Consider the following 461373-nt stretch of genomic DNA (forward strand, 5'->3'; position numbering starts at 1 on the left):
GCCTTTTGTGGTGTGTGGGAATGGGCAGAGACGAACTACGCAGAGTTGGAGCGACAGCGGGCAGCGTACCGGAAACGGATGGGGATAGAGAGTTGACCCAGCCCCATGCTGTCGTAATGACGAGAAACAACAACGCGGAAGGTCTGTTTAGGGTTTTGCCGTATGAACCATGATGGTGTAACCGTCTGGATCGCAAAACACAAAAAATTGCCGAATGGTCCATCAGCAGGAGCCAGCACAATTGTCACGCCAGCTTCCACCAACTGCTCAAGCACGGTATCCGCATCGGTCGCGGCCATCCAGAGCAAGACGCCCCAGCCAAGCTTGCTGGTTGCATCCAGGTCAACCATCGGGGTACGGATCGCGAACGGGATGGGACATGTAGAGAAGACGATCGCCCCTGGAGGGGGTTGGGCAAGGGGTCAGTCCTACTTTCTCGATATAGAATGCTCTGGATGCCTCAAGATCACGCACTTGGAGAACAAGAAAGGGCCTGTCAGTTCCACGGGTTGGCGGGTATTGCGAGAAGATGTCATGGACCTTATATCAAGGGGGAGGTAATTTATACGCAAGGCAAATCTGCTGGAGCATTCGATGTCAGAGCGTTTGGGTTACGTGCTCAAACGAGCACAGCATGCGTTGTGCACGAACATAGACAATCAGCTCAATCCCTTAGGATTGACCACGGCACAGTACAATCCGCTCTTCGCTGTTGCAGTGGAACGGGGGATATCTAGAGCGTTTCTCCAATAGGTGTAGCCCTTTGTAGATCGTGCACGGTGGCTTTTTCTTGAGAAAAAGCCACTCAGCGGCAATGGCTTCGGTGTACAGCAATAGGAGAACCGCTCTAATGCCTCCCTGGCAGCATGGCGTTTATGACCATGCAAAGCATGCAAGGCATAGTCGCTAACCTGGAAAAGTAGGGCTTGCTCCTCAGGGTTCCGCACCCAACTCATGGCCGTATCAGGCAAAGCGAGCTGACGCGCCAAGGCGCTGAGATCTTAGCAAGAGCACACAAGGTGCTCCTCGGGATCGAAAAAAATGACTGCGGGACTTAGTGAGGAAGAAGTTGAGATGTTGCAGTGTGCTCTGCTTCAGTGCGCCGAGAACATGCAAGCCACTCCGCAGCGATCGTCGCCGACCATAGAACGCCGCAGCGTGCAAAAGATCTGAAGGACTAGTTGTCCAGAATGGGCGCTTCAAACGAGCTGCACAATGGCCCTAGATACAGCCTTACTTCGATGGAAGGTGGCTGCGGCCCCAAAGCACAATGCCGTTGTTCGCAAGGATAGGTCCTGGCAAACGCCGATCAGGCCGGGGATCGGGTTGGGCCGATAGTTTGCTGGAAACCCGGATGCTGGGTGACATTTCGAGGACTGATCCGACTGCCGTTTCCTAAAGCAGTCTGAATGACTGCATAATGCATTTGCAGCATTTTTTGCACTACTCCGCACAGTAGAATGCTGAGCATGGGCACAATGCCTGCATATTTTGCCTCTCATCTCGGCACAAATTTCTGGTTTCCACTTTTTGTGATCGCCGTTTTGGAAGGGATTGCCATCCATACTTGGAGGTTCCGCGAGGAGCCGGGTGCCCGCTCGCTGGTATATGGCCAGTTGTGCAAGGGGGTCTGGCTGCTCGCGTTGCTCTGCGGCAGCCGCAGCACGGGCTTGACCGCCCTGACCGCATGGACGAATCTCTGTTGGATGGCGAGCTTGCTACTGCTCTTCGTCTCGTACAGATTCCTTGTGGAAATGAGCGGATTGGATCGCGAACTGCCCGCCTGGATTACCTATCTCATGGGCGGAACGGTGGGTATCCTCTGGCTGATCATCCTAACCAATGGCTGGCATGGCTGGCTCTGGAAGATCATCTGGACAGACGGGGATGTGGCGCGGTTATTGCCCGGTTCAGGCCGCCAACTGCCCAAGATTGCCGGCTATTTGATGGGCTTCATTACGACGGGCCTCTGCATACGCTGGCTGAGAAGCAGCACGGGCCTGCGCCGTCGTCAGGCGAGGCTGATTCTGCTGGCAAGCCTGCTCTCCTGGTTCGGACATGTGCTGACCTTCCTGCCGGGATGCGGCATTCTGGCGCCGCTTCCGTTGTCTTTTCTTCTGTCCAGCACGGTCACGGCCTGGGCCTTTCATCGCTGGCGCATGTACGGAATCATCCCTCTGGCTCAGGAAGTCGTAGTCAAGAATATGATCGACGGCCTCATGGTCGTAGATGACAGAGAGAACATCGTATCGTTGAACTCCACAGCCCGGGCGGTCTTCACGAACATTGTGGAGGGGGTTCCATTTCAGACTGCTGTTAAGCTATGGCCCGCGCTTGCTGATCTGGAAAACGAAGATGGCGTGACCGTCAGGGAGGTATGCTTTGGCGTTGAAAAATACGGTCGCACGTTTTGGGTGACGATGACTCCGTTGCTGAATTCGACCGGTAACCGGCTGGGACGGGTGCTGCTCTTCAAAGACGTGACGCAGGAGCGGCAACAGCAGGCACAGATCCTGGAGCAGCAGAAAGCGATTTCGACGATGATGGAGCGTCAGCGTCTGGGAAGGAATTGCACGATGGCCCCGGTCAGATCTGGAGCTTCCTTTCCATGCAGACGCAGGCGGCGCGAACCTCCATCGCAAAACAACGATATGAACAAGCGGATCAGCGCCTGGAGCGCATCGTCCAGGTAGTGAAGGAAGCGCATCTGGGAATGCGCGAATCCATTACGGGGTTGCAGACGGTTGTCTCCGACAAACGCGATTTCCTGCAGGCGTTGGAAACACAACTGGAGTGGTACAGACGCCATTGTGAGATCGAGGCCGGGCTGGAGGTGCGCTGTGCGTGGGCTGCGGAGATGCTTTCGCCCGTCATGGAGGCGCAGGCGCTGCGGATCATTCAGGAGGCGCTCTCCAATGTGCGCAAGTATGCTCAGGCCAGACGGGTACGGGTCGTTCTTTCGCAGGAAGCGCAGACACAGAAGTTTCTCGTCGAGGACGATGGTTGCGGTTTCGATACGGAGCAATCGCAAGGGCTGACAGGCCATCATGGCCTAGCTATCATGCGCGAGCGGGCCGAAGAGATTGGCGCGCAACTGGTAATTGATTCCCAGCCAGGCACGGGCACCAGGATTTGTCTGCAACTGACCATTCCAGTGGAAAATGCCCAGACGGTATCATTGTCATCGGAGGATGCTACGCAATGAAAGTCTTGCTGGTCGATGACGATTCGCTCTTTCTTGAAGGGTTGCGCAACATTCTGGAAGACGGTGAGATCGAGGTGGTGGGTACGGCGACGAATGCGACGGATGCCATTGAACAAGCCCTGCGTCTGCTGCCGGAGGTGGTGCTGATGGACGTGCAAATGCCCGGGCAGAGCGGCATCGAAGCCACGTATTTTCTAAAATCCAAGATCCCGCAGATGAAGATTGTCATGATGACCGTCTCGGAGAACGATGATTTTCTTTTTGACGCAATCCTGGCTGGGGCCAGCGGCTACCTGCTCAAGGAGAATTCTGGTCGCAGCTTCGTGGCGGCACTGGAGGAAATTGCGCAAGGGCAAACCCCGCTTTCACCCGATCTGGCAGGTAAAATTCTGGTCGAGTTTGCCCGTCGCGAGCGGGAGCGGAATGCGGGGCAATCCGACGATAGAGCAACCTCGCCCGATGAAGCAACCCTGCCGTTGAGCAGTCGGCAGACAGAGATTCTGCGTCAAGTTGCCCAAGGAATGACATACAAAAAATCGCCCGTCTCCTGGGTCTGACCGAAGACACCATTAAATACCACATGAGAGAGATTACCGATCGCCTCCACCTGAGAAATCGCGCCCAGGTGATTGCCTTTGCCAGCAAGTTGGGGCCACAGTTCAGAACCAGTTAACAGGCTTCACAACAGACGCGCGGACCCAGGAAACATTCGATTTTCTGTTGAAAAATATTTCATCCTACTCCAAAGTGTAGGACTTCTCTTCTCTCGTCCTGCTAACTTCTAAACGAGTCTCATACGCGCAATCGCCAACAGCCGTTGCATTGCCGAGATCAATGTCTTGATCGCAACCAGGCCTGCCGGTCTCGCTTTCCTTTCCTCCGGCCAATGTCGAAGAGAAAGAAACGCTGTTCAGACATCCCCAATCAGCGTACGGGAGAGCTGTGTCCGCTTATGGGCAGCATTACGAAGTGATTCAGGAAAAGAGGGTATGCAAAATGTTAAAAGACAAATTGCTTGCGACCACGATGCCCAAGGTTGCGAAGACTAAAGCCAGCAAAGCCGCCCATGATTCCGCCAGGGGAAGTTGGCAGGGTCTGCTCTTTTTTCTGGCCTTTTGCGCCCTCTTGTTTGGCAGCGCGGCAGAGAGCGCGGCGCAGACGGCGTATTACAGCGGGGTCACCAAGACGGTCAAAACGCTGAGCGACATAACAGTCGCGGCCTTTAGCATGGCCATGGATGCGAACGGAAACATCTTCCTCACATTCGAAGGCAGCACGGTCTATGAAATCAAAGCGGTCGACGGAGTGGTTTCCAACTCTTCGACGGTGGTTCCGATCTCGACCGCATTTACCAGGGCCGAAGGCGTTGCCACAGACGCGAGTGGCAATGTTTACGTTACCGACTATAACTCCTACAACGTCAATGAAATCGCATTGGTCAACGGAGTGTATTCCAGCACGTTAACGCTCAGAGGTGTTGGATTAGCTGATCCCAGGGCGGTAGCAGTAAACGCAAGTGGCATCCTCATCGTTGGAGAAAACGAGATGGTCGGCGAGCTGCTTTCCGGCAGCACGCAACGGGAGGCACTCGGCAACTCTTTCGACTTCGGTACCCCTTTTGGTGTAGCGGTGGATTCCGGCAACAATGTTTTTGTTGCCGATGCCGATGATAATGTCGGGATTTATGAACTCAAAGCGAATAACGGAGGACTCTCCACCTTATCCACATCTGTCATTCAGATTGGAAGCGGATTCATCTCGGCAGGCAGCGTGGCGTTGGCTCCGGATGGCAGTGTCTTTGCTTCGGATTTAGGTGACACGTCCGGCAACTATCGAGGGGTGAGAAAGATCGTTCCGGATAATGGATCGTTCTCTACCGCCTCGAAGGTTTTAACGATGGGTAGCGGATTCAATTTTGCCACTGCTTTAGCCGCGGATAAAAAGGGCAATATTTTCGTTGTAGATTATAGTAGCTCGAGTGTTCCCTCGGTGAAAGAAATCGAAGCGGCAGCGGTGGATTTTGGCACGACGAGCGTAGGCAGCACCGGTGAGACGATTCTGGTTCCGTTTATCTTCACCAACACCACGGCGGCCAAGCTCAGCGGTTGGAATGTGGTCACGCAGGGGGCCACTGGCCTGGACTTTACCGAGGTAAGCGGCAGCACGACCTGCTCCACCTCTACCAGTTATTCAAGCGGTAATACCTGTTCGGTGGCGGTGCAGTTTTCGCCTAAATATCCTGGATCGCGCAGCGGCGCGGTGCAACTGCTGGACTCGACCGGCGCGGTGATTGCCACGGCCAATCTGCAGGGCATCGGTTCCGGTCCCCTCGTGGGCCTCACGCCGGGAACCATCACCACGGTGGCGGGTAATGGAACGAGCTGTTCGACTGCAACGAATACCTGCGGCGATGGCGGCGCGGCGACCAGCGCCAATCTCTATGTCCCATACGGTATAGCCATAGACGGCGCGGGCAATCTCTATATCTCCGACACTGCCGATCATCGCATTCGCAAGGTCGATGCAATCACACAATCGATCAGCACTGTGGTGGGCAGCGGACAACCATGTTCAGACGCCACGGGAACCTGCGGCGACGGCGGTGCTGCAACCAGCGCCCAGCTCAACAATCCCACGGGTATCGCTCTAGATAGCGCGGGCAATCTCTACATCGCCGACCATTTGAAGGTGGTCATCAACGTGGTCGCGCCAGAGAAGTCCATCGTTCCCTGGGCATGGGCCACGCCGGCAAACGAGAGTGCAATGAGGGTGGGAGCCATCGTGCGGATGGCCGACAAGCAGGTTGTACGGAGGGAGCTTGCCGTCCGCTGAATGGCGGGCGGTGCAGACTGCCGATTGCGAGCGGTGTCGAATCGGAGGAGACGGCGGAATCGATTCACTTTGCACCTCCGCTGACTTGGGCGTCAGCTATGGCGCAAAGTTAGGTCTGTTTTGGGTCCGCGTCCAATGCTTTTTAGGAATGCAGGTATTCCCGCCACGCATAGATCGATTTCTCGGGAGATTAGCAATTGTAATAGCGAGTCCTCAGCGATCAATCACCCGTTGGAGGACTACGTGTCCAGAGGTGTCAAACAGACCAATTTGCATTCGAGGTGCATGGCGGGTTGCAGCGTTGTTTGTTGGTAGAAGCGAAGACCTTGCTCCGGCAGATGAAAACCACGCTTCCCGCCTTCCCGCTCCAATACGGCCTGCTCGTGCCATAGCCGTTGAAATAGCGGGCTGAGATGGGTCAATTCATCAAGAAGGGCCTGCAGGGTCGGATCGAGTGGACGACGGCTGAAGTCAGCGCGAAACTCAGCCACCACGCGTCGTGCACGCTCCTGCCACGCATGGATCAATCGCTGTGCCTGCGGCGCAAGAAATATGTAGCGAAGCTGATTACGCTCGCTGCCTGCATCAAGCCAGGCAGAAAAGAGCATTTCGGCAGGGTGGTTCCAGGAGCGCACCGTCCAGGTGTAATCCAACAAATAGGCAGGTATATTCATCCGCTGTGGCAGATCTAACAGGTCATTCGGGATTTGCGTTTGCGGTATGGGCAAAGCTGCCGGATCGAACTTACCTGCCAAAGTAAACAGATAGGATCGCTCCGCAAGTGTCAGCGCAAGAACTTCAGCCAGTCTAGCCAAAGCCGCTGGTGATGCTGAAACAGCTCTGCCCTGTTCCAGCCATGTGATCCAGGTGGAGCTGACACCACAAGCCTCAGCGAGTTCCTCACGCCGCCAGCCAGGTGTACGTCTACGACGGGCGGTTGTCGTTGCCAAAGGCGTCAGCTTTTCACGGTGTGCGCGAAGAAATGCACCAAGGGCGTGGCTTGGAGTGTAATCAATCATACTGCTTTTTATACTAGGATAAATTGACATCTTGTACCAGTTTTAATTCGCCTCTACGCTGAAGGTATCCCACCTCTGGAGTATCCAAGAATGACGACCTATTCTCAGCAACAACTGATCGAACGCCAGTTTAGTCCGCACTCCGATGCGTACCTGCGCAGCGCTGTTCATGCCTCGGGTCCAGACCTCGTAGAGATGGAATGTATTCTCACGCCATTGCGCCCGGTACGCGCTCTGGATGTGGGCTGCGGCGGAGGCCATGCGTCCTACCTGCTGGCGCGTGTGGCTCAGGATGTGGTTGCATTTGACCTTTCTCCAGCTATGCTGCAAACAGTGGCTGACGAAGCTGATCGGCACGGTTTTCAGCACCTGCAAACCTGCGTTGGCGAAGTCTGTTCGCTGCCTTTTCCCGCAAACAGCTTCGATGTTGTAGTCACGCGCTATAGTGCCCATCATTGGGAGAATCTGCCTGCCGCGCTGGCTGAAATGCATCGTGTGCTGCGCCCTGGGGGCACTTTGCTGGTGAGCGATGTCGTTGCTCCTGCACATCCTCTTTCGGATACATGGCTACAGAGCCTGGAGTTGTTGCGCGATCCCTCTCATGTGCGCGATTACAGTGCGGCGGAATGGAAAACTAAACTGAAGGAAGCTGGATTTAGTCTGGGCACGGAGACACTGTACCGTGGTCGCCTGGATTTCACTGCGTGGATCGCTCGCATGAGCACTCCTCCGTTGCAAGTCGAAGCTATTCGTGCCCTGCAACAGTTGGCTCCTTCGCCAGTCTCGCAGCATTTTGATTTTGAAGCTGATGGCAGTTTCTGTATCGACACGATGCTGATACCTTGCGTGAGAGGTTGAGCTGGATTCCAAACACCTTGCATTGCCAAATCCTGCGTCGCTGTCAGCTTCCGTAGAACGGGATTCGGCACTCTTTGTGGCCTAATTACTCGATCACGCTAAGGCCAATTATCCAGACATTGTCTGGATAATTTTCAAGCCAGGATGGTCCCCCTCTGTGCGAGAAAGAATCGAGGCGACAGGAGCAAGCCTGCTCTATCTGCCGCCCTATTCGGCTCTGATTCGAGCGTAGAATCGGCAGGCATGAACCAGATAGCGCCGCGTATGCGGAAAAAGGGTATTCCTCCACTTTCAGCAATAGACTGGGGCTCGGCTGCTGCGTTTTGCGAGATCATGAGCAACACGGATACACTCTCGCTAGGACTATGTCAAAATTCTTCGGACGCTGAACAGGCGCGATGAAACACGAATTGGAACAACGGATTGTTGAACGTTGGCCTGGTTGGTTTGATGTGCATGGCTCCATTCAAAGCACGTTGATGCCATTTGGTTTTGAACATGGCGATGGCTGGTTCGATATTATCTGGCGTCTTTGTGAGCACTTGGAGCCGCTCGTTGCGCAGTTTGAACGAGAGAGCGGCCTTGAGTTTAAGGTTCTACAGGTCAAAGAGAAGTTTGGCGGATTGCGCTTTTACTCGAACTTTTCAGACGAGGCAATTTCCCATGTGATTCGCGACGCTGAAGCAGAGTCACTCAAAACTTGCGAGGAGTGTGGCAAGCCCGGCAAGCCGAATCGTGGAGGATGGATCAAAACCTGCTGTGCTGAGCATCGCCCTGAAGATGTTGAGGCTCAGGAATTCTGAAGTGATAGATCCCATCCAGAGACTGCGATTCGCGTAGAGGGGATTCCTTATTTACACCAACAACATACGTGTGACAGAAATGCCTATTCCAGACGTGCGTACCCCCTATCCTCGCCACATACTGCCTCTGGTCGCTCCATAAACGATGATAAATATGCGCCAGATTACGCCTTGGATGATGAAAAAATCACCTCGATGAGGTTTTTATGCTTTAATCGACACATTGGATTCGATGACGTTTATCGATGACCATAGCGGTTCAATGAGGTTTTGACATGGGCGATGAGAATTCCGCACGATTCTTCCCACGGTCGGTTGGCTTGTACCGGTTGATCGAAGAGCTTCAGCTCCAGGTTCCTGCGCCTGCGACACGTTCCGAGATTGTCGCGGGGGCCAGGAAAACCATCGCGGCAGACGGCGAAATTCTGGAACAGTACCCAAGGAACTACGCTCCCAAAGAACCTTTCGGCGATCTTCGCTTTGCCTTGCGCTATGAACCTGTCGCGCTGGACGTATACCTGGCAATCTTCCAGAGCATTGATACTCACCAATTGGAAGAGTGGATTCGCTCCGAACCCACCGGCATCTTCACGCGCCGCGCCTGGTACCTGTATGAGTTCTTGATGGAAAAGCAACTCGATGTGCCGGATGTCATCCCCTCCGGCTACATCGATCTTCTAGATCCCAAGATTCACATCACCGGGCCGCGCCGTCTCGTTCGCCGACAGCGCATCAATGACAATCTTCTCGGCACGGGCAAATACTCGCCACTTGTCCGCCGCACAGACACGCTGACAAGCTTTATGGACAAGGGGCTGGTCGAGGAGGCAAACGCCATCGTCAAAAGCTGCGATCCTGCCATCCTCGCGCGCGCCGTGCATTATCTGTTTACCAAGGAGACCAAATCCTCTTTCGCCATCGAAGGAGAAGAGCCGAGCAAGGACCGCACGGAACGCTTTGTAGCGGCGCTCATGAAGACCTCGGGCTTTGATGCCACAAGCAAGGACGCCTTCGTTCAACTGCAAAATGCCATCGTCGATCCTCGCTATGTGCAAAAGAACTGGCGCACGGCGCAGAACTTCGTCTCCCAAACACTCCCGGACTACAGCGAGGATGTGCATTTTGTCTGTCCGAAGCCGGAAGATGTTCCCAGCCTGATGGACGCATGGATGGAGATGGTCAGCCGTCTGAAGCTGCCAGTAGCCGTTAATCCTGTTGTTGCCGCCGCCGTTGCTGCCTTCGGGTTCGTCTTCCTGCATCCATTCGATGACGGCAACGGGCGCATTCACCGCTTCCTTGTCCATCACATTTTGTCAAAGCTCGACTTCACGCCACAGGGAATTCTCTTTCCCATCTCTGCGGCCATGCTGCGTGATCGGCTGGCCTACGATCAGGTTCTGGAGGGCTTCTCTGGTTCGATCATGCCGTTCATACAGTACGATCTCGACCTGGAATATGGAATGACCGTGAAGAACGACACGGCTCAACTCTATCGCTACTTCGATGCAACGGCCCAGGCTGAATACCTTTATCGGTGCATCGAAGAAACTGTCCACCACGATTTGCGGGACGAGATCGGATTTCTTGCTGTATTCGATGCAGCCCTTCACGCGACTCTCAATATCGTGGATATGCCGAATCGCCGGGCATCGCTGCTGGTGAGGCTGATCCTGCAAAACAAGGGGAAACTTTCCAAAGGGAAACGAGCTGTCTTTTCAGAGATAACCGATCAGGAGATCGATCGGATCGAAAAAGCCGTTTGGGGAGCTTGGCAGGAAAGCCGGCAAGATCAACTTCCAGACGAGCGCTGATCCAGGAACCCGTTATGAACGACAACTGAAACGAGATACGTTTTGCAACATGCGAACAGTAATTTGCACAATATAGGACAACTTACAAGAATGGACGAGCAACTCGGGGATTTGGCATCAATCTAGAGTCCTCCTGACAACATCAGAATTTGATGATTACAGAAATCGGGGTCTAAAGAGCCAGCCATTAAGCCTTGAATTTCGTCCATGGACAGGAATCCAAGTTTCCAAAAGAATATTCTTTTCAATTACTCGGAGATTCGGTGATCTGCTTTGTAGGCTCTGAAACCGCTCTTGGCTTACGTCAGCAACACAATACGCTCTCCAGAACGGCATAATCCACTCAAAGCAATTTCTGCTGATAAATGCCAGGCAAGCCGAAGAATTGCTGAACCCTACTCGATTGATTACATCGACGAGCGTAACTTCTTCTCGTGGCATCAGTCCAACTCCGCGGAAAAGGGTGCTGTCGAGGGTGCTGAAGGGTGCTGTTGAGTGCTTTTCATCGCCATCGATGCTCATGTTTTCAATAAGTTACAAGCAATTGCCGTTATGGCATGGAAGAGGTCATCGGTTCGATCCCGATCAGGTCCACCAATTAAATCATAGACTTAGAGACACTCTCACTCCTCACCTTGGTAGCATTTTGGTAGCAAATTCCAAAACCTTACCACGAGCAGGACGTGTGATTGCCGGTTTCTTCCTCTCCGAAGAGGCTGCTTGTAGAACTTCTCCTTTCAGTGTTGCTTCCCCATCCGAAAAGTTTTCGGCCCTTTGCTTGATCCTGGTTCTGGTCGGATGTTGGCCCGTGGTGCCGGTCCCCATTAGCTCTTCATGGATGGACGTCACCGTGGAGCGCACACCGTCCTCCATCGTCTGCATGTAGACATCAGTCGTAGTGGCCACCCGCGAGTGGCGCAGCATCCCCTGAATGTCCTTGACATGCCCCTTGTCCTTGGCCAGCGTCGCGATGGTGCGCCGGATGACCTGGAAGGTCAGCTTGGGCAGCCCCAACTGCACGGCCAACTTGTGCAGCACCCTTTTCCGGTAGTTGCTCGGGTCCATGAAGTTTCCGCTGCGGCCGGCAAATATGAAGTCCTCCGGCGCAGCATATTTCGAGATGCGCCGCCACTCCTCCAACTCTTCGACCTGCTCCCCTGTGACTGGGATCGCCGTAAGGCTCCCCTTCGTCTTGCCCCAGGGACGGATCTTCCCTTTGTAGATGGTCTCCCGGATGTCGAGCTTGTTGTGCTCTTCATCAAGAGAAGACCAGCGAAACGCGAACAGCTCTCCCGGACGAAGAGCATTGGTCATGTCAAGTTTCAGCAGAATCCGGTTGCGGAGTTCCAGTGCGGCCAGCGCGGAACGCAGTTGATCCCACGTCAGCACTGTCTTGTCAGTGTCCCGGAGGTTGACCGGTGTCTTGAGCTTGCGCGCGGGATCTTTGAGGAGGAAGTCCTGATCGACCGCCTCGGCAAAGATCGAACGAATGTAAGCTCGGCACTGCAAGACTCTGTCCTTGGACCGGGTTTTTGCCAGCTTGTTGAGGTGGGCCTGGAGAACGAGCTTGTCGAAACGTTCTAGCCGGATTTCTCCAAACTCGGCGAGCAAGTCTGCCTCGATCAGGTGCTTCTTGATCTTGGCCGTCTCCTCTTTCCAGTCCGCCTCTTTGAGTGGCAGGTAGCGGTTGTGGACAAACCAGAGCAGAGTGACGCTGCCATTCCTGACAATCCCCTCTTCGGTGGTATGCCCCGTCAGCCGGGCGATCTCCCGCTCCAGCTTTTCTCGCGCCTCGAACTTCGTCATCTCCGACTTCAGTCCGAGCACGACCGGCGTGATGATCGGTTTGGGCTCGTTTGCAGCCGGGTCGAGAACGGTGCGGCGAAAGTAGCCGTACCACTTCTTTCCCCGAACCATCACCCAACCCTTCTGGTGCGATGTACCCATGTGTTTCTCGATTTCTGTGGGGAAAAACAGTGGGCGTCCCCATTCTACCGTGGTTTTCTACGTAAATTGGAGAGCCTTTCCCGCTCGTGGACGAACTCTTCGATCTGGCTTTGGCGATACCGTAAGACTCCATCGCCAATGCGAATGACGGGCAGCAAGGGGGCTCGGCGCGAGGAATGATCCCAGACCCAATCCGTGCTGACGTTGAGGCGATGCGCCACATTTTCGGCAGTGAGCTACGGGTCTGTCTCAGGCGTTTGCGGGGAAACAACGGCCAGCGGCATAGGACGTAACTCCGAAAGCAAGCTGGGCATCAAGGGATGCCGGATACCATAGCCTGTCCCGCAGAAAAAAGGCCGTCCAATACTTCGTATTTATCGGGTGATAATTGGGAGTTATCGGGTTGCTCTCTATCTTCGCTGCAACTAATAGCAATTGTTGAGGTTATTGTGCCAACACTGGCTCCGGTCAAGGCTGGCGACCGGGCCAAGAGAAATCGGCGGGATGTCTTGAATCTGGTGCGCAGTCATCGATCAGGAGATCTCACAGCGGTATGGATACCGGGTCCCAGATCGGAAGCGCTCCGGGATCTGGGGCGCGCGCGGCAGCCGAGCCAGATCAACTGCGTGCGCGTCATCAGCTGAGCAGATTTCTGCTGCGCATAGGAAGTGGTCAAAGACGTACAGGCATTGCGCGGTATCGCGCAGATTCGGGCGGTAACCATTGTGGCAGAGCTGAACAATATCTCGGGTAAGGATCGCAGTTGCAATCGGCGTTTTCGGGTACCGATCTTTTCAATCTGGCGGCAGTGAGAACTTATGTTTTCTTTCAGTCGGTTTTTCCAGGAGGCAAGCTCCGCTTCCGACGATGATCTTGGCCTGTCAAAGCCAGAGGCGGAACCTCTGCGAGATCAATTCGGGGCAGCCCGAATCACCGGTCGTATAATGGTACCGATTCGAAAGTCAGTAGTCTGAAAGCAATGAGGCGCGTCGCCTCCGGTTGTCGGTCTCTTCTTGGCCGCATCTCTGGTTCCGCCCGGGCTGTGGGCTGCTCTTTAGGGCCTTACTTACAGAAAGGAACAGAACGGTGCGTATCACTTCCTGGACAATCTTCATTCTGCTCGCCGCGGGACCAGCAGTTATTGCGCAGAGTACTGACTTACATGTGGTGCAGACCGTGGTTGGGACAGGATATTCGGGTGCGCCCTACTCGGCTCGGGAAACGTCCAGTACCGCCAGGATAGCCAACGACGGCACCCGTTACAGCATCACAACCAGTATGCGCCTATGGCGTGATTCATCCGGTCGCACGCGCGAAGAGCAATGGGGCAAGAGGCCAACAGGTTCCGATTTTCATTCGGTGACCGTTCTCGATCCGGTCGCAGGTAATTCTCTCGCTTGGCAGGTAAGCGACGATCCGGCCAGGAGTTTCGTGACCATCATGCCTCTGTCGGCCACACAAAAGGTCATCGAACCGGTCTCGAGTCGTTTCAGCCTGCCCCCCGTCAACCCGCCCACGGCCAAGGCTGATCCGATCCCAACGGGCTGCGCGAATTGTACGGTAAAGACCGAGTATCTCCCTTCGCGGTTGATCAACGGGGTCCACGCACTCGGTTTGCGGACCACGCGAACCTACAACGCGGGCACGAAGGAAAACGGACAGGACTTCGTCGCTGCAAGTACGAGCGAAACCTGGACATCACCCGATCTCCGCATCAACGTTCTTGTCATCAATGACCAGCCGGATTACGGCAGAATGACTGTCAATGTTTCCGACATCGTTCAAGGCGAACCGGATCCCAGTCTGTTCCAGGTGCCCCCCGGCTACCATGTTCGTAACGGAGCGGGCACGATAAGTCAGACGGTCGGAACCAGCGCCGCAACAGCTCCAACGGGGAACACTGTCAGCGCAAGGCCAGCGGTGGCAAACGCGCTCGGCGGGACTTGGATGAACGTGGACTCAGGAACCGGTGGGCTGGTGAAGTTGATCATCGACGGCCTGGCGGTCCATCCCTTTGGGGCATGCCATCCTAATCCGTGCGACTGGGGGACGGTTGAAGGGAAAGCTTTTGCCACCGGCGTTGACTCCGCCGGGATCACCTCATTGACAGCCGAGAAAGTGACCACGTTTTCCGAGACGAAATTGACTCTTATGCTGGAGGCCGATGGGCGGCTGCGCGTGGATAATTTTACGCATTTCACAGACGACAGTCAGCGCGCGGGCTATCACACTTTGAACTATTTCAAGCGCGAGTCGGCGAAGCAGCCTGCTTCAGCGCCAGCGGTAAAGGTCGCTCCAGCGTCTCCTGCTCTCCGGAAAACATCAGCTGGAACGTCGTTGGCGATGTGGAGTGCGGATATGTTGATTCCTCCGTCTGGATATGCAGTCGAGGGGGCGCCGTTTGAAGCATTGATCGAGGAGACGCGCTCGCCCATCGACTCGGAGACAACCCGGCGCTTCGTGCGCGTGCTGCACGATGGTGCGGGTCGGCAGCGATACGAAGACCTGGTCAATGCTGATTGCAAGGGCTGCAAGGCTGTGGTTACAAGAGCGAGAGTGTACGATGTCGTGGACCAGCGGCGTATTTTCATAGATCCAGTCACCAGGATCGCGGTTTCGTGCCCGGCACCATCTACGTCTCAACCGGTGCGGGTGCCGGCGTCTTCTCCTGAGGTGCAAAAGGACTCCAACTCTGGCCGGTTGGGACGGCTGTTGAAAAAAGATGAGTCGAAAGGCGAGGTAGGTGAGCCGCAGGTTGCCGGCCTGCAGGCCACGTTGACCAGCACGACTCACGAGGCTTCGACAGAGCCTACTGCCGATGGGCAAGCGCTTCAGGTAGTCAACGAGCTATGGACCTCCCCGCTTTACCGGATGCCGGTCAAGCGGGTGATTGATGATCCCGGGTATGGTCATATCGATATCGAGATCGTGCACTTCAAGCCCGGCGAGCCTGATGCCGCGCTGTTCCAAACTCCCGTGGGTTACGTTGTGAGGACCGAAGCCGACGACGCCTGTGGCCGGACGGGGACGAGTGCGGGTACGCGAAAGTGACCAAACGTTTTCGACTGACCCCGTTGGTCATCAGTGGCCGCCCACATCTGGTTCCACTGTCTACCTCAATCGCAGCAGCTCAGTGCAATCGGCTCTATCGAAACTGGGCAGCATCATTCTCGCCACACCACCCTATTTGCAGGCGAGTTCCGATAGCAACCTAACGTTGCAGATATTCAATAGCAGATTTGTAACCGGAAGTCGCCAAGGCCTCAGCCAACATAGTTGAATTACCAGAATCCAGAATTAGCTGAACAGGGTTCCTTGGTCCGGCTCTTGCTGAGCGAGCAGTTTCGGATCGTTGTTGCGCACATTGCCGACATGATCGCTCACCGTCCAGGCTTCCATCTCTTCGGCAGGATAGGGCTGAAGCAGGTCAGGCGATGGAGTGGACTTGCAGTCTGTGTCCAGCCAGCGCTCGTAATTCTTCGGGGCAACGATCACCGGCATGCGGTCGTGGATCGGAGCCATCAGTTCGTTGGGGGTGGTGGTCAGAATAGTGAAGGTGGTCAGCGCATCACCCTCCGGCGGCAACCAGCTCTCCCACAGACCGGCAAAGGCGTAAGGTTCGCCGCTCTTCAGGGCGATGGCGTAGGGCTGGCGAGTTTTCGGCGATAGCCGCTGCCACTCGAAAAAAGCATCGGCAGGAATCAAACAGCGGCGCTTTTTGAGCGCTTCACGGAAAGCAGGCTTTGCGGCTGCCTCCTCAGCGCGGGCGTTGATGGTGTTCAGGCCAATCCGCTCATCTTTGGCCCAGGATGGCACCAAGCCCCAACGCATCAATGAGATGCGTCGCTGGCTGGATTCTGGGTCCAGCCACACCACCGGCTGGAAGCTCTGCGGAGCGGCGTTGTAGCTGGCCGTGAACTAGGGCATCAGGTTCAGGTCCAGATCGAACCATTCGGCAAGAAGCTCTTGCGCGGATTTTCGGGCGTAGCGACCACACATATCGCTCTCAGAATAGCGCTTCACTTGTGGGGAACCCGAAGGACTGTTGACAAGCGGACCGATTCGCGCGAACCTTGAAAGGCGAATATAAGGCGAAATATGGCCAGTGCTGCTGCCCTACGACTCCAGATCGAAGAATCCCTCGCGACCCGCTTCCCGGCGGCGCTCTCGCCCATGCCGCGCACCTTCCGCGAGACGGCGGCGACCGGCATTGCCGCTGTCGATGCGCTGCTCGACGGTGGCCTGCCTGTGGGAGCCATCAGCGAGGTGGTCGGCCCGGAGTGCTCTGGACGAACAACGCTGTCGCTGGCTTTTCTGGCCAGTTGTACAGCGCGTGGGCAGGTTTGCGCCTGGGTGGATGCCTCGGATGCTCTTGATCCGGAATCTGCGGCAGCGAGCGGAGTGCATCTGCCCCTGCTGCTGTGGATTCGCTGCACGAACATCAGCGTGGCTTCGCTCATGACAAAAAACAGGCGCGCAAAGAAAAGCTGGCACGCATCTCGATCAAGCGTTGCGGGCCACGGACCTGCTGTTGCAAGTGGGGGGATTTGCGGCGCTGGTGCTGGATCTGGGCGGCGTCGATCCAGCACAGGGCATGAGGATTCCACTAGCTACCTGGTTTCGCTTTCGTCAGGCTGCGGACCGCACGCGCTGCACACTGCTGGTGCTGGGGCAGGCTTCGTATGCGCAGTCAAGTGCGGCCGTGGTGTTGGACTGCTCTGCGCTCCGTGCGGAAGCGCAAGGGGAAACGGTACTCAACCGCTGTGGCTTCGAGCTGAACCGTCGCCGTGAGCGCTTCACGCAATTCTCACAGCAGCGGAAGCCGCCCGCTGTTGCATGGTCATCGTCTACAGCCTGGGCCGCGGAGAAAAGCGCATGAGCCACGAACTCTATGCCTGTGTTCATGCCACAGAATTTGCCGCACAGGCTCTGCTGCGCTTGCGCACCGACCTGAAGGGTGAGCCGGTGGCGATTGTAGATGGCCCACTACACGATGCCTGCGTTTGTTCCATGAATCGTGCCGCTGCGCAACGCGGAGTCGTGCGTGGACTTCCGCGCATGGACGCCGAAGCGCTGAATGGATTGAAGATTCTTGATCGCTCGCTGGCCGTGGAGCAGGCGGCACGTACCGTAATGCTGGAGGTTGCGGCGCAGTTTACGCCGCGCATGGAAGTTGTTCCTGCTGGCGTTGGATGTTCGATAGTCCTCGATGTGATGGGCAGCGAATTGCTCTTTGGTCCGCCGAATGTGCTGGCCACCAATATCAAAGATGCAATGGAAGCTGTTGGTCTCCGTGTCAGTGTCGTGCTCAGCGCCAACTTTCATACGGCGCGTTTGAAGGCTGCCGCGCATCGCGGATTATGTATTGTGGCTGCGGGCGCGGAGGCGGATACGCTGGCGCTGCTTCCGCTGCATGCGCTGGATCTGAGCGTTGAACAGCAGGAAAAGTTCGAACTGTGGGGCATTCGCAGCTTTGCTGATCTGGCTGCGCTGCCGGAGTCGGAATTGATTGCGCGGCTGGGTGCTCGTGCGCGCGTGTGGCAGGCCATGGCGCGCGGCGCGGCAAGCCACACCTTCCAGCCTATTGAGGCAGCCTTTGCGCTGCGGGAGATCTACGAGTTTGATGCGCCAGTAGAGCAGGAAGAAGGACTGCTCTTTATGGCCGCGCGCATGTTGGATTGCTTGGTCGATCGCGCCATGGCACATGCGCTGGCGTTGGCATCACTCACGGCGGAGTTGGCACTGGAAGGCGCGCCCTCACAGTCGTTGTCCGTACGCCCGGCACTGCCCTCGCAGGACAAAAGATTTTTGCTCAAGTTGATGCAGATGGAGTTGGCCGCGCACCCTCCGCAGGCTGCGGTGCTCGCGATGACGTTGCACGCCGAACCGGGCAAAACCAGCAAAGTGCAGATGGGACTGTTTGCTCCGCAGACGCCTGAATCGTTGCAACTCGATGTGACGCTGGCGCGCATCAAGGCAATGGTCGGTGAAGATCGCGTTGGGACGCCTGTGCTGGAAGATTCAAATCGCCCGGCCAGCTTTCACCTCGATCCATTTCGCACAGATACTGCGGCCAAAACACACACGGCTCCGCTGGAACGCACAGCTCTACGCCGGGTTCGTCCACCGCGCATGTTAGAGATGATGCTGGTTGCCGACGGCAGACCAGGCTTCTTTCGCGACATCTATGACTCCTTCCGCATAACCGCGGCCTATGGCCCATGGCGTACGAGCGGCGCTTGGTGGTCTGTCGATGCATGGGACCAGGAGGAGTGGGATGTGATGGCTCGCGACAGTCGCGGGCAGACCTTGTGCTTTTTGCTGGCGCACGACCGCCTGCGTGCCGAATGGCGCCTGGAGGCGCTGCTTGACTGATGAACCCTACGTCGAACTGCACGCTTCGAGTGCCTTCAGCTTTCTGGCGGCTGCATCCGCACCAGAGTCGATTGCCGAGCGCGCGGCCGAGTTGGAGATGCCGGCGCTCGCGATTGCTGACCGCAACGGTGTCTATGGAGCGGCACGGTTTCACACCGCGGCCAAACGCTGTGGCGTAAAAGCCCATATTGGTGCGGAGATCGCCGTCTCCTCGTTTGGCCGCAGACTGCAACCGGCCTCATGGCTTCCGCATACCGAGCAAAACGAACCAGCCCGTATTACCCTGCTCTGCGCCTCGCAAGCGGGCTATCAGAATCTATGCCAACTTATCACGCGCTTCAAGATGCGCGAAGCAACCAAGACCGAAGGCGCAGCCACGCTTGACGATCTTGCCGAGTTTTCTGCCGGATTGATCTGCCTGACCGGTGGTGACGAAGGACCACTTGCCGCTGCTCTTGCCGAAGGTAGGACGGATCAGGCGCGCAAGGCTGCGGAACGGCTTGTCGCAATCTACGGACGAGGAAATATTTTCGTGGAATTGCAGCGCCATCAACTGCGCGATGAAGAATCACGCAATCAGGCACTATTGACGATGGCAGCCAGCCTGCAAATGCCTATTGTCGCAACCAACGGCGTGCGTGCGGCAACTGAGCAGGATCGCGAAGTCCTCGATGTGCTGACCGCGATTCGTCATCATGTGCCGCTCGACCGCGCAGGTCGCCTGCTTGCTGCGAACAACACTCGTGCTCTGCGCTCCTCCGCCTCTATGAGCGGCATCTTTCGTGATTTGCCTGAGGCTATCGCCAACACGCAACTCATCAGCCAACGCCTGCAATTCACGCTCGACAATCTTGGCTATCAGTTCCCGCATTATCCTGTTCCTGATGGCGAGACCATGGACAGCTTTCTCGCCAAGCGTGTGGACGAAGGCGTTCGCAAACGTTATAGCGTGGCAGACAAGCTAACTCTATTGACCAAGGCACGTGCCCAGGTGCAACACGAGCTTGCGCTGATCACGAAGCTGGGCTTTGCCGGATACTTTCTGATCGTATGGGACATTGTGCGCTACTGTCAGCGAAAGGGATTTCTCGTCCAGGGCCGAGGTTCGGCTGCGAACTCCGTGGTCTGTTATGCGCTGGAGATCACCGCTAACGTCATCAGTTATCGTGGCCGCTCCACGGCGCGTGAGGTGGGCAAGGCGCTTGGCTTTCAAGAGGAGCAGATCGAGCGGATCTCCAGCTTGATAGGCCATTGGGAGTGGAAGGGCGCGAACGATACGCTGGAAAACCGCTTTGCGCAGGCAGGCTTCGATCTGCGCCATCCGCGCATTGCGCATTATCTCGACATCTGCAAGCGCATGAAGAATCTGCCGCGCCATCTGGGGCAACACTCGGGCGGCATGGTGATCTGCGCGGGCATGTTGAACCGCGTCGTCCCCATCGAACGCGCTTCCATGCCGGGTCGATCTGTCATCCAATGGGACAAGGAAGACTGCGCCGATCTTGGCCTCATCAAAGTGGACCTGCTGGGGCTGGGCATGATGGCCGTGCTCAAAGAGACCATTGAGTTGATCCCCCAGCACTACAACACCAAGGTCGATCTCGCCGCCTTGCCCGAAGATCCCAGGGTCTATGACGCGCTCTGCAAAGCTGATACTGTGGGCATGTTTCAGGTGGAGAGCCGCGCACAGATGGCCTCGATCCCGCATAATGCACCGCGACGCTTCTATGACATCGTGGTGCTGGTGGCCATCATTCGTCCTGGGCCGATTGCGGGCAAGATGATGCATCCCTACATGCGTCGCCGTCAAGGCAAGGAAGAAGTTACTTATCCACATCCCTCGCTTGAGCCGGTGTTGAAACGCACGCTGGGCGTTCCGCTCTTTCAGGAGCAGCTTCTGCGCATGTCGATGGCTATCGCCAACTTCAGTGGAGCCGAAGCCGATGAATTGCGCCGCGCTGTCGGCATGCGTCGTTCCATGGAACGCATGAAGAATCTGGAAGGCCGCTTGCGCGCGGGCATGACCCGCAACGGCATCAGCCCAGAAGCGCAAGACAATATCGTGCAGAGCATCTCGTCCTTCGCCATGTATGGATTCCCGGAGTCCCATGCAGCCAGCTTTGCGCTGATCGCCTATGCTTCGGCCTATCTGAAGGTGCATTTTCTGGCAGCCTTCACCTGTGCGCTGCTCAACAATCAGCCGATGGGCTTTTACTCGCCTGCCGTGCTCATCAAAGATGCGCAGCGTCACGGCCTGCGCGTGCTACCGATAGATGTGCAGCGATCCTTGGCGATCTGCTCTCTTGAACACGAAGAAGATCGCTCGATCTCATTGCGTATCGGCTTTAACTATGCACGCGGCATGCGGTCTTCAATGATTCAGGCTCTGTTAGACGAGCGGACACAGCATGGCGGCTTTCAATCCGCTGATGACCTTACACTGCGCGTGCCCACGCTGAATAGCCGCGACCTGACCATCCTGGCGCGTATTGGTGCGCTCAATACTATCGATACTGTCGCGCATCGGCGCGATGCGTTGTGGCAGGTGGAGAAGGCTGGTCGCCCGGTGGGTCCACTCTTGCGCGGCATTGCGGAACGTGAGCAGGATACGATGCCGCTCGCCGCCATGACTACCGACGAGCGTCTGAGCGCGGACTACTCCGGCATAGGCCTGACCACCGGACCACATCCATTCGCTTATCAGCGCAGTTCCCTGCGTGCAATGGGTTGCAGGACGGCTGCCGACCTCGTCCACTGCGCGCAGAACGCGATGGTCCATATCGCCGGATGTGTGATTGCACGTCAGCGTCCCGGAACGGCCAAAGGATTTGTCTTTCTCTCACTGGAAGACGAGACCGGCATCGCCAATATTATTCTCACGCCTGATCTATTCGAGCGTGAGCGACTGACCGTAACGCACCATCGTTTCCTTCATATTCACGGATTACTTCAAAATAACGATGGTGTAGTGCATGTGAAGGCCAAAACCATTGCTCCATTCCAGATGACAGAAGTCACAATCTCTTCCCATGACTTTCACTAGGAGTCTGTCGCTCATAGCGTTTGCGATTTTTGCAGGAGATGTCGGCCTGGCTGCGCAGTACTGGATTTGTCTGTTGCTGTCAGTTTTTCTCTACCGCACCGTATCTTTGAGGCGCGACTCTGATTCGGATTCTGATCTTTCGTTGTTTTTACGCGTTTTGCAGTGCCCATCCGGAGCGAAAGAGCTTCAACAGATTGCTGACCGCGCACACCAGCCTCCACTCTCCGCTCACATTCTGTTTGCCGCGCATGCTGAAGCGACGAAAACCGCGGCACTCCTTGATTTGTCCAAAGACCGGTTCCACGATCGCCTTGCGTCTTTTGTAGACTGCGCGTCCGGCCTCGGTCTTCAACTTATGTTGCATTTGTTCTCGTGCCGTTGCATCTGACGGGGCTTCACCACAGGCTATCTCCGTTGGATCACTATGTTTGTCGCGGCCTGTGGCGATGTATAAGTCGATTTCAGCTACCGTTGCGTCGGTCACATTTGCTTCGCTGAAGTAGCCGGTATCAGCGCTGACTTTCTCGGGCTTTTGGGCAAGATTCTTTTCGATCTGTGCCACCATCGGCAGTAATTGTTTTTTGTCGTTCGTCTCCTGCGTAACCGCGGCGGCCACGATTACCTGCGCGATGGAATCGACCGCGATCTGCGCATTATAAGCCTGTAAAAAGCTGCCTTTATTGGCGCCATCCGGCATGATGCGGCTCTCCGGATCCGTGAAGTTGCGCTGATCCTTGTCTGCGGGTTTTGCCTTGTCCGGATCAGGGGGATTCGACTTGCGACCACGTTTCTTTTTGCCCGCGCGACGATCTTCTTCCTCGTCAGCCTGTTTCTTTTCTGCTTCAGCAAGTTTCTGCTCAGCCTTCTCGCGGGCCTCGTCTTCGAGTGCCTGCTTCGCTTCGCGAATCTTCTGCAACCGGCTCTCGCGTCGCTGTAACTCGTCGGGAAGTTCTTCGCCGTTCCGATCCTTGCCGTACTGCGCGTCCTCGTCGGCATCCGCTTTTTCCGCAGCAGCCAACAGAGCGTTGATTTCCTGCTTCAGGCGCGCCTCGCTCTCGGTCATGCGCTGGTAGCTCATCGCCTTGTGCTTGCTGGCGTTCGCCCTGATCTTTGTTCCATCGATCGACACATGACCCAGCTTAACCAGACCGGCTTTTGCGCACAGCAACAAGGCCTGCGTGAACAGTTCGGACAGCGCAGCCAGATGCCGTTTGCGAAACTCGGCCAGCGTGGCGTGGTCCGGATGCTGGTCGCCGGAAAGATAGCGAAATGCCACGTCTTCCCAGGTATGCTTCTCAAGCCTGCGTGAGCTGTAAACGCCCGTGGCATAACCGTACAAAAGAAGGCGAACCATCATCTCCGGAGCATAAGCCGACTGGCCGCGACCATCCTTCTCGCGATACGAAGCATAGATCGATTCAAGATCCAATGCCGAAACCACATCCACGACAAAACGAGCCAAATGGCCGTCAGGTAGCCAGTCGTGAAGGCTGGGTGGAAACAGAAGCGTCTGGTTGACCGTGTCTGGAAGGAAGTTCTGGCCCATAACAAAATCGTAATCTGCTGGGCCTGGTCTGGACCAGGACCTCGGGCAATTCTATGGGCGACAGACTCCTAGACCGAACACTGCCGCGTGTACTGAGTCTGATGGTGGTCTGCTTCGATGGCACATAGGCCCCCGCCGCCAAAGTCAGAATCCTCCGCATCACAAATCTTCCGCGATTCCGACACTATCGTGGTCTTCAAAACCACGTTTGAGGTATTCACCAGGGTTAACCCTGACAACTCGCTTGAACGCCTTGCTGAACGCAGCATCGGACTCATAACCGACCGACCGAGCAACATCTATGAGCTTCTTGTCACGCTGATCGAGTAACTGCATCGCCTTCTGCATCCGCCACTCTGTTACATATTCCAGCGGTGTTTGTCCGAGTAGCTCTTTAAAACGCGCTGCGAATGCGGAGCGAGACATGCCCGCCGCCTCGGCCAGGGATTCGACCGTCCAGGGCGTGTTCACTCTGTCGTGAATGGCACTCAGGGCCGTGCCCATCTGAGGATCGAAAACCGCACGAAGCCATCCTTTTTTGCGTTCCGGTCCCGACGTAATATGCGCTCGGAGCATTTGGATAAATAGGACCTCGGCCAACCGAGTCGCGACTACTTCTGATCCCGGCGCCTGTTCTGCCATTTCCGAAGCAAGCGCCTGCACTGTGTTGTGCAGAGCAAGCGTGCGTGCCTCATCTGCCTTCATCAGAATGAAGCTCGGCAATAACTGAGTGATTGGCTTCAGGCTGGCGTGATCGAAACTCAAGGAACCACAGACGATTGTCGTCGGTGCACCACCGCCTCCACAAAGAGCGACATTGCCGTTGGCTTTGGTCCCGATCTCGCTGAAAGTCCACTTCGGACGTGTTCGCGGACTGTCGCGCAAAACAATCGAAGTCCCTTTAGCCAGTAAAAAGCAATCACCACCGGTGAGGGGAATTGGCTCCGGAATCCCTTCCACACTCAGCCAGCAGTTGCCGCGCGACAGCATGGCGAAGTGCGCCAAATCTGTAGGAGCCATCTTTTTGTCGAACGACGTGACCTTTTCTTCGGTCTGATTTTCCTGTTTTACGCCCCATGGGGCTGTGGCTTCGAGCCTGTGCAGACCGAAAGCGGTTACGTGCATCGTTCTGAAGATGTCTGTTATCGGGTCCAACCTAGCCTCCATCTTTGGACGAATGAACAAAAGTCTTGGACTCTGGAGCAGTTCTCGTCCACTGCAAAAGCAATCTACTCTACTGTACTGAATTCTACAGATCTGCCAAAGGGAGTCATCATGGGAAAGCTTGAAGGAAAAGTTGCAGTCATCACTGGTGGCGCTACCGGGATCGGCCGTGCCGCAGCAAAGCGATTCATCGAGGAGGGCGCCCTCGTCTTTATCTTCGGCCGCCGGCAGAAAGAGCTCGACGCCGCTGTGGCCGACCTCGGGCCCAATGCCCGCGCGGTGAAGGGCTCGGTCTCCGATCTGGCCGACCTCGACCGACTCTACGCGGTGGTGAAGGCCGAGCGCGGAACCCTCGACATCGTCTTCGCCAATGCTGGGGCGGGAAGCCCGCTTCCGCTCGGCAAGATCACCGTCGAGCACATTGACGAGACCTTCAACACTAACGTGAAGGGTACGATTTTTACGGTTCAGAAGGCGCTGCCGCTGATGGGAAAGGGCGGTTCGATCATTTTGACGGGCTCGAGTGCCGGCACCACGGGCGCTCCGACAATGAGCGTCTACAGCGCGAGCAAGGCGGCAGTGCGCAACCTGGCGCGCACCTGGGCGGAGGATCTGAAGGGCACCGGCATCCGGGTAAACGTGCTGTCGCCCGGGCCGACGGCGACCGAACTCGCGAAGGCAGCGCTAGGCGAAGAGGGCCAGAAGGTCTACGCCTCGATGACTCCGCTCCAGCGCATGGCCGATCCCGCTGAAATCGGGGCGGCGGCAGCCTTTCTCGCCTCGGACGACAGCAGTTTCATGACCGCCAGTGAGCTCGCGGTCGACGGCGGCCTGGCGCAAATCTGACACGCTATGCCTGGCCATAAATTCAACAGAAGAAACAACGACAAACAAAAGGGAGAAGACATATGAGTAATCAACTTGGACAAAAATTGGTGGGCAAAATTGCGGTCGTTACAGGCGGAAGCAGCGGGATTGGTTTGGCCACAGCCAAGCGCTTCGTGGAAGAAGGTGCGCACGTCGTGATCACTGGGCGACGAGAGAAAGAGCTGAAGGAGGCCGCAGCCTTCATCAAGAGAAACGTTACGACGGTCGTGGGCGACGTGTCGCGTCTGGAAGATCTGGACCGGCTCTATGCCGTCGTGAAAGAGAAACATGGTCACATAGACATTCTCTTCGCTAACGCGGGCGCGGGTACAATCGCACCGCTCGCGGTGGCTACTGAGTCCCATTTTGACCAGACCTTCGACGTAAACGTGAAGGGAATGTTCTTTACGATACAGAAGGCCCTTCCCCTCTTCAAAGATGGGGGTTCAATTATCCTGAACTCTTCTGTTTCGAACGTGATGGGGCTCCCAGGATTTACCGCCTACGCCGCGAGTAAGGCGGCTGTGCGCAACTTCGCGCGTGGCTGGACTATGGAGCTGAAAGACCGCAAAATCCGCGTGAATGCGATGAGCCCCGGAGCAATCGATACCCCGGCCTTAGCGACTACGACGGGCCTTACCCCTGAACAGGCCGAGCAAGCGGTCGCCCAGTTCACCTCGCAGATCCCAATGGGTCGCAGAGGCAAGCCAGAGGAAATCGCGGCTGCCGTCACGTTCCTCGCCTCCGATGAAAGTTCATATATCACCGGTGTGGATCTTGCCGTCGACGGGGGCATGGCGCAGGTCTGACCTAGGCGCGGTCCCGTGCTGGCCCACCAGCTCCGCCAGTCCTGGGATCACGCATTTCAAACCTATAGTTCTAAAACCAGATTGGAGAACATGATGAGCTATGCAATTGTGGGATTCGGTAAGATCGGTCAGGCTCTCGCCCATGCCTTCGCTCGTAAGAACATTGAAGTCACCGTTGCTAGTCGCCGGAAGCCCGAGGAGTTGACGCCGCAGGCTCGGGCGATTGGACCCACGGTCATCGCCAAGTCGCTGGCGGATGCGCTCAAGGCCGACACGATCATCTTGGCGGTCCCGTTTGGGGAGCATCGCGAGGTTGCGAAGACCTTGCCGAGTTGGGAAGGCAAGACAGTCATTGACGCGATGAACGCGTTAGTTCCCCTTGAGGAGCTGGACGGTCTCCTGTCCTCTGCCTTCGTTGCGAAGTCGTTCGTCGGCGCTAAGTTGGTGAAAGGATTTAACCACTTGGTTGCAGCTACACTGGCTACCGACCCGATCGTCGAGGACGGCCACAGGGTTGTCTTTCTGTCGAGCGACGACGAGGACGCAATTGCTCCCGTGGCAGATTTGGCCAAACAACTCGGGTTCGCACCCGTGAAGCTGGGAAAGCTCAACGAGGGTGGCGCGCTGGTGCACGCACGCGGTCGCACTTGGGGTCAGCTCATCTTCCAGGATTTGTTCAAGAAGGAGCAGTAACATGAATGTTTTCGTCACAGGCGGGACCGGCCATATCGGTTCCTACATTATCCCTGACCTCACTGCCGCTGGCCACGAGGTCACCGGCTTGGCCAGGTCGGACGCGTCCGCTGCGGCCGTTTCCGCGCTCGGTGCCAAGGTGCTTCGAGGAGATATTTCCTATCTCGATGGGCTCAAAGCGGAGGAGGAGGAGTCCGACGGCGTCAACCATGTCGCGCACAGGCAAGACCTGCTTTCCTCCGGCGGGATCGACGCAGTGGCCGCCGTGGAACTCCAGATCATGCTCGCGTACGGCGAGGTATTGGCGGGGACCGGAAAACCGCTGGTTGTGTCGGGGAGGATTGGCTCGCCCACGAACATAGGCTGGGCCGCGCCTGAGGCCCGCTTCTTGAGCCGAACGACGACCGAGGAAGCCCCGGCCCTTTCTGGCGGCGTTGCGCGCAAGGGTATCTGGTGAAAGCTCGCCTGCTGCAAGCGCTCGCCTTGCTCTCAAAGCCCAGCGCGCGCATCATCGACGTCGCCTGCGAGATCAGCTTTGATAGTCCCAGTTCTTTCACCAAAGCCTTCAGTGCTTTCACGGGCGAAACTCCCCGTGTCTCCCAAAACAGAATCCACAGCAACGACCGCCGTGAAGTGCGGTAAAAGATCGCTTCGTTCTGGTTACTCTGAGCAGCTTAGGGAAGTCGTTCGACTAACCGCTCAGCGCACCAGTGCTCCAGCCGCTTTTTCGGCTCTTGACGAGAATGTGTAAAGGCCATCGTTTTACGCGGCTTTCTGAAAGGCGACGAGTTGGGTTCTTGTGGCGGCCAGCCGTTGCGCTTTCAGCAGCAGGTAGTTGAGATTGCGGTAGCCGCGTCCGCGTCGCAACAGCGCTTTGATGTTGCCGTTGACTGCTTCGACCACCCCCAGGGGAACCTTTGTTCTGCAGTAGTTCAGGATTCCCTCCAGATGGCGAAGCAGCATGTCGGCCAACTTCTCCATGGGCTTGAGCCGCTGCCAGCGCAACTGATCGATCCAGTTCTTCAGGTAGCGCAACATCGCGCCCTCATATCTGTAGCTCCACAGCCGATCCAGACTTTCCTTGAGCAGGTACGCCTTCATCACGCGCCGGTTCAGCGCAAACAGTTCGTTGAGTTGCTGTTTTTGGCGCGCGGTCAGATGCACCCAGCGCGTCAGCAGCAGCCAGCGCTTGCCCTTGACCAGTTCCCGCGCCGGCCCGCCCTTGCGGAAGAACTCCTGGCGGCGCACCTCATCCACAGCCGCTCCGGCGTGCTTCATGATGTGAAATTTGTCATAGATGATGCGGCAGTTGGGCAGCCACTCGGCGATGCTCTGCTTGAACGGTTCCCACATATCGACGCAGGCAGCCTGCACCGCGCCACGTTGAAAGGGGCTCAGTTGCTTGGCGAAGAACTCGTCGAGCGTTTCCTTCTTCCGCTCCGCGCCGAACCACAGAGGCTCGGCGGTCCCGAGGTTGCTCACCACGGTGATGAACTTTTGCTTTTTGCCCACAAAGATCTCGTCCACACCCATCTGCCGCAAGGCCGGCTTGCGCCGCGACTTTGCCCAACGCGCCAGATACCGCTGATCGATGGCCCGCACCGTGCTCGCCGCCAGACCAAACTGCCGCGCTACTCGGCTGGCTGCGGAGCTTTCGCAGGCTTGGCCTACCGCATCCTCGAAACGCTTGCTGAAGGGCGCTTTGCCAGGAAGCAGCGGCACCTTCTCCGCCTTGACGCCGCAGTCCAGGCAACGAACCCGGTACAGCTCGATCACCACCGTGGTCAGATACTCGAAGCACGGCAGATCGCGCACTTCCCGCTCATAGCTGGCTACCATTTCGCCTGTTGGCCTGCCGCAGCCGGAACAGACCAGCAACTTGTTGGCCCGCTTGCGCCGAACCCAAAGCTTCAGCCTTTTGCCAGGCTCGTCAATCTCATGCCGGTAGACCTTGTAGCCCGGCCATCCCAATACCCGCGTCCAATCGTTGTCGCGCATCGGGAGGAGAATAGCCGATTCCACACCTCAAGCAAAACCCGCGAAAATCACGCTGCCTTACAGATTCCTGCGCAGAGCCGATTTCTTCTGGGTACGCATGCGAACTCCTGGGATCACCTTGAGCGTTCCGTCCTCGACAAGCTGAATAGTTGACAAGAACAATGAGATCGTCATCTCCATGAAAAATGATGGTGGAAATTGACGCATGTTCATGTGACCACCGAAAACGCCCTGATGTATCTAGAAATACAGGAATGTAGACCAGAGATCTTGTTGATTTAGGTCAGGACTTGAAGAATCGGCGATTGATTATGAGCTATTTAGAAAATCCTATTTACTGATGCTTTTTAATCGATCTATGCGTGACGGGAATACCTGCATTCCCAAAAAGCATTGGACGCGGACTCAAAACAGACCTAACTTTGCGCCATAGCTGACGCCCACGTTAGCGGAGGTGCAAAGTGAATCGATTCCGCCGTATCCTCCGATTCGACAGCGCTCGCGGATGGCAGTCTGCACCGCCCGCCGTCCGCACGATGGCTCCCACCCTGTTCGCCCTATCGATTGCTGGCGTGGCCCATGACCTGGGAACGATGGACTTCTCTGGCGCGACCACTCTTCTGACTACCTAAAACTACATCGATCGCCACTAGCAGCCCCCCAAGCCATTCATCTGGATTGCAAAGGCAAACGACATCCTGAAAAAGTCGCACGCACATAGGCCATCCTCAATGAATGCCTATGTGCGTAACGTATTATTTTAGCGAATCACGATCGGTTTTTGTCGATCAGGAAATGCCGCTTCACCGTGAAAGTCTTCAATCTTCAAATTTTCTACGTGAACAGCTTCAAGCGCCACTCCATAGTAGTCTTTACGCGTCTCGCCCCACTTGGCGGTGCATCCCCGTAAAGTGACGTTGCGCGCGTCGTGCAGCGTAAACACGTTCGTGGCGTGTGGTTCAAGCCCCTCGACTCCGGGCATCGTTGGGCGCTTATCCAGTTTTCCGCCGGGATAGTGCGTCCATGTATCGATCGTGACTTCGACGTTTTCGAGCAAGATGTCTTCAAGCGGCTGATCGGGTTGGCCCCCGATATGTACGCTGTTTTCTGCGCTCGCACGAATATTACGCAAGCGGACATCCCGGATTGAACCGACCTTGACGCCTTCTATACGCGGCCATGCCGTCAACGAGATCGGCTCACCCCATCCCCACCAGCGCGCGGCATGGTGTTCGGCCTTCACTTCGATATCGTTAAACTCGATGTCCCAGATATTCCCCGGCTGCCGGTGCGTAATTGTCGGGCCACGGCCCCCGGAGAGCACTTTGCATCGTTCGAACTTGACCTTCGAGATATCTCCGAAGGTTTCGGTTCCTACCTTGAGGCCAGAATCGCGCGTCGTGACGACGCAATCATGTACATAGATGTTGTGCGACGGGCCATAGTCCTTATCCTGCTGCGTAGTCTTCACGCAAATGGCATCATCGGCGCAAACAATATCACAGTTACGAATTTCCACATCGCGGCAGTGATCGGGGTCGATGCCGTCACAGTTGGGCATGTCGAGCCAGTTGCGAATTGTGATGCCGTCCACCAAAACGCGTTCGCAGCCTAGCATGTGTAGACCCCAGAAGGGAGCGTTCTGGATGCGGATGCCACTCACTTCCAGATCCCTGACCTCGTGCAGTGAGAACATGCGTGCACGGAATCCCTTGGGGTCCCAACGCTCATCGACATCCGAATAGTTGGTGACAAATTCTTTACCCTGACCGTCGATGATACCCGTGCCGCTGATCTTCAGATTGATTGCGCCATTGGACGAGATCACACCCGGTCCCTTGGGCGGATACATGGACTTTGCCGTATGCGCCAGAATCGTGGCATCGTCTGCAAGATGAAAATCGATGTGATCTTTCAGCATGAGTGCTCCGCAGAGATACTTGAATCCCCCGCGCAGGACCACTCTGCCGCCGCAGAGAGTGGCGGCTTCGATAGCCTTCTGCACGGCGGCCGTGTCGTCACTCTTTCCATCGCCCACAGCTCCAAAGCGATGCACATCGAACTCCCGGCGCTGCTTTCGCAGCGAAAAATTGAGCACTGTAAACGAAGACGACAGAAGAAATGCTCTACGGTCCACTAACATGCAATACTCCTAATCATGTTATTAGAAACACTCGGCAGCTTTGCGCGCAAAGAACGAATGCTCTGACAAGGAAAAAGGAGGCATGACCAGGAATAACTCCTGGCCATGCCGATAGTAGCGAAGGCAAACTAGAAGACCAGCCGCCCGCCTATCTGAATCACTCGAGACGTATTGGCGACACTGGTCACCATGCCGAAAGCGCTGCTGGTTGGAGTAATGTTGGGAGCGCTAAATTGCGGCCGGTTCAGTGTGTTGAAGGATTCCGCTCGCAGTTCGAAAGCCCTGTCACCGGAAAACTTGATTGCTTTGTTTATCGATGTGTCGAAATTGTTGATCGCATCGTAGCGGAAGGTCGTAAAGTTACTTGGGAATGTACGAATATGGTTGCTGGGAGTCGACGAGGTTGTAAAGCACGAGGTATCGAAAGACTTGCTCGCCACATTGCGCGGGTTGAATTTGAAGCTGTAGGTGTTGCAGTTGTATCCCGCATCGCTCCAGGTGATCGGTGCACCGCTCTGATAGGTATAGACGCCATTGAACTTCCAGCCGCCCAGTGGCATGTCCAGAATCTTCGATGCATTCTTCCCGAATTTCTTGCCGTGCCCGTAAGGCAGTTCATAGGTCAATGCGGTAACTGTGTGGTGCGGGTGATCGTAGGAGGAAATGCGATGCTCTGGAGCCTGGAAGTTGTTCAGCCAGCTAGCGTGCTCCATCAACTTGGAGTACTGGTAATTGGCGTTCAGAGTCAGACCTTCCTTGCCAAGGCGTTTTTCCACGCGAATGTCGATTGCGTTGTAGCTGGAGTTTCCGTACGGCGCATTTTGCTCGGTCAGCGTCCCGAATTCAGGGAAAGTCATCAGCAATTGCTTCTCGGCAATCGTCGAACCATTCATGCTACTCGAATTCGGGATCAATCCCTTGAACGGATTGGTAACCGAACCGTTGTAAGTCGTGTTGGAAGTCGTGGTGAGGAAATTCGAACGGATATAGTTTGGCTGATAGCTGATAGGCAAACGTGCCGACTGATTTCCGATGTAAACCAGCTCCATCAGATAGTTATGAGGAAACTGATGCTGCATTCCCAGCGTCCAGCGCTGCGCATAGCCGCTCTTGATCACGGGCGACATATAAGTGACAGCCTGTCCAAGATTGGTCGACAATCCGTTAGCCGAACCACTGGGAGTGACAAAACCACCTGAGAAAGCCGTGGCCAACGTCGTGGCCGGCGTCGCGTAGTTATCGTTGGTGATGGTCGCACTCGTCGTCTGACTGTAGCCTGGATTGTTGATCGAATTGGTGAATGCGTAGACTGGCAGCACATAGATGCCGAAACCGCCGCGGATTACGTTGCTCTGTCCAAGCCATGCCGGATTATAAGAGAAGCCAATGCGCGGGCTAAACATTCTGGATGGGTTGGAATAGATAGAACGATTGCTTGTGGAAGCGAATGTCGGACCACCATTCACATAGAAGTTCGACTCACTCATGATGGAAAGCGGCGCACTTGCGTAGGCCGAGAGTGCAGACGCCGAAATCGGATTCGCCGTTGTCATATTGAAGCCGTTCAGTGTGCGTCCGTCGCGCTCGTAGGCCGCAAAATCCTTCTCGAAACGGAGTCCAAGATTGATGGTCAGGTCCGAGCGAACGCGCCAATCATCCTGCGCGAAGTAGGCCATGTAATACTGCTCGCCCACAGGAGACGTAGTCTGAGCATAGCTGGCCTGGCTGGGCAGTCCGAGCATAAAGGCCGCAAAATCCATGCCATCCGCAGTAGTGGTCGTGGTGTTGGTTTTCTTGGTCCAGGTCTGATCGAAGTAAAAGTAACCATTGCTGCAAATGGTTGCATTGCCGCTCGAGTCTGAGCAGGTAGCCGGGTAATTGTTGCCCTTTTCATAGCGGCGCAAATCGAGACCGGCCTTGAAGGTATGAGATCCCTTCAGCTTCACCACGTCCGCAAGAATGTCATAGTTGTTGAACGGCGCATCCCCGAGGGTGCCGCTGGTAATGTTGTAGCCGACGCCCTGCATATCGGCAAAGCGGATATTCGGCAAGCGCGGCGAACCCGATGAGGTATTCAGATTCGCTCCAAATCCTAGATTTGTGGAGTCGAATCCCTTGCTGGCAGTATCCTGCGACTGGACATAGCGGGTATAGTTCAGGCGCACTTCGGCAATCGTGGTGGGACTAATGGAGATTGTGTCGCTGATGGTGGCGCCGTCATTGACGCGATCGAGGATGTCACCCAACGCTTCGTTGCTGAAGACGTTGTTCTGATTCTGAGCCAGGTGGTTGCGACGCCAGGTCACAAAAAGCCTCTGGTTCGAGTTCAATTGATAATCCACGCGCACAAAAAAGTTCTTAAAGGTGTTGACGCTGGAATTCTGACTAAAATAGTTGTTCTGATCCACCGTTCCTGTGGTCGGCGCCGTGTTCGGCGACGGATACAGCTTGAGAATTGCCTGCGACACTGAGCTCAGCGAGTTGGTGATGATGTTGCCGCTATACGGAGCGCGGGTCACGGTAGAACCGCTTACCGTTGTGGAATAGGGATTGTAGATCTGGTACTTGGATCCCAAATTCAGCCACTCCGAGAAGTTTCCCGCGCGCTCGTCACTCGTGGGAACACTGCCCGAAAAAGTGGCCGGTGCAATGTTCTTGATGTTTTCCCAGCCAAAAAGCCAGAAGAGCTTGTCTTTGCCGTGGACGACATGAGGTATGATCACCGGGCCGCCAACGGTCAAGCCGTACTGGTTATAGTGCGTCGGCGATTTCGCCGTAGTCGGTGTGCTTCGGCCAGCCAGCCAGGTATTGGCGTTAAAGATGGTGTTCTGGTCGAATTCCCATGCCGACCCATGCAAATCGTTGCTGCCGCCCTTGGATGTCTGATTGACGACGCCGCCGCCGGCGTGACCATATTCGGAGTCAGTTGCAAAGATGTTGACCTTGACTTCGGCGACAGCATCCTGCATCGGACTGTAAGCGATGGCATTGTCGGAGGCATTATCAGGGGCGCCATCCAGAAGAAGTTCGCTGTTCTTATTGGGGAGGCCGCCGACGCTGAAGGCAGAAACCGTGCTGTTGTCGTAAGCATGTACCGAGCCGGGAGTCGTAGTTGAAACAACGCCGGCCGTGTACTGCGCCAGGACCATAGGCGTGCGTCCATTCAAAGGCAAAGCCTCGACCTGCACGCTCTGCACGACACTGCCCAGATTGGCGTCCGCGGTTCCAAGCAGTGGCACTTCGGACGTTACCACAACCGTTTCCTCGGCGCCGCCGGGGCGCAGGGTAACGTCGATCGTCGGGTGATCGCCCGAGCTCAGCGCCAGATTATTGCTGTCGTACTTGGCAAAGCCTGACGCAAAAACCGTAATGTCGTAGGCTCCAGGTTGCAGAAAAGGAAGGTTGTAGTATCCGCTCGCATCACTAACCGCATTGCTCTGAAAACCGGTCTTCTTTGCAGTTGCGGTGACCTGTGCTCCAGCGATCACGCTGTTCTGTTGATCTTTGACAAGACCGCTGATCGTCGCAGTCGTCACCTGGGCTTCGAGCGTAACTTGCAGACTTGCCGCTAAACCGAGCGTCAGCAAGAAAAGGAATTGCCTGATTGCTCTTTTCATGTTTGCGTCTCCTGTAGGCTAATGAGGATCTGGTTAATCCAAACTGGCAGTTGTCCGTTGAAAACTTGCGGTACGGATTTACTTTTGTTCCGCTTTCCGCCGTATGAGTTATTGGCTAGGCCAATTCATGTTGGGGTGATCCGCAAGCGTAAATACCAGCTCTCCTCCTTGGGAAATCTGCTCATGCGTAATCCATGCGTGATCCAGAACGGCCCCATTCCAAGTAACGGATCGAATGTATTTCTTCCCGCTCGCGGCGCCGCGAGCCACGATATGCAGAGTCTTACCATTGGGAAGCTCTAGCACCGCATCTTCAAAGAGCGGCGATCCAATCTGGTAGCGGGGAATGCCCGGCGACACCGGATAAAAACCCAGCGCGCTAAACACATACCAAGCGGAGATCTGCCCGCAATCGTCATTACCCGCTAATCCGGAAGGTGAGTTGGAATATTCCCGCTCCAGAATGCTGCGCACCTGCTGCTGCGTCTTCCAGGACTCGCCGACGAAGTCGTAGAGATAAGCCAGATGGTGGCTGGGCTCGTTGCCGTGATCGTAATAACCGGACGCGAAAAGCTGGTCCAGCTTTTCCGCGAAACGTGTTTTGCCGCCGAGCACGTCGACGAGCCCGGGAATATCCTGGGGAACAAAAAACGTGTACTGATACGGAAGACCTTCGGTGATGTAGCTGGCTTTCTCCGCCGGATTGAAGGGCTCGACCCAGCGGCCATCCGCATAACGTCCGCGAGCAAATCCTGTTACCGGATCGATAACTTTGCGGTAGTTCTGCCCGCGCGCGGCAAAGAGCTTGGCATCGGCGGTATGTCCAAGTTCCGCTGCAAACTGACCAAGCAGATCGTCATCGTAGGCATACTCGAGTGTGCGCGAAACCTGCTCATTAGGATGATAGGCGTCCGCGATGGTGTCTTCGAGCGGAATATATCCATATTTCAGATACGAGTCCAACCCGCGGCGTCCGCGGCCATCCATATATAACTCCCTGGATGCGGGTAACTCCACCGCATTCTTGCGCATCAACCGATACGCCTCTTCCGCATCGAAATTGTGCAATCCCTTCATCCACGCATCGACGATAATGGCCACGCTGTGATCGCCGATCATCTCTGAGGTGTAGCTGTTCCAGGCCGGATAGATCGGAAGATATCCACCCTGCTCTCCCATGGCGAGCAGCGATCGTACCATATCGGTCTCACGTACCGGGTCGATCAGCGTAATCAGGGGATGGAGTGCACGGAAGGTATCCCAGATCGAGTAGTCGTTGTAATACGTGAAACCAGTGGCGTGCTCGATCTTCTTCGTTCCGGCAAAACCCGGATAGCTGCCGTCGGTGTCGCTGAAGACGCGCGGCAGCAAAAAGGAGTGATATAGAGCGGTGTAAAAAATCGTTTTCTGTGTCGGCTCGGACTGAATACGAAAACGTCCCAATTGCTCATTCCACGCCTGGCGCACCTGCCGGAGCACTCGATCCATATCCCAATCCGGAATTTCCGTGTCCAGGTTCTGCCGCGCTTCTTCGAGGCTGGTGAAGGAAGTTCCCACCTTGGCGACGACCTTTTCTCCGGGATGCAGATCAAAAGAGACCCAGGTGCCCGCCTGCGCCAGACCGGGCTCGGTTGCCAGCTTCCCTGCAGAGCGCTGCGTTCCCTTCCATACGCCGCCGAGCTGGAAAGGACGATCGAAACGGATGACGGCATATCCGTCAAATCCGGCAGGCTTTCCGCTGCCCGCATAAATCCGTCGGACCGGGGAGCTGATTAGAACCTCATTTCGAGTGGGATCAACCCGAATGTCGCCTTCCTGGCCGTTTTCCTGCATCACGACCCAGCTTTTGCCGCCGCGCTCGTAGGTGAAGCGCAGAATTCCGGCGTGAAGCGTGCCCGAAACCTCGGCCTGGATTCCGTAATCGTCGAGCCGCACTTTATAAAGGAATGGGGTCAGTTCCTCCCCTTTATGATCGAAGGCGGAAGCACGTTTTGTGGCTTCCAGATGAAGACTCCCGCTGACCGGCATCAATGTCACGCTACCGTAGTCCTGCGTACACGAGCCACTCATAAAATGACTTCCCCGAAATCCCTGAATGCGCCGATCGCCGTCGTAGTAGGGAGCGATGCATTTGGACTGTCCATCCCGGGTCTGAGGAGTCCATTGCGTCATCGCAAACGGCATTCCAGTCGCCGGAAAAGTTTGTCCGTCATTTGCCGTCCCGATCCGTTCGTTCACCCAGCCAACCGGCTCCTGAGCGACGATCTGTCTCGAGTAAATGATTGCAAGTAGCAGGGCGCATTTGAAGAAATGGGTTTTCATAAGCCAGAGGCAACATCCCAATTGGCGGCAACGACTGGCAAGTGAATTCGCAGTAAATCGCGTCTGCTCTTCACTGTAAAATCCTTTTAGAATCATAGATATTAGCTGATTTTTCAGCCCAAATGTATACTACGTAAAGACCTCAGTAATGCCATGAATCGCGCTCCTATAAATCCAAATCGAGAGCATCCTTCTTCCCCCGATGCGGAGCAATGCCATTTACTGGTTGAGAAGATTGTCGTCTCGGAGCATTTGCGCCGCTCCAGCCGCCTCACCGAATTTCTGCGCTACGTCTGCAACCAGACGCTGGACGGACACGGGGATCAACTCAGCGAGCAGGAGATTGGCACTGTTATCTTTGACCGCCCTCCGGGCTACGACACCAGTGCGGACAATATAGTACGGGTCAACGCTACCGAATTGCGTAAGCGCATCGAACTTTACTTTGCTGAGGAAGGCAGGACTGACCCGATTCTGTTAGCGATTCCCCGCGGAGCATACAAGCCTGTCTTCCAGTTTCGGCCTCAGAAGCCGGCCGACGATGCCCGGCCATCGCCAATAGCTCCGCCAGTCCACCAAACCGAAGATGGCCCCGTAGCAAAACTATTGCTGACTGAGTCCCGGTTTTCGTGGAAACTGGTCGCTGAAATTCTGACTGTTTCCTGCCTGCTTCTAGCTGCGTCATGCATCTGGCTGATTTGCGCCAATGGCAGACTCAAAAAAAGCTTGGCTCCCTGGACCGCATCCCCGGAGTTGCGCAGCTTTTGGGGGTCGTTTCTGCAGGAAAATACCGATACAGATGTCATTTTGGCCGATACAACTTTCGCGCTCGTCGAAGATATCGCCAAGCATCCGATCCAACTCAACGACTATTTGAGCGGTGATTACGTCCGGCAATTGTCTGATGGAAACAGCGTCGATCGTCAGGAAGACTTGATGCTAATTCGTCCGCGCAGCTTCGGCAGTTTGGGAGATTTTCGGCTAGCACAGAAAATTCTTACTCTGGCGCCGCAGGCAAAAAACCTGCATCTCTACTATGCGCGGGAATATCGTCCGGAATTGCTCAAAAATAACAATGTGATTCTCATAGGCAGTCGTAAATCCAATCCTTGGGGAGATCTGTTCCAAAATCAATTGAATTTTACCGTTGAGTACGATCCGATCTCCAAGGTCTCCTCGGTCCGCAATCATCATCCTCAAGCAGGCGAACAGACAACTTATTCGACGGATACAAGCGATGCGGGACCTTCCGAGCAAACTTCAGATGGTTACAGCGTGATTGCCTGCCTATCGAATGCCTCCTCGAAAACGAGTGCCCTCATCATTGCAGGAACCAACGCTCCTGCTACCGAAGCGGCCGGTGAACTGCTGACCTCCGAGTCGCGTCTCTCCGAACTGCGACAAAGAATGGGACTCTCCAAGCTCAGTCACTTCGAAGTCCTGCTTAAAACTAGCCAGGTAAGTGGCACACCGATCAATGCCAAGATTCTTGCCTTTCGGAGTTTGCCCAAATAAATAGATGTGATCCCAGTAGTTCGGACAGTTATTAGGAGTCCGCTCAACGCACCCCATCTTGTAGAGGATCTGATGGCCAGTTAAATTGAGCACTATGGGACGACATAGAGCTCAGGTTATGGCTAGGTAGTGTCGCCACCTGGACCGTCTCTCTTCTGCATCTTCATGCGGTTTATTGCAGAATCGCACCAACAAATAGGCATGCTCTGTCCCTGCCCGGAAATTCGAGGGCTAGATCAAAGGCTCCTTAAGTTACGGCTTTCACGGCGATAACACGGGTTCAAATCCCGTCGGGGACGCCAATTAAATCAATAACTTGCAAGTCCCGTACAGAATTTTGTAGGTCCGTTATGGTCCGATAAGCGAAGTGCTCGGTTTCGCTGCGAATTACGCAGTCTGTTTCTTGTCGAACAACATGCTCACAATCTTGCTTTGTGCGTCGCGCTTATTCTGCGTGATGGCCTGTGCGTACAGGTTCATCGTCACAAGACTGTTGGCATGTCGCAAGAGTTCCTGCACTGTCTTGACATCCTCACCGTTGGCCTTGAGGAGTGTCGCGTAGGTGCGCCGGAAGGTGTGCCAGCCAATACCCTCTATGCCGAGGATTTTGGCTGCTGGCAGGATATGCGCCCGGTAAAACGCGCCCGGCCAGTAAGGCAAGCGCCCATTCGAATGTGGGCTTGCGAACACCCAGTCCTCCGGTTGCGGGTAGGGACTGATCGCCTGCCAACGGGACAGAGCGTCCGCCAACCTTGAATCGAGAGGCACCGGCTTACGGCTGGCTTCCGTCTTGCAGTCGCCAATGTGTTGCATGACGATGGAGCGGGTGACGGAGATTTGCGATTTCTCAAAACCAATGTCATTCCACTTCAGCGCCAGCAGTTCACCCACGCGCAGCCCGGTCATCACATCGAGAAAGACCGCCGTGCGTGCTGGTTCTTTCAAGAGCTGAAGCAACGCGGCAATTTCCTCGACGTCGAGCACAATCGGAACCTTGGACCGTTTCGCACTTTGACGCACATGCGTGATCGGATTCCGTTCATGCCACTCCCAGCGGATTGCGTGATTGAAGACTGCGTGCATGATGTTCCGCATCTTCGCCTTGCTCCCATTGGAGAGCTTCAGCGAACGTAGCCACTCCTCTACAGCGACCGAACGCACATCTTTCAATTTGTACTGGCCCCAACGAGGCAAGATCCATTTACGGAAGTAGCCTTGATAGGTCCTGCATGTCGCGTAGGTTTTGCCTGAGTCTTCGCCGAGTTCCTTTTCCCGGTAGTGTTCGACTAGCGTTTGAACACTCATTGGAGTTAGGTTCATGCGCGGACTTTCGGCGTTGATGTCAGCCCGAAGCGCTGCGACGGCCCGTTGCGCCGCCGTTTCGTTCGGATATTGTTCCAGTGTTCCCAGCACCAGGTTGCGGCGTCTCCGGCTGCCATCAGGCTGGACTTCATACCAGCGGTATTCCCAGGCTTTCCGACTTCCGGCGCGTTCCACAAGCTGAAGGCTGCCTTGCTGAAATCGTGAGCGTCTCATGTTCCTCCTCATTTCAAAGGTGGTGAGACGGCACGGATAGCTGTATCCAGCCTACCGTGCCTGCGCGTCGCCGTCGAGATCGTTTTCGTCATCATTCTGGATCAGAGAAGGAAAGAGCTCAGAAGCGCGAAATCGCCACAGCTTGCCAACTCGAACGCCGGGCACTACACCTTTGCGTGCATAGCGCTGAAGGGTTTTAGGGTGAACCTTGACAAGAGCCGCCGCCTGCTCGCTGTCCAGCAGCCGCTCGAAGACGCGTGGAGAATGAGGGGAATCGAACATGGCTCGCACACTCCTTGAAACCACAATGGATTGGGTTGTAGTGTCTCGTCAACCCACATGTTGGGGCTGATTTTCAATGGCGTCGATGAGGCTATGCGAAACGAAGGCGAAGTTTTGGGAACAGCAGATGCGCCAAGTCGTTCCAGTCGTTTTTAAGGAACTTTAAGCAATGACAGAATTTTGATTTTATGAAAGTGAAATTATATTTAGGGCATTATTTCGCTGGACAAACCCGGCTGACATTCCCCGATAGATGGAGCATAGCCGAAGCGCGGGCGATGTCAAGGGCGGCTATGCCGCCGCTACGCGGTCATGACCCTTGACACCGCCCTCTCCGCCTCGGCCCACAATCCCAATATCGGGGAATGTCATCTTTCTTCAACAGGATAGGACGAGACTTTAGCTGCCTTCGTCAAGTTCAGAAGAACGAACAAAAACATACGAAAATGTAGTAACATATGCGTTGTGAAGACGCGCTTTGAGTGGGACCCGGCCAAAGCAGCCAGCAATCTGCGAAAGCACGGTGTGAGCTTCCCAACCGCAACCCGTGTCTTTTCTGATCCTTATGCCCTTGTTGAGCAGGACCGGATCGAAAACGGCGAGGAGCGATGGCAAACAGTGGGGATCGTAGACGGTGTTGTGATGCTCCTGGTGGCCCACACAGTGCGTCAACAGGACGAGATTGAAGTCATCCGCATCATTTCAGCAAGACGTGCCGACCGCAGGGAGAGAAAACGCTATGAAGAAGAAAATGGTTGAATACGAGATCGACCTAGCCAATCCCCCGGCACTGACAGCGGAGCAGGTGGTGGAATTGAAAGCGCTGCGTGCCAAACCGGACAGCGAAATCGACTACAGCGATATTCCGCCCTTGCAGGAGAGTTTCTGGAAGAAGGCGGTGCAGAATCCGTTTTACCGTCCTACCAAGACCTCGACCACAGTGCGCATTGATTCCGATGTGTTGCATTGGTTGCGCTCTCATGGCAGAGGCTATCAGTCGCGCATCAATGCCATTTTGCGGCGTGAGATGTTGACCTCGCTGAAAGTTACAACCGCAAAGCACGGGTAAGCCACAAAATCGCGCGGGGCTGCTGGAGATCCTTGCATCAAAGGCCGATTCCAAGTTCAATGAAGATTTCTTCGCTTAGGACTGAAAGTTCAATGGCTTTAACTGGAGCCTGTTGAACACCGTGCTCAAGTCCGAAAGAGAGCGCCTGCTCTTTTGCCAGTTCCATCGCTGACGGACGAGCGGAGGAGATGCCCAGGGACTCGCGCAACTGTTCGCGGTCACTTGTCACGATGGCAATATCACTTCTGCCGCGTGACGCGCCTACGTAGAACAATTCCTGTTTCATCGAGTCAGCAGAAAGAATCACGCCGTCCACCGTCTTGCCCTGGCTGCGATGGGCAGTAACGGCGTAGCCATGATCGAACTGGCGATAATTCTCCGGCATCGCGCGGCCATCCTCCAATTCAATGCGCCCGTTCACCACATTGTGCACCTGTACCAGTTCGCCATTGGTGGCCCGGAAATCCGCATCCCGACGATTGCCAGTCAAAAGCAGTCGATCCCCAGCAGCCACTTCAATAGGCCGCAGCTCCTGGACGGAAAAAGATCGCGTCTGCGCGGGGGTGAAGGTTCTCTCTTCGCCGCGAGCATTGCGAGCTACCAGCACATCGGTTCTGACCTCACTGACAGTCAGAGCTTCATGCTTATCCATGCCCCTTGCTGCCCGGTGAACCAGGAGTACATGCCCTTCGCGGTAGTTCGACAAATCGCGCTTTTGCGCTTCCGTCCATTGCAGCGGAACGTGCCGATCAATTACCACGCTTGGGCCGAGGTGGCCTCGTTCGGAAAGGTCGTCTCGAATCGCACGGGTAACGCGGCTGATCTCCTCATGCGTAGGCGCTACAACCAGAATCTTCCGGGAAGGATCGGCTGTCATTTCGCGATAGAGATCAGCGACAGCCCGGCCACGCTCTGCAAAGGAGACCTCATGCACCGCGCCGAGCCGTTCCAGCTTTTCAAATCCCTGTTCGGGAGACTCGCGCAGTGTTTGAATGGCATCTCTGTACGCGATGTTCGATTGGCGCTGCACGCCGGTCAGCGAGACATTTTTCATCTGCGATTCGTGCTCCAGAATGCGCAGCGCGTCCGAGGCTTCAACACTCTGAATCTGCCGCGTGTCGCCGGAGAAGAGAATACGGGCCTGCTGCTGTTCTGCGAGTTGTAGTATTCCATCCATCTGACGCCCGGAGATCATGCCAGCCTCATCCACGATCAAAACCCGGCCACGAAGCGCTGCCTGTGCCGACTCATCTTCCAGCAGCCGGGAAACGGTCATCGCATCGCGGAAGCCGACCTTTTGCAACTCCTCTACCGCGCTGCGCGTCGGCGCAATCGCCGTTACATTGCGCCCGGCTTCGCGAAGCCCGCGATCAATTTTCTGAAGTGTGACCGTTTTGCCGGTTCCTGCTGCTCCGCGCAGGTTAATAGCGAAATCGCGTGAATCAAGAATCTGCTGAACTGCGCGTTTTTGTTCGTCTCGGAGATGTTCATCCGGGTGGAATTCATGCGTGCCACCCAGTTGCGGGTACTGGCCGATGCCCTTATTTACTAAAGCCACCATGCGCTGTTCGCGGTCCAGACTGTCGCGGGTAGCCAGTCGATTACCGGCATGGATAAGTTCGCCCTGGGATTGCTCAACTTGCAGCAAGCCGCGCAATTGTCCCAGATCAACTTGACCCCGGCCATGTTGCAGAGTTTCAGCCAGCAATTCGTAATCATGAACGACAGAACGCCGCTCGAAGAGATGTTCCTTTGCGTATTGCAAGGAATCATGCGCTCGCGAAATTTCATCTGGCACGTTCTGTCTGTGCTCCAGGGAGTTCTGCTGGAGTCGTTCAAGGCTTCGCCGTTCTTCCGGAGACAGACGTGCCTGCTGCTGTTGCCGGACCTGCTCTGTGGAGATTTCCGCCAGCTTGTCCGCGCGAGATTCACGGACGAGAACGGCAACTTCGTTATCTGTTGGCTTGCGGCCATTCTGCTTTGTGAATTCATCAATGGCTCGATCCCGTTGTGCGCTGCGTTGGCTGTACTTCGTCAGCAGATCATCCGACACGCCACGGATTTCAAAACCGAGATTACGTCCGCGAGAATCACGTCGCGTCTCAATCTCGTAGCCAAGACTGCGTACCTCGTGGGCCAGTGTGTTCCGGTAGACCTCGGTGAGGTACGCCCGGCGCTCATACAAACCGGATGCCTGCAATGCCTTCCAGCGGCCCTCTACGCCGTCATAGGTGAGATTGGCGGCAACGGTATGGGTGTGCAGTTGCGGGTCGAGTTCGCGGCTGGCATCGTGGCGGTACGTAGCAACGATCCAATTGCCGGTGGTGCGATCTTCGTTTGCGGCATGCAGACGGACACGCGTTGCTGCATGGCTTTCCGCTTCTGCCAGAGTTGAGCGGACAGCTTCATCGTGAGCAGCTACCAATCGCTCATCTCCCGCGACCATCGCCTGAATCGAAACCGATTTCGGCGCGGAGAACGTCAGATCGTAGAGAGACCGCGCCTTGCTCTGCTCGGTTCCGTCCACACTCACTCGATCCGCACTGTGACGCGGACGCAGATATTCTCCGGTCTCTGGGTGCAGCCCTTCGCGGACTGCCTCAAACTGTTCAGGAGTCACGTTTCCGCTCAATCCGAGCAACTCGGCTCCACGCCCCTGCCACTCGCCTTGTACGCGGCGGTGTTCATCGTAGTAATCGCTGTGTTCGAGATGCCGCTGGGCATACCCGACACCGCCCGACATGGCCCGTATTGTCAGCATGGATTGACGCTAACGCTGTTCGAAATCCCATTGCAAGGAATTCCGCTGACCGATAAGAGCCCTATTTATTTGGCACCTTTTTAGGGGATTTCTTGGCGGCAGTCTTCTTGGGTGGACGGCCAAGCTTTGGTTGCGGAACAAATGACTCCACCTCGGAACGGAGAACGAGCGTTTTTCCTGCCACGTGGACTGTCGTCAGTCGCCCACGCGCAATCAAATCAGCAATCGCCTGATTTGACACGCCGCGGATGCGGGCTGCTTCGGCCTGAGAAATACAATTCTCTAGACTTCCACCATATGTGCTTGATTTTATCAAGTACTTGTTGTATCCTCCTGATAGTTTGGTTCAGGGCCATAATACTGGTCCGAACGCCTACACGTAACGGGACACGCCAGTGCGTCAACACCGACGTATCCCTGACCACTTCTCACCTTCCGTGAAAGGCGATGATATGGCTGTATCTAAACATACCCGCAAGGATGCGCCGGGGACAAATCCTTTCTTTCAAGAGCTTTTCCGCAATAGCCGCGTCTCGGAAGAACGAGAACGCGCTTGGCAGGCCGCCGTGCGCCATGCCGGGACGGGATCGCCGCCATTGCGATTCCCTGCGTACGAGCATCTTTATCTGTTGAATGTGTATGCGCAGAAGATGGTCGAATTGCTGGAAGAGTTGGGCGGCAATTTCTCCATCAAACGCGAACCCATGCTCTATCGCCAGTCTTTGATTCAGTACGTTCGTGCCTCAGCCAGCCAGGACGTTGTCGATTTCATGAGCGAAGTTGAACTGACTGAGGAATGGCTCTTTGAGAGCCAACGGCGCAAAGAAGAGAACAGCCTCCGTGATCCGGAAGATGTCTACATTAGCGTCCGGCATCGTGAAGCAGAGCGTGCACAGCAAGGTCTCCCGCCGCGCGTTCGATTCCTGGATGAACCTCAGGGCACAAACTCACCGACTACGAAGAAAGCAAAGACAGCCAAAGGCAAGTGATTCGTGTACGCCGACACGGAGCGGTGTTGTCCGCTGAAACCTTGTTGCAGAAAAGGGGCCTCCATTATGGACGGAAACAAACACGATGAAGAATCGGTCGAGTTCGAAGAACTTCCTCCGCTCGGCCCAGGCCAGCTTCGCATTACGAAGGAGATTGCTGGAAAGCGTGTGCGATCCATCTACATCAGTTACTCAGACAACTACAACGTGGTCGAGGTGGATTTTGTCGATGGAACCTCGCTATCGGTTGAGCTCTTCCCGATGGTTGAGTTGAAGACCGAGTTCAGCAACTGGAAAGTGGAGAACGGCGAGGTACTAAAACGCTGGCCACGAATGATTGCCCGCTGACAGGAGAATCCCATGGGCAAAAGAGGAAAAGGCGAAGAGACCTTCAGCCGGTTCGAGGTTGGCAACCACGGCGGATGCGAAGCGTCTCTGTTCGAATTTCGCGAAAGTGTGTCGTACCAGGAAACAGGGCTTGCTGGGCGAGAATTGCCACGACCGCCGGAGCGAAATACCGTACGAATCGCGGCGACGACTTTTGACCAGGCGTTGGCCTATCTACGTTGGACAGAGCCGGAGTTCAAGATCGACAGCGTGCAGAATCTTGGAATCATCCTTCTGATTTCTGGTTCGCCAGTCGATTGAATCATGCCTCGGAGGATGCAATGTCGAACAAAATCAAAAGACCGGATTACGACAGCGACTTCGATTCTCTAGAGGAGATCGAAGACGTGAACGAACGGGAGCGAATGGAAAGACGCGCCAAAAATACCCCCCCGAAGCTCGGCCTGAACTTCACCGAAGCCGTTGGCAAGGTCGTCGCCTTCGTCAATGTAATCAATGACCCGCCGGAATGGCAGGCTTTGGAAATCCGCTTCACTGACGGCACATTGCTCCATTTCGAGTTCTTGACCACGCAAGTCCAGATCAAGCCGAAATATATGGAAGCAAGACGCGGAGACTTGGAACTGATCCGCAATTACGGCGTATTGCCAATTGATGACCAGCAGCAAGAGGATTAAGGACCGATTTCACAGTGAGTCGCTGGGCACAGGGGCGGCGATCATGGGTTGTAATGCGTATGAATATGTTTTTGGAAACCCAGTTTCGCCTAAGTCGCCTATAGGGTCGCTTGAATCCGCAAGCATCATTCCGTCAGCGAGCTCTGAATAGCCTTCTCGCGACGCCTGTTTTGGGGATAGACATCAATGCTCCCGCGCGGAGTAGCCTCCGGCTGTCGGCGTCGAAATTGTCATCCGTCTTCACTCGTGGCGTAGTGCCTGGATGGGCTGTACACTTGCGGCGCGGCGAGCCGGAATCCAACTGGCCGCAACGGCAACCGTCAGCAACAGCAGGATGCCCAAAGACAGCGTAAGTGGGTCGTAGGGCTGGATACCGTAGAGCATTGACTTGATTGCGTGCGTTAGCACCAATGCCCCGGCGACTCCGGTAAGAATTCCCACTACCGCCAGACCTGTGCTTTCGCGCAAAATCATGCCACGCACTTGCGCTGGTTGCGCACCCAGCGCTAGCCGTATCCCGATCTCATTGGTGCGCTGCGCCACCGCGTACGCAAGAATCCCGTAAATGCCCACCGAGGCCAGCGCCAACGCCAGCAGGCCAAAACCTGAAGTTAAGATGACAAACAACCGTTCTTGCTGTAAGTCCGCCTCAATCTGCTGCTCCTGCGTCCTCACATTCACCAGTGGCAAATCAGGGTCTATCTGCTGAACAGCCCGGCGCAATGTGGGAAGAATAGCTTCGGGCTTCATTCGGGTGCGAATTTCATAGGTCATGCCGCCGACCCTCGTCTGCTGAACATAAGGAAGGAAGAACTGCGGCGGAGGTTCTGTACGCAGATTCGCATAGCGTGTATCTCCGCAAATCCCAACAATCTGAATCCAATTGTTTGCAGTTTTGCCCACGTGCCCGTCTGTATCGTTATCGCCCGTTGAGAATCTCTTTCCAACCGGATTCTGTCCAGGAAACCGCGTCCGCGCCAATGCCTGATTAATGACGGCCACCTTGGGCGACCCTTGTGTGTCCTGCATCCCAAAGGCGCGCCCGGCAATAATCGGTATGCCAAGCGTCTCGAAAATTCGATTGCCGACAGCGTTGACATCTTCTTCCTGATGCTTGTTCTTGTCGTAAACCACACCCTCCGGCAGGAAATCGGTTCCAGAAGTATCGTCTGAGAGATACGCATTCCAGGCCGGGGCCACCGAATCGACGTCCGGCACGACCGCCATGGCCTGCTCCAGCCGCCGATGCAGCTCGACGTCCCTACCCGCAGGATATTTTTTTGTTGGCGGATTGATCTCCACCAACAGTAGGTGGTCCGTACGGAAGCCAGCATCCACCGCGTTCAACCTGCCCAATGTCCGCAAGAATAGCCCCGCTCCAATCACCAGCAGAGTGGAGAGCGCAATTTGAAAGCACACTAGAGCCTTTCCGCCCATGCCCTTGCGCCGTCGCGTAGTAGTTTGCGCGGTCTCTTTTAGGCTGCTGCTCACCTCGGCACGCGCGGCACTTAGTGCCGGTGCCAGACCGAAGAGCAGCCCGGTCAGGATCGTTACACCGGCCGTGAACGCAAAGACACGACCGTCGAAGTGAATCTGAAAATCGTTGTGCTCCCAAGCATTTCCGAGCATCTTGGGAATCGCGGTGCGTCCCAGGTAGCCAGCCAACAGACCGCCCACGCCGCCTAGCGCGGCCAGCAGCAGGCTCTCCACCAGCATCTGACGCAGCACACGCGCCCGGCCCGCGCCCAGCGCTATTCGAACACTCATCTCCCGCTGTCGTTGTGCGCCCCGTGCCAGCATCAGATTCGCGATATTCGCGCAAGCCAGCAACAGAACTAGGCCTACTAGCGTGATCAATACCACCATAGGTTTGGCAAAAGTCTTTTCCTGCGTAAACAATCCCCGGCTGCCGTCGCGCAGTTCCAGGCGCGGCACGTCCTCGCCCTTGCGCACCAGCATGGTGCCACGCACAATGGCTGCCAACTGCACATCGAGCGCGGACTGCGCCCCTGCATCGCTCATGCCCTGCCTGGAGCGGCCCATCACGTTCAACCACCACCCCTTCGGTTCGGCGAGCAAGGAGCCGCCCAACGAGGAGTACGGAGCAACTATCGGCTGCATGGCCAACGGCACAAAAATCTCTGGCGACTGCTGCACATTCTTTGCGCCCGTAAATCCCTTGGGGTTGACGCCGACGATAGTCAAAGAAATGTCGTTCAATTTGATCGTCTGGCCCAGCACTGTGGGGGACCGCCCGAAATCCCGTTCCCATAGCCCGTCGCTGATAACTGCCACCGGGCTCTGGCCGGGTACTGTATCGTCGGACGGTTGAATCGCGCGCCCCAACTGTACGCTCACGCCCAACACTGCGTAGTAGTTCCCGGAAACCATCTCTGTTTGAACCCGTTTTGCCTCCCCGCGAATCGTCGCATTCATCCCTGTAACTTTGAAGGCAATCAAATCTTCAAGGCTGCGATTCTGCGCACGCAGTTCGAGATATGCCGGATAGGAGAAGGATGTGCTGGCCACGTGACCGCCGGGTAGTGGATCGTAGTCGCCCCAGACGTAATGTACCGCGACATGGTCCTCCGTGCCCGTCCAGGCAAACAAGCGCAGATTCTCCGCGTGCGGCACCGCCAGTCGCTCATACAGCAACTGCTTGGCCAACGAAAAGATGGTCGTATTCGCGCCAATCGCCAGCGCCAGCGAGATCGCCGCTATCGCCGTAACCCCGGGGCTCTTGCACAGCATCCGCATTCCGTAACGCAGGTCGGCCCGCAGTTCATCCCACCAGCGCAAGCCCAAGGAAGCACGCATGTTTTCTTTCTGAACAGTGATTGCCCCCAAAGCAATGCGAGCACGACGAGTAGCCTCCTCGGGACTTTGTCCGGCGCGTATCAACTCCTCGGTCAGATGTTCGAGGTGGTTGCGAAGTTCAGCTTCCATCTCCTGTTCAAGGCGCTTGCGATGTGTGACCGCGCGGAACCAGGACTTCAGTTCTGACGCTTTGCTCATAAGGGGCAGAAGAAAGCGATTCATATCTCCTCCGGTGTGGCGCTGAGAATGTCATTGACTATTCCGGCCATGCGGTTCCACTTCGCTGTCTGGTCACCGAGCAGTTTGTGACCGAGTTTGGTGAGGCAGTAGTATTTGGCGCGGCGGTTGTTTTCACTCTCGCCCCACTCGCTGCTGATTGCGCCCTGGTGCTCCAATCGGTAGAGCGCTGGATAAAGAGATCCCTGTTGAACCAGCAACTTCTGGCCGGAAATCTGCTGAATGCGCAGCAGAACACCATAGCCGTGCAAGGGACCGAGCGACACCGCTTTCAAAATCAACATATCCAGTGTGCCCTGCAATAGGTCGTTCTGCTGATCCTGCTTCTGTGGCATTATGTCCCTTTTCCTCGACGGTCTAGGGGAAGCATATGTGCATCTCCCCTAGACCGTCAATGAGTCGGCGATGAATTTTGTCAAATGCAGGGCACCAGCAGCATCCTGACGGCAAGCACTGAAGCCAGCCCTCGCCAATATGGAGGTTCGATTGGCAAGCCTCCAGAATGAAGAACAGATGACAAGCTGCGCTCTCATTCCACCCGCATCGCCGTTAAAACCGCCTGATTCCGCAAGCATCATTTTGGTAAATTGCTTCGAATGGCCTTCTCGCTGCGCTCGTTTTGGAGATAGACACCATCCCTAAGCCTCACAGCTTAGAAATGGTTATCCAGTGCGATCAGCTCGAATAGCCCTCGAACCACCTCGAATCGGGTTCGATAATGTTCGACCATTGATCGACAATGAATCGAGAAAACTCCAACGCTGTATTGAACAAAACCCTCCCCATCAAGTCGTTACAAGGCATAACGATAGCTACAACAATATTGTATATTCTCAGTGCAGAAAGATTTTGTAGCCTGCAATTACCATTTGTAGCATATAAGCCATATGCAAATTGGCTCATATGCTATTCGTTACTTCATACAAAATCTCCTAGCTCTACGCCCCCAATATTAATGGCCATGCTTCTTGCCTTTGAGGGAATGAATGTCAATACGAATGACAGTCGTGTGATGAAGATTACTCTTTGGGTATTCGAAATGTTGATCGCTGAAGAGCGCAACAATCCGGTCAAGTACTAAAATCTTCTCAGCATCGTCTTCGATGAAATTAGCGCATCCAAAGCCGATCACCGTGCTGTGCTTTGCTTCGAAGTCACAAGCTTTGTCACTCTCTATGAACCCCTGATCCACCGAGACAACAAAGCATACCTTCGGATTACGCTTGAGGATCTCAATCTTGGTTCCCGCGCCTGCGGAGTGAAAATACACCGAAGTGCCATCATAGGCAAAGAACACTGGCACAACAAATGGAATTTCCTGATCGGCCAAGCCAAGGTACATGACCTTGCTCGACTGCAGGATTGCATCTATCTCGGCGCGATCCGTTATCTCACGTTCCTTGCGGCGCATGGCACCATGCGGGTGTTGATTCATTGACTCTCTCCGGTCATCTGAGGTTGTTCCAATATGAAAGGACGGGGTTGCGCCACAAAATGGATAACTTGCATGTTCGCGCCTGCATGAAAAGATTAGCCGCAGTGGCATCCTGAGCTGCCGCGCTGTTTGCCTGGAGGGCAACTGCGTTTGCCACATGCCGGAACCACAACAACCGTGACATCATTGCCCAGACCTTCCGTGGTAGTGGATTCAACACGCAATCCCAAGCCAGGAAACTCCATGACGAACCACTTCGGAATATGTTGGCAGACGATCTCAAGGCGCTGGAAAGCGACCGTCTCAAAAAATGGCATCAGGACATCGCGCGAAACATGCGGCATTCCGCTCTGCAATAACTCAACTAGATTGACCTTATAGCAGCCATCCCGCAGTTCACCAACAAGCTCCGGACCAGGGATGGGTGCCTTCTCCTGCTGCTCGATCGCGACCAGTTCCATCTCGCGCAAAGCTACATTGTCTAGCTGTTCTATCAGCGCACCATTCGACTTCCAGACGCGGAAGCCGTGATCCTCCAGCATTGCCTTAATGCCTCCCCGCAGATTGCGCAGCACAAAGAGATCGCAGTCCTTCATCTGCGCCACAGATGAGGCAAGCGAATGTTTCACATCGCCGAGTCCCATCTCTTCTTTGATAGCCAGAGGAATTTCGCGAATTTTCTCCCACCCTTCAGCGTCTTTACTAAACAGACAAATCCTGCCATCCTCAAAAAAATCAGCAATCTCTCCACCGGCATTCACAAAAGCCGCAATCTTCATGCGATCATCCCCTCCGTGGTTGAGGTTTCATTGCACCATGCTCGATTACGCATAGCATTAACTTGCGCAATCGGAGCAAGAAGCTCCTGCTGCATGCCCAAGATCATAACTGCCCCTCATGGGGACAGGATATAAAGCTGGCTTGGCGGTGATGGCTTTCAATGCGTCAATATAGAAACGGGGGAGACCATTCTCTAATGCACCCTGCACAATGAAGTCAAGATACTCACGACTGGGCTTTGTAGGCTCCTTTTGAAGATCCTTTTTATAGAGGCGCACATAGTGCTCGTGTCCGTTCATGTCGATGACTTCCATCGGAATGTGGAAGTATAGTCCACCGCCATCCATACGGGCATCCTGCCACAGATCTAGTCGTTCCCAATTCATGTTACTCAGCGAGAAGAGGACGCCCCAGACCTCTTCACCAGGCGCGGGCTCCACCGTCTCTATGCCCCCATCCCAAATATCGGAGTGGCCGCAGAAGACCAGACGATGGTCCTTCAGACAGGCTGCAGAGATTGCCACAGGCCTGCTACAACGTGAACGTATCTGCGATAGATTCATGTTGGATCCGTAAGCAAAATACAGGTCTTTCATTCGCGCTTCGGAAACGGCGGAATTCAATCCACAAGAAGAATCGACGAGAGAACTGACTGCAACCAGAGAACCTAGCGCCATTGCTACAACCTCCTGCTGGAATCGTGAACCATCAACTTACTTTCACGCGCATCTCTCCCTGGTGCTCGATGGAAGAGATGCGCAGAGAGTATTCGTGACCTACCAGACGTTGAGGCTCCACTCGCGTTCGCCCTTGTATTCCATGTCTGCAAAGAGCGCATTCGCCATCTGCTCGGCCAGCCATATGGCACCCGCATATCCCACCACCGGATGACGATACATGCCAGCGCGGTCATAGGTCGGGAAGCCAACACGCACCATCGGAATCTTGTAATCGATGGCCGTGAAGCGTCCCTTCGAGTGACCAAGAATCAGATCCAGATCCAGACCTTTATTCTTGATTCTGTCCTCCATCTCAAAGATGTCAGAGTTGGTAATAATATCCATATCCCAATCGACCTTTTCTTTGAGTTCGAGAATGCGCGGATCCCTTGCATAGTTGGGATTGTCATCCCCAAGCAACAGCAGTTGTGGCTTCATCTCCAAGTCGATGCAGAACTGTGCCAGTCCGATGACCAGGTCGGGGTTGCCATAGATGGCAACCTTCTTTTCAGCCAGGAACATGTGCGTCAGATCGGTCAGTGCATCGATGGCAATGCCGCGTTCCTTGACGAGTGCCTGTGGAATTGGTTTGCCGGTAATCTTCTTCAGCGTCTGCAGGAAAGCATCCGTATTCCGAATGCCGATGGGAGTTGGGCCAATCGTGGCAGGAATACCGAGTTCTTCTTCAAGATACTGCGCGGCCTTGCCACCTTCGTATCGGTTGAGAGCAATCGAGGCGAAGGCGTTGCCCGTATCGCGCAGATCTTCGACCGTAGTTTCGCCGTGTGAGACATGCTGACCATCCGGCATCAGCGGCGAGTCGAACTCTTCGATCTCAAACAGGACATTGGCTTCAATGTCCATCTCGCTCAACAGGTGCTTGAGGGCTGTAACATCGCCTGGATTGACCCACCCCGTAAAGAGATTGATCTTGCCATTGGGGTCGCTTTTGGTGGCAAAATACTTGACGAGATCACGCACTGCCGAATCATAGCCACTAATCATGCTGCCCACAAAGCTGGGCGAGTGGATCGGCACCAGATAGACTTCACGATCCGCGTACTTCTCCTTGAGCAGGCCTTCATTGAGCTTGACCACCACACCGTCGATATCATCGCCAATAATCTCGGTCGAGCAGGTGGAGATAATAGGAATCACTTTGATGTGCGGATAGCGCATGAGCAGGACATCGACGCCCTCTTCCACGCGCTTGAGTGCGCCGAAGACTGCACCCTCTTCGTGAACCGAGGAGGAAGCCAGTTCGAAGCTCTCCTTGAAATGCTGCGAAAAGATGAGGCGCACAAACATGACGCAGCCCTGACCGCCATGCACTAGTCCAATACAGTCCTTGATGCCGATACTGGCGAACTGTGCGCCCGCTGGCTGACACGTGAAAATCGGGTTGATGATACCGGCGCGTGTCCGTTCCGAAAGATTGCAGGCCATAGAGATCTCCTTAGTAGTTCTGGTCCGTCAGTTCGAGGTTCTTTGAGCCAGTAATCGTCAGGAAGTCCATGCGCTCATGGACGCCCTTCATGAGCGTTTCAATCTCCGGCTTGGCAAGTTCCTTGATCCAAGGAAAACTCTCTCGATAGGAATCAGCCAACACCATTGCATCCACCCAGTGGCATCGATCCAGGCGGTCTGCTGGCTTCTCGATGTCGCCACAGAGAATCTTGTTAGTCCACGTCAGAATCTCGCGATTCTGACGCTCCCGATCCCATGCCCTGGAGTGAAACTGCCACAGGCAATGCTTCATGATGTAATCGACCAATTGCTCAATTTTGTCTTTCATCGTATCCTCCATCGCATGTCTTCCTACACCAACTGCGCGAGTTTGTCCTGGCGCAGGTAGGGATAATCGGCCACGGTTTTATTGCGCAGGTCGGCGATTACGTCGAACTTGCCGGTGTACTGGCGGAGTTCCGGTGCATTCTTTACATCGTCGCTGAGTGTGGCATCAGAGAGCATGCGGCGCGTCTGAAATCCGCTTTCAGTCGGAAGCTCATCTTTGCTGATGTCCACCATGGCAAGCTGATGCACAGGCGAATAAATCGCGTTATAGATGTCGCGCGCAAAACGCACCCAGCCTTCGTATCCCTTCCACGGTCCATTGTGGTATGCGTGCGCATTAAGGTACGGAACGCGAATCTTCTTGGCAAATTCACCCGGACGCTTGCCAGTGAAGATGCAATCAGGCTTGAGCTTGTACATTGCCTCAAGGCTTTCGAGTTCGTTCGGGTCGTCGATCGCCAGAGCACCTTCCTCGGCACGAGCAATGCCTTTTTCCATGTCGCCCTGATGACCGAATTTGGTGTACACCGAAACAACCTCTACGCCCATCTCTTCGTGAATCGCATGGGCCCAGTGCCACAGCTTCGATCCACCTGGCCACAAACAGACCTTCTTGCCGGTCAGCCGCTCCTTGTACCAATCGAGTTCCGGCTTCCATCGTGCCGTCTCGGCGCGAATAATCTCTTCGGCACGATCCTCGATACCAAAGAAGAGGCCAATCTTCCGCAACGAATCCGAGAGCGCATCAAAGCCAAAGCCGTCGATGTCCAGGCGCGGAATTCCGTACTTCACGCGCAATTCGTTGCAGAGATACTCGGAGGAGCGGGCGCATTCGAGCACGTTCAGATGCGCGCGATGCATGGACCGCAAGTCATCGTACGAACCATTGCCGGTAAACGTCGAGAGCACCTGGATCCCCATGCGTTTGAAGTAATCCTGCATGACTTCCTGATCGCCCTGGATGTTGTATTCACCAACGTAGTTGATCACGTAGTCGCTGGTGATCTCCGGCTCAACCGTTCCTACCTTGTCCTTGAACCACGCGATGCAGATGGTGTGGTGACCGCCGGACTGACTCGGGCCACGGAAGCCCGGAGAGTTGCACACAAAGATGTCAACGTCAGGGAGTTCTTCCATCACCTCGCCCGCAATGGCGTTGATGTCATCGCCGATAAGGGCCGATGCACAAGTCTGATACAGCGTCATGCGCTTGATATCCGGGAAGGCTTTGAATGCGTCGAGAATATTCTGCTTGAGAAGCTTCTCCGCGCCGAAGATGACATGCTTTTCCTTCATGTCGGTCGCGAAGGTGTACTTCAACTGGAAGTTGTCGTTGTCGCTGATGTAGCGCTTGGTCTGCCATGTGTCGTAAGTGCATCCAACCGGGCCGTGGCTGATGTGCAAAACATCCTTCATCGGTGTTCCGATGACATGCTTGGCACCGCAGTAGGCACAGCCGCGCTCGGATATCGAGCCGGGAATGGTGCTCAGGTATCCTGCCGGCAACGCGTCTGCAATCGTCTCACCGGGCCCTTTGACCACAGCATGTTTCTTTCTCTCGGGGATGCACGTACTGCAATCAAACTCATGATGTGGCATCGATAATACCTCCTGAGGGCTGTAATAACCGTCTATTGAACGCCCACTATTCAGTAGTGAAAAGGGCACGTGCGCGATGCTCGTTTTTGCTTGACCGCGCGCGATCCGCACTCTGTGAACGAGCGCAATTTATTCGGCCAGGCCGTACTTCACTACCATCGATTCCAACTGATCCATGCTCAGCGGCTTGGGTATCACAAAGTTCTGGTTATCGATGATCTTGCGACCGAGTTCGCTGTATTCATGAGCCTGATTCTGCGTTTCATCAAACTCGGTGACTGTCTTCTTGTTGAACTCTGCGCGCTGCACAATGTTGTCGCGAGGAACGAAGTGAATCATCTGCGTGCCGATGGAAGCAGTAAACTCTTCAATGAACTCCTGCTCGCGATCAACCTTACGGCTATTGCAGATGACGCCGCCAAGGCGTACACCAGACTGCTTCGCATACTTCACCAAACCCTTGCAGATATTGTTGGCGGCATACACTGCCATCATTTCGCCCGAAGCGACGATGTACACTTCCTGCGCTTTGCCTTCGCGGATCGGCATAGCAAAACCACCGCAGACAACGTCGCCAAGCACGTCAAAGAAAACAAAGTCAAGATCTTCGGTGTAGGCTTTGTTCTGCTCCATCAGATCGATGGCAGTAATGACGCCGCGGCCAGCGCAACCCACGCCGGGTTCAGGGCCGCCAGACTCAACGCACTGGATATCCTCGAAGCCGCGCTTGATAACCTTGTCGTTGGTAACCTTTTCTGCGCCCTGCTCTCGCAGAACATCCATCAGCGTCTCTTGCATCTTGCCGCCAAGAATCAATCGTGTCGAGTCGGCCTTTGGATCGCAACCATGGATGAAGATCTTCTTGCCATGAAAATGGGCCATCGCCGCTGCCGTGTTCTGTGTGGTCGTCGATTTGCCGATTCCGCCCTTACCGTAGATTGCAATCTTTCTCGTCATGATAGCTCCTTAGAAGGTTTGTGGAGATGTAACTGCGTCGTCGTATGAATTTCTGCTGCAATGTTCATGTCCGCTAGTTCAAGCGTTGCCAACTCTGCTTGACGAGCAGTACGTCGTAAGAATCAAGAGCGGCCAACGCTATCTGTATCTGCAAACGCCGTGCCAAACCTCGCGCTCTCTTCGACGACGACGCAAAATAGTCTCCGCTGCGCATGGAATCTCCACTCGACTATGCTTGTTTTGTGTTGGATAGAAGAATTTATTACTTCACGAAACTCTATCGGATTTTGAACATGAGATTGCAGGTTGAATTCAACCTGCCCCATTCTTCCAGTTTTTTTGAGGTGAAAAAGTTCGCAGTTGTACAAATTAAAACTTGATTGTGCATTTATGTACGACGCATCACTGCTGTCCAAGATAACAGGAAGCGTCTTAGACGAACGTTGATCTGACAGGGCATAGTGCGTCGTTCCCGTGCATTGACGGAACGGGTTGGTCGGTTCCGAGTTATGCGAAGAGCAATCAGCTGTCCAAGTCAAGCGAAGACCAGCTCCAGTTGTGAAGTGGGTGGCGTTTCCGGTGCCTGGAAAGGATCGTTGATCCACTTCCATAAGTCGCGATAGACGAACAGTTGCTGGCGCAACAGAACCATGAAGTTGGACAAGTGCCACCCGAAGGTCGACTTCATGTGCAGGATCTTGACCAGCAGCATGGCGATCAGCGCCGTCCAGATCTGCGTCTTCAGTGCGTTGGCCGAGGTGCCGACGAAGGTCTTTACCTTGCAAGACTGCTTCAGGGCCTTAAAAAACAACTCGATCTTCCAGCGATTCCTGTAGATCTCAGCAACGGTGGCAGCGGCCAGTTTCATATTGTTGGTCAGGAAGACCAGGGTACGCTGCTGCTCTTCGTCGAAGAACTCGATACGGCGCATCATGGGTGGGTTGTCGTTCTCCGCGGCCTGCTGCGTCATGCAGATGATCTGATCGCTCACCAGTCCCTTGCGCTGGGGAAGATCCAGATCCTCAACTTCGATGATGTCCGCATTCGTCTTCAGGCGGGTGACGAAGTAAACACCCTGCAGGGTCAGCCGCTCGAACCAGTTGTAGTCGGTATAGCCGCGATCGAAGACCAGGATGGTGCCGGGCGGGAACTCCCACTGGCGAGTCACGGTAACTTCATGCTGCTTGCCGTCGGTGATGACCCCGTAGCAGGGCAGCAGGCCGTCGTGATCGAGCATCAGATGCAGCTTCACTGCTCCCTTGGTACGCCGGAACTGCGCCCAATCGAAGACCGAGGCGCACAGTTCGATGGTGGTCGCATCGATCGACAGCAGCTTGTTCTTGAAGCGGAACTTGTGCCGGACGCCTGACTGTTGGGCCTGAGTGCGGGCGACCTCCAACATCTGATAGAAGAGATCCTCGAACAGTGCGCTGGGGCGATGGGCGTTGGCATAAGCCAAGGTCGAGCGCTTAGGAGCGGCAGGCAAGCCCAGGTGACGCAGTTTGCCTTCGCTGGCGGCCAAGCCGTTGGTGATGTCACGCAAGCTGTTGACTGAACCCAACTGACAAAACAACATCGCCACCAACTGGCCCCAACAAGTGAAGCCTTTGGCATTGCGTTCGGCTTCATCCTTGCGAACGGCGGAATCGAAATCGGCGCGTGGGATCAACTTCAAGACTTGGGAGAAAATGCTGCATACTATGGACAAGGCTGCGTCCTCCTCTGACGGTCAAGTTCTAGACAAACCCAACCTATCAGATCGATGCAGCCTTACCTCCATACCAGACTTACTGCTGAAACTCCTGTTTTGGACAACAGTGACGACGCATAAAGTACAGGAATACCGCTCTCTCCGCTTCAACCCAATTGATCGATTGTTCTGATGTGGGATTGTCATTCGAGCAGAATGGAAGTCCCGGAAAGCAGAGCGTGCAGTCATCAAAGCGATGCTCGTATGGAGTGAGCATCGCTGACTGAGTTTGTTTCATGCTGAAATGAAAGACGTGTGCCTACTGCTGTTGCTTCTTGTCAACCAGTCTGTAGTCCTTGTAATTGATGCTGTATTTCTCCATGCGCAGGCCTAATATCCTGCGCGTCAAGCCAAGATCCTTTGCCGCCTCTGACATGTTTCCATCGTGTGTTTTCAATGCATCCACAATCATCTCGTATTCAACAGCAGCCATTCTGGCGCTGAGCCCACCCTTTTGCGTGGCGCCAGGCAGAACTGTTGTCTGCAGAGATGGTGGCAGATCATAACCATGAATGACGCCGTCCTCCGAGAGGATCGTTGCCCGCTCAATCACGTTTTCGAGTTCGCGGACATTGCCCGGCCAGTGGTAGCTCATCATCATATTCAATGCCGGAGTGGATATCCTTTTTACATTCTTGTGATTCTGATCGGAATATCGAGCAACGAAATAATCAGCGAGCGCAACGATGTCGGCACCGCGCTCGCGCAATGGGGGAACTATGATAGGGAAGACATTGAGTCTGTAGTAGAGGTCTTCACGAAACTTCTGCTTACTCACCATGTCTTCCAGATCGCGATTGGTAGCGGCAATAATACGAATGTCTACCTTGATTGGTTTGTTGGCCCCAACCCTCTCCAGTGTCTTTTCCTGCAAGACGCGCAAAAGCTTTGCCTGCGCCGACAAGGGGAGCTCGCCAATTTCATCGATAAATATGGTTCCACCATCAGCCTCTTCAAAACGCCCTTTGCGCTGTCCTGTCGCACCGGTGAATGACCCTTTTTCGTGTCCAAAAAGCTCACTCTCAATCAAGCTTTCAGGCAAGGCCGCGCAGTTGAACTGAACAAATGGGCTCTTGGGATCCAGACCGGAATAGTGAATGGCGCTGGCAACAAGTTCTTTTCCGACCCCGCTCTCGCCCAGCACGAGAACTGTTGTTCTTGCTTTTGCAACCTTTTCTATTAGGCCATAAACATCGCGCATGACCTTACAATTACCAACAATATTCGAAGGCTTGAAGCGGTCCTTCAACGCGTCTTGCAGACGTTTATTCTCGCTGATTAGCGATACTTTCACGAAATTCTCAACCAGATAGAGTTCCACTGTGTGGGCCATTAAGGATGCAACGATACCCAGCAGTTCAGCATCCAGCTTCAGCAAGACATCATTATCGTATTTGCGTTCTACGCTGATTGTTCCCAGGACCTTCTTGCCGCGCTTGATAGGAACGCAAAGAAAAGATAGGTCTTTATCTTGATCTGTGTGCGTACGCGTCAGATTGAGAAAGTCCTTGTCGTCGCCAATGCGCGGCACAATCATGGTAGTGCCCGAGTCAACCACTTTCCCTGTAATGCCTTCACCAAAGCGATAAATTCCGCGTGCTTCCTGTTCCTCGGTAAGGCCAAAGCTTTCATGTATGTAAACCGTTCCTGCCTGGCGGTCACAAAGGCTTACTGTGCCGCGAACGACATTCATATACTTTTCCATGATGCGCAACAGAATCTGGACAGTATTCGCTAGGTCCGCACTTTCGGAGATCACCTGACTCATTTCATGCAAAGATGGCCATGCCTGAATTCGACATTCGCCGGCCAGACAAATCCAGCTTTTCTCTTCTACACTCTCCATTACTTCTTCCCTTGCTGGCCACCCTGTTGCGAGTGGCTCTCGATCGGCGTTGCATTGCTTTGGGATTGTTGAGAACTAGATGCAAATGCGATGAGGGTGAAATACACCATGAGACCAGTATTAATAGAGGCCCGTAAAGATCTTATAAGGGATCCTGCATTCCTCCCACACGGAACGCAGTCCAAGTGCCCTGTTCCACATGAACGACAAGTACATTCGAGCATTTCAGGCCGACCAGATGTTTCTCAATCTCACTGTCGGCCCAACTTCGGCGACGATCTTCCCTTTCGCTCACTGTACTGTTCCTTTTCAGCTCGGAGCAGAGATTTTCTCAGGAAGCCTTGCCTAAATCGGTGATGGAATCGATGAGAACAGTCACGGCACCCCGCTTTGCTACGCGGTGAAAATGCCGCAATTCATCCTGTGTGGGTGGCGCTTTGCTGGTCAAATAGTGAGTTCGAACAGAGAGAAGTATCTTTCGGGCTTCTTCCGGATCTACGGGAATTCCCATCTCGTTGTAGGCCCATTGCACGGTCGCTGCGCCCGAATGTTTTCCAAGTACAATTTCATGAACACGGCCAAGAACGGCAGGGTCCAGAAATTGATAGTTCATCGGATCACGCAACAAGCCGCTGACGTGAATCCCGGATTCATGCATGAAAATGGCAGAGCCGACAACAGCCTTGTTGACCGAGATCTGTCGCCCCGAGGCCTTGGCAACCAAAGCTGATAAGGTCTTGAATGCACCTGCATTGAGGCCGGTCTCTCTTCCTTCCAGAAGCCGAATTGCAACGGCAACCTCCTCCAGCGGCGCGTTACCAGCTCGCTCTCCGAGTCCATTCACCGTTGTGCTCACATGGGTTGCGCCACCGCGAACCGCCGCAAGCGAATTCGCTGTGGCCAGGCCAAGATCATTGTGAGCATGAATCTCCAGTTCCATTCCAGTCACTTGTCTTAATCGAATGAACCGCTCCAGAGTCGCAAAAGGATCAAGTACACCAAGCGTATCTGCAAATCGAAATCGGATGGCACCAGCACGTTCAGCAATATTCATCAGTTCACACAGAAAGTCCATGTCGGCACGAGAACTGTCTTCGCCTCCAAGAGAAACAAGAAGGCCACTCTGAATGGCTTCTTGGGTTATCCTTTCAGTCTGCTTCAGAACCCAATCGCGGTCACGTTGGAGCTTGTTCGTGATTTGCTGATCGGAGACAGAAACTGACAGATTCACCATGGGGACATGGCAGGAGCACGCAGCATGCAGATCGGCTTCGTGCATACGACACCAGGCAATCAGTCTAGAGGGGAGTTTCAATGCCGCGACCGCACGAATCTCATCCTGCTCGCGCGCACCCATCGCGGGAATTCCAACTTCAATTTCCGGCACGCCGGTTGCAGCCAGAGCGGACGCGATGTGCAATTTCTCGTCCAGCGTAAAAGCAACTCCCGCCGTTTGTTCTCCATCGCGAAGTGTCGTGTCGTTCATGACGATATTGATCGGTGCTTGCGGATTCATTGCGGCATCCTCCTTCCGATGGTTGATCTACACCAGACTGCAATCGTATGAGCGGAACTATTCGCAGCCAGCCTTATCTCCACTGCACGAAGGGCCACAGTGAAAGTCTTGCTTGGCCATGAACATCAGATCGTCGCCTTTGGCCGTCGCGTCCAGCGCCTCATCTATGAGGCCTTCCACAATGCCAACAGTGATGCCATGATGTGCGAAAATCTTTCGCGGCATGGCACCAGCGCCACTGACCAGAATTCCAGAGCAGTCCTTCAGAATCTCAATCATGCTCAACCAGCGTGTCGGCCCACTCGCTTCGCTGGCCACGTTGCGAAGGTCAACAAGTTGTGAACTCTGCGCATCGGGCTTGTAAATGCGAAACGTAGTAGCCGCACCCAAATGCTGATTCACCCTTATGCCGTCTTTGCTGGCCACAGCAATGTAGGGCCTTTCTGCGGTCGTTGTCAGGCGCAGGCGCGGAGAAATGGTCATCGGCAGACCGCACTCGGAATCAATCGTTGCGGACGGAGAGATTGGCACATCCTCGATTACTACGCGCGAGGCAACCTGCAGCAGCTCCATATTCTTCCTTGAATTCTCTTCACCCAGCATTCCAACGGCATCTGCGCGGCAGCGCGAGCAGTGTGTCATCTGCGGCAGATAGCGTACCGCAACAGCGCGTAAGTTCTTGAGTTGATCCCGGTCAGGTTCGGGAACCGCTGCGAATGGCGTTCCAACGGTAGGCAGCAACGGCATGATATTAAGGATCGTTGCACCCAAAATCGAGACCGTTTGCGCCACCTGTTCGATATGTTCATCGTTCATGCCCGGAACATAGATGGTGTTGATCTTTACAATGACACCGGCCTGGACAATAGCCTGAATCGATCTCTGCTGACGATCCCAAAGCATCTCTGCTGCGTCGATTCCTGTGTGGCGAAGGCCATCGACTACCATCCAGTCATAGAACTTTGCGCCAATCTTCGGGTCCACAGCGTTGACGGTAACCGTGACATGCGAGATGCCCAGCGATGCGAGGTCATCCACATAAGGGAGGAGGTTCAACCCATTCGAAGCTAGACAGAGGAGCAGGTGCGGGAACTCGGCCTTTGCCATGCGCAGAGTTTCCAGCGTTTCGCTAGCGCAGGCCATCGGGTCACCGGGCCCGGCAATACCAACCACACTCAGATTTTTCAATTTATTTGTATAGCCACGCAGGTATTCGATTGCCTGTCCTGGACTAAGCACCGCGCAGGTCACACCGGGACGGCTTTCGTTAACGCAACTATACTTTCGGTTGCAATAGTTGCACTGCATATTGCAGCGTGGAGCAACGGGCAGATGAATACGGGCATGAGTATGACGTGCTTCCTGGTTGAAGCAAGGATGATCCTTCAGCGAAGACACTTGAGCCATTGCGCCTGTTTGTACAGAGTTCATTGAGCCTCCTGTGATCCTTATTGAGGTACTGATTTCACGCTGAGGAAGTAAGACCAGCAACGCAGATACAAAACGACCTGACTGCACGGGGATGCCGATAAAAATCGACCATGCAGCCAAGTCAAGAGGATCGCAAACAGAAAATATTGTGAGATTCTCCAGCTACAGTACTGCACTCTCTCCTTGTTCTCTGGTACGAACCCGGATGGCATCCTCTACCGGGCAGACAAAGATTCTTCCATCGCCAATTTGCGAAGTCTGATTGATCTCAATGATTTTCTGTACAACTCGGTCCACATAGTTATCTGGAACAACAATGTTCAAAAGCCGCTTGGGAACGTACTTCATACCTCCTGCATTTTTCTGTAGAAGTATCTCCGGACTGCCGTCCACCAAGACTTCGCCTGCGATGCCGCACTGTTTTCCGCGACCCCGTACTCCTGTCGCTGTCATGCTTGGAAAGCCGATACTTTCGAGTGCGTTCCGAGTTGGTCCGACCTTCCTTGGGCGAATGATGGCAATGATCTCTTTCATCGGTAGCTCCTAGAGTCCTTTGGAACCTGTGCGAACGGTGTATGCTTCATCGACAGCAGTGATAAATACCTTGCCATCGCCATAATTACCGGTGTAGGCCTTATCCTTGATGATGGTGAGAACCGGATCTACATTCTCATCCTCAACGACCATCAATACGAGCGTCTTTGGGAGTTCATCATAGTGAACCGCGCCGAGAGTGATGCCTTTCTGCTTGCCTCGGCCAAACACGTTAACCTGAGTCATTGAGGCGAATCCTGCTTCGGCCAAACCTTCCGAAACGCTGTCGACAGCATCTGGGCGCAATATCGCTCTGATCATCTTCATACTAGTTACTCCCTTTCGTTCGTTGTGAGTCGAAACAGGCTCGCGCGAAGATCTACGCTTCCCCTGCACCTATCTGAGGTTTAAGTCTCACTTCAGAAATTCAAGCACTCGTTGACGTGTCCTGGTCGCGTCCGCTAAGAAGAGAAACCGCCAAGATGAACGATTGACAGGCATCCATCCTTTTCTCTGCATTACATATCAATGTTGCGCGCCTGCGTCCGACCACAATTGCCATCGCCCAACCCCCAGTTATGTGGTTGTCCCAGATAAGAGATGCAGCCGGTTTCGACGTACATGCAATCTCGTGCGCTCTTCTGGTTGTGAGCGTCTTTTCCGGGCGTTGCAATGAAGTGCTGAGTTGGCACTTGGTAAGTGTCTATGCAAGATGGGTGCCAAAGTCGATGTCAAAAAAGGCACAGGGAGCAGAGTCAGACCTTGCGGGCGCTTGCAATGGATGCATCATGAACGAACTAAATAATTAAGGCCGAACGTGCAATATTGAACCAGGGCATTGGAATCGGAATTCGGTCAACAGACCATATCTGATTTTGTTCCCCAAAGTACAGAAAATTACGGGAATGTCCAAAAATGTACAATTTCGCGTGAGAACGTTCTACACTTTGCCCAAGTAAGCGACTGTAGTTAGCAAGCAAGCGCTGCGAACCCAGATTCAAGCATGAATTGCTCCGATCTGTGGAGTCGGGTCAAAGCCTAGCAGCTTCACTCCAGATTGGCCGAAACACTCTTAACGATCCTGGCGGAGCAAGTCTGTGTCCTTCGCCAGGAAAAGCCGTTCGGCAGGATCAGCAGCGAGTTGCTGAAGCTCGGTAGAGAAGCCGCCTGGAGTAAAGAGAATGTAGCTAGGCTTGTCACGCCAGCGGGCTTCGGGCAGGCTGGCGACTTTAGCTTGTAAGGCGCTCAAATCACTGAGCCTCGTAACCCGTTCTGTGCGCCACTTGCACTCCCCAAAGAGAAAAGTTCCGTTGTCGAGTTCCGCCATGAGGTCAATTTCAGTGCGGCCATCCCGGCTCCAGTACCGCGCCATCTCGCGAACGCTGAGCCCGAGACGCTGTTGCGCGTTCCGTTGAAGCCACTGGCCGCAGATTTCCTCAAAGACCGACCAGCCCATGTAATCGGCTAGTCGTGGCGCTACCTGTGCAGCGTAAACCGTGGCGGGGTCGGAGAATTGCAACGCGCTGGACAGCGGCGCAACAAAGCGATACCAGAAGGTAAGAAAGGGATCGGCGACGCGGTAGATTGCCCTGCGGTCCGAGCGTTCGCCGAAAGGAAGCTCGCGCCGAATCCAGCCCAACTCCAGCAATGTGCGCAGGGATGACGAAAGCGCTCCGCGCTCCACGCCGATCAACTGCTGAATGCGATTGAATTTTGTTTCGCCGCCAGCAATCGCCGCCAAGATGGCATTGTACGGAGCCGGGTCCCGGATTTGTTCACTGCCCAGCAGGAACCGCACTTCGTTTTCGAGGATTGCGCGAGGCTGCATCAGCAGCGTAACAATCTCCTCAGCGGGAGGGCGCGACGTGTCTACCAGCGCGTGGTAACGCGGTATCCCGCCAAAGACGCCATACATCAACAGTTTCTCGACCACGCCATAGTGGGAGCTGTTTGCGTAGAATGCTGCCACGTCCTCGTAGTGGAGCGGATCGAGGTGAAAGATGCCAGCATTGAAGCGCCCGAACAGCGGAGCACTCTCTTTTCCGAGGGCAGCCATAGCCGAGAGTTGAGACCCGCACAGGACCGCGAATAGAGGAGAATGCACCCCCTCGCGGTCCCACCATGCTTGCAGAATGGAAGGCAACTCCGGAGTTTGGTCCACCAGATAAGGGAACTCATCAAGGATCAGAGCAAAACGGCCCGCGCTCTTCTTTCGTGTCTGGGATTGCTGCGAAGCGTAGCGAAGAAGAGCGTTCCAGGAAACAGCAATTTCTTCAGGGGCAACCCCCTCGGAAGGCAGGGCCGCAATCAGTTGACGGGCCAGGGTCAGCCGCTGTGTGGCGGCTGTAGACTGTTCAGCCAGAAAGTAGCAGTGAGGCTTTTCCCGCTCGTCCCCGCTTACGCCCGCCGTGAAGTAGCGTTGCAAAAGGAAGGTCTTGCCCAACCGCCTGCGTCCATACAAGAGAAGCATTTGCCCACCGGCCCCATGGCGCTTCCAGGCGCGATCCAAGGCCGCAAGTTCGAGCGTTCGATCATAAAACGGATCAGGTTTGATGGTTGTGCCGGGCATGGTTTGGAAACGCCTTTCCTGTTAGTTTTTGATTATGAGCTGTCACTTTATAAACTGTCAACTCATAAAGAGGCATTATTTAGCGTGCAATGGGAGCCCGGGGGGACGTCTGCTGATTGCTCGAAATGTCTGGCATGAGCGATAGAGAACCTTTCTATCGCTCACGGTCTGCGCCAGTTTTTGCAGTTGCCTGTATATGGTGCGGCCTCTTTGCCTCGCCGACCGGCGCGGCATCTTGTTGTGGTGCTGGAGCCGGAACGGCTTGTCCGGGCGTCGGAGTTGCCGTCGCTACGGGAGCCGAATCCCGGCAACCTTGTATCTCGATACCGCCAAACAGTCCGACCAACATCGCGGCCCCAGCAATTAGCGGAATCCAGATGCGCAGCAGATCGCTTTTCCATTCATGCAAGAGCGTGTCAACCGTCTTTGCCCGGCTTTCCAGAGAGTACGTGAGGCGATTGTTGGCATACTCCACCTGAGCGACAATGCCGCCATGTGAATCCGATAGATTGCGCAGAGCAGTTGAGAGTTCCTTCTGTGCGCTCGTCATGGCCGTGCTAGTGCCTTGCAGCGCTTTTACCGTGTCCGGCACACCTGATTGGAGAAAATGTTGACGCAGGCTTTCGCCAAGCATCTTTGCAATTTGCTTGGGGTCGAGTCCAGCTTCAATCTCACCGGGCAGTCGAACAATCCGCGACTCCAACTCGTGGACATAGCCAAGCATCTTCTGCTGCGCTTCGTCTGAGAACTGCCGATGAAGTTCCAGCAACTCCTGAAAGCGTTCCCGTTCGTCGGCAATATCTTTCGGCGTGTGACGTGTAAGCAGCACCAGAATACCCATCGCTTCGAGAATGCGCAGCATTTCATCGTCGGGGCTGAGTGTGCGTGTATGTGCGAGCACCCGATAATATGCGGCCTGCAATTCTTCAGGGGCAAGGCGGGCGAGAGAGTCGAACAGTGTCGGCTCTCCCGCCGTGATAACTGCGACTTTGGAAGGGACCGGGCCCGTATTCATGGCAAGAACACCTGCCTTGCCCGGTCGAATTCAGAGAAGAGCCGCCGTCTATAGCTCTGGGCGCGCATAACGAGAGAGGCCCTCTTCAACTCATCTACGTCGGCCTTGCGGTCTGCAACTTGTCCCAATTGGATTCCATGTTGCCGGACAGGGTTTTCAAGTTCCGCAAGCCGAAACTCCATCTGCAAGATTTCCGGAGTGAATGCTTCGCGGAAGCGATTTGCCTGTTCAGTGGACCTCCAGTATGTGAAGTCTGCCAAGGCGCTTGTAGCGTTTTCGACGATGACATATTCCACCCGATCCTGAAGGCGGCTTGCCCAGGCAAGGACGCTTTCAACGCTCGCCGGGTCCGGCGTGACCACACCGACTGCCGTAAAGCGGACGCCAGTTGCAGCGACATCTTCGTACATCGACTCGAACCAATCGGCAGCCACCTGTCCGGCACCGGCCCCCATATCGGCAAGAATGATGGGCGTACCCCCGTCGAGATGATCGACGAAGGCATCGAGACCCGCAGGCGTGTGAATGTTGACCTTGGTGACCGTGTCATTGAAAAAGTGTTTGAGAGAGCCACGCGCCTTATTCTCAGTATCGAGATCGAGCAGCGTAACAGGAATCTCGTTCAATGCGAACCACTCGGCCAAGGAGACGATGACGCCAGTTTTGCCGACGCCTCCTTTGCCACCCATGGTAAAGACAACACGCTTTGAAAATGCCGTCATTGCTCACCTCCGTTAACTCTCAGTGTCAGAGGTTCGTTTTCACGGAAGACGAACCGGGCAGTTTTTGGATTCCGCGTCGCAGGCGTAGCCTTGAGGATGAAAATGCGGTCAAGTACCGGCAGTTCTGCCGTGGCAAGCTGGGCTGGCGGCAGTTCGAATTGTGTGCGCTTGCGATGCTTGGCGCGAACCTTCACGAAGGAATGCAGAGTGCTCGGAGCAACATACAAGCCAAGGCGCTCCTGAAACAGGTGGGCAACCTCACGGTACGTCCGCCCCTTACGGCGCAGTTCACGGATCAGTTCGCGGTGGGGTTCCAGTTTAGAACGGGACGACTTGGACGGTAGAGATTCGAGAATTGTTCGAAGATCTGGTTCCATTCGATTGGCTCCAGAACACTTCGCAAATCATGGTCCGATAACAGTCCGATAACCCGCTCCAACTATGCCTAAAAGTGCCTTACTGCGCTATCCATGCCGTCTAGTTTCAATAAGTTACGAGACGGATGACCACTTTCACGGCGATAACACGGGTTCAAATCCCTTGCCAACCTAGCCGTGACACGTCCGTCGAATGGAAACGTTTTGCGGGTCAGTTCCCCACCGGTTGACCCGCATCCCACTGGCTGAAAATTGGTAGTATTTTGGCAGCAAATACCGTCGATTGGGCCGGTTTTTACGTCTCATAAGCATCATTAGATCAACGGCATGGGCTTTCAACCATGACATGACATGGAAGAGGTGCTTGAACTCAATTACACCAAATTCTGCAACACCACCTTAGTGTCGATGACCTCAGTGATCCTTTCGGGATAACTCATAGTCTTTTTCCTGGCATGTCGCTCCCGCCCAAATGGAGGACCAATGTCGAAACGTGATCAGTCGCACTCGGCATGAATTCGATCTGCGCGTCCATGGCTCGCGTAAAGAACTGAGGATGACCGTTGATCTCTCCTTCATAAGAGAATTGCATCGGAGCCTGTCCTGTTGCCAGCACGATCAGACCCTCGTCTGATGCCGTGATATTGAGCAACAACTGGGCGGAGAGCACATAGTCTCCTACAAATTTCGTAAGCTCTGATTTCGCGATTGGCACCGCAACCCTCTGTTTGTCGAGCGTGACCGTTTTTCCGAGTGTCACGTCAAGTAATTTGGCAGCCATTTTATCCGGCGCCTCGCCGCTTACATTGGACAAGACAATAACGGCAATATTGCGAGCAGGAAGATACATCATGTAGCTATTGAAGCCGTCAATGCTGCCGCCGTGCTCAACCACTTCCATGCCATCTTTACGGCTCACAAAAACACCGCAGCCATAGTTTCCTTTAGTGGCTGTCGTCATCTTCTCCAGCGATGATGGAGACAGAACCTTCCCCCCAAACAGGGCTCGTTCCCAGCGCAACAGATCTGCCGTTGTCGAGTACATGGAACCGGTAGACCAGCCCACAGACATCGATAAGGAGCGCACGGGAACAATGCCTTTCGAGCCAGGCTGGTAACCTTCTGCTCTTTCGGGCAAGGTCAGATCGTCGTCATCGAGGCCTGAATCCTTCATTCCGAGTGGTGCCAGAATGCGCTCCTGTAAGAGATCCACATAGCGTCGTCCTGTTACTTTTTCCAGGATCATACCGAGCAATGTGTAATTGGAATTGCTGTATTCCCACTGAGTTCCGGGCGCGAAATTCAGAGGTTTATTTTTGAAAAGTTCGATTTCTTCGGCAGGTGTGCGAGAAACCATCCGCCATTCAAAGTATCGTTGATCGAAGATGAAGTTAGGAATACCCGACGTGTGGTGCAACAAATCAGCAATTGTTATCTTGTCCCACGCAGCCGGAGAGTCGGGCAGGTATTTGCGGATAGAATCATCCACAGAAAGCTTGCCTTCTTCCTGCTCCAGAAGGACCAGGGCTGCGGTGAACTGCTTTGTCATTGAGCCGATCCTGAACTTTACGTCAGGAGAGTTGGGAACATTCCACTCCACAACTGCTTTTCCGTAACCATTATTGAGAAGCAAGTTGGAGTCCTTCGCTACCAGAACAGTACCCATGAATGCGTCGTTCTTGGTAAACGAATTTGCTACTTCATCGAGTCGCTTGTTGATCGCGTTCGTCTCAACAGCCTGCTCTTGAAAGGATAGAGCGGCATTCACGCTTCTTGCGGATCCGATACGCGCTACAGGTGCAATCATGTTGCCAGATTGTGCAAATGTTAGGGCGCAATAAATGAGGTAAATTAAAAGTAAAGCGTAACTGCGTAAACGTCTAAGGCAAAGACCGACCTTGGATCTGTTCATTGGGGCTCCCTCCAACAATAGCTTTCTGCGGTATGCTAAGTGTCCCTAAAGTGCCGACTTAAATTACCTGTAAGATCAACTGCGGCAGGAACCGTCATTCTATTGCCTCCTTTTCTATCGAACAAAATATCAGCGCCAAATCATCGGGTGTTCCTATTCCGCCCTCAAGGCTCGCACGGGTTCAACGGAGACGGCCCGACGAGCGGGAAACATTGCAGCGAGGAATCCAGATATTGCCAGGATCAGTGCGGCTGACGCGAAGATCGCTAGATTATTGGGCATGACATCAAAGAGAAAAGCTCGAATTGAGCGAGCAGCGAAGAATGCTAGAACTCCTCCAGTGATCACACCAATGAAAAGCAGTACAGTTACTCGCTTCATGATGAGAAGAAGAATTCCAACGCGGGTAGAGCCGAGCGCCATTCGCACACCGATCTCTGTTGTCCGCTGGGTTACATCCGATGCCACCAGGCCATAGATGCCGATGCCACTGAGCAGCAAAACAAGAGCAGCGAAAAATCCAGATAGCACGGATAGAAGGCGTTCGCGGGCAATGGAGTCATTGAACTGTACAGAAAAGGCCACCGGCTCAACTTCAGGGCTTGCTGATGCAAATTTGTGCAATACCTTGCTGTAAGCAGCTTTGCCCTCTGCCAAGGTCCGTGCATGAATCACGAAAGACATGGAGAAGAGACGGCTGGTATTGGTTCCAAAAGGTAGATACACGGTGGGTGGCGCGGGCTCGCGGAGGCTTGCATATTTGGCGTCCTCTACGACTCCAATGACTTGGCAGTCCTCTGTCGTCAGTTGACCGGAGTTCATGGAACGAATAAATTGATGCGCCGTTTGTCCAATAGGAGGCGGTATTGAAAAAAGGCTCTTGACGAGAATGTGTAAAGGCCATCGTTTTACGCGGCTTTCTGAAAGGCGACGAGTTGGGTTCTTGTGGCGGCCAGCCGTTGCGCTTTCAGCAGCAGGTAGTTGAGATTGCGGTAGCCGCGTCCGCGTCGCAACAGCGCTTTGATGTTGCCGTTGACTGCTTCGACCACCCCCAGGGGAACCTTTGTTCTGCAGTAGTTCAGGATTCCCTCCAGATGGCGAAGCAGCATGTCGGCCAACTTCTCCATGGGCTTGAGCCGCTGCCAGCGCAACTGATCGATCCAGTTCTTCAGGTAGCGCAACATCGCGCCCTCATATCTGTAGCTCCACAGCCGATCCAGACTTTCCTTGAGCAGGTACGCCTTCATCACGCGCCGGTTCAGCGCAAACAGTTCGTTGAGTTGCTGTTTTTGGCGCGCGGTCAGATGCACCCAGCGCGTCAGCAGCAGCCAGCGCTTGCCCTTGACCAGTTCCCGCGCCGGCCCGCCCTTGCGGAAGAACTCCTGGCGGCGCACCTCATCCACAGCCGCTCCGGCGTGCTTCATGATGTGAAATTTGTCATAGATGATGCGGCAGTTGGGCAGCCACTCGGCGATGCTCTGCTTGAACGGTTCCCACATATCGACGCAGGCAGCCTGCACCGCGCCACGTTGAAAGGGGCTCAGTTGCTTGGCGAAGAACTCGTCGAGCGTTTCCTTCTTCCGCTCCGCGCCGAACCACAGAGGCTCGGCGGTCCCGAGGTTGCTCACCACGGTGATGAACTTTTGCTTTTTGCCCACAAAGATCTCGTCCACACCCATCTGCCGCAAGGCCGGCTTGCGCCGCGACTTTGCCCAACGCGCCAGATACCGCTGATCGATGGCCCGCACCGTGCTCGCCGCCAGACCAAACTGCCGCGCTACTCGGCTGGCTGCGGAGCTTTCGCAGGCTTGGCCTACCGCATCCTCGAAACGCTTGCTGAAGGGCGCTTTGCCAGGAAGCAGCGGCACCTTCTCCGCCTTGACGCCGCAGTCCAGGCAACGAACCCGGTACAGCTCGATCACCACCGTGGTCAGATACTCGAAGCACGGCAGATCGCGCACTTCCCGCTCATAGCTGGCTACCATTTCGCCTGTTGGCCTGCCGCAGCCGGAACAGACCAGCAACTTGTTGGCCCGCTTGCGCCGAACCCAAAGCTTCAGCCTTTTGCCAGGCTCGTCAATCTCATGCCGGTAGACCTTGTAGCCCGGCCATCCCAATACCCGCGTCCAATCGTTGTCGCGCATCGGGAGGAGAATAGCCGATTCCACACCTCAAGCAAAACCCGCGAAAATCACGCTGCCTTACAGATTCCTGCGCAGAGCCAAACTTTCCATGCGAGCTGTTGCATCGTTCCATCTGCGCAGTGCGAAAGAACGAATCGCCGGCATCTCGCGTTCGAGGTCGAGCACGGTGGCCGTGATGCGTGCGCGTGTTCGCTCGCGTGCCTTGTCGAAACCGAGTCCTAGCAAAGAGTGCCGAGTGAGTGGGACCGTGGGTGGAGAAAAACCGTGGAATGGGGAATCGGGTTCCAGTGCCCAGGTGCAAAGATCGCTGAAGAAAGTGCGCACGTCGGTCAGCCAGGAGTGCGCAGTACAGCGCACCTCGTCGCCGGTATCCTTGCCGCGTCTTACGGTCAGCGCATGAGCCATGATGTGGGGGATATACTCGCGCAGGTGGAGTGGTCGCACCTGCGCGGGGCTTGACACCTCGGGGTGTTTTTCCGCGAGGAAGCGCCAGAAGTGCGCGATGGCAATGGTCTTGCCTCTGCGGGTTGTGTAACGATCGCTGACGCGGGCGACATACGTCTCAAGATAGAGAACCATGATCTCGCGGAAGGCTGCGGGTGTGCGCGAGACATCGACGAGTTCGGAAATACTCAGAGGGCTGCGGCGACTATGGCGTGTCGATCCATGCTTGGGTGAGCGTGCAAAGACGCCGAGCGCACACAGCGCTGCATCAAGGACATCGATCCCCTTCGAGTAGTGGGTGGATAGCTCCTTGAGGTCATCATCCTGAATATCGTGCAGCGTCGTATAACCGCGAACCAGCAGCAGGCGCAGTCCGCTCGATACAGCGAGATGTCGGGAGTGAGGCGATGCCCATCGGACGCCGACTGTCGCATCCAGCAACAGTCGATGTTGCTGGACGAGGGCATCATCTTCGGGAAAGCGCATGACCCACTGGTTGACGCGCAGATCGCAAAGCCACTCCATGCTTGGGACGACGATGCGAGCGGGTACAAGAACGCGTGCGCCCCAGGTCCACAGCGTACAAGGTCGGTTGACGCCCTTGGCCCATGCAGGCCAGACCGTCTTCTCGAAGTCGTGCCATCGCTGCTGGAGTGTGATCCCTTGGCCGTGATCGAGTGCGGTTGCGAGATGCCTGCAAACGCTGCGCATCTTGCTCTTGTCTTCACGGCTCAAGCGCAGCGACGCAATGACTTCGTCGGATCGCGAGAGCAATGCAACTCTGTCGTAGGGGCGGTCGGCCAGAGATGGCTTCATGGACGTGGTCTCCTTGTGGGTACTTGGTTGTTCACGGTGTCTTCGAGTTCTGCAATGGTGTCCTCGTCGTAGGCAAAGACGTATCGACGCTCTTCGATGGGAAGAGGCAGTGGTGGACTGGGCGCAGCGTTGAAGCTGGACTTCACCGCTGCCAGAGCAGAGACGAGAGACACTGGATCGACGCGCGTATAGATGTCCGCCGTGGTCGAGATATGTGCGTGGCCGAGGATCTCTTGCGCGACCTTCAGGTTGCCGGTCTGGTCGAGAACGCCTTGTGCGAGCGTGTGCCGGAAGAGATGGGGATGGACAGGCACGCCAGCCTTGCCGCCGATGTAACGCAGCGACGACTCGAACGCCGCATAGGTCAATGGCTTGCCGCGTCCCTTCCGCAGAGCAACCCAGAGCGCTTCGGAGTCTTCAGTCGTGCGGCGTTCTTCCTTGATGTAGCGCTCGTACACGGGCCAGAAATCGTCAGTGACGGGGGCACGATGTTCGTCCCGTGCGCCCTTGAGGCGGACGGCAATCAAGCTACGCTTGCGGTCGATGTCCGACAGCGACATCCCCAGAATGCCATGCCTGCCCGCACTCTCGTTCCAGTCGCCGATCCTCTGGCCGGTGCGGCTAAGCAACGTGAGAATCGCCTTGTCCCGCAGGGATGAGGCCGCATCGATCAGCTTCTGAATGTCTTCAGGTTCCAGACGTTTTGGAACTTCATAGGGCACTCTACGACGAAAGCCATCGCGTTGTCGCGTGCGCGGTGGCAGATCGCGGCCCATCATGCCGTGTCGCAGCTCGCGGTCAAGCAACTTGCCCGATGCGGGGTTGGTGCGGCCACACCACGCGCCGGAGCCGTCTTCAGTATCGCGACGAATATAGAAGTCGAAGAAGGACGCCAACACACTGAGTCGATGATTTACCGTGCGTGCACTTCGCATCTTCGGCGCAGCGCGCGTGGCCACCGCACCGCGTGGCTCGCTCTCCCCGAAATCTGCAATATATCGGCCTACGACCTGACGCGTTACCCGCTCTGGCTCAACACTGTTCGTGTCGATCCATGTGAAGAAATGCGCCAAGCCCAGTGCATACGCACGCTGCGTGTACACGGAACAATCTCTCAGCCTGAGTTGAAAAAGGAACTCATCGCACAACGGCACGGCTCTACCGTCGCCATCACAGACGCAAAAATGTGCGCCGGTCTCATCCGAACTTCGCTTCGCAAGATAAATCGTCATAACAGTCCAAGAATCCATGAACTGCTATCGAGGCGTCCATCCCCGCCACGCGGTGGAGCATGTTGGCAAGCCGTGCCGGGCGCAAATCACGAGATAAGATGTTGCACAGACTGATGGAGCCGAGCTTCCCGCACCCGCCGCAGTCACCGGCGAAGCCGGAGCGCACCTTGACCGGCTTGTCGAATTCGTACAGCAGCAGGGCATCGAGCTTGAATACAACGAGCGCATTGCGCCAGCGCAGGGCGCAAGCTACGGGGGCAAGATCGTACTGCTACCCGGCCAGACGAAGGCCGAGGAGTTCGCAACATTGGTGCATGAGGTCTCGCACGAAATGTTGCACCGCACCGAGCGCCGCACCATGACGACCAAGACGGTACGCGAAACCGAGGCCGAGGCCATCGCATTCATCGTCAGTAGCGCCATTGGCCTCAAGACCGGCAGCGCCAGCGCCGACTATATCAGCCTCTATCACGGCAACGCCGAGTTGCTTACCGAGTCACTCACTGTCATCCAGCAAGCCTCCGCAAACATCCTTGACGCGCTCTTCGCCGAGGAGCCGGAATCCGAACTGGAAAAAGCCAGCTAACCACACCGAGAGCGGGTGCGTTCATCCGTACCCGCTCACCAACTTCATTTCAACCATGAGAGGAGAAACTGCAATGACGAACACATCCGAATATCGCAACCTTCCACTTGCAAGCCTTACAGAGTCGTCCAACAACCCGCGCAGGACTTTTGACGAGGCCGCTCTTAACGAGTTAGCCGAGTCGATCAAAACTCAAGGCATTCTTGCGCCGCTTGTCGTGCGGCCCGTGGGCCAGCACTTCGAGATAGTCGCCGGAGCGCGGCGCTATCGCGCGGCGCATCTGGCCGGACTTGAAACTGCGCCCGTTCGCATCGTCGAATTGACAGATGCCCAGGCACTCGAAACCAGCATCGTTGAAAATCTCCAGCGCCGCAATGTGCATCCGCTTGACGAAGCGCAGGGATTCGCCGCATTGATGCGGCTTGAAGAGCCAAAGTACAGCATCGAGCAGATAGGAGCCAAGGTTGGCAAAAATCCTGTATACGTGGCCGCTCGATTGAGATTGGTAGAACTTGCCCCCGCTGTCGTCGAAGCATTTGCCAAAGATGAAATCGGCGTAGGCCACGCGCTCTTGCTGGCCAAGTTGCAACCGGAGCAACAGGAAGAAGCACTCGCCGCTTGCTATCAGGAGCAGTATGGCGGCACCAACAAAACCAAGCGCATCCTTTTGCCCGTTCGCCAGCTTCAACAGTGGATCGAACACAACATTCTGTTGGAGCTTGCATCCGCACCGTTTTCAAAAGAAGACGCGCACCTTGTACCAGAGGCGGGAGCTTGCCTTGATTGCCCCAAGCGCACCGGACACAACACGTTGCTCTTTGCGGAAATCGGATCAGGTCAGCCAGATAGCTGCTCCGATCCGAAATGCTACGCGGCAAAGGTCGAAGCACATATCCGACAGAGCATCGCAGCGAAACCGAAGTTGGTACAGATCAGCTCCGCCTATGGAGCACAGAAGGACGGCGGTGTAGTGGTCCCGCGCAACAAGTACGTTGAGATTCACACCGAGAAACCGACCAATCCGAAGCAGCGCGACTGGCCGGAGTACAAGACGTGCAAGTTTACCACCGAGGCCATTGTCACCGAAGGCAGCGAAAAAGGCGAGTTGCGCACCTTATGGAAATCTCTCCATAAGGTGCGTTATGCAAAGTGTCTGATTATGCGCAGCGCCGCAAGGTTATAGGCCGTTTGCGCAGGTAGACACTCGGGATTTGTACTGTTCAACATATTCGAACTATCCATAATTTCGGTGGTCTTCTGGTGTGGGTGTTACTGACGCCCAGGAGATGATGATGAAAAATGAAGCTGTATTTCCTGCCCAGGCGCGGGCATGGATGGAAGATAGTGTTCTGCAGCCTTATATCTCGGAGTTCTCCTCCGACCTTGAGCACGAGCGTTACGCGGCGGCGACCAGAGGCCACTATCTGTCTTGCGCTGGGCATTTCGCTGCATGGGTAACGCAGCAGGGATTGAAGATTGAGCAAGTGGACGAAAAGAGCACCGCCCGCTTTGTCGCTGAACACCTGCCACACTGTAATTGCCCGTCACGAGCCCGGCGAAGCGGCAACGACTTTAAGACGTCTCTTGCACATTTGCTGCACACACTTCGCACGTGTCGCGTTATCCCCAACGAAGAGATAGTTCGGGACCCTTTGCAGGATGAACTCGACCGTTTTGATCGCTTCATGGAGGAAGTCAAAGGGCTTGCTCGTAGTACACGACGGCATAGCGTGGCTGTGGTTCGCCGATTTCTGACCAGGAAATATGCATCGGGATCTATTTCCCTGGCAAGGATCCAGCCCAAAGACATCAGTAGATTCGTGTTGGGCGAGCAAACAACATACGCCCAGGGAACGATTAAGCTCTTCTGCGGAATCATCCGCAACTATCTTCAGTTTCGGGCGTTCACTGGGGACTCGGTCCAGAGGCTCCTTGATGCCGTTCCGAACGTGGCACGCTGGCGTCTTGCATCTCTGCCGGAGACACTCTCCGAGCAAGAAGTTCAGCAACTGCTCGATTCTTTCGGACAACCGAGCCGGGCGGCCAAGAGAGACTACGCCATGGTGCGTTGTATGACAGATCTTGGCATGCGAGCCTGTGAGGTTATTCAGTTACGCCTCTCGGACATCGACTGGCGCGCCGGCACGATTCGGCTAGTTGCAAACAAGTCCCGGCGCACCGACGTTCTTCCCTTGCTAGCAGAGACTGGAAGTGCCATCGCTGAGTATCTTCGGGCGGAACGGCCCCGGACTTCCAACCGTGCCATGTTTGTTCGTCATTGCGCGCCATACGATAAGCCCGTCAAGGCTAACGTAGTTCGCAAAGCGGTGATGCAAGCATATCGAAGATGCGGACTGCCATATTCACGAGTTCACATCCTTCGTCACAGTCTGGCGAGCAGGCTACTCCTGGCCGGAAGTCCACTCAAGGAGATCTCCGACATTCTGCGGCACCGCTGCCTCGACACCTCGATGATTTACACCAAGGTCGATGTAAACAAGCTCAGTACCGTCGCCATGCCTTGGCCGGGGAGGTCGCTATGACTTCACAGCGCTCGATGCAGTCTCTGGTTAAGGACTATCTCGATGAGCGTCGCCGCTGCGGGTTTGCTCTCACCTCTCCTGCATTTCAGTTGATGGCTTTTGCTCGCTTTGCAGACCAATCGGGCCATCGCGGCCCACTGACGCGCCGCATCATCTTGGACTGGGTTCAGGGCCAGAGGCCATCTGCTAAGCGCATGGCTTGGGCTGCCCGATTAATGATCATAAGGCCGTTTGTCGCATATCGCGCGCGATTTGATCCCCGAACAGAGATTCCCGACGCGCGCATGTTTGGTAAAGGGTATGTACGTGTCACTCCGCACATTTACACGAATCAGGAGATCCTCGATCTTCTGGATGCTGCCAGAAGGATGAGGCCGTGTGGAAGGTTCCGTCCGGCTACTTACGAGACACTGTTTGGACTATTGGCCGCCACGGGACTGCGCATCTCAGAAGCATTACATCTGCGATACGCGGACGTCGACTTCACGCGTGGGATTGTGACGGTACGACAGACCAAGTTTTCGAAGTCGCGGCTCGTGCCTCTCCATCCCACAGTTTGTGCAGCATTGGAGCGGTATATAGCTGTGCGACAGCGATATTCGCCAGTGTCCCCGGAAGCATTCGTCTTCGTCTCCTCCGATGGCGCGTCCTTGCCAGTTCGCACTGTTCAGAGCGTTTTCGCGCAATTGCGTATGGACCTTGGATGGAGTTCACGCGGCGCTCGCGCCGTGCCCCGCATCCACGATCTGCGACATACGTTTATCTGCCGGCGCGTCCAACTCTGGTACCAGCAGGGTGCCAGCATCGAAAACGGGATGGCTGCCCTTTCGACTTATGTTGGACATGGTAGCGTCTCAGAGACCTATTGGTACCTTACCGGCATTCCAGAACTGATGGCCATCGCCGGCAGGAACTTCGAAAAACTCGCAGCGAAGTCTCGGGAGGACAACCGTGGCTAAACCTTCATTGGCCCCGACTTTTGCCACCCTGCTGCAACGCTTCTTCATTGATCATCTCCAGCGGGATCGGGCGCTCAGTTCCTGCACGATCTCTGCCTATCGAGACACCTTCAAGCTGTTGCTCTGTTTTGCCGAAAAGCGGCTCGGAAAGTCACCAGCCAAATTCACCCTGGCTGATCTCGACCAAGATCTTCTGCTTGCCTTCCTCGATTATCTGGAACGCAAGCGCAACAACACGATCCGCAGTCGAAACGCCCGTCTCGCCGCCCTCCGGACATTTCTGAAATACGCAGCTCATTACGATGTGAAGGAACTTGCCGTCGTTGAACGATCGCTGGCGATCCCGGCAAAGCGCTATGACAGACCCATGCTCGGTTTTCTGTCGCGGCCAGAGATCGAGGCTGTTCTTGATGCGCCGGACCCGTCCACATGGACCGGGCAACGCGACCGTGCACTACTGACCATGCTTTACAACACCGGAGGACGAGTGTCGGAAATCATCGGCATTCGCCTTAAAGATCTAATTCTGGAGCATTCGCCCTGTGTCCATCTCCACGGAAAAGGACGCAAAGACAGAAGCGTTCCATTGTGGGGCTCTACCGTTTCGCTCCTGCGGAGATGGATACGGCGCCTCGATTCCACAGAAGAACCTAGCTACCTGCTTCCGAATCGCGGCGGAACGCTAATGACTCGCTCCAATGTGACGCAGCGTCTGGAACTCGCCGTCCGCGCCGCCGCCCTGAAGTGTCTGTCGTTGCGGCAGCGGACCATCTCCCCGCACATCATTCGCCACACAACCGCCATGCACCTTCTTCAGTCCGGTGTCGATATTACCGTGATTGCATTATGGCTTGGTCATGAAAGCCCAACAACCACTCACATGTATATCGAAGCCGACCTCTCGATGAAGCAACGCGCTCTTGATCGCTTGCAGCCCGCAAAAACAAGTGGCCTTCGGTACCAGCCTCCTGACCAACTTTTGCGGTTTCTTGAGAGTCTGTGAAATTATGCGCAGCGCCTGCTCTCGCCAACCGCACAGGCGCCCAGTTCCAGAGGCCAGACCTGAGCGGCGCTGCGCATAATCAGAAACTTTGCATAACGCCGCGTCTGCGCAAATCCAGAATGCCCCGTGCATCACGCACGGAAGCAGCCGACCACCGCCGATGCTGTCATCAAAGCCGAGCAGGAGCAGCGCCGCCGAGAGGAAGCAATCGCACAAGCAACCGGCTTGCGGGTGTTGAGCGCCATCGTTGACGCCGTGCCCGTTCGCCTGATGAAGCGCGACCTGCTTTTCGTGGTTGATCATCTGGCCACAATGCTGGACGAACGTCGCCTTGCCATCGTTCTCCGTCAGCATGGCATCGGCAAAGCAAAGGCCACCGACGCCGATACACCGGCAAAAATGCTGGCCGCTTTTATCCGCAAAGCCGACGAGTCCACACTTGGACACTTGCTCGTGGAGATCGTCATTCTCCACTCAACCCACTCGCCAGCCGACTCCGGCAAGGTGCTCAAAGAAGCCGCCGAACTGTACAAGGTGGACGTGAACGTCATCACCGCCAAGGTCAAGCAGGAGTTCGCCGCAAAGGACAAGGCAAAGGCTATAAAGAAGGCAGCGCCGCAGCCACCAGCAAAGGCAGTCAAGGGAACCAAGGCGGCATAACCTCAACCAGTCACCGGCGGAGCCTCCCACCCAGGCTCCGCCATTTTTTTGTGCTCCTGCCCGTCTTCCCACCCTTATTTGCGCTCCCGCTTCAGCGGGAGGCCATTTCTGGCCCGCCCGACGGTCATGAGCGCCCCACTGCGCGGCGCGCTTTAGATTCTGACTACGGCAACTGAGCTATTCGGTCGATTTGACGGCTCGTTTGTTTGATACTCGGCGATTTATCGCTCGTCGAGAAAGAGATAAGGCTGTTCTGGCGATCATTTGTCCGGAAAGCCGGTTAATCGTCTAAATTGACTGCCGAGGATCAGTAAGCAAAGGCCGAATTATCGGCAAATCAATGTAGATGAATGGGTTGGCGGCCTAGTGTTACTCTTAGACAGTTCCTTTGCCCCGATTTCGGGCTGGCGGTGTGATTTGGCATCCTTCCGTTATCGTGCTCCCAAGACCGACGACGAGTTCGAAGAGTTTTGCCTCGCCCTCTATCAGGCTCACCTGAAGATGCCGGGACTCAAGCGGTATGGCAGACGTGGCCAGCGCCAGCATGGCATAGACATCATCGACCTCGAATTCCCTCCGCCCCATGTCGCGATTCAATGCAAAGCAGAAGACCTCGAAGCAGTCTATGCCGAGAAGAGTCTGCGCGCTGAGGTAGATAAGGCGCTGACTGCCCCGTTCAGGCTCAAGCGCTACATTGTCCTCACGACCTCCAAGACATCGACAGAATTGCAGATTGCCATCTCTCAGATCAACGCGGAACACATGGAGGCTGGCGGGTTCATCGTCGAGTTCAAAGGGTGGGAAGAGATTGAGCGGATTCTCGACCAAAATCCCGAGGTTGCGCAGGACAAGCTCACGATTATCACCAACACACAGCTTGTGGCAGTCAACGACAACCTTGCGGGTATCTCCTCTGCCGTTGCGGAAGTAAAAAGCGCCGTCACGAATAACCAGTTCGATGCGGAGATTTCAGAGGCGAAGGAGGAAATCGAGCGCCGGGACTTTGCACTTGCGAAGCAGAAGCTTTCTCGGCTGCGCCGCGATAAATGGGACAATCTCACCGACGAGCAGCGCTTTCTGGTCATTGCCAACCTCGGCCATATCGAGGCTGCCAAGAACCTTGCCAAACCAGCCTCAGCCCTTCTGTTCCAGTCGATCCAGTACGCCAAGGGCACCATGAAAAATCGAGAGGTCGAGGCCCAGGCCTACGCTCTTCGCAACGAGCACGAGAAAGCCTACGAATTGGCCAGTGCGTTGAAGGTCGATCACCCCGAATCGTGGAAAGCAACTATGCTGCTGATCCATAGCGCCCCGCTTTCCGAGAAAGTGGACGACCTCATCGCGCGAGCATCTAGCTCAGATCTGGTGCGGCAAGAAGTTTGCATCACGATTGCAATGCGGGCCCTGAGTGCTCGTCTGTATGTAACTGGCCGGAAATACGCCCAAGACGCGATAGACAACGCAGAGAACCCTTGGCCCATCTCCAAGATCACGCTGGCCCAATGCACGTCGCATAACGTTCTGTTGGGCAGTGGGGCAAAACCCATAGAGGGATTCTCCGAAACCGACATGAAGCTGCTGAAAGAGGCAGATGACCTTTTCAAGGAAGGGATTGCCCGTGCGATAGAACGCGATGAGAACTACATCGCCGCTCAGGCTATGATGGAGCGCGCGGGCATTACGGAAATACTCGGCGATGAAAAAGGCGCTCGACTGCTTGTCGAAGATGCCTGTCGTCTCGCCCCGGATGAGCCGAATACGCAAGCGGGATACGCTCTGCTGCAACATCGTTTGGGCGACACAGACCGTGCAATCTCCATTATGGAGCAAACACCCTACACCGGACCCGGTGGCGGTGGCCTCAAGCGTCAGTTTGCTGGGTTCTTGCTGAGCCGGGCGCATAACGATGACGAACAGCGTGCAGCTGATCTGCTCAAGGAAATTTGCCTCTTAGACGAGCCACTTAGTCAGGACTTCCGATACACAACATTCGCGGAAACGTTAGGCGTGCTCGCAAAATTGGGCCGTATCTCCGAGGGGCAAGCTCTGATCGATGCCGCCACTTCGCAGATGCTGAGTTCGGTGGCGCGTTCGGCCCTGACTGCTCGACTGTTTTGGCTGATGAAGGACAACGTGTCAGCCAATACTTGCCTTGAAACTGCCGTAGCAGCAATCTCGGGCGATTCGGTCGATACCGAGATCGAGCTTATGGCGGCGACTTACACCGCCATCGGCGAGTATCGCCAGGCCCTCGGCTTGTGGCGGCGCGTGGCGGGCGTCCATAATCCGCTTGCCACGCATCAAGCCATGGTTTGCGCTCAGCGCCTTGGCGACCACGCAACTGTTCTTGACTTGTGCCGGGAAGTGCGTGAGGCCGGAGCGGCCACGGAGGAATCAACTCAGGCCGAAGTGGACCTGCTTCTGGAGGACGACTTTGAGGGTGCTATCGCGATCTTGAAATTGTTCCTTGAGCGCCATCCTGACAATGCCGTGATTCGTTTGCGTATTTCTTACGCAGCAATCCAGCACGCTCGCCCGGACCTTCTTCAGCGTCCAGAGGATGCGCTTCCTGATACGGCGACGGTGACGCCGTACTTCGCCCGCGCTGTCACCTACTTCCTCAAGTGCACAAAGCGCCACGAGGAAGCCCTTCGCTACGGCTACGAGGTGCTGCACCGCTACTTCGATGACGTTGATGCCCACCGTGCCTATATGCTTTTGTTCGCCCCATTGGGGCCGCCCATCGAGATCACCACGCACGACAAGGCCGGGCCGGGCTGTGCTGTTGAATACCTTGAGCACGGCACAGACATTTTTCGTTGGCATGTGATTGAGGATGTATTAAAGCCCGACTCAAAGCTGAATGAGTTTGCACCGGATCACCCAATTTCACAGGCCCTTCTCGGCAAGAGTGCGGGTGATGTAGTGCTACTTGCGCCCGGCAGGATTTCGGAACGCCCAGCGACAATTAGGCAAATTCTGAGTAAATACGTCTACCGCTACCAGTGCTGCATGAATGAATTGCAACTTCGCTTCCCGGAAGCAACCGAGCTGCAATCGATGCAACTGCCGCGTCAGGCGGATGGTGAGTTTGACCTTACCGAGCTACGCGCCAAGATGGAGCAGCAGCTTCTCGGTAAGCAGCAAGCGATACAGATGTATTCTGCTCAAGCGCTGCCACTGCATTTCGTTGGGAGAATCCTCGGTGAAAGTGCCTTCGAGGCAGTCCTTCATTTGGCGAATGATCCCAAGTCCATCGTTCGGTGCGCACCAGAGAACCAGCAGCAACGAGTATTCGCGGCAATGGGATTGAGTGCGGCGGCGGAGATTGTCCTTGACCTTTCGGCCATCGCCACTCTGTTCCTTTGTGATGCCATGGACCTTTTAACCAAGCTAAACCTGCCCATCATCATCTCTCAGGGATGTGCCGAAGAGATCGACAGGATCACGGGCAAGACGCATGACGGCTCACCGCGCGCCGGGCTTCGTATTGGTTGGCAGGACGAGCAGATGGCGGGATTCGAGGTCACGGAACAACAATATGCCGAAAGAGACCAGCATTTCGCGAATCAACTAGAGAAAGTACGCGCTATCGCTGTGGTAGAGCCATGCCGCGAACTTTCGGCCATGTCGGAGGAAGCCAAGAAGCCTCTAATTGCCATATTTGGCAGGTACGGCACGCAAGCAATGCTGCTTGCCAAGAAACCAGGCCGCGTTTTGTGGTCCGACGATTTCGTCCAGTCCAGCATCGCCATCAAGGAGTATGGCGTCCGTGTCGCCTGGACAGAGCTTGTCGTCGCCAACTTGGAATCAAGAGGCTTCCTGTCCCGCAAAGACGCGATTGCAGCCGTGACCACGATGCTCGGTTACCGCTATGAGGTTGTGACAATCACTCCCGCGATCTTCGTTGAATCTGCCCGTCGCGCATCTTTTGATAAAAGCGTTCCTCCCTTCAGCCATGCGCTCGTGCCCTTTATCAATCTGCGCATCACTGAGAACATCTTTGCCATCATCGGCGGGATTGCGTCAGAGATCATTCGCGAGGTCGCTGACAATAAAGATCGCGCCAATGTCATCCGTAGCCTTCTAGAAACAATTGCCGCGAGGCGTGACGGAATCAAAGTCCTCGGTCTCATTTCACGGGCCTTTCAGGGTGCACAGTTGCCATGGCGCGATGAGTGGGTGCCAATTATCAACGATGTCATGACTAGTGCGGCGATTGACTTTATCAATAAGGTCAACCCGTGAGTTGTAGCCTCATGTGATTGCGGCTTCAGTTTTTCCCCGCCAGCAATATCACTACTGCGCAGTCACCTCGTGAGAAAATAGCTATAGCGCCGCGCGTCCTATTGCACTCGCACAAATTTCCCAACAAATCGATTGTCTGTTGCCGCTTTTAGACCGAGCCTGCCGAGTTGATTAATTCTCAGAAAATCGCATCTCGCCACTTTGACGTATAGTCGCTGTCTCGGACAGGTGAATGACTCTTCAACGGTTGAGAGGCCATTGCGCTCAGAGAGTGCTTAGAACTTATCCGTAAATAGTTGATATACTTTACGTATGAAGTCTTGGGCGATATCGGATGCGTTTTTTAATCTGTCTGCCGTCTGCCGTCTGCCCGCTGCCCGTTTGATTTCCGTCTTGCGTGTGCCAACGCTGTACGCCGGGTCTGCTCTTGACTACTTAACGGGCTATCGCCGAAAGCCGCAGACTATATCGGAAACCAATTTTGCGCTAAACTCTTTCATTACAGGTAGTCGCACGTAGGGATTTGGAACCAGAGGTGTTTTTTCTTCCTGAACCAGCGAAGGATTTCGCAAGAAGGAGAAATCGTCCATGGCAAACGACTCCAGCCTCTCCCGCCCCAAACTCATGCATTTCCATTTGTGTGCACATTGCGGCAGCACATTCCGCAGAGAGCTATTTGAAGGCCGAGCGCTCACCTCGGGAATCTTTCCCTGCCCGAAGTGCGGCCTTGAGGGGCCTCTAAATATAACGATCCAAGAGGTTGAAGAGAACGATCATTCATCCGCCTAACGGCAGACGCGCTTGAAGGACAGGTGGAGCACTACTCAACTTTCGTCCAGCAGCACGAACAAACTCACTGACCAGCCGTGACCTTTCGTCCGCCCTTGTGGCGAGCTTTGTAACCAGCTTCAATCGTTCTTCGACAAGTGGCCGCATTGTAATTTCGTCGCGCGCAATCCGCCACGCCCCCGTGCGGGTTAAAAACGCGACCCCTTTGTGATTCAAGACCAGTTCCGATGCCTCTTCGGCTGTCATGACATAGTGCACATCAGTAGCAATGACTCCTTTCTCCGAAGTTGTCCGTTGAATCAACTCGTAGAGATGAGGATTCGCGTGCTGCGCAGGGAGAATCCAATCACGAGCACTCAAATCTTGTAGATGAAGTTCTTTTTTCCACGCAAGGGGATCGTCCATGGACAGGGCAATGTAGATCGGATGCTCTGCGACCGTCAGAAGACTGAGCTTGGGAGCATCAGGAACTGCGGTAATCAATGCCATGCTCAATTTCCCTGCAATGACTTCACGTGCCAGTTCGTGCGAATAATTGCTCCACAGCTTTATCCGAAGGCCGGGATACAGTGGCAGTCGAACCGACTGGAGAGTGGTGACCAGATAAGGATCGGTATAGGCTGACTTCCCGACATTGAGAATCTCGTCCGCTCCGCGAAACACTGCGGAGGCATTCAAAACGGCGCGTTCAGCGTGCAGAACTGCATCTCGCGCCTCTTCCACGAAGTGGCGACCAGCATCGGTCAATTCGACGAACTGGTGATTGCGCACGAAAAGCCGAAAACCAAGCTGAAATTCCAACTCAAGAATTCGCCTACTGAGAGTCGATTGGCCGATTCGCAGCCGTTCGGCGGCCCGCGAGAAGTTTAATTCTTCAGCCAGCGCAATCGCCGCCTGTAGCAATCGGATCTCTGGTAGCACCATAGCCATCCTCCGAACCGAAAACCAAGGCAGGATAGCAACCGCAAGAAAAACAATGTACCCGCAGCATTGTAGCGACGGGGAATATGATGCCGATTCGATGCTCTTCAAATCGACGCGGTTGCATAAATATTGCGCCAGAATGCTCGTTATTCCATTTGTGCATAACGGACTCCCTACTTTTCATTGGACGTATCGAAGCAGCCATCCCCATGATGGGAAATACTTTGGCCTCCGTTCCAGTCAAAAGGCCGGGCCAAAATCAAAAACAGGCCATCACCGTGCGGATTTAGCGCATGGAAAAACCATGAAAGTTGAGCAAAGGAGAGGATGCATGGATCACCCTGTAGAAAAGCTTCTCTATTCCCGACGTGACACCGCCGAGGCACTCAGCTTGAGCATTCGTTCGATTGATTACCTCGTCACAACCGGTCGTCTTTCTGCTCGCCGTGTTGGGGGCAAGATTCTTATTCCAGCAAGTGCGATCAGAAGATTCGCCAGAGAAGATCACCCGGATTCAGTCCGCTCTGTCATTCCGCGAGCACCCGATCATGCAATGACCGGTCAAGATTCTCAGGCAGCACTGACCGGTCGCTTTCAGCCGCAAAGTGAACGGCCAGATGACACAAAGCCACTTGCGATGAATGGAAGCGAGTGATTCACACGCCATTAAGCAGTATCCGAATCCAGCCTCTCGATGGCAGCCTGGTTATGTTCAGGCGCGAGATGCGCATACCTCGTCGTCATGGAAATGGTCTTGTGCCCCGCGAGTTCCTGCACCGTTCGGAGATTTACATCCTTCATGACCAGACGACTGATGAAGGTGTGGCGCAGATCATGCCAGCGAAAGTTCAGAACCTTAGACGCCTCAATAGCCAACTCAAACCATTTTCGAGGATTGTTCAGATCCTGGCCGTACTTGGACTGAAAGACTCTGCCATCGTGTGGCCGGGTTGCATGGAGCGCTTCAAAGACCTTGAGGCACGTCCTGTTCAGCGGAATCTCGCGGTCGCTTCCGTTCTTCGTCTTCTCCAGACGGATGCGCTTACGATCCAGCGACACCTCCGACCACTCCAAACTGAACTGCTCACTCTTCCGCATCCCTGTATTTAGTGCAACATCGAACTCCGGCAGATGGATGGGGAATTGTTTGGTGATAGCTTCGCGCAGCCGCCTCTCTTCGTCGTTTGACAAAAATCGGATGCGGGCATTGTTCTCCGCTCTCTGCTCAACCAGGTGCGCAGGGTTGCTGGTCACTTTGCCGTCGGCCAGAGCAATCTTGAACGTCTTCCCAAAAACATTCTTGTAGCGGTTCTTCGTTGCCGGACTCCAGTCGTGAGCGCCGATCCAGGTATCGATCTCGGATGGCTTGATCTCGTCCGCGACTCTCTCGCCGAACGCCTCCACGATGAATTTCATCCTGCCCGTGAAGTTGCGAATGTCTTTGCGCTCGTGGTTGATGTACCAGTCGATGGCTTCCTGGGCGATCACGGCAAATTTGACGCCCTTGTGCTTCATGTTCGCCGGGAGCTTCACGCCACGAACCACGTCGGCCTTCCGCAGGGCATACAACTTCATGGCATCGCCACGACGGCCCACCTTCTCGCGGTGCTCAACGCCATCCACCTTGAAGCGAATCCACCAGATGCCGGAGCCGGGAACTTTCTCAAAGATGCCGCGCTCCTTGCGAACTACCTTTCTCGGCATAGGAATTGTCCTCCTAATGCGATCCTAGCAAAGTCGGAACAAAGCGGCCCCAAAAGCGGCACCAGCACTATTTTTATGATTCACAAGAGGCTGACACGCCTATCTAAACCATTGATTTAATTGGTACCCGGAGGGGGACTTGAACCCCCACGACCTTGCGGTCTGCGGATTTTAAGTCTATTTATTGGCTATTCGCGCCATATCGCACAACGTCGCACGGTGAAGAGTAAGACTATATAATTCAACAAGATATTGAATATTTTATTTTGCACTACCGCGCACAATAGCGAACAGAATTCCTGAACAAAGTATCACTACCAGTATCACCAGAACAGGACAGACACGCAGCGGATTTTCGGTCCGCCAGTCCATCCCAGTGATACTTCCCTGGGATACTTTTCGCGTTCAGAACTCGGATTCTCGTCTGCTCAGTGCTGAAGGTGTTCTCTCTATGGATAGCGTGCTGGCACTCAGCCTTCCCCTTGATTATCTCTATAACGTACCCGGATGGTCGGAGATGGTTAAGGTGAGACGGGTTCTTTGACGTGACACAATCCATGTTTCTGCCTGGCGATCAGGAACCACAGGTTTATGCGCTACTTCATCGATTCAACTTGTTATTCGTTCCCCCAAGGATGCAGATAAGATACGATGGATTCGGCCATCCCAGGAATTGCCAGCACCGATAAAACAGTTTGGAGGCGCTATTGCCATGACGGTAAAAATCATTATATTTTTGGCTAATGATGGTTTCAATGTGCTTGTCTCAGGTCCATTGAAGGATGTCCCCATACGCGTCCGCAGTTTTGACAACCGCGCAACTATGCTTGCGCTCTTGAAGAATCTGCATCTGATCTGCCCAGAAGATGTGCAGAATCTGGAAGAGTACAAGTTCCTGAACTCCTGTCCAGTATATTCCGCCGAAATCGACGAAGAGATGCTAGAAGCACATGGATTTCACAAGCCTTAAATGATCGTTTCTCTGCTACTTCTGTTTTTCAAGCCAAGCCAGATAATCACGTAAGATGTTGACCAGGCCCCTACCGCCTTCTGTCAACTCCACTAGATTTTCCTTCTCAAGAAATATCTGGCATCCCACGCGTATGGAAAGTTCATGAGTCCGCGCGCGCAAAACAGAAGGGGCGATATGCAGCTTTTGCGCTGCTGCGGAAAAGCTCTGTTCATCGGCAAGGACTACCATCCAGTGCAGAAATTCTGCTGAAATGTATTCGGGCATGTGCTACTCCAAGTCCCGCAGCCGGTGTGTTTTGAGCGCCTCAGCCTGCTCCAATCCGGCATCTGCAATCGAACTTGGAGCTTTGGCTATGATCGCGTTGTCGCACCAGAATTCACCGTTATCAAGAGAGGTACACGACAGCCTATCTCAGCTTAAAGATCTGAAGCGTCGTGTGGCCCTTGCCGAAAGCTACCTCGGTGCCCAATTCCGCGGTGGCGAGGAAGTCCGTCGGCTTTGCCAACCCGTGAGCGATCAGTGCGTCCATCAATGGCCCCAGCGCAAGACTGCCTTTGCTGCGCGGCTCGGTGTCAATCAGACAGAGGGTCTTCCATGATTTGTCTGGATTGTCTTTGGGTGTCTCGAAGATGGCCTCGTAGGTGCGACCGCCGATCTTCAACTTCATATGACGGCCTTTGTAAACGTCCGAAGGCTTTAGGCCATGGTTCATGGTCCAAATGCATAGATTGCTCACAATATCATTTTTGGCAGGATGGTCGGAGCTGGTAATCCAGAAGTCAAAACTTGCGAGCCAGAGCCCGTTGGCGACAGTGACGAAGTCGAAGTCGAGGGTTTGGCGAGCTTCGGACAGTCGGCGGGGTAGCTGGTTCCCTGCATGCAATTCCGCCGCACCGGCGATCCCGCCGACATCGCTCCACGGCGAACGCCCGATAAGCACCTCGGGATAGCTCTTCAACTCCGGTCCACCGCTCTCCGGCCAATCCCAATTCCAGCCAGCGTTGTTCTTGCCGCGAAAGATGGACTGCTTGTAATTCGTGATGTTGCCCTTGCCGTAGACATTGTTATCCAGCACGGCTCCGGGGATGTCGAGTAGGACTGAGTCTTCCGTGCGCACATCGACAGGAGCGACCTCTGAGTTGGTCTGCGCGAATACTACCGGAACCGACGAGGACGCAACCAGAATTAACGAAAGCATAAACAGAGTCTGCTTGAACATGATGCCCTCCTGCGCTGAGCGGATTGTAGAGTGCTTCTTGCGCACGCTGCCCGCGCTCAGCGATTGAGCCAGGCGCGGGCAAACAAACTGCGGGTAGGACTATTTCTCTTGCCCCAGTCGGAAGTCCGAGATACTCTGCTGGGTCAGCGTTACGTCCTCAAAGAGCGCGGACGTCCCTTCGCCAAGCGGAGACTGCGCACTGACGCCAACCCAAAGCGATGTCGGGTATTCATTCTTGAAGAGGCGAATCAACTGCCAGCTTTTCTTGTCGAGCGAGTAGTAGAAACCGACGGTCTTCGTGTCCGAAGAGATCTTCATGTAGACGCTCTTCGCCGTGATCACGTCGTGGTTGTTGTCGTCCGAGGTGCCAGTGGTGCGAACGCTGACCATGCGATGTTTGCCGCGCTCGTCCATCTCCATCGCCATTTTCAGCCACAGGTCATCCTTTACCCAGATGTAGAGCGTTCCGGCATCATAGGTCTTCAAAAACGTTGGCGTGATCTTCGCCGTCAAGGTAAATGGCTTCGAGTTGTCAACCTGAGAAAGCAGAACAGGTGCAGTGTTGTTCGATAGCTTCCCGTCCGGATCACGGAAGTTATCGCGCTTCGCTTCACTCGAAAGCGTCAAATTTCCGTCACTCACTTTGGCATGGTCGGCAGCTCCATTGAGAGCGCGAGTGAAGGTGATTCCAGGCAAGGCAATGTGACATTCCTTATCCCCCAGGTTCTGGGCTGACGCGAGAACAGGCACACAAAGAGAGAGAATCGGCAGCATGGAGAGTAGCATTTTCATGATTTCTGTTTCTTCCTTTTCTGACATACCCTGAATGGGAATGTCTGAACAACGTTGATAGAGGTTCACAAATACTGAAGCAGAAGGTTCAGCGATAGCCTGAAAGCAGACCCCATCTTATCAAGTTCTACTTCGGCAACACAGCAGTTCCATTCACCATGAAGCGTAACTCCTGATTGGCGCAAATAGACGCCATATGGAACACGCGTCAGGATGCTTTTTCAAAAAGCGTGGCGATTGAATCCGGCGGAAGTTCGACACTCACTTCACGATTTCTCACACGCACTTGCACCTTCTGAGCAAGAGACGACTCATTCCGTAGCAGGACTGCAACGGAGCCATCTGGATTGACAAAAGCCAGGGCGTTGTCGCATGTTCCCGCTGTTTCCAGAGACTTGGCACCAAGATCAACATAGTGAGTCAGGTGTTTCATCAGATAGTAATCGTGGTTAAAGCGATAGGTCTTCGCAATGGGATCCACACTAACCAGCGAGTTTTGCGCCCATCCCCACGTGCTCGGAGTATTCATCTCCAACGAGATATTCCAGTACATGTAGGCAGAAGCCCCATTGCGGAAGTAGTGCTTCATCAGTTGCCAGCAGTATCCCGTGTAGGCCCAGGTATTCGCGCCGTCCCCGCATTCCTGCTCGGACTGGTAGATCAACAAATCTGGATGCTTGTCATGTATCTTTGGCAAAGCATTCTTGCCCGCCCATTGCACGCCCACACCCTTGATTACGCGCGCTATATCCTTGTCTGTCAGAATCGCATCCAATAACTGTGGATCTCCCCGCTCCAGCGTGCCGAAGAAAATGTCGACGCCACGCTTTTGCATCTCCGGTGCCAATGAACGCAGAAAGCGAGTTAACCCCGCAGGCGTCCATGTACAACTGGGAAAGTTTTGCGCAGAGTTGAATTCATTCTGCGGCATCACCATACCGACATCGATCCCCTCGGCACGATAGGCGTCGATGAAGCGGCCGAAATACCTGGCATAAGCTTCGAAGTAGCGTGGCTCCTGGATAAAGAAGTCCTCACCTTCGTGCCCAATCTGATCGGAGCGAATGCCGTTATCCGGCATACTCGGCCAGGACTTCGCTTCGGCGTAGAAGTGATTTCGCTTCATCCAGCTTGGCGGAGTCCATGGCGACGCCCAGAGACGCAGATGAGGCTGGTATTTCTGCGCCGCATGGATGAACGGGATCTGCGTGCTTTTGTCATGATCGATGCTGAAGTTCTTCAACTCGAAGTCGCCGTCGCTCTCGTCATAGCTGTAGGCGGCAGTGGAAAAATCATTTGCACCAATCGGCATGCGGCAATAGTTGAACCGTGCTCCGGCTTGCGGATCAAACAGTTCGTGCAAGATATTTTCCTGATCCTGCTTTTCGAGAACCTGAAGCGATCTCCAACCGAGTTCATTGAAGCAGCCACCAAATCCCAGGACCGGCTGCGCGCTCTCTCGAATCTGCTCGGGATCGATATTTAGATTGAGTTGCTCCCATGAAAAAGATGGCTTCAATGGCGTACCCTGCTGCCAGGCCGCTCCCTCTGTGGTGGTCATAAGCGTGACGCGATCATCGTGCAGTGGCTCGTTCGCGGGCAATTGCGCCACCGCTGAAATCGGCCGTGCGAGTGTGGCAATCGTTGTGCCCACAGCAACGCAAGCACCGCTCTTCAATATCTGGCGCCGGTTCAAAAACTCAGCGGACATATGTTTTTTGCCCCGTTCTTTCTCTCACTCTGTACCGAACGATGGATTGTGTGCATGAAAAGAGCGTCTTGCATCATGAACGGTGGAAACGCCCTGCAACGGAGAGCTGTCCGAAAGCAGCCCAATGCCAACCCATCGTGGAGTTCCGCAACTCAGAGCCCGCAGCCCCAAGATTTCAATGCGTATCAAAACTACAGCGTGCTTCAGACGAAGGAAAAGGATGAATCGGGAACATTACTGTCAGTGTAAAGCGTAACTATTTATTTATGTGCTATTTGCAAATTGTCATCTGACGGTATAGTACCTGGATTTCTGCCTTGCAAGGTGTTCATGTTCACTCTGATTTTCCTTTTCGCAGGAAATCAGAAGTGACTTCTACGGCATCTTCTCGTGCTCCTTACCATCCCGTAATTTTCGCATGGCAAAGAATAGGCGAATACATAACTCATTTCTCTCTTCGTTATAATCAAGGCGAGTCCGACATCTCCCAATCCAAAGTGCTTGTCCGAAAAAAGGCGAGATACCGGAAAGAGCCGCAGCCATGAAGTTGGCATGGAGTGTGTTAGCCCGCGTCTGAAAGACTAAACCACTCAAAACACTATGGATGCATCGATGCATGGTGTGCGGGGAAAGGTCGATGAACGTCGTATCAGACGACTTCATACTCCAACAGCCAGAGCTGAGAGCGAAATGCAAACAAGTGAACGGAACCAGCCAAAACAAAATGCGTGGAACAAAGGTGAATCCGAGTTGGTCCTGGTTCAACTTGAACGGCTGCTTGCCAGCCACCACTTCAAGCTCAGCAAAAAGTACCCAATACTGCTTCGCTACCTGGTCGAAAAGACACTGTGCGGAGAGGGCCACCTGCTCAAGGAGCGTACGATCGGCGTCGAGGTCTTTGATCGGACTCCGGATTACAACACTGCCGATGATCCAGTGGTTCGCACCACCATCGCCGAAATCCGCAAACGTATCGCGCAGTATTATCATGAAGATACGCACAGCAATGAGTTGCGGATCGAATTAACCGCGGGAAGCTATATCCCCGAATTCCATTTCTCAACCCCGTTGCAGTTGCCGCCTCACGCGAACTCCGATACCACCGAAGCCACGCCGCAATCAGAGGCAGCATCTCCCACCTTCAATTCCGAGCTTCCGACAGCCGCTAAACAAAGGCTGGCGCGTGGACCCTGGGTAGCCTTGGGACTTCTCCTGCTTGTGCTCGGCTCCTTTGGTGCGTGGAAAGCCTGGCAATGGTATACGATCTCCCCGGTGGAAACTGTATGGGCTCCCTTTATCGGCAGCCATTCGCCGGTTCTGATCTGCATCGGGAGGCCAGGAAGCAAGGCCAGCGAGGACACCCGCGATACCACCCTTCTCGATCACATCAATCAGGTCAATGCGCTTACCTACGACGATGTGATGGCTCTGCTCGATATCACTGATATTCTGCGTGCTCACGCACAATCCTTTCTCATCAAATCGAGCGCCAAAACAACCTTCTCCGATCTTCAGGAGGGTTCCACTATCTATGTTGGTGCACTCGACAACACCTGGACGCTGCGTGCGATGAAGTCGCTTCGTTACCAGTTCGACGAGGTCAGTTCCGGGAAGATACAGATCACCGACCACCGGGATCACAAACAGAATGATTGGATCGTCGATCAGAATGCCGTCTATCCAAATCTGAACCGCGACTACGCAATCATCGCTCGTTTTCAGAACCCCGAAACGGATAAGACCGTGATGTTGGTCGGCGGAATCGGTGGAGATGGCACGAAAGCCGCCGCTAAGTTTCTTGCTCGCCCGGGAGACCTCAAAGAGATTGCCGCAAAACTCCAGAATAATCATAATCTGAAAAATTTTGAAATTGTGTTGGGAACGCAGCTGATCAACGGCTCTCCTGGACCACCGCGAGTTTTAGCCACCGAGATGTGGTAGATACGGTCTTGCCAACGCGAAGTAGCCGTTGCACTACATTATTGAATCCACAATTGGATGTTTCTGTGACTTAAGTCCCAGCGTTACCGTTCTAGGCACTATATCCTGAGCCAATGCGGTTGAGGGACTTTTTTCTCAAGAAAAAGACCCCTTGCACTGTGTTGGCAAGGGTACACCTATTGGAGAACCGCTTTAAACGCCAGGGAAGATCTGAGTAAACCTCTGGCAAACAGCAGCAGGATGTTGAGTCATCGCCTGTCTGGCGACAAAGAGGAAGATTCTTATGATGAAGAATGGATTGGTTATGCGACTCACTTTTGTAGTGTTTGGGGTCGTTCTCATGATGCCTACCAAGGCTCTCGCCCACTGCGACGGGGCAGACGGACCAGTTGTCAAGGCTGCTCAACAAGCGCTAGCCAAGGGCGACGTAAACCTTGTCCTCGTTTGGGTAAAGGCCAATGACGAAGCCGAGATTCGAAGCGCGTTTGCCAAAACCATGGCCGTACGCCCACTAAATAAAGAAGCCAGAGAACTCGCCGACCAGTATTTCTTTGAAACGCTTGTTCGCATACACCGCGCAGGCGAAGGCGCGCCATACACCGGGCTGAAGCCAGCTGGGCGTGACCTGGGGCCTATTATTCCAGCAGCGGATAAAGCCATCGAAAGCGGGTCCGTGGATGATCTGGCGCTATTGATCGCTCACGAATCTGCGAATGGTATCCGTGAGCGATTTCAGAAGGTCATTGCCGCAAAAAAGTTCAACACGGAAGACCTAAATGCAGGGCGGGCGTACGTCAAAGCATATGTCGAATTTCTGCACTATGCCGAGGAACTTCACGAATCCGTCCAAGGGAGCAGCGACGAACGCTCCGAGGAGACCGATAAACACCACGAGCGTTAGCAACGAAGGAGGCTCTCCCAGGCTCTGCTTGTATCTGAAGAAACGTGGGCTCCATGCTATACGAAGAATGAGGATAGTATGGAGCCGCCCCGGACGGGAGGGGCTCCAAACAGCCACAAACTGCTTCAGCCAAAAGCTGCGGCGGTGAACGGTGTGGTTAAGAGCCATGGCTTGAACATGCCATGTCGGAGAGAGACGAACGTAAGTGAGCCACCGATTAAAGCACTGAAACTCGTTTTTTGCTTATAGCATTTTCGGAATTGCTACAGAACGAAAGCACCCGCTTATTGATCGGCCCGGTGAGACTTACCTATCCCACCCTTGTATCTTGCGAACTGAGGCGTGACGATAGGTTACGTTTCGGCGGAGAGGCCGTTCCCACCCGAGGCCAGAGTGATCTGAGCCTGTTGTTTAGACCGGCCCCCGCCCCTCTCTTTTTACGCCGTGGAGAATCGGAGGCCGTTGAGCCTGCATGTTCAAGGTCGGCGGGTAGAGTAAGTCCGTGAGCGCGGACAGGGGCGGTTGCCGAGATTAATCGTACCCTCAAGGAGCGCCATGAGCAAGCCGATCCAGCCCATTCAAGCGATGGTATTCTGCGGCATTGATGTGAGTGCCGCGAGCCTGGCCGTAGCCGTTCAACAGGAAGATCAACGATTCGAAGAGCGTGTTTTTGATAACTCGGGCGGCGGGCACAAGGCGCTGATCGGCTGGTTGCACAAGCTGAAGGCGCGGGTGCGTGTATCGCTGGAGGCGACCGGCATTTATTCGCTGGACCTTGCATTGGCGCTGGACGGGGCCGATGGCATCGAAGTCGCGGTACTGAATCCGAAGCTGATTCACCGCTTTGCGCAGACGCTACGCCGGTCAAAGACCGACTCGGCCGATGCGCAGGTTCTGGCTGAATACAGCGCTCGGATGCCCTTCACGCCGTGGTGTGCGCCTGAGCTGAGCGGGCTCGAATTGCGCGCTATCAGCCGTCATATCCAAAGTCTGGTCGTGGAGCACACGCGACAAAACAATCGCCTTCACGCCGCGGAAAAGTCAACGTCTACGCCCGCTTGCGTGGTGAACGACTTGAAACGTTCGATGGCTTCGCTGAAGCTGCGCATCGCACGGCTGCGCGGTGAGGCACTGGAACTGGTTCGGAGCGATGAGGCGATGCGGGAGCGCTTCGAGCTGTTGATCGGCATACCGGGGATCGCCGCAATCAGTGCGCTGCAGTTGCTCGGAGAACTGGCTCCGCTCTCGCCGGAGATGAGTGTGCGGCAGTGGGTGGCGCACAGCGGACTTGATCCGGCGCATCGGGAGTCGGGAACCTCGGTGCACAAGCCGTCGCGCATCAGCCGGGCCGGCAACCGGCATCTGCGGCGGGCGCTCTACATGCCGGCTCTGGTTGCGGCGCGCCGCAATCCGCACTTGAAGGCGTTCTACGAAACCCTGCTAAGTCGCCACAAGGCCAAGTTGCAGGCCCTGATCGCGGTGGCGCGAAAGCTGCTGCACGCAATCTACGGAATTTTCAAAAACCAAATGCCCTATGATGGGAGCAAACTCTTCCCGCAGTTGCAGATCGCATAAGAGCTACAATCGCCCCATCCAGTGAAACGGAAGCGGGCTCTGCTGGGAAGCAACCATGCCGAGGGTTAACTGGATGGGCTCATCCTGACGATGAACCGAGGGCCGGGCGGGAGATCCCCGCCCGGCCCCGACAGACATCGGAGGGATAGACCCTCATGCCTTGAAAATCCAACCCTTCCCCACCAAAATACTTGACGCAAAAGAGAGAATCTAGCCACAAAGACAAAGGCGCTGCGCGGGTGAGGCATCCGTAAATGTCTTATCCATTAGGGCCGGATCAATAAGTGGCTTTTCTCAAAGAGAAATCCACTTCGCACGTCCCTCGAAAGTTCACGCAAATTCCGAAAATGCACTAATATAATCGATGCATGATTAAAGCTGCGGTTGCCCAAGTCGGAAGCGCGTTGTTCGATACTCCTTGCACGCTTCAGAGAGTCGAGGCTTTGTGTCGGGAAGCGGCAGCATCCGATGTTCAACTGCTGGTTTTTCCAGAAGCTCTGCTGGGTGGTTACCCGAAGGGACTCACTTTTGGAGCTACGCTTGGAAATCGGACCGATGACGGGCGGGAACTCTTTCGCCGTTACTGGCAATCTGCCATCGAGTGTCCCGGACCGGAGACCGAACTGCTTGCGCATCTAGCGAAGGAACTAAATCTTCATATCGTCATCGGCGTAGTGGAGCGCGACGGCGGCACACTCTACTGTGTATCGCTGCTCTTTTCTCCCACAAAAGGTTTGATTGGCAAGCACAGAAAGCTAATGCCCACAGCCATTGAACGACTTGTCTGGGGATTGGGCGATGGATCAACCATGCAGGTCGTCGATACGGAGTTAGGTCGTATCGGCATGGCTATCTGCTGGGAAAACTATATGCCTCTCTATCGACAACACTTATATAACCAGGGCGTTCAGATATGGTGTGCTCCAACCGTAGATGCGCGCGCAATATGGCAGACAAGCATGCGCCATATCGCCTATGAAGGCCGTTGTTTTGTTCTGAGCGCGTGCCAAGTATTGAAGAAAGACGATTGGCCGGAGGATCTGAGAGAAACTGGTCTCGCGATCGACGGAAGCGGCCTAGTCGTTTCTCCCCAAGGAGAGATCGTCGCTGGTCCCATGAGTGGTGAAGGACTGTTGTTCGCCAGGCTGGATCTTGATGATATTCCACGTGGCAAATTCGATTTAGATGTGGCTGGACACTATAACAGACCGGATGTATTTTCCTTTCATCTCAAGTGATCGTTCGAGCGAACACTTGGTCGTGGCAGTTTGTGGATGATGTGCAACCGTCCAAGATTGGTTAGTTTCCCGGCGCAAAGACTGGCGGGTCAGAGTACGCAAGAGTGGTCCCTCGTGAACTTCATCGTACTGCACATTGAAGGGACAAATCGAAGATACACATTCGCCCCTTCAATGTTTTACCTAGTCCCGTTGTCCTTCGAACCATCGATAGATGGCGGGAAGAACCAGCAAGGTCAGCAGCGTTGAAGTGACAAGGCCGCCGATGACTACTGTTGCCAGTGGCCGTTGCACTTCTGCTCCTGCGCCATGCGACAGCGCCATGGGGATGAAGCCGAGACTGGCGACCAGTGCGGTCATCAGCACCGGACGAAGACGCGTGAGTGCGCCTTGTTCCACGGCTACTTCAAAGGGAAGCCCTTCTTTGCGCAGGTCGCGGATATAGGTGAGTAGGACAATGCCATTCAAAACGGCAATGCCAAACAGCGCGATGAATCCGACTCCAGCGGAGATGCTGAAGGGCATGCTGCGCAGGAGCAATGCAAGGATGCCTCCTGTTGCGGCCAGCGGAATGTTCATGAAGATCAACAATGCCGGCATCGCAGCCTGAAAGTTGAAGTAGAGCAACACAAAGATCAGTAGAAGTGCTGCAGGCACCACGATCATCAGTCTGCGGCTGGCGCTTTGCAACTGCTCGAACTGGCCGCCCCATTGCAGTTGATAACCGTTCGGAATCGGCACCTTGGCGGAGACGGCGCGTTGAGCATCGGCGACGAATCCTGCCAGATCGCGCCCGCGCACATTCACCTCCACGCTGATGCGGCGCTGGCCTCCCTCGCGGCTAATCTGCGCAGGGCCTTCTTCCTCCTGAATATCGGCCAACTGCGCAAGCGGAATGAAGTGGCCCTCGTTGTCGCCCACGCGCAGGTCGCCGATGTTCTCGATGGAGGCTCGCTGCTCCTCGGGGAAGCGAACTTGCATGGTGAAGCGCCGATTGCCCTCGATGATTTCACCGACGGGTTTTCCGCCAATTGCCTGCACTGTATCGAGCACGGCCGAGGCATCGAGTCCATGACGGGCCAATGCATCGCGCCGAAGATGAATGCGCAGGTAGGGCAGCCCAGCCACACGCTCGGCGCGGACATCGGCCGCACCGGAAACCTTGCTGACCACAGCGGCAATCTGATCGGCCTTCTGGCGCAGGGTTTCGAGATCGTCGCCGTAGAGCTTGATCGCAATGTCGCTGCGGGTTCCTCCTTCCATCAACTCCTGCATGCGCATCTGGATGGGCTGAGAAAAGCTGTAGGCCGCGCCCGGAGCTTCTTCTTTCAGACGCTTTTCCATGGCCTCGATCAGATCGCTCTTGTTCCTCTTTTTCGGCCACTCGTTCTGCGGCTTCAGCATGACGTAGACATCGCTTTGATCAATGGCCATGGGGTCCGTAGCGACCTCAGGGCTTCCGGTTCGACTGAAAACAGAGGAGACTTCGGGAAACTCGCGCAGCACTTTCTCGATGATCTGGTTGCCATGTAATGACTCGGAGATGGAGATGCCTGGCACGCGATACATTTGCACGAGGAGAGAACCTTCATCGAGAGAGGGAATAAACTCCGCACCCAGAAAAGGGATTGCGATCAGGGACGCCATAAAGATACCAACCGCGATGCCGGCGGTGAGTCGAGGCGCACGCAAGGCTTTTTTGAGAAGCGGATGATAGAAATGATCGATCTTCCGCATCAGCCATGTATGTTCCTCGGCCGGTAATTTGCGAAGGAGAAAGAACGCAAGCACAGGCATCAGCGCGAGCGCGATCAGCAACGAACCGAAGAGTGCGAACAGAACGGTTGCCGCCATCGGCTTGAACATCTTTCCTTCAACATTGCCCAGGGTAAGAATCGGAAGATAGACGAGAGCGATGATGACCACGCCAAAGAAGATTGGTTTGGCTACCTCGCGTGCGGCAGAGAGAATGATGTCGCGGGCGTCTTCTTCCGGTTTTTTTTGATGCAGTCGGCGAAGAATGTTTTCAATAATGACCACCGATCCATCGACAATCAATCCGAAGTCGATGGCGCCAAGGCTCATGAGGTTTCCTGAGATCTTGGCCTGCACCATGCCGATAAAAGCCACCAGCATCGAGAGCGGAATGGCCAGTGAAACCACCAGTCCAGCGCGGAAGCTGCCCAGCAGCAGAAGCAGAACTGCGATGACAAGCAGACCGCCTTCGATCAGGTTGCGCGTCACCGTGTGGATCGTGCGCTTCACCAGATCGGTTCGGTCATAGAGTGGTTCAATGCGTACTCCGGCAGGCAGTGTCTTCTGGATTTCATCCAGACTCTGTTTGATGCGATCGGCCACGACGCGCGAGTTTTCGCCGAGCAACATCATGCCGACGCCAATCACAATTTCGCCATTGCCATTCTGCGTGGCAAAACCACGTCGCACCATGGGAGCGAATCGCACGTTGCCAATGTGCCGAACCAGAATCGGTGTGCCCGTGGAAGAATTTCCGACGACAATGTTCTCAATATCGGAAAGACTCCCGATCAGACCTTCTCCACGAATGAGCGACTGTTGTTCGGAGCGTTCCAGATAAGCGCCACCGGCATTGGCGTTGTTTTTGCCAAGTGCATCGATGACCTTTGTGAGCGGCACATGGTAACCCGCGAGCTTATCGCTATCGACCTGCACTTCATAGGTCTTCAACTCGCCACCCTGGCTGTTCACTTCGACGACGCCGGGGACACGGCGTAGTTTCGGCGCAATCTCCCAGTCGAGAATGCTGCGCAGATCCATGCCGCTGCGGCCTGGCCCTGTGACCTTGAACTGGTAAATTTCTCCAAGTCCTGTCGAGATTGGCCCCATCTCGGGCACGCCGACCTCGGCGGGAATGGCCTCCTTCGCTTGCGGCAGCCGTTCCATCACCAGCCTGCGGCAAAAGTAGGGATCCATGTTGTCTTCAAAGTAGATGGCCACATACGACAGGCCATACTTCGAGGTGGATTGAATGCGCCGGATGCCGGGCAGACCGCTCATCGCCGTCTCGACCGGATACGACAAAAGTTGTTCCACCTCCAAAGGAGAAAGGCTTGGCGCGCGCGTCAGCACGAGCACCTGATTGGGCGTGATATCCGGTTCAGCGTCGATAGGCAGATTGCGCATGGCGGCAACGCCGGCAGCAGCAACAAACAGTGCCGCGAGCAGGACAAGAATGCGATAGCGGAGTGCGAGTTCCACAAGTCTCTGCATGGCTATTCCTCTCCCAATTCGCCACCGGCCAGGATGGACTTCAGATGAAAGGAACCTTGCGTGATGACGGGCTCGCCAGCCTTCAGGCCGCGCACAATCTCGGCTTGCCCATTGACGATGGCCCCCTTCTCCACTTCGCGTTTCTCGAACTGCGTCGAGGAACGACGAACGAAGACAACGCTCTTGCCTTCGACCTCTTGCAATGCGCTGGTGGGCACAGTGACGGCCTGTTTGTCGAATTTGGTGGGCAGCTCAATGCTTGCAAACATGTCCGTTTTCAGCTTCAGATCGCCATTCGCGACCTCGCAACGAACACGCGCGGTGCGCGTCTGCGGATCGAGCACATCGCTAATGTAGGCAACGCGGCCGGCAAAGCGTTCGTTGGGATAGGTGTCCACCGTGATGGAAGCATTCTGTCCGACGCGAATACGGCCAAGATCTTTTTCGTAGACCTCTGCCTGCACCCACACTTGCGTGAGATTTGCGATGGCGAAGACTTCCCGGCTTTCATCGATGAAGTCGCCGGTGGAAACCTGTGCCTTGGTTACGACTCCGGCAAAAGGAGCTTTCAGCGCCGTCAAAAAGCTGCTGCGCGCAGACGCATTCGCAATGCCAAGCCGGTGCAGACGCACTTCAAGCCCGTTGATGGCCGCTTGTTGAGAGCGTATGTTTGCCTCAATCTCCTGTTGCTCTGCCTGACTGGATTCGAAGTCCTTCTCGGCTCCGGCACCAATATCGGCAAGCCTGCGACTGCGTTCTGTTTGACGACGCGCGGGAGAAAGGCGAGCTTTGCGTTGTTCCAGTTCAGCGCGAGCCGATTGCAATTGCGCAATCAGTTCGCCTGCCTCGATGTTGTCAAACACGGCCAGCGTTTGTCCGGCCTTGACGCGATCACCAACCTTTGCGTGAACCTCAACGATGCGTCCTCGCGCGAGTGGCCGCACCGAGGCCACGCGACTATCGATTGGTTGGACCGTTCCCGTGGCGCGCAGATATTCCTGCATGTGCGTGAGTGCCGCGGGTGCGGTTTGAAGCCCGATATGCTGCTGGGCAGAAAGACTCATCTGCAGCAAGCCATTTTGCTGCGTCTCGGGTTGCTGCTTTGCGTTGTCCGCGTTTTCAGCAGGCTTCCGTTTGCAACCGGAGAAGATCAGTGCGCTGAAGAGTAAAGATACGATCATTCGCTTCATGGAAGGTTTCCTCCCGTTGCTCGTTCCAGTTCTGCCCAAGTGCGCGCCACGTCGGCCTGCGCGTCGATCGAAGCCTGCTGCGTGTCTACCAGACGGCGTTGTTCGTTAAGCACGTCCAGCAAACGCAGTTGCCCAAGTTTGTAAGCCTGGCGAATCACGGAAAGATTGGCGACCGAAGGCGTAATCACATCCTTTTGCAGCGTCTGCCATGAGTCCGTCGCCACGCGCCAGCGCTGATAAGCGGACTCCACTTCAAGAGGAATGCTCTGCGCAAGATATTCGCTGTGAGACTGCGCCGCGGCAACGCGTGCCGTGGCCGCTTGCATATTGCCCGCGCCACTGCGACTGGTGCGCAGCGGAAGCGATACGCCGAAGCTCAACGTGCTGACGCGTTCACGAATGGGGCCAAGGGATCCGTTGCTCCGCTGCCCGTACAGACCATCGAATTCGCTAGCTTGGCGGGCCACTCCGGCAGAGAATGTAACGTCCGGCCGTGCCTCGGAACGAGCCAGTGAAACTCCCGCATGTTCGCGTTCTTCATTCGCCCGCGCCATGGCCAAATCAGCGCGCTCTTCAATCGCTTTGCGCTTCAGGCTCTCAAGTTCGAACGATGCCGACGGCTGAAAGTCGGCGGAGGGAAGGCCTTGCTCAAGCCGCAGTCCTGCCAATCGACGAATCTCCAACTCCGCGGTTGTCCGTCTCCCTTGTGCGCTTGCTTTTTGAACCCGCGCGCGGCTGATTTCCACCTTCAGCAAATTGGCATCGAGCGGAGCCACATCGCCCTCGCGCGCTCGTGCTTCTGTCAGCTTTAGAGACTGCTCACTCAAATCAATCAGTTTGTCGAAGAGTTTCACCTTGCGGTCTTCCGCAAGATACTCCGCATAGGTTGCCTTGATGGCATAGGCCAACTGCGTGGACTGCTCCTTGTATGCGGCCTCTGCCACACGAACAGCAAGCTCGGCCACCTGCACGCGTTTTCCGCGCTTGCCGAAGGTCTCCACCTGCTGCGAAACTCCGGCTCCATACTGGTACTCGCCCTCCGAGCCAAAGGGCTTGCCCGTTTCCCCGGTGAAATTGATAGTTGGCGATGGTCGAACCCCAGCCTGACGCAGTTGGCCTCTAGCTTCTGCAATCCGGCTCTGCATCGCAGCGAGATCCTTATTATTGGCGATTCCTACGCGCACAAGGTCGTCTGCCGTCTGTAGAACGGCAACACCGGGCTGTGCCCTGAGCAAAAATTGCGGGCACAACAGTGCGAGCAGGAGAAAGAGAATCCTTCTCCGCATACACGTCTCCTATTCAGTTTTCTGTTTTCAGGAATTCTGCAAGATAGGACTAGCTGAGTTGCGGAGGGTGATCGATATAGGAGGGCGTCAGAATCGGACGCTCGATCTGTTCTTGTGGATGCGCCCAAACAATGAGTTGTTCAGGAATGAAAGTGATTTGTCGAATCGGTACCGCATATACGCAGCAGCAGAGGCAGTTGTCCGGTACGTTGGGTGCCTGCTGCGAATGCTGAGATTGCGTCTGAGAGCAATTCGTTTCCGCAAACAAATCGCAGTGCAAGACCTCCACGGTCACAAAAAGGACCAGGAAGGCTGCAAAAACACGAATCGCTTTGGGCCATACTCTCATAAGAATAGAATGCCACAGTTCTGCAAGAAATGCTCGTCGTTCTGAGAATCCCTGCAACACCGAACGTTCGCACTCTTTGCTGGGCTATCGATTGCCTGTACTAGTGGCATAACAACCTGAAGTTCCCAAGGGCATGAAGAGGTGTAGAACCACCTTCTTTATAAGTACTTATGACAAGCCAGGACTGCGTTGGGTTGCGTGCAGACCCGGCTTAGAGATGTAACCCAATTGTCCTCGATCATGGTTACCACGAGAGAATATTCTGCGATACCAAGGCTTGCAACCTTAGCAAGCTGTTTTGATAATGTTCCGGCTGTGACGTCACTCTGGGCAAGCTCCACTTGGAGCGTCTGAGACATCTTTGATGTATAGATGGAAAGCTTGCAGATGCTGGGGTTGAGGCATACCTGATCGTCTTCGAGACCGGCAAGTTGCGGAACCTCGCCGCTCAGAATCACACGGCCAACGGAAAGGTTCCCTACGGTCTCGACGGCATAACCATAGTCGATATGCCGAGTCGCCTCTGCGTCTAAGTCAACGGTCTTTCCGTTGTTGAGCCGGGCGGAAAAATCAGGCTCGATCCGCTCAACGGAAGTTAAACCTCTGGATCGAATATGATTTTCTTTGTCGGACGCTGTAAACCGGATGCCATCGGCTTCGGCCATCTCATGCGACTCTTCCCGGTAGACCTTGCTCCGGCTGGTCTGTGTATGAAGATGGACAGGGCTATAGGTGGCTATACCCTGTGCAGGTGCAAAGTGATCTCGCTCTTGCCAATTAATCCAATCGTCAAATGCGTCCGGACTCCAGGCCTTTTAATACCGCCCGTATGCGGTCGCGGACGCCCAGTTTGGAGAGGATGCTGGAAATGTGATTCTTGACCGTTCCCTCCGACGCCCCAAGAGCATCGCCGATCTCCCGGTTGCTATAGCCGCCCGCCATGAGCCGGAGGACTTCCAGTTCGCGTTTTGTAAGCGGATCGGGCGATTCGAGGCTTTCAAATTCCGTCCGGGTCTCTTCAAGTCTCCGCAGGGCACTTTCGGTTACCGCTGGCCGAAGTATGGTTTCTCCCGCAGCAACCAAACGAATCGCTTCCGTGAGTTTTTCAACAGAAACATCTTTGAGCAGGAAGCCCTTCGCTCCAGCACGAATCCCTTTCAAAAGCGCCTCATCGTCATCGAATGTCGTCAGAAGAATCGTAGGAGGTAGTGAACCAGTTTCCCGCAGAGCTTCCAGAACGTCGATGCCGGAACGCTTCGGCATCCGGACATCCAGCAGCACAACGTCGGGCCGGTGCTCACGAATAATGGAGATCGCCTCTTCGCCGTCGGAAGCCTCAGCAATCACGTCGGTCTCCTGACCGAGGCTCAAGAGTCCACGGATGCCGCGCCGAACGAGCATTTCGTCTTCAACCAGAACGACGCGAATCATACAAACTCTCCGCTTACTGGGATAAATGCCTGGATCGTGAATCCTTTATCTAACTGGCTTTCAAACTGCAATGTTCCGCCAACTTCCTCCAGACGCTCCTTCATCCCCTTGAGCCCGTTTCCGGACACGATGTTGGCAGCGCCTTTTCCATCATCACGCACCTGTATCTCCCATCCGGTTTCGGAGCGTCTCAACTCGACCCACAGATTACTGGCGTGTGCGTGTTTGATCGCATTTGTGATTGCCTCCTGAACACAGCGGAAGATCACATGTGCGCAAGTTGGGTCAACCCGATCCAGATTTTCTGGTAACTCAAGGTGAATCGATAGCCCGGCGATGCCGTGCGAGAGCAGTTCAATTGCACCACGCAGGTCGCTTTGCCGCGGATCGCGCAGCCCGCCGACCACCTCGCGCACTTCAGCAAGCAGCAGTTTGGCAACCAGGTGAGCTTCGTTCACTGTTTTAGCCGCTGGACCTTCTACCAAGTGGGAGGCCAGTTGCAGGTTAATACTCAACCCGGCTAGATGATGACCGACCACATCGTGCAATTCGCGGGAGATGCGAAGGCGCTCAGCCATGCGGGTTTCATCGGACAGAAGCGATTGCATGGCCATAAGTTCCGCATTGGTGCGAGCCAGTTCGCGATGGTTGCGTGTCTCGCTAACGGCAAGATATCCAGCGCCAAAAGCAAACCATGTCCAGGTCAGCATATAGAGAATCGTGCCGGGAACGGAGATGAACAACGGCGTGTGAACCAATGCGTCCTCGGGAACAAAATTTCCCATCGACAGGGCTACCGCCGTTAATGCGAGCAATACAACACACTGGGCCACCAGCCATTTGCGCGCTTGGCGAATCGGCATCATGAAGGGCAGTTCGGCGGAAACGATAAACATCGTTTCGGTAAACACAACCGATAACGCAAGCTGAACAATCAGCAAAATGATACTAACTTTTGTGGGCCTGTCTGTTCCCGCATCGCGCGTATTCCACCAGAAGGCCGCGCCGAAGCCAAGGCAAATCGCGAGAACGATTGCACAAAACGTTATCTGCACGAATGTTTGCGAATGTCCCGAATGGGACATATCAGATGCCTGGAGTTTGGCCGACAACGAGAACCACTGGTCAACGATGACCGGCAGCGTCACCATCGCACAGGCTACCAATCCTGCGTATCGAAAGAGTTGTCGTGGCGTAATCAGTGGCTGCCTCCTATAGCGATCATAAGTCAATCTGGTTTCCGGGGCATGTGCTTAAAGTCATGGTTCAGCTCCAATACTTGCGGCACTTGTATCCAGTGAATCGAAACTCCAAGATTACGCCAGGGAGAAAAGAAATGATCGGAATACGTCAAATCGCATTTTTGCTGTTGGCTGTTGTACCAAGTTGCTGTGTTGCCCAGAACCAGGCTACTGCAGTTCTGCGTCAAGGCACTCCGGTATCGCTTTCCTTTGCTGAGCCATTGAACACAAGCTCCGCGGCCATTGGCAACCATGTCAACTTTGTGCTGGCCAATGACATCACGGTAAACGGAGAAGTGGTGGTAAAAGCAGGCTGCATGGCCTCCGGCCAGATCACAGAGGTCGTTCGGGCAGCGCTTGCAGGGCGCTCGGGACGGCTCACATTGAAGCTCGATGGACTGCTTGTTGGTGACAATAAGGTCAAGCTAAGAGCTTCACGAAATGGAACGGGGGAGAACGATGTCCAATATGGACGCCCCTATCATCTCAAATGGCCTATGGGATTGCTGCGGACGGGAGATAACGTCGTGATTGGCCAAGGAACCCTGCTGTCGGTTTTTGTCGCTGAAGACATCTCGCTTCCTGCCGCGCGCTAACCGCAATGCAGAAAGTGAACCTGAATTGTTCAATGCCTGCACTCGCCAAATGGGCGCGCACATTGGAATGGATGTGCGCGCTTCGGAGAACCAGAGACCTATGATGTATGCTCTCCGTCTCACTTTTGCCGGTTTTATATTTTCGGTCTGCATCCAAGTGCATACCACGCCCGCAGTTGCTCAGCAAGTTGAAGTTGAATTGAGAGTTAGCCGCGAATTGCCGGATGCTCCCCGCCCCCAAACCTCCGAAGATTCTGGAGCGATCCGCGGCACAGTAAAGGACAGTTCCGGGGCCGTGATTGTAGGCGCCAGCATTATGCTCGAAGCTACCACCTCTACCGACAGCCGCTCAGCAAAATCGGATGACGCTGGAACCTTCAATTTTACAAACCTCAATCCGAGCACGTATCGGGTTACGGTTACGGCGCAGGGATTCGCAACCTGGATATCTTCGGCCGTAACAATTCGCGCAGGTGAGCAGTTCGAATTGCCATTTATCGTTCTGGAAGTCGCATCCGCTTCGAGCAGCGTCAACGTCAGCATTTCGCAGCACGACGTGGCGGAAGAACAGATCAAAGCAGCAGAAAAGCAAAGGATAGTCGGCATCTTCCCCGAGTTCTATGTCAGTTATATATGGAATGCCGCGCCGCTCTCAGCGGGACAGAAATTCGAGCTTGCGTGGAAGAGCACGACCGATCCAACCACCTTTGCGCTCACAGGCGTGATCGCTGGTTATGAGCAGGCGCGCAACAATCTGCGCGCATACGGCCAGGGAACGCAGGGATTTGCGAAGCGTTACGGAGCCAACTACGCCGATTCATTTAGCAGCATCATGATTGGCAGCGCGCTCCTGCCGTCTCTCTTTCATCAGGACCCACGGTACTTTGTAAAAGGGACCGGGAGCTTTCAGTCGCGTGCGCTCCATGCTATGGAATTCCCATTCGTTACCAGAGGCGATAACCGACGCGCACAGCCCAACTTCTCTGTTGTACTGGGGACCTACGCTTCCGCAGAGCTATCGAATCTCTATTACCCCTCCAGTTCGCAGACCCATGTAACAGCAAACAACATGCTGCTGGGGATTGGGCTCGATTCAGTGAACAGCCTTTTGTTGGAGTTCGTCTATCCGCATCTGACTTCATCCGCCCCTAGAAGCATAGCGGCCAATACACAACTGGTGTTGCGTGAGGGAACTCCTGTATCGCTCATCGTTGCCGAAGACCTGAGTCCCGAGGATGTACAACAGGGCAAGCCTGTGGCCTTTGCGCTTCTCAAAGATGTCAAGGTGGGCGGCGTGATCGTTGCCAGAGCGGGTAGCAGAACATCCGGCGACGTAATCGCCGTTGCAAGGATGAGCAACGAGATCAAAACAGACCGGCTACCGATACAATTTTTATCTCTTCAAGCTGGCGAAGAATGGGTTCCGCTCAGAGCATCGAAGAATCGCTCGGGCGAAGATCACGCTTCATATCGTCTAAGCAACAGCGTTCTTGCAGAAGCAGGAACCAACAAACAGATCCAGATTCGCGCAGGAACCCTGTTGACCGCGTATGTGGCCTCGGACATTTCGCTGCATCCTGTACCATGACCATCCTGCCGTAAAACGATAAGCCTTTGCGGAATCACAGACCACCCAAGAGAAACAATATGTGCCTACTGCAGCGAATCGCTCTGTACGTTCTGTATGGAACGAGCAAAGGATCTACCGAGCAACTCCATGCGCACAGGCCAACCGTCTCTGGCCATTCGGATGTGCGCTCCGCCCAGCATGTCACGGAAGGGGATGGGCTCGCGGGAATAAATGCACCGGCAGAGATTCGTTGCATCTTCATAGCAGCAGCCCAGGCCGTAGATGCGCTGCCGCATCAAGTCGGTCAGAGGATGATCCACCTTGCCTTGCTGGCGAGCATCCTGAAGACCACGGCTCAGCGACTCAAAAACCATCGCCAAAGCGCCGGCTGGCTGCAGAGAGCAGAATTGCGCCACCATCACTGCTGCCATGTAACTGATCAAACGCCAATACAACCGGACGCTTTTCAAGATCGGTAAATAATACACGCCGTGTCGCGGTAAAATCAGTCAAGCGAAAGTCCTTTTATACTGTAAGCCGTGTCTAGTCAACATGTTTGTAGCACATAAGGCTTTCGCTGCATACCGCTTATGCATTATTCAGGCTAGTGCAGATCGCGCAATGCGGCGGCGAGGGTAACTACACCTCGACGAATTTCGTTCTTGCTGCTCCCGGCAAATCCGAGTATCAGTGCGGGATTTTGTCGATGCTTTACAGTGAATACTGACAGGGCAGCCACCTCAAGGCCTCGCTGCGTGGCACCTTTAGCTGCATCCATGTCCGAGCCACGTCTTGTCAACCACGCAACACTGCGCATTCCCGCAACGGCCTCGGTAACATTAAGCATTCCTCCTAGGTGTTCCTTTGAAGCCTGCATCAACACCTCCATGCGCTCCGCATAGGTTTGTCGCATCCTTCTCACGTGATGCCCAAAATGGCCTTCAGAGATAAACTCAGCAAGGATCGCCTGGTCCAAGGTTGGCGGATGGCGATCAATGTAACTTCGACCAACTTCAAAGGGATGGATCAGACGCTCTGGTACAACCAGAAAGCCGAGCCGGAGGGCATTGAAAAGCATCTTTGTGAACGTTCCAACGTAAACCACACACCCGGAGTGGTCCAGACTTTGTAAAGCGGCAACCGGCCGCCCACAATATCTGTATTCCGCGTCATACTCGTCTTCAATGATCCACGCGTGAGCTTTAGCGGCCCAATTCAGGAGTTCGACACGCCGGGAGACGGACATCGTCACGCCGAGCGGAAACTGGTTCGCGGGGGTCACATAGGCCATACGGGCCCGCGGAGATAATTGCACGCCTTTGTCGACACAAATGCCCTCGCCGTCGATTGGAACCGGAACAGGGACTGCACTGGCAGCACGGAAGGCCTGAAGCGCGCCCGGATACCCCGGGTCTTCCATCCAGACCTCGTCTTCAGGGTCCAGGAGAAATCGGGCAACGAGATCAAGCCCTTGTTGAGCACCGGAGGTAATAATTACCTGCTCTGGGGTGCACCGTACCCCACGTGAAGCCCCCACATATTCCGAGATTGCCTTACGGAGTGGCATATACCCGCAGGCGCTTCCCTGACCGTACAGCGCACGTGGCGCGTGCCTCAGCACTCGCGACGAAATACGTGCCCAAAGCTCGACCGGAAAAAGGTCGATAGCTGGTTCATAACTCCGGAACGCCTTGCCCACCGAATGCCCAACCGGCAAGAGGTAGGCCCCCTTCAGGGCTTGTCGAGTGCGCCTGGAAAGCGAAGCTCTTGATGGCGTTTCCAACGCCACGCGCGGCCGCTTTGTTCCTGCAGAACCATTTGGCAATTCGAGAGCAACGCGGGTACCGGATCCAGATTCGGTAACGACGTAGCCCTCTGCTTTTAGCTGGTTCAACGCTGTCACGACCGTTCCACGAGCAACACCGTGCTGCACGGAAAGGCTGCGCGAAGAGGGAACGCGCGAACCTGAGCGAAGACGCCCTTCCAGGATGGCGCTCCGCAATTCAGCGTAGAGCCAGCGCCATCGCTCCAGCTTGCCATCACCTGGACCTATAACCAACTCCTGAAAGCTCTCTACCTTCGCCATGTCACCCGCACCATACAGCAGTGGACTAGTCCAAAGTCTCAATATGGACTACTTCTATGGTCCAGTCTACCCTATCATCATCTTTGGATGCTTATTAGGAAGACTCGAGATCAGGAGTGTGAACTATGAAGATTTTTGTCGCCGGAGCAAGTGGCGCGATTGGCAAGCCGCTTATTTCCCGCCTCGTCGCGGAAGGTCATCAAGTGACTGGCTTAACAACGTCAGAGGCCGGAGCAACCACATTGCGCGCTCAGGGTGCCGAGGCAATTCTCGCCAATGCACTTGATTCGGAGTCTTTGGATGACGCCGTTCGAACGTCAATGGCGGAAGCCGTGATCGACCAGCTTACTTCTCTTCCGAAGAATCCCGCAGACATGCCAAAGAGAGCGACTGGTGATGCGAAATTGCGACTGGAGGGTGGTGGCAACCTCCTGCGTTCGGCACAGAAGTTTGGGGTTAAGCGCTACATCCAGCAATCTAGTGCCTTCTTTCTTACCGCAGATCATGGACTAGCCGATGAGCAGTCGCCCCTTGCTGTTCATGCAAGTCCAGGTGTCGCCGGTAGCGCCAAAATGTTCACGGAATTGGAACGGAGGCTTACCACTGCACCTATCGATTCAGTGATTCTGCGCTATGGTTTTTTCTATGGTCCCGGTACTTGGTACGCCTCCGATGGTGGATATGCCGAGATCATCAGGCAAAACCGATATCCGATCATCGGACAAGGAATGGCGGTTTGGTCGTGGATCCACATCGGCGACGCCGTCGAAGCGACGGTCGCCGCTCTGGCGTTCCCCTCGGGTGTCTATAACATCGTGGATGATGACCCAACGGCGGTCAAAGTATGGCTGCCCGCGTTTGCTGCCTCGCTTGGTGCACCGCCGCCCAACACCGTTACGGAGGAAGAAGCGCGCAGGGTTTCAGGAGACGATGCTGTGTTCTATGGGACTAAGCTCGTGGGAGCCTCCAACGCAAAAGCGAAACGCGTCTTCGGCTTCGCACCGCGCCGCTTGGAATGGCTCAGGCAAGAGGTCGTTCATGAGCGCTGAACAGACAGTGAGACCTTTCGAAGATCACTTCGAGATCGACATCTGCGAACTGCATTATCCCAACATCAGTCGCATGACGCTGCACAATAACAACAAGATCACTGGAATTTGGCCACCGGCAGTGGGTTTCGACAGCCGTTTCAACCACTACTTCTACAGCCCGTATCATGATGTCGGCGTGCTATGGACATCATCTGACATTGTTTACGAAGTCGATGGTGAACCGGTGGCGGCAATTCACACCAATAATTCGATTCAGAGCAAGACCGGTATTCGATTTTCCACGGCTCTGATGGATTATGTGGGAACGATTCCCGAGCATCCAGAACACCACCACATGTATGTGCAATCGCTAAGAGTCTATCCGTTGCAATAATGCAAGGTTGCGACAGCAAAAGAGCTCTGATGGTGAGAGTTTGTGATTCATTCAAAATCTTATTGGGGTTAACCTTTCTCAGAGATGAAGTCCTATCTCTTCGATGATTGACTCCGCAACAGAAGGCCCCTCGACGCTAAGATTCGTCGCGCCGATAACAGATTTCGATAGCGTTTCGGCTGCCACGGTACTCTGCGCAAGGTCTACCTGGAGCGACTGAGACGCATTGGAGGTGTAAACGGACAGCTCGCAGATACTGGAATTCAAGCGTGCCAGATTGTCTTCGAGACCAGAAAGCTGTGTGGCCTCGCCTGCCAAAATCACTCGGCCAGCCGCGAGGTTTCCGACTGAATCGACGGCGTAACCATAGTCGATGTGCTCAGCAGCCTCGGTATCCAGATCGACGCTCTTACCATTGTCGAGACAGGCGGAGAGATTGGGCTCGATTAGTTCCACGGTGACGAAGTCGCCGGAACGGATGTGATTCACTTTCTCTGGAGCCATGAAGCGAATGCGCTCCCCCGCATCCATCTCCCGTGTTTCTTCCCGGTAACCCCTGTTCTGGCGAGTCTGGTTCCAAAGCAGTGCGGGATTGTAGGTGGGCGCGGCTTCAAGTCCGGCCAATCGCGCGGCGCGATAGCGCCGCGCACCGGCAACGATTTCGAAGTGATGGTCCACGGGCCACACGACAAGCGGCGAAAGAATGCCCTGCGCTTTGATCGATGCGGCCAACTCATTCAGACTGGCTTCGTCAAAGCTCTTGCGGGGATTGTTGGGCGACTCGGTGACCGTTGTCGCGCTCGGTAACATTAAAAATGACAGCATGCGTGTGGAGTTGTGGCGCAACATAAGGTGAGACGGGTTCTCTGACGTGACACCATGACGGTAAAAATCATTATATTTTTAGCTGATGATGGTTTCAATGTGCTTATCTCAGGGCCATTGAAGGATGTGCCCATACGCGTCCACAGTTTTGACAACCGCGCAACTATGCTTGCACTCCTGGAGAACCTGCATATGATCTGTCCAGAAGATGTGCAGAATCTGGAAGAGTACAAGTTCCTGAACTCCTGTCCAGTATATTCCGCCGACATCGACGAAGAGATACTAGAAGCACATGGATTTCACAAGCCTTAAATGACCGTTTCTCTACTGCTTCTGCTTTTCAAGCCAAGCCAGATAATCACGTGAGACGTTGATCAGAGCCCTACCGCCTTCTGTCAACTTCACTAGATTTTCCTTCTCAAGAAATATCTGGCATCCCACGCATATGGAAAGTTCATGAGTCCGCGCGCGCAAAACAGAAGGATCGAGATGCAGCTTTTGCGCTGCTGCTGAAAAGCACTGTTCATCGGCAAGGACTACCATCCAGTGCAGAAATTCTGCTGAAATGTATTCGGGCATGGGATTGGTATATTTCCTCTCTTTGGAATGCACTGCTCGGAGGACCGTTCTTGCTACGAGAACACCTGAAGCAACTGCCAATCTACTACATGGAAGATTAGGAGTCATACAAAACGATGTCTAATCCTGAGATCAACGTGGGACATTCGTCGTGACTCCTTCTCACGCAGCATCTTGGCTGCATCCAGAACAACATCGTTCCCTTGAGATGATTTCAACCCCGCAGCTACGGCACTGTCGTAAATACTGCGGGGCATGTATGGGCGCTAGCACATACGTGTTCCGTTTGGGACTGCTCTTTCGACTGCCGTTAGCACAATTCCTCCCTCAGTCGAAAATCCAGTCAAGAGAAACTGCGAGCGGAACGGCCCGATTTGCTTCTCCGGGAAATTAATGACACCGATTATTTGCCGTCCCACTAATTCTTCAGGGGTGTACAAAGTAGTGATTTGCGCACTGGATTTTCGTTCCCCGTATTCTCCAAAGTCAACCCAGACCTTATATGCTGGATGGCGCGCTTCAGGAAATTTTTCTACTCGTGTGATCGTGCCAACAACGATCAGCATCCTCTCGAAGTCAGACCAGCTTATTGGCGTCAGTACTGCTTTTACTTCAGGGATTTCGTTTTTGTGCAGTTGCATATTGAATACTCCATTCGTATTACGGTCTGAATCACTCATATCCTAGCAATCAGGAGCACACAAATTGGTTTCTATGCCCCTTCGCGAGTGATGCATTTGGTTCTCGGGTACCGATCGATGTTCTGAGGCGCACCAAACGACTCCGCTAATAAGACAAAAAATTGCCCAGACCTCCAACCAAGAGGGACACCTGCGTTCCCAAAGGAAGCAGTACAGTAGCGCAAACAGCGTCTCAAATACGAGCATCTGCCCTATCAATGTAAGAGGCACCAGGCGACTGGCTTGATTCCAGAATCGATTGCCAACAATTGACGCGAAAAACGCCACCCCAGCGCTGATACCCCAAAAACGTAGCCAGTCGGGGCTGCTGTGTGGCGCAGAGCCAAACAATAAAACGAGAAATCCTTGTATCACTGCAATTGCGCCGGTTACTATACCCGTCAGAAGCGACCACTCATGCGCAGAGATGTGTGGCAAACTCATCAGGCATCTGCTGTTTCCTATGGCATAAGCTGACCAGGAGACAAGAGCGCAAAACGCGCAGAGAAAACCGATCGCCTTGTGCGTGAAGTCTGTTCCTGGCGTGCCAACACGAAAAGCGTGATAGCTGATGAGGCCGACTCCGATGCAGCACAAGAGCATGGGCGGGATTAAGCTACGCAGCTTCACTGCGCCACTGCTCCGCGTACCAACAACTGTTACAACTACAGGTAGCAAACCAACGATAAGCGAGGTGGGAGCGCCGCCTGCAAGTTGTATTGCTTCGCTGAGAAGAACATAGTAGAGGATGTTCCCAAGTAAACTGATCCAACCGAGAGAAAACCACTCTTTTTTGCCAAGGTGTGGAAGAGTTTTCCAGCGCGGAATCAGCAAGAGGAGCGAAAACGCGCCATAAATCAGATAACGAGCAACACATAATTGTGTAGGCGAGAAGCCAGAGAGCAACTGCGGAGCAAGAAAAACAAAACCCCAGAGAGTTCCGGCAGCCATTCCATTTCCAATACCAGACAGTATTCGACCTTCCAAGTGCATCAATCATCCTTCACTTAAGAATGATCGATGATCAATGCGCTTGTCTTGGCTCAAACTCGCGCTCTTTGACTCTCTCTACTGTCGGTGCAGGCGTCGATAGACCGCAGGCGTCATCTCTGAGATACGACGCATCGCACGAGTGAGCGCGGTTTGGTCAGAATATCCCACCTGAAGCGCAATTTGGGAAATCGGCAAGGAGGAGTTGGCAAGGAGTTCTTGGGCTCGATGAAGCCGCGTCTCGGAAAGCCAGTTTTGCGGGGTCATTTGTAATTCGGACTGGAAAAGTTCATGGAGCCGGCTCGGACTCAGACCGCAAAGCTGTGCCATACGCAAAACGGACCAGTTTTCACCGGCAGAATGCTCGACATGACGAAGAAGGCTGGAAAGTCGCGATACGCCTTGAGCAGGTGCATCTAGCAGTGCGTTGAGCAAAAGAGGGCCGGAATATCGCGAAATGGAAGTATCGATTTCTCCTGCATGGCTAGAAAGGTCGATGAATTGAATCAACCGTCGAACTGCGGGAGAGATGCTAAGGAGCGCATTTCTAGAAAACCGCTCAATCTTCTCATCGCTCATCACCGAAACAGCACAATCCAATATCAGAAATCGATTCAGATCTTCGGCGGCCTGACTGTGCCTAATCCCTGGCGTAATGATAATTCCACGGGACAGATCAATCCGACCGCCACGGCCTTCTGTTTCAATTTCAAGTTCGCCTCGAACGGGAAGGACAATTTGGATGTGATCGTGTGAATGGGGTCTGCCTTCTATTCCGTAACTTCTAAAACTGAGCGAATGCAATTGACGTTGTTCCATCCTGTCGCCCTCACTCGTGGTCATTGGCTGCGTGAACTTTGCACTTCTGCAAATCTCCGCTCATATGATTTTATTTGATTTTGTACGTCCATAGGGATTGCGCCGCTTCTCAGGTAATGCCTGAGAAACGGATTTGCAAGAAAAGCGGAGCCGGTTTCCCGGCCCCGCATAGTCCTAATCGGTTGCATGATTAAGCTGCCGCTTTCTTTACAGCTTTTCCCTGAGTCTTTGCGGACGGTTTGGGTGAGATTTTCTTCGCTGCCCTTGCCTTTTCTTTGGCGGTGAATTCCTGCCCGACCTTGGCCGTGATTGCGGCCACGTCAACCTTATACAGCTTGGCGGCTTCGTGCAGGGTTTGTGCGGACTCGTAGGGAGAATGCGCCGCTTGAAAAACTGCGACTTCAACCAAAACGCGCCCGAGCATTCCCTCATCGGCCTTGCGAAGAAAAGACGCCAAGAGCTTTGCTGGTGCATCCACTGTTCCGCGCGTTTTGCCGATACCGTGAAGGCGAAAGAGTACCGCCAGACGGCGCTCATCCATCGCAACGGCCAGCCTCTCTGCAACAAACAGAAGGTCGCGTTTCATCAACCGCACTGGAACCGCTTCACCGATGGCTTTCAGGACACGCAAGCCACTGGTCTGCGCGATGGCTTCTTCGCGGTGGCGCTTATCCTGCGTGGCCTTGAATGCCGCATCGTTTGTGGGGCGTGCTTTTCTTGCGTGATGAATCGGACAATCGGGATTTGCACAGACGCGCCGTTATGCAAAGTGTCTGATTATGCGCAGCGCCGCAAGGTTATAGGCCGTTTGCGCAGGTAGACACTCGGGATTTGTACTGTTCAACCACTGCTGTCCGGTTAAAAGTCGAACAGAATCAGTTGGTTGGGATCGGCAGTTAGTGAGTTTGTGTAGTCCTTCTGCTGAAGTGCCTGTGAGATGGGCATTTTCTCGAACAGAGTTACCGAGAGCACTTGCAGCAAAGTGTAGAGTGAGCCGGACAGTTCGAGTCTCTTCTTGACGATGGCGACCAGGAGGTAGACCGAGACAGCTATCCATATTTGGGTCTTGACGGCGTTTTCGCTGGTGCCGAAGAAGACCTTGATGCGCAGATGCTGCTTGATCCATTTGAAGAACAGTTCCACTTGCCATCGGCTTTTGTAGAGAGCGCAGATGGTGACGGCAGGTAGTGTGAACTGATTGGTCAAGAAGAGTAGATCCTTGCCGGTCTCTGGATCATGAAAGCGAATGCGGCGCAGGTGGCTAGGATAATCCTTGCGGCTGTGATACCCGTTAAGGGCGATGGACTGGTCTGCCAAAATGCCGGTCTGCTTGTCCACCTGTTGGGAGTAGATACGTCGGGCATCCAAGTTGTTCTTGGCGCGGGTGACAAAGAATGCTCCGGCCAAGTGGAGGCGATACAACCGGGCGTAGTCGAGATAGCCACGATCCATGACATAGTAAGCGCCAGCCTGAGGAATGATCTCGTCGAGCATGTTGACGTCGTGCAGATCGCCCGTGGTGACACGGATAAATGTGGGTATGTTGCCGCGTAGATCGAGCAGGGTATGCATCTTGACGGCGGACTTGGTGGAGCGAAAATGCGCCCACGGAAACAAGGTCAGGCACAGATCGATGGTTGTAGAGTCCAAGGCGTACGCAGCGGCATCAAGGTCCATGCCGAGGTCTTCCGTGGCGTAGAGCTTGCGGGCCTGGACCATCAGTCGTTGCGCGAGTTCAGCATAGATGCGCCAATCGCGGCTCTCGTTGGCCTCAGCCAATGTCGAACGACGCACCGGAGAGCGGAATCCCATGGCATACAGCTTGGCAGGCTGTGCGCACAGGCAGGCTTCGATGTCACGCAGGCTCTCGCGATAGGTCAACTGAGCAAAGGCCATAGCACGGAACTGCTCGGTACAACTGAGGTTGCGCACCCGGCGGTCGCCGCCATAACGGGCCACACTGCGGGCAAACGAAGTCCACGGAAGGAAGTCCATCAACTGCGCGAACAGCAACTTGCCAGCGTTCACAGCCGCCTCCAGAAAGCATCTCTGGAATCAGCATCGCGGCATTTTCAAATCGACACCACCCCAAAACGTCCGCAACCCTCGGCCCATCAGACGGTTGCAGGCAGCAAGTTAGTCGTCAACCGGACAGCAGTGCTGTTCAACATATTCGAACTATCCATAATTTCGGTGGTCTTCTGGTGTGGGTGTTACTGACGCCCAGGAGATGATGATGAAAAATGAAGCTGTATTTCCTGCCCAGGCGCGGGCATGGATGGAAGATAGTGTTCTGCAGCCTTATATCTCGGAGTTCTCCTCCGACCTTGAGCACGAGCGTTACGCGGCGGCGACCAGAGGCCACTATCTGTCTTGCGCTGGGCATTTCGCTGCATGGGTAACGCAGCAGGGATTGAAGATTGAGCAAGTGGACGAAAAGAGCACCGCCCGCTTTGTCGCTGAACACCTGCCACACTGTAATTGCCCGTCACGAGCCCGGCGAAGCGGCAACGACTTTAAGACGTCTCTTGCACATTTGCTGCACACACTTCGCACGTGTCGCGTTATCCCCAACGAAGAGATAGTTCGGGACCCTTTGCAGGATGAACTCGACCGTTTTGATCGCTTCATGGAGGAAGTCAAAGGGCTTGCTCGTAGTACACGACGGCATAGCGTGGCTGTGGTTCGCCGATTTCTGACCAGGAAATATGCATCGGGATCTATTTCCCTGGCAAGGATCCAGCCCAAAGACATCAGTAGATTCGTGTTGGGCGAGCAAACAACATACGCCCAGGGAACGATTAAGCTCTTCTGCGGAATCATCCGCAACTATCTTCAGTTTCGGGCGTTCACTGGGGACTCGGTCCAGAGGCTCCTTGATGCCGTTCCGAACGTGGCACGCTGGCGTCTTGCATCTCTGCCGGAGACACTCTCCGAGCAAGAAGTTCAGCAACTGCTCGATTCTTTCGGACAACCGAGCCGGGCGGCCAAGAGAGACTACGCCATGGTGCGTTGTATGACAGATCTTGGCATGCGAGCCTGTGAGGTTATTCAGTTACGCCTCTCGGACATCGACTGGCGCGCCGGCACGATTCGGCTAGTTGCAAACAAGTCCCGGCGCACCGACGTTCTTCCCTTGCTAGCAGAGACTGGAAGTGCCATCGCTGAGTATCTTCGGGCGGAACGGCCCCGGACTTCCAACCGTGCCATGTTTGTTCGTCATTGCGCGCCATACGATAAGCCCGTCAAGGCTAACGTAGTTCGCAAAGCGGTGATGCAAGCATATCGAAGATGCGGACTGCCATATTCACGAGTTCACATCCTTCGTCACAGTCTGGCGAGCAGGCTACTCCTGGCCGGAAGTCCACTCAAGGAGATCTCCGACATTCTGCGGCACCGCTGCCTCGACACCTCGATGATTTACACCAAGGTCGATGTAAACAAGCTCAGTACCGTCGCCATGCCTTGGCCGGGGAGGTCGCTATGACTTCACAGCGCTCGATGCAGTCTCTGGTTAAGGACTATCTCGATGAGCGTCGCCGCTGCGGGTTTGCTCTCACCTCTCCTGCATTTCAGTTGATGGCTTTTGCTCGCTTTGCAGACCAATCGGGCCATCGCGGCCCACTGACGCGCCGCATCATCTTGGACTGGGTTCAGGGCCAGAGGCCATCTGCTAAGCGCATGGCTTGGGCTGCCCGATTAATGATCATAAGGCCGTTTGTCGCATATCGCGCGCGATTTGATCCCCGAACAGAGATTCCCGACGCGCGCATGTTTGGTAAAGGGTATGTACGTGTCACTCCGCACATTTACACGAATCAGGAGATCCTCGATCTTCTGGATGCTGCCAGAAGGATGAGGCCGTGTGGAAGGTTCCGTCCGGCTACTTACGAGACACTGTTTGGACTATTGGCCGCCACGGGACTGCGCATCTCAGAAGCATTACATCTGCGATACGCGGACGTCGACTTCACGCGTGGGATTGTGACGGTACGACAGACCAAGTTTTCGAAGTCGCGGCTCGTGCCTCTCCATCCCACAGTTTGTGCAGCATTGGAGCGGTATATAGCTGTGCGACAGCGATATTCGCCAGTGTCCCCGGAAGCATTCGTCTTCGTCTCCTCCGATGGCGCGTCCTTGCCAGTTCGCACTGTTCAGAGCGTTTTCGCGCAATTGCGTATGGACCTTGGATGGAGTTCACGCGGCGCTCGCGCCGTGCCCCGCATCCACGATCTGCGACATACGTTTATCTGCCGGCGCGTCCAACTCTGGTACCAGCAGGGTGCCAGCATCGAAAACGGGATGGCTGCCCTTTCGACTTATGTTGGACATGGTAGCGTCTCAGAGACCTATTGGTACCTTACCGGCATTCCAGAACTGATGGCCATCGCCGGCAGGAACTTCGAAAAACTCGCAGCGAAGTCTCGGGAGGACAACCGTGGCTAAACCTTCATTGGCCCCGACTTTTGCCACCCTGCTGCAACGCTTCTTCATTGATCATCTCCAGCGGGATCGGGCGCTCAGTTCCTGCACGATCTCTGCCTATCGAGACACCTTCAAGCTGTTGCTCTGTTTTGCCGAAAAGCGGCTCGGAAAGTCACCAGCCAAATTCACCCTGGCTGATCTCGACCAAGATCTTCTGCTTGCCTTCCTCGATTATCTGGAACGCAAGCGCAACAACACGATCCGCAGTCGAAACGCCCGTCTCGCCGCCCTCCGGACATTTCTGAAATACGCAGCTCATTACGATGTGAAGGAACTTGCCGTCGTTGAACGATCGCTGGCGATCCCGGCAAAGCGCTATGACAGACCCATGCTCGGTTTTCTGTCGCGGCCAGAGATCGAGGCTGTTCTTGATGCGCCGGACCCGTCCACATGGACCGGGCAACGCGACCGTGCACTACTGACCATGCTTTACAACACCGGAGGACGAGTGTCGGAAATCATCGGCATTCGCCTTAAAGATCTAATTCTGGAGCATTCGCCCTGTGTCCATCTCCACGGAAAAGGACGCAAAGACAGAAGCGTTCCATTGTGGGGCTCTACCGTTTCGCTCCTGCGGAGATGGATACGGCGCCTCGATTCCACAGAAGAACCTAGCTACCTGCTTCCGAATCGCGGCGGAACGCTAATGACTCGCTCCAATGTGACGCAGCGTCTGGAACTCGCCGTCCGCGCCGCCGCCCTGAAGTGTCTGTCGTTGCGGCAGCGGACCATCTCCCCGCACATCATTCGCCACACAACCGCCATGCACCTTCTTCAGTCCGGTGTCGATATTACCGTGATTGCATTATGGCTTGGTCATGAAAGCCCAACAACCACTCACATGTATATCGAAGCCGACCTCTCGATGAAGCAACGCGCTCTTGATCGCTTGCAGCCCGCAAAAACAAGTGGCCTTCGGTACCAGCCTCCTGACCAACTTTTGCGGTTTCTTGAGAGTCTGTGAAATTATGCGCAGCGCCTGCTCTCGCCAACCGCACAGGCGCCCAGTTCCAGAGGCCAGACCTGAGCGGCGCTGCGCATAATCAGAAACTTTGCATAACGCCGCTTATGGAAATCTCTCCATAAGGTGCGGATTTCTCCCTTTTCGTTGCCCTCGGTAACGATGGCCTCGGTAGTGAACTTGCATGTCTTGTACTCCGGCCAATCGTGCTGTTTTGGATTCGTCGGTTTCGCGCCGTGAATCTCGACATACTTGTTGCGCGGGATGACGGTACCGCCATCCTTCGGTGAGCCATAGGCTGTGCTGATCTGAACCAGATTTGGCTTGGCGGCGATGGTCTGGCGTATATGCGCATCGACCTTCATTGCCCAGCATTTCGGATCCGAGCACGAATCGTGCTGCGCCGCCAGCCCTGCAAACAAAAGAACATTCTGCCCAGTGCGTTTGGAACACTCAACACAGGAACCGGCTTCAGGCACAAGTGCGGCGTCTTCCTTGAGGAAGGGCGCGTCGGCAAGTTCCAACAGAATATTGTGCTCGATCCATTGTTGCAGATGTCTGACCGGTAAGAGAACACGTTTGGTCTTGTTGGGCCCGCCATACTGTTCCTGATAGCAAGCGATGAGAGCTTCTTCCTGTTCTGCCGGTTGCAACTTCGCCAACAAGAGCGCATGGCCGACGCCGATTTCGTCCTTGGCGAAGGCTTCGGCAACAGGTGCGGCAAGTTCGGTCAAGCGAAGGCGAGCAGCGACGTAAGATGGATTTTTGCCACACTTTGCGCCGATTTGCTCAATCGTGTATTTCGGCTCTTCAAGATGCATCAGGGCAGCAAACCCCTCGGCCTCATCAAGCGGGTGCACGTTGCGCCGCTGGAGGTTTTCGACGATGCTGGTTTCGAGTGCCTGAGCGTCGGTCAATTCAACGACGCGGACGGGCGCGGTTTCAAGTCCGGCCAATTGCGCCGCGCGATAGCGCCTCGCACCGGCAACGATTTCGAAGTGATAGTCCACGGGGCGCACGACAAGCGGCGAGAGGATGCCCTGCGCTTTGATCGATGCGGCCAACTCATTCAGACTGGCCTCGTCAAAGCTCTTGCGGGGGTTGTTGGGTGATTCGGTAAGGCTGTCAATCGGAAGATCGCGGTATTCGCTGGCATTGATAACGGACGTTTCCATTTTTGTATGCTCCTTTCGAGCGGTGAATGAGTGAAGACACGCGGAGCGGCGACACTTGGGGCTGTGGTCCGCTCCGCAGGGAGCGGACTAGCCGCGAATCGACTTGTCCGTGAAGGCTTCGAGAAACCCTTGTGCGCGAAGGTTCCTGTCCCACTGCCGTGCAAAGGCTTCGTGCTGTTCGAAAAGATCGGGAATACAAACGTAATTGTTTCCATCCAGATAGCGCGAATACTGCTCGACGCCCATGTAATCGTTGCGGTAGTACCAAGCAGACAGCGACAAGGCGCATAGCGGTGGTTTCGACAACTCGAAACACATCTCCGGATCGCGCATGAGATCGCCGTTCTGCTCTCCGTAGTGCGCTACGGAAATCGAAGGCAGCCCGCATGGTCCCGGTTCCGGCGTGGCTTCGATCACCAAAGCCATATAAGGCGGATTCTCAATTTTGAGGTAGAGCGTGGGCCGGCAACCTCCGGCCCGCTCAAGGATGCGAAGGAGGGTTTTCATTATGCCACCTCCACAATTGCATCCTGCACATCTGGCGAAAATGCCGAAGGTGCTTTCTGCGTGGTTGCTGGTTCGTCGGTGATTGCGTCGAGAATCACCGCAGAAGTGCGCTGGATGACTTCGAGGCTTTCGGCCAAGAGCGCCGCATTCCCTGCGTACATCTGAATGTAGTCACTTGAACTTTTACCCATCTCCAAGCCCACGGCTTGACCTACGATGAAGGCCACGGCCTCGGCTTCCGTCTCGCGTACGGTGGCGGTCGTCATGGTGCGGCGGTCGGATTTATGAAGATATTCATGCGCCGTTTCATGGACCAAAGTCACAAATTCTTCGGCCTTCGACTGGCCCGGCAGTAGAGCAATCTTTCCGCCGTAGCTGACGCCGAGAGCGGGCGCAATGTTTTCGGTGTATTCAAGCGCGATGCTCTGAGAATCGAGAAACGCAATCAACCGGTTCCGGTGTTCGCCCACATCGCCGGTAATCGAGTGCTCGAACTCGGGCAGATCCGCGCCTTCGGTTTGTGCCACGTCGAACACATACACGGCGCGGAATCCAATCAGTACAGGTGCGGGCTTTGTACTGTCGTCCTGGACGTTATTCCGGTCGGCGTTGTCCTTGCTGCGCCGCTTGCCAACCATCGGGGCAAGAATCTGGATGCCCTTCTCGCCGCGCTTCACAAACCGGCTCAGTTCCTTCCACGTGTGGAATCCGGCTACGTGTGTAGCCGTCGGGCGCTGTCGCGCGATGGCAAGAATATTGCCAAAGCTGTATTTATGGAAACGAGCCATTGCGCCGAGATAGGCGGTCAGTGTTTCGCTCTTGCCTGCTTCAAGCTGCTGAAGCAAAAAATCGACAGCCTGCTTGATGAGTTGCTGCGTGGGGTTTTCACGCTGTGCGGTGCGCTGTTGGTAAGGGGACTGGCTCGGAAGCGCCGCATTTTTGCTGTGCGGCGCGTTGCTGTTTCTGGTATTGCTGATTGCATAAGGCATGATCTTCGCTCTCCTCGGTGCCCGCGTGGGGCGGAATCTGAAGGAGGGCATCTGCCTCAAACCAAATTTCTTTGTTTGAGTGCCCCCGCTTCATGTCTTGCGCGGCGGGCAGAGGCGAGGCGGGTTCAGTCAAGGCCGGGCGTTCTCCAGCCCGTTCATCGCAGCGAATGCGGAGAGCCTTGACGGGTTCCGACCGCTTCTGCCATAAAGCCGCATGAAGCGGGGGCACTTAAACGAAGAAGAAATTAGGTCCTCTTCCGAATTGCTGTACGCTTGTACGCACGTAAGGGGCGGCGTTGCGGGCAGGAATAGGCCCGCATGGATGGGGAGCGTAGAACGCCAGCTTAATCGACGGTCGAAGCAAGGGAAGGGCCGCGCAGCCTTCCCACCGGATAGTCTCCGCTTTTCAGGTAGTAGCGAGATACTGAACCCAGTGAAAGAACAAAGGGGCATTTGCTTCCATTCACTGAGACAATCAAGATTGGGGAGAATGGTGCAATGGCATATAACCGAGACAAGGTGGACGAGATGACGTTGGCATTGCTATCGCTGACGATGTTCTCTGATGGGGACGTAACGCACGCATGGGAGGTGCTTGATCGGTTGCACGATCAGGGATACATCTCCGATCCAAAGGCAAGGCCAAGTTTGTAGTGATGACCGAGGTAAGGAATCAAGCACGCAAGTGATTTATTCTCTAGCTATTTTGAGCAATAGAAATTTATGAGATGAGCGATACAGTATGCCTGGGTGGACCCCGCCATCTTTTTTCGGTGAAAGGTGATGCGCCCTTTAAGGCATCTTGGATTGCAGCTTGATCCTTCTTCCATCGACGATGAACTCTCCGCAGCCGTGATGATGAATGGTCTTCGGATTCTTCTGCGCGGCATCGACCCATGCTTTGACCACTTCCAGAACGAATAGGTTGTACTCGTTCACCAGCCGTGTATTAACCACTTTGCATTCGAGATTGGCGAAGCACTCGGCGACAAGTGGCGCGGCAACCTGCTTGGCAGGAGTTGCTGTCAAACTGAAACGCTTGAATTTGTCTACGTCCTGACCAGAGCAGTTGCCAATGCCAACGACCTTGCGCGCCAGTTTCCGCGACGGAATGGCAATAACACACTCTTTGGTGGAACGTAGCGCCGCAAAGCTGTAGTCGGCGTTACTGACAATGCAAGCAACCAGCGGCGGCGTAAATTCGACCATCATGTGCCAGGACATCGCCATGACGTTGGCGTGGCCTTTGACCTCCGTGGTCAAAAGAACCACCGGCCCCGGCTCAAGCAATTGATAGACCTTCGACAACGGCAGATTTCTCATACGACTTGATCCTCTCAGGAACAGAGCTATTCAAAGCATGTTCGACGAGGTCCATTGTAGTCACAGACGGAACCTAAATCCCATTGCAGCATCCAGGTATGGTCCTTCGCTTCAAGTGCGTGGTGGATTTGCCCCTGCATCTCGGACGTTCGCCCCGGTTTTACGTTCACGCTGGCAAACCGCATAATTTCCAGTTTCCAAATTGGAAATTATCGGATTACAATGGCTCTATGCAAGGCCAGGACATTGCGCTTCTCCTCAAACTCGCTATCCAGAACGAGCCGAATCTTCCCTCGAAGGAACTGGCTGTAAGTCTCTTCATCTCTCCATCGGAAGTCTCCAAGGCGCTGAGACGTTGTGTGGATTCGGGGCTTCTCTACATCTCTGGTGCAGAAAAGCGGGTAAACCGGACTGCACTGCTGGAATTTTTGGGGCATGGATTGAAGTACGTTTTCCCGCCTGCCAGAGGTTCTCTGGTGCGAGGTGTGCCCACGGCTGCTGCTGCGGAGCCCCTGAAGTCGCATCTTTTGGATGACGGAGAGCCGCAAACGGTTTGGCCGTATGCGGAAGGTAAGGTGCGGGGAATCTCGATTGCGCCGCTCTATAAAGGAGCACCCAAGGCCGCGCTACTCGATTCCAAGTTCTACAGCGTGCTTGCGCTCTCGGACGCCATCCGCAGCGGCAGAACACGGGAACGCAACCTGGCAATCGAACTTCTCGAAAAGGAGATCCATGCCTGATCCGAACCTGCCGCTACTCGAAGATGCGGTACGCAAACTCGCTCCTTTTCTCGATGAAATCGTATTTGTTGGTGGTGTCACCTTGGGCCTTTTGATCACCGACGAAGCCGCCGCGCCCATTCGCGGTACAACTGATGTCGATGTGATCGCCGAGATCGTCACCTATGCTGATTACATCGCGTTCTCGGAGCGGTTGCGACAGGCCCACTTCACGGAAGACCAGGGGGAAGAACCCCTTACTTGCCGATGGCACAACGGCAAATTGACGTTGGATGTGCTGGCCTTGAACAAAGAGGTGCTGGGATTCACGAATATCTGGTACGAGCCAGCATTGCGCCATGCGTCCACCCTGACTCTGCCGGGTGGAAGATCCATCCGCGTGATCACTGCACCCTTTTTCCTGGCGACCAAGATGGAAGCATTTCGGGGCCGGGGCAAGATGGATTTTCAGGCAAGCCACGATCTGGAAGACTTTGTGGCGGTCATTGAAGGGCGAGAAGCCGTGATGCAGGAAATTGCAGAATCGCCGCAGGACGTACGGGATTATCTGGCCCAGGCAGCGAAGACTCTTCTGGCAGAGCCTCGGTTTCTTGATGTACTGCCAGGATTCGTGCTGGATTACGGACGAGTCCCGCTGATTGAAAAGCGGCTTGCATCCATTGCTGTTGGCGCCCAATGAATTGCAGGGAGTACGCGGCATCTTAGGGGCTATTGCCTCTGCCGTGACAGAAGTGCTTTTGATCGTAACCCATTGAAACTATGGGCACTGATGGCAAACAAAAGCACTCTAAGTCCTTATAAAAATCGGTAGGCAAACTCTCAGCACCCTCCTCAGCACCCTCGCCGACCTCTGTTTTTTGGTTACAGACCTCTGCCGTGCAGAAGCAAAGATCGATTCGCGTTCCGTCCTACCTCGCCTACTGCGCGTGGGTGCGTTTGCCTCAAAATAGGGGTGCTGAACAAGGTGCTGGAGCACCCAGAGCCGTCGTTTCATCTTATATTTCAATCGATTACGAAACAGACCTCTACCGTTTCCTATGTTAATCGTACCATTATGTGGTGTAACGCGCGGCCTTTTAGGTTGAAGAACATCGACGTAATCGCCCAGGCTTGCACGCATTTGCACCCGGCATATTGGTCTGCCGCTGAGGGTACCTAGCATCGAGTCTCCCTGGTTGCACCGCTGTAAAATCAATATGCGCTGAGATGGGCGCGAACTGTGAGCGTAGAAACTGGCTCGGACATGACGAGAGAAGAAGGCATTGAGACCGTCTACGACGGGCCAAGTCACGTGGTCATTCTCGGCGCAGGGGCGAGTATTGCTTCCACGATTCACACCCCTGAGCCATCAGGAAAGAATTTGCCGTCGATGGACAATTTCATCGACGTTGTGGGCTTGAGAGAGATTCTGGATTCAGCGGACAGTGATTGCCATACAGAAAACTTTGAGGAGATTTATAGCTACCTCTACGCCAAAGACCCGAGTTCGAGAACGATACAGGAGATTGGTCAGAAGGTTTTCAGCTACTTCAGCGACCTCCGGCTTCCGGATACGCCGACACTCTATGATTATTTGCTTTTGGCGCTAAGGCCCAAGGATCTAATTGCGACGTTCAACTGGGACCCATTCCTGTTCCAGGCGTTCCTTCGGAATCGGCGCTTTACTGACGCTTTGCCACGTCTGGCGTTCTTGCATGGCAATGTTGCTGTTGGCTATTCGGCGAAGGACCAGAGAGCGGGACCGATAGGAATGCGATCGAGGACCACCGGCGATGAATTTGCGCCAACTCCCTTGCTCTACCCGGTAACCCACAAGAATTACAATCAGAGCGAATTCATCACGCACGAGTGGGAACGTCTTAAAGTATGGCTGGAAGGAGCGAAACGGCTTACGATCTTCGGCTATAGCGCTCCTGTAACTGATGTTGAGGCAGTCGCCCTCATGAGCAGCGCATGGGGCGATCCCCGACAGCGCAAGATGGAACAAATCGAGATCATCGACATCCAGCCAAAGGAGACTTTGGCGGATCGGTGGCAGCGATTTATTCACACCCACCACTACGAGTGCTTCGACAGTTACTTCCAGTCCTCATTGGCCTTTTTTCCTCGCCGTACGGGAGAGCGTTTCATGCATCAATTTGTCCCGGTCACGCCCGAAGAGGTCTTTCAAGAACCGAATACTGTGCCGCCACGCTTTGACACGCTTGAAGCGATGTGGGACTGGCATAAACCGCTGCTTGAAGCGGAAAAAAGAGAAAATGCTTCTATGCGTAGGGATATTCCATCAGACGAGGCAGAGACCTGCTTAGAATGGTCTATGGCCAAATCGACAGCGCCACCAACACCAGAGGTGAAAAAGACTCTCGCCAGTTTCGGCGCGAGCCTATTGAAAACATTCCATGCTGAATATGAGCGCAATTCCGAAAGCCGCAGCATGGACTACCATCGCGGCATCGTGATCGGCTGGCGGTACACACTGGATGCTCTCTACGGTCAGCGCATCACCGCAGAGATCGTTGAAGCTGCAGCCGAAGAAGCCAACCTTACCATTCCGCCCGCTGCTGACGTTGACGATGACGGCAACTGGATCGGCTTCGATTCTGGTGCGCACACATACATTGGCAAGCTGCACGAGTAAACGTACCTGCTTCCACAATCGTGGCAAAAGCATGGTAGATAACAGCCAGCCGCTGCATGTGAAGTATTTGGATAAGCGATGGAGTTGCAGCCATCTTCTTTTATTAGTGCCCGAGTATTACCGCAAATGGCACTTCTTGTATTTTTTACCGCTGCCGCAGGGGCACGGATCGTTCCGTCCCACCTTGGGCGGGTCAGAATTGAGCGAGGCGCTCGTGCGCCGATCCATCGTTGGATCTATCTGTGATTCACGGTCTGTGTGTAGCTGGTTCATTATTAGGTGAATTATCCTCATCCATTCCGAACCTCGTGCAGATGGTGCGCTAGCGAAAGCCCGGTGGATCAACGAAATAAGGTTAAGGCCATCTTCCCGATTGAGTAACTTTAGGAGAACAGTCGCGATGAGCTGCCTTCTTACGACCTCGTCAGCAATTTCCTTCTCTATTTCGGTAGCTATTCCGCCAATTGTTGCGAAGAGGTTTTGGTCTAGTGGCATTTGTAGTATTGGCTCTAACGCAAATGAGAATGGAGGCGTTTCCGCGTCGAAGTTGGACGCGCTGGCCGCCTGCACAAATACAACCGGAGGAATGCCCGTCGCTTGGTATCGATACGCGAGAAGGCGCGTCACAAATCCTGCGGCCACCTTATGATCCAGCCGTCCCACACCATCAAGGTGTGCTGCAACGATCTCGCTCCAAACGCCCTTTCCGCCGTACTGTGAAGTCAACACGCTGTTCTGTACAAAATCGTCAGACCAAAGAACCCGACCAGGTTTGCGCGCCAGCAATACAGATTGGGCTCCGTACCTTCCAAATATCTCGATCAGCGGCTCTTTGTCATTTTTGGGCATAGCTGACAATTCTCGACAAGCCTCGACAATTGCTAGTGACCGAATACCTTGCAAGGCTTCAGAAAAAAGTCTCTCCCGTTCAATCACTGCCTCCTCTGGAATATCCACCATGATTAGCCGGTCGTCGTGCCAGGTAAACCGTCCGCCCGCGCGAGGTGACCCATCCCAGAGACGCCCGCATATTCGGTCGAGTTCTTCCGAGCAGCCTTGCGAAATGATGATAGGGCGGTTTAGCTTTGTAACCAAATCAGTATGTTCGGTCAGAACAAGGGTTGCGATTGCGGATAGGTCTAGCACGATTTGTTCGGCTTCCTGCAATGCCATCAGGGAGTCAAGCCGCTGTGCAGGATCACTAGGAGCGCACCGGATTATCGAATCTTGGTCATTGGCAAGATACAGCACGGCCTCAAAAGTACTCGTTTTTAGCATTCGTGCGACAAATTGTAGAGGAAGCGTTTGTTCCGAGTAAATGCGAAGTCCTTGGTTCGTGTCCTCCATCTGTCTTCTTATCTTCGCAAGAAACTCGGTGCTATCTATTTGCCCCTCTTTGTCTCTGGGCAAATGCATGACTTGCAACTCATCTGCTTCAGGAAAGCGGATTTGCAATTCATCAGAACACCTCTGCATACGAAAGACGTATTTATTTACGATCTGCTTGATTTGGGCTGGACGACGTGAAATGCCGCTCGGAGCGAGGTCAAAGCGGTCTCCTACCGTCTTTCCAATAAGTACTTTAGAAACTGGATGCGAGGCGGAAAACTCATTCAGCTTTTGGTCCGGTGTTACTTCATCCTCAATAACGTGCCAGCTTGTTCCTTGAACTGCATCCTCTGCGTATTCGATGGCTGTACCTGGCGCGACGACTGTGGGCTGGTCAAGTTGGATCGGTGGGCCGAGGGGGACAAACAGGACCATGTAGGCGCGGTGAGCGTCATGATTGTCGAAATGGCGATGGAGAACGTCATAGCCGTACCGAAGCGCTTCGGTGGCCCTGCCTGTGCATTTTAGGAAGTACGTGACAGCCCTAGCAATATATGGCGAGACGGTAGCAGGATCGGGGAGCGGGAATGTACTCTCCTGAATTAGTTCGGCACGTCCATGCTCAAGTCCGATATGAGTGAGTCGCAACCTCACCTCTAAATCATTCGGATGGCGAGATAGATAGTCTTTCAGGACGAGAATTGCGCCTTCAACGTCATCATCCTGCAAAAGGTCAGCCTCGACCTGTAGCGAGTAAGGATCGTCGACCCCAGAGTCTCGAATCATTTTGCATATGGCAAGGATATCTCCATTTTCCCCAAGCCTCTGTGCACATGCGAGAGTCTGCCGCATTGCAAGCGAGTTGCCAATTCTTGCGATCCTCTTCCAAAGCGCAAGCGATTTGCGGTATTCGCCTAGAGTAGCGAGAGTAACCGCAATCATTTCGACTTCCGTATCGACGGATTGATCTGTCAGGAGGGCCGCAGCATCGTCGAGGAGTTTCTTGGCGGACTCTTCGTCGCCACTGTGCCAACGAAGCCGCGCGTTAATAGCTGCTTCAGCCGCTGGAGTGAGGCTGCCTGTGGGGGCAGATTTGATTAACTCGTCGCCTTCTGCAATGCGCCCGGTTCGGAAAAGTAGCGCAAGCACTTCGCAGATGAGGCTGTAGCGGAAATGTGGGAGGAGGGCTTCTGTGCTTTTGACTAATCCCTTTTGAAGATCGATTGCGCGGATTTCATCGTCACCGCGATTGCGCTGAAGAAGAAGTTCGGATAATTGCTTAATGAAAGCGGCATTGTTTGTCTCTGTAACGATCTTCTCGACTACCGGGATCGCCCGCTCAATTTCATTCCGCCGCTGGAGTAGAGTTGCGTAAGCGGACCTCGACTGTGGATCGTTCGGACAATATCGATAGGCATCTTCGACAAATATCCTTGCGTTTTCCTCCTTATCCGTTCGTTCCGCTATGGTTGCGCGCTCAATAAGCGCTTGAGCTGCCAGAGGATACTCCTCGCGGGTGACTGCCGCATCGGCGCACGATTGAAAGATGGCATCCGCGTCCGCCAGCCGAACGCGGTCTACGGAGGAAAAGGCGTCTACCGGCCGTGAACCACTTCCGAGCAAAATTGGATGTGATAGAGACTGCCCCAGCAGAAGCTGCGCTGCCGGCCATTCCTTCGTCGAACTGTCTATTGCCCTTCGTGCATATTGCTCAGCCTCGCTGAATAGTTTCTCATTGTGAGCGCGTGATGCGAGCGCATGAAGGACTTCGCTGTGGAGTAAGTCCTCCGCTGAAACCTCAAGCAATAGGTCACTTAGATGAACCGATGGTGGAGCAGAGTAGATGCGCAGCATAGATGCTTTCCAGGATTCTGGATGCTGCTTTCTGAGGGCGGTCGCCAGTACGTAGGTTTTGTCATACTCGCCAGAGAAAAGATAAGCATGGCCCTCGGTTTCTCGTGCCTTGATGTGCTCAGGGTCGTGGACGATAGCCTCGAAGTAAAGCTTTGTAGCTTCTGCAACAAGTCCCTTCGCGGCCTCAATGTTGCCGAGGTTCGCAAGCACGATGAAGCGCTGATGCCCCGTTAGCTTATCCCAGCTATCGCGCCGAAGTGCCATTAGGCGGGACTTGGCTATCGGGAAGTCCCGGCGCTCGATTTCGCTTTTTGCTAGGGAAATCTGCTTCTCATGAGGGTCTTCGTCTGTGGTCGAATCGCCAGTTGCGAAGCTCCTCGAAAGCAGAATTGATAGCTTGTCACTGATAGTGGCAAGCTGTGCGTTGCTAACCGGCGTCAAATGATCTTGAACTACCTGTGGGTGGTTGTCCAGCAATCGCTCTATCAAATCCCAGCCATAAAACTCAACGATAAAATCGCCGGACAACGTATGCTTGGCGTTGATTTCAGCAATGGCATTTTGAAGCCGGGTAGACGTTTTTCCTGTCGATAGGATGACGTATTGTTTGATCTGGTGCGGAGCTTTAAATACATCCTCAACAAGCTCACGGAGCCGCTTTTCGGTAAATTCAAGCTGCGGATCATCGGCCTTGCACTGTGCTGCGAACCTCGGAGGTGGCGAGGTGAGATCAAGAATGTCTATGCCGAACTGGCGCTGCCCACGTCGTCCATACCGCTGAATGCCGTTTAGGCCGAAATGTGCACGGAGAAGGCTTATGCAGAATTCTTCAAAGTGATCGTCGTTCTTCGGGAGAGGATATCGAAGAGGACTGTTCATCTAGGCGCACCATCACCGTTATGTTGCGAAAAACTGAATCAAACATTCAGGGACTTCTGCGGACACTTAATTTCGTTGAGCACCACATCGTCTCTTCGCCGCCGCAGTGAGAGCAACGAATCTCCCCACACTAGGAGCTTTCGCAACAGCCGACCTCTTGCTGTGGCATTGCTGCACCGAATTCGATTATTGGACTATAAGAAACTATACTCCGGTCGCAACGAGTTGATCTGCAATATGACGCAAGAGTCAGCCTGACCTTGCCCGCGGAAAACGTACCTCATATAGCGCTCTGAGAGACTATCGAAGGAGCGAAGATGGAGCGTATACCGAGGAAGGCGTACACGTACGAGTTCAAGCTGGAAGCGGTTCGGCTGGTGGAGTCAGGCCAGCGAGTTGCTGAAGCGGCACGGTCTCTGGGCGTGATCGAGCAGACTTTGTCGAACTGGATCAAGGCGTACAAGGCCGGCAAGCTGGTGGCCCACGGTCGTGGGTCGAAGCTGACCGCCGAGCAGATCGAGATACGCCAGTTGCGCGCTGAACTGGCGCGGGTCAAGATGGAGCGCGACATATTGGGAAAAGCGGCGGCGTACTTCTCGCGGAGCCAGAGATGAAGTACGCCCACATCCATCGCAGTCGCCATCTCTGGCCGGTTCGCTTGCAGTGCGATGTTCTCCGTGTCAGTTTCACGGGCTATCGCCAGCATCACTTGCGCCGCAAGAAGCTCTGTTCCCGCCGCCACATGACGGACGAAGCGTTGCTGGTGCACATCCGCGCCGTTCATGCCGAGTTTCGCGGCGCCTACGGCTGGCCCAGGATGAGTCGCGAGTTACGCCAGCGCGGCGTGCGTGTGGGTAAGGAACGGGTGCGCTTGCTGATGCAGCAACATGGCATACAGGCGCGCGGCAAGCGGCGATTTCGCGTGGCCACTACCGACAGCAACCATAAGTTGCCGATTGCGCCGAACCTTCTCGACCGTAACTTCACCGTCGAGAGGCCCAACACGACGTGGACCGGCGACGTGACTTACATCGCCACCGAAGAAGGCTGGCTGTATCTGGCCGTGGTGATCGACCTGTTCAGCCGGCGCATCGTGGGCTGGTCGATGAAGACGACGATGGACCGCACTCTGGTCATCGATGCGCTGGAGATGGCCTGCCTGCAGCGAAGACCCGAGGCCGGCAAGGCGATCTTCCATAGTGATCGTGGCAGCCAGTATGCCTCGGATGATTTTGGTGAAGTCATGAAGATGTATGGTCTGACTGCCTCGATGAGCCGCCGGGCTAACTGCTGGGACAACGCTGTAACTGAGACACTGTTCGGCTCGTTGAAGGTGGAACGACTGCACGGTGAGAAGTTCATTACGGTGCGAGCGGCGAAAGATGCGGTGATGAACTGGATCCTCTGGTATAATCAGAAACGGTTGCACTCGACGATCGGTTACAAGAGTCCGGTGGAGTTTGAACAGGCGTGGCAGTTGCAGCGCGAAGCGGCCTGAAAAGCAGGTTGTGGAAGTATGGAAATCGCAGAGAACGCGATTCCCACACTCCCACAACCTCGACGGCTACGGGATTATCCCCTCAACCCCGGCGCATATGGGGGACGCATTCTGAGGGCAAGGTCAGCCATTCAGAATCATAACCAGCATCGAATCAGTGTTTTAATAGTGCGACGAGGGTTTAATATCGAGTCGCCTTAGTACCATCAACTCTTCGGCAAGCGACAGACTTTTCAGCACCTTTTTGAGCACCCACAATTGCATTAAAGCTTGGGATTCAGGCCAATACCTCTGCCGTGCAAAAGCAGAGGTCCGTTAAAACTGTTCAAAACAGCGGCGTTATCGGGGCTAATCCCCTCAATGCCGCTCAACCCATGCTCAACGAATGCATTGCCCTGTTAACCGGCCAATTGAGAAAAACCATGCCTACTGGCTCAATTTAGAACTGAGACCAAGTATGCTTGGCTCTTAGGTGAACGGGAATGTGGCATCCTTTACGTAAGCAGAGGTCCACTTTGTGAAGCAGAATTTCGCCGTAATCATCCTTGGTGGTACCGGACAAGTCGGCGGTGCAGTTGTCGCGGAGTTGCTGTCAATTCCGGAGTGCCGGGAAGTGGCGATGGTCACCAGAAAGCCCATTGCGCCGCGATCTCGGGTGCGCAATGTCGTTCTTGATACCGGCGCTGCGGACTTTGCCGAGCGCACTGCCGCCCTTGCGCGCGAGGTTTCGGGCCATGGTCCCGTCAGCGCCGTGAGCTGTGTGGGTGTCGGTTCTGGATCGATGCGCTGGAGCGAAGAAGAATTGCAACGACTTGAGATTGGCGTTGTCGGCGCCTTTGCGCGTGGTTGCCATGAGGCCGGTATCGCCCAGTTTTGCCTACTTTCCGCGGCAGGTAGCACAGCTCGCAGCCGGTTTCGCTATACGCGAGTAATGGGCATGAAGGAAGACACCGTGCGTAACGTCAGGTTTGCCCGTCTCGCCATCTTTCGCCCCGGTATCATTGTCGGCAACGCGCATACTCCAACCTGGGTCGGTTGGTTGGGAAGGCTCGTGCCTGGATCGTTTGGCAATATTGATCAACGAATTCTCAGTCGCTCAATCGCCGCAGAGATAGCTTTGCACGGCCAAGATACGGGCGAAGTCATCCGCGAAAATGTAGCAATGAAAAAACTCGCTACGCAGTTCAATAGCGTCCCTTAGGATTTCTTGCGTAGGGTACAGGCTAAATTATTGGTGAGAGGAAAGACGGGAACCGCAGCCACAAGCATGTGCCTGCTGAATGGGTCCACTTCCGATGCCTGAATACGCGCGGCAACGCTGTTTACGATTCAGAAGCATTGCCGCTGTTCAACGTATTCGCTGATCTTACGAATCGAATCGTGTGGTGTCGGTGTCCCTGCGTCAGAGCCTTGGGCTCGCAGCCATCTCAGAGGCCCGCGCCAGTGCTTGCGTGTCGATATACTCCCGGACGTTCGTGAGTTTGCCATTTCGAACGGTAATGGCGAAGACCCAATGGTCCGCGAACGTCTTATTCGTAGCTTTGATTCTCCCCGCAGCGAAGCCAACGACCAGAACCCGGTCTCCCTGCGCTATGAGTTCGGGGGGCTCTGGGTACGAAGTTTCCACCGTTTCGTTAGCCCTCTGAAGTAAATTCTCCAATCCCGCGTGCCCACGATGCGTGCCGGCCAGCGGCCAGTCCTCGCCCGGAACGACCCACTCAATATCTTCGGCAGACAACGCCAGCAGACCTTGCTTATCGCGGCGGCCGAGTGCCGCAAGAAAATTCTTCACAATCTGGACATTCTTTTCGATGCTCATCGAAATCTCTCCTTTTCCCTTGCGTCAAGTGCGTCCGATCTAAATCGGACGTTTTGGAATCCTTCTACCAGGGCCAAATCACGCGGCCGTAAATCGACTACTGCTGCTTCTTGAACAAATCCTGGAAGATGAGCTGACCCCAAGTTTGGCCGCGTGCGTGCACCAGCGCGCCACCCTCGTTGAACTTTCCCAGCTTGACGGGTGCGAACCCAAGTTTCTTGGCCAAATCCGCCACGGGAGCGATAGCGTCCTCGTCATCGCTCGACAGAAAGACGACCCGGTGGCCGCCCTCGACGATCGGGTCAGTAGCCAGTGTGGCCGCAACCAAGTGGTTAAAACCTTTCACCAACTTAGCGCCGGTGAACGATTTCGCAACGAATGCGGAGGACGGAAGACCGCCCAGCTCCTCAGGTGGGACTGGAAACGAGTTCATCGCGTCGATGACCGTCTTGCCTTTCCAACTCGGCAGGGCCTTCGCAATCTCGCGATGTTCCCCGAACGGAACCGCCAGGATGATTGTGTCGGCCTCGAGTGCATCCCGCAGCGATTTGGCGACGACCGTGGGTCCAATCGCCCGAGCCTGCGGCGCCAACGCCTCGGGGGGCCGGCGACTCGCAACGGTGACTTCGATGTTCTTACGGGCGAAGGCGTGGGCGAGTGCCTGGCCTATCTTGCCGAATCCTACAATCGCATAACTCATCATGTTTCTCCAATCTCGTGTGAGAACTAAAGTTCGAGAAACGACCGCGCCGGGGTCAGACCTGCGCCATGCCCCCATCGACGGCGAGATCCACACCGGTGATGTAAGAACTTTCATCAGAGGCGAGGAACACGACTGCTGCCGCAATTTCCTCGGGCATGCCCCTGCGACCCATTGGGATCTGAGTGGTAAACTGGGCGGCCGCTTGCTTGGCCTGTTCAGCGGTAAGGCCCGTCGTCGTCTCTAAAGCCGGGGTATCGATTGCTCCGGGGCTCATCGCATTCACGCGGATCTTGCGGTCTTTCAGCTCCACAGTCCAGGCGCGCGCGAAGTTGCGCACAGCCGCCTTGCTCGCGGCGTAGGCGCTAAACCCTGGGAGCCCCAACACGTTCGAGACCGAAGAGGTCAGGATAATCGAGCCGCCGTCTTTGAAGAGGGGAAGGGCTTTCTGAACCGTAAAGAACAGCCCCTTCACGTTCACATCGAAGGTCTGATCAAAATGTGCTTCAGTAGCCACCGCGAGCGGTGCGATTGTACCCGCGCCCGCGTTCGCGAAGAGTACGTCGATGTGACCATGTTTCTCTTTCACGACGGCATAGAGCCGGTCGAGATCTTCCAATCGCGACACGTCGCCCGCGACCGTCGTAACGTTTCTCTTGATGAAGGCTGCGGCCTCGTTCAGCTCTTTCTCGCGTCGCCCAGTGATCACGACGTGCGCACCTTCTTCCACGAAGCGCTTGGCTGTGGCCAAGCCAATCCCGCTGCTTCCGCCTGTAATAACCGCAATTTTGCCCGCCAATTTTTGTCCAAGATGATTACTCATATGTTTGCTCCATTTTTTCGTTGTTTTTCTGTTGAATCTACGGCCAAGGCGTAGTGCGTCAGATTTGGGCTAAATCTGTGCTAGGCCGCCGTCGACGGCGAGCTCGCTGCCGGTCATGAAGCTGCTGTCGTCCGACGCGAGAAAGGCCGCCGCCGCACCGATCTCCGCCGGATCGGCCATGCGCTGGAGCGGGGTCATCGCGGCGTAGACTTTCTGGCCCTCCTCGCCTAGAGCTGCCTTCGCGAGTTCGGTCGCCGTCGGCCCAGGCGATAGCACGTTTACCCGGATGCCGGTGCCCTTCAGGTCCTCCGCCCAGGTCCGCGCGAGGTTGCGCACTGCCGCCTTGCTCGCGCTGTAGACGCTCATTGTCGGGGCGCCCGTGGTGCCGGCGCTTGAACCCGTCAGGATGATCGAACCGCCCTTGCCCATCAGCTGCAGCGCCTTCTGGACCGTGAAGATCGTACCCTTCACATTGGTGTCGAAGGTTTCGTCAATGTGCTCGGCGGTGATCTTGCCGAGCGGAAGCGGGCTTCCCGCCCCGGCATTGGCGAAGACGATGTCGAGGGTTCCGCGCTCGGCCTTCACCGCCGCGTAGAGTCGGTCGAGGTCGGCCAGATCGGAGACCGAACCCTTCACCGCGCGGGCATTGGGCCCGAGGTCGGTCACAGCGGCGTCGAGCGCTTCCTGCCGGCGGCCGAAGATGAAGACGAAGGCACCCTCCTCGATGAAGCGCTTTGCTGCGGCGCGGCCGATGCCGGTGGCTCCACCGGTGATGACTGCAACCTTACCTTGAAGCTTTCCCATGTTTACTCCCTTCGGAATGTGTGAAGCATTCGGTACACTAAGCTAGATTCTTTGGCGATGGACGAGAACTGCTCAGGAGTCCAAGAGTTTTGTCTATTCGTCCAGAAAGATGGCTTCTCTGAGCTGTTTTGCACATTTTGGTGGAGTTGGAGCGCGCGGCTCGCGGAAAAGGAGTGTAGGAGTTGTGACGCTGGAAGGAAGGAGAATGTCCGTCATGGCTTCTTCTACCTGATGGTGCGCTTTTTCTACAAACGAAGCTGCGCAGTTTCGTACAGTCCTCACAGAACACTATGGCTTTCGAGAGCAGACGGAGGCTAAGTTGGACCCGATAACAGACATCTTCAGAACGATGCACGTAACGGCTTTCGGTCTGCACAGGCTCGAAGCCACAGCCCCGTGGGGCGTGAAACAGGACAATCAGGCCGAAGAAAAAGTCACGTCTTTCGGCAAAAAGACTTCCCCTACAGATTTGGCGCACTTCGCCATGCTGTCGCGCGGCAATTGCTGGCTGAGTGTTGAAGGGATTCCAGAGCCGATTCCCTTAACCGGCGGTGATTGCTTTTTGCTGGCCCGGGGGACTTCGATTGTTTTGCGCGATAGCCTGCGAACACGTCCGAGGTGGAGTTTCCGCGAGATCGGGGCCAAGGCCAACAGCAATGTCGCTCATTATGGAGGTGGTGGCGCACCGACGACAATCATCTGTGGGTCCTTCAGTTTCGATCGCGCCAGCCTGAAGCCGATCACGCAGTTATTGCCGAGCTTCATTCTGATTAAGGCCGAGCAGGCACGCATGCTTGCTCTTCACAACACGATTCAGGCGCTGGCATTAGAAATGGCAGAACAGGCACCGGGATCTGAAGTAGTCGCAACTCGGCTGGCCGAGGTCCTATTTATCCAGGTACTCCGGGCGCATATCGCGTCTGATTTCGCTACTCTGAATTGGCCCCATTTGATGCTCTGAGTTGGCCCCACCTGGGGCAGAGCCCGTTATCTTGTTTCGGGGTAATATTCCCCGGAAACGAGGACGGCTTGGCCACAAGGAGGAGCAAGGTGGAGCTATACGAGCAGATCCGGCGGGAGTACGAGCATGGCGCCGGGACGATCCGCGCGGTAGCGCGGAAGTTGGGAGTACATCGACGGGAGGTGCGCCAAGCCTTGGCCAGCGCGCTGCCTCCAGAGCGGAAGAAGCCGCAGCGGGAGCGGCCCAAGCTGGGACCGGCAGTTCCGTTCATCGACGCGATTCTCGAAGCGGACCGCAAGGCGCCGCGCAAGCAGCGGCATACCGCGCATCGCATTTGGATGCGGCTGCGGAAAGAGATGCCGGAGATTGTCGTCGGCGAGTCCACGGTGCGCGAGTATGTGTGCGAGCGCAGGCAGGCGATGGGGCTTCTGAAGCATCAGGTCTTCATCGCGCAGTCCTATCACTTTGGCGACGAAGCGCAGGTGGATTGGTACGAGATCCAGGCCGAGTTCGATGGCCAGCCGCGCAAGGTCTACATCTTCTGCATGCGCTCGATGGCCTCGGGAGCGGCCTTTCACCGGGCCTATCCGCACGCCACGCAACAGGCATTTCTAGAAGCCCACGAGTTGGCGTTTCACTGGTTTGGTGGGGTCTTTCATACTCTCAGGTTCGACAACCTGACCTCGGCGGTGAAGAAGATTCTGCGCGGCTATCAGCGGGAAGAGACCACGCGCTTCATCGCTTTCCGCTCGCACTGGGGCTTTCAGGCAGAGTTCTGCACGCCGGGCGAGGGCCACGAAAAGGGTGGCGTCGAAAACGAAAACGGGCAGTACCGGCGCAACTACATGGTCCCCGTGCCGAAGGTGCGCAACCTGGAAGAGTTGAACCAGCTACTGGCCACGGGAGCCGTAGAGGAGCAGGCGCGTCTGATCACTGGTCGCAGCCTGTCGATCGGCGCATTGATGCTGGCCGAGCGCGAGCATCTGCTTCCGCTGGCCACCGAAGGCTTCGATCTGGCCGCGCTGCACTTTCCTCATGTGAACCAGAGCGGCTGCGTCAAGGTGTTGACCAACTTCTATTCGACGCCGTTGCCGGTGGGAACCAGGGCGGCCGCCAAGGTCTACTCGGCTTACGTGGAGATCTGGCACGATGGGCATTGCGTGGCGCGGCATGAACGCTGCTACGAGCGCCATCAACAGGTGCTGGAACTGGACCATTATCTGGATGTGTTCGAGAGGAAGCCGGGGGCGCTGGCCGGATCCACGGCTCTGGAGCAGTGCCGGACACAGGGTCGCTGGCCTGCCAGTTATGATCGCTTCTGGTCCATCGTCAGCGAACGGGAAGACCGTCAGGCCGGAACGCGGACGATGATCGAGGTTCTGTTGCTCAGCCGCACCTGTGGCGCTGGCCGCGTTCGCCAGGCGGTGGAAGAAGCGCTGGCGATGGGCGCTTCCAGCCTGAGCGCGATCCGCTATCTGCTCAGCGTGGACTGCCGGCCAGCAACGGCAGAAGCGCTGGCTGTGGAGGTCGGCGAATTGCACCGCTATGACCGTCCGCAACCCAGCATGGAAGCCTATGAACAACTGCGGCCGAACTGGACTGAGCCTCCACAGACAGACTCAAGTTCCCGGATTGCAGACTGGCCGGTGGCGACGGAGGTGGTCCAGTGAGCACACCCCAGCCGATTGAACAGGCCGCCATTCAGCAGTATGCCCGTCAACTCTATCTGACCACCGTGGCCGACCAGTTTGCCCGTCTGGCCGAAGACGCCGTCCGCAAAAAGCAATCGCATTTGAGTTATCTGGAGGCGCTGCTCGGCGCCGAGGTCGAGGAACGTGAGCGCCGAGCCGTGCTCCGGCGCATCAAGGAGGCCCACTTCCCGGCCGTCAAGACGCTTGAGGAGTTCGATTTTCAAGCGGCACCGCACATCTCCGCGGCGCTGATAAAAAAGCTCAGCGAGGGCGAGTATCTCGAACGCAAGGAACCAGTGATTTTGTTAGGGGAAACGGGCACGGGTAAAAGTCACTTGGCCGTCGCTCTGGCCGTCGCCGCTTGCCGCCAACGCAAGCGGGTGCGCTTCACCACAGCGGCGGAGCTGGTGACGGAGATGATCGAAGCCCAGAGCCAACTGCAACTGACGCGGATGCGCAACCGCTGGATGCGCTACGACCTTGTCGTCCTTGACGAACTTGGCTACGTCGTCATGCCGGACGCCGCGGCGGAGTTGCTCTTCCAGGTGATCGCCGGCCGCGCCGAGCAGGCGGCTCTGATCGTAACAACGAACTTGCCATTTTCCGAGTGGCCCACCAAGATCCCCAACGCACGGCTGTGCAAGGCGATGCTCGATCGCCTGACGGATCGCGCTCACATCATCGAGACCGGAACAGAGAGCTACCGGTTCCGCAGAACCATGGCTAGAAAAGCAGGTAGGGCATGACAGGCAAACAGTGGTACTACGCGCAACTGCGCTGGGCAGTGATGGTGGAAGGCAAGGAAGGGCTGCGAGCGTGGAAAGAGGCCGTTCACATCTTCCTCAGCGAAGATGAGCAGACAGCCTTTCAGCAAGCACTGGAGATCGGAAGCCTGGGCGAGGATATTCACACCGAAGGTCGGCGGGAGGTGGAGACCAGACTGGCAGAGGTGGTAAGACTCGATTGCCTGGGTAACAACCCAACCCAGTTCGAAGTTCGGCTCGGTTCAAGCAAGGCCCGAGAGCGCCTTCCCTTCGAGCACATTTTCAAACCGGAGGACCATATGCCAGAACCGACCTTCTAAAACCGCTTGACCACGGGAGCGGCGCCGCCCCGTGTTGGCCTTGGCTCCAGTCGCCCTACGGGCTCCTTCCGCCAAGGCCAACACGGAATGACAGAACACATGCCTTCAGGTGGGGCCAAATGAGACCGTCAAATGGGGCCAAGTCAAGTTGACGAAATCAGCGTCGGGACCGGAACGCAACAAAGGATGGCTTCGTGCTGTTTTCGATCCTCAAATGGGCACTGCTCTGAGTGCCATTCACGACAGAATAAACACACCATGGACGGTTGAATCCCTGGCCGAAGCTGCGGGCATGTCTCGCTCCGCATTCGCAGCGCGTTTTAAAGAACTGCTCGGACAAACGCCACTGGAATATGTAACCGAGTGGCGGATGCAGAAGGCGATTCAGTTACTACAGCAGCGTGGCAAAAAGCTCATAGACGTCGCCCGCTCGGTCGGTTACGAGTCCGACGCTGCGTTCAGTAAGGCCTTCAAGCGAGTTGTCGGGGCCAACCCTGGTGAATACCTCAAACGTGGTTTTTGAAGGCAACGGTAAAACCGGAATAGCGGAAGATACTTGAAGCGGAGGCTGCATAGGTCCCCTGAACACGCTCTGCTCCAGTAAAACGCTGGCTAGAGCTGCAGGGTCCGGGTTTATGCCAAATCCCCGGCTCACTCGTTGACGGCCACCTGTCACCGGGGAAGCTCCCTGAGCGCAACGGGCTGTTCGCAACAGTTGTCCACCCGCCAAATCAGCGCCTGTCGGTCCTCAACCTTAGGCCCCATTGCCTGACCAAGAGCCAAGCCATGTGCAGAGCGCGGCGTGGGCGTTACTTGACGGATTAAGATAATCCATATGTCCTGCGCCTGCCAGTTCCAGAAACTCAACTCTGTCGCCAGCATCTCGGGCAGCTTGGGCGTAGGCGCGCGCAAGCTCGATGGGAACAACGTCATCCGCCGTACCATGAAGAACAAACTGAGGTATCCCCAACGGCAGCAGCGCCCGGGGAGATGCTAACTCGTATCGCGCAAACTGCTCTGTCGGAGTTCCATCCAGTAACTCTGTGATCGCGCTGCTTCCTACTTCCAGTTCGTAGGCGCGCACAAGATCCGCCAGCGCAGCCTGCCCGACTGCCGCCGCAATGCGGACTCGATGCTCTACGCCATTTCTCCTACCAGCGCTTAGGCGGGCCGCTGCCCATAAGGCGAGTTGACCTCCAGCAGAGTGACCGACCACCGCGACACGAGATAGGTCAAGGTCCGCGCCGTTCGCGGACAGTTGCGCAAGATGCTCGATGCCCGTAATCACGTCATCAAAGGTGCCCGGCCACCCACTGGTTGATGCTCCTAGACGGCGATACTCCAAATTCCATACGGCATACCCCTGAAGGGCGAGATCATGAGCGATGTCTGTCATTTGGTCTCGACCGTACGGCATACGCCAGAATCCGCCGTGAAAGAGGCAAATTACTGGGAGGTGGTGTCCTGCCGGAAGATGCAAATCCCCCTCGTTGGCTTTGAGTGGCCCGTAACTTTCGGTATGGCAGTCGATAGGTTCCATATTCTCTTTCATTGATTCATGAGGTTGTTCTCGGTGAACTTGCTCGATTCTATCGCTGGCGTTTGATTACCTATCCAGAGATTACCATCTGGTAAACACCTGCTGTGAACATGCACCGTGAACCGGGCTCGCAATTGGCCGCATGGATTCTGGAATGATGCCAAATAGATCGCCAATACGCTCATCAAGCTCAGAGACGTTCCTTGAAGTTGCCTTTCGTCCACCCACTCCCGCGCGCCGCAAACGCATCCGGCGTATCCGCCCCTCCCCCTCGATCCTCCTGCCCTTCCGCACCGGCACAGCGTTTCGGAAGACCTACCTTGTTTTCGGCGAATCACTCAAGACCGATGAGCACAATGGCACACCGGGCTCACTCAAAACCCTTTCAAGGAGTTGTGAATCGACTTCCTCGTACCGGGCATCTGAAAACCATGCGAATCACACTGATCGGCGGTCCGACTGGGCTTTTGGAGATCGATGGTTTGCGTCTCATGACCGACCCCACCTTCGATCCGCCCGGCAGCGAATTGACGAATGGTTCGGTCACGTTGCGTAAAACTGTCGGACCCGCATTGGAATCTGCGCAACTTGAACCCATCGACGCGATCCTTCTCAGCCACGATCAGCATTTTGACAATCTAGATCAATCTGGCCGCGCCTTTCTTCCGCGCGCACGGCAGGTACTCACCACGCCAAGCGCTGCCAGCCGCATCGGCGGTCATACGAAAGGCCTGTTGCCGTGGCAATCCACGCGCATTGTTGCGGCGAATAACTTGGCTGCTTTGACCGTAACTGCCACACCTGCGCGTCATGGGCCTCCGGGAATTGAACCTGTCTCCGGCGAAGTCGCAGGCTTCGTCGTTCAGTCCGAGCTTTCGCGAGCCCCATCCATCTACATCACGGGAGACACCGTCTGGTTCGAAGGTGTCGCCGAGGTCGCCCGGCGCTTTTCCGTCCGCGCGATCCTCCTCTTTGCTGGAGCTGCGCGCATCGCGGCCAGGGGGCCGGAACACCTCACCATGAACCACGACGATGCCATTGCCACGGCCCGGGCCTTCCCCCTCGCCCGCATCTTTCCCGTGCATCATCAAGGCTGGGAACATTTCAGCGAGAGCCAGCAAACGTTGCTGGATGCTTTTACCGCAGCCGATATGGCAGAACGGATTGAGCCGCTGTTCACCGGTGTTCCTGCCGTATTCAACACTTAGCTGCTCCGGCCACTCCAGCAATCGACCTTCCGCCGATCGAAAGGTTTGGATTTTCAGCTGGCGAAGAATCACCGATGCACGCCGGCTGCACTGTGGACTGGCCGCACAACGAAAGCCGACTGCATGGCAAGCGTTCGAGGAGGATGCACGGCAGACACCAAAACCGTAATTGAGCAGGCATATTCCGCATTCAATAAGCGGGACATCGAAAGTGCGTTAGCACTGATGAAGCAAGACGTGAACTAGCCCAAGGCTTCGGAGGGCGGCAAGGTTGTCGGAAAAGAAGAGATCCGCGCCTATTGGACCCGGCAATGGGCTGAGTTCGATCCCCACTTCGAACCGCTCGCCATCGCCAAGGAAGACGGAGGCAAGATCCGCGTCCGGGTGCGCCAGCTCGTCAAGAGCCTTCAAGGAGATGTCCTTTTTGACAGCGTGGTGTTCCACATCTTCACCATGAACAGCGGGCTAATCGCAGCCATGTACCTCGGGGATGAGGCCGATCCCGCCGACGGTCCCTCTGTCGCATTCGCACATCGATCCTGACCGGTCGCTGAACACGGGCTAGTTTCCTGGTAACCAATTCGCCTTTTGGCAGAAGGTTTGCGTGATCGATCAACTCTTGTGAACCACCTCGAATGAGTACCCGTCGGGATCCACCACATCGGCCGCGTAATATCCTGGATAGTATTCCAGTCGAGCCCGCGGTGATATGTTGTCTGTCGCTCCAGCCGCTATTGCAGCTTGATAAAACTCATCGACTTGAGCGTTATTGTCGGCGTCGAATCCCCAATGGATCGAGCCAGGATCAGGCTTCCCTTGCTTGAGCCAGAAAAATGCTCTCTTCCCATCTCCGATTCCCCACAGATCGGGATGACCACGTTCGCCTTTGTAGGGCAGGAAGAATTGGATGCTCAACGGCTTCAGCGCCGCGTCATAGAACGCCAGCGAGCGTTCGACATTGCTCACAGTCAAGATGATGTGGTTGATCATGTTCTCTCCTTTAGAGTGCAAGGGTTTCGATTGTCTTTTCGCCATTAGGAATCGCGCTGTCGGAGATCCCCGGCATGTTCATGCCTTGCGCGCGCACTGTCTGCACGTCATCGATCCCGATGAAGCCCAAAATAAGGCGCAAATACGGCTCCACGGTGTCCCATGACTTCCACGGCCCTTCCGAGAATATCCCTCCGGACGCCAGTATCAGGATTGCTTTCTTCCCCTTGGCCAGTCCCTCAACTCCCGCTCCTGCGTAGTTGAACGTCTTTCCAGCGCGCACAATATGGTCAATCCATGCCTTCAAAGAAGAAGGAAGTCCGAAATTCCACATGGGAGAGGCGATGACGAGCAAGTCAGCAGACAACAGTTCCTCCGTGAGTTCGTCTGAAAGACGAAGTGCATCCTTCAGGGACTCGGCCTCTGCTTTGTCTTTGGTCGAGATCCCCTTTACGGTCTGATAGTTCAGATGAGGAAGTGGGTCTGTTACCAAGTCACGCTCAACGAAACGTGCGTTGGGATAGAGAGACCTTAGGCGTTCTCGCAGTGTTTCTGTTAGATGACGGCTTGCAGACTCCGCTCCTCGCGGGCTCGATTCGACGATCAGGATTTGTTTCATTTCGATTTTCTCTCTCTAGTCGTTGATGTGCAATCGTGCAGATCAGTTCCAACCGTGCAGCGTCTGGTGTAGAAACCATGTGCGACGTTCGGCTTCATCGATCCAAACCTCAAGCAGGCTTGCAGTAGCAACATCCTTGAATTCATCGCAAACTTCATGAGCTGCACGCATGAGCTTCGTCAAACAGCGGCTGTCGGCGAACAATTCTTCGAGCATGCTCTTGGCTGTGGCAGATTGTTCATCGTTGTCGAGCAATCGTTGATGTTGGGCGATGTCGCCGATGGAGCGTAGCGTTGTGCCGCCAATTTTGCGAGCCCTCTCCGCAATAGGGTCTGTCATTGCGAAAATTTCCACCGCCTGCTCCTCAAGCAGCAGGTGATAGTCCCGGAAATGAGGACCGCTCATGTGCCAGTGAAAGGTCTTTGTCTTCACATAGAGCGCAAAGACGTCTGCGAGCAATTGCCGCAAGGTTTCAGAAATCGCTGCGACAGCCGCCGACGAAAGATCCGTCGGAATATCAAGACGTACTGCGATTCTTCCCTTCAAGGGCTTTCTCATTTGCCTGGATGTCACTCCCTCTCCTGGAGAGCGCGTCAATCGAGCCTTTGTGCGACCTTCGATCATTCCAACCTCCCAGATTTTCCTGGTAGATCTAGGTGTACTGGAATCAGTACACCCAGGTCTTGGATATTCTGGGCACCGCTGGGACATTCGGGGCACTCAATTGCTGAGTCAAAAGCGGCACCTATATCATCGAAGAAAATATCGGCCACTCCTGGAGGGAGAAATGACCGCTAACCGCGACGCAGTCCGAGAGCGATTTGAAGTTCCCGGATTTGTGAGTGAAAATCGCCCCGAATTTGAGAAGGTTCGCTCGGTCTCAAACCGTTCGGAGCAACCACTCTTTTTTGCGCGGTATCGGCACGATAAACCGAATCTCGGCTTGCTCGAACAAACGCCTTTGGCGGATCAGGTCATCGTGTCAGTGGAACTTCGCCCGTTCCGACCGATCAACGTGTTTTGCGACGGTCATCACAAGCGGAAACCGGCTTCCGAACCCGGTGCATTAGCACTGTACGATATGCGCAGGTCATGGTGTGCAGACATCAGAGACCCTTTTGACACCTTGCAAGTCTTCCTGCCCATCAATAGCTTTCGGGATTTTGCGGCGGAGCGCCGCAGTAGCTTTCTTGACTTCCGCTACGATCTCGAAGAGCCACGTTACGATGCAGTCATGCTGCACTTGATGCAAGCGATGCTGCCCGCGCTGGAGCGACCGCACGAGGTAAGTTCCCTATACCTGGATTCCATATTTCTTGCCGTGCGTGACCACATTGCCGAAGCATACGGTGGCTTCACTCCAAGCGCTGTGAGCAACAGGCTCGGCCTCACCGCTCGCCAGCTTCGTCACGCTCTCGAATACATCGAGGCAAACCTAAGCCAGGATGTCAGCCTTGCCGATGTGGCAAACGCATCGGCCACCTCAGTGAGTTCACTTACCCGCGGTTTCAAAACCTCACTAAGTATTTCGCCGCACCGCTGGGTTTTGAATCGGCGAATTGCCCTCGCGCAGCGCCTCATATACGAGAGTGCTATACCACTCAACGAGGTCGCGGCTTCTTGCGGGTTTGCCGATCAGAGCCATCTGACTCGCGTCTTCATGCGGAATATTGGCTGCTCCCCGGCTGTTTGGCGGCGGAACACCCAACGCTAAACAGGCCCGAGGACGAGTGGAATAGGAAGTCTCATCGCGGGCATCCGTGGACAACCTCGGACGAAGAGTGGGAAGCGCTCCTCAGGCTAATTCCCGGAACTCCACGGGGAATGTGCTCAACAAGCATCCGTCGTCGGACGGATCATTCGCGTTTGCCAGACTTCGATGGCATCGTCTCGTGGCCACCGGCTTTGTCAACGAGCGCAAATCGCCAAGTCACTCATCTACCTAAGAAGAAGTGCGATATGCACATCAAGTGCGGTGCAGGAGATTCAGCCTGTATCGCGCATACTTGTGCTCGCCGGTGCGAACGAGCACGCCCTTTTCAACGAGGTCGGCAAGGTCTCTCTGGCCGTAGGGGCTGGCGAGGATCCCGTGATGGTGCTGTAGTTGCAAGCGCTCATACCACCTTCGAAGCCCTTGGGCCATTCACGGAAAAGACGCAAGAGCGCCTTCTGCTGACAGTCATTGATCTTTCCGCGCAGACGGTTCAGGAGCCGGGTTTGTGCCGACGAGTGTGGGTAGCGTCTCGCGCATGAGTTCGACAAAGCGACGCAGGCGTGCCGGATAAAAGTGGGCATAGGGATAGACCAGATAGACGGGCAACGACACTCCCTGCCACTCGGGAACAAGTTGCACGAGACGACCCTGCTCCAGATCCTCTTTCACCATCCATGTCGAAATCAGCGTAGCTCCAAAACCGGCCAAAGCGGCCTGATGCGTGGTGTAGACGCTGTCGGTACTCAGGCGCGGAGTAATCGCAAGAGTGCGGTTTTCGCCTGTGGTGCGATGCGTCAATGCCACCGCATCGCGATAGAAAAGGTTGAGGGCGATCCATGGAAGACCAGGTAGAGCGTCCATGCTGAGATCAGTCTGCTGCGCAAGCAAGGAGGGTGCAGCCACCACGATGCGTGGCACCTCGGCGAGCAGTACGGCAACCAGAGAGGGGTCTTCGACGCTGCCGAGCCGAATCTCGCAGTCCACGCCCTCGGCGATGAAATCCGGGCGATGTCGATGCAGAAGCCACTCAACCGAGAGTTTGGGATAGCGGCCAAGAAAGGCAAGCAAGGGCGCGACCAGTTGTTCCTGCCCGAAGGCGTGCGGCACCACGATGCGTAGCGTGCCGAAGGGATCAGAGGTTGCACCGCGCAACTCCTCTTCCATGCTGGACCAGTTTTCGAGCAGTTGCCGGGAGTGAGCCAGAAAGCGTTCGCCATCTTCGGTGAGGTTCATGGCGTGGGTGGAGCGTTGTACCAGCTTGACTCCCAGCCATTTTTCCAGAATCTGTAGGCGGCGGCTGATGGTCGGCTGGGTTGTGCCAAGCCGGTTGGCCGCCGCCGACAGAGAGCCTGACTCGACGATGGAGACAAAGGTGGCCATCAGCTCAATCCGATCCGGTCCCTGAGGCGTGGGCATATTCATACGTATAGCGTATAGCAGTTCTGCAATCCAGACCACTACCATCCAAGTGAAATACCCGGCACTATGGATCTGTCAGCGCATTACGAATCCGGCATTCCAAAGCGGAGCAACGGTACAACGTTCCGCATGAGAGGTGTCGGTGAGGATGCGCAAGAAAGGATCGTTGCGATGAAAAATGACTTGTTTGCAAGGATGAAGCTGGGGGAGGTCGAGTTGCAGAACAGGATCGTGATGGCTCCCATGACGCGTCTGCGAGCTACCGAGGAGTGCCTGGCCTCGCCAGTCATGGTGGAGTATTACCGCCAGCGAGCCTCGGCGGGGCTCATCATCACCGAAGGATCGCATCCGAGTCCAATGGGGCGTGGTTATACGTATCCTCCGGGAATCCATACGCCAGAACAGGCAGCCGCATGGCGCAAAGTCACCGACGCCGTGCATGAAGAGGGCGGGCGTATCTTTCTGCAACTGATGCACGCCGGCCGGGTGACGCACTCTTCGTTCTTGCCCGGCCATGCGTTGCCGGTAGCCCCTTCGGCCATCGCGGTTTCGGGCCTGATTCACACCTTCGAGGGCAAGGTGCCTTTTGAAGTTCCCAGAGAACTCGCGCGCGAAGAGATTTCCGGAGTGATTGCCGAGTATCGCCACGCAGCGGAACTGGCTGTAACCGCAGGTTTCGACGGCGTTGAGCTTCATGCAGCTACAGGCTATCTGCCGCATCAGTTCCAGGCCTCGGGCTCCAATCGTCGCGCGGATGCATATGGTGGTTCGGTTGAAAATCGCAGCCGCTTCACGCTTGAGATTCTGCAGGCGCTTTGCGAGGTTTGGGGAGCAGGACACGTCGGCATCAAAATCGCGCCGGGCTATACCGTCAACGACATGGATGACGAAGATCCGGCAGCGACCTACACCTATCTGGCTCGGCAACTGAATCCGATGGGGCTGGCATACCTGCATGTGGGCTATGAGAGTGGTTACACGCGAGGTACCGGTCCGGACTTCAATCCCATCGATCTTCTGCGCAAAGTGTACAGCGGAACGCTGCTGGCCGCTGGTGGATTCACAAAGGAGACGGGCAACGCGATTCTTGCTGCAAACCGCGCCGACGGCGTGGTCTTTGGTCGCGCCTTCATTGCCAATCCCGATCTGGTTGAGCGCTTTCGCAGGGACGCGCCTTTGAATGAGACGAGCGATATGAGCACTTTTTATGGGGGTGGTGCGCGTGGCTATACCGACTACCCAACGCTGGCAGACTAATCGCAAACAGCCCACGCTGAGAGAAGAGGAAATGATGCACAACACCGTACAGCAAAAGCACACACTGCCGCGTTCACTGGTTCTTTTGCTGGCTACAGGCGCGGGCTTTGCGGTCGCATCGCTCTACTATGCGCAACCGATTCTGAGTCTTCTGGCAGCGGATTTCCATGCCAGTGATCGTACCGTGGGCATGATCCCAACCTTGACGCAACTGGGCTATGCGCTGGGTATTCTGTTACTGAGTCCGCTGGGCGACAAGCATGATCGTCGTCAGATTATTCTGGTGAAAACTCTTTTGCTCGCGCTCTCACTTGTGGTCTGCGGCCTAGCTGGAGGCATCGGATCAATGGTGGCTGCAAGCCTGTTGATGGGCATCAGCGCCACGCTTGCGCAGGACATTGTTCCGGCCGCAGCTCACCTTGCGCCGCCACAGAGCCGGGGCAAAGTGGTGGGGACGGTGATGACTGGATTACTACTTGGCATTCTGCTTTCCCGCGTTGTGAGTGGGATTATCGCTGAACAATTTGGTTGGCGTGTGGTCTATGATGCAGCAGCCATGAACATCGCGCTCTTCGGCGTTCTGGCGTGGAAACGGCTGCCTCACTTTACCGCATCGACGCAACTCTCGTATGCGTCTCTGCTGGCTTCGATGAAAGCTCTTTGGCACGAACAGCCGACGTTGCGACAGGCATCGTATGCACAAGGTTTGTTGTCGATGGGTTTCAGCGCCTTTTGGACCACGCTGGCGCTGATGCTGCATCACACATTTCATATGGAGAGTTCCGTGGCCGGCACCTTCGGACTGGCAGGTGCGGCTGGTGCGATTGCCGCTCCCCTGGCTGGACGCTTGGCAGACCGGCGTACCCCGCATCTGGTCGCGTCTCTGGGATGCGCAATTGCAACGGCATCCTTTGCTGCAGCAGGTCTTTCCGTATTGCTTTCGCTGAAGGCACAGTTGCTCCTGCTGGCAATGGTTGCCGTTGGCTTCGATTTTGGTGTGCAGGCTTCGCTGGTTGCGCATCAAACCATCGTCTTTGTCATTGCTCCCGAGGCGCGCAGTCGCGCCAATGCCTTGCTGGTCACCTGCATGTTTTTGGGTATGGCAGCGGGCTCTGTGCTGGGCAGTATGATGCTGGCACGCTGGGGCTGGAATGGCGTGATGGTATTCGCCACAGCCACGTCTGCAGGTGCATTTGGGCTGCGTCTGCGAGGAGAGTGGCCCATCACGCGCTTGAATGCGGTACTGAAGGCGCTTTCCGATTCGTAGCCAGAGACACCGCAATCTCGCTCAGCGAATCCTTGGTGTTGTTCAGACGATCTTCAGCCAGACGCATGCGCCATGCGGTCGCCACTAGAGATTTCAAGGCGCATTGTCCATGCGGTCTTCTTGGGATACCAGCTCCGGGTGGGAGCTCAAAGTTCTGATCGCCGATCTCTACGCCGTAACACTCAAAGTAGATGGAATACTTTTCAGATTCGGCAACAAATCGGGCCTGCACCTGCCACCGGCCAATCTGGACCAGTCGATTGGGACGTTGCCCCAGAATTTACGGTTGGACGTGTGCGTCCAGCTTGGGGGCGCTCTCCTCCACGAGCTTCAGGAGATTTCCGACCACTGCATCGTCAGGAACCACTCAATTCCAGCGCCCGGGCAATAGGCTGGGTACAACGTTGAAAAAGCCTCCTTTGCCTCTGAGAAGGATCCAGCCGGAATGGCCCGGAGGCGCTTTGCCAGAAAAAGCAATGCCAAGCTGGGTGCACGTGACTCTCCTTGATTGCAATGAATCAGTAGAGTAGCTCCATCCCCGTATCGGGCGGTTGCAAATGTCAGGAAACACCTGAAACTTTCGATTTTGAACAACGGCACAGGTGGGTCGATTAAGTTCAGATATAGATCCTGAGGCGTTTGAAGCCAGAGGTAATTCGGATGGTGCGAAGGCAAGCTCCCCCGATAACCGACGGCGTTCTGGTGGCAGGGAGATTTGCACGCGTGCACCACCGCAAACGAAGGTGAGCCTGCACGGCACGATTCTCTATCTCCGACATTCAGCCTTGTATGGACTTCGACCATGAGCTTCTCTGGTGGGTATTGTACTCGTCAGTGCGACAGATAAGCAGCTAGTCGAGGGCCTCATCGTCGCTGTAACAGTACCAGAATAGGTGGTTAGCGCGATCAATTATTCGACATTTGCTCAGCACCCTTTTGAGCACCCTCATTTGCATAAAAGCCTGGAATTTTGGCCAAGACCTCTGCCGTGCAACAACAAAGGTCAGACTGTTTAGCCATGGCATATCAGCAAGTGGAATAGAATCAGACAGATGCTATTTAAGCTACAAAATGACAAGCGGTACGGCATTTGAAGTAAGTTACTGCCCACCAGCTTTTTTCAAAGATGCAGCCCGATTTCCTCTATGAGAGACTCCGCAAGAGTTGCTTTTTCGATGCCGAAATTTGCATTTTCGGCAAGAGACTTCGATAGCGTTTCGGTCGCGGCTGGACTTTGGGCATGCTCCACCTGAAGCACCTGAGACGCATCGGACGTGTAGACGGAAAGCTCACGGATACTGGGATTGAGCCGCGCCAGATCGTTTTCGAGCCCGGCAAGTTGCTGGGCTTCGCCGGTTAGAATGACCCGGTCGGCGGCAAGGTTCGCGGCTGATTCGGCGGCGTAACCGTAGTCGATATGCTGGGCGGCCTCGGCGTCGAGTTCGACCGTTTTGCCGCTGTCGAGTCGCGCGGCAAGGTCCGGCTCGATCCGCTCGACGGTGGCGAAGTCTCCGGATCGAATGTGGCTCTCATTGTCGAATAAGGTAAACCGGATGCGCTCACCTTCGGCCATCTCACGTGGTTCTTCCCGGTAGACCCTACTCTGGCGAGTCTGGGGACGAAGCTGGGCGGGGTTGTAGGTGACTTGCCCGCCGTCCGCCGTCTCAATGGTCAGTGTGTTCTGGTGTGCATCGACTTCAAGAACACGCGCAGAGCTGTTGTGCGGAATGCCTTCGAGCACCGGGCTTCCAGTGCGGAAATGAATTTCGTCGCCAGGCCAGTAGTTCCCGGCAAAATGCGGATTCGCAAACTTCTGCTCTACAAGAACAGAAACCGCACGGCTCTCCGCTGCCAGTTTTCCTTCACTCTGCAACTCTGCGCGAATCAACTGCGTCAGTTCCCGACGCTCCGCCGCATCGGGAGCGACCACGATGGTTCTTTCCGGCTGCGCGGTGTAGTCCATGACCACAGCAGCAAGGCGATGGCCCGAACTCTGATACTCGTGGACCCGGCCCTGCTGCTTAAGCTGTTCGGTTGCCGCAGCTGGCTGATGTTCTCTGAAAAACTGAACTGCCTCCCGCGTTTGTTCGGTCGTGCTCGGCGAACGAAAGTCCACTGCAGCGGTCTTCGAGATATCAGTGGCGAGTCGCTGGCCCAGAGTTTCGGCGTTGTTGGTGTAGATCCGCGCGTCGTCGGAAGCGCGGGAGACGGAAACATAAGCCAGGCGCGTGTTGATGAGCATCCGGCTCGATTCGGTATCGATGTTGGCAAGCACTCGGCCTGCGGTCAGCCCTTGCGAGCTGTGTGATGTCACCGCATAGCCGTGATCGAACTGGCGAAATTGCTCAGTATCGAAGACGATTTCGCGCGGTTGCTTGCCATCGAGGCGTACGGTCATTTGCCCATTGTCGATTGCAGTAATGGTGCCCAGATCCCGGTTGGCGACGCCGAGCGCCTTACTGGGTTCAGTGAATTGAATGCGGTCTCCTGTCGAGAATTCGCGCGTTTCTTCCACGAAGACGTTGACGCCACGCAACCGGCGCGGATCGTAGCTGACAGATGATCCATTTTCGAGTTCGACAGTGAGCGTGTTGGCACGCGCATCTACATCCTGAACACGGGCAAAACTGTTTCGCGCAATACCTTCGGCTTTGCTGCCTGTGTGGTAATGCAGTACATCGTCAATGTTGTACCGCGCTGCCCACGTCCGGTCGGCTCCGGTCATATCGGAGCGATGGTCGAGCACACGCACCTCATACCCATCGGTCCCCAGCGTTCCATTCAGTAGTAATTCGGCGCGTACTGCTTCGTTGATCTGGCGGCGACTGCGATTATCGGGAGAGACAATGATGGTGTTTTCGGGCTGCGCAGCGTAGTCTTTGGCAATCGCGGTGATACGTTCATTGGTGCCCGCGATTTCCGTCACCCGCCCCTGTTCGGCAAGCAGCGCAACGCCTTTTTCGGTATCGTTCGCGGCAAGCAGTTCGACCGCGCGCCGCAACTCCGGGTCTTTCTGGCGCATGATCTGGTCAAGCTGCGAGGTCCGCATTCCGGCCTGCTGCATCTGCTCAAAAGGCCGTCCCGCATCGACCGCTTGGTGCTGGCTGGTATCGCCGATAACGAGTACCCGGTCCTGGGGTTTCAGCTTTTCGAGGAAAGCCCGCATCTGTCGAGTGCTGGCCAAGCTGGACTCATCCAACATATAGAAGTGGCGTAATTCTATGTTCGCACTGGGATGATTCTCGCCACGGGCGAGGAAACTTTGCAGGGTGCTAGAGTCGATACCAGCCTCGCGGAGTTGGGCCGCGGCGCGCGAGGTGGGCGCAAAACCTTCGACTATGTAGCCGCTTTTTTCCGCGCCCTCGCGGATACTTTGGACCACGGTTGTTTTGCCGGTTCCGGCCCTGCCTTGCAGACCGTGAATGCGGTCAGTGGAATTGAGCGTTTCCTCGATGACGCGCTGCTGCGCCTCGTTCAAAAAGTCCCGCGAACGCGCCTGTTCCTGCGCCTGCTCCGCACTCAGGATCGGCTCAACGGTATTGCGACCGCCGAACATGAATTCGACGTTGGCACGCTCCGCAGCAATGGTCTCCTGCGTGCTGAACCTGCGCCCGGAAGCATACTTTGGGCTGTCTATGATTTGGAAATCACCCGCTGCGCGCCGCACTTCGAACTCCGAGCGAATCTCTTTATAGGTAGTCTCTCCCATACCCCGACGCATGGCGTCGCGCAGAATCCTGCGTTCATCGGCAACCGCCTCCCGCTCGAAAACGCTCTCTCGGGCAAAGGTCACGGCTTCTTTGGCTTTATCGCTCGTTCCAGGTTGGACATGCTGCCGTCGCGCGCGTTCCTGCGCGGCGGCAACGACCTGTTCGGGTTGATTACCGAACTCGACGGCCATCTTTCTGTGGGCGTCAAGAACCTGCTCGGCGGTAAGATTTTGTTTGCGGTCGCGAGTCGAGTGTGCAGCAATCTCGGCAGCCTCCGCACCGGCGCGGCCTGTCCTTTCTAGCTGTTCCCGTATCTGTCTGGAGCGTGGGCTCGAAGCGTCGAGATACTCCTGCGTGTAGCCTTTGATCTCGGGTGCTCCGCTTTTGCCACGCTCGATCTCGTAACCGAGATTGCGGAGCCGGTACATCAATTCCGATTGGTAGACGGCAGTGGCGAACTGCTGCGATTCAAAGAAGCCGCGCTCCTGAAGAGCGCGCGTCGTACCGTCCGCGCGCTCGGTGACGTTGAAGATAACGGCGTGGGTATGGAGCTGCGGCGCGGCGTAGCCCGCGACGGGTCGCGCTGTGTCGTGCTCGAACTTGGCGGCAATAAATTTGCTGGTCGTTTCAGCCGGATGATTGCCGCCGATGCGGGCTTGCGTGTACCGTTCAAGCGCGTTAAGAGCTTCGGTAACGGCGGTGCGATGGGCTTCCCGGACTCGGTCGTCGCCGCCGACAAGAGCCGTGAGCGAAACCGACTTGGGAGCCGAAAAGGTCGCATCCCATCCTGCACGGTGCTCGACGCTCTTGATAGTTGCCCCATCGGCGTTCTTGTACTCGAAGGCGGCGCGCGAGCGAACCATCGGCTGTTCGGTTGCCGGATGTAAACCTTCCGAGAGCCGCTGAAATTCAAGCGGTGAAACCGCACCCGACAGACCAAACCGCATAGCGAGTTGGCCCTGCCACTCGCCCTCGATGGCGATGCCTTGCCGGTAATAGCTCTGCGTTTCGGAAGCGAAGTCCTGCTTGTGATAGGTCTGCGCCTGGCTAGCGCTGAGCGATTTGGATATGGTCAGCATGGCTACAATGACCTCAAATCAAAGGAAATCTGTTCGTCTTCCGAATGTCCCAGCGTGTCGGGAGAATCTGGAATGGCAGGTGTATTAGCGACTTCCTGAACAGGCGCAGATGAATTTTCGGGAGCAATCTCGGTCTGTTCCGCTGCTTGCTGCACAGGCCAGGGGATCGGGCGCGGTGACTTTTCCTGCACAATCGGAGCATCCCCAGAGACGGTCGTCACGGGTTCGGAACCTGCGTTTTCCTGCATCTCCTCGTCTTCCGAAGGAATCGGTTTGAGCGTGTCGGAATCGAAGGCCAATCCGCTGTCAGCCATCTTCCGTGGAATGAAACTATCCGTGGATGTGGGCAGGTCTAGGTAGTCGAAGGCGAAGCGGGCGACCTTGTTTCCGAGCTTCAGATAGGCGTGACGGTCATCGAGCCCGCTGATTTCGGACCCCATGACCAGAGGCTCGATCTGCCGCTCCACGGTGAAGTTCTTGCCTGATCGGGTTCCGTCGAACTTCGTTTCCTTCAGCCGCTCGATCTCGACCTTGCCGATCATCTCGGAGATCCATTCCGCTGCCTTCGGTTCGGAGGTTTTCATGAAGATTTTGGTGGCGGGCTGCGAAAGCATCACCTCGGCTAGATGGCCGTAAGTGACTTCAAGTTGCGCCTTGCCTTGGAAACCGAGTACAAGAGGGTTCAACGACTTTCTGCTCTCACAGACCGCTGTGTGAAGCTGCGGTAATTTCTGCAAGCTCGCCAGTTCGTCGATCACAAACCATACTGGCCGTTGCCCCGGCTGCGGTACGCTCAGCAACCGCAGCACGAGAAGATCGATCCAGAGGGACTGCAAGGGGCGCAGAGCATCCCGCACCTCTGTCTGCGAGGTGATGAATATCCATCCCTGGCGTGTTTTCGCCCAGGTGCGGGCCGTCCAGAGAGGACGGTTTCCGTCCTTTTCCGGCAATAGCCGGAAACCTTTGGCGACGAGACCGAGAGAAGATAGGACGCCTGCACGCTGCGGCCCGGCCTTGCGGTCAATATAGAAGGCCATCTCGGTTCCTTGCACACGCTTAAGCAGTTCCGTATCGCTTGCCATCCATGCGGCAAGCTGGTGTGGCGTCGGCCCCAGCTTCAGCAGGTGCGCAAAAATCTGGGCAGGCGTGTCGTGAAAGAACTCGTCGATCACATCGGTCTTGCGCTGATAGAGCGAAGCGGCGATGGCGTCGGCCTCGGCGTTTGATTCCATCTCCTGCGCCGGTCCCCAGTACGGGCAGCGGTCATCGAGAGGGTTGAGCACGATGTCGCCACGTTCCTTATCAAAGAACCGCTGGATGTACTCGCAGGCGGGATCATAAACGATGGCCGATTCTTTTCGGTCCCTGATCTGGCGCAAAATCTGCATGATGAGCTGGGACTTTCCAACTCCAGTATCGCCCATGATCTGGAAGTGCTGCGCCTCTTTGCGCCGCGGAACCCGCATCATCTTGCGCGCTTCAGTGGTCACGAAACCGACGCCATCGCCCTTGGCGACCCGGTTGAACTGGCGGGGCGTGAGCATGACTGGGCCACGTAAAACACGGCCGTATTTCATCTGCCGAAAGCGTTTGATGTCCGCTGGGATGGCCCATGCGAGCACACCAACAAGGATGACACCGCCGACAATCATCCGCGCGGCGAATACCGCAAGAATGCTCTTACCTTCAAAGACAACATCGTGGAACCAGCGGTACATGGAAGCATCGATATACTTTCTGGTTGGCGCGCGGAACGGGAACTCGTACCCCTGTGACCGTGCCAGCTCAGCTAGTGCGAAGGATGCGGTCTTCCCGCTCGGAAGCGTCATCTTACCCTGCGTGAAGTCAAACGGAAAAGCCAGCCGCGGCCTAGCCTTTCCGCCGCCCAAATAGACGAGCCGATAGCTGCCGTTCAGATGAAAAACGGCCCCAGCGCGGGCGCGAACATAATCGCCAATGTATGCCTGTTCGAACGGCGGCAAGCTGAAGCGAACTTGCTGCCATAGCAGCAAACAGGTAAGCAAGAGCGCCCCCGCCACCGCCGAATAGCTCATCAGTGGAACATGCGGCGGCCAGATGATTGTTTCTTTCCGTCCCCAGCGTGTAGCCATACTATCTCCCCCCTTTCGCGTCATCCGCGTACTGCTGTAGAACTTCCTGCGCGGCCCGGCGCTTCTCGCGGCGCACGGCGCTCATGGCCTCGGTGATCCACTGCGACGTGACGGGCTTGCCGAGAATGAGCGGCTTGATGAGGTTGACCAAGAGCATCCGCGTGGCGACGATTTCGGTAAATACTGCATCGTCATCTGAGCGACGTGCCTCACGCAAGAGAACGTCGCGTGCCCACTCGCTGAGCGATTTGCCTTGTGAGCGGGCCGCGCTGTGAAGTTCGCGTTGCTCTTCGGCCGTGACCCTGGCGTTCGCCATACGGTCTCGCCCGGTCCGGCCTGTGGACCGCGCCAATCGCACATCCATACCGAGTGAAGAGTTTTTTGCAGTGTTCATGGCTTCCTCACAAGACCGGTAAACAATTGTTTTCAGAATGAAAACAGTCGTCTTACCGACCGGTACAAAGTTGTTGATAAAGCGAAGACGTAAACAATTGTTTTCCTCTTCGCTCGACACACCACCCTGGCAGGGATGGAGTGTCGAGATTCTTCCGGTGCGTAGCACCGCAGTGGCTTTGCCACCCTTCGAGGCGCGGGATCATGCCTTCGATCCCGCTGCGACTGCTGCCGTTTGGGACGCTGATTGCGCCGCTGAAACCGGCTTCCTTGGTGACGGATCGGCTGGCTCATTGGCGAGTGGCCGACGCACACGCAACGTGGGCGTAATCCGCTGGGCTTCAGGAGTGCGAAGGAACTCCTGGAAGTCGCGGTCTTTCGAGAAGACATAGGCGAGCGCTTGGTCGATCACTTCATCCGCCGTTGCATGGATGAATGCGGCATACTGATCGAGTTGCATTGCGGTCGAATCAGTCAATCGAATGGATGCGCTGACGTAGTGGGTTTGAACGACTTCAAGCAGTGGCATACAAGCCTCCTTTGGCTGTGAAATCAGGCCGTCTTCCGACGGGTAATCATGCGCTGGGCGGTCGCCGTAATCTCCCGCGCACGAGCGGAGCAAAGTGCGGCTGGAATCTCAAAGCGGCGACGGACTTCGAGCATGGTGATAACGTCGTCGATGGGGATGCCCTCGGCGAGCCAAAGGCAGGCTGAGGCAACATCGACAGTGCGCTGGGCGTAATACACAGGGTCAGCTTTATCGGAACGGCGAACGATCAGTTCATGAGTCAGCTTTGCGGCGTCCAAGCCGTGGGTAAGCCGCGTGCAAACCCAGGCCCAATCGTCTTCGGAATGCGAGTGCTTGCCTGTGGGCGATTTCCGTGCGTTCCCGCGTATCGGCAGCACGGAAGAGCCAACGACGGCACCGAGCCGAAAGTCGGCGGGACCGTAGGTTGCGTCGGCAGGGTATTCAACCGCGACACGGTGCGCGGGAGAATACTTCCGGTTGTAGAAACCGGGGATGCGAAGCACCCGGTTGCAGTCAGTGCAAGCGGGATCGCCGCCGAAAGCCTGGACGATCAGCTTGAGAGTCTGTTCCTGGTGCTCGAAGTCGAAGCCCGCAACGCGCCAGAGCGCCTGATATTTGCCGGGCGATGTCGAGACAATCGCGGTTGGAGTAGGAACAGAATCCGACACTCGCAGCGCAGCAAGACGGGCGTCACCGTCGTCGTCAATATCGATATAAAGATGCCGGACTGAAGCGATGCATTCTTTGGTGCGCTTTCTGCTGCCCGTACGAAGCGGGTTGGCAGAGACGTAGATGTTTGCTCCGTTGTCATTCTCAAAGGTGAGCCAAGCCATATAGCGCGGCGCGAGAACTTGTTCGAGCGTGACCACGCGCTGCTGTGACCGGGGAGCATCTTCCCGGCGCAGCAAGAACGCAATCGTCTCACATGGGGCGAAGCAACGGGTGAGAAAGTTGGCGGCAATCTGGTTCATGGTGTACCTCGTTTGAACGCAATTCCACGGGACGTTTCCAGTGAGAAAGCCCGGCTTGCGCCGGGCCTTCACCGTGAAGGGGTGCGGCCTATGCGGCCGCGTCCTCGAAGGGAATCTCCTGCTCGGCTTCCTGTTCTTCCACGGCGGCCTTTTCCGCGCGGTCGAGCTTGAGGATGGAGTTGACGCGAATGCTGTCGGTGCGCACCGGCTTCTTCGCCTTCTTGGGCGTGTACTCGGTGTGGCGAATCTCACCCTCGACCTGAACGTGCGCGCCCTTTTTGAGCGTGGCCGCGAACTCGCCGAACTTGCCGAAGACGATGCAGCGATGCCATTCAGTGTGCGAGATGTACTCGCCGGACTCTTTGTCCTTGTAAGAGGTCTTGGTGGCGATGGAGAAGGTGGTGAACTTCTGGTCGTTCTTGCCGGTGCGGACTTCGGCGTCGTTGCCGAGGAAGCCCATGAGAATAGCTTTGTTCTTTATGTGGAATTGGGGCCGCTTTTCCGGCGCGTTTCGGACCGCGGCCACTCGCCGGTGGTGGGAGTCCACCGGCGCGGGTGGGTGTGATTTGAAGATAGTTGCGATTAGCATTTGTTGTCACCATTGCGTGCCTGGAGAGCAGGCGCGGTCTCGATTTGATATAGGCGGTCAGGTGTCGGAACATCGGCAAGCTTCCCGATGAGCGTTTCGTAGGCTGCCAGGCCCTGCTCGACCGCCTCCAGTTCAGGTTCGGAAAGAGGGATCTCTTGCCGCAACCGGAGGAGATTGGCCGTGGCCTCCAGAACCTGAGCCCGCGTAGATTCTTTTGCAACGTAGAACGAACATTGGGCGCAGGCCATACGATGCGGGCATTGATCGAAGAAGTCGTAGGTGCAGTATCCGTGGCCCAGATCGAAGAACTTCCACGCCTCTTCGGTCGCCAGCCCCTTGCGAACCACATCCTGGTCGATCAGCACTTCGATCGCCCGGATGTTCCGTTCGAAGTAGCCAGCCTTCTGAAACGATTTGGTCAGCTTCGACGGATTGATCTTTGCGTAATGCTGCGTGGAAGATGGATGCTTGTGCCCCAGCCACTCCTGGATTTCGAAAAGCGACATCGGCTCGCGCGCATTGAAGAGCTGAGTGGCGATCGTGCTGCGTGCTCGGTGACTGGTTATGGGGCCACGGACATCCTCGTGTGGGACACCAGCCTTGATGCACAGCGAGGGGATCAGAACACCGTTGAGGTAGTTATCGCCCAGTGTTTTGGAACGATGCGCAAACAGGTAATCAACCTGCTCACCAGTCTTGCGATCCGTCAGTTTCGCTTGCGCGGGTCGCTCTTTTTCCCATACTTCGATCATTTCACCAACGGTTGCATCCACGGGCTTTGTGAACGCAGTGCTGGTCTTGTTGACCGGAACCGACAACAAGCAGACGCGCTCCCCTGGAGCATCTTGCTGCCATCGTATGCAGCCCAGTCGAAGCCGCCGGATTTCGTCCCAGCGCAGACCCGCGAATAGCCACACGACGGATAACGCCCGCACCAGGGGCAAGGGATAGTAGTGCGCCGCGCCGCGGCCTTGGGCCGACAGATCCGCCGCTGCGATATTCAGTCCGGCCCAGATCAGTTTGGCCCATACATCGTCGGACAGGATGCGGGGATTGCGGTCGACAAGTGATTGCAGGGATCGAGGTGCTCGAAACGCACCGTACGGATCGAAACGGCGCGGAATGACTTCCCATTGTTGCAGGTCGCTGAAGAACCTCCGCAGCGTGGATAGCGAGTGGATACGAGTGTGTGCGGCCATGAGACGGCCGGCGTTACGCACTTCTGCCACAGGACGATGTGCCCATTCACCGCTCTTCTGCTGGAGACACATGGCAACGGCTTCGGCGGCCATAGAACGTGTCCACTCTGCCGGACTTGTCAGCTGAGGATACGTCGCTTGCATCCATCGACCCACTGTAAGGATTCGATAGTAATGGCGAAGCCGACAGTTGGGGGTCAGCGTTGATGTGTCATGCCAGTACCGAGCCAGACGCGCCCATTCGTCAGGAACATTCGCAAGGATGACCTCGGGAGTGCCAAGCATCAGTGAAGGTCGTAATCCCAGACGGCGAATCGGGCTCTCGATGATCCCTTTCGATACCAGCAGACGTGACAGCGCGATTATGCACTGCTCCAAAGCAACAGTGCCGCCTTGTTCTTGTATCTGGAGCAGTGCGCTCTCCGTAATGTCTTCTATGCGCGGAGAGTGCACGATGAGCAACAACTGCGCCAGAGTGAGCGGCGCTATCCGCAGCGTGCGGGCGCGGTAGCCAAGATCGCGCAGTCCAGCTTTGATTTGCCTCTCAGCCTCCGCAACAACCTTGAACCCGAAGACCCGGCGCGCCAGACATGAAAAAACATGCCGCCGTTTGGGGAAGCTCGCCAGCGCATCAAAACCCCGCAGCAGGAAGGCCGCTGCGACGATGTGATTGCCGTTATGTCGACGCGATTCAACGATCTCGATCCACTCCTCGTCTGTCCAGGCCCACAGAGCACGATTACGGCGCCCCATCTCTTCCAGCAGGTAAAAGACGAGAGAACGACGTTTTTGTCCCTTGTACTCGATATGATCGAAGACGTCGTGCAAGGGACGTACAAGCCGGTGGACAACATCGAGCGACGGCTGCCTAGTCTTACTGAATTTGCTCCGCAACGGCAGTTCCACTGCGAGGAAGTGGCGCTCCCTGGCAGTCAGGCTGTGTGCCCGATCGTATTTTGTTGCGTCGACGGGCCAGCTCCACGTGTCGGTTGTTTTCTTCGCACTCATTGAAACAGCCTCCCCATTGCTTCCAGCCGCTGCTGATGCAACTGCTTTATCGTGGAGTTGAACCTGGCCGCCAGATCGCGTGCGCTGAGATGCACATAAATCATCGTGGTCTCGATGTTGCGATGACCGGCGAAGGTCGCGATTTCGTGGATGTCCCAGTCCGCTCGCGCGAGATCGGTCAGACAGAGGTGTCGTAGAGTATGCGGCGTGAAGGCTGGAGCCACCGCGCGTTTCGCGATGGCGGTGACGACCTTGGACCACGCCCACATCGAGACGGGTTGTGCGCGGTTGCGCGGTGACTGCGAAAGGAACAGCCGCCCGCGCTGCCGGCTCAGAGTGCGGCGGTGTTCCAGGTACTGGCCATACAACTCATCGGTCGTAACCGAATATGGCAGGACACGCGACCTCCGGTTCTTGGTGGTCTCTGCGCGCACGCGGATCGTGCGCCGCGATGGATCGATGTCCGATGTTTCGAGCAGGCACAGTTCCTCCCGGCGAAGACCGGCATCGTAGCTCATCGCCAACATCAGGCGGTTGCGGATTGGTTCCTTTGCAGCCTCGGAGAGAATCCGGCACCATTCTTCCTCGGTTGGAATCGTGGGAAGCCGATGCTCTCGTTGCACCAGAGACCGCGCCGAACGACCTTCTCCCCGGCGGAACGGGTTTCTTGTGCAGCGCTCCTCTTCCACAAGGAAGTCGTAGAACATCCGAAGCACCGCCAGATGCTGCTGGATGGTCGCGTTCGCCATCCGGAGGTCCGGTTCTCCTTCGGTAGACGATGGCTTTACCAGATTCCGAAGACAGGCGCCCACGGTTTCCTGCCTGATCTCGTGCGGTTGCTTGCCTTCGGCGCTTAGGAATCGCAGGTATCGCTCCAGGTTGCGGCCGTAGGCATCCAGCGTGTTGAGGGCAAGACCTCGGCACGCCTGAAAGCTAAGCCAGGCGCGGGCATCTCTGTGGCCTGCGACGAACGGTATGCGATCCCATCGGATCTCACTGACAAGTTGGCTCGACTTCATCCTCTTCTCCGTGGCGCTGAGATGTGCGGACGGTGCGAGCCTGAGGAACTGGGCACCGGCCGCCATTTCATCCTTGCACCCGCGCCGGTGGACTCTCGCCACCGGCGAGTGGCCGCGGCCCGAAACGCGCCGGAAAAGCGACACCCAATTCCACATAACTGTCAGATACATGGTAGAGTCTCCGTTTTTGAATTCCCGATCTGCTCGGGTCACACCTGGCGAAGCTATGCGAGTGGGCGCGACTCCCAAGTGCCAAGCCGTGCATTCTGGAGCAGGGGCCCAGACCTGTTCTGGGAGAGGAGTCCGGAAAGCAGAACGGCGCAGTGCCGCAGGGCGTCGCAAAAGCCCCGAAGCAGTGACCGAGCAAGTGAGGAATTGAACCGGAAGACTCGCATCAGAACCGAGCGATCTCTCCGCTTCCTGACGATGCCATCGGTCCAATGGCCGGCAACACCAGATCCACATTCCTCGCCGCCGGACTTCGGGACAAAGACCGCGATATAAGGCACCGCATCTTACATCCGGTATCGCGCGTCTGCTGTTCGGCGCGACCATGCTCAAGAGCGCACAACAAGAGCGAGATTTCGTTCGCGCCATCATGCCCAAGAAGGCTTTTCATAGCCGTGCCTCCGTACGCCGATTCCATCCGCTCGGTCCGCATCGAAATTCACGCTGCCGCCGTGGAGGAAGCCCGGTAGATTTCCTCCGTCTCGAAGGACTGGTCCGCATGGCTGTATCCCTTCACGGTGATTAGCTCGCGTACCCGGCGTCGGCCCGTGGAATTGCGTTCACAGTAGAGGACATAGTCCACTGCCTTGCCGGTCTGCGACCGGATGAATTGCTGGTTGAGATTTGTTCTGGCGCTGAGCGCCATATCCGCCAGTCTGTCCAGTGCGTCAAGAGCGGAATCGGCGTGCAATGTCGAGAGTGTTCCGCCGTGGCCGGTGTTCATCGCTTGCAGCAGGTCGTAGCCACATTCGTCGCGGATTTCGCCCATGATGATGCGGTCCGGACGATGGCGGAGAGCAGCGGCAACCAACTGGCTCGGAGTGACGGCAACCTGACCGGGAATGGCGGCAACAGCCTCCCAACGAACGGCGTTGGGATGCGCAATCTTCAGTTCGGCAGGTTGCTCGATCACAATGAGCCGTTCTTGCATGGGAACGTGGTCGAGCAACGCTTTCATCAGAGTTGTTTTTCCCGAGCCAGTTCCACCGGCGATAATGCCGTTCTTCCGTGCTCCAATCAGGCGCACAACAGTATCCCGAACATCGACGGGAAGACTGCCCGATGCAATCAGCTCATCCGAGGTGAACCAGCGGTTGAATTTTCGGACGGTCAACGTTGGTCCGTTGATCGACGATGGTGGACCGACAACGGCCACGCGCGAGCCGTCCGGCAAGCGCGTATTGAGAATCGGATTCTGCCCTGTAAGGTCTTGGCCGAGGATGCGCGCGACGCGCTCGATGGCGGCCTGCAAGCGCTCATTCGTATACGGATGCTTGAGTTGTATTTGCTCAACGACACCGTTCCGGTCAGCGAACACGCCCATCGTCCCGTTAATCATCAGATCGGAGATCGACGGATCGAGCAGAAGCTCGCGCAATTCCTCGGGGAAGAACGGCAGAATCAGTTCGTAACTCATTTTGCCGCTCCTGCTGTTGCATCCGGCTTAATGGGATCGACGGAGATACGGTTTTCGTGGAACTCCGTGATGGTCAATCCGAGCGGGTTGATGAACTCATACTGCGGATAAATGCGGGACTGGTCACTGACCTGTTTGGGATTGAGATAGTAGGTGATGCTGAGCATCCAATGCTCTGTCCGGGGCTCACGCGAGTTCTGCGCAGAGTAGAATCGATCCGCAGTCATTAGGGCCGTGCCGCGAGCGATGCGCGTGCCCTGAACCATCTCTTCGGACATCGACGTGATGGTCACGTTCTGAACCGCTACATCGCTCGATTCGATCTGCCCGGCTGTGACCTGAGAGACGAGATGATTCTGGTTGTCGTCGGTCATTAACTTGGAGGCGAGAGCCTGCGACAGAAAGTAGTAATTGAGCGGATACTTCTTGGCGATTACGTCCCGGTTGACCGTATAGCGGTAGTTGACCCAGTCGGTTAGATAGGTGCGCACTTCGCCCTCGCGTGGGCTGTAATTGAGGTCGGTATACTGGATCGCCTGAGCGCGGCCCATCTCGTCGATGCGGATGTAGCGATTGGCAATCGGCCGACGCGCCAGCAACAGGTTCATCGCGAGCGAGCCGAGCAGCATGACCGTGCCGCAGACAAGGATCAGACGATAGGCTTTCCGCTCGGCATAGTGTGATGAGTACACCTCGTTTCCGATGCGGTCAACGAGTAGCGATTGCTCGGGCGTGAGTGGCGCTTCAATAGATGCTGTACGTGGCGGCATAGGGAACACTTTTCCTTTCCTCGAGCGTGAGTAACAGGCACGCGGTGTAGATCAGAACCACAATGAGAAGACCGATCATGAGCACCGCAAGCGCATAGCGGATGGAATTTGACAGACCCATCCGACGCAGAAACAAAAAGCTGAAAAGGAAGGTCCACATTCCGCGCTCCTCATCCGGCCATCATGGCGATCGAAGCGACTGCACCGCCTACCTTTGAAACGCTGTCGGCCATCCCTGCCGTACCGCCGAAAATCGCCTGCGTCATGCTGGGGATAAAGAGCAGGTTGATGATGAAGGCAATGAAAACCATCGTGCATGGGATCAGGTTCGCCAGCCACATTTCCATCGAATAGGTTCCGTTGAAGGTCTGCTGAATGAATGTGTTAAGGAACCCGGACCAGACGAAGATGAAAGCCGCCGCCACTGCGCGGATCATGGCAAAGCTAAGCAGCACGTCAAGGAAGTGGAAGAATTTTCCTCGGAATGTCCTGGTCATCAGTAACGGAATGAAGACCGGACCAAACAGGGCCGTCACGCCATAGAGGATGAACGAAGAGCAATTGATAAAGAAGAGAATCGCCGAGGCCAGCCCGAGCAATGCCTGCACAAAGAAGTAGCAAAGGATTTGCACAGGCGCGGTCAGCGAAGGCATCGACGTATTGTCTCCAGCTGTCTTCAGAAGCTGGAGCAAAGTGTCGAGCGAACTCTGGTCGAATGCCGCAACCATCGCCTGAGCGATATACGAAAAGAAATGATTGAGGCCGAAGCTCGCTCCTGGCAGCGGATTCACCCAGTAATTGATGAGCAGGCAGCAGACGATCAGGCGCAGCAGAAAGTGAGTCAGATCGCCAGCACGAACCGAGTGCGCATGGAAGCGCAATACTGTCATCTCCGACGTATTCCAGTTGATGACCATGCTGATGAGTGTGAACATGGCGATGCAGCTCAGTTCTGTGAGCCCAAGTTGGGTCAATGCACCGCCATTCTGCGTCGTAAGATTGGTCAGATTGTTGGTGAACTGATAGAGCCAGTCCACGCCGGAAGTGGCACTCGGTAGTGCCTGAGCCAACAGGGTCGGTGAAATCATAATCGCCACCTCTTTGCGGGAGAGGCAGCGCTAACCGAAGCGGTAAGCGCTGCCCGGTTCCAACTCACGGAAGATAGGTCCGCCAGGTGTTGCTTTCGCTAGCGGCATTCACGTTGTTTGTTGAGCGCTGCTGCTGGACGAAGACCGCGGTATTGAGGTCTTCGACAGTGGCATTGCGTCGTTCCATGTTGGCAACCGTCATCTGCCCGGCGAGGCAGGTATGGAGCGTTCCCTGTGCCTGCATCTCGCTCAACTTCTGCGCTTCCGATGCGTTCAGAAGATTGAGCTGCTGAACTTCACTGTTGGTGTTCTCTGTGCTATCGAATTGATCCGAAAGCAGCGAAGCGTTGGCCGTGGCATTCTCGGTCCTATTGCTCCGGTACTGGCCTACGGCGGTGAGGCAGTCGGGGGAGATCGAATCCGAGGTTTCGATCATGGCCAGTTGCGAGATGCGGGAACTGCCGAGCGACTGCCCTTGCAGGTAACCGCTCGTACCGCTATTCATCGTGACCGTGGCGGTCTTCCATGCCGTTGCCGATGTAGAAGGCGAGTTGCTGCTGAGAGCAATCTTGATGCCGGCGGTCTCTCCAAACATGTTGGCGACATTCACGTTTTCAAGTGTGTGCAATGTTGTCTGCCACTGCTGTTTGAAAGAGAAATGGGCAACGTTGTTCTTGAGCATGTTGTACTGGTTTCGAATCATCGTGAGCTGCTGAACGAGGCTGGCATAGCTTTGGGGTAGGGTCGAGGACTGGCGCGGTATTCGTAGAGTGAGCCTATCTGTTGCTCCCCGTTTCCTCTGGGAGTGCCTCACTAGCTCATTCATAAATCCGTTTCCAGCTCCCGCCGCGTCGAACGCAACGTGCGGTTTTCCCGCATTGCGCTCTCCTGTTTGCTTCATGCCAAGGGTTATGTGACCTATCATGCTGGGAGTCCTTTCGGTGATGTCATGTAGCGGACGTGATAGTCGCGGAACAACTTCAAGTCCTCGTACAGCCATTTCCTACTCCATCTCTTCCAGCCGAAGCCCCATAGTTTCCGGGATTGAGCTATATGGCGTCGAACCTTCTTTTCTACCCAGTGCCGGATGAAGTCGAAGCACTTGCCGGAGTGTCCGATGGCGAAGTAGTTCACCCAACCGCGCAGGATCGGGTTGATCTGTTGGATCACCTGTTCCACGGGTTGTGAGTGGTACCGCCGGAACACATCCTTGAGGGTGTGCAGCAGCGCCGTGCGTTTCTTCATCATTGGCGCGTGATGCACACACCACATCTGCCCCTTGATACTGCGGAGGCGGCGGAAATCGAACCCGAGGAAACCGAAGGTCTCCCCGCGCGCTAAATCCACGATGCGGCTCTTCACTTCATTGATTTCGACCTGTAGCTTGGCAAATTCTTCGCGCAGTCGTTTGTAGACCGCTCCAAGCAACCACGCATGGCGCGGATGAGCATCGATCAGCACCACCAGATCATCGGCGAATCGAGCGTACTCGATGTGGGTGTATTCCCCTTTGCGTGTGGTTTCCTTCGCCCGCTCCAGCATGCGATCTACCTCATTGAGGTAAATGTTGCTGAGAAGCGGTGAAATCACTCCCCTTACACAAAAGGTAATTTCGAATTTGAACGGGTAGTGAGGGGTTGGCGAAGTAGTGACACCGTGCTTGATCTTCGCCGTAAGAGGTAATACGTTTATGGCAAATGGCCCGATCGACCAAAGCGGACAAGGCTCGGCGGTTGAACGCCGCCTATGCCATGCTCCAGCGCAATACACCGTTGTCCACGGCCATGCAGCGATTGTCTGGGCAGTTCGACCTGTCGGAACGTCAAGCCTACCGATATCTGGAGGAAGCGGCACATTTGGAGCGATTTGTCGAGGTCACCGAGGCTACGGTGCCGATCACCCTCAAGGTTCCAGCGCGGACAGCACGTCTTCTCCGGACGTGTGCGAGAAGCAGCGGGCTGACCATCGGAGCCATAGTGACACGAGCATTGGCCATATTTCTGAACACGCAGAGAAGACATGGCTAAGCCGCGCTCAACGCCCGGCCCGCTTCAAGTTCACGTTGAGTATCTGTTTGACCGATTGCACGATTCCAAGCTTTCCCAAGCCTACAGTCTTCTTGTGCCCATTCGGGAGCGTCCCGTTGGCGGCAGTGTGAAGGAGTTCGATCATGAGGATGGCAGCAATCTACGCGCGAGTATCATCCGACCAGCAGCGGGAAGCGAACACGATAGCGAGCCAGACGGCATCGCTGATCGAATTCGCTCAGGGGCACGATCTGGAAGTACCTCAAGAATGGGTTTTCGAAGATGATGGCTATAGTGGTGCAACGCTGGAGCGCCCAGGGCTTGAGCGTGTGCGGGATCTGGCCGCAGAAGGACAGATACAGGCTGTGCTGGCATACTCACCGGACCGCTTGAGCCGCAAGTATGCCTACCAGATTCTGTTGATGGAGGAGCTCGCCCGCAACGGCGTCGAGACGTTATTTGTTAAGGCACCGCAGGGAGCCAGCGCAGAAGACCAGTTGCTTGTGCAATTCCAAGGGATGATCGCAGAGTATGAAAGAGCGCAGATACTGGAGCGGTCACGTCGAGGTAAACGACATCGGGCCCAGTCCGGTGAGGTCAGCGTGATGAGCGGCGCTCCGTATGGCTACCGCTATGTCCGCAAGACCGACGAGGCGCCAGCCGCGTACGTCGTACTTGAGGCCGAGGCCCGTGTGGTCGAGTGCATCTATGAGATGTACACAGTAGAGGGCCTAAGCATTGGTGAGATTACCCGACGGCTCAACGCTGAGGGTATTCCAACTCGCAAAGCAAGCGCCCGATGGGAGCGCTCGACTGTCTGGGCCGTACTGCGCAACTCTGCGTATCGTGGTATTGCCTGTTTCGGCAAAACGCGCGCTTCTTCCCGGACACGCGTGATCCGTCCGCAGCGTCGGCGGGGTGTGATTACGCCCAGTATGACAGCAGGCCACGAACGACCTCGGGAAGAATGGATCGAGATTCCTGTGCCGGCACTGGTAAGCGAAGAACGATTTGCTCGTGCTCAGGAACTTCTACAGGAAAACAAAGTACGATCACGCCGCCGCACCATTGAGCCAAGTATCGTGCAAGGGATGGTCAGCTGCCAGAAGTGCGGCTACGCATTTTCGCGCACATCGACGCAAACAAGCGCACGCAAGATTCACTACTACAAATGCATTGGCTCGGATAGCTGGCGAAAATTAGGTGGCCCGGTTTGCGATAACGCCCGCTTCGTCCGGCAGGATCTGCTTGATCAGATCATCTGGGCCGAAGTCATTAAGCTGTTGGAAGACCCAACGCTCATTCAGCAAGAGCTGGATCGTCGGCTGGCAGCAGCGCGCTCGTCGGATCCAACCAAAAAGCGCGAGCAGAGTCTGCAAAGAGAACTAGTGCATGCGGGCAAAGCCATCGAACGACTTCTCAGCGCCTACCAGGAAGAACTCATGTCGATCGAGCAGTTACGTGAGCGCATGCCAGGGCTACGCCAGCGCGAGCAGGCGCTCCGTGCTGAGTTGCAGGCAATTGTCGACCAGGCTAATGAGCAGGCAGCCTTTCTGCGGTTGGCGGAGAATCTTACCGCGTTCCTTGCCCGCCTGCGTGGCGCTGCTGATACGCTGAGTATCACTGAGCGGCAGAGAATCGTCAGGCTGGTTGTGAAAGACGTTCTGATAGGTGACGACACCATCACGATTCGTCATTGCATTTCAGTCCCGCAGCAGGCCCCACCGCAGGGTGGCCATCTACCGCCAAGCGGGACTGACGGCAGAAATTACCTTTTGTGTAAGGGGAGTGATCACTCCGCCTTGTGGAACACCCAGTTTTCCCGATGCTGACAGCACCAGCTTGAGCAACCGCATCACCTCATCGTCATTGATCCGGCGAGCTACTTTCTCCAACAGCAGATGGTGTCTGACTGTGTCGAAGTATGCTTTGAGATCGAGATCGATGATGTGGGTCTTGCACTGAACGATTGCCTTCGCTACTCGCTGCACCGCTTGATGCGCCGTTTTCTTGGGACGATAGCCATACGAACCCGGCTGGAAGTCCGCCTCGAAGATCGGCTCCATAATCAGCTTCAGTGCACCTTGTACGACTCGATCACGGATCGCAGGGATCGAAAGGGTACGGAACTTTCCTCCGGCCTTCGGTATCTCTTGCTTCCGCGAACGAAGCGGCACATAGGTGCGGTTGATGAGTTCGCCGCGTATCTGCTCGATGAAGCTCTCCACGCCATACGCTTCGACAGCCTCAAATGTCACACCGTCGATGCCCGGTGCGCCATTGTTCTTTCTGGCCATCTCATACGCTTCGCGCAGAGTCTCCATCTTGCAGACATGGACGTACAAACCCCAGAAACGCCAGGACGGTTCAGACTTCGCCTTGACGTATAGGTTCCGACGCAGGTCCTGCAAACTGATAGGCGTGTTTGTCATGTGCCTTTGCCTCCCTTGTTGTTGGAACCGTTACAAACAGCAGGGTTCCTTCGCTCCACCGGCATTACCCGGCTTCATCACTGTCGGGTCGGAGGTGGCGCACTGGGTTCCCCCGTGTGCTGGCCACCGTCCGCCGCTCAAACTGGACGTGCAGTTTTCCCGCATCCAGCTTTCACGAAGACTCTCGCTTCTGGGATGCAATCGAAGGAATTAATTGAATAAGGTTTACCAGCCCATACTCACCGTACAGCTTGCTTTCAGGGAGCTGTCTCCAGCCCTTGTTCCGCCAGCGTTTACAACGGTGCGACCGGATGCGTTGCAATATCCAGCCGTTGAGTCTGTTGAAGAGCTTTCGGACGTGGGCGCGCTTGTAGTAATTTCCCCATCCCCGAATTACAGGGTTGAGGTGCGCAATCAGTCCTGATGTATTCAGTGGCACACGTCGCCGAGTTCGTTCACGCACTTGATCCATAAAGCGCTGGATCGACTTTCCCTTCGGATACGCATAGAGATCACCGTCACGTACCCCGGTTCGGATCTTTTGAGGCATCAGCCTGAGTGGCCGCTTGCCTCGCTTGATCTTGTAACCAAGGAATTCGAATCCCTGTCGGACATGGACGATCCGCGTTTTCTGCGGATGAAGTACCACATCCAATTGCTCCAGTATCTTTTGCGCTGCTACTATCGCCGCTCGCGCCTCTGCCGCGGATTTACAGGTGATAACCCAGTCATCCGCGTACCTCGTTATCTGATACCCCTTGCGACGCATTTCCCGATCAAACGGAGTCAGGAGTACGTTACTCAAAACGGGTGAAACCACCCCGCCTTGTGGGGTCCCGCGCTCGGTGGGATAGAGTCGCCCTTTGCTATAACTTCCAGCCTTGAGCATTGCCTGTATCAGGCGCAGCACCCGGCCGTCGGCTATTTGTTGGGCTACCAGTGCAAGAAGTTTCTCGTGGTTGACAGACCCGAAGAAATCCTTCAAATCCCCTTCTACGATCCACTCCGACCCGCTCTGGATTTCTTTCCACACCTTGCGCATTGCGTCCTGCGTCGATCGCCCTCGCCGATATCCGAAGTTGGCTTCATCGAATATCGGCTCGAATATTGGCTCCAACCGATTGAGCAGCGCCTGCTGGCATACCCGATCAAAAATTGTCGGGACCCCTAACATCCGATACTCCCCCGGCTTGCCTAGTTTCGGGATTTGCACCTGCCGCACCGGTCGTGGCTGATAGACATCATCCTTGAGTTCCCTGTGCAACCGATCTAACTGCTGATCCAGTTGCGCGGAAAACTCTTCCAGGCTCTGTCCATCGACTCCTCCACTGCCCCGGTTAGCCCGCACCTTCTCCCAGGCCATCTCCAGGTTCTTCCGCTTGTATACCTTGTCGATTAATGAATGGACCTTCTTTGCACCCGTCGGGTTGATCCAGTCCGACAGTCTCCTCGGGCGGAAATGTACGGGTATTTCACTCATGGAACTGATCCACCTTTCCGTCCTTACTCACTGCCTTCCTCTCTCTTCCCAACCGCCTTCGCCGACTGCCTTCCCCGGCCCACTTCCGCCGCCGGTTGCCCGGTCACATGGCTTTCACCATGCTTCAGGTGTCGGGTCGGAGGTGGCGCACCGAGTTTCCCAGATGCTGGCCACCGTCCGCCGCTCAAACTGGACGTGCAGTTTTCCCGCATCCAGCTTTCACGAAGACTCTCGCTTCCGGGATGCAATTGAAGGTATTAACTGAACCAAGTTCACAAGCCCGTACTCCCCGTACAGCTTGGTTTCGGGTAGCTGTCTCCAGCCACCGTTACGCCAGCGCTTGCAGCGGTGCGACCGGATGCGATGTACGATCCAGCCGTTGAGACGATTGAAGAGCTTTCGGACGTGGGCGCGCTTGTAGTAATTGCCCCATCCCCGGATTACAGGGTTGAGGTTCGCGATCAGTTCTGAAGTTTTCAGTGGCACGCGTCGCCGAGTTCGCTCGCGCAGTTGATCCATGAAGCGACGGATCGACTTTTCCTTTGGGTACGCATAGAGATCACCGTCACGCACCCCGGTTTTGATCTGGTGAGGCATCAGCCGGAGTGGCCGCTTGCCTCGCTTGATCTTATAACCAAGGAATTCGAATCCTTGTCGAACGTGGACTATTCGCGTCTTCTGCGGATGAAGTACCACATCCAATTGCTCCAGTATCTTTTGCGCTGCTACTATCGCCGCTCGCGCCTCTGCCGCGGATTTACAGGTGATGACCCAGTCGTCCGCGTACCTCGTTACCAGATACCCCTTGCGACGCATTTCCCGATCAAACGGAGTCAGGAGTACGTTACTCAAAACGGGTGAAACCACCCCGCCTTGTGGAGTCCCACGCTCGGTAGGATAGAGTCGCCCTTTGCCATAACTTCCAGCCTTGAGCATTGCCTGTATCAGGCGCAGCACCCGGCCGTCGGCTATTTGTTGGGCTACCAGCGCAAGAAGCTTCTCATGGTTGACAGACCCGAAAAAGTCCTTCAAGTCCCCTTCCACAATCCACTCCGATCCGCGCTGGATTTCTTTCCACACCTTGCGCATTGCGTCCTGCGTCGATCGCCCTCGCCGATATCCGAAGTTGGCTTCATCGAATACTGGTTCGAATATCGGCTCCAACCGATTGAGTAGCGCCTGCTGGCATACCCGATCAAAAATTGTCGGGACCCCTAGCATCCGATACTCCCCCGGCTTGCCTGCTTTCGGGATTTGCACCTGCCGCACCGGTCGTGGCTGATAGACATCATCCTTGAGTTCCCTGTGCAACCGATCTAACTGCTGATCCAGTTGTGCGGAAAACTCTTCCAGGCTCTGTCCATCGACTCCTCCACTGCCCCGGTTATTCCGTACCTTCTCCCAGGCCATCTCCAGGTTCTTCCGCTTGTATACCTTGTCGATTAATGAATGGACCTTCTTTGCATCCGTCGGGTTGATCCAGTCAGACAGTCTCCTCGGGCGGAAATGTACGGGTATTTCACTCATGGAACTGATCCACCTTTCCGTCCTTACTCACTGCCCTTCTCTTTCTTCCCAACCGCCTTCGTCGGCTGCCTTCCCCGGCCCACTTCCGCCGCCGGTTGCCCGGTCACATGGCTTTCACCATGCTTCAGGTACTGTTCAGCCGTCCGACTACTGGCAACGCATTGCTCGCCTTTTCGCTCTCGCTTATAGGTCTGCTTACTCCGGTGCCACCCGGAGACGATGCCAGTCCTCCTGAGGTCACGCATTGTTCTTCCGTACCGTGCAGCCCGCAAACACCTTGGTGCGGTGGGTGAATGAGAACGCCTTCGCCTTCATAGTGCAGGCTCGACCTTGCCCCACCTTTGGCCGACCGGTTCATCTTCGGGGTAGCCCCCATCGATTACAGCCCGGTACTTCTCCGCATACCCTTCGGATTCCACCTCACGATGGACACCCTGTCCTCCGAAGTACAACAGCGAGCGGCTTCAGGTTCACCTTGGCTGTATCCGGCTTTCGCCTTCGTGCCCGTCTAGGCTTCTCCATACCTTCTCTCTTCTCCGGCCAGCGAGGCATTACCCCCGCTTTTGGATACAGCGCCCCTCATCCGAGCGCTGGAGGGACTTTAACCCTCCTAAACAATGCGCTGCTCAGCGCACACTATTCAGCCGTCCGACTACTGGCAACGCATCGCTCGCCATTTCGCTCTCGCTTATAGGTCTGCTTACTCCGGTGCCACCCGGAGACGATGCCAGTCCTCCTGAGGTCACGCAATGTTCTTCCGTACCGTGCTGTCTGCAAACACCTTGGTGCGGTGGGTGAATGAGAACGCCTTCGCCCCCATAGTGCGGGCTCGACCTTGCCCCACCTTTGGCCGACCAGTTCATCATCGGGGTGGCCCCCGTCGATTACGGCCCGGTACTTCTCCGCATACCCTTCGGATTCCGCCTCACGGCGGACACCCTGTCCTCCGGAGTAACGCAGAGAGCGGCTTCAGGTTCACCTTGGCTGTATCAAGCTTTCGCCTTCGTGCCCGTTTAGGCTTCTCCATACCTTCTCTCTTCTCCGGCCAGCGAGGCGTTAACCCCGCTTTTGGATACAGCGCCCCTCATCCGGGCGCTGGAGGGACTTCAACCCTCCTGAACAATGCGCTGCTCAGCGCACACTACGAACCCATCCGATGCCCTCTCGCCTTCGGCCCTTTTCCCGTGTGTGGTTATAGGGCCTACCTTTCTCCGGCGATTTCGCGCCGGGGCGAGGAGGGTTTCTCCAGTTGCTCGGTATGTCCTTGTCATCGTGCTGTCGCTTCCACCCCGCCGAAGTGAGAGAAACGCATCAGTCAGATTGCGTCGCCTCATGCTGTCTTCGCCCTTCGACCGTAGGCTCGACCTTCGGGGTTGATTGTTAACGGGGCCACATACATGCGTTCACTTTCGTTACGGCCCGATGACTTGCGCATCTCCCAAGGAGATGATTGTCGATAGGCTTCAGAGATTTGGTTTCCCGCCTCCCTGCTATCTAGCTACGGGGCTTCTGACTTTTACCCCGGCAGGTCCTTCCCCTGCTGGACATACCAGCCTTAGCTGGACGCACGATCAAAGACTATATCGCCCATGCCGAATAGAGCGAAACTGGGCGGTGTGGTCAAAAGCAAAGCAGTGCCAACGATGAGCCATTTGCGGTGTTTTTTGAGTTGAAGCGGCATAAAGCCTCCTTGGGTGCTGTTGAACGGTTACAGGTATGGAGGGCAGGTTGGGTCCAGCCTGTCCGGGGTGAAACACTTGCTGTGGTCCACGATCCAGCACGACAGCCGCAGAATCTTCGAGCTAACCTCGGCGACACGTACCAGCGAGGCGAGGGCCACAGCGCGCCCTGCGTGCGTGGTGAGGATGGCTACAACCAGCGCGCACAACACGATTGTGAAAACAAGCCTGAAACGTTTTGTGACGCACCGCGCCATGCTTTCTCCCGTTTTCAGAGGGCTGGGTCCATACGATGTTCCGCATAGGACGGGATGAGAATGTCACGGCCCACGTACACGCGGGCGCGTGAGCCCTCCTTGAGCGTGATGACCGGCAAGCGGTTGAGAAAGTGATTCAACACCTGCTCGCCTTCTGCAGCGGTCTGCTCGGAAATGCCATTGCGAATCTGCGTCGAGGAATCGAGTACGCTGCTGTTGTTGCCGATCTGGGCGAGACCACCCAAGCCACCAATGGCCGCCGCCGCTCCGAAGGCCATCAAATATCCGTGATCTACCTTGGTGGCAAGGCCCGTCGTTCCAATTGGGTCAAGACCGATGTACTTGTCGAAATCAAGTGAGAAGCCATCGGGACAGACAGCACGATGGAAGATGACGAACATTTTCCGCTGCTGGGCGTTGCCTACGCTCTGCACAGTGCCGATCAGGCGCGTGCCCTGGGGCATGAGCAACTGTTGGTGGTCATGCGAGTAGTAGTCCGTGGTGAGCATGACCAGGATCGGCCCGCTGAAGCCGCCGTCAATGTGGTTCGTAACGACGCCTTCAAAGACCGTCCCCTCAAAGATCCGATAGAGACGCCCTTGATACTGATCGAACTCATACGACCCCATAGCGTCAGCCTTGGGGGCTGCTTTCGTTTCAGCAGTAACGGCCCGGACAGGCTTGTCTGCGGCGGCTGAATTTGACGGCACGGCTGCTGTTGCCGTAATCGCAGCGGAAGGAGCGGCGGCTTCGCCAGAATGCGCGAAGTCAATCGCTACGGTGCCGCTGTTGATGGCATCTTGCTTCTGCTTTTGGCGTGCCAAGGCCCTTTGTTTGACTTCGGCCTGAGCTTCCGAAACGTTCGATGTATGCTGCGGTGCATTTGGACTGGAGCCGTAGATCGTGTCGCGCTGCGCCGAGGTCATCGGTGCAGCACTAGCTGATTCGGGTCCAGGAGCGCCTTCTGTCGCCTGGAGTTGCTGCATCGCTGCAACCAACTCTTGTTGCTTCTGTTTTTCCTCGGCATCATGCTGAGCTTGCAATTGCTGTTGCGTCTCAAAGCTCGATACCTGCTGCGCATTCGGTGAAGTCGGACGCATCTGTAATGCGCTTGCCGGGGCTGTCTTCTTGTTACCGCGCAGCAAGCTCGATACATTGGCAATGCCGAGTATGGCGAGGATCGCCACCAGGACAATGACCACTGGCATCCCCTTCTTGAGAGGCGGCTTCGCCTCCGGCTGCTCTGGAATGGTTGCGGGCGTATTTGGGTTCTGGTCGGTCATGGCTACTTCGTACCTCCCACACGATGGAATTCAACCTTCTGCTTGCCGATAGCGAGATACCCGTTGTCCAGTAGCTTCGGCACGGTATAGAGCCCGCCGTTGAAATCAAAATTGATGAGCGACGGTTTCTTGTCCTTTACCTCGTAGAGCGCCGGCGTTTCCTGGAAGACGCCGCGCAGATAGGTGAACTTATCGTCGTGCCAGATCTGCCGGAGTCCAAGCTCTTTGCCCTTGCGTTCGTCCCATGTGTAGTCAAAGTGGAGTGAACCTGGGTATTCCGAGCGGTACTGCTCGGCCTTGGTTTGTTCGGACTTGAGTTCGGCTGCTTGAGCGGCTTTCGCGGCAGCAGCTTCCTGTTTCGCTTTATCCAGTTCGGCCGCAGGCACGAACACGGGAAGCTGAGCCAAGCGGTCCTTTGCAGCTTGGTCGCCAAGATTGATAAAGACCTTGGAATCGAAGTGCGCATCGGAGTCACCGGATACCTCACGAAGTGCAAGCGTGTACTCGTTGCCGTGATCGGAGACGATGTGAATATCAGTGGCGGCGTTTGCGGCCTTGGGCTTGACACTGATAAAGCGCGAAGCCACATGACCACCGTCGAATACCCAATTCACCGTGTCGCCGGCGAAGACATTGGCAACCTTCTCTGCGGCGGGCAGTACGATGAGCGTCGATTGCAGTAGCCCGGCGCGAACCTGCGGCGGGGTCTCCGCCTCCGACACGATGACCGTACGCGGCGCGGCCGGTTGAAGGGGATGTGGGTCGGTTGCAGCATGGAGTTGACCTACAGTCAGCATCATGCACAGGGAAAAAGAGACAACAAGGGTGGGGCGCATAATGTTTGAGTCCTTTCTGCGGTGAGATTTTGTTTATTACTGAACCTCGCATAATATAGTGACAATGTCGGTCGTGTAGCAGTAAGCTATCAGGCATGACACGATCCAATGCGCCACGACGTGACTTCGCAGCCCTGCAAGAACGCCGCCGCCGCGCCGCGCGTCTGTTTGCCGCCGGCAAGCGTTCACAGGCAGAGATCGCCCGTGAACTCCTCATCAGCCGTCAAAGCGTGAGCCGATGGTTCGAGGCTTGGCGTCAGGATAAGCCGGGTTGGATTCGCGGGGCGGGGCGGGCAGGTCGTCGGCCGAAACTGGATGGGGCGCAACTCAAGCAGGTGGACAAGGCGTTGCGTCAAGGCGCGCAGGCCCATGGTTTCGGAACCGATCTGTGGACATTGCCCCGTGTGGCGGCAGTAATCGAACGGACCACGGGCGTTCACTATCATCCCGGCCATGTATGGAAGATTCTTGCCGCTCTTGAGTGGAGTCTGCAACGGCCGGCCAAGCGAGCGCGGGAACGCAATGACGAAGGTCGGCGGCTGTGGATGGCGAAGCGGTGGCCGGCAATAAAAAAAACGCCCGGCGGCGAAGAGCCTGGATTCTCTTCCAGGACGAAAGCGGAGTCTCGGAGCGGCCGCCGGTAAGACGGACTTGGGCGCCGAAGGGAGAGACTCCGGTGTTGGTTTATGCCTTCAACTGGAAGAAGCTGTCGATCAGCGCGGCACTGGGCTATCGCTGGGACGGCAAGCGATGCCGGTTGTGGTTTCAGACCCGGCCAGGCAGCTACAACGACGAACGGCTGACCGTCTTTTTGCGTGATCTGAAGAAACACTTGCGCGGGCAGAAGGTGATTCTGATCTGGGATGGACTGCCTGCACACAAAAGCAGGAAGATGAAGCAGTATCTGGAGAGCCAGCGTAGTTGGCTGCAGGTAGAGACGCTGCCAGGTTATTCTCCTGATCTGAATCCGGTAGAGGACTTATGGAGCAACATCAAAGGTCAGGAATTGGCCAACCGATGTGTTGCCGGACTTGGCGAGGCTGAAGACGGTGTGCGCAGCGGCATGGAGAGAGTGCGCCAATCCATACTGCCGTTTTCTTTCCTGCACCACGCGGGACTCTTTTTTTGATCTATCGTGTCACCATATTACGCGAGACTCAGTAGGTCTCGCTCTGGGCAAATCGAGCAATGCCCTCGGTGAGCCCGTACTTGGCAATGAGCTTGCTGCGACGCACGCGGTCTTTCGGTTTGGTTGAGAAGATCGCATAGCTGCGGCTGTCGAGATTAAGCTTGATGACCTTGGTCAACCCGTCGCGGCGCATATAGAGACCTTCGCGATCCTGCAAGCTCTCGAAGAGAGCGAGCTGTTGCTCGTTCATCTTGAAGAGTTCTGCGTACCGCTTGCGGTTGAAGGTGGCGTCCTTCAGAAATAGAAATGATGTACAGGAGTTCACTATACTGTCGGCGTTTGCGCCCAGGTCCTCCGCAGACTGGCCGATCATCGTTACCCCGCCGAGGTTCTTGCGCACCGTCTTAATGGAGGCGAGCGCGCCATCCAATAGCTGCTTATTCTTCATCGAAGAGAAAATCTCTTCGATCAGAATGTGCTTGGGCACACCGAGATGGTCTGGGTTGTAGAGGACGTCGTTGATTCGCCTGAGCAACCAAACCATCACAGGCTCGATCAGGTCAGCGTATTGCTCGTTGTTGACACCCTGGAAGTCGAAGCACTGCAGACGAGACAGCGAAAGACTGTCTTCCACGTTGTCGAAAACTGCGTGATAGACGCCGTTGCCGACCCACTTGGACAGATAGCGGTCGAGCTTCTTGGGCAGGAAGAGATTGGACAAGCGACGATTTTCAGCATCGAGCAGGTACATATCCCGCACAGCCTTGTGGATCACGTCATCGTCTTCCGGTTCAAGCTCCGCGCCGCCGTTCACAAGCAGTAGCTTGACGAAGCTATACAGAAACGTGACATTGCTCTCGGTAGGTTCGAGAACGAAAGGATTGACGCGCGGGCCATCCTTGCCGATGCGGTCCACGCGGCCACCGTACAGTTCGACCACGCTTTCATAGCTACCGCCAATGTCGAAGATGTAGGTGAACCCGCCGTACTTCTGCTCATGCGCAATGGCAATATTTCCGTTCACGGATTTACCGGTTCCTGTAGGCCCGAGGATGAGCATGACCCGCACACCATCGACATAAGCATCCTGAAAGAACGGCGTCCTTGTGCGCGTCTCGAAGACGTTCAGGTACTCGTTGTCCAAGTCCTCTGAGTACGGATGGCCGAGATTGGGCGCAAAGACCGAAGACAGACGAGCATGGTGATCTTCCGCGAGCCACATGGGAAAGACGTTGAACTTTCCGTTGCCGGGAAACATGGCGTAGAAGGTCGACAGGTTTCCAAGGGTTTCTTCCATGACCTGCGTCCGCGCATCGACAAAGACGCGATGCACTGCGGGCGCAAGACCGCGCAGTTCATCCACACTGCGCGCGGCCACAAGGAAGCGAAGCGAGTATTCCCCCTGCGCCTTCTTGTCGAGTGAGCGAATGACTTCGCCAAGATCATCGACTTGCGTGTTGGCGGCTCTGGCACCAGCGCCGGTTTCGAGCGATGCTGTGTCGTGCCCGCTCATGACGCGCGTCAATACGCCTACTTTGAAGAAGGAGATGAACTTTTCCTGAGCGTCGATCTCGCTGCGCGCCGCAGTGGTGGACTTCGGCCGCCAGGTCGAGCACAGGATGCTGTCGCAGTCGAGCGCCATGAGACCGGAGAACAGGCAGGGCCTGGATGCTTCCGGTGTCGTCGTCAGCGAGAACATCTGCACGTATCTGCGACCGATGGTGAGATGGTCACTGTGCCATGCAACCGGATTCTTTACGATCTGTTGGTCCACACCATCGTTGGTGCGCAATGTGTCCATGCTTGCCCACTCTTCGAGATTGAAGAGGTAGCTGAAAAACTGGTAGGTATCGTTTTTCGCAAGCAACTTGAGCCCCAAGGAGGCTCCGAGGTGCCCTTCGAGCAGCGTGGCCGTCTTTTCAAGGTCAGCCAGCATCCGTGTGGCATCGGAGACGTGTTCCTTGGGCTTGCGCGCGAAGGCCGCTGCTTTGGGCGGTTCCAGCGTCAGACACCAGTGCAGATCGATGCGGCGAAAGCCTGCCGTCTTCGCCAAGAAGGCGAGACGGTCGTCCACGAGGACCTGCGTGACCGTATTGGTGTAATGCTCTTGCCGGGGTAGATCGAAACCGGACATGACGCGGGTGTACTGGTACAAACATGCTCCTTCTGGCAGGCCGCGCAGTGCGCCTTCAATAGAGCGAATTTCGGCTTCAATTTCCTGGTCGGTCAGGCCTTCTTCGTCGACGCCGGCCATAGAGAAGAGACAGCCGTAGCCGCCACCCTTGAGCGTGAAGATCCGGTCATTGATAAAGCGTGCAATCGGAACGATGCTGCACGCTGCTCCGGCCTTGGCGAACCACGGTGTGTATTTCATTTGCTCAGTGTTTACGCGGGTCATAGTAGGACCTCTGGTTCAGACTCAAGCCCCAAAGCTCGAACATCTTGGGATGTTTGCGGACTACCAGCCATGCGCTGATGGCAAGCGACGGAAAGGCAATCATGGCCACGACGCGGAACCCAACGAGGAAAACCGTTACGCAGACGAATACGATCGCCATCCATGCTGTGAGGTCGAGGCCCAGCTTGGCTCTCGGTCGATTCAGCGCTTGGTTGATTGGTAACGGTTCTCCCCGTTTGGTCATGGCGCACCTCTACATCGACTGGCCTGTCAGCGAGCCGATCCATCCGGCACCCCATCCCAGCACTCCGGCTCCAAACAGCGCACCGAAGAGGCCTGGAATCGCATCCTGAAAGCGGCCACTCATCATCCGGATTCCGGCGAAGATTAACCCGCCAAAACAAATGACCGCGCCTGCATAAATGGCAAAAGTCTTAAAGGTGGACATCAGCGTGGTCGCCCCGGAAAAGTCCATCGTTCCCTGGGCATGGGCTACGCCTGCAAACGAGAGCGCAAGAAAGGTAGGCCACAGCACGTGCGCTATGCGACGAAGATTGTGCTTGGAGAAAGGTTGCGCCAATCGCTTGGCACAGAGTGTGGAATTGCGCAAAAGCGCAGCAAAGGATCTACAGAACATCGGCACCTCCGATGGCTGATTTGTCAGCCACGAATAATCGGAGCTTAGTGCCGTTCATTTAGTGAGTCCAATATTTATTGGAGATGGCCCTATAACTTTTAGAGATGGCTTTTGCCTCCCGAAGTGCTTCTGTCGACAAAAAGGCCGAGTTGCTGCGCGTTGGAATGCGCCGTCGCACGAATTGGTTTGCGCGCACTCGTAGGAGGAGTATGCAGCGTTTCGTGAGTCTGGTCAGATAGATATGAGTTCTTAGTCAGTTGTTCGATGAGCAAGGATAACGCCGGATGCGGGTGATCTGTTTTAGTTATAAGAGCTGTGTCGATTGTCCATTCGATGCCGGCAATGGCTCGGGCTACAAGGCCATTCAAGACTGGACGACTCGCTCTCACCAATGCGTAGCAGTATCCCTCCTTCACCAACCACTGAACATGCTCCAGATTCATCGTTGGCTGGCATGGGCGCAGCGTGATGCCCCGTGCTTCAAGAGCTTCCAAAAGATACGCATAGGCGGCAGGATGATAGCGTTGGTAGGAAAAGATGCTCAATTTTCCATTGAGTGCCGACGGGGGAATGGCATCGAATTCTGCCATCGGGTCATCGCTCTTCATCGAAACCAACAGTCTGTCACGGTCAAGCACATTCACTTGCAAGCCGCCATCGTTGACAGGGAGTGTCACGAGGATCGCATCAAGGTTATCATTTCGAATCTGCTGAATCAGTTCGTCTGTATCTCCTACTTCTGGAAGGATCGCACAATTCGGCAGCAGATCTTTGTAGACCTTGGTTACGGTGCTGAGCAAATTTTTCTCAACGAAGGGTGAAAAGCCCATACGCAAAGGCATCAAAGAACCTGTGCGAATGGCTCGTATCGTCTCAATGATGTTTACCCGATTCTGCAAACTCTCGCGCGCAAAGCGCAGCAGAATCACCCCTTCGGGTGTTGGAGCGTTTCCGTTTTCTCTATCGAATATCTTGAATTCGAGAACGCTTTCGAGAAGCCCAATTTGTGTACTCAACGCGGACTGTGAAACCGCCACTTTTGACGCCGCGGCTGTAAATGTACCTTCTTCAGAAACCGCCAGAAGGTACTTCAAAAGCCGATACTCCAAGTGGTCGTAGATGCTCATGGGGGAGACCTCCAGCTCGGATTACCAAGGCAGTCCCATTGACCACAGTTCGTCCAGTTTGTAAAAACACCTCCGAGCACAAAATGTTGCTCCGCCTAATCTACCCTCGTCAACATGACTTTTGTCAGATGCCGTTACGCAGGTCATCCATTGTCGCTTGGTTTCGGTCCCTCCATAACTTAATCAGATAGGCCTATCTCTTAAAAATATTAGACAGCGCGCAAAAAACATCACATGGTAAGGAAAGCACGTTGCTGGAGGTTATGTGGAGCGCATAGAAAAACTTCTGCCTTCCCGTTGCGATACCGTTGAGTTCCTAAGCCTCAGCATTCGCTCAGTCGATTGCCTAGTCACGACTGGGCGTTTGATGACGCGGAAAATTCTCATCCCAGATGGCGCTGTTCGCCGGTTTATCAGAGGAGGCCAGCCCAAACTGGCCCGCACAACAACTATTTCTGCCTCCGTTCATGGTAGAAACCTCTGGCCACCATCCGAGCGATTTCTTTTGCAGGGATAAGGTCCAAAGCTGCCACCTATACTGATGGGCCATACGGCTCAGAGAAATTGTAGATTTGGCAGCACAGAAATTTAGTAAAGGAACGCCAGAGGCGCGTTCGGAAAGGGACGCTATGACAGAAAAGTTTCTGTACGCACGGAAAGAGGCCGCACACGCGCTTGGGATCTCTGTTCGCTCCCTTGATTACCTGATCGCAGGAAAGCAACTAGACACTCGACGCATCGGCAAAAAAGTTCTGGTCACGCGGGTGTCACTGGCGACATTTGCCTCTGGGAACCACTATGGGAGCATATCCACCGCTGCCCGCAAGGAAGCATCGTCCAAGTGCGCGTAACGGGCCGTCATCGCAATTGTCTTATGCCCGACGAGGGTCTGGATCACTTTCAGATTCGCGCCCTTCATGGCAAGCCGAGAACAGAATGTATGCCGGTGGTCATGCCAGCGGTATTTCGTCACTTTGGATGCCTTGAGTGCGTCCTCCCACCATGCGCGTGGCATTGCATCGAAAACCCTCTGTTGAGGCTTCGCCTTCGGAGTGCGCTCTTTCAGAGCCAGAAACGCAGCCTCCACAGACGCGCACATCGGGATAGTGCGCCCGCTATAGTTCTTTGTGCGGTCCAGCGTGACCTCTTTTCGTTCTAGATCCACGTTCGCCCACTTCAGCCCGTATTGCTCACTAAGGCGCATTCCGGTCCCCAGCGCAATGTCCAGCTCTGGCAAGTGTTCCGGAAGAATCACCGAACGCAGGGCCCGTTCTTCCTTTTCGGTGAGCCACCGAATCACGCCGTTCTCTTCCTTCTTCTGGCGCACGAGCCGGGCAGGATTGCTCGATACCTTCCCATTGCGAAGAGCCTCCCGGAATATCAAGCTGAAGAGGGCGCGGTAACGGTTCGACGTGGCCGGTGTCCGAGTATTCGCGGAAAGCCATGCGTCAATCTCTTCCGGCTTGATTGAGTCCGCCACGCGCTCATCAAAAGCTGGCCGGACCTTCCGAAGCCGAGTCAACACACTCCGCTTGTCCCGGTGGTGAGATTCACTGAACGTTTCGATTGCGTCAGCGAGAGCGGAGAACTTGACCCCGGCGGAGCGTTGATTGTCTGGCAACTTCGCCCCAACACGGATTTCATTGCGCCGCTTGTTCAAGAGGGCGATTGCATCGGACTTGCGCCCGGCCTTCTCTCTATGCAGCTTGCCGCTCTTGTCCCTGTAGCGAACCCACCACTCACCCGAGCCGGGTTCCCGTTCCCACACGCCCCGGACCTTCACGTCTTCCGTCTTGCGCGCCATGACGCCTCCCGGTATCACTGCGAGAACAAAGTATCACTACTAGTATCACCGGGTCAAATTACCAAATGGAGACTGAGGCAGAAAACCACTGTAAATTATTGAATTATTTGGTGCCCGGAGGGGGAATTGAACCCCCACGACCTTGCGGTCTGCGGATTTTAAGTCCGCTGCGTCTGCCAGTTTCGCCATCCGGGCTTGTGGGATCGTGTTCTGTTCAGTTTACGCGAAACTCCAGCACAAGAATACCTGAACCCCGCCCACACAAGTTAGCCCTGCAAGGACGGAGTTCAGATGTCTTCTTTAATGCTTTTTAGCAGGCTTTTTTGCCTCATGGCCGGCCTTGCCCTTGGATTCAGGCTTGGCAGGAGCTGGCTTTTTAGACACAGCCTTCACCGGATGCGCGACCTTCTTCGGCTCGGCGGCAGGCTCGGCGGCAGGCTTCTTCGGCTCAGCTTTGGGCGCTGCTTTGGCCTTGGCCTCCACCTTTACCGGAACCTTGGCCAACGTTTTGTGCACGACCTTTGCCGAATGCGCATCTTTCTTCGGCTCCACCGCCGACTTAGTCTTGGCAGCATGGGCAGCGGGTTTGGCAGTATGCGCCAGAGGCTTGGCCGGAGGAGCTTCCGCTTTGGCCTTCACCGCCTTGACAGGCTTTGGTTCGGCTTTAGCCGCAGATTTGCGGGGCTTTTCCTCGGGCTCTTCTTCCTCATCGGAATCGAAGGCATCCTCAGCCGATTCATCGTCGCTCTCCGGCTCATCCTTGGAGAACTTCAGATCGATTTCAACCTCTTCATCATCGCCACCGCCAATGTCGTCCAGGTCCTCATCTTCATCCTGGTCCTCATCGGACTCCTCATCGTCAAAGTTATCTTCCTTGACCTTGGTCTCAGCGGCGCGGCGGCGGCTACGCTTGACGGTAACCTGCGGCGGCGGGGCCGGCGGCGAATGCGGTTCGAGGAAGTCCTTCATCTCGTCATTCGTCGTCAGCTTGCCATCGATCAGTTCCAGGAAGAGGTTCTGCACCAGCTCGGTGTAGATGGGCAGTTCACTGGTGATGCGCATCTCCTGCATCAGGGCATAGGGAATCTTCTGCTTCGCCTCTGGCCAAGTCTTCAGGAAGAGCTTATAGCGCTCCTGCACGGCAGCCGATTTGCTGGTAAAGCCCAGCCACAGCACCGCCTCCGGATCAAAGCTGGTGAACAGCTTGTAGCTAACCGAAGGTGTCTGGTTTTCCTTAGCCAGCAACACTTTCTGAAAGGCTGCGGCCATCTGGTCCAGGCTGTCCCACTCGGCCACCAAGCCGGGGCGCAGCATCCGCTTTTTGAGCTCGGCCAGATCCTTTGCGGACAGCTTAGCGGTCAGCAATTGCATCTGCGCGGCCGACATGTCGGCATGCACACCCTGTATCAGCAACTCAACGGCCAGCTCGTGCAACGCCTTGAGCTTTTCTTCGTCGGCCTTGGCGCTGGTCCAGGCCGGAAACAGGTGCTGCATCCAGCCTTCGGCTTCAAGCACACGCAGAATCGCCAGCGCATCCTCTTCATGGCCGATCTGTTCCAGTTCCCTGCTCAGGCTGTGCTCATTCAAGTACTGAATGACTTCATCGCCCTTGGCGTTTTCGTAACGAGTCTGGGTGCGAGGGTCGAGTTCCCAGCCAAGACGTGCCTTGTAGAGTGTGGCGCGGATCAGCAGCGAGGGATCGTCAATAAAGCCATAGTTCGACACCAGACGCAAGGTACGCGTCTCAACATCGGCCGCGCCATTGAGCGGATCCATGAAGAGTCCGTAGGAGCCCTCGTTCAACGAGATGGCCATGGCATTGACGGTAAAGTCGCGCTGACGCAGGTCTTCCTGAATCGAGGCGGGTTGATAAACCGGCTTGCCGGGCTTGGGGTAGCTGGCCGTGTGGGCACTGAGGACGTCCACACGCACGGTACCGGGAAAGCACAGGTAAAGTGCCTGCGAGGCAGCATGTTCCCCCCAGACCGCGGCACCCTGCGCCTCCAGCGCCTTTTTCAGCTTGAGCACATTTCCATGCACTGCCACTTCGAGAGAACGCACGGCATGACCACTGGTCAAATCGCGTACCGCATCCCCGGTCAAAAACAAAAGCATGCCTGCCTGGCGCGCGGTTTCACGCATCATCTGCAGCGCATGACGCTGATCCGGAGACAATCGGTTTTCCAGCAAATAAACGTAATCGGGCATCCTGGTTCCTGCTCCCGCCTCGCCACCGTGAAGCCAAATTACTGATCCTGCTCATCTTACGTGAACATCCGGCGACTTCGGCAAATCGTACATTAACACAATACAAGCTGTATGGCTAGAGGGAGATACGGCCAGTTGGTTAAATGTTCCCTTTCACCAACTGCAAGACGCACGGAAAGTACTCATCGCTCAGCCTGCTGGCCACATCCACACAAAGATTCGGCAAAACTGTCCGTTCGTGCGACAATCCAAAACAATGACTGCTGGACGCAAACCCGTGATTGTACGCAGGTTCACCGGGGAATGGCTGGCCGGTTACATGGCCGCCGACTTCACGACGAACGAGTTGGAACTATTGGACCCCGCAGGCAAGCTTGTCTGCATCGCCTGGAGCGAGATCAAATGGGTCTGTCTGGTACGCGAACTGCCTGGCGGCAACGACAAATCCGATCCAGAACGATTGCTGCACAAACGCTTCTCCACCAAGCCCCGCGCGACTGGTATCTGGCTGCGCCTGATGCTGAACGACTGTGATCTGCTGGAGGGACTGGCGGCCAACGACCTGAGCCTGCTGGCGCCCAACGGCCTGCTGCTGACCCCACCCGACACACGCTCGAACACGCAGCGCATCTTTGTGCCCCGGCTGGCCATCGCGGAGCTTGAAGTGGTGGCTCTGATCAGCAATGCCAGTCGCAAGCATTCCCCGACCACCTCCGTCACCCAGCCCGGCCTCTTTCCGCCCGAGCCAGGAGACTAATTCCGGAGGATCAGCTCATCTCTGCCAGCTGTTCCTGCGCCTTCTGCTCACTTAGTTTCCTGTAGAAGGCCGCAGTCCGGCCGAGCACATCCTCTTCCGCGTAGTGCGCCAGGGTCCAAGCGCGGGCCGCCTGCCCCATGGCGCGTCTGCGCTCCGGATCTTTCAGCAGGGTAAGCACTGCCTCGCAGATGGCCACCGGATAGCCCGGTGGAATCAGCAGCCCGGTCACCTCCGGCACCACCGAATCGCGTGAACCGGTTGAAACCGTCGTCACCACGGGGATTCCCGTGGCCGATGCCTCCAGCACCACATTTGGAAAGCCCTCGCGCCAGGTAGGCAGCACCAACATGTCCATCGCCCGGTAATACTCAGCCGCTGAGGTGACCATGCCGGTCAGCAAAATGCGCGGATGGGTCAGAATCTTCTTCCGCAACGGGAGTGGCAGTGCGTCTTCCGATTCGTCGAACCAGCCCACCAGCAACAGCCAAGCCTGCGGTTCGCGGCGCAAAATCAGATCAAAAGCGGCAATCAGCTCGGGAACGCCCTTGTCGCAGGTAAGCCGGCCCACAAAGCCAATCACCGGCTGCCCCGCCCCAAAGCCCAACTGCCTGCGCAACTGGCTCTCGCCGGGGGCATAGCGTTCCATATCCACGCCATTGCTGCTGCCTCCGCCCAGCAATTGCAACTTGCCCTCTGGAGCCAGCCGCAGAGCCTCAGCCCGCGTCTTCAAGCTCTGGCTGTTGCATAAAACAATGTTGGCTCCGGCCGCAGCCAGACGCTCCATGGCCAGCAACAGCAGACGCCGGAGACCATAGGTGGTTTCCAGCCGCAATCCGCGCAAAAGATAGATGCGCAGCGGCACACGTCTGAGCCGGGCGGCCAGCGTACCCAGCAGACCTGCCTTGGGCGTACTGAACTCCACCAAATCGGGGCGCAAACGGCCCAGCAAACGCCATAAACGATAAAACGAAACCAGATCGGCCAGCAATGCAATCCCCCGCTGCATGGGAATCGCCATGGCCTGCACACCCTCGGCCTCGGCCGTGCTGTCCAGCAAAGCCCCAGGCGCGGAGACGACCGTCACCTGAAAACCAGCCTCGCGCAACGCACTCAAGCGCCCGCGCAAGATCAGGCAACTTTGCGCGCTGGTCACGCCCACCACCAGAACCGGCTTGAGTAGATTGCGCTCCACTGTTTTGCCAGCCCCCCGTGCTCCCGGAATAGTTCTCCATTCCAGGTCCGCATTCCTGAGTGCACCAAGCTTACACGGAAAAATCGCCGATGGAAGCACGGCTTGCTATTTTATTTTCCAATGAAGAAACATCTAAGCCATGACGTATACTCCTCCTAAATGCCGATGAGGAAACAGAGATTTCGAGTCCTGTTACTGATTCCGCATCTGGGCGGAGGCGGCGCGGAAAGAGTCATCGCTCAACTGGCACGTGGGCTCTCACGCGACAAGTACGAACTGCACCTTGGCCTGATCACCCAGACGGAACCGGCTCCCGGTACAGTGCCCGAATGGGTCATTGTCCACGCTTTGGCTGTGCCCCGGGTGCGTTCCGCCGCTTTGCCCCTGCTGCGACTGGTCCGCACCCTCCAGCCTGACCTGATTCTTTCTGGCATTGCCCACCTCAACTTCCTGGTTCTGCTGCTCAAACCCTTCTTTCCTCGCGCAACGCGCATCGTTGTCCGCCAGAACAGCACGATTTCCGCCTCCCTCAGCTACGATGGCCTGCCGGCCTACACACGCCTGCTCTACCACCTGCTCTACCTGCATGCGGATCGCGTCATCTGCCAGACCCGCGCCATGGCCGAAGATCTGGCCGAGGTCGTGGGACTGCACAGCGAGGCGATCCGGGTACTGCCCAATCCCGTCGACCTTGAAGCCATCCGCGCCGCCGCCCACGGGCCTGTGCTCTGGCAGGGAGCGGGGCCACATCTGCTGGCCATCGGGAGGCTTTCACCAGAAAAAGGCTTTGATCTTCTGCTGGAATCCATGGCCGCCGTGCGCCAGCATTTTCCTGCCGCTGATCTGAAACTGCTCGGCCAGGGACCGGAAGAAAGCCGCCTGCGCATGCAGTGCAAGCGTCTGGGGCTCAGCGAGGCCGTCCACTTTGCCGGCTATACCGAGCAGCCTTACGGCTATTTTCCCGGGGCAACGCTGCTGGTTCTGCCCTCGCGCCATGAGGGAATGCCCAACGCCCTGCTGGAGGCTGCGGCCGCCGGTCTGCCCCTGGTGGCTACGCCCGCCTCGGGCGGAATTCGCGAATTCCTGACCGGCCGCGCCAACGCCTGGTTGGCCAGCGAAACCTCTACCGGAGCCTTGACGCATGCGCTGCTCGAAGCCCTCACAGCCCTGCAGAATGTCCCAAAAACCTGCTGAGCACACACCCGCTCACAAAAAAGCGGAAGGAATTCACTCCCTATGGGACACCTCCTCGTCCGCGTAAATAATTACAGACTATTTTTCCAGAATTCATTTTCCCTCTTGACACGGAAAACCATTCAGATGTTTCCTATGAATACCAACTGACGCGTTTACCTCCAGAAGTGGGTTTTCCCGCTTCCTGCATGTTTTAGGGGGAACTGCTCAGGCGTTCTGCTCTTGGGCATCTTTCTTTTCGGACCAGCCCAGGAACTCTTTGCTGAAAACGCCGGGCAAAACACCTCCGCATACGTTCCCGCCCATCGGCTGGATCGTTGCAGATGTACTTGCAGGAGGCGTTATGCTCAGCCGTTTTGCCGATCTGTCTTTTACGGCCTTTTTACTGCTGGTTTCTGTTCCAGCACTCACCATCCAACAGTTTCTCTTCCGACAAGCCAAACTCTCTGAGCAGCCTGCAACGGATCCGCGCTTTGGATCCAGAGCTACGGCCAGTCCCTATACCCAGTTGGGCAGCAACACGGACCTTTCCGGCGAAGACGCCATCGCCGCCTACGAAGAACTGATCGACTCCACTCTCCGAGGCAAAAACCAATGAACCATATCGCCTTTCTAATTCCTGGAATCGACCGGGTGGGCGGAGCCGAGCGTCAGGCTCTGTTGCTGGCCCGGGGCATGCGTCGGCGCGGCTGGCGCGTCAGCCTGATTGCCCTGACCGGCAGCGGCGGCACGGCAGGCTGGAGCCTGATGGATGCAGGCGTTGACTTTTACACCTTGGAGATGCGCAAGGGCGTGGCCGATCCCCGTGGATGGATCCGCCTGCTCAGATGGTTGCGCACTCACCGGCCGGATGTCGTCCATGCGCACCTACCGCACGCCACATGGATGGCGCGCTGGTCCCACGCAGCCCTCCCCTGGTTGCACATGGTCGACACCCTGCACAGTTCCTCGACCGGTAGCTGGCTTCGGCATCTTGGCTACCGGTTGAGCGACTGGCTTGCCGGTCGCGTCACAGCCGTCAGCGAACCAGTAGCGCAGGCCCATCTGGCCCGCGAACTGGTCAATCCCAACAAGATTTCCATCGTGCCCAACGGCATTGACACCCGCTACTTCCGCCCCGATGAGTCGGCACGGCGCGTCCTGCGCATGCGCCTCGGTCTGGACGACGATTTTCTCTTCGTCGCCACCGGTCGCCTGGAAGAGGTCAAAAACTATCCGCTGATGCTTGCGGCGATGGCCCGCATGAAAGAACCGGCCCGCCTGCTCATTGTGGGCGAAGGGTCGCAGCAGCAAGCCATCGAGGAACAGATCCGCGTGCTCGGCCTGCGGGATCGGGTAGAAATGGTCGGCTTTTCCGAAGACGTGCGCAGCTATCTGCAGGCAGCCGACGGCTTCCTGCTAACCTCGCACTGGGAGGGCCTGCCGATGGGCGTACTCGAAGCCGCATCCTGCGGCCTGCCCACCGTGGCCGTTGATGTGCCCGGCCTGCGGGATGCCATCCGCCACGGCGTTACCGGCTGGTTGAACCCCTCCGCCGACCCTGAGTTGCTGGCCGCCAGCATGAGTTCGCTGGTCCGTCTGCCGCTGGCCATGCGCCGCACCATGGGCCAGCATGCCCGCCAGTTCGTCACCGAACGCTATGGCATTGAATCCGTTCTTGACCGCTGGGAGACGCTCTATCGCCTCTGCCAGCTCCCCCATCCTGCGCTGGTGCCCGAACCTGTTTTGCGCCGCACCGCACCGCGCACATCCAGCTGACGTCGGCTTCCCCGCCGCACGGCAAAACCGGAACTGCTCCGGTTTTGCAACAGCTCAGCCGCGTATAGCAAATTCAGAATTTCTGTAGAGGGAGTTGATCAGGCAAAGTGCCGTTTTTCTCAAAAAAACGGCACCTTGCAGACTCTTTCAGACTGCACGGTTATTCTGAATTTGCTCTAATGTCCTCCATGCGCGGCTGAGCTGGATTCTCACCAAACGCTTCTTTTCCGTGAACAGATCCTGCCAGCCGAACGCATGCGGCGGAAAGAGCATGAGCGCCGCCTCAATTCCGACAAACTGCGCCGCATGTTCCTGCACAAAGCTCTGCAGCCGCTCCATTTGCGCATCGGTCGCAGTGTTCGGGTGCATGCAGATCGTCCACACCCCCTCCTGCTTCACGACCGGTTCCCAGAGCTGCTGCGGCAACCAGATCAGGCCCATGCGCCGATAGGGCGTTTGCGAAAATCCATCGGAGACAACTTCGATTCCATGCGCCCGCAAGGCCGCCAGCGTGGCTTGATCTGAGCCATGCCGCGGCGCAACCCACAGGCGCGGATTCAAGCCATGCTCACGCAACAAATGCAGTCCTTCACCAACCCAATAAAATTGGGTTTCTGCTTCCACCCCGGCAAATTCGGTCTGTTGATGCAGCGGCAGCAGCCCTCCGCCGTGGCCCACCGGCAGATGACGCAGCCCGTGCAGCGCAATCGAAGCGCCCCGCGCCTCAAGCGTGCGCATCTTCGGCCAGAAATCCGGATCGGCTGAATCGCACTCCAGGTCGGGGTCCTGGTTGTCTGGAACCACGGCCAGAATCGGCTGCAAGCCGAACGCTTCGATCAGTTGCTCAAAGCGCTGCCACCGTTCGCGCTTCATCGTGGGGCAAAGGTCATCCAGCCGCAGCAGGTAGCGCGCCGCACTCGCACTTCCCTGCCCTGCCTTGGCCAACTCACGGCCCAGCAGACGGCGGCTCCAAAAGCGCAGAAAAAAGAAGGTGGAGACCACCCAGAGCGAGGTGGCCAGAGCGATTCCCGCCACTCCCAGCCAGCGCATCAGCACCAGATTCAGCACCACATCCAACACCAGATTGATGGTGCCGCAGGCCATCACCAAATCAGTGCGCCGCATGGCCACCAGCAGGCGATAGTCCACGCGACTGGCCACGAAAAACGGAATCTGCAGCGCATAGAGCACCAGCACGCGTGCGACTACATCCGTATCGTCGGCATGAAAGACGCCATGCTGCAAAAACAGACGAATCAGCAGGTGCGCTCCAGCCACAAGCGCCAAGGTAACAGCCAGCGCCACAGCGCCCATGCGCCAGACCCAGGTTTCGACGGCATCGCGGCAGCCCTGCCAGTCCTGCTGCGCAATCATGCGAGAAAAGTACGGCACCACGGCGGTGGAAATGGCTCCGGCAAAAAGCGTGAGCACCACGCTGACAAAGCGGCTAGCATAGACCAGAGCTGAGACGCTGCCCGCCGGCAACATGGCGGCCATCGCCTGATCCACCACCAATCCGGCAGAGGCCACCACGCCGCTCACCAGCACCGGGCCGTACTGCCGGCCTACTTCGCGCACCGGGGCAGACATTCCGTACCAGGCCATCTGAAAGCGATAGCCATGGCGCTGCATCAGGCCGGCCACCAGCAGCATGTGCCCAAGCGAACCGGCCAGCGTGGCCCACACCAGAGCCCAGATGCCCAACCGTCCGCCACAACCCCAAACTCCAGCCAGAATGGCCAGAGAAATTACCACCGGAGCCAGCGCCGGCAGAGCAAAACGCTCGCAACTGTTGGCCACTGCGGTGCAGTTAGTGGCAATGCCGGTGATCAGCACCACGGGCAGCAACGCATAGAACAGATGAATTGCCAGCTGCAGTTTTTCCGGCGGAAAGTTGGAGGCAAACAGTGGCAGAAGCCCCCGCGCCAGCAGCGCCAGAAGCAGCGAAGTGGCCGTGAGCAGCAGGCAGAGCCAGAGCATGGCCGCAGCCAGCAACCGCTGCGCCTGTTCGTGGCCCTCCCGCTCCCGCACCATGATCAGCGTGGGAACCAGCGCCTGGTTCATCGATTCGCCGATCAAATTAACCAGCAGAGTCGGCAGCAGGGCTGCGGCCAGAAAGGCATCCAGCGCATTCGAGCGGCCATAGACGCCGGCCACCGCCGCTTCCTTGAGCGTGGCCACCAGTTTGACGAAGACGCCGGCCAGAGCCACCGAGGTGGCTGCACGCAGAATGCGTCCATGCACGGGCGATTGCGCCGCAGTGCTCATGCTTCCGATCTCTGTTCTGCGGGAAGAAGGCGCGGGCTCCAGAAACGCATCGGATAGGCACGGAAGCAGGCAGCCAGCGCCTCCGGTTGCTGCCCTGCAAAACGACCTGCGAGGGCGGCCAAGGCCAGCAGAATCCATGTAAAACGGCTCTCTTCGACGGTGGAAACCATTGATGCGGCCCCCCAAACCAGCAGAGCCGTAAGCAGCGCCAGACGCAGAGCGCCACGGGTTGCAAGCACCGCCTGAAAACTGACCACCACCAGCGCCAGAGCAAGCAACAGTGCAAACAGACCACCCGTGACCAGCAGGGTGAGCGCCGTATTGTGCGCTGTGTCCACAGGCGCAACGCCCGCCGCAGCCACAAAGGTTCCCGCTCCGGTTCCTAGCCAGGGCGCATGGGAAAAGGCCTTCCAACCCTGCACCCAGATGTTCAGCCGCTGATTCAGATCGCCGCCGTTCAGCTGCTCGGGGATAGTGGCCAGCCGCTCGATGGTCGCCATGGGAACAGCCACCAGCAAGATGACCGCAGCGGCAGGCAGAACGATCAGAGTGGCCATGCCTACCTTTTTCCTTCCCCGCACCAGAAGCCAAACGCAGCCGCCCAAAGCCAGCAGACCCGCCAGAAAACCGCCCCGCGAAGCCGTGAGCAACACCGCCAGCAAACCTATGGGCAAGTAGCCGAGGGCAAGCAAACGGGCTGGCCAGCGCGGTTCGCAGTGGATGAGCAACGCGGCCAGAGGCAGACCAAAGTCCAGAAAGCGGGCCACGTCATTGGGATCCTGCCCGTAGGCGGCAAAACGGATCTGTCCGGCAGCCATGGCATCGACAGAACGAAAATCCGCCAGGGTCAGCAGTGCCAACACCCAGCAGCCGGCCACAAGGGTGCGCAACAGCGCGCGCAGGTCTTCCGGCTCCTCGGCAAACTCCCAGACGAACCACACCGGCAGCATCTGCTGGACGTAGCCGCGCATTTTTTCGAGCGTCTCCGTCAGATCGATCGTCCACAGACAGCTACAGAAAAACCATAGATAGTAAGCCAGCGCTAGCCACTGCAAAGCCCCGGGCGAACGCATGCGCCCGGTCAGCAGCATGGCGGGCAGAGCCACGGCCAGCAGCAGCAATCCGGTAAAACGCGCAACGCTGCCAAGCGATCCGCCCAGATTCAGCGAATACTCCCACGGAACCGTAAAGCTGAAGGCCAGCAACAGCAACCAGGCAAGGCGACGCATGGGCTAGTACCTCTGCGAGTAAACCAACGCCGAATAAATCGTAACGCCAACGAGCGACTGAATGGAGGACTCCAGGGTACGATTCCAGAGATTGCGCGCCGTCGAATCCGGCACGAAGAGAATATCGCGGTCGCGGATGGGCAGATCCGGCTCCTGCCCGCGCAACATGCGATGCAGATTCAGCGTGGTCATGGTGCGTCCGCCCTTCTGCTCGCGGATCAGCAAAGCGTGTTGCGCCGACGCGTTCTGTGCCGGGCCCCAGGCCAGCGACAGAGCCTGCACCACCGTCAGTCCCTGGGCAGGATCCACCGGAAAACCGCCTGGGCGAATCACTGCACCAATCACATAGACCAGCCCGGCACGACTCACCTGCACCGTATCGCCCGGCTTCAGTTCGGGATTGTGCTCGGCAATGGCGTCGTTGCCGCCCGGGTCCAGCACCACCGGATGCGGCGTCTTCGAATCCTCACGGTGGTAGATGTTCACCAGCCGCCCGGCCGTCGGAGCCAGTCCTGAAGCCGCCGAAAGCAGATCGAGCAGCCGATGATGGACGGTGTAGGGATAGACGCCGGGACGCGTCACCTCGCCCAGCACGCTCACATCCTGTCCGGAATATTGCGTAACCACCACCGAAACCAGCGGATGCAGCAGCATGCCTTTGGCCACCAGAGCCGCCCCAATGGCGTGCGCCGCCTGCAACTCGCTCAGCCCCCCGACTTTTACCTGGTCGATCATGGGCAGCGTGACGGTTCCCGTGGCTGAAACCCGCACTGCAGTGTGGAACTCCGGAGTATGAAATTCGCTCACGTCCAGCAGGTCGTCGGGGCTGATTAACGCCGCCATGGGCACAGCCTGTGCAGTCGTAGCAGGCGTAGCTCCCGGTTGCACCGCCATGGACGCCGCCCCATTCCAGATCGTCGGCGATTCCTGGGGATTGGGCAGAACCTGCGTCTGCTGGCTGGAAGTTATGCGCGCCACACCGGCAGGCAAGCCAGAAGTGCTTGGTGTAGGTGCCTGCCCCCGGGCAGTTGCAGCCAATCCCAGAGCCAGCAGCAGCAACGCCGCCTTGTGCGCACCACGGTCCAGATTTTCTGCTAGTAAAACCGTGACCACTGCAACCCACAGACCAACAAAGCCGACAATCGCCAGATAGAGCGGAGGATTTGGAGCAACCGGACGCGATGGGGTCAGCGCAGGATCGACAATGGAAAGATTCCCACTCTGCAGACCGGCCGTAATCCCGCTCTCCTGCATCTTGGCAAGCACCTGACTGTACAGTAGCTGGCTCGTATTGGCCTCCTGCCGCATGCGGGCATACTCGGTTTCCGCCTCGTTCTGCTTCAACCCTTCAGCAGTCAACTCTTCCAGATTGTTGCGCACCATTTGCTCCCGACTGCGGGCGGTCCCGAGCGCACTGCGAAAGTTGGCCAGCAGATGCGCGTCCTCGGCCTTCTTCTGCGCTTCCAGATCCTGCAACTGGCGGCCAATCTCCACCACGCGGGGAAAGTTCGGCCCATGCTCGGCGCTCAATTGCGCCCGCTCCAGATCCAGATCGCTGCGCCGCGCCCGCAACTGCTGCAGCAAGGCCACGGGAAATTCATTGCCCGCAGCCTGCAGGTGCGGATCAGAGGCCACCACCAGCTCTGGATCGCCCTGCTCGGCGGCATGCAATTCGGCCTCGGAAAGAATGCGGTCGCTGGTGGCCTCCCCCAGTTGTTTGCCCTGGTCGTCAATCCGCTGCAGGATGGAGTCGTGTGCCACCTCCTGCGCCACACCATTGGGCCCCGGTTGCGGCTGGCTCAAAACCCCATGCGTGGTGCGGAAAGCATCCAGCCGCTTCTGGTCCTCGTCCATCTGCTGGCGCAGCTGCTTCAGTTGGCTGCTCAGCCAGTCGGAGTTCTGTAGGGCTATCTGGCGGCGCTGCTCACTCTGCTCCTGCTGGTAGGCGCGAATCAGGGCGTTGACCACCTCCGCCGAAAGCGCTGCATCCCGTGAGCGGAAGCGGATTTCAAGAATCAGCGTGCGCGGCAATGCCTGTACATGCAGCCGACCATGAAAGCGCCCCAGCAACCACTGCTCGGCCGCAACATTGGGATGATCGGCGTTGAATCCGGCAAAGCGCTGCTCAAAGCGCCCCTTGAAGCCCGCTGCCTGATAGAGCTTGAGCCCGGTGATCACACGCCACGCCAGCTGATCGCTGCGGAAGACGTTAGCCTGCGTCTCCAAGGCCATGGGAGCAGAGAGAATCGAGGCGGAAAAGACTGCCTGGTTGGTCTCCAGACTCAGCGTGGGAGCCGACTCCGAACGCATCTCAACCCAGGCGCTGGCCTCGTACTGGTTGGGCGCAACGATGCAATAAAGCAGGCAAAGCAGCAGCAGGCCAGCCTCAATCAACCCAATCATCCGGCGGCGGCGCTTGAGCACCTGCCAAAGAGCACCAAACGATGTGTACGAACCGGCAGAACGGGACAGCAGAGGACGCTCAGACAAGTTTCCCGCATCGGATTGGACCTGAGCCTCGTCCGTCACGGAGCGCTCACCTCGCACATTTGTCCGATGTTGCGGCACGGGAACCACAGGAAGAACGCGCCACCCAACACCGGGAAGAGAATCCCCGCCAGTGTGCGTCATCGAGCTTGATTCGTCAACAAGATTCCGAGCGCAGAAGGTAGATCTAAATTATTGAAAGCAAGCGCTTTCTTGCATTTATAACCGAGCAGCGCTGCAATCGGCTGCCCGGTCTAGTTGGTCTTTTACTGCGCCAGGCTTCTGTACCAGTCCACCGTGCGGCGCAGGCCCTCGCGGAAGTCGACCGCCGGTTCATAGCCTATCAACTCGCGGGCCAGGCTAATGTCGGCGAGCGAATCGCGAATGTCTCCACTGCGCGGCGCGGCATAGGCAGGCTCACCCTTGTAGCCGGTCAAATCGCAGAGCACCTTGAAGACATCGTTCAGCGTAATGCGTGCGCTGGTGGCCAGATTCATCATCTGCCCCGCCACTTTTTCCGCCGGAGCCGCAGCCGCCAGCAGATTGCCCCGCACCACATTCTGAATGAACGTGAAGTCACGGCTCTGCTCGCCATCTCCATAGATGGTGGGCTGCTCGCCGGCCAGCATCTTGCGGCAGAAAATGGCCAGCACACCGGAATAATGCGAAGTCGGATCCTGATAGGGCCCGAAGACGTTGAAGTAGCGCAGAACCACCGTCTCCAGCCCATAGACGCGATAAAACGCCCGCATGTACTGCTCGCCGGCCAGCTTGGCCACGGCATACGGACTGATGGGCGCGGGCAGCATCTGTTCCTGCTTGGGCAGGGTAGGCGACTCGCCATAAGCCGACGACGAGCCGGCATAAATCACGCGGCGCACACCGGCCGCCCGCGCCGCCACCAGCACATTCAGCGTCGCATCCACGCAGTTGATGTTGGTGGCTACCGGATCGGCCACCGAGCGCGGCACCGAGGCCAGCGCCGCTTCATGAAAGACGATCTCCATCCCCTCACAGACCCGCGCACAAACCGCCGGATTGGCCAGATCGCCCTCAATGAACTCCATGGCTTCGAGCCCGATCAGGTTCTCGCGCTTGCCGGTGATAAAACTGTCCACGCCGCGCACGCTCTCACCACGTTCCAGCAGCGCCGCCGCAATCGAGCGCCCGATAAAACCCGCCGCGCCGGTCACAAGATACTTGGCCAAAATCTTTCTCCCTGGTGACTGCCCGTGTAGAACGCAAGGCTGTCCCCCCACCGATTGTATCGCTCAGTGCCTCTGTGCTCTGAAGCACCGCCTCAGGTTCGTCACTCCCTCTCCCGGGGCTCAGGCTCTACAATTTCTGCATGGCTCAAACAGATGCTGCTCGTCTTACAGGACTGAAACAGAAGATGGAATCCCGCCAGGCCCGCATCGGCATAGTCGGGATGGGATACGTAGGTCTGCCACTGGCGTTGCTCTTCAGCGATGCAGGCTTCAAGGTGACCGGTTTCGACATTGCCGAGGACAAGGTAAGGACGCTCAACGAGGGCGGCTCCTACATTGTGCGCATTCTGCCCGAAGACATTCGCAAGGCACAGGCCGCAGGCTTCCGCGCCACCACCGAATACGCTGAAATCGAAGCGATGGACGCCGTCCTCATCTGCGTGCCCACCCCACTCAACGAGCACCACGAACCCGACATGAGCTATGTGACCGGCACGGTAGCCGCCATTGCTCCTCATGTGCACGCCGATCAGCTGATTGTGCTCGAAAGCACCACCTATCCCGGCACCACCGAAGAGTTGGTTGTGCCCATGCTGGAAAAGGGCAATCCGCGCGGCCTGAAAGTGGCGCGCACGCTCGAAGACGTTGGCCTGCACGTTGTTTTTTCTCCCGAGCGCGAAGATCCCGGCAACGAGACCGTCGCCCGGCAGGACGTGCCCAAGGTGGTGGGCGGCTGCGGCCCGGCAGGCGCGCAGTTAGCCGCACTCATGTATGGCGCAATCTTCCAGAAGGTGGTTCCGGTCAGCACGCCTTCCGTGGCCGAAATGACCAAGCTGCTCGAAAACATCTATCGCTGCGTGAACATCGCCTTGGTCAACGAGCTTAAGCAACTCTGCATGCGCATGGGCATTGACATTCACGAGGTGATCGACGCAGCCAAGACCAAGCCCTTCGGCTTTCATGCCTTCTATCCAGGCCCGGGACTCGGCGGCCACTGCATTCCCATCGACCCGTTTTATCTATCGTGGAAGGCCCGCGAGTTCGACTTCCGCACCCGCTTCATTGAGTTGGCCGGAGCGGTCAACACCGACATGCCTTACTTCGTGCTCGACCAGATTGCCGACGCACTGAATAACCGCAGCAAACCCCTGAAGGGCTCCAAGGTGCTGGTGCTCGGCCTCGCCTACAAACGCGACATCGATGACCTGCGCGAGTCGCCCTCGCTCACCATCCTCGAACTGCTGCGCTCGAAGGGAGCCAAGGTTGAATACCACGATCCCTACTTCCCCAAGGTCGGCCACGGTCGTCACTACGACCTGAACATGACCTGCGCCAACCTGGACGATGTGGCCAGCTACGACGCGGTAGTCATCGTCACCGACCACACCAGCTACAACTACCCCGAGCTGGTTGAAAAATCCCAACTGCTCATCGATACCCGCAACGCCACCAAGGGCATTGTGAGCGACAAGATCGTCCGCTGCTAAAGCAAAGAAGAAATAAAACAGGGGCTCTCGGCATTCGATCCAGCAGATGCCGAAGCCCCCGATTACGCATGGACTACCACGAAACAAACCACGGTGAAACACAAAGGAGAAACAGATGAGTGCAATTTACGTTGTTGCCACCAACAAAGCCAAAGAGGGTTCTGCCGACAAGCTGAGTGAGGTTCTCAAAGCCATGATTGAGCCCACGCGCAAAGAGAATGGTTGCATTCAGTACTCTCTTTTTGCGGACAAAGATGGAAAGACCTTTGTGTTTTTTGAGCAGTGGGCCAGCCACGAAGCGCTCGAAGCGCACACCAAGACCGCCCACTTCGCCAAGCTGAGTAATGATGCTCCAGCGCTGCTGGAAGCTCCCTCGGATCTCAAGATCCTCAACTTGATCGTCTAGAACGGCGTCTTCGCGCGGCAAGAATTTCCCAAAAATCTATAAAGCTCGCACCGCCCAATAACCAACGGCAGACAGAGCAACGCCCTGTCTGCCGTTCCTCTTCCCAGCCCAAGAACAGTTTTTCTCTGTTCTCTGAAAAAGAACTACCACCACTCCATCAGGCGGCCACTCGAAATCTTGGCGCTAGAGACTGGCTTTTCCGTACGCAGCAAAAGTACCGGAACCGGAACCAGCTTGACCAGCTTTTCGGCAATGGAGCCAAAAACCAGCGGATGCCAGCCCGTGGTGCCATGGGTGCTGACCACCACCTGATCCACCTTCTGGCTCTCCACCTCGTCCAGAATTGCGCCGGCTACGTCCACATCCTTTTTCACTACCGACGTCACCTTGATTCCCTTGGCCGAGAGCGCGGCAACCGAGGTGGCAAAGTTGGCTTCGGCCACTTTAATGGCCTCTTCACTCTCGCACTCACCAACGACGTGGACGAGAATCAGCTCAGCGTGAAAGTGCTGGGCCAGCACCGTCGCCTGCTCAAGCGCGGCGTGGGACGACGGGCTAAAGTCGATGGGCAGAAGGATCTTGGCGGGAATAATGCTGAACGCATTTACTTCGGACATTCTGATCTCCTGGCCGGCCACGACGTGGTCAGCAGCATGAATTTTAATCGGCCAACATCATAGGGAGAAAAAAATACATCCGTACGTGACCTGCAGCACATCCAATGGCCAGATGAGACAAAAACCCTTCCCCCTCAATGAAAACCGCAGCGATTACTCTCGTCTTTTCCGCTCAGAATCGCTGTCGCCCACACTCATCTTCCTCTTCTCCCTTGCGGTTCTGCTCTCACCTCGGGCTCAGGCACAGGGAAATTACGAGATTCAGGTCTACGGCTCTGAAACCGTCGCTCCGCGCTCGACGATGGTCGAACTGCATTCGAATTTTACAGCCAAGGGCGACCCAAAACCTGCCGACGGAACAACCCCCACCGAGCATGCCGAGCACGAAACCATCGAAATCACTCAGGGTGTAAAGGATTGGGCCGAGCTGGGCTTTTACATCTTTACCAGTGAGCAAAGTGGAATGGGAGTGCAATGGGTGGGCGACCACATCCGCCCGCGTGTGCGCGTGCCTGAGGCATGGCACTGGCCGGTGGGTGTGAGCCTTTCCACGGAAGTTGGCTACCAGCGCGCAAAATTCGACGCTGACACGTGGACCTGGGAGCTGCGCCCCATCGTCGATCAGACGCACGGTCGCTGGTACTGGGCCGTGAACCCGGCGCTGGAACGCACCTGGCACGGGCCGGACGTGAAGGAAGGCATGGACTTTTCCCCTGCCGTCAAAATCAGCTACGACTTTACGAAAAAGGTGACTGGCGGCGTGGAATACTATGCCGACTACGGTAACCTCCGCTCGATCCTGCCCCTGCACCAGCAACAGCAGCAGATTTTCCCCGCCATCGACTTGAACCTGAACCCCAAGTGGGAGCTGAACTTTGGCGTGGGTGTGGGCCCCACCGCCGCCACCGATCACTGGATCGTGAAGGCCATCGTCGGCAGAAGGTTCGACTGGAAAAAGAAGGACAGCTGAGAGCTATCAGCCTTCAGCTCTCCGTTCGTAGTTAAAAACTGACCACTAACAGCTAACCGTGAAAAGCTGTTTCGTGCTGATCGTTTCCTTACGCACGGTCAGCTTTTCGATCAGGTCCGTACGCACCGCATAGCCTCGACCAGCGGTGGTCGGCACCACGATCTCTCCCTTGGCCGTGACGGTAATCTCCGGCTCAACAATATCTTCAGCCCAGTAGCGCTGCGAGGCCGACACATCGCCCGGCAGCGAGAAGTTATCCAGCGTGGAAAGGGCAATGTTATGTGCGCGGCCAATGCCCGACTCCAGCATACCGCCGCACCAGACCGGAATACCGCGCTGCTCGGTGGCGTTGTGCACCGCAATCGCCTCGCTGAAACCGCCCACGCGGCCCAGCTTGATGTTGATGATCCGGCAAGACTCCATCTCAATGGCCGCCAGCGCATCGCGCCGGTTGCGGATCGATTCATCCAGACAGATGGCCGTTTCCAGCCGCTTCTGCAACATCGAGTGGTAGTAGAAGTCGTCATGCCAGAGCGGCTGCTCGATCATCAAGAGATTGAACTGATCGAACTCGGCAATGTGGTCGGCATCCTTCAGCCGATAGGCCGAGTTGGCATCGCAACTGAGCAGAATCTCCGGCCAACGATTGCGCACCGCCTCAAAAACCTTCACATCCCAGCCATGCTTGCACTTCAGCTTGATGCGCTGATAGCCCGCCGCCAGCTCCCGCTCAATCACATCCAGAAGCTCCGGAATCGACTTCTGAATGCCGATGGAAACACCACAGGGAATCACATCGCGCACGCCGCCCAGCAGCTGCCACAACGGCACCCCCTTGCGTTGCGCTTCCACGTCCCAAATGGCATTTTCAAGCGCGGCCTTGGCCATGCGGTGGCCGCGAATCGAGTAGAAAAGCCGGGCACAGCTACCACCATGCTTGGGTTCGGATTGGGCCAGCAGCGGCGCAAGCTCGTTCAGCATCACCTGCCAGGCCGTATCGGTCGACTCCGACGAAAAGGTAGGATGCTCGCCGGCGGTACACTCGCCCCAGCCAATCAACCCCTCGGAGCGAACCTCGGCGAGCAGGATGCGCCGGTTGCGGGTGACGCCAAAGCTGGTTTCAAAAGGCCGGACCAGCGGCATATGCACTTCGCGCAGGATGATCTCGTCGATCTTCATTCTTCTCCTCGTTTCAGTTCAGCTGTTTTTGGGGAACAAACTCAACAATTCTGCAGAAGGTTGACCTAAAAGATAGCTTCCATTCCCTGCCGCCTCGCGCTCAAAGCCGAGCACCGCAAGTCCACGCCCGAAGGCCTGCTCAAAACGCATGCGGTTTTCCGTCTGCACGGCCAGAGCCTTGCTGCGCTCCGCCTCCGCCGCCTTCCATACGTAGATTGCGGCGGGAACCGTGATGCGTTCAACTACACCAAACGCAGGCAGCGGTTGACCGACCAGCGCAGCTTCCACACGCTCAGAATCCATGGCCCACTCAGCCACCAGGCGGTCAGTAGGCAGCCCAGCCTGCAGGTGCGACGTGGAGGATCCGTAGAAGTTCGGCTTGTAGCGGCGCACAATCGCACCCAGCTTGCAGATATTTAGATAAGCGTTCTTGATTTCCAACGGATCGAAGGTCCACTCCATATGGCGAATGCCGCGCCCCAGGGCTTCCACACGCTGTGCCTGCTTGAGCCGCGCACCCAGCCCCTGATTGCGATACTCGGGCCGCACGGCCAGCATGTGCGAGTGCAAATAAGCCATGGGAGCCGCGCCCGGCACAGACTTCACGCCCGCCAGCGCAAAGGCAAAGCCCACCAGACGATGCGCATCGCCCCCTTCAGCGCTAGCGGCAATCTCACGATCGAATGCGCCCAGCACCTGCCCGCCCGACTTCTGAACCACCAGAAAAGCCTTGCGCGGAACCACGTCACTGGCGTCGTAGCCCCAGGTCGCTATCTGCAGTTGCACGCAGGCCTCCAGTTCAGCAAAGCCCTCGCAACTGCGAATCTCGATCATTGTGCCGCCTCCGCCGCCAGCTTCTTTTTGGCTGCGGCCCACAGGGCTTCCAGTTCGTCTGGTTTTAGCTCTTCGAGCGGTCTTTCGCTGGCCTGCTCCATCTGCCGGAAGCGCTCGCGGAAGCGCTGATTGCAGCCCCGCAAAGCCATCTCGGCATCCACATGCAGATGGCGGCCCAGATTCACGACAGTAAAAAGAAGATCGCCCAATTCGGCCTCCACGGCAGGCTGCCGGGCCGGATCGTTGCTGGCCGCCTCAGCTTCCAGTTCCGCCGTCTCTTCGGCCACCTTGGGCAGCAGATCGCGCCAGTTGGGCCAGTCAAAGCCCACCTTGGCAGCCTTTGAGCCAAGTTTAGCCGCCTCCGCCAGCGCCGGCATCGCCCGCTGCACACCATCGAGCAGCGAACTCTCCGCAGGCTTGGAGGCTTTTTCGGCTTTTTTGATCTCTTCCCAGTTGCGCAGAACGGCAGCGGAGGAACCGTTCACATCGGCTTCAACTTCGGCACGATTACCCGCAGCCTTCGAAGCCTCTTCGCCAAACACATGCGGATGGCGGCGCACCAGCTTGCGGTTCAGCTCATCAAGCACGTCGGCAATGGTGAAATGGCCCTCGCTTGCAGCGATTTCTGCATAGAAGAGCACCTGCAGCAGCAGGTCGCCAAGTTCCTCGGCCATGTGCGGAAAGTCGCGCCGCTCAATGGTGTCAAAGACCTCGTAGACCTCTTCGAGGGTGTATTTGCGGATGCTGTCGAGGGTCTGTTCGCGATCCCACGGACAGCCATTGGGTGCGCGTAGCCGGGCCATGATAGCCGCAGACTGGGCAAACAACTGACCGGCTTCGCCCGCATTGGTGACACGCGGCGCGTGCGGCTCATGAGCTGCTTTGGAGCTTTTCAACGGAAGATCCATGCAGCACCAGTGTACGACACAGGAAGACCGCGCCTCTTAAAATGCGGTCCCAGCCCGCCGCAAGCGCTCCTTCGCCCCTCAACGTCTATACTCAACAGCGCACATGCTTCGATTTCTAGGAACCACATTCGCGGGATTGCTGGGGCTGGCCTTTGGCAGCTTCCTGAACGTTTGCCTGAGCCGCTGGCCGCTGGGCGAGAGCGTGGTCGCACCCCGCTCCCACTGCTGCGTCTGCAATCGCACCCTCACGTGGTGGGAAAACATTCCGCTGCTGAGCTGGCTGGCCCTCGGCGGCCGCTGCCGCACCTGTAAAACATGGATCAGCGTACGCTACCCGCTGGTGGAAGCGGCGGTGGGCGGACTGTGGGCAATTTTTGCCTGGAAGTTGCTCAACCTCTCCCTGGAAGAGATTGTGAGCGACAATGGCCTCAGCAACGCCCTGCTGCTTTTGCTGGGCAAGATGATTTTTCTATGGCTCCTGGTAGCTCTTGCTCTTCTGGATGCAGAGCATCTCTGGCTGCCGGACAAGCTTACCTACACAGGAACATTGCTTGGCGTTGCGTTTCACCTTGGCCTGATCTTCCAAAATACCAGCAACGGAGCCACCTTCCTGCCCCATCGCTTCGATGCAATGGAAGACTTCTGCCGCTATTTTCTGGGCATTCTTGCCGCTGCCGGACTCATCCTGCTAATCCGCTGGCTCTATCGGCTGGCGCGCAAACGCGAAGGTCTGGGCCTGGGCGACGCCAAGCTTATGGCCCTGCTGGCCGCATGGCTCGGCCTGCCCGGCGCACTACTGGCCTTCTTTGTGGGAGTTTTTCTGGGCTCCATCGCCGCTGTCGTCCTGCTGCTCAAGCCCAAGAATGAAGCTACCGAACGCTGGAGCCAGATAAAGCTACCGCTGGGAACATTCCTCTCGATTGGCGGCATCGTCAGCGCCCTCTGGGGCCAGACGATTCTGGCCGCCTATCTGCGCTGGGCAGGATTTTAAGAGCGGCTGTCAGCCGTCAGCTATCAGCTCATCGTGCGAACCGAATCTGCATGAATTTTTCCTACCGCCACAAAAAAACCGCGCCGTAGGCGCAAGGCAGGTTAACCCCACCGCAGGTGGTCCCGTACGGACGGCGCAAAATCCGAGCCAAAGTCACGCAAAGCAGTTAGCCCCACCGCAGGTGGCCGCTGTGCCCCACCATCTGCTGGTAGGCTGCCTCGATATTCCGCGTAAAACGCGCGGTATCGAAGAGTGGCGCAGTGCGCAGATTGGCTGCCAGCTTCTGCTTCACTGCCTCGATCCGGCCCGGAACGGTCGCCAATTCCACCGCCAGATCCTCGTAGGCTGTGAGCGAAGGCGCAATCAGCTCCGGCAAACCTACCGCATGGAGCAGGCTGGCGCACATTCTGGAGGCAAAAACCTCGCCCGGGCTGGTGAGCACCGGCAAACCCGCCCACAACGCCGGACTGGCCGTCGCACCCGCGTTAAAGGGCAGCGTATCCAGGAACAGATCCGCCAGCTGCTGGCGCTTCAGGTGCTCTTCATAGCCAAGCATACCGGCAAAGATCAGCCGGCTGGCGGCCACGCCCCTCGCCTCAGCTTCACGGCACAGGTTCTGGCGCGTGTGCGGATCGTCGGCAAACAGCCACAGCACGCTTGATGGAACACGGCTGAGAATCCGCATCCACACGCTGAAAATTTCCGGCGTAATCTTCGACGTGTTGTTGAAATTACAAAAGACAAAACTCGCGGCGAGCAATCCCTGCTCTTCCCGCGTAAAACTACGCTCCGCCGGACGGCTCTGCGCATCATTGGCTTGAAAGCAGTCGGGCAAGCTCACGATCTTTTCCGTGTAGTGCTGGCGCTGCTCGGCGGGAATCAGCACGTCGTCCGCAATCAGGTAGTCAATGTAGCCTGCTCCCATCGTGGCCGGGTAGCCCAGATAGTTCACCTGCACAGGCGCAACGCGGGCGGCAAAGATTCCCGTACGGTTATGCAGCGTAAAGCCGCACAGGTCCACCGCAACGTCCAGTTCAAGCGCCCGCGCTTGGGCAATAACCTCGCTCTCCGGCAGGCTCTCCACGTCGATGAAGTGATCGAAGGCCGCTCGCACCCGCTCCCGCAGCGGGCTGGCTGCATGCTTGCCCCAGCCAAAGCCAAAGACCTCGAAGTGCTCCCGATCATGGCGTTCGAAGAGTTCCACCATCAGGCGGCTGACCGGATGCTCACCAAAATCAGGCGAAAAATAGCCCACCCGGATTTTTCCATTTGCTCTGTTCGCTGAGGCTTCGCGAGGCAGAGCGTCGCGAGCGGGAAACTTCTGCGCAATGCACAGCTCGGCGGCCCGCTTCTGTAAAGCCGGATCGCCGCTGATGGCCAGCAGATGCAGCGGCGTAGCCGCCATTCTTCCCTGTTCGATCAGCTGCCGGATCGCTTGCCGCCGTGGCTCAAGCCCCGGCCAAACGGCCAGATGCTGCCGCGTCCACGCGTCCAGACCAGGCAAAAAATCCAGATCCGGCTGCAGGGCGAGCGCCGCGCCTGCATCTTCCAACGCACCGCGAAAGTCCTTGCCCATCAGCCGCACCAAGGCCCGGCCCAGCCGCGCGTGCACCAGCTTGGGATTGAGCGCCAACGCCCGATCAAAGCCCGTGAGCGCTTCCGGCAGGCGGTCCGCCTCCAGCAGCTTGCTGGCGCGATTGCAGTGCGGCGCATCCCAGGAGGGCGCAAGCTCAATCGCCCGGTCAAAGTCGCGCAGAGCCTGCTCAAACCGCTGCATACGGGCCAGTGAATTGCCGCGATTATTCAAGGCCTGCGCCGAGTCGGGCCGCATGCGAATCGCCTCATCGTAGCTGGCCACTGAGGCTTCAAGCTGATGCAATTCGAACTGCGACGCGCCCAGGTTGATCCAAGCTTCGGCAAACTCCGGCTTAATGGCTACGGCCTGCTCAAAGAGGCCAATCGCCTCCTCCCGGCGGCCCAGCGCCACCAGCGCATTGCCCCGATTATTCAGGGCCTCGGCAAAGCGCGGCTGGCTGGCCAAAGCCTGATCGAAGAACTCCAGAGCCTTGTCAAAGCGGCCAATCTGGTAGCACATTACACCCAACAGATGGAGCGCATCCGCATTGCCGGGCTGGAGCCTGAGCACCCGCCAATAGATGGCCTCAGCCGGGGCCAGTTGGCCGCTGTTGTGCAGTTGCACGGCCTCGGCCAGCAGCGCGGGAATGCTCGGCTCTTCGCGGTTGGTCATTTTTCTATTTTCGCGTGCTCCCGCGCTCTGGGAGCCGAGAGCAGCCCGCCTGTACTCGTTTGGTTACGGCTGGCAAAATTCGTTTCGGGAAAGTGCCACAGATCGCTCAGGGCTGAAGAAGTATTCCGCAAAAATCTCATGCAAGCCATGCGAAGCAGTTGGCCCCACCACAGGTGGCTACTTAGCTGCTGTAACGGCAGCCTTGGCAATCTCTGGCGATTTGAGCGCCTTGGCGGCGTCTTTGCCGTGCTTGCTGTCGGGGTCGTACTCCACCATCTTCTGATAGTTGGCCTTGGCGCTGGCCATATCGCCCAAATGGCGCTGGCACTCGGCCATGCCCCAGTACACCTCCGGCTCCTCCGGCGAAAGCACCATGGCAGACTGGAAGCGGGAAAGCGCAGCCTTCCAGTTCTTGTTGTCCACGTAGTATTTAGCCACGGTCAGGTCTTCGGCGGCCGTCTCCACATGCGGCGGAAGCTCGGGCCGCCCATGCTTGTCGCGCCGTCCCTTCTTGGAGCCGTCGGGAGCATTCGGGTCAGGAAGCAGGCTGTCCAGCCCTGCCGAACTGGAGCTGTACCCCGCAGAATCGCCCGCAGGGGTTTCCCCGGCAGAGGCGTCGCCATCGGGACTACGCACCGGATCGCCGTCCGGCACATCCAGCGTCAGCCCACTGCTACCCGCCTCGTCCTCGGTCATTGGCGGCGGAGCCGTGTCGAATACCGGAATCGAGCTTGTATCCTCAGGAAACGGATTGCCCCCGGGCAGCGTCGCCGCTGGGGGCGTCGGCTGCTGCGGAGCCTGCTGCGCATTCGCACTCATGGCCGCCGCCAGCACCAAGCCAGCCAGTGACTGGCCCACCAGCAACCCCATAACCTTCAGATTCCGCACGCGCATTCTCATTTCCTCTGCTTCCCTCTGCATCCGCTCAACCTCGAACTCTCCACGGGCTGCGCTCTTCCTTCTTGGACGAACTTCTTCAATGGTAAGATGCGACCATACGGTATTTCCAGTTTTCTTTCCGCTTCCGGTGGGAGTAGCCTCACCACTTTCCGCCGCCGTCAAACCGGGCAGATTCTGGAAGCCGCCCAATACTCTTCAGGATAGCGTCGCAGACCAACATGGGCTTGATGATCCGTTCTTCCGCCATTCACGCCGCCGGCTGTTACACCACCACAGCCCTGCGCAAGGGCCAACGCGTGGCCGAATACACCGGCCATCCCATGACCAAGCGCAAGGCCGACAACCTCTATCAGGACGCGGTTTTGACCTATCTGTTTGGACTCGGCGACGGAAAGATCGTCATCGACGGCCACGCCATGGCCATGTTCATCAACCATAGCTGCGCCGCCAACTGCGAAACCCGTGAAATCAAGGACCACGTCTGGATCGTCGCACTCCGCGACATCGAACCCGGCGAAGAAATCACCTACGACTACTGTCTGTACGATGGCGGCGAAGACGAAGCCCACTGCAACTGTGGCGCAAAAACCTGCCGCGGCACCATGTATTCGCCGCAAGAGGTTGAAAAGCGGGAACAAACCACGGCACAGGCCTGATCCCGGTCAGGCTGCTCCGGCAAGCTCCGCCTTTTTCCACCCCTCAGTCCTTGGCCCCCACCCATTACAATCGATCTTAGGCGGCGTTGTGTCTTGCGCCAGCCAAAGGAGCTTTGTCGCGCATGGGTTATCAGGTTCTGGCCAGAAAGTATCGTCCGCAGCGTTTTTCCGACGTCGCCGGTCAGGATCACGTGACCCGCACGCTGCTGAACGCCCTCAGTCAGAACCGTCTGGCGCACGGCTACATCTTCAGTGGCCATCGCGGCATTGGCAAAACCACCATTGCCCGCATTCTGGCCATGGCGCTCAACTGTCGCAGCCAGATTGGCTCCGCCGAGCGTCCCACGCCCGAGCCCTGCCTGCACTGCGAGGCCTGCCGCGAAATTTCTTCGGCCAGCAGCACCGAAGTCGGGGAGCAGGCTACCCACTCCTTTGACTTTATTGAGATCGATGCTGCCAGCAATCGCGGCATTGACGACGTGCGCTCCATTCGCAATCAGGCCACCGTGCAGCCGGCCCGCGACAAGTACAAGATCTTCCTCCTCGACGAAGCCCACCAGATCACCGATGCGGCCTTCAACGCCATTCTGAAGACGCTGGAAGAGCCGCCCGAGTGGACCATCTTTATGATGGCCACCACCGAGCCCGAGAACATTCCGCAGACCATCCGCTCCCGCTGCCAGCACTTCAGCTTCCATGCGGTCAAGTTCGAAGACATTCTGGAGCAGTTGCGCACGATTGCCGCCAAAGAGAACGTGGCTGCGGAAGACACGGCGCTGGCCCTGCTGGCCGAAGCTGGCGACGGCTCCATGCGCGACGCGCTCTCCATCATGGATCAGGCGATTGCCTCGGCTCCGTTGGTGGATGGCCGCCCGCAGCTGGAAACCGCGCAGATCCGCGACCTGATGGGCTCGGTGCCCAATGCCGTCTTTGAGCGTCTGCTGGAGGCCGTGGCCGAAGGCCAGAGCGCCACGCTCATGGAACAGCTGAACACCCTGCTGAGCGCGGGCCACAGCCCCAGTTCGCTCGCCCGCCAGATGGCCCGCTACCTGCGCAACACGCTGATGGCCAAGATCGGCGGCGAACAGACCCAGTTGCTGCAAATCTCCGGCGACGAACGCGCACGCGCCAGCCGCACTGCCATGCTCTTCACCGAGGAAGAGATCACGCGCAATCTGCAGATTGTGCTCAAAACTTTCGACGAGCTGAACTATCGTCAGGAGCAGCGCTTCCATCTGGAACTCGGCCTGCTCAAGCTGATCCACGCCCAGCGCCTGCTGCCCCTGGAGGAGTTGCTGAGCGGAGCCGCCGCCGCGCCTCGGCTTGCAGCCAGTGCACCGCGTCCGTCTGCCCCGGCAGCACCAGCACCACGGCAATCGACCCCGCCCGCAGCGCCACCAGCGGCCAAGCCGACCTCCAAGCCCGACGAAGAGATTTCTCCCTTTGGCAACATGGGCGGCTGGAAGATGAGCGCAGAGCCAAAGCCAATGGCCATCAGTGAAGCTCCTGCGCCCACGGCCATTGCGGAAGCTCCCGCGCCGAAGATGGAAATTGCGGCCCCGCCCGCGCCCAAAGCTGCGCCGTCTGCACCACCAGTTCCACCAACACCTGTAGTTGCAATCAACGCTCCCGTCGCACGCTCGTCCTTCGCGGCCGAAGCGCCTGCACCCGAACCACTCGCGCCCCCCGCACCAAAGATCAGCCTCGTGGAAGCAGGACCGCAGGCCGCAAGCTCGCCCGTTCCCTTCCCGGCTCCGTCCGCCGCGCCGTCCGTTGGCACAATCAATCTGACCGAAGGCGCGCTGGCCGTAGCTGCCTCCCGCGACCTGCTCGAAATTGAAGACGACGAAGACGAAGAACAGCAAAGCAGCACCAGCACACCCGGCAGCAAAGCCTGGGCCGAGACTGTCGCCAAGGCTCTGGCCGCCGAGGGCCACACCACGGCTTCCACGCTGCTTGGTTCGGGCGTCTGGACGGTGGACGGCAACACACTGCGCATTGAAGTAGCCGGCATGGGCCAGAAGATGCTCGCCCTCACCGTGAACGCACAGGCCGAAAAGATCATCCGCATGGAGTTGCAGAAGCTGGGTGCGCCCTCCCGCTTCATGGTGGTTCCCGGAGCCGCCGGAGCAGCAGGCAAAGCCGCGAATCTTGCCCCCGTGGCCGGCAGCGTACAGGAACGCGCACTCTCGAATCCGCTGGTGCAGCGGGCCCGCGAAATCTTCAAAGCTGAAATTCGCAGCGTCGTCGATCTGCGCACCAAGTAGATTTTCTTCCCACAACTCTTCCCCTAAACGAGAAAAAGAATGTTTAATCCCCTGAAGATGCAGGAAATGTTTTCGAAGGCCTCCGAGATGCAAGAGGAGATGAAGCGCAAGCTGGCAGAAACCATCGTCGAAGCCACAAGCGGCGGCGGTGCGGTCACGGCCACCATGAATGGCAAAAAGGATCTGCTCAAAATCCGCATCGATCCGGCAGCGGTCATGGGCCTGAGCGGCGCACAGCCCGATGTGGAGATGCTCGAAGACCTGATTCTGGCTGCGGTAAACGAAGCCGGACGCAAGGCCGAGGGCTACATGCAGTCCAGCATGGAAGGTATGCTAGGCGGCCTCAAGATTCCTGGCCTGAACGCGTAAGTACAGCTTCTAGCCTCTAACTCCTAGCTCCTAGCTGGGTGCCCCAGGTCCCGCTTTTGGGACCTGGGAAAGCACGAACTCAAGGGACAACTTTATGCGGCCAAAAAGCTAGAGGCTAGAAGCTAGAGGCTGAACACAGCACCCCCCGGAGGCTCCATCGTGTCACGCTACGCCGAGCCCATGGCCCGGCTCATCGAAGAACTCAAGAAGCTGCCCGGCGTGGGCACCAAGAGCGCGCAGCGCTTCGCCTTTCACATTCTGCGCTCCTCCGACGCCGACGCCCTGGCGCTGGCCGATGCGGTGCGCGCACTCAAAACCAGCCTGCGCCTCTGCTCGGTCTGCAACAATGTGACCGACGTGGACCCCTGCGCCTACTGCTCGAACGCCGTACGCAATCATCGCGTGGTTTGCGTGGTGGAAGAGCCCACCAACATTGCATCGGTGGAACGCACGCGTGGCTACAACGGCGTCTATCACGTGCTACACGGCACGCTCTCGCCGCTGCATGGTGTGGGGCCCGATCAGCTCCGCACCGCCACCCTGCTCAGCCGCGCCGAACGTGGCGAAATCGAAGAGGTCATCCTCGCCACCAGCCCCACCCTCGAAGGCGAAGCCACGGCCGATTGGCTGGCCACTGCGTTGCGCAGATTCTCGGTAAAGATTACCCGCATTGCGACAGGCATTCCCGCCGGCAGCGACATTGAGTACGCCGACGAAGTAACCATGGCCCGCGCCATGGAAGGACGCCGGGAAGTGTAAAAACAGAGGTCAGGGGCCAGAGATCAGGGACCGTTGGACACTCACCACTCTCTACTCCAAACGCCAAACACTCTGTTCTCTGTAAAAAAATAAGCGGGTCGAGTCTTGCGACTCTTCCCGCTTTGCTATTGCTACAGCTTATTTGCTCTTAGTGAGCAATCTTGTCCAGGTCGAGGTTAATCGCGAGCACGTTCACTCGCGGCTCGCCCAGCAGGCCAAACTGGCGCTGCGTGGTGTCCTTGGCAATCAGGCTGCGTACCGCGTCTTCCGCGATGCCGCGCGCCTTGGCCACTTGCGCGGCCTGGTAGTAGGCATTATCGGGCGTAATGTCCGGATCAAGCCCTGAGCCCGAGGTGGTCACCATGTCGATGGGCACCGGCTTGCCGCCATTGGCTGCAGACAGCTTGTCAATGTCGCCCTGCAGGCGCGTGACCAGAGCCTTGTTGGACTGTCCCAGATTCGATCCGGCCGAAGCCGTCGCATCATAGCCATTCGTACCCGCAGCCGAGGGCCGCGGATGGAAGTAGCGATCCGACGTGAAGCTCTGCGCCAGCAGCTCCGAGCCGATCACCTGTCCATCCTTCAGCACCAGGCTACCTGCCGCCTGATGCGGAAAGACCACTCCGGCAATGCCCGTGACCAGCAGAGGATACACCAAGCCCAGCAGGATCGCCGTCACCACCGTGAAGCGCAGCGCGGTCAGCCATACCGGATGATCCACCTCTGCCTTCTGCTTCAATTCGTATTCAGGAGCGTGCAATTCCATCTTCGATCTCCTTCCCGCTTACGCCAGGTGCAGAGCCACCAGACACAAGTCGATGGCCTTGATGCCGATGAACGGGACGAAGATGCCGCCCACGCCATAGATCAGCAGGTTGTTGCGCAACAGCACTCCGGCAGGCTTGGGCTCGTACTTTACGCCCTTGAGTGCCAGCGGAATCAGCGCAATGATGATGATCGCGTTGAAGATCACGGCAGAGAGAATCGCCGACTGCGGCGAATGCAGACCCATGATGTTCAACGCGCCCAGCGCCGGGAAGACCGCCATGAACATTGCCGGAATAATGGCAAAGTACTTGGCTACGTCGTTGGCAATCGAGAAGGTGGTAAGCGCGCCGCGCGTCATCAGCAACTGCTTGCCGATCTCCACAATTTCGATGAGCTTGGTCGGGTTGGAATCCAGATCGACCATGTTTCCGGCTTCCTTGGCCGCCTGCGTGCCGCTGTTCATGGCCACGCCCACGTCGGCCTGCGCCAGCGCCGGAGCATCGTTGGTACCGTCGCCCGTCATGGCCACCAGCTTGCCCTTGCCCTGCTCACGCTTGATCAGGTCCATCTTGTCCTTGGGCTTGGCTTCGGCCAGGAAGTCGTCCACACCCGCCTCGCGTGCAATCACAGCCGCGGTCAGCGGATTGTCGCCCGTGATCATGATGGTGCGAATGCCCATGGCGCGCAGTCTGGCAAGACGTTCCTTCAGGCCACCCTTGATGATGTCCTTCAGGTAGATCACGCCCAGTGCGGTGGAGTTTTCTGCCACCACCAGCGGCGTGCCGCCCAGGCGAGCCACCTGCTCCACGGCCTCGCGCACCTTCTGCGGAAGCTGTGAGCCCTGGTCCTCAAGAAAACGGGAGATCGCGTCCACCGAGCCCTTGCGGATCTGCGAGCCCGGCAGGTTCACGCCGCTCATGCGCGTCTGCGCGGTGAACGGAACAAACTCCACATGGCTATCCTGCAGATCGCGGCCACGCAGGTTGTACTTCTCCTTGGCCAGCACCACAATCGAGCGACCCTCGGGCGTCTCGTCGCTGAGCGAGGAAAGCTGCGCTGCGTTGGCCAGCCGCTCCGGCGTCACATCGGGCGCAGGAATAAACTCCGCCGCCTGACGATTGCCGAGCGTGATGGTGCCGGTCTTGTCCAGCAGCAGGGTGTTCACGTCGCCCGCCGCTTCCACGGCGCGACCGCTCATGGCCAGCACGTTGTACTGCACCAGACGATCCATGCCGGCAATGCCGATGGCCGAAAGCAGACCACCAATCGTCGTCGGAATCAGGCAGACCAGCAACGAGACCAGCACGAAGACCGTCTGCGGCGCATGCGAGTAGATCGCAAAAGGCTGCAGCGTGACTACGGCCAGCAGAAAGATGATCGTCAGACCCGAAAGCAGAATGCTCAGCGCAATCTCGTTCGGCGTCTTCTGACGGCTGGCGCCTTCCACCAATGCGATCATACGATCCAGGAAGGTTTCGCCGGGGTTGGAGGTGATCTTCACCCGAATGTAGTCGGAGAGCACCTTGGTACCGCCGGTTACAGCCGAACGGTCGCCGCCCGCCTCGCGAATCACCGGTGCCGATTCGCCCGTAATAGCCGACTCGTCCACCGAGGCCACGCCCTCGATCACTTCGCCGTCACCGGCAATGTACTGCCCGGCTTCCACAAAGATCACATCGCCAGCGCGCAACTGCCCACTGGGAATCTCTTCAAGTTCGTTGGCTTCGTTGTAACGGCGGGCGATGGTCTCGCCCTTGGCCTTGCGCAGCGTATCGGCTTGCGCCTTGCCACGGCCTTCGGCCATGGCTTCGGCAAAGTTGGCAAACAGTACGGTGAACCACAGCCACAGGGTGATCTGCAGGTTGAAGCCGAGGCCGGGACGATGTTGAATTGCGTCGTTGATGAGCAGAACCGTCGTCAACACGCTGCCCACTTCAACCACGAACATCACCGGGTTCTTCACCATACCCTTGGGGTTGAGCTTGCGCAGCGCGTCTACGAGCGCCTGCCCCAGGATTTCTGTATTCCAGAGACTCTTCTTTTCAGACATGATTCTTCTCTCGCCTCTACGGTATGGGTTAGAAGAGCTGTCCGGCCCGGAGCAGCAGATGCTCGAGGATCGGTCCAAGGCTCAACGCCGGGAAGAAGGTCAGTGCGCCAAGAATGATGACAATACCAACCAGAAGCACAGCAAACAGACCACCATTGACCGGGAAGGTGCCCGGCGAGGGCGGAACGCTCTTCTTCTGCGCCAGGTTTCCGGCCAGTGCCAGCACCGGAATCATCATCAGGAAGCGACCGCAAAGCATTTCAATGCCCAGCACCACGTTGTACCACCAGGTGTTGGCGTTCAGGCCCGCAAAGGCCGAACCATTGTTGCCCGCGGCAGAGGTAAAGGCGTAGAGAATCTCGCTCAGCCCGTGCGGTCCGTTGTTGCTCAGCGACGAAAGACCGATGGTGGGCGAGAGCAGAAACGCTGCCGTCAGCGTGAGAATGATGATCGGGAAGATGAGCGCGTAAAGCATGGACATCTTCACGTCATAAACTTCGATCTTCTTGCCCAGATACTCGGGCGTGCGACCAACCATCAGACCGGCAATGAAGACCGCCAGCACCACGAAGATCAGCATGCCGTACAGACCCGAACCCACGCCGCCAAAGATCACCTCGCCCAGCATGATGTTGGTAAGCACCACCATGCCGCCCAGCGGAGTGTAGCTGTCATGCATGCTGTTGACCGCACCACAGCTTGCATCGGTGGTAATAGTGGCAAACAGTGAGCTGTTCAGAATGCCGAAGCGAACTTCCTTGCCTTCCATGTTGCCGCCCGGAGCAGTGGCCGTAGCCGTCTGCTGCGCGCCATGAATCAGCGGATGCGCCTGCGACTCCGCCCAGTAGACCGTAGTAAAGCCCACCAGAAAGAGCAGGAACATGGCAGCAAAAACCGCCCATCCATGCCCCGGCGAACCGGTCATGCGGCCCAGCATATAGGTCAGGCCGGCGGGAATAATGAAGATCGAAAGCATCTGCAACAGATTGGCAAACGGAGTGGGATTCTCAAACGGATGGGCGCTGTTGGCATTAAAGAAGCCGCCACCGTTGGTGCCCAGCATCTTGATCGCTTCCTGCGAAGCCACCGGTCCCTGCGCAATCGTCTGCGTCTGGTGTTCCATCGTGTGCGCCTGCGTGTAGGCATGCAGGTTCTGCGGCACGCCCTGCGCCACCAGCAGCAACGCATAGATCAGCGAGCCAGGCAACAGCACATAGAGCGTGGTGCGGGTCATATCGACCCAGAAATTGCCGATGGTGCCCGACTCCGTGCGCTTGATGCCGCGCACCAGAGCCACCGCCACCGAAATTCCTACCGCCGCCGACCAGAAGTTGTGCGTCGCCAGACCAGCCATCTGGGTCAGATAGCTCATCGTGGATTCCGGCGTGTACGACTGCCAGTTGGTGTTGGTGGTAAAGCTGGCCGCCGTGTTCCAGGCAAGATCCGTGCCCACGTTGGCCAGTCCCTGTGGGTTGAATGGCAGATGTGCCTGCACACGCTCGATCACGTAAGTGACCAGCAGCGAAATCGCTGAAAAACCCAGCGCCGCGAAAGCGTACTGACGCCAGTTCATCTCGGCCTCGGCGCGTACGCCGCTCAGCTTGTAGATGAGCCGTTCGAAAGGGCGCAGCACGAAATCAAGCCACGTGCGTTCACCCTCCAGCACCCGCGTCAGATACGCGCCCACCGGGCGCACACTGGCAATCAGCAGCAGACAAAAGACGGAAAACTGCAACCAGCCTTGAGCCGTCATGTTTAAAATTTCTCCGGAAACAACAGGGTGAGCGTCAGATAGCCCAACAACAGCACCGACAGAACAATCGCAACGAGAGAGATGACGTCCATATCTACCTCAGCTTCTGGCAGCCCTTGACGTAGAAAAACGCCAGAGCGAAAAATACAGCCGTGAACAGCAGCATGACTACGTCTTGCATCGCCGGTCTCACCGTTCTGCCGGAGACAGGCTCCGGCGCGTGGAATACATGCAACCCCGCCTTGCTTGCGCTGGTTGCGTGCAGGCCTTACTGAAAAAATCTTCAGAGTGCCTGTATGTGTGATTGTGCGGGAGAGGCAGGTGTAAGGGGCGAAAGGAATTTCGGCTCTGCGCAGGAATCTGTAAGGCAGCGTGATTTTCGCGGGTTTTGCTTGAGGTGTGGAATCGGCTATTCTCCTCCCGATGCGCGACAACGATTGGACGCGGGTATTGGGATGGCCGGGCTACAAGGTCTACCGGCATGAGATTGACGAGCCTGGCAAAAGGCTGAAGCTTTGGGTTCGGCGCAAGCGGGCCAACAAGTTGCTGGTCTGTTCCGGCTGCGGCAGGCCAACAGGCGAAATGGTAGCCAGCTATGAGCGGGAAGTGCGCGATCTGCCGTGCTTCGAGTATCTGACCACGGTGGTGATCGAGCTGTACCGGGTTCGTTGCCTGGACTGCGGCGTCAAGGCGGAGAAGGTGCCGCTGCTTCCTGGCAAAGCGCCCTTCAGCAAGCGTTTCGAGGATGCGGTAGGCCAAGCCTGCGAAAGCTCCGCAGCCAGCCGAGTAGCGCGGCAGTTTGGTCTGGCGGCGAGCACGGTGCGGGCCATCGATCAGCGGTATCTGGCGCGTTGGGCAAAGTCGCGGCGCAAGCCGGCCTTGCGGCAGATGGGTGTGGACGAGATCTTTGTGGGCAAAAAGCAAAAGTTCATCACCGTGGTGAGCAACCTCGGGACCGCCGAGCCTCTGTGGTTCGGCGCGGAGCGGAAGAAGGAAACGCTCGACGAGTTCTTCGCCAAGCAACTGAGCCCCTTTCAACGTGGCGCGGTGCAGGCTGCCTGCGTCGATATGTGGGAACCGTTCAAGCAGAGCATCGCCGAGTGGCTGCCCAACTGCCGCATCATCTATGACAAATTTCACATCATGAAGCACGCCGGAGCGGCTGTGGATGAGGTGCGCCGCCAGGAGTTCTTCCGCAAGGGCGGGCCGGCGCGGGAACTGGTCAAGGGCAAGCGCTGGCTGCTGCTGACGCGCTGGGTGCATCTGACCGCGCGCCAAAAACAGCAACTCAACGAACTGTTTGCGCTGAACCGGCGCGTGATGAAGGCGTACCTGCTCAAGGAAAGTCTGGATCGGCTGTGGAGCTACAGATATGAGGGCGCGATGTTGCGCTACCTGAAGAACTGGATCGATCAGTTGCGCTGGCAGCGGCTCAAGCCCATGGAGAAGTTGGCCGACATGCTGCTTCGCCATCTGGAGGGAATCCTGAACTACTGCAGAACAAAGGTTCCCCTGGGGGTGGTCGAAGCAGTCAACGGCAACATCAAAGCGCTGTTGCGACGCGGACGCGGCTACCGCAATCTCAACTACCTGCTGCTGAAAGCGCAACGGCTGGCCGCCACAAGAACCCAACTCGTCGCCTTTCAGAAAGCCGCGTAAAACGATGGCCTTTACACATTCTCGTCAAGAGCCGGAATTTCTAAAAAGTCCATAAGGACCGGCCAGAAGGCCGGCCGGCTAACGTTACTCTTCTCCCTCGGTAAATCCCTCAGGAACAAAGCGATAGCCCACCCAGGGCTCGGTCATAATGTACTGTTTCCCGGTTTCGGCTTCCAGCTTTTTGCGCAACTGGCCCACAAATACCCGTAAATATTCGGGTTGATGCGCCGATTGCGCGCCCCAGACTGCCCCCAACAACGCGCGATGCGCCATCACCTTGCCGGAATTGCGCACCATATGCGCCAGCAGATCGAACTCCTTGGGCGTCAGGCGAACCGACTTGCCACAGACCATCACCAGATGCGCCGCCGTATCCACGGCAAAATCGCCCGCCTCAATGCTGGTGGTAGTGCGTTCCGGAGCGCGGCGCAGATGGGCACGCACCCGGGCCAGCAGTTCCGGCACACCAAAAGGCTTGGTAATGTAGTCGTCCGCGCCGGCATCGAGCGCCTCCACCTTTGAGCGTTCGTGGTCGCGCACCGAAAGCACAATGATCGGCGTCTGCCCATGATTGCGAATGGAGCGGCAGATCTCCACGCCGGTCATGCCCGGCATCATCAGATCGGTGATCACCAGGTCCGGCGACCACTCAGTGAAGGTGCGCACCCCCTCCTCAGGATCATTGGCGGTTCGTACATCAAAACCCTGTGCGGAGATGGAAGCGCGCAGCACGCGCGTGATCTGTGGTTCGTCGTCGATGATAAGAATGCGTGCACGCATTGTCGGACCCTTCCCTTTGGCAGATTACATCATCTTTCCGAAAGGATATGATTGGCGTAAAGAATGATGCGACAAAACAAACCCCTCGAATGGCTGCTGCAATGGCTGGAAACCGCTCTGGCAGCCATCCTCACCTCCTGCATTCTGGTCGGCCTCAATGCCGACGCAACCACCGCAGGTCTGGTCTTTCTTACCCTCGTCGTCTGGTTTGCCTCCCGCATCAGCCTGCGCATGGCGCTGTTTGCCGCGCTGCTGTGCGCCGCCGCCTTTGACTACTATTTTCTTCTTCCGCTGCACACCTTCCGCATTGTTGGCCTGCAGCAGTGGGTAGCGCTTGGCTCCTACATTGCCAGTTGCCTGGTGGTGGGCCGTCTGGCAGAGTTGATGCGCCTGCGTACCCAGCTGGCGGATTATCGCCGTCTGGACGTGGAACGGCTCTTCGAACTGGGCAAGGAGATGATGCTCCACGAAGACGCCGACCAGATGATCCGCTCCCTGCCCCTGCTGATCGACCGCATCTTTGCACTCAACGGCGTCGTGCTCTACGTGCGCGAGCGCGACCAGTTCCAAAGTTCCACCGACGATCTGCCCATGAGCATTCAGGCCAGCCTCCGCGCCATGGTGCAGGAACCCGGCGCGCAACACGAAATTCCCGGCGGATTTTCCGCCCTCACGCTGATGGTCGGCCTGGATCCAGTGGGTGTGCTGGCCTGGAGTTCCGACACTCTGCCGCATGAAGTGGCAATGGCCATCTGCGCGCAGGTGGCCATTGCCGTGGCCCGCTCCATTACGCTGGAAAAAGCCGCCCACATTGAGGCCGCGCGCGAATCGGAACGGCTGCGCACCGCGCTCACCGACTCGCTGACCCACGAACTGCGCACCCCACTCACCTCGATTCGCGCCGCCGCCTCCGTGCTCTGCAGCACCTCGGAGATGGACGAAGAATCCCGCAGTGAGCTGGCCGCCATCATCGACGAAGAATCGGCCCGGCTCGATCTGCTGATCGGCGAGGCCATCGAAATGGCCGAGATCGACTCCAATTCGGTTGAAGTCACGCTGAACGCACAGCAACCACGCGCGCTGCTGGAAGAAGCCGTGGCCGCTTCGCGCACCACGCTGGCGGCACGCCGCGTCGTGGTTGCACCCAGCAACGATCCGCTCACACCCGTCTGGCTGGACACACACTTGCTTGGCCGCGTGCTGCGCCACCTGCTCGAAAACGCCGCCGCCCACACCCCCGACGGCACACGCATCCGACTCAGTTTTCAGCGCCATGCGGACCGCATCGAGTTCCTGGTGGAAGACGAGGGGCCTGGCATCGATCCGCGCGATCTGCCGCTGATCTTCGAAAAGTTTTATCGTGGCAAGCAAAAATTTCTGCGTCGCAAAGGCTCGGGAATGGGTCTGGCCATTGCACGCGCCATCCTCATCGCCCACAGCGGCGGCATTATAGCCGTCAACCTTCCCAGCAAAGGCGCATCCTTCCGCTTCTGGGTTCCGCTGCTAGAAAGCGCGCCCACCAACGAAAAATAGAAAGAGCGCCTCAAGGATTCGAAGCTCTCAGACTGCGGAAAAATCCAGCCTTGAATCTATTTTCAAAGGTCACGGTTTTACAAAACTGCGGAAAACAACTGCGAAAAAACGCATGGCGGAGGAAGGCGAGGGTTTTAACCCTCGCAAAAGTCCATGCTCATGCGTGAGGGATTCAGCCCTGGGGAATAATTCCGGGAAACCATGCATGAAGCTGGCCTTTTCTATAGCCTATTTTCGCGGGCATCGTGTGTGTCGGAAAAATACCCGAGCCTGAAGGCACGTTCTTTGGCATGCCAGCTTCGGGGGCATGAATGCCCCCACGCCCTCCCGTTCAGGCTACCCTTCCAGCTTGTAGCGGGTTTCGGCCAGTTTGTAGAGTCTGCGCCACACCAGCCGATTCGTCGTCACCACAATCGCAGCCATCAGAATCGTAGCCAGCAACAGCGTAGCCAGATTATTGCTGGTCTGCGCGGCGGTAATCTCCGAACCCAGCCCGATGGTCTGGAATGTGCGCTTGCCCAGCAAACCGTACTCGGCTAGAATCGAAGCATTCCACGCGCCGCCCGAGGCCGTCACCATTCCCGTAATCAGATATGGAAAGATTCCAGGCAGGATCAGCCGCCTCCAGCGCTGCCAGCGCGTGAACTTGTAGACCGCGGCGGCTTCCTTCAGATCCGAGGGAATAGCCATCGCTCCGGCAATCACGTTGAACAGGATGTACCACTGCGTGCCCAGCAGCATCAGCGCAACCGAACCAATACCCAGCCCGAGTCCCCAGCGCATCATCAACATCATGGCTACCGGGAAAAAGGCCGAGGCCGGAACCGATGCAATCAATTGCGTAATGGGCTGCAACACCGGTGCAAGGCGGGGATTGGAGCCAATCGCAACACCCACCGGAATTGTCCACAGCGCGGCAATCACCAGCGAGGCGTTCACGCGCAGGTAGGTTGCGCCAGCCGCCAGAAGCAAGTGATGCAGGTCAATGACCGCCGCGCCCCGCACCATCTCCCAGGCGTGGAATCCGCCCCAGAAGATGAACAGCGCCACAAAGAATCCCATCAGGCTGGGCACCAGCAGGCCTTTGCGCTTGCCTTCGTCGTCCATGGCATGCACCACGCGGCACTCTTCGGAACGCGCCAGCCTTTGATAGACGCGCTCGTTCAGTGCATCCCAGGAGCGGCCCGGCATGCTCAGCACCCGGCTCGGCCGCTGCAGCAGGGTCAGGATCGGCGAGGTGATGGTGCGTGAGCTCTCCACCTGCTCAATCTTGAATTTGGCACTCGAGGCAATCAGCGGCCGCCAGATCAACTGGTCGCAGGCCACAATGATCAGAATCAGCGCCACCATGCCCCAGACCAGTCCGTGCACATCCACCGGATCACTGAAGGCTGCAGCCTGCAGATAGCTGCCCAGACCCGGCAGACGGAAGCTCTGCTGGCCAAGCGGGAAGGTTTCGCAGGCGATCAACGCAAACCAGCCGCCGGCCACACTCATAATCGAGTTCCAGATCAGGCCAATAGCGCTGAACGGCAGTTCCAACTGCCAGAATCGCTGCCAAGCACTGAAGCGGTTGATGCGCGTAGCCTCGATCATCTCGCGCGGAATCGACTTCAGCGAGCTATAGAAGCTGAAGGCCATATTCCACACCTGACCGGTAAAGATCAGGATGATCGAACCCAGCTCAATGCCCAGCTGATGGCCGGGAATCAGCGCCATCATGGCCAACATCACGCCGGGCAGAAAGCTGAGCACGGGAATCGACTGCAGAATGTCGAGCACGGCAATCATCCATGCTTCAACCCGCTTGTTATAGGCCGCAACGTAGCCATAGGCCACCGCGAAAACCAGACTCAGCAGGTAGGCCACACCAATGCGCACACAGGAGTAGAACGCATAGACCGGCAGCATTTGGACCGAGTGCGAGATGTTGGCTTCCGGCAGCGGCTTGCCCAGCCAGTACTCCCCCGTTTTGATGATGGCCAGAAAAATCGCCAGCAACAACAGAATCACCGTACCATCGATGAACATCGAGCGCGGGCGTGGGGTTGTGATCGGAGTATTGCCCAGCAGAGGAGTCTTCAATGCGCCTCCTCTTCGGCCTTGGCGTCCTCCTCGGCAGCGTCGGGCAGCATGAAACGGCGACGGCCAGAGTCGAAGTCGAACAGCTCGGCATAACGGCCCCAGGCCACGGCGGTTTCCATCTGCCGCTGGCACTCCTCTTCGCTGAACTGCTCGTCGAGCATATCCATGAAGAACTCTTCCGGCACACTGTGGTCGCTTTTGGTCTCAATGGCGCGGCAGATCTGCCGCAGCAGCAGCACATTGGCCACCGCCGCCGTACGGAAGAGCTCCTTCTGGCGCAGAATTTCGCTGTTGCCAAACTCTTCGCCAGCTGGCGTAATGGCCGCGTCGCCTTCCTCGATCTTCAGGTAGCCAAGCAACTGCGCGGCTTCCACCGTCGGGAACAGATCATCAATCTCAAAGGCCAGATCATCGGCCAGCCGATAAATATCGTCCTTGCCGCCCTTGTCGATCAGCAACTCCAGCAGGCCGGCAATGCCGCCGGGGCGCGCATGAGGCAGCATCTGGTAGTGCATCTGCCGCTGGTCGCGTACCGCGGGCTGGCCCGTCGGCGCTTCGGCCGGAGCCACATCGGGCATAGTCAGCACCTTGTAGATGTAATCCACCAGCTGCGTAAAAGGTTCGGATTTGCGGTCGCGCGGCTGCGTCAGCTGCACCCGGAAGTCGGTACGGATGTGCCCTGGATTGCGGCCCAGCACCACGATGCGGTCAGCCAGCAGCACAGCCTCTTCAATGTTGTGCGTCACAATGAAGACGGCCTTGGTAGGCATGGTCTTCTTCGACCACAGCTCCAGCAGTTCGCTGCGCAGGTTTTCGGCCGTCAGCACGTCCAGCGCGCTAAAGGGCTCGTCCATGAACAACACTTCGGGCTCAACCACCAGCGCCCGGGCAAAGCCCACACGCTGCTTCATGCCGCCTGAAAGCTCCTTGGGGTAGGCCCCCTCAAAGCCGTCCAGACCGACGGTGTCGAGCATCTTCATGCTGCGCTCACGGCGCTCAGCCGCCGGCACACCCCGTGCCTGCAGCGGTGCTTCCACGTTTTCCAGCACCGTCAGCCACGGAAAAAGCGCAAAGCTCTGGAAGACGATCGAAACGTTGATCTCTACCCGGTCAATCGGCTGGTCATGCCAATACACCTGGCCGGCCGTCGGCGTCGAAAGACCGCTCAACATGCGCAGCATAGTAGACTTGCCAGAGCCCGACGGCCCCAGCAACGCCACAATTTCACCCGGCACAATGGCCAGATCGGTCGCCGAAATCACCTGAATGCGATTCTGACTGGGTTGCTGATAATACTTTTCGACCTGCGCAGCACGGATGATGGGTTCTACCGTCTGAACCACAGACGTAGACTGCTCCTGGCTCGGGAAGGCGGCTTCCTGCATACTAGTTCTCCGAAAGGGGGAAATCGGCGCGGGATCCGGGGATCGGCTTTCCCCAGTATAGTTTCCATCTGTTGCATCCTGAAGAATCCCGGGAGCAAAAAATCCCGTATGGCCACAAAAAACTGTTAAATCAGAATTTATAGCAGATCTAGCACTCCATCATGGGGCCTCGGGCCGGAAAGTTTTCCTCCCATACAAAATCCATTCTCTTAGCGTATGATGATCTCCAATCGCTCTTCCAGGAGCAGCCGGACAGCTGATTCCTGTGACTCCAGTGACGTGCCTCGATAATCCAACAGGCCTTCCCCGCTTCAGGTGAGTATGTCCGACACGATTCGCAAACCCAAAGTCCTGGTCGTTGATGACGAAAAAGTCATTGCCGACACATTGGCTATGATCTTGAATCAAAGTGGTTTTGCCGCCCGCTCCGTCTATTCGGGTCAGGCAGCCCTGGAATTGGCCAGCACCTTCGGCCCCGACATGCTTATCTCCGACGTCATCATGGCAGACCTGAATGGTATTGATGCCGCCATTCGCATCCGAATGATGCTGCCCAAGATCAAGATTCTGCTCTTCTCCGGACAGGCCGCCACGGCCGATCTTCTGGAAAAAGCCCACGCCCAGGGCTATGAGTTTGAGATTCTGGCCAAGCCGGTCCACCCCCAGGACCTGTTGAGCAAGCTGAGAAAACAGGAATAACCCAACCGGGATCAACTTTGGCCGATAGTCTCCCGGCCTCCCATCTGCGACGGCACTAAAGAAGCATAAAACCTGAGGATGTTTCCTGAAATTCAGGTTGGAGCATCCCTGCTTCAGCCTGCCGCAAAAATCCTTCGCATACTGTTACACCTGAAAAATCCTGCACTTTCCCCACAAAACATCAGACCGTCTTTATCAGGCTACCGCTACAATTCGACCGAACAGCAGTGTCGACGGGCATGGAGTCAGGAGGAATACGGACTCCCATCCGCATCCTCCACGGCCCGGATTGCACGCCCGCGAAGACACCACACTGCGGCCTGCTCCGTCCTTCCCAGCCGGGGCTGGCCACAGAAAAACTCCAACACCCCTGACCGGAAACACCCATTCCTGCTCTCGAGGTTGAAACCATGGTTCCCGCACAAACGCAAACCCGACGCGCCGACCCGTCCAGACCTTCCCCACTGGACCGGCGCAGCGGCGTTCCCCTCTATCACCAGATCCAGCAACGACTGATCGAACAGATCCAGTCCGGCGAGCTCAAACCCGGTGAGCCGCTGCCCTCCATCGAGCGCATAGCCACCCGCATGGGCGTCAGCCAGATGACCGTGCGGCAAGCCGTGCGCGCGCTCTGCGACCTGGGCGTCATCTACAGCCGCCAGGGCAAAGGTACCTTCATCTCCTCCATCAAACTGGAGCGCGACTTCCGCCAGGTGCTCAGCTTTACCGAAGAGACCGAGGCCCGCGGCGCACGGCCCAGCTCCACCGTGCTCAGCTTCCGCCTGCAGGAAGCCACTCAGCAGGTGAAAGAGGCTCTGATGCTGGCCGAGGGCGAACCGGTCTTCACTCTGCGCCGCGTCCGCTACGGCAACTCCATGCCCATGGGCATTGAATGCAGCTTTCTGCCCGCGCTGCTCTGCCCCGGCCTGATGGAAAGCTACGACCCCACCACTTCTCTCTATGAGGAACTGGCCGAGCACCACGGCATTCAGATGATGGTCACCGATGAGGTGATCGAAGTGGGCAAGGCCAGCGCCGAAGAGGGTCGCCTGCTGCACATCGCCGCCAAGGCTCCGGTCTTCCTGTTCACCCGCATCTCCTATATGGAAGGCGGAATGCCAGCCGAATTCGTCAAATCGGTCTATCCCGGTGAGCGCTACAAGGTGGTCAATCGCCTGATGCGCGGCAAGCGCGAGCCGCTCAGCACACCCATGACGCTGGCCCGCATCACCGGCACAGACCTGCACTGAGCCTGCTCCTTCAGCATCATTTTTCTGCAACAAAAAACTCCGGCAAGCTGCTCAACACAGCCCGCTGGAGTTTTTCTATTTCTTTCCAATTTGTTTCGTAAATCAAGCGAAGCAGTTAGCCCCACCGCAGGTGGTTAGCCACACTGAAGGTGGCGCTTAGCGTTGGATGCGGGCCGAACCACCCTTGGCGAAGGCACGCACCTGGTCTACGGTGGCCATGGTCGTGTCGCCGGGGAAGGTGGTTAGCAAAGCGCCATGCGCCCAGCCCAGCTTGACGGCCTCAGCAGGCTGCTCGCCCGCCAGCAGGCCATAGATGAAGCCAGCCGCAAAGCCGTCGCCGCCGCCCACGCGGTCCACCACATCCAGCTCGGCGGTGGGAGCCACGAACTTTTCGCCATTGATCCAGGCCACGGCGCTCCAGCTGTGGTGATTCGTCGAGTGCACCTCACGCAGAGTGGTAGCCACGGCCTTCACCTTGGGCTGCTTCTTCACAACCTTTTCGATCATCGCAAAGAAGGCGCTCGGATCCAGCTTGGAAGTCGCATGTACGTCCTGACCTTCAATGCCCAGGCCCTTCTGCAGATCCTCTTCGTTGCCCACCAGCACGTCAACGTTCTCCACAATCTTGCCCAGCACTTCGACGGCCTTCTCGTTGCCGCCCTGAATCTTCCACAACTTCTCGCGGAAGTTCAGATCGAAGCTGGTGATGGCGCCCGCCGCCTTGGCTTCCTTCATCATTTCGGCGGCCAGCTCAGCCGTGGTGGGCGACAGAGCCGCAAAAATGCCGCCCGAGTGAACCCACTTCACGCCCTTCGCAAAGATCGCCTTCCAGTCAAAGTCGCCCGGCTTCAGCTGCGCGGCAGCCTCATTCGCACGGTTGTAAAAAACCACCGGAGGGCGCACGCCGTGGCCCTGATCGCTATAGACCGTGGCCATATTCGGTCCGGAAACGCCATTGTGCACAAAGCGTTTGTAAATGGGCTTGACGCCCATGGCGCGTACGCGCTCGGCAATCAGATCGCCCACCGGATAGTCCACCATGGCCGAGGTAATGGCCGTGTTCAAGCCGAAGCAGTCCGCCAGATTGGCGGCCACGTTAAACTCGCCACCGCTAACGTGAATCCTGCACTCCGTAGCCTTGCGAAAAGGGATGATGCCAGGATCGAGCCGGTGCACCAGTGCACCCAGCGAAAGAAAATCGATCTCGGCATCCTTGCGAATCTCCAAACCTTGGCTCATGGCCTTCCTCCTAGGAATATCGTTGTGCCTGCCCCGTTCTGCGTAGAGTAGCTTCAGCAGGACCGTTGGGGCACGCGGCCATTATAGACAGGTCAGACCACAGCTGGCCCGCTCATCCAAGATTTTCTACAAAGCCGTTCTGAATCAACGGCTTGCTCAATGCCGCATGCGCCGGACCCGCAGCTTTTGCGTCGGACCGTGCCTCGGCCACTACAACGATATGATCGAGCAGCAAATCGGCGTTCGCATCGGAGCTGACCAGCACATCGGCCGTAATCGTATCGCCCGCATGCAGCGTTGTGAGCGCCGTGCGATCCTTCACTTTGTAAGGCATGGTCATCGCCTCCATAAAGCCGGGAATCGCCTCATGATTGACGGTCAACTCGCCCTGTGCGGCATCGATAGAGACGACCTTGCCACGCAGCTTGTACACCTTCACCTGTGGGCCGGATTGCGGGCTGGACGTGTGACAGCCGACCGCGAGCACTCCGGTCAGCAACAGCAGAAAGAGGATCGGAAACAGAAGAACGTTGCGCATGTCACTGAAAGTGTACAACCGGCCAAGCGGTTCCGCTTGAGGAGAAATCCACTGCGCCGCAGTGTATAACGCTGGAATGGGCGAAATAAACGAAGCAGAAATGAGTCTGGCCGCGCAGGCCGACCGTTGGCTGGCCACCGGAGGCATGGTGGTAACCGCTAGCGAACGCGCCGCCCGCGCCCTTACGGCAAGCTATCACCAGATGCGCCGCCACGCGGGCCTCACCGCCTGGCCCGCGCCACAGATCGAGCACTGGCAGCAGTTTGTGCGCCGCCTCTGGCAGGAGCGCGTGCACGACGGCCGTCTGCTGCTGGCTCCGCTGCAGGAAGAGAGCCTGTGGACCGCCGTGGTGGGCACCGACAGCCATCTGGCCACCTCCATTGAAAGTACGCGCGCACGCCTCGGCAAGCTGGCCATGGAGGCCCATGCCTTGCTATGCGCCTACGCGCCTGCCCAGCTGGAAGAACGCGTCCGCCTGGGCTGGCAGCGCGATCAGGCCAGCTTCAGTCAGTGGCTTACCGGTTTTGAGGAACACTGCAACAAAGCGCATCTGGTCAGCGCCGCGCGCCTGCCGCTCGAAGTGGCTGAATTGCTCACCGCAGAAAATGCGACGGAATCAGCCGACCGCCCTGCGCTACTGCTGGTCGGCTTTGACCGCTTGCAGCCCACGCAAAAGCGCCTGCTCACGACCTGGGGAGCGTATGAACATGCGGTGCCCAATGAGCCGGCCCGCACGCTTCGCTTTTACACAACGCAGGATGAGGCCTCTGAGCTGGCCGCCGCCGCCCGCTGGTGTGCGCTGGAACTGGCCGCCAACCCCGCCGTGCGTCTACTGCTCATCGCCCAAAATGCCGCCCGCAACCGTGGCCTGATCGAGCGCGTCTTTCGTGCAGAATGCCTGGGGCAGTTCGAGTTCTCGCTCGGCATTCAGCTGGCAGAAACATTGCTTGGCCGCGGCCTGCTGCTCGTGCTCGGCTGGCTCACCCGCTCCATCGAAGAAAACGCTCTCGACTGGCTGCTCTCCACCGAGCAAACCACCCGCGACACCACCGAAGCTGACTTGCTCTTCCAGCGCATGCGTGTTCTGCGCCGCAGGGGGCTGGAACGCACCCAGTGGAGCCACGACGAATTTGTACGCGCAGCCGCACAGCCTGCCGCGCCCCCCGCATGGGTGGAGCGCTTCACGGCAGCTCGCAAACTCTTGCGCGAACAGCCCACAAAACAAGCGCCGCTCGCATGGTCGGAACTGCTTCCGCGCCTGCTGGAGGCTCTTGGCTGGCCCGGCGGCCGCCCCCTTTCAAGCACGGAATATCAGGCCCAGCATCGCCTGGAACAGGCTCTGGAAAGCTGCGCCGCGCTGGGCTTTGATGGCCGCCGACTCAACTGGAGCGAGTTCCTCTCCACGCTCGAAGGCGTGCTGCACAAAACGCTCTTCGCCGCCGAGTCCGCCGATGCGCCCATCCTGATTGCCGGACCCACCGAAACCGCTGGTCTGGAGGCCGACGCCCTCTGGTTTCTGGGCGCAACCGAAGAGAGCTGGCCAGCTACTGCGCAGCCCCATCCCTTCATTCCCCTGGGCGTACAGCGCGACGCGGGAATGCCTCACGCGCTGCCGCGTCTGGACTGGGAGCTGGCGCACACCATCACCGAGCGCCTGCGCTGCTCGGCAAGTGAAGTCTGCTTCAGCCTGCCCCGCAACCGGCAGCAGGTAGAAACCGGGCCTTCGCGTCTGATTGCCCAAATCGCCGGTACGCCGCAGCCTTTGCCTGCTGCGCTCACGCCGCGCACTCACGCCGAACCCGCCACCGAACTCTTTGCCGACCGCACCCATCCCGCCTGCTCCGCGCAGTCCGCATACAGCGGCGGCGCAGCGCTGCTCACGCGCCAATCGCAGTGCCCCTTCAAGGCCTTTGCCACCACGCGCCTGGCAGCAGAACCGTGGCAACCCGCCGAGCCCAGCCTCAACGCCATGCAGCGCGGCAATCTGCTACATGCCGTGCTGCATTCCATCTGGGCGGGTCCGCCACACGGCCTTCAGTCCCACGCTGATCTGATCGCCCGCAATGATCTGGAGGGCTTCGTCGCAGACCACGTAGCGCGCACCTTTGCCGCCACGCTGCCGCCCGCCGCCGGGCAGATGCCGCACCGCTATCTGGAGTTGGAAAAGCAGCGGCTCGTACGGCTCGTCACGCAGTGGCTGCATTATGAAGCGGAGCGCATTCCCTTCACCGTCAAGGCCACGGAAAAAGATGCCACCGCCTCCGTCGCGGGCCTGCAGTTGCGTCTGCGTCTGGACCGCGTGGATGTGCTTGAAGACCACTCGTTGCTCGTCGTTGACTACAAGACTGGCGAAGTCACACCGCGCTCCTGGGATCTGCCCCGGCTCGACGATGTGCAGCTTCCGCTCTACGCCAGCTACGGCCTTGATCGGGAGCACAACGAAGAACTGGGCGGCGTCGTCTTTGCCAAAGTACGCACAGGTGCTTGTGAATTCGCCGGCCGTGTGGGCAGTGCCAAAGAACTGCTGCACTCCAGACTCAGCGCATCTTCGCATCTGATGAAACGCCCCCTCGATGCCGAAATGCTGATGGACTGGCGCGACGAAATCGAGAAGTTGGCCGAGGAATTTCTGAGCGGCCGCGCCAGCGTGCAGCCACTCGATCCCGATAAAACCTGCGAACGGTGCGACCTGCAAACGCTCTGCCGCATTGAAGAGAATCGCGACCTGTTGCGCGAAGAAGAATCCTGCAGCAACGAAGAGGAAGCCCATGACTGACGCACGCCCCCTTCCTCCCGACCAGAACGAACGTCTGCGCGCGCTGGCCACGGACAGATCCGTACTCGTGCAAGCTCCCGCCGGATCCGGCAAAACCGATCTGCTCACCCGCCGCTTTCTGGCGCTGCTGGCCACGGTAGACGCGCCCAGCGAGGTCGTCGCCATCACCTTTACCCGCGCCTCAGCCGCGGAAATGCGCCACCGCATTCTGGCCGAGCTGGAAAAGGCTTCGCACCTTACCGCACAGCAAATCATCGCTGCCGAAGAGTCTTCCATGACGGCGCTGGCTGCTGCCGCCATCGCACGCTCGGAAGAGCACGGCTGGCAGTTACTCGATCTGCCCACGCAACTGCGCATCACCACCATCGATGCCTTCTGCCGCGAACTGGCTCTCGGTCAGCCCATCGTCAGTGGCCTGGGCGGCGGCATGGAACCAAGCGATCAGCCTGCGGAACTCTATCGCCGCGCTGCCCGCCGCACGCTGGCCTCGCTCGACGATGCGCCCGCGCCGCTGCGCGAAGCCATCGAGCTGCTACTGCTCTGGCGCGACAACAACTGGGCGGAGATGGAAGACCTGCTCATCCGTATGCTCGCGCAACGCGACCGCTGGATGCGCGACTTCGTGCTCGACAGCAGCTTCGATCCTGATCTGGTGCGCGCCAAGCTCGAACGCCCGTTTGCCAACGCCGTGCAAGCCGCACTCGCGCACCTTGACCAGCTTTTTGATCAGGCTCCCGCTGCACGGGAGGAAGCGCTCGCCCTGGCCCGCTTTGCCTGCGGAAATCCCGGAGGCGAAGTCTTTCTCGATCTTGCCGAACTGCCCGCATGGCCCAGCTTCGACGACGAAGAAGAGATCGAAGCCGCGCAACGCGCATTGCTTTCGCTCGCAACTCTCCTGCTCACCGGCACAGGTACCTTCCGCAAAAGCATCGACAAACGCATCGGCTTTCCTGCCAATCGCAAACGCGAGAAAGCCAGCCTGCTGGAGTTAATCGCGGGTCTCAACGCGATTGACGGTTTTGAATCCGCGCTGGCCGCTCTGCGCACATTGCCCCCCGCACGCTTCAGCGATGAAGAGTGGCAGATCGTGCGCGCCGCCTTCACCCTGCTGGTGCATGCCGCCGTGAATCTGCGCATCGTCTTTGCCGAAGCCGGCCAAACCGACTTTACCGAGATCGCGCAGACCGCGCTCAATGTGCTCAAGGGCGAAGAGGGCCTGCCCGAAGATGCAACCCTGGCCTTCGCCGACGGCATTCACCATCTGCTCGTCGACGAATTTCAAGACACCAGCCGCCGTCAGCACGAACTGCTCGCGCACCTCGTCAGCGCATGGCCCGATGCCATCAGCCGCACCTGCTTCGTCGTCGGCGATCCGATGCAGTCCATCTACTTTTTCCGCGACGCCGAGGCCGAACTCTTCGCCCGCGTGCGCTCCCTCGGCCTGGAACTACCCGACGCCGAGCCGCTCACCTTCGACTTCGCGCAGCTACGTTCCAACTTCCGCACCGAGCCTGCACTGGTCAGCGAAACCAATACGTTTTTCGAAAGGGTCTTCGCGCACGACGACGGCAGCGGCGTCACCTTCGCATCCGCCGCGCCCTCGCGCGCACCCAAGTCTGGCTTCGCCTTTGCGGCTGAGACGCTCCAGCTCCATCTTGACTTCATACCCGCATCACGGAGCCATACCGGCTCCAGCATCGAGCGAGAAAGCCGCACCGCAGCACGCACCGCAGCGCATCAAGCACAGATTGACCGCGTCATTGCGCTCATCCGTGAGCATCACCAACAAATCAAAGCAGCCGCTGCCTTCAACCTCACGGCACCCACTGCGGAAAAGAAAAAATATCGCGTCGCCGTGCTGGGCCGCTCGCGCAAATCACTTGCACCCATCGCTGAGGCTCTGCACAAGGAAAAAATTCCCTTCCGTGCAGTCGATCTGGAAGGCCTCAAGGACCGGCCAGAGATTCAGGACGCGCTGGCACTTGGCCGCGCCGCCCTCAATCCGCAGAATCGCGTGGCATGGCTCGGTGTCTTGCGCGCTCCCTGGTGCGGACTCTCGCTTGCCGATCTGCATGCGCTGGTAAGCGGCGATGAGCAATCCACACTGCGCCGCTCCGTTCCATCGCTGCTCAAGGAGCGGGTCAAGCTGCTCTCCGCCGAAGGCACGGCCGCCGTCGAGCGCCTGCTCACCGCGCTCGACACCGCGCCAGCCTTGCGCTTTGCCCAAAGCTCCAACGCCCTCGGCTCATGGCTCGAACAGTTGTGGCTGAGCGTGGGCGGCGCGGCCTGCGCCAATCCGACCGCACACGCCAACCTTGACCTGCTCTGGCAGACGCTCGATGATCTGCCTGCCGGAGAACAGGACTTGCTGGGCCCTGCGCTCGATGCAGCACTGGCCGATCTAACCGCGCTGGCTGATCCAACCGTGCAGGAAGAGTGCGGCGTGCAGCTGATGACCATGCACAAATCGAAGGGTCTGGAATTCGAAGTGGTGATTGTGCCGGAGCTGCAGGCCACCTCTGGCGCGCCCGACTTCTCGCTGCTCACCTGGCTGGAACGCGGTCTGGCCGAGCCCGACGAGAGTGGCGCACTCAGCGAATTTCTTGTCGCGCCGCTGCAATCGAAGGGCGATGAGAGTGGCAGCGCCCGCGCCTGGGTCACGCGTGTGCGTCGCGAGCGCGAACGGCAGGAGATGCGCCGTCTGCTCTACGTAGCCGCCACCCGCGCCCGCGAAGAGTTGCACCTCTTTGCTCGTCCCGCCTGCACCGTCGATGCAAATGGTGAACTCACCCTGTCTGAACCAAAGAATTCTCTGCTGGCCACCGCCTGGCCCGCACTCGAAGAGACAGTACGCACGGCCTTTTCCGCGTGGGCTACGACGCAAAAGCAGGAAGAGCTCGAAACAGAGACAGTGGAACTCGCCGCTGCTGCCGAAGACGCTGCAACAAATCTGCACGTACTTCCCGCACCCGAAAAACCTACCCACTTCCGCCGTCTACCGGTTGATTTTGCGCTGCCCGTGCAGGCATTGGAGGATTCGGACTCAGCGGCCAATGCTGTCGAAACGAATCGCGAAGCGCTCTACGCGCGGCACGAAGGTGGTATGCGTTCGCGGCTGCTCGGCGTCGCGGCCCACGCGCTGCTGGAAGAGCTGGCCCGTGCCCGCATGAACTTAGACTGGCCTGACGCTCTTGACCAAATCAAGAAAAAAACGCCCGCCGTTCTTGCCGATCTGCGTGCCCGCGGGCTCGACCTGCACTCCGCAACCAATCTCACTACGGAAGCCCTCGCACTGGCCGAAGCCGCCAGCCGCGATCCGCTCGGCCAGTGGGTGCTAGCCCCGCACACCGATGCGGCCAGTGAACAACGCTGGACCGGCGTGGTGCAGAACGAACTGCGCAGCGTGCAGGCAGACCGCATCTTCCGCGCCGGAGCCGAGCCTCATGCGGCAGGCGAAAACGTCTGGTGGATTGTGGACTACAAGACCGCCCACGCCGACGGACTGGAACTTACCACCGCACTGCCGGAATTGCGCAAAAAATTTGCCGGCCAGCTTGAGGCTTATGCCAAAATGCTGCGCAACCTCAAGGGCAGCGACGTGGAAGTGCGCCTCGCCCTCTACTATCCGCGCCTTCAAGCGCTCGACTGGTGGAGCGCATAATTTTTCCTGCTCGCTGACAAACAAAAGGCCCGTGCAATTGAAACTGCACGGGCCTTTTTGCGAGTAAGTTTTTAACTGAGGTTGGCCATCAGGCTGTCAAGCACCGACTTCGGCGGTCGGGTGAGCGATTCAGGCAGCGTGGCCAGAGGTTCATCCACCGTGTTGAGCTGATCAAGAAACGTGGGCTTAGTGGTGTCAATGTAAAAGACGCCCGTCAGCACCTCATCGTGATCCGCAGCCTCCATCAGCGTGCGCACGGCGTTGGCCTTGTCGCTCGGATCGTAATCCTCCAGCAGCTTGCGCAGCTTCAGGTTCGATCCGTCGTGCATGGTCACGTCGTAGATCTCGCCAGAGTCGTAGTCCACTTCGATGTCATCGAAGCTGGCCACAAAGCCAATCTCGTTGATGGGCTCGTCATTCTCCTGCAGGAATTTGTAGCTCTTGGTCGAGCCCTCGTGATCGTTGAAGGTTACGCAGGGGCTAATGACGTCGAGCAGCACCGTTCCCTTATGCGCAATGGCCGCCTTCAGCATGGAAAGCAATTGCTTTTTGTCGCCTGAAAACGAGCGACCCACGAAGGTTGCGCCCAGCTGAATCGCCAGCGCGCAAATATCGATGGCAGGCAGTTCGTTGATCACGCCGGTCTTCAACTTGGAGCCAATGTCGGCCGTGGCCGAGAACTGGCCCTTGGTCAGACCGTAGACGCCGTTGTCTTCGACGATGTAGATCATGGGCAGATTGCGGCGCAGCAGATGCACAAACTGACCCGCACCAATCGAAGCCGTATCGCCATCGCCGGAAACGCCCAGCGCCAGCAGGGTTTTGTTGGCCAGCAAAGTTCCGGTGGTTACGGCCGGCATGCGCCCATGCACGCTGTTAAACGAGTGCGAACGGCCCATGAAGTAGGCCGGGCTCTTCGACGAGCAACCGATGCCGCTCATTTTGGCCACCCGCTCCGGCTCCACGCCCATCTCGAACATCGCATCAATGATGCGCTCGCTGATGGCGTTATGGCCGCAGCCAGCGCAGAGCGTTGACTTGCCGCCACGGTAGTCGAGGACCGGAAGACCAATGTGATTGACTCTTGGGTTAGGAGCTGTGGTTGCCATCTAGAGTCCCTCCTTGGCCACAAATGCTTCGGTGATGGTGCGCGCGTCGATCGGCAGTCCGTTGTAGTGCAGGATGCTGCGTAGTTTTGTCACCAGTTCCGCATCCAGATCGAGCTTGAGCAACGATGCCGTCTGTGCGTCGCGGTTCTGTTCAACCACATAGACCCGCTCGTGCGCAGCCACGAACGCCTGCACTTCCTTGGCGAAGGGATAAGCGCGAACGCGCAGGTAGTCAGCCTCAACACCATACTCTTTGCGAAGCTGGTCAAGGCTCTCCTGCATGGCAAAGTCCGTGCTGCCCCAAGCAATAAAGCCCACCTTGTTGCCGTCGTTCCGGACCACCACCGGCGCGGGAACCAGCGTGCGCGCATTCTCAAATTTGCGCGCCAAACGGTCCATCATGCCGGTATAGTCTTCGGGCTTTTCGCTGTACTTGGCCTCATCGTTGTGGCCAGAGCCACGCGTAAAGTAGGCCGCTTTGGGGTGCTTGGTGCCGGGCAGCGTGCGATAGCCAATGGCATCGCCATCCACGTCGCGATAGCGGGCAAAACCGCCTAACCGATCCAGATCCTCGGCCGTAAGCACCTTGCCGCGGTCGTAAGGTTTGGTCGGGTACTCGAAGGGCTCCGACATCCAATTGTTCATGCCCAGCTCAAGATCGCTGAGTACGAAGATCGGCGTCTGCAGCCGCTCGGCCAGATCGAAAGCCGCGTAGGTCAGCTCAAAACACTCCTTCACATTGCCGGGCAACAGCACAACGTGTTTGGTATCGCCATGCGAAAGAAAAGCCGTGCTGAGCAGATCGGCCTGCGCAGTGCGCGTGGGCAGCCCGGTGGAAGGGCCAACCCGCTGCACGTTCACAATCACGCCGGGCAGCTCCGCCCAATAGCCAAGGCCGCTGAATTCGGCCATCAGCGAGATTCCCGGACCCGAGGTTGCCGTCATGGAGCGAGCGCCAGCCCAGCCCGCGCCCAGCACCATGCCGATGGCGGCCAGTTCGTCCTCGGCCTGCACCACGGCAAAGGTCGCCTTGCCCTCCGGCGTTACGCGGAATTTTTTCAGCAGGTCGGTTGTAGCCTCAACCACCGAGGTAGAAGGCGTAATCGGGTACCAGGCCACCACCGTAACACCGGCAAAAACCGCGCCCATGCCACAGGCTGCATTGCCGTCCACGATGATCTTGCCCGCCGTCTTGTCCATCGGCTCTATAAAGAAAGGATCGCGCTTGGCCAGGTTCTCGGCAGCATATTCCCAGCCTGCCTTGACCGCGCCAAAGTTCAAGTCGAAGACCTTCTGCTTCTTCGCGAACTGCTTGCGCACGCCCTTTTCAACAATCGTCAGATCGATGCCCAACAACTCGGCCACCACGCCCACATAGATCATGTTCCTGACCAGCTTACGCAGCTTGGCCTCGGGGCAGATGCTGGCGGTCAGCTTGTCGAAGGGAACGGGATAACAGACAACGTCGTCGCGGTACTCGCCCAGGTTGAGGCTCTCCTCGAAGAAGACCACGCCGCCGGGAGGCAGCACCAGCACATCTTCCTTGGCCGTCTCGGGATTGAGTGCAACCAGAACCTCCGCAGTGCGCTTGCGGGCCACGTAGCCGTCCCGACTGGCGCGGATCGTATACCAAGTGGGCAATCCGGCAATATTCGACGGAAACAGGTTCTTGCCACTGACAGGAACCCCCATTCCGAAGATGCTCTTCAGCAGCACGCTATTGGCGGATTGCGAGCCGGAGCCGTTCACCGTTGCTACGTTGATGCTGAAGTCATTCACCACGCGCTCGTGCGCGTTGCGTTCACCCTGCTGCTGCCCCAGGGCCAGGTCTCCTGTCGCCATCTGGCGTACTTCCCTTCGGCAAAAATCTACCCGCATTGTTTCGCTGGCAGAAGTGATTATAGTCACAGTCTGGTACGTCTGGCTCTGAAAGGGAAAATCCTCTGTAACCCCAGTTTCCTCTTTCCGGGCCCTCCCAAATCGGCTTGCGCAACACCGGCTGACGAAGACTTTCTCCTCATGCCAAAGGAGAAAACCTTCCGCTTTCCTGCCATGAAGCACAAAACGCTCTGGAGTGTAATCCTCTTTTGCCGTGCTCTGCAAGTTCCTGCACAGCCAAAGCACAAAGGACCCCACGCAGAAGATGCGCGGGGTCCTGTACGGATTCGCTTTTATTCGTCGCGCAGTACCTCAAGCGGCCGCAATCCAAGAATCCGGTGGCTGGCCAGCCAACCGGTTCCAGTGGCCAACGCCGCCGTAGCCAGCACGGTCCACAGGCTCGCGCTCCAGGCCGCATGCCATGGAATCTGCAGCCTGTCTTCGAGCGCCCGCGTCAGCAGATTGGCAAAAACCGCGCCCACCAGCCCAGCCAACAACCCCAACACGCTGAACTCCACGCTGAAAGTGCGCACCACATGCAGCCGGGTAGCCCCCAGCGTCTTGAGTACGACGGCCTCCCGCATGCGGTGATAGCGTGTGCTGGCCACGCTCGAAGCCAAAATCATCAAGCCCGCCAGAATCGAGAAGCCAGCCAGCAGATGAATCACGAAACTGATCTGCTCGACCACGCTCTCCACCCGCTCCAGCACGTCGGCCACGTTAATCACCGTCACTGTCGGGTAAGCCGCAAAGAGCGCCTGCTCAATTGCGCCCACCCGCCGCGGATCCACATGCACGCCGCCGTAACAAATCCCCGGCTGATCCTTCAGCAGACCCGACGGCAGCAGGAACGAAACCCGTCCGCCAATGTGTTGACCATCTGGCTTGAAGAGGGCCGCCACCTTTACCTCGTGCTTCACGCCGCCCACTTCCACCGTCAGCGCCGAGCCCACACCCAGGTGCAGTCGCTCGGCAATCCAGTTATCGAGGGCAATCTGGCTGGCATTCGCATCGCTCCACCACTGGCCTGCGGTCAGTTTGTCGCCTTCGGGCACGGCATCCGACCAGCTCAGCTCGGCATTTTCCAGTTCCCGCAGCGGCACATGCTGGCCCTTGAACTCCTCCACTGGCCGCCCGTTGATGGCGTCAATCCGGCCCTGCACCACCGGCAGAAGGGTCAACGGCGCCGTCACGCCCGGCTGATGGGCAAAGAACTCCTTCACCCCCGCAGCCTCCTGATTCGTCACGTCAATCAGGAAGAGATTGGGCAGCTTGGGCGAGGCGGTTTCGCGCAGATCCTTGAGCAAGTCGAACTGGATCAGATAGACGGTAAGAATCAGCATCACGCCCAGGCCCAGCGCCGCCAGCACCGCCGCCGACTGGTTCCCCGGCCGGTAGAGGTTGGCAAGGCCATGCCGCACCGAGGTGGGCAGATGCAAACGCACCCGGTCCAGCACAAAACGCAGCACCCGCAACGCCCCCGCCGCCATGGCCAGCAGAACCAGCAGCGCCAGGCTGAAAAACAAGGCAAACGAAGCGCCCACCTTGGGCGAATCGGCCAGCACCCATGCAATGCCGCCCAGCACCGCCAGCACCAGAGCCGCAAGCCCCAGTTGCAAACGCCGCTCCCACCAGCGCCCCAGCCAGCCACGCAGACCAACCGGGCCCTGCTCCACCAGCCGCCGCAACACCAGAATCGGCCGCACCTTACGCACATCCAGCAACGGCGGCAGGCAAAAGAGCAGCGTGGTCAGCAACCCTGTGCCCAGGCCCGCCAGCACCGATCGCCAGGGAAACTGCAGGAAAATATGCAGCGGAATCAGGCTGCCAAAGGCATGCGGCAAGGCCATCATCACCGCCAGTCCAGCAACTGCGCCCAGCAGACCGCCCGCCAAGCCCAGCCCCAGCGTCTGCAGCAAAAAGATGCGCAGCAGATCGGACGTGCTGGCTCCCATCGCCTTCAGAATCGCCAACATGTCCATGCGCTGCTCCAAGTGCGCGTGCATGGCCATGGCCACGCCAATCGCCCCCAAAACCATCGCCACCAGACAGATCAGGCTCAGAATCGCCGTGGCGTTTTCAAGCCCATGGGTCAGCGCCGGATTGCCTTCGCGGTAGTCCACCACCTGAGCCTCGGGCAGCGTCGCCTCCAGTTCCTTGCGCACCGTTGCGGCTTCAGCCTCGGCCTGCTTTTCCTCAACCGTCGGCAGCTTGACCAGCAACCTGTGGCTGGCCCGCGCGCCAAAGCCCATCAGCCCCGTACCTTCCAATTGCGCAGTTGCCAGAAAAACCCTCGGCCCCATGCCCGCGCCCGCCGTCATGCGGTCCGGTTCCTCCCGCACCACGGCAGCGATGCGGAAGCTCTTCATTCCCAGCTGTATTTGGTCGCCCACCTGCGCATGGGTGCGAATCAGGAACTCCTCAGCCACCACCACGGAGTCTCCGCGGAGCGCCTCCCGCAGGCTGATCGCCGGTTCAAGCTTTGCCTCGCCATAGTAGGGGTATTCCGCAGGATCAACAGCCTTTAACGTCACTAATAAGGGCAGACTTCCTGCCTTCCCCGAAGCCATCGAGAACGTCTCCACCACCCAGGTGGAACGCAATCCCGGATGAGCCTGCGCGAGCGCGTCCAGCTTCTTCTGCTCGTCGGCCGAGGGCCCACGAAAGAGCCGCGCACTCAGGTCGCCAGCCAGAATCGAGCGCGCCTCACCGGAGAGCGTCGCCTTGAAGCTCTCGCTCAGCCCGCGCACGCCCACCAGCGCCGCCACACCCACCGCCACGCTCAGCACCACAAAGCCAAACTTGGCCGGAGCTGACTTCAGATCGCGCCAGCCGATGGCCGCCGCCCGCTTCCAGCCGAGCGCCCTACCCATTTTTCTTCTCGCTTTGGTTGAAGTTTTCCGCCAAAGCCTCTGTATTTGCTGGAACGGAGTTCCCCTCACCGTCCGCGGCGCAAGGGCAGGAATCTTCCACAATCACCCCGTCCTTAAGCACGATCCGCCGGTCAGCCCGGCTGGCCACTTCAGCGTCATGCGTCACCAGAACCAGCGTGGTTCCCGCCGCTCGATTGCGCTCCAGCAGCAGCTCCAGCACCAGCTTGCCGTTGGCCGAGTCCAGATTGCCAGTTGGCTCATCGGCCATCACCACCGGCGGGTCCACAACAAAGGCCCGCGCCAGCGCCACCCGCTGCTGCTCACCGCCCGAAAGCTGCACCGGATAATGATCCATGCGGTCGGCCAGCCCCACCGCCGCAAGCAACTGCCGCGCCCTCTGCTGGCCGTCGCCCTGGGCGTTCAATTCGTACGGTAGCAGCACGTTTTCCAGCGCCGTCAGAGTCTGAATCAGCTGATAGGCCTGAAAGACAAAGCCGATCTTCGCCCCCCGCACCTCGGCCAGCCGCGCCTCCGGCAAATTGTGGATCGGAAGACCGTCCAACAGGATCTCGCCTTCGCTCGGGGAGTCGAGCCCGGCCAGCAGCCCCAGCAATGTGCTTTTGCCGCTGCCCGAAGCGCCCACAATCGCCACAAACTGCCCCTTCGGAATCCGCAGCGAGATTCCCTTCAGAATCTCCACCCGCCGCGCTCCGTTCTGAATCCACTTTTTTACCGCTCTGACGTCGATCAACGGTCCTCCGAAAGGTACTTGAGACAAGGTTCCAGGTTTTAGGTACCAGGTGATAGTCCCAAGTCCCCAGCTACACTACTTCCATGTACGCATTGCGCTGGACTTTCGTTGCATACTTTCTGCTGGCAACCGGAATTTTTCTGCACGCCGCCGAGCCGCGCCTGCTGGTCTGCTACGGCGACAGCATCACGGCAGGCTACGGACTGGAACCCGGCCAAGCCTGGCCCGAAGCCCTCAGCCGCACTTTGACCACGCAAGGGCGGCACATCAAGGTGCTCAATCGCGGCACCAGCGGCGCCACCACCAAGGATGCGCTTGCTGGTCTACCCGGCCTGCTGGCCCTGCACCCCACCGCCGTCGTCGTGGAGTTTGGCGGCAACGACGGCCTGCGCGGTCTGCCGCTGGAGGCCACCCGCGCCAACCTCGATCAGCTGCTTACCGGCCTCGAACGTGCCCACATCCGGGTTCTGCTGGCCGGCATCACCCTGCCGCCCAACTACGGCCCGCAATACATTCATAGCTTCGAGAAGATCTTCCGCGATCTGGCCGCCCAACACCACACCGTATTTGTGCCCATGCTCTACAAGGATCTGATCGGCAAACCCGGCAGCATCCAGCCAGACGGCATTCACCCCACCGCCAGCGGCAGTGAACTGATCGCCCACACGCTGCTGCCCTCCGTAAAGACCCTTCTACGGGATTGATCCGGGAAAAATGGTTCTTCATCCCCGGGCCCCAGCTAAAAGCTGCAAGCAGCCCCCTCGCGCAGTCCCCCGCCCAACGCGTACACTATTTTCATGGCAGAGATTCAGCGCAGAAAGACCCCCACTGTTCGGATCGGAAACGTCCTGGTTGGCTCGGACGCACCCGTCGTAGTCCAGTCGATGACCAACACCGATACGGCCGACGCCGCCTCCACCATTGAGCAGGTAGCAGCTCTGGCCCGGGCAGGCAGCGAGATCGTCCGCGTCACCGTCAACAACGAAGAGGCTGCCGCCGCCGTGCCGGCCATCGTCGAAGGTCTGGCCAAGCTGGGCCTGAACGTGCCCATCGTGGGCGACTTCCATTACAACGGCCATCTGCTTCTGAAGAAGTTCCCCGCGACGGCCAAGGCACTCGCCAAGTACCGCATCAATCCCGGCAACGTCTCCATTGGCCGCAAGGACGATGACAACTTCCGCACCATGATCGAGTGCGCCATTGAGAACGACAAGCCGGTGCGCATCGGCGTCAACTGGGGTTCGCTCGACCAGTCGCTGCTGGCCAAAATGATGGATGAGAACCAGAAGCTGGCCCATCCCCAGCCCATCCGCGAGGTCATGTTTGAGGCGATGATCGCCAGCGCCCTGCAATCGGCGGAAGCTGCGGAAAAAATCGGCCTCGGCCACGACAAGATCCTGCTCTCAGCCAAGGTCTCCGGCGCGCCAGACCTGATCGAGCTCTACCGCCGCCTGGCCACCCGCTGCAACTACGTGCTGCACCTTGGTCTGACCGAGGCCGGCATGGGTGCCAAGGGCCTGATCGCCAGCTCCGCCGCACTGGCTCCGCTGCTGCTCTCCGGCATTGGCGACACCATCCGCGTTTCGCTCACGCCCCGCCCCGGTGGCGACCGTACGGAAGAAGTGCAGGCCGCCCAGCAGATTCTGCAGTCGCTTGAGCTGCGCAGCTTTATGCCCCAGGTCACCAGCTGCCCCGGCTGCGGACGCACCACCAGCACCTACTTCCAGAAGCTGGCTGAGCAGATTCAGAACTACCTGCGCACCTCCATGCCGGAGTGGCGCAAGAAGTACCCCGGCGTGGAAGAGATGAAGCTGGCCGTCATGGGCTGCGTCGTCAACGGCCCCGGCGAATCCAAACACGCCAACATCGGCATCAGCCTGCCCGGCACCTTCGAGGAGCCCAAGGCCCCGGTCTACATTGACGGCAAGCTGGCGCTCACCCTCAAGGGCGACCATATCGTCGAAGAGTTCCAGAAGATCCTCGACGAGTACGTGGAATCGCACTACACCGCCAAGGTGTAAGCGCAGAACCGGCAGAAAACTAAAGGGGTGCGGATCGAGAATCAAGCAAAAGGATTCTCGATCCGCACCCCTTTTCTATTTCATTCCCAGCACAATCACGTTACGATAAGCCCGTCTTCCGGAGGCCCTTCCCCATGCTTTCCAAAATTTTCCTGCTGCTCCTGCTTTTAAGCACCCCCCTGCTGCTACTCGCCGCCAGCAAAAAGAAGTGCTACTCCGCCGATGAGGCCACCAAGAAGCTCCACAAGGAGGTCTGCATCTCGGCGCACATCTACGATGTGGTGGAAACCCAGGACGGAACGCGCTTTCTGGACGTCTGCGCCCCCGAGGTGCCAGACGCGCTTTGCCACTTCACCATCATCAGCTTTGTGGAGGACAGCGTCGATGTGGGCGACCTCTGGCGTTATCTCAACAATGACGTACAGATTCGCGGCATGGTGCAGCCCATGCACGGCCGCGCCGGAATTGTGCTCAGCCATGCCCGCCAGTTCGACGGCGGACCGCCCAAGTTCAGGCCCAACCCGGTACTGGCCTACGGATTTGATGCCGAACAGCAAAAGCCGCCCATCGAAGACCCCAACCTACGCCGTCAGGGCGGAGCGCGTGGCTTCATGAACAACAGCAGCCGCGTAACGAAATAACAGAGGCTCCAGCCCGAAGTAGATGGATTCCTGACGCAGAAAGTGTTTGAATTGAAGTGGATTCCCTGTCCTGACCGCCCGGAATCCGCAAAAGTATGGAATTCACCTTTCAGGCCGGCGCATTGCTCCTGCTGGTGGCGGCCGTTGTGGCCATCGCCACGCGGCGGCTGCATCTGCCCTATAGCGTTGGTCTGGTGGCGACAGGCGTGGTGCTGGCCTTTTTGCCGCAGCTGCCCAAAATCGAGCTGACCCGCGAACTGCTCTTTACCGCCCTGCTGCCTCCGCTACTTTTTGAAGCCGCCTTCCATCTGCCGTGGCGAGCTCTGCGCCGCGATGCCCTGCCCATTTTGCTGCTGGTTTCGGTGGGCGTGCTTCTTTCCGCTGCCGTTACGGCCGGCGGACTGCGCCTGCTGCTCGGCTGGCCGATTCTGCCCGCCCTGGTCTTCGGTGCCCTGATCGCCGCCACGGATCCGGTTTCGGTGATTGCCCTCTTCCGCGAAGCCAAAGCGCAGGGCCGTCTGCTGCTACTCATCGAGGCGGAAAGCCTTTTGAACGACGCCACCGCTGCCGTGCTTTTTACCGCCGTACTGGCCATGGCAGGAGGTCAGTCTCTCGGACCGCTGGCAGCAGTTGTTCTGCTCTGCAAGTCAGTAGTTGGCGGACTGTTCTGCGGCGCTGCCGTAGCTGCGGGAGCACTGCTACTGGCTGGCCGTACCGAGGATCCTCTGGTGGAAATTGCGCTGACCGCCGTCGCTGCCTACGGATCCTTTTTGCTGGCCGATCAACTGGGATTTTCCGGCGTGCTGGCCACCATTACGGCAGGCCTGATCCTAGGCAATTTGGGCCCCCTGCATATTCTCAGCGAGCGCGGCCATCAGGCCATCACCGAGTTCTGGCAGATCGCCGCTTTCCTCTCCAATTCGCTGATCTTTCTGCTGATCGGCATCCATCAGGCAGGGCAGAACTACCGCGGACGGGGGCTGGTGATCGCGGCGGGCCTCGCCGTTATGCTGCTGAGCCGCGCAGTGGCCGTCTATCCGTGCTGCGCGGTCTTTGCCGCCAGCAAACTGCGCATCCCCTGGCGGCAACAGCATGTGCTCTTTTGGGGAGGTTTGCGCGGCGCTCTGGCCCTCGCCCTCGCTCTCAGCCTGCCCACCACGCTGGCTTACCGCGAGCAGATGCTCACTCTGTGCTTTGCCGTAGTGGCCTTCTCGGTTTTTGTGCAGGGGATGACGATGAAGCCGTTTTTGCGGCGGATGGGCGAACTGCCTCCGCGCGCATAGGTGACTACGCCGGAAGGACTGGAAAATTCGTCTCTCGCTCCGTACTGAAACTTCTCGGGCAAGGTCGGACGACTTTATCCTGTCCCTGAAAAATACTCTAAAATATAGAAAGGCAGTTTGTTATTCTCATTTTGCCCAGAGTTTGTCCCCGCACGCCGGGCGCAGAGGAGTTTCGTGCCGAGCCGTAAAGAGATTCAGTGGTCGCAGTTGCGTGTTGGAGTGCTGATCGTGGGCGCCACCGCGCTTCTTATCGCGCTCATCTTCCTTATGTCCGGCTCCTCGGGCGGACTGTTCACCACCAAGATCGTCCTGCGCTGCTACTTCAGGAATGCCTCTGGCCTGAAAAACGGCGCCCCCGTCACCCTGCAGGATGTGAACGTCGGCAACGTGACGCAGCTCCGCATCGTACCTGAGCGCACGCCCACTCCAGTGGAAGTGACTCTGCGCGTGGGCAAGGAATACGCCGCCGCGCTGCACACCGACACCTCGGCCAGCATTGAGCAGGCCGGAGTACTGGGCGACAGCTACATCAACCTGGACTCGACCAACGCCACCGGCCCCACCCCTGGCAAAAACGCCGAGCTGCGCGTCTCCGACTCCCCCGGCATTCCTGAAGTGCTCCGCTCCAGCACCTCCTCGCTCGACGAGCTGACCACACTGATCCGCAAGCTACAGGTGCTCACCGACTCCCTCAACAGTAAAAAGGGCACGGTTGGCACGCTGATCAACGATCCCGCCATGGCCCAGAAGATCGGCCGCATCGCCACCAACCTCGATACCATCACGACGGCCATCGGCAGCGGCAAGGGTTCGCTCGGCAAGTTCGTCAACGACGACAGCATCTACGACCGCGCCAACTCGGCCGTCAGCCGACTGGACCGCATCACCTCTGATCTGGACGAGGGCAAAGGCACCGCCGGCAAGCTGCTCAAGGACGAGACGCTCTACAACAATCTGAATCAGGCCGTGGCCAATACCAATCAGTTGATGGCGCAGATCAACAGCGGTCAGGGCGCGCTCGGTAAGCTTGCCAAGGATCCGGCCTTCGCCGCTAAACTCGACGACACGGTCAACCGCCTGGACTCGATCCTGACCAATGTGGACGAAGGAAAGGGCACACTCGGCCAACTGGTGCAGAACCCCTCGCTCTACAACCACGCCGACGCCACGCTTGACCAGAGCCAGCATCTGATCCAAAGCATCCGGGAAGACCCCAAAAAGTACTTCGTCATCCGCCTGAAGATGTTTTAGAGACAATCCAGAAGGCCGGGCAGCCTAAAAAAGTGTGCAAAGCGCTGTTTTCTTCAGGGAAATGGCGCTTTTCCTCATCCATGCCCTCTACCGCAATTCTAAATTTTCTCTGGATTCGTTCTGTACCCGCTATGCCGCATCGCCAACAGGCTGCGGAATCGCCCTTTCACGGCGATAACACGGGTTCAAATCCCGTCGGGGACGCCAATTAAATCAATAACTTGCAAGTCCCGTACAGAATTTTGTAGGTCCGTTATGGTCCGATAAGCGAAGTGCTCGGTTTCGCTGCGAATTACGCAGTCTGTTTCTTGTCGAACAACATGCTCACAATCTTGCTTTGTGCGTCGCGCTTATTCTGCGTGATGGCCTGTGCGTACAGGTTCATCGTCACAAGACTGTTGGCATGTCGCAAGAGTTCCTGCACTGTCTTGACATCCTCACCGTTGGCCTTGAGGAGTGTCGCGTAGGTGCGCCGGAAGGTGTGCCAGCCAATACCCTCTATGCCGAGGATTTTGGCTGCTGGCAGGATATGCGCCCGGTAAAACGCGCCCGGCCAGTAAGGCAAGCGCCCATTCGAATGTGGGCTTGCGAACACCCAGTCCTCCGGTTGCGGGTAGGGACTGATCGCCTGCCAACGGGACAGAGCGTCCGCCAACCTTGAATCGAGAGGCACCGGCTTACGGCTGGCTTCCGTCTTGCAGTCGCCAATGTGTTGCATGACGATGGAGCGGGTGACGGAGATTTGCGATTTCGCAAAATCAATGTCATTCCACTTCAACGCCAGCAGTTCGCCCACGCGCAGCCCGGTCATCACATCGAGAAAGACCGCCGTGCGTGCAGGTTCTTTCAAGAGTTGAAGCAGCGCTGCAATTTCCTCAACGTCGAGTACAATCGGAACCTTGGACCGTTTCGCACTTTGACGCACATGCGTGATCGGATTCCGTTCATGCCACTCCCACCGGATTGCGTGATTGAAGACTGCGTGCATGATGTTCCGCATCTTCGCCTTGCTCCCATTGGAGAGCTTCAGCGAACGTAGCCACTCTTCTACAGCGACCGAACGCACATCTTTCAATTTGTACTGGCCCCAACGAGGCAAGATCCATTTACGGAAGTAGCCTTGATAGGTCCTGCATGTCGCGTAGGTTTTGCCTGAGTCTTCGCCGAGTTCCTTTTCCCGGTAGTGTTCGACTAGCGTTTGAACACTCATTGGAGTTAGGTTCATGCGCGGACTTTCGGCGTTGATGTCAGCCCGAAGCGCTGCGACGGCCCGTTGCGCCGCCGTTTCGTTCGGATATTGTTCCAGTGTTCCCAGCACCAGGTTGCGGCGTCTCCGGCTGCCATCAGGCTGGACTTCATACCAGCGGTATTCCCAGGCTTTCCGACTTCCGGCGCGTTCCACAAGCTGAAGGCTGCCTTGCTGAAATCGTGAGCGTCTCATGTTCCTCCTCATTTCAAAGGTGGTGAGACGGCACGGATAGCTGTATCCAGCCTACCGTGCCTGCGCGTCGCCGTCGAGATCGTTTTCGTCATCATTCTGGATCAGAGAAGGAAAGAGCTCAGAAGCGCGAAATCGCCACAGCTTGCCAACTCGAACGCCGGGCACTACACCTTTGCGTGCATAGCGCTGAAGGGTTTTAGGGTGAACCTTGACAAGAGCCGCCGCCTGCTCGCTGTCCAGCAGCCGCTCGAAGACGCGTGGAGAATGAGGGGAATCGAACATGGCTCGCACACTCCTTGAAACCACAATGGATTGGGTTGTAGTGTCTCGTCAACCCACATGTTGGGGCTGATTTTCAATGGCGTCGATGAGGCTATGCGAAACGAAGGCGAAGTTTTGGGAACAGCAGATGCGCCAAGTCGTTCCAGTCGTTTTTAAGGAACTTTAAGCAATGACAGAATTTTGATTTTATGAAAGTGAAATTATATTTAGGGCATTATTTCGCTGGACAAACCCGGCTGACATTCCCCGATAGATGGAGCATAGCCGAAGCGCGGGCGATGTCAAGGGCGGCTATGCCGCCGCTACGCGGTCATGACCCTTGACACCGCCCTCTCCGCCTCGGCCCACAATCCCAATATCGGGGAATGTCATCTTTCTTCAACAGGATAGGACGAGACTTTAGCTGCCTTCGTCAAGTTCAGAAGAACGAACAAAAACATACGAAAATGTAGTAACATATGCGTTGTGAAGACGCGCTTTGAGTGGGACCCGGCCAAAGCAGCCAGCAATCTGCGAAAGCACGGTGTGAGCTTCCCAACCGCAACCCGTGTCTTTTCTGATCCTTATGCCCTTGTTGAGCAGGACCGGATCGAAAACGGCGAGGAGCGATGGCAAACAGTGGGGATCGTAGACGGTGTTGTGATGCTCCTGGTGGCCCACACAGTGCGTCAACAGGACGAGATTGAAGTCATCCGCATCATTTCAGCAAGACGCGCCGACCGCAGGGAGAGAAAACGCTATGAAGAAGAAAATGGTTGAATACGAGATCGACCTAGCCAATCCCCCGGCACTGACAGCGGAGCAGGTGGTGGAATTGAAAGCGCTGCGTGCCAAACCGGACAGCGAAATCGACTACAGCGATATTCCGCCCTTGCAGGAGAGTTTCTGGAAGAAGGCGGTGCAGAATCCGTTTTACCGTCCTACCAAGACCTCGACCACAGTGCGCATTGATTCCGATGTGTTGCATTGGTTGCGCTCTCATGGCAGAGGCTATCAGTCGCGCATCAATGCCATTTTGCGGCGTGAGATGTTGACCTCGCTGAAAGTTACAACCGCAAAGCACGGGTAAGCCACAAAATCGCGCGGGGCTGCTGGAGATCCTTGCATCAAAGGCCGATTCCAAGTTCAATGAAGATTTCTTCGCTTAGGACTGAAAGTTCAATGGCTTTAACTGGAGCCTGTTGAACACCGTGCTCAAGTCCGAAAGAGAGCGCCTGCTCTTTTGCCAGTTCCATCGCTGACGGACGAGCGGAGGAGATGCCCAGGGACTCGCGCAACTGTTCGCGGTCACTTGTCACGATGGCAATATCACTTCTGCCGCGTGACGCGCCTACGTAGAACAATTCCTGTTTCATCGAGTCAGCAGAAAGAATCACGCCGTCCACCGTCTTGCCCTGGCTGCGATGGGCAGTAACGGCGTAGCCATGATCGAACTGGCGATAATTCTCCGGCATCGCGCGGCCATCCTCCAATTCAATGCGCCCGTTCACCACATTGTGCACCTGTACCAGTTCGCCATTGGTGGCCCGGAAATCCGCATCCCGACGATTGCCAGTCAAAAGCAGTCGATCCCCAGCAGCCACTTCAATAGGCCGCAGCTCCTGGACGGAAAAAGATCGCGTCTGCGCGGGGGTGAAGGTTCTCTCTTCGCCGCGAGCATTGCGAGCTACCAGCACATCGGTTCTGACCTCACTGACAGTCAGAGCTTCATGCTTATCCATGCCCCTTGCTGCCCGGTGAACCAGGAGTACATGCCCTTCGCGGTAGTTCGACAAATCGCGCTTTTGCGCTTCCGTCCATTGCAGCGGAACGTGCCGATCAATTACCACGCTTGGGCCGAGGTGGCCTCGTTCGGAAAGGTCGTCTCGAATCGCACGGGTAACGCGGCTGATCTCCTCATGCGTAGGCGCTACAACCAGAATCTTCCGGGAAGGATCGGCTGTCATTTCGCGATAGAGATCAGCGACAGCCCGGCCACGCTCTGCAAAGGAGACCTCATGCACCGCGCCGAGCCGTTCCAGCTTTTCAAATCCCTGTTCGGGAGACTCGCGCAGTGTTTGAATGGCATCTCTGTACGCGATGTTCGATTGGCGCTGCACGCCGGTCAGCGAGACATTTTTCATCTGCGATTCGTGCTCCAGAATGCGCAGCGCGTCCGAGGCTTCAACACTCTGAATCTGCCGCGTGTCGCCGGAGAAGAGAATACGGGCCTGCTGCTGTTCTGCGAGTTGTAGTATTCCATCCATCTGACGCCCGGAGATCATGCCAGCCTCATCCACGATCAAAACCCGGCCACGAAGCGCTGCCTGTGCCGACTCATCTTCCAGCAGCCGGGAAACGGTCATCGCATCGCGGAAGCCGACCTTTTGCAACTCCTCTACCGCGCTGCGCGTCGGCGCAATCGCCGTTACATTGCGCCCGGCTTCGCGAAGCCCGCGATCAATTTTCTGAAGTGTGACCGTTTTGCCGGTTCCTGCTGCTCCGCGCAGGTTAATAGCGAAATCGCGTGAATCAAGAATCTGCTGAACTGCGCGTTTTTGTTCGTCTCGGAGATGTTCATCCGGGTGGAATTCATGCGTGCCACCCAGTTGCGGGTACTGGCCGATGCCCTTATTTACTAAAGCCACCATGCGCTGTTCGCGGTCCAGACTGTCGCGGGTAGCCAGTCGATTACCGGCATGGATAAGTTCGCCCTGGGATTGCTCAACTTGCAGCAAGCCGCGCAATTGTCCCAGATCAACTTGACCCCGGCCATGTTGCAGAGTTTCAGCCAGCAATTCGTAATCATGAACGACAGAACGCCGCTCGAAGAGATGTTCCTTTGCGTATTGCAAGGAATCATGCGCTCGCGAAATTTCATCTGGCACGTTCTGTCTGTGCTCCAGGGAGTTCTGCTGGAGTCGTTCAAGGCTTCGCCGTTCTTCCGGAGACAGACGTGCCTGCTGCTGTTGCCGGACCTGCTCTGTGGAGATTTCCGCCAGCTTGTCCGCGCGAGATTCACGGACGAGAACGGCAACTTCGTTATCTGTTGGCTTGCGGCCATTCTGCTTTGTGAATTCATCAATGGCCCGATCCCGTTGTGCGCTGCGCTGACTATATCTTTCTTGCAAATCATCAGAGACCCCGCAAATTTCAAAGCCCTGGTCATGGCCTCGGGAATCGCGGTGCGTCTCAATCTCATAGCCAAGACTGCGCACCTCGTGGGCCAGTGTATTCCGGTAGACCTCGGTGAGGTACGCCCGGCGCTCATACAAACCGGATGCCTGTAATGCCTTCCAGCGACCCTCTACACCGTCATAGGTGAGATTGGCGGCAACGGCGTGGGTGTGCAGTTGCGGGTCGAGTTCGCGGCTGGCATCGTGGCGGTACGTAGCAACGATCCAGTTGCCGGTCATGCGATCTTCGTTTACACCATTAAGACGGACACGTGTTGCTGCATGGCTTTCCGCTTCTGCCAGAGTTGAGCGGACGGCTTCATCGTGAGCAGCTATCAATCGCTCATCTCCCGCGACCATCGCCTGAATCGAAACCGACTTCGGCGCGGAGAACGTCAGATCGTAGAGAGACCGCGCCTTGCTCTGCTCGGTTCCATCCACACTCACTCGATCCGTACTGTGACGCGGACGCAAATATTCTCCGGTCTCTGGGTGCAACCCTTCGCGGACAGCCTCAAACTGTTCAGGAGTCACTTCGCCGCGCAATCCAAGCAATTCGGCGCCACGACCATACCACGCGCCTTGAACCCGGCGATGCTCATCGTAGTAATCGCTTTGTTCGAGATGCCGCTGGGCATACCCGGCACCGCCCGACATGGCCCGTATCGTCAGCATAAACTGACGCTAACGCTGTTCGAATTTGCAATGCAACAGCTTTTGCGTTTTTGCCGTCCTGATTGTCGCGTCAGTGCAGTAGCCAACAGAAGCCAGTTCCGCACCCGGTCTGCCCGTATTGCAATCCATGCGCCCTGAATCTGCAAGCGTCATTTTGGCTGAGTCCGGCGAAGAGCGTTCTCGCTGTACTCGTTTTGAAGATAGACATCATCCCTAAGCCTCACGGCTTAGAAATTCTGGCTCTTGACGAGAATGTGTAAAGGCCATCGTTTTACGCGGCTTTCTGAAAGGCGACGAGTTGGGTTCTTGTGGCGGCCAGCCGTTGCGCTTTCAGCAGCAGGTAGTTGAGATTGCGGTAGCCGCGTCCGCGTCGCAACAGCGCTTTGATGTTGCCGTTGACTGCTTCGACCACCCCCAGGGGAACCTTTGTTCTGCAGTAGTTCAGGATTCCCTCCAGATGGCGAAGCAGCATGTCGGCCAACTTCTCCATGGGCTTGAGCCGCTGCCAGCGCAACTGATCGATCCAGTTCTTCAGGTAGCGCAACATCGCGCCCTCATATCTGTAGCTCCACAGCCGATCCAGACTTTCCTTGAGCAGGTACGCCTTCATCACGCGCCGGTTCAGCGCAAACAGTTCGTTGAGTTGCTGTTTTTGGCGCGCGGTCAGATGCACCCAGCGCGTCAGCAGCAGCCAGCGCTTGCCCTTGACCAGTTCCCGCGCCGGCCCGCCCTTGCGGAAGAACTCCTGGCGGCGCACCTCATCCACAGCCGCTCCGGCGTGCTTCATGATGTGAAATTTGTCATAGATGATGCGGCAGTTGGGCAGCCACTCGGCGATGCTCTGCTTGAACGGTTCCCACATATCGACGCAGGCAGCCTGCACCGCGCCACGTTGAAAGGGGCTCAGTTGCTTGGCGAAGAACTCGTCGAGCGTTTCCTTCTTCCGCTCCGCGCCGAACCACAGAGGCTCGGCGGTCCCGAGGTTGCTCACCACGGTGATGAACTTTTGCTTTTTGCCCACAAAGATCTCGTCCACACCCATCTGCCGCAAGGCCGGCTTGCGCCGCGACTTTGCCCAACGCGCCAGATACCGCTGATCGATGGCCCGCACCGTGCTCGCCGCCAGACCAAACTGCCGCGCTACTCGGCTGGCTGCGGAGCTTTCGCAGGCTTGGCCTACCGCATCCTCGAAACGCTTGCTGAAGGGCGCTTTGCCAGGAAGCAGCGGCACCTTCTCCGCCTTGACGCCGCAGTCCAGGCAACGAACCCGGTACAGCTCGATCACCACCGTGGTCAGATACTCGAAGCACGGCAGATCGCGCACTTCCCGCTCATAGCTGGCTACCATTTCGCCTGTTGGCCTGCCGCAGCCGGAACAGACCAGCAACTTGTTGGCCCGCTTGCGCCGAACCCAAAGCTTCAGCCTTTTGCCAGGCTCGTCAATCTCATGCCGGTAGACCTTGTAGCCCGGCCATCCCAATACCCGCGTCCAATCGTTGTCGCGCATCGGGAGGAGAATAGCCGATTCCACACCTCAAGCAAAACCCGCGAAAATCACGCTGCCTTACAGATTCCTGCGCAGAGCCGAAATTCTGCTGAATTCCATCAATATCGAACGGAATTCGGATAATGCCGAACCGCGTTCGAGAAAACTCGACGATCGTTCGAAGTGTGTTCGAGTACTTCGTGAGGAGGACTGAAAACATTGCCAAGGAATTATGGTCTTTTATGTCTGTTTCTGGTTGCGAGCGGCAGGGCATAAGCAAGGCGCGAAATATAGAATAGTCGCAAGTGCCCATGCCATCCTATCCGATCTCTCCCAGTGCGATTTCCCTCTGGCTTTCGTTGGGGGTCGTCGCCATTCTCGAAGGACTCTCCATTCATACCTGGCAGTATCGCAAGGAGCAGGGTGCGCTTTGGCAGGTGTGGTTGCAGGCGAGTAAAGGTCTCTGGTTGCTCGTTCTGGTTCTGGGCAGTCGCAGTGCATTGATTGAGGAGAAGATTCTTTGCCTTCAGATCGGCACGGCACTATCCTTTTCTGTTTGCTATCTATGGTTTCGTTTTATAGCCAATCTCAGCGGCTATGACCGAAGAATATCGGCGTTGAGGTGGCGCACGATACAGTGCGGTGCAGGAATTCTTTTTCTGCTGATCGTCGTTTGCGCATGGCGTGGATGGCTTTGGAACTCTCTGCGCATAACGGACGGGATCTTTCATTCGCCCCGTTCCTTGCTTGGCAATAGTATTAGCCTGCCTATCTATGCGCTGAATGTCTTTACCCTTTGGATCAACACCCGCTGGGCTCTGCGCAATGCGGGACTCAGGCGGCGTCAGGCCTGGATGTTTCTGGTTCCCAGCATCTTTACCTGGTCCGGGCAGCTTGTTTCTCGATTGCGAGGTCTCGACAGTATCGCCCCGTGCGCAATAGGTTTTTGTCTCTCCGGCTTGATTACCCTCTGGGCCTTTCATCGCTGGCGGCTTTATAGCATTCTCCCTCTGGCCAGGGAAGTTGTGGTTGAGGGAATGGTAGATGGCCTGTTGGTCATCGACGACGAGGGATACATCGTCGCATTGAATGCTCCGACCAGAATCATCTTTGCCGGCACGACTGTATCCGTAGGCAAGACCATCGTGGATGCCCAGCAGGCATGGCCGGAGATGGCTTGTCGTGATGACTCCGCTTCTATCTGGGAGGCTCAACGCCGACAAGGCGACGCGGTTCTCTTCTACCTGGTAACGCAAACCCCGTTGCGGACTCCAGCGGGCCATGTGCTGGGCCGGGTGCTGGTCTTCAAAGATATTACACACGAAAAGCAGCAACACGCGCACATCGTTGAACAGGAGAAGGCGCTCTCGACGCAGGAAGAGCGCACGCGATTGGGCCGAGAACTGCACGATGGGCCGGGCCAGCTCTGGAGTTATCTCTTCATGCAGATGCAAGCCGCTCGCAACTCTGTCGTCAAAGACGATAGGCCGCAAGCGATGCAGCGCCTGGATCGACTGATCGAAGTGGTCCAGGAGATGCACGTTGGTCTGCGCGAATCCATCACCGGGCTACAGACGGGCATATCCCGTGAGCAAGGACTGTTGCCTGCGCTGGAAGAACAGCTTCGCTGGTATCGCGAACATTGCGATCTTGAGGCTGAGTTGGTGGTACGTTACGAGTGGCAAGCGGAAATGCTTTCACCCGGCGTCGAAGTGCAATTGCTGTGCATTCTGCAGGAGGCTCTGGTCAATGTGAGGAAATCGGCTCACGCCAACCATGTGCAGGTGGTGATCGAGAGGGAAGGGGACGAACTCAAGATCCTGGTAGAAGACGATGGATGCGGATTTGACCCGGGGCAATTGGGTCAGCAAACCGGGCATCATGGCTTCCAGATCATGCGGGAGCGGGCGGCGGAGATCGGTGCGCGGCTTCAGTGCGATTCCCGTTCTCAGGGTGGGACCAGAGTCACCGTGAAGCTGCCCCTCTCAATATGTGCGCCATTCCGAGGAGAGGCACTATCCTAAAGGAGAGGACTCCGACCATGAAGGTGTTGTTGGCCGATGACAACGCTCTCTTTCTCGAAGGGCTGCAGGACCTGCTGGAGGACAACGGCATTGTTGTTCTGGGCACGGCGAACAATGCGCAGGAGGCGGTCGCCCAGGCCATCTTTCTGACGCCCGATGTCGTGCTGATGGACATTCAGATGCCGGGCAAAAGCGGTATTGCGGCAACACGGGCCATCAAGAGCAAGTTGCCCGGCATGAAGATCGTCATGATGACCGTTTCGCAGAATGAAACGCATCTCTTCGAGGCTATAGCCGCCGGAGCCAGCGGCTATCTGCTCAAAAGTATGCCGCAGAAGGATTTTGTGGAGGCGCTGGCGGGCATGGCGCGGGGCGAATCGCCTTTTTCGCCCGGGCTGGCAGCCAAAATCCTGGCCGAGTTTGCCCACCGTGAGCAGCAGCGCAAAGCCCGCCAGCGCAAGGCCGCGCCTAAAGTTCCTGCTTTGAGCGAGCGGCAGATGCAGATTCTTCATATGGTCGCCCAGGGCCGCCCGTATAAAGAGGTCGCCTTCGATTTGGGACTGGCTGAGGCCACCATCAAGTACCACATGGGCGAGATCGCCGACCTTCTCCACTTGGAAAATCGTGCCCAGGCGATCGCTTACGCCAGCAAGCTGCACGTGGCTCCCGATTCCCTCCTGGACTGAACTCCTATAGATCCGGTCCGTAAATACTGTGTTCACCCCAGTGCATTGTGTGCCCCATCCTTTCTGTCATCCTGAGCGAGCGAAGCGAGTCGAAGGATCTGCTTCTTGTTCAGTTAGCGAAAGGGTGGGATCCCAGTAGCACTATTTAAGGGCCGGATCAATAGCTGCATATTTATTTTCGAAGACTAGACCAAAGTATAGGACTTTTGTGCTGCTTTTTATCTAACTTATAGATAAATAATGGGTTATTTTAGGGCCATGATCGGGCTCTCCAGCACGACTCTCGATGATCTCCGGACATGGCTATCGCTGTGCCCGCAATGGCTTGCCCCTGAACGGGCCTGCTCCAGAGGGATTTCGGGCGGCGATGCAACCGGAGATGCTCCGACCGGTGCGAGAGAACCGCATGTATGCCCTGTGTTGTGCCGCAAGAAATCGAAAGAAGGATGACTATGATCGACCGCCGCTGGCTGCTGAGTTGGATGCTGTTTTGTACCTTGATCCGCAGGACCTTTGCTCACTCGCGACATTCTTTGGCACGCCCGTGCACCGTGGCACGATGGGGCACTACACTCATCATGCTGGCCGGGATGAGCATGCTGGCGGCTTCGGCGGAGACTACCACCTACACCGTGACGCTACATACCGACACCGTCCCGACGGAAACAACCAGCACGTCGAGTAACTACAACCTTCCTGGACTCGGCACTGGAGCCATAGGCGATCTGCGCTATGGCATTCAGCAGGCGATTCAAAACGGCGGAGAGCAGGTCATCGATTTCAACTGCGGATCGAGCTGCAAGATTACGCTGAGTGCCCCCTTGCCGCCGATCACTTCCGGTTCAACGAATCCGCTCTATCTGACAATCAACGGGGGGAGCAATGGCTCCATCATTATTGACGGAGCGAGTCTATACCGGGTCTTCTTCGTCGATAGTGGTACGGTCATACTGAGCGATTTGGTGATCCAGAATGGCCTGGCCCAAGGTGGAGCAGGGGGCAGTGTCACCGTAGGTACCTATTCCTTTAACGGGGGGAGCGGCGGCGGCGGCTTTGGCGCGGGTGGTGGATTGTTTATCAATCAAAGTACCGCCGTGGTCTCGGTCCGGAACACAACCTTCAAGAATTGTACGGCGATTGGCGGTAGCGGCGGCGCTGTCGAAGTGGACGGAACTCTAGCTGGCGCCGTATTGGGCGGTGGCGGCGGCGGTGGCGGCGGCATGGCCTTTGCTGGGGGCGACAGTATTCAAGCCGACGTATTCAGTGGCGGTGGTGGTGGAATGCTGGCTGCTGGAGGGAGTGGCTACGGGGCATATGACGGTACAAACCTGAGCCTGGAACTGACGGCATTAAGCTATAGCGGTAACGGCGGTGCTGGCGGTGGCGGTGGCGGCGCTGCCGGTGAGGCTGCCGGAACCGCATATTTTGATTATACGTTTTACAGCGCGGGCACGGGCGGCGTTGTGTATGGCGATGCCGTCAATGGCGCTGGAGCCGCCGGTACCGCTGTTGCTCTAGAAGTTGTCGGTGCAATCGCAGTTGGTGGCGCCGGCGGTTTCGGTGGCGGTGGCGGTGGCGGTAGGTGGGGATTCGATGGTGTCTTATGGGATGGAACAGCAGACGTTAACAGCTGCCCAAGTCAGAAATACGACTGCGGCGGCGGCGCCGGCGGCTTCGGTGGCGGTGGTGGTGGAGGCGCCGGCGGCGGCGGTGGCAGTGGCGGTTTTGGCGGCGGCGCTGGTGGCTACATCTTGACGCCAGATAAAACAGGCACCGGCGGTGGCTACACGGATGGCACGAATTCGTTGTATGGCGGGAATAGCGGGCTTCCTTACTATACTTTTGACAGCTCCGCGAGTGATTACTTATCACCAAGCTTCGGATCTGCTGGCGGCGGTGGCGCTGCGGCCGGCCCTGCCATCTTTGTCAACGAAGGCAGCCTTTCGATCTTCAACAGCAACTCAATCTACGCTTCGGCAACGGCAGGCGCCGGCGGAATAAATTACATATATAACCACGGGTTTAGTCACGACAGCGGACAGGTATACGTCCCAGCATCTGCCGTAGTCGGAGCAACGGGCGATGTGGATGCTACACCGCTCTACAACTATAAGGGCACCATCAACTGCTCAAGCAGTACTGCTTTTGGCCCGCACAGCGAACTGACCGATGCTGACTACAGCGCCTCTACCAGTAGCTACTCCCTTTCGATTAGCTCTGTGCCAACGACGGTCACGGCGGGAAGTAGTAACAGCATCACGGTTCAGCTATTGGACGGAACCACGCTGGTTGCCGGATACACCGGAATCGTCACCTTAACCAGCACCAATGGTAAATTCACTTACACCTCTCCCTTGCTCCTTACCTGCGGTACGGGGACGACGACATTCAACATGAATGAGGCGGGCAGCGGCTACACGATTACGGCGGTGGCCTCAGACAGCGACTCTGTTACGATCGCGAGTGCCACCTCTGCCGCTATTGAGGTAGACCCCGGCGCGGCATACAGCTTGACTGCGAGCTCTGGCGCCTCACAATCGGCAGTCGTCAACCAGAGTTTTGCCTCGAACATCGAAGTTTTAGTAAGCGACGAATATAGCAATCCTGTGCCCGGTGTGGCCGTGAATTTTAGCGTACCTGCCAGTGGCGCAAGCGCAACGCTTTCCAGTGCCAGCGCAACGACAAACTCCAGCGGCATTGCCAGCGTAACAGCTACTGCGGGCACAGCCTCCGGTACCTACGATGTGACTGCCGGAGTAACAGGACTAACCTCCGTCACCTTTGCTCTGACAAATACATTCGGCAGTGCGGCAAACCTGGCTATAGTTTCCGGCACTCCGCAATCAGCCGTCATCGGCAATGCCTTTACTTTACCCCTTAAGGTTAAGGTGACGGACGCCTATGGCAACGTTGTCTCCGGAACAACTGTAGCCTTTGCAGCCCCATCCAGCGGAGCGAGCGCTACGTTTCAGTCCGCCGATAAAACTGGCTCGGACGGAATCACCAGTGTGACCGCTACAGCTAACCTAACGGCCAGCGCGAATTCCTACGCGGTGACCTCGAACCTGAATCCTAATACCAGCGTGACCTTTTCGTTGACCAACACCCAGGCAACGCCAACGGTGACGGCCACTACGACATCGAGTTCTGCCAGCTACGGTACGAACTTGAAATTCACTGGAACCGCGTCCTCGACAACAGCAACTGGTATGATCACCTTCAAAGCCGGATCGACAGTCCTCAGTACTTGCACGCTGTCGAATGGCGCCTGCTCAATTTGGTATTCGACGCTGGCCGTAGGCAGCTACACGATTACCGCCAGCTATGACGGCGACGATAACTATGTCAGCGCCGACGGTACGGTTGCTCAGGTCATTACTCAGGCGACGCCGACGCTGGCTATATCTGCGCCGTCGAGTGTGATATACGGCGGCAGTTACACGCCTACCATTACCTATAGCGGCGATGGTACGGTATCATTGGCTGGAACAAGTAGCATCTGCACCGTCACAGGTAGTGTAAGCAGCTACACGGTCAGCTATGTTGGAGTAGGAAGCTGCACCTTGACTGCTAGCGCCACGGCAGGTACGAATTACGCCTCCGTCAGTAGTGTGAAAAGGACGTTCAATATCACTCAGGCGCCGCCGGCGTTGGCTGTCTCCGCGCCGTCGAGTGCGACCTACGGCGGCAGTTACACGCCTACCATTACCTATAGCGGCGATGGTACGGTATCATTGGCCGGAACAAGTAGCATCTGCACCGTCACAGGCAGTGGAACCAGCTATACAGTAAGCTATATAGGCGTGGGAGGCTGCACGCTCACGGCGAGCGCCACGGCTGGTACGGATTATGCGGCGGTAAGCAACGTAACCCAGAGTTTCACAATCGGTAAGGCGACGCCGGCGTTGGCTGTCTCCGCGCCGTCGAGTGCGACCTACGGCGGCAGTTACACGCCGACGGTTATCTATAACGGCGACGGCACAGTATCATTGAGCGGAACCACTGGCATATGCACCGTCACGGGCAGTGGAACCAGCTATACAGTAAGCTATATAAGCGTGGGAGGCTGCACGCTCACGGCGAGCGCCACGGCTGGTACGGATTATGCGGCGGTAAGCAACGTAACCCAGAGTTTCACAATCGGTAAGGCGACGCCGGCGTTGGCTGTCTCCGCGCCGTCGAGTGCGACCTACGGCGGCAGTTACACGCCAACGATTGCCTATAGCGGCGATGGCGCCGTATCGTTGAGCGGAACCAGTGGTATTTGCGCAGTCACGGGCAGCGGGAGCAACTACACCGTCAGCTATGAGGGCGCAGGTAACTGCACGCTGACGGCGAGCGCCACGGCCGGCACGGATTATGCAGCAGTCAGCAACGTGACACAGAGCTTTAGCATCGGTCAGACGACGCCGACGGTGACGGCCTCCACTTCATCGAGTTCCGCCACCTACGGCGCGAACCTGACAATTACGGGAACCGCGTCCTCGTCAACTGCTACGGGCACCATAACCTTCAAGGCGGGATCGACCACCCTCGGCAGTTGCACGCTATCGAGCAGAACTTGCTCGATCATCTACTCGGCGCTGGCGGTGGGCAGCTACTCGATTACCGCCAGCTACGGCGGCGACAGCAACTACGCCAGCGCCAACGGTACGGTTGACCAGATCATCACGCAAGCCACGCTAATGATTACCGCCAACAGCAGCACACGCAACTATGGCGCAGCAAACCCAGCATTCACGGGTGCGATCACCGGAACATTGAATGACGACAGTTTTACGCAGAGCTTCTCGACCACAGCGACCACGCTGTCGAATGTGGGAACTTACGCCATTGTTCCCAGCTTATCGGGAACTAATCTCTCCGATTACTCTGCGTCGATCGTTGACGGAGTCCTGACCGTGACGCAGGCAGGCACCACCACTACCTTGAGCGCCAGCGACACGACAACGGATTCGGGAACAACCACCGCGCTGACTGCACAAGTTGTTTCGACCACCAGCGGCACACCGACCGGCACCGTGAGTTTTTATAGCGATACGACGCTGCTGGGTTCCTCAACACTGAGCAATGGATCCGCCAGCTACACAACAACGCTGGCGGCAGGCTCAACCTATAGCCTTAAGGCGGTCTACAGTGGTGACACCAACTTCACCACCAGCACCTTCAGCGACTTATCGATCACCGAGGGTTCGTTGGACTTCACCATCACAACTCCGACCACGACCACGCAGACGGTGGTTCCGGGCAGCGCGGTCAGTTACAGCTTTTCTATCTCTCCCAATAGCGGCAGCTATGCGGGCACGGTAACCTTCACGGCCAGCGGACTGCCCACGGGCGCGACGGTGGCCTTCTCGCCTGCGACGATTTCGGCCACTGCTGGCGCGCAGACGGTGACCATGACCATTCAGACGGCAGCGGCGACGGCGCAATTGACCGAGTCTGGACGCAAGCTGGCTCCGCTGGTCTTGGCGCTGTTGTTGTTCCCGCTGCTTGGCGCAAAGAAGATGCGGCGACAGGGACGCTACTGGCTCTGCTTCGTGATTTTGCTGGGCGGCATCGCGGCTTCAGCCGCGTTGACCGGATGCGGCGGCAGTTACTTTGCGCATTCGGCCAAGGATTACACGGTGACAGTGACCGCGACCGGAGGCGGCCTGCAGCACAGCTTCACCGTTACGCTCAACGTGCAGTAAACGAGAAGGAGAGATTCAATGCACAGATTTATCAGTGGGGTGCTCCTCTTCGGAGTGATGACAGCAACCGCATCGGCGGCGCAAAATGCACCGCGTGAGAAGAAAGACACAACTGCGCCTACAAATTATCTGGAGGTCGCGATCACATACGATGCTCTGCACGGAAATGAGACTGCGGGCAATGGCTTCTGGTTGCAGGGAGGCGGTATGCAAGTGGAAGGATATTTTTCGCATGGGTTTGGCGTGGTGGCCGATCTGGCCGGAGAGCACACCGGCAATATGCATGGCTCCGGCGTGGGGCTGGATATGGTAACGATGACTTTCGGCCCGCGCTATACCTGGCAGCACGCACGTCATCGCCATTCTGAGCTTTACGGGCAAGCACTGGTTGGGCAGGCAAATGGCTTCAACAGCGTCTTTCCCAATGCCAGCGGAGCAACTTCGAGCGCCAGCAGCCTGACGCAAAAAGTTGGAGGCGGTGTGAATTACGCACTCTCACGCCGATTGGCCGTGCGTGTATTTGAGGCCGATTGGCTACGGACACAGCTCCCTAACTCGACTACTTGCGTACAGAACAACCTGCACCTGGACGCAGGTCTTGTTCTGCGCTTCTACTGATGCGTCTTGCATTCGTAGATGCTCAGGTTGAATGGTTATGCCTGACGTGGCTTGGATACCTCATTTTGCTTGTATCAAGGTGAGACTGTCACTTCATAGACTGTCAACGCATGAAGGACATTTTGAAATATGCGAGGGAAAACTGAGGGCCTATCGCTGATAGCTTGGAAATGCTTACCGCAATCGATAGCCCCCAGGCTCTCAGTGCCGGTTTCTTGCATCCATCTGTAAGTGGTGCGGACTCTTTGGACCGCTGACCGGCACGGCATCTTGTTGTGGTGCTGGAGCCGGGACGGTTTGTCCAGGCGTCGGTATACCGGTCGACACGGGAACCGCATCCCGGCAGCCCTGTATCTCGCTTCCTCCAAACAGCCCGACTAACATCGCCGCCCCAGCAACCAGCGGTATCCAAATGCGCAGCAGGTCGCTTTTCCATTCATGCAAGAGAGCGTCTATTGTTTTCGCCCGTCTCTCCAGGGAATGCTCTATTCGGTTGTTGGTATATTCCACCTGAGCAGCAACGCCGCCATGTGAATCCGATAGATTGTGCAATGCCGTTGTGAGTTCCTTCTGTGAACTCGTCATGACCGCAGTGGTGGCTTGCAGGCCCTTCACGGTCTCTGATATGCCCGATTGAATAAAGTGTTGGCGTAGGCTTTCGCCGAGTATCTTCGCAATCTGCTGAGGATCAAGACCGCCCTTGATTTCTCTTGGAAGATCAGAAATCCGCGCCTCCAGTTCGCGGACATAGCCAAGCATCTTCTGTTGCGCCTCATCTGAGAATTGTCGATGAAGTTCGAGCAACTCCTGAAAGCGCTCGCGCTCATCGGCAATATCCTTCGGCGTATGGCGTGTGAGTAGAGCTAGGATGCCCATCGCTTCGAGAATGCGCAACATTTCATCGTCAGGGCTGAGCGTCCGGGTATGCGCGAGCACGCGATAATATGCGGTCTGCAATTCATCCGGCACAAGCCGGGCGAGAGAGTCGAACAGCGTCGGCTCTCCCTCCGGAACAACTGCGAGCTTGGATGGAATGGGAGCTGCGCTCATGGCAAGAACACCTGCCTTGCACGGTCGAATTCAGAGAAGAGCCGCCGTCTATAGCTCTGGGCGCGCATAACGAGAGAAGCCCTCTTCAACTCATCTACGTCGGCCTTGCGGTCTGCAACTTGTCCCAATTGGATTCCATGTTGCCGGACAGGGTTTTCAAGTTCCGCAAGCCGAAACTCCATCTGCAAGATTTCCGGCGAAAAGGCTTCGCGGAAACGACTGGCCTGTTCGGTAGACCTCCAGTAGGTGAAATCCGCCAAGGCGCTTGTAGCGTTTTCGACAATGACATATTCCACCCGATCCTGAAGGCGGCTTGCCCAGGCAAGGATGCTTTCAACGCTGGCCGGGTCTGGCGTGACCACACCGACTGCCGTAAAGCGAACGCCAGTTGCGGCGACATCTTCATACATCGACTCAAACCAATCGGCGGCCACCTGTCCGGCACCAGCACCCATATCGGCAAGAATGATAGGTGTACCCCCGTCGAGATGATCGACGAAGGCATCGAGACCCGCAGGCGTGTGAATGTTGACCTTGGTCACAGTGCCATTGAAGAAGTGTTTGAGAGAGCCCCGCGCCTTATTCTCAGTATCGAGATCGAGCAGCGTAACAGGAATCTCGTTCAATGCGAACCACTCGGCCAAGGAGACTATGACGCCAGTTTTGCCGACGCCTCCTTTGCCACCCATGGTAAAGACAACACGCTTTGAAAATGCCGTCATTGCTCACCTCCGTTAACTCTCAGTGTCAGAGGTTCGTTCTCTCGGAAGACGAAGCGGGTAGGCTTTGGATTCCGTACCGTCGGCTTTGCCTTGAGGGCGGCAACGCGGTCGAGCGCCGGTGACTCTGCCACTGCGAGTTCCAGCGGCGGCAATTCAAATTGTGTTCGCTTGCGATGCTTGGCCCGAACCTTGACAAAGGAATGGAGAGTGCTCGGCGCAACGTATAGGCCGAGCCGTTCTTGAAACAGTTGGGCTACTTCGCGATAGGTTCGCCCGCCCCGCCGCAGTTCGCGGATCAGATCGCGATGTGGTTCCAGCTTCGAGCGGTATGGTTTGTTTGGGAGAGATTCGAGGATCTTTCGAAGGTCTGGTTCCATTGGATTGGCTCCAGAACACTTCGCGAATCATGGTCCGATAACAGTCCGATAACCCGTTCCAACTATGCCTAAAAGTGCCTTACTGCGCTATCCATGCCGTCTATTTTCAATAAGTTACGAGACGGATGACCACTTCTGGAACTGAAGTCCGCGCCGTAGGCGCAGAGCAGGTTAGCCCCACGTTTCAACGTGGGGTACGCAACATACAAGGGACGACGCAAAAACTCGATCAAGAATCCAGGCCAAGTCACGCGAAGCAGTTAGCCCCACCGCAGGTGGCAGGTGGTCAGTTCCCCGGACCGCCCCAATAAACGGCCACGACCCGCGGCGGCCCAGCCACCGAATCGGTCACCGTGGTCTCAATCACCATCTCCAGATTGTGATTCTGCCAGCCCTCGGGGGCATTATGCAGCGCATGTTCCAGCGTGCGCCCATTCGAGACCAGCTCTGCGGCGGCCTGCGTGCCTGCGCCGGTGATTCCCGCTGCAAGAATGGTGAACTGGCCGGTGTTCGAGCTCATCAGACGGTCCACAATGGCGTAGTCCAACTGTAGTCTGCCCTGGGCATCGGGGCGCGGACGCCAGATGCGGTTCCCCGGAGACACCTCGCGAATGCTGAAGTCTTCGTGATCCTCGACAAAGGAAAAATGCAGGTTGGAAGTCAGCTGCATGGTCCACTTGTTGTTGAATGCACCCACAAAGATGGAAGGCGAATTGCGCAGATCCTCATAACTATAGTTGCTGCCAATGCGCACCTGACTGACCTTGCCCAGCTTGCCCAGTTGCCCGGAGAGGTTGATGGCGGCATAGGCATCGCCCACGGCCACCCCGAAATCGTCCGCCAGGTACAGATCGCTCCAGCGCAACTGCTCGTCCTGACTGAGCGGCAGAGGCAGATTGTCGCGCTCCACCTCAGTAGCAAAACTGCCTGGGTGGCTGCGCTCGTAACGCCGATAGATCTCCTGCGAAGGACGATAGACGACCGGTTTGGACAGGCAGATCAGCACCGGTTGCTGGGTAGCCAGCGCTGGAGCCCAGAACTGGCTGATCATCGAGCTCTGCCGAGCATTCCGGTAAAGAACGTATCCATAAATAGAGGTTGCTACCAGCAGAACAACGACAATCGCTGGAATCCAGAACCGGTATGGGGAGCTGTGCACGGGCAGCGCAGGCTGGATTTCGTGCGCCTCATGAGAATGTGCGGAGGAATGCGCAGACTCCGGCTCGGCTTCCGGCTCACTGCTCACCCTGTGGAATGCGGGCGCATACGAGCCGACAGACAGCTCAATACGCATCCCCGCCTCATGGGGAACAGACTGATAGTACTGCTCCAGGCGGCGGCGCACTTCTCCGGCCTGTACACGCACCACCGGATCCTCGCCCGTGGCGTAACCCACTGGACGCTGAAAGACTTCCGTCCCGATGGTCCGTTCCTTCAGCAGATCGGAATGGCCATCCAGCTGTTTGCGAACGACATACTCAAGGAACTGACGGCTCCGCGACGCACTGCGGAAGAACGGACTGGCAAGAATCCTGTCCAGTTCCTCCAGTACGGCGCGCTGCAGCTCTCCATGGTCAACTTCAACGGAGTGAGACACTCACCGTTCCTCGTCTGTTACAACAAGCCACATACATCCCCTTGATAAGCACGTAACCGAACAACATACAGCAAAGAACCAGTCAATTACCTGAAACAATTTTCACGTACGCCGAAGTGAGCAACATATTCGTGTGTGATTTATACCGTAAAAAAACACGACAAGCAAGGTGATTTTTTGGAGTAAACCCCAGGAAAAACCGTTTTTCTTACCGTAAGAAACTGTGTTTTACTTATGCTTTCTTCCGCAAAGAGCCTAGTGTTCGGGCGAATTGCAGGACAGAAATTCGGACCTTGCCTGCAATGTGCAACACACAACGTTCCAAGCGGTTACCGGGATACAAGTCCCTGAACCCTTGGAACCAGACGCAAAAAATGCTGGAGGAAACCTATGATGCATAGAAATTCAAAATCCCCAGGCATACGTTGTACGCGATTCTGGCTTGGCCTCATCGCGGCATTGTTCCTGGTGGCGCTCACCATCCCCTCAGGTCTGGCGCAAGTCACCAGCGGCAGCCTGTATGGCACAGTACGCGATGCAACCGGAGCTGTGGTCACCAACGCAAATATCACCCTGACCAACGACGCAACCCAGGACGTTCGCAACACCCAGAGCAACAGCGCCGGGTACTTCAACCTTACCGCTGTCCCGTTGGGCACCTACAGCGTCACCATCTCAGCCAACGGATTTGCCAACTGGAAGCTCTCCGGGCTGTCGCTGGGCTCAGGCGATATGCGTGAAATCACAAGCATTGTGCTCCAGATCGGCAAAGCAAGCCAGACCATCGCGGTAACGGCCGACGCCGAGCAACTCATTTCCATTGATTCAGGCAATCACGCCGCAGTGCTGAGTTCCGAAGATATGAAACGGCTCTCAATCGAAGGCCGTGACGTCTCGGAACTATTGAAAGTTCTGCCGGGCATGACCATGATGGCCAACGGCGTCAGCGGCGGCTCTTCGGTGGACTTCTCGAAGGAATCCCCTGTTGGCAGTGCGGTGGGCGACGGCTACTCGCCGAGCGGCGCCCCCTACCGCGGCGGCTCAACCTACATGCTGGATGGGGCAAACATCATCGATCCGGGTTGTAACTGCTATTCAATTGCCGTTCCGAACCCCGATATGACGGCTGAAGTCAAGGTGGACCAGGCCTTTGGCGCCGACACCCAGAATGGTCCCGTGATTATCAACTCCACCAGCAAAGCGGGTGGCAGCAACTATCACGGCATGGCCTATTTTTACGCCCGTAACCAGGCACTGAACTCCAATACCTGGCTGAACAACTACTCCAATACGGCAAAACCCTCCGGACAGTACTACTATCCGGGATTCAACGTGGGCGGACCGATCCTGATTCCGCATACCCGCTTTGAAAAGAAGCGCAACCTGCTGTTCTGGTTCGGTTACGAATACTACAAACAAACCTTACCGCAAGCCTCACCACTAGAGTCGTATGTACCCACCGACGGCATGAAGGCCGGCAACTTTACCGCTTCAGGCAGCGGCAACTCGACGGTCTGCTCCAGCTTCAACGCCAGTTCCAGCAACTGGTGCAACAACCTGACGGGCGGCTATAACGCCAACGGCGTCGCCATCACCAACCCAGCGGCTATTCCGGTCGATTCAGGCGCTGCTGCCCTGATGAAGCTCTTCCCCGAGCCCAATGCCAACCCCGCCAGCACGCCCGGCGGCTACAACTACGTGGAAGGTGTTTCCAGCACCCAGAACGGTTATGTTTACCGTGCTCGGGTGGACTATAACGTTAACGACAACACCAAGATCTTCGGCACCTTTCAACAGGGAGTCACAACCTTTGTCTCCAACTCTCACGTGTGGTGGACGCCGAGCTATTCGATTCTCTATCCGGGCGGCAATATCGACACGCCAACCACCTCGCGGGTAGCCACCTTCAACATGATCAACATTCTTTCGCCCACTATGACCAACGAATTCATCTTTGGCTGGGGTTGGGCAAATGAACCCTTCAAGCCGACCAACCTGTCGGCGATGTACAAGTCGACGCTCGATTATCCTTACCAGACGGTCTATAACAGCGCCTCATCGGTTGCACCCTCCATCAACTCGCCCGGTGCCCAAACCTTCCCGGATATTTCCCAGCCGGCATTCTTCAACTCGGCAGGCATCTACCCGGAAAAGAAGGCCATTCCGACCTTCTCCGACAACCTGACCAAAATCTGGAAGACGCACTCCTTCAAGTTCGGCGGCTTTACCGAACTGGTGGGCAATGAACAGGGCACCTGGGCATATCCGAATGGCCAGTTGAGCTACACCGATCAACCGCTGTCGAACGTTGTTACCGGGAGCAGCGTCTCCGCAACCACCAAGATCGGCACCTACAATCCAACCGCCAACTTTGTAATGGGTATTGCCAGCAGCTTTTCGCAGAACAACTCTCTGCCCCTCGAAGATATGGCTTACCGCACAACATCGGTATACGGAATGGACAATTGGAAGTTCAACCGCCGCCTGACCCTGAACTACGGCATTCGTTTTGATCACGTGGGACGCTGGTATGACCGCCAGGGCGTAGGCATGGCCGTATGGATGCCGAGTCAATTCACCACCGACGTAGCTGAAAATGAAGGCGCGGGCTCAATGATTGTGGAGTATCCGGGCGTGCGCTGGCACGGCATCGATCCTGGCATTCCCAACTCCGGCGCACCCACGCATCTTCTGATCACCTCACCGCGTTTTGGCTTCTCGTATAACGCGGAGGGCGACGGCCGCACCGTGGTGCGTGGCGGCTGGGGTAAGTACGTATGGAACGATGAACCACTCAGCAACCCGTTGAGCACATCGCAAAATATGGCCACCTTCAACTCCGCCAGCAACCAGGCCATCACGCTGGCGCAGATTCCCAAGCAGTCCACCTCCGGCAACGCATCACCTGCCGGAAGCATCAGCGCCTACAGCGCCAACGACTACTACCTGCCCACAACTTATGCCTGGAACCTGACGGTGGATCGTCAGTTGCCCTGGAAGACGCTGCTGGAAGTAGCTTACGTAGGCAACAGCACCCAGCACATAACGCTGGGCGGTGAGAGCGACGGCGTTGGCGTGGGCGGATCCAACTACATCAATGTGAACAAAATCGCCCTAGGCGGATTGTTCACCGCAGATCCGGTCACCGGAGCCTCGGCTCCGTCCGATCCGGATAATACCGCAACCTACAATATCGCCGACTACCATCCGTACTCGGGCTGCCTCAGCTCGGGCAGTTGCTATGGTTACGGCTCCAACTCCGTCAGCGTCTATCAACACGCCGGCTATTCGAACTACAACGGACTGCAGGCTGCCTGGTACAAGCAGTCTGGCCACTTGACCTTCAACTTCAATTACACATGGTCGAAGTCACTGGGCATTGTGGACACCACGCTCGATGCCTACACTATCCACAACAACTACGGCATTCTGGCCATCGACCGTCCACATGTCTTCAATGCCAGCTACTCCTACAGCTTTGACAATGTCTACCATGGCAGCAGCAAGATCATTAATCAGGCTGCCAATGGCTGGACGATCTCCGGCATCACCACGATTCAGAGTGGCGCCAACCTGCAGGCTAACTCCTCGCAGAATCTTGGTCTGACCCTCGAAAAGCAGGATTCGAGCGGCAACAACATTGAAACACTAACATCGAAGACGTACTTTGGCACCGACGCCAACTCGATTCTTCCTGTAACCACCTGCAACCCGAAATCTGGTCTGGCCAGCCATCAACTGGTCAAGCTGGGTTGCTTCAGCGCGCCCACCATCGGCAATCAGGGTGAGCGTGTGCTACATCCTTATCTGGCCGGTCCGTACTACACCGACACGGATCTGACGGTCTACAAGGCCTTCAAAATTCACAACGCACAGAACGTCGAATTCCGCGCTTCGGCCTTCGACTTCATGAACCACTCGCTGTGGGGATTAAGTGGAACCAATTTGGTGACGCTGAAATACGCCACCAAGGACGGCGGCAACTCCTTCTACACCAGCGACAGCGTCCTTGGCGTCGCACAGAGCAAGTGGGGCGTCATGGACCAGAAGACACCGTACTCCGGCGCGGGTTATGCACGTATCATCGAACTATCCGCAAAGTTCAACTTCTAACTACTGGCGGAGCAGGTTTTACCTGCTCTGCTTCCTTTAGTCCTTCGGCCTGGAGCATTTCTTGAATGCTCCAGGCCGCTCGACTTACCTTGCAATACCGTAACTGCGGAGGCGCTTGTTCTCCGGGTTCAAAGGTTGTGTCCGGCCCGTGCAGGTCAATGGAACCGGACGTTGGATGCGATGTTCATCCGGAGTGATCGATGCGTCTTTCTTCTCTATTTTCCGTACTTGCGGCAGGGTTGCTCCTGTCACCTCTGGCAACGGTTGCGCAAACAGACGCGCCCAAGCTGCAGATCGACCGCAATGGCGAAACGATTGTGGTTGAACCTTATGCTCCAAATATTGTCCGTGTTACGCTCAGCCTTCAGCGCAAGGCGGCACAGGCCGCGCCCGGCTACGGCATTCTTGCCCACCCCGATGCCACCGGCTGGAAGCGCGAAAAGATCCAGTTCGCCGACCGCTTCTTCTCTTCACAATTGACGGCCGAAGTTGAGCGCGACCACGACGACGGCGGCATTGCCCTGCCGCAGCAGGCCGACATTGGCAAATACTTTGGCGGCAGCACGCCCGGCGCGCACATTACGCTGCGCAACGCCGACGGCAAAGAGCTGCTGCAACTCTCTGGATGGCAGCAGTCCCTGCCCAACCAGAAAGACGGCAACATTGAGCTGACCTGGAACCACCGCATCGGTGAAGCGCAGGACTACGTCGTGGGCGCTTCCTTTGCCACGCCCAGCGACGAGCATATGTACGGACTCGGCCAGAATCAGGAGGGATTTCTTGATCTGCGCGGCCATGTAGTGCATTGCTGGCACGATTACAACGCACCGGGCGGACAAAGCTCCTGCGTGCCGTTTCTCATCTCCAGCAAAGGCTACGGCCTGCTGTGGGACAACGAATCCAAGACCACCGTCGAGGTCGGCTTCAACGAATCCACCAACTGGAGTTCGCAGGCTGGCGACCGCGTTTCGTTCTTCGTTATCGCCGGCAAAACGCCGGATGAAATTTACGAAGGCTACCGCCTGCTGACCGGCCCCACGCATCTGCTACCCAAATCGACTTACGGCTTCGTCCAGTGCAAGCAACGCTACATGACCCAGCAGGAAGTGCTCGACGTGGCCAAAGGCTTCAGCGATCGCCATCTGCCCGCGGGCGTGCTGGTGGTGGACTGGTTCTATTACACAAAAATGGGCCAGTTCGACTTCAATGCCAAACAGTGGCCCGATCCCTCCGCAATGAACGCCGCGCTGCACAAGCAGGGCTTTGACACCATGATCAGCGTATGGCCGCGCTTTACCGCTGACAGCCGCTACTACGATAAACTGCTGAAGAACGGCTGGTTCATCGAGGATCGGGATGGCAAGCCCATCGACGGCCTGCCCTACGACAAGGCCGGTTCCGACATCGATACCACCAACCCGCAGGCCGCGGCATGGTATTGGGAGACACTCAAAGACAACATTCTGAGCAAGGGCTTTGACTCCCTGTGGGCCGACGAAACCGAACCAGACCTGCCTCCCAATGGCGCTTACTTCCACATTGGCAGCGGCACGCGCTACTTCAACGTCTATCCGCTCTTGCACACCGGCGCGATCTTCGACGGCTTCCGCCGCGATTTTCCCGAACGCCGCGCCCTGATTCTTTCCCGCGACGCCTTCACCGGCGCCCAGCGCAACGGAACCGTCTTCTGGTCCTCGGACATTGCGCCCACCTGGGACACCTTCCGCCGCCAGATTCCCACCGGGTTGAACTTCTCCGCCACCGGCTTCGCCTACTGGTCGAATGACACCGGCGGCTGGCAGAATCTGCCTGCCGTGCACAAACCCGAACACACGCCGCTTCTCGATCCGTCGGATGCGCGGGCCGTGGTGGGCGGCTACGACGACTATCCCGAGCTGTTCACGCGCTGGTTTGAGTACTCGGCCTTCACGCCTGTCTTCCGCACCCACGGCAGCCGTCTTCAGAACGAAATCTGGTCCTACGGCAAGCAGGCCGAGCCGATCCTGACCAAGTATCTGCGGCTGCGCTACCAGTTGCTGCCCTACATTTATTCGCTCGGCTACCAGAACTGGAAGACCGGCGCACCCTTTATGCGGGCTCTGCCGCTGGACTTCGGCAACGATCTAAAGACAGCCGACATCCGCGATGAGTACATGTTTGGCCCGGCGCTGCTGGTGGCTCCCGTCACCGAGCAGGGTGCAACCAGCCGCTCGGTCTACCTACCCGCAGGCACCGACTGGTACAACTACTGGACCAACGAGCGCGTACACGGCGGCCAGACGCTGCAGGTGGATGCGCCCATCGATACGATTCCGCTGTTTGTGCGGGCCGGATCGATTCTTCCGCTGGGTGGCGAGGTTGCCAGCGCCAAAGAACAACAGCCCATCGCCCAGATTCGCGTTTACCCCGGAGCCGATACCGCGTTTACGCTTTTCGCCGACGACGGCAGCAGCTACGCCTACGAACACGGCGGCGGAAACCTTACCGAACTTCGCTGGAACGATGCAACACAGAAATTCACCCACTCCGGGGCCGAGGCCTGGAGCGGAACAGAAAGCAGTGTGCTGCAGGTAGTCGGACACTAGAGCATCCTCAACGCTCTCCAGAGCAGATTCCCTCCCTCTGAACTGGCGCATTCTCTGCTTTCGATCAACAAAAGCGGAGAATGCGCCAATTTTTGTCGTTTTTGACTTCATTTCCCACCCTGTTTCCATTGCAATGAAATGCGGCCCCTTCTTTCTGCAGAGCAGTTTTTGCGCATGAAAATCGGAAAAACATCTGCGACAATGCAAAGAAAAGCAGGCATGTGGCGCACTCCCTGTAGAGAAATTGAACACGATTGCGCGCGGCAGTGGTCAGACCAGTGACCCGAGTCACGTACCCCCTCAGCACTGCTTGCTATTCTGGAGTAGATTGCCCGAAGGAGATTTTTGGATGAAGAATCTTGCAGTTTTGACGAGTGGCGGTGACGCTCCGGGAATGAACGCGGCGATCCGCGCCGTTGTGCGAACCGGCGTGGCCCGCGGGGTGAACGTTTTCGGTGTTTACCAGGGATACACGGGCCTGATCGAGGCCAACTTCAAGCGCCTCGGTTCACGCGACGTCAGCAGCATCATTCAGCGTGGCGGCACCATCCTGGGCAGTGCGCGTTGCATGGAGTTCCAGACCGCAGAAGGCCGCGAACTGGCCATCCGTCGCCTGCGCGGCGCCGGCATTGACGGCCTGATCGTCATCGGCGGCAACGGCTCGCAGACCGGTTCCTTCGCGCTCAATGAAATGGGCTTTCCGGTGGTGGGCGTAGCCTCCACCATCGACAACGATCTGTTCGGCTCGGATGTGACGATCGGCGTGGATACGGCGCTGAACGTGGCCCTGAACGCCATCGACAATCTGAAGGTTACGGCTTCGTCGCACCGCCGTCCGCTGCTGCTTGAAGTGATGGGCCGCAAGTGTGGCTACCTGGCGCTGATGGCCGGCATTGCCGGTGGCGCTGAGGCCATCGTGATCCCCGAGGTCGATACCGACCCCGAGCAGTTGGCCGCCCGCATTCAGGATGTGTACGATCGCGGCAAGCCGCACGCCATCGTGGTAGTGGCCGAAGGCGCCAAGTACAACGCCGAGGGTCTTTGCCAGCAGTTCAAGGAAAAGAAGCTTCTGCAGGGCTACGAGTTCCGTTCCACCGTCCTTGGCTATATTCAGCGCGGCGCAACGCCTACCTGTTCTGACCGTCTGCTGGGCACGCGCCTGGGCTCGGCGGCCGTGGAGCAGATTCTGACCGGCGAATCTGGCGTTCTGGTGGGCGTAAGCAAGGGCGAGATCATCACCACCCCGCTCGACATCGTGGTTGCCAGCAAAAAACCGCTTGATCCCTGGTATCTGGCCGCAGCCGACATGCTCGGCCTATAAGCCACCTACGGCTACACCTTAAAAAGCCCCCGGCTACCCCGGGGGCTTTTCTTTTTCCCCCACCCTGCCACCATCGGCGAAAATAAAGAAAAATCCAAACATTACGGATGGTTCCATGCAATTGCTTAAAAGATTGCCTCGGTTCATGAAGTTTGCCGCCGCAAGCACGCTTCTGTTGGGATTCAGCTTTGGTTTTCGCTCCACCGCTCTGCAGGCGCAGGCATTCTCCCATGCCGCGCTGGTGCACTTTGATCCAGTCACCGGCGGCTTTCCGCTGGCCGATGCAGGAAAGGCAGCGCCCATCTATCTGGATCCAAGCGAAGAAAAGACTCTGGGCGCGACCGTTGAGGCCTTTGCCAGCGATGTGGAAAGGGTCAGCGGGCACCGTCCGCAGATTCTGACTTCCCTGCCCAGCCCCAGACCCGCCGCAATGCTGGTGGTGGGCACAATCCATGCACCGGCCATCGCCCATCTGGCGGAGCAGAATAAACTGCCCCTCGGCGCACTGGAAGGCAAGTGGGAGAGCGCGGAAACCACCGTCGTTTCCGAGCCCTTGCCCGGCGTGCGGCAGGCACTGATTGTGGCTGGAAGCGACCGTCGCGGCGCTGCCTTTGCCCTCTTTGAGCTCTCCCGCCAGATGGGTGTTTCGCCCTGGGCCTGGTGGGCCGATGTGCCCGTGCAGCATCGCGACCACATCTGGATTACCGCCCACAACCAGCTGCAGCCCGAGCCTTCGGTACAGTATCGCGGCATCTTCCTGAACGATGAGGATTGGGGCCTGCGCCCGTGGGCCGCCCAAAAGATGGACCCCGCGCAGAACAACATTGGTCCGCACACCTACGAGCGCATCTTTGAGCTGCTTTTGCGCCTGCACGCCAACTCGCTTTGGCCAGCCATGCATCCGGGTACGCTGCCTTTCAATGCAGTGGACGAAAACGCCCGGCTGGCCGACCGCTGGGGCATCGTGATGGGCTCCTCCCACTCCGAAGCTTTGCTGCGCAACAACGTGGGCGAGTGGGACGAGCATCGCGATGGACCATGGAACTATCAGGTGAATCGTCGGGCCATCGACGCCTACTGGAACCGCCGCCTGGAGCTCAACGGCCATTATGAAAACTTTTACACCGTGGGCATGCGTGGTGTGCACGATTCCGGTCTGGAAGCCAAGGGCAGCGTCGAAGACAAGGCGCGACTGGTGGAGCAGGCGATGGCCGACCAGCGCTCCATGTTGGCCGAGCACGTGAATGCCAACCTCGGCAAAGTACCGCAGGTGATCTGGCTCTACAAGGAGTCACTGGCGCTTTATCGTGCTGGGATGAAGGTTCCCGACGACGTTACGCTCGGCTGGACGGACGACAACTACGGCTTCCTGCGCCAGTTGCCGACGGTAGAGGAGCAGAAACGCTCCGGAGGATCCGCCGTCTACTATCACGTTTCCTATTGGGGCTCGCCGCACGATTATCTCTGGCTTTGCACCACGCCGCCCGCGCTGATCCGCGAAGAGATGACCAAAGCCTACGATCACAACGCCCGCAAATACTGGATTCTGAACGTGGGCGATCTGAAGCCTGCCGAGGCCGACATCGACTACTTTCTGCAACTGGCCTGGGACGAACCGGCCATGGAGCACATCGACCAGCACGACTTTCTGCGGATCTGGTTTGCCGAGCAGTTTCCCACCGCCGACTCTGACGCCATGGCCTCGGTCATGGACACGTACTACCAGCTGAACTTCATCCGCAAGCCGGAGTTCATGGGCTTTAACGGATACAACGATGGGGTGCGACTGACCGCCTTCAATCCGCAGGCATGGGGCAGCGCATGGGGGCAGAATGGCGAGCGTGTGAATGCATGGGAGCAGTTGGTGCAGCAGGAAACCAAGCTGTCCGCACAACTGCCCGCGGCCTATCGCAGCGCATTCTTTGAGCTGGTAGGCTATCCGGTGGAAGCCTCGGCCGCACAGAACTGGAAGTTCCTCTTCACCGACCGCACTTATCTTGACGCCAAACTACAACACGAGAGTCAGAAGGATGCAGCGCAGGCCCAGGCCGCTTATCAGCAGATTCAACAGCTGACGGAAATCTACAATCGCATGGAAAACGGCAAGTGGTACGCCATGATGTCGAGTGCGCCACGCGAACGCAACGTCTTCAAAATGCCCGCTGCTGCTCAGGACGCCGCCACTCCCCTGCCGGATGATTGGGCAGAGGACCGCTCTCCGCAACCTGCCGCCGCGCCCCAGAACACAGCCGCTGGTTTCGTGGAACAGCATGGAACCGTCTCCATCAACGCTGCGCACTTCGTTCGTCACTTCGATGGAAGGGCTGCGGCATGGCGCACCATTCCCGACCTTGGCATTTCAGCGGGTGGCTCCGTAGTCTATGGCAATCCGGGAGCCCTGAGCAATTTGCCTGCGCAGGAAAAGCAAGCAGAACAGCCCTGGGTCGAGTATGAGTTCACCACGGCGGAAAGCGGCACAGCCACACTGGAGCTCTCTCTTTTGCCCACGTTCCCTGTCGATGCACAGCACCCTCTGCGTTTTGGCGTGGCCATGGACGGCGCTCCGACACAGACGCTCGATGCCTCCGGCTCTGGCGAGTGGAAAGAAAACGGCGCATCCACATGGGAGAAAAATGTGCTGCGCGATGCAGCCCTTTTTACTCTGCCAGTCACACTAGCCACACCGGGCAAACATACCGTACGCCTGAGCTGGATCGATCCCGGCGTGGTCTTTGAGCACTTGGTGCTGCGTTTTCCGGGAGCGCCTCCGGCCTACCCCGTTCCGCCAGAAACGTTGGCAGGGAAAGGCTTATAAGAAAGCCCCGAACATCTCTTGAGCTTCCATCCCTCAGGGGCTGAAGAAGCTACGAAAAAACTCGCCTCCAAGTGGATTTGTCTTTGCGGAGGGAGCAAGGGCCTTCAGGCCCTTGAAGAGCCGATGCGTTGAATATCGCCTTTAGGCTCGGGCTTTGTCTTGCCCTGCCTGTTTTGGATACCTGCTGACGATAAGACTTCCGGGGCTGAAGCCCTCACTCATTTTGCCTCTTTTTGCAGGGGTTATAGCGGTTCTCCAATTGCTGTACACCGAAGCCCCTGCAGTTGAGTGGCTTTTTTTCAAGAAAAAGCCACCTTGCACGATCTACAAAGGGCTATATCTATTGGAGAACCGCTCTAAAACCCCTGCCGCCCTCCGCCGCTCAGGCACGGACCAGCGCCGAGAACAACTCATCCAGAAGCTGACGCCGCTGCGGAGCAGGAAAAAGCTCCGGGCGGATGCAGCTTTCCAAAACCGCGCCGCCCACGGCTGCGCCCATGATCGAGAGTCGACGTTCGATATTGGCGCGGGTTTCGCTGTCCAGTTCGTGGCCAAAGAGCAGGGCAATAAAATCGTCTCCCGAGGCGTTGGTCATCAGGTCATACATCTCCCGCAGCTTGACGTGCGACTGCGGACGGCGCAAGACGTAGAGCTTGAACTCCAGCATCAGCATGGCCCAGGTAGGGTTCTCCGCCTGATCGTGCAGCCACTCGCGGAAGATCTCAGGACGCCGGGCCTGCTCCGGCTCGGCGCTGATGAACTGACGCACTTTACTGAAGCGGTCCAGCACGCGGCGCTTCATCAACGCCAGAAACAGATCTTCCTTGCCGGCGTAATGGGCGTAGATGGCTCCTCGGGTGAAACCGGCGCGAGCCGCAACCTCCTCCAACTGGGTTTTCTCAAATCCCTGCTCGGAAAAGATGGCTTCGGCGGCATCGAGGATGCGGCTCTGCGTCTCTTCGGTGCGGAGTTGATGTTTGTTGCGTGCGGAAGTTGGAGCGGCGGTCATCGATGGTCCTCTTGACAGAATTTTACCGTGACCGCATTATTGCATACAGACGCGTATGTATCCATTGTTAAAAAATTCTATTCTTTCGCAAAGCACCGGGGGCAGCCAGAAGTGGCTGACCGCTGGAATGCTCTGTCTTTTGCTGAGCGCCCCCCCGGAATGGGCGCAATCGGCAGCGCGCGCCCTCCAGCTTCCTCTCAGTGGAACGGCGCAATCCGGAGCCTCGGTCGGCATCTCAGCGCAGCCGTCGATGAATTCCAGCGTAAACACGTTGAATGTGCAGGTTACAGTACAAGGTGCGTACGCGGGCAGTATGCAGGATGCGAACCCGTCCGACGGAGTTGTGCGCCTGAGTCTGGCCGAAGCGGTACAGCACGGCCTGCAGCACAACCTGGGCCGGATGGGTGCCGATGCGGGTGCCCAGCAGGCCCAGGCCCAGTGGCGCTCAGCCCGCAGCGCCTTGCTGCCAACCATCAGCGCCTCCTTCTCAGAGAATGCGGCCAAAGAAGATCTTGCCTCCGAAGGCTTCACCTCTGCCCTTTTCGATGGTTTTCAGTTGCCCAGCACCGTCGGCCCATTCCACTATTACGATCTGCACGGATCGCTGCAGCAGAGTGTGCTTGACCTGACGGCTCTTTACAACAACCGTTCGGCGCGGCAATCGGCCAATGGAGCAATTCTGAACGCGCAACAGGCGCGGGAAGAAGTGGTGCTGGCGGTAAGCGGCAGCTATCTGCAGTTGCTGGCCACCGCCAAGCTGATTGAAGAGCAGCAGATGGAAGTGGCGTACGCCGAGGCCAGCTACAAACAGGCTCGCGCACAGGCCGATGCTGGCAACCAGGCTCCGCTGGAGGCCAATCGCAGCCTGGTGGAATTGCAGACCGAGCAGCAGCGCCTGCGCTCGCAGAAGGGCGATTTGCAAAAGCAAAAGTATGCGCTGGCCCGTCTGATTGGAATTCAGCTTGGCGTCCACCTCGAGTTGACGGACCAGTTGCAGGCGCTCAGCAACAGCCCTGCCCCGGTGGACGAGGTGGTACGTCGCGCCTGGGCCCAGCGGCTGGATCTGCGCTCGGCGGAAGCCGGTCTGCGGGCAGCCGAGGAAGCGCGCAAGGCGGCTCAGGCGGAACATCTGCCCACGGTTTCAGTCAGCGGCCAATATGGACTGCAGGGAACCAATCCCAACCAGGGGAACGGCATTTTTCAGGCCTCGGCCGCAGTGAATCTGCCCATCTTTAACGGTGGTCGCATCCGTGCCGACGTAACGCAGGCCGACGCGACATTGAATGAGCGCCGTGCCGAACTTTCGAGCAAGCGGGGCGCGGTGGAACTGGACGTGCGCAACGCCATGATCGATCTGGAAGTGGCTGGCGAGCAGGTGCAGACGGCAGAGAGCAATCGCCAACTGGCCCTGGCCAACCTGCAACAGTCGCAGGACCGCTTTGCAGTGGGCGTGGCAGACACGGTGGAAGTGGTGAATGCGCAGCAGTCGCTGGCCGCAGCCGATCACGACTATGTGAGCAGTCTGCTGGCGCAAAATCTGGCCACACTAACGCTGGCCCATGCCACGGGAGAAACGGAAAAAAATCTTTCCGCAATCGAAAAGGGAGCAGGCAAATGAGCACGGCAACAACGATGGAAGAGACGATGGAAACGACGAATCAGACAGAGGAAACCTCCGCGCTTGCCCCCCGCCGCCGCGTCAATCCCGTGCTGCTGGGCGCAGTAGGCGCAGTGCTGCTGGCAGCGGGTCTGGGCTGGTACAGCTATGCGCAGAAGTTTGAAAGCACCGACGATGCGCAGGTGGATGGCCACCTGATTCCGATCACGGCCCGCATTGATGGAACCATCAAGGCCGTTTCTGCCGAAGACAATCAGACGGTGCAGGCGGGCGCGCTGCTGGTGGAGCTTGACCCCAGCGAGAACACCATCGCGCTGCAGCAGTCGCAGGCGCAGTACAATCAGGCGCAAGCGCAGCTGGACGCGGCGCATCCCAATCTGCCCATGGAGCGCATCGATACCAACAGCGATCTGGCCACGCACCAGTCCGATGTGACTGCGGCTGAAGCCACACTCTCCGGAGCGCAGCACGACCTGGAAAGCACCCGCGCACGGCTGAGGGAGTCAGAAGCCACCAACGAGCAAAAGCTGGCCGATTACCAGCGCGATCTGGAGCTTTATAACAAGCAGGAAATCGCCCGCGCTGACTTCGATCACGCCCGCACAGCAGCAGCGGCGCAGCAGCAGACGGTAGCCTCGAATCAGGCAGCCGTCGCCTCTGCCGAACGCACCGTCGAACTACGCAATGCGCAACTGGCCTCCTCCCGCAGCAAATTGCAGCAGACGCTGACCAGCGCACCGCTACAGATCGCCATCCGTCAGGCCGAGGTCAAAAGCCATCAGGCCAATGTGGAAGCCAACGAAGCAGCGCTGGCACAGAGCCATCTGAATCTGGATTACTGCCGCATCCCGGCTCCGGTCCATGGCGTGGTTACGCAGCGCAGCGCTGAAGTGGGAGCGCGCATCAGCAAAGGTCAACAACTGATGATGCTGGTGCAGACTGACGATCTGTGGGTGACGGCCAACTTCAAGGAAACGCAGCTGGCGCACATGCGCTCCGGGCAGTCGGTGCGCATTCATGTGGACGCATTGCAACGCGACTTTAATGGCACGGTGGAAAGCATGCCCGCCGTCACCGGAGCACGCACCAGCGTACTGCCTCCGGAGAACGCTACCGGCAATTACGTCAAGGTAATTCAGCGCCTGCCGGTGCGCATTCGCTTTACCAGCGGCCAGCCCGGGCTGGATCTGCTGCGTCCCGGCATGTCGGTAGAACCCAAGGTACGAGTGGACTAACCCATGGCGCAAACAATGAATCCTGCACTCGCAGCAGGCGCTGCCGGAGGCCCCTCCGTACACCCATGGGTGATTGCCATGACGGTGACGCTGGCCACCTTCATGGAAGTGCTCGACTCCTCCATCGCCAATGTGGCGCTGCCGCACATTGCCGGATCGCTGGGAGCCAGTTCGGAAGAAAGCACCTGGGTGATCACCAGCTATCTGGTGGCCAGCGCCGTGGTGCTGCCCATGAGCGGATGGCTCTCCAACCTGATCGGACGCAAGCGCTTTTACATGACCTGCGTGGCCATCTTCACTACCAGCTCTTTTCTGTGCGCCATGGCTCCCTCGCTGCCCCTGCTGATCTTCTTCCGCATTTTGCAGGGCGCGGGCGGTGGTGGCCTGCAGCCCACCGAGCAGGCGATACTAGCCGACACTTTTTCCGCCAAGGATCGGGGCATGGCTTTTGCCATGTATGGTGTGGCAATTCTGGTGGCTCCGGCCATCGGCCCCACACTGGGCGGATGGATTACCGACAGCTATAGCTGGCACTGGATCTTCCTGATCAATGTGCCCATCGGCATTCTCTCGCTGCTGCTTACCCAGCGCATCGTGCACGACCCGGAGTACCTGAAGAAGCTGATCGGGGCCAAGATCAAGATGGATTACATCGGCATTGGGCTGATCGTAATCGGCGTCGGTTTTCTGCAGTACGTTCTGGACAAGGGCGAGGAGAACGACTGGTTCTCTTCCCATGCAATTCTGGTCAGCTTTGTGATTGCCATGGTTGCGCTGGTGGCTCTGGTGATTCGCGAGTTGAACCACGAAAACCCCATCATGGACCTGCGCCTGCTCCGGTTGCGCAACTTTGCCACCGCGGTGGTCTTCAGCTTCATTCTGGGTATGGTGCTGAATGGAACCACGGTGCTGATTCCGCAATTTCTGCAGAATTACCTGGGCTACAACGCGCAACAGGCAGGCATGGCGCAGTCGCCTGGCGCCATCACCCTGCTGCTGATGATGCCGCTGGCGGGAATTCTGGCCACGCGCTGTGATCCTCGCGTGATCATCGCCAGCGGCTTTGCGCTCACCTCTTACGGACTGTTTTTCGCCACCACCCTGCATTACGGCGCCAGCTTCAACAACATGGTGCTGTATCGCATCGTGCAGGTGCTGGGCATTCCGCTGATCTTCATCCCCATCAGCACCCTGAATTATGTGGGTGTGCCGCGCGACAAATTCAATCAGGTTTCGGGCATCAGCAATTTTGTTCGCAACCTGGGCGGCGCAACCGGCATCTCACTGCTGAATAACTTCATCTCCCGGCAAAGTCAGGTGCATCGCACCATGCTGGCAGCGCATACCAACCATGCGAATCCGTTCTTTGAAAAGCAACTGAACGCACTCACGCAAGGCTATATGACGCCGGGTGCAGGCAGCGTGCAGGCCACCCATCGCGCCCTGGCCAATCTTTCAGCGCAGATGGATCTGCAAGCCGGAGTTTTGAGCATCGCCAATTCCTTCTGGGTGATGGGATGTGTGGTGCTCTGTCTGGTTCCGCTCCCGTTTCTGATGAAACGGCCCAGTGCGGAAGAGTCGCGGGAGGCAGCGGCGATGCACTAAGGAAATGCCTTCAACAAGCAACACGCAGGGACAAAAACCAGAGGGGGCGCGATGAAAATCGCGCCCCCTCTGGTTTTATAGCTCCGTCGTTCAGATCGGACTGCGAAGGTCGAAGGTTTAGTACAGGTGGAAGTTAACTTCTATGTTCATCAACACAGGAACCGGAGTTTTTCCGTCCTTCATGGCGGGCCTGAAGCGGTACAGCTTGACGGCCTCGATGGCCTTCTCATCCAGTCCCATGCCGAGCGAACGCACCACGCGCGGATTCTGCGGCATGCCCTGCGCATCAATGATGATCTGGATGACGCAGACGCCCTGGTACTTGTTGCGGCGGGCTTCATCGCTGAACTCGGCCTCGACGCTGTGGATCAGCACCGGCTGCTTGTCGCCACCGCCCAGTTTATAGACGCCGCCGCCGGTATTGCCTCCGGTGCCAGGGCCATAACCATTGCCACGTCCAGAACCAATGCCGCCACCCGTTCCCGAACCAATGCCGCCGCCCGAGCCCGTACCGTTCGAGGCCAGCTTGACGGAGGAATTCTTCACGCCAAAGTTGACCATCTGCGGATTATCCGGCAGCTGAATCTCCTGCTGCACGTTGATGGTCGGCTCCATGGCGATCTTGGGATTGTCGATCCGCTTCACCTGCGGAGCAATGATCGGATCCTGCGCCCGGGGCGGAAGCTTGCCCTTGCTGGCGTCCAGTTCACTGTGCGAGCCGCCACCACCACCGCCGCCTGCACGATCTTTCTGGAGTTTGGCATCCAACTTGAAGTCGCTGTTCACATCGAGAGCGATCATCTGCTTCTGCTGAATGTTCTGAATCACCTTTTTGCCCACGGCAAAAAGGACAATCAGCAGAATTGCCACGTTTACAGTCGCGGCAATGGCCACGGCCACCGGATTGCGCTTGACCGCCATACGGTCCGGCACATCGATGGGCTTGCTGGTCAGCTCCAGTGGGGGCAACTTCTTCGGAAAGAAAACATCCTGAAAGCTTTCCCATAGGTCAGCCCAGATCGGCTTCTCTTCAAGGGATGTGCCCATCAAGGAGTGGACGAGTTCGTCCTCCGCAGAGGCGGTTGCAAGCAGGGTGGGCTGATTCTCGGCCTGGATCGGATTTTCGTTCGGCATATTCAATGCTGGCTCTGCCCTTTCTGGCGGCCGCGCGGACTGACCCCAGCAGAGCTCTCTTTCGTAGAAAACGGTGTCACCATTATGCTCGACCACGCCGGTACTTGTCTCGTCAATAAGCCCAACTTGGGAATCCGGCGTGTACTTACACGTTTCACTTCCGGTTTTTCCTTCGTTTTCCATAAAAGATAGACGGAAAGAGCCCCCGGTTTGTTACCCGACAAGCCAGCTTTCTCCGTTTACACTGTTAAATGAACAAGTTTGTTTCAGTCACGGAGTCAAAATGTCCCCAGCGCCGGAATTAAAGGCGACGCTTACGCTGCCGCAGACGGCCTTTCCGATGAAGGCCAATCTCCCCCAGAATGAACCGCTTAGGCTTAAAAAGTGGGCCTCGATGCGCCTCTATGAGGCGATTCGCAAGTCGAGCGCTGGCCGCCCCGGCTACCTGCTGCACGACGGCCCTCCCTATGCCAACGGTCCCATTCACCTGGGCCACGCCCTGAACAAGGGCCTGAAGGACTTCGTCGTCAAGTCGAAGACCATGGCCGGCTACGACGCCCCCTTTGTACCGGGCTTCGACTGCCACGGCCTGCCCATCGAGATCAAGGTGGACGAAAAGCTGGGCCGCAAAAAGCTGGAGATGCCGGTTCCCTCCGTACTAAACGCCTGCCGTGAGTATGCGCAAAAGTATGTAGACCTGCAAACCACGCAGTTTGAGCGCATTGGCGTGCTGGGCCGATGGGATAAACCCTACCGCACCCTGGCCCGCGACTACGAGGCCAAGACCCTCGAAGCCTTCTACGGCATCTTTGAAAAAGGCTACGTCTATCGCGGTCTGAAGCCGGTTTACTGGTGCATCCACGACCGCACGGCCCTGGCCGAGGCCGAAGTGGAGTACGCCAACCACACCAGCCCCTCGGTTTACGTGCGCTACAAGCTGACCAGCGAGGCTGCGGCCATCGATCCGGCGCTCAGCGCCATCGAAGAACTGCATACCATCATCTGGACCACCACCCCGTGGACGCTGCCCGCCTCGATGGCCGTGGCCTTCCACCCCGATTTTGAGTACGTGGCCGTGAAGGCAACCAGTGGCGACACCTGCTGCGAGCAGACGAATGTATACATTATTGCCGCCTCGCTGGCCGAGCAGGTAGCCAAGGCCTGCAAGTGGAATACGGTGGAAGAGCTGGCCCGCTTCAAGGGCGCAAAGCTGGAACATGCCACCTTCCAGCATCCCTTCCTGGAGCGCTCGATCCTGGGCGTGCTGGCGGACTACGTTACGGCTGACACCGGCACGGGCGCGGTGCATACGGCTCCCGCCCACGGCGCAGACGATTTTTATACCGGCGTTCGCTACGGCATTGATCCCACCTGCCGCGTGGACGGCGGCGGCCATGTGCATGTGGATGAGTCGGCCTGGCCCTTTGCCCAGCTTCCGCCCTTCGAGGGCAAGAAGGTATGGGACGCCAACCCCATCGTCATCGCCCTGCTGACCGAGCGCGGCGCACTGCTGGCCAGCGCACCGATTGAGCACAGCTATCCGCACTGCTGGCGCTGCCACCATCCGGTGATCTTCCGCGCTACCGAGCAGTGGTTCATCAAGCTCGACACTCCTGCGGAGGGCAATGCAACAGCGGTCGAGGGCAATGCCGAGAAGACGTATCGTCAATTAGCGATCGACGAGATCGACAAGGTGACGTGGGATCCGTCGTGGGGCAAGGAGCGCATCACCAACATGATCGCCACCCGGCCCGACTGGTGCATCAGCCGCCAGCGCATCTGGGGCGTGCCCATCGCTATCTTCCTTTGCGAAAAGTGCAACGAGCCGATTGAGGACGCGGCACTGAACAAGAAGATCGTCGAACTGGTGGAGCGCGAAGGCATTGAATCGTGGCACACCACGCCGGTCGAGCAGCTTCTGGCCGGAACGCGTACCTGCAAGTGCGGCTCGACGGAATTCCGCAAGGAAACCGACATTCTGGACGTCTGGTTTGACTCGGGCGTGAGCTGGCTGGCCTGTTGCGAATCGGACGAGCAACTGTCCGGCCTGTACAAGCGCTTTCAGGCCGGCGACGGCACCAAGGTTCTCTACCTCGAAGGCGGCGATCAGCATCGCGGCTGGTTCCACTCTTCGCTACTGACCTCAGTGGCGCTGCGTGGCAAGGCTCCCTACACCAATGTGGCCACGGCTGGCTGGACGCTCGACGAGCAGGGCCGCGCCATGAGCAAGAGCCTCGGCAACGGCGTCGATCCGGTGGACATTGCCAACCGCATGGGCGGAGAAATCGTGCGTCTGTGGGTGGCTTCGGTGGACTTCCGCGAAGACATGGCGGCCAGCGAAAACCTGATGACGCGCTGCTCCGAGATCTATCGCAAGCTGCGCAACACCTTCCGCTTCCTGCTGGCCAATCTGACTGGCTTTGATCCGAAGGATGCCGTGGCCATCGATCAGCTTGAGCCGCTCGACCGCTACATGCTCGCCCGCACCCACGAGCTGACCAAAAAAATTCTGGGCTGGTATGACGCTTTCGAGTTCCACCGCATTTATCACGCGGTGAATGAATTCGCCATCGCCGACCTGAGCGCGTTTTATCTGGATGTGCTGAAGGATCGCATGTACACCTTCGCGCCCACCAGCAAGGAACGCCGCTCCGCGCAGACGGTTCTGTGGCATATCTCCGAAGCTATGGTGCGGCTGGTTGCGCCCATCCTCAGCTTCACGGCCGATGAGGTCTGGGAGTATCTGCCCAAGGTGGAAGGCCGCGAAGAGAGCGTGCATCTGGCCCTCTTCCCCAAGCCGGAAGCGATCTATCCCGAAGACCCGACCGCACTGCTCGACGAGTGGAAGCAGCTTTTTGCCGTACGCGACGAGGCTCTGCGCATCCTTGAAGAAGAGCGTCAGGCCAAGCGCATTGGCAAGGGCCTGGAGGCGGAAATCGAGATTACCGCCACGGGCGACCAACTTGCGCTGCTGCAAAAGTACGCCACTTCACTCAAGGAAATCCTCAACGTCTCTGCCGTGCGGGTGATTGCAGGCGAAGCGCTCAAGGCTACGGCTCTGCCCGCCAGCGGCGCCAAGTGCGCCCGCTGCTGGAACTTCATGCCGACAGTCTCCAACTACGGCGTGTGGGAGAATATCTGCCCACGTTGCCAGTCGGCACTCGAAGAGATGGGCGTGGCCAAACCGGAGGCTACTGCTTGAGCTTTCCGCGTACCTTGGCCGGGCTCTTTTCCGCATCCGCGCTGGTAGTGCTGGCTGACCGTTGGACGAAAGTCTGGGTCAGCCGCCACATCGAGCTCGGCGGAGCCATTCCGGTGCTTCCCAGCGTCCTGCGCATTACGCACTGGACCAACGAGGGAGCAGCTTTTTCCATGTTTGCCGACTCAGCCTCACCGCATGCCGTGCGTTGGGGTCTGGTGGCCTTCTCCGCCATCGCCGCCCTCATCGTGGCGGGTCTGCTGGTGCGCATGGGCCGCAGCCTGAGCTGCACTTCGGCAGGTCTGGCGCTGATTCTGGGCGGAGCGGTTGGCAATCTGTACGACCGCGTGGCCTATGGCTCAGTGGTCGACTTCATTGAAGTACACATCCTCACCTATCACTGGCCGGACTTCAACGTAGCCGACTCGGCCATCGTCACCGGTGCCTGCCTGCTGATGCTGGAAGCGCTGCTGCCGCAGAAGAACGCAGACGCTGCACAATCTAGCGAGTAGGCAAGCAAGCCGCTCGAACAGATCCATGAAAAACGCCGGAAGCCAAGCTGCTTCCGGCGTTTTTCATCTGTCCTCCCTTATGCACTGCACCTTAAAATGGAACCAAACGCTCTGCCGGTGCGTATCCCGGCAGAGCACCTTCCAAACGCCTACAAAAAACCTGTTTGCGCCACCCCGCAGGCAGGCCAGGAGCCGCATGCAATCTCGTTCCCTACTCTCCTCCGTGCCGCTGAAGACGCGCCTACTGTTTGCCGTGTCTGCCCTGCTGCTGACCACTGCGCTGCCCTCCATGGCCCAGCGGCTGGCCACCACCGTGCATCCCGAGCACTACACGCTGGCGCTTACGCCCGATCTGAGGGCCGCAGCCTACACCGGCAGCGAGACCATCGACGTGGCGCTCGACGAGCCCTCGGCCAAGATCACGCTCAATGCCATTGAGATTGCCTTCCAGTCGGTAAGCGTTACCGCCGCAGGCAAGACGCAGACCGCGCAGGTCTCACTCGATGCAGCCAAGCAGCAGGCCACCTTCACCTTTCCCGAGGCGATTCCCGCCGGCAAGGCCACGCTCCGCATTCAGTTCACCGGCATTCTGAACAACGAACTGCGCGGCTTCTATCTGTCGAAGACGCAGAAACGCAATTATGCCGTCACCCAGTTTGAATCGACCGATGCGCGTCGCGCCTTCCCCTGCTTCGACGAGCCGGCCTTCAAGGCCACCTACGATGTGCAGCTAACCATCGACGCTGCCGACACGGCCATCTCCAACAGCTCCATCGTGAGCGATACGCCCGGTCCCGTGGCGGGCAAGCATACCCTCAAGTTCGACACCACGGCCAAAATGTCCACCTACCTGCTGGCCTTTTTGGTAGGCGACTTCCAGTGCAAGGCTGACCAGCAGGACGGCGTCACGATCCGCGTTTGCGCTACCCCCGAGAAGGTTGCCTACACGCAGTACGGCCTGGACTTTGCCAAGTTCACGCTGCACTACTACAACCAGTACTTCGGCATTCCCTTCCCGCTCAAAAAGCTGGACCTGATCGGCATTCCTGACTTTGAAGCTGGCGCAATGGAGAACTTTGGCGCCATCACCTATCGCGAAACCGATCTGCTCGTTGATCCGCAGACCGCTTCCGTTGGAGCCAAGAAGGAAGTTGCTCTGGTCATTGCGCATGAGATGGCGCACCAGTGGTTCGGCGATCTGGTCACCATGAAGTGGTGGGACAATCTGTGGCTGAACGAGGGCTTTGCCACCTGGATGGAAGCCAAGCCCATGGAAACCCTGCACCCCGAATGGAACGTCGATCAGGACGTGGCCGCCGATGGCAACCACACCCTGGACGTGGACGCGCTGCCCACAACGCGCTCCATCCGCGCCAAGGCCGACACGCCCGAAGAGATCAATCAGATGTTTGACGGCATCGCCTACGGCAAGGCTGGCGCAGTGCTGCTGATGGTGGAAAATTATCTGGGACCCGAGACCTTCCGTCAAGGCGTGCACAACTATCTCGCCGCGCACCTGTACAGCAACGCCACGGCCGAGGACTTCTGGAACGCGCAGACCGCTGCCAGCCACAAGCCTGTGGACAAGATCATGGAATCGCTGGTGGCACAGACCGGTGAGCCGCTGCTGACCTTTGGCGAGCCCGCCAACGGTGCGATTCCCGTCAGCCAAAAACGCTTCTTCCTGAGCCCCAGCCAGAAGGTCAATCCTGCCCAGCAGTGGACGCTGCCCATCTGCTTCCGCACCGGCAACAACCAGCAGGAGTGCCAGGTGCTGACGCCGGAAACCTCCGCGCTCAAGCTGCCCGCCGCGCCCTTCGTCTTTGCCAATGCCGGCGGCAAGGGCTACTTCCGCAGCGCCTATTCGCCTGCGGTGTACAAGCAGCTTGTGGCCAACGTCGAAACCAACCTGAGCCCCGATGAGCGCATCAGCCTGACCAGCGACGAATGGGCGCAGGTGCGTGCCAACAAGGCTCCGGTGGGCGATTACCTGGACCTGCTGGCCGCTCTCAGCAGCGACTCCAATGCTTCAGTGCTCTCGAATGCCATCAGTGCCTACGGCTCCATCAAGGCTCAGGTTGCATCGAACGAAGCCGAGCGCGAAGCCCTGCGCAACTGGGCCCATGCCTGGACGGCAGCCGCGTATGCCAAGCTGCCCCAGCCTACTGAAAATGATTCGGCCAACCTGCGTGAATTGCGTGCAGTGCTCTTCGGTATGATGGACTCGCGCGAAAACTCCGTCATTCTTCCCGAAGCCCGCAACCTTGCCGAGAAGTATCTGAGCAACCCTGCTTCGGTGGACGGCACGCTCGGCCAGACGGCTCTTTCGGTTGCTGCGCAGCATGGCGATGCAGCTCTGTTTGATCGTCTGCAGAAGATCTTTGAAACCTCCACCAACCCTGAACTGCAGGAAGGTGCGCTGCGCCTGCTTGTGCAGTTCCGCGATCCTGCCCTGCTGAATCGCGCTCTCGAATACACCGTTTCCGGCAAGGTGAAGAATCAGGACGCGGCCATCGAGCTGGCCATCGCCCTGCAGATTCCCGACTCGCGCGAAGCAGCGTGGAAGTTCATCCAGACCAACTGGACAAAGGTGAACTCCCTGTTGACCACCGAGATGGGCGAAATCCTGATCTCATCGACCGGCGGCTTCTGCTCGACCGATGCCCGCGACGATGTGAAGCAGTTCTTCGCCGCACATCCGGTTCCCTCCACCGACCGCTCGCTGAAGAGCGCTGTTGAACGCATCGATGGCTGCGTGGAACTGCGCAAGCTGCAGGAACCAAATCTGCAGCAGTGGCTGGCCGCGCACAAGAACTAAACGTTGCACGCAAAAGAAAAGCGGTCCGAACCTTCAAGGTTCGGACCGCTTTTCTTTTGCCTGAAGATTACTTCAGATCACGCCAGTTCGCGCCGAAGTTCGCCTCGGCAATCAACGGCACATGCAGCTTGACCACGTCTTCCATCTGGCTGCGCACCAGCGTTCCCACTTCTTCCTGCTCATCGAGCGGAACCTCGAAGAGCAGTTCATCATGGACCTGCAGCACCATGCGCGTCTTCAGCTTGCGCTCGGTCAATTCGCGATCAATCGAGATCATAGCCAGCTTGATCATGTCGGCCACCGTACCCTGCAACGGCGTGTTGATGGCCGTGCGCTCGGCAAAGCCACGCTGATGCATGTTGCGGCTCTCGATGTCGGGAATGGGACGCACACGACCAAAGAGCGTACGCACACTGCCCTGCTTGCGCACCTCGGCAATCGTCTTTTCATGGAAGGCACGCACACCTTGATAGCGCTCGAAGTAGCGATCAATGTATTCCTTGGCCTCGCCTGGAGAAATGCCAAGCTGATTGGCCAAACCAAAGGCAGAGATGCCGTACACAATACCAAAATTCACGGCCTTGGCGCGGCCACGCGTCTCCTTGTCCATCTGGTCGAGCGGAACACGGAAGACTTCGCTGGCAGTGAGAGCGTGAATATCGATGTTTTCTGCGTAGGCCTTGCACAAAAGCGCATCGCCGCTGAAGTGCGCCAACAAACGCAACTCAATCTGCGAATAATCGGCCGAAAGCAGCCTGGTTCCTGGCGACGCGGTGAAGGCGGCGCGAATTTCGCGGCCCAGCTCGGTGCGCACGGGAATGTTCTGCAGATTGGGATTGGTGGAAGAAAGTCGTCCCGTGGTTGTGGCCGCGGCCTGAAAGGTCGTATGCACGCGAGCCTGCGCATCGGCCAGCAACGGCAATGCGTCAATGTAGGTGGACTTGAGCTTGGTCAGGTGACGATACTCAAGCACCAGCTGCGGAACTTCGTGCTTTTCAGCCAGAAATTCCAACACGTCCTGCGCGGTAGAAACTGACTTGCTTTTGCCACGCGCCGCCGGAGCAGGAAGTTGCAGCTCGTTAAAGAGCACCTCACCAAGCTGCTTGGGCGAATTGATATTGAAGGGGTGGCCTACCGACTCGAAGATGAGCGCACTGACCCGCTGCATCTCCGCACCCAGACGGCGCGAAAGCTCATCAAGCACCGGCAGATCAATGCGCACACCGGCCTTTTCCATCCGGTAAAGCACGGGCGTCAGCGGCAGATCGATGTTCTTATACACATCGCCAACACCGGCCAACTCCACCTCTTTACGCAAGGATGGATAGAGGGCCGCGACCACTGCAGCCGAAGCGGCAAGCGAAGCCGGAAGCGCCTCACCGTGGCGTGCGGCTACATCCGCGAGTGTCTGCGTGGTGTGCGTAGGATTGAGCGCATAGCTGAGCAGCATGGTATCGTCCACCGCGCCACGCAACTCCACACTTTGCGCATCCAGCGCATGCAGAGCGGTCTTCCAGTCGTGCACGCGCTTGGAAGTGGCTTCGTCTTCAAGTAACGCGCGCAGACGATCAGTCAGCGGCAGCAGCAGGGCGCGCTCCGGCGCAGCGCAAACGCCTAGCGAGAATACTTCCTTCTTTTCGGCGGCTTCAACCAGCTCCAGCAACGACTGCATCGGCGCGGGTTCTTCATCTTCTTCCGCAACGGGCGCGGCAGCCTTTACTGCTAAAGCAAAACCATTTGCCTTGGCCGCAGCGTAGAACGCATCTTCCTGCTCGGCCGTGGGCGATTCAATCAGTTCAACCACCGTCTTCGGCACGGCGGGTTCAAGCTCACGCAGCATCGAAGTAAATTCCAGTTCGGTGAAGAGCTCGCGACAGGCAGCCACGTCGGGCGACTGCGTTTCCATCGCGGCCAGATCCAGTTCCAGCGGCACATGGCAGTCGATGGTGACCAGTTCCTTCGAGAGCAGCACCGCATCGCGATTCTGTTCGAGCGATTCCCGATAGCTCTTGCGCTTGACCTCGGCGGCACGGTCGAGCACGGCTTCCACGCTGCCAAATTCGCGGATCAAGTCCACACTTCCCTTGTCGCCAATGCCGGGCGCTCCGGGCACATTGTCGGCCGCATCGCCACGCAGGGCCATCACGTCCACCACCTTGACGGGCGGCACTCCCAGCACCTCTTCCACCTTGGCAGGATCGAGAATCAGATTATCCTTCTGCGGGTTCAGGATCTTCACGCGCTCGTCTACGAGCTGCATCATGTCCTTGTCGCCACTGACGATGAAAACCTCGTATTCCGCGGCGGAAGCTTGAAGAGCCAGCGTTCCGATCACGTCGTCCGCCTCGAAACCTTCAGCGGCAAGGATGGGAATGTGCAAAGCTTCAAGCACGCGACGAATGTAGGGGATCTGACGGCGCAGGTCTTCCGGCATCTCTTCGCGATTGGCCTTGTAGCCCGCGTAATCCACCTCGTCAAAACTCTGCGTCTTGCCATTCCACTTGCGCAGCGGACCCATCTGACGGGCCTTTTCGTCGCGAAAAACCTCGCCACCCAGATCGAAGACAGCGGCGAAGTAGTGCGGCGCAAAGTCCTGGCGCAGCTTGCGAATCATGTTGACGAAGACGTAGATGGCCGCGGTCGGCTGACCGGAGCGCGTCGTCATCGGGCGCGAACGCTGCATGGCATGGTAGGCGCGGAAGATGAACGACATGGTGTCGAGCAGGAAAACGGCGGGTTTGTTTTGTTCAGCCACGGGAATGAGTCTATCAGGAAAGGAACATGCAGTCGCCGTAACTGAAGAAGCGGTAGCGCTCCCGCACGGCATGGCGATTGGCCTCAATCACATGCTCGCGACCGGCAAAGGCACTCACCAGCATGACCAGACTCGATTGCGGCAGGTGGAAGTTGGTGAGCAGCGCCTGCACCAAACGGAATTTGTAGCCCGGCGAAATAAAGATCTGCGTACTGCCGGAGTGCGGCTCCAGCGGCTGACCATTTGCCTGCTGGGCACAGTGCTCCAGCGTGCGCACTGTGGTGGTGCCCACGGCCACAATGCGGCGGCCCTCGGCCACGGCGCGGTTGATGGCCTCGGCAGTTGCGGCAGGCAGCGTATAGCGCTCCCGATGCAGATGGACTTCAGAGACGCGCTCCACACGCAGCGGCGCAAAGGTTCCCAGGCCCACATGCAGCGTAACGCGCGCAATCTCCACGCCACGCGCCGCAATCGCCTGCAGAACCTCGGGCGTAAAGTGCAGGCCCGCAGTGGGTGCAGCTACTGAACCGCGTTCGTGCGAATAGACGGTCTGGTAGCGCTCGCGGTCGTCGTTCGTATCATCGCGATGGATGTAGGGCGGCAGCGGAATGTGGCCGATGCGTTCGAGCGCGGCATAAAAATCATCCACGGGATCAAAGCGCAGCAGACGTTCGCCAAACTCGCCCCGCTCCAGCACTTCCGCAGCCAGCACGGCATTGCCTTCCGCATCCGGAAAGACAAGTCTCTCGCCCACGTTCACCTTGCGGCCGGGCTTGACCAGCGAGCGCCAACTGCCATCGGGCTCAATGGTGGTGAGCAGCACTTCGATCTTGCCGGTGGGTGCTTCGCGTTCCCGCACCACGGTACGGCGCGCGTAAAGACGGGCCGGAATCACGCGGCTGTCATTCTGCACCAGCAGGTCGCCCGGCTGCAGCAGCGCAGACAGATCGGTGAACATGGCGTCGCGCAGTGCGCCCGTCGCACGATCCACGCACAGCATGCGGCTGGTTCCACGCACGGCGGGCGGCTGTTGAGCAATCAGTTCTTCGGGCAGATCAAAGCCGAAGTCGGCAACGGTAAGGTCTTCGCGCATTTCTGACGTGCTCATTGCGCCGCCTTTCCAAAGTGAGCCTGGGCGCGATGGCGGGCGCGTTCGAGCGCTGCATCCAACTCCAGTCGCTTGGCTTCGTACGCTTCGGCAGGCAGGTCGGCAGGCACATCCACCCACTGCGCCCAACTGACACAAATGCGCGTGAAGGGCTTGGGCACATAGAAGTGATCCCACGACTTCATCGTCCAGACGCGCTCCGGCTCCAGATGAAAAGCGCCGATCTGCGCACCGCTCAGATGAGCCAGACGAATGGGGCCCATCTTGCTTTGGTAGATGGGTCCACGCGGCCCATCGGCGGTAAAGATGGCGGTACGATCCGTGGCCAGCACGTCCACCAGCCCCCGCAGGCCCTCGCTGCCGCCCCGCGAACTGGAGCCACGCACGGCGTCGAAGTTGAACATCTTGAGGATGCGCGTAATCAACTCGCCATCGAAGCTGCGGCTGATGAGAATCACCGCCTTGGAGTGGCGAAAGTAGACCGTGCAGGGCAGGGTGCACTGGTGCCAGAAGCAGAAAATCTTGTTGGGTGAGCGCTCGCCAAAGCGGATCGGCTGAACGCCGTCTTCGGCAATCACTTCAAAGCGCCAGGTGCGGCCCACCAGAGCCAGCAACGCCCACACCACACGCGGCACAATGGCCAGCACGATCCTCTGGCCAAAGGAAAATCCGGTTTTATTTTTTTCGCTCACTGCTTTGATTTTATCGTGAGCGGGGGAAGTGTTTTTCCTCCGAAAATCCATGCGCCACGCGCGGAGGGCGCAGGGGCATTCATGCCCTCCAAAAACGCAGGCCGAAAGCATGGCCATGGATGCGAGAACCTCTCTGGCTCACAAAACGGCAGCGGCAAAACAAGCAATGAAAAATAAGGGCAATTCACTTAAAGTTGAAGTGAATTGCCCTCCAGGACTGAACAGGCTGCGGAAAAACTCGCCTCCGAGTAAATTTGTCTTTGCGGAGGGAGCAAGGGCCTTCAGGCCCTTGAAGAACCGATGCGTTGAATATCGCCTTTAGGCGCGGGCTTTATCTTGCTCTGCCGGTTTTGGATGCCTGCTGGCGAAAAGATTCCCGGGGCTGAAGCCCTCGTACAGTTTGCCTCTTTTGCAGGGGTTAAAACCCCTGCCTCCCTCCGCAACAAATTTTCTTCCTAGTTGTAGCGCAGCCAGCGCAGCATTTCCGGCAGCGTGGCGCGCTTGCCATACATCAGGATGCCCACACGGTAGAGCCGGGCCGAGAACCAGAGCAGAGCCCAGATGCTGAGCCCCAGCAGCGCAATGGAAGCCGCAATCTGCCACAAAGGCGGCATTTGCCCACCCATACGCAGCATCATGATGATGGGCGAAGTGGCCGGAAAGAGCGAGCCTGCCACCGAGAGCGCCGAGTTCGGATTATTGGTAACCACCGAGATCATGCCAAAACCCACCCAGGCCGGAACCGCGGCCAGCGGCGTGTAAAGCTGCAGTTCCTGCTCGGTTTCGCAACTGGCCGCCAGCCCCGCAAAGAGCACGGCGTTGAAGAGATATCCAAGCACAAAGTAGAGGGCAAAGAGCACGACTTCGAGCACCGAGAAGTGCAGCGAAAGTTTGCCCGTGAGCAGAGGCGCGGCAAAGGCGCTGCCGGCAAGGGCCATGCTGGCCGTCAGCCAGATGGCCAGTTGCGTCAGTCCCACCAGACCCGTGCCAATCAGCTTGCCGGCCAACATGTCGCTGGGCTTGGCAATTGAGAGCATCACCTCAAAGATGCGCGAGGTCTTTTCCTGAATGATGGAGCGCGCCACGTTCAGGCCGTAAAGCATGGTGGTCATCAGCAGCAGAATAGCCATGAAATAGCCCTTGAAGAAGGAGCTGAAGGTATTGCTCTGCACTTCCCTGCCATCCTTGCTGATCTGGCGCGTATCGAGGTTGATGCGCTTAAGCACGGCGTTGGCCGTGGCCGCATCTATGCCATGCTCGTTTAGCCGCTCTCGCAGAATGGCACGATTCAGAGCGCTCTCCAGTTTGTCGCCCAACATCAACTCCGAAGACGAGAGCGAGTCATAAACTGCGGTTGGTTCCTGACCGGGCTCGTGATCAATCCAGAGAAAGCCATCGATCTGCTTGTTGCGCACGCGCTCCACCAGCGCCGCACGGTCGCTGTCCGTGGCCGGAGCCAGCAACTCCATGCGATCCGGCGGACCATTCTTCCCGGCGTCCTTGCCACCGTCGTACTGCTTGAGCACATCGGCGGCCAGCTGCGCATCGTTCGAGGCAATCACCAGATGTTTGCCACCCAGCGCCTGTTTGTTCATCAGGAACAGGATGCCGAGGATGACCACGAAGGACAGCGGCACCAGCACGGTGGAGATGCGGAAGGCCTTGCCACGCACCTGCTCCAGATATTCGCGACGGGCAATCAGCAGGATATTACGCATGGCTCTGGCCTCCCACGGTCTGAATGAAGATCTCTTCGAGCGATGGCTCAACCAGCTCAAAGCGGTAAATCGTGGTCATGGCCAGGGCCTCATGCAGCAGCTTCTGCGCGTCGCCATGGGGCTTCAGCTTGACCTCGGCGTGGCCGGAAAAGTTGTCGGCAGATTCAATCTCAACACTGTTCAAAAAATCAGCGCTGCCCTCGAACTCGATCCGTACGCGATTGCGCTCGTAGCGACTTTTGATCTCGCGCACGCGGCCTGCCAGCACGTTCTCACCCTGATGGACGAGGCAGATTGTGTCGCAGAGCTTCTCCACCTGATCCATGCGGTGGGTTGAAAACAGAATCGCGCGGCCCTGCGCCTTCAACTCCAGCAGCGTCTTTTCCACCAGCACCGCATTCACCGGATCGAGCCCGCTGAAGGGCTCATCCATCACGATCAGGCCGGGATCGTGCAAGAGCGTGCCGATGAACTGAATCTTCTGCTGCATGCCCTTCGACAGCTCCTCGGTCTTCTTGTCGAGGGCGCTGGCAATCTCCATGCGCTCGGCCCAGGCCTTGGCGCGGCTGGCCGCAAGCTCCGGCGTAAGCCCATGCAACTGGCCAAAGAAGACCAACTGATCCAGCACCTTCATCTTTTTGTAGAGGCCGCGTTCTTCGGGCAGGTAGCCAACCTTTTCCAGACTGCCGCGCTCAAAGGGCCGCTCAAACAGGCTCACCTTGCCGCTATCGGGCAGGGTAATGCCCATCATCATGCGAATGGAGCTGGTTTTGCCCGCTCCGTTCGGCCCCAGCAGGCCAAAGATCTGTCCCGCCTCAATCGACAGACTCAGATTGCTGACCGCAACCTTGTCGCCGTAGGATTTGCTGACTGCAGCCAGTTCAACGATGGGCATGAAAGCTCCACTTACATTTTTCGCCGATAAAAATGGATCTGTTTGCCAAGGCGAAGTTTGACTTGCTCAACTCTACGCAGGCTGTGGAGGAAAAGTTCCCCGCCCACTTTTGGGCCGCGCGTTTGTTTCCTGCGCGCTGCTGGTTTAGCATCCTGAGTGTGCCCGGCCTTGAAACACCGATTATGTATGTGCGTGGCGTTGGTCCGCGCATTGCGGAGATGCTTGCCGCCAAAAACATCCAGACGGCCGAGGACCTGCTCTATCATCTTCCCTTCCGTTACGAAGACCGCCAGAACCCCACCCGCATCGATGATCTAAAGCCGGGCACCATGGCCAGCGTCGTGGCTGAGGTGCGTGGCTCGGGGCTGATGCGCACCCGCGGCGCTCCCATCTTTGAAATGACGCTCGGCCAGGATCGCCGGGCACTTAAATGCATCTGGTTCAATGCCACCTATCTGGCCGGCAAGTTTCTGCCCGGGCAGATGATCGCCGTCTTCGGCAAAGTCGAGCCCTCGCGCTCCGCGAATGACCTGAAGATGATCCAGCCGCAGTTCGAAGTGCTGCCCGACCAGACCGCCGACGCCGAAACCTTCCTGCTGGAAGTGGGTCGCATCACGCCGGTCTACGAAACACTGGGCGGCAACCGGCTGACCTCGCGCTGGCAGCGCAAAGTCATCTTCAATCTTCTGGAAACCATGCGTGGCGCGGTGCCGGAGTGCCTGCCCAAGTCCATGTTGGAGCGGTATGGACTGCCGGGCCGCGAACAGGCCCTGCGCGAGGTGCATTACCCCTCGGAAGGCACGGCCATGAGCGCCCTCGATGGCTGCGCGACGCCGTCGTATCGCCGCCTGATCTTCGAGGAGCTGTTTTTCCTTGAGCTGGGACTGGAACTCAAGCGCCGCAAGCTGCGCCTGCGCAAAGGCATCGCCTTTGCCACCGACGACGCCATCCGCACAGCCCTGCAGGAGATTCTGCCCTTCCACCCGACCAACGCCCAGAAGCGGGCCCTCGGCGAGATTGTGGCTGACATGCGCCTGCCCAACCCCATGCGTCGCCTGCTGCAAGGTGATGTAGGCTCGGGCAAAACAATCGTGGCCTTCCAATCGATGCTGGTAGCCGTGGCCAACGGCTTTCAGGCAGCGCTGATGGCTCCTACCGAGATTCTGGCCACGCAGCACTATCTGGCCGCACGCAAGCTCTTTGCTGCCTCCAGCCACAAGCCGCGCATAGTGCTGCTCACCGGTTCACTCGACGAGGACCGCAAGCGCACCACACGCGCCCAGATCCAGCGCGGTGAGGCCGACATCGTCATCGGCACCCACGCCCTGATCGAGGAAAAAGTGGAGTTCGACCGGCTGGGACTGGTCGTAGTGGATGAGCAGCACCGCTTTGGCGTTCTGCAACGCTTCCGTCTGATGAAAAAGCCCAACGACGCCGAGCCCGATGTGCTGGTGATGACGGCCACCCCCATTCCGCGCACACTGGCGCTTTCGCTCTACGGCGATCTGGACCTGAGCGTGCTCGACGAACTGCCACCGGGCCGTACGCCCATCGTCACCCGCCGCGTGCCGGAAGAACGCTCCGATGAGGTCTGGGAGTTTGTCCGCAAGCAGGCGGAGCAGGGTCGGCAGGCCTACATCGTCTACCCGGTGATTGAGGGCGCGCGTGACGATCAGCCGGAGCTGGATTTTTCCGCCGACGGAGCAGAGGCTGAAACCAAGGCTCCTACGAAAGCAAAAAAAACGCGGAAAAAGAAGAAAGACGAAGAGCTCTTCGCGGAAGAGGAACCGGAACCCAGCACCAAACCCAGCTTGAAGTCGGCCGTGGAAATGCACGAAAAGCTGCGCCAAGGACCGCTGGCCGGTCTGCGCGTAGGCCTGCTGCATGGCCGCCTCGACGCCGACGACAAGGATGTAATCATGCGCCGCTTCCAGCGGGGCGAAATCGACGTGCTGGTCTCCACCACCGTGATTGAAGTGGGCGTAGACGTACCCAATGCCACCGTCATGGTGATTGAGCACGCCGAGCGCTTTGGTCTGGCGCAACTGCACCAGCTCCGTGGCCGCGTGGGCCGTGGCGCGGCCAAAAGCTACTGCGTGCTGATGACCAGCCGCCGCGTGAGCGAACAGGGCGAGCAGCGGCTGAACGCCATGGTTCGCACCCAGGACGGCTTTGAGCTGGCCGAACTGGACTTGCAGCTGCGTGGCCCCGGCGAATTCTTCGGAACCCGTCAGGCGGGCCTGCCGGAGTTCAAAGTGGCCAATCTGGTGCGCGACCGCCAGCTGCTGGAGCTGGCCAAACAGGAAGCTGCACAGTTCACCGCCAACGCAGGAGCCGAGGCCAGCGAGGACGAGAAAAAAGTCATCCGCCGCCGCCTTACGGAATCCTGGCAGCGCCGCTACGGTCTGGTCGAAGCCTGATCCTGCCAGGTTCGGGTGGAAGCCGGCGCTAAAGTTTCTTCCTGACATGAAGAGAGGGCGCGACTTATGTCGCGCCCTCTCGCTCAAATCCTCAATTCAGCTGCTTCCCCCAGAATCCATTACGCCGGGTGAGAGTTCTCCATACCGCTCACGCTTTCGATGGGAAAGGTCTGAATCTCCAGATCGATGCTGGCAATCTCCGAACCACAGTCACGATGCTGGTTGCGGGTGCAGTGGCAGAGCTCGGTAAAGCGGATGTGCCCGCTCTGGCTCAGTTCCAGCCCCGCAGCGATCAGAAGACTGTAAATGTCCACACAGTTCTGCCGTTCAAACTCAAAGAGCATGTTTACCGTGCCGGTATCATTGGCGCCACGACTCAGCACCCATCCGCCACAGCCCAAAATCGCACCCGTCAGGGTCTGAATCAACCGGCCCGGCTCCTCAATGGAGATGGCCCTCATTTGCAGAGCCCACGGAATACTGATTGTCCGTCCTGTAGTTGTCTCCATCGTATTGAGCCTCACACGGGTCATATCGGAGAAAGCTTATTTGGCATAACATCTGTTCAGGTCTCGAACGGCTGCTGCCTTACTTCGATACAACTTATGAAAAAAATAGCCACTTACCCCGTGCCGCAAGTAACAAAGCCCGGTTTGCAAGCAGAACCGGTTTATCCTTTCGGAGCTTAATCATCCTAATGCTCACATCCAGACAATCCGGTTTTGTTGTACTTTGTACATCAGAATGATAATTGGTTCCGGCATCGATCTTGTGGAAATTCAGCGTATCGAGTTGGCCATCGAGCGCTACGGACAACGATTTCTTAACCGCGTCTTCACCCCCGGAGAGCAGGCCTACTGCCAACGTAAACGTAAGGCAGCAGAGAGCTTTGCCGCCCGCTTCGCGGCCAAGGAAGCCGGCGCAAAAGCCCTTGGAACCGGCATCGGCTATGGCGTCACATGGCGGGAAATTGAAGTCATGCGCGCTCCTTCCGGACGGCCTTCGCTGCGTTTTCACGGTCGGGCCGCGCAGATTGCCGCGCAAATGAACATGCGCCATGCCGCGCTCTCGCTGACCCACAGCAATGAGCTGGCCTCGGCTCAGGTGATGCTGGAAGACTGAGAAAATTCAGGCCAAATCGATTCAGGCCAAGTCCGGAATGGGCGCTGGCTCCGCGCCATCTTCTTCCTCGCCGATGCTCTCTTCGAGCGGCGGCGCAACCCGCGCACCGGCCCATAGGATGATGGCCGAAACCACCAGTGCAATCAGCGTGGTGCCCAGCGCCAGCCGCAGGCTGTTCGCCTTGTCACTGATGGCGCCAATAATCTGGGGCGAAAACGTATCGCCAAAGCAGTGAATGATGAAAAAGTTCACGCCCACGGCAGCCGCGCGGATGGGCGCGGTCACGGAGTTGACGATGGCGGCATTCAGTGGCCCGGTGTTCAGAAAGAGAAAGAACTCAGCCAGCAGCAGTGAGGGCAGCACCCAGGCCGGCGGTCCAAAAAAGACCAGAATGCCAAAGGGCAGCGTAAAGACCACGCTCCAGAAGGAGAGCAGGTAGAGCGCGCGATGGTTGGTGCGCAGCCAGCGCTGGGCCAGCCAGCCTCCCACCACGGTTCCGGCAATGCCGTCCACTACCGTGATCGCGCCTACAACCATGCTGGAATTGCCCATGGAAAGATTGCTGTAGCGGCGCAAAAACTCCGGCATCCACCAGGAGATGCCGCCCATCACAAAAGTCAGCGTAGCCAGCCCAAAGGTGGCCGTCAGATAAGCGGAATTGCGAAAGAGGCCGCGAAAGGTGGCACGGTCCAGCGTGGAGAGAATGTGGTCGCTTGATCCGCGCTCCGGCTCGTGCCCGAACAATCCGTACAAGGCGGCAATCACAAAGCCCGGCAGCGCACAGATGAAGAACGGCGTGCGCCAGCCCCACAGACTGCCCATCATCCCACCGGCCAGATAGCCCAGCGCCGCGCCTACAGGAATCGCCACATAAAAAGCGGAGAGAATGCGGTTGCGCTCGCGCTCCGGATAAAAATCCGAGATCACGGCCGGGGCAAAGATGCCAAAGGTGGCCTCGCCAATGCCCACAAACGCCTGCCGGACGTAAAGCGTCCAGTAGCTGTGTACCCAGAATGTACCCAGAGTGGCCAGACTCCACAGCACGGCTCCGCCAATGATCAGCGGCTTGCGTCGCATGTGATTGCCCAGCCAGCCGGTCAGGGGAGCGGCAATCATATAAAAAGCGAACAGCGCCGTCGCCAGCATGCCCATGGCGTGATCGCTGGCGTGGAATTCATGCTGAATCGGCGCAACTTCGCCCGACAGAATATAGCGGTCGATGTAGTTGAGCAGATTCAGAGCGATCAGCAGCAGCAGGGTAGCCTGCGCGGGACCAAGACGGGAAGGCGCGGTCTGGGAGGGATTCGGCAAGAATTTATCCGGCACGCATCGGGCGTGAAATGGGGTCGCACCGGGCCGCCCCATGGGACGGCCCGGAAGTTATTCCTTCGGACGGGGCCAGCGCGCCTCGACCGTGGTTCCAATGCCGCCACGCGGACGAAAAACGCCGTGCACCACGGCCCAGACCGGGTCGCAAGCCTTCACCACGTCTTCCAGCACCTGGTTGACAATGTTTTCCTGGAAGATGCCCAGGTTGCGATAGCAGAAAAGATATTCCTTGAGCGACTTCAGCTCCAGGCAGCGCTCACGGGGCATGTAGCGGACGGTGAGCGTACCGAAGTCCGGCAGGCCGGTCTTCGGGCAGACTGAGGTCATCTCGGGATCGTCGATCAGGATCTCGTAAGCGGGAAACTGATTGGGCCAGGTTTCAATGGCGGGAAAGTTGAAGTCCAGCCCTGCCTTGGCGTGGTCGTCGGTGTAACGGGGTGTTTCAGACATGCCTCTATTGTATCTGGATCGGGCTTTCAAGGGCCACGGGCGGCGGGGAACAGCTTTGCATTTATAGCAGGACTTCGAGCAAATTTAGCAACAAGTCGCATTCCGTTTTGGCCATATTCCGCCTTTGGGAGGCAGTTGAATTTCGAAACACTCCGCAACTTGATTTTCCGTAACTGGAATGAGAGCAACACAATCGTTTCCCGGTCTTATATACTGACTCAGGTTACCCGCATGGTTGAAGAGCGTAATACAAAAGTTCGGCTTTGGATCTGGCGAGGCTTTGCCCTCATCGTTGTCATCATCTTCTTCGTGGCTCAACACATCCTGCGTGAAAAACTGGAAGTGCGCGCGGTCACGGTTCAACACGAGACCCTGAGTAGTATTGTCAGCACCAACGGCCACGTGGAGCCACAGGAAAACATTGTTTTTTACAGTCCTGTGACCACGATGGTCCGCACCATTTATGTGCAGTCTGGCGAACAGGTGAAACCCGGCCAGTTGCTGCTGCAATTGGACGATGTGGAAGCACGCGCCAAGGTGGCCACGGCAGAAAGCGGTGTCAAAACTGCGCTGGCCAACCTGGAAGCTACCGAGCACAGCGGCACGCTTGAACAGCGGCACGCTGCATCGGCGGATTTGACGCGCGCCCACATCGAACGCGATCAGGCAAAACACGATCTGGACGCTCTGAGCCGGCTTGCCGCCAGCGGCGCAGCCGCGCCCAGTGAGGTGGCCAGCGCCCGTCAGCGGTTGGAGACGGACGACGCCGCCCTGAAGGCCCAGGAGCAGCTCAATACGCAGCGCTATTCCGCGGCGGAGATTGAGCGTGCCAAGGCCGCAGTGGCCGACGCACAAGCTGGTCTGGCCGCGGCCCGCGAAGTTCTGGCCCAGACCGCAGTTCGCACCAAAATCGCTGGCACCGTTTACGCCATCGACGTACATAAGGGGGATTATGCCGAAGAGGGCAAGCCTCTGGTGCAGGTGGCTGACCTGAACCGCGAACAGATTCGCGCCTATTTTGACGAAGTTGACATCGGCCACCTAAAGGCCGACCAGCCCATTTCGATCAAGTGGGATGCGCGTCCGGGCCGCGAGTGGCATGGGCACATTCTGCATGCTCCTACGAGCGTGACCACCTACGGCACACGCAACGTGGGCGAAGTGGTCGTGGCCATTGACAGCTCCGACGGCACGCTTTTGCCCGACACCAACGTAAACGTTACGGCCACCACCTCCAGCGAGGCGAACGTCCTGAGCGTGCCCCGCCAGGCGCTGCATGCCGAAAACGGCATGCCGTTCGTCTTCAAGGTTGTGGGCAACGGCCTGCAGCGCACCCAGGTCACCACCGGCATTCGCACTGCCGACAAGGTGGCCATCCTCAGCGGCCTGCAGGAGGGCGATGTGATCGCCACCGGCAGCACCAGCGGTCAGCCCTTGCAAGAGGGTGTGCCCGTCAAGGTGATCCGGTGAGGTTTACCGTTCCAGCCCGCCGGGCGCTACGGCACGCACTCCTGCTCTGTTCCTGCGGGATGCTGGCCGCTGTGCCCGTGCTCCGGGCCCAGCACGATGCTCTGGCACAGCTGCATGCCGCGCTTGACGCCGGCGAAGCTGATCATGCTCTAGCGGTGTTGCGCGCGTTGCCGCAGTCGGGCGAAAACAATGCCGAAGCGCAGAATCTTGCCTGCCGGGTGCATTACTCCCTGCAGCAGTGGGATGCGGCCGAAAACAGCTGCGAAAAAGCCATACGGCTGGATAGAAACAACGCCAACAATCACCTCTGGCTGGGCCGCGCCCTGGGAGAAAAGGCTGGTCACGCCTCGTTCCTGAGCGCCTACTCGCTCGGTAAGCGTGCCCGCTCCGAGTTTGAACAGGCCGTGCATCTGAATCCGCACAATGTCGATGCTCTGACTGACCTGGGCGAGTTCTACGAAGAGGCTCCCAGCGTGGTGGGCGGCGGCTATGACAAGGCCGAACAGATTGCCCAGCAGTTGGACCACCTTGACCCGGCCCACGCCCATCAGTTGCGTGCCCGCATTGCCGAAGCCCAAAAAGACTATGGCACCGCGGAACGTGAATACAAGGCAGCGATTGCCGTAAGCGCGCACCCGGCCCTGCACTGGACCACGCTGGCCAGCTTCTTTCGCCGCCGCAAGCGCTGGCAAGATCTGGACTGGGCTATTCACAACACCTGCAACGCCGCCAAAAGTGACAAGCACGCTACAGTCGCGCTCTACGATGGTGCCGGCGTGCTGACGGAAGCCAATCGCAACACGGATCTGGCCGTCAGAATGCTGGAAACCTATCTGACCAGCGACAGCAAAACCGAAGAAGGACCAGCCTTTGAAGCACATTTGCGGCTGGCCAAACTGAAAAAGAGCATGGGAGACCGCGCTGGCGCCGAGAATGAACGTTCGGCCGCCCTCGCCCTTGCCCACGACTACAAACCCGCGCAGGAAGCAAAGTTTTGATGACCACGAACGGCATTCGCGCCGCCCATCTTTCGCGCCCCCGGTTGAGCCTGCTTCTTTCGGCTCTCACCGTGCTGCCCGCGACCCTGTCCGCCCAGGTTCCGCTCTCGACCATCGTGCGTCTGGCGGAGCGCAACAGTTCCAGCGTGCATCTGGCCCAGGCCAATGTGGACAAAGCCCGTGCTCTGCACGCCGAGAGCCGCGACTCCGTCATTCCCTCGGTTTCCTTTGGTTCCGGCCTGCCCACCTTCCCCTCGCTGGGTTTTACCGGCACGCCTTCGTCGGTCTTCACTGCCTCGGTGCAGTCGCTGGTCTACGGCATTCCGCAGAAGCACTACCTGAGCGCCGCCGACTATGGCGAAAAGGCTGCCGCGGCCTCGCTGAAGGATGCGCGCGAACAGGCCGCACTCGATGCTTCGCTAGCCTATGTTGAGCTGGATGCAATCGAAATGGAGCAGACCGTCAGCCAGCAGCAGGAAGAGTACGCCCAGCACATGGTACAGATCGAGCAGGAACGCGCCGAGGCCGGCGTAGATTCCACTTCCGCCGTGCTGGAAGTGCGCCTGACGGCCGCAGAAATCCGCATGCGCCGGATACAGTTGGAATCCCGCGCGAGCGCCCTGCGTACCCAGTTGGCCGAACTGACCGGCATGGCACTGGAACTGATCAAGGTGCAGCACGACAGCATTCCCGATGTGCCACAGCTGCGGGGCAATCAGGCAACCACCCTGCCCGGCGTTGAAGCCTCGCAACTGCAGCTCCGCTCCCGCCTGCAGCAGGCCAAGGCCGACATGGAGCTGAACTTCCTGCCGCAGCTCTCCTTTGGGGCGCAGTACAACCGCAACACCACACTGCTCAATGACATTGATTCTTATTTCGCCAAGCCGCTGCCGGCCAACAACTTCAGCTCCGGCATCTCGGTTCAGGTGCCCATCTTCAACATGACCTCGCACGCCAAGGCCCGTGAGTCGGCCGCCGACGCGTTGCGCGCCAAAGTTGAAGCCGAGCAGGCCCAGCAGCAGAACAATCAACAGATTGCCACGCTTACCAATTCGCTGCGTGAGCTGGACGCCTATGCCGAAGTGGTCAATCTGAAAAAACAGATCGCCGAAGAGCAGCTGAAGGCGGTACTCTCGCAGTTAGAACTGGGCAATGGAAACAGCAGCCAGCCCCAGCTCAGCCCCAAGGCCGAACAACAGGCCCGCATCGACGAACGTCAGAAAGAACTGGACGCACTCGAAGCCGACCTGAATCTGGCCAAAACGCGCCTTGGCCTGCTGCGCGCCCTCGGCCACATGAACGACTGGCTGAACGAGCTGCAACAAAGCAAGTAGTTTTAAAGCATTTTGGGAATACGCGTAGACGTTTTAAGTGTCTTTTTCATGAAGAAAAAGACACTTAGCATCCAGCTTTCGGTCTACATCCATTCCGAAAATGCCGTGAACGCCGGGCTGGCGGATTGCTCCTCTGGCCCACCCGTAACCAGCACCTGCTGAGTCGGTCTCCTCGGCCCGCGCCGGATCTTCCCCGTACGCTCCCGGCCTGAAGCCGTTTCCTCAATATCCAGAACCTGCCACTGGCACGATGGCAGACACCCGGAAGCCTCCGGATGATAAACTGAAAGGGATGTCTATGCCCCTGAAGACCCTGTTTCTGAACCCGCCCTCGTTCGAAAAGTTCGACGGAGGAGCCAGCTCACGTTGGCCCGCGACGCGCGAAATCGAGTCCTACTGGTACCCGGTCTGGCTCACCTATCCCGCCGGCTTGCTGGAGGGTTCGCGCCTGCTGGATGCTCCGCCGCATCACGTCTCCGCTGATGAAACGATCAAGATCGCCAAGGACTACGAGTTTCTGGTGCTGTTCACCTCGACGGTGGGCTGGCATAGCGATCACAAGCTGGCCGAGGCCATCAAGGCCGCGCACCCCACCATCAAGATCGCCTTCGTTGGACCGCCGGTGACCACCGACCCGGAGCGCGCGCTGAATGAGTGCGCCGCCATCGACTTTGTTTGCCGCCGCGAGTTCGAGTTCTCGGTCGTTGAATATGCGCAGGGCAAGCAGCTTGAAGAGATTATCGGCATCAGCTATCGCAAAGATGACCAGATCGCGCATAACGCGGATCGTCCGTCCAATGAGGATCTGGACGCGATGCCCTGGGCCACCAAGATCTACAAGCGTGACCTGGATGTGACCCGCTACAGCGTGCCCTTCCTGCTGCACCCGTTTATCGCTCTGTACTCCACCCGTGGCTGCCCGGCGCAGTGCACCTTCTGCCTGTGGCCGCAGACAATGAGCGGACACGCCTGGCGCAAGCGCTCCACCGACGACGTGGCTGCCGAGCTGGCCTGGGCCAAGGAGAACTTCCCGCAGGTCAAGGAGTTCTTCTTCGACGACGACACCTTCAACATCCAGAAGGCGCGCACCATTGAGCTCTGCGAAAAGCTCAAGCCGCTGAAGCTGACCTGGAGCTGCACCTCGCGTGTGACCACCGACTACGACACCTTGAAGGCCATGAAAGAAGCAGGCTGCCGTCTGCTGATCGTCGGCTTTGAGTCGGGCGATCCGCAGATCCTGAAGAACATCAAGAAGGGTGCCACGGTTGAGCGCGCTCTGCAGTTCGCCAAGGATTGCCACACGCTGGGACTGACCGTACACGCCGACTTCGTGCTAGGACTGCCGGGCGAAACCAAGGAATCCATCCGCAACACGATCAACTTCGCCAAGAAGCTCGATTGCGAGACGATTCAGGTTTCTGTAGCGCACGCGCTGCCGGGCACCGAGTTGTTCGAGTACGCACGCGCCAACGGCTTCATCACCAACTCCGAGTCGATGAGCGATGCGGGCGGCCATCAGTTGGCCCACATCGAGTATCCGGGACTGCCGGCCGACTACGTGCTGGAGATGGTGCACAAGTTCTATGACGAATACTTCTTCCGTCCCAAGGCTGCCTTCCGCGTAGTCTGGAAGGCGATCGTCAACGGAGATGTGCCCCGCCTCTACGAAGAAGCCAAGTCCTTCCTGAAGCTGCGTACCGAACGTAACAAGATGGTGAAGCAGGCCCGTAACAAGCCTACCGCCGCCGCCGCTGATTAACTTACAGGGCAGCAGAATGCTTATCTTCTGCTGCCCTATTCTCACTCTGGAAGCCAAAGCTGGAAATGTCCGACAATCAACTTAAACCGCGCCAATACATGATTCTTGCCTTGGTTGCGGTCTGCGCCCCCCTGGGCGACTCCTGCCTTTCTCGTGGCATGGTCAATCTGCCGCCCATCAGCCTTACCCACCCTCTGCTGCTCATTCAGGCCGTCTTCACGCCCTGGGTTGTGCTGGGCATTGCCCTACTGATTGGCTTCTTTGCCAGCTATCTGACGGCTCTTTCCTGGGCCGACCTCACCTACGTTCTGCCTGCCACCGCCTTCGGCAACATGATCGTCGAAGTGCTGGCCCGCTTCTGGCTGCATGAGGCCATCAGCTGGCAACGCTGGGGCGGAGTTGTTCTCATCACCATCGGCGTCGGCTTTGTGGCGCATGGCCCTGCCTACACTCCTCCTGCTCCTGCGGAGGGCAACCTTTTGGATGAGAGTTGTGAAAATGAGGAGGTAGCCCGATGAATCTGCCCGTCCTCGATGCTCATTTCTGGATGGCTGCTGGCATGATTATGGCCATTGTTATCAGCTCGTCCACCGGCGAAGTGCTGACGGCTGCGGCCATGAAGTCCATTGGCGATCTGGACGAGATCCGCGCCCAATCTGGCATGAAGGGCGCAATTACCGCCGTCCTCACCTGCCCGCTCTTTTTTGCCGGAGTTTTCTTTCTGGCGCTCTCGTTTTTCTCGCTGCTATTTGCGCTGAACCACATGAATCTGGGCCTGGTGGCCCCGGCCTCAGCCTCGCTGACGCTGGTCACCAACTCGGTAGCCGCCAAGTTCTTCCTCAAGGAAAACGTTGACCGCCGCCGCTGGATCGCTGCCCTGCTGGTCTGCGTAGGCGTATATTTTCTGGCCCACTAGAGCATCTCTCCTGAAGGTATAGAGCGAGTCGATGCAGCATCGTTCACGCGACCCCCAGGGAGCGGCAACCTGGCAAGATTTTTGCCACTTCACAGCATCAGGAGAGATGCTCTAGCACGACAGAGTGCAGAGAACAGAGATCAGCAAAAAGGCGAGCTTGGCGCTCGCCTTTTTCTTTGCCCGGAAAGCTCAGATCTCAGCCCCTGCACTCTGTTCTCTGTCGTCATAGCCAGCGCATCAGCCCCTGCGGAGGAAAGTCCGGCTCCAGCCACTGCAGATTGAGTCCTTCGGCCTTGCAGAGGGCTTCAGCGGCCAGATGACCACTGCGGGCGGCGCTTTCCATCGTCGAGGGCCAGCCGGTAGCGGTCCAGTCGCCCGCCAGAAAGAACTGCGGCCAGGGCGCGTCGACTGCGGCGGGCCGGGCAAAGTCGATCCCCGGCGAAACGCCAAAGGTTGCTCGCACTTCCTTGATCAGCGCAGCCTTCTCCACCTTGGCTTCCCGCGCAATGGGGAAGAACTCCTTCAGCTCGCTCAGGGCAAGCTCAATGGCCTGCTTGCGTTCAAGGGCCGCAAAGCTGCGGGTGGCGCTGATAACCAGCTCAATGTAATTGCCCGGTCGCCCCTGCAGCACCGACTGGTTATACATCCAGTGCACTTCGCGGTCGAGCAGCACGGCGTGGGGCAGATCAGTAATGGGGCGGTCAAACCACAGGTGTACGCTGCAGATGGGCCAGTGGGAGTGGTGGGCAATCTTGTCCTTGAGCGCCGTAACACCCGTAGCCGCCTGCATGGACTCCATCAGCTTACCCATCGCCTCAAAGGGCAGCGCCGCGATCACATAGTCGGCGTAAAACTCGCCGGTGCGAGTCTGCAGCAGCCACTGGCGGCTGGTGGGATTCCACTCCGCACCTTCCACATGGGTCTGAAACTCCATGGCATTGCCACGGTCGATCAAAAACTTAGGCACACTGGCGTAAAGCTCGCTGAGCGGAACCCGGCTCATACCCATCGACCCCGCCCAGGCAGAATTCATGAACAGCTCTCGAATCACCTTGGCGGCATAGGGCACTGAAATCTCGTCCAGCTCGGCATTCAGAGCGCTGGCAATCACCAACCGCCAAAAGCGCTTCAAAGCACCCTTCGTCTGGCCATGGCGCTTGAGCCACGCGGCCAGACTTTCGCCCGTTTCGGCTTGTGGGCGCATCATGGCGCTGAAGGCCCGGGCCAGAGCCAGCTTGTCACCCAGGGAGAAGGCGTGCGCCGTTAAAAGCTTGGGCAGGCCGTGCATGGGCGCGGGCAAATTCACCGGAGCAAGCTCGGAGCGCCGTCCGCCCGGCTCGACCATGGTCATGCCGCTGGTCCAGTGGATCTGGTCGTCCACGCCAATGCGCTTGTAAAAACCCTGCAGGTTGGTACAGCAGCCAAAGAGGGCGTGCTGGCAGTTGTCCACCACCTCGCCCGTGCCTGGATGCAGGTAAGAGCTGGCGCGGCCGCCCAGATAGCTGCGGCGTTCAAGCAGGCGCACACGGAATCCGGCTTCGGCCAGCGCCGTTGCCGCACTCATTCCGGCTACGCCACCGCCGACCACGGCAACGCTTTTGGGAAGATACCTGCTCAATGCTCTACTTCCTGCCTGGCACGATCCTGGCCCAGTACATGGCGGCAAGACCGCGGAAAAGGATGAACAGCTTGCGTGAGGTGGGCACGCTGATCCGTCCGGTAAAGACGTTGTAATCGGCGCGCTCAATCCGCTCTAGCAACTCGTGGTAAATCGCCACCAGCACCTTAAGCGCCGGACGACTTTCAGGGGCGATCAAGGAAAGCAACTCTTCGGCCGACTGGTAGTAGTTCTCGGCCCGGCGGGCGATTTCGGCAAACAACTTGCGTTCCGCCACGGAGGGTTCATCCTTGATCCGGGGGCGAATCAAACCATCCAGAGGAACCTTGAAGTCCTGCAGATCCTCGATGGGAAGATAGACGCGATTGTTTCTTCCATCTTCCGCCACATCGCGCAGGATGTTGGTCAGCTGAAAGGCAATTCCGGTCTCTTCCGCAAGCTTTTCGGCCCGCTTGTCCGTATAGCCGAAGATGTGAATGCAAACCAGTCCCACCACTGAAGCCACCAGATAGCAGTAGCGATACAGTTCGTTGAAGCTCTGGTAGGTGTAAATGCCGCTCTTCGAAGTGGGCGGCACCAGATCCATGGAAACGCCTTCCACCAGTTCGTCCAGCAGGCTGAGCGGAATCTGGAAGCGACGCACTGCATCGAGAACCGCCATGAATACGGGGTCCGTCGGGTCGCCATACTCGCAGGCAGACTTCCAGCCCACCAGCCACGCATTCAGGTTCTTGCGGCGATGGTCGCGGGAAAAATGCTCGTCATCCACCAGATCATCGGCCTTGCGCATGAAGGCATAAATGGCGCACATGGCGTTGCGGCGGTCAGGCGTAAGCGCAAGGAAAGAATAGTAGAAGTTTTTGGCTTCCTGCTTGGCGATCTGGCGGCACAGGGCATACGCTTCGTCCAGAGAAAGCGGCGGCTCCATGGTGAACGACGCAACCTCGGGGCTGGGCTGCGGCGTAGTCGCAGGCGAAACTTCAGGCGCAGCCGTAGCCTCCGGAGCCGACCGATCCTCGGCCTCCGGCGTCGCCTCGGGCAGCGGTTTCGCCTCAGGCTGCAACGCTCCGTTTTGTTTCAATTCTTCGCTCACGCAGACTTCCCCTTGCTCGATGCACCGAGTCGCAGGAACGGCAAAAGTTTACCACTCATGGCACGCAACGCAAGTGCGAGTTTGGTGCGCTTGCCAATCGCGGGGCGCGCGCTCAGCACATCGTAGTTGCAGCGCTCAATGGCGCGCAGAATCTCCAGCCCGCCACGGCTGAACAAATCCAGGTCCAGAGCCAGATCGCGCCGTACCTTGCCAATCAGCGGCAAGCCTTCCGCAAAGAGCGAACGGGCGTACTCCACCTCAAAGCACAGCAGCTCGCGGAAGCCCTCCGTGACCACGCCAGCCTTGATCGTCTCATCGGTGACGCCAAAACGGCGCATGTCGGCCTGCGGAAGATAGACGCGGCCCTTGTGAATGTCTACGCTCACGTCCTGCCAGAAGTTGGCCAGCTGCAGCGCCGCGCAGGTCGCATCGGACATGCGGAACTTCTCCTCCCGCGTGCCCTCTTCAACCTCGCCGCAAGCATACAGCACCAGACGTCCCACGGGATTGGCCGAATAACGGCAGTAGCCCAGTACGTCTTCCATGGTTTCGTAGCGCGGCACCACCTGATCCTGACGGAAGGCTGTCAGCAGATCGGCAAAGGGCTCCTTGGGAATTGCGCAGACCTTGATGGTCTCAGCCAGAGCCACAAAAACCGGATGCTGCGCGCGGCCCTCATAGCAGGCGTCCAGTTCCCTGCCCCACAGGTCGAGCAGGGCCAGTGCCACGTCGGTCGAACCCACCTCATCGCCCAGATCGTCGGAGATGCGGCAGTAGGCGTAGATGGAATGGAAGTGCGGGCGCAGCGCCTCGGGCAGGAACCACGAGGCTACGTGGAAGTTCTCGTAGTGCGACTCCGCCAGATTTTGGCAATAGGCCCGCGCCTCAGCCAACGTGGGCTTCTGTGCGGGGATGCGATAAGCGGCAGGCAGCGCAGCCCAACCGCGCTCCACAAGTTCGTTCTGATCGAGTTGCGTCTTCGTTGTCTCGGTCATAATCCAGTCTTTGGGTAAAATTCCTGCTTGAAGATTTCGAAAAACTTCCAGGCAAAACAGTAAGAGAAAACTCGGAGCGAAGATGCTTTGAAAGGGCACGACTTCAGTCGTGCCAAAAATGCATCAAACAAGACGAGGGCTTTACAGGCTGCGGAAAAACTCTCTTGGGACTCGGTTTTGAAAGGGCACGGCTTCAGCCGTGCCAAATAAACGCAATAAAATCAACGGGGCTTTAGCCCCTGAGGGACGTTTCTCTCCTGCCCCTCGCAAGGATTCAACCGTTTTTCCGCAATCTCTTCCGTCCGTATTCTTCCAAAAACATACTTACGGAAGAATGACGGTCTTGATCTCGGCGTTGCGGTGCATCAACTTTTCAAAGACCTTGTTCAGCTCGTACAAATTCGCGTGGCCAGTGATGAAGGCATCGGCCTGGAAGCGTCCACTCACAATCAGCTCCAGCGCCTTGCGGCAGATGGCCGGCGTGTGATGGAAGGTAGCCTTCAGCGTGATGTCGTTGTAGTGCAGACGATTGGTATCCAGCGAAACATGGGTATTGGTCGCGCAGCCACCAAAGAAGTTTACCGTGCCGCCCTTGCGCACCAGTTCAGCCGCTTCCTGCCACGCTTCCGGAACACCCACCGCTTCAATCGCAATATCCACGCCGCGTCCATCCGGCGTGATCTTCTTGGTCTGCTCAATAGCGGTGTGAATATCGCTGGTCTGCACGATGTGCGCCGCGCCCAACTGTCTGGCTGCCTTGGCCTGGCCATCGTGCTTGACGAGAGCAATCGTCTCGCAACCGTAGAGCGCGGCCACATGCAGAATCATCAGCCCCAGCGGGCCGCCGCCAATCACAGCCACGTAATCGCCCTTGCGCGGCATCGAATCCTCAAAGCCATGCACCGCGCAGGCCAGCGGTTCGGCCAGCGCGGCGTGCTCAAAAGAAACATGCTCGGGCACGATCAGCGTATTCTTAGCCGCAATGCGGGCGGGAATGCGAATGTACTCGGCATAGGCGCCATTGTTGAAGAGCAGATCGTCGCAGAGGTTCTCCTGATCGCGCTCGCAATAGTAGCACTTGCCGCAGGGCGCGGAGTTGAGCGCCACCACACGGTCGCCCGTCTTGAAGTTCTCAACACCCTCGCCCACTTCCACCACGGTTCCCGCCAGTTCGTGGCCGAAGAGCGCGGGCGGAGTGATCATCTTGGCGTGATAGCCACGGCGAAATACCTTCAGATCGGTTCCACAGGTGAGCGCCGCGCCCACCTTCACCACGACCTCGCCCACGCCCGCCTGGGGCACCGGCACACTCTCAATGCGTACATCTTCACGGCCGTGGAGGACTGCGGCCCTCATCGTTGTTGCCATCTTCGTTTCCTTCTATCGCGCGCCCGCGCCGGGCACAGGTTCAATCATAATCTTCATCGAGTCGGCTTGCGGATGGCTGGCCAGCTCAATCGCTTCCACTGCCTGTTCGAGCGAAAAACGGTGGCTGATCAACCGGGTCAGATCGAAACCCTTCGCGTAGCCGTTGAGCGCCAGATCGATCACTTCGTCCAGAATCGTAAAACTCGACGAATAGGAACCGAGCAGCGTCTTCTCCTCCATGCAAACAGCCGCAGGATCGATGGTCGCTTCGCCGTGCTGGGTCTGCGCAAAAAGCATCACCTTGCCGCCGGGACGGGCCGCATCCATGGCAGTGCGGATCAGCGCATTGCCGCCCACCGCCAGAATCACAGCATCCGCGCCACGGCCTTCGGTTTCGGCCTTCATGCGCGCGACTACGTCCTCTTTGGACGGATCAAGCGGCAGGCTCAGGCCAAACCTAGCCGCTACCGCATGACGCTGGGCGAACAGATCGCTGGTAAAAACGCGTGCTCCAGTCTTGAGTGCCAGCGCCGCATGCATCAGGCCAATCGGCCCCTGGCCTATCACCAGCACCGTCTCGTCGGGCTGCAATTCCAGATGCTTGACGCCTTTCAGCACCGTATTCAGCGGCTCCATAAAAGCAGCCTGCTCAAAGGGAACGCCGTCGGGAATGCGAATCACGCCGCGATTGGCGACGATCCAGTCCATCACCCGGATGTACTCGCCAAAACCGCCACCGGAGGGCTCCATGCCGGCCGTCGAGCCGGTGCGCTTATACACTTCGCACTGCGCGGGAACGTTCTTGCGGCAGTAGTAGCAGGAACCACAGGGCACATGATGGAAGACCATCACGCGGTCACCCAACTTGAAGTTGGTCACGCCCGCGCCCACCCGCGCCACCACACCAGCCATCTCATGGCCAAAGATGCGCGGGGCAGAATGCGAGCCCATGTGAATCTTCTTCAGGTCAGTGCCGCAGATGCCGCAGGTGGCAATCTTCACCAGCAGCTCGCCCGGGCCAATTGCGGGCACGGGAACCGTTTCCAGACGAACATCCTTCACGCCGCGATAGACGGCGGCGCGCATGGTGGCGGGAATTTCTTCGTGGGTCAGGCAGTCAGCGTCGTGTACAGTCTCAGTCGCCATTCCTTTTCCTATGCGGTTTCAGAAGCGTCTGCCTTGCGTTTTTGGGGCAGCAAAGTACAGAGAGCGCCTGCCTGCCGGTTCACGACAACAGCCTGCTTATTCTGAAACGGCTCTGGGGTTTCCCTGTGCATCGAAAGAGGCTCGCAGATGATCCGCGAGCCTCCGGGAAGCCCTTCTGCTATTTTCGCCCATCCGGATGAGTGCCGGCCAGAGCCACGGACGCGGAAGCACGAAAAGAATGAAACGAATCAGCTGAAAATTGCCCCGAGCATCCAGAAAGCTGTTGAAATCGGGCAGCCTGTCGCTAGCTCCGTCGCTCACCGCCTTGACGGCATAGAACGGAATGGACCGGATGGCGGAAAGCCGCGCTACCGCTGCCGCTTCCATATCCACCATTCCGGCAGCATAGGTTTCGCGCAGGCGCATTTTCTCTTCCACATCGGCCACCCGCGGGCTGGTCACCAGCCAGGTCCGCTCCAGAAACGGCGCATCGGCCGTACGAAAGCGCTCACCCGTCTGAATATCAACAACGCCATCCACCCGGTAAGCGCGGCCCGCCACAAATTCCTTGCGCAGCGCACCCACCCAGCCAATGGAAACCATGGCGTCCAGCGGGCCGCTCTTTTCCGCTGCGGCAACGGCACGACTGGCCGCTGCCTGACCGGCTCCGGCAAGCGTAACCACCCACTCGCATTCGTCCACGTTCTTGCGCCAAACGTCCAGTCCGTCGATCTTTTCCTGCGGCCAGCCATTTACCAGAAACTTCACTTCGCCGGGCATTGCGGCGATGATGCCAATCCTCTTCACACGGTCCTCTTCGGCGCATAGCCGTTGGCTTCAAACCACTCAATGGCAGCACGCATGGCCGAATAGACCGGAAGAACGCGGAAGCCCAGTTCCTGCTGCGCCCGGGCGCTGGAGGCATACATCTTCTTGCGCCCCATGCGCACCTCTTCGAGGGTAGCGCGCGGCTCCTTGCCCCGAATCTTGCCCGTAATCAACTCTTCAAAGAAGGCGTACGTGGCAGCAACGGCAAAGGGAATCTTCGTCTTGGGCGAAGGCAGGCCGGTGATGGCCGCCATCTTGTCGAGGATCTGCTTGAGGGTGAGGTTTTCTCCGCCCAGAATGTAGCGGCGGCCGGGCGTGCCCTTGGTCAGCGCCAGCACATGCGCCCGCGCCACCTCGTTCACATCCACCAGATTCAGGCCCGTGTCCATGTAGGCCGGAAAACGGCCATTTAAAAAATCAGTCAATATGCGCCCAGTAGGCGTCGGCTTGGAATCGCGCGGACCGATGGGCGAAGTCGGATTCAGAATCATCACCTGCTGCCCGGCCTCGGCCGCCTTGATCGCTTCCTGCTCGGCCATGAACTTGGAGCGCTTGTAATGGCCCACCATATCTTCGAGCGCCACCGGCGTATCTTCATTCACGATCAGACCATCGGTGCGGAAGTGCATGGTGGCCACGCTCGATGTGCAAACCACACGCGGCACACCGGCCTCACCAGCCAGAGCCAGCAGCTTCTGCGTACCTTCCACATTGGCGCGGTACATCACAGCCGGGTCGGGAATCCACAGCCGGTAATCGGCGGCCACATGCATCACCGCATCGCAACCAACGAGCGCGCTTTTCAGCCCTTCAGGGTTCGACAGATCGCCAACGACCGTCTCACCCTTGAGTCCTTCCAAATTTTCAAGCTTGCTGGTTTTACGCACCAGCAGGCGAAGGTCAGCACCCTCGGCCTCAAGAGCCCGAGCCACATGGTAGCCGACAAATCCGGTTGCACCGGTCAAAAAAATCTTCATTGCTTCTTTCTTTGCCTTTTTGTTTTTTGCCCTCGCGGGCCGTTTCTTTGTTTACCAGAGCTTCTCGTCTGGTTTCACCTTGCACTCCGCCACCGGCGTCGGACGCTGACGATCAAAGTTGGTCTCCCAACACTCATTCAGCACCGAGCAATAGCAAGCCTTCATTTTCATGTCATCCCGGGCTCGCTCGATAGCATCCATCATCGGAACATTCGTCGATGCAGATTCGATGTCAATTGGCTGCCTTTTGTCGTGTGGCACAATTACCGTGCCTGAGACATTGGCGTAATAGACCCCATGCCACGATGTCCCACCTTTTTTTTGCGTCAACGCAGCCGCACAGCAATCCATATACAGCTGATGAGGATCTGTATAGGAAACACCCTTGTAGCGCACCTCAAAACGATCAATGCGGGCAGGCCCAGTTCCTTCGTTCGCCAGAACAATCTGTTCGACACGTTTACCATCCGTGTCTAACATATTGCCGCCCAGACTAAGAATCGGCAGCGTGCTAGCTTCCACCATCTTTTGATTCTGGTCCACCATTTTTTCCATGGTGCGACCATGCTCGATGGAAACAACCAGCGAGACTACCGAGATGAAAATGGCGCTAACTGCAACAAGAATATCCAGCCACTTGTGGCCGGTTCCGTGCCCATGCGCACCATGACTGTGGTCCGGGGCTGGGATCATTGCATCGAGTCCGCTCAAAGACTTGCTCCTGGCGCGCGCTCGGAATCCCGCCTGATTCTGCAACCGTGCTCTGTGCTTTCCGGGTCCCCCACTGCGAGGGACCCGAAGCACTCAGGAGCGTACAAACACACTCAGTCGGTCAGAAACCTAGTCGATGGCGTCCGGAGCGAGCGCAATATTTTTCTCACCTGCTGCTTTGCGCTCATTATATGACTTGACCCAGTCTTCCCAGTGCTTACCGGCGGCGCGATCCTTGCCAGTAAACTCCAACCGCGCAATCTGGTCATAACTGGTCTTCTGCTTGGCGTCCACGTTGGGCACAAAATACTGCACCCAGGAGGCGGCCAGAGAGCTGCCCTTGAAGCGATTGAAGACGTAGGCTTCAAACTTCTCGCCCGACTTGAGCGTAATCGTCACGTCGCCGCGATAATCAAAGGCCTGCTCCAGCGCATGGCGCAGTTCTTCTTCTCCGGCAAGCTCGGGAATCCAGCCTTCCAGGTTCTCCCGCTCGTGGCCCGGAGCCACTTCCATGGTTTCCACCTGCTCGCGCGTATACTTGGTTTCCGTCATTGAACTTTGGTCTCCTCGAGCGCGTTCTGGTTGGAGGCAATCTGCACAAGCGGCGTTTCTTCTTCGCTCTTCCACTCGTTCAGCAGCTTCTGTGCGTGCGCATCCCGGTAAGAACTGAAAGTGCCCTTGACCATGCCCACAAAACCCTTCCAGCTGCCAAAGCCTTCCATCACCGCCGGAGCTTCATAGCCACAGCTCACCATGCAGTTGGCGCACTGCGGATTGCCGCTGGCCACGCCGTAATTCTCCCACTCGGTGGTTTCCATAAGTTCCTTGAAGCTCTCCGTGTAACCATCCTGCAGCAAGTAGCAGGGACGCTGCCAGCCGAAGATGCTGTACGACGGCATGCCCCATGGAATGCACTCGTAGTTGCGGTCGCCCATCAGGAACTCCAGAAAGAGTGGCGACATATTGAACTTCCACTCCTTCTTGCGGTTCGACAGAATCGCACGGAAGAGCTTGCGCACGCGGGCGCGGCCCATAAAGCGATTCTGGTCCGGAGCCTTGTCGTAGCTATAGCCCGGAGAAACCACAATGCCTTCGACGCCAATGGCCATCATCTGGTCAAAGTGGCGGCGGACGCTGTTCGGGTCCGCACCGTCAAAGAAGGTAGCGTTCGGCGTCACGCGGAAGCCGCGCTTGACCGCTTCCTTGATGCCCTCGACGGCCAGCTCGTGGCCACCCTCGCGGCAGACGGCAAAGTCGTGATGCTCCTCTTCGCCATCCAGATGCACGCTGAAGGTCAGATACTTCGACGGCGTGAACTCATGAATGCGACGCTTGAGTTCGAGCGCATTGGTACACAGATAGATGTACTTTTTGCGCGCAATCAGGCCCTCGACGATCTCCACGATCTGCGGATGCAGCAGAGGCTCGCCACCAGGGATCGAGACCATCGGCACATCGGCTTCCTCCACCGCGGCAAAACACTCCGCAGGCGTGAGCATGCGCTTGAGCACGTGAGGCGGATACTGCACCTTGCCACAGCCCGCACAGGCCAGATTACAGCGGAAAAGGGGTTCGAGCATCAGCACCAGGGGATAGCGCTTCTGCCCGGTCAGCCGCTTCTTCAGGACGTATGTGGCAACCGTCCACATCTGCGAAATAGGAATAGCCATGCCTTCGATTAACCTCCCGCGCCGGCTTCAGCAGCGCGATCCATCGCCCGCTTGTAGGCCGTCAAGGCCATCAGCGGGAAGTATTGGCGGTACAGTGTGTAGGCCAGATAGTAGACCTTGGGAAAACCAGTGCCGGTAATAATGGCCTGCTTGAATCCACCCACCCGGGTCGATTCATCCCAACTGCCCTCGGCCTGCTGGTGCTCCAGCAGCCAACGCACACCCTTGGCCACTGAATCCGAGCGGTCATCGCCCGCCGAAAGCAGCGCCATCAGCGCCCAGGCCGTCTGCGAAGGCGTGCTTTCACCCTCGCCACGCGTATTCGGATCGTCGTAGGTGCCGCAGCTTTCGCCCCAGCCACCATCGCCATTCTGCACCATGCGAATCCACTCGGCCGCCTGCTGCACCTGCGGCTCCAGGTGGTCCACACCAATGGCTTCCAGACCACGCAGCACCAGGAAGGTGCCATAGATGTAGTTCACACCCCAACGGCCAAACCAGCTACCGTCCGACTCCTGCTCCTTGTAGATGAACTCAATGGCCTTCTTGATGCGCTTATCGTCCTGCGTATGACCGTAGGCCGCGAACATCTCCAGCATGCGCCCGGTAATGTCGACCGTCGGTGGATCGAGCATGGCGTTGTGATCGGCAAAGGGAATGTACTGGAAGATCATCTTCGTGTTGTCTTTATCGAAGCTGCCCCAGCCGCCATTTTTGCACTGCATGGCGAATTCCCAGTCGATGGCGCGTTGGGCCACCTGATGCTGGTGCTCCTCACGCGGATGATCGACCTTGCTGAGCGCCAACAGCACCTGCGCCGTATCGTCGGTATCGGGATAAAACTCGTTGTGAAACTCGAACGACCATCCGCCCGGCTCCACGTTCGGCACCTTCACCGCCCAGTCGCCCTTGTGGCGGATCTCCTTGGCGATCATCCAGTCCACGGCCTTGACCATGCGCGGATCGGTGCGTGAAATGCCCGCATCGCCCAGCGCCGTAATCGCCTGCGCCGTATCCCAGACCGGAGACATACAGGGCACCATGCGGAAGGTGGGATCCGCGCAATCCTCGGTCGGACCCGATTCAATGCCCAGCTTTTCAAACTCATCGCGGGCGCGGATCACCTGCGGATCGTCTTCCGAATAGCCCAGGCAGCGCAGCGCGATGATCGCATTCAGCATGGCCGGATAGATGGCATGCAGACCGTCGGTCATCTCAAAGCGATCCAGCATCCACTTCTCGGCCTTCTTCAACGCCATCCTGCGCAGCGGGCGCAAGTGCACGGCCTCAGCCCAGTGGGCCAACCGGTCGGTAACGATGAAAAAGTTGCGCCACGAGATCCACTTCTTGCGGTCAAAGCGCAGGCGCAGTTTAGCCTTTTCGCGACCACCCACATAAAGCTCGTCAATGCCCTGCTCAGGCGGAAGCTTTTTGAAGGGCTTCTTGGCGTACAGGATCGAGAGCGGCACCAGGATGCCACGCGACCAGGAAGAAATCTCGTACAGGTTGAAGTAAAACCAGTTGGGAAAGAGGACAATCTCAGGCGGAACCGCCGGCACGGCATCGTAGTCATACATGCCGAGCGCGCACAGATACATCTTGGTAAATGTATTGCAAGCCACCGCGCCGCCATGGGCCAGTGCCCACTCGCGGGCCTTCGTCAGACGCGGATCATCCGCCGAAACACCCATCATCTTGGCCGCCGAATAGCACTTGACGGTCTGCGAGATGTTGCCCGGAGCACCAGGGTAGATGTTCCAGCTACCGTCTTCCTGCTGCATCAGCATCATCCGGCGCAGCGCACGCTCCATGCGGCCGCGGTCGCCCGACTCAAGCAACGTATGCAGGAAGATGTAATCGGCCACCAGCATCGCATCCGATTCCAGCTCGCCATTCCAGTAGCCTTCGGGATGCTGCACAGAAAACAGGTAATCGCAGGATCGTCCAATGGCTTGATCAACATCCGCCGGATCCGCGTCCAGTCGGCCGTACTTTGGAGCCGCCGTATGTGTCTTGCCCTGCTGAATACTCATCGCCTTCAAAAACCTCGATCTCTTCCGGCCAGTAGCCAGAGACGCCGCGCTCAAACCTGCCCGGCTAAAAACAACCGATCAATACCCAAAAAACCAAAAACTGCAAAACGAAAAAATGCTTTTCGTAATTATCTCAAAACCCCCTCACCCCTGCTACAGGAATGAGGGGAATCATCCAGAATCCGTCGTTACTCTGCCGACGTCGTCCGCTGAACTTCCGTGCCACCAATGGCCTGCACAATCTCCGGCGGAAGACCGAAGCGTACATTTTCCGGCATTACTTCCACTTCTTCGACACTGGAAAAACCGTTCTGCCGGAGGTAATTCACCACATCCTCCACCAGAATCTCCGGGGCCGAAGCGCCCGCCGTCACCGCCACCGTGGAAACATTCTCCAGCCACTTCGAATCAATGGCTGAGGAATTATCGATCAGGTAGCCGATCGTGCCCAGATTGCGCGAAACCTCCACCAGACGATTGGAGTTCGAGCTGTTGGTTGAACCCACCACCAGCACCAGATCGGCGTTGTGCGCCACGTTGCGCACCGCCACCTGGCGGTTCTCGGTAGCGTAACAAATATCCTGCGAATGCGGACCGGCAATATTCGGGAACTTCTCCTTCAGCGCATGGATGATGTCCCGCGCCTCGGAAAGGCTCAACGTCGTCTGCGTCAGATATGCCACCCGGTTGGGATCAGGAACCTCAAGCTGGGCAACCTCGGCCGCGTTCGAAACCACCTGGGTCACATCGGGCGCTTCGCCCAACGTACCCTCGATCTCATCGTGGTCGCGATGGCCGATCAGGATCAGCGAATAACCCTGCTTGGCAAACTTGACGGCTTCAATATGTACCTTGGTCACCAGCGGGCAAGTCGCATCAATCACCTTCAGATTGCGTGCCTTGCTGCGATCGCGTACCGCCGGACTGACGCCATGGGCTGAATAGATCACACGCTGGCCATCGGGCACGTCGTCGATCTCATGCACAAAGATCGCGCCCTTATCGGCCAGCTCATTGACCACATAGCGGTTATGAACAATCTCACGCCGCACGTAAATCGGCGCTCCGAAGGTTTCAAGTGCGATCTTCACAATGTCGATCGCGCGCACCACACCGGCGCAAAAGCCTCGCGGCTTGAGCAGCAAAACCCTCTTCTGGCTGGGGGAAGTCCCGGCGGCGGTACCGTTAGGAGATGTTTCAGGAGCTGGTCTCGTCACGTTACCATTATATCAATCCAACCACTGAAACAAGAGTGGTGAATCCTCCGCCAATTCCCACGCCGCCAAAAACTTCCATCTTCCCTGCGGACAAGCACTTCCCAAAACTGCAAAACCGCGCATCCTGGCGCGGTTTGCAAGCTCTGTCCTGTTTCGCTACGGAATTTCCTCTTTTGGAACACGCACGAACCGAATTGTCCGCCGCTGCCACGAATATGTCACCAGAAGGTCTCCATTGGCTGCCTGAATGATTGCCGGATAGGAATACTGGCTTGGCCCTTCATCGAGTTTTTTGAAGACTGTAAAGTGCTCTCCGTCCTTGCTCACCGCCAAACTCAACGGCGAACGACGGTTGTAGCTGTTGTTGAAGACCAGCACGATCCGCCCATCCTTCAGGCCGACGGCATCGATCCCCGAATTCGGAATAGGCAGGTCAATATAGCGCGCCTGCGTCCAAGTGCGGCCATCGTCGAAGGAATCAGCCACGGCAATGCGCTGCGCCCGGCTGTGACTGCGCGCGTAAAACCGCAGATGATGCCCTCCCAGCGAAACCACCGAGGGCTGAATCAGGCCCACCATGTGATCGAGCGGCGGATAAAGCTTGATGCCTGGTTTGCCCGGCTCATCGCTCGGCTTGAAATTTCCCTCTTTGGCCGCCGCCAGCGCAGCGGCATCGGGCACATCCAGCGCCTCGGGCACTGTTATCGGCCCGATCTTGGTCCAGGTTTTACCGCCATCCGGGCTGCGCTCAATCCACACCGTCCAGCTGCCACTCTCCACCGACGAACCACTGACGATGCTGCCATCCGGGAGCACCAGCGGCTTATCCTTGATCGGCCCCAGAATGCCGTCGGGCAGCGCCTCGGCAGTGCTCCACGTCCGACCCTCATCCTCACTGTGCTTGCGCAGTCCGGTCCAGGTCGAGGGCGACTTGCCCGTTTTGTAATAAAGCCACAACACGCCCTTGGCATCATGAAACAGCACCGGATTCCAGCAGGCCACGTCCTTGGTCCGCGCCACTTCCACGGGTACGCTCCACACGCCCGCATGCTGCCGCGCCGCATAGATTGCCACATCCGGCGCGCCTTCCTTGGTGCCGGCAAACCAGGCAGACAACACATCGCCACCGGGCAGTTCCACCAGCGTGGAAGCATGGCTGTCGGGCTGCGTTCCGGGCAGAGCATTGCCGCTCGACAGAGGCTCGAAGATAAAGCCGTCTCCCGCCTGTGCCGACATACTGCCGACATACAGAAGAACGAAAAAGACAATTCCTGCGATATTTTTCTTCATACTCTCCATTGTGCCGCAAGTAACCACGTTTTGGCCTCCTCAAAATAGAAAGAAACGGGCCGCATCATAGTGCCTGCGGCCCGCGAATCAATCCGTGAGGTTGTACCGTTAAAAAGTCAACCGTCCGGCAATCTGCATGGTGCGCGGCGTCGCCGAGGTCAACTGTCCAAAGTTCGACGTATTGATGGTCGTCACCAATCCTGAAAGGTTGGTGTGGTTCAGGGTGTTGAAGGTATCCATGCGCAGCTTGAACTTATAGCGTCCACCAAAATCGAAGCTCTTCGCCAGCGACATATCAACATTCTCAACTCCTGGCGCACGCGCGCTGTAACGCCCCAGGTCACCCGCGCGAACATCCGCTCCCGAAGCTGTGCCCGTCAGGCTGGTTGCGGTAGTGGCTTTTGCAATCTGCGTAAATGCAGATGTGCTCAGGTATTGATGACTCCGTCCGGTGCCGAAGGTGCGATACCCCGACTGATAGAACGATCCTGTAGCGCGATCCGGACGATCGGCAGGGTACGAGGACGAGCTGTCCGTGATATTAACCGGCAACCCGGTCTGCAACGAGAACACGCCGGAAAGCTGCCATCCACTCAGAATCGGATGCAACGAATGCACGCGATCAATAGGTAGATTCCAGATGCCGTGCATCACAAAACGATGATGCACATCGAAAGGTGCCGGACCTTTTTCCGCCTTGATATTACTGCTGTCTTGCGGCTGCAACTGTTGCAGAATATCAGCGTCACCATAGCTGATGACCTTCGAGAAGGTGTAAGCGCCGCTCAGTTGAAAGCCATAGGACATACGTTTGCTGGCCGTCACCTGCAAGCCGTGGTAATAACTGCTATCACCCGGCGTGAAGTAATAGAAGGTTCCATAGTTGCTCTTGGGAGAAATATCGGTCAAGCGATTGGGCAGGTTCTGCGTCTCGTAGAAGTTCATCTTCAAGCCACGCGTGCCCACGTAGTTGATTTCCAGCGCCGTAGACTTCGGCAGTTGCTGCTCCACACCCACCGTCCATTGCATGCTATATGGATCCGGGAAGTTTCCGTTCACCGTATTGTTGGGCAAATTGCTTGAGATGGTGCCCGCCGTCTCCAGATTCGAAAGGATCGAGCTGTACTGATTGCCATCGATGGGAAAAGCCAGCCCTGAAGCCTTCACCTGACTCGCTGTCAGTGAAATATTGAATGGCGTCTGCGCGTTCACTTGCTCAGTCGTCACCGGACCGCCATAGATGGTATGCGGGCTGACCAACACACCAAACCCACCACGCACAATCGTCTGCCCCTTGCCGTACGGGTCCCACGCAAAGCCCACGCGCGGCTGCACGTTATTGTCATCGCTTCCATACATCGAGTTCGATGCACGATAAGCGCCATAGCCCGGGCCCAGTGACGGATTCGATGAGTCAATGCCGCGATTGTAGATGCGGCCCTCATACTCCTGCGGCACCGTGAAGATATCGTAACGAATGCCAAGGTTTAACGTCAGCCGTTGAAAGATCTTCCAGTCATCCTGAAGATACAGGCCGTATTGCTTGTCCGTCAGGCCAAAACCCTTGGTGCCTGTGGGCAGCGCATACAAGTTCAGCTGAATCGTGGTGGGCGTGTCGGCAAGGAAACCTGCCAGAGTCGAATAAGAGAAGCTCTGCGTAGTAACACGCGTGCGACCCGCGTTCTGGCGCTGCCAGATGCCGCCAAACTGGATTGTATGATTGCCCCGCGTATAGGCAATCTGCTCTTCCACGGTACTGAAGTTGCCCGAAACCAGAAACAACGTGGCACCGCCCGTGCTAAAGCCATAGCTCAACGAAGGAAGCTGTGACTTATAGTCAGCATCCACACGATTCAGCAGCAAGTTGTTGAAAGCCGCGCGGGTATTCTCCGTCCAGCGCGAACCAATGTGCGTGTAGTTACCGTTGACCACATCCGTATGACCCTCCGTCGTGCGGCTATTCGAAGGCAACAGCGCCGGCGACAGCAGATACGGACGGCCGCGCGTATAACGCAACTCCAGCAGGTTGCTCGGTGAAATGTTCTCGTCGATGCGCACCACGCCGTTGCCATCTTTCTGGAAGGTGCTGCCAGCACCGGAATAGCTGGCGGTAGTGGCCGTTGCGCTGCTTGGCGTACTTGTCTGCACAGGAATCATTGCCAGAAGCGAGGAATAAACCGCAGGCGCAATCGAACGCAGATAATTCGACGGCACCGTGCCAGTAATCGCCTTATAAGCGCCCATACGCGCTCCCTCATAGCTGGCAAAGAAAAATAACTTGTCGGTCAGGATTTTTCCGCCCGCAGAACCGCCGTACTCATTGAATGCAAGGTGAGGACGCGCAGTTAGAAACTGGTTACGCGCATCAAACAAACTTGATTCGTTGTTTTCGTAGAGCGATCCGTGCAACTGATTCGAACCACCGCGCGTAATCAGATTGATGTTGCCAGACATCGTGCCGCCCACCGTAGCCGGCGCAATCCCCTTCACGTTGCTCACTTCCTGAATGGCGTCATTGTTGATCGTATTGATGATGTTCGGCGCCTGATAGAAGTTGAAGCTGGTGAATTCCGGATTCGAAGTCGCATTCGTGCCATCCACCGTCAAGTTATAACCCGCCGACGGAAGACCATTCAGGTTAATGCCACTGCCAGCGGGAATCGATGATGAAGTTGTGCTCGACGTAAATGGCTTGGTGGCGCCTGCGGTCAACTGCAGCAGCGTCGTCCAGTCTTCGTGCTGCACCGGCAGTTGATTCACCGCCACGCTATCTACCGTGGTTGTCAGCGCAGCCTGCGAGGTTTCAATCTGCGCCGCTTCAATACTAACCACGACCGACTCTGAAGCCGTAGCCACCTTGAGTTGAGTATTCAGATCAAGCGACTGAGCAGCCACCAGCGAGAGATTCTCCTGCACGCTGGTCGTAAAGCCGGGTGCAGAAATGGTGATGCGATAAGTGCCGACCGGAACAAACTGAAAGTTGAAAGTACCGTTTCCATCTGCCTCCACAACGCGCTCAGCGGAAGTCATCAGATTAAGCAGTTTGACTTGCGCGCCTGCAATGTTGGCTCCCACCGGATCGGTGACATTGCCACGAATGGACGCCGTATTCACTTGAGCAAAAGCAGGCATACAGAACACAAAAACTGCCAGTGCCTTGATTGCGACTCGTGTAAGAAAACACAGCATGACCTAGCCTCCTGGAACAGGCATGCGGATTCTTCAAGAGCAACCCGCAGCCCAAAATTCCACGCCCCGAAATATAATCGCAATGTGGACTCTTTGTCCACAATAAATAGACAGAATCGTAAAGAAATTTTATTTGCTTTTTTTCTGCGATTTTAAAAAGGGCTTTCCTGGCATGTTTTTCTTTACAGACGCAGAGCAAGGGACCTGACTGACTCTGGGTGCACACCCCCAAGGAGGCGCACCCAAAGTTAGTCGACATAAAGCATGTATATTCAACTACTTAATTTTGTTTTTCTAAAAATAATCCACGCGGTATTTACCCCCGCGCGTCAATTCAATCTGCTCATTTTGTGGCTGAGTCCTGTCTTTGGAAACTCTGACGACCACGCCATTCAAGCGAATGAAATGCCCTGCAGAGGGAGCTGGAATTTCCAATTTCACACGACAATTTTCAGGAATATCCAAGCTATAAATTAGACCATTATTATTCTTTATGTCGACAGTCAAAGATCCATCCCCCGCCGACACGCTGGCCTTCACCCAACCAAGCCCGGCAAGCTCTGGACGCACCAGAAAACTCCCTCGTCCCGGCTCCAGCGGACGAATGCCGGCAATGTTTTCCATCAGCCACAGCGCCGGCCCTGAAGACCATCCATGCGCCATGCTCACGTAGCTTCCCTGCTTGCGATCCGCCTGCAAAAACTTGTGCGGATTTTCACGCGGCCAGCGCGGGTCGTAGGCCTCCCAGAAGCTGGTTGCGCCCAGATCGAGCATGCCGCCCCAATACTGGCGCAGCCAGTCGAGCGCCTGCTGCGTGTGCCCGGTTTTGGCGAGGGCTTCCATCACGTAATAGCCGTAGTAGGGCGTGATCTGCTGCATCTTTTCCACGCCTGCGCCCACACCGGCAAGCGACCCATCGTAGAACTTCTTCTGCAAAGCCTGATCGCCAATGCCCGCCACAATGGCAATAGCATTCGCCTGCCAGTACGGCCCAAAGCTACCGGTCTTCGCATCCAGCAGATGATCGAGCGCAGCCTGGCGCATTGCGGCAGCCAATTTTTCATACTTCTCTGCCAACGTATGCTCACCCAATTCGTTCAGCAGAAAAGCACCTTCACTGAAGGCCAGCGCGTACTCAGCCTGAATCGCCCGCTCGGCCTCCGGCGTATCGCGGTCAAAGTTAGGAGCCCAGTCCACAAAGATGGTGTGATGCGTGGAGTTGACGAACAGATTGTTCGCGTCCACATCGGCGCTCATCAACTTCAGCAATCCCTTCAGCGGCTCATGCGCCGCTTGGAGTGCGTCCTTGCTGCTCGTGCGCCGGTAATGCGCCGCCTCTCCAATCACCCAGAAGGCCGTGTACGGCGCAATGGAGTTCACATGCTCGTTGTAGGGCGGCTGGCCTGCCAATTCCAGAAAGGTTTTCTCGTTCGGACGGTCGTCAGCAAAGACGGCGTCAATCACGCGGGCGGTCACATCCATATCGCCCATCCACTTGCCGCGATCCCGTTTGGCACCGTCCCACACGCCCTCCTGCATGCACAGATGCGCCGTGTAAGCAGCACTCTCCCAGATGCGATTCAGCAACGGATCAGAAGACTCAAAGCTGGTCCGGTAGCGCACAGGATAGGCAATGCCTTCGAGCGCGGCCTGCTGCAGACGCACCTCGCCACTCGCCTCAGGAAAGCTCACCCGCACGTAGCGGAAGGCTGACTTCGGTCCACGCGCTGCGTCGTGAGGCGGCAACAGCAACGTCTCTTCGCCCAGAAACGGCGCATCGAGTTCTTCCATCGATTCGCCGTAACGCACATGCGCCCGCGCCAACTGATCGCTGCCATTCGTCAGCAACACGCGACCCGCAACCTCGCGACCAAAATCCAACAGAATCGCGGGCGCTGCCTCTGCCTTCTGCGCAGGCAGATGAATCATGGTCGGCGCATTCTTCTGCGTTGCCAGATCTTCAATGTGCTCAAAGCTGGCTCCGCCCTCACTCTGCACCGTGGCCTTGAGCGGCAGCATGAAATATCTGCGCATCTCCGTCGAAACACCGATGTATCCCGGCCAGTTGTAGAGCCCCGTATCGGCATGCCACTGGTAAAACGCATCGCTCGATTCAATACCGCCCAGGCTCTGCACCAGAGGCCACGCACGGTCATCGAACTCCGCCTCCTGCCAGCCTTCGCTCACCGTCATCGTGCTACGCCACTGGCCATTCGAGATCATCAACGCCGGGCCTTTTTCTGCCAGCGACGCGGCCAGAATCTTGGCCACCAGCACATCGCCCCAGTTCACCTGCTTGGTGAGCAGGTTGTTGGTGTGGTGCGAGTGTGTAAAGCCGCGCACGGCCTCGATGGCAATCACGTTGCGTCCCGGCTTGAGCAACGCACTCACATCGGCCCAATGCGTTTCAAAGGCCATCCAAGGATGCGCCTCGGCATCAAACTCCGTGGCCAATATGCCGTTCAAAAACACGCGCGCATGGCGCGGCCCGGCTAGATAGAGTGTGGCGTGTTGCGGAAGGCTCTTCACATCAAAGGCAGCGCGGAAGTAGTGCGGCACAAGGTTGCCGTCCTTGTCGTGCGAGGCGTTCTTGTCTACCAGCACCTGCGCGGTGCCCGCCGTCCACACATACTCTTCGGGCAGCAACGCCCGTGCGGGTTCTGGCGCAAGCGCGAGTTCCCGCGCCGGATCAAGCGGCCCATGCGCGTCCATCCACACCGTCTGCGCCTGCGCGGCTACACATCCAAACGCCATCCACGAAAAGAACAGACCCAAGCCAAGACGACAAGCCCGCATATTCCACTCCGTTTGCGCCCTCGTACCAAGAGCGCCTCTTCATCAAGACAACTGCGCAACTACCCGCGCCGCCTGTCTTGCATTCCACAACAACAGACAACCTGCCAGCACATAGATGCAAGAGGTCGCACTCAAACACTGGCTCATACTGAAGTGTTGCGACGCCGCAGCAATGGCCAGCGGAGCCATGCCACCGCCCAGCCATCCAAACGAATTCATCAGGCCCACAGCGGTCGCGCGGCACTCCGGGCTAACCACATCGTAGAGCGAAGCCCAGATGTTCGACTCATACATGCCCTTGAAAAATCCCAGTCCAATCATGGCCGCAATCAGCCACGCAATGGAGGCGCTCCAACCGGCGAGAAAGAGAAAGGGTGTGCCCAGCAACAAGCCCACAGCCTGCGTCTTCATGCGGCCGCCACGGTTGCGCGTCACCCAACTATCGGCCAAGGCTCCGCCGCACAACACGCCCACAACCGCGGCCGCCTGCAGATACAACGTGGCGCTGATGCCCGCCATCGACAGGCTCATGTGGAACTTATTGAACAGGAAGCTGGGTAACCAGACGAGAAAGATCATAGCGACAAAGTTGGCGCCAATGAAGGCCAGCACCAACCGGTAGGCCAGCGGCGTCAGCAGCGTTTCTTTCAGCGTGAGTTGCAGCACACGTTCGGCGGGAATCGTCGCCACAGACTGCGTCCGGCCCTCGCTCTGCGGCGCGCGCAGGAAGAACAGCAGGATCGGCAGAATCAGCAAGCCCGCCATGCCAAATAAGAAAAAGCTCGAGCGCCAGCCATAGTGCTCAGCCACAAAAGCTGCCAACACACCACCACCGATGGTGCCGCCGTACACGGCCGACTGATGCAGCGCCATCGCCCGCGAACGCGTCTCCGGCCCGTGCCAGCTTGCGATCAGCGACATGGCAGCAGGAAAGTACACGGCCTCGGCCAGTCCACTGAAGGCGCGCAGCACCACCATCTGCCAAAAGTTGTGCGAAAGGACGGTGGCCACCGTAACCATCAGCCACAGGCTCAGCCCGCTGATGATCAGCCCACGACGCGAAAAGCGATCACCTGCCCATCCGGCCAGCGGTCCCGCAATGGCGTAGACCCACATGAACGACGTGCCCAACAAGGCCAGCCGCACATTGTCCACGCCAAACTCGTTCCGCAGCAAGGGGAACAGTGCGAAGATAGCCTGGCGGTCTGCATAATTCAGCCAGCAGACCATCCACAGCATGGCCACCACACGCCACTTCGGCTCTATCCTCATCGACGCGCTTTCCCCCTGATTCCGTTCTAGCTGGCTGCCGACAATGTGCTCTTGGCCAGTTCGTTCAAAGCTCCTTCCAGCCAGCCTTGAAACCACGCCTGCATCTGCTCGCTCTGCGCCACACGCCGCGCGGAAAGCGGCAGCGGGAAGGTCGCTTTAGCCAGCAAACGCGCCTCGGCAATCACCTTCAGCCCCCACGGCGTGGGTAGCACGTCAATGTGCTCAATGAATGTACGCAGCAGCGCCGCAGCTTGCTGGAAGTTCTCCTCTTCCGGTTTGACCGCAAAAAGCGATTGAATCACCTCGGGTAGAACGCAGGCAACTCCCGAGACCACGCCGTCGCAAACGCCCTCTGCAAGCGCCTGCGCCAGGGCTCCATCGTTGCCCAGAATGCGCGCCACCGGCAGGCCTTCCCGGGTAATGGCGCGCATAATTTCGAGCGAGCCACTGCTGTCCTTCACTCCCACCAGATTCTCATGCTCACGGAGCAGACGCAGCACCGTCTCGGTCTTTAGCCCTGAGGTGAACTGCGGCAGATTGTAGAGCAGTACCGGCAACGGCGACTTATCGGCCAACTCGCCAGCAAAGGCCTCCAGGTCGTCCTGCGCATAGGGAAAGAAGTACGGCATGGGAGCCAGCAGAGCCGTGGCCCCGCCTTCGGCAGCCACATGCGCCAGCTCCAGAGCATCTTTCAGGCTACCTGCGCCCACGCCACACAGCAGTTCGGCGTCAACGGCAATGCGGCTGCGCGTTACACGCAATTGCAGTTCCAGTTCTTCACGGCTTACGCGGCAGAACTCGCCCGTGGCTCCGTTCACTGCAAACTGCTGGATCCCTTTTTGCTGCAGAAAGCCAAGATTCTGGTCCAGAACCCGCTCATCCACCCGCCCCGCTGCATCGCGCGGCACAAGCACCGCCGCAAAGACTCCCCCAATTGAGGTACGCGCCATCTTCTCTCCCCTGGCTCTGGGCGGATTCAGCTTTTGTAGCATTTTCGGAATTGCTATAGACCGGAAGCAGGATGCTAAGTACCTTTTTTCTCATGAAAAAGGCACCTTGCAAGCCCCTTAAAAAGTCTACATGTATTCCGAAAATGCTCTAAAAATGCCGCCGCGCACAGCTCCTGATCACTGTCGAAGAAAGTATAGTCAAAATGTCGTCACTCTGTCGACATTCATTCTGAAAGAAGAACAATCCACCACAAAAAACGCGCGGGAATCGCTTCCCACGCGTCTCGCACATTGTGAAAAATGAAATAGCTCAGCGCTGTTTCTTCTTGGGCGCATCCAGATGCAGGGGCTGATAGATCTCCAGAAAGGCAGGCAAGCTCTTGCGCATCGAGGCCTCCCGCTGGTGCTGGTCGAACTCCTCCAGACGTTCCCGCTGGCTGGCCTGGATGTGCTCACTCAGAATGCGGCAGCTGGCAGCCTCATCCTGCCGCACAATTGCGTCCATCAACTCCTTGTGCTGACTATAGATGCGTTCCAGAGCCTGAACATTATGGCTTTCCCTGCGCATGGTAAAGATGCGCAGCAGAAGCCGCGTGTCATTCACCACCTTATTGATGCGCACATTCTGCGAAAGCCCGATCAGCAGAGCATGAAAGCTAAGGTCAGCGGCCAGAAGGCGGTTATTCTGCGCCGCATCGAGTACCGCCTGACCTGAGGCAATCAGCTCGTCGCGCAGTACCTGAATCTGGTGGATCAGAGCTTCCAAACGCTCCTGCTCAGCCGGGCGTAATTGCCCCAGACGAGCCACCTTGCCCACCGCATAAATCTCCAGAGCCTCACGTAACTCGCAGGTATCAATGATGTTTTCGCGGGTCATCTGGATGACGGAGACGCTTCCAGCCTCGTTCTGCTCTAGCAATCCCTCGGCTACCAACTGGCTGAGCGCTTCACGGATCGGCGTACGGCTGCTGCCCAACTCCCGCGCCAGATCCAACTCCGAGATGGCTTTGCCCGTCGGCAAAACCCCGGTGGCAATCCGCCGCTGAATCTCAAGATACGCACGCTGGCGAATTGAAGTTTCACTCGAACCGGACTTCTTGCGTCCTCTGGGCATAGCACCACCATTTTCTATAAGTCATACGAATTGTAACTTTAAAGGAAACAGATCGTCTATTTTCTCTTCGCAACAAACATTTCGACATTCTGTCGACACTTGCCGATTAAACAGGATTTCTTCTCCGCTGCTCGTGGCAGAAGGCTTCCCGTTCCGCTTACAATGCCTTCGAATGGATGAATCGGAGGCCCATCATGGGCACCGGGTGCCGCACTCTGTAGGAAACTCTTCCTTCGGTCCAGCAGGAATCTCTTTTGCAGTCAACAGAATAAAATCCCTGCACTGGGCGCGGAGAGCAGACTGCACCGTTGTTGCGCTGCCGGACAGGCGGCAAACAAGCGGCCCAACCGAAAGAGAACTCAACTGCCGAAACACGCCTTCCGAGTCCTCAACAGAGCGCAACAAAAGATCCCTGAATAACTGCACAAAATAAAACTCGTCCCGCGCCCGAATCAGGCGGGGCCACTTTGGATGCACATAGTAGTCAATCTGCGCATCCGCGTCCAGAAATGCTGTCAGGATCAGCTCTCCACTGGAAGGCTCAAGATCCTTGCCCCCGGCAGGCCTGTATTCCAGCACACAGCACTGAGGCTGGCGGTTTGGGGCGGTACGGATTGGTGAAAGCACAAGCATTGGGTTGACTGAAAACCACTTCCCAAAGAATGTCGATCAGCTTCTGAATATGCTGCACATCGGCCAGACGGTTCAAGCAGCCGGAAAATTCCCGAAGCGCGGAATCCGTTCTCCACTCCGCCGGCAGTTCCGCAGCCTGCCGCCAAAGCTTGTCTACGTCCAACTCGCGAATGATACCCGAAATCATCCTCAAGTAACACGAGGATACGTACTGATAGACACGTTGATCAAGATAACGCGCCTCGAAAAGCCTTGCCGCCTTTCCTCCTTTAGGACCACCAAACAGATTCCCATGATCGATAAAGACGGCGGTGAATGCGCCAGGGTCATCGTTTGAAAGAAAGAGGGCCTGACGATTGTCCGTGTGGTTGGCACAGACGTCGATCACCCACGCCATCCAGAAAGTATCCAAGTTGTTGACCCGCTTGAGCGATGCACTCGGCATAATCTCAATTACCTGCGTCGCACTTCCCTGATACAACGAACCAAAGCACAATCCATCGGCAGGCTGCACCGCGCCCTTCGCATTCTGCAGCCAGCAGCCAGGAAAGTGCCGAAGAAAGGCTTTTGTGACCCGTAGTGGCGTCCAGTCCGGTGTAGAAAGACCGCAGGCGCGATACAGAGCCGTCCCCATGGCTTCGTTGAACAGAACGTTCTCGCCCTGCAGATTGTTCCTGAATTTGACCACATACAAATTTTGATTCTCTGCCGCGACCAGGATCGGCTGCGAACCACCCCGCAATTTGCGATAGAACTCCGTCAGCGACGGATATGCCGTAAAAGTATGCATTGTGCTCTCCGAGGGGGAAATTCGAGATTATGCACAAGCAAGATCCTTTTTATGGGGAAGAGAACAAGGTAGAGGACGATTCTGTTTCCAGAAGGTCTCTCCCAAGGAGAATCAATTTCAGCGTACCGATTCGATGAATCCAGTGAGCACATACAAGCTACACAAAACAAAATTTCCCGTCAATCAATTATTTTGCAAATATTCTTCTTGAAAGATAAAGATTTTATTTGAGTTATTTTTTAGCTCAACGTTGATGACACACAAGAGAGGTGGAAATTCTCTAGTGCTATGGATTCCAAATTTCACTTTGGCATGCAAGTACTTGCTATCTATCTGAAAAAAATAGCTCTGCGGCCCCGCGCTCAGACCAGCTTGGATAAAGTGTCCCATCCCTATCTCTGGGAGTCACTCCACCGCCGCTTTTAATCCCCTCTCAAAGCAGCCCCTGCACTGCACAAGAAAAAAAGAGGGCCTTCTCCAACAGGAAAAGGTCCTCTTTCTTCTTAGAATCGCCCTTCGTCATTACCTGAAAGTACCTTCATCATACGCTTCCGCGCTCCGGCAAAGAACGCACTGCAAAGATTTCCACAAAGAACCAGCCTACGACCGACACTCACACAACCGGCGGGATTTCCTCACTGAAGTTGCCGCTGCGCTCAGCCGTCCGGCGCTTAAAATCAGGAATAGTCATGAATGAATTCACGCATCTGCATTTGCATACGGAATACTCGCTCCTCGATGGAGCCTGCGACGTCAAGAAACTGGTCAAGCAGGTAGCCAAGATGGGCCAGAAGTCGGTCGCCATGACCGACCACGGCAACATCTACGGAGCGGTGAACTTTTTCGGAGCAGCCAAAGAGGCTGGCATAAAGCCGATCCTGGGCTGCGAACTTTACGTGTGCAAAAACGAGGATCATCGTGCCCCGGCGCAGGGCGACGAATACAACCATCTGCTGGTGCTAGCGGAAAACGAAGAGGGGTACCAGAATCTGGTACGCATCACCTCGGAGGCCAGCCTGCATGGTTTTTATCGCAAGCCGCGCATCTCCAAGACGTTTCTTGCCAGCCACTCCAAGGGCCTGATCGGCAGCTCCGGCTGCCTGAGCGGCGAGGTCTGCGAAGAGCTGATGGCTGACCGCTACGAAAAGGCCCGCACCGCCGCCCAGCAGTACCGCGACATCTTCGGCAAGGGCAACTTCTACCTGGAGATCCAGGATCAGGGCCTGGCCGACGAGAAACGCATTCATTCAGGCCTCTTCCAGTTGCAGAACGAGCTGGACATTCCCATGATCCTCACCAATGACTCGCACTATCTGTGCGGGGAGGATCATCACGCGCACGACGTGATGCTCTGCGTGCAGACCGGCTCCAAGATTCATGACGCCGACCGCTTCCGCTTCGACTCCGATCAGTTTTACGTGAAGAGCGCCGACGAAATGGCCACGCTCTTCCCCGACTCGCCGGACGTTTTGAAGCACACCATGGAGATTGCCGAACGCTGCAACCTGAAGCTGCATGCGGTGGACAATCCCTTCCCGCAGTTCGATGTGCCGGAAGGCCACACCATCGACAGCTACTTTGAAGAAGTCTGCCGCCGCGGCTTCCAAAAACGCATTGACACGCAGATCAAGCATCTGGAGCGCTCCGGCAAGCTCACCCACTCCATTGCGGAGTACGAAGCCCGCCTGAGCTACGAGATCCGCATCATCCACCAGATGCACTACTCCGGCTACTTCCTGATCGTCTGGGACTTCATCAAGTACGCCAAGGATCACGGCATTCCAGTAGGTCCGGGCCGTGGTTCGGGCGCTGGTTCGCTGGCCACCTACTGCATGGAGATCACCAACATCGATCCCATGCAGAACGTACTGCTCTTCGAGCGCTTCCTGAACCCGGAGCGCGTCTCGATGCCTGATATTGACGTGGACTTCTGCATGAATCGCCGCAGTGAAGTCTACGACTACGTGGTACGCAAGTACGGCCGCGATCAGGTCAGCCAGATCATCACCTTCAACACCATGGCGGCCAAGGCGGCCATCAAGGATTGCGGTCGGGCGCTCGATCTTCCTTATGGCGACGTGGACAAGATCGCCAAGCTGATTCCGGCCACCGTTGGCATGACCATCGACAAGGCGCTTGAAGAAGTGCCCGACTTCAAGAAGACCTACGACAACGACGCCACGGTGCGCAACCTGATCGACACGGCCAAGAAGCTGGAGGGCCTGGTGCGCGGCTCGGGCGTACACGCTTCTGCAGTCGTGATTGCGCCGCGTCCGCTGATTGAATTGGTGCCGGTGGCCAAGACGAAGAACGACGAAATCGTCACCGCCTACGACATGAAGTCGGTTGAGAAGATGGGCCTGCTGAAGTTCGACTTCCTGGGCCTGACGACGCTGACCGTCATCGACGACTGCCTGCACCTGATCGAGAAAAATCGCGGCGAAAAGGTCAATATTGAAGAGATTCCCCTCGACGACGAGCTGACCTTCCAGAAGGTTTTTCAGGCCGCGCTCACCTCCGGCGTCTTCCAGTTTGAATCGAACGGCATGCGCGACATGCTGCGCCGCTACAAGCCGGAGCGGCTGGAGGAACTGACCGCTCTGACGGCGCTCTTCCGCCCTGGCCCGATTCAGGGCGGCATGACGGACGACTTTATTGAGCGCAAGTGGGGCCGTCGCAAGGTGGAGTACGCCCTGCCTCCGATGGAAAAGGTGCTCAAAGAGACCATGGGCGTAATGGTCTATCAGGAACAGGTGATGCAGATTGCCAACGTGCTGGCCAGCTACTCGCTGGGCGAAGCCGATATGCTGCGCCGCGCCATGGGTAAAAAGAAGCCCGAGGAGATGGCCAAGCAGCGCGCCCGCTTTATTGAAGGCGCCGTGGCCAACGGTCACCCCAAGAACACGGTGACGGAAATCTTCGAGCAGATGGAGAAGTTTGCCGGTTACGGCTTCAACAAGTCGCACTCGGCTGCATACGGACTGGTCAGCTACCAGACCGGCTACCTGAAGACCCACTACCCGGTCGAGTTCATGGCAGCGCTGCTGACCTCAGAAACCTCCAAGCCCGAGAATGTGGTCAAGTACATTGCCGAATGCAAGGAGATGGGCATTCAGGTTGAACCGCCCGACATACAGGTCTCCGATGCCCAGTTCACGCCCCACGGCGACATCATCCGCTTTGGTCTGGCTGCGGTCAAAAACGTGGGCGGCAACGCCATTGAGTCAATCCTGAAGGCCCGCCAGGAGGTAGGCCGTTTCTCCAGCCTCTGGCAGTTCTGTGAGAAGGTGGATCTGCGCGTGATGAACAAGCGCGTGATCGAATCGCTCATCAAGGCTGGCGCAATCGACTCGCTCGGCAAGCGCGGCCCGCTGATGGCCGCGGTAGACAAGGCCATGGAGCAGGCACAGAAGGCGCAGCGCGATCTGGAGAGCGGTCAGGCGGGCCTCTTTGGGCTCTTTGAGGAATCCGCTCCAAAGTCCAAATCGGGCAATGACCTGCCCAATGTGCCTGACTGGGAAGAGAGCGACCGGCTGGCCAACGAAAAGGAAGTGCTCGGCTTCTACGTCAGCGGCCATCCGCTCGACAAGTACGCCGAGAAGATCCGCAATCTGTCGGGCGTAATTTCTACCGCCGAGGCGCTCGAACGCAAGCCGCCCGAGCGGCGTTGGGGCAAGGAAACCGACCCATCCGACGAGCTGCAGGTAGCTGGTCTTCTGGTGGGCATTCGCGTGCAGAAAAGCAAGCGCGACGGCAAGCTCTACGCCATGGGCTCGCTGGAAGATTCCACCGGCAAGATCGAACTGATCTGCTTTGCCCGCGACTACGAGAAGCTGCAAAACCAGCTCAAAATCGAGGCTCCGGTGCTGGTGCGCGGCGTGCTGATGGGCGACGACGAGGCCGCACCGAAGATCTCGCTCAGCAACATTTATCCGCTGGAAGACGTGAAGATCAAGCTGCCCAGCGGCCTGCGTCTGCGGCTCAGTCTGGATGTGGCCAGCGAGGAGTTGTTCCAGCAGATCAAAACCTTGGCCGACTCCACACCGGGTCCCAGCAAGATCATGATCAACCTGGAAGAGAAGGGCGATTATGTAGTCATGCTGGAGCCGGAAGGCATGAGCGTAACCGCTGACAAGGGCTGGATGGAGAAGCTCGAAGCGCTGGTGGGACGAAGTGCTGTGCAGGCGCTCGGATAAAAGACAACGCTACAGATATTCCGTAGCTGTATTGCGCAGTCAAATCCGCACTCGCGCAATACAGCTACCTTAGAGGGACTCCTGCTGGATATATAAATCATTAAATGTGGCCATGGAGACCGGAGGGCCGAAGAGCCATCCTTGCCCCCTTCGCGGCTTGTCTTGCGCAGTGAAGTATCTTGCCTGCTGCTCGGTTTCAATGCCTTCCACCACTACCTCCAGATGGAGTGAGTCGGCCATGGCCATAATCTGCGGCAGGATTACCTCGTGCGTCGCTTTGGCATCAATCGCCTGGGTAAAGGATTTGTCAATCTTGATGGCATTCACGCTGAGCTCGTGCAAATACGCCAGACTGGAATATCCGGTGCCGAAGTCGTCGATATGCACATGGCATCCAAGCTGGCGCAACTGGCGAATCGTATGACCAACCTCCTTGCGCCGCGCCGTGGATGATTCCGTAATTTCTACAATCAAACTTTGTGGCGAAACGCCAGCCTGCTCCAGAGTCTGGCGCAACATCGGCAGAAATTTTGGGTCACTGAAGTCTGTTGCCGTGGCATTGACGCTCATGCGGAAATCAGGATGCGAGCGAAGATGTGCGCCGAAATCGCTGAGCGATTTGTGCATCACCCAAGCAGTAATTTCATCGATAAACCCACGTTCTTCTGCCACGCGGACAAAGACCTCCGGAGAAACAGCCTTGCCGCTTTCATCCGTCCAGCGCAGCAGCGCTTCCGCTCCCACCACCTGGCGGTTCTTCAAATTGACCACCGGCATGTAAACCAATTGAAGAATGTTGGCGCGAATGGCATGCCTAAGTTGCAACGCCATGACAGAATCCCGATTGAACAGAAAGACAGCAAGCAACGGGAACAATGTTCCCAAAACAGCGCCAAACTCGGTGGTTCGCCGGATTCCACCTCCGGCAAGATGCATCGCCGTGGAGAGCGGCATGCCAGCAGTAATGCAGCTCTGAATTTGCGCTTCACAGCGCGTCGCATAGGCTGTATCTTTCCAGGTAACTTCCTTTTCCTGCAGCAGAATCCAGTCAGGCGTATCCCGCAAAGTACCCATCGTGAATTGTTTTCGTTGTGTCCTTTGATCCAGATCCGTGATCGCAAAACTCAAGGGAGCTGAGGAGAAAAACGTCTCAATCACAGGCCGGAGGACGACGAACTGCTTCTCTCTCTGCAGCATCAGAACGGTGTGATTGGAAAGCTTGTACCCATCTGGATTCAAGCGGATTTTATCTCCGTTCTTATAGGTAAAATCCTGCTCCGATTGCAATGCCTGCAGATTCACCCGCCCTAGCGTAGCAGAACATGCAATACTGTCCCCCGTCATATGTCCAACCTCGCCAATGTACTCTGAGTGATAGATCAACTGCCGCATCCAGACAAGATCAGCATCCGAACAAAGTGTATAGGGAGATTTTTTTAACTTGTAGAGGACGTCATATTCCTCGGTAATGGCAGAATCCAGAGTCTGCTGAATGCGCGAAACAAATTGATCGGCAATCATCTCGGTTCTTTCTTTCAAGATGAGTTTGCCCAAAAAATGCCCCGCGCATGCCCCGCAGGAGCCGGTAATGAACATAATGACAAGGAGAACGAAAATACGTCGGCGAGAAAGCCAATATCGCAGGGTATGTGCGACTGCGCGCTGCGACCAGTTCATATGTTTCTTCATCGCCATTCCATTAGAAATTTAACTTCCTCTTAAGGAGATCGACAAAAAACTGCAAATGTTTAGATTTACTTAATCACCTTAAAGCAGCTCTCCTGAAGGCATAGAGCGAATCGATGCAGCATCGTTGACGCGACCCCCAGGGAGCGGCAACCTGGCAAGATTTTTTGCCACTTCACAGCATCAGGAGAGATGCTCTAATCGCAGATCCTTCTTCTCCTGCAGGGGCTTGGAACACTGACTCACAGGCAAAACGCTGTAGCAAACAAACGCCGAGTTGCGTTTCGTATTTTTACAAGCAAAAGGCGCATTCAAAGCACAAGTACACGCAGAAAAGCCCGACCAAATGGCCGGGCTTTTCTGCATCCAGAATGCGGATAGGGAAACAAATCGACTACTGCAGCGAATAGACGGTCTTGAGGACCTTTTCCGCCACGCTGGGCGGCAGCGGAGCGTAGCTGAGGCCTTCCACTTCGTTCTCGCCCGACTTGACGATCCAGCTGAGCATGTCCTTGAGGACGCGGCCCTTAGCCGGATCCGCCGAACGCACCGGAACCAGCATCCAGGTGAAGCTGGAGATTGGATAGGAATCCGCACCCGGAGCATTGGTGATCGAGACGCGGTAGTCGGCAGGCATCTGCTTGACGCTGGCGGCAGCCGCGGTCACACCCTTGATAGAGGCCTTGACCCAGTTGCCCGAAGCGTTGTGGATCGAACCGTAGGAGATGTGGTTCTGCAGAGCGTAGATCAGCTCTACATAGCCGATGGCACCCGGCAGCTGACGGACCAGACCGGCCACGCCCTCATTGCCCTTGCCACCCACACCAGCCGGCCAGTTGGGCGAAGTGCCCTTGCCAGGGCCGCTGGCCCATTCCTTGCTGACCTTGCTCAGATAGTCGGTGAAGATGTAGCTGGTGCCCGAACCATCGGAACGGTGGACGACGATCACCTTCTGGTCAGGAAGCTTCACGCCCGGGTTGTCCTTGGCGATGCGCGGATCGGCCCAGGTCTGGATCTTGCCCAGATAAATATCCGCCAACACTTCGGGGCTAAAGCGTAGATCGCCTACACCCGGAATGTTGAAGACCGGAACAACGGCACCCAACACGGTGGGGATGTGAATCAGCTTGATCTTCGACTGAGACAGCTGCTCGTCGGTCATGGGACCATCGGAAGCGCCGAAATCAACCAAGCCGCTGGTTACCTGACGAATACCGCCACCGGAACCGATCGACTGGTAGTTGATCTCAACACCGGGGTGCGCCGCGCTGTACTCGCTAAACCACTTCGAATAAATCGGGTAGGGGAAGGTTGCGCCTGCCCCGGTAAGTTTCTGGGCCTGAGCCACGCTCATGGCCAGCATCAAGAACAAAACGGCAACCAAAGTCCTTTTCACGGAATCTCCTTGAAGTTCTACTGACAAAATTCATTTTCCAAGCTAATTGTTAATAGCATTTGAATACCACGTGTCAATCTAGTAACAATTCGCCCCGCTTTCGATTACATACTGCACTTTTACCCTCTATTGCGGGGTTTTCCTTATGAAAAATTCATCTGACAAACTTGTACCATAAAGCCATGCACCTTCCCCTCCCTCCTTCGCTGAGGAAGATCGACCGGCGTACTTTTCTTTCTACGGGCCTGCTCGCGGCAGGCGGTGTGGCATTCTACTCGGGCGAAATTGCCCGCCACAAGATCGAAGTGTTGGAGCGCGAGCTCCGGCTGCCCCATCTGCCCGAGGCCTTCGATGGCCTGCGCATGGTGCAGATCAGCGATCTTCACATGGACGAGTACACGGAAGAATCCTTCCTGCGCCATGTGGTGGACACAATCAACCAGCTCAATCCGGACGTTGTGGCGCTCACTGGCGACTTCGTCAGCACGGGGCCGCTGGGCAAAAAGTATGCCGTCGGCGCGGCCTGGCGCTGTGCCGAAATTCTGGCCGGGCTGAAGTGCCCACAGAAGTTTGCCGTGCTGGGCAACCACGATGTGAATACCAACCCACGCGAGGTCACGCACGCGCTCACCGGTCACGGCATTCCAGTGCTCAACAACAGCCATGCGGCGCTGGAACGGGGACAAAGCCGACTGTGGATGGCCGGCATGATTGACCTGTCCGACGGCAAACCCCGCCCCGAGCTGGCCATTCCCGCCTCCATACGCTTTCAGCCCGAGGAGCCGGTAATTCTGCTCTGCCACTCACCGGACTTTGCCGACCAGTTGCTGGCCCGCCCGGTAGGTCAGGCCGTCAGCCTGATGCTGAGCGGCCACACCCATGGCGGCCAGATCCGCGTACCCCCGTTCGGCCCGCTGGTCCTGCCCCCCGGAGGCCGCAAATACGTTCACGGCCTCTTTTCTCTGGGCACAATGCAGCTTTACGTCAATCGTGGCATCGGCGCAGTGGGCCTGCCCTTCCGCTTCGACTGCCCACCAGAGATTACGGTGATGACGTTGAAAGCAGGGACTAGAGGCTAGGTTCTAGTGGATGCCGGGTACCCCACCCTCGCGACGTCTTTGTTTTTGTCGCTAGTGTCCTGAGCCTGAAGTCCTTGTCAAATTTAAGCCTGTCCTCCTGAGCGACCGCAGGGAGTCGAAAGCCTGCCCTGAGCGCAGCCGAAGGGGACCTGCGGTTGCTTTTTGCTTCTGCGCCCATGAACTTTGGCTCCAAAGACACACAACTTCCGCGGAAGATCCTGGAAGAACAACCCCAGGTCTTTCGACTCCGTTTGGCCAAAAACCGGCCAAGCTCCGCTCAAGATGACAGAGCAATTACGAAGCGAACTCTGGACTCAGAACACTAGGGTCTGTCTCCTCGTCTAGCTCCTAACCTCAAAAATTCCAGGCATCACCTCACCGGCCTTGCCCAGAACCGTCTGGGTGAAGGCTTGCGCATTGAGCGGGGCTTCGGGCCCAATGTAGATGGTGCGCGCCTTGTTCATGCGGGCAAACTGCACGAAACCTGCCGCCGGATAGACCGATCCCGAGGTGCCGATGACAATCATCACCGTGGCCTGATTGATCTTGTCCTGAATCCGGTCCATCTCCAGCGGAATTTCTCCAAAGAAGACGATGTGGGGACGCAAACGCCCGCCACAGGCACAGCGCTGCACCTCGCTCAGGCTCTGGTAGACGGTATTGTCCACCACCGGCGCGCGGCCACACTCCCGCTCGCAGCGGGCGCGGTCCAGTTGCCCGTGCATGTGCAGCAGGCGCTTCGATCCCGCTGCTTCATGCAGCGTGTCCACGTTCTGCGTACACAGAAAAAAACGGTCGCCGATCTTTTCCTCCAGCCCGGCCAGTGCAGTATGCGCCGGATTCGGCTGAGCCTTGAAGCCAGCCTCCCGCCGCGCCGCATAGAACAGCCAGACGCGCTCGGGGTTACGCTGCCAGGCTTCGGGTGTGCAGACGTCTTCCACGTTGCTACCCGCCCACAAACCATCCTCGGCACGGAAGGTGGGCAGACCGCTTTCGGCGCTGATGCCTGCCCCGGTAAGAATGAAGACGCGATCATTGGGTTCGATGAGGATCTTGGACATATGTACTCCCTGATAAGAACGAGGTTTAGAGGCTAGAAGCTGGAAGCTATCCCATCACGCTTCCAAAAGAATTTTGCCAGTCGTCCGGCGGGCTTCCATATCGATCTGCGCCTGGGCGGCCTGTTCTAGCGGATAGATATGCTCGGTGCGCAGCTTGAGTTCCCCTGCAGCCACCCAGCGCATCACCTCGCCTGAGCGCCACTCCAGCTCTTCACGGGTGCTGATGTAGTGCGCCAGCGTGGGTCGGGTGACGTAGAGCGAGCCCTTGCCGTTGAGTTGAATCAGATCGAAGAGCGGCACCGCGCCGCTGGATGCGCCGAACAGAGCCATCAGGCCACGCGGACGCAGGCAGTTCAGGCTTCTATCAAAAGTGGTTTTGCCCACCGAATCGTAGACCACATCCACACCGCGTCCACCGGTCAGGCGCTTGACCTCGACATCAAAATCCTGCTCGTCATAGAAGATCACGTCACTGGCTCCGGCCTCACGAGAAAGCTCAGCCTTGGCGGCGCTGCCCACGGTAGTAATCACACGAGCGCCCATGCGCACAGCCATCTGGGTCAGCAACAGGCCCACGCCACCCGCTCCGGCATGCACCAGAGCCGTATCGCCTTTTTTGAGCGGAAAGGTGGAATGCGCCAGATAATGCGCCGTCATACCCTGCAACATGGCTGCGGCGGCCTGCTCCGGAGCCACTCCGTCCGGCACTTTGACCAGTTGGACGGCTGGCGCCAGGGCATATTCGGCATAACTGCCCTGCACCGCAGTGGAAGCCACCAGATCGCCCACGGTAAAACCAGTCACACCCGGCCCCAACGCCTCTACGATGCCGCTGGCCTCGGTGCCCGGAACCAGCGGCAGAGCTGCCTTGTAGACGCCCTTGCGGAAGTAGATTTCGATGAAATTGACGCCAATGGCCTCGGTACGGATCAGCACCTGACCCGGTCCTGGCGCGGGAATGGGAAGCTCGGCCAGAGTAAGAACCTCCGGCCCACCCGTTGCATGCAGCTGAATGGCTTTCATCACAGTCAGCATGAACCTTCAGGCCACGGAAGAGCAAGAAAATCAGAACTTATGCCGCAATACGAGAAGGCCCCGCACAGGATCGGCGGAGCCAGTCAAGAAAGCTTGGGCAGTGATCAGAAGTTCTCGTCCGGCTGCCCGGAAAGCATCGAAGACTCGTTGCTGGGAGCAAGATGCACAATGCGATCAATGGTATATGAGGTCTGATGTTCGCTGGTGGTGTAGTAGTGACGCACCTGCAACTCACCCAGCAAGCCCAGTGCCAGCAACTGCACGCCCGCAACAATCAGCACCGCGCCAATCACGAACAAGGGCCCGTGGTGGCTGATCAGGCTGAGATGCGGATTGAGCACCTTCATCGCCAGCAAAATCACTGCAATGCCGAATCCACCCAGAATGCTAAGCGCCCCAAAGCTGCCGAAAAAGTGCAGCGGACGGCTCATGTATCTGAGCAGGAAGCGAATGGTGATCAGATCGAAAAAGACGCGGAAGGTGCGGCCGATGCCGTAGTGGCTCTTGCCGCGTTCACGGTTCACGTTCTTGATCGGGATTTCACAGATGCTTGCGCCATACCAGCTGGCCAGGGCGGGAATGAAGCGGTGCATCTCGCCATAGAGCGGAATGTTGTGAATCACCTCATGGCGATAGGCCTTGTAGGTGGTTCCAAAATCGTGAATGTCCACACCGGAGAGCTTGGCCATCAGCCAGTTGGCGCAACGCGAGGGAATGCGGCGCATCACAAAGTTGTCGATGCGCTCCTTGCGCCATCCCGAAACCACATCGTAGCCCTCATTGAGCTTTTCGATGAAGTTGGGAATCTCATTGGGGTCGTGCTGCAAATCGCCATCCATGGCAAGGATAAACTCGCCCGATGCATGGTCGAAACCTGCGGCCAGCGCTGAAGTCTGGCCAAAGTTGCGGCGCAGCTTAACCACCAGCACCCGACTGTCGACCGCCGCGATCTCTTCGAGCAGCTTATAGGTCTTGTCCCACGATCCATCATCGACAAGAACCATCTCAAAGCTGTCTCCGACACGCTCCATCACCTCTTTCAGGCGATCATAGAGAACCGTAACGTTCTCTTCCTCATTATGGAATGGCACGACAATGGAGTATTTGGGCATAACGTTTCTTAGACGCAGAAAAGATCCTGGAAGACGAGAATTAATCACGAAAAATTGACCTGAACGAAAACACACCCCCTGATAGGGGATATTAGGGTTAAAAACGGGCCACAGGAAAAAGTTGCGGCCAAATGTAAAGATCTTTTCCTCAGCCCTGCAAATCGTCGAGCATGGCCTGCATCTCACTGCGAGCATGCGCATTGCCGCTGCGGGCAGCGGAAGAGATTCCGGCATGCAAGCGCTCAATGGCCTTTTCCTTTTGTCCAGCCTGGGCCAGAGCCTGCGCCGACATAAAATAGCCCGCCGTATAGTCAGGATCGGTGGCCAGCAGCGTGTCGAACTCCGCCAGTGCGGTCTCATTTTGCCCCTGATTGAACAGTTCCATGGCTATGCCGTAGCGGGCAAAGCTGTTCTTGGCGTCCAAGGCGAGAATTTCCTTCAGTCCGGCAATCTTGTCCATCGAGTATTCCCCACGCCCGATTCGTATCCGATCAGGCAGTTGAAAGCATTTGCGTTCTTGGCGTGGATTGCCGAAACTGGAACAGGAAAGTCGGCCCCATTCACTGGCAGAAAACTCCACTGCTTCTATTGTAGCTGTTCGGAGAATTCTGCCGCTGAGACAACCCGACAGAGGAACGCATCCATGACTCCAAACATTTCTGGAACCCCACACATTCCTGGGCATCCAAACATTCCCGGCCCCGCATCCCGCAGCGTACAAAGCACACAGTCAGAGATGACAGAAATCGTACTGCCCAACGACACCAATCTGCTGGGCCACCTGCTGGGCGGGCGGCTGATGCACTTTATTGACATTACCGGGGCTTTGGCCGCCTATCGCCATGCCCGCCTGCCCGTGGTCACCGCCTCGATGGACCATATTGACTTCATCCGCCCGGTGCGACTGGGCGATCTGCTCACGCTCAAGTCCAGCGTCAACCGTGCCTTCACCAGTTCCATGGAAGTGGGCGTCAAGGTCTGGGCGGAGCACCCGCTGAGCGGCGAAGTGGAGCACGTGGCCAGCGCTTATCTGGTGTTTGTGGCCGTGGACCCCAAGGGTGGCAAGCCCCAGCGCATTCCGGAACTGATTTCTGAAACGCCGGACGAGCTGCGCCGCTACAATGACGCCCGCCGCCGCCGTGAACATCGCGAGGCAGAGTCTGTTCGCCGTCGCTCTGAAGCCGAGCAGACAGCCGGACAGACAACAGAACCGGCGAAGAGTGAATCGTAGCCCCCACAGCGCGAATCAAAACAATTGCTTGCAGCACAAGAAGGAGTAGGACTTTTTTATGGCTCAGACACAAGCCGCACCAACGCCCATGGCGTTGCCGGGAGTTTCCAAGATCATCGCCATCGGTTCAGGCAAGGGCGGCGTGGGCAAAACCACGGTCAGCGTCAACCTGGCCATCGCACTGGCCAAGCTGGGCTACAAGGTAGGCCTGATCGACGCCGACATCTACGGCCCCAACGTGCCGCTGATGATGGGCGCAAACGAGCAGCCCAAGGTGGGCGAGGGCAACATGATTGTGCCCATCGAAGCGCACGGGCTGAAGACCATCTCCATCGGCTACATCTCGCCGGGCGACAAGCCCCTGGTGATGCGTGGACCGATGCTGCACCAGATCATCCGCCAGTTCCTGCAGCAGGTGGAGTGGGGTGAGCTGGATTACCTGCTGGTTGACCTGCCTCCCGGTACCGGCGACGTGGTGATTTCGCTGGTGCAGACGGTTCCGCTGACCGGCGCGGTGGTGGTTTCCACCCCCAGCGACGTCAGCCTGGAAGACGCCCGCAAGGCCCTCGAAATGTTTGCCCAGGTCAATGTGGACGTGCTCGGCATCGTTGAGAACATGAGCCACTTTACCTGCCCGCACTGCCATCAGGAGATCGACATCTTCTCGAAGGGCGGAGCCGAACGCACGGCGGAAAAGTACGCCATTCCCTTCCTCGGCTCCATTGAGCTGATTCCCTCCATCCGCGAGGGCGGCGACCGCGGTCTGCCGGTGGCGCTGGCCGGCCCCAAGAGCCCGCAGGCTGCGCCTTTCTATGCCGTGGCGGAAAAGCTGATTGCACAAGCCGAGGCCTCGGCTGCCGCTGCCACCGACGTAATCGAAATTAGCTAATTAAAATCAGCAAAGAAAAACGGCAGGCTCCATCGCCTGCCGCTTTTACTGAACCATTTTTCTTGTCTTACCTACCGCCAGTAGCCTTCCACCAGAATCCACTGTCCATGGCGGTGCATCCAGCGATGCGGAACCCAGACGGCACGAGGACGGGGCGGAACCTCATAGTGCCCCGGTATCCAGATATAGGAGCCGGAATTCCAGCGGTGATAGCCAGAGATCCACACCACGCCAGCACGTGGCAGCGGACCAGGCTGCTCCGCATTCGGCAGAGGCGGCCGGAGTTGGGGCGTATCGACGGTTTGAGCAGAAGCAATTCCAACCGAGATCAAAAACAGCAGCGCGAACACCAGATTCTTCATAAAACAAGCCTTCCAAGACGAGACGCAAACCAGGACTTCCGCTTCTACAACTTCCAACCTGTCATGTAAGACACGAAATCCGTCCCAAAGTTGTGCAGATTCCCCTGCTTCCCTTTTTGTAGGACAAGGCTGAAGTTTCTTGAGTTTGCTACAACGCCCGCCTTTCTCCCATCCCCATGGAAACTCGACAGAGCCGACTCTTTTATCTCCATCTGTACTGAAACATATCGGAAGTAATCGAAAAAAATAGACAGAGGCTATGAAACTTTAGTTACGTATGTCTTCTTTCCAGCAAGGCTGGCTGGCCTTTTGATTTGAAAATACTTAGGCTAACAACAAAAACCGGCTGCAAAGGGCTTGCAGCCGGTCCACTGTTGCGTTTTACAGCAGCCTTCGAGTTCCTTTTTCATGGATGGAGAACAGCAACAAACCCTGGTGTCCCGTCTCTGCATTTCTCATCAAAAACCAGACTGTCCTCCTGAGCGACCGCAGGGAGTCGAAAGCCTGCCCTGAGCGCAGCCGAAGGGGATCTGCGGCTGCTTTTTGCCTCTGCAGCCATGAACGTTGGCTCCAAAAACACACAACTTCTGCGGAGGATCCTTGCAGAACAACCGCCCATTTTTCGACTCCGTTTGGCCAAAAAACGGCCAACCTACGCTCAAGAGGACAAAACAATTACGATGCGAACTTTAGAGACATCCCCTAATCTTCCTCGCGGGCCGGAAAGATGTTGCCCAGACGGCTGATCTGCGCACCCACGCCGCAGAGCTTCTCTTCGATCCGCTCGTAGCCGCGATCCATGTGGTAAACGCGATCCAGAATGGTCTCGCCATCGGCCACCAGCGCCGCCAGCACCAGCGAGGCCGAGGCACGCAGGTCACTGCACATGACGGCAGCCGAGGAGAGCTGCGCCTTGCCGCGCACCGTAGCCGTGCGGCCATCCACCTTGATGTTGGCGCCCATGCGGGCCAGTTCCTGCACATGCATGAAGCGGTTCTCGAAGATGTTTTCCTTCACCAGGCTGACGCCCGCGGCCTGCGTAAGCAGAGCCATGAACTGGGCCTGCATGTCGGTCGGGAATCCCGGGTACTCTTCCGTGGAAATGTCGGTGGCCTGCAGCTTGCCACTGGAGCGTATACGCAGCGCATCGGGAGCCACCACGTCAATGACCGCGCCCACCTCCTGCAGCTTGGAAATCACCGCGCCAATGTGCTCGGGATTGCAGCCAGCCACCGTCAGATCGCCGCCCGTAATCAGACCGGCAATCAGGAAGGTTCCCGCCTCAATGCGGTCGGGATTGATGCGGTAACGCGCGCCATGCAGGCTGCCAACGCCCTGCACGCGTATGGTGGACGTGCCCGCGCCCGCGATCTTTGCGCCCATGGCCGTGAGCAACGCGGCCAGATCCGTAACCTCGGGCTCGCGCGCGGCGTTTTCCAGCACGGTTTCGCCCTCGGCCAGCACGGCGGCCATCAAAAGGTCCTCGGTGCCAGTCACGGTGATCTTGTCAAAAACGATGTGGGCACCATGCAGACGCTTGGTGCGGGCTTCAATGTAGCCATGCTCCTGAGTGATGGTGGCTCCCATCTTTTCCAGGCCCTTGATGTGCAAATCGATGGGACGGCCACCGATAGCGCATCCGCCCGGCACCGCCACGCGGGCCATCCCGGTGCGCGCCACCAGCGGACCCAGCACCAGAGAGCTGGCACGCATGGTCTTCACAATCTCGTAGCGGGCCACGGGGTCGGAGAGCGTGCGACAGCAAAGCGTGTTGCGCCCGCCGGCCTCGCCTTCGTGCAGATCCACCTCCGCACCCATCGAAACCAGCAGCCTGCGCTCGGTGGCAATATCGCGCACCTGGGGAATGTTTTCCAGACTGACCGGTTCTTCGGTCAGAATAGCCGCCGCCATGCACGGTAGAGCCGAGTTCTTCGCGCCCGAAACGCGAATGCTGCCCACCAGCGGATTGCCGCCACGAATGATAAATTTATCCATCGAAGACTGCCTTGCTCCTTGCTCCGGAACGGCGGCTGCGGCTTCCAAAAAACCCGCGCCACCCTCAACCACTCATTGTAAATGGCACCTGAGGTGCGGCTAGCTGCTTCGCGTGGCGTTGCCTGGATTTTGGGCTTTACAGGCTGCGGGAAAACGCCGCAGCGTGGGTTTGTATCTGCGGAGGGAGCAGGGGCCTTCAGGCCCCTGAAGTGCGGATGCGTCAAGTATCGCCTTTAGGCGCGGGCTATTTCTTCTACTTCCTACTTTGGATGCCTGCTGGCGAAAAGACTTTCGGACCTGAAGCCCGCGCACAGTTTGCCTCTTTTTGCAGGGGTTATAGCGGTTCTCCAATTGCTGTGCACCGAAGCCACCGCCGCGGAGTGGCTTTTTTTCAAGAAAAAGCCACCTTGCACGATCTGCAAAGGGCTACACCTATTGGAGAACCGCTCTAAAGTCGGGCCCTGTTACAAGGCTTCCTCCAGAAGGAGTTTTTTTGCAGTCTGGATAATATCCGGGATTTCTGGCAGAGCTCACCAAAGTTGGAGCGAAGAGGATATGCGCCGTAGGCGCAAGGCAGGTTAGCCCAGCACTTCAGTGCTGGGTGCAGGTCAGATTTTTACGTCAAGTCCCGTCAGGGACGGCGCAAAACCTGCCCCCGCTCTCTGCTCCGCCACGCAATGCGATTGCCCCCACTACAGATGAATCCCGCACTTCCAGTTTAAAAACCCGGGATGGACTTCCGTTCTGTGGTTCACTGAAGCCTAGGGCGCTTACTGTTACCGATCTGATCTTTTGCTAATAATCCCGCTGGATGAGTGCATTGCGCTGTTAACCATAAACCGAAAATTCCGCGAAAGCTGATCAGCGGAGCCTTGGCGACTTTCCGTTACCGATCCATTGATGAACTTATATCTATAAGAATCAATATATTTTGTGACATCCAGAGAGCGGAATATGTAGGAACCGTTGCGCGAGGAATTTTCAGAAAAATGAAATGAATGAATAACCTCGCCGCAAGCAGCGAGGTATCCTGAAAAGCCCGCTTTTACGCTACGCCGCAAGCGGCGGGGAATTTGACCCGGAAGGGATTAAAACGCAAAGTACGCTGTGAAGGACAATCGGCCAGGCATGGCGCTGTGTCTTCTACTTACCCTCCGCGAAGCCATCACCGGGGATTCTCGCAAAAAGGGCAATCTGGCCACGATCGCCCTTTTTGGCTTTAAGCCAGGTGGATAAAGACGAAGTTGATATACAGCAGACCATGCCAGGTTGCGCCCCAGGTCATCTTGTATCCTCAACCCCGTCTCTAGTAAGCCTTCGCTATCTACGAAACAATATTCTTCAAAACCCTTTCAGCTTCCCCGTCTCAGGCATCCCGGAATAGTGGACGTGTACAAGGCGCCAAGTACCGTTCTCTCTGTGGTAGACCTGAGTCTCTCGCCCTTTCGTCGTGATGTTCGGCCCACCATCCTTCACGGTCGCATAGAACGTCCATGTGAACTCTGACCATGCAGTGTCGTCGTAAACATGGATGTCCATGTTGTCAGGCAGAAGTTGACGCTTCGAAAACGTGCCCATGGTCTTGGAATAGAAGTTTGCGAGCACCTCTTCAAGGCTAAGTTCTGTTCCACGCGGATGAATAAAGCTTACCTCAGGTCTGTTCGACCATACCTTGCGCGCTAGATCGAGGTCCAGTTTCTCGACCGACCCCACATAGTCCTTGATGACCTGTTGAATCTGTTCAATGTCCTGACGGTTTCCGGTTGACGTAACGGTTTCTGCAGTCGCCTGAGCGGTTAAGACGCCTGTTCCCATCATGAAGAGTGCTGCAGAAACCACCAAGATGGTGGCGATTCTCGTTCTGATTGAATGCATATTGATTCCTTTCTCTTTGTCCTTGCGGTACATCAGTAGCCGACCGTGAAGCGTTCACGCGAGTGCTGTCGGATTTCCAGTTCATCCACCAGTGCAATTGCGAAGTCTTCCATCGAGATGTGGCTTTGTCCATCAGTAGCTACCAGAAGCTGGTCCGTGCCGAGGCGGAATTTCCCGGTGCGTTGGCCCGGCGCGAAAGAAGCGGAGGGCGACAGGAACGTCCATTCGAGTTCCTTCTCCTTCAGAAGCCTGTCGAGGAACGCCGCGCCTGCAAATGCCTCGGATTTGTACTCGGCAGGGAAGTTCGGTGCGTTCACGAGCAGGAGCCCCGGCGCAACCTCCAAACTTCCAGCTCCACCGACCACAAGCAGTCGGGCAACATTTCCCTTCTTGGTCGCGGAAATGACCTTATCTGCATCTGTGCTCAAAAACTTGACGCTATGAATGACGGCATCGTGGCTGTCAACAGCCGCTGCCAATGCCTCTTCGTTCGTAACGTCTGCTGCTGTCGCCGTGACCCCTTCAAGCTTGGTCAACTTCTCCGGGTGACGAACTATCGCAGTGACTTGATGGCCGCGACTCACGAGTTCCGAGGTGAGGCGCGTACCGACGTTTCCGGTTGCTCCCAGTAGTGCGACTTTCATTGCATTCTCCTTTTGTAATTGCTGTAGTTACGAATGAAGTCAAAAAAACTCACGTTCGCTCTCTTGCCTGAACGGAACGCAGCAAGCCCTTGATCGTGGTTCGTGCCAACTCGTTTTCCAACGCCCTTTCCGCCTTTTCATAGATAGTTCCCAATGAGCCTTGAATGTTCCTGCCTACGGGACAGAGAGGGTTAGGCGGCTGACTGTGCATTGAGAACGGTGAACCTTCCTCAATGGCTTTCCTCACATCTGCCAGCGAGATATTCTCCGGGTCGGCTGCCAGTTCCCACCCACCGCGCTGCCCCGGCTGCGATGCCACGAGACCGACGTTTCGCAATACGCCCATCAGGCGGCGAACAAAGACGGCATTCGTGTTCACGCTACCGGCGATATATTCCGACGTAAGGGCCTCGCCAGGTTGCGAGGCGAGGAGTGTCAGGATGTGCAGCGCGACCGTGAATCTGGTGCTAATATTCATATGTAACTATAATAGTTACGAATTCATCGAATGTCAATTCAGAAGTTCACAGCAAAAAGCTGTCTCATTGACTAAACCAAAGTCAACAGGCGCATTCCGATGCGCTCATCCAGATTGGCTTATGGAGCGGAATTTGCATTGGTACCGGCAAACGCCGAAGGCGTCAGAATGAATTCTGGCTTTCCGCCAAATCTCCGTGTCGTATCGACCCCAGATAGGAAACGGAAAGTCAACCTCCCACAACTTCCCAACCAGCAAGACCTTCCCATTCTTCCGCCCTACCGCACCAGACAAAAACAAAGAAGGCGGCCCGAAGGCCGCCTTCTTTGCAGAAGAACAGCTTAATTCCCGCCCGCTGCCGGTTGCAGATTCAGCGGTTCGGTCAGGGAGAAGACCAGCGCGGTCCCGACGTCAAGTGTGGCCTGCGGATGGCTGACCAGCAGATGGACCGTGATAACCCCGGCACCGACCGCAGCACCGGCCAAAGCGCCTGCCGGTCCGCCGAGAGAAGCTCCGGCAATCAAGCCAGCGCCCATGGTGCCACCGTATTCAATGCCATCGCGTTTTATCCGCGAGTCGGGCAGAACCGCGCCCTCGCCACGGATGCGCGTATGCGATCCCGGAGCGCTGGTCAGTTGCGCATAAAGCCGGAAGCGCGATCCGTCCGGCAGAATCACCGTCTCGGGCCGCAGATTCATGCTGCCGGATCCGCCCAGTGTGCCGGAAGAAACCTGCTCCACATGGCCTTCAATCTCTGCGCCCGCCGGAATCAGAACCTGGCCGCCCTGCACCACATCGCTGGCCACGCGGGTACGGAAGAGTTCGCCACGCGGCGTGTCCACGGTGGAAAGCCGGCTGAGCAGACGCACCCGGATCGTGGTGCCCTCGGCCAGTTCGCCGGGCCTGAGGGTGGGGTGCACAATGTCTCCGTCAGGATCGTTCTCAAACTCGCGGCGATTGAGGCCGGGCTGCGCGGGGCGCTCCGGAAGGCGCTCAGGCACGACGCGCACAATGCCGTCGTCCCCACTGGAAGCGTCTTCGGGGTCGTGGCGTTGCGCTTCACGCCACTGCTGCTCGGCAGTCACGGGCGACCCAGCCACATGCGGCGCTGTCATTGGACGGCCCGCCGAGGGCTTGGCGCTCTGCGCACCACTGTCCTCCACCGTAGTCTGGATGGAGTCGTCGGGCGGAGGGGTGGAAACACCCTGGTAGGGGTTCTGCGCACCTTCCTGCTGTGCCCCCAGGGCGGCGGCAGCGGCGGCAAGAAATACGCAGGATAGAATCGAGCGATAGATCCGTCTCTTCGTCATCGGGGACCTCACAAGTGGACAGGTTGAGTCTGAATGTCTGAACCCGGCCACGGCGAAACAGTTGCGCGTAACCCGGGACTGTGTCCGTTTTACGCACAGTTTCTCAAGGCTAGGCTAGCGTCTTCAAAGCCTGCACCGCCGCCAAACTGCTCCGAATGATCCTTTCTGGTTACGTTCCGAGGTGAAATTTTGCTATCTTGATGCCATTCTTTCGAAAATATTCAGCTTGTGACCGTCACCACACAGACGGTTTGCCTCCAGCTTGCTAGAATCGTTACGGATTCAGCCCTTACAAGGGCAGCGGGCTACACGGCATTGCGAGGTGCCGCGGGTCATCCACCGGGAAGCAGACGGATGGAAACCATGCGGAGGCCGGGGAATCGTTTCCTGGCGACGCCTCACAGCCTGCCAGCCTGCGCAAGGACGGACGGAGAGGAGACTCCACAAACGCTTATGCTTCTGGAAACTATTCAAAGCGCCGCCGGTGAAGCCTTGGCCGTGGATCGCCGCCCTAAACTGAATGACCGGCTGCAGCACCGCATCATGAGGAGCAATATGACTGAGATTGTTGCCATTCGTGCCCGCGAAGTCCTTGACTCGCGCGGCAACCCCACCGTCGAAGCCGACGTGATTTTGGAAAGTGGCGAGCGTGGTCGCGCCATTGTGCCCTCGGGCGCTTCGACCGGCGAACACGAGGCCGTGGAACTGCGCGACGGCGACAAGAGCCACTACCTTGGCAAGGGCGTTCTGCAGGCCGTTGCCAATGTTGAAAGCATCATCGCTCCTGAGCTGGAAGGCATGGACGCGATGAACCAGCGTCTGATCGACGAAACCATGATCGAGTTGGACGGCACGCCCAACAAGGGCAAGCTGGGTGCCAACGCCATTCTGGCCGTTTCCCTGGCCAACGCCCGCGCCGTGGCCCAGACCCTGGAAATTCCCCTCTACCGCTATCTGGGAGGTGTGAACGCCTGCACCCTGCCCACCCCCATGCTGAACGTGATGAACGGCGGCGCGCACGCCGATTCGAACGTCGACTTTCAGGAATTCATGATCATGCCGGTTGGCGCTGAGCGCTTCAGCGAAGCTCTCCGCTGGTCTGCCGAGATCTTCCACACCCTCAAGGGCGTGCTCAAAAAGAAGGGCTACAACACGGCAGTGGGCGACGAGGGTGGTTTTGCTCCCTCGCTGAAGTCCAACACCGAAGCCATTGAGCTGATCCTTGAGGCCATCGAAGCTGCCGGCTACAAACCCGGCGAGCAGGTTTGCCTGGCCCTTGACCCGGCGTCGAGCGAGTTCTACGACACCGAGAAGAAGAAGTACATCTTCAAGAAGAGCGACAAGCGTGAGCTCAGCAGCGAAGAAATGGTTGCCTTCTGGGACAACTGGGCACGTCAGTACCCGATCGTCTCGATCGAAGACGGCCTGGCAGAGGACGACTGGCACGGCTGGAAGCTGATGACCGAGAAGACCGGCAGCCGCATTCAGCTGGTTGGTGACGATCTGTTCGTAACCAACGTCAAGCGTCTGCAGCGCGGCATTGAAGAGGACGTGGCCAACTCGATCCTGATCAAGGTCAACCAGATTGGTACCCTGACCGAGACTCTGGAAGCCATCGAACTGGGCCGCCGCAACGGCTACACCGCCGTCATGAGCCATCGTTCGGGTGAAAGCGAAGACACCTTCATCGCCGACCTGGCCGTAGCCACTGGCGTTGGTCAGATCAAGACCGGTTCGGTCAGCCGCACCGATCGTATTGCCAAGTACAACCAGCTGCTCCGCATCGAAGAAGAACTCGGTTCGGGCGCAAAGTTCCTCGGCATCGAGTCGCTGAACTACAACGGCTAATTGCCTCCGTGCAGTACCCGCAGTCCGTTGTACGTATCCGCGAGAGATGTACCGGTTGTACCTGTCAGAACAAGCAACACAGTCAGCGCGAGTAGTGGCAAGACCTGTCAGAACCAAGAACGGGCGGAGGCTTCGGCTTCCGCCCGTTCTTTTTTACCGCATTCATTTTTGGAACTCGCACTTTCCTCATCAGATGCTTCTGCCCTGACTTCCACAGGCTGCGCAACTACCCTGCATTTACGATGGGAACATGCGTTTGTTGCTTGTTTTTCTCTTTGCCTTGGGCCTTGCATCCGGCTTTGCGCAATCTGCCACACCTGTCGACCTCAGCAATGCCAGCGCCCTGGGCAATGAGCTCTATGAGCACTCCGGCGCGACCGGCATGGTGATCGTCCTCGTCCACAACGATAAGGTCTTCATTGAAGGCTACGGCGAAACCGCGCCCCGCTCGCACCAGACGCCCACCGCCGACTCGATGGTCCGCCTCTGCTCCATTACCAAAATCTTTACCACTGACCTGCTGACCAAGCTGGCGCTCGACCACACCGTCACGCTCAACGATCCGCTGCAGAAGTATGCGCCCACCGGCTTCACCGTGCCCATGCACAAGCAGCCCGTAACGCTGCTGAATCTGGCCACGCACACTGCCGGGCTCTATCGCGAAGTGGGCTATCCGCCCGACGGCACGCCGCACTTCACCTATCCCGACTACGCCACGCGCTGGAACTGGCTCGAGCACCAGTCGCTGCGTTCCACACCCGGCACGGCAGCAGCCTACTCCAATGTGGGCTTTGACCTGCTCAGCGACGCCCTCTCTGACGCCGCCCACGAGCCCTACGCGACACTCCTGCATGAACGCACGCTCACACCCCTGCGCATGTGGCACACCACCTTCTATCCGAGCCCGGAACAATGCGCCAACCTGCTGGTCAGTGCACAATCGCAGGGGCCTTGCACGGCTACGGGCAACACCTCCGGCAGCGGCGGACTCTACTCCACCGCCGGCGATATGGCGCACTGGCTCAAGTACCAGCTGGGTACCGGCGGTCCCGGTTTTCCGGTGCAGGCAGCCGCCGCGCAGCAGCCTTACATCAACGCCGACGATCTGGTGCGCGCTTCGGGGCTGGACTATGCCGGCAAACCCAGCGGCATCGGCCTTGGCTGGCTGCATCTGCTTTCGCCCGACAACCCGTCACATCTGGTGGAAAAGGATGGCGGTGGTGCCGGCTACCTGACCTACATTGCGCTGCATCCGGCCAGCCACACCGGCCTGTTCGTGGCCATGACCATTGGCCGCAACGGCTACCACGCCAACCTCTTCAAGGCCTCGAACGAGCTTCTCTACAAGCTGACCGGAGCACCCGCCGACGGCGACGCCATTGGCCTGCCCCCGGCAGGCGTGCGTGGCCGCCACGGACGGTTGCGGGCGGTAGCCCAGGCGCGGCCCACCGCCAAACAGCCCGTAAAACCCGCCAGCAAGGCTGGACGCAGGCAAACAACCAAGGCGACACGCACGGCCCCTAGAGAAGCGGCAAAAGCAACGCCCAGGGCGGCGGTTAAACCTGCCCGTAAAGCCGCCCATCCTGCCAAATCCGGCGCACACCCCAAGCGCAAGCAGAAATAACCCGAAGGGATGCGGCAGAGCGAAACTCCGCATCCCGCGGCGGATTCCTGAATCCAATCTGTAGCAGACGTTCAGGCAGGTGATGGAAAACCATCCTTTACCTGCCCGTGAAGCCGGTCACACCCTGCGACCGGCCCTTCGCGTTATCCTGAATGCGATACGTCTGAACGGAATTGAGGTACATCTCCTACTATGGCCACCAAGCGCCCTGTTGTACTGACCGTCCTTGATGGATGGGGTTATCGTCCGCAAACCGAAAACAACGCCATCGCCCTGGCAAACAAGCCCACCTACGACATGTTGCTGCGGGAGTACCCCAGCACCCTGATTCAGGCTTCGGAGCAGTTTGTCGGACTGCCCGGCGGCCAGATGGGCAACAGCGAAGTGGGTCACCTGAACATTGGCGCAGGCCGCATCGTGCAGATGGACCTGACCCGCATCGATTGCATGGTGGCCGACGATACGCTGAAGAAGAATCCGCAGCTGATCGCCAGCTTTGAGCACGCCCGCCAAAATGGCCGCGCCCTGCACCTGCTGGGCCTGATCTCGGACGGCGGCGTCCACTCGCAGGACACGCATCTCTACGCCATTCTGCGCGCCGCCAAGGAATTCGGTCTGACGCGCGTCTTCGTGCACGCCTACCTGGACGGCCGCGACACACCGCCGCAATCCGGCGCTGAGCACGTAGCCAAGCTGGAACAGAAGATGCGCGAGTACGGCGTGGGCAAGATTGCCAGCGTCAGCGGCCGCTACTACGCCATGGACCGCGACAAGCGCTGGGAACGCCAGAAGAAGGCCTTCGACGCCATGGTCATCGGCAAGAGCGAAGGCGGCACAGCCAGCAGCGCCGTGGATACGATCAAGGCCAGCTACAACGCCAACGTGAACGACGAGTTCGTTCTGCCCGTGGTGATTGTGGACGGCAAGAATCAGCCGCTCGCCCTGATCAAGGACGAAGACGCGGTCATCAACTTCAACTACCGCGCCGACCGCGCCCGTCAGGTCACGCGCGTGCTCTGTCGCGAGAGCAGCATCAACGCCGAGGGCGGCCGCAATCTGGATCAGTGGGAAGCGCTCGACGAGGCTATTCCGCACAACCTGCTGCCCAAGAACCTGCACTACACCTGCATGACGCAGTACGACGAAAAGTTCCAGTTGCCCATCATCAGCCCGCCGCAGTCGATGAATCATCTGCTCGGCAACATGCTGGGCGACGCCGGAATGCGCAATCTGCGTACCGCCGAGACGGAAAAGTACGCTCACGTGACCTTCTTCTTCAATGGCGGCACGGAAAAACCCTTCGCCGGTGAAGAACGCGTTCTAACGCCCTCACCCAAGGTGGCCACCTACGATCTGCAGCCCGAAATGAGCTCGGTTGCGGTAGGCGACTCCATCGTGAAGGCCATCCACGACACCACCTTTGACGTGGTGATTTCGAACCTCGCCAACCCCGACATGGTGGGCCACACCGGCATTCTGCCGGCAGCCATCAAGGCGGTTGAGGCAGTCGATCTTCAACTGGCCCGCATCTACAAGGCAGTGAAAGAACGCAACGCCATCTGGATCGTGACTGCCGACCACGGCAACTGCGAGACCATGGTGGACCCCATCACCGGCGAGCCGCACACCGCGCACACCACCAACCCGGTTCCGTTTATCTACGTGGCCGAGGACGCGAAGAACTACCACCTGCGCGCCGATGGCAGCCTGCGCGACATTGCACCCACCATGATGAGCGCTCTGCCGCTCGGCCTTCCCGCTGAGATGACCGGCCGCGACATGCGCCTCCTGAACAAGTAATCTTTCTCATTCCTGAAATCGGCCTGTCGAAGTCTTCTGCTTCGACAGGCCGAAAGTTTTTTTACTGTCGCTTTATAACTCCATACCAGACAACTCAATCTCTACAAAATTTTTAGCCACGGGTGTCAACTCGCCGCGACGCCAGTTCATGCGCATCTTCATATCGATTCCCAGCCCTTCAATCCGCTTGAAGACGACGCCGGGCGGATGATAGCCGGGCAGCTCATACACCATGGCCACTCCCAGATGCGCCGCCACCAGCGAAATAGCAGCCGGCACCGAATCAGCAAAGTATTGGCGGTTGGGCAAAAATCCCGCTGAACGACAGGATTCCAACATGCTGTCATGCAGCATATGATGCACATGATTAGTAGGAAAAATCCAGATATCGTCCGCAAGATCGTTCAACTGAATCCGACGTTTGGTTGCCAGGCGATGCACGCTGGGCATGGCCAAAACCCACTCTGGAGACTCCAGCGCTTTGGATTGCAGACGCGCGTCTGTCACCTCGGAATCGGTGCAAATCAGATCGTAGCTGCCCTGATGAATGTTTTCAATCAGGGCATCCACCAGATGCTCCCGCAAAACCAGCGAGACCTCGGGATAGAGCTCATGAAAGCGCCGGATACGCAGATGCAGCCCGCCCATGATGGCAGAGGTTGCATATCCAATCTGGATGACGCCCTGTTCCCCGCGCGCGGCGCGCTGTGCAGACCGCTGCGCATGCTTGAGCGCCTCCAATACCTGAACAGCCTCCTCCAGATAAACCTTGCCGACTGAAGTCAACTCAACGCGTCGACTGGTGCGCAGAAACAGGCGCAGGTCCATCGAACGCTCCAGTTGCCGAATGGCCAGACTGAGCGATGGCTGCGAGATGCCCAAAAGTTCCGCGGCGCGGCTGAAGTGCATCTCGTGAGCCAGCGTAACGAAGTAGCGCAACCGGGTAAATTCATCCATAGCTAAATCCTATCAATGCCTGCGTTTTCTGGATGTGCTCTCTGATGCGTGTTCGAGTGATGACAGTCACTCCTCGAATTTATTTATATTCAATGAGATACAAAAAGTACCCATAGTTTTAATCTATCAATACAACACTTTATATTGATGTATCTACCTAAACCAACTGTGGAAGAGTACGCAAAGGGCCCCGATGAGGCGCCCAAAAGAAAGGGAATGATCCCGATGCGAGCAAAACAGGGGAATCTATGGCTCTTTTTGACAGCGCTGCTGCTGAGCGGTGCTGTCGTATCAGAGGCACAGAGCAAGGAGACAGCCGTTGACACCCAGCACTACACGGCGCATGCCCATCTGGAAAATGGGTTGACCTGCGCGGGGTGCCATGGAGACGGACCCAAAAAGCCCGTAACGCGAGAAAAGTGTCAGGAGTGCCATGGCACCTACAAGGATCTGGCGCAACGAACTACCAACTATGAGCCCAATCCGCATTACAACCACACCATTGATCTGAGCTGCGATTCGTGCCATCACATGCACAAGCCCCAGCAGGTCTACTGCCAAAAGTGCCACGCGCAACTGCAGTTTGCAAAGCAGCCTGCTGCGCCGGACAAGGAAGGAAAGTAGCCATGAACAAGTTTTTTGCATTGGTCGTGCTCACGGCCGTGGCCGCATCCTCTGCACTGGCACAGGGCCCGGTTACCTCACTGAACACCGATGTTGTGGTGGTAGGCGCAGGTCCCGCTGGGCTCTCGGCCACGCTGACGGCCGCACAGGGCGGAGCCAAAGTCGTCGTTCTCGAAAAGAATCCCTTTCCGGGTGGAACGGGGCTCTTTGGCGAAGGCATCTTTGCCGCTGAGTCAGATATGCAGGTCAAGGAAGCCTACTTTCTGACCAAGGACGACGCCTTTCAACGCGAGATGACCGAAGACAACTGGAAGGGCAACGCGCCGCTTCTGCGTCGCTACATCAATGAATCCAACTTCACCCTGAAGTGGCTGCAGGATCAGGGCGTGGTCTTCTCGAAGGTGGCCACACTCAATCCCGGGGGCTATCGCAGCTGGCACCTGATCGCCGGACATCACGGCGAAGAGCTGATCCGCACCCTCTACTTCAAAGCCAAGGACGATCCGAACGTCCAGATCTATCTGGAAACGACCGGTAAAGAGCTGCTCTTTGACGCCAATCATCAGGTCTCCGGCGTGCGCGCCACGGCCAAGGATGGTTCCACGCTGGAGATCCACGCCAAGGCCGTCATCCTATGCACCGGCGGCTTCGGCGACAATCTGGAATGGGTGAAGAAATACAGCGGGAACGAGCACGGCGGCATGGCTACCCCGCTCGGCAAGACGGGCTTTGGCATCCGCATGGCCGTATCGGCTGGCGCCGTCACCGAAGGCATGGGCACCATGCAGTATTTTCCGCTGGGCAGCTTCCGCGCGAAGATTGAAGACACCAACACGCTGCCCATGCCGATCGCATCCGCGGCGGTGCAGCCTTTCAACGTCATCGTCAACGTGCATGGAGACCGTTTTGTTGACGAAACCATGACCTTCGACTTCAGCAAGATGGGCAATGCCATCGATCGCCAGTACCAGCACACGGCATGGGCTATTCTTGATAGCTCCTTGCTGCAGCAGTACACCACGCGCGGTCCCGAGGCCGGGGTTGGCGTTCTGGTTCCGGCGCTGACGCCGATTCCTCCGCTCGCCGGATGGGTGGACGAGCAAGTCGCAGCCAAAAACCCCGACTACCACGCCGCCAACGACATCAGGGATCTGGCCCAGCAGATCGGAGTTCCCGCCGACGAACTGGCCCAGACCGTGGCCAACTATAACCACGCAGCCGAAACCAACTACGATCCGGAGTTTGTGAAGCCGCGTCTCTATCTGCATCCGCTTACGGGCAAGCTCTATGCCATCCGCATCGTCAACTACTACCTGAACAGTCTGGGCGGTGTGCGCACCAACAAGTACCTGCAACCGCTCAACGAACAGGACGAGCCGATCAACCACCTCTACGTTACCGGCAACGACGTGGGCGGCCTCTATGGCGACACCTATCCGCTGGGGCTCTCGGGTGGAACCTATGGCTTTGCCGTCAACAGTGGCCGTATGGCGGCCAAGGATGCGCTGCTGCGCTTTGTAGGCAGCGCTGCGCCAGCAAATAGGGCAGCCGAGTTCCACGAACAAAGGCGATAGCATTTTCGGAATGGGTGTAGACCGAAAGCAGGCTTCTAATTGCCTTTTTCCTCAAGGAAGAGGCACCTTGCACGCCCATTAAAAAGTCTATGTGTATTCCGAAAATGCTCTAATTGCGCTTGCAAACCGCCCCCACATTACAGGCTGTTGGAAACTATGTTGAAATAGCTCCCAACAGCCTGTTTTTTTTAAGCGCGGCCGCCTGTAGCGTGTCTACCAAAAGCCCTTTGCCGAGCTGCCGGTATACACTCTCAATCAAAGCCTATGAAGCGAGCCTATTCCCTGCCCTCTTTCGCCCTGATTGCGCTGGCCGCAACGCTGCAGAGCGCCCCGCTTGTCAACGCCCAAACCGCCAAGCCCTCGGCGGCACACAGGACAGCCGACCCCATGCCGAATACCGCCTCCGTTCATGCCTCCGCCATCGTCATCGACACGCATGCCGACACACCGCAGCGCTTCCTCGACGAGCACTTCGATCTTTCCGACCCCCTTGGCGCGGGCGAATTGAATCTGGAGAGTGCGAAAAAAGGCAATCTGGGCGCGGAGTTTTTCTCCATCTGGGTTGACCCCGTCACCTACAAGGACCACGCCGCCCGACGCACGCTGGAGCTGATCGACGCCGTCAAGCTTCAGGTGGCCAGGCACCCCGACCAGATGCTGCTAGCCACCAGCCCTGCCGACATTGAGCGTGCGCACCGCGAGCACAAGCTGGCCGCGCTGATGGGCATCGAGGGCGGCCATTCCATTGAGGATTCGATTCCGCTGCTGCGCCAGTACTACGCGCTGGGCGTGCGCTACATGACGCTCACCTGGTCCAACTCCAACGGCTGGGCCGACAGCTCCGGCGACTTTGACGACAAGACCATTCCGCACACGCCCAACGGGTTGAATGAATTCGGCAAAGACGTGGTCTATGAGATGAACCGGCTGGGCATGATGATCGACGTCTCGCATGTCTCCGACAAGACCTTCTATCGCACCCTGGTGCTTTCGCAGGCTCCGCTGATTGCCTCGCACAGCGGTGCGCGGGCCTTGTGCGATGCGCCCCGCAACATGACCGACGACATGCTGCGGGCCATTGCCAACGGCGGCGGACCAGACTCCAAGGGCGGCGTGGTGCAGGTCAACTTCTACTCGGCTTTTGTCTCGCAGAAGTATCGCGATGCAAAGAAGACCATGGATTCTGAAATTACCCAGGCCAAGGACGCGCTGAAGGCGAAGAACAAAGCCGAAGGTCGCGAGACCTCACAGGCGGATCTGGAAAATCTGGAGCGCACGATGCTCGACCGCATTCCCCGGCCTCCGCTCTCCGATCTGATTGACCAGATCGACCACATTGCCAAGGTTGCGGGCGTCGATCACGTGGGCCTGGGCTCGGACTTTGACGGCATCAACGGCCAGCTGCCGCAGGGCATTAACTCCGCCGCCGACCTGCCCAAGATCACCGCCGAGCTGACGAAGCGCGGCTACTCCGCCGAAGACTGCCGCAAGATTCTGGGCGGCAACCTGCTGCGCGTCTTCACCGAGGTACAGCAGATCGCCAAGACCATACCGTCCACGGATCGACCGAAGCTGGGCGCGACGAAATAGACAAATCAACACACAGGCAAATGGGGCACAGCGGAATCAACCGCCGTGCCCCATTTTTTTGCTGCAGACAGCATTGGCTGATAGCCTCTAACTCTTCTCTGCCAACTTCTGCTCGTGAATTTCCTTGGCCCGGTCAAGCGCGGCCTGAATGTTGGGCATAATATTTTGCTCGCCCAGCCGCTCCACAAAGCGTGTGCCACCCAGCAGCTTCGAAGGCTGCTCCATTGCGCCGCACAGCACCAGGTCACGGTTCGAGGCACGCAGCCGCTTGGCCAGCGTTTGAATAGCGTGAATGCCGGTGGCGTCGATGGCCGTCATATTGCGCAGACGCAGAATCACAACGCACTCAAAGGCATCGAGGTTGACGGTCGCATCCATCAGCTTTTCCGTGGTGCCAAAGAGAAATGGTCCATGAATGCGCAGCAGCGAGACGTAGGGCGGAAGAATGCGCCCCTGCAGCACATGCGGCAGACCGTCGCGAATGTATTCATCGGTGATGGGAGAAACCGTGGTGGTTTCGGCCACGCGATAGATGTAAAGCAGCGCAGCCAACGAGATTCCCACGCCCACCGCCACCGTCAGATCAGCAAAAACGGTGAGTGCAAAGGTGACGATCCAGACCGAAATAGCGGTGAAATCCAGCCGTAAAATCGAGCCGATCTCGTGCCACTCGCCCATGTTGTACGAGACCACGAAGAGCACACCCGCCAGCGTAGCCAGAGGAATGTAGCTGGCCAAGGGCGCTGCTACCAGCAGAATCAAGAGCAGCGTGATGGCGTGAACGATGCCCGCAATGGGCGAACGAGCGCCAGCGCGGATGTTGGTGGCTGTACGCGCAATCGCGCCTGTCGCGGGAATGCCGCCAAACAGTGGCGATGCGATGTTGGCCAGTCCCTGCGCCACCAGTTCGACGTTAGGAAAGTGGCGGTCGCCGGTCATGCCGTCGGCCACCACCGCCGAGAGCATGCTTTCAAGCGCGGCCAGCATGGCCACGGTGAAGGCCGAAGGGATCAGCGGCAGAATGTGCTCAGCATGCAGGCTGGGCAACGCAAAGGGCGGCAGGCCGCTGGGAATACCTCCGAACTTGGTGCCAATCGTCTCCACCGGCAAATGCAGAAAATACGCAGCCGCTGTGCAGGCAACCACCGCCACAATCGAAGACGGCACGCGTTTGGTAAAGCGTGGCAGCAGCAAAATGATGGCCAGCGTGGCCACGCCTACTCCGAGCGCGGCAGGATTGAAGCTGGACGCATGCGCCAGCAACACCTTGATGCGACCAAGGAAGTCACTCGGCACCGCACCGGTTTTCAGTCCGAAAAAGTCCTTGATCTGGGTGCTCGCAATCAGGATGGCAATGCCATTGGTAAAACCCATCACGACCATACGCGGAATGAATTTGACCGCTGCGCCCAGGCCGGTGAGCCCCATCAGAACAAGGATAAAACCAGCCATCAGCGTGACCATGGCCAGACCGCTCATACCGAAGCGGGCCAGAATACCAGCAACGATGACGACGAACGCGCCGGTCGGTCCGCCAATCTGAGTACGTGAGCCGCCCAGGGCCGAGATCAGAAAGCCCGCGATCACCGCCGTGTACAGGCCAGCCTGCGGCGTAACGCCCGAAGCAATGCCAAAGGCCATGGCCAGCGGCAAGGCCACCAGACCCACCGTAATACCGGCCAGAAGATCGTGCACAAACATCTGCGCGTTGTAGCTGCGCAACGCCAAAAGGGATTTCGGAAGGTGATGACTGTCGATGGGCATGAGACTTATATTTATTTTACGCCCAGGTCGATTTCCGATGCGCTATTGAAGGCCCTTTCCCTGGTTACGCACTCCAACGCGACAAAAGCGCATCGCGCCGTTCCAAAGCGGATCAGGATACGATCTTCTGCGGATCCTGCCCCAGATCAAGCAAAAGAATCAGCGCATGGCGGCCGCGGCCGTAGTAGTTTTCTTCCTGCTCCCGCGGCACAAAACCGAAGCGCTCGTAGAGTTTGAGCGCGGCAACATTGGCCGCCTCCACATGCAGCCAAAACAGCGTTGCACCGGCCAACAGCGCCGACCGCAAACAGCAACGCAACAGCTCTGCCCCCGCTCCCTGACCTCGAAAGACGGGCAGAAGTTCGATGGTTTCCAGGTAGGCTGCTACGAAGTCCTCTTCGCGTTCCCACTCCACCAGCGCAAAACCTGCCATCGAGCCGTTCTCTTCGGCAATCCACGCCGCAGAATCGGGATTGGCAAGCAGGTTCCGCATTAAACGCTTGCCAAACCGCTGTGGGCGCTTGAAGCACACTTCCTCAATCACATAGAGCGCAGCAAAGTCAGCGGGCGTGTAGGGACGATAAAGCACTCCTCTATTGTCGGATATTTTGAGAATTTATGTGTGGAGGGAGCAGGGGCCTTCAGACCCATGAAGAGTGGATGCGTTAAGTATCACCTTTAGGCGCGGGCTATTTCTTCTACTTCCTACTTTGGATGCCTGCTGGCGAAAAGACTTCCAGGGCTGAAGCCCGCGCACAGTTTGCCTCTTTTTGCAGGGGTTAAAACCCCTGCCTCTCTCCGCTACGAGTTTTTCCGCAACCTGTAAGCCCGATCCACTTTTCCTCTTCTTGCGGCACGGCTGAACAGGCTGCGGAAAAACTCTCTTGGGGCTCGGTTTTGAAAGGGCACGGCTTCAGCCGTGCCAAATAAACGCAATAAAATCAACGGGGCTTTAGCCCCTGAGGGACGTTTCTCTCCTGCCCCCCGCAAGGATTCAACCGTTTTTCCGCAGCCTGTGAAGCCGTGCTCTTTCAAAACACAACTTTGTCAGAAACCTGAAAGGCCATCCCTACCGGGATGGCCTTTCGTCTTGCGTGTTGCAGCAATCTGACTACTTAACGCTGGCTTCCAAACCGTCGATCACATCGAAGAAACGCTGATCAAGGCGGCGGTTGGTGGCAATAGCTTCCTTGATGGTGATGTCGGTAATGTCGGTGCCCTGCAGGACAGCAATGCGGCCCCACTTCTTATCGTGCACCATGTCGATGGCGTGCAGACCGTAGCGCTGACCAAGCAGGCGATCATAGGCCGTCGGGACGCCGCCACGCTGGGTGTGGCCCAGGTTGACCGAGCGGGTTTCAAAGCCGGTCTTCTTCTCAATCAGGCTGGCCAGAGCTTCGCCAATACCCGACAGGCGGGCGTGACCAAACGAGTCCACTTCACCGGAACCAATGACCTGGCTGCCGTCGGGCAGCTTGCAGCCCTCAGCCACCACCACCACGCCGTAGTGCTTGCCGTGGTCGTAGTTGTACTTGAGCAGGGCGCAAACGTGATCGATGTCGACGGGACGCTCGGGAACCAGAACCACATGCGCGCCACCGGCAACGCCGCTGGCCATGGCAATCCATCCGGCATCGCGGCCCATCACCTCAACCACGACTACGCGGTTATGCGAGTCAGCGGTGGTGTGAATGCGGTCGATGGCCTCGGTGGCGATCATGACGGCAGTGTCAAAGCCAAAGGTGGCGTCGGTGCCGCTGATGTCGTTGTCGATGGTCTTGGGAACGCCAATCGAGGGCAGGCCGTTGTCGCTCAAATAGAGCGTGACCGACTGGGTATCGTCGCCGCCCAGAGCAATCAGAGCATCAATCTTGTTCCGCTTCAGAACTTCCTGCACCTTTTCAATACCGCCAGGGATCTTCTTGACGTTGGTGCGCGAGGAGTGCAGGATCGTGCCGCCCTTGAGCTGGATGCCGTCGATTGCCTCAAGTGTGAGCGGGATGAAGTTGTTGTCGAGCACGCCCCGCCAGCCGTTCAGGAAGCCAATGAACTCATCGCCGTAGTGGTTGATGCCTTTTTTCACCGCCGCGTAGATCACGGCATTCAGTCCGGGGCAATCGCCACCGCCGGTCAACAAAGCAACACGCATCGTAATTCTCCTCAGTTGAAGGGGCACGCGCCAGTCTGGGCTGCGCCCGAATGCTCATTTGGATTCAAGACGCGGAACGGCCGCTCTCGACGCCGTAATCAGTGTAAACCTAGCCCGTAAAGCGGAATCGTGAGCGCGGTCACCAGAAAAGCAGGAAAAATCCTGCGATTTGTATAAGTTAGAAAATATTCCGGATTTGGTTTTTACAAGATTCGCCGTAAACCCGGCAGCCGCACCAGCGGATCCGCCAGCAACCAGCAGCAAACGCAGGCCAATCCGCCCACCACGCCGAACTTGACCACCGGCGCAGCCGTCCAGCCATGCAGCAGCAACGCCATGCCCACCAGTACCAGTGGATGAATGACATACACGGCATAGGCCCGCCGGTCAAGCCAGTTCCACAAGGGCGAGGGCCGATTCAGCCAGCGCCGGAAGCCCACCAGAAGAGCCGCGATCACGCCCCAGGCAAACAACGGCTCCCAAAAGGCATAAACAATGGCAGGAAAACTCAGACCACCCTCCAGATGCAGGGCCTGCTGCGGATGCGCTGCCTGAAAGAGGCCGCAGGTCAGCCACAGAACAGGAAACACAACCATGGAGACCACAAAGGGCCAGCGCGCCTGCTTCCAGGTAAGTTGCGCAATCCAATCCCTGCGCCGGGCCACAATCCCTAAAAAGAACAGGAAAACGTAGCTGCAGAAGAAGCCAAGCTGCAGGCCAAAGACGTTTTTTCCTACCGGAATCCACTGACGAAGAAGCAAAGAACCCGCACCGACGGCCACGGCGCTCGCCATCCACCAGAAAAATCCCGGGATTTTTTCTTGTTTGGGTCGGATTGTCGCGGCTGGTACAACGGCTCTCCAACCGCAAAAAAGCAGACTGAAGATCAGCAGCGCCTCGGCAAACCACAGCGGGCCGTTGATGATGCGCTGGTGATGCCAGAGCCAGACAAATGTGCCCCAAAAGCTGCCGCCGGTGGCCCCTTCAACGATGGCCGCCGTCAGCGGCCCCAGCAACAGGATGAAGCCAAGCAGCGGCAAACCCAAGCGCAGGAAGCGGTCAGCCAGAAAGCGGCCCGCCCCTTTGCGGTCAAGCGAGCTGGCAGTAAAGTAACCGGAAAGCAGAAAGAAGAATCCCATAAAGTAAGCCTGCTGCGTACCGGTAAAGATGGTCAGAAACAAACTGGAGGGTGTGCCGTCAAAATGTCGCTCGTAGTAGAACCATCCGCCGGACGCGCCATAGGTGATGGCGCAATGATGCAGTATGACGCAGGCAGTCAGCACACTGCGCAGGCGGTCAAAAAAGAGCTCGCGCTCGGCCATGGCGGTTTTCCTCGCAGAAAGGAGTACAAAACGGAGTACGCAGAGCCTATTTCAGGAGTTCCCCAGGCCGCCAATTTTATCTCCGCAGCCAACGCTTGCGCATGTACGCGTTGTGCTTCAAATTGGGAAAAATCCTGCCCGGTGTGTTCAAATAGCTCTGCAGTCTTAGAGCATTTTCGGAAGAAAGTTGAATTGTCATAGTCTTTATGCCCGGTAGTGGTGCCATGATGTTGCTGGCTTTTGCCAGTCTTGTAGCTGTTGTCCTTCTCATTTTGCTGCAGTTAACAAGACTGGGCTATCTGATACGGAGTACGATTCCGGATCGGCCTCGCCGCCGTATGTTCATCGCCTCCTTCAGTTTTCTGGTCACATTTGTGGGCGTTCGACTGCTGGTGCACCGCATCGTCAACCACCAGGGTCACTTCGAGTGGGTGGTGGTGCGCGGCCATCACATTCACCATCTGGTCTGGGGCATTCTGATTCTGCTGCTGGTCGGCTACGGCTGGCTGATGGACCTGGGACGCTCGCACTCGCCCATGTCGATCTTCTTCAGCCGCATGATGTCGGTCGGCTATGGAATGGGCGCGGCGCTCACGCTCGATGAGTTCGCGCTGTGGCTCGATCTGGAGCCAAATGCCTACTGGTCAGACGAGGGCCGCCTGAGCATTGATGCCATTATTTTATTCGGCAGCCTGCTGGCAGTGGGCGCCGGGGGGGCGCCCTTCTTCCAGGCTGTGCAGCGGATGTGGGCCAAGCGCATTGTGGTACGCAATGGCCTGGGGCGGCTTAGCTCGCCGATCCGCCACGCGCGGTTGCCTCGTCCTCATAAACTGAAACGATCAGCTCCGCATAACGAGAATTAAGCACGCGGCGCTTGAGCTTCAGCGAAGGCGTCAACTCACCCGTCTCCTGCGTCCACTCATCGGCCACCACGCGGAAGCGTTTGAGGCTTTCGTAGTTGGCCAGAGTGGCGTTCACTTCCCGCACAATCTCGCCATACGCACCCAGCACCTGCGGGTTGGCCACCAGCTCTGCACGTGACTTGAAGCTGACGTTGTGACGCTTAGCCCAGTCTTCCAGCGCGGCAAAGTTGGGCGAAATAATCACCGACACAAACTTGTGCTTGTCGCCGATCAGCGCGGCCTGACCCACCAGGACATGCGCCTTCAGCTTGTTCTCAATAGGCTGCGGAGCCACCAGCTTGCCGCCGGAAGTCTTCAGCAGTTCCTTCTTGCGATCGGTAATAAACAGGAAGCCGTCCGCGTCCAGATGGCCGATGTCGCCGGTGTGGAACCAGCCCTCGGCATCGAAGGCCGCGCTCTCGCCGGTAGGCTGATGCCAGTAGCGTTTGAAAACCGACGGCCCCTTCACCAGCAGCTCGCCATCCTCGGCAATCAGCAGCTCAAGATTGGCCATCGGCAGACCAGCCGCGCCCATCTTGTGGCTGAGCGGCGAATTGATGGCAATCAAGGGCGAAGTCTCAGTCAGGCCGTAGCCCTCCCAAAGCGCGATGCCGGCCGAAGCAAACCACTGCGCGGTTTCCACGCCCAGCGGAGCGCCGCCCGAAACAAAGATGCGCACGCGGCCACCAAAGGCCTCACGCACCTTGCTGTACACCAGCTTGTTGGCCAACTGCCAGAAAAATGCCTTGGGCTTTTTTCCATCAAAGACCGTCTGCTCATGGCAGGCACCAGTGCGCAGCGCCCAGCCCAGCAGTTTCTGCTTGAAGCCGGAGCAGGAGGCACGGCGTTCCACTTCCTGGCGGATCTTTTCAAAGACGCGGGGCACACCCACAAAAACCGTGGGACGAACCTCCCGCATAGCCTGCGGCAGTTTGTCGAAGTGTGAGCAGTAGGCTACCTGCGCGCCACGCGCATACATGACGTAATCAAGCGCGCGGGCCGTGATGTGCGAGAGCGGCAGAAACGAGATGCAGGCATCGTTCTCGTCAATGTTGAAGTCGTTGGCCGCAATCGACTGGTTGGAGGCGATGTTGCCATGGCTGAGCGCCACGCCCTTCGGCTCGCCGGTGGTGCCCGAAGTGTAGATCAGGGTGCAGAGGTCGTCGGCTGTGACGGAAGCCGCCATGCGGTCGAACTCTGGATCGCGTTGGGCGCCGAGCTCGTCGGCCCCTTCCACCAGCGTGCTGAAGGCAATAGCTTCCTTGGCAGCCGGAGCGTCCATCATCACGATGCGTTCAAGCACCGTAAGATGACGTACCGAGTTCAGTTTGTCGAATTGCTGACGGCTGGAAACCAGTGCAATCTTCGTGCCGGCATCGGCCAGCAGAGCAGCAATCTGTTCCCCGGTCAGGGTCGGATAGATGGGAACGACAATGCCGCCAAAAGCCATGGTGGCAAAATCAGCAACCGCCCATTCCCAACGGTTTTCAGAGATGAGGGCAATGCGGTCGCCCTTTTGTGCGCCCCAACTCAAAAACGTGTTGGCGGCAGAACGAACGCGCTGGTAGAACTGGTCTGAGCTAATGGGAAGCCAGTTGCCAAACGGGTCCTGCCAGAGCACTGCGCGAGAGTTACCACGGGAAACCACACGCGCTAAAAGGTCATTCAGAGTATTGAAAGGTGCAATTTTAGTCATTTTTCTCGTTGGCTGTGAGGTTTGATCGCCATACGGCCAAAACGTGAGTGTAACAGCGCAGACCTGCCCAGAACTCATTTCACGGCGACAAATGCGGCAATCTTTCTACTTTTGGCCTTTTTCTGGCTTCCGCTGTCGCGTCCTGATGCATAGAAGGTGCCTGAGTCGCTTCCGAAGAAGAACTGAATTAAGGTTCAGAGCATGTGTCCCGCGAGGGATTTCACAAAAATTCATCTTCCGCGATAGGAATTGCCCCAGGATCCGATTGCATACTTATTCATCCATATGTATATTTATACATGCGCGGCTCTTTTGTAGAGTCCGCGCTTTCTACTTTCGCGCACTCTTTATGGAGTGCGTGACACGAAAAGATGGACGGGGCGATGAAATCCAGCCGGCAGGAAACAATCCGCGCAATTCTGGCCAGCACTGCGGTAGCCAGCCAGGACGAACTGCGGAAGAAGCTGCACAAACGCGGCTTTGAAGTTACCCAGGCCACGCTCTCGCGCGACATTCACGATCTGAAGCTGGTCAAGGGTTCGGGCGGCTATTCCCTGCCCCATCCACCGGCTCCGCCCGCAGCTAAAATTGAAGAAGACGACGATGCGCCGCTCTTGATCGATGAAGTGATTGACAGCTTCGGTCTGCGCGTTCGCCAGGCCATGAATCAGGTGGTGCTGCGCACCGTCATGGGTGGAGCGCAGCCGATTGCCGCATCGCTTGACCGCGCGGGCTGGCACGAGGTGGTGGGCACCATCGCCGGCGACGATACCGTGCTGATCATCTGCCCCGACATTCGCACTGCAACGGAAATCGAAACCCGCATAAGGACAATGCTCGAATCATGAAAGAGACTGTACAGACCGCGGTAGTAGGCGTCACTGGCTACGCAGGTGCGGAACTGGCGCGCCTGCTTCTGCATCATCCCCGGCTGAAGGGCAAGGCTCCGGTCTTTGCCGGACGCGTGGACGAAAAGGATGCGGCCCGTGGCGGCATTCCACTCGCTGAGATTCATCCCCAACTGGCCGACAGCAAGGGCCATGGCAAGCTGGCGCAGCAGCCTTTTAGCTGGGAACTGCTGGAAGACCTGGGCGTTGAAGTGCTCTTCATGGCCACGCCGCATGAGCAATCGCGGCAGTGGGCACCGGAAGCACTCAAACGCGGCATCAAGGTGATTGACCTGAGCGGCGCATGGCGCTTGGATGAGGCCGACAATCGCGCCGTCTACAAGTTTGAAGACGAAGGCTCCGATGTAGCCAATACCACGCAGGCGGAAGCCGTCTACGGTATGCCGGAACTGCACCGCAAGCAGATTGCGGGCGCACAGCTCATCGCCAACCCCGGCTGCTACGCCACCAGCGTGATTCTACCGCTGAAGCCTCTGGCTGCGGCCGGCGTGCTTGATGTGGAACACGGCATTGTGGCCGACGCCAAGAGCGGCGTAAGCGGCGCGGGCAAGGCTCCCTCGGCCAAGACGCATTACATGTACGCGGCCGACAATCTTTCCGCCTACGGCGTCTTCGGACATCGTCACATGGGTGAGTTACTCGAACAGATCGGCCTTGCAAACGAGCAGATCATCTTCACGCCGCATCTGCTGCCGATTCCGCGCGGCATTCTGTCCACGATCTACGTGCACTTCAAGGAAGTGCAGACGCGGGCCAGTGTGCTGAAGATCTATCGCGACTTTTTTGCTGCCAGCCCGATGGTGCGCCTCTATGAAAACGGCCTGCCGCAGATTCAGTACGTCGCGCGCAGCTGTTACTCCGACATCGGCTTCCAGCTGGACGCCACGGGCAAGCGCGCTATCATCGTCAGCTGCCTCGACAACCTGCTCAAGGGCGCGTCGTCCCAGGCCGTACAAAACTTGAACATCCTGATGGGATGGAACGAGGCGGAGGGTCTGGAATGAAGTACGTCGTAAAGTTGGGCGGAGCAGGCCTCGAAAATCCCACCATTCTGGATGGCTGCGTACGCGCCATTGCCGAGCTGGTCAAGGACGGCAATCAGGTGGCCGTAGTGCATGGCGGCGGTGTGCAACTGACCAAAACGCTGAAGGCTTTGGGCAAGCAGAGCGAGTTCATCAATGGCCTGCGCGTAACTGATGCAGAGACGCGCGATGCGGCCCTGATGGTGCTGGCCGGCAAGGTGAACAAGGGTCTGGTGGCTGCTCTCGGCTCGCTGGGTCAGCCCGCCATTGGCATGAGTGGTGGCGATGGATTGATCTTCCGCGCACGCAAGAAGAAGACCGATCCCGACCTTGGTTTTGTGGGTGAAATCGCATCGAGCGATCCGCGCTGGCTGGACGCCATCTGGCAGTTGAATGGCGTGCCGGTGCTCTCGTCAATGGCTCTCGGCTTTGACGGCGAATACTACAACGTAAACGCCGACGAAATGGCTGCCAGTTGCGCCATGGCCTGCCAGGCCGATGCACTCATCTTTTTGACCGACGTTCCGGGTGTGAGGGATGCAACCGGCACGGTGTTGCGCTGGCTGAGCATCGACCAGATTGCGGAAATGGCCAAGAGCGGCGTCATCAACGGCGGCATGTTGCCGAAGCTGAGCGCCTGCCGACAGGCTCTGCTCAACGGCGTCAAGCGCGTGCGCATTCTGCCGGCCAACGCGGCCAGCACGCTCCCCGACCTGTGCAGTTCCCGCGTGGCGCACGGCACTGAAGTGATGGTGGCTTAACGCATCTTCGGTTTTCCCTCTGCCCCGCGCAGACCAAACAGAAGATGCTTCAAGGAGAAGGAAATTGACTAAGCTGGATCAGATTCGGGCAGCCGAAGAGCGGCTGCTGCTTCACACCTACGACCGTAATCCCATCTTGTTTGTGAGCGGCGAAGGCGTGCATTTGGTGGACGAACAGGGCGACAAGTATCTTGATCTGCTCAGCGGCATCGCCGTCAACGCGCTGGGCTATGGCCATCCGGCCATCGTAGGCACCATTGAGCGACAGAGCAAGTCGCTGATCCATATCTCGAATCTCTTTCATCACGAAGGCGCCGCCGCACTGGCCGAGCGCCTCACCCGCCAGACCGGCATGGACCGCTGCTTTTTTGCAAACACCGGCACCGAAGCCTGGGAAGGCGCGCTGAAGCTGGCTCGCGCCCATGCAGGCCTGCTGCGCAGCGAAGGCAAGCAGATCGGCACCAAGTTCCTGGCCCTTGAACAGAGCTTCCACGGCCGCACCTTCGGCTCCATGGCAACCACCTACAAGGACAAGTATCGCGAGCCCTTCGCGCCCGTCATGCCCGGTGTGGAGTTTGTGCGCTTCAATGACATTGAAGATCTGCGCGCCAAGTTTTCGAACGAGGTCTGCGCGATTCTGGTGGAAGCCATACAGGGCGAAGGCGGCGTGCGTCCGCTCTCCGCTGAGTTCTTTGCTGAAGCCCGCAAGCTGGCCGATTCCACCGGCGCTCTGCTGATCGCCGATGAGATTCAGTGCGGCATGGGCCGCACCGGCAAGTGGTGCGGCTACCAGCACTTCGGCATTCAGCCCGACGTAACCACGCTGGCCAAGTCATTGGCCGGTGGCGTGCCCATGGGCGCGGTGCTCTGCAAGGAAGAAGTCGCGCGCGCCATCCACGCCGGTCAGCACGGAACCACCTTCGGCGGCGGACCTTTGGCCTGCGCCGTGGCCATTGCCGTAGTCGATGAGATCGAAAACAAGGGTCTGCTCGCCCATGCAACCAAGATCGGCGAGTACTTCAAGGCCGAACTGCGCAAGCTCGCGCAGAAGCACAAGATCATCGTGGATGTGCGCGGCGAAGGCCTGATTCTGGGCGCGGAGCTGAACTCTGCCGCGCTCGCCAAGCAGACCGTAGCTGAAATGCTCAAGCGCAAAATCGTCATCAACTGCACCAGCGAGACAGTGCTGCGCTTCCTGCCGCCCTACATTCTGGAGCAGGCACACGTCGACGAGGCCATCGCCGCGCTCGACGCCATCTTTACCGCATTTGAAGCCGCCGGCGCGGCACCCGCAGGAGGAAAGTAACGTGGCAACCATTTCCACACCGACCGTTCCGGTCCATCAGGACCCCGATATTCTGGCCGCCGCCAAGCGCATGGCCGGCGAAGATCTTTGTTCGATCGCTGATCTGAGCAGCGCCGAAGCACGCGCCCTCCTCAAGCTGGGCCACGACGTAAAGGTCAACCCGCGCGACTACCGCTATGCCCTCGACTCCAAGCAGATGGTGCTGATGTTCGAGAAAGCCAGCCTGCGCACCCGCCTCAGCTTTGAGACCGGCATCAATACCCTGGGCGGCAACGCCATCTTCGTCGATCAGACCCACTCGCCGCTCGGTGAGCGCGAGGCCATCGCCGACGTGGCCCATAATCTGGAGCGCTGGATCGACGTGATCGTGCTGCGCACCTACGCGCATGACACCATCACCGAGATGGCCAACAACGCCAGTGTGCCGGTCATCAACGCCCTCAGTGACTTCGAGCATCCCTGCCAGGCTCTGGCCGACTTCATGACGCTGGAAGAGCACTTCGGCGCGGTCAAGGGTCTCAACTTCACCTACGTGGGCGACGGCAACAACGTGGCCCACTCGCTGATGCTCACCGGCGCGCAGCTCGGCGCGAATGTGACCGTGGCCACGCCGCGCGGCTACTCGCCCGACATCGAGATCGTCACCCGCGCCCGCGAGATTGCCGAAGCTAACGGCTGCGAGATCCGCCTCACGCAGGACCCGCAGGCCGCTGCCGAAGGGTCGGATGCCATCTACACCGATGTCTGCGTAAGCATGGGCATGGAGCATGAATCCACCAAGCGCCAGCCCATCTTCCGCCCCTTCCAGGTGAACGAGGCGCTGATGGCCAAGGCCAAGCCGACCACGGTCTTCATGCACTGCCTGCCCGCACGTCGCAACGAGGAAGTCACCGACGCGGTGCTCGACGGACCGAACTCGATCATCTTCGACCAGGCCGAGAATCGCAAGCATGCGCAGAAGGCTCTGCTGCTGCTGCTGCTCGACGGCCTGAAGAACGTGGAAAAGTACAAGCTGTAAGCACAGAGAGCAAAGGGCAGAGAACAGAGATCAGGGGTTTTCATCACTGGCCTTTCTTCCCTACCCTCTGCTCCCTGCATACTGTTCTCTGTTCTCTGTTCTCTGTTCTCTGTTCTCTGTTCTCTGAAAGGTTCCCAGCATGTCCGTAATTCTTGAATCCCTGCCCGTCGGCCAGAAGGTCGGCATCGCTTTTTCTGGCGGACTCGACACCTCCGCCGCACTGCACTGGATGAAGCAGAAGGGCGCGCTGCCTTACGCCTACACGGCCAACCTCGGCCAGCCCGACGAGACCGACTACGACGAGATTCCGCGCAAGGCCATGGAGTACGGCGCGGAGAAAGCTCGCCTGATCGACTGCCGCGCCCAACTGGTGCGCGAAGGCATTGCCGCGCTGCAGGCCGGCGCCTTCCACATCACCACGGCTGGCATTGCCTACTTCAACACCACGCCCATTGGCCGCGCCGTCACCGGCACCATGCTGGTGGCTGCCATGAAGGAAGACAACGTCAACATCTGGGGCGACGGCTCGACCTTCAAGGGCAACGACATTGAGCGCTTCTATCGCTACGGTCTGCTGGCCAATCCTGATCTGAAGATCTACAAGCCCTGGCTCGACGCGGCATTCATTGACGAGCTCGGTGGCCGCGCTGAAATGTCTGCCTTCATGCAGCAGGCCGGCTTTGCTTACAAGATGTCTTCCGAGAAGGCCTACTCCACCGACTCGAATCTGCTGGGCGCAACGCACGAAGCCAAGGACCTGGAGTTCCTCTCTTCCTCCATCAAGATCGTCGCTCCCATCATGGGCGTGGCCTTCTGGCGCGACGATGTTGCCATCAAGGCGGAAGAGATTACCATCCGCTTTGAAGAGGGCTTCCCGGTCGCGCTCAACGGTCAGGAATTTTCTGATCCGGTCGAGCTGCTGCTCGAAGCCAATCGCATCGGTGGCCGTCACGGTCTGGGCATGAGCGATCAGATCGAGAACCGCATCATCGAGGCCAAGAGCCGCGGCATCTACGAGGCTCCCGGTCTGGCCCTGCTCTACATCGCCTATGAGCGTCTGATCACTGGCATTCACAACGAAGACACCATCGAGCAGTACCGCGAAAATGGCCGCAAGCTGGGCCGTCTGCTCTATCAGGGCCGCTGGTTCGATTCGCAGGCTATCATGCTACGCGAGTCGGCGCAGCGCTGGGTGGCGCGTGCCGTCACGGGAGAAGTTACGGTGGAACTGCGCCGTGGCAACGACTACTCGATCCTGAACACCGTGTCGCCGAATCTGACCTTCCATCCCGAGCGCCTGAGCATGGAGAAGACCGAATCCACCTTCAGCCCGCGCGACCGCATCGGCCAGCTCACCATGCGCAATCTCGACATTACCGACACGCGCGACAAGCTGCTGACCTATGCCAAGAGTGGCCTGCTCAGCCTGAGCACCGGCAGCGAAATGCCCCTGCTGGCTGGCACCAAGGAGAAGGAATAGCATGGCCAACGAACAACAGCACGTCAAGATGTGGTCGGGCCGCTTCCGTGAACCGCTCGACAGTGAGTTCGAACAGTGGCAGCGCTCCATCGTCTTTGATTGGCGGCTTCTTCCTCAGGAAGTAGCTGCCAGCAAGGCGCATGCTTCAGCCCTGTGCGCTGCAGGAATCCTGTCCAAAAGTGAAGGAACCGAAATCCGCGCGGCGCTCGACGCCATCGCCGCAGACTTCGTCACCAACGCAGGAAAAGCTGCCGTGCGCGAGCATCCCGACGCCGAAGACATCCACCACTTCGTGGAGCTGAAGCTGGTGGAGCGCGTGGGCTCGCTCGGCCGCAAGCTGCACACCGGTCGCAGCCGCAATGAGCAGATCGCCACCGACCTGCGCCTGTTTGTGCGCGAGCAGATTGCAGAATCCATCGATGGTCTGCTTACCTGGGCCGAAGCGCTGCTGCAGAAGGCCAACGCCGCAGGCGAGGCCGTCATGCCCAGCTATACGCATCTGCAGCGCGCCGAGCCTGTGCTGATTGCCCACTGGCTGCAAGCATATGTAGAGATGGCGCTGCGCGATGCGGCGCGTCTGGCCGACTGCGCCAAGCGTTTGAACTACTGCCCACTGGGCTCCGGCGCGATTGCCGGCGCAACGCTCAAGCTTGATCGCTCGATTGCCGCGCGGGAACTGGGTTTTACGGCTCCCACGGCCAACTCGATGGACGCCACCAGCGACCGCGACTTCGTGCTCGATTTTTTGCAGGCGCTCACCTTTGTGGGCCTGCATCTGAGCCGCTTTGCCGAAGAGATCACGCTGCATGCCACCGCCGAGTTCGGCTTTGTACAACTGCCCGAGGCCTTCTCCACCGGCTCCAGCGCCATGCCGCAGAAGAAGAACCCCGATTTGACCGAGCTTCTGCGCGCCAAAGTTGGCCGCCTCAATGGTGCGGCCCAGACCGTGGCCATGCAGCTCAAGGGCCTGCCGCTGGCCTACAACAAGGACATGCAGGAGACGCAGGAGCCTGCCTTTTCCGCCAGCTTTGTTCCGCAGATGCTGCGCCTGGTTGCCCGCTTCACCACCGCGCTTGAGTTCAATCACGAGCGCATGCAACAGGCCGCCGAAACGGGCTATCTGAATGCCATGGCTGCGGCAACGTATCTTGTGTACAAGGGCGTGCCCTTCCGCACCGCACATGAGAAGATCGGCAATGCCGTGCGTTATGCGCTGGAAAAGGGCGTCGAGCTGGGCCAACTTTCGCTCGACGAGCTGCGCTCCTTCGGCGAGGAGTTTGGTGAGGACTTCTACCAGGCTGCTACGCTTGCAGAAACGCTCGACTGCCACGATGTGGTCGGCGGCACGGCGCGCGAGCGCGTGCGGCAGGCTCTGGTAGAGGCGACTCAGCGCGTGGCTGCCCTGCGCGAGGGCTCATCCAAAATTGCAGGGGGGACCGCACATGCAGGTGCGTAAGGCGCTGCTACAAGACGCGTCCAACGTTTACGATCTGGTGAATTCGCTCTCCGGCGACGGCACGCTGCTCAAGCGCGCCTTCGCCGAGATCTGCGAGAACATCCGCGACTTCACCGTGGCCGAGTCCGACGCGCACGTCTTTCTGGGCTGCGGCGCTCTGCACTTCTACGGCCCACATCTGTGCGAAGTACGCTCCATCGTCGTCAAGCCCGAGGCCAAGGGCAAGGGCGCGGGCGGCCACATTCTGCGCTCCCTACTGGAAGAAGCGGAAGAACACGGCATTCACTCCGTCTGCCTGTTCACGCGCATTCCCGACTTCTTCTTCAAGTACGGCTTCCGCACCGTGGAAGACAAGGCCGACCTGCCCGACAAGATCTTCAAAGACTGCCAGAACTGCCCACGCCTGCACCGTTGCGACGAAGTATCGATGGTGCGTGGCCGCATTCCCCGCGTCTCCATCCTCGGCCCACGTAGCGAAGCCGCGGAGTTGGTCCATCTGACTGCGAATTAGTTTTTCTGCCTTCCTACAGAAAATGGCTGAGCGCATGTGCTCCGCCATTTTTCTTTGCATCAGAACCAACTCTCCGCTCAATCACGCAAAGCCATTGGCCCCACCGCAGGTGGCGCAGGCGGCCTGCCCATAACTCAAGCCGCCGTCACCGGGACTGGTTTTGCGATGCGTGAGCACGGTAAAGCCTTCGGCCTCCAGCCCCATGCGCAGCAATGCGGCAAAGCGGCGATTGTGCAGGCAACCGCCACTGAGCGCCACAGTTCTGATCGCGCTCTTTTCCCGCGCCAGAACTGCGGCACGAACAAATCCCAAGGCCAACCCCGCATGAAAGCGAGCGGCAATGCCAGACTTGGCCACGCCCGCGCGCAGATCGTTAACGAGCGCATGCCAGAGCGGCTTGGCATCAAGAATCACTTCATCTGCATTCTGTGTAATCGCCAGTTCGTAGCCAGAATCAAAGCTCCGTGGCTCATCAACGGCCATGCCCTCCCACTCGATGGCAGCCTGCGCCTCGTAGTCCACCACTCTGCGACCCAGCACCACGGCTGCCGCCGCATCGAAGAGCCTGCCGCAGCTTGACGTGAGCGGCGCATTCAGACCACGCACAATCATGCGAGCAACCACGCGAGCTTCCTGCTCGCTGGCTCCCACTAGCGAAAAAATCTCCGGCGCTTCGATGTTGAACCCGGCCGAAGCCAGCGCACCCAGCGCCATGCGCCACGGTTCGCGAATCGCCTTTTCGCCTCCGGGCAGCGGCACGTAGTTCAAGTGGGCGAAACGCTGAAAATGACCGAACTCTGCGATCAAAACTTCCCCGCCCCAGATCTTTCCATCGGTGCCGTAGCCTGTGCCATCGAGCGCCAGGCCAATCACCGGCTCCGTCACGCCGTTCTCCGCCATGCAGGCCGCCATATGCGCATGATGGTGCTGCACTGCTAACAGCGGCAGGTTATGCTCAGCGGCAAATTCCCGTGCCCATTGTGTAGAAAGATAGCCCGGATGCAGATCGTGTACGACCATCGTGGGTTCAATTTCGAAGGTGCGCATCATATGCTCCAGCGCCTCGCGAAAGAACTCCATCCCTGTAAGATTTTCCAGGTCGCCCAGATGCTGGCTCTGGTAAGCAAAACGGCCACGGGCCAACACAAAAACGCTCTTCAAGTGGCCACCCACAGCCAGCAGCGGCGGCGCTTCCATCGGGAGATTGATAGACTGTGGCACATAACCGCGCGCACGACGGATGATCTGCGGCGCGCCATCCACCAGCGCCGCAACCGAATCGTCGCAACGCTGCAGAATCTCGCGATTGTGCAGCAGAAAACCATCGGCAATCGCGGCCAGCCGCTGCAGTGCTTCATCATTATCGATGCAGATCGGCTCTTCGCTCAGGTTGGCGCTGGTCATCACCAGGGCCTGCACACGCTCATCGGCAAAAAGCAGATGCTGCAGCGGCGCATAGGGCAGAAAGACACCCAGCCACGGCAGGCCCGGCGCTACCGATGGGGCAAGCGCCGTGCCCTGCCGCAAGCGGGACAACACAATGGGCCGGGCAGGCGTCAGCAACAGCTTTTCTTCTTCCGCGCTCAGCCGGCACAACGCCCGCGCCGCATCCAGATCGCGCACCATCACGGCCAGCGGCTTGCCGTAGCGGTGCTTGCGCTGCCGCAGCCGCTCGACGGCCTCTTCGTTGGTCGCATCCACCGATAGATGAAAGCCGCCAATACCCTTCAGCACCATCACGTCGCCCGCCAGCAGCCGTTCAATCGTCTGCTGCACCGGGTCTTCAGCGGCCAGCGATTCCCCTTGCGCATTCGTCAGCCACACATGCGGACCACAGACGGCGCAAGCGTTGGGCTGGGCATGAAAGCGGCGGTTGAGCGGGTCATCGTACTCACGCTGGCACGCCGGGCACATGGGAAAAACGGCCATCGAGGTCTGCGGACGGTCGTAGGGAATGCGGCGAGTGATGGTAAAGCGCGGTCCACAGTTAGTGCAATTCAAAAACGGATAGCGATAGCGACGATCCGCGGGGTCAAGCAGCTCACGCAGGCAGTCGGGGCAGGTAGCAGCATCGGCGGGAATGCCAGTGGCCACTCGACCATGCACTTCACTCGAAACAATGCGGAACGCCGTCTCTCCTTTTGCGGGAATCGGACGTACAGCCACGGCATCGATGCGAGCCAGCGGAGGCGTTTCCAAACGCAAGCGGGCCAGAAAACGTTGAATTTGTGCCGACTCGCCTTCCACTTCAATGGTTACGCCGTCCGTATCGTTGCCAATGAAGCCAGCCAGCTGTTCTTCCCTGGCCAGACGGAAGACAAAGGGGCGAAATCCCACGCCCTGCACTATGCCCTGCACCAGTACTTCATAACGCTCTTGCCGCTTAAGGGCTCGATTTTTAAGGGTTTCGCTCACCAGTTCGGCCTCGGTTCAGGAGAACAGCATAGCGTACGAGGCGGGATTCGAGGGAGTGGCCGTAAGGCTTCTGCTGTTTCCCACTGTTTCATGAAAGAAAAACTTGAAGGTTTGCATGAATTATGTTTTGATTTTTCGCACGGTGATGGTCGTCACATTTACACGTTCAGCCGCTTGAAAATATCAGCTGGTGAGACGGAATCAGGCAGCGTCTCATATTCGTGACACCTATCACCGAGCAGCGTATCGCATTGCGAGTACAAGTTTGGTGCCGACCAAAGTTAGCAAAGAATGCGCTGAAAATCGCGCAGGCCGGTACATACAGGAGGAAGCACCGTGCCAGCCTATACGCCTCCACCGCTGCCGAGTGACGATAAACGTTGGAAGATCGTCAATGGCACCATGCGCAAGAACGGCTACGCCCGTCATGCGTTGATCGAAACCCTGCACACCGTACAAACGTCGTTTGGCTATCTGGACGATGATGCCATCCGTTTTGTTGCGCTCTCCTTACGGGTTCCCTTAAGCCAGGCCTATGGAGTCGTGACCTTTTACCACTACTTCAGCCTCAAGCCGCCCGGCAAACACACCATGACAATCTGCACCGGAACGGCATGCTTCATCAAGGGCACCGACAAGCTGCTGGCCGCAGCTGAAAAGCATCTGGGCATTCCTCAGGGACAAACCACTCAGGACGGACAGATCAGTCTGGCTGCCGCCCGCTGTGTGGGTGCCTGCGGCCGTGCGCCGGTAGTGCTGACCGATGGCGAACTGGTGGGTCAGATGACCAGCGAGCAGATGATCGCGCAACTGGAAAGGTGGGCAGTTGAATGACAATCGAGGAACTGGATCAGATCGCGGAATCTACCCGCGCTGAATATGCCAAGTTCGATCACGAGATCAACATCTGTATGGGCACCGGCTGTCTGAGCCAACACTCCGACAAGCTGAAGGATGCTCTTGCCAAACAGGTTGAAACCCTGGGCAAGAACGTCTTTGTGCGCCGCACCGGATGTATGGGGCTTTGCGCCGCCGGCCCCCTGGTCCTGATCGATCCTGAAGAAACCCTCTACCAGCATGCGCACGAAGAGCATGCCGAAGCCATCGTCAAGAGCCTGGGTGGCCAGCCGGTCAAGGATCTGCAGTGCGAACTGCGTGAGCACTTTGACCAGCAGGTACATGTGGTGCTGGAAAACTCGGGCAAGGTCGATCCCGAAAAGATTGACGACTACATTGCACGCGACGGCTATCGCGCCCTGCTGGCCGCACTCAGTGACATGACGCCCACCGGTGTCATCCGCCAGATCAAGGAAAGCGGCCTGCGCGGCCGTGGCGGCGGCGGCTATCCCACCGGTCTGAAGTGGGACACCGTATCCAAAGCCGTCGGCGATCTGAAGTACGTGATCTGCAACGGCGACGAAGGCGATCCGGGCGCGTTCATGGATCGCAGCGTACTCGAAAGCGATCCGCAGCGCGTGATTGAAGGCATGGCCATCGCGGCCTATGCCGTGGGCGCAAGCAAGGGCTACATCTACGTGCGCGCCGAGTATCCGCTGGCGGTCAACCGTCTGCAGGCAGCCTTGCGCGACGCACGCCGCCGAGGCTTGCTCGGCAACAACATCGGCAACACGCCCTTCAGCTTCGATGTGGAGATCCGTCTGGGCGCGGGCGCATTCGTCTGCGGCGAAGAGACAGCTCTGATCGCATCCATCGAAGGCAAGCGCGGCATGCCCAAGTCGCGTCCTCCCTACCCGGCCGTAAGCGGCCTGTGGGGCAAGCCCACGCTCATCAACAACGTGGAAACCTTCGCCAACATCGCACCCATCATCCGCAAAGGTGGCAAGTGGTTTGCCGGCATGGGATCGGAACGCAGCAAGGGCACCAAGGTCTTCGCACTCACCGGCAAAATCAGCAACACCGGTCTGGTGGAAGTGCCGATGGGCATTACGCTGCGCGAGATCATCTACAGCATTGGTGGCGGCGTGCCCGACGGCCGCAGCTTCAAGGCCGTGCAAACCGGCGGACCCTCCGGCGGCTGCCTGCCAGAGTCGATGCTGGACATCAGCGTCAGCTACGACGGATTGATCAAGGTTGGAGCCATGATGGGCTCCGGCGGCATGATCGTCATGGACGACACCTCGTGCATGGTGAATGTTGCCAAGTTCTTCATCGAGTTCTGCATGACCGAGTCCTGCGGCAAATGCATTCCCTGCCGCGCGGGCACGGCCCAGATGCACGGCCTGCTGAGTAAAATCTGCACGGGCGTGGGCACCATGGAAGATCTGGCCATGCTGGAAGAACTCTGCGACACGGTGAAGAATGCCAGCCTCTGTGGCCTGGGCCAAACCGCGCCCAACCCGGTGCTGAGCACGCTGCGCTACTTCCGCAACGAGTACATCGATCACATCCAGCACAAAAAATGCACGGCCGGCGCCTGCGCCATGAAGGCCGCGGAAGAAGAGGTGGTCGCATGAGCGATACCGCTGAAGTCAAAACGCTGATCATCGACGAGCACGAAGTCAGCGCCCGTCGCGGCCAGACCATCCTCGAAGTAGCGCGGGAAAACGACATTCACATTCCCACGCTCTGCCATCTGGACGGCCTGGGCGATGTGGGTGCCTGCCGTCTCTGTCTGGTGGAGATCAAGGGCAGCAACAAGCTGTTGCCCGCCTGCGTGGCCACCATCTTCGAAGGCATGGAAGTAACCACCAAAAGCGAACGTCTGCAGCGCTATCGCCACAACATCGTCGAACTGCTGTTTGCCGAGCGCAATCACGTCTGCTCGGTCTGCGTGGCCAACGGCAACTGCGAGTTGCAGTCGCTCTCGCAAGAGGTCGGCTTGACGCACGTCCGCCTGCCCTATCGCAACCCCGACCTGCATGTGGACGCATCGCATGAGCGCTTCACCATCGACCACAATCGCTGCGTACTGTGCACGCGTTGCGTGCGGGTTTGTAGTGAGGTTGAAGGGGCGCACATCTGGGATCTGATGGGACGCGGCGAAACCTGCACCGTCATCACCGATCTAAACGAAGAATGGGGCGCATCGGCCTGCACCAAGTGCGGCAAATGCGTACAGGTGTGCCCGACCGGCGCATTGTTCGACAAGAGCAAGGTGGGCGTCGATCATCCCAAGAATCCTGACTTCCTGCCCTACCTGAATCTGATGAGGGAAGCGCAATGAGCAAACTGAAACTTGCTACTGTATGGCTGGATGGCTGCTCGGGCTGTCACATGTCGTTCCTCGATATGGATGAACGCCTGCTGGCTCTGGCCGAACTCGTCGACCTGGTCTATAGCCCCATCGTCGACACCAAGGTCTTCCCGGACGATGTCGACATCGCACTCGTTGAAGGTGCCGTGGCTTCGGAGGACGACGAGAAGAAGATCAAGAAGGTCCGTGCCCACTGCAAGGTGCTGGTGGCCATGGGCGATTGCGCGGTCACCGGCAACGTTCCGGCCATGCGCAACCCCATCGGTCCTCAGGCCGTGCTGGACCGGGCCTATATCGAGAATGCCAGCGCTCAGCAGCAGATTCCCTGCGTGGTTGTGCCCAAACTTCTCAAGGTGGTGCGTCCCCTGCACGAGTATGTGAAGGTGGACGTTTTCCTGCCCGGATGTCCGCCCTCGGCTGACACCTTTCACACAGCGTTGACCGCGCTGGTAACCGGTGGACCGCTGGACATTCCAGCGCTCACACGCTTTGGAGCCTGAGCCATGAGTCAGACGATTACGATCGATCCAGTTACAAGACTTGAGGGCCACGGCAAGATCACCATTCAGATGAATGATCAGGGCGAGGTGGCCAACGCACACTTCCACGTCACTCAGGTGCGTGGCTTTGAACGCTTCAGCGAGGGTCGTCCGTTCTACGAAATGCCTGCCCTGATGGCGCGCATCTGCGGTATCTGCCCGGTCAGTCATCTGATTGCCTCGGCCAAGGCCTGCGAAGCCATCATGAGCGTGCGCATTCCGCACACCGCCTCACAACTGCGCAGCATGTTGAACCTGGCGCAGATGGTGCAGTCGCACGCCCTCAGCTTCTTCTATCTCTCCTCGCCCGATCTGCTACTGGGCATGGAGTCGGACCCGAAGCTGCGCCACATCTTTGGTGTGGTGGCGGCCAAACCTGAACTGGGCCGCGCTGGCGTTGCCCTGCGCCGCTTCGGGCAGCACATTATCGAGTTGCTCGGCGACAAACGCATTCATCCCGGCTGGGTCATTCCCGGCGGCGTCACCGAGCCTTTAGCGCCCGCCAAGCGCGACGAGATTCTCTCGATGATTCCCGAGGCCTACAACAACATCCGCCTCAGCCTCAAAGCCTACAAGCAGATTGCCGACAGCTTTGCGAATGAGATCGAGATCTTTGCCAACTTCCCGTCGGCTTACATGGGCTTGGTCAACGAAGACGACTCCATCGAGTTCACCAATGGATCGCTGCGACTGATCGACGCCCAGGGCGGCATCATCGAAGACAGCATGAACGCCACCCGCTTCACCGAGGCCATTGGCGAAGCCGTCGAGCCCTACAGCTACACCAAATTCGCCTACTACAAGCCGCTCGGCTACCCCGAGGGCAGTTACCGTGTGGGCCCTCTGGCACGCCTGAACATTGCCACGTCCATGGGCACCGCGCTGGCCGACAAGGAACTGGCCGAGTTCAAGCAACTGGCCCGCGGCCCGGTGCAGAGCTCCTTCCACTACCACTACGCACGCCTGATCGAAGTGCTCCACGGCATCGAAAAGATCGAGCAGATTCTTGCCGAACCCACGATTCTGGACAAGCACGTACGCGCCCAGGCTGGCGTGAACCGTCTGGAGGGCGCAGGACAGGCCGAAGCACCGCGCGGCACCCTGCACCACCACTACACGGTCGATGAAAATGGCAAGATCACCTGGGCCAACCTGGTGATTGCCACCGGACAGAACAACTACGCCATGAACCAGGGCGTATTGCAAGCTGCCCGCGCATATGTGAAGGACGGCAAGTTCACCGATGGCGCGCTGAACCGCATCGAAGCCGTCATCCGCACCTTCGACCCCTGCCTGAGCTGCTCCACACACGCCTTCGGCCAGATGCCGCTGGCCGTCACCCTGCTGGCCGCCGATGGCAGCATGAGCGACCAGGTAATCCGCTAACCTTCAACCACCAAACTGGGTGCCCCAGGTCTCACTTCTGAGACCTGGGAGCACTTAAACTTCCTTCCAATGACCCTCGCACGCACACCAGAATCCTCGATCGCCACGCACTGCCTCGTCCTGGCCTGCGGCAACACGCTGCGCTCCGACGATGGAGTGGGCCCATGGCTGGCCGCATGGCTGGAAGCACACTTCGCCAACCGCCAAAACCTGCGCATCCTTTGCAGGCAGCAGTGGACGCCGGAAGTGGCCGAGGATCTTGCCCGCTCCCGCACCGCACTCTTCCTCGACTGTTCCATTTCCGCCGCACCCGGCGAACTTCGCCTGCAGACGGTTGAGCCCGCCGCCGGGCAAGTCGTCCCGGGCACGCATCACATGGGCGCGGCAGAGCTGCTGGCGCTCAGCCTTGATCTCTACAATTCCCAGCCTCAGCGTTCGCTTCTGCTGACCATTGGCGCAGGCTCGCTGGAGCTGGGCGAGGCCTTCAGCCCGGAAATGACCACTGCCCTACCCGCGGCGCAAAGATGGCTTGTAGAGGCCGTAGAGACGCTTTTAAAGTAGCTTCCCTGAAAAGCCACCTTGCACGATCTACAAAGGGCTACACCTATTGGAGAACCGATCTAAAAGGCGCATTGTGTATTTAGCCTGAATGCGATATACCCCGGGTTCCTCCCTCCTCTTCCCCTTCGACTACGCTCAGGGTCAGAATCCACCCGAGGCTACTTTCGCTTCACCCTGCTGGGGTGAAAAACTGAAGCCGAAAACACCCCCAAAAACGCCCTGGCAGCGGCACATGGGGAGTGCCGCCGCCAGGGCGTCCAGGAAAAACCGATTTGTTCTAGAAGGTACCCATCGTCTGACGCAGGCTGTAGGAGCTGAGCGTCTTGATGTAGTTGCCGCGGTCGTAGGCCGCCTTGTCGGGAACCGAACGACGGCTCAGGCAGCCGCGGGTTTCCGCAAGCGCCGTGTACTCGCGCTGTTCCAACCAGTAGCGCACATCGGCAAGCACCCGCGAAATGTGCTGAATGCCGTGAATGTGCAGTGCCGAAACCATCATGGTGACGTTGGCGCCGGCCATGATGCTTTTGAGCACATCTTCGGCCGAATGTACGCCGCCAGTAACGGCGATGTCGGCCTGGGTGTTGCCGTAGAGGATGGCCGCCCAGTGCAGGCGCGACAGCAGCTCCGACGGTGTGGAAAGATGCAGCGTGGGCTTGACTTCGAGAGCCTCGATGTCAAAGTCCGGCTGGTAGAAACGGTTGAACAGAACCACGCCTTTTGCTCCGGCGGCTTCCAGGCGTGACACCAGATTTGGAAGGCTGGTGTACGAACGGGAAAGCTTGACCGAAACCGGAATCTTGACCGACGAGCAAACACTTTTGACCAACTCAAAGAGCTGATCTTCCAGTTGCGCCGCGGTCTGGTTCCTGTCGGTAGCCAGGGCGTAGGTGTTCAGTTCAATCGCGCTGGCTCCGGCCTGCTCCAGATCCTTTGCATAGCGCACCCAGCCGCCTGGCGTAACGCCATTCAGGCTGGCAAAAACAGGAATTCCAACCGCTGCACGGAGCTTACGCAGATGCTCGAGGTAAACCTCGTGCGTCATGTTGTAGTCCTTGAAGTCGGGCAGAAAGTCCAGCGACTCGGCAAAGGAATTGGTGCCGCGCTCAAGATCCGCATCGAGCGCCTCTGATTCCAGAATCAGCTGTTCTTCAAACAAAGAAGAGAGGACGAGGGCCGAAGCCCCCGCCTCCTCCATCTTCTTCACATTATCGATCGACTCCGATAATGGTGTAGATGCCACCATGATCGGGCCGCTCAGTTTCATGCCGAGATACGGCATTGACAGGTCGAACATTTCTCACCTCCGGCCAAAATGGCCGCGGGCTGCTACTCGGCCTTGGGAGCGATGTTCGGCGTCTCACCGCGGCCAGGCATAGCTGCACGAGCCGAGTATACACGCCACTGGCGCTCCACGTCGTCCTGAGCTTCAACCAGCAACTTGGCCGCCAGATCCGGATTGCTACGCGAGAGCATCGCAAAGCGATTCTCTCGGTAGATGTAATCCTTCAACGGGATCGAGGGCTGCTTGCTGTCAAGCTGGAACGGGTTCTTGCCGGTATCGCGCAGAGCCGGGTTGTAACGCATCAGCGGCCAGTGACCGGACTGAACAGCAAGCTTCTGCTGCTCAAGGCCATGGAGCAGATCGTATCCGTGCGCAATGCAGCTGGAGTAGGCGATGATGATCGAAGGACCATCCCACGCTTCAGCTTCCTGGAAGGCCTTGACGACATGTGCGTCGTTGGCGCCCAGAGCCACGCGGGCCACGTAAACCGAACCGTAGCTGACCGCTTCCATGCCCAGATCCTTCTTGCTGACCGTCTTGCCGGCAGCAGCGAACTTGGCCACTGCCGCACGCGGGGTCGACTTGGACATCTGGCCGCCGGTGTTCGAGTAGGTTTCGGTATCGAGAACCAGAACATTGATGTTCTTGCCCGAGCCGAGAACGTGATCGAGTCCGCCGAAACCGATGTCATACGCCCAACCGTCGCCGCCCAGGATCCACACGCTCTTGCGAACCAAGGAGTCAGCAATGGCACCCAGGTTGCGGGCATCCGAGCTGTCGATGGTGGCAAGCTTGGCCTTCAGGGCCACAACGCGCTCACGCTGTGCATTGATTTCCGGCTCGGTCTTCTGTACCGCGCTCAGCAGTGCAGTAGCCAGTTCTTCGCCAACCTGCGAAGCTACGCGCTTGAGCAGGGTCTGAGCGAAGTCTGTCTGCTGATCCACGGCCAGACGCATACCGAAACCGAACTCGGCATTGTCTTCGAACAGCGAGTTGCACCACGTCGGACCACGGCCGTCCTTGTTGGTCGAGTACGGGGTCGTCGGCAGGTTGCCGCCATAGATCGACGAGCAGCCCGTGGCGTTGGCAATGAACAGACGATCGCCGAAGAGCTGAGTCATCAGCTTGACGTAAGCCGTCTCACCGCAACCAGCGCAGGCGCCAGAGAACTCAAAGAGCGGCTGCAGCAACTGCAGATCCTTCACGGCGTTGTGGTTCAGCGTATTGCGATCCACTTCCGGAATCGACAGGAAGTAATCCCAGTTGGCACGCTCGGTCTCACGCAGCGGAACCTGCTCGGCCATGTTGATGGCCTTCAGGCTGGCATCGCTCTTGCTCTTGGCCGGGCAGGTGTCTACGCAGACGCCGCAACCGGTGCAATCTTCAGGAGCAATCGCCAGGGTATACAGGTTCTCTTCCTGACCCTTCCAGCGCGGCTTCGCCGTCTTGAAGGTAGCAGGAGCCTTCTCCGCCAGCTCGGGCGAGAAGATCTTGGCGCGGATCACGCCGTGCGGGCAAACCATGGCGCACTTGCCGCACTGAATGCAGGTGTCCTTGTCCCACACAGGAATGAACTGTGCAATGTTGCGCTTTTCGTACTGCGCGGTGCCCGTCGGGAAGGTACCGCCCGCAGGCAGTGCGCTTACCGGCAGCAGGTCGCCCTTGCCGTTGGCAATCTGACCAAGGATGTTGCCCACGAACGCGGGCGGGTTGCCGACCAGTGCGCCGGTGATGTCAAAGCTGGCGTCGGAAGCAGCCGGAACCGCAACCTTCTCCAGATTCGCCAGCGAGGCGTCCACAGCCGCGAAGTTCTTCTGCACAACCGCGTCGCCGCGCTTGCCGTAGGTCTTCTTGATCGACTTCTTGATCTGCTCGATCGCTTCTTCCTTGGGCAGAACGCCCGAGATGGCAAAGAAACAGGTCTGCATGATCGTGTTCACGCGCGAACCCATACCGGACTCACGAGCAACCTTGCTGCCGTCGATGACGTAGAACTCGATCTTCTTGGTGATGATCTCCTGCTGGATGGTCTTGGGGATGTGGTTCCAGACCTCAGAGGCGGGGTAAATCGAGTTCAGCAGGAAGGTAGCACCAGGAATCGCGGGCTCCAACACATTGACCTTCTCCAGGAACGAGAAGTTGTGGCAGGCGATGAAGCTGGCGCGGGTGATCAGGTAGGAAGAGCGGATCGGCGTGGGGCCAAAACGCAGATGCGAGGTGGTCATCGAGCCCGACTTCTTGGAGTCGTACACGAAGTAACCCTGCGCATAATACGGCGTCTCGGTGCCGATGATCTTGATGGAGTTCTTGTTGGCGCCGACCGTGCCGTCCGAACCCAGACCATAGAACAGTGCGCGGTGGGTCTTGACGTCTTCGGTCGAGAAGCTGTCGTCATAGGCGATGCTCGAGAAGGTCACGTCGTCGTTGATGCCAACGGTGAAGTGGTTCTTCGGCTTGGCCTTCGACAGTTCGTCGTAGATGCCCTTGACCATGGCCGGGGTGAACTCCTTCGAGCTCAGGCCATAACGGCCGCCCACAACCTTGGGCATTGCGGCAAAAGGCAGCTCGCTGGCATTCTCGGCCAGAACCGTGATCACGTCCTGATACAGCGGCTCACCGGCCGAACCAGGCTCCTTGCAACGATCCAGAACCGCAATCGACTTCACGGTCTTCGGCAGGGACTTCAGGAAAGCTGAGCTGTCGAACGGACGGAACAGACGAACCTTAACCAGGCCGACCTTCTCGCCATTCTTGACCAGCGTCTCTACGGCTTCCTCGGCCACGTCTGCGCCCGAGCCCATCACGATGATTACCTTCTCCGCATCAGGTGCGCCGTAGTAATCAAACAGGCGATACTGGCGGCCAATCTGCTTGGCAACGCGATCCATCACCGACTGCACGATGCCCGGAACGGCGTTGTAGAAAGGCTGGCAGGCTTCACGCGCCTGGAAGAAGACGTCGGGGTTCTGCGCCGTGCCGCGGAGCTTCGGGCGGTCAGGGCTGAGTGCGGCCTCGCGATAGGCCAGCAGGAACTTGTCATCGACCAGGGCACGGATCGTGTCGTCGCTGATCGGGTTGATCTTGGCTACTTCGTGCGAGGTGCGGAAACCGTCAAAGTAGTGCATGAACGGAATGCTCGACTCAAGCGTGGCGATCTGCGAGATCAACGCCAGATCGGCAACTTCCTGCACCGAGTTCGAACACAGCATCGCCCAGCCGGTCTGACGACAGGCCATCACGTCAGAGTGATCGCCGAAGATCGACAGCGCGTGCGTGGCCAGGGTGCGGGCCGTTACGTGCATGGTGGCCGGGGTCAATTCACCAGCAATTTTGTACATGTTCGGGATCATCAGCAGAAGACCCTGCGACGCCGTAAAGGTCGTGCCAAAAGCACCGGCCTGCAGTGCGCCGTGCAGCGCGCCCGCCGCGCCGCCCTCACTCTGGAGTTCTTCCACGATGGGCGATGCGCCCCAAATATTCTTCTTTCCTTCAGCGAGCCACTGATCCGCCCACTCTGCCATCGGCGAGCTGGGGGTAATCGGATAAATAGCTACTACTTCGGAAAGGCGATAGGCAACCGAGGCGGCTGCCTCGTTCCCATCCATAATGACCATCTTCTGTTCGCTCATTCGCTTTGCCTCATAGTGCGGCCGGCGGAAAATCAACCGCTACATGGCGAGTCTCAAGGGGGTGGGGGTTCTGGGGCAGTGATGCGGGACACATACAGCCACGCTCATACCGCACTGTGAATTTTTCCTCGTATAGCGATACGGTGCTTTTCTACTGTAATTCTGCAAAAAACCGCGTCTTTACTCAGCTTCCCCCCTCTTTCAAATGCTGGTACGCCCCGTATTTTTCAGCGGGAATCCCATCTACTGCAACGACATCGGACGCACTACGCTCTCCCGGCACCCCCCCTGAACTCACCCCAGAGCCACGGAAAGCTTGTCCATCCAATCGGCAATCGGAATCTGTTGCGGGCAACGCTCCTCACAGAGGCCGCAATGCTGGCAACTGCCTGCGCGCTGCTCCTCCGTCAGAAGGAATTGATAGCGAAGCTGAGCGCTGTCCAGATCGCAATAACTCTGCGCGTAATTGAACAGCTCAAAGTTGGTGGGAATGTCGATTCCGTGCGGGCAGGGCATGCAATAACCGCAGTGCGTGCAGCGGATCACCCTCCGCGCACTGTAGCAGGCCCGCACCTCTTTGATCAGCATCTGATCCTTGGTCCCAAAGCAGTGCAAATGCGCCTGCGCGGCCAAACGCAGATTCTCTTCCACCTGCTCCATGGCGCTCATGCCGCTCAGCACCACGGAAACCTCAGGCTGATTCCACAACCAGTTCAGCGCCCACTCCACCGGCGTGCGCTCCAGTGGAAACTGCGCCATGCGTTCACGCACTTCGCTGGGAGGATCGGCCAGCCGCCCACCCAGCAGCGGTTCCATCACCACCACACCCAGACCACGGTCGGCCGCCAGCTTCAGCCCGCGTTCCCCTGCCTGATACTCCACATTCATGTAGTTGTACTGGATCTGGCAGAAGCTCCATAGCTCGGTTGCGTCCAGAATCTCTTCGAACAGCTCTGGCTCGCCGTGGAAGGAAAATCCCAGATGCCGAATGCGGCCATCGGCCAGCGCCCGTTCCGCCTTGTCCAGCAGTTTGTAGGCCTGCACCGAATCTTCCCAGAAGCGCCGGTTCAACGCATGAAACAGATAGAAATCAATTTGGCTGGTTTGCAGCCGCTCCAATTGCTCGTCCAGGATCCGGTCAAAGTCCTCCGCTTGGCGAACAAGCCAGACCGGCAGTTTGGTAGCCACGCGCACCCGTTTACGATAGCCGTCCTGCAAGGCCCGGCCCAGCATGCGTTCGCTCTGCCCTTCGTGGTAGGTATACGCCGTATCCAGATAGTTCACGCCATGATCAATCGCGTGGCGGATCATGCGAATGGACTCGGCTTCGTCGATATGAGGGCTGTAGCGCTGTCGATCCGTGGTGGGAAGACGCATACACCCGAACCCCAGCGCAGAAACCTTGAACTTCAAGGCTCCGAAATCCCGGTGTTGCATAGGGATACCCCTTCCCTCCAAATTTGTTCGAGCAGATTCTAACTCTTCGTAAGCGAAATATTAGCGTTAATTATGAAGAATTCTCCCGACCGCTTTATATTCTTTTTCATTTTCTTTCTTATGGAAAATTCGCTGGGATTTGTTCATGCTGCCAACATTTTTCTTCCAGAAATACAAATGCACCGCCAAAGTCCGCCTCCTAGGGGCTGTTGACGTTTACGGCGATTCATTGCATAGGGCGCATCGGCAATCACGGTCCATGGTTGGATCGGAAAACTTGAGTTCCGTTTGGGGGAGACAAAATGCGCGTCGAGCGGGGTGAAGTTTTCTCTGCCCCTTGCGGGGTGAAAAATGAATGATCGATACGACCGATCCCATGAACCTCAACAGGCCTTTGACTATCCATTCACAATACGAGTGGTAGTGGAACAACTCTTCCAGTCCAAGAGGAATTGCCTTTCCCAAGGCTGCACTCCCTGCCGGAGACAGAATATTGCCGATGCATGCAATCCATTTGTACCCCTGCCGGGTTTGCCCGGCAGCGACCAATAATCGTATACTTAATTACGACCAAACAGGTCGTAATTGCACGCGCTGCCCGTCTGGCAGCAGGCTGGAGATCGCCGGGTGTTGTTAAGTGAGCTGAAGGTGGGCCAAAGTGGGGAGCTTCTGGGGCTCGATCTGCCGGATTCCGTCCAAAATCATCTGATGCATATGGGGTTTGTGCCTGCGGCACGGGTCAAGGTTCTGCGTCTGGCTCCCGCTGGCGATCCGGTCGTCTACGGCGTGGACGGCATGGAAATTGCCCTGCGCCGTGACACCGCCGAGGCCATCCGCGTCCGTATACTGGCCGGCTGTGACACTACTGAAGAATCCGAGGCAGCCCGATGAGCGATTGCTGCACCCCCAAACCCTTCGTTCCGCCCGCCAACCAGCCTGCCCCGGGCGAACTCAGCACGATTGTGCTCATCGGCCCACCCAACGCCGGCAAATCCACGCTTTTTAACCGCCTGACCGGCCTGCGCCAGAAGGTGGCCAACTTCCCTGGCGTCACCGTGGAACAGCGCCTGGGCCTGATGGCTGGCATTGGCCGCGACGACCTTACGCTGATCGATCTGCCCGGCATCTACAGCCTGGATCCTTACAGCGAAGACGCCCGCGTCTCCATCGACGTGCTGCAAGGTCACATGCCCGGCACACCACGGCCCGACGCCATTCTGCTGGTGCTCGATTCGCTGCATCTGACCCGCCAGCTGATGCTGGCCGCCCCCGTGCTTGCCACCGGCCTGCCCGTGCTGGTGCTGCTGAACATGAGCGACCTGATGCAGGAGCGCGGCGGCCACGTGGACGTGCTCAGGCTGGCCCGCGAGTTGGGCGCTCCAGTTGCCCAGATCAGCGCCGTCAAGGGCAAGGGTCTGGACGTCATTCCCCAGTTCCTCAGCCAAACAACCCATCGCGAGCCCGCCAAACCGCAGGAGCTGCCCGTACTGGGCAACGCCGCCAGCGCCCATCAGTGGGCCGCGCGCGTAGGCCGCCGCACCGGCTACAGCGCTCCGCTCACCGAAGCCAGCTCGCGCAAAATCGACGACATTCTGCTCCATCGCATCTGGGGTCCGCTGCTCTTTCTGGCCGTGGTCTTCGCCGTCTTTGAGGTGGTCTTCTCCATCGGCCAGCCGCTCAGCGACGGCTTTGGCGACGTGCTCACCCGCATGGCCGATCTGGTTCGCCCCCTGCTGCCCGCCGGATGGATACAGTCCCTCATTCTGGACGGCGCATGGAAGGGCATCAGCTCCGTACTCGTCTTCCTGCCGCAGATCCTGCTGTTGTTTCTCTTCATCGGCATTCTGGAGGACTCCGGCTACCTCTCCCGCGCCGCGCTGATCGCCGACCGCGTCATGCGCTCCATCGGCCTCAACGGCAAGGCATTCATCCCCCTGCTTTCGGCCTACGCCTGTGCGGTGCCAGCCATCATGGCCACCCGCACCATTGAGAACAAGCGCGACCGCCTGGCCACCATTCTGGTTACGCCCTTCATGACCTGCTCGGCCCGCCTGCCGGTCTACATCATGCTGATCGCGGCCTTCATTCCCAACACCTTCTACCTGCACGGCTTTGTAGCGCTGCGCACGCTGGTGATGCTGAGCCTGTATCTGGCCGGATTCCTGGCCGCTCTGGCCACAGCCCGCCTGCTCAAAAGCTCCGTACTCAAAAGCAGCGAAACGCCCTTCATTCTGGAGCTGCCGCAGTACCGCAGGCCCACCGTGCGTTCGCTCGTGCTGCGTCTGGTGGATCGCGCCAAGGTCTTTCTGCGTCAGGCTGGAACCATCATCCTGTGCGTAACTCTCGCCCTCTGGGTAATGGCGCACTTGCCCATACTGCATGACGCCAACGGGGCCGTGCAAACGCCCGAGCTCTCGCAGAGCCTGATCGGCCATGTGGGCCGCACCATTGAACCCGTCATCGCCCCCCTCGGCTTCAACTGGAAGATCGGCATTGGCCTAGTCAGCAGTGTGCTGGCCCGCGAAGTCATGGTCAGCACCATGGGCACACTCTACGACGCCCAGGCCTCCACCCACGCGCTGCCGCTGGAACAGGCTCTGCACACCGACCTGACGCTGCCCGCGGCACTGGCGCTGATGATCTTCTTCGCCTTTGCCATGCAGTGCACTTCGACGATGGCTGTAGTACGCCGCGAAACCAACAGTTGGAAGTGGCCCGCCGCACAATTCGTCTACATGCTGATACTGGCCTGGATCAGCGCCTTCACCGTATTCCACATCAGCACGGCGCTGCTGCGGTAAAAGCGGGTCAGCGGGTCAGCGGGTCAGAAAATCGGCAGGTCAGCGACGTTGGCGGAGTTAGCAAAGTAAGCCGATGAGCTGGCATGCGTTGCAGACGAACCATGCCTCTGGCAGTTTGAGCCGACACAAATACTGGGTGCCCCAGGTCCCGATTTTGGGACCTGGGAAGACACGAACTCAGAGCAGGAATTTCTCTCCTCAGCACTTTGCTTCACAAGTAGAATCAGTACACGCAGCCCCCTCGGTCAGGCCTTGTTTTGAAGGGGCACACCTTCAGCACGCCGCCAACAACGCTGACCTGCCGACCCGCTGACTCGCTGACTCGCCCCCGTTACAATACCCCCATGCTTTCTTCCCGCCACATCGACCTCACCCTCGACGAGCAGAACGGCGCACTAACGGTGCAGGCCGTGCGTGAAAACTCCCTGGTGGAGCAGATTGCCGCATTTATCGTAGCGCTGCTGCTGCTCTGTCTGCTCTGGGAGGATGGCGGCAAGATGGCGCAAGCTGTAGCTGCCGTGGGTGCTCTGCTGCTGGCTGTGGGCTACCTGCATGCCCGCCGTCGTCGCAACACCATCACGCTCTACGCAGGCGCAGGCGAACTGCGTACCGAGGGCCGCAACACGCTCACACTTCCCTTCTCCGATGTGCAGTTGATGCAGTACGACCCCGGCGATGAGGACGATCCCTGCGGCCTCTACGTCTTTGTGCCCGAGGCCTACCACTGCCTGCTGCCCTATCTGGACGAAGCGCAGACCAAACAGGTGCTACAGGCGCTCGAAGCCAACTTCCCCGGCCTGACCGCCAACCGCACCCCCACCGGTTCGCTGAACGACACATCCCGCGGCATGATGAACCTGTGGATCGATCAAGACAGGTAGACAGCCTCTGCTCTCCGCGTTTCTGCTATGCTCGGCGATGGAGGTTTTCCCATGGGCTATTTCACACGTGTCCTGAGCCGTCTGGACACGATCCCGGAGCTGGAGGAACTGGAGGAGTTGTTGCTCCGCGAGCATCCCGGCTGCCGGATTGAGGTTGAAGAGACAGACGAAGACGGGGAGTGGAATTCCCTGCTGCTGACCACCGTCGATGGCATTGAGATTGCCGCGCTCACCCGCAATCCGGTCTTCGACGGCTCCACCGGGCAAGATGAAATCGCCGACCTGCTGGAAGATGCCTGCGATGCCAAACCAGAAAGCGCTCTGCGCTGGCTGGAAGACTTCATGGAGCAGGTCCAGACCGTCTACGTCTTCCAGCACTTGAACGGATGGGAGACCGAAGAGGGCTCGGCCGCGCTGCATGCATTGCGCCATGGGCTCTGGGCACGCGGCGAAGCGATTCTGCAGGCCGACCACGAGGGCTTTACCAACGAAGAGGGCTACCACATCCTCTGGCAGTTCGCTGACACGGTTTCCGGCAGTTGGAACATGGCCGTTCTGGAAGAAGACATCTGGCGCAACTTCAGCATGGATCTAGGCGATCCCGGTCATCGCGAAGCCTTCTGGAATGGCGAAGTACCGCATGACGTAAGTGATCTGCGCCGCAAATAATTTGCCCAAAAAAAACAAAGATAAAAAGACCGCCCCTGAGGCGGTCTTTTTATCTTTCAGCAACAGAGTTACTTTGTAACTCGCCGCGCCGGAATCGACGGCACCACGATGAAGTGCGGAATATCTTCCGGACGGATTTTGAAGTGTGGATTGTAATGTTCGACGCTGGTGGCATACTCGGGCTCGGTGGAACGCCAGCTATAGAAACATACCGGGCAGTTATACACCTCCCAAACACCTTCCACCGGCGACTTGGTCACGATTTCGGTCTTGTGGGACTCGCAACGCGGGCACACAGGCAGAGCAGACGCATTATTTGCCATGGAGTAACTCCTTCAGCTTGTTCTCCCAGATCTCCGTGTGGAGCGGTGTATCGAGCGGCTGATCGTAGTGGCCACGCGTCTCGGGAGCAATCGGCGTAGTGGCATCGATAATCAGCTTGTCGGTGATGCCGATCGGCTCGGAACCTGGATCGAGCGGCAAAACAGAAAGATTGGGAATCGTCACAAGATCGTACTTGGGGTGCATCTTCGTTGAGATCGCCCACATCACCTGATTCAGATCGAAGGGATCAATCGTCTCATCCACCATGATGACCACCTTGGCATAACCAAGCCCGTGGGGCGTGGTCATGGCGCGCATGCCCACCGACTTTGCAAAGCCTCCAAAGCGGCTCTTGGTGGAGATAATCACCACCAGACCATGCGTGTACATGGCATTCACGGCTACCACTTCCGGAAAACTTTCCTTCAACTGCACATAGAGCGGCGCGCTGGTGTTGATGCCCATGTAGTAATCGATTTCGGTCCAGGGCATGCCCAGATACAGCGGCTCAAAAAGTGGATTGCGGCGGTACGACATGCGGGTAATCTCGATGACCGGCATGCGACGCGCACCGGAATAATGCCCGGTAAATTCGCCAAACGGACCTTCCATCTCGCGCACGCCAGCCCGCATCACGCCCTCCAGCACCACCTCGGAGCCCCACGGCAAATCCAGATTGCTGTAGCTCGAATGCACAATCGGGTAAGGCTCGCCCTGCAGCACGGCGGCCATCTTGTACTCCGACTGCGCGGGAAGAATGGGCATGCCGGCCACTACGCTGATGATCGGCTCATTGCTAATGGCAATGGCCACCTTCAGATCTTCGCCGCGCTCTTCAGCATGCGTAAAGTGGATGGCAATGTCATGCTCCGGCACCGGCTGAATGCCAATGCGATTGCGGCCCTTGACCTGCAGGCGGTAGATGCCCACATTCTGCTTGTCCACATTCTCCGGATCATCCGGATCGCGGCTCACCACACAGGTCTTGTCCAGATAAAAACCGCCGTCGTTGCGGTTCAGGCGGAAAAGGGGAAGCACTTCGAAAAGATTGATATTCTCCGCGCCTTCAACGACGACCTCTTGCCAAGGCGCATTGGCACGCTCCACCACTTCGCCGGGAAAGCTCTGGTAGCGACGCACAAACTCGTAAAACTGCTCTTTGACAGGAGTATCTTTCGGCATACCCATCATGATGGCGTGATTGCTCCACGAACCATGCACGTTCAACGCAATGCGCGCATCCGTGTAGCCCTGCAGCTTTTCAAACAGCAGTGCGGGGGCCGTATCCTTCACCAGATTGCTGATCGCCCGGCCTGCCGCGCCCAAATCCGGCTCCAGTGGGGTTTCCTCTTGAATGCGCAAGAGCTGGCCCTGCCGTTCAAGTTCCGACAAAAAATCGCGTAGTGTTGCAAACGCCATAATCACTCCTTCAGGACAGGGCTGGAGCGCTAGAGCAAAATCAGGGATGCCGTACCCGCAAGCCACAACTCCAAAGTTGCCGTGACCATCAGGGAACGGCAACCTTGCACGATTTTTCTGGGGCTACCTTTCCTGATTTTGCTCTGAAGTCCAGCCTTTGCTCTTGAGTTGATTATCCGCCTGGACCTGACGGGCAATGATTCTTTGTTTCTCCAGATTGATCGTTTATTCTTATAAATCATGATCGAAATCCGGCATCTGCGCTGCTTTGCCGCCGTGGCTGAAGAGCTGCACTTCACGCGCGCCGCCCAACTGTTGCATCTGGCTCAGCCCGCGCTCAGCCAGAGCATCCGGCAACTGGAAGAGGAGGTGGGAACGCCACTGATCGTGCGCAGTACGCGCCGAGTGGAATTGACCCCGGCTGGCCATAATTTTTATGATCGCGCCCGGCAGACCTTACAGACACTGGAGCAGGCCGTCAGCTCGACGATTCGCATTGCACGCAACAAGCAGCAATCGCTGATCGTCGGCTTTACCAGTTCCGGCCTTTACGGCGTCCTTCCCGAGCTGTTGAGCAAGTTTCGCGCCACCAGCCCTGAAACTCAGCTGATTTTTCGCGAATTCACTCCCGACGCACTGGTTGCGGCCATGCGTGCGGAATCGCTCGACGTAGCGATTCTGCACGGAACCATCCACGATCCCTCTCTGGAGTGCCAGTTGATTGAGCGCGAATCCTGCGTGCTGGCCTTGCCCGCGCAGCATCGGCTAGCGCGCAAACGGCGAGGCGTCTCCCTCGACGAACTGGAAGACGAAACCCTTCTCATTCCGCAAAAGACCAGTTTTTTCGGACTCTACGAAGCCTTCAGCATGGCCTGCGCGCGCCACGGCATCGTTCACCGCATCAACACCATGGCCCCCAGCATGCAGACGCTCATCGGCCTGGTTGCAACCGGGGCAGGCGTAGCCATTGTTCCGCCCTCCATTGCCCTGCCCCGCAAGGATGTTGTTTATTTGCCCCTGCGCGGGGAAAGCATCGAAATCGAGCGCAATCTGATCTGGTCCCTGCAGAATCAGGCTCCTGCCATCGCGCAGTTGCGACGTCTGGCAAAAAAGATAACCTAGGAGTCTGTCGCTCATAGCGTTTGCGATTTTTGCAGGAGATGTCGGCCTGGCTGCGCAGTACTGGATTTGTCTGTTGCTGTCAGTTTTTCTCTACCGCACCGTATCTTTGAGGCGCGACTCTGATTCGGATTCTGATCTTTCGTTGTTTTTACGCGTTTTGCAGTGCCCATCCGGAGCGAAAGAGCTTCAACAGATTGCTGACCGCGCACACCAGCCTCCACTCTCCGCTCACATTCTGTTTGCCGCGCATGCTGAAGCGACGAAAACCGCGGCACTCCTTGATTTGTCCAAAGACCGGTTCCACGATCGCCTTGCGTCTTTTGTAGACTGCGCGTCCGGCCTCGGTCTTCAACTTATGTTGCATTTGTTCTCGTGCCGTTGCATCTGACGGGGCTTCACCACAGGCTATCTCCGTTGGATCACTATGTTTGTCGCGGCCTGTGGCGATGTATAAGTCGATTTCAGCTACCGTTGCGTCGGTCACATTTGCTTCGCTGAAGTAGCCGGTATCAGCGCTGACTTTCTCGGGCTTTTGGGCAAGATTCTTTTCGATCTGTGCCACCATCGGCAGTAATTGTTTTTTGTCGTTCGTCTCCTGCGTAACCGCGGCGGCCACGATTACCTGCGCGATGGAATCGACCGCGATCTGCGCATTATAAGCCTGTAAAAAGCTGCCTTTATTGGCGCCATCCGGCATGATGCGGCTCTCCGGATCCGTGAAGTTGCGCTGATCCTTGTCTGCGGGTTTTGCCTTGTCCGGATCAGGGGGATTCGACTTGCGACCACGTTTCTTTTTGCCCGCGCGACGATCTTCTTCCTCGTCAGCCTGTTTCTTTTCTGCTTCAGCAAGTTTCTGCTCAGCCTTCTCGCGGGCCTCGTCTTCGAGTGCCTGCTTCGCTTCGCGAATCTTCTGCAACCGGCTCTCGCGTCGCTGTAACTCGTCGGGAAGTTCTTCGCCGTTCCGATCCTTGCCGTACTGCGCGTCCTCGTCGGCATCCGCTTTTTCCGCAGCAGCCAACAGAGCGTTGATTTCCTGCTTCAGGCGCGCCTCGCTCTCGGTCATGCGCTGGTAGCTCATCGCCTTGTGCTTGCTGGCGTTCGCCCTGATCTTTGTTCCATCGATCGACACATGACCCAGCTTAACCAGACCGGCTTTTGCGCACAGCAACAAGGCCTGCGTGAACAGTTCGGACAGCGCAGCCAGATGCCGTTTGCGAAACTCGGCCAGCGTGGCGTGGTCCGGATGCTGGTCGCCGGAAAGATAGCGAAATGCCACGTCTTCCCAGGTATGCTTCTCAAGCCTGCGTGAGCTGTAAACGCCCGTGGCATAACCGTACAAAAGAAGGCGAACCATCATCTCCGGAGCATAAGCCGACTGGCCGCGACCATCCTTCTCGCGATACGAAGCATAGATCGATTCAAGATCCAATGCCGAAACCACATCCACGACAAAACGAGCCAAATGGCCGTCAGGTAGCCAGTCGTGAAGGCTGGGTGGAAACAGAAGCGTCTGGTTGACCGTGTCTGGAAGGAAGTTCTGGCCCATAACAAAATCGTAATCTGCTGGGCCTGGTCTGGACCAGGACCTCGGGCAATTCTATGGGCGACAGACTCCTAGGGTGAGAATCGCCCTGTGCCCGCCATCACCCCAGGGACTAAATCGATATAATAAAATCGATTGCGAGGAGAATCCAATGCCCCGTAAAGCACTGATTGCCGCCAACTGGAAGATGTACAAGACGCCTGTTGAAGCCAAGGCGTTCGTAGATGCGTTCCTGCCTCTGGTCAAGGGCCACACCCGCGACGAAATCGCGCTGTTCCCTTCGCCGGTTCTGTTGCCCACGGTCATTGAAGCCGCCAAGGGTTCCAACGTAGCCGTTGGCGCACAGAATATCCACTTTGCCGCCGAGGGTGCCTACACCGGTGAAACCTCGATCGGTCAGTTGAAAGCCATCGGAGGCACCCACACCCTGATCGGCCACTCGGAGCGCCGCCAGTATTTTGCCGAGACTGATGAAATCGTTAACAAAAAGCTCAAGGCTGCCCTCGAAGCCGGTATTGTGCCGGTCGTCTGCATTGGTGAAGTACTTGCCGAGCGCGAGTCAGGCAAAACGGCCGCCGTGCTGACGACCCAGCTTGAAGGCGCTTTGGCCGGCATCACCGCCGAGGCTGCCAAGCCCATCGTCATTGCCTATGAGCCGGTTTGGGCCATCGGCACCGGCAAAACCGCCACGCCTGAGATGGCCGAAGAAACCCACAAGGTCGTCCGCTCGGTAGTCGAAAAGCTGCTCGGTGCCAAAGTCGCCGCAGACGTCCGCATTCTGTACGGCGGCAGCGTGAAGCCGGAGAACGCTTCCTCCCTGCTGAATCAGCCCAACATCGACGGCGCACTCGTCGGCGGAGCCAGCCTGAAGGCCGATTCCTTCGAGAAGATCGTCAAGTACTAACGAGCGAGTCAGCAAGACAGCTTGTTTGTTCTGCCTGTTTGCTTAAGTAAAAGAAACGGCCCGAAGCGATTGCTTCGGGCCGTTTGCTGTTGATTATGCCACTTCTCTCATCCAAAATATTGCCCCACGCCGTGGTTAGAAAGCGCTGGCAATCCAGCTTTCAAGAGTCGACGGGAAGCAGCCGCAGGCCACAATGGCCGCGGCAATCGCAACCAGCGTGAGCAGTGTAACGGGGTGCGCCTGGATGGGCGACTCGTCGATGGCAGGCATCACGTAAACCCGCTTGAGCACCTGCAGGTAGTAGTAGAGAGAGACAGCGCTCATGGCGATAGCCAGTGCCACCAATGCGAAGGGAATCGGCCCCGCGCCCACGGTAAGCACCGCGGCAAACAGGTTGAACTTGGCCCAGAAGCCCACCAACGGCGGAATGCCCGCCAGTGAGAGGAAAAAGACCATCAATACTGCGGCCAGCAACGGATTGCGCTTGTGCAGGCCGAGGAATGCGTCCAGCTTGTCACTGCCGGTAGCGCGTTCCACCACGGCAACCGCACCGAATGCGCCGATGGTGGTCAGGCCGTAGGTAATCACGTAATAGAGCACCGCAGCCTGCGTTCCGCCCGCAAAGGGTGAAACACCCCCTCCCGAGCGCGGCACACCCAGCAGCACATAGCCGGCGTGCGCAATGGCGGAGTAGGCCAGCAGGCGACGCACGCTGATCTGCGCCAGCGCGGCCAGATTGCCCACCACGATGGAGAGTGCGGCCATGAACCAGAGCACGGCCATCCAGGAGTTCTGGAAGTGCAGCAGGCCAACATAGGCGTTGATCTTGGCAAACCCAGCATTCTGCGTAAGCAACAGTTGCTGATTGCTAAGGCCAAAGTTCAGCAGCAGCGTAAAGCTGGCCACCTTGGAGACTGAAGCGATAAAGGCCGCGGCCGGAGCCGGTGCGCCTTCGTAAGCGTCGGGCGCCCACAGGTGGAACGGCACCGCCGCCACCTTGAAGCCCAGGCCTGCAACCACCAGAATGATGGCCACCAGCAGCAGCGGCGTGGAACCGGTATTGCTGACGGCCAGCGTGGTAAAGATCTGGCTCAGGTTCGTCGAACCCGTCAGGCCGTAGAAGTAGCTGAAGCCGAAGAGCAGGAAAGCCGCACTCATGCCGCCAAACAGGTAGTACTTGAGCGCGGCCTCGGCGCTTGCGCCCGAATGCTTGTTGAAGGCCGTCAAAATGTAGAGGCCCAGCGAAAGCAGTTCCAGTCCGATGAAGATAATCAGTAGATCCTGCGCGGCGCTGACCACCAGACCGCCCGCGGCAGCCATCAGCACCACAGCCACGTACTCACCCGCGTGACGGGTAAACGTGGAACCCACAAACAACAGCAGCGTCAGGATGGTGAGCGCGAGTACGCCCACCTGCGCAATGGCCGCTGCGCCGCTTGAAGCCAGCAGCAGATTGCCTTCAAAGCTGAAGCCCGCTGTGCCTGCGCAGGAAAGGAAGAAAAGCGCCACGGCGCAACCGGCAATGCCCAGCAACGAGGCCACGGCAACGCGCGTCTTCAATGCCGCCTTGCGCACAAAAGAAAGGTCCACAAAGAGGACGAGCAGAGCAGCAATTTCAAGCGCCGTCTCGGGCAGCGTGACGCGGAAGAGGTCAGCGTAGTTCATTGGATTCCTCCGGCAAGCAGAGCCTTCACGGCGGGTTCGATGGAGTCAAGCAGAATGCGGGGATAAAGGCCAACCGCAAGGCTGACGAAGGTGAGAAGGCCCACGCCCGCGTACTCCGGCCAGGTGATGGCAGCCAGATCGTGCCAGCCGGTCTTGGGATGATCCTCCGCCGTCGGCTGCTTGTCAGAGAAGAAAGCCTTCTGCAGCGCGCGCCAAGTGTAGGCCACGCCGATCACGATGCCGACCGCGGTGGCGATGGTCCACACCGGGTTCAGCTTCCAACTGCCCACAATCACCTGCAACTCAGCAATGAAGCCCGAGAAGCCGGGCAGGCCCATCGAGGCCATGCCAGCCACCACAAAGGCTCCCGCAGCAAAGGGCAGACGTCGCGAAAGGTTCATGGTTTCCAGCTCATCCAACTGGCGTGTATGCGTCCGCTCGTATACGATGCGGCCCACAATACCGAAAAGCAATCCGGCAATGATGCCGTGCGAAAACATCTGCAGCACCGCGCCGTCCAGGCCAATCTGGTTCAGCGTCATCAGGCCGAGAATCACAAAGCCCATGTGGCTCACGCTGGAGTAGCCAATCACAAACTTGAAGTCCGACTGCACCAGTGCGACCAGCGCTCCGTAGAGAATGCCGATCACCGCCAGCAGCGCAAAGACGTCGCGCCACGAGCCGATGCCCAGAAAGCTGATGCCCCACGGATCAAGCCCGTGCGGAAACAGGCCCAGACCCACGCGCAGGCAGCCGTACGCACCCAGCTTCATCACCACACCAGCCAGCAGCATGGAAGCGCCCGTAGGCGCGGCCACGTGGCCGGTAGGAGCCCAGGTGTGGAAGGGCCACATGCCCGCCAGAATCGCAAAACCTACAAAAACCAGCGGGAAGAACGCCAACTGAAAGCCGACCGGAAGATTGGCGTGCGACAGATCGACGAGGCTCATGGTGTGCGCGCCAGTAGCGGTGTAAACGGCCAGCATGCCAATCAGCACCATCGAAGATCCAACGAAGGAATAGAGCGCCAGCTTCATCGCGCCGTATTCGCGGCGGGTCGATCCCCAGATGGCAATCAGGAAGTACTTGGGCACGATCGCGATCTCATAAAAGACGAAGAGCAGAAAGAGATCGTAGCTGAGAAAGACGCCGTAGACGCCGCCGATCAAAGCCAGAAAGAAGGCGAAAAAGTGCCCGGTGCGCTTTTCAATGTTCCAGCTGAAGAGCACACCCGAGACCGAAGCCAGACCGGTCAGCAACACCAGCACGCGGCTGATGCCGTCGGCGGCCAGCGTGTAGCGAATGCCCATGGCGGGAATCCACGCAGCGTCAACCGCCACAATGCGGCCCTGCCCCATCGCGCTGAAGTAGCCAACAACCGCGACGGCAAGGCCAGCCACGGCGCAACTGAGCGCCAGCCAGCGCGCCAGTTGTGCGCGGCCTTCAGGCACAAGCGCCGAAAGCAGAGCTCCGGCAAACGAGAGATAAATCGTCCAAGCCAACATCTAGAATCTCCAGTGCGCCAGCAGGTATTGAACCGTGGGATTGACGCTGTCCACCACCAGCCGGGGCACAAGGCCAAGCAGGAACATGAGAGCGATGACCGGTGCCAGCGCCAGACGCTCGTTCGTATGCAGATCCGCAAACGTAGCCGTGCGCTCGTTCGTAGGTCCGGCAAAAACGCGCTGAATCACGGTGAGCAGGAAGGTTGCAGTGATCAGCAAACCAAGTACACTGATCGTCGCGCTCCACCAGGACAAAGAAAAAACTCCGCGGAAAATCAGGAACTCGCCCACGAAGCCGTTCAGGCCGGGAAGACCGAGCGAGCTGAAGATCACAACGCCCATCAGACCCGCAAAGACCGGAGCAGGCTTGCGGATGCCGCCAAAGTCATCGATTCCGCGCGCGCCGCCGGAGCGAAGCTGCAGCATTGAGATGAACCAGAAGAGCGCGGCGGCCGTGATGCCGTGATTGAACATCTGCAAAATGACGCCATTGAAGGCGGCCGCCTGCGAGGCCTGCACTCCGGCGCTCGTCGTGGGAATTGCCAGCGCAAAAATGGCCAACAGGCAATAGCCCAGGTGATTCACCGACGAATACGCGAAGACCTTCTTCAGATCCTTCTGCGCGGCTGCGGCCCATGCGCCCATCACCACGGTAAGCACGGAGAGGATCAGCAGCGGGGTACGAATCTGGGCAATCTGCGCGCCAAAGAGCGGCAGTGCAATGCGCAGCAGACCGTAGAGACCCATCTTCGACATCGCGCCCGTCAGCAGCATCGTCACCGGCGAAGGCGCTTCACTGTAAGCCTCGGGCAGCCACGTATGGAAAGGCGCCAGTGGCACCTTCACCGCAAAACCCGCCAGTACGCCAATCGCCAGCCAGAGCGAGACCGGGCCAAGGTGCGCCGTGATCTGCTGCTCCAGTTCGCCGGTGGAAGCCAGCAGGCTCAGGTGCATGAAGTCCATCGATCCGGTGGAAAGAAAGACGGCCAGAAAGCTGATCAGCAGAAACGCCGAGCCCGCCATGGTGTAGACGAAGAACTGCGTGGCCGCCCGACCGCGCTTCGGCCCGCCCCACAGCTTGATCAGGAAGAAAGCCGGAATCAGGCTCAGCTCCCAGAACAAGAACCAGTGGTAAAAATTCAGCGCCGTGAATGCGCCAAAGAGTCCCGACTCCAGCAGAAGCACCAGCGCGAAGTAGAGATTCGGCGCATGATGCACCCGGTGGGCTGCGTCAATCGACATCAGCGCGACAATGGCCGAAAGCACCAGCATCAACGCGCCCAGTCCGTCCACGCCCAGGTTGTATTCAATACCCAGCGAGGGAACCCAGGCAATGCGTTCGATCAAACCAATCGAGCCATCGGCCGGAATCTGCGTCCAGACAAACAGAGCCAGCGCCAGACTGGCGATGGTGGCCAGCATGGCCACAGCACGCGCACGACGGCCCGCAATGATTGCAATCCCCGCGCCTACCAGCGGCAGCGCGGTCAATAAGGTCAGAAGAGGAAGTCCGCTCATGGCCGGCTGCTCCAGACAAGAAGTGCGGCGAGGACGACGACAGCAATGGCCAGAATGCGCAGAGAGCGCTGCACGCGGCCCGACTGCACACGCGCCAGCAACCCGCCGCCAACGGCCAGTTCCTCGCAGGTTTTATCAAAGCCTCCGTTGACGAACTGATTGTCAACGAAGCGATTCACATGAGCGAAAGCGCGGAAGATGCCCGCCATCAGCCAGACTGCGCCGCCCCAAATGAATCGATCAAAAAAGTCCGCCACATGCGCCAGGATCTTGTAGAGCGCAATGAAGGTCACGCCGTAGAACTCGTCCACGTAGAGGCGATCGCGCAACGCCGCCCACACCGGGGGCACGGCTTTTTCAATCGCGTCCGGCGCTTCCGCCTTCAGCGGCTTGTTGCCGTAGATCGCCCAGCCAAGCACCAGGCCAAGCAGCACCACAACCGTGGAAGAAGCCATCAAGCTCAGCAACTTCGGCTCCAGCACCGCACTCAACCCACCCTGCGCGGCCGTACCGTTCAGAAAGGCGCTGAACCACGGCCAGGCCGGAGTTCCGAGCAGACCAAGCGTGATCGCAAAGAAGCCCAAAATAGCCAGCGGCGTGGTCATTGCGGCAGGGCTTTCATGCGCGGGCTTCTCTCCGCGCCAGTGGCCGAAGAAGACGTAGCTAACCTGACGCGTCATGTAAAACGCGGTAAGAAGCGCTCCAAAAACCAGCATGTAGAAAGGCGCATGCGAGAGCTTCCATTCGAAGGCCGATTCCAGAATCGAATCCTTCGACCAGAAACCTGCAAAGGGAACGAAGCCCGCCAGCGCCATCATGCCAGCCGAGTAGGTAATAAAGGTCAACGGCATGTCGGCCTTCAAACCACCCATCTTGCGAATATCCTGCTCCTCATGGCTACCGTGAATCACCGAGCCCGCGCCCATGAACAGTAGCGCCTTGAAGAAGGCGTGGGTAATCAGGTGGAACATGCCCACCGCCACACCGCCCATGCCCAGACCAGCCATCATGTAGCCGAGCTGCGAAATGGTGGAGTAGGCGAGGATGCGCTTGATGTCGTTCTGCGCAATGGCAATTAATGCAGCAAAAACCGCAGTGGACGCGCCCACCCAGGTAACGACAGTGAGCGCCGTGGTGGTGCCACCCGTCAGTGCACCCGCCTGCATCAGCGGATAAACACGCGCAATCAGAAAGACGCCTGCCGCAACCATGGTAGCCGCGTGAATCAGCGCCGAAACCGGCGTAGGGCCTTCCATCGCGTCCGGCAACCACACATGCAAGGGCAACTGACCGCTCTTGCCGGCGGCACCAGCAAAGAGCAGCAGCCCGATGGCCGTAGCCGCCGAAAGCCCGAAGGCCGCAGGCTGGCTGAGCAGAATCGCCAGAGCGTTGTGCTCAATGGAACCCGCGCCGTTGTTGTAGAAGAGCAGTGTGCCGGTTTGTGCAAACAACCAGACAATACCCAGAAGGAAGAAAATATCACCGACGCGTGTGGTCAGAAATGCTTTCTTGGCAGCAGCCGCAGCCGAAGGCTTGTGATACCAGAAGCCGATCAGCAGATACGAGGTCAGGCCCATCAGCTCCCAGCACATGAACAGCAGCAGCAGCGAGTTGCTGATGACCAGCCCCAGCATCGCGCCCGCAAACAACGCCAGAAAGCAGAAGAAGCGCGTGAAGTTCTCATCGTGCTCCATGTAGCCGGTGGAGTAGATGAAGATCAGCAGACCAACAAAGCTGACCATCACCAGCATCACAGCGGCCAGCGGATCCAGCACCCAGCCCAGTTCAACCTGCGTTGTGCCGAATTGCAGCCAGCTGAAGTGAACCGTCTCGCGCACCAGAACGCCCGCCGCCCAGCCGCCCACCACATGCGCAAAGGCAAAGATGGAAATCAGCAGCGAAATGCTCATCGAACCGATGGCGAGAGTGGCTGCGGTCTTGCGACGCGGCTGCTTGAGCAGCGCAATCACGCCCGCAGCCAGAATCGGCAGCGCCGGAACCAGCCACAGAATACGCGTGGCCAGCGTGGCGCAGCAGGTCATGGTCTGCGGATAGGGAGTGAGTCCTTCCATCATCATGGTCATCACCCCTTCAACCTGTTCATCTGGTCAAGATCAGTAGAGTGCGCGTGGCGATGGATGGCAATGACCAGTCCCAATCCAACAGCGGCTTCGGCCGCGGCCACGGCAATCGAGAAGATTGCAAACATCATTCCAGTCAGAGCCTCGGGGTGCGGCGAGTAGCGCCAGAAGGCGATAAAGTTCAGGTTGGCCGCGTTCAGCATCAGCTCAATGCCGATCAGCACCAGAATGGCATTGCGGCGCGTTAATGCGCCCGCCAGACCGATGGCAAACAGCAGAGCCGCAACCAGCAGATGTGCCGTCAAAGGAGTCATCCTTGCTCGTCCTCCTTCTCGTGCATGGCCACAATGACCGCGCCGATGGTGGCAATGGTAAGCAGCAGAGCAACAATCTCCAGCGGCAGCACGTAACGGCCCACCAGAGCATCGCCAATGGCGTGTACATTCACATCCGGCACCGCCTGCTCATTCGGCAACAGGCTCGCACTCTGCAAAACAGCCCAGCCAAGCACAGCAAAAACCGCTGCGGATGCCACCAGTCCCCAGCCCGCATAACGACTGTAGACCGAGCCCTTGGGCGTTTCGCTGCCGCGCGTCAGCAGAATCGCAAAGACTACCAGAATGGCCACCGCGCCGATGTAAACCAGAATCTGCGCAAAGCCGGCAAACTGCGCATCCAGCCCGAGGAACAGAAGCGCCAACCCCGCGAAGGCCACCGTAACGGCCAGCGCGCAGTGCACCGTGTTCTTGAGCAGAACCGCGGCCAGAGCCCCAGCAACCGTGAGAAACGCAATGATCCAGAAGACGAAACTCATCGCACGTTCTCCTTGCCACAGCTCTGATCCAAAACCAGAAAAAAATTACTCAGCATAGCGATACCTCCGGGGGCCGAAGTGCTCACGGCGCATGCCGGTGCGGGCCAGAACCACATAGACGGCCAGCAGCAGAACCGAGCAGACCACCCAGCGCAGCAGGCCCTCGCCCATGAAGCGCCACAGCGCGGTCACCATCAGGTTGAAGAGCGTAAAGGGCAGCACAAACTTCCAGGCGAAGTTCATCAACTGGTCCTGACGCAGACGAGGCAGCGTGCCGCGCATCCAGATGAAGACGAAAATGGAAAGCATGATCTTCGCGAAGAACCAGATCCACGACGGAACAAAGCCGAGGAACGAGAAGGGCGCCGACCATCCACCCAGAAAGAGCGTCGTGCCCAAGCCCGAAATCGACAACATGGCCAAATATTCGCCGAGGAAGAAGAGCGCGAACTTGAAGCCCGAATACTCGGTGTGATAGCCCGCCACCAGCTCCGATTCGCCTTCCGGAAGATCGAAGGGCGAACGGTTGGTCTCAGCCGTGGCGGCGATGGCGAACATCAAAAAGCCCGCCAGTCCCCACGGCGTAAAGATGTACCAGTGAGGAAAGATTCCCGTGTACTGGTTCTGCGCCTCAACAATTTTGACCAGCGAAAGCGAACCCGTAATCATCACCACGGCCACGCTCGAAAGCAGCAACACAACCTCGTAGCTGATCATCTGCGCAACCGCGCGCATGGCACCCAGCAAAGAATATTTGTTGCGGCTCGACCAGCCGGCCATGAAGACCGCCACTTCGCTCGATGCGCCCGCTGCGAAATAGAAGAGCAGGCCGCAGTCCAGATCCACCAGCACCATGTTGCGGCCCACCGGCAGCACGGCAAAGCCCATGAAAGTGGCCACCACCAACACAACCGGAGCCAGAAAGTGCACCACGCCGTTGGCGCTCGAAGGAACAATATCTTCCTTGGTCAGCGATTTGACGGCGTCGGCCAGCGGCTGCATCAGGCCGAACGGTCCCACACGATTGGGACCGATGCGGTTCTGGATGCGGGCCACGCCCTTGCGCTCCAGCACCGTGATGATCGCAAACAGGCCCGGAAAGACTGCCACAATGGCTACTACGCCAATCACGACGGCCACCAGCGGACGCAGGAACTCAGGCAAGAATCCAAGCGCCCAGTCGCGCAGAAGAATGAAGATCTGATCGAGGGTCTGAGTCATCGCTTACGCTCCCTCCCCGGCAGGCTTTGGCGCTTCCGCAGCCGTTGCAGCAGCAGCGGCCTTGGCAGCAGCGGCTTCCGCGGCAGCCTTGGCCTTGGCCGCCAGCATGACCTTGGTCTTGGCGCGCTCTTCGTCGACCGCGCCCGCCTCGGTGGGATGAATGTGGTTGTAATAGCTGTTCGGCTTGGCCAGCTTCTCCACCGGAATCAGCAAATCGTCAAAGCGGTCGGTCGTGGCCAGCTCGAACTGCTGATCCATCTTGATCGAGTCGAACGGGCAAACCTCGACGCAGATCTGGCAGCTCATGCACACGGAAATATCAATGTCGAAGCGCACCGGATAGAACTGCGCCTTACCAAAAGCATCCAGCTTCTTGTCCTTCGACTTCTCGATGTAAATACACTTGGGCGGGCACTCTTTTTCGCAGATCTGGCAGCTGGTACAGCGCAGACCCGCAAGCCAGTCGGCATGCTCGCCCTCCTTCATCCCCTCGTCATAGACAAGGAAGGGGAAGACGCGCGCGTTTTCGATCGGAGCCTCCCGTTGTTCCGGGTACTCGACGGTCGTAAGCCGCTCCTTGCTGACGTAGCTGCCGAAAAAGTTTCGGGCCGTCTCCGCCATTCCTTTCAAAATTCCTTCGCCGTACAATGTGACCTCCAAAAGCAGCTTCCAGCTTCTAGCTGCCAGCTACCAGCTCATCCAGTAGCTGAAGAATTCCTTAACTCACGCAAACAACTTCCACGCGCTTCTTTTCACATCGCCTCAACACTCAGCCCAAGCACAAACGAGCTGGAAGCTAGAGGCTAGAAGCGACCCTACCGATCCACTTCCCCCAGCACAATATCGACCGAGCCAAAGATCAAAATCACGTCGGCCACGGTATGGCCCAGGCACATATCTTCGAGGATGGTCAGATTGATCAGGCTGGGCGGACGCACACGATACCTGTACGGCGTGCCCGAGCCATCGCTGATCAGATAAAAGCCCAGTTCGCCCTTGGGCGATTCAATGCGTCCATAGGCCTCGCCCGGCTTGGGACGGAAGCCACGGCTCTTGGTCTTGGGGTCAACAATGGGACCAGCCGGAATATCCTTGAGCGCCTGCTCAAGGATGCGCAACGACTCACGCATCTCCAGCACGCGCACCATGTAGCGATCGTAGATGTCGCCATGGTCGCCAAGCGGCACGCGAAAGTTGAAGCGGTCGTAAATGCCGTAGCCGTCCACCTTGCGCACGTCATAGTTCACGCCCGAGCAGCGCAGCATCGGCCCAGTCAGGCCTGCATTCACGGCCAGATCCGGCGGGATGATGCCCATGCCCTGGCAACGCGCCATCAGAATCTCGTTGCCGCCCAGCAGCGCCTCAAACTCGTCGATGAAGTTCGGCAACGACGCCACCACCTTGCGTGCGTCGTTCAGCCACGGCTCGTCTACATCCACGCGGCAGCCGCCAAAGCGCATGTAGTTGCACATCATGCGCGAGCCCGTCAGCCGCTCGAAGAGGTCGAGGAGCTTTTCGCGTTCGCGGAAGGCGTACATCAGCGGCGTGCCGCTGCAGCCCATCTCCTGCGTCAAAAATCCGATCGACGAAGCATGATTCTGGATGCGGGTCATCTCCGCCAGAATTACGCGAATGTACTCAGCGCGCTCCGGAACCTGAATGCCCGCCAGCTTCTCCACCGAGAGCGCATAGGCCCAGTTATTGGTGAGCGAGCAGATGTAGTCAAGCCGGTCGGTATACGGCATCATCGCCAGATAGCTCGAGTCTTCGCCAATCTTCTCGTGATTGCGGTGCAAATAGCCAAAGACCGGCCTCAGCTTGACCACCTGCTCGCCATCCAGCGCCACATCCATGCGGAAGACGCCGTGGGTCGAAGGATGGTGCGGACCCATGGACACTTCCAACAGCTCGGCCTCGCCATCGGGCACAAGCACCGGGGGACGGTTCCAACCTTCGATTGTCTTGTCGAGAGTAGCGCTCATCGGGCCGTCCTTTCCTCAGTTGCGGCAAGCTGCGCGCGATGCTCTGCGGCGCGCTTCAAAACCTGATCGTGCGCCGTCGGTTCGTATTCAAAATCGTCGGGCTCTACGTAGTCGCGGCGCATCGGGTGATCCTTGAACGCATCCCACATCAGCAGGCGACGCAGGTCCGGATGACCGGTAAAGACGATGCCGTACAGATCAAAAACTTCGCGCTCCTGCAACTCCGCCGAACGCCAGATGGGCGTCAGCGACGGTGCTTCCACCTGATCGGTGCGGTTCGCCGTGCGCAGCCTCAACACCAGCGGCCCATGGCCGAGCGCCATCGAGTACAGGTGATAGACCGACTCCAGGTAGCCGGGGACCGTCCTCTTCACCGTCTCTTCCACTTCCTGCTCCGCGCCGTCCACAACCTTGCTGACCTTGACCTTTTCGCTCACTTCGCGGTCCAGCCAGTCCACGCCCGAAACATTCGAGCAGAAGTCGAACTGCAGGTCGGCAGCATCGCGCAGATACTTGGCCACCGCCACGGCATGCGCATGATCGACCACCAGCGAATGCTGTGCCGAGGGACTGGGGTTCAACACCAGCTCCAGTTGCGCGCCTGTGACGGCAGCCTCAATCTGGGCCTTGATCTCTTCAATCGCTTTCATGACTTTCATTACTGGATGACCTCCAGCAGCGGCCAGACGCCCTTGTTGGCGGTCGGTTCAAGATCGTGCTCGACCTGATCGGGCACCGGGAACTCGCCCTGCGCCTCGGCATCCAGGTGGCGCGGACGCCCTTCGCCGGTCAGATGCTGCTCTTCGATCTTCTTCTGCAGCGTCATAAAGGCCTGCAACAAAGCTTCGGGCCGGGGCGGGCAGCCGGGAATGTGCACGTCCACCGGAATGTAGCGGTCAATGCCCTTCAGCACGTTGTAGCCCTGCTTGAAGGGGCCACCGCTGATGGCGCAAGCGCCCATGGCAATCACGTAGCGCGGCTCGGCCATCTGGTTATACAGACGCACCACCTGCGGGGCCATCTTCTTGGTGACCGTACCGCTGATGATCATCAGATCCGCCTGACGCGGCGAGGGCCGAAAGACCTCGGCGCCAAAGCGGGCCAGATCGTAGCGGGCCATAGTCGTGGCAATCATCTCAATTGCGCAGCAGGCCAAGCCGAACTGCAAGGGCCAGATCGAGTTGCGGCGGCCCCAGTTATACAGTTCCTGCAAAGTGGTTACGAAGACGCCCTGCTTGCCCAGTTCGATCTTCAGGTTCTCGTCAACAGCCATCGGGTAGATGCTCCAAAAAGTGTGCGGGTGAAGTTGCCGTGCCGGTTGGATCCGGTAGACAGCACTCACGTTGCAAAAATTCAACGGCAGAACAAATTGTTTTCGCGGATGCGTCTCAAAAGGCGGGACCCCGCGCCAACCCGCAAGAAACCCCGGCCGGCATTGCTGAACCGCACCGAGTGAGAAAAGAAAGCGCGCCTGCTTCATCCAGCAAACCACTCCAGCGCACTTGCCTAAACTCTGTTTCCCGCTCTTACTGCCAGGTCAAAATGCCCTTGGCCCAGGCCCAGGCCAAACCTTCGACCAACATCAGGACGAAGACCAGCATGGCACCACAGGCAGCCGCGCCCAGTCCCGCAAACGAGACCGCGAACGGTAGTAAAAAGACGGCTTCAACATCAAAGATGAGAAAGATGATCGCGTAGAGGTAGTACGACGAGCGAAATTGCACCCATGCGTCGCCCTGACTGACCAGGCCGCATTCGTAGATGGAGTTCTTGATGGGATTCGTTTTTTGGGGTGAAAAAAACTTTGCCCATAGCCACGCAAGGCCAAGCGGCACCAGACCGAACCCAAGCGCCGCCAAGAACAGAACCACCAAGGAGAAGTAGGGAGTGGAAACCATTCTGAACACAAAAAACCCTTTTACCAGAAAGTAACATCTTCTGGCTCTTTCTAGCTATGGAGTTGATGGCCCCAAAAGCCTTTCAGTTCCAATTTCTTTCCATTCATCCCATTCTATGAACCGTTCAGGCGGAGTTTTGCACAGCTCGACCTCTCCCCTGCAACAACGCTCATAGATACCCGCCGGAAATACCGGCGGTTTGTTCCTCGGCAAAATCACTGCGAATATTCATTCTACGCACGAAAAAAAACAGTCTGCCAGAAAAAGGTCGCGTCTTTTCGGGCTCCCGGCCCAGGACTCAATAAAAAATGCTCTAATCGTCGTCCTTATCGGCCTTGACGTGCACCTTGAGCATGGCCGGCACCGGCTGGGATCCCATCGCATCCTTCCACAGAATCACGTTCAGCTTCTCCACCGGAGCCCGGTCCTCGTGGCGAAAGTCCATTTTCATGCTGGCCTTGGCTCCCACGGCGTTCTTCTGGTTGGCCTTATAGATCAATCCATTGTCGCGGTTGGCAGTGTCGGCAGCGAAGGCCGGCTGGTCGCCCGTGCCGGTAAACAGCGAGCCGATCAACGAGGCAAAGGCATCGTTATTGTTCATCGGCGGCAGATCAAGCAACGACTCGATGGTACGAATCACGCTCACCGTAGAATAAAACCGGCTGTCCACCACCGGACCGCCCGCGGCCGCGCGCGGCGCATATTTGCTGATCACCAGGGCAATGCTGCGGTGCGCATCCACATGGTCTCCGCCTGCCTGGGCATCGTCCTCCAGCATGAAGATGGCTGTGTCGTCCCAGTAAGCCGAGTGCGAAATTCCCTCCACAATGCGACCGGCAGCCAGATCATTGTCGGCAATCGATGCGCTGGGCGTCGGCCCGCCCGGCTGCGTTCCCGCCGTGTGGTCGTTGCCAAGCCGCATCACAATCAGGTTGGGCATCGTGTCCTGGCCGGCCTTGCGCTCCTCGATCCAGCCCTGCAGATGGCGCAGAAAAACGCTGGCGCGAATCTGGTCAGGAATGCTCAGCTCAAAATCGGGCGACTCCTCGGCGTAATGGCCCACCAGTTCCGGCTTGGTGGGTGTATTGCCAGCCAGCACCGGAATCGGCCATGGCCACTGGTTCACTCCACCGCCCCAGTTCTCCGGCAGCGCCTCGCCGGGCGCGTAATGGGAGTGCACACACTTGGGTCCAGCCAGCACCGGGCCCAGTTGCGGATTGTCACTGCCCGACTCGCCGCAGAAGGCCGACGCAATGTACTCGCCAAAGTTGTAGTGGGTTCTGCCGTGCGCTTCGGCATTGCCCCACAGGTAGCCCGAGGCTGGTTCGTTCACGTCGGGAATCTTCTGCAGCAGCGGATAGCCCTGCGCAACCACGCCCTCGTAGTCATAGGTGCGCTGGCCGCCGCGATAGCTCTGCTGCCAGGTCTTTTCCAGGTAATCACTGCCGATGGCTGCCATTGACCACACATGACCATCGCCCGAGACCTCGCCCGAATCAAAAAAATTGTCCAGCACGCCAAACTGCAACGCCAGCTTGTGCAGATTGGGGGTAATCGCCGCCCCGTACATGGTCAGGCTCTTGTCGCCATTGCCCACCGGCTTGCCGTTGCGCTCCAGGTCGCCAAAAATCTGATCGTAAGTACGATTCTCCTTGATGATGTAGAGCACGTGCTTGATCTTGCCCGTTGCGCCACCGGCAAAAACCACCTTCTCCTCGGCTGCCTTCATGCGGTTCGAGGCAATCACGCTCTCCGTCCACGCGGGCAGCTTCTTCGCCACATCGGCCAGCTCCAGCGTGGCCAGCGAGCCATAGAGCAGCGTGGCAATATACGTGGTCTTGCGCTGCGGCTCGCCACTCTTCAGCATCAGCCCGGTCATGAGCTGGGGAAGGTTGTTCGGCCCCGTGCCGTGCCCCTTGGCGGTAGCAATGTAGAGCTTGCCGCCAGTCAGTGCAAGGGTCATCGGCATCCACTCGGTGGGAATAAAACCGTCGGGTTCCACCATCGTCTGCTTGGCCACTTTCGCCGTCAGCTTGTGCGCATCCAGCACGGCCACGGCATCGCTGGCCGCATTGGCCACATAAATCCGCGCACCGTCAGGGCTCGCGGCCAGGGCCACCGGCTCCGCGCCAAAGTAGCTCTGCTGCGGCAGTCGCGTGTCGAAGTAGCCCTTCACGGCAAACTCACCCGCCGCCACATTCACGGCAGCCACCGCATCGCGATTGGCCAGCGCCACATAGAGCGTGCGGCCATCGGGCGCAAATTCAAAGGCGCAAGGGTGCGTGCCCGGCGCAACTTCGCTCGGCGGCTTCAGCAGCGGCAACCTGCGACCAACTGTATTTTTTTCGAGGTTCAGCTCCACGATCTCCGAAGCATTCCACTGCGCCACAAAGGCCCGCTTGCCGTCCTTCGCCACGGCCAGCGCCACCGGATAGGTCGACGGAATGGCGTCGGACTCCGCCAGATCGAAGCGCTGCTCGACTGCGCCGGTCGCGGGGTCCAGCAGCACCACATCGTCGGTAAGATTCTCGGCCACCAGCAGCTTTTCCCGGCCCGCCACACCCACCACGGCAATCGCCGCCGGGTACGGCACGCCCTTTGTGCCGGGCTTGTTGCCCACCAGATTCGTTCTGCGATTCCCGCTCAATTCCACCATCGGCAGCGGCAGAATCTTTTCCGGCGCAACCTTGCCCGCCTTGAAGCTGTAGACCGCAATGCCAGAGCCGGTGCGGTCCTTGCCGTTGCCTTCCGGATCGCTCAGCGAGGCCATCGAGACATAGAGCGTCGCACCATCGCGACTGAAGGCCAGCCCTGAGTAGAGCGTCTGTTTGGCAACCCGCGTCAGAGTGCGCGCATCAGGAAAATCAGCAAGCTCACCGGTTTTGCTATCAAGCACCGCCAGCGACTGATCGTAGTTCGACTCGAAGGTGCCGTAGCCCGCATTCACCGAGACCACATAGCGGCCATCCGGCGAAACGGCCATCGAAATAGGCAGGCTATTCAGCCGCTGCGGATGGCCCGGAAGCTCACCCACAAGCTGTTTGCTGGTGGGCAGATCCAGCGATTGCGCCGCGCAGCTTGCCGTAATGGCCCATCCAACCGAAACCAGGGAAAGAATCTTCATTGCAAGCCTCGCAGAGCGCGTGGAACGGCTATAGCATTTTCGGAATTGCTGTAGACCGAAAGCAGGATGCTAAGTGCCTTTTTCCTCAAGAAAAAGGCACCTTGCAAGCCCCTTAAAAAGTCTACGTGTATTCCGAAAATGCTCTAAAAACCAGCGATTCCACACAACCCCTCAGCCCGTGGGCCGGAAATTCTTCCCGGATTGTAAATCTCCCTATGCCTCCGCAATTTGAAGAGGATGTTTCAATGCAAAGAAAAACCCGTGGCGGAGCGAGGCGGGGGTTTCAACCCCCGCAAAAATTCTGCAAAATGAGCGTTTGAATTTATATCCATACTGGGTGCCCCAGGTCCCGCTTTTGGAACCTGGGAAAGCACGGACCAAGGTACAACTTTATGCGCTCAAAGCCCCGAAAGTTTTCCCGCAGCCCGTTCAGCCCCAGAGAAAAGGCGTTGCTCTCCGGACAGAAGTTGATCAGAGCTGCTCTTAAACCAACGCCGCGGCCTTCTGCGCCACTTCTCTGCCCAGCGCAATCGCACGCTCATCCAACTCCACCCACTTGGGATTCTTCACCAATCGGCCAAGCGCCGCGTCAATCGAGATCTGCGGCAATTTGCCTGCCACCTCCAGCAGCGCGCCCAGCATCACCATATTGGCTGCACGGAGATTGCCCAACTCGTGTGCGATCTCCGTAAATGGCGCGGCCAGAATGTGCACATCGTCCCGGCGCAAATCCGCAGGAAACTCCGCGCCGTTATAAAGAATCCAACCGCCCGCAGGCACCTGCATATCGAACTTGCGCAGCGATGGCTCATTCATGGCCACCAGCACCTGCGGCCGCGCCACCAGCGGCGAATCGATGGGTTTACGCGAGAGCCGCACGTGGCAGTTCGAGGTTCCCGAACGCATCTCCGGTCCGTAACTCGGCAGCCAGGAAACTTCCAGCCCAGCGTCAAGCCCGGCCTCCGCCAACATTTCGCCCAGCAGCAGCACGCCCTGCCCACCGAAACCTGCAATGCGAATCTCCAGATTGACCGATGCAGCCGCATCGAGCGCCTCCGCATGGCCCTCGGGCAAGTCCGCCTCCGCCACACCCAGAATCGACGGAATCGCGGCCAGCGTTGGCTTGTTCCTGCCCGGCTCGGGCGCGGAAACTTCCTCCGTCTTGTCTTTGAAGACGCCCAGCGGAAAGGTCTTCTCCATCTCCTCGCGCACAAACTCCTGCGAGCCCTCAGCCGACTTCTTCCAGAGGGTGGGGCAGGGCGAGAGCACCTCGATCAGCGAGAAGCCCAGTCCCTTGACTTGATTCTCCATTGCGCGACGAATCGCACGGCCCGCGGCCAGAATCTGCTTCGTGTTGCCGAGCGCCACGCGCTCAATGTAGACCGGCGCTTCCAGCGTGGCCAGCAGCTCGCTCATGCGCAGCGGATAGCCTTCCGTAGCGGCATTGCGCCCCAGTGGCGTAGTGCTGCTCTTCATGCCCAGCAGCGTAGTGGGCGCGGCCTGCCCGCCGGTCATGCTGTAGATGGCGTTGTTCACAAAAATCACGGTGATGTTTTCGCCACGATTGGCCGCGTGCAGAATCTCCGCCGAGCCAATGGCGGAAAGATCGCCGTCGCCCTGATAGCTGAGCACAATCGCCTCAGGCCGGCTGCGGCGCACCGCCGTGGCCACTGCGGGCGCTCGTCCATGCGCCGCCATCACGTGGCCCACGTCAAAATAGTGATAGGTAAAAACCGAGCAGCCCACCGGACCAACCATGATGGTGCGGTCCTGAATACCCAGCTCGTCGATGGCCAGCGCCACCATCTTGTGAATGGTTCCATGCCCGCAACCGGGGCAGAAGTGCGTCTGATGCTGCAACTCCGCCTTGCGTTCGTAATGCGGATAGATCGACTTGGGCCGCTCGAATGCAACAGAATATTCGGGATCAGAAATGCTAGACATGAACCATCTGCTCCTCTTCCGGCCTGACTTTCGCCGTATGCAGCGCAGCCAACCTGCGCACAAACTCCAGAACCTCGCTGTGCGATGGAACATGGCCGCCCACGCGGCTATAAAACTCCACCGGACGTCGCCCGTTCAGAGCCAGACGCACATCGTCCACCATCTGCCCGTTGCTCATCTCAACCACGGCAAAAACCTTGGCCGTTTCCGCCAGCCGCACCAGATTGCGCTTCGGAAAGGGGAAAAGCGTAATGGGGCGCAGCACGCCCACCTTCAGGTCCTCGGCGCGCGCGGCAGCCGCCACCGCCTTCAGAATGCGGCCCAGAATTCCGTAACCCACCAGCACAATCTCAGCATCGTCGCAGCTGACTTCTTCAGCGCGCGTCTCACGCTCTTCGGCCAGCTTGTACTTGGCTTCCAGCTTGTGCTGATGCGCCTCCATCTCATCAAAATCCAGATAGAGCGAGTTCACCAGATTGCCGCGGGTTTCCTTCGTCCCCAGCACCGCCCACTCCGGCGGATCAGGCAGCGTTGCTTCTTGTGCAAAGGCCACCGGCTCCATCATCTGACCAATGAATCCATCCGCCAGCAGCACCACGGGATTGCGATAGCGGTCCGCCAGATCAAAGGCCAGCGTGGTCAGGTCAGCCATCTCCTGCACCGAGTGCGGTGCCAGCACCAACGTGCGATAGTTGCCGTGCCCGCCGCCCTTCACCACCTGGTTGTAGTCGCCCTGCTCCGCGCCCAGATTGCCGAGGCCCGGTCCGCCACGGGTAATGTCGGCAATCACGCAGGGCAACTCGGCTCCGGCCATATAGCTCAGCCCCTCCTGCATCAGGCTGATGCCGGGCCCGCTCGAAGCCGTCATGGCGCGCACACCCGCAGCCGCCGCGCCGTAGAGCATGTTGATGGCCGCCACCTCACTCTCGGCCTGCACATTCACACCGCCTGCGGCGGGCAATAACTCCGCAGCCGCCTCGGCAATCTCGCTGGCCGGCGTAATCGGGTAGCCATAAAACGCACGACAACCGGCCAGCACCGCGCTCTTCACAATGGCCTCGTTGCCCTTCATCAGTTGCTTGCGCATGCGGCAGCTCCTTGCCCGGACAAAGTGGTATTTTGGGTGGTATTTTGCCTGGCGCCCGCGTTCAGCTTGAAGACGGTGATGGCTCCCGGCTCCGGGCACACCATAAAGCAGATGCCGCAAGCCGTGCAGCCTGCGCCCGCATACTGCGCGGTCCGGTAGCCGTAGTGATTCAGATGTTCCTGGAGCGCAATCACATGAGGCGGGCAGGCAGCCACGCACAGCGTGCAGCCCTTGCACTCGTTCTCATCGATTGCCAGCTTGCCCCGGTCTTTTTTCTCCGGATTCGTCATGAAACCTTCCCTCAACCTGTAGCTCAAAGCGATTCGGCCCGATGTAAAAATGCCGGTTTTACACCTTCGAGCCCGGGCTATTCTCTTCCCTCGCACAGGCCCTTGCCGTGACCGCGATCACCCCATCCTGCGGCCCCGGCACAAGACAAATCCCTGCACCATGTTGCACACTGAAAGGCATGATCAGCTCACAGCGTGCACTTGAACTCTCTACTCTGGCAGGCATTTTTCTGGAATCCCGCCGCACGGCTACGCCCGTTTCCTCCATCCCCGAAGCCCTTGAGCCTCAGTCGCTCGAAGAAGCCTGGTTTGTGCAGGACCGCATGGCCGAGGTGATCGAACCAAAGGGCAGCGTACCGGCCCGCAGCTGGAAAATCGGCGCTTCGTCGCCGGAATCCACCCCCAACTTCAGCCCCATGATCGCCGCCTGGATCGCGCCTTCGGGCAGCGTCTACTCAGGCGACCGCCTGCGCCTGCGCGGCCTTGAAGCCGAAGTCGCCTTCAAGCTGGGCAAGCCGCTGCCGCCCCGCGCCACGCCCTATACCCGCGAAGAAGTGATTGCAGCCATTGAAAGCTGCCATCCGGTCATCGAGGAGCTGGAAGCCGCTCTGCCTGTACTCAAAGATGCGCCCAAGAACCGCAAACAGGCTGACCTCGGCATGCACGGCGGCTTCATCTACGGCCCCGCCGTCGCCAACTGGCAGCAGATCGATCTTGCCAAGGAGAACGTCACGCTCACCGTGGAAGGCATTGAGGTAAAGAACCGCACTGCCTCGAACAGTGCCGGAACCGACCCGATCCGCATGATCATCTTTCTGGCCAACGAAGGCGCGACCCGCACCGGAGGCCTGGAAGCTGGCACCTGGATCACCACCGGCAGCTGGACCGGCAACGACTTCGCCAAGGCTGGCGACGTCGTGGAAGTCAACTTCAGCACCGTCGGCAAAGTTTCCATGCGCTTTGCATAGAACCCTGCTTTTCTAAGACAAAAAAGCCTGCGCTGAAAGATGCGCAGGCTTTTCTTTTGCTAATTTGCGCCACACTGGGTGCCCCATCCTCACCACGCCTTTGTTTTTGTGGCTATAGCGGTTCTCCAATTGCTGAACACCGAAATCTCTGCAACTGTGTGGCTTTTTTCTCAAGAAAAAGCACCTTGCACGATCTAAAAAGGGCTACACCTATTGGAGAACCGCTCTAGGGCGTGTTGACGTTCACCGAGAGCGAATAACGGCAGCGGCGAGGTAGATCATGGCCTCGAAGCTTGAGTCAGTTTTGCATGCTCTCATGGCGATGCGTTTGAACTCTTTGAGTTTTTGGAAGAAGTTTTCAATCAAGTGTCGCCATTTGTACTTATCGGCGTCATACGTTGCAGGATTCAGACGCTTGGCTCTGGGTGGAATCACTGCTTCGATACCGCGCAGTTGCAACTTTGCACGCAGCCAGTCCGCATCGTAGGCTTTGTCACCAAGTAATGCGCCACAGTTGATTCCTTCCAGTAGCGCGTTCACGCCAGTTGTCTCTCCTCGCTGGCCGGGCATAAGGCGAAAGCGAACAAGATTACCCAGCGCATCAACCAGCGCTAGAATTTTGGTCGTCAATCCGCCTCGACTCTTGCCGATGGACTGTTTTTGGGTCCCCCTTTTGCCCCCTGTCCGTGACGATGCACACGAACAATGGTTCCATCCACCATCACATATTCAAAGTCGGTATCGTCAGAGAGAATTTGAAAGATACGCTCAAAAGCACCGCGCAAGACCCAGCGACGAAACCGCTTGAATACGGAATTCCAGCATCCGTACTCCTTGGGCAGATCGCGCCACGGTGAACCGGTACGGGCGATCCATAAAACCCCTTCGATGAACACACGCGCATCCCCGCCTGTTTGCCCGGGATCCTCGGCTTTGCCAAGACAATAAGGCGCTATCGCCTGCCACTGAGTATCTGTCAACTGCTTACGATTCATACGGATACTTCAAATTTATCGGAAAACACCAATTGAACGTCAACGCGCCCTAGGGTGGGGGAACACGAAAACACTCTTTATTTGCCGGATCAATAGTTACGCCACCACTTTCACTCCCACGGTCAAAGCAGCGTCCCTCAACTTGCGATCAAATGTGGCCAGCCGCAGATTCATCCGCAAAGCCAGTTCCAGATACGAAGCATCATAGGTGGTAAGGCCCTGCGCACGCGCCAAAGCTACAACACTACGCTGCATCGTCAACGGCGACACTCCGTCCACTTCAATTCTGCACTGCGCCAGTTGCTCCAGAAAATAGCTGCTCTGCGCAGCAGTCAATACGCCTGCACGCTCCCCGCGCAGCAGCGCATTGGCCACCTCGGCGCACCAGATGGCCGGAACCCATGCGCCAGTTTCGGGCAACGCCAGCAAAACGCGCTCGGCAAGCGCTGCCTCCTCATTGCGCGCAAACTGCCAGGCAAGCGCCATCGAAGCATCCAGAACCAGACTCATTCCCGGCCTGCTTCGATCCATTGCTTCACAGTTTCAGCAGATACGCCCAACACGCGCGGCATCGCCAGCAGGCGCTTGACCGCTGCCTGAGCCTGTCGACGATCCCGGTCCGCACGCGGAATCACGTCGGCCACGGCCTGACCGCGCACGGTGATCGTGAACTTCTCGCCCTGCTGCACCTTGCGCAGAATCTCCGACAAGCGGGTCTTGGCTTCGAATGCACCAACCTCGGTGTAACCGCTCTCCATCTGAGCGCCCCTCCAAAAACTGCCCCAGCATACCGCAAATCAACCAGTTTACAAACTAGTTTGTTATATCCACCATAAAATCAACAACATTTCCCCGTTAAATTTTTAAAAATTATCTTTCCGGGGCCACGGCACAAAGCGCTTCAGCACCTCGTCATACTCCTCAATGTGGCCGGTAAGAATGTCGTAGTACCAGCCGTGCACGGTCAGTTTGCCCAGCGCCAGCTCCCGCGCCACAGCCGGCTGCGCCTTCAGGTTCAGCAGTTGCGCCACCACGTTGCCGCGGATCAGCGAGGCCAGTTCGGCATGTTCGCCATCAGCCGGGTTCAGCGGCTGACGATGCGCAAACGCCGCCTCCACATGCTGCAGCCAGCGTTCGGCCTTGGGCAACTGTTCAAGCGCACTGTGGTCCAGCGCGGCCTTCATCGCTCCGCAATCAGAGTGACCACAGAGAATGGCGTGCTTGACGCCGATCACCTCTACCGCATACTCAATGGTGGCCGTGCAACCATCCACATCGTAGCTGGTAACGGGAACCACGTTGCCCGCATTGCGGGTGATGAACAAATCGCCAGGATCAGTGCCCAGGACCAGATCCGGCACCACACGCGAATCCGAACAGGTGATAAAAAGCCAGGCAGGCTGCTGACCCTCAGCCAGAAGATGGAACTCGTTTTTACGGCGGGGGAAGATTTCGGCATGGAACCGTTTGTGGCCCTCAACGAGCTTCTGCAACAGTGACCTCCGGGCGGGCGCGCATTCGATCGATGCGGCACTCCCACTCTTCCCAGTTTACTAGCGGAAAACAGCTTCTAGCCTCCAGCTTCCAGCACCTAGTGTCCTGAGTCTAAAATCCTCATCAAATTTCAGCCTGTCCTCCTGAGCGACCGCAGAGAGTCGAAAGCCTGCCCTGAGCGCAGCCGAAGGGGACCTGCGGTTGCTTTTTTCTTCTGCGTCCATGAACTTTGGCTCCAAAAATACATCAACTTCCGCGAAAGATCCTTGAAGAACAGCCGCAGGACTCTGTTTGGCCAAAAAACCGGCCAAGCTCCGCTCAAGTGGACAGATCAATTACGAAGCGAACTTTGGACTCGGGACACTAGGCCGCAAATCACGTTGGTTATGTTTTGTAACAGGGCATGACTTTAGTCGTGCCGAAACGCCCGTAGATTGAGATTTGGGGCTTTACAGGCTGCGGAAAAACTCTCTTGGGGCTCGGTTTTGAAAGGGCACGGCTTCAGCCGTGCCAAATAAACGCAATAAAATCAACGGGGCTTTAGCCCCTGAGGGACGTTTCTCTCCTGCCCCCCGCAAGGATTCAACCGTTTTTCCGCAGCCTGTTTAGCCCCTGATCTTTCGAGCATCCGCATCCAAAGCAAGGGCTGAAGCCCCTGCCTTTTTGAAGGCATTTCAGCCCGACTCAAGTCGGGCCCTGTTACAAGGCTCCCTCCAGAAAGAGGTTTTTTGCAGTCTGAAGGACACAAGCATAGAACGGCGGTCAGCGGTCAAGAGGCTGGAAGCTCGTAAAATGTCTGCAGGAGAAGTACCATGCGCGTTGTCAAGCCGTTGTTCGCCCTGGCGCTGTTGCCCGCCTTCGTTCTGCCCGCCCAGTCTTTGCTGAACCAGCCGCTGGCCAACCAGACAGTCGAGTCGATTGATCCCGCGCTGCGTATGCAGATCGACCGCATCGCCACGCAAACCCTCGCGCAGACCGGCGTTCCTTCCGCGTCTGTAGCTGTGGTGCAGCACGGCAAGCTCGTCTACACGCATGCTTACGGTTTGGCCCATTTGGACCCCAACACGCCGGCCACACCCGAACTGCGCTACAGCATCGGTTCGGTCTCCAAGCAGTTCACCGCCGCCGCCATTCTGCTGCTGGCCGAGCAGGGCAAGCTCAAGCTCGACGATCCGGTGGGCAAATACGTGCCGGGCCTTACCGAAGGCGACAAGGTCACCATCCGTCAGGTGCTCTCGCACACCAGCGGCTATCAGGACTACTGGCCCGAGGACTACCTGATGACGCCCATGCTGCAGCCCGAGAGCGCCCAGCAGATTCTTGACACCTGGGGCAAAAAACCGCTGGACTTTACGCCCGGTGCCGAGTGGCAGTACTCCAACACCAACTACGTGATCGCCGGCCGCATCGTCGAAGCTGTCACCGGCCGCCCCCTGACGGACCTGCTGGTGGAGCGCGTCTTCCGGCCGCTGGGCATGACCAGCGTATGGAACAGCGACGAGCAGCGGTTAACCAGCACCGACGCCACGGCCTACTATCGCCACGCCCTCGGCCCCCTGCGTCCCGCGCCCAAAGAGGGCCGTGGCTGGATGTTTGCGGCAGGCGAGTTGGCCATGACGGCGCACGATCTGGCGCTGTGGGACGCAAGCCTGATCTCCCAGTCGCTTCTCTCGCCTGAAAGCTATAAGAAGATGTTTGAAGAGGTGAAGCTGACAGACGGCAAGGGCAGCGAGTATGGCCTGGGCGTTGAGGTATTGGACCACAACGGCCATCGCTCCATTGAGCACTCCGGCGAGGTCTCCGGCTTTGTCTCGGACAATGTAGTCCTGGTGGACGACGGCGCAGCCGTAGTCGTGCTCACCAATCAGGACGCCCATGGCGCGGCTTCCACCATCGCCCATCTGGTGGCTCCGCTGGCCGCCGCGCTCAAAGCCAGCCCGGAAGAAACACAGGCTCTGGCCCTCTACCACGATCTGCTGCAGGGCAAAATTGACCGCTCGCTGCTAGCTCCGAATCTGAGCGACTACTTCACCGATCAAGCACTGGCCGACTACAAAGCATCGCTAGAGCCGCTCGGCGAGCCTTTGAGCCTGACCGAAAGAAGAAAGGAACTGCGCGGCGGCATGACCTTCCGCAGCTTCGATCTGGTCTTCCCCTCCAAGCGGCTGCGGCTGACCACCTACACCTACCCGGACGGCAAGCTGGAGCAGTATCTGATCGAGCCTGTACAGTAACAGCCACCGATCAAGCGCGGCCTGTGGCTTGCAAGCCTTTTAGTGGCTGAATTTTGACACTAGACCTCAAGTTTCATCCGGTCGCGCAAAGTTTTCAGATCTGCAGAAAGGGTCTTTTTCTTGAGGCAAAATCCCCTTTCTACCCTGTTTTTCTCTACCGAAGCCGGAGATCATCTTTAGACTCCTGCTTCGGCAGAGACTTTCTCTCTAGAAATAATTCATGTGTCGAACCATACTCGCCAGAGCTTTAACTTGCAATTGTTAACTTTCATTAAAAACCACCCTTCGCTACTGCTGTACTCACCGGAAACCCCTCATGGGATTACAGTTCCTGCCGATACCTGTTCATAGCAGATTTTTTAAACACAATTCTCAGCCTCTTTCCCCCCGGAGAGCAAAATGTATCAATGCGCTGTGCTCGCAGATCTGGAAGTAACATAATTTCAGCCGTCAACCAGATCGGACAGGCGCGGAATGGGCAGTGAAAGAGATGAGAAACGAGAAGAACCGGAATCATCGCAGTTGGTTATCGCTGGACACAACGCTGAAGCAACTGACCAGCTGTTTCCTTTTCTCCCTGTTGGCTTCACAGTTTGCTCATCTTCTCGGCCCGGCTTCGCATCCTGTGCTGACGCTGCTTCCTGGCGTCCTGCTCGCCTTCCTGCTGCTCACGCCGCATGCTGCCTGGTTCTTCCTGACAATTGCAGCCTTTGCCGCCCAGTTATTGCCGCTTCTGTTCATCAGTTCTCCGGTAGGCTGGATGGTTCTCACGGATCCCCTGCTGCAATGCACCGAAGGGCTGCTGGGCGGACTGCTCTTGCGCTCCTGCTGGATGGAATTTTCTTCGTTGAGCGGAAGCAGTTTTCTGCTGCGCTTCTGGCCCGTCTCCGTACTGGCGCTGCCCTTCGTCTTCGCCTCGCCCACGGTTCAACTGCAGTCGCAATACGCGCCCGAAAGCTTTGCACAGCGCATACTGTATTGCGCGATTGCCCACGGATTGGGCACAGCGCTGGTCACGCCCGCGCTCATTGCCCTGTTCAGCAAAAATCCGTTTGAGCTCGATATCTGGAAGCACTGCACCTCGAAGCAACTTATTCTGCTGCCTCTCTGCATTCTTCTGCTCGCCCAGCCAACCCTGCCTTTACTGCTGTTGGTTCTTCCCCTGCTGGCTCTCACCTACCGCTGCTTTGATACGGAACGTGCTGTTCAGCTCCTGCTTTTTCTTGCCATTACTGCCGTCTTGCTTACCGCATCGGGCCATGGAGCACTCTACCTCTTCGCCACAGCCCACGGAATAAGCGCCGCATCGGCCCTGCAGTTGTTCTGCGCGGAGGGCATTCTGCTGGTCTATAGCATCTCGTCGGTACTCGATCATCACCGCTCCACCGAACATAACCTGGAAAAGATTGCCGCGCTCCATGCGCTGGTCAGCGAGAACTCGCGCGACGCCATCATCCTGAGTGACATGAGTGGCAAACGCTCCTATGGCTCAGCCGCTGCTGAAAAATTCGGCGGCTGGCGTCCCGAGGATTTGCTGACCGAAGAAGGACTCGAACCCGTACACCCTGCCGACCGGCCCCGTGTGCACGCCATCATCGATGAACTGCGCGCCGGGTCCGCTGCCGCCACGCTCGAATGCCGCGTACGCCAGAGCAGCGAAGGCGAATACCTCTGGATTGAGGTCAGCCTGTCGATGGTGCGCGATCCACAGTCGGGCCAGCCCTCTGGCGTTTTAAATTTCATTCGCGACATCAGCGTACGCAAAAACGCCGAGATCAGCCTGCGCGAAGCCTACGATGCCGTCGAAGCGCTCTCCGTCACCGATCCTCTCACCGGCCTGGCCAACCGCCGCCGCTTCGATAAATACCTTCATCAGGAATGGCGGCGCGCCATCCGCACGCACGAACCACTCTCCCTGCTGATGGTCGATGTAGACAACTTCAAAAAGTACAACGACACCTATGGCCATCCGCGTGGCGATAACTGCCTGAAACAGATTGCCGAAGCCGCCCTCGACGTAGCCATGCGCTCTACCGATCTGGTGGCCCGCTTCGGCGGCGAGGAATTTGTTGTCGTGCTGCCCAGCACAGACCATACCAACGCCCTGCATGTAGCGGGGGAGCTCTGCGCGGCGGTACGTGACCGCCAACTGCCTCACAGCCAGAACATACTCGGCGTCGTCACGGTCTCCGTCGGCGGTGCCACGCTGATCCCGAATAATGAGTTGCAGATGCGCGACCTGATCGAAATGGCGGACCAGGCCGTCTATGCCGCCAAACAGGCCGGGCGCAATCAGGTATGCAGCGGTAATAACAAAGTTGATTCCTCCAACCTCATCTCCGGCACTACATAGCCGATGAACAGATCACATACACTGATTCACTTTTGAGCTTCTTCATTTTTTAAGCTTTCTCCATATCCGCGCTGTCCCTGGCGCTTCATCGCATAAAAAAACAAAAAAAGAGCGGCTCAAAAGAGCCGCTCTTTTACATTGCAGGATTTTTGATATTTACTCGGCAGCAAAAGCCGCGGTCACCTGCGCCTCTACATCAGCCAACCATCCCGTGCGCTGTTCTGCTGAACTCATGATCACGCTTTCGTAGTTAGTACGCTTCACGTTTTTGGCGCCACAGTAGGTGAGGATGCAGGTGGTCCACAGATTCTCCAGCGGATCACCAAACCACTTCAGTTCCACCTCTTTGGGCGTGTTGCTGGTGGTAAACACCAGCGCGTGCTCAGCCTTCAGCAGTCCCTTGGGCGCGCCGTTCTCAAAGCGATAAGCCACACCCTGGCGCATCACGCGATCAATCCAGCCCTTCATGATAGCTGGCGGCATCGCCCACCAGTTCGGATGCACAATGATGATTCCGTCGGCCTCGGCAATCTCGGTCAGATGCTGCTGCACCAGCGGATCGTTGATAGGTCCGCCAATCTCTTCATGGGGAAGAAGGGCATCAAACTTTTCCGCATAGAGGTCGTGAAAGCGTACCTCGTAACCATTTTTTTCGAGCGTCTTTTTGGCGAGTTCAGCTATCGCATGATTGAAGCTGCCCTCATGCTGATGGCCAAGAATGATCGATACTTTCTTCATTTCAAATTTCCTCGTGAGTAAGTACAGAGATCTCTGTTCTCTGTCCTCTACCGTTTCTCCAGTTGCTTCACGTCGCGCACCGCGCCACGCGAGGCGCTGGTGGCCATGGCCGCATAGGCCTGCAGAGCGGGCGAAACCACGCGGTCGCGCTTGGGCTTCCAGCCGGCTGCGCCCTTGGCGTCCATCGCCTTGCGCCGTTCGGCCAGTACCGCATCGCTCACATCCACCTTCAGCACGCGATTGGGAATGTCGATCACGATCGTATCGCCCTCTTCCACCAATCCGATTGCGCCACCATCAGCAGCCTCCGGCGAGATGTGCCCAATCGACAGCCCCGAGGACCCGCCCGAGAAGCGGCCATCGGTAATCAGAGCACAAACCTTGCCGAGCCCCTTCGACTTCAGGTAGCTGGTCGGGTACAGCATCTCCTGCATGCCCGGGCCGCCCTTCGGGCCTTCATAGCGGATCAGAACCACATCGCCGGCCACCACATTGCCAGCCAAAATCGCATCCACCGATGCTTCCTGACTCTCGAAGATGCGTGCCCGGCCTTCAAAGGTCAGATGCGCCGGATCAACGCCCGCCGTCTTCACAATGCAGCCTTCTGCGGCAATGTTGCCAAACAGCACGGCCAGACCGCCATCCTGACTGAAGGCGTTCTCCTTGCTGCGAATCACGCCCTGCGTGCGGTCCACATCCAGTGCGTCATAGCGGGCGCTCTGGCTGAAAGGTTCCGTAGTGCGCACTCCGCCCGGCGCGGCGCGATAAAACTCCGTTGTAGCGGCCGAAGGCTGGCGCTTCACATCGTACTTTTCAATCGCCTCGCCCAGCGTGGCCGTGTGCACCGTGCGCGTCTCGCAGTGCAGCAGACCAGCGCGATCCAGCTCGCCCAGAATGCCGAAGATGCCACCGGCGCGATGTACATCCTCGACGTGCACATAGGGCGTGGAGGGGGCCACCTTGCACAGATGCGGCACGCGGCGCGAAAGCCGGTCAATGTCGGCCATGGTAAAGGGCACCTCGGCCTCCTGCGCGGCAGCTAACAGATGCAGCACCGTGTTGGTCGAGCCGCCCATGGCAATGTCCAGCGTAATGGCGTTCTCAAAAGCCGCAAAGCTGGCAATCGAACGCGGCAGCACCGTCGCATCGTCCTGCTCGTAGTAACGCTTGGACAACTCAACAATCTTGCGGCCCGCTTCCAGGAAGAGCTCCTTGCGGTCAGCATGCGTGGCCACCACAGTACCGTTACCCGGCAGCGAGAAGCCCAGCGCCTCGGTCAGGCAGTTCATGGAGTTGGCAGTGAACATGCCGGAACATGATCCGCAGGTAGGACACGCCGAACGCTCGTACTCGTCCACATCAGCGTCGCTCACCTTGTCGTCGGCCGCCACAATCATGGCGTCAATCAGGTCCACAGCCTTCACAATGTTGCCCGACAGCTTGACCTTGCCAGCCTCCATCGGACCGCCAGAGACAAACACTGCGGGAATGTTCAGCCGCAGCGCAGCCATCAGCATGCCGGGCGTGATCTTGTCGCAATTCGAAATGCACACCAGCGCGTCGGCACAATGGGCGTTAGCCATGTACTCCACCGAGTCGGCAATCATCTCGCGCGAAGGCAGGCTATAAAGCATGCCGCCATGACCCATGGCGATACCGTCGTCGATGGCAATGGTGTTGAACTCCTTGGCAATGCCGCCGGCCTTTTCAATCTCGGCGGCCACCAGCTGGCCCAGGTCCTTCAGGTGAACGTGGCCGGGCACAAACTGCGTAAAGGAGTTGACGACAGCGATGATGGGCTTGCCGAAATCGCCGTCTTTCATGCCGGTAGCGCGCCACAAGCTGCGGGCTCCGGCCATATTCCGTCCATGCGTCGATGTTCTGGATCGATATGCGGGCATGGAACCATTTTAGAACTCCCACTACGGCAATTTTCCAGAGAGTGAAAAATCTTCCCCGCCCAACAAACATATAAATTCTTCCCAAATTTTGCCGATCTTCAGAAGAGGACCAAACGGTACTGCCGCACATGTGCGGCTGGAAATGCTGATCTGAGTTGATCCGTTGGACAAAGAGCCCCTGACCAGAAAGGCAAGACTGCCATGTTTTCGTTTTCCCAGGGAAAATCAAACCGCTCTCATGCTGAAACAACGGCTGCAGGACAATTCGCAGACAGCCCGGCTTCCATCCAGGTATTTGAAAGCGATGAACATCTGCGTGGGTTGAGCGCGCAATGTTTTGAACAGGCAGCCCTGGCCTGCGCCTTTATTTCGCCTCACGCGGATTTTCGCCATGTCTGCCAGTCGCTCAAGTCCATGGCGGGCGAAACTCCTTTGATTGCTGTCAGCACAGCCGGTGAATTGTGCAACGTCAGCGGCGCGCTCTATAAAAACACCGGAAATTCCTGGTCCACCGTCATTCTGCAGGTCTTCCCTGCCGATCTGCTGCAGGAAGTCAGCATTCACAAAATCCCCCTGCACAACGAGGACATTCGACAGGGAAACCCGTCGCTCGATTACGAAACACGTATCGAGCGGATTGTGCAGTCCTTGCACACCCTGCGCGCGCCCTTTCCCGTCGACGTACACGACACCATTGCCTTTACGCTGATCGACGGCCTTTCCGCCAGCGAAAACTACTTCATGGACGCCGTCTACCGCGCCGGCAGCCTGCCCTGCACTTTTATCGGCGGGTCGGCCGGCGGCAAGCTGGACTTCCGCTCCACGGTCATCTTTGACGGCCAGCAGGTTCTCGAAAACCATGCCGTCATTACCCTGATGAAGTTGCGACCCGGGCGGGCCTACAGCATTTTCAAAACCCAGAATTTTAAAAAGACCGGCAAATCCTTCATCGTGATCGATGCTGATCCCGATCGCCGCACGGCCGCAGCGGTCATCGACCCCCAAACCAATCAGATTCTTCCCTTTGCCCGCGCCGTAGCCCAGGAAATGCACGTTCCGGTTGCCGAACTCTCTGCCAAGCTCAACGGCTACACCTTCGGCATGGAAGTGGGCGGAGAGATCTTTGTCCGCTCCGTCTCCGGCATTGATGCTGAAACCGGCACAATCTCCTTCTTCTGCGACATCAGTTCCGGGGATCGTCTGGAACTGCTCGAAGCCACGGATTTCGCCGAACAGACAAAAAAAGATCTGCACAACTTTCTAGCCAACAAGCCAAAACCCATCGGCGCCCTGCTCAACGACTGCATCTTGCGCAGATTGAACAACGCAACGGCCCTGCGCGGCGTGGACTCTCTGTGGCCGATGCCCGTTGCGGGCTTCTCTACGTTTGGCGAACTCTTCGGCATCAACATCAATCAGACGTTGACCGCGCTGGTCTTCTTCGATACGACGCAAAAGCCTCTGCAAGACCCGTTCATCGACAACTTCCCTATCCACTACGCCAACTTCCGCGATTACTTCTCCCGCCGCCAGCTCAATCGCATGATACTGCTCAACAACTTCCGCAAGCGCCTCAACCTGCGCCTGATCGAGTACGTGCAGGAGAGTACGACACTGGGCGACAAGGTCGGGCAAGCCCTTGAGCAGACCAAATCCATCAATCAGGTTGTTAAAGGAATCCGTGGCGTTGTCGTCGAATCTGCACAGTCCGCCGAACGCGCCTCCGACACCAATGCGCTGGCCACCCACTTCAAGGATCTGAACGACTCCATGAACGGACTCAGTTCGATCCTTTCTCTCATCGGGGCCATCGCCGGCAAAACCAACCTGCTGGCCTTCAACGCCAGCATTGAGGCCGCCCGCGCCGGCGATGCTGGCAAAGGATTCGCCATCGTCGCCAAGGAAGTCAACAAGCTCTCGCAGGACACCAAAACCAGCCTGCAACAGACCAACGACTCCATTCAACACATGAGAGAAGCCTTGGAGTCCCTCGGCGGCAACATCGATCACACCCGCCAGAACCTGCTGCAGGCCCAGACCAGCTATGGCGGCATCGTGCAGGAAACCGAAACCATGACAAACAGTCTGGAAGGGGTAAATCGTGTGCTCGCCGAACTTGGAAGCTTCATGGAAGATCGCAACCAGATCATCCATTCCGTCATGGAAGACGTAGAACTCTTGCGCCGCATCGGATAAACCATCGCACACAGCCTCCCCGGAGGGCGCGCATGAACTGCGCGCCCTTTTCTTTGGAGAAGCCACACAAACCCAGCCAGAACCAGCATCCTGCGTGCCGCGCCGCGTGTTGTCTGGAAATATCTATTTTTCCTGTGGTTTACGGAATTCTCAGGGCTTTCCCGTACTTCCCAGCCCCGGAAATCCATCCTCGCGCCAATTCCCGCCCGAAAACCCATCACCCACCTCCGAAAGCCGCCCCGCTTCCGATAAAATAGACCCTGACCATGTTCGAGAATCTGACAGAGAAACTGCAGCGCGCCTTTAAGAGCCTTCGCGGCCAGGGAACGCTTACCGAAGAAAACATCGCCGAGGCGTTGCGCGAGATTCGTGTGGCGCTGCTCGAGGCCGACGTCAACCTGAACGTCGTCAAGGATCTGATTGAACAGATCCGCTCGAAAGCCGTGGGCACCGAGGTGTTAACCTCCCTCTCGCCCTCCGAACAGGTCATCAAGATCGTGCGCGACGAGTTGGTTGCCCTGCTCGGCAAAGACACGGCCCGCTTCAAATTCGCCTCGCAGCCGCCCACTGTCATTTTGATGGCTGGCCTGCAGGGTTCCGGTAAAACCACCACCAGCGGCAAGCTGGCCACCTGGCTCAAGAAGGGCGGCCATCGCCCCATGCTGGTTTCGGTCGACGTTTATCGTCCTGCCGCCCGCGAGCAGCTCAAGGTTGTAGCCAAGCAGGTCGAGGTCAAGCTCTACGAGGGCAAAATCAACGACGAGGCCCCCGGCACCGCTCTAGTGACGCGCCTCGCCAAGGAAGCCATCCGCGAAGCCCGCATCATGGGCTGCGATACGCTGATCGTCGATACCGCCGGCCGTCTGGCCCTTGACGAAGAGCTGATGCAGGAGATGGAGCAGCTGAAAAAGCTGCTGAATCCCAGCGAAATCCTCTTCGTGGCCGACTCCATGACCGGCCAGGATGCGGTCAACTCCTCGCTCAGCTTCCACCAGCGACTGAACCTGACCGGCGTAGTGCTCACCAAGATCGACGGTGACGCCCGCGGCGGCGCTGCCCTTTCCATCCGCCACGTCACCGGCCAGCCCATCAAGTTCCTGGGCACCGGCGAAAAGCCCGACGCCTTCGAGCCCTTCCATCCCGACCGCATCGTCAGCCGCATTCTGGGCATGGGCGATATGCTCTCGCTGATCGAAAAGGCCGAGTCGGCCATCGATAAGAAAAAATCAGAGGAACTGGCCAAGAAGGCCCTGCTCGGCGACGGCTTCTCGCTCGAAGACTTCCGTGACCAGTTGCGCCAGATCAAGAAGATGGGCTCCATGGAGTCGATCCTGAAGATGCTGCCCTCGGTTGGCCCCTTTGCCGGCATGCAACAGGCCGCCAGCCAGGTGGACGAAAAACAGTTCACGCGGCTGGAAGCAATCATCAACTCGATGACCGCCAAGGAACGCCACAATCACGAGATCATCAGCGGACCGCGCCGCAAGCGCATTGCCGCCGGTGCCGGCGTCGAGGTGCAGGACGTAAACAACCTGCTCCGCCAGTACGCCCAGATGAACAAGCTCTTCAAACAGATGGGCAAGGGCGGCATGGCCAAGCAGATGATGCGCGGCGGCCTCGGCGGTCTGGGTCTGGGCGGACGGCAGAAGTTCGGACGGTAAGCACAATCGAGTGTTTTGAAAGGGCACGGCTTTACAGGCTGCGGAAAAACTCTCTTGGGGCTCGGTTTTGAAAGGGCACGGCTTCAGCCGTGCCAAATAAACGCAATAAAATCAACGGGGCTTTAGCCCCGGAAGGTGCTCTTAAAGGATCTAAGATCGATTCCAGGCTGCAGGAGGACGGTATGCGTAAACTCACGGTCAAGAACTTCTCGGTCATCGAAGATGCCGAGCTGGAATTTGGCAAAATCACCGTCCTCATCGGCCCCCAGGCTAGCGGAAAAAGTCTGCTCTGCAAGCTGGCGTATTTCTGCGGCCAAGCCGTCCCTGAGCTCATTGAAAGCTGTTTTTCTCAAAGGCTCTCATTTGCTTCTCTTTTGTTCAGGATTCAGAATGAGTTTCTTGAAAAATTCTCAGAAGAGAGCTGGCGAAATCAAAATTTTCTAGTCGTATATGTCTTAGATAATTTTTCCGTGTCCTTTGCAAAATCATCTAAGCAAGAAAAACTGAGCATTTCGCTTCAAGAAGGACTCCGCAATTTTTACTCTGAGAATCTAACAGGAAACCGTGTAATTCTACCCTCTGGCATACGTAAGCAACTTCTTCCAAAAGACACCGGACCTTTACCCCTTGTCGAAGATTCCACATATGTCCCTACGGGACGGGCATTTTATTCACTTCCTAATCGTGGCTATGCTGCATTAGCGACCAAAAATCTCGATTGGATAACACAGCTTTATGCCTCGCAATTTGATGCAGAATACAAGGCATTGATGAAATGCTACCAATCAGACCTAGGGGCTCTGCGCGCATTTGGTGAATTGGTAACGACAATCCTGAAGGGAAAAGTCATCCGTGAAGAAGGTCGCCTCCTCTTTGAATCCAATCAGGATATACGGAAGTGGCCATTTGAAATTCTCTCTTCTGGCACGCTCGAATTACTGCCGCTGATCAATTCACTAAGTCAATCCATAGACAAAGCAAGATACTCTAATATTCCCACAATGCCTGCTCCGCCATTGGGTATGTTTTTTATTGAAGAACCAGAATTGGGTGTCTTTCCAAACACACAGAATGATTTGGTTAGGTTGCTTGCATGGTTTGCAAACTTCGATTCTCTTTGGCTATCGTATGCCATCACCACCCACAGTCCTTACATCCTCTCTGCGTTCAACAACCTGATTCTGGCGGGGCAACTTGGCCAAAAAGCTCCCCTGAAAAAGAAGATTCCAATCGACGAAAAGTACTGGATTGCGCCTGGAACATTCAAGGCATACAGCATTCATGACGGAAAGCTCGAATCGATTCTTTCTGACTCGGGACTGATCAACGGAGAGTATCTCGATGACGTTTCTGAGACGATTGGCCACGAATTTGACGAACTTCTGAGGCTGGAATATGCAAACCAGAAAGTCTCCTAAGCACGCCACATGTGACACGGAATGCATTGCGTGCAGCCATCAGACGAGTCTCGTTCTTGAGGAAGAAGGGATTGCCGCTACCTTTGCCAATCCCCGACGCAAAGAGCTACGTGTTGTGCGCTATGACAAGTGCTATTTCAAGTCAAAAGGCAAGCAAGCAGACTATATAGTTGGTTCGGACCAAACCATTGACGTCATTCTTGAACTAAAGGGTTCGGACCTGAAACATGCACGAGTTCAAATGGAAGAAACTCTCGCACGCTGGAGAGTTGACCCAATTCATTATCCAAGCATTGTTTGCTTGATCGTTTACGGGCACACATTCCCGCGCATGAGATCGAATATCGGCGCAATCGAATACGATTTTCTTACCAAACAAAAAACATTGCTCTGGATCAGGGAAAACGGCAAAGAAAAATTTAGCTTCAGAAAGCTTGCAGGAAGAAGATAGATACATTCATCTGCGAAAATAACTCCATGGCCCCACTTCAGGACCAACTCGACGAAATCATGGCCCGCACCCGCGAACTGGTGCAGCCCGACAAGCTTGCGGCCAGTGAGCAACTGATTGCTGAGCTGTTTGTCTCCGGCATCGAAGATAAGATTCTGCCCGTGGGCGCTCAGGCGCCAAGCTTTGAGCTGGTGGAATCCACCGGCCGCGTGGCCCGCAGCGAGGATCTGCTGGCGCTGGGCCCACTGGTAGTCAAGTTCTTTCGCGGACGCTGGTGCCCCTACTGTGTCACCGAGATGGAAGCTTGGGAAAAGCTCTACCCCGAGCTGCGCGAACGCAATGCGCTGCTGGTAGCCATCAGCCCGCAGTTGCCGCGCCAGAACGACTTCATGGCTGGCCGCCACGGCCTGCCCTTCGCGCTGCTCAGTGACCCCGGCTGCACGCTGGCCAAGCAGTTTGGGCTGGTCTACACCATTCCCGAAAGCATGCGCGACTACTACCAGTCCCTCTACATCGACCTGGAATTCATCAACGGCGAATCCAGCTGGAAGCTGCCGCTGCCCGCCACCTACCTGATCGGACAGGATAGCAAGGTGCTCTACGCCGAGGCCTACGCCGACTTCCGCGTACGACCCGAGCCTGCAGAGGTTCTGGCCGCGCTCGATCTGGCGCTGGGACGGTAAAACCCGCAGGGAATGCGCACGCTACGAAAAACTCGTTTGGGAGGGAGGCGAGGGTTTTAGAGCATTTTCGGAATACATGTAGACTTTTTAAGGGACTTGCAAGGTACCTTTTTATCGAGGAAAAAGGTACTTAGCATCCTGCTTTCGATCTATAGTCATTCCGAAAAGGCTATAACCCTCGCAAAAATCCTGCAAAATAAGTACGGGCTGAACAGGCTGCGGAAAAACTCTCTTGGGGCTCGGTTTTGAAAGGGCACGGCTTCAGCCGTGCCAAATAAACGCAATAAAATCAACGGGGCTTTAGCCCCTGAGGGACGTTTCTCTCCTGCCCCCCGCAAGGATTCAACCGCTTTTCCGCAGCCCGTTCAGCCCCGGCTCCCGCCAAGCTCAGCCTTCGTGCTCACCGCGATAGACGCAGCCACTCGTGCAGGTCTCTTCCACCACAACCTTGCTGAGCTGCGGCAAAAGCGGCAAAAGCCTGCGCCAAAGCCACTGGGCGATGTGCTCACTGGTCGGATTCTCCAGGCCGGGAATCTCGTTCAGGCAACGATGATCGATCTGATCCTCGATGGTTTTGAAAGCCGCCTTGACGATCGAAAAATCCTCGACCCAGCCCAGATGCTCGTCCACCGCACCACTGATGTGGATCGCGATGCGGAAGCTGTGGCCATGCAGCCGTTTACACTTGTGCCCTTCAGGCACGTTCGGCAGCCAGTGGGCCGCCTCAATCGAAAATTGCTTGTAGATTTCCATGGTTCTGTTTCTATTTTCTCACGATAAGCTTTCAGCCCTCAGCCCTCAGCTCATTCTGCAAATCGGAGCGGTCCTGCCACAAGCGACTCTTTCCAAAGCCAGAGCCGTTGTGCACAGCACGCCGAACTGAAAGCTGAGAGCTGACAGCCGCTTTACGCTATCCCCACCACTTTGTGCATCTGCACGCTCAGCCGCCAGCGCGGATGCTCCATGCAGTAGCACACTGCGGCAGCGGTATTCGCGGCACGTTCCACGCTGTCTTTGGGCTGCAGAAAGAAGTTCTTGAAATCAAGCGCGGCAAAGCGCTCCGGTTCGAGCCCCTCCTGCGGATAGACCAGTTTCAGTTCGTCCCCCTGCGTCTGCTTCAGCGCCGCGCCAGCCTTGGGGCTCACGCAGACCCAGTCCAGACCTTCGGGAGCCACCACGGTTCCGTTGGTCTCCACCGCAATTGTGAAGCCACGCGCATGCAGCGCGGCAATCGCCGCAGCATCGAGTTGCAGCAACGGCTCACCACCGGTGCAGACCACGTATTTCTTCTCGGGAGCAGCGTTCTGGGGCCAGGCAGCGGCCACCGCAGCCGCCAGCACATCCGCCGAAGCGAACTTGCCACCGCCCAGGCCATCTGTGCCAATAAAATCCGTATCGCAAAAGCGGCAGACGGCCGTGGCACGATCTTCGGCGCGGCCCGACCACAGATTGCAGCCCGTAAAGCGGCAGAAGACCGCCGCGCGACCCGCCTGCGCTCCCTCGCCCTGCAACGTATAGAAGATTTCTTTCACGGAGTACATAAAAACAGCTCCTAGCTTCCAGCTTTTAGCTCCCAGATTATTTTTGCTCATGCAGTCTTCCATAGCTCGACTAATCAAGAGCTGGAAGCTGGAGGCTGCACTACCAGACGAACAGCTTAGCTGTTCGTCTGGTAGTGCAACGGATCGCTGAGCCCGTTCTCACGGAAGCCCTTCTGGCGCAGCAGGCAGCTATCGCACTGGCCGCAGGGATTGCCCTCCGGCGACGGATCGTAGCAACTGCTGGTCAGGCCGTAGTTCACGCCCAGACGCAGGCCTTCGGCAATGATCTGGGCCTTGGTCAGCGCAATCAGCGGGGTGTGAACCTTCAGCCGCTGACGGCCTTCCACGCCCGCCTTGGTGGCCAGGTTGGCCATGTTCTCGTAGGCCTCAATGAACTCCGGACGGCAATCGGGGTAGCCCGAGTAATCCAGCGCATTCACGCCAATAAACACATCGCTCGAACCAAGCACCTCAGCCCAGGCCAGCGCAAACGAGAGGAAGATGGTGTTGCGCGCGGGCACATAGGTAACCGGAATCCCGTGGCCCATCTCTTCCACGCCACGGCCCTTGGGCACGGCAATATTATCGGTCAAAGCCGAGCCACCAAAGACGCGCAAATCGATTTCGGCAATGCGATGCTCCGTCGCGCCGCCCGCCTCGGCCACACGCTTGGCCGCTTCCAACTCATAGCTGTGGCGCTGGCCGTAACGGAACGAGAGCGCATAGCTCTGGTAGCCCTGGCTGCGCGCTATCGCCAGCACCGTGGCCGAATCCAGCCCACCACTCAGCAAAACAACCGCTTTTTTCTTCGTCTCCGTCATTCATCTCTCCCATGGTGCGCGGGCTAAAGCCCCCGTCTTTTTTTGAACCCATTTGCGATGCGACAAACCTGACTGCGAAAAATTCTGTTGAAACATCGTCCTGAGTTTAGGACAGGCTGTCTCGCTGACTTGCTGTCTTGCTGACTAGCTGTCTCGCTTACTTCAGATCGCCGCCCTTGCCAATGTCCATCGAGGCCGGAATCGGATTCTCTTCATCGATGTAGGAATTGGTGGCGAACTCCAGCTTCCCCTGCGCTTCCAGAATGAACTCGACGGCATCGCGGGCCGCGCCGTGTCCACCGCGATTGGGCGTGATGTAGTGCGCTTCCGCCTTCACATTGGCGCGGGCATCAGCCACGGCAATCGCCAGACCAACGTTGCGCATGGCAGGCAGATCGATCACGTCATCGCCGACGTAGGCAATCTCGTCCAGCGACACGCCTTCCTTCTCCACAATTTCGCGGATCGGCTTCATCTTGAAGGCCTGCCCCTGGTAGACAAAGTCCAGCTTGAGATCGCGAGCGCGCAGAGCCACCGTCTCGCTGATGCGCTTGGTGATGATGCCGGTCTTGATGCCGGCAATGCGGGCCAGCGAAATCGACGTGCCGTCATGCGCGTTGTAGCCCTTGGCTTCCACCATGCGGGTAACCACCGAGCCGCCCTCGGACATCGGCACCGGAATAATCCAGATGCCACCATCGGTCATGACGCCGTCGACGTCGAAGAGAATGATCTTGATCTTGCGGGCGCGGTCCTGCGCAGAAAGTGTCATAAAGATATTCTACCGGGCGGCAGCGAGGGATTAGAAGAGGGGGCCGGCGGAGGAAAACGGGGAAATGCAGAAATGGGTCCCAAAGCGGGGGCGAGTCAGCAGGTCAGCGAGTCTGCTGAGTAGGCTGTCCATGATAAAAATCTGGACTTGAAAGGGCGCACCTTAGTCGTGCCGCAAACGCTGCGGGTGCCCCACCCTCGCCACGCCTTTGTTTTTGTGGCTAGGGTGGAGAAGCAAGAACCTCTTTCCAGGCCGGATCCATAAAACTTCCCCCAGAGGCCGTGCGCCGCGTTCTGGCAGGGAAACTACCGCTTCCCCACCCTGCTCCCGAACCGCGTAATTTTAGACTTTGGACTCTTGCTTTCCCGGGTCCCAAAAGCAGGACCCGGGGCGCCCAGAGTGTGAATTCATCTTACTTTCCTGGCTCAACCCCTACCGGCGTCGCTACTGGCACAGGCGCTGTTACAGGCTGGCCAGCGGCGGGCGCGGGCGGATCCTTCACCAGCACCGCAAAGCGTGGGAAGCTAAAGCTGCCAGCCGCATCGTCAACCACGTTGAGCTGGCACACATACTGGCCGGGCTTGAGTGCATCCAGCGGCACATCCAGTTCCACGGCCACCGCATCGCGACCCAGCACATTCGTCTGTTTGGCCTCCACCAGCGGCGTTTCGTACACCTTCACCGAGCCCTGCATCAACTCCAGGCTGCTGAGCACGCGCACATTCTCGCCGCTCTTTGCACCTTCGCCCTTGACCTTCGCCGGCGCGTAGATTTCATACAACAAGTACAAATGCTGATCGCGGCGGAAGACGTGGCTGATATTGGGCACGTACTCCTGCCCATCGCGCACAATCGGCGTGAACTTCTTGCTGGGCTGCTTGCTGTTGGCCAGCAGAATCGAACTCAGCGACATGCGACTTCCCGGGCTAGCCGACTTCTTGATCTCCGGCAGCGTGATCTCGGCCTCAAACGAGCCCATCTGGCCAGTCTGATTCTCGCGCACCACAAACTTCAGCCGATACTTGCCCGGCGGCAGACTGAAGCTGGTGGTGTACTGCACGTTCTTCTGCCGCACGTTCTGACTGGTGTCCACCTTGAGCTTGACGGTCTCGCGGGCGCGGCCAATCTGCCGCTTTACCTCATCGAGTACACCTCCCAGAATGTCGAGCGTGGCCTTGTCCTTGTCGCCGCCCTTCACGAATGGAATCTGCGAACCGGGCACGATGAGCGAGACCGGCACAAAGTAGCGATTGTCATCCGTACGGAAGTAGTAAGCGTCCATATAGAGCGCCATATCGGTGGCCGGCAGATCGCTGGCCAACTGCTCCTCCAACTGCTGCTCCCGATCCTGCTTGACGGAGTGCTGGAAGTCCGCCGGCGCATAATAACCGGGACGATATTCAATCTTGATGCCAGGGCGATTGGTGGTGAACTTCAGACGACGATACTTGCCGTCCCGCGCCGGATTCGTCGAGCGGAAGCCCACCGCGTAGTAGGCCGAGGTATCGTTCTGCACCTGCGCAAAGGCCGGAGCAAAATCATTTGAATCGAGGAACGCCTTGCCGCCCGTGTCCTTTGACAAAGTAGCCATTACTTCCTGGCTGGCAAAGTTCGAATTCATGTTGTTCTGCAGCGCCCCGCCATTCATTCCACCGCTGCCGCGCATACTGCCCACACTGGCGTCGCCCAGCGGACCAACCGCCTGCAGTCCGCGTGTATCCACGCTGTAGATGGCCAGATTGGCGCGTACCGCAGCATTGATGGCCGCACGCAGCGAAGACTGATTCTCAATGCCGTCGCGCGAAATTCCGCCGGAAAAATAGAGCAGCGACTTCTTCTCGGTAATTTTTTCAAGCGACTTGGCAATGGCACGCAACGCAAACAGTTCGCGATCGGTATTCAGATCGTTGTACTCGCTCTCGTCGGCCGTGTAAGCAGTCGTATCTTCCGTCTGATTCGAATTCGAGGTTGCGCCCGCTTCAAAGCCCGCGCCCTCTGTGCCGTTGTACACAGCCACTTCCCGCAGCAACGCTTTTTTATCGGCGGTAAAGTCCTGATCCACCTTGAGCGTGTCACCGAGCGAAACCAGCGCCACCAGATCGGCCGACTGCATCTTGGTGCGCAAAAAATCCTGCGCCGCCTCCACCGAACGATCCAGATCTTCCGGCTGCATTGAAGTCAGATCAAAAAAGAAGACAATCAGACGATGATTGCGCAGCTCTTCCGGCTTGGCCACCACCACACCCTTGCCATTGCCCGTGCCTGCGGCCAGCCCGCTGACCGTGGCTTCCTTGAGCGGCGTAGCCATCTCCACACTTTGAAAATCAAAGGTGGCAATGTGCTGCTCCTTGCCGTTCTCCCAGACGCGAAAATCGCTGGCCTTGAGGTCATGCACCAGCGCGCCGGTTTTGGCATCGCGTGCCACCACGTTGGTCAGCACCATCTCGCTGTTCATCTTCAGCGTCAGGCCGCCCTGCGGCGTATCGAGCACGCTGTTCTGATTCTGAGCATGCAAACTCAAAGCGCAGGCAAGCACTACTGCTGTGCATCCGATCTTTCGTGCGATCCTGGTCATCGCCATCCTCAATTCAGCATTCAACAGGGGCTAAATCCCCGAATGTTTAAAACTCTTGTTCCCGCACGCGCAGCGAACCACGCCAACCCTGCAACGCAGCCGCTAACTCCGCTGGCAAGCTAACTAGCTGACTTGCGGGCTAGCTGACTCGCTAACTCCGCGACGGGCTAACTCCGCGACTCTGTCAAAACCTGAACCGCGACTCAAACTGGAAGGTGCGCATGGTGCTGGTGGAATTCACCTGACCGAAGGCCGAAGATTCCACATTCGTCTCCACGCCCGAGTACTGCACGGTATTAAAGACGTTGTTCGACGTGGCGCGGAACTCCCACGAACGCATGTCGCCCATGCGCATCGTCTTTGAAAGTGTCATGTTATTCGAAACCGTGCCGGGTCCGGGAATCGAATAGCGCGAAGCCGTTCCATAGGTATTTGCAGGCGCGGCAAAGGCTGCCGTGTTGAACCACTTCTTCACCGAACCACCACCAGCCGTAATCGACTGGCCCGCCACGCGATCCGGACGGAAGGTACCGCTGCTGCCACGCGCTGCTTCAGAAACCGATGCCTGATAGGTTGGCGTGAGCGGCGTGCCCGTAGCAAAGGTAAAGGTGCCAGAGAGCGAAAATCCTTCCAGAATGTGCGAGAGCAGGCCAGTCGTCACCCACTCCCGATCCGAACCAAAGGGAAGCTCGTAAAGGTAGTTTCCATTCACCGAATGGCGCACGTCATAACTGGAATTTCCTTCTTCCGCGTTCAACACCTGCCAGTTCTGCACCATGCTGGCCGCATTGTCGATGGCATGCGAGTACTTATAGAACGCACCCAACGCAAACCCGCCCGAAAGCCGCTTCTGCACACTCAACGTGCCCGCGTTGAAGCGCGATGTGGCCGCCCCCTGCTCGTAGGTGAACGACACATCGTTGGGATTGGTGTTGGGACTCGTTGTGCTCTCCCACGGCGCGCTCTTGATGTCCAGGCTGGAGCCGCGCGAGCCGTTGTAGCCTGCGTTCATCACGATGCTCCAGGGCAACGTCTTCTGCACATTTAGGTTCCACACCTGCACGTAAGGCAGATTGTAGTGCGGGTCAACGGCGTAGTTACCCACCGTATCCGGCGATGAAAAACCGCTGGCCAGTGTAAAGCAGGTGGAAGTACTGGCACGCGCACAGGCTGAACTCGCGTTGCTGCTTGAATCTTCTTCGCGGTTGGTCTGCTCGTTCACAAAATCAGCATTGTTCACCATCGGTTCGTGCGCCATGGAACTTGCAAAAGTACCGTACTGCCCCACCATGTAGTTGATGCCGTAGCCCGCGCGAATCACGGTTTGCGGCAGCTTGGGCACTCGCCAGGCCAGCCCCACACGCGGAGAAAACGCATGATGATTGCCGTAGACCAGCCCACTCGGCAACTTGCCGCTCGACGCTCCTGTTCCGCCCGCCTGCACCTCGGTCACACTCGTGAATCCGCCGCTGGCGTTGGTGTCCACCATGGCCAGATAGCCATCCTTTTCACCGTAGGGCTGAAAGTACTCCCAACGTACACCGGCATTGACGGTGAAGGAGCGGCTCAAACGCCAGTCATCCATGGCAAAGCCGTCAAAAACATTATCGCGCAGATAGCTTTTGGCCGACGACGAATCGATGCTCGTAGTCTGCGGAAACCCGAGCAGAAAATCGGCCAGCGCCGAGCCCGTAGACGAGGAACCGGAAGCATTCTCTGTGAACAGGCCCGTAAAGGTGAAGGTGCCCGTCGCGTTCGATCCGCCCAGAACGTCGTTATGCACGCGGCGGTAGTCGCCACCAAAGCGCATGTTGTGTTTGCCGTGAATCCAGCTCAGCGTCTCTGAAACCGAGATCGTCTGCTGGGTCTGATCGCTGGGCTGCTGCTCGGTCAATCCCGTGATGGAGCTAAGCGTGATGTTGGGCAAGCCGTAGTTCAGCGCGCTCTGGTTGAGCGCTGCACTGCTGTCGCCCATAATGCCAAGATCTGTGGCAATATCTTCGTGGTTGGTAAAAAAGTTAATCACCTGACTGTGGTTCCGGTTCCAATTCAAGGTCAGAATGTTGGTCAGCTTGTGATAGCCGATGGTATAGCCAACCGAAAGCGCATTCGATTCCGAACTGGTTTTGCCGCCGAGGCCAGGAAAAATGTTTACATTGTCCGCCGCCGAGCGCGCACCGTTGTAGTTGAAGTTGATGCTCTGCCGCAGTCCCTGATTCTGGCTGCGCCGGTTCGAACCAAATCCGCGCCCGCCACCACTGGGCAGCGAAGCATTCTTGCCAAGCGAGCGCATGTAGCGCGCGCCGTACTGCGTGCTGTTGGTCTGCGCCGTCGTCAGCAACTGGTAGTTGTAGCTACTGTTGCCCTTCAGGTTCGGCTCCGGAAAGTACTTGAGCAAGGCTGCCGCCTGCGAAGAAATATTGCCCGACGGAATCACATTGGCCGTGCCGTTCGAGGTGAACTGCGCATAAGTGGACGGATTGTAGATGAGCGGCAATCCGCTGGCCGAAAAGTCTCCACCGCGCTCGGCGTCGGTGGGCACCAGTGCGTACTCATTCACGGGACTCGAACTGCGCTGCCCACTCAGGGTAAGGAAGAACGTATCCTTGCCGCTCGGCTTGGTCAGGCCTGGAATATAGGGCGCGCTCATGAAGCTCAACCCAAAACGATTGCTGCCCGAGGTCGGCTGCGTCTCAGAAGAACCACGTAGATTGTAGGGCTGTGCATTCAGGGCCGAGTTCGAGCCAATCCAGAAGGCCGCGCCGTGCGGCTGCGCCGAGTTAAAACCGCGGAAGTTGCCTCGGCCACCCGGACCGCCAGGGCCACCAAAACCTCCGCCAAAGCCGCCGCCCATCCCGCCTCCGCCGCCAAAACCACCTGCGCCACCACCGCCGAACAAGCCGCCCATCTGGCCACCGTTCTGCGCCCGCATAGTCTCCATCTGGTCCCGCAGTCGGTCCATATCCTGCCCGGCCGCAGCGCTCACCTGCCCCGACTGTCCGCTGATGGCCACCGACTCGCTGCTAAAGTCGCTGCTGGCAGCCACTGTCGGCAGTTCGCCTCCCGCCGCCTGCGCACCCGAAGCCTGCGTCTCCACATCGGCGCTCAGCGAACTCACCAAGCTCAAATTCTGTGCCCCGCGCGCTGCCATCTGCCGCGGACTCTGTGCTGCCACACTGGCCTCATCACCCGACTGCGGCGCGACCACAACCCGCGAAGCCAGCAGCAGACTGAAGTCCACCGTCTGATCGTGGCTGGCAGCGTTCAGCACCGCCTCCTGCACGCCAGCAGCAAAGGCGGAAAACTGAGTGCGCACCACGTAGCGGCCATTCTGACTCAGAGTGAGCGACCAAGCGCCGGTAATGTCGGTGGTAGTGGCATAGCGCTTGCCGGTCAGCGTATTCTGCGCCGTCACGGCCACGCCCGGCAGCGGCGTCTGTCCGCTCTTCACCACGCCGTGCAGGCGGCCACCAGTCACAGCCTGCTGCGCTGCCTCAGCGGGTGCCTCTGCCGTAGCCTGCGCAACCGCTGTACCTGCCCCAAACCCGCCCAACGCCAGAAGAAAACCAGCGGCTCCGGCTCTGAAAAATTTTCCCTGCCTCATGCCCGCGCTCCACTCTTTCTTTTACTTAGGACACTGGTACTGACGCCCAGCTTTAGGCAAAGGTTTACCGGCGCGATGTAATGCTATGTAACAAAATGTCACGAAAGGAGCACAAATGGGAGAATTGGAGGCCACGGAACCCTGCCCCGAAAAGTCAAAACAAATGATAATCACTCAGTAACCCGCACACTTCTGTAAATCCCCTGCAACATCATGGACTTTCCCCTTGCATCCTGACGGCTCGCATGTTAACCCTTAAGTCAACATTTATTTTGTTGCCACAGGACAAATCCCCAGGCACAGACAGGACCAACGCCGCCATGAAGATCGGCACGACGATTCGAGCACACCGTCTACAGAAGGGACTTTCACAGGGAGACATTGAAAAAAAGACTGGGTTGCTGCGCTGTTACCTGTCGCGCGTGGAAAACGGTCATACCATCCCTTCGCTCGACACATTGTCGAAGATTGCTGTAGCGCTGGATGTGCCGATCGCGCAGTTCTTTGCCGACGACGCGCTGGGCCGCCAGATGAACCCGCAGAAGCTCTCCGACGAAGAACTGCGCTTCCTGACCCAGATCCGCCGTTATTCGTCCAACCTGAACGATAGCGACCGCAAGCTGCTGCTGGCCATGGTCAAAAAATTTGCCGCTACAGCCGTGCGATAAAACAAACATCTAAAAAGAAGAGGCGGACAAAGTGTCCGCCTCTTCTTTTGCTACTCCCCCGCAAAGGGATTCTCAGGCAATGGTTTGGCAATGGTCGGATCCTGCGCCACAACAGCAGCTTCTTCCGCCTGCCGGATTGCGGCCACAGGACGCTGCTCGCCAAAGCCGGAAAAGACGCGGAACGGGTCGCCGGGCAGCAGTTTCTGCTCTTCGAGCGCCAGCCTTACCCGCCGCTTGAACTCGCGCACCGGCCCATACTGCCTGGTGGCCAGCGTTTTAAAGACCACGGGAAAAATCAGTTCACTGCCCTTCAGCGCGTCCACGCCCAGAATCTGCGGCTCCGCCACAAAAAGCTGGCGGAAGGCTTCGTCCTCCCGCACCTCGTTGGCAATGCGGGTCAGCAGGCCCAGCACCAGATCAGGATTGGCGGAAAAATCCACGCTCACATTCACCGTCGCCACTGAATAACCCGCGCTCAGGTTGGCCACCGTGGCAATCTGCGAGTTGGGAATCACGTAGAGCGTGCCATCGTCATCGCGCACCGTGGTTTTGCGCAGGGTCATGGCCTCCACCGTACCGGTCAGCCCAGCCACGCGCACGCGGTCGCCCATGTTGAACTGGTCTTCAATCAGGATGAAGAGGCCGTTGAGCATGTCCTTGACCAGGCTCTGCGCGGCCAAACCGATGGCCACCCCGGCGATTCCCGCCGAAGCCAGCAGCGGCCCCAGATTGATGCCCACCTTGTCCAGAATCAACATTCCGGCAATCAGCGTGATGACGGTAACGCCGGTGGTATGAATGATTCCGGCCAGGGTTTTCACCTGCGCCACGCGGCCATGGCCAGCGGCATGCTGCTCGGCAGCCTGGATCATGTGCCGTGTAATGATGCGCAGAGTGCGGTTCAGCATCCAGGCAACGATGGCCACCAGCAGCAGGTGCGGCAACTTGGTGCGCACAAAATCCTGTGCGTCGTCGGCCCAGCCGTCCACCACGCGCCCCAGAAACCGGCCTTCGGCAAAGATTCCCGTGCGCATGGCCAGATGAATCGGATCCATCATGCTCTTTTTGCTCCCTTTATTACTTTATGTCCTTCCGGCACACTGCAGCCAACTCCTCTTTGGGGAAGGCTAAAAGACAAACCCACACCGTTTCCCCTGCCCGATTGGTAAAATGAAGGATGGGACCGTCCGCAAACGGTCTGGAGGGAGACGTAAAAGCATGGGACTTGCAGTGATCGGCGCAACACATAAGGAACAGGCAACAACGAGCGCCGGGCAGAAGGCCGTAAGCGCCGAACAGCTGGTGGATTTTTATCGGCTGATGGTTTTATCGCGCCGGTTGGACGACCGCGAGATCATGCTCAAGCGCCAGCAGAAGATCTTTTTTCAGATTTCCGGCGCGGGCCACGAAGCCCTGCAAGTGGGCGCGGCCAAGGCGCTCAAGCCGGGCGTTGACTGGTTCTTCCCCTACTACCGTGATCGCGGACTCTGTCTGGCCCTCGGCCTGACGGCGGAAGAGATGATGCTGCAGGCCGTCGGCGCTGCCGCCGATCCGTTCAGCGGCGGTCGCCAGATGCCCATGCACTGGTCCAGCCGCAAATTCAACGTGGTCAGCACCTCGTCTTCCACCACCACCCAGTTGCTGCATGCCGTGGGCTGCGCTGAGGCGGGCCGCTACTTCAGCCGCCATCCCGAAGCCGCCGCCAACCATGACGGCGACTACCGCGCCTACAGCGACGTCAAGTTCCAGGGCGATGAAGTCTCCCTCACCAGCGTCGGCGAAGGCTCAACCTCGCAGGGCGAGTTCTGGGAAGCGGTGAACGCCGCCAGCAACAACAAGCTGCCCGTCATTTTCCTGATCGAAGACAACGGCTACGCCATCAGCACGCCGGTTGAAGTAAACACCCCCGGTGGCAGCATCTCCAAGCTGATCGCCAACCATCCCAACTTTTATATCGAAGAGGTTGACGGCACCGATCCCGAAGCCAGCTTCTACGCCGTTCAGCGCGCCGCCGCGCATTGCCGCGCGGGCCTGGGACCGGCCTTCGTGCATGGCCACTGCATGCGCGCCTACTCCCACTCGCTCTCCGACGATGACAAGCTCTACCGCACCGCCGCCGAGCGCGAAGCCGACAACCTGCGTGATCCGCTCAAGCTGATGCGCGCCCGCCTGCTCCGCGAAAAAATCTGTACCGAAGCCGAACTGGACACGCTTGAGCACGAGCAGGACCGCATCGCAGCCGTTGCCGCCGAACGCGCCCTCGAAGCTCCGATCCCCGAGATCGACAGCATCACCAAGCACGTCTACAGCGAGAACCTCGATCCGACCAGCGCGGCCTTTGCCACGGACCCTGACCAGAACCAGGAAAAAAATGGCCGCACCATGGCCGATCTGATCAACGCCTGCCTGCACGATGAAATGCGCCGCGATCCGCGCATCGTCGTCTTTGGCGAAGACGTGGCCGACGCCACCCGCGCCGAAGCACTGGCTGAAACCAAGGGCAAAGGCGGCGTCTTCAAGCTGACCGCCGGTCTGCAGCGCGAGTTCGGCGACGACCGCGTCTTCAATGCGCCTTTGGCTGAAGCCGGCATTGCCGGTCGCGCCTTTGGCTACGCCGCCCGCGGCATGAAGCCGGTAGCCGAAATTCAGTTCTTCGATTACATCTGGCCTGCCTACCACCAGCTCCGCAATGAAGTAGCCGTGCTGCGCTGGCGCTCAAATGGAACCTGGGCCACGCCGATGGTCATCCGTGTGCCCATCGGTGGCTACCTCACCGGCGGCTCCATCTATCATTCGCAGTCGGGCGAGAGCCTCTTCACGCACATTCCCGGCCTGCGCGTGGTCATGCCCTCCAACGCGCTCGACGCCAACGGCCTGCTGCGCACCGCCCTGCGTTGCGATGATCCGGTGCTCTTCCTCGAGCACAAGCGGCTCTACCGCGAACCCTTCGGCAAAGCGCCCTATCCGGGTCCCGACTACATGATCCCCTTCGGCAAAGCCAAGATCGTGCGCCCCGGCACGCAGATCACGCTGGTCACCTACGGTGCAGTGGTGCCGCGTGCCCTGCAGGCTGCCGAAGTGGCCGCCCGCGAGCATGGAATCGACGTGGAGGTCATTGACCTGCGCACGCTCAACCCCTATGACTGGGAAGCCATTGCAACCTCGGTGCGCAAAACCAGCCGCGTCATCGTTGCGCATGAGGATATGCAGAGTTGGGGCTACGGTGCGGAGATTGCCGCCCGCATCGCCGACGAACTCTTCGAGGATCTGGATGCGCCCGTGCGGCGCGTCGCCGGCATGGACACCTTCGTGGCCTACCAGCCCGTGCTAGAAGACGAGATCCTGCCCCAACCCGGCAAGATCCTGAAGGCCATCGTAGACCTGAAGGCGTTTTAAAAACAGCCGTCAGCTTTCAGCTTGTCTGTGGCACGATGAGCTGATAGCGAGTCTGGGTGCCCCAGGTCCCGCTTTTGGGACCTGGGAAAGCTCGAATCTCGACTGACCTACCGAACCAACAAAATACTTTCAGGCAAATCAAAAAACAAGCGGGTGCCCCACCCTCCTCCACACCAAAAAGCTGAAAGCTGCGTCAACGCCCGCGCGGTGCCATACTAATAACCGATGTCTTCGAACGAATCCACTACAACGATTGCCGTACTCGCCGAAAAGCCCTCGGTCGCCCGTGACATAGCCAAGGTGCTTGGCGCAGACAAGAAGGGCGACGGCTTTTTGCACGGCAATGGCTACGTGGTCACCTGGGCCATCGGCCATCTGGTTTCGCTGGCCCAGCCCCACGATATGCGCCCCGACTGGAAGCAGTGGCGCTTTGATACCCTGCCCATGCTGCCTGAAACTTGGCCTCTGGTCGTCTACGACAAGACCCGCAGCCAATTCGAAGTCGTGCGCAAAATCCTGAATTCCCCTCGCGTCGCCGAAGTCGTCTGTGCAACAGACGCCGGACGCGAAGGCGAGCTGATCTTCCGCTACATCTACGACGCCGCCGAGTGCAGCAAGCCAGTCAAGCGCCTGTGGATCTCGTCCATGACCGCCGAGGCCATCCGCAAAGGTTTTGACAAGCTGCAGCCCGGCACCAACTACGATGGACTGGCCGACGCCGCCCACGGTCGCAGCCGCGCCGACTGGCTGGTAGGCATGAACCTCTCCCGCGCCTACTCCCTGCTCTATCGCGAAGAGCTTTCAGTAGGCCGCGTGCAAACCCCCACCCTCGCCATGCTCGTAGACCGCGAACTCACCCTGAAGCAGTTCGTGGCGGAAGAGTACATCGAGGTGATTGCGCAGTTTGCCGGTCTGGCCGAGCGCAAGGAACTGAGCTACACCGGAACCTGGTTCCGCCCCCGCGAAGAACAGGGCAAAGACAAGGAAGCGCTGGCCAAGCTGCAGCGCCTGCCCGCCGATGGCGATGAGGCCAAGCAGATTGTAGCCCGCGCCAAAACAGGCGCCGTGGCCATCGAAAGCGCGCAGTCTGAAACCCAGCGTTCGCTCCCCCCCCTGCTCTATGACCTGACCGAACTGCAGCGCCACGCCAACCGCCTCTTCGGCTTCAGCGCGCAAGAAACGCTCACCTACGCGCAGGCCCTTTACGAGCGCCACAAGCTCATCAGCTATCCACGTACCGACAGCCGCCACCTTACGGCGGACATAGCCGCCACCGTAGGCTCCATTGCCGCGGTCCTTGCGCCGCAGTACAAGAATCTGGTGGCCGAAGGCACCGGCAAGCGTCCGCTCAGCCGCCGCTTTGTGGACGACGCCAAGGTCAGCGATCACCACGCCCTGCTGCCCAACGCCGTGAACCCCGGCCGCACCTCGCTCAGCGAACAGGAACGCAAGATTTACGATCTGGTCTGCCGCCGCTTTCTGATGATGTGGCACGACGATCATCTGCAGGCCGTCACCACCGTGATTACGGCCATCCAAACCCCTGCCAACGGCGCGGAAGAGGCCATCACCGATCGCTACCGCACCACCGGCACGCTGGTGCAGCAGCTCGGCTGGAAGGTGCTCGACGTAGCTCCGGAAAAAAACAAGAAAAAGTCCAAAAACGAGGGCGAAGACGGCGAAGCGGAGCAGGTTCTGCCCACCGATCTGACCGAAGGTCAGCCGCAAC

The 461373-nt window shown here is 57.5% G+C and carries 368 protein-coding genes, 1 tRNA gene and 2 pseudogenes (2 of these 371 only partly in view); 157 read left to right on the top strand and 214 right to left on the bottom strand.

The annotated features are described in order from the left end of the window. The 6 genes from ACOBR2_RS10970 to ACOBR2_RS10995 form a co-directional block, all read left to right on the top strand. A protein-coding gene (locus ACOBR2_RS10970; RefSeq protein ID WP_420236159.1) for a winged helix-turn-helix transcriptional regulator crosses the window boundary here: on the top strand, positions 1-96 show its final stretch. It extends 351 nt beyond the left edge of the window; the window shows 96 of its 447 coding nt (coding positions 352-447); its start codon lies off the left edge, out of view; the stop codon is at positions 94-96. Positions 97-1469: 1373 nt separating this feature from the next. Beyond that, positions 1470-2693, top strand: a complete 1224-nt coding sequence (locus ACOBR2_RS10975) for a histidine kinase N-terminal 7TM domain-containing protein (protein WP_420236160.1) — start codon at positions 1470-1472, stop codon at positions 2691-2693. Next, positions 2609-3205 (top strand): sensor histidine kinase, encoded by a 597-nt coding sequence (locus ACOBR2_RS10980; protein ID WP_420236161.1) that lies wholly within the window; start codon positions 2609-2611, stop codon positions 3203-3205. The genes ACOBR2_RS10975 and ACOBR2_RS10980 overlap by 85 nt, the downstream gene beginning before the upstream one ends. After that, positions 3202-3762: a response regulator gene (locus ACOBR2_RS10985; protein WP_420236162.1), complete on the top strand. Its 561-nt coding sequence runs from the start codon at positions 3202-3204 to the stop codon at positions 3760-3762. Before ACOBR2_RS10980 ends, ACOBR2_RS10985 begins: the two co-directional genes overlap by 4 nt. Before the next feature lie 23 nt (positions 3763-3785). After that, a complete protein-coding gene (locus ACOBR2_RS10990) occupies positions 3786-3878 on the top strand; it encodes a hypothetical protein (protein WP_420236163.1) in 93 nt (30 codons plus the stop codon). A 323-nt stretch (positions 3879-4201) separates the two neighbouring features. Further along, on the top strand, positions 4202-6037 hold the full coding sequence (locus ACOBR2_RS10995) for a hypothetical protein (RefSeq protein WP_420236164.1): 1836 nt from the start codon (positions 4202-4204) through the stop codon (positions 6035-6037). Between the two features lie 239 nt (positions 6038-6276). Here ACOBR2_RS10995 and ACOBR2_RS11000 read toward each other — a convergent pair whose 3' ends face one another. Further along, positions 6277-7086 (bottom strand): helix-turn-helix transcriptional regulator, encoded by an 810-nt coding sequence (locus ACOBR2_RS11000; RefSeq protein ID WP_420236165.1) that lies wholly within the window; start codon positions 7084-7086, stop codon positions 6277-6279. A gap of 60 nt (positions 7087-7146) precedes the next feature. Here ACOBR2_RS11000 and ACOBR2_RS11005 point away from each other — a divergent pair, with 60 nt between their 5' ends. From ACOBR2_RS11005 to ACOBR2_RS11015, 3 genes are all read left to right on the top strand, one after another. Next, a complete protein-coding gene (locus ACOBR2_RS11005) occupies positions 7147-7914 on the top strand; it encodes a class I SAM-dependent methyltransferase (RefSeq protein ID WP_420236166.1) in 768 nt (255 codons plus the stop codon). Positions 7915-8312: 398 nt separating this feature from the next. Beyond that, a complete protein-coding gene (locus ACOBR2_RS11010; protein ID WP_420236167.1) occupies positions 8313-8717 on the top strand; it encodes a hypothetical protein in 405 nt (134 codons plus the stop codon). 275 nt (positions 8718-8992) lie between these two features. After that, positions 8993-10528: a Fic family protein gene (locus ACOBR2_RS11015; protein WP_420236168.1), complete on the top strand. Its 1536-nt coding sequence runs from the start codon at positions 8993-8995 to the stop codon at positions 10526-10528. Between the two features lie 630 nt (positions 10529-11158). On the opposite strand, the gene ACOBR2_RS11020 is transcribed toward ACOBR2_RS11015, so the two are convergent. Then, positions 11159-12475 (bottom strand): site-specific integrase, encoded by a 1317-nt coding sequence (locus tag ACOBR2_RS11020; protein WP_420236169.1) that lies wholly within the window; start codon positions 12473-12475, stop codon positions 11159-11161. 1086 nt (positions 12476-13561) lie between these two features. Between ACOBR2_RS11020 and ACOBR2_RS11025 the strand changes: the two genes are divergently transcribed. Then, a complete protein-coding gene (locus ACOBR2_RS11025; RefSeq protein WP_420236170.1) occupies positions 13562-15526 on the top strand; it encodes a hypothetical protein in 1965 nt (654 codons plus the stop codon). Positions 15527-15772: 246 nt separating this feature from the next. Here ACOBR2_RS11025 and ACOBR2_RS11030 read toward each other — a convergent pair. Further along, a pseudogene (locus tag ACOBR2_RS11030) lies at positions 15773-16378 on the bottom strand (SOS response-associated peptidase); the annotation flags it as partial. Positions 16379-16648: 270 nt separating this feature from the next. On the opposite strand from ACOBR2_RS11030, the pseudogene ACOBR2_RS11035 reads away from it, so the two are divergent. The 4 genes and pseudogenes from ACOBR2_RS11035 to ACOBR2_RS11050 all read left to right on the top strand — a co-directional run. Continuing rightward, positions 16649-16837 (top strand): annotated as a pseudogene (locus ACOBR2_RS11035) (ATPase domain-containing protein); the annotation flags it as partial. Between the two features lie 148 nt (positions 16838-16985). Next, entirely contained in the window at positions 16986-17354 is a 369-nt protein-coding gene (locus tag ACOBR2_RS11040; RefSeq protein ID WP_420240052.1) for a hypothetical protein, read from the top strand. Then, positions 17351-18850 carry a DNA polymerase Y family protein gene (locus ACOBR2_RS11045; RefSeq protein WP_420236171.1) on the top strand — a complete coding sequence of 500 codons (1500 nt, stop codon included), beginning with the start codon at positions 17351-17353 and terminating at the stop codon, positions 18848-18850. The genes ACOBR2_RS11040 and ACOBR2_RS11045 overlap by 4 nt, the downstream gene beginning before the upstream one ends. Further along, positions 18843-21893, top strand: a complete 3051-nt coding sequence (locus ACOBR2_RS11050; RefSeq protein WP_420236172.1) for a DNA polymerase III subunit alpha — start codon at positions 18843-18845, stop codon at positions 21891-21893. The genes ACOBR2_RS11045 and ACOBR2_RS11050 overlap by 8 nt, the downstream gene beginning before the upstream one ends. Before the next feature lie 148 nt (positions 21894-22041). Here the strand turns inward: ACOBR2_RS11050 and ACOBR2_RS11055 are convergent, their stop codons facing one another. Together ACOBR2_RS11055 and ACOBR2_RS11060 are read right to left on the bottom strand one after the other, a co-directional pair. Then, positions 22042-23439: an IS1182 family transposase gene (locus ACOBR2_RS11055; RefSeq protein ID WP_420236173.1), complete on the bottom strand. Its 1398-nt coding sequence runs from the start codon at positions 23437-23439 to the stop codon at positions 22042-22044. 159 nt (positions 23440-23598) lie between these two features. Next, positions 23599-24594, bottom strand: a complete 996-nt coding sequence (locus tag ACOBR2_RS11060; RefSeq protein WP_420236174.1) for an AraC family transcriptional regulator — start codon at positions 24592-24594, stop codon at positions 23599-23601. A gap of 120 nt (positions 24595-24714) precedes the next feature. Between ACOBR2_RS11060 and ACOBR2_RS11065 the strand changes: the two genes are divergently transcribed. The 5 genes from ACOBR2_RS11065 to ACOBR2_RS11085 all read left to right on the top strand — a co-directional run bounded on the left by ACOBR2_RS11065 (position 24715) and on the right by ACOBR2_RS11085 (position 27614). Then, positions 24715-25449, top strand: coding sequence for an SDR family NAD(P)-dependent oxidoreductase (locus ACOBR2_RS11065; protein WP_420236175.1), 735 nt, complete (start codon positions 24715-24717; stop codon positions 25447-25449). Positions 25450-25511: 62 nt separating this feature from the next. After that, on the top strand, positions 25512-26279 hold the full coding sequence (locus ACOBR2_RS11070; protein ID WP_420236176.1) for an SDR family NAD(P)-dependent oxidoreductase: 768 nt from the start codon (positions 25512-25514) through the stop codon (positions 26277-26279). Positions 26280-26294: 15 nt separating this feature from the next. Beyond that, complete coding sequence (locus ACOBR2_RS11075) at positions 26295-26972, top strand: NADPH-dependent F420 reductase (RefSeq protein WP_420236177.1); 678 nt, start codon at positions 26295-26297, stop codon at positions 26970-26972. Position 26973: 1 nt separating this feature from the next. Next, positions 26974-27429 carry an NAD-dependent epimerase/dehydratase family protein gene (locus ACOBR2_RS11080; protein ID WP_420236178.1) on the top strand — a complete coding sequence of 152 codons (456 nt, stop codon included), beginning with the start codon at positions 26974-26976 and terminating at the stop codon, positions 27427-27429. Continuing rightward, a complete protein-coding gene (locus ACOBR2_RS11085; protein WP_420236179.1) occupies positions 27426-27614 on the top strand; it encodes a helix-turn-helix domain-containing protein in 189 nt (62 codons plus the stop codon). The genes ACOBR2_RS11080 and ACOBR2_RS11085 overlap by 4 nt, the downstream gene beginning before the upstream one ends. A 120-nt stretch (positions 27615-27734) precedes the next feature. Here ACOBR2_RS11085 and ACOBR2_RS11090 read toward each other — a convergent pair whose 3' ends face one another. Beyond that, positions 27735-28970 (bottom strand): ISL3 family transposase, encoded by a 1236-nt coding sequence (locus ACOBR2_RS11090; RefSeq protein WP_420236124.1) that lies wholly within the window; start codon positions 28968-28970, stop codon positions 27735-27737. A gap of 461 nt (positions 28971-29431) precedes the next feature. On the opposite strand from ACOBR2_RS11090, the gene ACOBR2_RS11095 reads away from it, so the two are divergent. Then, entirely contained in the window at positions 29432-29602 is a 171-nt protein-coding gene (locus ACOBR2_RS11095; protein ID WP_420236180.1) for a hypothetical protein, read from the top strand. A gap of 128 nt (positions 29603-29730) precedes the next feature. Here the strand turns inward: ACOBR2_RS11095 and ACOBR2_RS11100 are convergent, their stop codons facing one another. The 3 genes from ACOBR2_RS11100 to ACOBR2_RS11110 form a co-directional block, all read right to left on the bottom strand. Beyond that, the gene (locus ACOBR2_RS11100; RefSeq protein WP_420236181.1) at positions 29731-31113 is read right to left on the bottom strand and encodes a glycoside hydrolase family 28 protein; all 1383 of its coding nucleotides are present in this window, start codon (positions 31111-31113) and stop codon (positions 29731-29733) included. Between the two features lie 128 nt (positions 31114-31241). Next, positions 31242-34730, bottom strand: coding sequence for a carboxypeptidase regulatory-like domain-containing protein (locus ACOBR2_RS11105; RefSeq protein WP_420236182.1), 3489 nt, complete (start codon positions 34728-34730; stop codon positions 31242-31244). Between the two features lie 108 nt (positions 34731-34838). Continuing rightward, a complete protein-coding gene (locus ACOBR2_RS11110; RefSeq protein WP_420236183.1) occupies positions 34839-37052 on the bottom strand; it encodes a GH92 family glycosyl hydrolase in 2214 nt (737 codons plus the stop codon). A 153-nt stretch (positions 37053-37205) separates the two neighbouring features. Between ACOBR2_RS11110 and ACOBR2_RS11115 the strand changes: the two genes are divergently transcribed. Beyond that, positions 37206-38567: a hypothetical protein gene (locus ACOBR2_RS11115; protein ID WP_420236184.1), complete on the top strand. Its 1362-nt coding sequence runs from the start codon at positions 37206-37208 to the stop codon at positions 38565-38567. Between the two features lie 387 nt (positions 38568-38954). Here ACOBR2_RS11115 and ACOBR2_RS11120 read toward each other — a convergent pair whose 3' ends face one another. Both ACOBR2_RS11120 and ACOBR2_RS11125 read right to left on the bottom strand, forming a co-directional pair. Then, positions 38955-40064, bottom strand: a complete 1110-nt coding sequence (locus ACOBR2_RS11120) for a tyrosine-type recombinase/integrase (protein WP_420236185.1) — start codon at positions 40062-40064, stop codon at positions 38955-38957. A gap of 90 nt (positions 40065-40154) precedes the next feature. Continuing rightward, positions 40155-40385: a helix-turn-helix domain-containing protein gene (locus tag ACOBR2_RS11125; protein WP_420236186.1), complete on the bottom strand. Its 231-nt coding sequence runs from the start codon at positions 40383-40385 to the stop codon at positions 40155-40157. A 465-nt stretch (positions 40386-40850) separates the two neighbouring features. On the opposite strand from ACOBR2_RS11125, the gene ACOBR2_RS11130 reads away from it, so the two are divergent. Together ACOBR2_RS11130 and ACOBR2_RS11135 are read left to right on the top strand one after the other, a co-directional pair. Beyond that, complete coding sequence (locus ACOBR2_RS11130; protein ID WP_420236187.1) at positions 40851-41144, top strand: BrnT family toxin; 294 nt, start codon at positions 40851-40853, stop codon at positions 41142-41144. Next, positions 41125-41454, top strand: coding sequence for a BrnA antitoxin family protein (locus ACOBR2_RS11135; protein WP_420236188.1), 330 nt, complete (start codon positions 41125-41127; stop codon positions 41452-41454). The genes ACOBR2_RS11130 and ACOBR2_RS11135 overlap by 20 nt, the downstream gene beginning before the upstream one ends. A gap of 37 nt (positions 41455-41491) precedes the next feature. Here the strand turns inward: ACOBR2_RS11135 and mobF (ACOBR2_RS11140) are convergent, their stop codons facing one another. Next, positions 41492-44215: a MobF family relaxase gene (mobF, locus tag ACOBR2_RS11140; protein WP_420236189.1), complete on the bottom strand. Its 2724-nt coding sequence runs from the start codon at positions 44213-44215 to the stop codon at positions 41492-41494. Positions 44216-44276: 61 nt separating this feature from the next. Next, the gene (locus ACOBR2_RS11145) at positions 44277-44531 is read right to left on the bottom strand and encodes a helix-turn-helix domain-containing protein (protein ID WP_420236190.1); all 255 of its coding nucleotides are present in this window, start codon (positions 44529-44531) and stop codon (positions 44277-44279) included. Positions 44532-44652: 121 nt separating this feature from the next. Here ACOBR2_RS11145 and ACOBR2_RS11150 point away from each other — a divergent pair, with 121 nt between their 5' ends. The 4 genes from ACOBR2_RS11150 to ACOBR2_RS11165 all read left to right on the top strand — a co-directional run bounded on the left by ACOBR2_RS11150 (position 44653) and on the right by ACOBR2_RS11165 (position 46229). After that, entirely contained in the window at positions 44653-45204 is a 552-nt protein-coding gene (locus ACOBR2_RS11150; RefSeq protein ID WP_420236191.1) for a hypothetical protein, read from the top strand. 66 nt (positions 45205-45270) lie between these two features. Further along, the gene (locus ACOBR2_RS11155; RefSeq protein ID WP_420236192.1) at positions 45271-45552 is read left to right on the top strand and encodes a hypothetical protein; all 282 of its coding nucleotides are present in this window, start codon (positions 45271-45273) and stop codon (positions 45550-45552) included. A 12-nt stretch (positions 45553-45564) separates the two neighbouring features. Further along, positions 45565-45852, top strand: a complete 288-nt coding sequence (locus tag ACOBR2_RS11160) for a hypothetical protein (RefSeq protein WP_420236193.1) — start codon at positions 45565-45567, stop codon at positions 45850-45852. A gap of 20 nt (positions 45853-45872) precedes the next feature. Then, positions 45873-46229 carry a hypothetical protein gene (locus tag ACOBR2_RS11165; protein ID WP_420236194.1) on the top strand — a complete coding sequence of 119 codons (357 nt, stop codon included), beginning with the start codon at positions 45873-45875 and terminating at the stop codon, positions 46227-46229. A gap of 240 nt (positions 46230-46469) precedes the next feature. Here the strand turns inward: ACOBR2_RS11165 and ACOBR2_RS11170 are convergent, their stop codons facing one another. The 24 genes from ACOBR2_RS11170 to ACOBR2_RS11285 all read right to left on the bottom strand — a co-directional run bounded on the left by ACOBR2_RS11170 (position 46470) and on the right by ACOBR2_RS11285 (position 74893). Beyond that, on the bottom strand, positions 46470-49268 hold the full coding sequence (locus tag ACOBR2_RS11170) for an ADOP family duplicated permease (RefSeq protein WP_420236195.1): 2799 nt from the start codon (positions 49266-49268) through the stop codon (positions 46470-46472). Further along, positions 49265-49618: a PadR family transcriptional regulator gene (locus tag ACOBR2_RS11175; protein WP_420236196.1), complete on the bottom strand. Its 354-nt coding sequence runs from the start codon at positions 49616-49618 to the stop codon at positions 49265-49267. The genes ACOBR2_RS11170 and ACOBR2_RS11175 overlap by 4 nt, the downstream gene beginning before the upstream one ends. Positions 49619-50235: 617 nt before the next feature. After that, positions 50236-50718, bottom strand: coding sequence for a pyridoxamine 5'-phosphate oxidase family protein (locus ACOBR2_RS11180; RefSeq protein ID WP_420236197.1), 483 nt, complete (start codon positions 50716-50718; stop codon positions 50236-50238). A 95-nt stretch (positions 50719-50813) separates the two neighbouring features. Further along, a complete protein-coding gene (gene anfO, locus ACOBR2_RS11185) occupies positions 50814-51497 on the bottom strand; it encodes a Fe-only nitrogenase accessory protein AnfO (RefSeq protein ID WP_420236198.1) in 684 nt (227 codons plus the stop codon). A 57-nt stretch (positions 51498-51554) separates the two neighbouring features. Then, positions 51555-52175 carry a gamma-glutamylcyclotransferase family protein gene (locus ACOBR2_RS11190; protein WP_420236199.1) on the bottom strand — a complete coding sequence of 207 codons (621 nt, stop codon included), beginning with the start codon at positions 52173-52175 and terminating at the stop codon, positions 51555-51557. A gap of 99 nt (positions 52176-52274) precedes the next feature. Next, positions 52275-53663: a Fe-only nitrogenase subunit beta gene (gene anfK / locus ACOBR2_RS11195; protein ID WP_420236200.1), complete on the bottom strand. Its 1389-nt coding sequence runs from the start codon at positions 53661-53663 to the stop codon at positions 52275-52277. A gap of 10 nt (positions 53664-53673) precedes the next feature. Further along, positions 53674-54012 carry a Fe-only nitrogenase subunit delta gene (gene anfG, locus ACOBR2_RS11200; RefSeq protein WP_420236201.1) on the bottom strand — a complete coding sequence of 113 codons (339 nt, stop codon included), beginning with the start codon at positions 54010-54012 and terminating at the stop codon, positions 53674-53676. A gap of 23 nt (positions 54013-54035) precedes the next feature. Next, positions 54036-55610, bottom strand: coding sequence for a nitrogenase iron-iron protein, alpha chain (gene anfD, locus ACOBR2_RS11205; protein ID WP_420236202.1), 1575 nt, complete (start codon positions 55608-55610; stop codon positions 54036-54038). A gap of 129 nt (positions 55611-55739) precedes the next feature. Further along, on the bottom strand, positions 55740-56570 hold the full coding sequence (gene nifH, locus ACOBR2_RS11210) for a nitrogenase iron protein (RefSeq protein WP_420240007.1): 831 nt from the start codon (positions 56568-56570) through the stop codon (positions 55740-55742). 532 nt (positions 56571-57102) lie between these two features. After that, entirely contained in the window at positions 57103-58275 is a 1173-nt protein-coding gene (locus ACOBR2_RS11215) for an IS4 family transposase (RefSeq protein ID WP_420236114.1), read from the bottom strand. 301 nt (positions 58276-58576) lie between these two features. Beyond that, positions 58577-60163 (bottom strand): sigma-54 interaction domain-containing protein, encoded by a 1587-nt coding sequence (locus ACOBR2_RS11220; protein ID WP_420236203.1) that lies wholly within the window; start codon positions 60161-60163, stop codon positions 58577-58579. A gap of 331 nt (positions 60164-60494) precedes the next feature. Beyond that, entirely contained in the window at positions 60495-61679 is a 1185-nt protein-coding gene (gene nifV / locus ACOBR2_RS11225) for a homocitrate synthase (protein ID WP_420236204.1), read from the bottom strand. Positions 61680-61736: 57 nt separating this feature from the next. Then, a complete protein-coding gene (gene nifB, locus ACOBR2_RS11230) occupies positions 61737-63110 on the bottom strand; it encodes a nitrogenase cofactor biosynthesis protein NifB (RefSeq protein WP_420236205.1) in 1374 nt (457 codons plus the stop codon). Positions 63111-63272: 162 nt separating this feature from the next. Continuing rightward, complete coding sequence (locus tag ACOBR2_RS11235) at positions 63273-63644, bottom strand: P-II family nitrogen regulator (RefSeq protein ID WP_420236206.1); 372 nt, start codon at positions 63642-63644, stop codon at positions 63273-63275. A gap of 9 nt (positions 63645-63653) precedes the next feature. Next, the gene (locus tag ACOBR2_RS11240) at positions 63654-63971 is read right to left on the bottom strand and encodes a P-II family nitrogen regulator (RefSeq protein WP_420236207.1); all 318 of its coding nucleotides are present in this window, start codon (positions 63969-63971) and stop codon (positions 63654-63656) included. A 745-nt stretch (positions 63972-64716) separates the two neighbouring features. Next, a complete protein-coding gene (locus ACOBR2_RS11245) occupies positions 64717-66213 on the bottom strand; it encodes an ATP-binding protein (protein ID WP_420236208.1) in 1497 nt (498 codons plus the stop codon). 154 nt (positions 66214-66367) lie between these two features. After that, a complete protein-coding gene (locus ACOBR2_RS11250; RefSeq protein ID WP_420236209.1) occupies positions 66368-67228 on the bottom strand; it encodes a hypothetical protein in 861 nt (286 codons plus the stop codon). Beyond that, positions 67225-67950, bottom strand: a complete 726-nt coding sequence (locus tag ACOBR2_RS11255; RefSeq protein WP_420236210.1) for a hypothetical protein — start codon at positions 67948-67950, stop codon at positions 67225-67227. Before ACOBR2_RS11255 ends, ACOBR2_RS11250 begins: the two co-directional genes overlap by 4 nt. After that, complete coding sequence (locus tag ACOBR2_RS11260) at positions 67947-68327, bottom strand: hypothetical protein (RefSeq protein WP_420236211.1); 381 nt, start codon at positions 68325-68327, stop codon at positions 67947-67949. The genes ACOBR2_RS11255 and ACOBR2_RS11260 overlap by 4 nt, the downstream gene beginning before the upstream one ends. Positions 68328-68763: 436 nt before the next feature. Further along, entirely contained in the window at positions 68764-70134 is a 1371-nt protein-coding gene (locus tag ACOBR2_RS11265) for a serine hydrolase (RefSeq protein ID WP_420236212.1), read from the bottom strand. A 258-nt stretch (positions 70135-70392) separates the two neighbouring features. Further along, positions 70393-71061, bottom strand: coding sequence for an FtsX-like permease family protein (locus ACOBR2_RS11270; RefSeq protein WP_420236213.1), 669 nt, complete (start codon positions 71059-71061; stop codon positions 70393-70395). 86 nt (positions 71062-71147) lie between these two features. After that, positions 71148-72383, bottom strand: coding sequence for an ISL3 family transposase (locus tag ACOBR2_RS11275; RefSeq protein ID WP_420236124.1), 1236 nt, complete (start codon positions 72381-72383; stop codon positions 71148-71150). Positions 72384-72440: 57 nt separating this feature from the next. Further along, the gene (locus ACOBR2_RS11280) at positions 72441-73643 is read right to left on the bottom strand and encodes a hypothetical protein (RefSeq protein WP_420236214.1); all 1203 of its coding nucleotides are present in this window, start codon (positions 73641-73643) and stop codon (positions 72441-72443) included. Continuing rightward, on the bottom strand, positions 73640-74893 hold the full coding sequence (locus tag ACOBR2_RS11285) for a tyrosine-type recombinase/integrase (RefSeq protein ID WP_420236215.1): 1254 nt from the start codon (positions 74891-74893) through the stop codon (positions 73640-73642). Before ACOBR2_RS11285 ends, ACOBR2_RS11280 begins: the two co-directional genes overlap by 4 nt. Positions 74894-75185: 292 nt before the next feature. On the opposite strand from ACOBR2_RS11285, the gene ACOBR2_RS11290 reads away from it, so the two are divergent. The 7 genes from ACOBR2_RS11290 (at position 75186) to ACOBR2_RS11320 (ending at position 84874) form a co-directional block, all read left to right on the top strand. Next, on the top strand, positions 75186-75461 hold the full coding sequence (locus ACOBR2_RS11290; RefSeq protein WP_420236216.1) for a hypothetical protein: 276 nt from the start codon (positions 75186-75188) through the stop codon (positions 75459-75461). Between the two features lie 73 nt (positions 75462-75534). Then, entirely contained in the window at positions 75535-76644 is a 1110-nt protein-coding gene (locus ACOBR2_RS11295; RefSeq protein ID WP_420236217.1) for a ParB/RepB/Spo0J family partition protein, read from the top strand. A 103-nt stretch (positions 76645-76747) separates the two neighbouring features. Further along, a complete protein-coding gene (locus ACOBR2_RS11300) occupies positions 76748-78004 on the top strand; it encodes a site-specific integrase (RefSeq protein WP_420236218.1) in 1257 nt (418 codons plus the stop codon). Beyond that, the gene (locus ACOBR2_RS11305) at positions 78001-78963 is read left to right on the top strand and encodes a tyrosine-type recombinase/integrase (RefSeq protein ID WP_420236219.1); all 963 of its coding nucleotides are present in this window, start codon (positions 78001-78003) and stop codon (positions 78961-78963) included. Before ACOBR2_RS11300 ends, ACOBR2_RS11305 begins: the two co-directional genes overlap by 4 nt. Continuing rightward, complete coding sequence (locus ACOBR2_RS11310) at positions 78956-79966, top strand: tyrosine-type recombinase/integrase (protein WP_420236220.1); 1011 nt, start codon at positions 78956-78958, stop codon at positions 79964-79966. The genes ACOBR2_RS11305 and ACOBR2_RS11310 overlap by 8 nt, the downstream gene beginning before the upstream one ends. A 126-nt stretch (positions 79967-80092) precedes the next feature. Beyond that, on the top strand, positions 80093-80626 hold the full coding sequence (locus ACOBR2_RS11315; protein ID WP_420236221.1) for a hypothetical protein: 534 nt from the start codon (positions 80093-80095) through the stop codon (positions 80624-80626). 417 nt (positions 80627-81043) lie between these two features. Beyond that, entirely contained in the window at positions 81044-84874 is a 3831-nt protein-coding gene (locus ACOBR2_RS11320; RefSeq protein ID WP_420236222.1) for a tetratricopeptide repeat protein, read from the top strand. 777 nt (positions 84875-85651) lie between these two features. On the opposite strand, the gene ACOBR2_RS11325 is transcribed toward ACOBR2_RS11320, so the two are convergent. Further along, complete coding sequence (locus tag ACOBR2_RS11325; protein WP_420236223.1) at positions 85652-86587, bottom strand: LysR family transcriptional regulator; 936 nt, start codon at positions 86585-86587, stop codon at positions 85652-85654. Between the two features lie 52 nt (positions 86588-86639). On the opposite strand from ACOBR2_RS11325, the gene ACOBR2_RS11330 reads away from it, so the two are divergent. Further along, positions 86640-87242 (top strand): hypothetical protein, encoded by a 603-nt coding sequence (locus tag ACOBR2_RS11330; RefSeq protein ID WP_420236224.1) that lies wholly within the window; start codon positions 86640-86642, stop codon positions 87240-87242. An 11-nt stretch (positions 87243-87253) separates the two neighbouring features. On the opposite strand, the gene ACOBR2_RS11335 is transcribed toward ACOBR2_RS11330, so the two are convergent. Then, on the bottom strand, positions 87254-88291 hold the full coding sequence (locus tag ACOBR2_RS11335) for a tyrosine-type recombinase/integrase (RefSeq protein WP_420236225.1): 1038 nt from the start codon (positions 88289-88291) through the stop codon (positions 87254-87256). A gap of 712 nt (positions 88292-89003) precedes the next feature. On the opposite strand from ACOBR2_RS11335, the gene ACOBR2_RS11340 reads away from it, so the two are divergent. Continuing rightward, positions 89004-89261 carry a hypothetical protein gene (locus ACOBR2_RS11340; protein WP_420236226.1) on the top strand — a complete coding sequence of 86 codons (258 nt, stop codon included), beginning with the start codon at positions 89004-89006 and terminating at the stop codon, positions 89259-89261. Between the two features lie 15 nt (positions 89262-89276). On the opposite strand, the gene ACOBR2_RS11345 is transcribed toward ACOBR2_RS11340, so the two are convergent. The 4 genes from ACOBR2_RS11345 to ACOBR2_RS11360 form a co-directional block, all read right to left on the bottom strand. Further along, the gene (locus tag ACOBR2_RS11345; protein WP_420236227.1) at positions 89277-89528 is read right to left on the bottom strand and encodes a LysR family transcriptional regulator; all 252 of its coding nucleotides are present in this window, start codon (positions 89526-89528) and stop codon (positions 89277-89279) included. A 142-nt stretch (positions 89529-89670) separates the two neighbouring features. Beyond that, the gene (locus ACOBR2_RS11350) at positions 89671-90483 is read right to left on the bottom strand and encodes a hypothetical protein (RefSeq protein ID WP_420236228.1); all 813 of its coding nucleotides are present in this window, start codon (positions 90481-90483) and stop codon (positions 89671-89673) included. Between the two features lie 99 nt (positions 90484-90582). Beyond that, positions 90583-91275 carry a DUF1349 domain-containing protein gene (locus ACOBR2_RS11355; protein WP_420236229.1) on the bottom strand — a complete coding sequence of 231 codons (693 nt, stop codon included), beginning with the start codon at positions 91273-91275 and terminating at the stop codon, positions 90583-90585. A gap of 208 nt (positions 91276-91483) precedes the next feature. Further along, complete coding sequence (locus ACOBR2_RS11360; protein ID WP_420236230.1) at positions 91484-92887, bottom strand: glycoside hydrolase family 30 protein; 1404 nt, start codon at positions 92885-92887, stop codon at positions 91484-91486. 699 nt (positions 92888-93586) lie between these two features. Here ACOBR2_RS11360 and ACOBR2_RS11365 point away from each other — a divergent pair. The 4 genes from ACOBR2_RS11365 (at position 93587) to ACOBR2_RS11380 (ending at position 98641) form a co-directional block, all read left to right on the top strand. Further along, positions 93587-94927 (top strand): hypothetical protein, encoded by a 1341-nt coding sequence (locus ACOBR2_RS11365; RefSeq protein ID WP_420236231.1) that lies wholly within the window; start codon positions 93587-93589, stop codon positions 94925-94927. 283 nt (positions 94928-95210) lie between these two features. Next, a complete protein-coding gene (locus tag ACOBR2_RS11370; protein ID WP_420236232.1) occupies positions 95211-95828 on the top strand; it encodes a DUF6448 family protein in 618 nt (205 codons plus the stop codon). A gap of 555 nt (positions 95829-96383) precedes the next feature. After that, the gene (locus ACOBR2_RS11375) at positions 96384-97403 is read left to right on the top strand and encodes an IS110 family transposase (RefSeq protein ID WP_420236233.1); all 1020 of its coding nucleotides are present in this window, start codon (positions 96384-96386) and stop codon (positions 97401-97403) included. Between the two features lie 368 nt (positions 97404-97771). Next, a complete protein-coding gene (locus ACOBR2_RS11380; RefSeq protein WP_420236234.1) occupies positions 97772-98641 on the top strand; it encodes a carbon-nitrogen hydrolase family protein in 870 nt (289 codons plus the stop codon). A gap of 183 nt (positions 98642-98824) precedes the next feature. On the opposite strand, the gene ACOBR2_RS11385 is transcribed toward ACOBR2_RS11380, so the two are convergent. From ACOBR2_RS11385 to ACOBR2_RS11415, 7 genes are all read right to left on the bottom strand, one after another. Further along, positions 98825-101890 carry an efflux RND transporter permease subunit gene (locus ACOBR2_RS11385; RefSeq protein ID WP_420236235.1) on the bottom strand — a complete coding sequence of 1022 codons (3066 nt, stop codon included), beginning with the start codon at positions 101888-101890 and terminating at the stop codon, positions 98825-98827. A gap of 2 nt (positions 101891-101892) precedes the next feature. Beyond that, the gene (locus ACOBR2_RS11390; RefSeq protein ID WP_420236236.1) at positions 101893-103080 is read right to left on the bottom strand and encodes an efflux RND transporter periplasmic adaptor subunit; all 1188 of its coding nucleotides are present in this window, start codon (positions 103078-103080) and stop codon (positions 101893-101895) included. Further along, positions 103077-104366: a TolC family protein gene (locus ACOBR2_RS11395; RefSeq protein ID WP_420236237.1), complete on the bottom strand. Its 1290-nt coding sequence runs from the start codon at positions 104364-104366 to the stop codon at positions 103077-103079. The genes ACOBR2_RS11390 and ACOBR2_RS11395 overlap by 4 nt, the downstream gene beginning before the upstream one ends. A gap of 49 nt (positions 104367-104415) precedes the next feature. Beyond that, positions 104416-104715: a hypothetical protein gene (locus ACOBR2_RS11400; protein WP_420236238.1), complete on the bottom strand. Its 300-nt coding sequence runs from the start codon at positions 104713-104715 to the stop codon at positions 104416-104418. Between the two features lie 158 nt (positions 104716-104873). Then, positions 104874-105380, bottom strand: coding sequence for a hypothetical protein (locus ACOBR2_RS11405; RefSeq protein WP_420236239.1), 507 nt, complete (start codon positions 105378-105380; stop codon positions 104874-104876). A gap of 124 nt (positions 105381-105504) precedes the next feature. Next, positions 105505-106146, bottom strand: a complete 642-nt coding sequence (locus ACOBR2_RS11410) for a response regulator (RefSeq protein WP_420236240.1) — start codon at positions 106144-106146, stop codon at positions 105505-105507. Further along, complete coding sequence (locus ACOBR2_RS11415) at positions 106143-107297, bottom strand: sensor histidine kinase (protein WP_420236241.1); 1155 nt, start codon at positions 107295-107297, stop codon at positions 106143-106145. Before ACOBR2_RS11415 ends, ACOBR2_RS11410 begins: the two co-directional genes overlap by 4 nt. Before the next feature lie 185 nt (positions 107298-107482). Here ACOBR2_RS11415 and ACOBR2_RS11420 point away from each other — a divergent pair, with 185 nt between their 5' ends. Next, positions 107483-107983 carry a hypothetical protein gene (locus tag ACOBR2_RS11420; protein WP_420236242.1) on the top strand — a complete coding sequence of 167 codons (501 nt, stop codon included), beginning with the start codon at positions 107483-107485 and terminating at the stop codon, positions 107981-107983. Beyond that, entirely contained in the window at positions 107946-109571 is a 1626-nt protein-coding gene (locus tag ACOBR2_RS11425; RefSeq protein ID WP_420236243.1) for a carboxypeptidase-like regulatory domain-containing protein, read from the top strand. The genes ACOBR2_RS11420 and ACOBR2_RS11425 overlap by 38 nt, the downstream gene beginning before the upstream one ends. 65 nt (positions 109572-109636) lie before the next feature. Here the strand turns inward: ACOBR2_RS11425 and ACOBR2_RS11430 are convergent, their stop codons facing one another. Continuing rightward, entirely contained in the window at positions 109637-109984 is a 348-nt protein-coding gene (locus ACOBR2_RS11430; RefSeq protein WP_420236244.1) for a hypothetical protein, read from the bottom strand. A 173-nt stretch (positions 109985-110157) separates the two neighbouring features. Next, the gene (locus ACOBR2_RS11435; protein ID WP_420236245.1) at positions 110158-111639 is read right to left on the bottom strand and encodes a PLP-dependent aminotransferase family protein; all 1482 of its coding nucleotides are present in this window, start codon (positions 111637-111639) and stop codon (positions 110158-110160) included. A gap of 125 nt (positions 111640-111764) precedes the next feature. Between ACOBR2_RS11435 and ACOBR2_RS11440 the strand changes: the two genes are divergently transcribed. Next, positions 111765-112688: an NAD-dependent epimerase/dehydratase family protein gene (locus ACOBR2_RS11440; protein ID WP_420236246.1), complete on the top strand. Its 924-nt coding sequence runs from the start codon at positions 111765-111767 to the stop codon at positions 112686-112688. Next, positions 112678-113064, top strand: coding sequence for a hypothetical protein (locus ACOBR2_RS11445; protein ID WP_420236247.1), 387 nt, complete (start codon positions 112678-112680; stop codon positions 113062-113064). Before ACOBR2_RS11440 ends, ACOBR2_RS11445 begins: the two co-directional genes overlap by 11 nt. 78 nt (positions 113065-113142) lie before the next feature. Here the strand turns inward: ACOBR2_RS11445 and ACOBR2_RS11450 are convergent, their stop codons facing one another. Further along, positions 113143-113874 (bottom strand): ParB/RepB/Spo0J family partition protein, encoded by a 732-nt coding sequence (locus tag ACOBR2_RS11450; protein WP_420236248.1) that lies wholly within the window; start codon positions 113872-113874, stop codon positions 113143-113145. A gap of 69 nt (positions 113875-113943) precedes the next feature. Here ACOBR2_RS11450 and ACOBR2_RS11455 point away from each other — a divergent pair, with 69 nt between their 5' ends. Then, positions 113944-114201, top strand: a complete 258-nt coding sequence (locus ACOBR2_RS11455; RefSeq protein WP_420236249.1) for a hypothetical protein — start codon at positions 113944-113946, stop codon at positions 114199-114201. A gap of 12 nt (positions 114202-114213) precedes the next feature. On the opposite strand, the gene ACOBR2_RS11460 is transcribed toward ACOBR2_RS11455, so the two are convergent. The 6 genes from ACOBR2_RS11460 to ACOBR2_RS11485 form a co-directional block, all read right to left on the bottom strand. Further along, on the bottom strand, positions 114214-114468 hold the full coding sequence (locus tag ACOBR2_RS11460) for a LysR family transcriptional regulator (RefSeq protein ID WP_420236250.1): 255 nt from the start codon (positions 114466-114468) through the stop codon (positions 114214-114216). A 266-nt stretch (positions 114469-114734) separates the two neighbouring features. Further along, positions 114735-115148 carry a tRNA-binding protein gene (locus ACOBR2_RS11465; protein WP_420236251.1) on the bottom strand — a complete coding sequence of 138 codons (414 nt, stop codon included), beginning with the start codon at positions 115146-115148 and terminating at the stop codon, positions 114735-114737. Between the two features lie 3 nt (positions 115149-115151). Continuing rightward, the gene (locus tag ACOBR2_RS11470) at positions 115152-116141 is read right to left on the bottom strand and encodes a DMT family transporter (protein WP_420236252.1); all 990 of its coding nucleotides are present in this window, start codon (positions 116139-116141) and stop codon (positions 115152-115154) included. Between the two features lie 75 nt (positions 116142-116216). Further along, the gene (locus ACOBR2_RS11475) at positions 116217-116981 is read right to left on the bottom strand and encodes an AraC family transcriptional regulator (protein WP_420236253.1); all 765 of its coding nucleotides are present in this window, start codon (positions 116979-116981) and stop codon (positions 116217-116219) included. Between the two features lie 166 nt (positions 116982-117147). Further along, positions 117148-117543 carry a hypothetical protein gene (locus ACOBR2_RS11480; RefSeq protein WP_420236254.1) on the bottom strand — a complete coding sequence of 132 codons (396 nt, stop codon included), beginning with the start codon at positions 117541-117543 and terminating at the stop codon, positions 117148-117150. Positions 117544-117815: 272 nt separating this feature from the next. Continuing rightward, positions 117816-118985, bottom strand: coding sequence for an IS4 family transposase (locus ACOBR2_RS11485; protein WP_420236255.1), 1170 nt, complete (start codon positions 118983-118985; stop codon positions 117816-117818). Positions 118986-119187: 202 nt separating this feature from the next. Here ACOBR2_RS11485 and ACOBR2_RS11490 point away from each other — a divergent pair, with 202 nt between their 5' ends. From ACOBR2_RS11490 to ACOBR2_RS11500, 3 genes are read left to right on the top strand one after another with little or no spacing between them, the layout of a single operon-like run. Continuing rightward, the gene (locus tag ACOBR2_RS11490) at positions 119188-120444 is read left to right on the top strand and encodes a site-specific integrase (protein WP_420236218.1); all 1257 of its coding nucleotides are present in this window, start codon (positions 119188-119190) and stop codon (positions 120442-120444) included. Next, the gene (locus ACOBR2_RS11495; protein WP_420236219.1) at positions 120441-121403 is read left to right on the top strand and encodes a tyrosine-type recombinase/integrase; all 963 of its coding nucleotides are present in this window, start codon (positions 120441-120443) and stop codon (positions 121401-121403) included. Before ACOBR2_RS11490 ends, ACOBR2_RS11495 begins: the two co-directional genes overlap by 4 nt. Next, positions 121396-122406 (top strand): tyrosine-type recombinase/integrase, encoded by a 1011-nt coding sequence (locus ACOBR2_RS11500; RefSeq protein ID WP_420236220.1) that lies wholly within the window; start codon positions 121396-121398, stop codon positions 122404-122406. Before ACOBR2_RS11495 ends, ACOBR2_RS11500 begins: the two co-directional genes overlap by 8 nt. Before the next feature lie 2 nt (positions 122407-122408). Here the strand turns inward: ACOBR2_RS11500 and ACOBR2_RS11505 are convergent, their stop codons facing one another. The 3 genes from ACOBR2_RS11505 to ACOBR2_RS11515 all read right to left on the bottom strand — a co-directional run bounded on the left by ACOBR2_RS11505 (position 122409) and on the right by ACOBR2_RS11515 (position 125074). Beyond that, positions 122409-123578 carry a ParB/RepB/Spo0J family partition protein gene (locus tag ACOBR2_RS11505; protein ID WP_420236256.1) on the bottom strand — a complete coding sequence of 390 codons (1170 nt, stop codon included), beginning with the start codon at positions 123576-123578 and terminating at the stop codon, positions 122409-122411. 87 nt (positions 123579-123665) lie between these two features. Further along, the gene (locus ACOBR2_RS11510; RefSeq protein WP_420236257.1) at positions 123666-124085 is read right to left on the bottom strand and encodes a DUF6908 domain-containing protein; all 420 of its coding nucleotides are present in this window, start codon (positions 124083-124085) and stop codon (positions 123666-123668) included. After that, positions 124085-125074, bottom strand: a complete 990-nt coding sequence (locus tag ACOBR2_RS11515; RefSeq protein ID WP_420236258.1) for an ArdC family protein — start codon at positions 125072-125074, stop codon at positions 124085-124087. Before ACOBR2_RS11515 ends, ACOBR2_RS11510 begins: the two co-directional genes overlap by 1 nt. 498 nt (positions 125075-125572) lie before the next feature. Between ACOBR2_RS11515 and ACOBR2_RS11520 the strand changes: the two genes are divergently transcribed. Continuing rightward, positions 125573-125728: a hypothetical protein gene (locus ACOBR2_RS11520; protein WP_420236259.1), complete on the top strand. Its 156-nt coding sequence runs from the start codon at positions 125573-125575 to the stop codon at positions 125726-125728. Positions 125729-125866: 138 nt separating this feature from the next. On the opposite strand, the gene ACOBR2_RS11525 is transcribed toward ACOBR2_RS11520, so the two are convergent. Further along, positions 125867-126397 carry a flavin reductase family protein gene (locus ACOBR2_RS11525; RefSeq protein ID WP_420236260.1) on the bottom strand — a complete coding sequence of 177 codons (531 nt, stop codon included), beginning with the start codon at positions 126395-126397 and terminating at the stop codon, positions 125867-125869. Positions 126398-126495: 98 nt separating this feature from the next. Here ACOBR2_RS11525 and ACOBR2_RS11530 point away from each other — a divergent pair, with 98 nt between their 5' ends. The 3 genes from ACOBR2_RS11530 (at position 126496) to ACOBR2_RS11540 (ending at position 129775) form a co-directional block, all read left to right on the top strand. Then, positions 126496-127137 carry a MarR family transcriptional regulator gene (locus ACOBR2_RS11530; RefSeq protein WP_420236261.1) on the top strand — a complete coding sequence of 214 codons (642 nt, stop codon included), beginning with the start codon at positions 126496-126498 and terminating at the stop codon, positions 127135-127137. Further along, positions 127130-127816, top strand: a complete 687-nt coding sequence (locus tag ACOBR2_RS11535; protein WP_420236262.1) for a hypothetical protein — start codon at positions 127130-127132, stop codon at positions 127814-127816. The genes ACOBR2_RS11530 and ACOBR2_RS11535 overlap by 8 nt, the downstream gene beginning before the upstream one ends. A 564-nt stretch (positions 127817-128380) precedes the next feature. Beyond that, on the top strand, positions 128381-129775 hold the full coding sequence (locus ACOBR2_RS11540; protein ID WP_420236263.1) for a hypothetical protein: 1395 nt from the start codon (positions 128381-128383) through the stop codon (positions 129773-129775). A 117-nt stretch (positions 129776-129892) separates the two neighbouring features. Here the strand turns inward: ACOBR2_RS11540 and ACOBR2_RS11545 are convergent, their stop codons facing one another. Then, positions 129893-133837 carry a PIN domain-containing protein gene (locus tag ACOBR2_RS11545; protein WP_420236264.1) on the bottom strand — a complete coding sequence of 1315 codons (3945 nt, stop codon included), beginning with the start codon at positions 133835-133837 and terminating at the stop codon, positions 129893-129895. Between the two features lie 317 nt (positions 133838-134154). Between ACOBR2_RS11545 and ACOBR2_RS11550 the strand changes: the two genes are divergently transcribed. Together ACOBR2_RS11550 and ACOBR2_RS11555 are read left to right on the top strand one after the other, a co-directional pair. Further along, positions 134155-135335, top strand: a protein-coding gene (locus ACOBR2_RS11550) for an IS3 family transposase (protein WP_420236265.1) whose coding sequence is annotated in 2 segments (ribosomal slippage) — positions 134155-134413 and positions 134413-135335 — 1182 coding nt in all. Because the reading frame shifts where the segments join, the coding sequence is not laid out codon by codon here. A gap of 517 nt (positions 135336-135852) precedes the next feature. Next, positions 135853-136536, top strand: a complete 684-nt coding sequence (locus ACOBR2_RS11555; RefSeq protein WP_420236266.1) for a hypothetical protein — start codon at positions 135853-135855, stop codon at positions 136534-136536. A gap of 201 nt (positions 136537-136737) precedes the next feature. On the opposite strand, the gene ACOBR2_RS11560 is transcribed toward ACOBR2_RS11555, so the two are convergent. From ACOBR2_RS11560 to ACOBR2_RS11575, 4 genes are all read right to left on the bottom strand, one after another. Beyond that, the gene (locus ACOBR2_RS11560; RefSeq protein ID WP_420236267.1) at positions 136738-137154 is read right to left on the bottom strand and encodes a nuclear transport factor 2 family protein; all 417 of its coding nucleotides are present in this window, start codon (positions 137152-137154) and stop codon (positions 136738-136740) included. Positions 137155-137251: 97 nt separating this feature from the next. After that, positions 137252-137857, bottom strand: coding sequence for an NADPH-dependent F420 reductase (locus tag ACOBR2_RS11565; protein WP_420236268.1), 606 nt, complete (start codon positions 137855-137857; stop codon positions 137252-137254). 52 nt (positions 137858-137909) lie between these two features. Next, the gene (locus ACOBR2_RS11570) at positions 137910-138677 is read right to left on the bottom strand and encodes an SDR family NAD(P)-dependent oxidoreductase (protein ID WP_420236269.1); all 768 of its coding nucleotides are present in this window, start codon (positions 138675-138677) and stop codon (positions 137910-137912) included. A gap of 69 nt (positions 138678-138746) precedes the next feature. After that, the gene (locus ACOBR2_RS11575) at positions 138747-139481 is read right to left on the bottom strand and encodes an SDR family NAD(P)-dependent oxidoreductase (protein ID WP_420236270.1); all 735 of its coding nucleotides are present in this window, start codon (positions 139479-139481) and stop codon (positions 138747-138749) included. Between the two features lie 319 nt (positions 139482-139800). Here ACOBR2_RS11575 and ACOBR2_RS11580 point away from each other — a divergent pair, with 319 nt between their 5' ends. The 5 genes from ACOBR2_RS11580 (at position 139801) to ACOBR2_RS11600 (ending at position 143740) form a co-directional block, all read left to right on the top strand. Beyond that, entirely contained in the window at positions 139801-140442 is a 642-nt protein-coding gene (locus ACOBR2_RS11580; protein WP_420236271.1) for a cupin domain-containing protein, read from the top strand. An 89-nt stretch (positions 140443-140531) separates the two neighbouring features. After that, positions 140532-142112: an IS21 family transposase gene (istA, locus tag ACOBR2_RS11585; protein ID WP_420236272.1), complete on the top strand. Its 1581-nt coding sequence runs from the start codon at positions 140532-140534 to the stop codon at positions 142110-142112. Beyond that, on the top strand, positions 142109-142879 hold the full coding sequence (istB, locus tag ACOBR2_RS11590) for an IS21-like element helper ATPase IstB (RefSeq protein ID WP_420236273.1): 771 nt from the start codon (positions 142109-142111) through the stop codon (positions 142877-142879). The genes istA and istB overlap by 4 nt, the downstream gene beginning before the upstream one ends. After that, positions 142876-143217: a hypothetical protein gene (locus ACOBR2_RS11595; protein WP_420236274.1), complete on the top strand. Its 342-nt coding sequence runs from the start codon at positions 142876-142878 to the stop codon at positions 143215-143217. The genes istB and ACOBR2_RS11595 overlap by 4 nt, the downstream gene beginning before the upstream one ends. Before the next feature lie 214 nt (positions 143218-143431). Continuing rightward, the gene (locus ACOBR2_RS11600; RefSeq protein WP_420236275.1) at positions 143432-143740 is read left to right on the top strand and encodes a helix-turn-helix transcriptional regulator; all 309 of its coding nucleotides are present in this window, start codon (positions 143432-143434) and stop codon (positions 143738-143740) included. A 231-nt stretch (positions 143741-143971) separates the two neighbouring features. Here the strand turns inward: ACOBR2_RS11600 and ACOBR2_RS11605 are convergent, their stop codons facing one another. Further along, a complete protein-coding gene (locus ACOBR2_RS11605; RefSeq protein ID WP_420236276.1) occupies positions 143972-144769 on the bottom strand; it encodes an alpha/beta hydrolase family protein in 798 nt (265 codons plus the stop codon). A gap of 383 nt (positions 144770-145152) precedes the next feature. Here ACOBR2_RS11605 and ACOBR2_RS11610 point away from each other — a divergent pair, with 383 nt between their 5' ends. Then, positions 145153-145965 carry an MBL fold metallo-hydrolase gene (locus ACOBR2_RS11610; RefSeq protein ID WP_420236277.1) on the top strand — a complete coding sequence of 271 codons (813 nt, stop codon included), beginning with the start codon at positions 145153-145155 and terminating at the stop codon, positions 145963-145965. 612 nt (positions 145966-146577) lie between these two features. On the opposite strand, the gene ACOBR2_RS11615 is transcribed toward ACOBR2_RS11610, so the two are convergent. The 3 genes from ACOBR2_RS11615 to ACOBR2_RS11625 are packed head-to-tail and all read right to left on the bottom strand — an operon-like array spanning position 146578 to position 148198. Next, positions 146578-146955 (bottom strand): VOC family protein, encoded by a 378-nt coding sequence (locus ACOBR2_RS11615; protein ID WP_420236278.1) that lies wholly within the window; start codon positions 146953-146955, stop codon positions 146578-146580. Between the two features lie 10 nt (positions 146956-146965). Then, positions 146966-147574, bottom strand: a complete 609-nt coding sequence (locus ACOBR2_RS11620; protein WP_420236279.1) for an FMN-dependent NADH-azoreductase — start codon at positions 147572-147574, stop codon at positions 146966-146968. Positions 147575-147616: 42 nt separating this feature from the next. Next, positions 147617-148198, bottom strand: coding sequence for a Dps family protein (locus ACOBR2_RS11625; RefSeq protein WP_420236280.1), 582 nt, complete (start codon positions 148196-148198; stop codon positions 147617-147619). A gap of 163 nt (positions 148199-148361) precedes the next feature. On the opposite strand from ACOBR2_RS11625, the gene ACOBR2_RS11630 reads away from it, so the two are divergent. Together ACOBR2_RS11630 and ACOBR2_RS11635 are read left to right on the top strand one after the other, a co-directional pair. Continuing rightward, entirely contained in the window at positions 148362-149288 is a 927-nt protein-coding gene (locus ACOBR2_RS11630) for a helix-turn-helix domain-containing protein (RefSeq protein WP_420236281.1), read from the top strand. 165 nt (positions 149289-149453) lie between these two features. Then, entirely contained in the window at positions 149454-149678 is a 225-nt protein-coding gene (locus tag ACOBR2_RS11635) for a hypothetical protein (protein WP_420236282.1), read from the top strand. 75 nt (positions 149679-149753) lie between these two features. Here ACOBR2_RS11635 and ACOBR2_RS11640 read toward each other — a convergent pair whose 3' ends face one another. Then, positions 149754-150710 carry a LysR family transcriptional regulator gene (locus ACOBR2_RS11640; protein WP_420236283.1) on the bottom strand — a complete coding sequence of 319 codons (957 nt, stop codon included), beginning with the start codon at positions 150708-150710 and terminating at the stop codon, positions 149754-149756. Between the two features lie 168 nt (positions 150711-150878). Here ACOBR2_RS11640 and ACOBR2_RS11645 point away from each other — a divergent pair, with 168 nt between their 5' ends. Together ACOBR2_RS11645 and ACOBR2_RS11650 are read left to right on the top strand one after the other, a co-directional pair. Then, complete coding sequence (locus tag ACOBR2_RS11645) at positions 150879-151964, top strand: alkene reductase (protein ID WP_420236284.1); 1086 nt, start codon at positions 150879-150881, stop codon at positions 151962-151964. A gap of 31 nt (positions 151965-151995) precedes the next feature. Further along, positions 151996-153231: an MFS transporter gene (locus ACOBR2_RS11650; RefSeq protein ID WP_420236285.1), complete on the top strand. Its 1236-nt coding sequence runs from the start codon at positions 151996-151998 to the stop codon at positions 153229-153231. Positions 153232-154351: 1120 nt separating this feature from the next. Here ACOBR2_RS11650 and mobF (ACOBR2_RS11655) read toward each other — a convergent pair. From mobF (ACOBR2_RS11655) to ACOBR2_RS11720, 14 genes are all read right to left on the bottom strand, one after another. Then, positions 154352-158020: a MobF family relaxase gene (mobF, locus tag ACOBR2_RS11655; RefSeq protein WP_420236286.1), complete on the bottom strand. Its 3669-nt coding sequence runs from the start codon at positions 158018-158020 to the stop codon at positions 154352-154354. Between the two features lie 2 nt (positions 158021-158022). Then, the gene (locus ACOBR2_RS11660) at positions 158023-160131 is read right to left on the bottom strand and encodes a type IV secretion system DNA-binding domain-containing protein (protein ID WP_420236287.1); all 2109 of its coding nucleotides are present in this window, start codon (positions 160129-160131) and stop codon (positions 158023-158025) included. Between the two features lies 1 nt (position 160132). Then, the gene (locus tag ACOBR2_RS11665; protein WP_420236288.1) at positions 160133-160645 is read right to left on the bottom strand and encodes a plasmid mobilization protein; all 513 of its coding nucleotides are present in this window, start codon (positions 160643-160645) and stop codon (positions 160133-160135) included. An 81-nt stretch (positions 160646-160726) separates the two neighbouring features. Continuing rightward, the gene (locus ACOBR2_RS11670; protein ID WP_420236289.1) at positions 160727-161053 is read right to left on the bottom strand and encodes a hypothetical protein; all 327 of its coding nucleotides are present in this window, start codon (positions 161051-161053) and stop codon (positions 160727-160729) included. 23 nt (positions 161054-161076) lie between these two features. After that, positions 161077-162024 (bottom strand): RepB family DNA primase, encoded by a 948-nt coding sequence (locus tag ACOBR2_RS11675; protein ID WP_420236290.1) that lies wholly within the window; start codon positions 162022-162024, stop codon positions 161077-161079. A gap of 88 nt (positions 162025-162112) precedes the next feature. Beyond that, a complete protein-coding gene (locus tag ACOBR2_RS11680) occupies positions 162113-162550 on the bottom strand; it encodes a single-stranded DNA-binding protein (RefSeq protein ID WP_420240008.1) in 438 nt (145 codons plus the stop codon). A 56-nt stretch (positions 162551-162606) separates the two neighbouring features. Continuing rightward, positions 162607-164820, bottom strand: coding sequence for a tyrosine-type recombinase/integrase (locus ACOBR2_RS11685; RefSeq protein WP_420236291.1), 2214 nt, complete (start codon positions 164818-164820; stop codon positions 162607-162609). Then, positions 164817-166010 carry a tyrosine-type recombinase/integrase gene (locus ACOBR2_RS11690; protein ID WP_420236292.1) on the bottom strand — a complete coding sequence of 398 codons (1194 nt, stop codon included), beginning with the start codon at positions 166008-166010 and terminating at the stop codon, positions 164817-164819. The genes ACOBR2_RS11685 and ACOBR2_RS11690 overlap by 4 nt, the downstream gene beginning before the upstream one ends. 496 nt (positions 166011-166506) lie before the next feature. Beyond that, positions 166507-167484 carry a CpaF family protein gene (locus ACOBR2_RS11695; protein ID WP_420236293.1) on the bottom strand — a complete coding sequence of 326 codons (978 nt, stop codon included), beginning with the start codon at positions 167482-167484 and terminating at the stop codon, positions 166507-166509. After that, a complete protein-coding gene (locus ACOBR2_RS11700; RefSeq protein ID WP_420236294.1) occupies positions 167481-168254 on the bottom strand; it encodes a VirB8/TrbF family protein in 774 nt (257 codons plus the stop codon). Before ACOBR2_RS11700 ends, ACOBR2_RS11695 begins: the two co-directional genes overlap by 4 nt. After that, positions 168229-168414: a hypothetical protein gene (locus tag ACOBR2_RS11705; protein WP_420236295.1), complete on the bottom strand. Its 186-nt coding sequence runs from the start codon at positions 168412-168414 to the stop codon at positions 168229-168231. Before ACOBR2_RS11705 ends, ACOBR2_RS11700 begins: the two co-directional genes overlap by 26 nt. Before the next feature lie 10 nt (positions 168415-168424). Next, on the bottom strand, positions 168425-169342 hold the full coding sequence (locus tag ACOBR2_RS11710; protein ID WP_420236296.1) for a type IV secretion system protein: 918 nt from the start codon (positions 169340-169342) through the stop codon (positions 168425-168427). A 64-nt stretch (positions 169343-169406) separates the two neighbouring features. Further along, positions 169407-170045, bottom strand: coding sequence for a hypothetical protein (locus ACOBR2_RS11715; protein ID WP_420236297.1), 639 nt, complete (start codon positions 170043-170045; stop codon positions 169407-169409). A gap of 218 nt (positions 170046-170263) precedes the next feature. Beyond that, complete coding sequence (locus ACOBR2_RS11720) at positions 170264-171112, bottom strand: group II intron maturase-specific domain-containing protein (protein ID WP_420236298.1); 849 nt, start codon at positions 171110-171112, stop codon at positions 170264-170266. On the opposite strand from ACOBR2_RS11720, the gene ACOBR2_RS11725 reads away from it, so the two are divergent. Together ACOBR2_RS11725 and ACOBR2_RS11730 are read left to right on the top strand one after the other, a co-directional pair. Next, positions 171040-171369 carry a hypothetical protein gene (locus ACOBR2_RS11725; RefSeq protein ID WP_420236992.1) on the top strand — a complete coding sequence of 110 codons (330 nt, stop codon included), beginning with the start codon at positions 171040-171042 and terminating at the stop codon, positions 171367-171369. The genes ACOBR2_RS11720 and ACOBR2_RS11725 overlap by 73 nt on opposite strands. A 143-nt stretch (positions 171370-171512) precedes the next feature. Further along, the gene (locus tag ACOBR2_RS11730) at positions 171513-173201 is read left to right on the top strand and encodes a recombinase family protein (RefSeq protein ID WP_420236299.1); all 1689 of its coding nucleotides are present in this window, start codon (positions 171513-171515) and stop codon (positions 173199-173201) included. Here the strand turns inward: ACOBR2_RS11730 and ACOBR2_RS11735 are convergent. From ACOBR2_RS11735 to ACOBR2_RS11755, 5 genes are all read right to left on the bottom strand, one after another. Continuing rightward, positions 173109-173801: a reverse transcriptase domain-containing protein gene (locus ACOBR2_RS11735; RefSeq protein WP_420236300.1), complete on the bottom strand. Its 693-nt coding sequence runs from the start codon at positions 173799-173801 to the stop codon at positions 173109-173111. The two genes, ACOBR2_RS11730 and ACOBR2_RS11735, sit on opposite strands and share 93 nt — an antisense overlap. Before the next feature lie 172 nt (positions 173802-173973). Continuing rightward, positions 173974-175281, bottom strand: a complete 1308-nt coding sequence (gene ltrA, locus ACOBR2_RS11740; protein WP_420236301.1) for a group II intron reverse transcriptase/maturase — start codon at positions 175279-175281, stop codon at positions 173974-173976. Between the two features lie 219 nt (positions 175282-175500). Beyond that, positions 175501-176808, bottom strand: a complete 1308-nt coding sequence (gene ltrA, locus ACOBR2_RS11745) for a group II intron reverse transcriptase/maturase (protein WP_420236302.1) — start codon at positions 176806-176808, stop codon at positions 175501-175503. A 1950-nt stretch (positions 176809-178758) separates the two neighbouring features. Further along, the gene (locus ACOBR2_RS11750) at positions 178759-180027 is read right to left on the bottom strand and encodes a TrbI/VirB10 family protein (RefSeq protein WP_420236303.1); all 1269 of its coding nucleotides are present in this window, start codon (positions 180025-180027) and stop codon (positions 178759-178761) included. Positions 180028-180029: 2 nt separating this feature from the next. Further along, positions 180030-180863, bottom strand: coding sequence for a TrbG/VirB9 family P-type conjugative transfer protein (locus ACOBR2_RS11755; RefSeq protein ID WP_420236304.1), 834 nt, complete (start codon positions 180861-180863; stop codon positions 180030-180032). Positions 180864-180958: 95 nt separating this feature from the next. On the opposite strand from ACOBR2_RS11755, the gene ACOBR2_RS11760 reads away from it, so the two are divergent. Next, the gene (locus ACOBR2_RS11760; protein WP_420236305.1) at positions 180959-181507 is read left to right on the top strand and encodes a winged helix-turn-helix domain-containing protein; all 549 of its coding nucleotides are present in this window, start codon (positions 180959-180961) and stop codon (positions 181505-181507) included. Further along, a complete protein-coding gene (locus ACOBR2_RS11765) occupies positions 181420-181992 on the top strand; it encodes an IS630 family transposase (RefSeq protein ID WP_420236306.1) in 573 nt (190 codons plus the stop codon). Before ACOBR2_RS11760 ends, ACOBR2_RS11765 begins: the two co-directional genes overlap by 88 nt. Before the next feature lie 28 nt (positions 181993-182020). On the opposite strand, the gene ACOBR2_RS11770 is transcribed toward ACOBR2_RS11765, so the two are convergent. From ACOBR2_RS11770 to ACOBR2_RS11800, 7 genes are all read right to left on the bottom strand, one after another. Then, the gene (locus ACOBR2_RS11770) at positions 182021-184390 is read right to left on the bottom strand and encodes a VirB4 family type IV secretion system protein (RefSeq protein WP_420236307.1); all 2370 of its coding nucleotides are present in this window, start codon (positions 184388-184390) and stop codon (positions 182021-182023) included. Then, a complete protein-coding gene (locus tag ACOBR2_RS11775) occupies positions 184371-184634 on the bottom strand; it encodes a VirB3 family type IV secretion system protein (RefSeq protein ID WP_420236308.1) in 264 nt (87 codons plus the stop codon). Before ACOBR2_RS11775 ends, ACOBR2_RS11770 begins: the two co-directional genes overlap by 20 nt. Positions 184635-184643: 9 nt before the next feature. Continuing rightward, positions 184644-185027, bottom strand: a complete 384-nt coding sequence (locus ACOBR2_RS11780; RefSeq protein ID WP_420236309.1) for a hypothetical protein — start codon at positions 185025-185027, stop codon at positions 184644-184646. 98 nt (positions 185028-185125) lie between these two features. After that, on the bottom strand, positions 185126-186154 hold the full coding sequence (locus ACOBR2_RS11785) for a LysR family transcriptional regulator (protein ID WP_420236310.1): 1029 nt from the start codon (positions 186152-186154) through the stop codon (positions 185126-185128). A 796-nt stretch (positions 186155-186950) separates the two neighbouring features. Continuing rightward, entirely contained in the window at positions 186951-187958 is a 1008-nt protein-coding gene (locus tag ACOBR2_RS11790) for a tyrosine-type recombinase/integrase (protein WP_420236311.1), read from the bottom strand. Between the two features lie 108 nt (positions 187959-188066). Then, positions 188067-188153: transfer RNA gene (locus ACOBR2_RS11795), tRNA-Leu, on the bottom strand. 105 nt (positions 188154-188258) lie between these two features. Then, positions 188259-190166 carry a CCA tRNA nucleotidyltransferase gene (locus tag ACOBR2_RS11800; protein WP_420236312.1) on the bottom strand — a complete coding sequence of 636 codons (1908 nt, stop codon included), beginning with the start codon at positions 190164-190166 and terminating at the stop codon, positions 188259-188261. 256 nt (positions 190167-190422) lie between these two features. Between ACOBR2_RS11800 and ACOBR2_RS11805 the strand changes: the two genes are divergently transcribed. Then, positions 190423-190923 (top strand): DUF6982 domain-containing protein, encoded by a 501-nt coding sequence (locus tag ACOBR2_RS11805; protein ID WP_420236313.1) that lies wholly within the window; start codon positions 190423-190425, stop codon positions 190921-190923. 10 nt (positions 190924-190933) lie between these two features. Here ACOBR2_RS11805 and ACOBR2_RS11810 read toward each other — a convergent pair whose 3' ends face one another. After that, on the bottom strand, positions 190934-192115 hold the full coding sequence (locus tag ACOBR2_RS11810; RefSeq protein WP_420236314.1) for a glycosyltransferase family 4 protein: 1182 nt from the start codon (positions 192113-192115) through the stop codon (positions 190934-190936). A 165-nt stretch (positions 192116-192280) separates the two neighbouring features. Between ACOBR2_RS11810 and ACOBR2_RS11815 the strand changes: the two genes are divergently transcribed. The 3 genes from ACOBR2_RS11815 (at position 192281) to ACOBR2_RS11825 (ending at position 195067) form a co-directional block, all read left to right on the top strand. Then, a complete protein-coding gene (locus ACOBR2_RS11815) occupies positions 192281-193309 on the top strand; it encodes a glycosyltransferase (RefSeq protein WP_420236315.1) in 1029 nt (342 codons plus the stop codon). Between the two features lie 343 nt (positions 193310-193652). Continuing rightward, a complete protein-coding gene (locus ACOBR2_RS11820) occupies positions 193653-193907 on the top strand; it encodes a hypothetical protein (protein ID WP_420236316.1) in 255 nt (84 codons plus the stop codon). Next, entirely contained in the window at positions 193904-195067 is a 1164-nt protein-coding gene (locus ACOBR2_RS11825) for a glycosyltransferase (RefSeq protein ID WP_420236317.1), read from the top strand. Before ACOBR2_RS11820 ends, ACOBR2_RS11825 begins: the two co-directional genes overlap by 4 nt. 147 nt (positions 195068-195214) lie before the next feature. Here ACOBR2_RS11825 and ACOBR2_RS11830 read toward each other — a convergent pair whose 3' ends face one another. The 4 genes from ACOBR2_RS11830 to ACOBR2_RS11845 form a co-directional block, all read right to left on the bottom strand. Next, a complete protein-coding gene (locus ACOBR2_RS11830; RefSeq protein ID WP_420236318.1) occupies positions 195215-197335 on the bottom strand; it encodes a lipid II flippase MurJ in 2121 nt (706 codons plus the stop codon). Further along, on the bottom strand, positions 197332-198564 hold the full coding sequence (locus ACOBR2_RS11835) for an O-antigen ligase family protein (RefSeq protein ID WP_420236319.1): 1233 nt from the start codon (positions 198562-198564) through the stop codon (positions 197332-197334). The genes ACOBR2_RS11830 and ACOBR2_RS11835 overlap by 4 nt, the downstream gene beginning before the upstream one ends. A 3-nt stretch (positions 198565-198567) precedes the next feature. Next, positions 198568-201054 (bottom strand): SLBB domain-containing protein, encoded by a 2487-nt coding sequence (locus ACOBR2_RS11840; RefSeq protein WP_420236320.1) that lies wholly within the window; start codon positions 201052-201054, stop codon positions 198568-198570. 263 nt (positions 201055-201317) lie between these two features. Then, positions 201318-202259 (bottom strand): SDR family oxidoreductase, encoded by a 942-nt coding sequence (locus ACOBR2_RS11845; protein ID WP_420236321.1) that lies wholly within the window; start codon positions 202257-202259, stop codon positions 201318-201320. Between the two features lie 140 nt (positions 202260-202399). Here ACOBR2_RS11845 and ACOBR2_RS11850 point away from each other — a divergent pair, with 140 nt between their 5' ends. Next, a complete protein-coding gene (locus ACOBR2_RS11850) occupies positions 202400-203746 on the top strand; it encodes a nucleotide sugar dehydrogenase (RefSeq protein ID WP_420236322.1) in 1347 nt (448 codons plus the stop codon). Between the two features lie 115 nt (positions 203747-203861). Beyond that, complete coding sequence (locus tag ACOBR2_RS11855; RefSeq protein ID WP_420236323.1) at positions 203862-204152, top strand: putative quinol monooxygenase; 291 nt, start codon at positions 203862-203864, stop codon at positions 204150-204152. Between the two features lie 143 nt (positions 204153-204295). Here ACOBR2_RS11855 and ACOBR2_RS11860 read toward each other — a convergent pair whose 3' ends face one another. Next, entirely contained in the window at positions 204296-204769 is a 474-nt protein-coding gene (locus tag ACOBR2_RS11860; protein WP_420236324.1) for a universal stress protein, read from the bottom strand. 112 nt (positions 204770-204881) lie between these two features. Here ACOBR2_RS11860 and ACOBR2_RS11865 point away from each other — a divergent pair, with 112 nt between their 5' ends. Beyond that, the gene (locus tag ACOBR2_RS11865; protein ID WP_420236325.1) at positions 204882-205739 is read left to right on the top strand and encodes a hypothetical protein; all 858 of its coding nucleotides are present in this window, start codon (positions 204882-204884) and stop codon (positions 205737-205739) included. Positions 205740-205784: 45 nt separating this feature from the next. Here ACOBR2_RS11865 and menC read toward each other — a convergent pair whose 3' ends face one another. From menC to mazG, 3 genes are read right to left on the bottom strand one after another with little or no spacing between them, the layout of a single operon-like run. After that, the gene (gene menC / locus ACOBR2_RS11870; RefSeq protein ID WP_420236326.1) at positions 205785-206918 is read right to left on the bottom strand and encodes an o-succinylbenzoate synthase; all 1134 of its coding nucleotides are present in this window, start codon (positions 206916-206918) and stop codon (positions 205785-205787) included. Positions 206919-206936: 18 nt separating this feature from the next. Beyond that, positions 206937-207752: a GNAT family N-acetyltransferase gene (locus tag ACOBR2_RS11875; protein ID WP_420236327.1), complete on the bottom strand. Its 816-nt coding sequence runs from the start codon at positions 207750-207752 to the stop codon at positions 206937-206939. Then, positions 207749-208660, bottom strand: a complete 912-nt coding sequence (mazG, locus tag ACOBR2_RS11880; RefSeq protein ID WP_420236328.1) for a nucleoside triphosphate pyrophosphohydrolase — start codon at positions 208658-208660, stop codon at positions 207749-207751. Before mazG ends, ACOBR2_RS11875 begins: the two co-directional genes overlap by 4 nt. A 103-nt stretch (positions 208661-208763) precedes the next feature. Between mazG and ACOBR2_RS11885 the strand changes: the two genes are divergently transcribed. Next, positions 208764-209651 carry a prepilin peptidase gene (locus tag ACOBR2_RS11885; protein ID WP_420236329.1) on the top strand — a complete coding sequence of 296 codons (888 nt, stop codon included), beginning with the start codon at positions 208764-208766 and terminating at the stop codon, positions 209649-209651. Between the two features lie 166 nt (positions 209652-209817). Here the strand turns inward: ACOBR2_RS11885 and ACOBR2_RS11890 are convergent, their stop codons facing one another. Continuing rightward, positions 209818-211899, bottom strand: a complete 2082-nt coding sequence (locus ACOBR2_RS11890; RefSeq protein WP_420236330.1) for a tetratricopeptide repeat protein — start codon at positions 211897-211899, stop codon at positions 209818-209820. A 177-nt stretch (positions 211900-212076) separates the two neighbouring features. Continuing rightward, complete coding sequence (locus ACOBR2_RS11895) at positions 212077-212793, bottom strand: tetratricopeptide repeat protein (protein WP_420236331.1); 717 nt, start codon at positions 212791-212793, stop codon at positions 212077-212079. 233 nt (positions 212794-213026) lie between these two features. On the opposite strand from ACOBR2_RS11895, the gene ACOBR2_RS11900 reads away from it, so the two are divergent. From ACOBR2_RS11900 to recR, 4 genes are all read left to right on the top strand, one after another. After that, positions 213027-213455: an SET domain-containing protein gene (locus ACOBR2_RS11900; protein ID WP_420236332.1), complete on the top strand. Its 429-nt coding sequence runs from the start codon at positions 213027-213029 to the stop codon at positions 213453-213455. Between the two features lie 122 nt (positions 213456-213577). Further along, a complete protein-coding gene (gene dnaX / locus ACOBR2_RS11905; protein WP_420236333.1) occupies positions 213578-215722 on the top strand; it encodes a DNA polymerase III subunit gamma/tau in 2145 nt (714 codons plus the stop codon). A 39-nt stretch (positions 215723-215761) separates the two neighbouring features. Continuing rightward, positions 215762-216091 (top strand): YbaB/EbfC family nucleoid-associated protein, encoded by a 330-nt coding sequence (locus ACOBR2_RS11910; protein ID WP_420236334.1) that lies wholly within the window; start codon positions 215762-215764, stop codon positions 216089-216091. 159 nt (positions 216092-216250) lie between these two features. Beyond that, positions 216251-216850, top strand: coding sequence for a recombination mediator RecR (recR, locus tag ACOBR2_RS11915; protein ID WP_420236335.1), 600 nt, complete (start codon positions 216251-216253; stop codon positions 216848-216850). Positions 216851-216998: 148 nt separating this feature from the next. Here the strand turns inward: recR and kdpC are convergent, their stop codons facing one another. From kdpC to ACOBR2_RS11935, 4 genes are read right to left on the bottom strand one after another with little or no spacing between them, the layout of a single operon-like run. Further along, entirely contained in the window at positions 216999-217616 is a 618-nt protein-coding gene (kdpC, locus tag ACOBR2_RS11920) for a potassium-transporting ATPase subunit KdpC (RefSeq protein ID WP_420236336.1), read from the bottom strand. 18 nt (positions 217617-217634) lie between these two features. Continuing rightward, positions 217635-219668: a potassium-transporting ATPase subunit KdpB gene (gene kdpB / locus ACOBR2_RS11925; protein ID WP_420236337.1), complete on the bottom strand. Its 2034-nt coding sequence runs from the start codon at positions 219666-219668 to the stop codon at positions 217635-217637. 28 nt (positions 219669-219696) lie between these two features. Next, positions 219697-221421: a potassium-transporting ATPase subunit KdpA gene (kdpA, locus tag ACOBR2_RS11930; RefSeq protein ID WP_420236338.1), complete on the bottom strand. Its 1725-nt coding sequence runs from the start codon at positions 221419-221421 to the stop codon at positions 219697-219699. Between the two features lie 2 nt (positions 221422-221423). Continuing rightward, positions 221424-221855 (bottom strand): potassium-transporting ATPase subunit F, encoded by a 432-nt coding sequence (locus tag ACOBR2_RS11935; protein WP_420236339.1) that lies wholly within the window; start codon positions 221853-221855, stop codon positions 221424-221426. On the opposite strand from ACOBR2_RS11935, the gene ACOBR2_RS11940 reads away from it, so the two are divergent. Next, a complete protein-coding gene (locus tag ACOBR2_RS11940; protein WP_420236124.1) occupies positions 221845-223080 on the top strand; it encodes an ISL3 family transposase in 1236 nt (411 codons plus the stop codon). The genes ACOBR2_RS11935 and ACOBR2_RS11940 overlap by 11 nt on opposite strands. An 84-nt stretch (positions 223081-223164) precedes the next feature. Here the strand turns inward: ACOBR2_RS11940 and ACOBR2_RS11945 are convergent, their stop codons facing one another. Then, positions 223165-223860 carry a response regulator transcription factor gene (locus ACOBR2_RS11945; RefSeq protein ID WP_420236340.1) on the bottom strand — a complete coding sequence of 232 codons (696 nt, stop codon included), beginning with the start codon at positions 223858-223860 and terminating at the stop codon, positions 223165-223167. 63 nt (positions 223861-223923) lie between these two features. On the opposite strand from ACOBR2_RS11945, the gene ACOBR2_RS11950 reads away from it, so the two are divergent. Then, on the top strand, positions 223924-225393 hold the full coding sequence (locus tag ACOBR2_RS11950) for a sensor histidine kinase (RefSeq protein ID WP_420236341.1): 1470 nt from the start codon (positions 223924-223926) through the stop codon (positions 225391-225393). A gap of 336 nt (positions 225394-225729) precedes the next feature. Here the strand turns inward: ACOBR2_RS11950 and ACOBR2_RS11955 are convergent, their stop codons facing one another. Next, the gene (locus tag ACOBR2_RS11955) at positions 225730-227478 is read right to left on the bottom strand and encodes an ABC transporter permease (RefSeq protein ID WP_420236342.1); all 1749 of its coding nucleotides are present in this window, start codon (positions 227476-227478) and stop codon (positions 225730-225732) included. After that, positions 227475-228863, bottom strand: coding sequence for a nitrate/sulfonate/bicarbonate ABC transporter ATP-binding protein (locus tag ACOBR2_RS11960; RefSeq protein ID WP_420236343.1), 1389 nt, complete (start codon positions 228861-228863; stop codon positions 227475-227477). Before ACOBR2_RS11960 ends, ACOBR2_RS11955 begins: the two co-directional genes overlap by 4 nt. 321 nt (positions 228864-229184) lie before the next feature. Between ACOBR2_RS11960 and ACOBR2_RS11965 the strand changes: the two genes are divergently transcribed. Next, on the top strand, positions 229185-229562 hold the full coding sequence (locus tag ACOBR2_RS11965; RefSeq protein WP_420236344.1) for a response regulator: 378 nt from the start codon (positions 229185-229187) through the stop codon (positions 229560-229562). Between the two features lie 410 nt (positions 229563-229972). Then, positions 229973-230812: a GntR family transcriptional regulator gene (locus ACOBR2_RS11970; protein ID WP_420236345.1), complete on the top strand. Its 840-nt coding sequence runs from the start codon at positions 229973-229975 to the stop codon at positions 230810-230812. 156 nt (positions 230813-230968) lie between these two features. Here ACOBR2_RS11970 and ACOBR2_RS11975 read toward each other — a convergent pair whose 3' ends face one another. Both ACOBR2_RS11975 and ACOBR2_RS11980 read right to left on the bottom strand, forming a co-directional pair. After that, positions 230969-232051, bottom strand: a complete 1083-nt coding sequence (locus tag ACOBR2_RS11975) for a PfkB family carbohydrate kinase (protein ID WP_420236346.1) — start codon at positions 232049-232051, stop codon at positions 230969-230971. 112 nt (positions 232052-232163) lie between these two features. After that, the gene (locus ACOBR2_RS11980; protein WP_420236347.1) at positions 232164-232589 is read right to left on the bottom strand and encodes a copper-binding protein; all 426 of its coding nucleotides are present in this window, start codon (positions 232587-232589) and stop codon (positions 232164-232166) included. Between the two features lie 76 nt (positions 232590-232665). On the opposite strand from ACOBR2_RS11980, the gene ACOBR2_RS11985 reads away from it, so the two are divergent. Both ACOBR2_RS11985 and ACOBR2_RS11990 read left to right on the top strand, forming a co-directional pair. Further along, positions 232666-235365 (top strand): PD-(D/E)XK nuclease family protein, encoded by a 2700-nt coding sequence (locus ACOBR2_RS11985; RefSeq protein ID WP_420236348.1) that lies wholly within the window; start codon positions 232666-232668, stop codon positions 235363-235365. Further along, positions 235358-239026, top strand: coding sequence for a UvrD-helicase domain-containing protein (locus ACOBR2_RS11990; RefSeq protein WP_420236349.1), 3669 nt, complete (start codon positions 235358-235360; stop codon positions 239024-239026). The genes ACOBR2_RS11985 and ACOBR2_RS11990 overlap by 8 nt, the downstream gene beginning before the upstream one ends. Before the next feature lie 71 nt (positions 239027-239097). Here ACOBR2_RS11990 and ACOBR2_RS11995 read toward each other — a convergent pair whose 3' ends face one another. From ACOBR2_RS11995 to ACOBR2_RS12010, 4 genes are all read right to left on the bottom strand, one after another. Then, the gene (locus ACOBR2_RS11995) at positions 239098-240135 is read right to left on the bottom strand and encodes a 2-oxoacid:ferredoxin oxidoreductase subunit beta (RefSeq protein ID WP_420236350.1); all 1038 of its coding nucleotides are present in this window, start codon (positions 240133-240135) and stop codon (positions 239098-239100) included. Further along, positions 240136-241977, bottom strand: coding sequence for a 2-oxoacid:acceptor oxidoreductase subunit alpha (locus tag ACOBR2_RS12000; RefSeq protein ID WP_420236351.1), 1842 nt, complete (start codon positions 241975-241977; stop codon positions 240136-240138). A 329-nt stretch (positions 241978-242306) separates the two neighbouring features. Continuing rightward, on the bottom strand, positions 242307-244886 hold the full coding sequence (locus ACOBR2_RS12005) for an ABC transporter permease (protein ID WP_420236352.1): 2580 nt from the start codon (positions 244884-244886) through the stop codon (positions 242307-242309). Then, positions 244879-245637: an ABC transporter ATP-binding protein gene (locus ACOBR2_RS12010; RefSeq protein ID WP_420236353.1), complete on the bottom strand. Its 759-nt coding sequence runs from the start codon at positions 245635-245637 to the stop codon at positions 244879-244881. Before ACOBR2_RS12010 ends, ACOBR2_RS12005 begins: the two co-directional genes overlap by 8 nt. 83 nt (positions 245638-245720) lie before the next feature. Between ACOBR2_RS12010 and ACOBR2_RS12015 the strand changes: the two genes are divergently transcribed. The 5 genes from ACOBR2_RS12015 (at position 245721) to ACOBR2_RS12035 (ending at position 250833) form a co-directional block, all read left to right on the top strand. Then, entirely contained in the window at positions 245721-246341 is a 621-nt protein-coding gene (locus ACOBR2_RS12015) for an arylesterase (RefSeq protein ID WP_420236354.1), read from the top strand. 93 nt (positions 246342-246434) lie between these two features. Beyond that, on the top strand, positions 246435-247658 hold the full coding sequence (ispG, locus tag ACOBR2_RS12020; protein WP_420236355.1) for a flavodoxin-dependent (E)-4-hydroxy-3-methylbut-2-enyl-diphosphate synthase: 1224 nt from the start codon (positions 246435-246437) through the stop codon (positions 247656-247658). Between the two features lie 134 nt (positions 247659-247792). Continuing rightward, complete coding sequence (locus ACOBR2_RS12025; RefSeq protein WP_420236356.1) at positions 247793-248299, top strand: hypothetical protein; 507 nt, start codon at positions 247793-247795, stop codon at positions 248297-248299. A 95-nt stretch (positions 248300-248394) separates the two neighbouring features. Beyond that, positions 248395-249582, top strand: a complete 1188-nt coding sequence (locus ACOBR2_RS12030) for a cation:proton antiporter (RefSeq protein ID WP_420236357.1) — start codon at positions 248395-248397, stop codon at positions 249580-249582. 174 nt (positions 249583-249756) lie between these two features. Then, positions 249757-250833 (top strand): MlaD family protein, encoded by a 1077-nt coding sequence (locus ACOBR2_RS12035; RefSeq protein ID WP_420236358.1) that lies wholly within the window; start codon positions 249757-249759, stop codon positions 250831-250833. 292 nt (positions 250834-251125) lie between these two features. Here ACOBR2_RS12035 and ACOBR2_RS12040 read toward each other — a convergent pair whose 3' ends face one another. Continuing rightward, positions 251126-252235 (bottom strand): tyrosine-type recombinase/integrase, encoded by a 1110-nt coding sequence (locus tag ACOBR2_RS12040; RefSeq protein WP_420236359.1) that lies wholly within the window; start codon positions 252233-252235, stop codon positions 251126-251128. Between the two features lie 90 nt (positions 252236-252325). Then, positions 252326-252556 carry a helix-turn-helix domain-containing protein gene (locus tag ACOBR2_RS12045; protein WP_420236186.1) on the bottom strand — a complete coding sequence of 77 codons (231 nt, stop codon included), beginning with the start codon at positions 252554-252556 and terminating at the stop codon, positions 252326-252328. Positions 252557-253021: 465 nt separating this feature from the next. Here ACOBR2_RS12045 and ACOBR2_RS12050 point away from each other — a divergent pair, with 465 nt between their 5' ends. Beyond that, positions 253022-253315, top strand: coding sequence for a BrnT family toxin (locus tag ACOBR2_RS12050; protein WP_420236187.1), 294 nt, complete (start codon positions 253022-253024; stop codon positions 253313-253315). Beyond that, positions 253296-253625, top strand: a complete 330-nt coding sequence (locus ACOBR2_RS12055; RefSeq protein ID WP_420236188.1) for a BrnA antitoxin family protein — start codon at positions 253296-253298, stop codon at positions 253623-253625. The genes ACOBR2_RS12050 and ACOBR2_RS12055 overlap by 20 nt, the downstream gene beginning before the upstream one ends. A 37-nt stretch (positions 253626-253662) precedes the next feature. Here ACOBR2_RS12055 and mobF (ACOBR2_RS12060) read toward each other — a convergent pair whose 3' ends face one another. Continuing rightward, on the bottom strand, positions 253663-256386 hold the full coding sequence (gene mobF, locus ACOBR2_RS12060) for a MobF family relaxase (protein WP_420236360.1): 2724 nt from the start codon (positions 256384-256386) through the stop codon (positions 253663-253665). Positions 256387-256657: 271 nt separating this feature from the next. Next, positions 256658-257893: an ISL3 family transposase gene (locus tag ACOBR2_RS12065; protein WP_420236124.1), complete on the bottom strand. Its 1236-nt coding sequence runs from the start codon at positions 257891-257893 to the stop codon at positions 256658-256660. 290 nt (positions 257894-258183) lie between these two features. Between ACOBR2_RS12065 and ACOBR2_RS12070 the strand changes: the two genes are divergently transcribed. The 4 genes from ACOBR2_RS12070 (at position 258184) to ACOBR2_RS12085 (ending at position 266893) form a co-directional block, all read left to right on the top strand. Beyond that, the gene (locus ACOBR2_RS12070; protein WP_420236361.1) at positions 258184-259896 is read left to right on the top strand and encodes an ATP-binding protein; all 1713 of its coding nucleotides are present in this window, start codon (positions 258184-258186) and stop codon (positions 259894-259896) included. Between the two features lie 17 nt (positions 259897-259913). Further along, positions 259914-260582 (top strand): response regulator transcription factor, encoded by a 669-nt coding sequence (locus tag ACOBR2_RS12075; RefSeq protein ID WP_420236362.1) that lies wholly within the window; start codon positions 259914-259916, stop codon positions 260580-260582. Positions 260583-261133: 551 nt separating this feature from the next. Next, positions 261134-266275 (top strand): beta strand repeat-containing protein, encoded by a 5142-nt coding sequence (locus tag ACOBR2_RS12080; protein WP_420236363.1) that lies wholly within the window; start codon positions 261134-261136, stop codon positions 266273-266275. Between the two features lie 18 nt (positions 266276-266293). Continuing rightward, positions 266294-266893, top strand: coding sequence for a hypothetical protein (locus ACOBR2_RS12085; protein WP_420236364.1), 600 nt, complete (start codon positions 266294-266296; stop codon positions 266891-266893). Between the two features lie 201 nt (positions 266894-267094). Here ACOBR2_RS12085 and ACOBR2_RS12090 read toward each other — a convergent pair whose 3' ends face one another. The 4 genes from ACOBR2_RS12090 to ACOBR2_RS12105 all read right to left on the bottom strand — a co-directional run bounded on the left by ACOBR2_RS12090 (position 267095) and on the right by ACOBR2_RS12105 (position 270639). Next, positions 267095-267943 (bottom strand): hypothetical protein, encoded by an 849-nt coding sequence (locus ACOBR2_RS12090; protein WP_420236365.1) that lies wholly within the window; start codon positions 267941-267943, stop codon positions 267095-267097. After that, a complete protein-coding gene (locus ACOBR2_RS12095) occupies positions 267940-268665 on the bottom strand; it encodes a hypothetical protein (RefSeq protein WP_420236366.1) in 726 nt (241 codons plus the stop codon). Before ACOBR2_RS12095 ends, ACOBR2_RS12090 begins: the two co-directional genes overlap by 4 nt. Continuing rightward, positions 268662-269042, bottom strand: a complete 381-nt coding sequence (locus tag ACOBR2_RS12100) for a hypothetical protein (protein ID WP_420236367.1) — start codon at positions 269040-269042, stop codon at positions 268662-268664. The genes ACOBR2_RS12095 and ACOBR2_RS12100 overlap by 4 nt, the downstream gene beginning before the upstream one ends. 286 nt (positions 269043-269328) lie before the next feature. Next, positions 269329-270639: a hypothetical protein gene (locus ACOBR2_RS12105; RefSeq protein WP_420236368.1), complete on the bottom strand. Its 1311-nt coding sequence runs from the start codon at positions 270637-270639 to the stop codon at positions 269329-269331. A gap of 390 nt (positions 270640-271029) precedes the next feature. Between ACOBR2_RS12105 and ACOBR2_RS12110 the strand changes: the two genes are divergently transcribed. The 4 genes from ACOBR2_RS12110 to ACOBR2_RS12125 all read left to right on the top strand — a co-directional run bounded on the left by ACOBR2_RS12110 (position 271030) and on the right by ACOBR2_RS12125 (position 281473). Next, the gene (locus tag ACOBR2_RS12110; RefSeq protein ID WP_420236369.1) at positions 271030-274752 is read left to right on the top strand and encodes a carboxypeptidase-like regulatory domain-containing protein; all 3723 of its coding nucleotides are present in this window, start codon (positions 271030-271032) and stop codon (positions 274750-274752) included. A gap of 200 nt (positions 274753-274952) precedes the next feature. Beyond that, a complete protein-coding gene (locus ACOBR2_RS12115; RefSeq protein WP_420236370.1) occupies positions 274953-277337 on the top strand; it encodes a TIM-barrel domain-containing protein in 2385 nt (794 codons plus the stop codon). 349 nt (positions 277338-277686) lie between these two features. Then, positions 277687-278658 carry an ATP-dependent 6-phosphofructokinase gene (locus tag ACOBR2_RS12120; protein ID WP_420236371.1) on the top strand — a complete coding sequence of 324 codons (972 nt, stop codon included), beginning with the start codon at positions 277687-277689 and terminating at the stop codon, positions 278656-278658. 145 nt (positions 278659-278803) lie between these two features. Next, a complete protein-coding gene (locus ACOBR2_RS12125) occupies positions 278804-281473 on the top strand; it encodes a glycosyl hydrolase 115 family protein (RefSeq protein WP_420236372.1) in 2670 nt (889 codons plus the stop codon). Between the two features lie 382 nt (positions 281474-281855). On the opposite strand, the gene ACOBR2_RS12130 is transcribed toward ACOBR2_RS12125, so the two are convergent. Next, positions 281856-282482, bottom strand: a complete 627-nt coding sequence (locus tag ACOBR2_RS12130) for a TetR/AcrR family transcriptional regulator (protein ID WP_420236373.1) — start codon at positions 282480-282482, stop codon at positions 281856-281858. Between the two features lie 139 nt (positions 282483-282621). Between ACOBR2_RS12130 and ACOBR2_RS12135 the strand changes: the two genes are divergently transcribed. Genes ACOBR2_RS12135 through ACOBR2_RS12145 form a run of 3 tightly spaced genes read left to right on the top strand, consistent with a single transcriptional unit; the run spans position 282622 to position 286940 of the window. Next, a complete protein-coding gene (locus ACOBR2_RS12135) occupies positions 282622-284100 on the top strand; it encodes a TolC family protein (protein WP_420236374.1) in 1479 nt (492 codons plus the stop codon). Then, a complete protein-coding gene (locus ACOBR2_RS12140) occupies positions 284097-285335 on the top strand; it encodes an HlyD family secretion protein (RefSeq protein WP_420236375.1) in 1239 nt (412 codons plus the stop codon). The genes ACOBR2_RS12135 and ACOBR2_RS12140 overlap by 4 nt, the downstream gene beginning before the upstream one ends. A 3-nt stretch (positions 285336-285338) precedes the next feature. Then, entirely contained in the window at positions 285339-286940 is a 1602-nt protein-coding gene (locus tag ACOBR2_RS12145; RefSeq protein WP_420236376.1) for a DHA2 family efflux MFS transporter permease subunit, read from the top strand. Positions 286941-287057: 117 nt separating this feature from the next. Here the strand turns inward: ACOBR2_RS12145 and ACOBR2_RS12150 are convergent, their stop codons facing one another. Continuing rightward, complete coding sequence (locus ACOBR2_RS12150; RefSeq protein ID WP_420236377.1) at positions 287058-288074, bottom strand: energy transducer TonB; 1017 nt, start codon at positions 288072-288074, stop codon at positions 287058-287060. A 283-nt stretch (positions 288075-288357) separates the two neighbouring features. On the opposite strand from ACOBR2_RS12150, the gene ileS reads away from it, so the two are divergent. From ileS to ACOBR2_RS12165, 3 genes are all read left to right on the top strand, one after another. After that, positions 288358-291276: an isoleucine--tRNA ligase gene (gene ileS / locus ACOBR2_RS12155; RefSeq protein ID WP_420236378.1), complete on the top strand. Its 2919-nt coding sequence runs from the start codon at positions 288358-288360 to the stop codon at positions 291274-291276. Continuing rightward, positions 291273-291785 (top strand): signal peptidase II, encoded by a 513-nt coding sequence (gene lspA, locus ACOBR2_RS12160; RefSeq protein WP_420236379.1) that lies wholly within the window; start codon positions 291273-291275, stop codon positions 291783-291785. Before ileS ends, lspA begins: the two co-directional genes overlap by 4 nt. Before the next feature lie 196 nt (positions 291786-291981). Next, on the top strand, positions 291982-294603 hold the full coding sequence (locus tag ACOBR2_RS12165; protein ID WP_420236380.1) for a M1 family metallopeptidase: 2622 nt from the start codon (positions 291982-291984) through the stop codon (positions 294601-294603). 67 nt (positions 294604-294670) lie between these two features. Here the strand turns inward: ACOBR2_RS12165 and polA are convergent, their stop codons facing one another. The 5 genes from polA to ACOBR2_RS12190 form a co-directional block, all read right to left on the bottom strand. Next, a complete protein-coding gene (gene polA, locus ACOBR2_RS12170) occupies positions 294671-297358 on the bottom strand; it encodes a DNA polymerase I (protein WP_420236381.1) in 2688 nt (895 codons plus the stop codon). A gap of 13 nt (positions 297359-297371) precedes the next feature. Beyond that, positions 297372-298466: a tRNA preQ1(34) S-adenosylmethionine ribosyltransferase-isomerase QueA gene (gene queA, locus ACOBR2_RS12175; protein ID WP_420236382.1), complete on the bottom strand. Its 1095-nt coding sequence runs from the start codon at positions 298464-298466 to the stop codon at positions 297372-297374. After that, the gene (locus ACOBR2_RS12180) at positions 298463-299158 is read right to left on the bottom strand and encodes a lysophospholipid acyltransferase family protein (protein ID WP_420236383.1); all 696 of its coding nucleotides are present in this window, start codon (positions 299156-299158) and stop codon (positions 298463-298465) included. Before ACOBR2_RS12180 ends, queA begins: the two co-directional genes overlap by 4 nt. A gap of 455 nt (positions 299159-299613) precedes the next feature. After that, entirely contained in the window at positions 299614-300876 is a 1263-nt protein-coding gene (locus tag ACOBR2_RS12185) for an ABC transporter permease (protein ID WP_420236384.1), read from the bottom strand. Further along, on the bottom strand, positions 300869-301771 hold the full coding sequence (locus ACOBR2_RS12190; protein ID WP_420236385.1) for an ABC transporter ATP-binding protein: 903 nt from the start codon (positions 301769-301771) through the stop codon (positions 300869-300871). Before ACOBR2_RS12190 ends, ACOBR2_RS12185 begins: the two co-directional genes overlap by 8 nt. A gap of 32 nt (positions 301772-301803) precedes the next feature. On the opposite strand from ACOBR2_RS12190, the gene recG reads away from it, so the two are divergent. Continuing rightward, complete coding sequence (gene recG / locus ACOBR2_RS12195; RefSeq protein ID WP_420236386.1) at positions 301804-304191, top strand: ATP-dependent DNA helicase RecG; 2388 nt, start codon at positions 301804-301806, stop codon at positions 304189-304191. Positions 304192-304310: 119 nt separating this feature from the next. Here recG and ACOBR2_RS12200 read toward each other — a convergent pair whose 3' ends face one another. After that, a complete protein-coding gene (locus tag ACOBR2_RS12200) occupies positions 304311-304700 on the bottom strand; it encodes a hypothetical protein (RefSeq protein WP_420236387.1) in 390 nt (129 codons plus the stop codon). Positions 304701-304935: 235 nt separating this feature from the next. Between ACOBR2_RS12200 and acpS the strand changes: the two genes are divergently transcribed. Beyond that, a complete protein-coding gene (gene acpS / locus ACOBR2_RS12205) occupies positions 304936-305313 on the top strand; it encodes a holo-ACP synthase (RefSeq protein WP_420236388.1) in 378 nt (125 codons plus the stop codon). A 21-nt stretch (positions 305314-305334) separates the two neighbouring features. Here acpS and ACOBR2_RS12210 read toward each other — a convergent pair whose 3' ends face one another. Both ACOBR2_RS12210 and queF read right to left on the bottom strand, forming a co-directional pair. Continuing rightward, the gene (locus tag ACOBR2_RS12210; RefSeq protein ID WP_420236389.1) at positions 305335-306624 is read right to left on the bottom strand and encodes a spinster family MFS transporter; all 1290 of its coding nucleotides are present in this window, start codon (positions 306622-306624) and stop codon (positions 305335-305337) included. A 69-nt stretch (positions 306625-306693) separates the two neighbouring features. Further along, positions 306694-307092: a preQ(1) synthase gene (gene queF / locus ACOBR2_RS12215; RefSeq protein ID WP_420236390.1), complete on the bottom strand. Its 399-nt coding sequence runs from the start codon at positions 307090-307092 to the stop codon at positions 306694-306696. Between the two features lie 231 nt (positions 307093-307323). Between queF and ACOBR2_RS12220 the strand changes: the two genes are divergently transcribed. The 6 genes from ACOBR2_RS12220 to ACOBR2_RS12245 all read left to right on the top strand — a co-directional run bounded on the left by ACOBR2_RS12220 (position 307324) and on the right by ACOBR2_RS12245 (position 313569). Further along, positions 307324-308562: an efflux RND transporter periplasmic adaptor subunit gene (locus ACOBR2_RS12220; RefSeq protein ID WP_420236391.1), complete on the top strand. Its 1239-nt coding sequence runs from the start codon at positions 307324-307326 to the stop codon at positions 308560-308562. Further along, positions 308559-309560, top strand: coding sequence for a tetratricopeptide repeat protein (locus ACOBR2_RS12225; RefSeq protein ID WP_420236392.1), 1002 nt, complete (start codon positions 308559-308561; stop codon positions 309558-309560). The genes ACOBR2_RS12220 and ACOBR2_RS12225 overlap by 4 nt, the downstream gene beginning before the upstream one ends. After that, positions 309560-310894 carry a TolC family protein gene (locus tag ACOBR2_RS12230; protein WP_420236393.1) on the top strand — a complete coding sequence of 445 codons (1335 nt, stop codon included), beginning with the start codon at positions 309560-309562 and terminating at the stop codon, positions 310892-310894. Before ACOBR2_RS12225 ends, ACOBR2_RS12230 begins: the two co-directional genes overlap by 1 nt. A 298-nt stretch (positions 310895-311192) precedes the next feature. Then, positions 311193-312653, top strand: coding sequence for a hopanoid biosynthesis associated radical SAM protein HpnJ (gene hpnJ, locus ACOBR2_RS12235; protein WP_420240009.1), 1461 nt, complete (start codon positions 311193-311195; stop codon positions 312651-312653). Between the two features lie 65 nt (positions 312654-312718). Then, the gene (locus tag ACOBR2_RS12240) at positions 312719-313171 is read left to right on the top strand and encodes an EamA family transporter (protein ID WP_420236394.1); all 453 of its coding nucleotides are present in this window, start codon (positions 312719-312721) and stop codon (positions 313169-313171) included. Continuing rightward, on the top strand, positions 313168-313569 hold the full coding sequence (locus tag ACOBR2_RS12245; RefSeq protein WP_420236395.1) for an EamA family transporter: 402 nt from the start codon (positions 313168-313170) through the stop codon (positions 313567-313569). The genes ACOBR2_RS12240 and ACOBR2_RS12245 overlap by 4 nt, the downstream gene beginning before the upstream one ends. A gap of 223 nt (positions 313570-313792) precedes the next feature. Here the strand turns inward: ACOBR2_RS12245 and hpnE are convergent, their stop codons facing one another. The 19 genes from hpnE to ACOBR2_RS12340 form a co-directional block, all read right to left on the bottom strand. After that, positions 313793-315187 (bottom strand): hydroxysqualene dehydroxylase HpnE, encoded by a 1395-nt coding sequence (hpnE, locus tag ACOBR2_RS12250; protein ID WP_420236396.1) that lies wholly within the window; start codon positions 315185-315187, stop codon positions 313793-313795. Positions 315188-315191: 4 nt separating this feature from the next. Continuing rightward, on the bottom strand, positions 315192-316280 hold the full coding sequence (locus ACOBR2_RS12255; RefSeq protein ID WP_420236397.1) for a squalene/phytoene synthase family protein: 1089 nt from the start codon (positions 316278-316280) through the stop codon (positions 315192-315194). Further along, entirely contained in the window at positions 316277-317275 is a 999-nt protein-coding gene (gene hpnC, locus ACOBR2_RS12260; protein ID WP_420236398.1) for a squalene synthase HpnC, read from the bottom strand. The genes ACOBR2_RS12255 and hpnC overlap by 4 nt, the downstream gene beginning before the upstream one ends. A gap of 324 nt (positions 317276-317599) precedes the next feature. Beyond that, positions 317600-318643, bottom strand: a complete 1044-nt coding sequence (locus ACOBR2_RS12265; RefSeq protein WP_420236399.1) for a zinc-dependent alcohol dehydrogenase — start codon at positions 318641-318643, stop codon at positions 317600-317602. 12 nt (positions 318644-318655) lie between these two features. Then, complete coding sequence (locus ACOBR2_RS12270) at positions 318656-319789, bottom strand: zinc-dependent dehydrogenase (protein ID WP_420236400.1); 1134 nt, start codon at positions 319787-319789, stop codon at positions 318656-318658. Positions 319790-319885: 96 nt separating this feature from the next. After that, entirely contained in the window at positions 319886-320596 is a 711-nt protein-coding gene (locus tag ACOBR2_RS12275) for a nucleoside phosphorylase (protein WP_420236401.1), read from the bottom strand. Next, a complete protein-coding gene (gene hpnA, locus ACOBR2_RS12280; RefSeq protein WP_420236402.1) occupies positions 320593-321594 on the bottom strand; it encodes a hopanoid-associated sugar epimerase in 1002 nt (333 codons plus the stop codon). The genes ACOBR2_RS12275 and hpnA overlap by 4 nt, the downstream gene beginning before the upstream one ends. Before the next feature lie 51 nt (positions 321595-321645). Beyond that, positions 321646-322305 carry a hypothetical protein gene (locus ACOBR2_RS12285; RefSeq protein WP_420236403.1) on the bottom strand — a complete coding sequence of 220 codons (660 nt, stop codon included), beginning with the start codon at positions 322303-322305 and terminating at the stop codon, positions 321646-321648. 129 nt (positions 322306-322434) lie between these two features. Further along, positions 322435-322857, bottom strand: coding sequence for a hypothetical protein (locus ACOBR2_RS12290; protein WP_420236404.1), 423 nt, complete (start codon positions 322855-322857; stop codon positions 322435-322437). Further along, complete coding sequence (hpnH, locus tag ACOBR2_RS12295) at positions 322854-323975, bottom strand: adenosyl-hopene transferase HpnH (protein ID WP_420236405.1); 1122 nt, start codon at positions 323973-323975, stop codon at positions 322854-322856. Before hpnH ends, ACOBR2_RS12290 begins: the two co-directional genes overlap by 4 nt. 8 nt (positions 323976-323983) lie before the next feature. Then, entirely contained in the window at positions 323984-326008 is a 2025-nt protein-coding gene (gene shc, locus ACOBR2_RS12300; protein WP_420236406.1) for a squalene--hopene cyclase, read from the bottom strand. 188 nt (positions 326009-326196) lie between these two features. Then, on the bottom strand, positions 326197-327225 hold the full coding sequence (locus tag ACOBR2_RS12305) for a 4-hydroxy-3-methylbut-2-enyl diphosphate reductase (RefSeq protein WP_420236407.1): 1029 nt from the start codon (positions 327223-327225) through the stop codon (positions 326197-326199). 156 nt (positions 327226-327381) lie between these two features. Next, on the bottom strand, positions 327382-328515 hold the full coding sequence (locus tag ACOBR2_RS12310) for a sialidase family protein (protein WP_420236408.1): 1134 nt from the start codon (positions 328513-328515) through the stop codon (positions 327382-327384). 108 nt (positions 328516-328623) lie between these two features. Then, positions 328624-331704 carry a carboxypeptidase regulatory-like domain-containing protein gene (locus ACOBR2_RS12315; RefSeq protein ID WP_420236409.1) on the bottom strand — a complete coding sequence of 1027 codons (3081 nt, stop codon included), beginning with the start codon at positions 331702-331704 and terminating at the stop codon, positions 328624-328626. Positions 331705-331998: 294 nt separating this feature from the next. Beyond that, positions 331999-334458: an alpha-L-rhamnosidase C-terminal domain-containing protein gene (locus tag ACOBR2_RS12320; protein WP_420236410.1), complete on the bottom strand. Its 2460-nt coding sequence runs from the start codon at positions 334456-334458 to the stop codon at positions 331999-332001. Positions 334459-334542: 84 nt separating this feature from the next. Beyond that, positions 334543-335772, bottom strand: coding sequence for an MFS transporter (locus ACOBR2_RS12325; protein ID WP_420236411.1), 1230 nt, complete (start codon positions 335770-335772; stop codon positions 334543-334545). A 26-nt stretch (positions 335773-335798) separates the two neighbouring features. Next, on the bottom strand, positions 335799-336722 hold the full coding sequence (locus ACOBR2_RS12330) for a dihydrodipicolinate synthase family protein (protein ID WP_420236412.1): 924 nt from the start codon (positions 336720-336722) through the stop codon (positions 335799-335801). Between the two features lie 310 nt (positions 336723-337032). Next, positions 337033-337836: a GntR family transcriptional regulator gene (locus tag ACOBR2_RS12335; RefSeq protein ID WP_420236413.1), complete on the bottom strand. Its 804-nt coding sequence runs from the start codon at positions 337834-337836 to the stop codon at positions 337033-337035. A gap of 541 nt (positions 337837-338377) precedes the next feature. Beyond that, positions 338378-339211 (bottom strand): hypothetical protein, encoded by an 834-nt coding sequence (locus tag ACOBR2_RS12340; protein WP_420236414.1) that lies wholly within the window; start codon positions 339209-339211, stop codon positions 338378-338380. A gap of 737 nt (positions 339212-339948) precedes the next feature. Between ACOBR2_RS12340 and dnaE the strand changes: the two genes are divergently transcribed. Then, on the top strand, positions 339949-343455 hold the full coding sequence (gene dnaE, locus ACOBR2_RS12345) for a DNA polymerase III subunit alpha (RefSeq protein ID WP_420236415.1): 3507 nt from the start codon (positions 339949-339951) through the stop codon (positions 343453-343455). Positions 343456-343524: 69 nt separating this feature from the next. Here dnaE and ACOBR2_RS12350 read toward each other — a convergent pair whose 3' ends face one another. Beyond that, positions 343525-345150: an EAL domain-containing protein gene (locus ACOBR2_RS12350; protein ID WP_420236416.1), complete on the bottom strand. Its 1626-nt coding sequence runs from the start codon at positions 345148-345150 to the stop codon at positions 343525-343527. 385 nt (positions 345151-345535) lie between these two features. Continuing rightward, positions 345536-346504, bottom strand: a complete 969-nt coding sequence (gene pstS / locus ACOBR2_RS12355; protein ID WP_420240010.1) for a phosphate ABC transporter substrate-binding protein PstS — start codon at positions 346502-346504, stop codon at positions 345536-345538. A 215-nt stretch (positions 346505-346719) separates the two neighbouring features. Here pstS and ACOBR2_RS12360 point away from each other — a divergent pair, with 215 nt between their 5' ends. Next, the gene (locus tag ACOBR2_RS12360; RefSeq protein ID WP_420236417.1) at positions 346720-347616 is read left to right on the top strand and encodes a metallophosphoesterase; all 897 of its coding nucleotides are present in this window, start codon (positions 346720-346722) and stop codon (positions 347614-347616) included. Between the two features lie 341 nt (positions 347617-347957). Here ACOBR2_RS12360 and ACOBR2_RS12365 read toward each other — a convergent pair whose 3' ends face one another. The 4 genes from ACOBR2_RS12365 to ACOBR2_RS12380 form a co-directional block, all read right to left on the bottom strand. Then, on the bottom strand, positions 347958-348677 hold the full coding sequence (locus tag ACOBR2_RS12365; RefSeq protein ID WP_420236418.1) for an SIR2 family NAD-dependent protein deacylase: 720 nt from the start codon (positions 348675-348677) through the stop codon (positions 347958-347960). A 54-nt stretch (positions 348678-348731) separates the two neighbouring features. Next, the gene (locus ACOBR2_RS12370; RefSeq protein WP_420236419.1) at positions 348732-349700 is read right to left on the bottom strand and encodes a quinone oxidoreductase family protein; all 969 of its coding nucleotides are present in this window, start codon (positions 349698-349700) and stop codon (positions 348732-348734) included. 116 nt (positions 349701-349816) lie between these two features. Further along, positions 349817-350824 carry a glycosyltransferase family 2 protein gene (locus tag ACOBR2_RS12375; protein ID WP_420236420.1) on the bottom strand — a complete coding sequence of 336 codons (1008 nt, stop codon included), beginning with the start codon at positions 350822-350824 and terminating at the stop codon, positions 349817-349819. 148 nt (positions 350825-350972) lie between these two features. Continuing rightward, complete coding sequence (locus tag ACOBR2_RS12380) at positions 350973-351284, bottom strand: tetratricopeptide repeat protein (protein WP_420236421.1); 312 nt, start codon at positions 351282-351284, stop codon at positions 350973-350975. A gap of 276 nt (positions 351285-351560) precedes the next feature. On the opposite strand from ACOBR2_RS12380, the gene ACOBR2_RS12385 reads away from it, so the two are divergent. Both ACOBR2_RS12385 and ACOBR2_RS12390 read left to right on the top strand, forming a co-directional pair. Then, positions 351561-352055, top strand: a complete 495-nt coding sequence (locus ACOBR2_RS12385; protein ID WP_420236422.1) for an acyl-CoA thioesterase — start codon at positions 351561-351563, stop codon at positions 352053-352055. 58 nt (positions 352056-352113) lie between these two features. After that, positions 352114-352944, top strand: coding sequence for an Mrp/NBP35 family ATP-binding protein (locus tag ACOBR2_RS12390; RefSeq protein ID WP_420236423.1), 831 nt, complete (start codon positions 352114-352116; stop codon positions 352942-352944). Between the two features lie 71 nt (positions 352945-353015). Here ACOBR2_RS12390 and ACOBR2_RS12395 read toward each other — a convergent pair whose 3' ends face one another. From ACOBR2_RS12395 to ACOBR2_RS12420, 6 genes are all read right to left on the bottom strand, one after another. Next, entirely contained in the window at positions 353016-353306 is a 291-nt protein-coding gene (locus tag ACOBR2_RS12395) for a hypothetical protein (protein ID WP_420236424.1), read from the bottom strand. Positions 353307-354008: 702 nt separating this feature from the next. Continuing rightward, on the bottom strand, positions 354009-355301 hold the full coding sequence (gene murA, locus ACOBR2_RS12400; RefSeq protein WP_420236425.1) for a UDP-N-acetylglucosamine 1-carboxyvinyltransferase: 1293 nt from the start codon (positions 355299-355301) through the stop codon (positions 354009-354011). A 1341-nt stretch (positions 355302-356642) separates the two neighbouring features. Beyond that, positions 356643-357209, bottom strand: coding sequence for a YybH family protein (locus tag ACOBR2_RS12405; protein ID WP_420236426.1), 567 nt, complete (start codon positions 357207-357209; stop codon positions 356643-356645). Further along, positions 357209-357820 carry an NAD(P)-dependent oxidoreductase gene (locus ACOBR2_RS12410; RefSeq protein WP_420236427.1) on the bottom strand — a complete coding sequence of 204 codons (612 nt, stop codon included), beginning with the start codon at positions 357818-357820 and terminating at the stop codon, positions 357209-357211. The genes ACOBR2_RS12405 and ACOBR2_RS12410 overlap by 1 nt, the downstream gene beginning before the upstream one ends. Positions 357821-357869: 49 nt before the next feature. Next, on the bottom strand, positions 357870-358298 hold the full coding sequence (locus tag ACOBR2_RS12415; protein WP_420236428.1) for an Rrf2 family transcriptional regulator: 429 nt from the start codon (positions 358296-358298) through the stop codon (positions 357870-357872). Positions 358299-358639: 341 nt separating this feature from the next. Then, complete coding sequence (locus tag ACOBR2_RS12420; protein WP_420236429.1) at positions 358640-359608, bottom strand: hypothetical protein; 969 nt, start codon at positions 359606-359608, stop codon at positions 358640-358642. A 555-nt stretch (positions 359609-360163) separates the two neighbouring features. On the opposite strand from ACOBR2_RS12420, the gene eno reads away from it, so the two are divergent. From eno to gpmI, 3 genes are all read left to right on the top strand, one after another. After that, positions 360164-361456, top strand: a complete 1293-nt coding sequence (gene eno / locus ACOBR2_RS12425; RefSeq protein WP_420240011.1) for a phosphopyruvate hydratase — start codon at positions 360164-360166, stop codon at positions 361454-361456. Positions 361457-361706: 250 nt separating this feature from the next. Beyond that, the gene (gene ampH, locus ACOBR2_RS12430) at positions 361707-363080 is read left to right on the top strand and encodes a D-alanyl-D-alanine-carboxypeptidase/endopeptidase AmpH (RefSeq protein ID WP_420236430.1); all 1374 of its coding nucleotides are present in this window, start codon (positions 361707-361709) and stop codon (positions 363078-363080) included. A 192-nt stretch (positions 363081-363272) separates the two neighbouring features. After that, positions 363273-364880, top strand: coding sequence for a 2,3-bisphosphoglycerate-independent phosphoglycerate mutase (gpmI, locus tag ACOBR2_RS12435; RefSeq protein WP_420236431.1), 1608 nt, complete (start codon positions 363273-363275; stop codon positions 364878-364880). A 72-nt stretch (positions 364881-364952) separates the two neighbouring features. On the opposite strand, the gene ACOBR2_RS12440 is transcribed toward gpmI, so the two are convergent. After that, on the bottom strand, positions 364953-365837 hold the full coding sequence (locus ACOBR2_RS12440; RefSeq protein WP_420236432.1) for a LysR family transcriptional regulator: 885 nt from the start codon (positions 365835-365837) through the stop codon (positions 364953-364955). A gap of 225 nt (positions 365838-366062) precedes the next feature. Here ACOBR2_RS12440 and ACOBR2_RS12445 point away from each other — a divergent pair, with 225 nt between their 5' ends. The 3 genes from ACOBR2_RS12445 (at position 366063) to ACOBR2_RS12455 (ending at position 369625) form a co-directional block, all read left to right on the top strand. After that, positions 366063-366461, top strand: coding sequence for a cytochrome c3 family protein (locus tag ACOBR2_RS12445; protein WP_420236433.1), 399 nt, complete (start codon positions 366063-366065; stop codon positions 366459-366461). 2 nt (positions 366462-366463) lie between these two features. Continuing rightward, positions 366464-368035 carry an FAD-dependent oxidoreductase gene (locus ACOBR2_RS12450; protein WP_420236434.1) on the top strand — a complete coding sequence of 524 codons (1572 nt, stop codon included), beginning with the start codon at positions 366464-366466 and terminating at the stop codon, positions 368033-368035. Between the two features lie 264 nt (positions 368036-368299). Continuing rightward, positions 368300-369625 carry a dipeptidase gene (locus ACOBR2_RS12455; RefSeq protein WP_420236435.1) on the top strand — a complete coding sequence of 442 codons (1326 nt, stop codon included), beginning with the start codon at positions 368300-368302 and terminating at the stop codon, positions 369623-369625. 87 nt (positions 369626-369712) lie between these two features. On the opposite strand, the gene ACOBR2_RS12460 is transcribed toward ACOBR2_RS12455, so the two are convergent. The 4 genes from ACOBR2_RS12460 to ACOBR2_RS12475 all read right to left on the bottom strand — a co-directional run bounded on the left by ACOBR2_RS12460 (position 369713) and on the right by ACOBR2_RS12475 (position 374860). Further along, positions 369713-371389, bottom strand: a complete 1677-nt coding sequence (locus ACOBR2_RS12460) for a SulP family inorganic anion transporter (protein WP_420236436.1) — start codon at positions 371387-371389, stop codon at positions 369713-369715. Between the two features lie 112 nt (positions 371390-371501). After that, the gene (locus ACOBR2_RS12465) at positions 371502-371978 is read right to left on the bottom strand and encodes a GNAT family N-acetyltransferase (RefSeq protein ID WP_420236437.1); all 477 of its coding nucleotides are present in this window, start codon (positions 371976-371978) and stop codon (positions 371502-371504) included. A 522-nt stretch (positions 371979-372500) separates the two neighbouring features. Further along, on the bottom strand, positions 372501-373538 hold the full coding sequence (locus ACOBR2_RS12470) for a 6-phosphofructokinase (RefSeq protein WP_420236438.1): 1038 nt from the start codon (positions 373536-373538) through the stop codon (positions 372501-372503). A 203-nt stretch (positions 373539-373741) separates the two neighbouring features. After that, positions 373742-374860, bottom strand: coding sequence for an acyltransferase family protein (locus ACOBR2_RS12475; RefSeq protein ID WP_420236439.1), 1119 nt, complete (start codon positions 374858-374860; stop codon positions 373742-373744). A gap of 206 nt (positions 374861-375066) precedes the next feature. Here ACOBR2_RS12475 and ACOBR2_RS12480 point away from each other — a divergent pair, with 206 nt between their 5' ends. Continuing rightward, entirely contained in the window at positions 375067-375723 is a 657-nt protein-coding gene (locus tag ACOBR2_RS12480) for a hypothetical protein (protein WP_420236440.1), read from the top strand. Here ACOBR2_RS12480 and ACOBR2_RS12485 read toward each other — a convergent pair. After that, complete coding sequence (locus ACOBR2_RS12485) at positions 375647-377458, bottom strand: AMP-dependent synthetase/ligase (protein ID WP_420236441.1); 1812 nt, start codon at positions 377456-377458, stop codon at positions 375647-375649. The two genes, ACOBR2_RS12480 and ACOBR2_RS12485, sit on opposite strands and share 77 nt — an antisense overlap. 383 nt (positions 377459-377841) lie before the next feature. On the opposite strand from ACOBR2_RS12485, the gene ACOBR2_RS12490 reads away from it, so the two are divergent. The 8 genes from ACOBR2_RS12490 to ACOBR2_RS12525 all read left to right on the top strand — a co-directional run bounded on the left by ACOBR2_RS12490 (position 377842) and on the right by ACOBR2_RS12525 (position 385920). Beyond that, complete coding sequence (locus ACOBR2_RS12490) at positions 377842-378306, top strand: arginine repressor (protein ID WP_420236442.1); 465 nt, start codon at positions 377842-377844, stop codon at positions 378304-378306. Beyond that, a complete protein-coding gene (gene argC, locus ACOBR2_RS12495) occupies positions 378303-379370 on the top strand; it encodes an N-acetyl-gamma-glutamyl-phosphate reductase (RefSeq protein ID WP_420236443.1) in 1068 nt (355 codons plus the stop codon). The genes ACOBR2_RS12490 and argC overlap by 4 nt, the downstream gene beginning before the upstream one ends. Continuing rightward, positions 379367-380149 (top strand): acetylglutamate kinase, encoded by a 783-nt coding sequence (gene argB, locus ACOBR2_RS12500; protein ID WP_420236444.1) that lies wholly within the window; start codon positions 379367-379369, stop codon positions 380147-380149. Before argC ends, argB begins: the two co-directional genes overlap by 4 nt. Before the next feature lie 64 nt (positions 380150-380213). Further along, the gene (locus tag ACOBR2_RS12505) at positions 380214-381455 is read left to right on the top strand and encodes an aspartate aminotransferase family protein (protein WP_420236445.1); all 1242 of its coding nucleotides are present in this window, start codon (positions 380214-380216) and stop codon (positions 381453-381455) included. A 70-nt stretch (positions 381456-381525) separates the two neighbouring features. Further along, the gene (gene argF / locus ACOBR2_RS12510) at positions 381526-382473 is read left to right on the top strand and encodes an ornithine carbamoyltransferase (protein ID WP_420240012.1); all 948 of its coding nucleotides are present in this window, start codon (positions 381526-381528) and stop codon (positions 382471-382473) included. 139 nt (positions 382474-382612) lie between these two features. Continuing rightward, on the top strand, positions 382613-383953 hold the full coding sequence (argG, locus tag ACOBR2_RS12515; protein ID WP_420236446.1) for an argininosuccinate synthase: 1341 nt from the start codon (positions 382613-382615) through the stop codon (positions 383951-383953). A 1-nt stretch (position 383954) separates the two neighbouring features. Further along, entirely contained in the window at positions 383955-385409 is a 1455-nt protein-coding gene (argH, locus tag ACOBR2_RS12520; protein ID WP_420236447.1) for an argininosuccinate lyase, read from the top strand. Continuing rightward, positions 385396-385920 (top strand): GNAT family N-acetyltransferase, encoded by a 525-nt coding sequence (locus ACOBR2_RS12525; RefSeq protein ID WP_420236448.1) that lies wholly within the window; start codon positions 385396-385398, stop codon positions 385918-385920. The genes argH and ACOBR2_RS12525 overlap by 14 nt, the downstream gene beginning before the upstream one ends. Before the next feature lie 81 nt (positions 385921-386001). Here ACOBR2_RS12525 and hypF read toward each other — a convergent pair whose 3' ends face one another. Continuing rightward, on the bottom strand, positions 386002-388335 hold the full coding sequence (hypF, locus tag ACOBR2_RS12530; protein ID WP_420236449.1) for a carbamoyltransferase HypF: 2334 nt from the start codon (positions 388333-388335) through the stop codon (positions 386002-386004). Positions 388336-388671: 336 nt separating this feature from the next. Between hypF and ACOBR2_RS12535 the strand changes: the two genes are divergently transcribed. From ACOBR2_RS12535 to ACOBR2_RS12560, 6 genes are all read left to right on the top strand, one after another. Next, positions 388672-389169 carry an NAD(P)H-dependent oxidoreductase subunit E gene (locus ACOBR2_RS12535; protein ID WP_420236450.1) on the top strand — a complete coding sequence of 166 codons (498 nt, stop codon included), beginning with the start codon at positions 388672-388674 and terminating at the stop codon, positions 389167-389169. Continuing rightward, positions 389166-390809 carry an NADH-ubiquinone oxidoreductase-F iron-sulfur binding region domain-containing protein gene (locus tag ACOBR2_RS12540; RefSeq protein WP_420236451.1) on the top strand — a complete coding sequence of 548 codons (1644 nt, stop codon included), beginning with the start codon at positions 389166-389168 and terminating at the stop codon, positions 390807-390809. The genes ACOBR2_RS12535 and ACOBR2_RS12540 overlap by 4 nt, the downstream gene beginning before the upstream one ends. Next, positions 390806-391519 (top strand): bidirectional hydrogenase complex protein HoxU, encoded by a 714-nt coding sequence (hoxU, locus tag ACOBR2_RS12545; protein WP_420236452.1) that lies wholly within the window; start codon positions 390806-390808, stop codon positions 391517-391519. Before ACOBR2_RS12540 ends, hoxU begins: the two co-directional genes overlap by 4 nt. Continuing rightward, positions 391516-392049: an oxidoreductase gene (locus ACOBR2_RS12550; RefSeq protein WP_420236453.1), complete on the top strand. Its 534-nt coding sequence runs from the start codon at positions 391516-391518 to the stop codon at positions 392047-392049. Before hoxU ends, ACOBR2_RS12550 begins: the two co-directional genes overlap by 4 nt. Positions 392050-392052: 3 nt before the next feature. Beyond that, positions 392053-393474 (top strand): Ni/Fe hydrogenase subunit alpha, encoded by a 1422-nt coding sequence (locus ACOBR2_RS12555; RefSeq protein WP_420236454.1) that lies wholly within the window; start codon positions 392053-392055, stop codon positions 393472-393474. 69 nt (positions 393475-393543) lie between these two features. Continuing rightward, positions 393544-394035 carry a hydrogenase maturation protease gene (locus ACOBR2_RS12560; RefSeq protein ID WP_420236455.1) on the top strand — a complete coding sequence of 164 codons (492 nt, stop codon included), beginning with the start codon at positions 393544-393546 and terminating at the stop codon, positions 394033-394035. A 277-nt stretch (positions 394036-394312) separates the two neighbouring features. Here the strand turns inward: ACOBR2_RS12560 and ACOBR2_RS12565 are convergent, their stop codons facing one another. From ACOBR2_RS12565 to ACOBR2_RS12575, 3 genes are all read right to left on the bottom strand, one after another. After that, a complete protein-coding gene (locus tag ACOBR2_RS12565) occupies positions 394313-395329 on the bottom strand; it encodes a dihydroorotate dehydrogenase-like protein (protein ID WP_420236456.1) in 1017 nt (338 codons plus the stop codon). A 32-nt stretch (positions 395330-395361) separates the two neighbouring features. Further along, positions 395362-398946, bottom strand: a complete 3585-nt coding sequence (gene nifJ, locus ACOBR2_RS12570; protein ID WP_420236457.1) for a pyruvate:ferredoxin (flavodoxin) oxidoreductase — start codon at positions 398944-398946, stop codon at positions 395362-395364. Positions 398947-399240: 294 nt separating this feature from the next. Continuing rightward, positions 399241-400383: an aldo/keto reductase gene (locus tag ACOBR2_RS12575; protein ID WP_420236458.1), complete on the bottom strand. Its 1143-nt coding sequence runs from the start codon at positions 400381-400383 to the stop codon at positions 399241-399243. A 585-nt stretch (positions 400384-400968) separates the two neighbouring features. On the opposite strand from ACOBR2_RS12575, the gene ACOBR2_RS12580 reads away from it, so the two are divergent. From ACOBR2_RS12580 to ACOBR2_RS12595, 4 genes are all read left to right on the top strand, one after another. Next, positions 400969-401274 carry a FeoA family protein gene (locus ACOBR2_RS12580; RefSeq protein ID WP_420236459.1) on the top strand — a complete coding sequence of 102 codons (306 nt, stop codon included), beginning with the start codon at positions 400969-400971 and terminating at the stop codon, positions 401272-401274. Beyond that, positions 401271-403184, top strand: a complete 1914-nt coding sequence (gene feoB, locus ACOBR2_RS12585; protein ID WP_420236460.1) for a ferrous iron transporter B — start codon at positions 401271-401273, stop codon at positions 403182-403184. Before ACOBR2_RS12580 ends, feoB begins: the two co-directional genes overlap by 4 nt. Before the next feature lie 344 nt (positions 403185-403528). After that, positions 403529-404065 (top strand): hypothetical protein, encoded by a 537-nt coding sequence (locus ACOBR2_RS12590; RefSeq protein WP_420236461.1) that lies wholly within the window; start codon positions 403529-403531, stop codon positions 404063-404065. A gap of 51 nt (positions 404066-404116) precedes the next feature. Then, complete coding sequence (locus tag ACOBR2_RS12595; RefSeq protein WP_420236462.1) at positions 404117-404734, top strand: hypothetical protein; 618 nt, start codon at positions 404117-404119, stop codon at positions 404732-404734. 68 nt (positions 404735-404802) lie between these two features. On the opposite strand, the gene ACOBR2_RS12600 is transcribed toward ACOBR2_RS12595, so the two are convergent. Both ACOBR2_RS12600 and ACOBR2_RS12605 read right to left on the bottom strand, forming a co-directional pair. Then, positions 404803-405057, bottom strand: a complete 255-nt coding sequence (locus ACOBR2_RS12600; protein ID WP_420236463.1) for a non-oxidative hydroxyarylic acid decarboxylases subunit D — start codon at positions 405055-405057, stop codon at positions 404803-404805. Continuing rightward, entirely contained in the window at positions 405047-406477 is a 1431-nt protein-coding gene (locus tag ACOBR2_RS12605) for a non-oxidative hydroxyarylic acid decarboxylases subunit C (protein WP_420236464.1), read from the bottom strand. Before ACOBR2_RS12605 ends, ACOBR2_RS12600 begins: the two co-directional genes overlap by 11 nt. Before the next feature lie 240 nt (positions 406478-406717). On the opposite strand from ACOBR2_RS12605, the gene ACOBR2_RS12610 reads away from it, so the two are divergent. Then, positions 406718-407599: a LysR family transcriptional regulator gene (locus tag ACOBR2_RS12610; RefSeq protein WP_420236465.1), complete on the top strand. Its 882-nt coding sequence runs from the start codon at positions 406718-406720 to the stop codon at positions 407597-407599. Between the two features lie 148 nt (positions 407600-407747). Here ACOBR2_RS12610 and ACOBR2_RS12615 read toward each other — a convergent pair whose 3' ends face one another. Beyond that, positions 407748-409145, bottom strand: coding sequence for an IS1182 family transposase (locus ACOBR2_RS12615; protein ID WP_420236173.1), 1398 nt, complete (start codon positions 409143-409145; stop codon positions 407748-407750). Between the two features lie 148 nt (positions 409146-409293). Between ACOBR2_RS12615 and tpiA the strand changes: the two genes are divergently transcribed. Beyond that, positions 409294-410046, top strand: a complete 753-nt coding sequence (gene tpiA, locus ACOBR2_RS12620) for a triose-phosphate isomerase (protein ID WP_420236466.1) — start codon at positions 409294-409296, stop codon at positions 410044-410046. A gap of 135 nt (positions 410047-410181) precedes the next feature. On the opposite strand, the gene ACOBR2_RS12625 is transcribed toward tpiA, so the two are convergent. The 16 genes from ACOBR2_RS12625 to ACOBR2_RS12700 form a co-directional block, all read right to left on the bottom strand. Continuing rightward, entirely contained in the window at positions 410182-411711 is a 1530-nt protein-coding gene (locus tag ACOBR2_RS12625; protein WP_420236467.1) for an NADH-quinone oxidoreductase subunit N, read from the bottom strand. Beyond that, positions 411708-413216 carry a complex I subunit 4 family protein gene (locus ACOBR2_RS12630; RefSeq protein ID WP_420236468.1) on the bottom strand — a complete coding sequence of 503 codons (1509 nt, stop codon included), beginning with the start codon at positions 413214-413216 and terminating at the stop codon, positions 411708-411710. Before ACOBR2_RS12630 ends, ACOBR2_RS12625 begins: the two co-directional genes overlap by 4 nt. Then, positions 413217-414734 carry a complex I subunit 4 family protein gene (locus ACOBR2_RS12635; protein ID WP_420236469.1) on the bottom strand — a complete coding sequence of 506 codons (1518 nt, stop codon included), beginning with the start codon at positions 414732-414734 and terminating at the stop codon, positions 413217-413219. Continuing rightward, positions 414731-416812, bottom strand: coding sequence for an NADH-quinone oxidoreductase subunit L (gene nuoL, locus ACOBR2_RS12640; RefSeq protein WP_420236470.1), 2082 nt, complete (start codon positions 416810-416812; stop codon positions 414731-414733). The genes ACOBR2_RS12635 and nuoL overlap by 4 nt, the downstream gene beginning before the upstream one ends. Before the next feature lie 5 nt (positions 416813-416817). Beyond that, positions 416818-417129, bottom strand: coding sequence for an NADH-quinone oxidoreductase subunit NuoK (gene nuoK, locus ACOBR2_RS12645; RefSeq protein WP_420236471.1), 312 nt, complete (start codon positions 417127-417129; stop codon positions 416818-416820). Continuing rightward, positions 417126-417629: an NADH-quinone oxidoreductase subunit J gene (locus ACOBR2_RS12650; protein ID WP_420236472.1), complete on the bottom strand. Its 504-nt coding sequence runs from the start codon at positions 417627-417629 to the stop codon at positions 417126-417128. Before ACOBR2_RS12650 ends, nuoK begins: the two co-directional genes overlap by 4 nt. Positions 417630-417674: 45 nt before the next feature. Then, positions 417675-418850: an NADH-quinone oxidoreductase subunit NuoH gene (gene nuoH, locus ACOBR2_RS12655; protein ID WP_420236473.1), complete on the bottom strand. Its 1176-nt coding sequence runs from the start codon at positions 418848-418850 to the stop codon at positions 417675-417677. 3 nt (positions 418851-418853) lie between these two features. Continuing rightward, entirely contained in the window at positions 418854-419471 is a 618-nt protein-coding gene (locus tag ACOBR2_RS12660) for a 4Fe-4S dicluster domain-containing protein (RefSeq protein WP_420236474.1), read from the bottom strand. Positions 419472-419665: 194 nt separating this feature from the next. Then, positions 419666-420832, bottom strand: coding sequence for an NADH-quinone oxidoreductase subunit D (locus ACOBR2_RS12665; protein ID WP_420236475.1), 1167 nt, complete (start codon positions 420830-420832; stop codon positions 419666-419668). Beyond that, on the bottom strand, positions 420829-421491 hold the full coding sequence (locus ACOBR2_RS12670) for an NADH-quinone oxidoreductase subunit C (protein ID WP_420236476.1): 663 nt from the start codon (positions 421489-421491) through the stop codon (positions 420829-420831). The genes ACOBR2_RS12665 and ACOBR2_RS12670 overlap by 4 nt, the downstream gene beginning before the upstream one ends. Next, complete coding sequence (locus ACOBR2_RS12675; RefSeq protein WP_420236477.1) at positions 421491-422105, bottom strand: NADH-quinone oxidoreductase subunit B; 615 nt, start codon at positions 422103-422105, stop codon at positions 421491-421493. The genes ACOBR2_RS12670 and ACOBR2_RS12675 overlap by 1 nt, the downstream gene beginning before the upstream one ends. A 253-nt stretch (positions 422106-422358) precedes the next feature. After that, positions 422359-422730 carry an NADH-quinone oxidoreductase subunit A gene (locus ACOBR2_RS12680; protein ID WP_420236478.1) on the bottom strand — a complete coding sequence of 124 codons (372 nt, stop codon included), beginning with the start codon at positions 422728-422730 and terminating at the stop codon, positions 422359-422361. A 313-nt stretch (positions 422731-423043) separates the two neighbouring features. Then, entirely contained in the window at positions 423044-425854 is a 2811-nt protein-coding gene (locus tag ACOBR2_RS12685; RefSeq protein WP_420236479.1) for a phosphoesterase, read from the bottom strand. Between the two features lie 483 nt (positions 425855-426337). After that, positions 426338-427798: a 2-oxoacid:acceptor oxidoreductase family protein gene (locus ACOBR2_RS12690; protein WP_420236480.1), complete on the bottom strand. Its 1461-nt coding sequence runs from the start codon at positions 427796-427798 to the stop codon at positions 426338-426340. Further along, the gene (vorB, locus tag ACOBR2_RS12695; protein WP_420236481.1) at positions 427791-428885 is read right to left on the bottom strand and encodes a 3-methyl-2-oxobutanoate dehydrogenase subunit VorB; all 1095 of its coding nucleotides are present in this window, start codon (positions 428883-428885) and stop codon (positions 427791-427793) included. Before vorB ends, ACOBR2_RS12690 begins: the two co-directional genes overlap by 8 nt. Continuing rightward, on the bottom strand, positions 428870-429175 hold the full coding sequence (locus ACOBR2_RS12700) for a 4Fe-4S dicluster domain-containing protein (RefSeq protein WP_420236482.1): 306 nt from the start codon (positions 429173-429175) through the stop codon (positions 428870-428872). The genes vorB and ACOBR2_RS12700 overlap by 16 nt, the downstream gene beginning before the upstream one ends. 179 nt (positions 429176-429354) lie before the next feature. On the opposite strand from ACOBR2_RS12700, the gene ACOBR2_RS12705 reads away from it, so the two are divergent. After that, the gene (locus tag ACOBR2_RS12705) at positions 429355-430143 is read left to right on the top strand and encodes a 2-keto-4-pentenoate hydratase (protein ID WP_420236483.1); all 789 of its coding nucleotides are present in this window, start codon (positions 429355-429357) and stop codon (positions 430141-430143) included. Between the two features lie 243 nt (positions 430144-430386). On the opposite strand, the gene ACOBR2_RS12710 is transcribed toward ACOBR2_RS12705, so the two are convergent. The 4 genes from ACOBR2_RS12710 to ACOBR2_RS12725 all read right to left on the bottom strand — a co-directional run bounded on the left by ACOBR2_RS12710 (position 430387) and on the right by ACOBR2_RS12725 (position 432631). After that, positions 430387-431138 (bottom strand): IS5 family transposase gene (locus ACOBR2_RS12710; protein ID WP_420236484.1). Its coding sequence is split into 2 segments (ribosomal slippage): positions 430387-430808 and positions 430808-431138, totalling 753 coding nucleotides; the frame shifts between segments, so codons are not numbered across the junction. Positions 431139-431234: 96 nt separating this feature from the next. Beyond that, a complete protein-coding gene (locus ACOBR2_RS12715; protein ID WP_420236485.1) occupies positions 431235-431648 on the bottom strand; it encodes a type II toxin-antitoxin system VapC family toxin in 414 nt (137 codons plus the stop codon). Next, a complete protein-coding gene (locus ACOBR2_RS12720) occupies positions 431645-431896 on the bottom strand; it encodes a type II toxin-antitoxin system Phd/YefM family antitoxin (RefSeq protein WP_420236486.1) in 252 nt (83 codons plus the stop codon). The genes ACOBR2_RS12715 and ACOBR2_RS12720 overlap by 4 nt, the downstream gene beginning before the upstream one ends. 105 nt (positions 431897-432001) lie before the next feature. Continuing rightward, the gene (locus ACOBR2_RS12725) at positions 432002-432631 is read right to left on the bottom strand and encodes a carbonic anhydrase (protein WP_420236487.1); all 630 of its coding nucleotides are present in this window, start codon (positions 432629-432631) and stop codon (positions 432002-432004) included. Between the two features lie 813 nt (positions 432632-433444). Between ACOBR2_RS12725 and ACOBR2_RS12730 the strand changes: the two genes are divergently transcribed. Both ACOBR2_RS12730 and ACOBR2_RS12735 read left to right on the top strand, forming a co-directional pair. Continuing rightward, on the top strand, positions 433445-434866 hold the full coding sequence (locus tag ACOBR2_RS12730; RefSeq protein ID WP_420236488.1) for a serine hydrolase domain-containing protein: 1422 nt from the start codon (positions 433445-433447) through the stop codon (positions 434864-434866). 490 nt (positions 434867-435356) lie between these two features. Beyond that, complete coding sequence (locus ACOBR2_RS12735; RefSeq protein WP_420240013.1) at positions 435357-437219, top strand: diguanylate cyclase; 1863 nt, start codon at positions 435357-435359, stop codon at positions 437217-437219. Between the two features lie 156 nt (positions 437220-437375). On the opposite strand, the gene ACOBR2_RS12740 is transcribed toward ACOBR2_RS12735, so the two are convergent. Both ACOBR2_RS12740 and ilvD read right to left on the bottom strand, forming a co-directional pair. Continuing rightward, positions 437376-437957, bottom strand: a complete 582-nt coding sequence (locus ACOBR2_RS12740) for an NAD(P)H-dependent oxidoreductase (protein WP_420236489.1) — start codon at positions 437955-437957, stop codon at positions 437376-437378. A gap of 47 nt (positions 437958-438004) precedes the next feature. Next, positions 438005-439858 carry a dihydroxy-acid dehydratase gene (gene ilvD / locus ACOBR2_RS12745; protein WP_420236490.1) on the bottom strand — a complete coding sequence of 618 codons (1854 nt, stop codon included), beginning with the start codon at positions 439856-439858 and terminating at the stop codon, positions 438005-438007. 201 nt (positions 439859-440059) lie between these two features. On the opposite strand from ilvD, the gene ACOBR2_RS12750 reads away from it, so the two are divergent. The 5 genes from ACOBR2_RS12750 to ACOBR2_RS12770 all read left to right on the top strand — a co-directional run bounded on the left by ACOBR2_RS12750 (position 440060) and on the right by ACOBR2_RS12770 (position 446267). Further along, positions 440060-442054 (top strand): FIST N-terminal domain-containing protein, encoded by a 1995-nt coding sequence (locus ACOBR2_RS12750; RefSeq protein ID WP_420236491.1) that lies wholly within the window; start codon positions 440060-440062, stop codon positions 442052-442054. A 266-nt stretch (positions 442055-442320) separates the two neighbouring features. Beyond that, positions 442321-443715: a signal recognition particle protein gene (ffh, locus tag ACOBR2_RS12755; protein ID WP_420236492.1), complete on the top strand. Its 1395-nt coding sequence runs from the start codon at positions 442321-442323 to the stop codon at positions 443713-443715. Between the two features lie 182 nt (positions 443716-443897). Then, entirely contained in the window at positions 443898-445133 is a 1236-nt protein-coding gene (locus ACOBR2_RS12760; RefSeq protein ID WP_420236493.1) for an AAA family ATPase, read from the top strand. Beyond that, the gene (locus ACOBR2_RS12765; protein ID WP_420236494.1) at positions 445111-445584 is read left to right on the top strand and encodes a hypothetical protein; all 474 of its coding nucleotides are present in this window, start codon (positions 445111-445113) and stop codon (positions 445582-445584) included. The genes ACOBR2_RS12760 and ACOBR2_RS12765 overlap by 23 nt, the downstream gene beginning before the upstream one ends. A gap of 26 nt (positions 445585-445610) precedes the next feature. Beyond that, complete coding sequence (locus ACOBR2_RS12770) at positions 445611-446267, top strand: peroxiredoxin-like family protein (RefSeq protein WP_420236495.1); 657 nt, start codon at positions 445611-445613, stop codon at positions 446265-446267. Positions 446268-446654: 387 nt separating this feature from the next. Here the strand turns inward: ACOBR2_RS12770 and queD are convergent, their stop codons facing one another. The 6 genes from queD to ACOBR2_RS12800 all read right to left on the bottom strand — a co-directional run bounded on the left by queD (position 446655) and on the right by ACOBR2_RS12800 (position 455580). After that, complete coding sequence (queD, locus tag ACOBR2_RS12775) at positions 446655-447020, bottom strand: 6-carboxytetrahydropterin synthase QueD (RefSeq protein WP_420236496.1); 366 nt, start codon at positions 447018-447020, stop codon at positions 446655-446657. A 152-nt stretch (positions 447021-447172) separates the two neighbouring features. Continuing rightward, positions 447173-447808, bottom strand: coding sequence for a 7-carboxy-7-deazaguanine synthase (gene queE, locus ACOBR2_RS12780; protein WP_420236497.1), 636 nt, complete (start codon positions 447806-447808; stop codon positions 447173-447175). A 116-nt stretch (positions 447809-447924) separates the two neighbouring features. Beyond that, positions 447925-448629: a 7-cyano-7-deazaguanine synthase QueC gene (gene queC, locus ACOBR2_RS12785; RefSeq protein WP_420236498.1), complete on the bottom strand. Its 705-nt coding sequence runs from the start codon at positions 448627-448629 to the stop codon at positions 447925-447927. Between the two features lie 157 nt (positions 448630-448786). After that, a complete protein-coding gene (locus ACOBR2_RS12790; protein WP_420236499.1) occupies positions 448787-449401 on the bottom strand; it encodes a KdsC family phosphatase in 615 nt (204 codons plus the stop codon). Positions 449402-449813: 412 nt separating this feature from the next. Beyond that, positions 449814-451916, bottom strand: coding sequence for a VWA domain-containing protein (locus tag ACOBR2_RS12795; protein WP_420236500.1), 2103 nt, complete (start codon positions 451914-451916; stop codon positions 449814-449816). Positions 451917-452160: 244 nt separating this feature from the next. After that, entirely contained in the window at positions 452161-455580 is a 3420-nt protein-coding gene (locus ACOBR2_RS12800) for a carboxypeptidase regulatory-like domain-containing protein (RefSeq protein WP_420236501.1), read from the bottom strand. Between the two features lie 320 nt (positions 455581-455900). Between ACOBR2_RS12800 and ACOBR2_RS12805 the strand changes: the two genes are divergently transcribed. Next, entirely contained in the window at positions 455901-456248 is a 348-nt protein-coding gene (locus tag ACOBR2_RS12805; RefSeq protein ID WP_420240014.1) for a helix-turn-helix domain-containing protein, read from the top strand. A 50-nt stretch (positions 456249-456298) separates the two neighbouring features. On the opposite strand, the gene ACOBR2_RS12810 is transcribed toward ACOBR2_RS12805, so the two are convergent. After that, the gene (locus ACOBR2_RS12810) at positions 456299-457306 is read right to left on the bottom strand and encodes a mechanosensitive ion channel family protein (protein ID WP_420236502.1); all 1008 of its coding nucleotides are present in this window, start codon (positions 457304-457306) and stop codon (positions 456299-456301) included. Between the two features lie 160 nt (positions 457307-457466). On the opposite strand from ACOBR2_RS12810, the gene ACOBR2_RS12815 reads away from it, so the two are divergent. Then, positions 457467-459644, top strand: a complete 2178-nt coding sequence (locus ACOBR2_RS12815) for an alpha-ketoacid dehydrogenase subunit alpha/beta (protein WP_420236503.1) — start codon at positions 457467-457469, stop codon at positions 459642-459644. Positions 459645-459869: 225 nt separating this feature from the next. Further along, positions 459870-461373 carry the 5' portion of a DNA topoisomerase 3 gene (locus ACOBR2_RS12820; protein ID WP_420236504.1) on the top strand. Its footprint extends 1127 nt past the window's final position, so 1504 of the gene's 2631 nt are visible here — the first part of the coding sequence; its start codon is at positions 459870-459872; the stop codon falls past the right edge of the window.

It is taken from the genome of Telmatobacter bradus (assembly GCF_048629425.1).
In the GTDB taxonomy this organism is placed as follows: domain Bacteria; phylum Acidobacteriota; class Terriglobia; order Terriglobales; family Acidobacteriaceae; genus Telmatobacter; species Telmatobacter bradus.

Coding starts and splice junctions, on each gene's coding strand:
- ACOBR2_RS10975 (WP_420236160.1), top strand. CDS start 1,470: ATGGGCACAATGCCTGCATATTTTGCCTCTCATCTCGGCACAAATTTC.
- ACOBR2_RS10980 (WP_420236161.1), top strand. CDS start 2,609: ATGCAGACGCAGGCGGCGCGAACCTCCATCGCAAAACAACGATATGAA.
- ACOBR2_RS10985 (WP_420236162.1), top strand. CDS start 3,202: ATGAAAGTCTTGCTGGTCGATGACGATTCGCTCTTTCTTGAAGGGTTG.
- ACOBR2_RS10990 (WP_420236163.1), top strand. CDS start 3,786: ATGAGAGAGATTACCGATCGCCTCCACCTGAGAAATCGCGCCCAGGTG.
- ACOBR2_RS10995 (WP_420236164.1), top strand. CDS start 4,202: ATGTTAAAAGACAAATTGCTTGCGACCACGATGCCCAAGGTTGCGAAG.
- ACOBR2_RS11000 (WP_420236165.1), bottom strand. CDS start 7,086: ATGTCAATTTATCCTAGTATAAAAAGCAGTATGATTGATTACACTCCA.
- ACOBR2_RS11005 (WP_420236166.1), top strand. CDS start 7,147: ATGACGACCTATTCTCAGCAACAACTGATCGAACGCCAGTTTAGTCCG.
- ACOBR2_RS11010 (WP_420236167.1), top strand. CDS start 8,313: ATGAAACACGAATTGGAACAACGGATTGTTGAACGTTGGCCTGGTTGG.
- ACOBR2_RS11015 (WP_420236168.1), top strand. CDS start 8,993: ATGGGCGATGAGAATTCCGCACGATTCTTCCCACGGTCGGTTGGCTTG.
- ACOBR2_RS11020 (WP_420236169.1), bottom strand. CDS start 12,475: ATGGGTACATCGCACCAGAAGGGTTGGGTGATGGTTCGGGGAAAGAAG.
- ACOBR2_RS11045 (WP_420236171.1), top strand. CDS start 17,351: ATGAGCCACGAACTCTATGCCTGTGTTCATGCCACAGAATTTGCCGCA.
- ACOBR2_RS11055 (WP_420236173.1), bottom strand. CDS start 23,439: ATGGGCCAGAACTTCCTTCCAGACACGGTCAACCAGACGCTTCTGTTT.
- ACOBR2_RS11065 (WP_420236175.1), top strand. CDS start 24,715: ATGGGAAAGCTTGAAGGAAAAGTTGCAGTCATCACTGGTGGCGCTACC.
- ACOBR2_RS11070 (WP_420236176.1), top strand. CDS start 25,512: ATGAGTAATCAACTTGGACAAAAATTGGTGGGCAAAATTGCGGTCGTT.
- ACOBR2_RS11080 (WP_420236178.1), top strand. CDS start 26,974: ATGAATGTTTTCGTCACAGGCGGGACCGGCCATATCGGTTCCTACATT.
- ACOBR2_RS11090 (WP_420236124.1), bottom strand. CDS start 28,970: ATGCGCGACAACGATTGGACGCGGGTATTGGGATGGCCGGGCTACAAG.
- ACOBR2_RS11100 (WP_420236181.1), bottom strand. CDS start 31,113: ATGTTAGTGGACCGTAGAGCATTTCTTCTGTCGTCTTCGTTTACAGTG.
- ACOBR2_RS11105 (WP_420236182.1), bottom strand. CDS start 34,730: ATGAAAAGAGCAATCAGGCAATTCCTTTTCTTGCTGACGCTCGGTTTA.
- ACOBR2_RS11110 (WP_420236183.1), bottom strand. CDS start 37,052: ATGAAAACCCATTTCTTCAAATGCGCCCTGCTACTTGCAATCATTTAC.
- ACOBR2_RS11115 (WP_420236184.1), top strand. CDS start 37,206: ATGAATCGCGCTCCTATAAATCCAAATCGAGAGCATCCTTCTTCCCCC.
- ACOBR2_RS11125 (WP_420236186.1), bottom strand. CDS start 40,385: ATGTTCGATTCCCCTCATTCTCCACGCGTCTTCGAGCGGCTGCTGGAC.
- ACOBR2_RS11135 (WP_420236188.1), top strand. CDS start 41,125: ATGAAGAAGAAAATGGTTGAATACGAGATCGACCTAGCCAATCCCCCG.
- mobF (WP_420236189.1), bottom strand. CDS start 44,215: ATGCTGACAATACGGGCCATGTCGGGCGGTGTCGGGTATGCCCAGCGG.
- ACOBR2_RS11155 (WP_420236192.1), top strand. CDS start 45,271: ATGGACGGAAACAAACACGATGAAGAATCGGTCGAGTTCGAAGAACTT.
- ACOBR2_RS11160 (WP_420236193.1), top strand. CDS start 45,565: ATGGGCAAAAGAGGAAAAGGCGAAGAGACCTTCAGCCGGTTCGAGGTT.
- ACOBR2_RS11165 (WP_420236194.1), top strand. CDS start 45,873: ATGTCGAACAAAATCAAAAGACCGGATTACGACAGCGACTTCGATTCT.
- ACOBR2_RS11170 (WP_420236195.1), bottom strand. CDS start 49,268: ATGAATCGCTTTCTTCTGCCCCTTATGAGCAAAGCGTCAGAACTGAAG.
- ACOBR2_RS11175 (WP_420236196.1), bottom strand. CDS start 49,618: ATGCCACAGAAGCAGGATCAGCAGAACGACCTATTGCAGGGCACACTG.
- ACOBR2_RS11180 (WP_420236197.1), bottom strand. CDS start 50,718: ATGAATCAACACCCGCATGGTGCCATGCGCCGCAAGGAACGTGAGATA.
- anfO (WP_420236198.1), bottom strand. CDS start 51,497: ATGAAGATTGCGGCTTTTGTGAATGCCGGTGGAGAGATTGCTGATTTT.
- ACOBR2_RS11190 (WP_420236199.1), bottom strand. CDS start 52,175: ATGGCGCTAGGTTCTCTGGTTGCAGTCAGTTCTCTCGTCGATTCTTCT.
- anfK (WP_420236200.1), bottom strand. CDS start 53,663: ATGGCCTGCAATCTTTCGGAACGGACACGCGCCGGTATCATCAACCCG.
- anfG (WP_420236201.1), bottom strand. CDS start 54,012: ATGAAAGACAAAATTGAGCAATTGGTCGATTACATCATGAAGCATTGC.
- anfD (WP_420236202.1), bottom strand. CDS start 55,610: ATGCCACATCATGAGTTTGATTGCAGTACGTGCATCCCCGAGAGAAAG.
- ACOBR2_RS11220 (WP_420236203.1), bottom strand. CDS start 60,163: ATGGAGAGTGTAGAAGAGAAAAGCTGGATTTGTCTGGCCGGCGAATGT.
- nifV (WP_420236204.1), bottom strand. CDS start 61,679: ATGAATCCGCAAGCACCGATCAATATCGTCATGAACGACACGACACTT.
- nifB (WP_420236205.1), bottom strand. CDS start 63,110: ATGAACTCTGTACAAACAGGCGCAATGGCTCAAGTGTCTTCGCTGAAG.
- ACOBR2_RS11235 (WP_420236206.1), bottom strand. CDS start 63,644: ATGAAAGAGATCATTGCCATCATTCGCCCAAGGAAGGTCGGACCAACT.
- ACOBR2_RS11240 (WP_420236207.1), bottom strand. CDS start 63,971: ATGAAGATGATCAGAGCGATATTGCGCCCAGATGCTGTCGACAGCGTT.
- ACOBR2_RS11245 (WP_420236208.1), bottom strand. CDS start 66,213: ATGCCCGGCACAACCATCAAACCTGATCCGTTTTATGATCGAACGCTC.
- ACOBR2_RS11250 (WP_420236209.1), bottom strand. CDS start 67,228: ATGAATACGGGCCCGGTCCCTTCCAAAGTCGCAGTTATCACGGCGGGA.
- ACOBR2_RS11255 (WP_420236210.1), bottom strand. CDS start 67,950: ATGACGGCATTTTCAAAGCGTGTTGTCTTTACCATGGGTGGCAAAGGA.
- ACOBR2_RS11260 (WP_420236211.1), bottom strand. CDS start 68,327: ATGGAACCAGATCTTCGAACAATTCTCGAATCTCTACCGTCCAAGTCG.
- ACOBR2_RS11265 (WP_420236212.1), bottom strand. CDS start 70,134: ATGATTGCACCTGTAGCGCGTATCGGATCCGCAAGAAGCGTGAATGCC.
- ACOBR2_RS11270 (WP_420236213.1), bottom strand. CDS start 71,061: ATGAACTCCGGTCAACTGACGACAGAGGACTGCCAAGTCATTGGAGTC.
- ACOBR2_RS11275 (WP_420236124.1), bottom strand. CDS start 72,383: ATGCGCGACAACGATTGGACGCGGGTATTGGGATGGCCGGGCTACAAG.
- ACOBR2_RS11280 (WP_420236214.1), bottom strand. CDS start 73,643: ATGAAGCCATCTCTGGCCGACCGCCCCTACGACAGAGTTGCATTGCTC.
- ACOBR2_RS11285 (WP_420236215.1), bottom strand. CDS start 74,893: ATGGATTCTTGGACTGTTATGACGATTTATCTTGCGAAGCGAAGTTCG.
- ACOBR2_RS11295 (WP_420236217.1), top strand. CDS start 75,535: ATGACGAACACATCCGAATATCGCAACCTTCCACTTGCAAGCCTTACA.
- ACOBR2_RS11300 (WP_420236218.1), top strand. CDS start 76,748: ATGATGATGAAAAATGAAGCTGTATTTCCTGCCCAGGCGCGGGCATGG.
- ACOBR2_RS11305 (WP_420236219.1), top strand. CDS start 78,001: ATGACTTCACAGCGCTCGATGCAGTCTCTGGTTAAGGACTATCTCGAT.
- ACOBR2_RS11325 (WP_420236223.1), bottom strand. CDS start 86,587: ATGGTGCTACCAGAGATCCGATTGCTACAGGCGGCGATTGCGCTGGCT.
- ACOBR2_RS11330 (WP_420236224.1), top strand. CDS start 86,640: ATGTACCCGCAGCATTGTAGCGACGGGGAATATGATGCCGATTCGATG.
- ACOBR2_RS11335 (WP_420236225.1), bottom strand. CDS start 88,291: ATGCCGAGAAAGGTAGTTCGCAAGGAGCGCGGCATCTTTGAGAAAGTT.
- ACOBR2_RS11340 (WP_420236226.1), top strand. CDS start 89,004: ATGACGGTAAAAATCATTATATTTTTGGCTAATGATGGTTTCAATGTG.
- ACOBR2_RS11345 (WP_420236227.1), bottom strand. CDS start 89,528: ATGCCCGAATACATTTCAGCAGAATTTCTGCACTGGATGGTAGTCCTT.
- ACOBR2_RS11350 (WP_420236228.1), bottom strand. CDS start 90,483: ATGTTCAAGCAGACTCTGTTTATGCTTTCGTTAATTCTGGTTGCGTCC.
- ACOBR2_RS11355 (WP_420236229.1), bottom strand. CDS start 91,275: ATGAAAATGCTACTCTCCATGCTGCCGATTCTCTCTCTTTGTGTGCCT.
- ACOBR2_RS11365 (WP_420236231.1), top strand. CDS start 93,587: ATGGATGCATCGATGCATGGTGTGCGGGGAAAGGTCGATGAACGTCGT.
- ACOBR2_RS11370 (WP_420236232.1), top strand. CDS start 95,211: ATGATGAAGAATGGATTGGTTATGCGACTCACTTTTGTAGTGTTTGGG.
- ACOBR2_RS11375 (WP_420236233.1), top strand. CDS start 96,384: ATGAGCAAGCCGATCCAGCCCATTCAAGCGATGGTATTCTGCGGCATT.
- ACOBR2_RS11380 (WP_420236234.1), top strand. CDS start 97,772: ATGATTAAAGCTGCGGTTGCCCAAGTCGGAAGCGCGTTGTTCGATACT.
- ACOBR2_RS11385 (WP_420236235.1), bottom strand. CDS start 101,890: ATGCAGAGACTTGTGGAACTCGCACTCCGCTATCGCATTCTTGTCCTG.
- ACOBR2_RS11390 (WP_420236236.1), bottom strand. CDS start 103,080: ATGAAGCGAATGATCGTATCTTTACTCTTCAGCGCACTGATCTTCTCC.
- ACOBR2_RS11395 (WP_420236237.1), bottom strand. CDS start 104,366: ATGCGGAGAAGGATTCTCTTTCTCCTGCTCGCACTGTTGTGCCCGCAA.
- ACOBR2_RS11400 (WP_420236238.1), bottom strand. CDS start 104,715: ATGAGAGTATGGCCCAAAGCGATTCGTGTTTTTGCAGCCTTCCTGGTC.
- ACOBR2_RS11405 (WP_420236239.1), bottom strand. CDS start 105,380: ATGGCCGAAGCCGATGGCATCCGGTTTACAGCGTCCGACAAAGAAAAT.
- ACOBR2_RS11410 (WP_420236240.1), bottom strand. CDS start 106,146: ATGATTCGCGTCGTTCTGGTTGAAGACGAAATGCTCGTTCGGCGCGGC.
- ACOBR2_RS11415 (WP_420236241.1), bottom strand. CDS start 107,297: ATGGTGACGCTGCCGGTCATCGTTGACCAGTGGTTCTCGTTGTCGGCC.
- ACOBR2_RS11420 (WP_420236242.1), top strand. CDS start 107,483: ATGATCGGAATACGTCAAATCGCATTTTTGCTGTTGGCTGTTGTACCA.
- ACOBR2_RS11430 (WP_420236244.1), bottom strand. CDS start 109,984: ATGGCAGCAGTGATGGTGGCGCAATTCTGCTCTCTGCAGCCAGCCGGC.
- ACOBR2_RS11435 (WP_420236245.1), bottom strand. CDS start 111,639: ATGGCGAAGGTAGAGAGCTTTCAGGAGTTGGTTATAGGTCCAGGTGAT.
- ACOBR2_RS11440 (WP_420236246.1), top strand. CDS start 111,765: ATGAAGATTTTTGTCGCCGGAGCAAGTGGCGCGATTGGCAAGCCGCTT.
- ACOBR2_RS11445 (WP_420236247.1), top strand. CDS start 112,678: ATGAGCGCTGAACAGACAGTGAGACCTTTCGAAGATCACTTCGAGATC.
- ACOBR2_RS11450 (WP_420236248.1), bottom strand. CDS start 113,874: ATGTTACCGAGCGCGACAACGGTCACCGAGTCGCCCAACAATCCCCGC.
- ACOBR2_RS11455 (WP_420236249.1), top strand. CDS start 113,944: ATGACGGTAAAAATCATTATATTTTTAGCTGATGATGGTTTCAATGTG.
- ACOBR2_RS11460 (WP_420236250.1), bottom strand. CDS start 114,468: ATGCCCGAATACATTTCAGCAGAATTTCTGCACTGGATGGTAGTCCTT.
- ACOBR2_RS11465 (WP_420236251.1), bottom strand. CDS start 115,148: ATGAGTGATTCAGACCGTAATACGAATGGAGTATTCAATATGCAACTG.
- ACOBR2_RS11470 (WP_420236252.1), bottom strand. CDS start 116,141: ATGCACTTGGAAGGTCGAATACTGTCTGGTATTGGAAATGGAATGGCT.
- ACOBR2_RS11475 (WP_420236253.1), bottom strand. CDS start 116,981: ATGACCACGAGTGAGGGCGACAGGATGGAACAACGTCAATTGCATTCG.
- ACOBR2_RS11480 (WP_420236254.1), bottom strand. CDS start 117,543: ATGAAACGCGACCTTCTGTTTGTTGCAGAGAGGCTGGCCGTTGCGATG.
- ACOBR2_RS11490 (WP_420236218.1), top strand. CDS start 119,188: ATGATGATGAAAAATGAAGCTGTATTTCCTGCCCAGGCGCGGGCATGG.
- ACOBR2_RS11495 (WP_420236219.1), top strand. CDS start 120,441: ATGACTTCACAGCGCTCGATGCAGTCTCTGGTTAAGGACTATCTCGAT.
- ACOBR2_RS11505 (WP_420236256.1), bottom strand. CDS start 123,578: ATGGAAACGTCCGTTATCAATGCCAGCGAATACCGCGATCTTCCGATT.
- ACOBR2_RS11510 (WP_420236257.1), bottom strand. CDS start 124,085: ATGAAAACCCTCCTTCGCATCCTTGAGCGGGCCGGAGGTTGCCGGCCC.
- ACOBR2_RS11515 (WP_420236258.1), bottom strand. CDS start 125,074: ATGCCTTATGCAATCAGCAATACCAGAAACAGCAACGCGCCGCACAGC.
- ACOBR2_RS11520 (WP_420236259.1), top strand. CDS start 125,573: ATGGCATATAACCGAGACAAGGTGGACGAGATGACGTTGGCATTGCTA.
- ACOBR2_RS11525 (WP_420236260.1), bottom strand. CDS start 126,397: ATGAGAAATCTGCCGTTGTCGAAGGTCTATCAATTGCTTGAGCCGGGG.
- ACOBR2_RS11530 (WP_420236261.1), top strand. CDS start 126,496: ATGGTCCTTCGCTTCAAGTGCGTGGTGGATTTGCCCCTGCATCTCGGA.
- ACOBR2_RS11535 (WP_420236262.1), top strand. CDS start 127,130: ATGCCTGATCCGAACCTGCCGCTACTCGAAGATGCGGTACGCAAACTC.
- ACOBR2_RS11540 (WP_420236263.1), top strand. CDS start 128,381: ATGACGAGAGAAGAAGGCATTGAGACCGTCTACGACGGGCCAAGTCAC.
- ACOBR2_RS11545 (WP_420236264.1), bottom strand. CDS start 133,837: ATGAACAGTCCTCTTCGATATCCTCTCCCGAAGAACGACGATCACTTT.
- ACOBR2_RS11560 (WP_420236267.1), bottom strand. CDS start 137,154: ATGAGCATCGAAAAGAATGTCCAGATTGTGAAGAATTTTCTTGCGGCA.
- ACOBR2_RS11565 (WP_420236268.1), bottom strand. CDS start 137,857: ATGATGAGTTATGCGATTGTAGGATTCGGCAAGATAGGCCAGGCACTC.
- ACOBR2_RS11570 (WP_420236269.1), bottom strand. CDS start 138,677: ATGAGTAATCATCTTGGACAAAAATTGGCGGGCAAAATTGCGGTTATT.
- ACOBR2_RS11575 (WP_420236270.1), bottom strand. CDS start 139,481: ATGGGAAAGCTTCAAGGTAAGGTTGCAGTCATCACCGGTGGAGCCACC.
- ACOBR2_RS11595 (WP_420236274.1), top strand. CDS start 142,876: ATGACAGGCAAACAGTGGTACTACGCGCAACTGCGCTGGGCAGTGATG.
- ACOBR2_RS11600 (WP_420236275.1), top strand. CDS start 143,432: ATGGGCACTGCTCTGAGTGCCATTCACGACAGAATAAACACACCATGG.
- ACOBR2_RS11605 (WP_420236276.1), bottom strand. CDS start 144,769: ATGAAAGAGAATATGGAACCTATCGACTGCCATACCGAAAGTTACGGG.
- ACOBR2_RS11615 (WP_420236278.1), bottom strand. CDS start 146,955: ATGATCAACCACATCATCTTGACTGTGAGCAATGTCGAACGCTCGCTG.
- ACOBR2_RS11620 (WP_420236279.1), bottom strand. CDS start 147,574: ATGAAACAAATCCTGATCGTCGAATCGAGCCCGCGAGGAGCGGAGTCT.
- ACOBR2_RS11625 (WP_420236280.1), bottom strand. CDS start 148,198: ATGATCGAAGGTCGCACAAAGGCTCGATTGACGCGCTCTCCAGGAGAG.
- ACOBR2_RS11630 (WP_420236281.1), top strand. CDS start 148,362: ATGACCGCTAACCGCGACGCAGTCCGAGAGCGATTTGAAGTTCCCGGA.
- ACOBR2_RS11635 (WP_420236282.1), top strand. CDS start 149,454: ATGGCATCGTCTCGTGGCCACCGGCTTTGTCAACGAGCGCAAATCGCC.
- ACOBR2_RS11640 (WP_420236283.1), bottom strand. CDS start 150,710: ATGAATATGCCCACGCCTCAGGGACCGGATCGGATTGAGCTGATGGCC.
- ACOBR2_RS11645 (WP_420236284.1), top strand. CDS start 150,879: ATGAAAAATGACTTGTTTGCAAGGATGAAGCTGGGGGAGGTCGAGTTG.
- ACOBR2_RS11650 (WP_420236285.1), top strand. CDS start 151,996: ATGATGCACAACACCGTACAGCAAAAGCACACACTGCCGCGTTCACTG.
- mobF (WP_420236286.1), bottom strand. CDS start 158,020: ATGCTGACCATATCCAAATCGCTCAGCGCTAGCCAGGCGCAGACCTAT.
- ACOBR2_RS11660 (WP_420236287.1), bottom strand. CDS start 160,131: ATGGCTACACGCTGGGGACGGAAAGAAACAATCATCTGGCCGCCGCAT.
- ACOBR2_RS11670 (WP_420236289.1), bottom strand. CDS start 161,053: ATGCCACTGCTTGAAGTCGTTCAAACCCACTACGTCAGCGCATCCATT.
- ACOBR2_RS11675 (WP_420236290.1), bottom strand. CDS start 162,024: ATGAACCAGATTGCCGCCAACTTTCTCACCCGTTGCTTCGCCCCATGT.
- ACOBR2_RS11685 (WP_420236291.1), bottom strand. CDS start 164,820: ATGAGTGCGAAGAAAACAACCGACACGTGGAGCTGGCCCGTCGACGCA.
- ACOBR2_RS11690 (WP_420236292.1), bottom strand. CDS start 166,010: ATGTATCTGACAGTTATGTGGAATTGGGTGTCGCTTTTCCGGCGCGTT.
- ACOBR2_RS11695 (WP_420236293.1), bottom strand. CDS start 167,484: ATGAGTTACGAACTGATTCTGCCGTTCTTCCCCGAGGAATTGCGCGAG.
- ACOBR2_RS11700 (WP_420236294.1), bottom strand. CDS start 168,254: ATGCCGCCACGTACAGCATCTATTGAAGCGCCACTCACGCCCGAGCAA.
- ACOBR2_RS11705 (WP_420236295.1), bottom strand. CDS start 168,414: ATGTGGACCTTCCTTTTCAGCTTTTTGTTTCTGCGTCGGATGGGTCTG.
- ACOBR2_RS11710 (WP_420236296.1), bottom strand. CDS start 169,342: ATGATTTCACCGACCCTGTTGGCTCAGGCACTACCGAGTGCCACTTCC.
- ACOBR2_RS11715 (WP_420236297.1), bottom strand. CDS start 170,045: ATGATTCGAAACCAGTACAACATGCTCAAGAACAACGTTGCCCATTTC.
- ACOBR2_RS11725 (WP_420236992.1), top strand. CDS start 171,040: ATGGCCCGATCGACCAAAGCGGACAAGGCTCGGCGGTTGAACGCCGCC.
- ACOBR2_RS11730 (WP_420236299.1), top strand. CDS start 171,513: ATGAGGATGGCAGCAATCTACGCGCGAGTATCATCCGACCAGCAGCGG.
- ACOBR2_RS11735 (WP_420236300.1), bottom strand. CDS start 173,801: ATGACAAACACGCCTATCAGTTTGCAGGACCTGCGTCGGAACCTATAC.
- ltrA (WP_420236301.1), bottom strand. CDS start 175,281: ATGAGTGAAATACCCGTACATTTCCGCCCGAGGAGACTGTCGGACTGG.
- ltrA (WP_420236302.1), bottom strand. CDS start 176,808: ATGAGTGAAATACCCGTACATTTCCGCCCGAGGAGACTGTCTGACTGG.
- ACOBR2_RS11750 (WP_420236303.1), bottom strand. CDS start 180,027: ATGACCGACCAGAACCCAAATACGCCCGCAACCATTCCAGAGCAGCCG.
- ACOBR2_RS11755 (WP_420236304.1), bottom strand. CDS start 180,863: ATGCGCCCCACCCTTGTTGTCTCTTTTTCCCTGTGCATGATGCTGACT.
- ACOBR2_RS11760 (WP_420236305.1), top strand. CDS start 180,959: ATGACACGATCCAATGCGCCACGACGTGACTTCGCAGCCCTGCAAGAA.
- ACOBR2_RS11770 (WP_420236307.1), bottom strand. CDS start 184,390: ATGACCCGCGTAAACACTGAGCAAATGAAATACACACCGTGGTTCGCC.
- ACOBR2_RS11775 (WP_420236308.1), bottom strand. CDS start 184,634: ATGACCAAACGGGGAGAACCGTTACCAATCAACCAAGCGCTGAATCGA.
- ACOBR2_RS11780 (WP_420236309.1), bottom strand. CDS start 185,027: ATGTTCTGTAGATCCTTTGCTGCGCTTTTGCGCAATTCCACACTCTGT.
- ACOBR2_RS11785 (WP_420236310.1), bottom strand. CDS start 186,154: ATGAGCATCTACGACCACTTGGAGTATCGGCTTTTGAAGTACCTTCTG.
- ACOBR2_RS11790 (WP_420236311.1), bottom strand. CDS start 187,958: ATGGCGCGCAAGACGGAAGACGTGAAGGTCCGGGGCGTGTGGGAACGG.
- ACOBR2_RS11800 (WP_420236312.1), bottom strand. CDS start 190,166: ATGCCCGATTACGTTTATTTGCTGGAAAACCGATTGTCTCCGGATCAG.
- ACOBR2_RS11805 (WP_420236313.1), top strand. CDS start 190,423: ATGACTGCTGGACGCAAACCCGTGATTGTACGCAGGTTCACCGGGGAA.
- ACOBR2_RS11815 (WP_420236315.1), top strand. CDS start 192,281: ATGAGGAAACAGAGATTTCGAGTCCTGTTACTGATTCCGCATCTGGGC.
- ACOBR2_RS11820 (WP_420236316.1), top strand. CDS start 193,653: ATGCTCAGCCGTTTTGCCGATCTGTCTTTTACGGCCTTTTTACTGCTG.
- ACOBR2_RS11825 (WP_420236317.1), top strand. CDS start 193,904: ATGAACCATATCGCCTTTCTAATTCCTGGAATCGACCGGGTGGGCGGA.
- ACOBR2_RS11830 (WP_420236318.1), bottom strand. CDS start 197,335: ATGAGCACTGCGGCGCAATCGCCCGTGCATGGACGCATTCTGCGTGCA.
- ACOBR2_RS11835 (WP_420236319.1), bottom strand. CDS start 198,564: ATGCGTCGCCTTGCCTGGTTGCTGTTGCTGGCCTTCAGCTTTACGGTT.
- ACOBR2_RS11850 (WP_420236322.1), top strand. CDS start 202,400: ATGGCTCAAACAGATGCTGCTCGTCTTACAGGACTGAAACAGAAGATG.
- ACOBR2_RS11855 (WP_420236323.1), top strand. CDS start 203,862: ATGAGTGCAATTTACGTTGTTGCCACCAACAAAGCCAAAGAGGGTTCT.
- ACOBR2_RS11860 (WP_420236324.1), bottom strand. CDS start 204,769: ATGTCCGAAGTAAATGCGTTCAGCATTATTCCCGCCAAGATCCTTCTG.
- ACOBR2_RS11865 (WP_420236325.1), top strand. CDS start 204,882: ATGAGACAAAAACCCTTCCCCCTCAATGAAAACCGCAGCGATTACTCT.
- menC (WP_420236326.1), bottom strand. CDS start 206,918: ATGAAGATCGACGAGATCATCCTGCGCGAAGTGCATATGCCGCTGGTC.
- ACOBR2_RS11875 (WP_420236327.1), bottom strand. CDS start 207,752: ATGATCGAGATTCGCAGTTGCGAGGGCTTTGCTGAACTGGAGGCCTGC.
- mazG (WP_420236328.1), bottom strand. CDS start 208,660: ATGGATCTTCCGTTGAAAAGCTCCAAAGCAGCTCATGAGCCGCACGCG.
- ACOBR2_RS11885 (WP_420236329.1), top strand. CDS start 208,764: ATGCTTCGATTTCTAGGAACCACATTCGCGGGATTGCTGGGGCTGGCC.
- ACOBR2_RS11890 (WP_420236330.1), bottom strand. CDS start 211,899: ATGACCAACCGCGAAGAGCCGAGCATTCCCGCGCTGCTGGCCGAGGCC.
- ACOBR2_RS11895 (WP_420236331.1), bottom strand. CDS start 212,793: ATGCGCGTGCGGAATCTGAAGGTTATGGGGTTGCTGGTGGGCCAGTCA.
- ACOBR2_RS11900 (WP_420236332.1), top strand. CDS start 213,027: ATGATCCGTTCTTCCGCCATTCACGCCGCCGGCTGTTACACCACCACA.
- dnaX (WP_420236333.1), top strand. CDS start 213,578: ATGGGTTATCAGGTTCTGGCCAGAAAGTATCGTCCGCAGCGTTTTTCC.
- ACOBR2_RS11910 (WP_420236334.1), top strand. CDS start 215,762: ATGTTTAATCCCCTGAAGATGCAGGAAATGTTTTCGAAGGCCTCCGAG.
- kdpC (WP_420236336.1), bottom strand. CDS start 217,616: ATGGAATTGCACGCTCCTGAATACGAATTGAAGCAGAAGGCAGAGGTG.
- kdpB (WP_420236337.1), bottom strand. CDS start 219,668: ATGTCTGAAAAGAAGAGTCTCTGGAATACAGAAATCCTGGGGCAGGCG.
- kdpA (WP_420236338.1), bottom strand. CDS start 221,421: ATGACGGCTCAAGGCTGGTTGCAGTTTTCCGTCTTTTGTCTGCTGCTG.
- ACOBR2_RS11940 (WP_420236124.1), top strand. CDS start 221,845: ATGCGCGACAACGATTGGACGCGGGTATTGGGATGGCCGGGCTACAAG.
- ACOBR2_RS11945 (WP_420236340.1), bottom strand. CDS start 223,860: ATGCGTGCACGCATTCTTATCATCGACGACGAACCACAGATCACGCGC.
- ACOBR2_RS11950 (WP_420236341.1), top strand. CDS start 223,924: ATGATGCGACAAAACAAACCCCTCGAATGGCTGCTGCAATGGCTGGAA.
- ACOBR2_RS11960 (WP_420236343.1), bottom strand. CDS start 228,863: ATGCAGGAAGCCGCCTTCCCGAGCCAGGAGCAGTCTACGTCTGTGGTT.
- ACOBR2_RS11965 (WP_420236344.1), top strand. CDS start 229,185: ATGTCCGACACGATTCGCAAACCCAAAGTCCTGGTCGTTGATGACGAA.
- ACOBR2_RS11970 (WP_420236345.1), top strand. CDS start 229,973: ATGGTTCCCGCACAAACGCAAACCCGACGCGCCGACCCGTCCAGACCT.
- ACOBR2_RS11975 (WP_420236346.1), bottom strand. CDS start 232,051: ATGAGCCAAGGTTTGGAGATTCGCAAGGATGCCGAGATCGATTTTCTT.
- ACOBR2_RS11980 (WP_420236347.1), bottom strand. CDS start 232,589: ATGCGCAACGTTCTTCTGTTTCCGATCCTCTTTCTGCTGTTGCTGACC.
- ACOBR2_RS11985 (WP_420236348.1), top strand. CDS start 232,666: ATGGGCGAAATAAACGAAGCAGAAATGAGTCTGGCCGCGCAGGCCGAC.
- ACOBR2_RS11990 (WP_420236349.1), top strand. CDS start 235,358: ATGACTGACGCACGCCCCCTTCCTCCCGACCAGAACGAACGTCTGCGC.
- ACOBR2_RS11995 (WP_420236350.1), bottom strand. CDS start 240,135: ATGGCAACCACAGCTCCTAACCCAAGAGTCAATCACATTGGTCTTCCG.
- ACOBR2_RS12000 (WP_420236351.1), bottom strand. CDS start 241,977: ATGGCGACAGGAGACCTGGCCCTGGGGCAGCAGCAGGGTGAACGCAAC.
- ACOBR2_RS12005 (WP_420236352.1), bottom strand. CDS start 244,886: ATGGGTAGGGCGCTCGGCTGGAAGCGGGCGGCGGCCATCGGCTGGCGC.
- ACOBR2_RS12015 (WP_420236354.1), top strand. CDS start 245,721: ATGTACGCATTGCGCTGGACTTTCGTTGCATACTTTCTGCTGGCAACC.
- ispG (WP_420236355.1), top strand. CDS start 246,435: ATGGCAGAGATTCAGCGCAGAAAGACCCCCACTGTTCGGATCGGAAAC.
- ACOBR2_RS12025 (WP_420236356.1), top strand. CDS start 247,793: ATGCTTTCCAAAATTTTCCTGCTGCTCCTGCTTTTAAGCACCCCCCTG.
- ACOBR2_RS12030 (WP_420236357.1), top strand. CDS start 248,395: ATGGAATTCACCTTTCAGGCCGGCGCATTGCTCCTGCTGGTGGCGGCC.
- ACOBR2_RS12045 (WP_420236186.1), bottom strand. CDS start 252,556: ATGTTCGATTCCCCTCATTCTCCACGCGTCTTCGAGCGGCTGCTGGAC.
- ACOBR2_RS12055 (WP_420236188.1), top strand. CDS start 253,296: ATGAAGAAGAAAATGGTTGAATACGAGATCGACCTAGCCAATCCCCCG.
- mobF (WP_420236360.1), bottom strand. CDS start 256,386: ATGCTGACGATACGGGCCATGTCGGGCGGTGCCGGGTATGCCCAGCGG.
- ACOBR2_RS12065 (WP_420236124.1), bottom strand. CDS start 257,893: ATGCGCGACAACGATTGGACGCGGGTATTGGGATGGCCGGGCTACAAG.
- ACOBR2_RS12070 (WP_420236361.1), top strand. CDS start 258,184: ATGCCATCCTATCCGATCTCTCCCAGTGCGATTTCCCTCTGGCTTTCG.
- ACOBR2_RS12075 (WP_420236362.1), top strand. CDS start 259,914: ATGAAGGTGTTGTTGGCCGATGACAACGCTCTCTTTCTCGAAGGGCTG.
- ACOBR2_RS12085 (WP_420236364.1), top strand. CDS start 266,294: ATGCACAGATTTATCAGTGGGGTGCTCCTCTTCGGAGTGATGACAGCA.
- ACOBR2_RS12090 (WP_420236365.1), bottom strand. CDS start 267,943: ATGAGCGCAGCTCCCATTCCATCCAAGCTCGCAGTTGTTCCGGAGGGA.
- ACOBR2_RS12095 (WP_420236366.1), bottom strand. CDS start 268,665: ATGACGGCATTTTCAAAGCGTGTTGTCTTTACCATGGGTGGCAAAGGA.
- ACOBR2_RS12100 (WP_420236367.1), bottom strand. CDS start 269,042: ATGGAACCAGACCTTCGAAAGATCCTCGAATCTCTCCCAAACAAACCA.
- ACOBR2_RS12110 (WP_420236369.1), top strand. CDS start 271,030: ATGATGCATAGAAATTCAAAATCCCCAGGCATACGTTGTACGCGATTC.
- ACOBR2_RS12115 (WP_420236370.1), top strand. CDS start 274,953: ATGCGTCTTTCTTCTCTATTTTCCGTACTTGCGGCAGGGTTGCTCCTG.
- ACOBR2_RS12120 (WP_420236371.1), top strand. CDS start 277,687: ATGAAGAATCTTGCAGTTTTGACGAGTGGCGGTGACGCTCCGGGAATG.
- ACOBR2_RS12125 (WP_420236372.1), top strand. CDS start 278,804: ATGAAGTTTGCCGCCGCAAGCACGCTTCTGTTGGGATTCAGCTTTGGT.
- ACOBR2_RS12130 (WP_420236373.1), bottom strand. CDS start 282,482: ATGACCGCCGCTCCAACTTCCGCACGCAACAAACATCAACTCCGCACC.
- ACOBR2_RS12140 (WP_420236375.1), top strand. CDS start 284,097: ATGAGCACGGCAACAACGATGGAAGAGACGATGGAAACGACGAATCAG.
- ACOBR2_RS12145 (WP_420236376.1), top strand. CDS start 285,339: ATGGCGCAAACAATGAATCCTGCACTCGCAGCAGGCGCTGCCGGAGGC.
- ACOBR2_RS12150 (WP_420236377.1), bottom strand. CDS start 288,074: ATGCCGAACGAAAATCCGATCCAGGCCGAGAATCAGCCCACCCTGCTT.
- ileS (WP_420236378.1), top strand. CDS start 288,358: ATGTCCCCAGCGCCGGAATTAAAGGCGACGCTTACGCTGCCGCAGACG.
- ACOBR2_RS12165 (WP_420236380.1), top strand. CDS start 291,982: ATGCAATCTCGTTCCCTACTCTCCTCCGTGCCGCTGAAGACGCGCCTA.
- queA (WP_420236382.1), bottom strand. CDS start 298,466: ATGAGCACGTCAGAAATGCGCGAAGACCTTACCGTTGCCGACTTCGGC.
- ACOBR2_RS12185 (WP_420236384.1), bottom strand. CDS start 300,876: ATGCGTAATATCCTGCTGATTGCCCGTCGCGAATATCTGGAGCAGGTG.
- ACOBR2_RS12190 (WP_420236385.1), bottom strand. CDS start 301,771: ATGCCCATCGTTGAACTGGCTGCAGTCAGCAAATCCTACGGCGACAAG.
- recG (WP_420236386.1), top strand. CDS start 301,804: ATGGATCTGTTTGCCAAGGCGAAGTTTGACTTGCTCAACTCTACGCAG.
- ACOBR2_RS12200 (WP_420236387.1), bottom strand. CDS start 304,700: ATGGAGACAACTACAGGACGGACAATCAGTATTCCGTGGGCTCTGCAA.
- acpS (WP_420236388.1), top strand. CDS start 304,936: ATGATAATTGGTTCCGGCATCGATCTTGTGGAAATTCAGCGTATCGAG.
- queF (WP_420236390.1), bottom strand. CDS start 307,092: ATGTCTGAAACACCCCGTTACACCGACGACCACGCCAAGGCAGGGCTG.
- ACOBR2_RS12220 (WP_420236391.1), top strand. CDS start 307,324: ATGGTTGAAGAGCGTAATACAAAAGTTCGGCTTTGGATCTGGCGAGGC.
- ACOBR2_RS12230 (WP_420236393.1), top strand. CDS start 309,560: ATGACCACGAACGGCATTCGCGCCGCCCATCTTTCGCGCCCCCGGTTG.
- hpnJ (WP_420240009.1), top strand. CDS start 311,193: ATGCCCCTGAAGACCCTGTTTCTGAACCCGCCCTCGTTCGAAAAGTTC.
- ACOBR2_RS12240 (WP_420236394.1), top strand. CDS start 312,719: ATGTCCGACAATCAACTTAAACCGCGCCAATACATGATTCTTGCCTTG.
- ACOBR2_RS12245 (WP_420236395.1), top strand. CDS start 313,168: ATGAATCTGCCCGTCCTCGATGCTCATTTCTGGATGGCTGCTGGCATG.
- hpnC (WP_420236398.1), bottom strand. CDS start 317,275: ATGACCGAGACAACGAAGACGCAACTCGATCAGAACGAACTTGTGGAG.
- ACOBR2_RS12265 (WP_420236399.1), bottom strand. CDS start 318,643: ATGGCAACAACGATGAGGGCCGCAGTCCTCCACGGCCGTGAAGATGTA.
- ACOBR2_RS12270 (WP_420236400.1), bottom strand. CDS start 319,789: ATGGCGACTGAGACTGTACACGACGCTGACTGCCTGACCCACGAAGAA.
- hpnA (WP_420236402.1), bottom strand. CDS start 321,594: ATGAAGATTTTTTTGACCGGTGCAACCGGATTTGTCGGCTACCATGTG.
- ACOBR2_RS12290 (WP_420236404.1), bottom strand. CDS start 322,857: ATGACGGAAACCAAGTATACGCGCGAGCAGGTGGAAACCATGGAAGTG.
- hpnH (WP_420236405.1), bottom strand. CDS start 323,975: ATGGCTATTCCTATTTCGCAGATGTGGACGGTTGCCACATACGTCCTG.
- shc (WP_420236406.1), bottom strand. CDS start 326,008: ATGAGTATTCAGCAGGGCAAGACACATACGGCGGCTCCAAAGTACGGC.
- ACOBR2_RS12310 (WP_420236408.1), bottom strand. CDS start 328,515: ATGAAGAAAAATATCGCAGGAATTGTCTTTTTCGTTCTTCTGTATGTC.
- ACOBR2_RS12315 (WP_420236409.1), bottom strand. CDS start 331,704: ATGCTGTGTTTTCTTACACGAGTCGCAATCAAGGCACTGGCAGTTTTT.
- ACOBR2_RS12320 (WP_420236410.1), bottom strand. CDS start 334,458: ATGGCGTTTGGATGTGTAGCCGCGCAGGCGCAGACGGTGTGGATGGAC.
- ACOBR2_RS12325 (WP_420236411.1), bottom strand. CDS start 335,772: ATGAGGATAGAGCCGAAGTGGCGTGTGGTGGCCATGCTGTGGATGGTC.
- ACOBR2_RS12330 (WP_420236412.1), bottom strand. CDS start 336,722: ATGGCGCGTACCTCAATTGGGGGAGTCTTTGCGGCGGTGCTTGTGCCG.
- ACOBR2_RS12335 (WP_420236413.1), bottom strand. CDS start 337,836: ATGCCCAGAGGACGCAAGAAGTCCGGTTCGAGTGAAACTTCAATTCGC.
- dnaE (WP_420236415.1), top strand. CDS start 339,949: ATGAATGAATTCACGCATCTGCATTTGCATACGGAATACTCGCTCCTC.
- ACOBR2_RS12350 (WP_420236416.1), bottom strand. CDS start 345,150: ATGGCGATGAAGAAACATATGAACTGGTCGCAGCGCGCAGTCGCACAT.
- pstS (WP_420240010.1), bottom strand. CDS start 346,504: ATGCTGGCCATGAGCGTGGCTCAGGCCCAGAAACTTACCGGGGCAGGC.
- ACOBR2_RS12360 (WP_420236417.1), top strand. CDS start 346,720: ATGCACCTTCCCCTCCCTCCTTCGCTGAGGAAGATCGACCGGCGTACT.
- ACOBR2_RS12365 (WP_420236418.1), bottom strand. CDS start 348,677: ATGTCCAAGATCCTCATCGAACCCAATGATCGCGTCTTCATTCTTACC.
- ACOBR2_RS12370 (WP_420236419.1), bottom strand. CDS start 349,700: ATGAAAGCCATTCAGCTGCATGCAACGGGTGGGCCGGAGGTTCTTACT.
- ACOBR2_RS12375 (WP_420236420.1), bottom strand. CDS start 350,824: ATGCCCAAATACTCCATTGTCGTGCCATTCCATAATGAGGAAGAGAAC.
- ACOBR2_RS12380 (WP_420236421.1), bottom strand. CDS start 351,284: ATGGACAAGATTGCCGGACTGAAGGAAATTCTCGCCTTGGACGCCAAG.
- ACOBR2_RS12385 (WP_420236422.1), top strand. CDS start 351,561: ATGACAGAAATCGTACTGCCCAACGACACCAATCTGCTGGGCCACCTG.
- ACOBR2_RS12390 (WP_420236423.1), top strand. CDS start 352,114: ATGGCTCAGACACAAGCCGCACCAACGCCCATGGCGTTGCCGGGAGTT.
- ACOBR2_RS12395 (WP_420236424.1), bottom strand. CDS start 353,306: ATGAAGAATCTGGTGTTCGCGCTGCTGTTTTTGATCTCGGTTGGAATT.
- murA (WP_420236425.1), bottom strand. CDS start 355,301: ATGGATAAATTTATCATTCGTGGCGGCAATCCGCTGGTGGGCAGCATT.
- ACOBR2_RS12405 (WP_420236426.1), bottom strand. CDS start 357,209: ATGTACCGCAAGGACAAAGAGAAAGGAATCAATATGCATTCAATCAGA.
- ACOBR2_RS12410 (WP_420236427.1), bottom strand. CDS start 357,820: ATGAAAGTCGCACTACTGGGAGCAACCGGAAACGTCGGTACGCGCCTC.
- ACOBR2_RS12415 (WP_420236428.1), bottom strand. CDS start 358,298: ATGAATATTAGCACCAGATTCACGGTCGCGCTGCACATCCTGACACTC.
- ACOBR2_RS12420 (WP_420236429.1), bottom strand. CDS start 359,608: ATGACGAAGAGACGGATCTATCGCTCGATTCTATCCTGCGTATTTCTT.
- eno (WP_420240011.1), top strand. CDS start 360,164: ATGACTGAGATTGTTGCCATTCGTGCCCGCGAAGTCCTTGACTCGCGC.
- ampH (WP_420236430.1), top strand. CDS start 361,707: ATGCGTTTGTTGCTTGTTTTTCTCTTTGCCTTGGGCCTTGCATCCGGC.
- gpmI (WP_420236431.1), top strand. CDS start 363,273: ATGGCCACCAAGCGCCCTGTTGTACTGACCGTCCTTGATGGATGGGGT.
- ACOBR2_RS12440 (WP_420236432.1), bottom strand. CDS start 365,837: ATGGATGAATTTACCCGGTTGCGCTACTTCGTTACGCTGGCTCACGAG.
- ACOBR2_RS12445 (WP_420236433.1), top strand. CDS start 366,063: ATGCGAGCAAAACAGGGGAATCTATGGCTCTTTTTGACAGCGCTGCTG.
- ACOBR2_RS12450 (WP_420236434.1), top strand. CDS start 366,464: ATGAACAAGTTTTTTGCATTGGTCGTGCTCACGGCCGTGGCCGCATCC.
- ACOBR2_RS12455 (WP_420236435.1), top strand. CDS start 368,300: ATGAAGCGAGCCTATTCCCTGCCCTCTTTCGCCCTGATTGCGCTGGCC.
- ACOBR2_RS12460 (WP_420236436.1), bottom strand. CDS start 371,389: ATGCCCATCGACAGTCATCACCTTCCGAAATCCCTTTTGGCGTTGCGC.
- ACOBR2_RS12470 (WP_420236438.1), bottom strand. CDS start 373,538: ATGCGTGTTGCTTTGTTGACCGGCGGTGGCGATTGCCCCGGACTGAAT.
- ACOBR2_RS12475 (WP_420236439.1), bottom strand. CDS start 374,860: ATGGCCGAGCGCGAGCTCTTTTTTGACCGCCTGCGCAGTGTGCTGACT.
- ACOBR2_RS12480 (WP_420236440.1), top strand. CDS start 375,067: ATGCCCGGTAGTGGTGCCATGATGTTGCTGGCTTTTGCCAGTCTTGTA.
- ACOBR2_RS12485 (WP_420236441.1), bottom strand. CDS start 377,458: ATGACTAAAATTGCACCTTTCAATACTCTGAATGACCTTTTAGCGCGT.
- ACOBR2_RS12490 (WP_420236442.1), top strand. CDS start 377,842: ATGAAATCCAGCCGGCAGGAAACAATCCGCGCAATTCTGGCCAGCACT.
- argC (WP_420236443.1), top strand. CDS start 378,303: ATGAAAGAGACTGTACAGACCGCGGTAGTAGGCGTCACTGGCTACGCA.
- argB (WP_420236444.1), top strand. CDS start 379,367: ATGAAGTACGTCGTAAAGTTGGGCGGAGCAGGCCTCGAAAATCCCACC.
- argF (WP_420240012.1), top strand. CDS start 381,526: ATGGCCGGCGAAGATCTTTGTTCGATCGCTGATCTGAGCAGCGCCGAA.
- argG (WP_420236446.1), top strand. CDS start 382,613: ATGTCCGTAATTCTTGAATCCCTGCCCGTCGGCCAGAAGGTCGGCATC.
- argH (WP_420236447.1), top strand. CDS start 383,955: ATGGCCAACGAACAACAGCACGTCAAGATGTGGTCGGGCCGCTTCCGT.
- ACOBR2_RS12525 (WP_420236448.1), top strand. CDS start 385,396: ATGCAGGTGCGTAAGGCGCTGCTACAAGACGCGTCCAACGTTTACGAT.
- ACOBR2_RS12540 (WP_420236451.1), top strand. CDS start 389,166: ATGACAATCGAGGAACTGGATCAGATCGCGGAATCTACCCGCGCTGAA.
- hoxU (WP_420236452.1), top strand. CDS start 390,806: ATGAGCGATACCGCTGAAGTCAAAACGCTGATCATCGACGAGCACGAA.
- ACOBR2_RS12550 (WP_420236453.1), top strand. CDS start 391,516: ATGAGCAAACTGAAACTTGCTACTGTATGGCTGGATGGCTGCTCGGGC.
- ACOBR2_RS12555 (WP_420236454.1), top strand. CDS start 392,053: ATGAGTCAGACGATTACGATCGATCCAGTTACAAGACTTGAGGGCCAC.
- ACOBR2_RS12560 (WP_420236455.1), top strand. CDS start 393,544: ATGACCCTCGCACGCACACCAGAATCCTCGATCGCCACGCACTGCCTC.
- ACOBR2_RS12565 (WP_420236456.1), bottom strand. CDS start 395,329: ATGTTCGACCTGTCAATGCCGTATCTCGGCATGAAACTGAGCGGCCCG.
- nifJ (WP_420236457.1), bottom strand. CDS start 398,946: ATGAGCGAACAGAAGATGGTCATTATGGATGGGAACGAGGCAGCCGCC.
- ACOBR2_RS12575 (WP_420236458.1), bottom strand. CDS start 400,383: ATGCAACACCGGGATTTCGGAGCCTTGAAGTTCAAGGTTTCTGCGCTG.
- feoB (WP_420236460.1), top strand. CDS start 401,271: ATGAGCGATTGCTGCACCCCCAAACCCTTCGTTCCGCCCGCCAACCAG.
- ACOBR2_RS12590 (WP_420236461.1), top strand. CDS start 403,529: ATGCTTTCTTCCCGCCACATCGACCTCACCCTCGACGAGCAGAACGGC.
- ACOBR2_RS12595 (WP_420236462.1), top strand. CDS start 404,117: ATGGGCTATTTCACACGTGTCCTGAGCCGTCTGGACACGATCCCGGAG.
- ACOBR2_RS12600 (WP_420236463.1), bottom strand. CDS start 405,057: ATGGCAAATAATGCGTCTGCTCTGCCTGTGTGCCCGCGTTGCGAGTCC.
- ACOBR2_RS12605 (WP_420236464.1), bottom strand. CDS start 406,477: ATGGCGTTTGCAACACTACGCGATTTTTTGTCGGAACTTGAACGGCAG.
- ACOBR2_RS12610 (WP_420236465.1), top strand. CDS start 406,718: ATGATCGAAATCCGGCATCTGCGCTGCTTTGCCGCCGTGGCTGAAGAG.
- ACOBR2_RS12615 (WP_420236173.1), bottom strand. CDS start 409,145: ATGGGCCAGAACTTCCTTCCAGACACGGTCAACCAGACGCTTCTGTTT.
- tpiA (WP_420236466.1), top strand. CDS start 409,294: ATGCCCCGTAAAGCACTGATTGCCGCCAACTGGAAGATGTACAAGACG.
- ACOBR2_RS12625 (WP_420236467.1), bottom strand. CDS start 411,711: ATGAACTACGCTGACCTCTTCCGCGTCACGCTGCCCGAGACGGCGCTT.
- ACOBR2_RS12630 (WP_420236468.1), bottom strand. CDS start 413,216: ATGTTGGCTTGGACGATTTATCTCTCGTTTGCCGGAGCTCTGCTTTCG.
- ACOBR2_RS12635 (WP_420236469.1), bottom strand. CDS start 414,734: ATGAGCGGACTTCCTCTTCTGACCTTATTGACCGCGCTGCCGCTGGTA.
- nuoL (WP_420236470.1), bottom strand. CDS start 416,812: ATGATGATGGAAGGACTCACTCCCTATCCGCAGACCATGACCTGCTGC.
- nuoK (WP_420236471.1), bottom strand. CDS start 417,129: ATGACTCCTTTGACGGCACATCTGCTGGTTGCGGCTCTGCTGTTTGCC.
- ACOBR2_RS12650 (WP_420236472.1), bottom strand. CDS start 417,629: ATGAGTTTCGTCTTCTGGATCATTGCGTTTCTCACGGTTGCTGGGGCT.
- nuoH (WP_420236473.1), bottom strand. CDS start 418,850: ATGACTCAGACCCTCGATCAGATCTTCATTCTTCTGCGCGACTGGGCG.
- ACOBR2_RS12660 (WP_420236474.1), bottom strand. CDS start 419,471: ATGGCGGAGACGGCCCGAAACTTTTTCGGCAGCTACGTCAGCAAGGAG.
- ACOBR2_RS12665 (WP_420236475.1), bottom strand. CDS start 420,832: ATGAGCGCTACTCTCGACAAGACAATCGAAGGTTGGAACCGTCCCCCG.
- ACOBR2_RS12670 (WP_420236476.1), bottom strand. CDS start 421,491: ATGAAAGTCATGAAAGCGATTGAAGAGATCAAGGCCCAGATTGAGGCT.
- ACOBR2_RS12675 (WP_420236477.1), bottom strand. CDS start 422,105: ATGGCTGTTGACGAGAACCTGAAGATCGAACTGGGCAAGCAGGGCGTC.
- ACOBR2_RS12680 (WP_420236478.1), bottom strand. CDS start 422,730: ATGGTTTCCACTCCCTACTTCTCCTTGGTGGTTCTGTTCTTGGCGGCG.
- ACOBR2_RS12685 (WP_420236479.1), bottom strand. CDS start 425,854: ATGAAGATTCTTTCCCTGGTTTCGGTTGGATGGGCCATTACGGCAAGC.
- ACOBR2_RS12690 (WP_420236480.1), bottom strand. CDS start 427,798: ATGTCTAGCATTTCTGATCCCGAATATTCTGTTGCATTCGAGCGGCCC.
- vorB (WP_420236481.1), bottom strand. CDS start 428,885: ATGCGCAAGCAACTGATGAAGGGCAACGAGGCCATTGTGAAGAGCGCG.
- ACOBR2_RS12700 (WP_420236482.1), bottom strand. CDS start 429,175: ATGACGAATCCGGAGAAAAAAGACCGGGGCAAGCTGGCAATCGATGAG.
- ACOBR2_RS12705 (WP_420236483.1), top strand. CDS start 429,355: ATGATCAGCTCACAGCGTGCACTTGAACTCTCTACTCTGGCAGGCATT.
- ACOBR2_RS12715 (WP_420236485.1), bottom strand. CDS start 431,648: ATGAGTCTGGTTCTGGATGCTTCGATGGCGCTTGCCTGGCAGTTTGCG.
- ACOBR2_RS12720 (WP_420236486.1), bottom strand. CDS start 431,896: ATGGAGAGCGGTTACACCGAGGTTGGTGCATTCGAAGCCAAGACCCGC.
- ACOBR2_RS12730 (WP_420236488.1), top strand. CDS start 433,445: ATGCGCGTTGTCAAGCCGTTGTTCGCCCTGGCGCTGTTGCCCGCCTTC.
- ACOBR2_RS12735 (WP_420240013.1), top strand. CDS start 435,357: ATGAGAAACGAGAAGAACCGGAATCATCGCAGTTGGTTATCGCTGGAC.
- ACOBR2_RS12740 (WP_420236489.1), bottom strand. CDS start 437,957: ATGAAGAAAGTATCGATCATTCTTGGCCATCAGCATGAGGGCAGCTTC.
- ilvD (WP_420236490.1), bottom strand. CDS start 439,858: ATGCCCGCATATCGATCCAGAACATCGACGCATGGACGGAATATGGCC.
- ACOBR2_RS12750 (WP_420236491.1), top strand. CDS start 440,060: ATGTTTTCGTTTTCCCAGGGAAAATCAAACCGCTCTCATGCTGAAACA.
- ffh (WP_420236492.1), top strand. CDS start 442,321: ATGTTCGAGAATCTGACAGAGAAACTGCAGCGCGCCTTTAAGAGCCTT.
- ACOBR2_RS12760 (WP_420236493.1), top strand. CDS start 443,898: ATGCGTAAACTCACGGTCAAGAACTTCTCGGTCATCGAAGATGCCGAG.
- ACOBR2_RS12765 (WP_420236494.1), top strand. CDS start 445,111: ATGCAAACCAGAAAGTCTCCTAAGCACGCCACATGTGACACGGAATGC.
- ACOBR2_RS12770 (WP_420236495.1), top strand. CDS start 445,611: ATGGCCCCACTTCAGGACCAACTCGACGAAATCATGGCCCGCACCCGC.
- queD (WP_420236496.1), bottom strand. CDS start 447,020: ATGGAAATCTACAAGCAATTTTCGATTGAGGCGGCCCACTGGCTGCCG.
- queE (WP_420236497.1), bottom strand. CDS start 447,808: ATGTACTCCGTGAAAGAAATCTTCTATACGTTGCAGGGCGAGGGAGCG.
- queC (WP_420236498.1), bottom strand. CDS start 448,629: ATGACGGAGACGAAGAAAAAAGCGGTTGTTTTGCTGAGTGGTGGGCTG.
- ACOBR2_RS12790 (WP_420236499.1), bottom strand. CDS start 449,401: ATGACACTTTCTGCGCAGGACCGCGCCCGCAAGATCAAGATCATTCTC.
- ACOBR2_RS12800 (WP_420236501.1), bottom strand. CDS start 455,580: ATGAGGCAGGGAAAATTTTTCAGAGCCGGAGCCGCTGGTTTTCTTCTG.
- ACOBR2_RS12805 (WP_420240014.1), top strand. CDS start 455,901: ATGAAGATCGGCACGACGATTCGAGCACACCGTCTACAGAAGGGACTT.
- ACOBR2_RS12810 (WP_420236502.1), bottom strand. CDS start 457,306: ATGATGGATCCGATTCATCTGGCCATGCGCACGGGAATCTTTGCCGAA.
- ACOBR2_RS12815 (WP_420236503.1), top strand. CDS start 457,467: ATGGGACTTGCAGTGATCGGCGCAACACATAAGGAACAGGCAACAACG.